Source organism: Bradyrhizobium lablabi, assembly GCF_900141755.1.
Lineage (GTDB): Bacteria > Pseudomonadota > Alphaproteobacteria > Rhizobiales > Xanthobacteraceae > Bradyrhizobium > Bradyrhizobium lablabi_A.
In genome coordinates, this window is record NZ_LT670844.1 from 4,288,609 (window position 1) to 4,749,981 (window position 461,373).

General features: G+C 61.7%; 404 protein-coding genes, 3 tRNA genes, 6 pseudogenes and 1 riboswitch (2 of these 414 cut by a window edge). Of the genes and pseudogenes, 207 read left to right on the plus strand and 206 right to left on the minus strand.

What is annotated here, in order from left to right:
• Both B5526_RS20000 and B5526_RS37790 read left to right on the plus strand, forming a co-directional pair.
• On the plus strand, window positions 1–965 hold the 3' portion of the coding sequence (locus B5526_RS20000; RefSeq protein ID WP_079540836.1) for a primosomal protein N'. 1,246 nt of this gene lie to the left of the window's left edge; 965 of the gene's 2,211 nt are visible here — the last part of the coding sequence; the start codon falls outside the window, past its left edge; its stop codon occupies window positions 963–965.
• 921 nt (window positions 966–1,886) lie between these two features.
• Window positions 1,887–2,036 (plus strand): hypothetical protein, encoded by a 150-nt coding sequence (locus tag B5526_RS37790; RefSeq protein WP_154071365.1) that lies wholly within the window; start codon window positions 1,887–1,889, stop codon window positions 2,034–2,036.
• A gap of 35 nt (window positions 2,037–2,071) precedes the next feature.
• On the opposite strand, the gene B5526_RS20005 is transcribed toward B5526_RS37790, so the two are convergent.
• The gene (locus B5526_RS20005; protein WP_079540838.1) at window positions 2,072–2,581 is read right to left on the minus strand and encodes a septal ring lytic transglycosylase RlpA family protein; all 510 of its coding nucleotides are present in this window, start codon (window positions 2,579–2,581) and stop codon (window positions 2,072–2,074) included.
• 639 nt (window positions 2,582–3,220) lie between these two features.
• Here B5526_RS20005 and B5526_RS20010 point away from each other — a divergent pair.
• The 6 genes from B5526_RS20010 to B5526_RS20035 all read left to right on the plus strand — a co-directional run bounded on the left by B5526_RS20010 (window position 3,221) and on the right by B5526_RS20035 (window position 10,042).
• A complete protein-coding gene (locus B5526_RS20010) occupies window positions 3,221–3,781 on the plus strand; it encodes a F0F1 ATP synthase subunit delta (RefSeq protein WP_079540840.1) in 561 nt (186 codons plus the stop codon).
• The gene (atpA, locus tag B5526_RS20015; protein WP_079540842.1) at window positions 3,781–5,310 is read left to right on the plus strand and encodes a F0F1 ATP synthase subunit alpha; all 1,530 of its coding nucleotides are present in this window, start codon (window positions 3,781–3,783) and stop codon (window positions 5,308–5,310) included. The genes B5526_RS20010 and atpA overlap by 1 nt, the downstream gene beginning before the upstream one ends.
• Window positions 5,311–5,401: 91 nt before the next feature.
• Complete coding sequence (locus B5526_RS20020; protein ID WP_079540844.1) at window positions 5,402–6,280, plus strand: F0F1 ATP synthase subunit gamma; 879 nt, start codon at window positions 5,402–5,404, stop codon at window positions 6,278–6,280.
• 48 nt (window positions 6,281–6,328) lie between these two features.
• Window positions 6,329–7,759 (plus strand): F0F1 ATP synthase subunit beta, encoded by a 1,431-nt coding sequence (gene atpD, locus B5526_RS20025; RefSeq protein ID WP_079540847.1) that lies wholly within the window; start codon window positions 6,329–6,331, stop codon window positions 7,757–7,759.
• An 87-nt stretch (window positions 7,760–7,846) separates the two neighbouring features.
• On the plus strand, window positions 7,847–8,254 hold the full coding sequence (locus B5526_RS20030) for a F0F1 ATP synthase subunit epsilon (RefSeq protein WP_079540849.1): 408 nt from the start codon (window positions 7,847–7,849) through the stop codon (window positions 8,252–8,254).
• A gap of 135 nt (window positions 8,255–8,389) precedes the next feature.
• Window positions 8,390–10,042: an adenylate/guanylate cyclase domain-containing protein gene (locus B5526_RS20035; RefSeq protein WP_079540851.1), complete on the plus strand. Its 1,653-nt coding sequence runs from the start codon at window positions 8,390–8,392 to the stop codon at window positions 10,040–10,042.
• 6 nt (window positions 10,043–10,048) lie between these two features.
• Here the strand turns inward: B5526_RS20035 and B5526_RS20040 are convergent, their stop codons facing one another.
• From B5526_RS20040 to obgE, 11 genes are all read right to left on the minus strand, one after another.
• The gene (locus B5526_RS20040; RefSeq protein WP_079540853.1) at window positions 10,049–10,549 is read right to left on the minus strand and encodes an RNA pyrophosphohydrolase; all 501 of its coding nucleotides are present in this window, start codon (window positions 10,547–10,549) and stop codon (window positions 10,049–10,051) included.
• A 98-nt stretch (window positions 10,550–10,647) separates the two neighbouring features.
• Window positions 10,648–11,151 (minus strand): RNA pyrophosphohydrolase, encoded by a 504-nt coding sequence (locus B5526_RS20045; protein ID WP_079540855.1) that lies wholly within the window; start codon window positions 11,149–11,151, stop codon window positions 10,648–10,650.
• A 76-nt stretch (window positions 11,152–11,227) separates the two neighbouring features.
• Window positions 11,228–12,427: a divergent polysaccharide deacetylase family protein gene (locus tag B5526_RS20050; protein ID WP_079540857.1), complete on the minus strand. Its 1,200-nt coding sequence runs from the start codon at window positions 12,425–12,427 to the stop codon at window positions 11,228–11,230.
• A 179-nt stretch (window positions 12,428–12,606) separates the two neighbouring features.
• Window positions 12,607–13,962 carry a S41 family peptidase gene (locus B5526_RS20055; protein WP_079540859.1) on the minus strand — a complete coding sequence of 452 codons (1,356 nt, stop codon included), beginning with the start codon at window positions 13,960–13,962 and terminating at the stop codon, window positions 12,607–12,609.
• A complete protein-coding gene (locus tag B5526_RS20060; RefSeq protein WP_079540861.1) occupies window positions 13,959–15,350 on the minus strand; it encodes a murein hydrolase activator EnvC family protein in 1,392 nt (463 codons plus the stop codon). The genes B5526_RS20055 and B5526_RS20060 overlap by 4 nt, the downstream gene beginning before the upstream one ends.
• Before the next feature lie 32 nt (window positions 15,351–15,382).
• Window positions 15,383–15,865 carry a 23S rRNA (pseudouridine(1915)-N(3))-methyltransferase RlmH gene (gene rlmH / locus B5526_RS20065; protein WP_079540862.1) on the minus strand — a complete coding sequence of 161 codons (483 nt, stop codon included), beginning with the start codon at window positions 15,863–15,865 and terminating at the stop codon, window positions 15,383–15,385.
• A 131-nt stretch (window positions 15,866–15,996) separates the two neighbouring features.
• The gene (gene rsfS, locus B5526_RS20070; protein ID WP_079540863.1) at window positions 15,997–16,353 is read right to left on the minus strand and encodes a ribosome silencing factor; all 357 of its coding nucleotides are present in this window, start codon (window positions 16,351–16,353) and stop codon (window positions 15,997–15,999) included.
• Window positions 16,354–16,540: 187 nt separating this feature from the next.
• Complete coding sequence (locus B5526_RS20075) at window positions 16,541–17,182, minus strand: nicotinate-nucleotide adenylyltransferase (protein ID WP_079540864.1); 642 nt, start codon at window positions 17,180–17,182, stop codon at window positions 16,541–16,543.
• Between the two features lie 116 nt (window positions 17,183–17,298).
• Complete coding sequence (locus tag B5526_RS20080; protein WP_079545131.1) at window positions 17,299–18,591, minus strand: glutamate-5-semialdehyde dehydrogenase; 1,293 nt, start codon at window positions 18,589–18,591, stop codon at window positions 17,299–17,301.
• Between the two features lie 150 nt (window positions 18,592–18,741).
• Entirely contained in the window at window positions 18,742–19,887 is a 1,146-nt protein-coding gene (gene proB, locus B5526_RS20085) for a glutamate 5-kinase (protein ID WP_079540865.1), read from the minus strand.
• A gap of 96 nt (window positions 19,888–19,983) precedes the next feature.
• The gene (obgE, locus tag B5526_RS20090) at window positions 19,984–21,039 is read right to left on the minus strand and encodes a GTPase ObgE (RefSeq protein ID WP_079540867.1); all 1,056 of its coding nucleotides are present in this window, start codon (window positions 21,037–21,039) and stop codon (window positions 19,984–19,986) included.
• 159 nt (window positions 21,040–21,198) lie between these two features.
• Between obgE and B5526_RS20095 the strand changes: the two genes are divergently transcribed.
• On the plus strand, window positions 21,199–22,182 hold the full coding sequence (locus tag B5526_RS20095; RefSeq protein ID WP_079540869.1) for an ABC transporter substrate-binding protein: 984 nt from the start codon (window positions 21,199–21,201) through the stop codon (window positions 22,180–22,182).
• A gap of 25 nt (window positions 22,183–22,207) precedes the next feature.
• Here the strand turns inward: B5526_RS20095 and B5526_RS20100 are convergent, their stop codons facing one another.
• Window positions 22,208–22,696, minus strand: a complete 489-nt coding sequence (locus tag B5526_RS20100; RefSeq protein WP_079540871.1) for a MaoC family dehydratase — start codon at window positions 22,694–22,696, stop codon at window positions 22,208–22,210.
• Between the two features lie 209 nt (window positions 22,697–22,905).
• Between B5526_RS20100 and B5526_RS20105 the strand changes: the two genes are divergently transcribed.
• The gene (locus B5526_RS20105; RefSeq protein WP_079540874.1) at window positions 22,906–23,826 is read left to right on the plus strand and encodes a DMT family transporter; all 921 of its coding nucleotides are present in this window, start codon (window positions 22,906–22,908) and stop codon (window positions 23,824–23,826) included.
• A gap of 8 nt (window positions 23,827–23,834) precedes the next feature.
• On the opposite strand, the gene B5526_RS20110 is transcribed toward B5526_RS20105, so the two are convergent.
• The 3 genes from B5526_RS20110 to rplU all read right to left on the minus strand — a co-directional run bounded on the left by B5526_RS20110 (window position 23,835) and on the right by rplU (window position 25,412).
• Window positions 23,835–24,431, minus strand: coding sequence for a GNAT family N-acetyltransferase (locus B5526_RS20110; RefSeq protein ID WP_079540876.1), 597 nt, complete (start codon window positions 24,429–24,431; stop codon window positions 23,835–23,837).
• A gap of 111 nt (window positions 24,432–24,542) precedes the next feature.
• Window positions 24,543–24,815 (minus strand): 50S ribosomal protein L27, encoded by a 273-nt coding sequence (gene rpmA, locus B5526_RS20115; RefSeq protein ID WP_079540878.1) that lies wholly within the window; start codon window positions 24,813–24,815, stop codon window positions 24,543–24,545.
• A gap of 90 nt (window positions 24,816–24,905) precedes the next feature.
• Entirely contained in the window at window positions 24,906–25,412 is a 507-nt protein-coding gene (rplU, locus tag B5526_RS20120) for a 50S ribosomal protein L21 (RefSeq protein WP_079540880.1), read from the minus strand.
• A 364-nt stretch (window positions 25,413–25,776) separates the two neighbouring features.
• Here rplU and B5526_RS20125 point away from each other — a divergent pair, with 364 nt between their 5' ends.
• Window positions 25,777–26,883 (plus strand): ROK family protein, encoded by a 1,107-nt coding sequence (locus B5526_RS20125; RefSeq protein WP_079540882.1) that lies wholly within the window; start codon window positions 25,777–25,779, stop codon window positions 26,881–26,883.
• 341 nt (window positions 26,884–27,224) lie between these two features.
• Window positions 27,225–27,314 (plus strand) — tRNA-Ser (locus B5526_RS20130).
• 483 nt (window positions 27,315–27,797) lie between these two features.
• On the opposite strand, the gene B5526_RS20135 is transcribed toward B5526_RS20130, so the two are convergent.
• From B5526_RS20135 to B5526_RS37795, 3 genes are all read right to left on the minus strand, one after another.
• The gene (locus B5526_RS20135) at window positions 27,798–29,105 is read right to left on the minus strand and encodes an O-antigen ligase family protein (RefSeq protein ID WP_079540884.1); all 1,308 of its coding nucleotides are present in this window, start codon (window positions 29,103–29,105) and stop codon (window positions 27,798–27,800) included.
• Window positions 29,106–29,322: 217 nt separating this feature from the next.
• Window positions 29,323–30,753: a hypothetical protein gene (locus tag B5526_RS20145; RefSeq protein WP_154071366.1), complete on the minus strand. Its 1,431-nt coding sequence runs from the start codon at window positions 30,751–30,753 to the stop codon at window positions 29,323–29,325.
• 310 nt (window positions 30,754–31,063) lie between these two features.
• Window positions 31,064–31,402, minus strand: a complete 339-nt coding sequence (locus tag B5526_RS37795; RefSeq protein ID WP_154071367.1) for a hypothetical protein — start codon at window positions 31,400–31,402, stop codon at window positions 31,064–31,066.
• 726 nt (window positions 31,403–32,128) lie between these two features.
• Between B5526_RS37795 and B5526_RS20150 the strand changes: the two genes are divergently transcribed.
• The gene (locus tag B5526_RS20150) at window positions 32,129–33,052 is read left to right on the plus strand and encodes a helix-turn-helix domain-containing protein (RefSeq protein ID WP_079540890.1); all 924 of its coding nucleotides are present in this window, start codon (window positions 32,129–32,131) and stop codon (window positions 33,050–33,052) included.
• A gap of 11 nt (window positions 33,053–33,063) precedes the next feature.
• On the opposite strand, the gene B5526_RS39755 is transcribed toward B5526_RS20150, so the two are convergent.
• On the minus strand, window positions 33,064–33,330 hold the full coding sequence (locus tag B5526_RS39755; RefSeq protein ID WP_433994588.1) for an HGGxSTG domain-containing protein: 267 nt from the start codon (window positions 33,328–33,330) through the stop codon (window positions 33,064–33,066).
• Between the two features lie 375 nt (window positions 33,331–33,705).
• Between B5526_RS39755 and B5526_RS20160 the strand changes: the two genes are divergently transcribed.
• The gene (locus B5526_RS20160) at window positions 33,706–36,048 is read left to right on the plus strand and encodes a Tex family protein (protein ID WP_079540892.1); all 2,343 of its coding nucleotides are present in this window, start codon (window positions 33,706–33,708) and stop codon (window positions 36,046–36,048) included.
• 45 nt (window positions 36,049–36,093) lie between these two features.
• Here B5526_RS20160 and B5526_RS20165 read toward each other — a convergent pair whose 3' ends face one another.
• The 4 genes from B5526_RS20165 to B5526_RS20180 form a co-directional block, all read right to left on the minus strand.
• Window positions 36,094–37,224: a M24 family metallopeptidase gene (locus B5526_RS20165; RefSeq protein ID WP_079540894.1), complete on the minus strand. Its 1,131-nt coding sequence runs from the start codon at window positions 37,222–37,224 to the stop codon at window positions 36,094–36,096.
• 62 nt (window positions 37,225–37,286) lie between these two features.
• Window positions 37,287–38,984 (minus strand): amino acid ABC transporter permease/ATP-binding protein, encoded by a 1,698-nt coding sequence (locus tag B5526_RS39465; RefSeq protein ID WP_283807527.1) that lies wholly within the window; start codon window positions 38,982–38,984, stop codon window positions 37,287–37,289.
• Window positions 38,985–38,986: 2 nt separating this feature from the next.
• Complete coding sequence (locus B5526_RS20175) at window positions 38,987–40,258, minus strand: M20 family metallopeptidase (RefSeq protein ID WP_079540896.1); 1,272 nt, start codon at window positions 40,256–40,258, stop codon at window positions 38,987–38,989.
• Window positions 40,259–40,351: 93 nt separating this feature from the next.
• Entirely contained in the window at window positions 40,352–41,236 is an 885-nt protein-coding gene (locus B5526_RS20180; RefSeq protein ID WP_079540898.1) for a transporter substrate-binding domain-containing protein, read from the minus strand.
• Window positions 41,237–41,365: 129 nt separating this feature from the next.
• Here B5526_RS20180 and B5526_RS20185 point away from each other — a divergent pair, with 129 nt between their 5' ends.
• The 10 genes from B5526_RS20185 (at window position 41,366) to B5526_RS20230 (ending at window position 53,911) form a co-directional block, all read left to right on the plus strand.
• Window positions 41,366–42,316 (plus strand): LysR family transcriptional regulator, encoded by a 951-nt coding sequence (locus B5526_RS20185; protein WP_172842069.1) that lies wholly within the window; start codon window positions 41,366–41,368, stop codon window positions 42,314–42,316.
• A gap of 88 nt (window positions 42,317–42,404) precedes the next feature.
• Complete coding sequence (locus B5526_RS20190) at window positions 42,405–43,673, plus strand: amidohydrolase family protein (RefSeq protein WP_079540902.1); 1,269 nt, start codon at window positions 42,405–42,407, stop codon at window positions 43,671–43,673.
• A 12-nt stretch (window positions 43,674–43,685) separates the two neighbouring features.
• A complete protein-coding gene (locus B5526_RS20195; RefSeq protein WP_079540904.1) occupies window positions 43,686–44,579 on the plus strand; it encodes a LysR family transcriptional regulator in 894 nt (297 codons plus the stop codon).
• Window positions 44,580–44,735: 156 nt separating this feature from the next.
• On the plus strand, window positions 44,736–46,823 hold the full coding sequence (locus B5526_RS20200) for a hydantoinase/oxoprolinase family protein (RefSeq protein WP_079540906.1): 2,088 nt from the start codon (window positions 44,736–44,738) through the stop codon (window positions 46,821–46,823).
• The gene (locus B5526_RS20205) at window positions 46,820–48,703 is read left to right on the plus strand and encodes a hydantoinase B/oxoprolinase family protein (RefSeq protein ID WP_079540908.1); all 1,884 of its coding nucleotides are present in this window, start codon (window positions 46,820–46,822) and stop codon (window positions 48,701–48,703) included. Before B5526_RS20200 ends, B5526_RS20205 begins: the two co-directional genes overlap by 4 nt.
• Before the next feature lie 27 nt (window positions 48,704–48,730).
• Window positions 48,731–49,825: a ring-opening amidohydrolase gene (locus B5526_RS20210; RefSeq protein ID WP_079540910.1), complete on the plus strand. Its 1,095-nt coding sequence runs from the start codon at window positions 48,731–48,733 to the stop codon at window positions 49,823–49,825.
• 87 nt (window positions 49,826–49,912) lie between these two features.
• Window positions 49,913–50,890 carry an ABC transporter substrate-binding protein gene (locus B5526_RS20215; RefSeq protein WP_172842070.1) on the plus strand — a complete coding sequence of 326 codons (978 nt, stop codon included), beginning with the start codon at window positions 49,913–49,915 and terminating at the stop codon, window positions 50,888–50,890.
• 11 nt (window positions 50,891–50,901) lie between these two features.
• Entirely contained in the window at window positions 50,902–51,726 is an 825-nt protein-coding gene (locus B5526_RS20220; RefSeq protein WP_244562007.1) for an ABC transporter ATP-binding protein, read from the plus strand.
• A gap of 7 nt (window positions 51,727–51,733) precedes the next feature.
• Window positions 51,734–52,489 carry an ABC transporter permease gene (locus B5526_RS20225; RefSeq protein WP_079540913.1) on the plus strand — a complete coding sequence of 252 codons (756 nt, stop codon included), beginning with the start codon at window positions 51,734–51,736 and terminating at the stop codon, window positions 52,487–52,489.
• A 12-nt stretch (window positions 52,490–52,501) separates the two neighbouring features.
• A complete protein-coding gene (locus B5526_RS20230; protein ID WP_079540915.1) occupies window positions 52,502–53,911 on the plus strand; it encodes an amidase in 1,410 nt (469 codons plus the stop codon).
• Here B5526_RS20230 and B5526_RS20235 read toward each other — a convergent pair.
• The 4 genes from B5526_RS20235 to B5526_RS20250 are packed head-to-tail and all read right to left on the minus strand — an operon-like array spanning window position 53,902 to window position 58,482.
• Window positions 53,902–54,762 carry an SDR family oxidoreductase gene (locus tag B5526_RS20235; protein WP_079540917.1) on the minus strand — a complete coding sequence of 287 codons (861 nt, stop codon included), beginning with the start codon at window positions 54,760–54,762 and terminating at the stop codon, window positions 53,902–53,904. The two genes, B5526_RS20230 and B5526_RS20235, sit on opposite strands and share 10 nt — an antisense overlap.
• 23 nt (window positions 54,763–54,785) lie before the next feature.
• A complete protein-coding gene (locus B5526_RS20240; protein ID WP_079540919.1) occupies window positions 54,786–57,128 on the minus strand; it encodes a xanthine dehydrogenase family protein molybdopterin-binding subunit in 2,343 nt (780 codons plus the stop codon).
• 6 nt (window positions 57,129–57,134) lie between these two features.
• Window positions 57,135–57,617 (minus strand): (2Fe-2S)-binding protein, encoded by a 483-nt coding sequence (locus B5526_RS20245; protein WP_079540921.1) that lies wholly within the window; start codon window positions 57,615–57,617, stop codon window positions 57,135–57,137.
• Window positions 57,607–58,482, minus strand: a complete 876-nt coding sequence (locus tag B5526_RS20250) for an FAD binding domain-containing protein (RefSeq protein ID WP_172842071.1) — start codon at window positions 58,480–58,482, stop codon at window positions 57,607–57,609. The genes B5526_RS20245 and B5526_RS20250 overlap by 11 nt, the downstream gene beginning before the upstream one ends.
• A 332-nt stretch (window positions 58,483–58,814) precedes the next feature.
• Between B5526_RS20250 and B5526_RS20255 the strand changes: the two genes are divergently transcribed.
• Genes B5526_RS20255 through B5526_RS20270 form a run of 4 tightly spaced genes read left to right on the plus strand, consistent with a single transcriptional unit; the run spans window position 58,815 to window position 62,727 of the window.
• Window positions 58,815–59,639, plus strand: a complete 825-nt coding sequence (locus B5526_RS20255; RefSeq protein WP_079545135.1) for an ABC transporter ATP-binding protein — start codon at window positions 58,815–58,817, stop codon at window positions 59,637–59,639.
• 21 nt (window positions 59,640–59,660) lie between these two features.
• Window positions 59,661–60,587: an ABC transporter permease gene (locus B5526_RS20260; RefSeq protein ID WP_079540925.1), complete on the plus strand. Its 927-nt coding sequence runs from the start codon at window positions 59,661–59,663 to the stop codon at window positions 60,585–60,587.
• Window positions 60,584–61,708 carry an ABC transporter permease gene (locus B5526_RS20265; RefSeq protein ID WP_079540927.1) on the plus strand — a complete coding sequence of 375 codons (1,125 nt, stop codon included), beginning with the start codon at window positions 60,584–60,586 and terminating at the stop codon, window positions 61,706–61,708. Before B5526_RS20260 ends, B5526_RS20265 begins: the two co-directional genes overlap by 4 nt.
• A gap of 32 nt (window positions 61,709–61,740) precedes the next feature.
• Window positions 61,741–62,727, plus strand: a complete 987-nt coding sequence (locus B5526_RS20270; RefSeq protein ID WP_079540929.1) for an ABC transporter substrate-binding protein — start codon at window positions 61,741–61,743, stop codon at window positions 62,725–62,727.
• 478 nt (window positions 62,728–63,205) lie between these two features.
• On the opposite strand, the gene pncB is transcribed toward B5526_RS20270, so the two are convergent.
• From pncB to B5526_RS20290, 3 genes are read right to left on the minus strand one after another with little or no spacing between them, the layout of a single operon-like run.
• Complete coding sequence (gene pncB, locus B5526_RS20280; protein WP_079540932.1) at window positions 63,206–64,510, minus strand: nicotinate phosphoribosyltransferase; 1,305 nt, start codon at window positions 64,508–64,510, stop codon at window positions 63,206–63,208.
• A gap of 60 nt (window positions 64,511–64,570) precedes the next feature.
• The gene (locus B5526_RS20285) at window positions 64,571–68,128 is read right to left on the minus strand and encodes a molybdopterin cofactor-binding domain-containing protein (RefSeq protein WP_079540933.1); all 3,558 of its coding nucleotides are present in this window, start codon (window positions 68,126–68,128) and stop codon (window positions 64,571–64,573) included.
• The gene (locus tag B5526_RS20290) at window positions 68,128–68,610 is read right to left on the minus strand and encodes a (2Fe-2S)-binding protein (RefSeq protein ID WP_079545136.1); all 483 of its coding nucleotides are present in this window, start codon (window positions 68,608–68,610) and stop codon (window positions 68,128–68,130) included. The genes B5526_RS20285 and B5526_RS20290 overlap by 1 nt, the downstream gene beginning before the upstream one ends.
• Before the next feature lie 342 nt (window positions 68,611–68,952).
• Between B5526_RS20290 and B5526_RS20295 the strand changes: the two genes are divergently transcribed.
• From B5526_RS20295 to B5526_RS39765, 11 genes and pseudogenes are all read left to right on the plus strand, one after another.
• A complete protein-coding gene (locus B5526_RS20295; protein ID WP_079540934.1) occupies window positions 68,953–70,413 on the plus strand; it encodes a 6-hydroxynicotinate reductase in 1,461 nt (486 codons plus the stop codon).
• Window positions 70,410–71,321: a UPF0280 family protein gene (locus B5526_RS20300; RefSeq protein WP_079540935.1), complete on the plus strand. Its 912-nt coding sequence runs from the start codon at window positions 70,410–70,412 to the stop codon at window positions 71,319–71,321. The genes B5526_RS20295 and B5526_RS20300 overlap by 4 nt, the downstream gene beginning before the upstream one ends.
• Before the next feature lie 33 nt (window positions 71,322–71,354).
• Window positions 71,355–71,939, plus strand: a complete 585-nt coding sequence (locus tag B5526_RS20305) for an amino acid synthesis family protein (protein ID WP_079540937.1) — start codon at window positions 71,355–71,357, stop codon at window positions 71,937–71,939.
• A gap of 26 nt (window positions 71,940–71,965) precedes the next feature.
• Entirely contained in the window at window positions 71,966–73,171 is a 1,206-nt protein-coding gene (locus tag B5526_RS20310) for an ABC transporter substrate-binding protein (protein ID WP_079540939.1), read from the plus strand.
• A gap of 239 nt (window positions 73,172–73,410) precedes the next feature.
• Window positions 73,411–75,297: an ABC transporter permease gene (locus B5526_RS20315; protein WP_079540941.1), complete on the plus strand. Its 1,887-nt coding sequence runs from the start codon at window positions 73,411–73,413 to the stop codon at window positions 75,295–75,297.
• Entirely contained in the window at window positions 75,294–76,085 is a 792-nt protein-coding gene (locus B5526_RS20320) for an ABC transporter ATP-binding protein (protein ID WP_079540943.1), read from the plus strand. The genes B5526_RS20315 and B5526_RS20320 overlap by 4 nt, the downstream gene beginning before the upstream one ends.
• Window positions 76,082–76,786 carry an ABC transporter ATP-binding protein gene (locus B5526_RS20325; protein ID WP_079540946.1) on the plus strand — a complete coding sequence of 235 codons (705 nt, stop codon included), beginning with the start codon at window positions 76,082–76,084 and terminating at the stop codon, window positions 76,784–76,786. The genes B5526_RS20320 and B5526_RS20325 overlap by 4 nt, the downstream gene beginning before the upstream one ends.
• A gap of 37 nt (window positions 76,787–76,823) precedes the next feature.
• Window positions 76,824–77,279: a MarR family winged helix-turn-helix transcriptional regulator gene (locus B5526_RS20330; protein WP_079540948.1), complete on the plus strand. Its 456-nt coding sequence runs from the start codon at window positions 76,824–76,826 to the stop codon at window positions 77,277–77,279.
• A 185-nt stretch (window positions 77,280–77,464) separates the two neighbouring features.
• Window positions 77,465–79,663, plus strand: coding sequence for a lytic transglycosylase domain-containing protein (locus tag B5526_RS20335; RefSeq protein WP_079540951.1), 2,199 nt, complete (start codon window positions 77,465–77,467; stop codon window positions 79,661–79,663).
• Between the two features lie 203 nt (window positions 79,664–79,866).
• Window positions 79,867–79,986: pseudogene (locus B5526_RS39760) on the plus strand (2Fe-2S iron-sulfur cluster-binding protein); the annotation flags it as partial.
• A complete protein-coding gene (locus tag B5526_RS39765) occupies window positions 79,937–80,221 on the plus strand; it encodes a globin domain-containing protein (protein WP_433994654.1) in 285 nt (94 codons plus the stop codon). The pseudogene B5526_RS39760 and the gene B5526_RS39765, both read left to right, overlap by 50 nt.
• A gap of 66 nt (window positions 80,222–80,287) precedes the next feature.
• On the opposite strand, the gene B5526_RS20345 is transcribed toward B5526_RS39765, so the two are convergent.
• From B5526_RS20345 to B5526_RS20355, 3 genes are read right to left on the minus strand one after another with little or no spacing between them, the layout of a single operon-like run.
• The gene (locus B5526_RS20345; RefSeq protein WP_244562008.1) at window positions 80,288–81,154 is read right to left on the minus strand and encodes a hypothetical protein; all 867 of its coding nucleotides are present in this window, start codon (window positions 81,152–81,154) and stop codon (window positions 80,288–80,290) included.
• The gene (locus B5526_RS20350) at window positions 81,094–82,473 is read right to left on the minus strand and encodes a vWA domain-containing protein (RefSeq protein ID WP_079540957.1); all 1,380 of its coding nucleotides are present in this window, start codon (window positions 82,471–82,473) and stop codon (window positions 81,094–81,096) included. The genes B5526_RS20345 and B5526_RS20350 overlap by 61 nt, the downstream gene beginning before the upstream one ends.
• Window positions 82,473–83,420, minus strand: coding sequence for an AAA family ATPase (locus B5526_RS20355; RefSeq protein WP_079540959.1), 948 nt, complete (start codon window positions 83,418–83,420; stop codon window positions 82,473–82,475). Before B5526_RS20355 ends, B5526_RS20350 begins: the two co-directional genes overlap by 1 nt.
• Window positions 83,421–83,603: 183 nt before the next feature.
• Here B5526_RS20355 and upp point away from each other — a divergent pair, with 183 nt between their 5' ends.
• The 3 genes from upp to B5526_RS20370 all read left to right on the plus strand — a co-directional run bounded on the left by upp (window position 83,604) and on the right by B5526_RS20370 (window position 86,383).
• Window positions 83,604–84,239 (plus strand): uracil phosphoribosyltransferase, encoded by a 636-nt coding sequence (gene upp / locus B5526_RS20360; protein WP_079540961.1) that lies wholly within the window; start codon window positions 83,604–83,606, stop codon window positions 84,237–84,239.
• Between the two features lie 120 nt (window positions 84,240–84,359).
• A complete protein-coding gene (locus B5526_RS20365) occupies window positions 84,360–85,376 on the plus strand; it encodes a Gfo/Idh/MocA family protein (protein WP_154071369.1) in 1,017 nt (338 codons plus the stop codon).
• Window positions 85,377–85,405: 29 nt separating this feature from the next.
• Window positions 85,406–86,383, plus strand: a complete 978-nt coding sequence (locus B5526_RS20370; RefSeq protein WP_079540965.1) for a Bug family tripartite tricarboxylate transporter substrate binding protein — start codon at window positions 85,406–85,408, stop codon at window positions 86,381–86,383.
• Between the two features lie 112 nt (window positions 86,384–86,495).
• Here B5526_RS20370 and B5526_RS20375 read toward each other — a convergent pair whose 3' ends face one another.
• Complete coding sequence (locus tag B5526_RS20375) at window positions 86,496–88,400, minus strand: alkaline phosphatase family protein (protein WP_172842072.1); 1,905 nt, start codon at window positions 88,398–88,400, stop codon at window positions 86,496–86,498.
• Window positions 88,401–88,724: 324 nt separating this feature from the next.
• On the opposite strand from B5526_RS20375, the gene B5526_RS20380 reads away from it, so the two are divergent.
• From B5526_RS20380 to B5526_RS20390, 3 genes are all read left to right on the plus strand, one after another.
• Complete coding sequence (locus tag B5526_RS20380) at window positions 88,725–89,078, plus strand: cupin domain-containing protein (RefSeq protein WP_079540972.1); 354 nt, start codon at window positions 88,725–88,727, stop codon at window positions 89,076–89,078.
• Window positions 89,079–89,082: 4 nt separating this feature from the next.
• Window positions 89,083–89,955, plus strand: a complete 873-nt coding sequence (locus B5526_RS20385) for an aldose 1-epimerase family protein (protein ID WP_079540980.1) — start codon at window positions 89,083–89,085, stop codon at window positions 89,953–89,955.
• A 115-nt stretch (window positions 89,956–90,070) separates the two neighbouring features.
• Entirely contained in the window at window positions 90,071–90,949 is an 879-nt protein-coding gene (locus B5526_RS20390) for an MBL fold metallo-hydrolase (RefSeq protein WP_079540982.1), read from the plus strand.
• A gap of 56 nt (window positions 90,950–91,005) precedes the next feature.
• Here B5526_RS20390 and B5526_RS20395 read toward each other — a convergent pair whose 3' ends face one another.
• The 3 genes from B5526_RS20395 to B5526_RS20405 form a co-directional block, all read right to left on the minus strand.
• The gene (locus B5526_RS20395) at window positions 91,006–91,251 is read right to left on the minus strand and encodes a hypothetical protein (protein WP_079540985.1); all 246 of its coding nucleotides are present in this window, start codon (window positions 91,249–91,251) and stop codon (window positions 91,006–91,008) included.
• Between the two features lie 130 nt (window positions 91,252–91,381).
• Window positions 91,382–92,344, minus strand: a complete 963-nt coding sequence (locus B5526_RS20400; protein ID WP_079540987.1) for an alpha/beta hydrolase — start codon at window positions 92,342–92,344, stop codon at window positions 91,382–91,384.
• An 82-nt stretch (window positions 92,345–92,426) separates the two neighbouring features.
• Window positions 92,427–93,215 (minus strand): 2-keto-4-pentenoate hydratase, encoded by a 789-nt coding sequence (locus B5526_RS20405; protein ID WP_079540989.1) that lies wholly within the window; start codon window positions 93,213–93,215, stop codon window positions 92,427–92,429.
• Between the two features lie 213 nt (window positions 93,216–93,428).
• On the opposite strand from B5526_RS20405, the gene B5526_RS20410 reads away from it, so the two are divergent.
• Window positions 93,429–94,319, plus strand: coding sequence for an MBL fold metallo-hydrolase (locus B5526_RS20410; RefSeq protein WP_079540991.1), 891 nt, complete (start codon window positions 93,429–93,431; stop codon window positions 94,317–94,319).
• A gap of 153 nt (window positions 94,320–94,472) precedes the next feature.
• Window positions 94,473–96,221, plus strand: a complete 1,749-nt coding sequence (locus B5526_RS20415) for a flavin-containing monooxygenase (protein WP_079540993.1) — start codon at window positions 94,473–94,475, stop codon at window positions 96,219–96,221.
• Window positions 96,222–96,328: 107 nt separating this feature from the next.
• On the opposite strand, the gene B5526_RS20420 is transcribed toward B5526_RS20415, so the two are convergent.
• Window positions 96,329–98,647, minus strand: a complete 2,319-nt coding sequence (locus B5526_RS20420) for a xanthine dehydrogenase family protein molybdopterin-binding subunit (RefSeq protein ID WP_079540995.1) — start codon at window positions 98,645–98,647, stop codon at window positions 96,329–96,331.
• A gap of 2 nt (window positions 98,648–98,649) precedes the next feature.
• On the minus strand, window positions 98,650–99,102 hold the full coding sequence (locus B5526_RS20425; RefSeq protein ID WP_079540998.1) for a (2Fe-2S)-binding protein: 453 nt from the start codon (window positions 99,100–99,102) through the stop codon (window positions 98,650–98,652).
• A gap of 619 nt (window positions 99,103–99,721) precedes the next feature.
• On the opposite strand from B5526_RS20425, the gene B5526_RS20430 reads away from it, so the two are divergent.
• Window positions 99,722–100,372 (plus strand): ubiquinol-cytochrome c reductase iron-sulfur subunit, encoded by a 651-nt coding sequence (locus B5526_RS20430; protein ID WP_079541000.1) that lies wholly within the window; start codon window positions 99,722–99,724, stop codon window positions 100,370–100,372.
• Window positions 100,373–100,437: 65 nt separating this feature from the next.
• A complete protein-coding gene (locus B5526_RS20435) occupies window positions 100,438–102,168 on the plus strand; it encodes a methanol/ethanol family PQQ-dependent dehydrogenase (RefSeq protein WP_079545137.1) in 1,731 nt (576 codons plus the stop codon).
• 77 nt (window positions 102,169–102,245) lie between these two features.
• On the opposite strand, the gene B5526_RS20440 is transcribed toward B5526_RS20435, so the two are convergent.
• The 3 genes from B5526_RS20440 to B5526_RS20450 all read right to left on the minus strand — a co-directional run bounded on the left by B5526_RS20440 (window position 102,246) and on the right by B5526_RS20450 (window position 105,147).
• Window positions 102,246–102,878, minus strand: coding sequence for a DedA family protein (locus B5526_RS20440; RefSeq protein ID WP_197688357.1), 633 nt, complete (start codon window positions 102,876–102,878; stop codon window positions 102,246–102,248).
• Between the two features lie 46 nt (window positions 102,879–102,924).
• Window positions 102,925–103,797, minus strand: a complete 873-nt coding sequence (locus B5526_RS20445) for an undecaprenyl-diphosphate phosphatase (RefSeq protein WP_079541002.1) — start codon at window positions 103,795–103,797, stop codon at window positions 102,925–102,927.
• Window positions 103,798–103,950: 153 nt separating this feature from the next.
• Window positions 103,951–105,147 (minus strand): amidohydrolase family protein, encoded by a 1,197-nt coding sequence (locus tag B5526_RS20450; RefSeq protein ID WP_079541004.1) that lies wholly within the window; start codon window positions 105,145–105,147, stop codon window positions 103,951–103,953.
• A gap of 150 nt (window positions 105,148–105,297) precedes the next feature.
• Between B5526_RS20450 and B5526_RS20455 the strand changes: the two genes are divergently transcribed.
• On the plus strand, window positions 105,298–106,071 hold the full coding sequence (locus B5526_RS20455; protein ID WP_079541006.1) for a ferredoxin--NADP reductase: 774 nt from the start codon (window positions 105,298–105,300) through the stop codon (window positions 106,069–106,071).
• Window positions 106,072–106,092: 21 nt separating this feature from the next.
• On the opposite strand, the gene B5526_RS20460 is transcribed toward B5526_RS20455, so the two are convergent.
• The 4 genes from B5526_RS20460 to B5526_RS20475 form a co-directional block, all read right to left on the minus strand.
• Complete coding sequence (locus B5526_RS20460; protein WP_079541008.1) at window positions 106,093–106,710, minus strand: Isoquinoline 1-oxidoreductase subunit; 618 nt, start codon at window positions 106,708–106,710, stop codon at window positions 106,093–106,095.
• A 2-nt stretch (window positions 106,711–106,712) separates the two neighbouring features.
• Window positions 106,713–107,228 (minus strand): (2Fe-2S)-binding protein, encoded by a 516-nt coding sequence (locus tag B5526_RS20465; protein ID WP_079541010.1) that lies wholly within the window; start codon window positions 107,226–107,228, stop codon window positions 106,713–106,715.
• Window positions 107,225–110,002, minus strand: coding sequence for a xanthine dehydrogenase family protein molybdopterin-binding subunit (locus B5526_RS20470; protein ID WP_079541012.1), 2,778 nt, complete (start codon window positions 110,000–110,002; stop codon window positions 107,225–107,227). Before B5526_RS20470 ends, B5526_RS20465 begins: the two co-directional genes overlap by 4 nt.
• Before the next feature lie 84 nt (window positions 110,003–110,086).
• On the minus strand, window positions 110,087–111,157 hold the full coding sequence (locus B5526_RS20475; protein ID WP_244562009.1) for a hypothetical protein: 1,071 nt from the start codon (window positions 111,155–111,157) through the stop codon (window positions 110,087–110,089).
• 230 nt (window positions 111,158–111,387) lie between these two features.
• Between B5526_RS20475 and pncA the strand changes: the two genes are divergently transcribed.
• Window positions 111,388–112,014 carry a bifunctional nicotinamidase/pyrazinamidase gene (pncA, locus tag B5526_RS20480; protein WP_079541017.1) on the plus strand — a complete coding sequence of 209 codons (627 nt, stop codon included), beginning with the start codon at window positions 111,388–111,390 and terminating at the stop codon, window positions 112,012–112,014.
• Window positions 112,015–112,204: 190 nt separating this feature from the next.
• Here the strand turns inward: pncA and B5526_RS20485 are convergent, their stop codons facing one another.
• Complete coding sequence (locus B5526_RS20485) at window positions 112,205–112,804, minus strand: ANTAR domain-containing response regulator (RefSeq protein WP_079541019.1); 600 nt, start codon at window positions 112,802–112,804, stop codon at window positions 112,205–112,207.
• Window positions 112,801–113,982: a transporter substrate-binding domain-containing protein gene (locus tag B5526_RS20490; protein ID WP_079545139.1), complete on the minus strand. Its 1,182-nt coding sequence runs from the start codon at window positions 113,980–113,982 to the stop codon at window positions 112,801–112,803. Before B5526_RS20490 ends, B5526_RS20485 begins: the two co-directional genes overlap by 4 nt.
• Before the next feature lie 365 nt (window positions 113,983–114,347).
• On the opposite strand from B5526_RS20490, the gene B5526_RS20495 reads away from it, so the two are divergent.
• From B5526_RS20495 to ureE, 20 genes are all read left to right on the plus strand, one after another.
• Window positions 114,348–115,865 (plus strand): amidase, encoded by a 1,518-nt coding sequence (locus tag B5526_RS20495; protein WP_079541020.1) that lies wholly within the window; start codon window positions 114,348–114,350, stop codon window positions 115,863–115,865.
• Between the two features lie 49 nt (window positions 115,866–115,914).
• Window positions 115,915–116,913 (plus strand): acetamidase/formamidase family protein, encoded by a 999-nt coding sequence (locus tag B5526_RS20500; RefSeq protein WP_079541021.1) that lies wholly within the window; start codon window positions 115,915–115,917, stop codon window positions 116,911–116,913.
• A 28-nt stretch (window positions 116,914–116,941) separates the two neighbouring features.
• Window positions 116,942–118,165 carry an ABC transporter substrate-binding protein gene (locus B5526_RS20505; RefSeq protein WP_079541023.1) on the plus strand — a complete coding sequence of 408 codons (1,224 nt, stop codon included), beginning with the start codon at window positions 116,942–116,944 and terminating at the stop codon, window positions 118,163–118,165.
• A 38-nt stretch (window positions 118,166–118,203) separates the two neighbouring features.
• Window positions 118,204–119,070: an ABC transporter permease subunit gene (locus B5526_RS20510; RefSeq protein ID WP_079541025.1), complete on the plus strand. Its 867-nt coding sequence runs from the start codon at window positions 118,204–118,206 to the stop codon at window positions 119,068–119,070.
• Complete coding sequence (locus B5526_RS20515; RefSeq protein WP_244562010.1) at window positions 119,067–120,140, plus strand: ABC transporter permease subunit; 1,074 nt, start codon at window positions 119,067–119,069, stop codon at window positions 120,138–120,140. Before B5526_RS20510 ends, B5526_RS20515 begins: the two co-directional genes overlap by 4 nt.
• Window positions 120,140–120,865: an ATP-binding cassette domain-containing protein gene (locus B5526_RS20520; RefSeq protein WP_079541028.1), complete on the plus strand. Its 726-nt coding sequence runs from the start codon at window positions 120,140–120,142 to the stop codon at window positions 120,863–120,865. The genes B5526_RS20515 and B5526_RS20520 overlap by 1 nt, the downstream gene beginning before the upstream one ends.
• Window positions 120,862–121,569: an ABC transporter ATP-binding protein gene (locus tag B5526_RS20525; protein WP_079541030.1), complete on the plus strand. Its 708-nt coding sequence runs from the start codon at window positions 120,862–120,864 to the stop codon at window positions 121,567–121,569. The genes B5526_RS20520 and B5526_RS20525 overlap by 4 nt, the downstream gene beginning before the upstream one ends.
• 39 nt (window positions 121,570–121,608) lie before the next feature.
• Window positions 121,609–123,123 carry an amidase gene (locus tag B5526_RS20530; protein WP_079541033.1) on the plus strand — a complete coding sequence of 505 codons (1,515 nt, stop codon included), beginning with the start codon at window positions 121,609–121,611 and terminating at the stop codon, window positions 123,121–123,123.
• Between the two features lie 65 nt (window positions 123,124–123,188).
• Window positions 123,189–123,944, plus strand: coding sequence for an SDR family NAD(P)-dependent oxidoreductase (locus tag B5526_RS20535; protein WP_079541035.1), 756 nt, complete (start codon window positions 123,189–123,191; stop codon window positions 123,942–123,944).
• 91 nt (window positions 123,945–124,035) lie between these two features.
• Window positions 124,036–125,550 (plus strand): amidase, encoded by a 1,515-nt coding sequence (locus B5526_RS20540; protein ID WP_172842073.1) that lies wholly within the window; start codon window positions 124,036–124,038, stop codon window positions 125,548–125,550.
• 170 nt (window positions 125,551–125,720) lie between these two features.
• Window positions 125,721–126,905 carry a transporter substrate-binding domain-containing protein gene (locus B5526_RS20545; protein ID WP_244562011.1) on the plus strand — a complete coding sequence of 395 codons (1,185 nt, stop codon included), beginning with the start codon at window positions 125,721–125,723 and terminating at the stop codon, window positions 126,903–126,905.
• A gap of 27 nt (window positions 126,906–126,932) precedes the next feature.
• Entirely contained in the window at window positions 126,933–127,541 is a 609-nt protein-coding gene (locus B5526_RS20550; protein WP_079541040.1) for an ANTAR domain-containing response regulator, read from the plus strand.
• Window positions 127,542–127,816: 275 nt separating this feature from the next.
• A complete protein-coding gene (locus tag B5526_RS20555; RefSeq protein ID WP_079541042.1) occupies window positions 127,817–129,076 on the plus strand; it encodes an ABC transporter substrate-binding protein in 1,260 nt (419 codons plus the stop codon).
• A 66-nt stretch (window positions 129,077–129,142) separates the two neighbouring features.
• Complete coding sequence (gene urtB / locus B5526_RS20560; protein WP_079541044.1) at window positions 129,143–130,036, plus strand: urea ABC transporter permease subunit UrtB; 894 nt, start codon at window positions 129,143–129,145, stop codon at window positions 130,034–130,036.
• A gap of 3 nt (window positions 130,037–130,039) precedes the next feature.
• Window positions 130,040–131,185: an urea ABC transporter permease subunit UrtC gene (gene urtC / locus B5526_RS20565; RefSeq protein ID WP_079541047.1), complete on the plus strand. Its 1,146-nt coding sequence runs from the start codon at window positions 130,040–130,042 to the stop codon at window positions 131,183–131,185.
• 5 nt (window positions 131,186–131,190) lie between these two features.
• Window positions 131,191–131,937 carry an urea ABC transporter ATP-binding protein UrtD gene (urtD, locus tag B5526_RS20570; RefSeq protein ID WP_079541049.1) on the plus strand — a complete coding sequence of 249 codons (747 nt, stop codon included), beginning with the start codon at window positions 131,191–131,193 and terminating at the stop codon, window positions 131,935–131,937.
• Window positions 131,937–132,632 carry an urea ABC transporter ATP-binding subunit UrtE gene (gene urtE, locus B5526_RS20575; RefSeq protein WP_079541051.1) on the plus strand — a complete coding sequence of 232 codons (696 nt, stop codon included), beginning with the start codon at window positions 131,937–131,939 and terminating at the stop codon, window positions 132,630–132,632. Before urtD (B5526_RS20570) ends, urtE (B5526_RS20575) begins: the two co-directional genes overlap by 1 nt.
• Before the next feature lie 79 nt (window positions 132,633–132,711).
• On the plus strand, window positions 132,712–133,749 hold the full coding sequence (locus tag B5526_RS20580; protein ID WP_079541053.1) for an aliphatic amidase: 1,038 nt from the start codon (window positions 132,712–132,714) through the stop codon (window positions 133,747–133,749).
• An 83-nt stretch (window positions 133,750–133,832) separates the two neighbouring features.
• Complete coding sequence (locus B5526_RS20585; RefSeq protein WP_079541055.1) at window positions 133,833–134,852, plus strand: alpha/beta fold hydrolase; 1,020 nt, start codon at window positions 133,833–133,835, stop codon at window positions 134,850–134,852.
• 60 nt (window positions 134,853–134,912) lie between these two features.
• A complete protein-coding gene (gene ureE / locus B5526_RS20590) occupies window positions 134,913–135,386 on the plus strand; it encodes an urease accessory protein UreE (RefSeq protein WP_079541058.1) in 474 nt (157 codons plus the stop codon).
• A 174-nt stretch (window positions 135,387–135,560) separates the two neighbouring features.
• Here ureE and B5526_RS20595 read toward each other — a convergent pair whose 3' ends face one another.
• From B5526_RS20595 to B5526_RS20605, 3 genes are all read right to left on the minus strand, one after another.
• Entirely contained in the window at window positions 135,561–137,885 is a 2,325-nt protein-coding gene (locus B5526_RS20595) for a nitric oxide reductase activation protein NorD (protein ID WP_349642742.1), read from the minus strand.
• Complete coding sequence (locus tag B5526_RS20600) at window positions 137,882–138,682, minus strand: CbbQ/NirQ/NorQ/GpvN family protein (RefSeq protein ID WP_079541060.1); 801 nt, start codon at window positions 138,680–138,682, stop codon at window positions 137,882–137,884. The genes B5526_RS20595 and B5526_RS20600 overlap by 4 nt, the downstream gene beginning before the upstream one ends.
• 239 nt (window positions 138,683–138,921) lie before the next feature.
• On the minus strand, window positions 138,922–139,836 hold the full coding sequence (locus B5526_RS20605) for a LysR family transcriptional regulator (protein WP_079541062.1): 915 nt from the start codon (window positions 139,834–139,836) through the stop codon (window positions 138,922–138,924).
• A 132-nt stretch (window positions 139,837–139,968) separates the two neighbouring features.
• Between B5526_RS20605 and B5526_RS20610 the strand changes: the two genes are divergently transcribed.
• Together B5526_RS20610 and B5526_RS20615 are read left to right on the plus strand one after the other, a co-directional pair.
• Window positions 139,969–140,265, plus strand: a complete 297-nt coding sequence (locus B5526_RS20610; protein WP_172842074.1) for a DUF3551 domain-containing protein — start codon at window positions 139,969–139,971, stop codon at window positions 140,263–140,265.
• 275 nt (window positions 140,266–140,540) lie between these two features.
• Entirely contained in the window at window positions 140,541–141,758 is a 1,218-nt protein-coding gene (locus B5526_RS20615) for an ABC transporter substrate-binding protein (protein ID WP_079545143.1), read from the plus strand.
• Between the two features lie 154 nt (window positions 141,759–141,912).
• On the opposite strand, the gene B5526_RS20620 is transcribed toward B5526_RS20615, so the two are convergent.
• Window positions 141,913–142,428, minus strand: coding sequence for a winged helix-turn-helix transcriptional regulator (locus B5526_RS20620; RefSeq protein ID WP_079541066.1), 516 nt, complete (start codon window positions 142,426–142,428; stop codon window positions 141,913–141,915).
• A gap of 253 nt (window positions 142,429–142,681) precedes the next feature.
• Here B5526_RS20620 and B5526_RS20625 point away from each other — a divergent pair, with 253 nt between their 5' ends.
• The 11 genes from B5526_RS20625 to B5526_RS20675 all read left to right on the plus strand — a co-directional run bounded on the left by B5526_RS20625 (window position 142,682) and on the right by B5526_RS20675 (window position 152,809).
• The gene (locus B5526_RS20625; protein ID WP_079541069.1) at window positions 142,682–143,317 is read left to right on the plus strand and encodes a 2-hydroxychromene-2-carboxylate isomerase; all 636 of its coding nucleotides are present in this window, start codon (window positions 142,682–142,684) and stop codon (window positions 143,315–143,317) included.
• A 111-nt stretch (window positions 143,318–143,428) separates the two neighbouring features.
• Window positions 143,429–144,973 (plus strand): class I adenylate-forming enzyme family protein, encoded by a 1,545-nt coding sequence (locus B5526_RS20630; RefSeq protein WP_244562012.1) that lies wholly within the window; start codon window positions 143,429–143,431, stop codon window positions 144,971–144,973.
• A gap of 40 nt (window positions 144,974–145,013) precedes the next feature.
• The gene (locus B5526_RS20635) at window positions 145,014–145,757 is read left to right on the plus strand and encodes an SDR family NAD(P)-dependent oxidoreductase (protein ID WP_079541073.1); all 744 of its coding nucleotides are present in this window, start codon (window positions 145,014–145,016) and stop codon (window positions 145,755–145,757) included.
• A 12-nt stretch (window positions 145,758–145,769) separates the two neighbouring features.
• Window positions 145,770–146,951, plus strand: coding sequence for an acyl-CoA dehydrogenase family protein (locus B5526_RS20640; protein WP_079541076.1), 1,182 nt, complete (start codon window positions 145,770–145,772; stop codon window positions 146,949–146,951).
• A 35-nt stretch (window positions 146,952–146,986) separates the two neighbouring features.
• Entirely contained in the window at window positions 146,987–148,180 is a 1,194-nt protein-coding gene (locus B5526_RS20645) for an acyl-CoA dehydrogenase family protein (protein WP_079541078.1), read from the plus strand.
• A complete protein-coding gene (locus B5526_RS20650) occupies window positions 148,177–149,361 on the plus strand; it encodes an acetyl-CoA C-acyltransferase (protein WP_079541080.1) in 1,185 nt (394 codons plus the stop codon). Before B5526_RS20645 ends, B5526_RS20650 begins: the two co-directional genes overlap by 4 nt.
• 36 nt (window positions 149,362–149,397) lie before the next feature.
• On the plus strand, window positions 149,398–150,402 hold the full coding sequence (locus tag B5526_RS20655; RefSeq protein WP_079541083.1) for an NAD(P)H-dependent flavin oxidoreductase: 1,005 nt from the start codon (window positions 149,398–149,400) through the stop codon (window positions 150,400–150,402).
• 47 nt (window positions 150,403–150,449) lie between these two features.
• On the plus strand, window positions 150,450–150,893 hold the full coding sequence (locus B5526_RS20660; RefSeq protein ID WP_079545144.1) for a tautomerase family protein: 444 nt from the start codon (window positions 150,450–150,452) through the stop codon (window positions 150,891–150,893).
• Between the two features lie 22 nt (window positions 150,894–150,915).
• Entirely contained in the window at window positions 150,916–152,076 is a 1,161-nt protein-coding gene (locus B5526_RS20665) for an iron-containing alcohol dehydrogenase (protein WP_079541085.1), read from the plus strand.
• A 96-nt stretch (window positions 152,077–152,172) separates the two neighbouring features.
• Window positions 152,173–152,379, plus strand: a complete 207-nt coding sequence (locus B5526_RS20670) for a hypothetical protein (protein WP_079545145.1) — start codon at window positions 152,173–152,175, stop codon at window positions 152,377–152,379.
• A gap of 220 nt (window positions 152,380–152,599) precedes the next feature.
• On the plus strand, window positions 152,600–152,809 hold the full coding sequence (locus tag B5526_RS20675; protein ID WP_079541088.1) for a cold-shock protein: 210 nt from the start codon (window positions 152,600–152,602) through the stop codon (window positions 152,807–152,809).
• Between the two features lie 220 nt (window positions 152,810–153,029).
• On the opposite strand, the gene B5526_RS20680 is transcribed toward B5526_RS20675, so the two are convergent.
• The 3 genes from B5526_RS20680 to B5526_RS20690 form a co-directional block, all read right to left on the minus strand.
• Window positions 153,030–154,247 carry an EAL domain-containing response regulator gene (locus tag B5526_RS20680; RefSeq protein WP_079541090.1) on the minus strand — a complete coding sequence of 406 codons (1,218 nt, stop codon included), beginning with the start codon at window positions 154,245–154,247 and terminating at the stop codon, window positions 153,030–153,032.
• 390 nt (window positions 154,248–154,637) lie between these two features.
• Window positions 154,638–155,060 (minus strand): hypothetical protein, encoded by a 423-nt coding sequence (locus B5526_RS20685; RefSeq protein WP_433994589.1) that lies wholly within the window; start codon window positions 155,058–155,060, stop codon window positions 154,638–154,640.
• Window positions 155,061–155,472: 412 nt separating this feature from the next.
• Window positions 155,473–156,633, minus strand: coding sequence for a hypothetical protein (locus B5526_RS20690; protein WP_079541094.1), 1,161 nt, complete (start codon window positions 156,631–156,633; stop codon window positions 155,473–155,475).
• Window positions 156,634–156,973: 340 nt separating this feature from the next.
• Here B5526_RS20690 and B5526_RS20695 point away from each other — a divergent pair, with 340 nt between their 5' ends.
• Complete coding sequence (locus B5526_RS20695; RefSeq protein ID WP_433994590.1) at window positions 156,974–157,648, plus strand: helix-turn-helix transcriptional regulator; 675 nt, start codon at window positions 156,974–156,976, stop codon at window positions 157,646–157,648.
• Between the two features lie 148 nt (window positions 157,649–157,796).
• Here the strand turns inward: B5526_RS20695 and B5526_RS20700 are convergent, their stop codons facing one another.
• The 4 genes from B5526_RS20700 to B5526_RS20720 all read right to left on the minus strand — a co-directional run bounded on the left by B5526_RS20700 (window position 157,797) and on the right by B5526_RS20720 (window position 160,899).
• The gene (locus B5526_RS20700) at window positions 157,797–158,045 is read right to left on the minus strand and encodes a hypothetical protein (protein WP_079541097.1); all 249 of its coding nucleotides are present in this window, start codon (window positions 158,043–158,045) and stop codon (window positions 157,797–157,799) included.
• Between the two features lie 498 nt (window positions 158,046–158,543).
• Window positions 158,544–158,936, minus strand: coding sequence for a response regulator (locus B5526_RS20710; protein WP_079541101.1), 393 nt, complete (start codon window positions 158,934–158,936; stop codon window positions 158,544–158,546).
• A 281-nt stretch (window positions 158,937–159,217) separates the two neighbouring features.
• Entirely contained in the window at window positions 159,218–159,934 is a 717-nt protein-coding gene (locus tag B5526_RS20715) for a Crp/Fnr family transcriptional regulator (RefSeq protein ID WP_079541103.1), read from the minus strand.
• 254 nt (window positions 159,935–160,188) lie between these two features.
• The gene (locus B5526_RS20720) at window positions 160,189–160,899 is read right to left on the minus strand and encodes a Crp/Fnr family transcriptional regulator (RefSeq protein ID WP_079541105.1); all 711 of its coding nucleotides are present in this window, start codon (window positions 160,897–160,899) and stop codon (window positions 160,189–160,191) included.
• Between the two features lie 262 nt (window positions 160,900–161,161).
• Between B5526_RS20720 and B5526_RS20725 the strand changes: the two genes are divergently transcribed.
• The 8 genes and pseudogenes from B5526_RS20725 (at window position 161,162) to B5526_RS20755 (ending at window position 165,893) form a co-directional block, all read left to right on the plus strand.
• Entirely contained in the window at window positions 161,162–161,437 is a 276-nt protein-coding gene (locus tag B5526_RS20725; RefSeq protein WP_079541107.1) for a hypothetical protein, read from the plus strand.
• 218 nt (window positions 161,438–161,655) lie between these two features.
• Window positions 161,656–162,072: a response regulator gene (locus B5526_RS20730; RefSeq protein WP_079541109.1), complete on the plus strand. Its 417-nt coding sequence runs from the start codon at window positions 161,656–161,658 to the stop codon at window positions 162,070–162,072.
• Window positions 162,073–162,190: 118 nt separating this feature from the next.
• Window positions 162,191–162,331, plus strand: a pseudogene (locus B5526_RS39770) (hypothetical protein); the annotation flags it as partial.
• 271 nt (window positions 162,332–162,602) lie between these two features.
• Window positions 162,603–162,863, plus strand: a pseudogene (locus B5526_RS20735) (flagellin); the annotation flags it as partial.
• 415 nt (window positions 162,864–163,278) lie between these two features.
• Window positions 163,279–163,662: a response regulator gene (locus B5526_RS20740; protein ID WP_079541110.1), complete on the plus strand. Its 384-nt coding sequence runs from the start codon at window positions 163,279–163,281 to the stop codon at window positions 163,660–163,662.
• 137 nt (window positions 163,663–163,799) lie between these two features.
• On the plus strand, window positions 163,800–164,681 hold the full coding sequence (locus tag B5526_RS20745; RefSeq protein ID WP_079541111.1) for a CheR family methyltransferase: 882 nt from the start codon (window positions 163,800–163,802) through the stop codon (window positions 164,679–164,681).
• Window positions 164,682–164,684: 3 nt separating this feature from the next.
• Window positions 164,685–165,011: a pilus assembly protein PilZ gene (locus B5526_RS20750; RefSeq protein ID WP_079541113.1), complete on the plus strand. Its 327-nt coding sequence runs from the start codon at window positions 164,685–164,687 to the stop codon at window positions 165,009–165,011.
• Window positions 165,012–165,257: 246 nt separating this feature from the next.
• A complete protein-coding gene (locus B5526_RS20755; RefSeq protein ID WP_079541115.1) occupies window positions 165,258–165,893 on the plus strand; it encodes a response regulator transcription factor in 636 nt (211 codons plus the stop codon).
• Window positions 165,894–165,960: 67 nt separating this feature from the next.
• Here the strand turns inward: B5526_RS20755 and B5526_RS20760 are convergent, their stop codons facing one another.
• The 5 genes and pseudogenes from B5526_RS20760 to B5526_RS20775 all read right to left on the minus strand — a co-directional run bounded on the left by B5526_RS20760 (window position 165,961) and on the right by B5526_RS20775 (window position 173,755).
• A complete protein-coding gene (locus B5526_RS20760; RefSeq protein WP_172842075.1) occupies window positions 165,961–167,481 on the minus strand; it encodes a CYTH and CHAD domain-containing protein in 1,521 nt (506 codons plus the stop codon).
• A 199-nt stretch (window positions 167,482–167,680) separates the two neighbouring features.
• Entirely contained in the window at window positions 167,681–168,844 is a 1,164-nt protein-coding gene (locus B5526_RS20765) for a sensor histidine kinase (RefSeq protein ID WP_283807635.1), read from the minus strand.
• Window positions 168,830–169,168, minus strand: a pseudogene (locus B5526_RS39050) (DUF4118 domain-containing protein); the annotation flags it as partial. The pseudogene B5526_RS39050 and the gene B5526_RS20765, both read right to left, overlap by 15 nt.
• Before the next feature lie 572 nt (window positions 169,169–169,740).
• Window positions 169,741–173,250 (minus strand): PAS domain S-box protein, encoded by a 3,510-nt coding sequence (locus tag B5526_RS20770; RefSeq protein WP_079545146.1) that lies wholly within the window; start codon window positions 173,248–173,250, stop codon window positions 169,741–169,743.
• Between the two features lie 70 nt (window positions 173,251–173,320).
• Window positions 173,321–173,755, minus strand: coding sequence for a response regulator (locus B5526_RS20775; protein WP_079541121.1), 435 nt, complete (start codon window positions 173,753–173,755; stop codon window positions 173,321–173,323).
• Window positions 173,756–174,065: 310 nt separating this feature from the next.
• Here B5526_RS20775 and araD point away from each other — a divergent pair, with 310 nt between their 5' ends.
• Both araD and B5526_RS20785 read left to right on the plus strand, forming a co-directional pair.
• Entirely contained in the window at window positions 174,066–175,805 is a 1,740-nt protein-coding gene (gene araD / locus B5526_RS20780; RefSeq protein WP_079541123.1) for an L-arabinonate dehydratase, read from the plus strand.
• A 126-nt stretch (window positions 175,806–175,931) separates the two neighbouring features.
• Complete coding sequence (locus B5526_RS20785) at window positions 175,932–176,651, plus strand: ribonuclease activity regulator RraA (protein WP_079545147.1); 720 nt, start codon at window positions 175,932–175,934, stop codon at window positions 176,649–176,651.
• 184 nt (window positions 176,652–176,835) lie between these two features.
• Here the strand turns inward: B5526_RS20785 and B5526_RS20790 are convergent, their stop codons facing one another.
• On the minus strand, window positions 176,836–178,983 hold the full coding sequence (locus B5526_RS20790) for a S9 family peptidase (protein WP_079541125.1): 2,148 nt from the start codon (window positions 178,981–178,983) through the stop codon (window positions 176,836–176,838).
• 266 nt (window positions 178,984–179,249) lie between these two features.
• Here B5526_RS20790 and B5526_RS20795 point away from each other — a divergent pair, with 266 nt between their 5' ends.
• Window positions 179,250–180,686: an MBOAT family O-acyltransferase gene (locus B5526_RS20795; RefSeq protein ID WP_079541127.1), complete on the plus strand. Its 1,437-nt coding sequence runs from the start codon at window positions 179,250–179,252 to the stop codon at window positions 180,684–180,686.
• Window positions 180,686–181,801, plus strand: a complete 1,116-nt coding sequence (locus B5526_RS20800; RefSeq protein WP_079541129.1) for a hypothetical protein — start codon at window positions 180,686–180,688, stop codon at window positions 181,799–181,801. Before B5526_RS20795 ends, B5526_RS20800 begins: the two co-directional genes overlap by 1 nt.
• Before the next feature lie 188 nt (window positions 181,802–181,989).
• On the opposite strand, the gene B5526_RS20805 is transcribed toward B5526_RS20800, so the two are convergent.
• The 3 genes from B5526_RS20805 to B5526_RS20815 form a co-directional block, all read right to left on the minus strand.
• Window positions 181,990–182,637: an SCO family protein gene (locus B5526_RS20805; protein ID WP_244562013.1), complete on the minus strand. Its 648-nt coding sequence runs from the start codon at window positions 182,635–182,637 to the stop codon at window positions 181,990–181,992.
• Between the two features lie 14 nt (window positions 182,638–182,651).
• The gene (locus B5526_RS20810; RefSeq protein ID WP_079541131.1) at window positions 182,652–183,758 is read right to left on the minus strand and encodes an MBL fold metallo-hydrolase; all 1,107 of its coding nucleotides are present in this window, start codon (window positions 183,756–183,758) and stop codon (window positions 182,652–182,654) included.
• A 120-nt stretch (window positions 183,759–183,878) separates the two neighbouring features.
• Window positions 183,879–184,589, minus strand: a complete 711-nt coding sequence (locus tag B5526_RS20815; RefSeq protein WP_172842077.1) for a TetR/AcrR family transcriptional regulator — start codon at window positions 184,587–184,589, stop codon at window positions 183,879–183,881.
• A gap of 198 nt (window positions 184,590–184,787) precedes the next feature.
• On the opposite strand from B5526_RS20815, the gene B5526_RS20820 reads away from it, so the two are divergent.
• Together B5526_RS20820 and B5526_RS20825 are read left to right on the plus strand one after the other, a co-directional pair.
• Window positions 184,788–186,113: an HlyD family secretion protein gene (locus tag B5526_RS20820; RefSeq protein ID WP_079541136.1), complete on the plus strand. Its 1,326-nt coding sequence runs from the start codon at window positions 184,788–184,790 to the stop codon at window positions 186,111–186,113.
• Window positions 186,110–187,690 (plus strand): DHA2 family efflux MFS transporter permease subunit, encoded by a 1,581-nt coding sequence (locus tag B5526_RS20825; protein WP_079541138.1) that lies wholly within the window; start codon window positions 186,110–186,112, stop codon window positions 187,688–187,690. The genes B5526_RS20820 and B5526_RS20825 overlap by 4 nt, the downstream gene beginning before the upstream one ends.
• A gap of 30 nt (window positions 187,691–187,720) precedes the next feature.
• Here B5526_RS20825 and B5526_RS20830 read toward each other — a convergent pair whose 3' ends face one another.
• From B5526_RS20830 to B5526_RS20860, 7 genes are all read right to left on the minus strand, one after another.
• Window positions 187,721–189,439 carry an ABC transporter permease gene (locus B5526_RS20830; protein WP_079541140.1) on the minus strand — a complete coding sequence of 573 codons (1,719 nt, stop codon included), beginning with the start codon at window positions 189,437–189,439 and terminating at the stop codon, window positions 187,721–187,723.
• Between the two features lie 132 nt (window positions 189,440–189,571).
• Window positions 189,572–190,639, minus strand: coding sequence for an ABC transporter substrate-binding protein (locus tag B5526_RS20835; RefSeq protein WP_079545149.1), 1,068 nt, complete (start codon window positions 190,637–190,639; stop codon window positions 189,572–189,574).
• Between the two features lie 17 nt (window positions 190,640–190,656).
• On the minus strand, window positions 190,657–191,718 hold the full coding sequence (locus B5526_RS20840) for an ABC transporter ATP-binding protein (RefSeq protein WP_079541142.1): 1,062 nt from the start codon (window positions 191,716–191,718) through the stop codon (window positions 190,657–190,659).
• 258 nt (window positions 191,719–191,976) lie between these two features.
• Window positions 191,977–193,164, minus strand: coding sequence for a pyridoxal-phosphate-dependent aminotransferase family protein (locus tag B5526_RS20845; protein WP_079541144.1), 1,188 nt, complete (start codon window positions 193,162–193,164; stop codon window positions 191,977–191,979).
• Between the two features lie 265 nt (window positions 193,165–193,429).
• Window positions 193,430–194,269 (minus strand): LssY C-terminal domain-containing protein, encoded by an 840-nt coding sequence (locus B5526_RS20850; RefSeq protein ID WP_433994591.1) that lies wholly within the window; start codon window positions 194,267–194,269, stop codon window positions 193,430–193,432.
• Window positions 194,270–194,430: 161 nt separating this feature from the next.
• Window positions 194,431–195,156, minus strand: a complete 726-nt coding sequence (locus B5526_RS20855; protein ID WP_079541146.1) for a thermonuclease family protein — start codon at window positions 195,154–195,156, stop codon at window positions 194,431–194,433.
• 252 nt (window positions 195,157–195,408) lie between these two features.
• A complete protein-coding gene (locus B5526_RS20860) occupies window positions 195,409–197,139 on the minus strand; it encodes a hypothetical protein (protein ID WP_079541148.1) in 1,731 nt (576 codons plus the stop codon).
• 628 nt (window positions 197,140–197,767) lie between these two features.
• Between B5526_RS20860 and B5526_RS20865 the strand changes: the two genes are divergently transcribed.
• A complete protein-coding gene (locus B5526_RS20865) occupies window positions 197,768–198,628 on the plus strand; it encodes a caspase family protein (protein ID WP_079541151.1) in 861 nt (286 codons plus the stop codon).
• Window positions 198,629–199,023: 395 nt separating this feature from the next.
• Here the strand turns inward: B5526_RS20865 and B5526_RS20870 are convergent, their stop codons facing one another.
• Window positions 199,024–199,926 carry an efflux RND transporter periplasmic adaptor subunit gene (locus tag B5526_RS20870; protein ID WP_244562014.1) on the minus strand — a complete coding sequence of 301 codons (903 nt, stop codon included), beginning with the start codon at window positions 199,924–199,926 and terminating at the stop codon, window positions 199,024–199,026.
• A gap of 227 nt (window positions 199,927–200,153) precedes the next feature.
• Between B5526_RS20870 and B5526_RS20875 the strand changes: the two genes are divergently transcribed.
• The 3 genes from B5526_RS20875 (at window position 200,154) to B5526_RS20885 (ending at window position 205,408) form a co-directional block, all read left to right on the plus strand.
• On the plus strand, window positions 200,154–203,555 hold the full coding sequence (locus tag B5526_RS20875; RefSeq protein ID WP_197688358.1) for a type ISP restriction/modification enzyme: 3,402 nt from the start codon (window positions 200,154–200,156) through the stop codon (window positions 203,553–203,555).
• A 185-nt stretch (window positions 203,556–203,740) separates the two neighbouring features.
• Window positions 203,741–204,286: a T4SS efffector SepA family protein gene (locus B5526_RS20880; RefSeq protein WP_154071370.1), complete on the plus strand. Its 546-nt coding sequence runs from the start codon at window positions 203,741–203,743 to the stop codon at window positions 204,284–204,286.
• Window positions 204,287–204,496: 210 nt separating this feature from the next.
• A complete protein-coding gene (locus B5526_RS20885) occupies window positions 204,497–205,408 on the plus strand; it encodes an HNH endonuclease (RefSeq protein WP_079541155.1) in 912 nt (303 codons plus the stop codon).
• Window positions 205,409–205,414: 6 nt separating this feature from the next.
• Here B5526_RS20885 and B5526_RS20890 read toward each other — a convergent pair whose 3' ends face one another.
• The 5 genes from B5526_RS20890 to B5526_RS20910 form a co-directional block, all read right to left on the minus strand.
• Entirely contained in the window at window positions 205,415–205,642 is a 228-nt protein-coding gene (locus tag B5526_RS20890; protein ID WP_079541157.1) for a hypothetical protein, read from the minus strand.
• 154 nt (window positions 205,643–205,796) lie between these two features.
• The gene (locus B5526_RS20895) at window positions 205,797–206,030 is read right to left on the minus strand and encodes a hypothetical protein (RefSeq protein ID WP_079541159.1); all 234 of its coding nucleotides are present in this window, start codon (window positions 206,028–206,030) and stop codon (window positions 205,797–205,799) included.
• A 32-nt stretch (window positions 206,031–206,062) separates the two neighbouring features.
• Window positions 206,063–206,527, minus strand: a complete 465-nt coding sequence (locus B5526_RS37805; RefSeq protein WP_154071371.1) for a hypothetical protein — start codon at window positions 206,525–206,527, stop codon at window positions 206,063–206,065.
• Window positions 206,528–207,214: 687 nt separating this feature from the next.
• Window positions 207,215–209,662, minus strand: a complete 2,448-nt coding sequence (locus tag B5526_RS20905) for an adenylate/guanylate cyclase domain-containing protein (protein ID WP_079541164.1) — start codon at window positions 209,660–209,662, stop codon at window positions 207,215–207,217.
• Window positions 209,663–209,995: 333 nt separating this feature from the next.
• Complete coding sequence (locus B5526_RS20910; protein WP_079541166.1) at window positions 209,996–212,020, minus strand: AsmA family protein; 2,025 nt, start codon at window positions 212,018–212,020, stop codon at window positions 209,996–209,998.
• Window positions 212,021–212,269: 249 nt separating this feature from the next.
• On the opposite strand from B5526_RS20910, the gene B5526_RS20915 reads away from it, so the two are divergent.
• Complete coding sequence (locus tag B5526_RS20915; RefSeq protein WP_079541168.1) at window positions 212,270–212,944, plus strand: Crp/Fnr family transcriptional regulator; 675 nt, start codon at window positions 212,270–212,272, stop codon at window positions 212,942–212,944.
• A 106-nt stretch (window positions 212,945–213,050) separates the two neighbouring features.
• On the opposite strand, the gene B5526_RS20920 is transcribed toward B5526_RS20915, so the two are convergent.
• The 4 genes from B5526_RS20920 to B5526_RS20935 form a co-directional block, all read right to left on the minus strand.
• A complete protein-coding gene (locus tag B5526_RS20920; RefSeq protein WP_079541170.1) occupies window positions 213,051–216,209 on the minus strand; it encodes an efflux RND transporter permease subunit in 3,159 nt (1,052 codons plus the stop codon).
• Window positions 216,209–217,144, minus strand: coding sequence for an efflux RND transporter periplasmic adaptor subunit (locus B5526_RS20925; RefSeq protein WP_079541172.1), 936 nt, complete (start codon window positions 217,142–217,144; stop codon window positions 216,209–216,211). The genes B5526_RS20920 and B5526_RS20925 overlap by 1 nt, the downstream gene beginning before the upstream one ends.
• Before the next feature lie 218 nt (window positions 217,145–217,362).
• Window positions 217,363–218,022, minus strand: a complete 660-nt coding sequence (locus B5526_RS20930; RefSeq protein ID WP_079541174.1) for an OmpA family protein — start codon at window positions 218,020–218,022, stop codon at window positions 217,363–217,365.
• Between the two features lie 154 nt (window positions 218,023–218,176).
• The gene (locus tag B5526_RS20935; RefSeq protein WP_079541176.1) at window positions 218,177–219,661 is read right to left on the minus strand and encodes a caspase family protein; all 1,485 of its coding nucleotides are present in this window, start codon (window positions 219,659–219,661) and stop codon (window positions 218,177–218,179) included.
• A 483-nt stretch (window positions 219,662–220,144) separates the two neighbouring features.
• On the opposite strand from B5526_RS20935, the gene B5526_RS20940 reads away from it, so the two are divergent.
• A complete protein-coding gene (locus B5526_RS20940; RefSeq protein ID WP_079541178.1) occupies window positions 220,145–220,957 on the plus strand; it encodes an N-acyl homoserine lactonase family protein in 813 nt (270 codons plus the stop codon).
• On the plus strand, window positions 220,954–221,298 hold the full coding sequence (locus B5526_RS20945; RefSeq protein WP_079541180.1) for a RidA family protein: 345 nt from the start codon (window positions 220,954–220,956) through the stop codon (window positions 221,296–221,298). The genes B5526_RS20940 and B5526_RS20945 overlap by 4 nt, the downstream gene beginning before the upstream one ends.
• Window positions 221,299–221,526: 228 nt before the next feature.
• Here the strand turns inward: B5526_RS20945 and B5526_RS20950 are convergent, their stop codons facing one another.
• Window positions 221,527–222,012, minus strand: a complete 486-nt coding sequence (locus B5526_RS20950; RefSeq protein WP_433994592.1) for a MarR family winged helix-turn-helix transcriptional regulator — start codon at window positions 222,010–222,012, stop codon at window positions 221,527–221,529.
• A 164-nt stretch (window positions 222,013–222,176) separates the two neighbouring features.
• On the opposite strand from B5526_RS20950, the gene B5526_RS20955 reads away from it, so the two are divergent.
• The 5 genes from B5526_RS20955 to fahA all read left to right on the plus strand — a co-directional run bounded on the left by B5526_RS20955 (window position 222,177) and on the right by fahA (window position 227,994).
• Complete coding sequence (locus tag B5526_RS20955) at window positions 222,177–223,811, plus strand: FAD-dependent oxidoreductase (RefSeq protein WP_079541183.1); 1,635 nt, start codon at window positions 222,177–222,179, stop codon at window positions 223,809–223,811.
• A gap of 11 nt (window positions 223,812–223,822) precedes the next feature.
• Complete coding sequence (locus B5526_RS20960; RefSeq protein ID WP_079541185.1) at window positions 223,823–224,053, plus strand: DUF2783 domain-containing protein; 231 nt, start codon at window positions 223,823–223,825, stop codon at window positions 224,051–224,053.
• Window positions 224,054–224,251: 198 nt separating this feature from the next.
• Entirely contained in the window at window positions 224,252–225,208 is a 957-nt protein-coding gene (locus tag B5526_RS20965) for an MBL fold metallo-hydrolase (RefSeq protein ID WP_079541187.1), read from the plus strand.
• Between the two features lie 2 nt (window positions 225,209–225,210).
• Window positions 225,211–226,557 (plus strand): homogentisate 1,2-dioxygenase, encoded by a 1,347-nt coding sequence (hmgA, locus tag B5526_RS20970; protein ID WP_079541189.1) that lies wholly within the window; start codon window positions 225,211–225,213, stop codon window positions 226,555–226,557.
• 165 nt (window positions 226,558–226,722) lie between these two features.
• Window positions 226,723–227,994, plus strand: coding sequence for a fumarylacetoacetase (gene fahA / locus B5526_RS20975; RefSeq protein ID WP_079541191.1), 1,272 nt, complete (start codon window positions 226,723–226,725; stop codon window positions 227,992–227,994).
• A gap of 98 nt (window positions 227,995–228,092) precedes the next feature.
• Here fahA and B5526_RS20980 read toward each other — a convergent pair whose 3' ends face one another.
• Both B5526_RS20980 and B5526_RS20985 read right to left on the minus strand, forming a co-directional pair.
• Window positions 228,093–228,404, minus strand: coding sequence for a DUF1272 domain-containing protein (locus B5526_RS20980; RefSeq protein ID WP_079541193.1), 312 nt, complete (start codon window positions 228,402–228,404; stop codon window positions 228,093–228,095).
• 261 nt (window positions 228,405–228,665) lie between these two features.
• The gene (locus tag B5526_RS20985) at window positions 228,666–229,142 is read right to left on the minus strand and encodes an Lrp/AsnC family transcriptional regulator (RefSeq protein ID WP_079541195.1); all 477 of its coding nucleotides are present in this window, start codon (window positions 229,140–229,142) and stop codon (window positions 228,666–228,668) included.
• Between the two features lie 120 nt (window positions 229,143–229,262).
• Here B5526_RS20985 and hppD point away from each other — a divergent pair, with 120 nt between their 5' ends.
• The gene (gene hppD, locus B5526_RS20990; protein ID WP_079541197.1) at window positions 229,263–230,378 is read left to right on the plus strand and encodes a 4-hydroxyphenylpyruvate dioxygenase; all 1,116 of its coding nucleotides are present in this window, start codon (window positions 229,263–229,265) and stop codon (window positions 230,376–230,378) included.
• A gap of 130 nt (window positions 230,379–230,508) precedes the next feature.
• Here the strand turns inward: hppD and B5526_RS20995 are convergent, their stop codons facing one another.
• The 5 genes from B5526_RS20995 to B5526_RS21015 form a co-directional block, all read right to left on the minus strand.
• Window positions 230,509–231,621 carry a CaiB/BaiF CoA transferase family protein gene (locus B5526_RS20995; RefSeq protein WP_079541200.1) on the minus strand — a complete coding sequence of 371 codons (1,113 nt, stop codon included), beginning with the start codon at window positions 231,619–231,621 and terminating at the stop codon, window positions 230,509–230,511.
• 34 nt (window positions 231,622–231,655) lie between these two features.
• Complete coding sequence (locus B5526_RS21000) at window positions 231,656–233,017, minus strand: LLM class flavin-dependent oxidoreductase (protein WP_079541202.1); 1,362 nt, start codon at window positions 233,015–233,017, stop codon at window positions 231,656–231,658.
• A 154-nt stretch (window positions 233,018–233,171) separates the two neighbouring features.
• Window positions 233,172–233,972 (minus strand): FAD binding domain-containing protein, encoded by an 801-nt coding sequence (locus B5526_RS21005; protein ID WP_079541204.1) that lies wholly within the window; start codon window positions 233,970–233,972, stop codon window positions 233,172–233,174.
• A 14-nt stretch (window positions 233,973–233,986) separates the two neighbouring features.
• Window positions 233,987–236,329: a xanthine dehydrogenase family protein molybdopterin-binding subunit gene (locus tag B5526_RS21010; RefSeq protein ID WP_079541206.1), complete on the minus strand. Its 2,343-nt coding sequence runs from the start codon at window positions 236,327–236,329 to the stop codon at window positions 233,987–233,989.
• A gap of 87 nt (window positions 236,330–236,416) precedes the next feature.
• Complete coding sequence (locus B5526_RS21015; protein ID WP_079541208.1) at window positions 236,417–236,902, minus strand: (2Fe-2S)-binding protein; 486 nt, start codon at window positions 236,900–236,902, stop codon at window positions 236,417–236,419.
• Window positions 236,903–237,444: 542 nt separating this feature from the next.
• Here B5526_RS21015 and B5526_RS21020 point away from each other — a divergent pair.
• Window positions 237,445–239,415 carry a methyl-accepting chemotaxis protein gene (locus B5526_RS21020; RefSeq protein ID WP_079545154.1) on the plus strand — a complete coding sequence of 657 codons (1,971 nt, stop codon included), beginning with the start codon at window positions 237,445–237,447 and terminating at the stop codon, window positions 239,413–239,415.
• Window positions 239,416–239,709: 294 nt separating this feature from the next.
• Here the strand turns inward: B5526_RS21020 and B5526_RS21025 are convergent, their stop codons facing one another.
• The gene (locus tag B5526_RS21025; protein WP_079545155.1) at window positions 239,710–240,054 is read right to left on the minus strand and encodes a DUF3175 domain-containing protein; all 345 of its coding nucleotides are present in this window, start codon (window positions 240,052–240,054) and stop codon (window positions 239,710–239,712) included.
• Between the two features lie 191 nt (window positions 240,055–240,245).
• Between B5526_RS21025 and B5526_RS21030 the strand changes: the two genes are divergently transcribed.
• The 8 genes from B5526_RS21030 to B5526_RS21065 all read left to right on the plus strand — a co-directional run bounded on the left by B5526_RS21030 (window position 240,246) and on the right by B5526_RS21065 (window position 246,986).
• On the plus strand, window positions 240,246–241,694 hold the full coding sequence (locus B5526_RS21030; protein WP_244562379.1) for an MFS transporter: 1,449 nt from the start codon (window positions 240,246–240,248) through the stop codon (window positions 241,692–241,694).
• A gap of 5 nt (window positions 241,695–241,699) precedes the next feature.
• Window positions 241,700–242,533: a trehalose-phosphatase gene (gene otsB / locus B5526_RS21035; RefSeq protein WP_079541212.1), complete on the plus strand. Its 834-nt coding sequence runs from the start codon at window positions 241,700–241,702 to the stop codon at window positions 242,531–242,533.
• A 129-nt stretch (window positions 242,534–242,662) separates the two neighbouring features.
• Window positions 242,663–244,120, plus strand: coding sequence for a trehalose-6-phosphate synthase (locus B5526_RS21040; RefSeq protein ID WP_079541214.1), 1,458 nt, complete (start codon window positions 242,663–242,665; stop codon window positions 244,118–244,120).
• A gap of 192 nt (window positions 244,121–244,312) precedes the next feature.
• Window positions 244,313–245,095 (plus strand): hypothetical protein, encoded by a 783-nt coding sequence (locus tag B5526_RS21045; RefSeq protein ID WP_154071374.1) that lies wholly within the window; start codon window positions 244,313–244,315, stop codon window positions 245,093–245,095.
• Between the two features lie 12 nt (window positions 245,096–245,107).
• Window positions 245,108–245,509 carry a DUF6152 family protein gene (locus B5526_RS21050; RefSeq protein WP_079541218.1) on the plus strand — a complete coding sequence of 134 codons (402 nt, stop codon included), beginning with the start codon at window positions 245,108–245,110 and terminating at the stop codon, window positions 245,507–245,509.
• Window positions 245,510–245,513: 4 nt separating this feature from the next.
• Window positions 245,514–246,020, plus strand: coding sequence for a DUF6644 family protein (locus B5526_RS21055; RefSeq protein WP_079541220.1), 507 nt, complete (start codon window positions 245,514–245,516; stop codon window positions 246,018–246,020).
• Window positions 246,017–246,523: a DUF6644 family protein gene (locus tag B5526_RS21060; protein ID WP_197688359.1), complete on the plus strand. Its 507-nt coding sequence runs from the start codon at window positions 246,017–246,019 to the stop codon at window positions 246,521–246,523. Before B5526_RS21055 ends, B5526_RS21060 begins: the two co-directional genes overlap by 4 nt.
• A 1-nt stretch (window position 246,524) precedes the next feature.
• Window positions 246,525–246,986 carry a hypothetical protein gene (locus B5526_RS21065; RefSeq protein WP_079541222.1) on the plus strand — a complete coding sequence of 154 codons (462 nt, stop codon included), beginning with the start codon at window positions 246,525–246,527 and terminating at the stop codon, window positions 246,984–246,986.
• A gap of 39 nt (window positions 246,987–247,025) precedes the next feature.
• Here the strand turns inward: B5526_RS21065 and B5526_RS21070 are convergent, their stop codons facing one another.
• A complete protein-coding gene (locus B5526_RS21070; RefSeq protein ID WP_433994655.1) occupies window positions 247,026–247,334 on the minus strand; it encodes a hypothetical protein in 309 nt (102 codons plus the stop codon).
• 241 nt (window positions 247,335–247,575) lie between these two features.
• Here B5526_RS21070 and B5526_RS21075 point away from each other — a divergent pair.
• The 4 genes from B5526_RS21075 to B5526_RS39055 all read left to right on the plus strand — a co-directional run bounded on the left by B5526_RS21075 (window position 247,576) and on the right by B5526_RS39055 (window position 251,129).
• Window positions 247,576–247,665: transfer RNA gene (locus B5526_RS21075), tRNA-Ser, on the plus strand.
• Window positions 247,666–248,178: 513 nt separating this feature from the next.
• A complete protein-coding gene (locus tag B5526_RS21080; RefSeq protein WP_079541226.1) occupies window positions 248,179–248,631 on the plus strand; it encodes a hypothetical protein in 453 nt (150 codons plus the stop codon).
• Between the two features lie 1,031 nt (window positions 248,632–249,662).
• A complete protein-coding gene (locus B5526_RS21090; RefSeq protein ID WP_079541231.1) occupies window positions 249,663–250,415 on the plus strand; it encodes an SDR family oxidoreductase in 753 nt (250 codons plus the stop codon).
• A gap of 66 nt (window positions 250,416–250,481) precedes the next feature.
• The gene (locus B5526_RS39055; RefSeq protein WP_244562015.1) at window positions 250,482–251,129 is read left to right on the plus strand and encodes a hypothetical protein; all 648 of its coding nucleotides are present in this window, start codon (window positions 250,482–250,484) and stop codon (window positions 251,127–251,129) included.
• An 8-nt stretch (window positions 251,130–251,137) separates the two neighbouring features.
• Here B5526_RS39055 and B5526_RS21100 read toward each other — a convergent pair whose 3' ends face one another.
• Window positions 251,138–251,956: a hypothetical protein gene (locus tag B5526_RS21100; protein WP_079541233.1), complete on the minus strand. Its 819-nt coding sequence runs from the start codon at window positions 251,954–251,956 to the stop codon at window positions 251,138–251,140.
• A 612-nt stretch (window positions 251,957–252,568) separates the two neighbouring features.
• Here B5526_RS21100 and B5526_RS21105 point away from each other — a divergent pair.
• The 4 genes and pseudogenes from B5526_RS21105 to B5526_RS38460 form a co-directional block, all read left to right on the plus strand.
• Window positions 252,569–252,928: pseudogene (locus B5526_RS21105) on the plus strand (IS5 family transposase); the annotation flags it as partial.
• A 110-nt stretch (window positions 252,929–253,038) separates the two neighbouring features.
• Window positions 253,039–253,386, plus strand: a complete 348-nt coding sequence (locus tag B5526_RS21110) for a hypothetical protein (protein WP_079541236.1) — start codon at window positions 253,039–253,041, stop codon at window positions 253,384–253,386.
• A gap of 26 nt (window positions 253,387–253,412) precedes the next feature.
• Complete coding sequence (locus B5526_RS39775; RefSeq protein WP_433994656.1) at window positions 253,413–253,625, plus strand: LuxR C-terminal-related transcriptional regulator; 213 nt, start codon at window positions 253,413–253,415, stop codon at window positions 253,623–253,625.
• A gap of 164 nt (window positions 253,626–253,789) precedes the next feature.
• Window positions 253,790–254,026, plus strand: a pseudogene (locus tag B5526_RS38460) (hypothetical protein); the annotation flags it as partial.
• Window positions 254,027–254,217: 191 nt separating this feature from the next.
• Here the strand turns inward: B5526_RS38460 and B5526_RS21125 are convergent.
• The 4 genes from B5526_RS21125 to B5526_RS21140 form a co-directional block, all read right to left on the minus strand.
• On the minus strand, window positions 254,218–254,445 hold the full coding sequence (locus B5526_RS21125) for a hypothetical protein (protein WP_079541238.1): 228 nt from the start codon (window positions 254,443–254,445) through the stop codon (window positions 254,218–254,220).
• 902 nt (window positions 254,446–255,347) lie between these two features.
• Window positions 255,348–257,177: a sensor histidine kinase gene (locus B5526_RS21130; protein WP_079545157.1), complete on the minus strand. Its 1,830-nt coding sequence runs from the start codon at window positions 257,175–257,177 to the stop codon at window positions 255,348–255,350.
• A gap of 146 nt (window positions 257,178–257,323) precedes the next feature.
• Complete coding sequence (gene cax, locus B5526_RS21135; protein ID WP_079541240.1) at window positions 257,324–258,415, minus strand: calcium/proton exchanger; 1,092 nt, start codon at window positions 258,413–258,415, stop codon at window positions 257,324–257,326.
• A gap of 28 nt (window positions 258,416–258,443) precedes the next feature.
• Window positions 258,444–260,171, minus strand: a complete 1,728-nt coding sequence (locus B5526_RS21140) for a SulP family inorganic anion transporter (RefSeq protein WP_079541242.1) — start codon at window positions 260,169–260,171, stop codon at window positions 258,444–258,446.
• A 208-nt stretch (window positions 260,172–260,379) separates the two neighbouring features.
• Here B5526_RS21140 and B5526_RS21145 point away from each other — a divergent pair, with 208 nt between their 5' ends.
• Complete coding sequence (locus tag B5526_RS21145) at window positions 260,380–260,640, plus strand: hypothetical protein (RefSeq protein ID WP_079545158.1); 261 nt, start codon at window positions 260,380–260,382, stop codon at window positions 260,638–260,640.
• A 16-nt stretch (window positions 260,641–260,656) separates the two neighbouring features.
• On the opposite strand, the gene B5526_RS21150 is transcribed toward B5526_RS21145, so the two are convergent.
• Window positions 260,657–261,178: a GNAT family N-acetyltransferase gene (locus tag B5526_RS21150; protein WP_079545159.1), complete on the minus strand. Its 522-nt coding sequence runs from the start codon at window positions 261,176–261,178 to the stop codon at window positions 260,657–260,659.
• Between the two features lie 132 nt (window positions 261,179–261,310).
• Between B5526_RS21150 and B5526_RS21155 the strand changes: the two genes are divergently transcribed.
• From B5526_RS21155 to fabI, 5 genes are all read left to right on the plus strand, one after another.
• Window positions 261,311–262,420, plus strand: a complete 1,110-nt coding sequence (locus B5526_RS21155; protein WP_079541244.1) for an AI-2E family transporter — start codon at window positions 261,311–261,313, stop codon at window positions 262,418–262,420.
• A 153-nt stretch (window positions 262,421–262,573) separates the two neighbouring features.
• A complete protein-coding gene (locus tag B5526_RS21160; protein WP_079541246.1) occupies window positions 262,574–264,796 on the plus strand; it encodes a DUF3141 domain-containing protein in 2,223 nt (740 codons plus the stop codon).
• A 14-nt stretch (window positions 264,797–264,810) separates the two neighbouring features.
• Entirely contained in the window at window positions 264,811–265,773 is a 963-nt protein-coding gene (locus B5526_RS21165; RefSeq protein WP_079541248.1) for a phosphate acetyltransferase, read from the plus strand.
• Between the two features lie 5 nt (window positions 265,774–265,778).
• Complete coding sequence (locus B5526_RS21170) at window positions 265,779–266,990, plus strand: acetate/propionate family kinase (protein WP_079541250.1); 1,212 nt, start codon at window positions 265,779–265,781, stop codon at window positions 266,988–266,990.
• Window positions 266,987–267,778 carry an enoyl-ACP reductase FabI gene (gene fabI, locus B5526_RS21175; RefSeq protein WP_079541252.1) on the plus strand — a complete coding sequence of 264 codons (792 nt, stop codon included), beginning with the start codon at window positions 266,987–266,989 and terminating at the stop codon, window positions 267,776–267,778. Before B5526_RS21170 ends, fabI begins: the two co-directional genes overlap by 4 nt.
• 33 nt (window positions 267,779–267,811) lie before the next feature.
• On the opposite strand, the gene B5526_RS21180 is transcribed toward fabI, so the two are convergent.
• From B5526_RS21180 to B5526_RS21190, 3 genes are read right to left on the minus strand one after another with little or no spacing between them, the layout of a single operon-like run.
• Complete coding sequence (locus tag B5526_RS21180) at window positions 267,812–268,270, minus strand: MaoC family dehydratase (RefSeq protein ID WP_079541254.1); 459 nt, start codon at window positions 268,268–268,270, stop codon at window positions 267,812–267,814.
• Between the two features lie 31 nt (window positions 268,271–268,301).
• Entirely contained in the window at window positions 268,302–268,952 is a 651-nt protein-coding gene (locus tag B5526_RS21185) for a 3-oxoacid CoA-transferase subunit B (protein WP_079541257.1), read from the minus strand.
• A 4-nt stretch (window positions 268,953–268,956) separates the two neighbouring features.
• Window positions 268,957–269,604, minus strand: a complete 648-nt coding sequence (locus tag B5526_RS21190; protein ID WP_079541259.1) for a CoA transferase subunit A — start codon at window positions 269,602–269,604, stop codon at window positions 268,957–268,959.
• Window positions 269,605–269,760: 156 nt separating this feature from the next.
• On the opposite strand from B5526_RS21190, the gene B5526_RS21195 reads away from it, so the two are divergent.
• Window positions 269,761–270,216 (plus strand): potassium channel family protein, encoded by a 456-nt coding sequence (locus B5526_RS21195; protein ID WP_079541261.1) that lies wholly within the window; start codon window positions 269,761–269,763, stop codon window positions 270,214–270,216.
• On the opposite strand, the gene B5526_RS21200 is transcribed toward B5526_RS21195, so the two are convergent.
• Complete coding sequence (locus tag B5526_RS21200; protein WP_079541263.1) at window positions 270,211–270,882, minus strand: helix-turn-helix domain-containing protein; 672 nt, start codon at window positions 270,880–270,882, stop codon at window positions 270,211–270,213. The two genes, B5526_RS21195 and B5526_RS21200, sit on opposite strands and share 6 nt — an antisense overlap.
• A gap of 230 nt (window positions 270,883–271,112) precedes the next feature.
• Here B5526_RS21200 and B5526_RS21205 point away from each other — a divergent pair, with 230 nt between their 5' ends.
• The 3 genes from B5526_RS21205 (at window position 271,113) to B5526_RS21215 (ending at window position 272,940) form a co-directional block, all read left to right on the plus strand.
• On the plus strand, window positions 271,113–271,751 hold the full coding sequence (locus B5526_RS21205) for a response regulator transcription factor (RefSeq protein WP_079545160.1): 639 nt from the start codon (window positions 271,113–271,115) through the stop codon (window positions 271,749–271,751).
• Window positions 271,752–272,026: 275 nt separating this feature from the next.
• The gene (locus tag B5526_RS21210) at window positions 272,027–272,377 is read left to right on the plus strand and encodes a response regulator (protein WP_244562016.1); all 351 of its coding nucleotides are present in this window, start codon (window positions 272,027–272,029) and stop codon (window positions 272,375–272,377) included.
• 182 nt (window positions 272,378–272,559) lie between these two features.
• Entirely contained in the window at window positions 272,560–272,940 is a 381-nt protein-coding gene (locus tag B5526_RS21215; RefSeq protein ID WP_154071736.1) for a hypothetical protein, read from the plus strand.
• 27 nt (window positions 272,941–272,967) lie between these two features.
• Here the strand turns inward: B5526_RS21215 and ppk2 are convergent, their stop codons facing one another.
• Together ppk2 and B5526_RS21225 are read right to left on the minus strand one after the other, a co-directional pair.
• On the minus strand, window positions 272,968–273,777 hold the full coding sequence (gene ppk2 / locus B5526_RS21220; RefSeq protein WP_079541266.1) for a polyphosphate kinase 2: 810 nt from the start codon (window positions 273,775–273,777) through the stop codon (window positions 272,968–272,970).
• A 26-nt stretch (window positions 273,778–273,803) separates the two neighbouring features.
• Window positions 273,804–274,259: a hypothetical protein gene (locus tag B5526_RS21225; RefSeq protein ID WP_079541268.1), complete on the minus strand. Its 456-nt coding sequence runs from the start codon at window positions 274,257–274,259 to the stop codon at window positions 273,804–273,806.
• A 160-nt stretch (window positions 274,260–274,419) separates the two neighbouring features.
• Here B5526_RS21225 and B5526_RS21230 point away from each other — a divergent pair, with 160 nt between their 5' ends.
• The 11 genes from B5526_RS21230 (at window position 274,420) to B5526_RS21280 (ending at window position 282,565) form a co-directional block, all read left to right on the plus strand.
• Window positions 274,420–274,833 (plus strand): hypothetical protein, encoded by a 414-nt coding sequence (locus B5526_RS21230; RefSeq protein ID WP_244562017.1) that lies wholly within the window; start codon window positions 274,420–274,422, stop codon window positions 274,831–274,833.
• Window positions 274,834–274,867: 34 nt separating this feature from the next.
• On the plus strand, window positions 274,868–275,326 hold the full coding sequence (locus B5526_RS21235; RefSeq protein WP_079541270.1) for a hypothetical protein: 459 nt from the start codon (window positions 274,868–274,870) through the stop codon (window positions 275,324–275,326).
• Window positions 275,319–276,548, plus strand: coding sequence for an HlyD family secretion protein (locus B5526_RS21240; protein ID WP_079541273.1), 1,230 nt, complete (start codon window positions 275,319–275,321; stop codon window positions 276,546–276,548). The genes B5526_RS21235 and B5526_RS21240 overlap by 8 nt, the downstream gene beginning before the upstream one ends.
• A 96-nt stretch (window positions 276,549–276,644) precedes the next feature.
• Window positions 276,645–278,231 carry a DUF3300 domain-containing protein gene (locus tag B5526_RS21245; protein WP_079541275.1) on the plus strand — a complete coding sequence of 529 codons (1,587 nt, stop codon included), beginning with the start codon at window positions 276,645–276,647 and terminating at the stop codon, window positions 278,229–278,231.
• Between the two features lie 2 nt (window positions 278,232–278,233).
• Entirely contained in the window at window positions 278,234–279,169 is a 936-nt protein-coding gene (locus B5526_RS21250) for a DUF2950 domain-containing protein (RefSeq protein WP_079541277.1), read from the plus strand.
• 22 nt (window positions 279,170–279,191) lie between these two features.
• Window positions 279,192–279,635, plus strand: a complete 444-nt coding sequence (locus B5526_RS21255; protein ID WP_079541279.1) for a hypothetical protein — start codon at window positions 279,192–279,194, stop codon at window positions 279,633–279,635.
• A 93-nt stretch (window positions 279,636–279,728) separates the two neighbouring features.
• Entirely contained in the window at window positions 279,729–279,986 is a 258-nt protein-coding gene (locus B5526_RS21260; RefSeq protein ID WP_079541281.1) for a hypothetical protein, read from the plus strand.
• A gap of 71 nt (window positions 279,987–280,057) precedes the next feature.
• On the plus strand, window positions 280,058–280,351 hold the full coding sequence (locus tag B5526_RS21265; protein WP_154071377.1) for a hypothetical protein: 294 nt from the start codon (window positions 280,058–280,060) through the stop codon (window positions 280,349–280,351).
• Window positions 280,352–280,589: 238 nt separating this feature from the next.
• Window positions 280,590–280,859: a hypothetical protein gene (locus B5526_RS21270; RefSeq protein WP_079541286.1), complete on the plus strand. Its 270-nt coding sequence runs from the start codon at window positions 280,590–280,592 to the stop codon at window positions 280,857–280,859.
• Window positions 280,860–281,102: 243 nt separating this feature from the next.
• The gene (locus B5526_RS37810) at window positions 281,103–281,339 is read left to right on the plus strand and encodes a hypothetical protein (protein ID WP_154071378.1); all 237 of its coding nucleotides are present in this window, start codon (window positions 281,103–281,105) and stop codon (window positions 281,337–281,339) included.
• 383 nt (window positions 281,340–281,722) lie between these two features.
• Window positions 281,723–282,565 carry a GNAT family N-acetyltransferase gene (locus B5526_RS21280; RefSeq protein ID WP_079541290.1) on the plus strand — a complete coding sequence of 281 codons (843 nt, stop codon included), beginning with the start codon at window positions 281,723–281,725 and terminating at the stop codon, window positions 282,563–282,565.
• 408 nt (window positions 282,566–282,973) lie between these two features.
• On the opposite strand, the gene B5526_RS21285 is transcribed toward B5526_RS21280, so the two are convergent.
• A complete protein-coding gene (locus B5526_RS21285) occupies window positions 282,974–283,570 on the minus strand; it encodes a hypothetical protein (RefSeq protein WP_079541293.1) in 597 nt (198 codons plus the stop codon).
• Between the two features lie 16 nt (window positions 283,571–283,586).
• The gene (locus B5526_RS21290) at window positions 283,587–284,321 is read right to left on the minus strand and encodes a reverse transcriptase domain-containing protein (RefSeq protein WP_079541295.1); all 735 of its coding nucleotides are present in this window, start codon (window positions 284,319–284,321) and stop codon (window positions 283,587–283,589) included.
• Window positions 284,322–284,777: 456 nt separating this feature from the next.
• Here B5526_RS21290 and B5526_RS21295 point away from each other — a divergent pair, with 456 nt between their 5' ends.
• Window positions 284,778–285,716, plus strand: coding sequence for a magnesium transporter (locus B5526_RS21295; RefSeq protein ID WP_154071379.1), 939 nt, complete (start codon window positions 284,778–284,780; stop codon window positions 285,714–285,716).
• 18 nt (window positions 285,717–285,734) lie between these two features.
• Window positions 285,735–286,013: a hypothetical protein gene (locus B5526_RS21300; protein WP_079541302.1), complete on the plus strand. Its 279-nt coding sequence runs from the start codon at window positions 285,735–285,737 to the stop codon at window positions 286,011–286,013.
• A 12-nt stretch (window positions 286,014–286,025) separates the two neighbouring features.
• On the opposite strand, the gene B5526_RS21305 is transcribed toward B5526_RS21300, so the two are convergent.
• Complete coding sequence (locus tag B5526_RS21305; protein ID WP_079541304.1) at window positions 286,026–286,265, minus strand: hypothetical protein; 240 nt, start codon at window positions 286,263–286,265, stop codon at window positions 286,026–286,028.
• A gap of 243 nt (window positions 286,266–286,508) precedes the next feature.
• Between B5526_RS21305 and B5526_RS21310 the strand changes: the two genes are divergently transcribed.
• From B5526_RS21310 to B5526_RS21330, 4 genes are all read left to right on the plus strand, one after another.
• Window positions 286,509–286,598 (plus strand) — tRNA-Thr (locus B5526_RS21310).
• A gap of 401 nt (window positions 286,599–286,999) precedes the next feature.
• A complete protein-coding gene (locus tag B5526_RS21320; RefSeq protein WP_079541309.1) occupies window positions 287,000–287,854 on the plus strand; it encodes a hypothetical protein in 855 nt (284 codons plus the stop codon).
• A gap of 194 nt (window positions 287,855–288,048) precedes the next feature.
• On the plus strand, window positions 288,049–289,551 hold the full coding sequence (locus B5526_RS21325; protein WP_172842078.1) for an eCIS core domain-containing protein: 1,503 nt from the start codon (window positions 288,049–288,051) through the stop codon (window positions 289,549–289,551).
• A 184-nt stretch (window positions 289,552–289,735) separates the two neighbouring features.
• The gene (locus B5526_RS21330) at window positions 289,736–291,184 is read left to right on the plus strand and encodes a DUF5107 domain-containing protein (protein WP_079541313.1); all 1,449 of its coding nucleotides are present in this window, start codon (window positions 289,736–289,738) and stop codon (window positions 291,182–291,184) included.
• A 117-nt stretch (window positions 291,185–291,301) separates the two neighbouring features.
• On the opposite strand, the gene B5526_RS21335 is transcribed toward B5526_RS21330, so the two are convergent.
• Window positions 291,302–292,696, minus strand: coding sequence for a LysM peptidoglycan-binding domain-containing protein (locus B5526_RS21335; protein WP_244562018.1), 1,395 nt, complete (start codon window positions 292,694–292,696; stop codon window positions 291,302–291,304).
• A 189-nt stretch (window positions 292,697–292,885) separates the two neighbouring features.
• On the opposite strand from B5526_RS21335, the gene B5526_RS21340 reads away from it, so the two are divergent.
• A complete protein-coding gene (locus B5526_RS21340) occupies window positions 292,886–293,908 on the plus strand; it encodes a hypothetical protein (protein WP_079541315.1) in 1,023 nt (340 codons plus the stop codon).
• A 181-nt stretch (window positions 293,909–294,089) separates the two neighbouring features.
• Here B5526_RS21340 and recQ read toward each other — a convergent pair whose 3' ends face one another.
• Both recQ and B5526_RS21350 read right to left on the minus strand, forming a co-directional pair.
• Window positions 294,090–295,952 carry a DNA helicase RecQ gene (gene recQ / locus B5526_RS21345; protein ID WP_079541317.1) on the minus strand — a complete coding sequence of 621 codons (1,863 nt, stop codon included), beginning with the start codon at window positions 295,950–295,952 and terminating at the stop codon, window positions 294,090–294,092.
• 27 nt (window positions 295,953–295,979) lie between these two features.
• Window positions 295,980–298,040, minus strand: coding sequence for an ATP-dependent helicase (locus tag B5526_RS21350; protein WP_079541320.1), 2,061 nt, complete (start codon window positions 298,038–298,040; stop codon window positions 295,980–295,982).
• A gap of 216 nt (window positions 298,041–298,256) precedes the next feature.
• Between B5526_RS21350 and B5526_RS21355 the strand changes: the two genes are divergently transcribed.
• Window positions 298,257–299,351 (plus strand): hypothetical protein, encoded by a 1,095-nt coding sequence (locus B5526_RS21355; RefSeq protein WP_079541322.1) that lies wholly within the window; start codon window positions 298,257–298,259, stop codon window positions 299,349–299,351.
• Between the two features lie 146 nt (window positions 299,352–299,497).
• Here the strand turns inward: B5526_RS21355 and B5526_RS39780 are convergent, their stop codons facing one another.
• The 5 genes from B5526_RS39780 to B5526_RS21380 form a co-directional block, all read right to left on the minus strand.
• On the minus strand, window positions 299,498–300,475 hold the full coding sequence (locus B5526_RS39780; RefSeq protein ID WP_154071381.1) for an SPOR domain-containing protein: 978 nt from the start codon (window positions 300,473–300,475) through the stop codon (window positions 299,498–299,500).
• Window positions 300,476–300,617: 142 nt separating this feature from the next.
• Complete coding sequence (locus B5526_RS21365; RefSeq protein WP_244562020.1) at window positions 300,618–301,274, minus strand: polysaccharide deacetylase family protein; 657 nt, start codon at window positions 301,272–301,274, stop codon at window positions 300,618–300,620.
• 139 nt (window positions 301,275–301,413) lie between these two features.
• The gene (gene metA / locus B5526_RS21370; protein ID WP_079541329.1) at window positions 301,414–302,439 is read right to left on the minus strand and encodes a homoserine O-succinyltransferase MetA; all 1,026 of its coding nucleotides are present in this window, start codon (window positions 302,437–302,439) and stop codon (window positions 301,414–301,416) included.
• Between the two features lie 16 nt (window positions 302,440–302,455).
• Complete coding sequence (locus tag B5526_RS21375; protein ID WP_079541331.1) at window positions 302,456–303,760, minus strand: O-acetylhomoserine aminocarboxypropyltransferase/cysteine synthase family protein; 1,305 nt, start codon at window positions 303,758–303,760, stop codon at window positions 302,456–302,458.
• Between the two features lie 141 nt (window positions 303,761–303,901).
• Complete coding sequence (locus B5526_RS21380; protein ID WP_079541333.1) at window positions 303,902–304,840, minus strand: alpha/beta hydrolase; 939 nt, start codon at window positions 304,838–304,840, stop codon at window positions 303,902–303,904.
• Window positions 304,841–304,988: 148 nt separating this feature from the next.
• Here B5526_RS21380 and B5526_RS21385 point away from each other — a divergent pair, with 148 nt between their 5' ends.
• Window positions 304,989–305,864, plus strand: a complete 876-nt coding sequence (locus B5526_RS21385; RefSeq protein WP_079545165.1) for a branched-chain amino acid aminotransferase — start codon at window positions 304,989–304,991, stop codon at window positions 305,862–305,864.
• Between the two features lie 240 nt (window positions 305,865–306,104).
• Here B5526_RS21385 and B5526_RS21390 read toward each other — a convergent pair whose 3' ends face one another.
• The 4 genes from B5526_RS21390 to B5526_RS21405 form a co-directional block, all read right to left on the minus strand.
• Window positions 306,105–307,784, minus strand: a complete 1,680-nt coding sequence (locus B5526_RS21390) for a thiamine pyrophosphate-binding protein (RefSeq protein WP_079541335.1) — start codon at window positions 307,782–307,784, stop codon at window positions 306,105–306,107.
• 43 nt (window positions 307,785–307,827) lie between these two features.
• The gene (locus tag B5526_RS21395; RefSeq protein WP_079541337.1) at window positions 307,828–308,706 is read right to left on the minus strand and encodes an acyl-CoA acyltransferase; all 879 of its coding nucleotides are present in this window, start codon (window positions 308,704–308,706) and stop codon (window positions 307,828–307,830) included.
• A 184-nt stretch (window positions 308,707–308,890) separates the two neighbouring features.
• On the minus strand, window positions 308,891–309,832 hold the full coding sequence (locus B5526_RS21400; protein ID WP_079541339.1) for an amino acid--[acyl-carrier-protein] ligase: 942 nt from the start codon (window positions 309,830–309,832) through the stop codon (window positions 308,891–308,893).
• Between the two features lie 40 nt (window positions 309,833–309,872).
• Window positions 309,873–311,099, minus strand: a complete 1,227-nt coding sequence (locus tag B5526_RS21405) for an acyl-CoA dehydrogenase family protein (RefSeq protein WP_079545166.1) — start codon at window positions 311,097–311,099, stop codon at window positions 309,873–309,875.
• A gap of 319 nt (window positions 311,100–311,418) precedes the next feature.
• Here B5526_RS21405 and B5526_RS21410 point away from each other — a divergent pair, with 319 nt between their 5' ends.
• The 5 genes from B5526_RS21410 (at window position 311,419) to B5526_RS21430 (ending at window position 317,209) form a co-directional block, all read left to right on the plus strand.
• A complete protein-coding gene (locus B5526_RS21410; RefSeq protein ID WP_079545167.1) occupies window positions 311,419–311,691 on the plus strand; it encodes a phosphopantetheine-binding protein in 273 nt (90 codons plus the stop codon).
• Between the two features lie 196 nt (window positions 311,692–311,887).
• On the plus strand, window positions 311,888–312,067 hold the full coding sequence (locus tag B5526_RS21415) for a rubredoxin (RefSeq protein ID WP_079541341.1): 180 nt from the start codon (window positions 311,888–311,890) through the stop codon (window positions 312,065–312,067).
• A 1,058-nt stretch (window positions 312,068–313,125) separates the two neighbouring features.
• Window positions 313,126–314,001 (plus strand): S-methyl-5'-thioadenosine phosphorylase, encoded by an 876-nt coding sequence (locus tag B5526_RS21420; protein WP_079545168.1) that lies wholly within the window; start codon window positions 313,126–313,128, stop codon window positions 313,999–314,001.
• Window positions 314,002–314,025: 24 nt separating this feature from the next.
• Window positions 314,026–315,135: an S-methyl-5-thioribose-1-phosphate isomerase gene (gene mtnA, locus B5526_RS21425; protein ID WP_079541343.1), complete on the plus strand. Its 1,110-nt coding sequence runs from the start codon at window positions 314,026–314,028 to the stop codon at window positions 315,133–315,135.
• A gap of 19 nt (window positions 315,136–315,154) precedes the next feature.
• Complete coding sequence (locus tag B5526_RS21430) at window positions 315,155–317,209, plus strand: bifunctional aldolase/short-chain dehydrogenase (RefSeq protein WP_079541345.1); 2,055 nt, start codon at window positions 315,155–315,157, stop codon at window positions 317,207–317,209.
• Between the two features lie 10 nt (window positions 317,210–317,219).
• Here the strand turns inward: B5526_RS21430 and B5526_RS21435 are convergent, their stop codons facing one another.
• The 7 genes from B5526_RS21435 to B5526_RS21465 form a co-directional block, all read right to left on the minus strand.
• Window positions 317,220–317,699, minus strand: coding sequence for a DoxX family protein (locus tag B5526_RS21435; RefSeq protein WP_079541347.1), 480 nt, complete (start codon window positions 317,697–317,699; stop codon window positions 317,220–317,222).
• 30 nt (window positions 317,700–317,729) lie between these two features.
• Window positions 317,730–318,560 carry a sugar phosphate isomerase/epimerase family protein gene (locus B5526_RS21440; RefSeq protein WP_079541349.1) on the minus strand — a complete coding sequence of 277 codons (831 nt, stop codon included), beginning with the start codon at window positions 318,558–318,560 and terminating at the stop codon, window positions 317,730–317,732.
• Between the two features lie 21 nt (window positions 318,561–318,581).
• Entirely contained in the window at window positions 318,582–320,117 is a 1,536-nt protein-coding gene (locus B5526_RS21445; protein ID WP_079541351.1) for a tripartite tricarboxylate transporter permease, read from the minus strand.
• 17 nt (window positions 320,118–320,134) lie between these two features.
• Window positions 320,135–320,692, minus strand: coding sequence for a tripartite tricarboxylate transporter TctB family protein (locus tag B5526_RS21450; RefSeq protein ID WP_079541353.1), 558 nt, complete (start codon window positions 320,690–320,692; stop codon window positions 320,135–320,137).
• Window positions 320,693–320,735: 43 nt separating this feature from the next.
• Complete coding sequence (locus tag B5526_RS21455) at window positions 320,736–321,692, minus strand: Bug family tripartite tricarboxylate transporter substrate binding protein (protein ID WP_244562021.1); 957 nt, start codon at window positions 321,690–321,692, stop codon at window positions 320,736–320,738.
• A 162-nt stretch (window positions 321,693–321,854) separates the two neighbouring features.
• Window positions 321,855–323,072 (minus strand): T6SS phospholipase effector Tle1-like catalytic domain-containing protein, encoded by a 1,218-nt coding sequence (locus tag B5526_RS21460; RefSeq protein WP_079541357.1) that lies wholly within the window; start codon window positions 323,070–323,072, stop codon window positions 321,855–321,857.
• 94 nt (window positions 323,073–323,166) lie between these two features.
• Entirely contained in the window at window positions 323,167–323,802 is a 636-nt protein-coding gene (locus tag B5526_RS21465) for an HAD-IA family hydrolase (protein WP_079541359.1), read from the minus strand.
• A 103-nt stretch (window positions 323,803–323,905) separates the two neighbouring features.
• On the opposite strand from B5526_RS21465, the gene B5526_RS21470 reads away from it, so the two are divergent.
• Window positions 323,906–324,667, plus strand: a complete 762-nt coding sequence (locus B5526_RS21470; RefSeq protein WP_079541361.1) for a S1 family peptidase — start codon at window positions 323,906–323,908, stop codon at window positions 324,665–324,667.
• A 92-nt stretch (window positions 324,668–324,759) separates the two neighbouring features.
• A complete protein-coding gene (locus tag B5526_RS21475; RefSeq protein WP_079541363.1) occupies window positions 324,760–326,271 on the plus strand; it encodes a flavin-containing monooxygenase in 1,512 nt (503 codons plus the stop codon).
• 29 nt (window positions 326,272–326,300) lie between these two features.
• On the opposite strand, the gene B5526_RS21480 is transcribed toward B5526_RS21475, so the two are convergent.
• From B5526_RS21480 to B5526_RS21490, 3 genes are read right to left on the minus strand one after another with little or no spacing between them, the layout of a single operon-like run.
• Window positions 326,301–327,350 (minus strand): HD-GYP domain-containing protein, encoded by a 1,050-nt coding sequence (locus B5526_RS21480; protein WP_079541365.1) that lies wholly within the window; start codon window positions 327,348–327,350, stop codon window positions 326,301–326,303.
• Window positions 327,351–327,387: 37 nt separating this feature from the next.
• Window positions 327,388–327,708 carry a PilZ domain-containing protein gene (locus B5526_RS21485; RefSeq protein WP_079541367.1) on the minus strand — a complete coding sequence of 107 codons (321 nt, stop codon included), beginning with the start codon at window positions 327,706–327,708 and terminating at the stop codon, window positions 327,388–327,390.
• A 30-nt stretch (window positions 327,709–327,738) separates the two neighbouring features.
• Complete coding sequence (locus tag B5526_RS21490; protein WP_079541369.1) at window positions 327,739–327,963, minus strand: hypothetical protein; 225 nt, start codon at window positions 327,961–327,963, stop codon at window positions 327,739–327,741.
• Window positions 327,964–328,176: 213 nt separating this feature from the next.
• Between B5526_RS21490 and B5526_RS21495 the strand changes: the two genes are divergently transcribed.
• The 3 genes from B5526_RS21495 to B5526_RS21505 all read left to right on the plus strand — a co-directional run bounded on the left by B5526_RS21495 (window position 328,177) and on the right by B5526_RS21505 (window position 330,624).
• Entirely contained in the window at window positions 328,177–329,007 is an 831-nt protein-coding gene (locus B5526_RS21495; RefSeq protein WP_283807536.1) for a helix-turn-helix transcriptional regulator, read from the plus strand.
• A 179-nt stretch (window positions 329,008–329,186) separates the two neighbouring features.
• Window positions 329,187–329,432 carry a PilZ domain-containing protein gene (locus B5526_RS21500; protein ID WP_079541373.1) on the plus strand — a complete coding sequence of 82 codons (246 nt, stop codon included), beginning with the start codon at window positions 329,187–329,189 and terminating at the stop codon, window positions 329,430–329,432.
• Between the two features lie 91 nt (window positions 329,433–329,523).
• A complete protein-coding gene (locus B5526_RS21505) occupies window positions 329,524–330,624 on the plus strand; it encodes a DUF2336 domain-containing protein (RefSeq protein WP_079541375.1) in 1,101 nt (366 codons plus the stop codon).
• A gap of 98 nt (window positions 330,625–330,722) precedes the next feature.
• Here B5526_RS21505 and B5526_RS21510 read toward each other — a convergent pair whose 3' ends face one another.
• Entirely contained in the window at window positions 330,723–331,652 is a 930-nt protein-coding gene (locus B5526_RS21510) for a response regulator (RefSeq protein ID WP_079541377.1), read from the minus strand.
• Window positions 331,642–335,013, minus strand: coding sequence for a hybrid sensor histidine kinase/response regulator (locus B5526_RS21515; RefSeq protein WP_079541379.1), 3,372 nt, complete (start codon window positions 335,011–335,013; stop codon window positions 331,642–331,644). The genes B5526_RS21510 and B5526_RS21515 overlap by 11 nt, the downstream gene beginning before the upstream one ends.
• A gap of 163 nt (window positions 335,014–335,176) precedes the next feature.
• On the opposite strand from B5526_RS21515, the gene urtA reads away from it, so the two are divergent.
• From urtA to B5526_RS21550, 7 genes are all read left to right on the plus strand, one after another.
• Window positions 335,177–336,439, plus strand: a complete 1,263-nt coding sequence (gene urtA, locus B5526_RS21520; RefSeq protein WP_079541381.1) for an urea ABC transporter substrate-binding protein — start codon at window positions 335,177–335,179, stop codon at window positions 336,437–336,439.
• 164 nt (window positions 336,440–336,603) lie between these two features.
• Complete coding sequence (gene urtB, locus B5526_RS21525; RefSeq protein WP_079541383.1) at window positions 336,604–337,530, plus strand: urea ABC transporter permease subunit UrtB; 927 nt, start codon at window positions 336,604–336,606, stop codon at window positions 337,528–337,530.
• 18 nt (window positions 337,531–337,548) lie between these two features.
• Window positions 337,549–338,688, plus strand: a complete 1,140-nt coding sequence (urtC, locus tag B5526_RS21530) for an urea ABC transporter permease subunit UrtC (protein WP_079541385.1) — start codon at window positions 337,549–337,551, stop codon at window positions 338,686–338,688.
• Window positions 338,689–338,698: 10 nt separating this feature from the next.
• The gene (gene urtD, locus B5526_RS21535; RefSeq protein WP_079541387.1) at window positions 338,699–339,454 is read left to right on the plus strand and encodes an urea ABC transporter ATP-binding protein UrtD; all 756 of its coding nucleotides are present in this window, start codon (window positions 338,699–338,701) and stop codon (window positions 339,452–339,454) included.
• 38 nt (window positions 339,455–339,492) lie between these two features.
• A complete protein-coding gene (gene urtE / locus B5526_RS21540; RefSeq protein ID WP_079541389.1) occupies window positions 339,493–340,182 on the plus strand; it encodes an urea ABC transporter ATP-binding subunit UrtE in 690 nt (229 codons plus the stop codon).
• A 33-nt stretch (window positions 340,183–340,215) separates the two neighbouring features.
• Window positions 340,216–341,445, plus strand: coding sequence for a formamidase (gene fmdA / locus B5526_RS21545; protein ID WP_079541391.1), 1,230 nt, complete (start codon window positions 340,216–340,218; stop codon window positions 341,443–341,445).
• Window positions 341,446–341,628: 183 nt separating this feature from the next.
• On the plus strand, window positions 341,629–341,967 hold the full coding sequence (locus B5526_RS21550; protein WP_079541393.1) for an FmdB family zinc ribbon protein: 339 nt from the start codon (window positions 341,629–341,631) through the stop codon (window positions 341,965–341,967).
• Between the two features lie 51 nt (window positions 341,968–342,018).
• Here B5526_RS21550 and B5526_RS21555 read toward each other — a convergent pair whose 3' ends face one another.
• Window positions 342,019–343,524 carry a sensor histidine kinase gene (locus tag B5526_RS21555; RefSeq protein WP_079545169.1) on the minus strand — a complete coding sequence of 502 codons (1,506 nt, stop codon included), beginning with the start codon at window positions 343,522–343,524 and terminating at the stop codon, window positions 342,019–342,021.
• Between the two features lie 15 nt (window positions 343,525–343,539).
• Window positions 343,540–349,821 (minus strand): HAMP domain-containing protein, encoded by a 6,282-nt coding sequence (locus B5526_RS21560; protein WP_079541395.1) that lies wholly within the window; start codon window positions 349,819–349,821, stop codon window positions 343,540–343,542.
• Between the two features lie 355 nt (window positions 349,822–350,176).
• On the opposite strand from B5526_RS21560, the gene B5526_RS21565 reads away from it, so the two are divergent.
• Entirely contained in the window at window positions 350,177–351,274 is a 1,098-nt protein-coding gene (locus tag B5526_RS21565; protein WP_079541397.1) for a maleylacetate reductase, read from the plus strand.
• Between the two features lie 152 nt (window positions 351,275–351,426).
• On the opposite strand, the gene B5526_RS21570 is transcribed toward B5526_RS21565, so the two are convergent.
• Window positions 351,427–352,269, minus strand: a complete 843-nt coding sequence (locus tag B5526_RS21570; RefSeq protein WP_079541400.1) for an MlaD family protein — start codon at window positions 352,267–352,269, stop codon at window positions 351,427–351,429.
• Between the two features lie 209 nt (window positions 352,270–352,478).
• On the opposite strand from B5526_RS21570, the gene B5526_RS21580 reads away from it, so the two are divergent.
• On the plus strand, window positions 352,479–353,312 hold the full coding sequence (locus B5526_RS21580) for a phytanoyl-CoA dioxygenase family protein (protein WP_079541404.1): 834 nt from the start codon (window positions 352,479–352,481) through the stop codon (window positions 353,310–353,312).
• A 253-nt stretch (window positions 353,313–353,565) separates the two neighbouring features.
• Here B5526_RS21580 and B5526_RS21585 read toward each other — a convergent pair whose 3' ends face one another.
• The 6 genes from B5526_RS21585 to B5526_RS21610 all read right to left on the minus strand — a co-directional run bounded on the left by B5526_RS21585 (window position 353,566) and on the right by B5526_RS21610 (window position 359,624).
• Window positions 353,566–354,288, minus strand: coding sequence for an ABC transporter ATP-binding protein (locus B5526_RS21585; protein WP_079541406.1), 723 nt, complete (start codon window positions 354,286–354,288; stop codon window positions 353,566–353,568).
• Entirely contained in the window at window positions 354,285–355,034 is a 750-nt protein-coding gene (locus B5526_RS21590; protein WP_079541408.1) for an ABC transporter ATP-binding protein, read from the minus strand. Before B5526_RS21590 ends, B5526_RS21585 begins: the two co-directional genes overlap by 4 nt.
• On the minus strand, window positions 355,031–355,984 hold the full coding sequence (locus B5526_RS21595; protein ID WP_244562022.1) for a branched-chain amino acid ABC transporter permease: 954 nt from the start codon (window positions 355,982–355,984) through the stop codon (window positions 355,031–355,033). Before B5526_RS21595 ends, B5526_RS21590 begins: the two co-directional genes overlap by 4 nt.
• Entirely contained in the window at window positions 355,981–356,850 is an 870-nt protein-coding gene (locus B5526_RS21600; protein WP_079541410.1) for a branched-chain amino acid ABC transporter permease, read from the minus strand. The genes B5526_RS21595 and B5526_RS21600 overlap by 4 nt, the downstream gene beginning before the upstream one ends.
• 74 nt (window positions 356,851–356,924) lie before the next feature.
• A complete protein-coding gene (locus B5526_RS21605) occupies window positions 356,925–358,187 on the minus strand; it encodes an ABC transporter substrate-binding protein (protein WP_079541412.1) in 1,263 nt (420 codons plus the stop codon).
• A 141-nt stretch (window positions 358,188–358,328) separates the two neighbouring features.
• Window positions 358,329–359,624, minus strand: coding sequence for an ABC transporter substrate-binding protein (locus B5526_RS21610; RefSeq protein ID WP_244562023.1), 1,296 nt, complete (start codon window positions 359,622–359,624; stop codon window positions 358,329–358,331).
• A 232-nt stretch (window positions 359,625–359,856) separates the two neighbouring features.
• Here B5526_RS21610 and B5526_RS21615 point away from each other — a divergent pair, with 232 nt between their 5' ends.
• The 3 genes from B5526_RS21615 to B5526_RS21625 all read left to right on the plus strand — a co-directional run bounded on the left by B5526_RS21615 (window position 359,857) and on the right by B5526_RS21625 (window position 362,483).
• Window positions 359,857–361,401 (plus strand): alpha/beta fold hydrolase, encoded by a 1,545-nt coding sequence (locus B5526_RS21615; RefSeq protein WP_154071738.1) that lies wholly within the window; start codon window positions 359,857–359,859, stop codon window positions 361,399–361,401.
• A gap of 158 nt (window positions 361,402–361,559) precedes the next feature.
• A complete protein-coding gene (locus B5526_RS21620) occupies window positions 361,560–362,045 on the plus strand; it encodes a carboxymuconolactone decarboxylase family protein (protein WP_433994657.1) in 486 nt (161 codons plus the stop codon).
• Between the two features lie 75 nt (window positions 362,046–362,120).
• Window positions 362,121–362,483: a nuclear transport factor 2 family protein gene (locus B5526_RS21625; RefSeq protein WP_079541418.1), complete on the plus strand. Its 363-nt coding sequence runs from the start codon at window positions 362,121–362,123 to the stop codon at window positions 362,481–362,483.
• Window positions 362,484–362,553: 70 nt separating this feature from the next.
• Here the strand turns inward: B5526_RS21625 and B5526_RS21630 are convergent, their stop codons facing one another.
• The 5 genes from B5526_RS21630 to B5526_RS21650 form a co-directional block, all read right to left on the minus strand.
• Window positions 362,554–363,111, minus strand: coding sequence for a hypothetical protein (locus tag B5526_RS21630; RefSeq protein WP_079541420.1), 558 nt, complete (start codon window positions 363,109–363,111; stop codon window positions 362,554–362,556).
• 218 nt (window positions 363,112–363,329) lie between these two features.
• A complete protein-coding gene (locus B5526_RS21635) occupies window positions 363,330–365,540 on the minus strand; it encodes an acetate--CoA ligase family protein (RefSeq protein ID WP_079541422.1) in 2,211 nt (736 codons plus the stop codon).
• Window positions 365,541–365,687: 147 nt separating this feature from the next.
• Entirely contained in the window at window positions 365,688–366,404 is a 717-nt protein-coding gene (locus tag B5526_RS21640) for a DUF1614 domain-containing protein (protein WP_079541424.1), read from the minus strand.
• A gap of 167 nt (window positions 366,405–366,571) precedes the next feature.
• The gene (locus B5526_RS21645; RefSeq protein ID WP_079541427.1) at window positions 366,572–367,180 is read right to left on the minus strand and encodes a class GN sortase; all 609 of its coding nucleotides are present in this window, start codon (window positions 367,178–367,180) and stop codon (window positions 366,572–366,574) included.
• A 213-nt stretch (window positions 367,181–367,393) separates the two neighbouring features.
• A complete protein-coding gene (locus B5526_RS21650) occupies window positions 367,394–369,649 on the minus strand; it encodes a marine proteobacterial sortase target protein (protein ID WP_433994658.1) in 2,256 nt (751 codons plus the stop codon).
• A 205-nt stretch (window positions 369,650–369,854) separates the two neighbouring features.
• Here B5526_RS21650 and B5526_RS21655 point away from each other — a divergent pair, with 205 nt between their 5' ends.
• On the plus strand, window positions 369,855–370,616 hold the full coding sequence (locus B5526_RS21655; RefSeq protein ID WP_079541431.1) for a helix-turn-helix domain-containing protein: 762 nt from the start codon (window positions 369,855–369,857) through the stop codon (window positions 370,614–370,616).
• A 177-nt stretch (window positions 370,617–370,793) separates the two neighbouring features.
• Here B5526_RS21655 and B5526_RS21660 read toward each other — a convergent pair whose 3' ends face one another.
• Window positions 370,794–372,026 carry an ABC transporter substrate-binding protein gene (locus B5526_RS21660; RefSeq protein WP_079541433.1) on the minus strand — a complete coding sequence of 411 codons (1,233 nt, stop codon included), beginning with the start codon at window positions 372,024–372,026 and terminating at the stop codon, window positions 370,794–370,796.
• 268 nt (window positions 372,027–372,294) lie between these two features.
• Here B5526_RS21660 and B5526_RS21665 point away from each other — a divergent pair, with 268 nt between their 5' ends.
• From B5526_RS21665 to B5526_RS21675, 3 genes are all read left to right on the plus strand, one after another.
• Complete coding sequence (locus tag B5526_RS21665; protein ID WP_079541435.1) at window positions 372,295–373,431, plus strand: acyl-CoA dehydrogenase family protein; 1,137 nt, start codon at window positions 372,295–372,297, stop codon at window positions 373,429–373,431.
• A 130-nt stretch (window positions 373,432–373,561) separates the two neighbouring features.
• Entirely contained in the window at window positions 373,562–374,215 is a 654-nt protein-coding gene (locus B5526_RS21670) for a glutathione S-transferase family protein (protein ID WP_079541437.1), read from the plus strand.
• Between the two features lie 98 nt (window positions 374,216–374,313).
• A complete protein-coding gene (locus tag B5526_RS21675; RefSeq protein ID WP_079541439.1) occupies window positions 374,314–375,117 on the plus strand; it encodes a helix-turn-helix domain-containing protein in 804 nt (267 codons plus the stop codon).
• 110 nt (window positions 375,118–375,227) lie between these two features.
• Here B5526_RS21675 and B5526_RS21680 read toward each other — a convergent pair whose 3' ends face one another.
• The gene (locus B5526_RS21680) at window positions 375,228–376,451 is read right to left on the minus strand and encodes an ABC transporter substrate-binding protein (RefSeq protein WP_079541442.1); all 1,224 of its coding nucleotides are present in this window, start codon (window positions 376,449–376,451) and stop codon (window positions 375,228–375,230) included.
• Window positions 376,452–377,379: 928 nt separating this feature from the next.
• Here B5526_RS21680 and B5526_RS21690 point away from each other — a divergent pair.
• From B5526_RS21690 to B5526_RS21705, 4 genes are all read left to right on the plus strand, one after another.
• Complete coding sequence (locus B5526_RS21690; protein WP_079545172.1) at window positions 377,380–378,246, plus strand: 3-keto-5-aminohexanoate cleavage protein; 867 nt, start codon at window positions 377,380–377,382, stop codon at window positions 378,244–378,246.
• A 120-nt stretch (window positions 378,247–378,366) separates the two neighbouring features.
• Complete coding sequence (locus tag B5526_RS21695; RefSeq protein WP_079541446.1) at window positions 378,367–379,968, plus strand: AMP-binding protein; 1,602 nt, start codon at window positions 378,367–378,369, stop codon at window positions 379,966–379,968.
• Window positions 379,968–381,584 carry an acyl-CoA carboxylase subunit beta gene (locus B5526_RS21700; RefSeq protein ID WP_079541448.1) on the plus strand — a complete coding sequence of 539 codons (1,617 nt, stop codon included), beginning with the start codon at window positions 379,968–379,970 and terminating at the stop codon, window positions 381,582–381,584. Before B5526_RS21695 ends, B5526_RS21700 begins: the two co-directional genes overlap by 1 nt.
• Window positions 381,581–383,569 carry an acetyl/propionyl/methylcrotonyl-CoA carboxylase subunit alpha gene (locus tag B5526_RS21705; protein WP_079541450.1) on the plus strand — a complete coding sequence of 663 codons (1,989 nt, stop codon included), beginning with the start codon at window positions 381,581–381,583 and terminating at the stop codon, window positions 383,567–383,569. Before B5526_RS21700 ends, B5526_RS21705 begins: the two co-directional genes overlap by 4 nt.
• A 101-nt stretch (window positions 383,570–383,670) precedes the next feature.
• Here the strand turns inward: B5526_RS21705 and B5526_RS21710 are convergent, their stop codons facing one another.
• The 10 genes from B5526_RS21710 to B5526_RS21755 form a co-directional block, all read right to left on the minus strand.
• Entirely contained in the window at window positions 383,671–384,666 is a 996-nt protein-coding gene (locus B5526_RS21710; protein ID WP_079541452.1) for an ABC transporter ATP-binding protein, read from the minus strand.
• Window positions 384,663–385,676 (minus strand): ABC transporter ATP-binding protein, encoded by a 1,014-nt coding sequence (locus tag B5526_RS21715; protein ID WP_079541454.1) that lies wholly within the window; start codon window positions 385,674–385,676, stop codon window positions 384,663–384,665. Before B5526_RS21715 ends, B5526_RS21710 begins: the two co-directional genes overlap by 4 nt.
• A complete protein-coding gene (locus tag B5526_RS21720) occupies window positions 385,676–386,569 on the minus strand; it encodes an ABC transporter permease (RefSeq protein ID WP_079541456.1) in 894 nt (297 codons plus the stop codon). The genes B5526_RS21715 and B5526_RS21720 overlap by 1 nt, the downstream gene beginning before the upstream one ends.
• A gap of 9 nt (window positions 386,570–386,578) precedes the next feature.
• Window positions 386,579–387,526: an ABC transporter permease gene (locus tag B5526_RS21725; protein WP_079541458.1), complete on the minus strand. Its 948-nt coding sequence runs from the start codon at window positions 387,524–387,526 to the stop codon at window positions 386,579–386,581.
• 48 nt (window positions 387,527–387,574) lie between these two features.
• Window positions 387,575–389,170 carry an ABC transporter substrate-binding protein gene (locus B5526_RS21730; RefSeq protein WP_079541461.1) on the minus strand — a complete coding sequence of 532 codons (1,596 nt, stop codon included), beginning with the start codon at window positions 389,168–389,170 and terminating at the stop codon, window positions 387,575–387,577.
• Between the two features lie 159 nt (window positions 389,171–389,329).
• On the minus strand, window positions 389,330–390,253 hold the full coding sequence (locus B5526_RS21735; protein WP_079541463.1) for a 3-keto-5-aminohexanoate cleavage protein: 924 nt from the start codon (window positions 390,251–390,253) through the stop codon (window positions 389,330–389,332).
• Window positions 390,250–391,224: a 3-hydroxyacyl-CoA dehydrogenase gene (locus tag B5526_RS21740; RefSeq protein WP_079541465.1), complete on the minus strand. Its 975-nt coding sequence runs from the start codon at window positions 391,222–391,224 to the stop codon at window positions 390,250–390,252. The genes B5526_RS21735 and B5526_RS21740 overlap by 4 nt, the downstream gene beginning before the upstream one ends.
• An 18-nt stretch (window positions 391,225–391,242) precedes the next feature.
• On the minus strand, window positions 391,243–393,762 hold the full coding sequence (locus B5526_RS21745) for a branched-chain amino acid ABC transporter ATP-binding protein/permease (protein WP_079541467.1): 2,520 nt from the start codon (window positions 393,760–393,762) through the stop codon (window positions 391,243–391,245).
• Window positions 393,763–393,773: 11 nt separating this feature from the next.
• Window positions 393,774–394,652 carry a branched-chain amino acid ABC transporter permease gene (locus tag B5526_RS21750; protein WP_079541469.1) on the minus strand — a complete coding sequence of 293 codons (879 nt, stop codon included), beginning with the start codon at window positions 394,650–394,652 and terminating at the stop codon, window positions 393,774–393,776.
• 184 nt (window positions 394,653–394,836) lie between these two features.
• Window positions 394,837–396,093 carry an ABC transporter substrate-binding protein gene (locus B5526_RS21755; protein ID WP_079541471.1) on the minus strand — a complete coding sequence of 419 codons (1,257 nt, stop codon included), beginning with the start codon at window positions 396,091–396,093 and terminating at the stop codon, window positions 394,837–394,839.
• Between the two features lie 186 nt (window positions 396,094–396,279).
• On the opposite strand from B5526_RS21755, the gene B5526_RS21760 reads away from it, so the two are divergent.
• Window positions 396,280–396,978, plus strand: coding sequence for a GntR family transcriptional regulator (locus B5526_RS21760; protein WP_079545173.1), 699 nt, complete (start codon window positions 396,280–396,282; stop codon window positions 396,976–396,978).
• A 27-nt stretch (window positions 396,979–397,005) separates the two neighbouring features.
• Window positions 397,006–397,782 (plus strand): SDR family oxidoreductase, encoded by a 777-nt coding sequence (locus B5526_RS21765; protein WP_079541473.1) that lies wholly within the window; start codon window positions 397,006–397,008, stop codon window positions 397,780–397,782.
• A 51-nt stretch (window positions 397,783–397,833) separates the two neighbouring features.
• Here B5526_RS21765 and B5526_RS21770 read toward each other — a convergent pair whose 3' ends face one another.
• The 8 genes from B5526_RS21770 to B5526_RS21805 form a co-directional block, all read right to left on the minus strand.
• On the minus strand, window positions 397,834–398,664 hold the full coding sequence (locus B5526_RS21770) for a sulfite exporter TauE/SafE family protein (protein ID WP_079545174.1): 831 nt from the start codon (window positions 398,662–398,664) through the stop codon (window positions 397,834–397,836).
• Window positions 398,665–399,054: 390 nt separating this feature from the next.
• Window positions 399,055–400,227, minus strand: a complete 1,173-nt coding sequence (locus B5526_RS21775) for a thiolase family protein (RefSeq protein ID WP_079541475.1) — start codon at window positions 400,225–400,227, stop codon at window positions 399,055–399,057.
• A gap of 161 nt (window positions 400,228–400,388) precedes the next feature.
• The gene (locus B5526_RS21780) at window positions 400,389–401,981 is read right to left on the minus strand and encodes an NAD-dependent malic enzyme (RefSeq protein WP_079541477.1); all 1,593 of its coding nucleotides are present in this window, start codon (window positions 401,979–401,981) and stop codon (window positions 400,389–400,391) included.
• 121 nt (window positions 401,982–402,102) lie between these two features.
• Window positions 402,103–403,653, minus strand: a complete 1,551-nt coding sequence (locus B5526_RS21785) for an AMP-binding protein (protein WP_079541479.1) — start codon at window positions 403,651–403,653, stop codon at window positions 402,103–402,105.
• 16 nt (window positions 403,654–403,669) lie between these two features.
• Entirely contained in the window at window positions 403,670–404,824 is a 1,155-nt protein-coding gene (locus B5526_RS21790; protein WP_079541481.1) for an iron-containing alcohol dehydrogenase, read from the minus strand.
• Window positions 404,825–404,958: 134 nt separating this feature from the next.
• Window positions 404,959–405,828, minus strand: a complete 870-nt coding sequence (locus tag B5526_RS21795; protein WP_079541483.1) for a sugar phosphate isomerase/epimerase family protein — start codon at window positions 405,826–405,828, stop codon at window positions 404,959–404,961.
• A gap of 4 nt (window positions 405,829–405,832) precedes the next feature.
• Window positions 405,833–407,182, minus strand: a complete 1,350-nt coding sequence (locus tag B5526_RS21800; protein ID WP_079541485.1) for an MFS transporter — start codon at window positions 407,180–407,182, stop codon at window positions 405,833–405,835.
• Window positions 407,183–407,281: 99 nt separating this feature from the next.
• Window positions 407,282–408,151, minus strand: a complete 870-nt coding sequence (locus B5526_RS21805; RefSeq protein ID WP_079541487.1) for a phytanoyl-CoA dioxygenase family protein — start codon at window positions 408,149–408,151, stop codon at window positions 407,282–407,284.
• 82 nt (window positions 408,152–408,233) lie between these two features.
• Here B5526_RS21805 and B5526_RS21810 point away from each other — a divergent pair, with 82 nt between their 5' ends.
• The gene (locus B5526_RS21810; RefSeq protein ID WP_172842080.1) at window positions 408,234–409,241 is read left to right on the plus strand and encodes a LacI family DNA-binding transcriptional regulator; all 1,008 of its coding nucleotides are present in this window, start codon (window positions 408,234–408,236) and stop codon (window positions 409,239–409,241) included.
• Between the two features lie 109 nt (window positions 409,242–409,350).
• Here the strand turns inward: B5526_RS21810 and B5526_RS21815 are convergent, their stop codons facing one another.
• Window positions 409,351–411,153: an acyl-CoA dehydrogenase family protein gene (locus tag B5526_RS21815; protein WP_079541491.1), complete on the minus strand. Its 1,803-nt coding sequence runs from the start codon at window positions 411,151–411,153 to the stop codon at window positions 409,351–409,353.
• A 307-nt stretch (window positions 411,154–411,460) separates the two neighbouring features.
• Here B5526_RS21815 and B5526_RS21820 point away from each other — a divergent pair, with 307 nt between their 5' ends.
• The 3 genes from B5526_RS21820 to B5526_RS21830 all read left to right on the plus strand — a co-directional run bounded on the left by B5526_RS21820 (window position 411,461) and on the right by B5526_RS21830 (window position 417,111).
• Window positions 411,461–412,636 carry an efflux RND transporter periplasmic adaptor subunit gene (locus B5526_RS21820; RefSeq protein ID WP_433994659.1) on the plus strand — a complete coding sequence of 392 codons (1,176 nt, stop codon included), beginning with the start codon at window positions 411,461–411,463 and terminating at the stop codon, window positions 412,634–412,636.
• Window positions 412,633–415,791, plus strand: a complete 3,159-nt coding sequence (locus B5526_RS21825) for an efflux RND transporter permease subunit (protein WP_079541493.1) — start codon at window positions 412,633–412,635, stop codon at window positions 415,789–415,791. Before B5526_RS21820 ends, B5526_RS21825 begins: the two co-directional genes overlap by 4 nt.
• Window positions 415,792–415,914: 123 nt before the next feature.
• Entirely contained in the window at window positions 415,915–417,111 is a 1,197-nt protein-coding gene (locus B5526_RS21830; protein WP_079541495.1) for an ABC transporter substrate-binding protein, read from the plus strand.
• A gap of 126 nt (window positions 417,112–417,237) precedes the next feature.
• On the opposite strand, the gene B5526_RS21835 is transcribed toward B5526_RS21830, so the two are convergent.
• Window positions 417,238–417,984, minus strand: coding sequence for a hypothetical protein (locus B5526_RS21835; RefSeq protein WP_079541497.1), 747 nt, complete (start codon window positions 417,982–417,984; stop codon window positions 417,238–417,240).
• Between the two features lie 283 nt (window positions 417,985–418,267).
• Between B5526_RS21835 and B5526_RS21840 the strand changes: the two genes are divergently transcribed.
• On the plus strand, window positions 418,268–418,984 hold the full coding sequence (locus tag B5526_RS21840) for a transporter (protein ID WP_244562024.1): 717 nt from the start codon (window positions 418,268–418,270) through the stop codon (window positions 418,982–418,984).
• A gap of 227 nt (window positions 418,985–419,211) precedes the next feature.
• Here B5526_RS21840 and B5526_RS21845 read toward each other — a convergent pair whose 3' ends face one another.
• Together B5526_RS21845 and B5526_RS21850 are read right to left on the minus strand one after the other, a co-directional pair.
• Window positions 419,212–420,012 carry an SDR family NAD(P)-dependent oxidoreductase gene (locus B5526_RS21845; protein ID WP_079541501.1) on the minus strand — a complete coding sequence of 267 codons (801 nt, stop codon included), beginning with the start codon at window positions 420,010–420,012 and terminating at the stop codon, window positions 419,212–419,214.
• Between the two features lies 1 nt (window position 420,013).
• Entirely contained in the window at window positions 420,014–420,568 is a 555-nt protein-coding gene (locus B5526_RS21850; RefSeq protein ID WP_079541503.1) for a carboxymuconolactone decarboxylase family protein, read from the minus strand.
• A 352-nt stretch (window positions 420,569–420,920) separates the two neighbouring features.
• On the opposite strand from B5526_RS21850, the gene B5526_RS21855 reads away from it, so the two are divergent.
• Window positions 420,921–422,108 carry an OpgC domain-containing protein gene (locus B5526_RS21855; protein ID WP_079541505.1) on the plus strand — a complete coding sequence of 396 codons (1,188 nt, stop codon included), beginning with the start codon at window positions 420,921–420,923 and terminating at the stop codon, window positions 422,106–422,108.
• Between the two features lie 33 nt (window positions 422,109–422,141).
• Here the strand turns inward: B5526_RS21855 and B5526_RS21860 are convergent, their stop codons facing one another.
• The 6 genes from B5526_RS21860 to B5526_RS21885 form a co-directional block, all read right to left on the minus strand.
• Complete coding sequence (locus B5526_RS21860) at window positions 422,142–422,630, minus strand: DUF2059 domain-containing protein (protein ID WP_079541507.1); 489 nt, start codon at window positions 422,628–422,630, stop codon at window positions 422,142–422,144.
• Window positions 422,631–422,790: 160 nt separating this feature from the next.
• A complete protein-coding gene (locus B5526_RS21865; RefSeq protein WP_079541509.1) occupies window positions 422,791–423,183 on the minus strand; it encodes an MAPEG family protein in 393 nt (130 codons plus the stop codon).
• 78 nt (window positions 423,184–423,261) lie between these two features.
• A complete protein-coding gene (locus tag B5526_RS21870) occupies window positions 423,262–424,350 on the minus strand; it encodes a lipocalin-like domain-containing protein (RefSeq protein WP_079541511.1) in 1,089 nt (362 codons plus the stop codon).
• Window positions 424,340–426,802, minus strand: a complete 2,463-nt coding sequence (locus B5526_RS21875) for an ABC transporter permease (RefSeq protein WP_079541513.1) — start codon at window positions 426,800–426,802, stop codon at window positions 424,340–424,342. The genes B5526_RS21870 and B5526_RS21875 overlap by 11 nt, the downstream gene beginning before the upstream one ends.
• Complete coding sequence (locus B5526_RS21880; RefSeq protein ID WP_079545176.1) at window positions 426,799–427,452, minus strand: ABC transporter ATP-binding protein; 654 nt, start codon at window positions 427,450–427,452, stop codon at window positions 426,799–426,801. Before B5526_RS21880 ends, B5526_RS21875 begins: the two co-directional genes overlap by 4 nt.
• 40 nt (window positions 427,453–427,492) lie before the next feature.
• Window positions 427,493–428,266 (minus strand): class I SAM-dependent methyltransferase, encoded by a 774-nt coding sequence (locus B5526_RS21885; RefSeq protein WP_079541515.1) that lies wholly within the window; start codon window positions 428,264–428,266, stop codon window positions 427,493–427,495.
• Between B5526_RS21885 and B5526_RS39470 the strand changes: the two genes are divergently transcribed.
• Window positions 428,265–428,399, plus strand: a complete 135-nt coding sequence (locus tag B5526_RS39470; RefSeq protein ID WP_283807537.1) for a hypothetical protein — start codon at window positions 428,265–428,267, stop codon at window positions 428,397–428,399. The two genes, B5526_RS21885 and B5526_RS39470, sit on opposite strands and share 2 nt — an antisense overlap.
• Window positions 428,400–428,524: 125 nt before the next feature.
• Window positions 428,525–429,799 carry an MFS transporter gene (locus B5526_RS21890; RefSeq protein WP_172842081.1) on the plus strand — a complete coding sequence of 425 codons (1,275 nt, stop codon included), beginning with the start codon at window positions 428,525–428,527 and terminating at the stop codon, window positions 429,797–429,799.
• A gap of 186 nt (window positions 429,800–429,985) precedes the next feature.
• On the opposite strand, the gene B5526_RS21895 is transcribed toward B5526_RS21890, so the two are convergent.
• The 11 genes from B5526_RS21895 to B5526_RS21945 form a co-directional block, all read right to left on the minus strand.
• Window positions 429,986–430,549 (minus strand): hypothetical protein, encoded by a 564-nt coding sequence (locus B5526_RS21895; protein ID WP_244562025.1) that lies wholly within the window; start codon window positions 430,547–430,549, stop codon window positions 429,986–429,988.
• A gap of 52 nt (window positions 430,550–430,601) precedes the next feature.
• Complete coding sequence (locus B5526_RS21900; protein ID WP_079541519.1) at window positions 430,602–430,991, minus strand: DUF2147 domain-containing protein; 390 nt, start codon at window positions 430,989–430,991, stop codon at window positions 430,602–430,604.
• 28 nt (window positions 430,992–431,019) lie between these two features.
• Window positions 431,020–431,781 (minus strand): hypothetical protein, encoded by a 762-nt coding sequence (locus B5526_RS21905; protein WP_079541521.1) that lies wholly within the window; start codon window positions 431,779–431,781, stop codon window positions 431,020–431,022.
• A gap of 20 nt (window positions 431,782–431,801) precedes the next feature.
• A complete protein-coding gene (locus tag B5526_RS21910) occupies window positions 431,802–432,689 on the minus strand; it encodes a MipA/OmpV family protein (protein ID WP_079541523.1) in 888 nt (295 codons plus the stop codon).
• Between the two features lie 141 nt (window positions 432,690–432,830).
• Window positions 432,831–433,442, minus strand: coding sequence for a class I SAM-dependent methyltransferase (locus B5526_RS21915; protein ID WP_079541525.1), 612 nt, complete (start codon window positions 433,440–433,442; stop codon window positions 432,831–432,833).
• Window positions 433,443–433,573: 131 nt separating this feature from the next.
• Window positions 433,574–434,233, minus strand: a complete 660-nt coding sequence (locus B5526_RS21920; RefSeq protein WP_244562026.1) for a tetratricopeptide repeat protein — start codon at window positions 434,231–434,233, stop codon at window positions 433,574–433,576.
• Window positions 434,234–434,284: 51 nt separating this feature from the next.
• Window positions 434,285–435,058 carry an SDR family NAD(P)-dependent oxidoreductase gene (locus B5526_RS21925; protein WP_079541529.1) on the minus strand — a complete coding sequence of 258 codons (774 nt, stop codon included), beginning with the start codon at window positions 435,056–435,058 and terminating at the stop codon, window positions 434,285–434,287.
• A complete protein-coding gene (locus B5526_RS21930; protein ID WP_079541531.1) occupies window positions 435,048–435,716 on the minus strand; it encodes a TenA family transcriptional regulator in 669 nt (222 codons plus the stop codon). Before B5526_RS21930 ends, B5526_RS21925 begins: the two co-directional genes overlap by 11 nt.
• 12 nt (window positions 435,717–435,728) lie before the next feature.
• Window positions 435,729–437,237 carry an AMP-binding protein gene (locus tag B5526_RS21935; protein WP_079541533.1) on the minus strand — a complete coding sequence of 503 codons (1,509 nt, stop codon included), beginning with the start codon at window positions 437,235–437,237 and terminating at the stop codon, window positions 435,729–435,731.
• On the minus strand, window positions 437,197–437,826 hold the full coding sequence (locus B5526_RS21940) for a thermostable hemolysin (protein WP_079541535.1): 630 nt from the start codon (window positions 437,824–437,826) through the stop codon (window positions 437,197–437,199). Before B5526_RS21940 ends, B5526_RS21935 begins: the two co-directional genes overlap by 41 nt.
• A 161-nt stretch (window positions 437,827–437,987) precedes the next feature.
• Window positions 437,988–438,455, minus strand: coding sequence for a sterol desaturase family protein (locus B5526_RS21945; RefSeq protein ID WP_079541537.1), 468 nt, complete (start codon window positions 438,453–438,455; stop codon window positions 437,988–437,990).
• 446 nt (window positions 438,456–438,901) lie between these two features.
• On the opposite strand from B5526_RS21945, the gene B5526_RS21950 reads away from it, so the two are divergent.
• Together B5526_RS21950 and B5526_RS21955 are read left to right on the plus strand one after the other, a co-directional pair.
• The gene (locus tag B5526_RS21950) at window positions 438,902–439,624 is read left to right on the plus strand and encodes a response regulator (protein WP_079541539.1); all 723 of its coding nucleotides are present in this window, start codon (window positions 438,902–438,904) and stop codon (window positions 439,622–439,624) included.
• Window positions 439,621–440,871, plus strand: coding sequence for an ATP-binding protein (locus B5526_RS21955; RefSeq protein ID WP_079541541.1), 1,251 nt, complete (start codon window positions 439,621–439,623; stop codon window positions 440,869–440,871). The genes B5526_RS21950 and B5526_RS21955 overlap by 4 nt, the downstream gene beginning before the upstream one ends.
• 165 nt (window positions 440,872–441,036) lie before the next feature.
• On the opposite strand, the gene B5526_RS21960 is transcribed toward B5526_RS21955, so the two are convergent.
• Together B5526_RS21960 and B5526_RS21965 are read right to left on the minus strand one after the other, a co-directional pair.
• Complete coding sequence (locus B5526_RS21960) at window positions 441,037–442,758, minus strand: N-acyl-D-amino-acid deacylase family protein (RefSeq protein WP_079541544.1); 1,722 nt, start codon at window positions 442,756–442,758, stop codon at window positions 441,037–441,039.
• A 93-nt stretch (window positions 442,759–442,851) separates the two neighbouring features.
• On the minus strand, window positions 442,852–444,090 hold the full coding sequence (locus tag B5526_RS21965) for an MFS transporter (RefSeq protein WP_079541546.1): 1,239 nt from the start codon (window positions 444,088–444,090) through the stop codon (window positions 442,852–442,854).
• A gap of 165 nt (window positions 444,091–444,255) precedes the next feature.
• On the opposite strand from B5526_RS21965, the gene B5526_RS21970 reads away from it, so the two are divergent.
• The gene (locus B5526_RS21970) at window positions 444,256–445,545 is read left to right on the plus strand and encodes an ATP-grasp domain-containing protein (RefSeq protein ID WP_244562027.1); all 1,290 of its coding nucleotides are present in this window, start codon (window positions 444,256–444,258) and stop codon (window positions 445,543–445,545) included.
• Here B5526_RS21970 and B5526_RS38465 read toward each other — a convergent pair.
• Window positions 445,533–445,691 carry a hypothetical protein gene (locus B5526_RS38465; protein ID WP_172842082.1) on the minus strand — a complete coding sequence of 53 codons (159 nt, stop codon included), beginning with the start codon at window positions 445,689–445,691 and terminating at the stop codon, window positions 445,533–445,535. The genes B5526_RS21970 and B5526_RS38465 overlap by 13 nt on opposite strands.
• 91 nt (window positions 445,692–445,782) lie before the next feature.
• Between B5526_RS38465 and B5526_RS21975 the strand changes: the two genes are divergently transcribed.
• Window positions 445,783–446,025, plus strand: a complete 243-nt coding sequence (locus B5526_RS21975; RefSeq protein ID WP_079545179.1) for a hypothetical protein — start codon at window positions 445,783–445,785, stop codon at window positions 446,023–446,025.
• A gap of 15 nt (window positions 446,026–446,040) precedes the next feature.
• On the opposite strand, the gene B5526_RS21980 is transcribed toward B5526_RS21975, so the two are convergent.
• The 3 genes from B5526_RS21980 to B5526_RS21990 all read right to left on the minus strand — a co-directional run bounded on the left by B5526_RS21980 (window position 446,041) and on the right by B5526_RS21990 (window position 449,014).
• Window positions 446,041–446,298, minus strand: a complete 258-nt coding sequence (locus tag B5526_RS21980) for a hypothetical protein (RefSeq protein WP_079541548.1) — start codon at window positions 446,296–446,298, stop codon at window positions 446,041–446,043.
• Window positions 446,299–446,532, minus strand: a complete 234-nt coding sequence (locus B5526_RS21985) for a hypothetical protein (RefSeq protein ID WP_154071385.1) — start codon at window positions 446,530–446,532, stop codon at window positions 446,299–446,301. It abuts the gene before it with no gap.
• A 208-nt stretch (window positions 446,533–446,740) separates the two neighbouring features.
• The gene (locus B5526_RS21990; protein WP_079541552.1) at window positions 446,741–449,014 is read right to left on the minus strand and encodes a TonB-dependent receptor; all 2,274 of its coding nucleotides are present in this window, start codon (window positions 449,012–449,014) and stop codon (window positions 446,741–446,743) included.
• 113 nt (window positions 449,015–449,127) lie between these two features.
• A riboswitch (cobalamin riboswitch) is annotated at window positions 449,128–449,326 on the minus strand.
• A 165-nt stretch (window positions 449,327–449,491) separates the two neighbouring features.
• Between B5526_RS21990 and B5526_RS21995 the strand changes: the two genes are divergently transcribed.
• The 3 genes from B5526_RS21995 to B5526_RS22005 are packed head-to-tail and all read left to right on the plus strand — an operon-like array spanning window position 449,492 to window position 452,174.
• Window positions 449,492–450,535: a FecCD family ABC transporter permease gene (locus tag B5526_RS21995; protein ID WP_172842083.1), complete on the plus strand. Its 1,044-nt coding sequence runs from the start codon at window positions 449,492–449,494 to the stop codon at window positions 450,533–450,535.
• Window positions 450,532–451,314 carry an ABC transporter ATP-binding protein gene (locus B5526_RS22000; protein ID WP_079541555.1) on the plus strand — a complete coding sequence of 261 codons (783 nt, stop codon included), beginning with the start codon at window positions 450,532–450,534 and terminating at the stop codon, window positions 451,312–451,314. The genes B5526_RS21995 and B5526_RS22000 overlap by 4 nt, the downstream gene beginning before the upstream one ends.
• Window positions 451,315–451,322: 8 nt before the next feature.
• Entirely contained in the window at window positions 451,323–452,174 is an 852-nt protein-coding gene (locus B5526_RS22005) for an ABC transporter substrate-binding protein (protein ID WP_244562028.1), read from the plus strand.
• 142 nt (window positions 452,175–452,316) lie between these two features.
• Here the strand turns inward: B5526_RS22005 and B5526_RS22010 are convergent, their stop codons facing one another.
• The 9 genes from B5526_RS22010 to soxX all read right to left on the minus strand — a co-directional run bounded on the left by B5526_RS22010 (window position 452,317) and on the right by soxX (window position 458,548).
• Complete coding sequence (locus B5526_RS22010; protein WP_079541557.1) at window positions 452,317–453,357, minus strand: MBL fold metallo-hydrolase; 1,041 nt, start codon at window positions 453,355–453,357, stop codon at window positions 452,317–452,319.
• Window positions 453,358–453,393: 36 nt separating this feature from the next.
• Entirely contained in the window at window positions 453,394–453,843 is a 450-nt protein-coding gene (locus B5526_RS22015) for a DsrE family protein (protein WP_079541559.1), read from the minus strand.
• Between the two features lie 12 nt (window positions 453,844–453,855).
• Entirely contained in the window at window positions 453,856–454,287 is a 432-nt protein-coding gene (locus tag B5526_RS22020) for a hypothetical protein (RefSeq protein WP_154071741.1), read from the minus strand.
• 50 nt (window positions 454,288–454,337) lie between these two features.
• Window positions 454,338–456,086 carry a thiosulfohydrolase SoxB gene (gene soxB, locus B5526_RS22025; protein WP_079541563.1) on the minus strand — a complete coding sequence of 583 codons (1,749 nt, stop codon included), beginning with the start codon at window positions 456,084–456,086 and terminating at the stop codon, window positions 454,338–454,340.
• A 26-nt stretch (window positions 456,087–456,112) separates the two neighbouring features.
• A complete protein-coding gene (locus tag B5526_RS22030) occupies window positions 456,113–456,436 on the minus strand; it encodes a hypothetical protein (protein WP_079541565.1) in 324 nt (107 codons plus the stop codon).
• Window positions 456,433–457,293, minus strand: coding sequence for a sulfur oxidation c-type cytochrome SoxA (gene soxA / locus B5526_RS22035; protein WP_079541567.1), 861 nt, complete (start codon window positions 457,291–457,293; stop codon window positions 456,433–456,435). The genes B5526_RS22030 and soxA overlap by 4 nt, the downstream gene beginning before the upstream one ends.
• 73 nt (window positions 457,294–457,366) lie before the next feature.
• Window positions 457,367–457,678, minus strand: coding sequence for a thiosulfate oxidation carrier complex protein SoxZ (gene soxZ, locus B5526_RS22040; protein ID WP_079541569.1), 312 nt, complete (start codon window positions 457,676–457,678; stop codon window positions 457,367–457,369).
• Window positions 457,679–457,701: 23 nt separating this feature from the next.
• Window positions 457,702–458,193 (minus strand): thiosulfate oxidation carrier protein SoxY, encoded by a 492-nt coding sequence (gene soxY, locus B5526_RS22045; protein ID WP_079545182.1) that lies wholly within the window; start codon window positions 458,191–458,193, stop codon window positions 457,702–457,704.
• A 31-nt stretch (window positions 458,194–458,224) separates the two neighbouring features.
• Window positions 458,225–458,548 carry a sulfur oxidation c-type cytochrome SoxX gene (gene soxX / locus B5526_RS22050; RefSeq protein WP_079541571.1) on the minus strand — a complete coding sequence of 108 codons (324 nt, stop codon included), beginning with the start codon at window positions 458,546–458,548 and terminating at the stop codon, window positions 458,225–458,227.
• A 489-nt stretch (window positions 458,549–459,037) separates the two neighbouring features.
• Here soxX and B5526_RS22060 point away from each other — a divergent pair, with 489 nt between their 5' ends.
• Window positions 459,038–459,733, plus strand: a complete 696-nt coding sequence (locus B5526_RS22060; RefSeq protein ID WP_079541573.1) for a DUF938 domain-containing protein — start codon at window positions 459,038–459,040, stop codon at window positions 459,731–459,733.
• Window positions 459,734–459,885: 152 nt separating this feature from the next.
• On the opposite strand, the gene B5526_RS22065 is transcribed toward B5526_RS22060, so the two are convergent.
• Window positions 459,886–461,373, minus strand: partial view of a prolyl oligopeptidase family serine peptidase gene (locus tag B5526_RS22065; protein ID WP_079545183.1) — the 3' portion only. Its footprint extends 582 nt past the window's final position; the window shows 1,488 of its 2,070 coding nt (coding positions 583–2,070); its start codon lies off the right edge, out of view; the stop codon is at window positions 459,886–459,888.

Consider the following 461,373-nt stretch of genomic DNA (forward strand, 5'->3'; position numbering starts at 1 on the left):
CTGAGGAGATCAAAATCGCGATCGAGCGCCGCGAGCAGGCGCTATTGTTTCTCAATCGCCGTGGCTATGCGCCGCTGACCTTGTGCCGTGCCTGCGGGCATCGGTTTGCCTGCACGATCTGCGACGCCTGGCTGGTCGATCATCGTTTCCGCCAGCGCCTCGTCTGTCATCATTGCGGCTTCTCCATGCCGCGCCCGCTCATCTGCCCGCATTGCCAGGCGGAGCAATCGCTGGTCGCGGTCGGCCCCGGCGTCGAACGCCTGCAGGAGGAGGCCGCCGCACTGTTTCCGCAAGCCCGCACCATGGTGCTGTCGAGCGATTTGATCACCTCGATCGAGACCATGCGCAGCGAATTGAACGAGATCGCGGAGGGCCGCGTCGATATCATCATCGGCACGCAACTGGTGGCAAAAGGCCATCATTTTCCGCGGCTCAATCTGGTCGGCGTGGTCGACGCCGATTTGGGCCTGAGCAATGGCGATCCGCGCGCCGCCGAGCGCACCTTTCAATTGCTCAATCAGGTGATCGGGCGCGCCGGGCGCGATCAGGGCCGTGGCGTAGGCTATTTGCAGACCCACCAGCCCGAACATCCGGTGATGAAGGCGTTGGTGGCGTGCGACCGCGAGGCATTTTATTTAAGCGAAATCGAGGGGCGCGAGCGCGCGCTCTATCCGCCGTTCGGCCGGCTCGCGAGCCTGATCATCTCCGGGGGCGACCGCCCCACCGCTGAAGGCTTTGCGCGCCGCCTTGTGGCCGTTGCGCCGATCGATCCGCGCATCCAGGTGTTGGGGCCGGCCGAAGCCCCGCTCGCAGTGATCAAGGGCCGCTACCGTTTTCGGCTCCTGGTAAAATCAGCGCGCGGCGTCGACCTGTCGGAATATCTCCGCGAATGGCTCGCCGCGGGGCCGAAGACAAAAGGCAATCTCAAGCTCGAAGTCGACGTCGATCCGCAGAGCTTTTTGTGATTGACGCCCCATCCGTCATTGCGAGCCAACGGGTCGGCGCGAAGCGCCGCCCGATGACAGGCTCCGCGACTTGTCCGCCGTAGCTCGAAGAGCGAAGGCGGAAGCAATCCAGCTTTGGTGCCGCGACACAGAAAGCTGGATTGCTTCGTCGCGTCGCTCCTCGCAATGACGGGGAGAGAGTGCGCCCAGCCGCAACTGATTTGCCCGACGGGCAAATCAGCGAGCTACGGCGGCCTGCGCCAAAACGCTAATTTGTTGAACCGGATCAACGTGATTTGGGTCGTCCAGTCCCATTCGCAAAAATAAATCCGTTCTCGTTTGACCCAAATCACTTTTAAAACTCATCCCGTCTCGTTCCTCTGGAGGGGCGTATCGCGATCGTCACGGACGCGGAATGAGATGCGGTGGACGCGAGCGGCGCTATTGACGAACAGCGCTGAAGCGGACGGCGAAGTCGTGTGGTCCTGACACCCCGACGCTGGTGTCAAGTTGGCGGAAGCAATTCCGCCGATGACGGTGGCAAAAGAGCCCGGTCACCGGGGAGAGCACGAAGTAAGCCGTTAAGACCATCGCGTGCGGGAATGCCGGGTTGTTCCGGTGGACCTGTGGTGACTAACGCGCGTGTTTACTACACTACACGCGCGGCTGCGGGTGCATCGGCGCCCGGCATTCCCCACGCCCTCTTGGGGGCGGAAGTTTCTTGCACAACTCGGGCGCTTCGCGCCGCGAGATCGTGAAACTGCGTTTGAAGTTCGCGCTTTATATCGGAGTTCGTCATGCCCGGGCTTGTCCCGGGCATCCACGTCTTGGCCGCACGCGAATAGGCGAATAGCGAATGGAGAGTAGCGAATAGAAATTCGCCATTCGCTACTCGCCATTCGCCCCCTGCCAAGACGTGGATGGCCGGGACGAAGCCCGGCCATGACGAAAACGGGAATTGGCTGTTTGAAAATTGAATCGAGAGCACTCATCCACCCCGCAAAGAAAAAGCCTGCCGTCATTTGCGACGGCAGGCTTTTCTTCGGCGCGCAGCAAACCTCTGCGGCCGATACGCCACGCAACGCTTACTGAATTTTGCGGGATAAAGGAGGCGTCTAGGACGCCACTTAGGAGACGACTTCGGCGGTGACGCGGCCGACGCCGGCACTGGTCAGGCCGACCGCACGCGCGGCGGCCGTCGAAAGGTCGAGAACCCGGCCGCGAACGAACGGGCCGCGGTCATTGACGGTGACGACCACGCTGCGGCCGCCATGGGTGACCCTGAGCTTGGTGCCGAACGGCAGCGAGCGATGGGCACAGGTCAGCGCGCTCTGATCGAAACGCTGGCCGGAAGCCGTCTTGCGGCCGGATTCGTTGCCGTAGAAGGAGGCCATTCCAGAGAAGCTATGTGCGGAGCCCGGCGACGGAGCAATCGCGGCATTGGCCTCGCGCCAGGAAGCGTTGCCGCCCCTGGGAGAGCTGCTGGCATAGTGATGATGACGCTGGCCGTGGTGCCGGTGGGATTTGGCCGAGGCTTCGGTGACGCTGCCCCCGACCATCAGAGTTGCGGCGAAAAGAGCTACCGCCGTGCGCGACTGGGTTACATGTCCCAGCTTGGGCTTGTTGAACTTCAGCATATTTGTCCCTCGAAATAGTATTGCCACATATGTGGCAAGTGGAACCCCCGTCCCGTTTGGAGAGATCGCGCTTTGGTGGGCTAATGAGGCGTGAATTAGGCAGTAGAATCGTTTTGTCGCAGGCTGAAATATCTTGTTACTGAATGCAGGTAATCGAGAGATGTTCCGTAATCTTACGGTTTAATGAAAAATTAACTTAACCATTACTTAGAAATACTGACAAACGAAGTCGTCGCCGGAATCGACGAGGTTTCGTCAAGTAATGCGGCGATGGAATAGCTCCGGCGCCCGGCCGTTCCTGCGGCTGGCGCATCGGGCCCATGCAGGGGAGGGTGGAACAAATCTCCGACGTGTTGACGGGCGTCAATTATGGTTCGCGCTCGCCGACGAATTGTCCGAGCCCACTGGCCTGGAAATCAGAGCTCAATCGACAGGCGACAAGGCAGCGCCAGCGCTTCTCGTCATGTTGCACCTGCGCGCTCGCTATGTTAGCAAAGCCGCGATTTTAACGATCCCGGTGCACTCAGTGCCGGTCGAAAATCGAAGTCCCGCTTGAATTCCAAGGGCTTGGATCGCTAGGCGCCGCATCGTGGCGACGGTTTTTCCCTTGCGAGTTTGACAGCTAAAAAGAGCGTGTCTGTGGCTGCTGAAAATCCGTCCGTTTCGGGAGTATCCGGTCGTTATGCAACGGCCTTGTTCGAACTGGCGCGCGATGAAAAATCCATCGACGCGGTCAAGGCCGATCTCGACAGATTCGACGCCATGCTGAGCGAAAGCGCCGATCTGAAGCGCCTGGTCCGCAGCCCGGTGTTTACCGCGGAGGCGCAGTTGAAGGCGCTGACGGCGGTGCTCGACAAATCAGGTATTTCCGGCATTGCCGCGAACTTCCTGAAAGTCTTGACCGCCAACCGCCGGCTGTTTGTGGTTAGCGACGTGATCCGCGCCTTCCGCGCGCTGGTGGCCAAATTCAAGGGCGAGGCGACCGCCGACGTCACCGTCGCCGAAACGCTCAGCGACAAGAATCTCGACGCCCTCAAAACCGCGCTGAAATCAGTGACCGGCAAGGACGTCGCGCTCAACGTGAAAGTTGATCCCTCGATCATCGGCGGCCTTGTGGTCAAGCTCGGCAGCCGGATGGTCGATAGTTCGCTTCGCACCAAACTCAATTCGATCAAGCACGCGATGAAAGAGGCAGGCTGATGGACATCCGCGCCGCGGAAATTTCCGCGATCCTGAAGGACCAGATCAAGAATTTCGGCCAGGAGGCTGAAGTTTCCGAAGTCGGACAGGTGTTGTCCGTCGGCGACGGTATCGCCCGCGTCTACGGGCTCGATAACGTCCAGGCCGGCGAGATGGTCGAGTTCGAGAACGGCACCCGCGGCATGGCGCTCAATCTTGAAACCGACAACGTCGGCATCGTGATCTTCGGCGCCGACCGCGAGATCAAGGAAGGCCAGACCGTCAAGCGGACCCGCGCCATCGTCGATACGCCGGTCGGCAAGGGTCTGCTCGGCCGCGTGGTCGATGCGCTCGGCAATCCGATCGACGGCAAGGGCCCGATTCAGGCCGACAAGCGGATGCGCGTCGACGTCAAGGCGCCCGGCATCATTCCGCGCAAATCGGTCAACGAGCCGATGGCGACCGGGCTGAAGGCGATCGATGCGCTGATCCCGATCGGCCGCGGCCAGCGCGAATTGATCATCGGCGACCGCCAGACCGGCAAGACCGCGATCGCGCTCGATGCCATTCTCAACCAGAAGCCGCTTAACGCCACCGGCGACGAGAAGATCAAGCTGTATTGCGTCTATGTCGCGATCGGCCAGAAGCGCTCGACGGTTGCGCAATTCGTCAAGGTGCTCGAAGAACAGGGCGCGCTGGAATATTCGATCATCGTCGCGGCCACCGCCTCCGATCCGGCGCCGATGCAGTACCTCGCGCCGTTCACCGGCTGCACCATGGGCGAATATTTCCGCGACAACGGTATGCACGCGGTCATCATCTATGACGATCTGTCGAAGCAGGCAGTCGCCTATCGCCAGATGTCGCTGCTGCTGCGCCGCCCGCCGGGCCGCGAAGCCTATCCGGGCGACGTGTTCTATCTGCATTCGCGTCTGCTCGAGCGCGCCGCCAAATTGAACGATGAGCATGGTTCGGGCTCGCTCACCGCGCTGCCGGTGATCGAAACCCAGGCCAACGACGTGTCGGCCTATATCCCGACCAACGTCATTTCAATCACCGACGGCCAGATCTTCCTCGAAACCGACCTGTTCTTCCAGGGCATCCGCCCCGCAGTGAACGTCGGCCTTTCGGTGTCGCGCGTCGGATCGTCGGCGCAGACCAAAGCGATGAAAAAGGTCGCCGGCAAGATCAAGGGCGAGCTCGCGCAGTACCGCGAAATGGCGGCGTTCGCGCAATTCGGCTCCGATCTCGACGCCGCGACGCAGCGCCTGCTCAACCGCGGCTCGCGCCTGACCGAACTTTTGAAGCAGCCGCAGTTCTCGCCGCTAAAGATGGAAGAGCAGGTCTGCGTGATCTGGGCCGGTACCAACGGCTATCTCGATCCGCTTCCGCTCAACAAGGTGCGCGCCTTCGAGGACGGCCTGCTGTCGGTGTTGCGCAGCAAACACGCCGATATCCTCAACACCATCCGCGACACCCGCGATCTCAGTGATGACGCCGCGGGCAAGCTGAAGGCGGTGGTCGAGGCTTTCGCCAAGAATTTTGCATAATTTGCCGTCGTGGCCCGGTCTAAAGGCTGGGCCCGATGAAAGAGAGGCTTGCGGTCGGATCTAAAGATCGGATCGCCGGGGTTAACTAAGAATGGCTTCACTTAAAGACATGCGGGTCCGCATTGCCTCTACCAAGGCGACGCAGAAGATCACCAAGGCGATGCAGATGGTCGCGGCCTCAAAGCTGCGCCGCGCGCAGACCGCCGCCGAAGCGGCGCGGCCCTATGCGGAAAAAATGGACGCGGTAATCTCCAACATTGCGACCGCGGCCGCAGGCTCGCCCGGGGCGCCGGTGCTGCTCTCCGGCACCGGCAAGGATCAGGTGCATCTGCTGTTGGTCTGCACCGGCGAACGGGGCCTGTGCGGTGCGTTCAATTCGGCGATCGTGCGGCTGGCGCGCGAGCGCGCCAACGCGCTGATCAGCCAGGGCAAAGAGGTCAAGATCTTTTGCGTCGGGCGCAAGGGATTCGAGCAGCTGCGCCGCACCTTCGAGAAGCAGATCGTCGAGACCGTTGAGCTGCGCTCGGTGCGCCAGCTCGGTTTCGTTAATGCCGAAGACATCGCCAAAAAGGTGATTGCGCGTTTCGAGGCCGGCGAGTTCGACGTCTGCACGCTGTTCTATTCGCGCTTCAAGTCGGTGATCGCGCAGGTCCCGACCGCCCAGCAGATCATCCCGCTGGTGGTCGAAGCCCCCGCGGCCAGCGCCGGCCCGGCGACGGCTTACGAATACGAGCCGGAAGAGGACGAAATTCTGAGCGGGCTGTTGCCGCGCAATCTCGCGGTGCAGGTCTTCCGCGCGCTATTGGAAAACAACGCCTCGTTCTACGGCGCGCAGATGAGCGCGATGGACAGCGCCACCCGCAACGCCGGCGACATGATCCGCAAGCAGACCCTGGTCTACAACCGGACCCGTCAGGCGATGATCACCAAGGAGCTGATTGAAATCATCTCCGGAGCCGAGGCGCTCTGATGGCCGCAACGGTCGTTTGAGATCAAGTATTCGAAGGAGAAAGCTTTCATGGCTACACCCGCCAATCAGACTGGACGCATCACGCAAGTCATCGGCGCCGTCGTCGACGTGCAGTTCGAAGGCCACCTGCCGGCTATTCTGAACGCTCTGGTGACGCAGAACAGCGGCAATCGCCTGGTGCTCGAGGTAGCGCAGCATCTCGGCGAATCGACGGTTCGCACCATCGCGATGGATACGGCCGAAGGCCTTGTCCGCGGCCAGGAAGTCAGCGACACAGGCGTTCCGATCACGGTGCCGGTGGGCGCGGGCACGCTCGGCCGCATCATGAACGTGATCGGCGAGCCGGTCGATGAAGCCGGACCGATCAAGGCCGAGGACATGCGCGCGATTCACCAGGAAGCGCCGACCTACACCGAACAATCCACCGAGGCGGAAATTCTCGTCACCGGCATCAAGGTCGTTGACCTGCTCGCGCCTTACGCCAAGGGCGGCAAGATCGGCCTGTTCGGCGGCGCCGGCGTCGGCAAGACCGTGCTGATCCAGGAACTGATCAACAATGTTGCCAAGGCGCATGGCGGTTATTCGGTATTCGCCGGCGTCGGCGAACGGACCCGCGAAGGCAACGACCTCTATCACGAGTTCATCGAGTCCGGCGTCAACAAGAAGGGCGGCGGCGAAGGCTCTAAATGCGCGCTCGTCTATGGGCAGATGAACGAGCCGCCGGGCGCCCGCGCCCGCGTCGGCCTCACCGGCCTCACGGTCGCCGAGCATTTCCGCGATCAGGGACAGGACGTGCTGTTCTTCGTCGACAATATCTTCCGCTTCACGCAAGCCGGCTCGGAAGTGTCGGCGCTGCTGGGCCGCATTCCCTCGGCGGTGGGCTATCAGCCGACGCTTGGCACAGATATGGGTGCGTTGCAGGAGCGCATCACCACCACCACCAAGGGCTCGATTACGTCGATCCAGGCGATTTACGTTCCCGCGGATGACTACACCGATCCGGCGCCAGCGACCACGTTTGCCCATCTCGATGCAACGACCAACCTCGACCGCGCGATCTCGGAGAAGGGAATCTATCCGGCGGTCAACCCGCTGGATTCGACCTCGCGCATGCTCCAAGCGCACATCGTCGGTGAGGAGCACTACACCACCGCGCGCTTGGTTCAGCAGATACTGCAGAAATACAAGTCGCTGCAGGACATCATCGCGATTCTCGGCATGGATGAATTGAACGAAGAGGACAAGGTCACGGTGGCACGCGCGCGCAAAATCGAGCGCTTCCTGTCGCAGCCGTTCTTCGTGGCCGAAGTCTTCACCGGCTCGCCCGGCAAATTCGTCGAACTCGCCGACACCATCAAAGGCTTCCGCGGGCTCTGCGAAGGCAAATACGATCATCTGCCGGAGCAGGCCTTCTACATGGTCGGCACCATCGAAGAGGCGGTCGAAAAGGGCAAGAAGCTGGCTGCGGAAGCAGCGTAACAGGCGAATAGCGAATAGGGAGTGGCGAATAGCGCTGCTCCCTTATTCTCTACTCGCCATTCGCCACTCACCATTCGCGGGTTCTCCATGGCCACCTTCCACTTCGATCTCGTCTCGCCCGAAAAGCTCGCCTTCTCCGGCGATGTCGATCAGGTCGACGTCCCCGGCCTCGAGGGCGATTTCGGCGTGCTTGCCGGACACGCCCCGGTGGTGGCCGCGATCCGGCCGGGAATCCTCACCGTGACGGCAGGCGGGACGCACAAGAAGATCATCGTGCTCGGCGGTCTTGCCGAAGTGTCCGACAAGGGCCTCACCGTGCTCGCCGATGTCGCCACCTCGATCGAGGAACTGGATCGGGCCAGGTTCGCCGACAAGATTGCCGAGATGGAAGCCAAGCTCGCGGAGAAGGAGGGCTCGGGGCTCGACCGCGCGATCGAGCGGCTCGATCATTTCAAGAGCATCCAGAACCAGCTCAGCTCGACGGCGATGCACTGAGGCGCCGCGCCAGGCGCGCCGAAGAATTACATAAACACGACGCCGCCAGCGCTGTAACGGATGCCGAAAGCCGGTTGCGCCTGACGGCTTCTGGCGGCATTCTGCGGCGGCAAATCGTTGTCCGGGGCTGGCTTCATGAAACGCAAGATCGCGGCGATATTCGCGGCCGATATTGCCGGCTACTCAAGGCTTGTCGCCGAAGACGAAGAGGAGACGCTGCGGCGGCTCGCATCCTACCGGCTGGTGACGGACGACTTCATTGCCAAATCGGGCGGGCGGATTTTCAATACCGCGGGCGATGCGGTTCTCGCCGAGTTTCCGAGCGCGGTCGAAGCCGTGCGATGCGCGATCGACATCCAGGAAAGCCTGCGCACCCGGAATATGGCCTATCCGCCGAGCCGCCAGATGTGCTTTCGCATCGGCATCACGATCGGCGACGTGGTGGAACGCGACGGCGACCTCCTGGGAGATGGCGTCAACATCGCGGCGCGGCTCGAGGGTCTGGCCGAAGTCGGCGGCATCTGCGTCTCGCGCGCGGTGCACGAACAGGTGGCCAACAAGCTGTCGGTGCAGTTCGCCGACATCGGCGAGCAGGAAGTAAAGAACATCCCGACGCCTGTGCATGCCTATATGGTGGCGATGCGGCGCGAGGACGGAACCTACGCGCCGCCGCAAGTCAAGAAGAAGGCCCCGCCGCCTCCCACTCACGCCACGCCGAGCTGGATGTGGCCGTTGGTGGTTGCGGTGGTGTGTCTTGCGGCCATCGGCGTCGGCGGCTTCCTGTATTTTACCAAGCTGGAGTTGCCCGGCGCGCCCAAGGACTCCTCGTTGGCCAACAATATCGCCTCGCCTTCGCCGCCGGCCACGCCGGCTCCTGCGCCAACGCCGGCCCCGTCGCCGACATTCGCGAGCGCGCCGCCACCGCCACCGCCATCGCCGCCTTCCCCGCCGCCGCCCACATCAGGCGAAAAGTTTGTGGCCGAGACCGTGCCGTTCGTTCCCGATCGGGCTCGTACCGTTTTGGCGACCGAGTATGCTTCCGCACCTGACTACAAGGCCCTGGCCCTCAATACCAACGGTGTCAGCGGCTTCGCCGTCGGCCAGCCGAATGAAGAGGCCGCAAAAAATGCCGCGGTCGAGCAATGCCAGAAACGCGCGGACGCCACCCAGTTGCCGCGAAAATGCGAAGTCTACGCGGTCGGCAATGCGGTGGTCTACGCCCATGGCCGCCCGCCGGTGCCGCCCGCGCCCTGGATCAGGCACGACCCGGTAACCGAGCGGCCATTCGCCGCCAAGGATGTACCGATCGTGCGCGAGCCCGGAAAGGCCAGGATCGAGAACACGTATCCGCCGGCCCGAAAGAGCAAGACGCTGGCGATCGGACCCGGCGGCGCCTTCTTTTACATGCTCGGCCTGGACAGCATGGAGGAAGCGGCGCGCCGAATCCAGGAAACCTGCGGCGCCGTGGTCGGTGTTCCCTGCATGATCGTGGCCGCGGACGATGCATTCGTCGTTCCCGTGCCGACGACGTTGAAGGCCATCGGCTTCTTTCATGCCGACCGGCATCCGTCGATTGCGACGGATGCGAGAGATGATGTCGCGCGCAAACTCGCGGACGCGCCTTCGGGGTGGAATGCGGTTGCGGTTGGCACCTCCGGGCGCCCGGGGCTCGCACTCAAGGCGAACACCGAGCAAAATGCGGTCAACGAGGCCCTCGGCAATTGCGTCAAGCACGACAGCGATTGCCACGTCATCGCGATCGGCCCGTTCGCGGTCGGACCGAACTGAGGTTCGTCATCCCGCGAATTTCGCAAAGCTCTGCGCCACGTTCCGATACACGTCACGCCGAAACGGCACCACGAGATCGGCGACGCGATCGAGCCGTTCCCACCGCCAGGCGTCAAATTCCGCGGGCTGGCCGTTGCGCGGCGTCAGCGGATCGATTTCATCGTCACGGCCTCTAAAACGCAGCGCGAACCATTTTTGCCGCTGGCCGCGGAATTTTGCCAGGCGATGGGACGGCGGCACCGCGAATGGCGGAAATTCGTAGGTCAGCCAATCCGTCTCGCCGAGATAGTCCGCATTTGCAACGCCAGTCTCTTCCCAGAGCTCGCGCATCACGGCGTCGCGCGGATTTTCGCCCTCGTCGATGCCGCCCTGCGGCATCTGCCATTCGAGGCCGGGGAGAATGATTTCCGGCCCGTCGTCGCGAAAACGCCGCCCGATCAGGACCTGACCGGAAGGGTTGAGCAAAGCGATACCTACATTCGGGCGATAGGGTTTTGTCTCTGCCATTGACTCAATGCCTGTCATTCCGGGGCGCGCGAGGCGCGAACCCGGAATCTCGAGATTCCGGGCTCATGCTTCGCATGCCTCGGAATGACGCGACAGCCCTAGCTACCCGCGAGCTTGGCAAATTCCTTCACCACGCGCTCGTAGACCGGGCGTTTGAACGGCACGATCAGGTCGGGCAGATTCTTCATCGGCTCCCAGCGCCAGCTGACGAACTCCGCCTTGTGGCCGCCGCCGGGGCTCGCAACATTGATCTCGTCGTCCTTGCCGGTGAAACGAAGCGCGTACCATTTCTGCCGCTGGCCGCGGTAGCGGCCCTTCCAGGCGCGTCCGGCGACCGTGCGGGGAATGTCGTAGATCAGCCAGTCCGCGACCTCGGCCAGCTTCTCGACCGAGCGGACGCTGGTCTCCTCGTAAAGCTCGCGCTTCGCCGCCGCCCAGGTATCTTCGCCGGGATCGACGCCGCCTTGCGGCATCTGCCAGACATGGGCTTCGTCGACGTGTTCGATGCCGCCGGCGCGGCGTCCGATGAAGACCAGCCCGGCTGCGTTGATCAGCATCATGCCGACGCAGGTGCGATAGGGCAGGTCTTCGTAGCGCGCCATTCGGTCAAAGCCTCTTCGCGGTCATAGCGGGCTGGCGAGACCCGGCGGGTCCGGCCTCGCGCCAGTCGGTAAAGTGTCAGCTGGATTTTGATTTCAGCATTGCGGTTGTCAATGGCACAAGCATGATGCCGTGGCCCTCGAGCGCCTTGATCCAGACGCCGATCCGCTCGATCGAAACCGGCAACGCCGAGGCGATTCCGATCGCGGTTCCGCGCTCCTTGGCGAGACTCTCGAGTTTTGCCAAGGCGCGGTCGATTTCGAGCGCCGTCGGCACCGCATCGATCGAAAGATCGGCTTTGGCGAAGGGCATCGCCTGGGCGGCCGCCAAAGCGGGCGCGACGCTGCGCGGCGCGGAGCCGTCGTCGAGATAGCCGAGCCCGCGCTTGGCCGCCTCGCGCACGATCGGCTGCATCACCGCGTCGCTGACGACGAAGCGCCCGCCCATGAAATTCGCGATCCCGGCATAGCCCTGGAAACGGCTGAGGTGCCAATAGAGGCGATCGAGGTTCTGCTCGGGCGCGACCGTCGTCAGCAAGGTCTGCGGCCCGGGGTCGTTGTCGGGATAATCGAACGGCTCCATCGGAATCTGCAGCAGGATTTCGTGGCGTTGCGCCCGCGCCCGCTCGGCGAGTTTGGCGGGATCCGAGCCGTAGGGGGTAAACGCCAGCGTCACCGCAGGCGGCAGTTTCATGATGGCGTCGGTGGTCTTGGCCGCGCCGACGCCGAGGCCGCCGACGACGATGGAAACGACCGGCATTTTTGCCGCTTTGGCGCGGTCGGCCTCAGCGGCATAGACCGTGAAGGGCTTTAGACCATCGGCGACCACCGGGATCATGCCGTAGCGCGATTTTTCGAGCAGGCGCTGATCGATCCCGGCCACCATCGCGGGAGCGGCGTTAGGCTCGGCCTTGTCGGCGCCTTCGCTGCCGATCACCACGTCATGGTGCGCGCCGCTCGAGCCGTCGATGATGGTGACGGTTTTTTGCTCGCCGGGCATGGCTTGCTTGGGTTCGGATTTGGCCCCATGCGCGGGCGCGTCCGAAACCGCCGTGGATTTTTCGCCCGCTTGCGTCGGCTGACGGATGGCGACATGGGTGACCGGCTCGCCGCCCAACGGATTGTCGTTGAAGAGGGCAAAGCAAGCGAAGGTAACCAGAAACAGGCCGAGCAGCACGGCAAGCGCCTGCGTCGCCGTAAACGGCAGCCGAAATCGGCGCTTCCGCTGCCCCTTCGTCTGTCCGAGCGGCGTGCTCAGATCGTCGGCCGCCTCAGCCATGGCCCCCCCGAATCAACCGCGCCGACGATACCACGGAGGGACAAGCCCGCGGCAGCTCCGCAAAGCTCCGGTCGGCCCTGCAAAAGTCCGTTCCAGGCGCCGCCCCGAGCCGTCGGGACCCGACGCAAAAAAGGCGGCCCGAAGGCCGCCCTTTTCGTAAATTCACTAGCGGAACCGAATCAGTTCGCCTCTTTGGTGGCGGGCTTGTCCGCCGAACCCTTGTCGGCGGTCGTCGGTGCGGTCGGATTGACCTTGATGCCGTGCAGGAGGTCGTCGGCCATCTTGAGGGCCTTATCGTCCTTGGCGTCCGGCGGCACGTAGGATTGCGAGCCGGTCTTCTCGTCGCCGTCGTTCTTCAGATGGCCGCGCAACGAGGCCTCACCCTTGGTATCGGTGCGCGATTTCAGCTCGTCGGGCACGTCCTGCAGCACCTCGATATCGGGCACGATGCCCTTGGCCTGGATCGACTTGCCCGACGGCGTGTAATAGCGCGCGGTGGTGAGACGCAGCGCGCCGTTGCCGCTTCCCAACGGGATGATGGTCTGCACCGAGCCCTTGCCGAACGAGCGGGTGCCGACCAGCGTCGCCCGCTTGTGGTCCTGCAGCGCGCCGGCGACGATTTCGGAGGCCGATGCCGAGCCGCCGTTGATCAGGACGATCACCGGCTTGCCCTTGGTCAAATCGCCCGGATGGGCGGCGCGGCGCTGAGTCTCCTCGGCGTTGCGGCCGCGCGTCGAGACGATCTCGCCGCGCTCGAGGAAGGCGTCGGAGACCGTGACCGCCTCTTCCAGCAGGCCGCCGGGATTGTTGCGCAGGTCGATGACGAAGCCCTTCAGCTTGTCGCCGATCTGGTTTTGCAGGTTGGTGATTTCCCGCTTCAATCCTTCGGTGGTCTGCTCGTTGAAGGTGGTGATGCGGATATAGCCGATATCGTCGCCCTCGACATGCGCGCGTACCGAGCGGACGCGGATGTTGTCGCGCACCAGCGTGACGTCGATCGGGTTGTCCTGGCCCTTGCGGATGATCTTCAGCCGGATCTTGGTATTGACCGGCCCGCGCATCTTTTCGACGGCCTGGTTGAGGGTGAGGCCCTGCACCGCTTCGTCGTCGAGATTGGTGATGATGTCGTTGGCCATGATGCCGGCCTTCGATGCCGGCGTGTCGTCGATCGGCGACACCACCTTGATCAGGCCGTCTTCCATCGTGACTTCGATGCCGAGCCCGCCGAACTCGCCGCGGGTCTGCACCTGCATGTCGCGAAAACTCTTGGCGTCCATGTAGCTCGAATGCGGATCGAGGCCGGACAGCATGCCGGAGATGGCGGACTCGACGAGCTTTGAGTCGTCAGGCTTCTCGACATAGTCGCTGCGGACCCGTTCGAACACGTCGCCGAACAAATTGAGCTGGCGATAGGTGTCCGAGGTCGCGGCCCGCGCACTCGATCCCATGAGCACCGCGCGTGGCTGGGTCACGAAGAGTGTCAATGCCGCGCCGGCCGCGGCGCTTAGGAGAATTACTGAAGTCTTGCGCATCATCCGCGAACCTTTTCGCCTTCATTTGCGGCCCACCATGGGCCTGGATCGATTGGAGTGCCGTCCTTACGGAACTCGATATAGAGCACGGGCTGACTCGCGTTGGTCGCGAGGATAGATGCGACCTGGGACGTCGTCCCCATGGTCGCGACCGGCTCCCCCGTAAGTACAAACTGGCCGATGTTAACCGAAATGCGCTCCATCCCGGCGATCAACACATGATACCCGCCCCCGGCGTTAAGGATCAAGAGTTGTCCGTAGCTGCGGAAGGGACCCGCGTAAACAACCCAACCGTCACACGGGGTTGTGACCTGGGCTCCCGGCCGGGTTGCCAAAGAAATGCCCTTTTCTACGCCACCCGCGCCATCGGAACCGCCAAAATCGCGAATCTTGACGCCATTAACCGGCAACGCGAATAAACCCTTGGCGGTCGCAAAAGCAATGGCCGGGCTGAGCCGGGCAGGGTCCTTGAGCGCTCTCAGATCGGGCTTGCCGTTGATGGTCGCGGGGGCGCCCTGCAGGCTTGCGGTCGCAGCCGCCTTGGCGGCGCTCTTCAAATCCTGCTCCATTTTGGCGATCAGGCCCTGCAGGCTGTCGACCTGCTTGGATAACGCGATCGCCCGCGCCCCTTCCGTTGCCATGTCCTTTTCGATCGAACTCTGCTGCCGCTGCCGCTCGTCGATCAGAGCGGCAAGCCGGGTCTGGTCGTCCCTGAGGTTGTCGCGGTCCGCCGCCAGCCGGTCGCGTTCGCTGGCGATGGTCTTGCGCAGCGTCACCAACTCGGTGAGGTCGCTGGTGAGCATTTCCGCCCGGGTCCGCAATTCGGGCACCACCGAGCCAAGCAGCATGGCGGTGCGGAGCGATTGCAGCGCGTCCTCGGGGCGCACCAGCAGGGCCGGCGGCGTGCGCCGGCCCGCGCGCTGCAGCGCTGCCAGCACCTCGACGATCTCGGAACGGCGCGAATCGAGCGAACCGCGAATCTGCTGCTCGCGGCCATCGAGCGGACGCAGCCGCGCTTCGGCATCGCCAATCCGGGTCTCGACGCTGCGCACTTGGGCCGCGATATCGATCAGCTGCGTATTGAGCTTGCTGCGGTCCTGACCGATCGCCGCGATGTCGGCCTTCAGCTTCTCCTGCGCTTCCGCCGCGCTCTTCTGCTGCGCGCGGGTCGCTTCGAGTTCCTGCTCGCGCTGCTTGATCGCGTCAGGTGAAGCCGCGGTCGCGGGCGGCGCTGTGGCTGCGACCTGGGCTTGGGCCTGAGCCGCTGCCGGCAACGGGCTGATCCCGGCAAAGCCCGCGGACAACAAAGCGACGGAAAGGGGAACCCGGACCGAAGATCGCGGACCGCGGCCGGTGTCAGGGTAGGACTGAATGTTCCGCGTTCTCTGCATCTATTCCGATCGGCGCTTTCCAGCGTTCCGGCTCACGCGCGGTGATAGGGGTGGCCGGCCAAAATGGTCGCGGCCCGATAAACCTGTTCCAGAAGCATGATGCGGACCATTTGGTGCGGCCAGGTCGCAGAGCCGAACGCCATCCTCAACTTTGCCTTGCGCCGCAAATCGGGCGAAAGTCCGTCCGCGCCGCCGATTACGAAAATAGTGTTGCCGATTCCCTCGTCCCGCCAGCGGCCGAGATGCCGGGAAAAAGCGATGCTGTCGAGATTCTCGCCGCGCTCATCCAGCGCCACCAGGACAAAATTCTCGGGCATCGCGGCTGAAATCGCGGCCGCTTCCTCGGCCATCCTGCCGGTCGCGTCGCGGGCGCGGCTTTCGGGAATTTCATGAATCTCCAGACCGCGAAAACCGAGCTTGCGGCCGATGTCGTCTATTCGCTCGCGATAGCGCTCTGCCAGTTCCCGCTCCGGACCTTGCTTCAGCCGGCCGATGGCGATGACGATGAGGCGCATGAGAGCCTTTTTGCGGCAAAGTGGAATCCGGTTTGCCGTAGAAAATGCCCAAGATCAACAGCTCGCACGCGTTGCGATGCGCGCCAGCACGCTAGCGTGCGCCCGAGCCGATTTCACATCAGCTCGATAAACTAGATCGCCTTTGCCGCCACCGGGCCCTGCGTCCACAATCTTTCCAGATTGTAGAACTCACGGACCTCGGGTCTGAACACGTGCACGATCACGTCGCCGGAATCGATCAGCACCCAATCGCAATTGGGCAAGCCCTCGATGTGGATGTTTTTGATTCCGGTTTCCTTGAGACCCTTGGCGACATTCTCCGCGATCGCGCCGACGTGCCGGTTGACCCGGCCGGTGGTGACGATCATGTAGTCGGAGAAGGCTGATTTGCCGCGAAGGTCGATGGTGACCGTTTCTTCCGCCTTCATATCGTCGAGGCGGGAGAGGATCAGTTTCAGCGTCTTGTCGGCGTCGGGTTGCGCCTTCAAGGCCGCAGCTTGGGTCGATGTTTTACGCGCGGTTTTAGAACCCTTGGGTAAAACTGACTTGGACAATACAGATGTGGCCAGGGACCATTCCTTTCACTGTATCGCGACCGCCGAATCCGTAAGGCGCCCGCTCGCTATACTACGCATGTGGGGTTAACGGTTTCAATATTCCAGTGAAGCCGCCTCCTCACTTTGTTCTCCAGCTGCCGTCCGGGTTCCGAAGCCCGGTCGATGACAGGCTGGATTTCATGCCGGTCAGGAACACCCAGGCCGGGGTACGATGATCGGCCAGCCTGCCGGCCTGGTTTTCGGGCAGCCGATAGCGTGCGAGCGCCTGCGCCGCGGGCGCGGCAAGCGCTCGAAAACTTTGTGGCGGACGGTCGATCACCGCAATCGGCACCTCGGCGGCGATGCGCCGCCAGTTCTGCCAGCGATGAAATTGCGCGAGATTGTCAGCGCCCATGATCCAGACGAAGCGCAGCCCGGAAGCACGGCGGCGCAGATAGGTGATGGTGTCGACAGTGTATCGGGTTCCGATGACGGATTCGAGACAGCTGATGTCGATGCGCGGATCGTCGGCCATCTCGCGCGCGGCCTCGATGCGCTGGTCGAGATCGTGCAAGGCCCCGCGATCCTTCAGCGGATTGCCCGGCGTCACCAGCCACCAGACGCGATCGAGCTTCAAGCGCTTGATCGCGAACAGGCTGATGGCGCGATGGGCGACATGCGGCGGATTGAACGAGCCGCCGAGCAAGCCGATACGCATACCGTTGCTGTAGAGCGGAATTGCCTGTGAGACCGATTGCGGCGAGGTTGCAGCCCTGTTCAACGGAGCCACCGCGTGCCGCTCGGCTCCGATTGAATCAGAACCGAAGGTCTATTTTTTGTTTGACGCGTTTTCTTCACGCGAACCGACTTCCACTTCGCTTGAAAACGCTTTCGCATTCACGGCCGCGTCTGCCCGGTGCCGTGGACGCGATATTTGAAGCTGGTCAACTGCTCGGCGCCGACCGGGCCGCGGGCGTGAAATTTTCCGGTGGCGATGCCGATTTCCGCGCCAAAACCGAATTCGCCGCCGTCGGCGAATTGCGTCGAGGCGTTATGCAGCACGATCGCCGAATCGACCTCGTTGAGAAATCTGCCGGCGGCGGCTGCGTCCTCGGTCACGATCGCATCGGTGTGATGCGAACCGTGATCGTGGATGTGCGCGATCGCCTCGGTGACGCCGTCCACCACTTTCGCGGTGATGATCGCGTCTTCGTATTCGGTGTCCCAGTCTTCCTCGGAGGCGGGCTTTACCCGCGGGTCGGTTCGCTGCACCGCCTCGTCGCCGCGCACTTCGCAACCGGCGTCGATCAGCATCTCGACCAGCGGCTTGAGATTTGTCGATGCGCCCTTGCGATCGACCAGCAAGGTTTCGGCGGCGCCGCAGACGCCGGGCCGACGCATTTTCGCGTTGAGCACGATCGACTTCGCCATTTCGAGATTGGCGGCGTGATCGACATAGACGTGGTTGACGCCTTCCAGATGCGCAAACACCGGCACGCGCGCTTCGGCTTCGACGCGCGCGACCAGGCTCTTGCCTCCGCGCGGCACGATCACATCGACACCGCCGTTCAATCCGCTGAGCAGAAGGCCGACCGCGGCGCGGTCACGCGTCGGCACCAGCGTGATCGCAGCCTCCGGCAGACCCGCCTCGTGCAATCCCTGTACCAGGCAATCATGGATCGCGCGGCAGGACCTGAAACTGTCCGAGCCGCCGCGCAGGATCACCGCGTTGCCGGATTTCAGGCACAGCACGCCGGCATCTGCCGCGACGTTGGGGCGGCTTTCGAAGATCACGGCGACGACGCCGAGCGGCACCCGCACCCGCTCGATGGTCATGCCGTTCGGCCGTTGCCAGCTCTCGGTCACGACGCCGACGGGATCGGGGATATCGTGTACGGTTGCGATGCCGTCGGCCATCGCGTCGATGCGCGCGTCCGTCAGCGTCAACCGGTCGATGAAGGCCGCGCTGGCGCCGCCTGCGCGAACCTCCGCGACATCCTCGGCATTGGCTGCGAGGATCGCAGGTGCGCTGGCGCGGATGGCGCGCTCCATCGCCTGCAGCGCACGATTTTTCTGTTCCGGGGAGGCAAGCGCGAGCGCCCGAGCGGCGGTGCGCGCGCGGGTAGCCAACTCGGTCATCAGGGCCGGCAGATCGGCGTTGCCGTCGATCGCCTTCAGGGATGCGCTCATGTCGTTTCCAGCCTCGGTTAACGCCATGTCCTAGCACGGAAATCTGACCGTTGCGAAGCGCGGAAGGGGCATGGCAGGCGGGCGGGTGCCGGGTATGGCGGCGGCGGGTGGGCCAAACGGTCGGGTCGGTCAATGGCCTAGCCTTGGAAGCTAGCCTTGGGAAACCGGGCCTCTCGGGCCGCCCACCACGAGATCGTCGCGGTGGATCATCTCGGCGCGGCCGCTGATGCCGAGGATCGCCATCACGTCCGGCGACGAGCGGCCCTTGATCTTCTCGGCATCGTCGGCGTCATAGGCGACGAGGCCGCGGCCGATTTCGTGGGTGTCGGGGCCGCGCACCACCACCGCATCGCCGCGGGCGAATTGGCCATCGACCCGGATCACGCCCGCCGGAAGCAAGCTTTTGCCGGCGCGGAGCGCGCTGACCGCGCCGGCGTCGATGGTGAGCGTGCCCTTGGGCTCCAGGGATCCCGCGATCCAGCGTTTCCGCGCGGTGACGGGATTGGCGGGCGTCAGAAACCAGGTGCAGCGCCCGCCGTCTGCGATCGCCTGCAGCGGATGCTCGATCTTGCCGGACGCAATCAGCATATGCGTGCCTGCCGTGGTTGCGATCTTGGCCGCCTCGATCTTGGTGTACATGCCGCCGCGCGACAATTCGGATTCGGCAGCGCCTGCCATTGCCTCGATTTCGGAGGTAACGCTCTCCACGATCGGGATCAGCTTTGCGTTGGGATTGGCGGCCGGCGGCGCATCATAGAGACCGTCGATGTCCGAGAGCAGGATCAAGAGATCGGCGCTTGCCATGGTGGCGACGCGGGCGGCGAGGCGGTCGTTGTCGCCGTAGCGGATTTCATTGGTGGCAACGGTGTCGTTTTCGTTGATGACCGGCACCGCGCGCCATTCCAGCAGCTTTGCAATGGTCGAGCGCGCGTTGAGGTAGCGGCGGCGCTCCTCGGTGTCCTGCAGCGTCACCAGGATTTGACCGGCGCCGATGCCGTGATGGCCGAGCACCTCAGACCAGGTTCGCGCCAGCGCGATCTGCCCGACGGCGGCCGCGGCCTGGCTTTCCTCGAGCTTTAAGGTGCCGCGGGGCAATTTCAGGCGGCTTCGCCCGAGCGCGATCGAGCCGGAGGACACGATCAGGATGTCGCGCCCCTCCTTGTGCAGTTTTGCCAGATCGGCGGCGAGCGCTGCGAGCCACGAGGCCCGCACCTCGCCGGCGTCGGAATCGACCAATAGCGATGAGCCGACTTTAACAACGATGCGGCGGAATTTTTTTAAGCTGGGGCGGGCCATGGATGAGGCTTTGCGGCAAGGCTTTTCAAGCAGAGTGTCAGGCCTGTAAGGGAATACTACAAGATCACAGCGAGGGAAGCGTGCAAGCCGCGAAATTCAGCCTTGCGGCGTCGGCGGCGCCCACGGCTCAGCCAGCGCTGCGCCCTTGGCCTTACCGGAGACCGGGGCTTCGCCGATCACCTCGACCAGCGCGCGCAGCGCGTCCTTGACGCCTTCGCCGGTGACGCCCGAAATCAGCAGCGGCGTCTTCTTGGCGGCGCGCTTCAGGCGGTCCTTCTGCTTCTTCAATTCGTCCGGCGTCACGGCGTCGATCTTGTTCAGCGCGACGATCTCGATCTTATCGGCGAGGTGCCCTTCATAGGCATCGAGTTCGGTGCGCACCGTCTTGTAGGCCTTGCCGGCATGTTCGCTGGTCGCGTCCACCAGATGCAACAGGACACGGCAACGCTCGACATGGCCGAGAAAGCGATCCCCAAGACCAGCGCCTTCATGCGCGCCTTCGATCAGGCCTGGAATATCCGCCAGCACGAATTCGCGGCCATCGGCATTCACCACGCCGAGCTGCGGATGCAGCGTGGTGAAGGGATAGTCGGCGATCTTCGGTTTTGCGGCGCTGACCTTGGCAAGGAAGGTCGACTTGCCCGCATTGGGCAGGCCGACGAGACCTGCATCCGCGATCAGTTTCAGCCGCAACCAGATCCAGCGCTCCTCGCCCTCTTGCCCTGGATTGGCGTTGCGCGGCGCGCGGTTGGTCGACGACTTGAAATGCGCGTTGCCAAAACCGCCATTGCCGCCCTCGGCGAGGGTGAATTTTTCGCCCAATGTCGTAAAATCGTGGATCAGCGTTACGCGGTCCTCGTCGAACACTTGCGTGCCCACCGGCACCTTGAGCATGATCGGCTTGCCGTTGGCGCCATGGCGGTCCTTGCCCATGCCGTTGGTGCCCTTTTGCGCCTTGAAATGCTGCTGATAGCGATAGTCGATCAGCGTGTTCAATCCGTCGACTGCTTCGATGATGACGTCGCCGCCGCGACCGCCATTGCCGCCCGAGGGTCCGCCGAACTCGATATATTTCTCGCGGCGAAACGCCACGCAGCCGTTGCCGCCGTCGCCGGAGCGGATATAGACTTTTGCTTCGTCGAGGAATTTCATCGCGTATCCGTATCGGAGGGGGGTGGGCGCGGCAACCTTTTAACTAGGTAAATATCGCGAAAGTTCAATATTTTAGGGCCTTAATGAGGCTCAAATGACCATCCCGCCAATGTGCTAGAGTTGCCGCGAACCAACAATTTGCGAGATCCGGAAATTATCATGAGGCGCCGCCAGTTCATGACTCTCCTCGGCGGCGCGGCGGCCTTGCCGCTTGCCGCTCACGCACAGCAGCCGACCAAAAAGATACCTAAAATCGGGGTGCTTTGGCACGCGGCCAGCGCGGAGGAGGAGAAGGAATATCTGGAAATCCTGACCAAGGCATTCAGCGATCTCGGCTATGTCGAAGGCAAAAATGTCGAGTTTTTGCACAGGTTTCCCGCCGAACAGGCTGATCGATTTCGCGCCCTCGCGAAAGAGCTTGTCGAAAGCAAGGTCGACATTGCCGTCGGCGTGACGGCGAAATGTGCCATCGAGTTGAAACAAGCCACAAGCACCATCCCGATCGTTTTTGTTATCGTGCCGGATCCGGTCCGTTATGGGCTTGTCGAGAGTCTGGCGCATCCGGGCGGCAACGCCACTGGACTGTCACTGATGTCGGTTGATCTGTCCGGCAAGCGTCTGGGTCTTTTGAGGGAGGCGGTCCCGAGCCTGTCCCGAGTGGCGCTTCTCGCCGATCCGAAGGACCCGATTGCGCCAGGTTTTTTCTCGGCTTCGCTGAATGCTGGGAAGGCTCTCGGCCTTTTTGTCCGCTCGGTCGAAGTGCCGACACCGGATGCTGTCGAGCCGGCGTTTTCAACGATCGCTCAAGACGGCTTTGACGGTGCGGTTGTTATTGGATCGATGATGTTCAATGAACGGGCGCGGGTAGGCGCATCGGCCCTGGCGCATAGGATGCCAACGCTGACGACGGTCGGCGAAATGGTCCAGTACGGTCTGCTTATGTCGTATGGGCAGGACTTTCCCGATTATTTCCGTAAAGCCGCCGGGTATGTTGACAAGATTCTAAAAGGCGCGAAGCCCGCCGATCTGCCGGTCGAGCAGCCGACGCACTTCAAGCAGATCGTCAATCTCAAGGCGGCCAAGTCCCTTGGACTGACGATTCCGCCGTCGCTGCTGGTGACAGCTGATGAGGTGATCGAATGAAGCGCCGCATTGGGCGCGGCGCTATTTATGGCGAAGCCGCCGGCCGGCGGCGGATGAGAAATTTCTGCAGTCCTTCCAGCACCAGCTCGCGGCGCTGATTGAACACGGTAGAGCGCAGGGTCACCACGCCGGTAGAGCGGCCGGGTGTCAATTCGCTCACTTCGAGCGCCGGATAGATCGTATCGTCGGCGTATACAGGTTTTAGGAACCGGCTCGACTGTTCCAAAAAACCGACCAGGGATTCCTCGACCATAAACGGAAACAGCCCGCTTCCCGGCGCGGTGTGGATCAGCGTCTGAAAGCCATGGGCGAGCAGGTTCGGCATGCCGCGGGCGCGGCAATATTCGACATCGTAATGAACGGGGTGGGTATCGCCGCTCGCGGTCTGGAACGCCGCGAACACCGCCGGCGTCATGGTGCGGCTTGGGATGACAAAACGCTCGCCGAGCACAAAATCCTCGAGCCAGCGCTGTTGCGGCACCATGCGATGCGCTGCGGGATCGAACTCGATCATGGGGGTTTCTCTTGCTAACGGGCTGATGTTTTCGGGGAGCAATCTATATCATCCATTCGTCATGCCCGGGCTTGTCCCGGGCATCCACGTCTTTAAAACAGCGCGGCGTGAAAGATGTCGATGGCCGGAACATAGGCGAGCGGAAGCGACGCCGTCCTTCGGACGGCTATGTCCGGCCATGACGAAGCGAGGAAACGCCGCGGTCCCAAATGAGCCTGCTCGCCAAAATCTCCACCGCCTCCGACGAGCGCTCGGCGCGCCTCGCCGGCATTGGCTTGATGCTGGTGTCGGTCGGCATATTCGCGTTCGGCGATACGCTCGGCAAATTCATCGTCGCGACCTATTCGGTCGGGCAATTGCTGCTGCTGCGCGGCGCCGCCGCGCTGATCCTGCTGTCGCCCTTGATCTGGCGGCGCCGCCGCGAATTCTTGCAGCTGGAGCGGCCGCGGCTGCAATTGTTTCGCGTGGTGCTGTCCACGCTCGAGGTCGCGGCGTTCTTCCTCGCGACCGTCTATCTGCCGCTCGCCGATGTCGTCACTTATTACCTGGCAACGCCGATTTTCGTCACCGCGCTGTCGGCGATCGTGCTGCGCGAAAAGGTCGGCTGGCGGCGCTGGAGCGCCATCCTGGTCGGGTTCTGCGGTGTGCTCATCGCGCTTCGACCCTCAGCGCAAACCGTCAGCTGGCCGGCGATGATTGCGCTTGCCGGCAGCATGGCGTTTGCGGTCCTGATGTTGATCACCCGCTCGCTGCGCGCCACGCCGGATATCGTGCTGGCGTCGGCGCAATTCATCGGCACCTTTGCTTTCGGTGCAGTACTGGCGCCGTTCGGATGGATTACGCTGACGCCGGCGGGCCTCGGCCTGTTCGTTGCGGCCGGCTTTATCTCGGTGTGCGCGCTGTTGTGCGGCAACCGTTCCCTCAAGCTCGCGCCTGCTTCCGTCGTGGTGCCCTATCAATATTCGATGATCATCTGGGCGGTGATGTTCGGCTATCTCGTGTTTGGCGACGTGCCGTCGCCCGCGACGATTCTGGGCGCCGCCATCATCATCGGCGCGGGGCTTTATATTTTTCTGCGTGAGCGGGATTTGGGGCGGGCTGACGCGATGGCCAGTCCACCGGGTGCTTGACGGACAGATTACCGCGCGCGCCGTGTCGAGCTTCCCCAGCTCTTCAGCGACGACCACACGCCGCGCGAAAGACGGAAGCAATCGACAGGGGTCGATGAGCCGAGCGCCTCGAAGCGGTGCAGTTCGACGCCGCTCCACTGGAAGCCGCACTTTTCCAGGATGTTGCGCGAGGACGGGTTGGTGACGCGCGCGCCCGAGGTGAGGTGCTCGACGTCGAATTCCTCGAAGGTGAAATCGATCACCGCGCGGGCCGCTTCGGTGCCAAAACCGTGGCCCCAATGCTCGAAGCCGAGCCAGTAGCCGAGTTCCGGCGCCTCTTGATCGCGCCAGTCGATGCCGACCATGCCGATCGGGACAAAATTGTTTTCGATCAGGAACACGGTGCCGCGCGGATCGCTTGCGGTGCCGCGGACGAATTCGATGGCGTGGTCCTGAGAATAGGGATGCGGCAGGCGGCGGGTGTTTTCCGCAATGCGGCGGTCATTGGCGAGACGCGCAATCGCTTTTACGTCCGCGAGTGTCGGCCTGCGCAACGTCAGCCGTTCGGTCTCGAGGACGCAAGGACTTGCCTCACGTAGTGCCGGGGTCGGGATATCCTGCAGCATCTCGGGCTCCGTAAGCGAAATAAAAAGAGGAGGCCGGTTTCCCGCCTCCCCTTTGGAGCCCTTGGAGCTCCGCCGGTTCAACAGGACCCGGCGGACTCATGTTGTCCACCGTTACTCGGCCGCGGCTTCCGTCATCGGAACAACCGACACGAAAGTGCGGCCATTGGCTTTTGCACGAAACACGACATGGCCCTCGACCTTGGCAAAGAGAGTATGGTCGGTGCCCATGCCGACATTAAGGCCGGGATGCCAGGTGGTGCCGCGCTGACGCGCGATGATGTTGCCGGGGATGACGTGCTCGCCGCCAAAGGCCTTGATCCCGAGGCGCTTGCCCGCGGAATCCCGCCCGTTCCGCGATGAACCACCTGCTTTTTTGTGAGCCATAGCTCGTCTCCAAACTTGATCGTATCTCTAGATCAATTCCTTGACGGAATCATTTCACTTTTTGTCACGTTTCGTTTTACGCGGCGCGGATCACTTCTTGTCGCTCTTCTTCGCCGCGGCCTTCTTGGCATCGGGCTTGGCGCGCGGTTTTGCCGCAGCCTTGGCGACCGCCTTCTTAGGCGTTGCCTTTTTCTTCGCGGCCTTCGGCGCCTCGTCGTCGCCATCCGCCGGCTCAGTCACGATCGGCTTCTCGCGCTTCGGACGCGGGCCGATGGTCGGCTTGTTGTCGTTGGTCAGGATCTCGGTGATGCGCAGCACCGTGATCTCGTCGCGATAGCCGCGCTTGCGGCGCGAATTCTTGCGGCGGCGCTTCTTGAACGCGATCACCTTCGGACCGCGCTTGTGCTGCAGCACTTCGGCCGCAACCGATGCGCCGGCAACCGTTGGCGTACCGAGCACCGGTGATTCGCCGCCGACCAGCAACACTTCGCCAAGCTGCACGATCGTCCCGACATCGCCGGCGATCTTGCCTATCTCGAGCACATCATCCGGAACGACGCGGTATTGCCGGCCGCCGGTTTTGATGACTGCGAACATCGTTTTATTCCTTCGTGTTCGATCCCGGCCTCGGAACGGGTCCGGGCCGGCTTCTTGTTCAGTCGTTATGGGTTCAATTTCCGCGCGATCGGAAAACGATCCCCAAAATCCGCGCAAAAACAAACAGCGCGAGAAAATCCCGCGCCGGGTTGCCGGACTTATAGCCACCGATAGCCCCAAGTCAAGGGAAAGTGGCCTGAAATCGAGCGAAATATGAGGGATTTAGCCCAAAATGGCGAATGGGGAGTGGCGAATGGCGAATAGGGAAGGTCGCCCGCCATTCGCCATTCGCTGCTCGCCCGTTGGATGAAACCAACGGGTTCCAGCGCCGTTGTCCCCCGAATTTCCGCTATGGGCAGGGCAAATGTCCGAAGACACCTTGACGACCTCCGGCATCGGCAGGCACGGCGCCACCCGCCTGCCGTCAGTCGATGTCGACAGCTTCAATATCGAATTGAAGGACGACGACGGCTTTCTCGGCGACCGCGCCAGCAAAGGCGCGTTTCGCAAGATTTTGGATACGCTCCGCAAGCCGCTGAAGAAGAACGGCGAAGATCCGTTCGGTAGCAAAGATGCAGTCACCATCCCCAAGACGACGCTCGACGAGGCGTTGGTGGGTGACGACGTCGGCGCCGCCGCGCTGGTGCATGGCGCGATCGAGGAATTCGCGCAGGAATTAGCCTATGTGACGCAGCGGTTTCTCAAGACCAAGGCCTGGGCCGACACCGAACGGATCGTGGTCGGCGGCGGCTTTCGGCAGAGCCGGGTCGGCGAGCTTGCCATCGCGCGCACCGATATCATCCTCAAGGCCGAAGGCTTCAAGGTCGATCTGGTGCCTATCCGGTTCCATCCCGATGAAGCGGGCCTGATCGGCTGTCTGCACCTGGCGCCATCCTGGATTTTCGAGGCCCATGACAGCATCCTGGCGGTCGATATCGGCGGCACCAATATCCGCTGCGGCGTGGTCGAGACCCGCTGGAAGAAAGCGGCCGACCTGTCGAAAGCCTCAGTCTGGAAATCCGAGCTCTGGCGCCACGCCGATGATGAGCCGACCCGGGAGGGTGCGGTGAAGCGGCTGGTGAAAATGCTCAAAGAGCTGATATCGGCTGCCGACAGCGAGGGCCTGAAGCTTGCGCCCTTCATCGGCATCGCCTGTCCCGGCGTGATCAACGAGGACGGCTCGATCGCAAAGGGCGCGCAAAACCTGCCGGGCAATTGGGAGAGCAGCAAATTCAATCTGCCGGCGAGCCTGATCGAGGCGATCCCGGAGATCGGCGGTCACGACACCGCGGTCCTGATGCACAATGACGGCGTGGCGCAGGGCCTCTCCGAGGCGCCGTTCATGCAGGATGTGGAGCGCTGGGGCGTGCTGACCATCGGCACTGGTCTCGGCAATGCGCGCTTCACCAACCGCAAGAAGGACAAGGATCAAGACAAGGACGAGAAGAAAGAGAAGAAGAGCAAGGATTAACGCGGCCGAATACTTGCGAAGGCCGGAACCGGCGCGGCCGGTAACCTTGACCGGTTAGGTTAAAACCGAGTTCGCATTGCCGAACGCCGGGGGATCGCTACCGTCAATCCGTCGCTCACCTTGGCCAGCGAAGCCGCACTTCCCGGCCAAAATTTCAATGATGCGACACGGGACCGCCGGTTTTTATCGCGTACGGCGGTCCCACCTTTGTCCCGCCTTCGGGCCGCTCGCTTGGACCGTGCGACGCCGCAATTTCTCCCTCCCGTGCCTTGTCTGGATAGCCGTCCTCGCCTAGAACACGGCCCGACCAAAGCGGCTAGAGTCGCTCCAATATGGCGCCTGGAGAGGTGGCAGAGTGGTCGAATGCACCGCACTCGAAATGCGGCATAGGTGCAAGCCTATCGGGGGTTCGAATCCCTCCCTCTCCGCCAGTCATGTCTATTGAATCATTGAAATATCACAGATAATTTTTCGGATCGAAGGACTAGTCCCCAACTCAGCTCCCAAACGTCAGTCCTAGCGAACGTCGACCTAGGCACCCTGACCGCTGAAAAAGCTGAACAGGGCCCTCGATGTGGTTGGCAGTCGACTGATTTTAGATTGTACCAACCCACCTCGCGATATCGGTTACGTTCTGCGATGTCGTCGTATGGTCTTGGCCGACATATTCGGTCTTTTGTAACACCATCGCCAAGCGATTCACTGAGTGCCTTTGTTAGCGCGCCGTTAACCCGGGCGTCTATTGCCTCTTGGGAGCTTTTCGGTGCCCTCAGTTCCTTATTTTTTCGGAAACCGCCCGACGCCTCTCTATGAGAACCGGGTTCGCTTCGAGCCCCGCCCAACCCGACAGAGAAGGCAGGCGCGCCATTAAGGCATCGGATGCGCGTGCGAGGATTCGGAATTGCGCGCGTCAGCTAGCGCGCTGCGATAGGAGCGGAGGGTCCACCCGAATGCGCGTGCATCGCTTTCTTCGCTCGTGCCGCTAAGCCGCCAGCAACCCCTACGCCCAACACGTAAATCCATCCCTCCTGAAAATCGAACAGATGCGAATTTAAAAGCGAACTCACGACATTCTGAACTACAACGATGAGCCCGATCCACGCCGCGAAGTTCGTCGCGCGAAATAGCAAAAGATGAAAGTACCACATTGCATAGAGGACAAAACAACCCAACGCGCCCCACTGCACGGCCACATAGAGCGTTTGATTGTGCGGATTGTTGATCGAATCAGGCCAGGCGCCGCTCTTGCCCAGGGCTTCCCTATCGAACAATTGTTGGGTTGAACCTGTGCCCTTGCCGAATAGAGGAGCCTCGCCGATAGACTCGATCGACTTGCTCCAATACTCCAGTCGTAGACCCGTAGAGGTTGGACGATTGGCTTCATGATATTCTTGGTACTCGACTGCCACGTGTTCGACATGTTGTCGCAAATAAGGTGAGGCCAACCAGACTAGTATCGCGGTCGCCATCGCTCCGGCAAACAGTAATAGCGTTGCACCACGGTCGAGATGCCTGACGGCGAAAAGGATCAGTAGCACCGGCATGTAGAGCAAGGCCGTGCGCGCTGATACTACGAACATCATATTGGCGAAGAAGCAGAACATCAGCGTCGCGCAGACCGTAGCTAGCGCTAAGCGCCGCTGATTGAATAACGTCAGAGCGAAAGAAGCTAATGCAAAAATGCACAAAGCAAATTCTTGGCTCTGATCGATATAGTTCTTTATGGGCACACCCGCGGGCTCATTGGCTGTAATCTTCCAATCCGGCGCGAACAGCACGATCCACGACAGCCCCATCAAAAGTGCGCAAGAAACCAGAAACGCGACGAACACCCAGTTCCCACGCTGTGAGCGTTCAAAATGATAGAGTAGGAATGGTATCGCGAGAAGTTTCGTCACGGAACTAATGCCATGTAGCCTCGCAGACCATGAACTATCCGCCCACAGCGTCCCGATGACGGCAAGCGCAAAGAAAGCCAGTGGTAGCGAACAGGCAGGACGTTTCAGAGAGTTCAGGAATGAGCTTGGATCGAGCGTCGGGATCAATACAAGAAACCAAATAACCATGAAAATCGCGACGCCGGAAGTCGACCATGGAATGGAGGCCCCCACTAGAACCGGGTACATGTCGACGCACAGGAGCCAAAATGAAGAATGTGCCGCCGAACGGACAACAGAGAATATCCCGGCGTTCCGTGTGGTTTTGTGCACGGCTTCCAGCATGTTTATGCGACAAAGGTTGATGTCGCGGGCGTGAGCGTTTGGGACGTCTCTTTCAACCCAACAGCGCAACCCAAGAACGCAAAAAGAACCGCATCCCGACTGATGCGTCCGTGCGCGAGGCTTTCCACTACGATAAAGGCAAAACCTATAACTATGATGCAGCCAGCTAGTGGCGCCCCGTCTGAAATGCTTCTCGCTTGCAATTTCTGCTTTTTCATTATCGCCGGCCCTCTCGATCAGGACCTCTCGTCAATTCATGTGAGCAACGCGCCGTTTTATCGAAATAGCTGCGTGGGGTGACATGCCATAACAGGAAAAGAAGTCCGAGGCCGTTTGAAAGCAGCGTTGTTGATAGCGGCACGTTGAGCAAGATCTGCGGAATAACAGACGCAGAAATGAGTACGAAGCGATCCGGAAGCCCCGCGGATGCCTTGTTTCCGACTGCTATCACCAATCCACAAACGAGAGCTGATAGTGGCGCAAAGACCGGTCCAACAGACGCAACGCCTTCGGTAGCAAAGAGCGATGCGTTCATGTTTCCGAGTTTATATTCGTTGGCAAAAACGACACCTAGCTGGTCGGAATACGGACACGCCACAAAACGCTTGACGATCGATATTTGACAAAAATGGGTCAACGGGTGATTTGCAAAGAACGCGTTATAGTGCTCCAGAGAGATTGAGGGGATCGCGAGAAGCCGAAGGCTGAATAATCCGAAAGTCTGGCCCGATACATCGGGAAGAAAAATCATCGCAAACAAACCGACCAACAAGGGTATCAAGAGCGACAGTACAGCGGATATTTTCGCCTCAAACATCATGGACAGAAGAGCGATGAAGACCAAATAGAATGGAAGAAATAGGGAGACCTTCGTCAACGTAACGGCGTAGTACATCGCGGACACTGAAAACAGCGCGAATAACATAAGCCATCGACGTTTTGCCAGCAGACATGCGAACGCGAAGGGGATCAACGCTCCGCTAATATTACCTAGGAGGTATTGCACCGCGCGTGGATGAGCGAGCTCAGTCCGGTATTTATACATCTCCGACAGACCGACGAAGTGAAACCCACTCAACGAGGAAATGGCCAGCGTAAAGATTGCAAACACAAGAATGCACGCCGGGAGATGGTTAAATGTCTTGAGTGGGATGGTGGTTGCGCGATTTGTTTGCGGTCGAATTAGAAGAGCTGGAACCAAAAATAGAATGATCGAAACGATCGCAGATATCAGCGCAGTGCGATGGTCGTACTCTAGCTCACTGAACCGATTGAGCCAAAAATAACCAGCCGTCATCGTAAAGAGATAGAAGCTGACGAAATAGCCGAAACTAAACTTGGCGAATTGGAATGCTGGCGCAATGCACGCAGTGAGCAGAAGCGCGGTCGCAGCGCTTGCGCTAAAAGCGTCATGATACCGGACGTGGAAAGCGACGGAATGAGTCGAAACCATCGCCAGCGACAGAAAGAACAGCCCAAAAAAGCAAAGCAACATTGAAGCCCTGAGGAGCCCCGCTCCGCTCCAAGAAAAAGCGCCGCCTTCAATGGTCCCGTTGCTAGAAGTCAAAGGAAGTATAACAGCGTCCACCGTGTCGCAAATCGCGCACGATTGGATGCGTAAGGCTTTAACCGCACCACGTAGTGTCATCAATCCAGCGCCGCCGCCAACCGATTCAATCCGTCAGCGCAACTCCAAATCGAACGTGCGCTCGAACATCTTAAAGAGAGCCGGAACGACACCATGCGGAATTGTGATCTGCAATGGGAGCAGCGGCGCCTGAAGTTATTTCGGCGCAAGAAAAGTTATTTGGCGCAGGTTGTAAGACTTCAATGTGCATTTTTTAGCGCGCCCCACAGCAACTTTTGCTATCCGCGCAATTATTGATATTTCGAAGGAATTATTGGTATGTACATTGTGAAAGAGATCCGAATCTTTGAGGGCGGGGCCGGACACTTTGTCATTTAAGATCTGAATTCATTCGTTGGCGGCTTCGTTGCCCCTTGGCATCCTTCTTGGAAAATTCCTGAAGGGTCATTCGCTCGGCTTTCCAGATTTCATATCTAGCCCAAAGCCAAACACCGGCAATGGCGACCAACGGAAGCAACAATAACCACCACCATGACATGCGAGAGCTTTCACAATGTCCCGCAACTTTGGGATTTGGATACGCCGGGACAGGATCAGTTGGTTTCTTGATTGGCAACGCCAGATCAATCGGCGAAATTATTTTCGCCGAAAAAAAGCTATTTGACGCAAGTTGCAAGACTGTAATGTTGCATTTTAGACGCGTGATCACGGCAATTTTAGATATTCCCAGCAATTATTGATATTTCGAAGGAGCTATCGGTATGCACTCTGTGAAAGGACCGAATCTTTGAGGGGAATTAGTTTGGGACCGAACACTAAAATGGAGTTGCATCAGAGCTACCCGCAATGCCCGCGCGGGGATTTTTGTGCGCTGTTGAGCATTGCTAACTCGGTTCAATGGACGAGTGCCTAGGCCTCGGCGCTCGGCGTCAAAATAAAAAATGAATGAGGAACGACACCGCGCCGCCAACAAATGAGAAAAAACCTATAGCTATGATGCAGCCAGCTAGTGGCGCCCCGTCTGAAATGCTCCTCACTTGCAATTTCTGCTTTTCATTATCGCCGGCCCTCTCGATCATGACCTCTCATCAATTCATCTGAGCAACACGCGCGGGGTGACGGGCCAAAACAGGAAAAGAAGTCCGGAAGCAACAATGACCACCACCATGACATGCGAGGGCTTTCATAATGTCCCGCAACTTTGGGATTTGGAGACGCCGGGACAGGATCAGTTGGTTTCTTGATTGGCAACGCCAGATCAATCGTCGAAATTATTTTGGCGCAAAAAAAGCTATTTGACGCAAGTTGTAAGACTGTAAATGTTGCATTTTAAACGCGTTACCACGGCAATTTTATTCCGAGCAATTATTGATATTTCGAAGGAATTATCGGTATGTACATTGTGAAAAGACCGAATCTTTGAAGGGAATTTAGTTTGGGGCCGGACGCCAAAATCGAGTTGCATCAGCGCGACCCCGATGCACATCATCCATTCTCAGTTAAACGGATGTCTTGGTCGTGGTTCTCTGCCGAGCTTGTTCGTATTGAACCAGCGGAATTGGAATTCCGAGTGAAGGGAGATGCAGCTTATTTAGCGCTGCATGATTATGTTCGCTCTGATGGGGAGACGACTGTAAACGGAGGGAGCCGTTCGACGCTTACTGACGCCCGAGATAAATTGACGTTCGCGCCGATCGGATCTTCCGTGGAAGGTTGGAATTGTTTCAAAGGCCGGGTGTCGTCGGCCTTTGCCGTTCATCTCGCCCCTCCCACATCATGTCACGACGCAAACGATATCTCAAAGATTCCTCCATCTCTATATTTTGAAAACAACAATCTTAAAGCTACGCTCCAAAAACTCCGAAGCGTCCTAGATGGCTCTGGCATAGACGACCATGCATATGCGGAGACCCTCGGGCTGTTGCTGTTGTGGGAACTACGGCTCGCCGCTGACCCAAAGCACTCGCAACTGAAGCCGGTTCGCGGAGGTTTAACTGGACATCAATTAAGGCGCATCAAAGAGTTTGTTGATGCTCACATTTCGAAAGGAATCGGGATATCCGAGCTAGCGAACTCGGTAGGATTGAGCCAGTTCCACTTTATTCGGGCGTTTAAACACTCAGTTGGGCTTTCGCCCTATCAGTACGTCCTATCTGAGCGGATCAGCGTTGCGAAAGAGATGTTGTTGAAACGCGATCTATCGATTGCCGACGTGGCGCTTACGGTGGGGTTTAGCGATGCAGCCCAACTGAACCGCGTGTTTCGAAAATTGATTGGAGTTACGCCAACGGCTTTTCGGCGCGAGATTGGGTTGGGTTACTTGCATCACGTCTTAACCGAATCGAAATCTCTCGGTTAACCCCAGAGAGCCTAATTCGCCAACGTTAGAGCGCGACCGACGCGGATCAAGGCTGAAATATTTCGGCGTCGCGCAATTGCTTCCGCCGCATATCTACCGTGCTTGAATGCATTCCGATTACCTTTTGGTGCTCCCGGCGAGGGGCCACCGTGCATTTGGCATCCACCGTTTGCCATCGCGGGCGACTGGCACGGCTTCCCGCTTCGTGTTCGTGCCCGCATCTCCTGGCCCGGTGCATGTGTAATTGCATGGCGTTGATTCTCCGATTTGGTCCGCATCTCACTCCCCTCCACGTTGCGGACAATGGCCTGGCCACCCTCGTGGGGCGATATTTCCAATCAGGTTCCGGCAAGGCCTTTGCCAAGAGGCGTTTCCTGCAGAAAGTGCAAATGACGGGCGATTTTTCTGCTATGTCTTGCAGCGCGCGATCCAGCTCGAAGATTGCCAGGCTTTCGATAGATCTGAGTGGCCTTCATCGCGCCGCATGCATGGGCACCATCTCCTACGGAACCGCATCGCCTCGAACGGCAACGGCGTCCATCCACAGATCAATTTGTTTCGTCGTGCGGGTTGATGAAGCGATCCGCGATGGTCCATAAGCGTCCTCCCGCGGCTGGTTATCACCCACAGCAGCGGCGTCAGAAAGATCGCACGTGACAAACATCTATCGACAGATTGCCGAGGAACTCGGCGTTCGCGAGCAACAGGTCGAGGCGACGGTGGCGCTGCTCGACGGCGGCGCCACCGTTCCGTTCGTGGCGCGTTATCGGAAGGAAATCACCGGCGCGCTCGACGATGCGCAATTGCGCACGCTGGAGGAGCGCCTGAATTACCTGCGCGAGCTGGAAGAACGTCGCATCGCGATCCTCAATTCGGTCCGCGAGCAGGGCAAGCTGGATGCCGCATTGGAGGCGGCCATTCTGGCGGCCGACAGCAAGGGGCGACTGGAAGACATCTATCTGCCGTTCAAGCCGAAGCGCCGCACCAAGGCCGAGATCGCCAAAGAGGCGGGGCTGGAGCCGCTGGCCGATTTGTTGCTGGCGCAGCCGGAGAACGATCCGCAAACCGTGGCCTTAACCTTCATCGATCCCGACAAGCAGGTGGCCGATGCGGCTGCCGCGCTCGATGGCGCGCGGGCAATTCTGGTGGAGCGCTTCGCCGAAGACGCCGACCTGATCGGCGCGCTGCGCGAGCAGATGTGGTCGAACGGGCTGATGGCGTCCACCGTGCGCAAGGGCAAGAAAACCGAGGGCGAGAAATTCAAGGACTACTTCGATTTCAGCGAGCCGCTCACCAAACTGCCCTCGCACCGCATCCTGGCGATGTTCCGCGGCGAGAAGGAAGAGATCCTCGACCTGCAGATGCTGCCCGAGCCGGTCGCCGCGACGCCGGCCGCGATCAGCGCGTATGAGGCGAAGATCATGCAGCGCTTCGCCATTTCCGGCTCTGGCCGCCCCGGCGACAAATGGCTGGTGGAGACGGCGCGGTGGGCGTGGCGCACCAAGATCGAGGTCCATCTCAACATCGACTTGCGGATGCGGCTGTGGACCGCGGCCGAGCAGGAAGCGGTGCGGGTGTTCGCGTCTAATCTGCGCGACCTGTTGCTGGCGGCGCCGGCGGGCGCGCGCGTCACCATGGGCCTCGATCCCGGCTTCCGCTCCGGCGTCAAGGTCGCCGTCGTCGATGCCACCGGCAAGGTGGTGGCCACCACGGCGATCTATCCGCACGAGCCGCAGAAGCGCTGGGACGAAGCGCTGGCGACGCTCGGCAAGCTCGCCGTGCAACATCGCGTCGATTTGATTGCGATCGGCAACGGCACCGCGTCGCGCGAAACCGATAAACTCGCCATGGAGTTGGTAAAGCTGCTTCCGGACTTGAAGATGTCGAAGATCGTGGTGTCGGAAGCCGGCGCCTCGGTCTATTCGGCCTCGGCCTTTGCATCCGAGGAATTGCCGGAACTCGACGTCACCTTGCGCGGCGCGGTGTCGATTGCCCGGCGGCTGCAGGATCCACTGGCCGAATTGGTCAAGATCGATCCGAAGGCAATCGGCGTCGGACAATATCAGCATGACCTCGGCGAGAGCAAACTGGCGCGCTCGCTCGATGCCGTGGTCGAGGACTGCGTGAATGCGGTCGGTGTCGATGCCAACACCGCCTCGGCGCCGCTGCTGGCGCGGGTATCGGGGATCGGCACAGGGCTGGCGCAAAGCATCGTCCAGCACCGCGACGCCAACGGCCCGTTCAAGTCACGCAAGGCGCTAAAGCAGGTGCCGCGGCTAGGGCCGAAAGCGTTCGAGCAATGCGCCGGCTTCCTGCGCATCACCGGCGGCGACGACCCGCTCGACGCCTCCGGCGTCCATCCGGAGGCCTATCCTGTCGTGCGCAAGATTCTTGCCGCGACCAAGAGCGACATCAAGGCGCTGATCGGCAACGCCGAGATCCTGCGCGAGGTCAAGCCGCAAAGTTTTGTCGATGATACTTTTGGCTTGCCGACGGTGACCGACATTCTGCGCGAATTGGAAAAGCCCGGCCGCGATCCGCGCCCGGCCTTCAAGGCCGCGGTGTTCAAAGAGGGTGTCGAGACGCTGAAGGATCTCAAGCGCGGCATGATCCTCGAGGGCACGGTAACCAACGTCGCGGCGTTCGGCGCCTTCGTCGACATCGGCGTGCATCAGGATGGGCTGGTGCACATTTCGGCGATGTCGAAGACCTTCATCAAGGATCCGCGCGAGGTGGTGAAGTCGGGCGACATCGTCAAGGTGAAGGTGCTGGAGGTCGAAGTCGCCCGCAAGCGCATCGCGCTGACGCTGCGTCTCGATGACGAAGCCGGCGGCAGGAGCGAGCGTCCGGCGCAAGGCAAGCCAAGTAACAATTCCCGCGCGTCGAAGACATCGTCGGCGACGCGCAAGCCGCAGGAACCGTCGGGCGGCGGAGCGCTCGCCGAGGCCTTGCGCCGCGCCAGTGAGAAAGGCGGGAGCGGCAAAACCAGGGCTTAGTCGAGCAAGGCTTAGTCGAGAGCGCGCAGGAGGCCAACGCCATCTTTAGCCACAGGCAAAGATCGTCTGCGTGGGGAATTTATCCGAAATCAATTCCGGTCCATCGGCGCGAATCACGAACATATCCTGGATATGCCAATGATCGACGTGGGGCTCCATGGCGATCACCATTCCCTCCTCCAGGCGTCGCGGGTTGTCGCGTGAGATCACTGGCTCCTGCTGGTGCCACCAGGCGCCGACGCTATGACCGGCCAGCATCGATTTGTAGACCATGCCGGCAGCTGCGAAGCGGCCCACCACGAATTGATAGACCTCGCCGGCCGTACGTCCCGGTATCAATTGGTCATTGGCGGCCCGGTAGATGTCGCGGATGACAGCGTATTGGCGGTGCTGCTCCGCGCTCGGCGTGCCGAGCACCGCACATCGCGATTGATGGCCGGGATAACCCTGCACATAGGCGACGTAATCGGTGCGGATCGCATCTCCCGGCGCAAACGGAAAATCACTTTCTCCGGCATAGGGAACCGTGTTGCGCTCCGAATTGAGAATGCCGTGGGTGAATTCCGACCCTCCGGCCAGGCAATGCGCGACCAGCGCGGCATGCAAATCGCGCTCGCGCATGCCGGGGCGGACGGTCGGAAAATGCGTGAGGTAAGCTTCGTCAAGAAGATCGGCGCCGCGTTTCAACCGCGCCAGTTCAGCTGAGGTTTTCACCGCGCGCACGATATCCATCAGGTTGACGCAATCCAAAGGCCGCATCCGCGGCAGACGGCTGCGCAGAATGTCCCAATCGGCGGCGCTGATGAAATTGGTCTCGAAGCCGATTTTCGATTCAGCCAATCCCATCTCAGTGATGACCTTGGTGAGCCGCTCGACCGGCGGCTCGGAATAGCCCTCATACACATCAAAATGCTCGATAAACGAATCCCGCCGCGCAAGTCCCTCGGCGATCGCATTGACCACCATGCGCGGTTCACCGCGGCGCGGCCAAACCAGATAGACCCCGCGCGGCGAATCGGCGAGGTCGAGGTGGCGCGCCAGCGTCCCGGGATAGACCAGGCCGGAGAGATAAGTGAAGTTGATGCCGGCGCGCGCGACGATGGCATCAAGGCCTTGTTCATCCATTTGCCGGGCGAGGCGCTCGGTCTGTACTAAATCGGAAACCGCTGCTTTCATGTCCTTCAACTCTCCAATGAGGATCTTGGTAGCGCTCACCGACGGCGCGAGCGCGACGGGGTTTAGCTTGCTTGTTGTTCGACCATTCTGAGGAAACGCTGGGTTCGCTCGTGCTTTGGATGATCCAGCACCTCTTCGGGTGGCCCTTGTTCAACGATCAGGCCATCGTCCATGAAGATCACCCGATCGGCGACCTCGCGCGCAAATCGCACTTCATGGGTGACCACGATCATGGTCATCCCGGCTTCGGCGAGGCGGCGGATCACGGCAAGGACTTCTCCGACCAGTTCGGGGTCGAGCGCCGAGGTCGGCTCGTCGAACAGCATCAGCCGAGGCGAGATGGCGAGCGCGCGGGCGATTGCCACGCGTTGCTGCTGGCCGCCGGACAGGCGGTGCGGCAGATGGTCGGCGTGATTGGAAAGACCCACCATGCGCAGCAAATTCATGGCGAGCGCGCGCATCTTGTCGGTCGCTTCGCCATAGACATGGATCGGCGCTTCCATGATGTTTTCGAGAGAGGTGAGATGATCGAACAAATTGAAATGCTGGAACACCATGCCGATACGGGCGTCGGCGCGCGCCTTGGCCACGTTACGAATGGGCTTCAATCCGCCCCCGATCTGCTGCTGGTATCCGACATACTTGCCGTCGACGGTGATTTCGCCCCAATCGAGCGGCTCCAGATGGTTGACCAGCCGCAGCAAGGTGCTTTTGCCGGAACCGCTCGGGCCCATCAGCACCACGACTTCGCCGCGGTGCACGGACAGGTCGATGCCGCGAAGGATTTCTCTGTCGCCGTAGGATTTTTGGACATTCCGGCAGATCACGAAGGGTTGGTCGGGCGTCATACTTTCGGTGCGGCTTGCCTGCAGACCGTCCATCCAGGCGGTCGCCGACGGCACAGGTGCGGCTGAAGCGGTTGCCAAAGCGGCTTCGCCAGGCGGAACGGCTTTGGCGCTCAGCTTTTTCGAAGCCTCGAGGCTATAATATCTTTCCAGGTAGAATTGGGCTATCGCCACCGCGCTCGTCAGGACGAGATAGATGATGCCGGCAGCCGCGAACACCGTGAAAAATTTGAAGTTCTGCCCTACGATCTGTTGCGAGCGGAACGTAAGCTCGTTGACGAAGATCACGGATGCGATCGATGTCCCCTTGATCATGGAGATGGTCTGGTTGGCCATGCCGGGCAGAATGGCGCGCATGGCCTGAGGCAGAATGATGCGCCGAAGCGTCAGAAAGGGTCCCATGCCGAAGGAGGCCGCGGCGAGGCTTTGCTTGCGGTCCACCGAAAGGATGCCGCCGCGGATGATCTCGGCACTGAAGGCGGCCTCGTTCAGCATGAAGCCGACGACGGCGGTCGTAAAACTATCGAGCTTGATGCCGACGACGGGCAGCGCGTCGTAGAGAAAGACCAGTTGCAGGATCAGCGGCGTGCCGCGGATGAACCAGATATAGAGCCAGGCCGTTCCCTGCAGCGGCGGCAGTGGGGAGAGACGCATCAAAGCCAGCACCAGACCGATCACGACACCGCCCGCCATCGCAAGCGCCGCGATTTCCACCGCCGTCAGAGCACCGTCCAGCAGGAAAGGTGACGACGCGTAGCTAAGCACCTCCATCAGCGGCGCAGGTACGAGGTTAGACCGCCAGCCGAAGGCGGCGGCGATCACGGCGATGATAACAACGCCGCCGCCCCATAAACTCCGTCGATCCAAGGCGCCCGTGCGCGCCGCTGTCGCGATTTCCGTGCCGGTTTCGCCCATGGTCAGCCACACAATCTGGCGGTTGCATATGCCACTGCCCGTGCGGCGGTGACGAGATCGGAGAGCCGCACGCGCTCGTCGGCGGTGGGCCATTCCTCATAGATGCGAATGTCGCCTGGGCCATACTGCACAGTGGGGATGCCATGCGCGGCGATGATGTTACCGTCGCCGACATTGCCAAGCCGCCCCCAACCGCCAACGACGGCTTGAACGCCTGATGCCAGTTCCTGACCCCTCGCCAACGCGGCCACCAGATCATGATCGGCGGCGCAAGCCATTGGCTCCTGGCACCATCCTTCCTCGGTGCCCTTGGCCGGTACCTCAAAGCTGTAATTGAACGCAGGATGGTCGCGCCGGATGCCTTCCAGCAGCGCAGCAACATCCGCTCTCACGCTTTGCAGCGTTTGTCCCGGCACGGTGCGGAACTGCAGCAACAGCTCGGCCTGCTTGCTGTGCAGCCCGGTGTGGTTCTTCTGATAGTAATGCTCCTTGTGGAAGGTATCGAAAGTGTGGGTCGGAAATCCCGGCAACTCCGGGTGGGGGATAAAATTCATCCAGCTTGCTTGTGGAATTGGATCGAGGCTTGGGCCGATGCGGCGAATGACCTCGCAAAGCTGTTCGATCGGATTCCAGTACTGGGCCTTGGCTTCGGCACTATAACGGAAGAACAGCTCCGGCGCCTCGACCCGGATGCGCGCCATCACAATGCCGACGCAGACATTGGCGATGGTGTTGTTGGAGTGTTCCATGTTGATGCAGAGGTCCGCCTGGACACCGCTGCGCAGCAGCGCCCTTGTCCCGGCGCCGCCGAGCTTGTGCGCGATCACCGGACACAGCAAGACGTCGCCTTTGAGCCGCGTGCCTGAGCGAATGATGGCCTCCAGGCCGCAGAACGCGGCGGCGATGCCGCCCTTGTCGTCGTGGGCGCCCATCCCCCAAACCCAGCCGTCCTCGAACTTGGCGCCATAGGGGTCCACGGACCATCCCGGCATTTCGACGCCGGGATCCATATGTCCGTTAAGCATCAGGCTTGGTCCCTCGCCGCTGCCACGCAAGATGCCGGTCGGCTGCCGGCTGGTCACCGTGGGATCGAAGGGATGCACGACGTCCATCATGGTGACGTCGAGCCCGATGTCCTCCATCCGTTCGGCGAGATGATCGGCGATCGCGTGCTCCTGGAAGGCGGAACTGGGGATGCGCAGCAACGCCTGCTCCACTTCGAGCACGCGCGCGGCATCGACGTGTTCCTGCACGCCGGATAGTTCGGTGTTCATGGCTTTTCTCTCCGCTCACACACTGCCGAAAGCTCACCGCGCCCCGCGCCGTCAGAGCCACGGTCATGATGGGTCGCGCGATAGTCTTCGCGCTCATTCGGTCAGGGTCGTAGGCTCCGTGGTGAGGCCATAGTCGACATGGTAGCGCTCATAGATCGCCTTCTCGGCGCCGTTGGCGCGTATCGCCGTGAGCCCGTCATGCAGCGCCTTGACCAGATCGGGATTACCCTTTGCCGTGCCTACCGCGATCCTGGCGCCGGTGATCACGTCGAATGCGCTCTCGATCGTGGTGGGATTACTCGCAACCATGCTCTCGCCGACGAACTTGTTGACCGCGACCAGATCCGCTCGCGCGTTCTGGACAAGGCGCATGCCGCTGGGCATGTCGGTGGACGTGATGATATTGACTTCAGGCTTGCCGGCGGCGACGCACTTGCTGCTGGCGTCGCGCAGCATGGCTTCCTGCGTGGTCCCGAGCGTCGTGGTACTGGTCAGGCCGCAGAGATCACCAAGCGAATGGATGTTCTTGGGATTGCCCTTGGCGACGAGCATCCCGGTGGCCGCATTCATATAGACCACGAAATCCAATTTCTTGGCCCGCTCGGGTGTGTACAGCAGGGTGTCCCACATGACGTCGATCTGGCCTGACATCGCCGCCGGAATGAGCCCGGACCAAGTTCCGATCACGAACTGCATCGGGACGCCAATGCAGGCAAACGTCGCTTGGGCGAGATCGGCATCTAAGCCGACCAGCTTCGAAAAATCCTTGGGGTCGCGCATGCTGAACGGCACGCTCTCGCCATCCTGACCGATCTTGATCGTCTTGCCGGCGAGGCCGGGATATTTGGCTGCGAGCTTTGCCGGTTCGCAGGCTGCATCGTCAGCTCTTGCGCCGCACAATGCAGAAGCGGCGAGCAAAGCCAGGCAGGCGGCGCCGCGCAGTACGATCGGACGCGCAAACTTATAAAAAGTATGCATGAATTTCGTTTCCGTTCTTGAGAGCAAACCCGGCTGGCACAAATTATTTCGTCAGTATTGGGGCATTACAAATGAATTATAGACATCTGAATCATGCATATGCATTATACGGGAATGGATTCTCGGCACTTGGAAACGTTGTTGTGGGTTGCAAGGCTTGGCGGCATCGGCGCTGCAGCGCAGCATCTCAATTTGACTCAGCCGGCGGTCACCCGCCGGATTCAGGAGCTTGAGCGAGAGCTTGGCGCCAAGGTGCTGCGCCGCCAGGGACGAAATGTGGTGCCGACGCCGGTGGGCCAGACCTGCCTCGGCAGCGCCGAGCGCATCCTGTCGGAAGTTGCGACCATGCGCGTTGCGGCGAGCGGCAAATCCGCCGTCGGCACCATTCGCGTCGGCGTGGTTGAGAGCATCGCGCTGACGTGGTTTCAAAATTTCCTGGCCCGGATCGAGGGACGCTATCCCAAGGTGCAGATGGAGATCGACGTCGATCTATCGAACCGATTGATCACCAGTCTTGCGCGACGTCAGATCGACATCGCCTTGCTGCCTGGTCCGGTGCAATTGCCCGGCGTCGTCCGTGTGTCGCTCGGCGATTGCGCCATGCAGTGGTTGGGTCATCCGCAACTGTGCCCGAAGGATCGGGAGATGAAGGCTGCGGATCTCGCCGAACTGCCGATCATCGGCATGCCGCAGGATGCCAATGCTTATCATTCCATCATCAACTGGTTCGAGGAGGCGCAGGTCACGCCCAGCCTTATGCATTGTTGCAACAGTTTTAGCGTGGTGGCGCTGTTGGTGCGGCGCGGAGTAGGCGTCAGTCTGCTGCCGCCGGACCTGTTTGCCGGCGACCTCGAGCAAGGCGTGCTGAAGGTATTGATTGAACAGCCCGACGTTCCGAAGGTGGAATATTCGGCAGCCTATTTGCCCGCAACGAACGCCTCGATCCTTCCGGAAGTCGCGGCAATCGCGCGCGAGGAAAGCTGGTTCTTTGGCCCGTCACGAACACGGCGCAAGAACTTTGGCGGAGGGCCTTCTCCCGCACTGCAGGTTCGGGCGATCCTGAAGGATGAGGTCCCGTAGCTTCCTGCTTGAAAAAAAACGGTCGCATGTCGCCTAAAATTCCGCGATCGACTACATTGGGCGCCGCACCCGGCACGGAGCCCTGTTGATGAGTTTGGATATTCTGGTCAAGAACGTTGCGCTGTGGGGCACCAAGGGCCTTTGCGATCTCGGCATCGCCGGCGGCAAGTTTGCCAGCATCGGCCGGGGTACCACGTCCTCACCCGCAGCGCTCACGCTCGATGCTGAGGGCCGGATGGCGGTGCCGGGCTTTGTCGAGCCGCATATTCATCTCGACAAGGCGCTGATCTCGGAGCGAGCGCCGGTCAATATTTCGGGCACGCTCTCTGAGGCGATCGAAATTCTCTGGGAGATCAAGCGCAATTACACCGTGGAAGAAATCGCCGATCGAGCGTCGCGTGTGCTCGGCCGTGCGCTGGAAAACGGCATCTCGAGATTGCGCACGCATGTTGACGTCGATCCGATCGGGGGCACGCGGCCGGCCGAAGGTTTGATCCGCGCCCGTGAGCGGTTTCGCGATCTGATGGATATCCAGATCGTCGCCTTTCCGCAGGAGGGAATCATCAAATCGCCCGGCACCGAGGCGCTGATGCGGCAGGTAATGAAGCTTGGCGTCGATGTCGTCGGCGGCATGCCCTTCAACGAGGCGTCGCCGGCAGACAGCCGGCGGCATATCGAGATCGCCTTCGAGATCGCGAAGGAGTTCGATGCCGACATCGACATGCATGTCGATGAGACCGACGATCCGATGGCGCGAACGCTGGAAGTGCTCGCCGAGCTGACCATCAAGAATGGCTGGCAGGGGCGGGTGACCGCCGGCCACACCTGCGCGCTGGCGGGTTACCCGCGGAACTACGCCGATCACGTGATCACGCGCCTGCGCGAAGCCAATGTCAACATGATCGCCAATCCGGCCACCAATCTGATGCTGCAGGGCCGGCTTGACGATTATCCCAAGCGCCGCGGGGTGACGCAGGTCAAGGAATTGTTGGCGGCCGGCGTCAACGTCGCCTGTGGACAGGACTGTGTGCACGACACGTTTTATCCCTTCGGCCAGAATGATCCGCTTGAGATCGCATTTCTGCTCTGTCATGCCTCCCATATGAGCCAGCCGCCCGAGATTCTGACGGTAATGGATATGGTCACCAACAACGGTGCCAAGGCCTTGCGCGTGCCGGATTTTGGCGTGGCGGTAGGCAGCGTGGCCGATCTCGTGGTGCTCGAAGCGCGTGACGTGCGCGAGGCCTTTGCGACGCGGTCGCCGCGGCGCTGGGTGATCCGCAAGGGAAAATTGATCGCCGAGACCAAATTGGAGACGCTGCGCTATTTTGACAGGCTGGCCATGCCGGCCTCATAAGGGATTTCGAATTTGGATTTTCGCCAACTGCGTTACGCGCTTTCGGTCTACAAGGAGCGCAGCTTCACCAAGGCGGCGAAGCGGCTGAATATTTCGCAGTCGGCGGTCAGCGAACAGGTCAAATTGCTCGAAGAGGAAATCGGCTTCGAATTGTTTCGCCGCACCTCGCGCGGCATCGAATCGACCGACCGTGGCCGCACCTTTCTCTACGAGTCCGAGCGGGTGATGGGCGACCTGCTCAGCCTGTCCGATACCGCGCGGCGGCTGCGCGGCGCGCTGCAGGACACGCTGACCATCGGCATGGGTTCCGGCATGGCGCAGATCTTCATTCCGCGCATGTTTGCCGATCTCAGGAACGATCTTCCGGGCGTGCGGCTGGAAATCCTGACCGCGCCGACCAAGAATATCTTCAACGAGCTGCACGAAGAGAAGCTCGACGCCGGGATCGCGATCGAATCCGATCCGGAGCGATTGCCGGCCGGCCTCGTGTTCGATCGCCTGATCGATGCCGAGATGGCGCTGATCACGCATCCAAAACACGCGCTGGCGCGCTCGAAGCAGCCGGTCGATATCGGGCGCCTGCTCGCCGAACCCATCATCATGAGCGAATTGACTGTCGGATACGGCCAGGTGGTGCTCTCGCTGTTTACGGATTTGGGGATCAAGCCCAATATTTTGGCGGTGGTCGACAATATCGAGACCATCAAGATGATTGTGCAATCCGAAGGCGGTATCGCCATCGTGCCGCGCGCCTGTGCGGAAAATGAAGTCACGTTGGGACTACTGAAGGCACTTTCGATTCAGCCGGCGCGCAATGTCGCGTTCAGCCTGTTTCGGCGGCGCGAGCCGATGTCGCGGCGCAAGGAAACGGCATTGCTCAGATTGCGAGAGATGCTGAAAGCCTAGGCATTTTCGAGCGGCTTTTATGGATCGGAATTTCCGATAGCCGTATCGAAATTCGGCCTTTGCTTAACCGAAAAATCTGACCCATTGTGCCGGCCACGCGGATGATGCCGGCCCACTTCGGCATCGCCACATTTTTTCGGAGAACGGTTGCGAAGCATGTCGAACAATTCCGCTTCCGCGCGCCTTCGCATCGGCATCGATACCGGCGGAACTTTTACCGATATCGTCTCGGTCGATGTCGTGTCCGGCGCGACCCAAGTGACAAAAGTGGCGAGCACGCCTTCTAACCCCGCGATCGGCCTGGTGCGTGGCGTCAACAAGATTCTGGCCGCGAGCGGCGCCACCACCGACGCTGTCGCGGGCCTCGCCCACGGCACTACGGTTGCGACCAACGCGCTGTTGCAGGGCGAGATCAATTCGCTCGGCCTGATCGTCAATGCAGGCTTTCGCCACATTCTTGAAATCGCGCGCCAGTCGGTGCCGGAGGGCTACGGAAATTCCTACTTCTGGGTCAAGCCCGACCGCATCGTGCCGTTGCAGTTTGTCCGCGAAGTGGTTGGCCGATTGGATTTCCATGGCAATGAATTGCGCCCGCTCGATGAGGCGAGCGTTCGCGAAGCCGCAAAATTTTTCCGCGCGCAAGGCGTGCGCGCCATCGGCATTTGTCTGCTGCATTCCTACGCCAACGATGCGCATGAGCGCCGCGCCGCCGAGATCGTCGCCGAGGAATATCCCGACGCGACGTTATCGTTGTCTTGTGTGGTGCTCCCCGAATATCGCGAATATGAGCGCGCTGTGACGACATTGGTCGACGCCTTCGTCAAGCCGCATATGGAACGCTATCTCAAGCGCGTGCATCAGGAGCTCGGCGCCGGCCTGCAGGACAAGCCGTTTTTGGTGATGCAGTCGAGCGGTGGCGTCGCCAGCGCCGATCAGGTGGTGCGGAAGCCAATCACGACCGCGCTTTCGGGGCCTGCGGCCGGCGCGCTTGGCTGCGCTGTTATCGCCGACATCGCGGGGTTTCCCGACCTGGTCACGCTGGACGCCGGCGGCACCTCGACCGACCTCTGCCTGATCGAAGGCGGCAAGCCGCAAGTCACCAATGGCGGATCGGTCGGCCCGTTCCCGGTGCGGATCCCCATGATCGACATCGAGACCATCGGCACCGGCGGCGGCTCGATCGCCTGGATCAGCCGCGAGGGCCATCTCAAGGTCGGCCCGCGCAGCGCCGGCGCCGAGCCCGGGCCGATGTGCTATCCGAACGGCGGCAATGAGCCGACCATTACCGACGCCAATCTCGTGCTGGGGCGGATTCCGCCGTCGCTGATCGGCGGCGGCATCGCGCTCGATGTGGCCCGGGCGCGCGGCGGCATCGCGGCGCTCGCCGCGAAATTGCCGGGCTCGATGAGCGTCGAGCAGCTTGCCAGCGGCATCATCGAGATCGCGAACTGGAGCCAGGCCAACGCCATCCGGCAGATGACGATCCAGCGCGGCATCGATCCGCGCGCTTTTGCATTGCTGTCGTTTGGCGGCGCGGGTCCGGCGCAATCGGCGGCGGTGATGGACCTCTTGGCCATGAAGGCCTGCATCGTGCCGCCGAATCCCGGCAATCTCTCCGCCTTCGGCCTGCTCGCGGTCGACTGGCGCACCGACCATATCGTCACCAAGGTGATGCATGAAGGCGCCATCGATCTTGCCGACGTCGCTTCGCGCTATGCCGCGCTGGAGCGCGAGGCCATCGCGACGCTGATGCGCGACGGCATCGAGGCCTCGCGCATTCGTCTCGTCCGCGAAGCCGACATTCGCTATGCCGGCCAGTCGATGGAAGTCCGCGTCACCGCGCCCGGCGGCGCGGTGGATGCGTCATTTTTGGCCGGACTGATCGGCGCCTTCAATGCGGCGCATCTCAAGACGTTTGGCTATAATTATGCCGGCCAGCAGAAAATTGAATTGGTCAATCTCTGCGTCTCCGGCTTTGGCGTGATCGAGCGGCCGCAGATGCCAAAGCTCGATTCACGGGAGGGCAAGCCAACCGCGAAAGGCCGCCGCGCGGTCTATTTCGGCGGCGCGTTCCAGGACACGCCGGTCTATGACCGCGCCTCGCTGCCATCCGGTGGCCGGATCAATGGCCCGGCGGTCGTGGAAGAGTTTGGTTCGACGACGGTGGTATTTCCCGGGCAAACGCTCGAGGTCGATCCGCACGGCATTCTTGTCATCCGCTCATCGCAGGAGGCTTCACGATGAACGTGCATCACACCCAGCACCCGTGGCCGACCGCGCCGCAGCGCAAAACGGTCGCGGTCGATCCGATCGTGCTGCAGATCGTCGAAGGCACGCTGAATTCGATCGAGGCCGAAATCGAATACGCCATCGAGCGCACCGCGCGCTCGCCGATGATCCGCGAAGCCCACGATTTTCGCGTCGGGCTGTTCGACCGCTATTGCCGCAAGCTGACCGGGCGCTCCTATTCGGCGATGCCGAACGGCGTGGTGCGCGATTTCCCGCCGGAGACGATGAAGCCCGGCGACGTGTTCCTGATGAACGATACCTATTTGACCGAAGGCTCGATCGGCCATCTGCCCGATCTCTGCAGCACGGTGCCGGTGTTTCATGACGGCCAGGTCGTCGCCTACATCCAGGCCTTCGGACATCACGACGACGTCGGCGGCCGGGTGCCGGGCTCGATGCCGGGCACGGCGGCGACCGTGTTCGAGGAAGGCATCGCCATCCCGCCGGTGAAGATCTACAGCGAGGGCATCCGCAACGAAGCGGTATTCACCATTGTTCGCCGCAACACCCGCGTGCCCGAAATGCTGTCGGCCGATCTCGACAGCGAAATCCAGGCCTGCCTGATGGGCGCGCGGCGGATGGCTGGGTTGTTCGAGCGTTTTGGCAAGGAACAGGTCGAGGCCTGCTTCCAGGCCATCCTCGAAAAATGCCGCGACATCTATCGCAACGAGCTATTGGCAAAAATCGCCGACGGCGAATATGCCTGGGAAGATTATGTCGAGCACGACGGGATCACCGACCCCAAGCTGCACAAAATCGCGCTGAAGATGACCAAGAAGGGCGGCAAGATCACGCTCGACTTCAACGGCACCGATCCGCAATCGACCGGCCCGATCAACTGGCCGGCGGACTATGCCGACGGCGCATTCCTGATCAAATGGATCGCGCCGATCCTGCGCAATCTCGCTGATACACCCGAACGCGCCGCGGAAATCCATGTTAACGAAGGCGTCTGCGACGTGTTCGAGGTGATCTTCCCGCCAAAGGGCACGCTGATCACGCCGGAATGGCCGGCCGCGACCAATGCGCGCTCGTTTGTGCTGTTGCGCTGCCTTGGCCTGCTCGCCGGCGTGGTCGCGCAAGCCGTCGACGGCCGCATGCCGGCGGATCAGGAGACCATCCGCTACACGGGTTTCTTCGGCACTGATCTCGAGGGAAAACCGTTCCTGTCGCGCGAGGTGCTCGGCGGCGGCTCGGGCGGGCGCTATTATGCCGACGGTAACGACGCGATCCACATCGTGCCCGACTCGCGCAACCAGCCGGCGGAATTCACCGAGACGCGGTTTCCGCTGCTGGTCGAAAAACTCGCGCTGCGCACTGATTCCGGCGGCGCCGGTCTCCGCCGTGGCGGGCAGGGCTACGAAAAACATTATCGCGCGTTGGTCGATTGCCGCACCATCGTCACCGCCGATCGGGTGCGGCTCGGTTGTTACGGTCTCAATGGCGGCAAGGCCGGCCAGCCGTTTTGCGTGACGGTCGATGCCGACGGCGAGGGTTTTGACCTTGGCGGTCTCGTCGATGGCGAGCCCGTGCTGAAAGGGCAGGTCGTTCGCGTGGTGACGACCGGCGGTGGCGGCTGGGGCGATCCGCTGCAGCGCGAATTGGAATTGGTGTTGCGCGACGTCGTCGAGGGCAGGGTCTCGCTTGCAGCCGCGGAAGCCGATTATGGCGTGGTATTGAAGGGCAGCGCCGACCAGCCCCTGATCGACGAAGCCGCCACAAAACAGCGCCGTGCCGAACTGGCTAGCGCGCGAAAAAGCGCGCTGCCGATGATTGACCGCGGCGAGGGCTATGAAAAGATGCTGCGCGGCGAGCACCGGCCGCGGATGCGATAAACCAGGCGATAACGGAGTTTTCCGCGAATGGCGATTGAAGTTGCAAAGGTCGAACTGAAAACCGTTCAGGACGCGAGCGGGCTGGAAGCATTGATCGCGGCCGGCAAGTTCGGTGCCGACGAGGTCATCGCCGTGATCGGCAAGACTGAAGGCAATGGCGGCGTCAATGATTTCACCCGTATCCTGGCCGACCAGGCCTTTCGCCGCGTGCTGCTCAAGCACGGCAAGCGCTCCGAGGCCCAGATCCACGACGTGCCGATGGTGTGGTCCGGCGGCTGCGACGGTGTCATCACGCCGCACGCCACGGTTTTTGCGCGTAACGGCAAGACCGGTCCGGCCGACAAATCGCGACTCGTGATCGGCACCGCGCTGAGCGCGGAATTGCTCCCCGAAGACATCGGCCGTCCGGCGATGGTCCAAAAGGTTGCGGATGCCGTCAAAGCGGCGATGAAGGATGCTGGAATCACCGATCCGAAGGACGTGCATTACGTCCAGACCAAGACGCCGCTTCTCACCATCGACTCGGTCCGCGATGCGGAATCCCGCCACCAGACGCTGGCCTGCGAGGTCCACGATTCCATGGGCGTCTCCAACGGCACCACCGCGCTCGGCATTGCGGTCGCGCTCGGCGAAGTGCCGATGCCGAAGGCCGAGCAGATTTGCAAAGACCTCGATCTCTATTCGTCCGTCGCCTCCTGCTCGTCGGGCGTCGAACTGACCCAGGCGCAGATCGTGCTGCTCGGCAACAAGGCCGGCGCCGGCGGCCGCTACCGGATCGGCCATGCCGTGATGCGCGACGCGCTCGATATCGACGGCATCTACGATTCGATTCGCGACGCCGGTATCGAATTGCCGGAACGGCCGCGGGCGGAAGACTTGAAAGGCCGTGTCGTTAATTGCTTCATGAAATGCGAGGCCGACCGCCGCGGCGTGTTGCGCGGCCGGCGGCAGATCATGCTCGATGATTCCGACGTCCATCATCACCGCCATGCCAAGGCGGCCGTGGGCGGCGTGGCGGCAATGGCCATCGGTGATCCCGCGGTATTCGTGTCGGTCGATGCCATGCATCAGGGCCCGCATGGCGGCGGTCCGGTGGTCGCGATTGTCGAATTGGACGAATAGAACCGGCACGTTCCTTGCTCTAGAAATGAGCGCTTTGCCGGCCGCCGGACTGCAAAGCGCTCTTTGGGTAAATGGCTGGAGCATATGATGAAATTGCCGAATTTCAGGTTATTGGCGATCGCCGTCTTCTTGGCCTTGGGCGCAGCCGCGTCCGATCCGGCTGCCGCGCAGGACAAGGTGTCGGTCGGCGTATTCCCCGTCAGTTCCTCACTGCCCTATTTCGTCGCGCTGGAACGAGGGTTCTTCAAGGAACAGAACATCGAACCCGAGATGACAAAATTGATGGGCGGTCCGCCCAACGTCGCGGCAATGATGACCAACCAGATCGAGGTGTCGGCCGTGCTGGTGACGCTCGAAGGGCTGAACGCCGATGTGAAGAAGCCAGGCGTCGCGATGTACATCAGCATGAACAGCCAGACCAAGGTCTGGAAGATGGAGCAATTCGTGGTCCGCAACGGTCTTAAGGCGGAGACGATCGCCGACCTCAAGGGCGCAAAGCTGATGTCGGCGCCGGGGCCGGCCAATCTCAACACCGCCAAGGCCATTCTCGCCAAGAACGGATTGAAGGATGGCGACTACACCATCGACCAGCTCGACATGGGCCAGCACGTCAACGCCATGACGGCCGGAACCTTCGACGGCGGCTACACGCTCGAGCCCAACGCCTCGATGATGATCAAGGCCGGCGTCGCGCGCTCGCTCGAGACCGGCGTCATCTCCAAATATATCCTGGGCGACGAGAAGGCCGACGCCTATGCCGCCGGTTGCGCCATGACCACCGACTTCATCCAGAAGCGGCCCGAGGTGGCAAAACGCTTTGCCGCGGCGTGGGCCAAGGCAATCGATTTCATCAACAAGAACCCGGATGAGGCGCGCAAATATCTCGCCAAGAACACGTTCACCCCCGACAACGTCGTCGATATGGTTTCGATGCTGGGATACGTGATGGCCGGCGATATGAGCCCCAAGCAAATCGGCGACCTGCAAAAACTTGCCGATTTTGGAAATTCGATCGGCGTCGTCCCTGAAAAGCTCGACGTCACCAAGGTCCTGCAGAAATTCTAAAGGGTAACGCCGTGGCCGGAGCACAGCTAGCTGCAAAGGTCGACCAGGTGGGCAAGGTTCACGATCCGTCGGCGCGCACCGCACCCCACGTCACCATTCGCGGCCTGACAAAGCGGTTTTCCGACGCCACCATCTACGACAATTTCGACTTCGACATTCCGCGCGGCAAGTTGATGTCGGTGTTCGGCCCCAATGGCTGCGGCAAGAGCACGCTGATCAACATGATCGCGGGGCTGTTTCCGCTCGATGCCGGCGAGATCCTGTTCGACGGCCAGCCGCTCTCCAGCATCAAATTCGGCTATGTGTTCCAGAACTATCGCGAAGCGATGTTTCCCTGGCTGCGCGCCTTCGACAATATCGCTTATCCCTTGAAGGTGATGGGCGTGCCGAAGGCCGAGCGCACCGTCCGCGTCGAAAAGATCGTCTCCAACCTCAACGTCAAGATCGATCTCAGCCTTTATCCTTATCAGATGTCCGGCGGCCAGCAGCAACTGGTCTCGATCATGCGGGCGCTGATCGTGGAGCCGGAAATCCTGTTCCTCGACGAACCGTTTTCGGCGCTGGATTATGAAATGACGCTGTTCATGCGCGAGCAGCTGCAGCGGATTTTCGTCGAGACCGCAACGACCACGGTGCTGGTGTCGCACGATCTGGAAGAGGCGGTTTATCTGTCGGATCGCATCCTGCTGTTGTCGCGCCATCCGGCGCGCGCGGTCGAATTCGTGCATTACGATGCGCCGCGTCCGCGCACCCCGAAAACGATGTCGGAGGCCGATTTTATCACTATCAAGGCGCATTGCCTCGAGGTGTTTCAGCGCGAAGTTCGGAAAGGCTGAGGCAACGATGAAACGCTTTCAGATCTTGCTTCCTTTCGTCGGCGTCGCGGTGCTGCTGGTGGTCTGGTCGGTGACGGTGTGGGCGCGGGTGGTCGATCCGGTGCTGCTGCCGTCGCCGGCGTCAACCTTCCGCGCGATGTGGATCGGGATGACCAGCGGCAAGCTCGGCGCGGATTTTTTCAAAACCGTAGAGCGCACGATCTATTCCACCGCGATCGCGGCGGTGATTGCAATTCCGCTCGGCATCCTCCTGGGCTCGTCGGAAAAGCTCTATCGCTCGGTCGAATTCCTGATCGACTTTTTCCGCTCGACCCCGGCGTCAGCGATGTTTCCTCTGTTCCTGGTGCTGTTCGGCGTCGGCGACCGCACCAAGATCTCGGTCGCGGCCTTTGGTGCAGCGCTCGTGATCCTGTTCAACGTCGCCTATGGCGTGATGAATGCGCGCAAGACGCGCATTCTGGCTGCAAAGGTGATGGGCGCTTCGCGCCTGCGGGTGCTCTGGGACGTGATGCTGCTGGAATCGCTGCCGCAGACCTTTGTGGGATTGCGCAACGGCGTGTCGCTGGCGCTGGTGATTGTCGTGGTCGCCGAGATGTTCATCGGTTCGACCGATGGGCTTGGCCAGCGCGTATTCGAGGCGCAGCAATTGTTTGACATGCCCGACATGTATGCTGCGATTTTCGCCGCCGGCGCGCTGGGCTACGGCCTCAACCTCCTGTTCCTCACGATCGAACGCCGCTTCGTGCACTGGGCGGGCAGATAACGGAAATCCGACATGACTGACAATCTGAGCCGCAAGACGGCTGTCGAACTGGCGTCGCTGATCGCGACCAAGGCGGTGAGCCCGGTCGAGGTGCTCGACGCCCATCTCGCCACCATCGCCCGCGTCAATCCAAAACTCAACGCCATCGTCACGCTGGTGGAAGATGCCGCGCGTGAACGGGCCAAAGGCGCGGAAGCCGCGGTCATGCGCGGGGACAAGCTCGGCGCACTGCACGGCCTGCCTGTTGTCATCAAGGACATCACGCCGACAAAAGGCATCCGCACCACCTATGGTTCGCCGCTGTTCAAGGACAATGTACCGACCGAGGATGCGGAGGTGGTGCGGCGCCTCAAAGCCGCCGGCGCGATCGTGCTCGGCAAGACCAACACGCCGGAATTCGCCGCCGGTGCCAATACGTTCAACGATGTGTTCGGTGTCACGCGCAACCCCTGGAATCCGGCGTTGAGCCCGGCGGGCTCCTCCGGGGGATCGGCGGTCGCGGTGGCGACCGGGATGGCGCCGTTGGCGCAGGGCACGGATTTCGGCTGCTCGATCCGGATGCCGGCCTCGTTCTGCGGCATCGTCGGCATCAGGCCTACGCCGGGATTGACGCCGAACTGGCCGATGCCGCTGGCCTGGGACCCCGGTCAAGTCCACGGACCCTTGGCGCGCACCGCCGAAGATGCCGCGCTGATGCTGGATTCGATTACGGGTTTTAGCCGCATCTCGCCGATCTCGGTGGCGCCGCCATGGGCCAGCGCGCGCGCCATCGTCGCAGACGCCAAGGACGCAAAGGGCCTGCGGGTCGCTTACGTCTCCGATATAGCCGGTATCGGCGTCGAGCCGGAAATTGATGAGATCTGCCGCGCGACTGCGATGTCGCTGCGCGATGCTGGTGCTACCGTAGAAGAGATCGCGTTCGACATTTCCGATGGCAAGGGGCCCTATCAGGCGTGGCGCGGGCTCTGGATGGTCGGGCAGCAATTCTTAAATCTCGACCGGCTCGAAGAGTTCGGCGTCAATCTCAAAGGTAACGTCAAGGCGGGGCTGAAGGTGACGCCAACGGATTTCGGTGCCTCTGAACAAAAGCGCGCGCAGCTATTTCAACGCTTTGCAAAATTCTTCGAACAATACGATCTCTTGGTCACGCCGCAATCGCCCGTAAAACAGTTCCCGGTCGAGATGAATTTCCCGACCCTGATCAACGGCAAGAAACTGGAAAATTACACCGACTGGATCGCCGGCTCGTTCCTGATCACGCTGATGAGCCTGCCCGGCGGCAGCGTGCCCGCGGGCAAGACCAGCGACGGATTGCCGGTGGGAATCCAGATCATCGGCCCGCGTTTCGAGGAGCCGTTGATTTTGTCGGTCATGAAGATCGTGCAGCAGAGCCACCCTGTCGGGTGGCCGCCTCACGCCTGATTAGCGGCCACCCGCGCGGCAAAGGCTGCGAGCGAGGTCGGCGGACGCCCGAGCAGCCAACCCAGCACATTGGGATTGCCCTTGAGACCGTCGCGCGCATAGGCGCGAAACATTTTTGTCAACGTTTCGCGCTCATGGTCGTCCATGCCGGCGCTGCGGGCGCGCTGGTCCCAGGCCTCGATAGTCTCGGCTTCGGCCCGGATGGTTTTGTTCAGCGCCCAGCCGAATGTCTCGGCGGTCTCGATCTGGTTGAGCGGCAACGTTCCGACCAGTTCGTAAGTGGCCGCCGAATGGCCGCTGGTCGTCAGCACGATCGCAGCCGCCTCGGCGACATCATCGAGATCGACGAGGCTTAGGCGGGTTTCGACCGGATAGGGCACGCGATAGACACCCTCGCGCTTCATAACGTCCCATTGCGCGAGGCTGTTTTGCATGTAGGCGGTCGGCTGCAGCATGGTGAAGTCGAGCACCGAGGCAAACAGCATCTCCTCGACTCGCAGCTTGTTCCAGTGATGTGGCATTGCTTCGATCTGCGGATGCAGCACGGAATGATAGACGAGCCGCGGGACGCGCAGGTCGGTTGCGGCGGCAATGAGTTCCTTTGCGAAGTCGATTTCGTGCGGACTGACGTTCGGGCAGATGTGATAGATCGCCTCCGTCCCTCGCACCGCGCGGGACCACACATGTGGATCATCCATCGCGCCCGCGATGACCTCTCTAGCGCCCATTGCCGCCAGCGAGGCGCCATGCGCGATGCTTCGCACGAACGCCCGCACCGGCGCGCCTCGCGCGACGAGCGCCTTTATGATCGCCTTGCCCGTTTTGCCGCCTGCACCCGTGATCAGGATCATGCGTTATGCCCCGATGGTCGCAGTTAGCCCTTCGCACTTCTTGTCAGCTCAAACAGCCGGCTCGGACTAAGCGGAATTTCCAGGAGTTCGACGCCGCGCGCTTTCAGGTCGAGCGCGTCCTCGATCGCCTGCGCGAACAGCGGGCCACCGGGGATCGCGCCCGCTTCACCGGCGCCCTTGATGCCCATCGGATTGAGCGGAGATTTTGTCACGGTGTGGGCGAGCTCCATCCGGGGAACCTCCAGCGCGGTCGGCAAGAGATAGTCGGCGAGCGACGCGTTCAGCAGTTGTCCCTGATCGTCGAATGCCAGTTTCTCGTAAAACGCATTGCCGATGCCCTGCGCGACGCCGCCATGGATTTGCCCCGCGAGAATCATCGGATTGATCACGGTGCCGCAGTCGTGCACCACGACGTACTTCAAAATCTTCAGGTCAAAGGTTTGCGGGTCCATTTCGACGATCATGGCGTGGACGCCGTTCGCCGTCGCCCCCATCTTGGGCCCGAAATATTGTGTCGATTCGAGCCCCGGTTCGGTGCCCGGTTGGACCGCGCCGCGCATCGGATTGGCCCGATTGGCGAGATCGCCGAGCTTTACGAATTTTTCGGGAATTCCCACGATCGAAACCCTGCCGTTCTCGACCACGAGGTCATCTTCGGAGCATTCAAAGAGATCGCTCGCGAGCTTTAGGGCCTTCTTGCGCACCACCTTGGAGGCTTCATTGACGGCGTTGCCCGCGACCACCGCGCCGCGGCTCGCAAAAGTGCCGGCGCCCCAGTAGAACTGGTCGGTATCGCCGGTGACGACGTCGACATCGCCGACGGCGACACCGAGCTGATCGGCGGCAATCTGGGCAAACACCGTGAAATGTCCCTGACCCTGGGTGCCGATCCCGGTGGCGACAGAGACCTTGCCGTTCGATTGCACCTGAACTTTTGCCCCTTCATAGGGGCCGATCCCGGTGCCCTCGACATAAGCGGCGACGCCGATGCCGAGATGGCGGCCTTGCAGGCGCGCCGCCGCTTGTTCGTCCCTGAACGTTTTGTACCCGATTGCATCCAGCGCGAGGTCGAGCACCGGCTCGTAATTGCCGCTGTCGTATTCGAGTACTCCAAAATCCTGATAGATGATTCCGTTGTTGTACGGGAACGCGTCTGGCGGAATCAGATTCCGCCGCCGGATCTCTGCGGGGTCGATGTTCAGTTCATGCGCCGCAAAATCAAGCAGGCGCTCCATCACGAACACGCCGTGCTGACGTCCGGCGCCGCGATAGGGCGTGACGATCGGCAGATTGGTGAACACTTGCGTGAACGTGCTGTCGTAGTTCGGCACCACATAGGGTCCGAGCAGGGTGCATTGGCTGTTGATAGGCACCGTCAGCCCGTAGGGATCGTAGGCGCCGCCGTCGTGCAGGAACACGTCCCTGATGCCGAGGATCCGGCCATCTTTGGAAAGCGCGATCTCCGCGTCGTGGATCTGTCCGCGCTCATGGGTGGTGGCGAAAAAATGCTCCAGCCGGTCCTCGATCCATTTGATCGGCCGGTTCAGCTTCATCGACACCCAGGGAAGCAGCACCTCCTCGGGGTAAAACATCATAATCTTCGGCCCAAAACCGCCGCCGACGAAGGGCGCGATGACGCGAACCTGCCGCTCGTTCAGTCCAAGGATGCCGGCAAGGCCGTTGCGGACGAACACCGGCGCCTGGGTCGTATCCCAGATCGTCATCTGGTTGGCGCGCGCATCCCATTGCGCAACCACGCCCCGGGTTTCGATCGGCGATGAAATGCCGTGTTCATACCGGAAACGCCGTTTTATCAGATGATCGGCCTTGGCCGCGGCCGCGGCATAATTGCCCTTGGTCTGACGGACGTGCGCCGAAAGATTGGAGCCGAGGTCCTCGTGGACCAGCGCCGATCCTTCGCGCAGGCCTTTTTCCAGATCGACCACCGCCGGAAGCTGCTCGAGTTCGAGCTCGATGTCTTCGAGCGCATCCTCGGCGATGTAGCGGCTCTCCGCGATCACGATCGCCAAGGGCTCGCCGACATGCCGCACCTTGTCTTTTGCCAGGGGAACCTGGGTGCGCGCGTTGAAGATGGTGCCCTCGATCGGGGGAGGCGGCACCAGGATCGGCCCGGGCTGCCAATAATCGCCGAGGTCGCCGGCGGCGTAGGCCGCGACGACGCCGGGCCGCTGCAACGCCTTGGAAACATCGACCTTTAGGATTCGCGCATGCGCGACCTGGCTGCGCAGCAAGGCGGCGTGCAGCATGCCCGGCAGCTCGAGGTCATCGATGAACAAGGCCTGGCCGGTGAGAAGCCGGCGGTCCTCATTGCGTTTGATCGGTTCGCCGAAGGTACGCGTGGACATCTGGCGTCAGCCCCGCATCCGTTCCGCCGCCGCCATCACGGCATCGACGATGTTCTGGTATCCGGTGCAGCGGCACAGATTACCCGACAACGCTTCGCGCACTTCGTCTTCGCTGGGTGAAGCGTTTTCGTCGAGGAATGCGCTCATGGTCATCAAAATACCCGGCGTGCAGTAACCGCATTGCAGGCCGTGATGATCGTGCATCGCCTGCTGCAGCGGATGGTATCCGCCATCCTTGTTCGCAAGCCCTTCGATGGTCGAGATGTCATGGTTGTTGGCCTGCACGGCGAGCATCAGGCAGGAGCGCACGGCTTGGCCGTCGAGCAGGATGGTACAGGCGCCGCAGACGCCGTGTTCGCAGCCGACATGGGTGCCGGCCAGCACCAGATCGTGGCGCAGGAAGTCGCTGAGCAGCAGGCGCGACTCGACGCGGCGCTGATATTTTGTGCCGTTCACCGTGAGCGTGATGTCGTGATCGTCAGTGTCCATCGCGCCCCCGCTGATAGGCCGTCTGCAGCGCGCGCTCGGTCAAAACGCCGGCGATATGGCGCTGATAGTCTGCTGTCGCGTGAACGTTGCCGCCGGGATCGATCATGGCCTGCACCGATGCCGCGACATCGCGGATCGCGGCTTCGGTCGGCGTGTGGCCGATCAGGCCGCCCGCCGCCGCGCCGGCATCGACCGGCGTTTCACCCACCCCGCAAAAGGCCAGTCGCACATCGCTGCATTCACCCTTGTCGCCAAGTTTCACCATCGCAGCCACGCCGGCTATGGCAAAATCGCCGCGCCGGCGCGCGATCTCCATGAAGCACGAACCGGTCCGCGGTTTTGCCGGCGGCAACTCGATCTCGACCAGCATCTCATCGGGCCCAAGGTCGGTCGTCAGCGCGCCGACGAAAAAGTCCGGCGCCTCGATCCATCGCTCTTGCTTTGCCGTCTGCACGCGAAACCGGGCGCGCAGCGCGAGCGCGACCGCGGGAAGTTCGGAGGCCGGATCGGCATGCGACAGATTTCCGCCGATGGTGCCGCGGTTGCGGATTTGCGGATGCGCGATATGCGGCAGCGCTTCGGCGATCAGAGGAAACGCGCGTGCAAACGCCGCATCGCGCTGCAGCGCCCGGTAGCGCGTCAGCGGTCCGATCCGCGTCGCCGCGCCGGACGAACCAATGCCGGCGAGATCTTCGATCTCGTTGATGTCGATCAGGATCGCGGGCCGCGCGAGGCGAAAATTCATCGCCGGCATCAGGCTCTGTCCGCCCGCCAGAAATTTCGCCTCGTCGCCGTGCTCGGCTTTGAGCGCAAGCGCGTGCGCAAGCGAAGTTGCGGCGATGTATTTGAAGGGAGCAGGCTTCATGGCGCTCGCGTGCAAGAAAACAAAACGCGCCTCCCGCAAAAGCCAGCGAGACGCCGCGCGCAAAGTATGAGACGGCACCCGGCGCAAGTCAAAAAATCCCGGCGCTTTTTGGCTATCTGAAAATCCGATGGGACCATGTTTGGCACCGATGGTTGTCTTGCCCATTAATATCTCCGCATTGCGCAAACATTGAGCGCGCCAAGCGCATCGGCGTTTGCCACTATTTGCCCATGGCGCCGCAAGTGTCGAAGTCATTGAAGCCCGATGATCCGCGCGTTACGCTGCGAGCGGACGGGCGAGAATCATTCGCCGTTCGAAGCGAACCGGTACGCATGAGCAACGACGCGGCTGCCACGGTTAAATCAGTCTCGACACCGCAACGCCTCGCGGTCGATGTTCGCAATGTCTCGCTGACGTTCGAGACATCAGACGGCAAGGTCGATGCGCTGTCGAACGTGTCCTTGCAGGTCGCCGACGGCGAATTCGTTTCCTTCATCGGTCCTTCCGGTTGCGGCAAGACCACGATGCTGCGCCTGATCGCCGATCTGCAGCAGCCGACATCAGGCACGCTTCTCGTCAACGGCATGAGCGCGGAGCAGGCGCGGCTCGGGCGGCGATATGGCTATGTGTTCCAGGCGCCGGCGTTGTTTCCGTGGCGCACGATCGAGAAGAATCTAAAGCTGCCGCTGGAGGTCATGGGTTTTTCCGATAGCGAGCAGAAGAGCCGCGCGGCGCGCTACCTCGCGCTGGTCAACCTCACCGGCTTCGAACGAAAATTTCCCTGGCAATTGTCCGGCGGCATGCAGCAACGGGTCTCGATTGCGCGCGCGCTGTCGTTCGATCCGGCGCTGCTCTTGATGGACGAGCCGTTCGGCGCGCTCGATGAGATCGTCCGCGATCATCTCAATGAGCAATTGCTGCAATTGTGGGACAAGACCGGCAAGACGGTCTTGTTCGTTACCCACTCGATTCCGGAAGCGGTATTCCTGTCGACCAAGATCGTGGTGATGTCGCCGCGGCCCGGCCGCATCATCGATGTCATCGATTGCGATTTTCCGCGCGACCGTACGCTAGAAATCCGCGAGACGCCGGAATTCTTGAAGATCGCGCAGCGCGTGCGCACCGGCCTTCGCGCAGGGCACTCTTATGACGAGTAGCGCCTATGACGAGTAGCTCGCATGACGAGTAACGCGCTCGCTCTCCCCGCGTCGGGCGCAGGCGCGCTGCGGCGCCATCCGCTGGTCGAGCGCTATGCGCCGATCGCAACCATCGTGCTGGCGCTGATCGCGATCTGGTACGTCGCCGCGGTGCTGATGAACCTTTCGCTGGTGCGCGACGGTTTTGAGCGGGAGGAGACGCCGTACACGGTGTCGGATCTGCTGGAGGGCACCATGAGCGCGGAGCGGCCGCTGCTGCCGGCGCCGCATCAGGTGATTTCGGCGTTTGTCGATTCTGTCTTTGGCTATGCGCCGACCGCGCCGCGCAGCCTCGTCTATCATTCCGCGGTGACGCTGTCGGCAACGCTTCTTGGCTTCGTGCTGGGCGCGCTGCTCGGTATCGCGCTGGCGCTGATGATCGTCCACAGCCGGGTATTGGAGAAGAGCCTGTTGCCCTGGATCATCTGCTCGCAGATGGTGCCGATCCTGGCGCTGGCGCCGATCTTCGTCGTGGTGCTCGGCGCGATGGGATTGCAGGGCCTGCTGCCGAAGTCGATCATCTCGGCGTATCTGTGCTTCTTCCCGATCACGATCGGGATGGTGAAGGGATTCACCGCCCCCGATCCGATGCAGCTCGATCTGATGCGGACCTGGTCGGCGACCCCGCGGCAGGTGCTTTCAAAACTGCGCTGGCCGTCGGCGGTGCCTTATCTCTTTGCGAGCCTGAAGGTTGCGATTTCGATCTCGCTGATCGGCGCCATCGTCGCCGAACTGCCGACCGGCGGCGAGGCCGGCATAGGCGCCCGGCTGCTGGCCGGCTCCTATTACGGACAGACCATCCAGATCTGGTCGGCGCTGCTCGCTTCCGCCATTCTCGCCTCGGGTCTGATTGGCTTCGTCGACCTTACCGAGCGCCTAGTCGGTTTGCGCATGGGAGCGCGGCCATGAACCCGCGCAAGCTCAAATTGGGATTCATCCTCGCCGCGGCAGGCATGCTCGCGGCGCTGGCGCTGCCGCTCTCGAGCGAGACGGCCGCGGTGTTGACGGCGCGGCCGGTGCCGCTGGCATTGACGATCGCGGCCGTGCTGTTGTTCGCAGCCTGCGCCTTGGGCGGCGGATCGCTGGCGGTCGTGCTCGGTCTTGCCGGCGTGTTGAGCGGATCAGCCACTACGCTCGCCTTGCTCGGCGACCCCGCCGTCGCGGGCTCTGCCGCGGCGGGCTTCTGGTCGATGGTGCTGGCGGTCTGGCTCGCCTCGGCGCTTTGCGTGATGCAGCTTGCAGCGAGCCGTCCGCGCGATCAGGGGCCGCGCCGGGCGCTCAACCTCGCGGTACCACTCTTGTTCGGCGCGGTGGTGTTTTATCTCTGGGAGGTCGGCGTCCGCGGTTTTGGCGTATCGCCGGTGATCATGCCGGCGCCGAGCAAGGCGGCGGCGAGATTCGCGGCATCCCTGCCGACGCTCGGTGCGGATTTCGTCCAAACCTTCGTGCGCGGCGTGTTGATCGGATATGTCATCGGCTGCGGCGCGGGGCTGCTGGTCGCGATCGTCGCGCAGCGTTTTACGTTTCTCGGCCGCGGCCTGCTGCCGCTCGGCAATTTCTTTTCGGCATTGCCGCTGGTAGGCGTGGCGCCGATCATGGTGATGTGGTTCGGCTTCGACTGGCCGTCGAAGGCCGCCGTGGTGGCGCTGGTGACGTTCTTCCCGATGCTGGTGAATACGCTCGCCGGCCTGTCGGCGTCCGGGCATATGGAGCGCGACCTGATGCGCTCCTATGGCGCCGACCATCGGCAGACCCTGACAAAGCTCTATCTGCCGGCGGCGTTGCCGTTTATCTTCAACGCATTGAAGATCAACGCCACGCTGGCGCTGATCGGCGCGATCGTCGCCGAATTCTTCGGGACGCCGACGCAAGGCATCGGCTTTCGCATCTCGACGGAAGCCGGACGCATGGCGATCGACATGGTGTGGGCGGAAATCGCGCTCGCCGCGCTCGCGGGAATGGCTTTTTACGGACTTGTCGCGCTCGCCGAGCGCGCGACCACTTTCTGGCATCCATCCTATCGAACCTAGTTCGGCGGGTTCTCAAAGCTTCGGAGTATCGAATGAAGAACATAGTGGCACTGGCAGCGGGCATGACAATGGGTTTGTCGCTGGCGACGGCGCAAGCGGCAGACACGGTCACCATCCAGCTGAAATGGGTCGCGCAGGCCCAGTTCGCCGGTTACTTCGTGGCCAAGGAAAAGGGTTTTTATAAAGACGCGGGCCTCGACGTCACCATCAAGCCGGGCGGCCCGGACGTCGCTCCTCCGCAGGTGATCGCCGGCGGCGGCGCCGATGTCGTCGTCGACTGGATGCCGTCGGCATTGGCGTCGCGCGAGAAGGGCGTGCCGCTGGTCAATATCTCCCAGACCTTCAAGAAGTCGGGGCTGGAGCTGACCTGCCGCGCCGATACCGGCATCAAGAAGCCGACCGACTTCAAGGGCAAGACCATCGGCATCTGGTATGGCGGCAACGAGTATCCGTTCCTGTCCTGGATGTCGAAGCTCGGCTACAAGACCGACGGTTCTGCGGGCGGCATCAAGATCATCAAGCAGGGCTTTAACGTCGACCCGATCCTGCAGAAGCAGGCCGATTGCGTTTCAACCATGACCTACAACGAATACTGGCAGGTCATCGACGGCGGCTACAAGCCGAGCCAGCTCGTCGTCTTCAAATATGAGGACGAGGGCGTCGCCACGCTGGAGGACGGTCTCTGGGTATTGGAGAAGAACCTGAAGGACCCGGCGTTCGTCGCCAAGATGGCGAAATTCGTCAAGGCCTCGATGAAGGGCTGGGACTACGCCAAGAGCCATCCGGATGAAGCCGTGAAGATCATCCTCGCCGGCGACTCCACCGGCGCGAAGACCGAAAAAGACCAGAAGCGGATGATGGGCGAAATCGCAAAACTGCTCGGGCCAGCCGACGGCAAGCTCGACGTCAAGGATTACGACCGCACGGTTGCGACCTTGATGTCGGGCGGCTCCGATCCCGTGATCACCAAGAAGCCGGAAGGCGCTTACACCTTCGCGGTCTACGAGGCGATGAAGTAATCGCGCCGGCGTGCAGATTAAGGAGCGGGCGGCCGGTCGTATTCGGCCGCCCTTTGATTGAGTATGCATCCCGACAACAGGAACCGAACTTATTACGTCGTCGTCAGCCGCAGCAGTGATGGGGCCGATCCCTTCTGCTGGGAGATAAGGCGCCGGCGCCAGGCGATGGGCGTCAAGATTTCCGGCTCCGGCTACCGTTCGTACCGGGCCGCCCAGCAAGCCGGCAGCGAAGCGCTGGATAAATTGCTGGACGAACTTTCGAGAGAGAATGGGGCTAGCCCCTAGAGGCGTTCGCGCGAACTCTAATCACCTCGCCCCGCTTGCGGGGAGAGGTCGGATTGCGAAGCAATCCGGGTGAGGGGGAGCCTCCGCATCTATCGTGCTTCAGCGTTCGCGGCGAAAGCCGCTCACCCCGCCCTCTCCCCGCGAAGAGCGGGGCGAGGGAGAAGGGCGGCGAGCCCGCTAGCGACGACCCGCCTCACACATGCACCGCGGTGCGGACGCGGCCGGCGTCGCCGAAGACGCGCAAATAGCGCTCCACTTCGGACGCGCTGCCGGTGGCCTTTTCCGGATTGTCCGAGAGTTTCACCGCCGGCCGGCCGTCGACCGATGTCACTTTGCACACGATCGAGATCGGATCGAGATCGACCGAACCGTCCGGCGCGCAGCCGACGAAATCGTTGGTCAGGTTGGTGCCCCAGCCAAAGCTGATCCGCACCCGCCCGGCGAAATGCCGAAACGTCTCCTCGATCGATCCGACGTCCATGCCGTCGGAGAACACCAGGAGTTTTTCCTTGGGATCGCGGCCCTTCTGCTTCCACCATTTTATGATTTCTTCGCCGGCCGAGATCGGCGGCGCGCTGTCGGGGCGAAAGCCGGTCCAGTCCGCTACCCATTCCGGCGCGTCGCGCAGGAACGATTTGGTGCCGAAGGCGTCGGGCAGCGCGATCAGAAGATTGCCGCCATAGGTATGACGCCATTGATCGAGGATACGATACGGCGCCCAGCGCAATTCGGTGTCGTCGTTGGCGAGCGCGGCCGCCACCATCGGCAATTCATGCGCGTTGGTCCCGATCGCTTCCAGATCATTGTCCATCGCCAGCAACACATTAGAGGTGCCGGTGAAGGAGGGGCCGAGGCCTTCCTTGACGGCCTCAACGCACCAGCGTTGCCACAAAAATCCGTGGCGGCGGCGGGTTCCGAAATCCGAAAGCCTCAAGCCTTCCAATTTGCGCAGCCGCTCGACCTTGCTCCACAGCTTTGCCTTGGCGCGGGCATAGAGCACGTCGAGGACAAAGCGCCCTTGGCCTTTCATCACCTGGCGCGAGCGCAATTCGTTGAGAATGGCGAGTGCCGGAATCTCCCACATCGTGGTGTGGGTCCATGGCCCATGAAAATGCAGTTCGTACTGGCCGTCGACCTTGTGCAGCTCATATTCGGGCAGGCGGAAGTTGCTAAGCCAGTTGATGAAGTCAGGCGAGAACATCTGGGTCTTGCCGTAGAAGGTATTGCCGGCGAGCCAGATCAGCTCCTTCTTGGAAAAGCGAATGGTGCGGGCGTGATCGAGCTGGGCGCGCAGTTCGCCCTCGTCGATGATTTCGGCAAGCCGCACATGCCGCGAGCGGTTGATCACCGAAAAGGTCACCTGCTGATTCGGATAAAATTCCCGAATCATTTGCTGCATCAACAGCTTGTAAAAATCGGTATCGAGCAGGCTGCGCACGATCGGGTCGAGCCGCCAGCCGTGATTGTAGGTACGCGATGCGATATCTGTGACTGCCATACTGAAACTGTATCGCGCCGGAAGCCATGCAACCAGTGGGTTTTGGCCGGGCATGGCAGGTCAGCGCGTAACCCCTTGTCGGGCTTGGCGAATGGCGCCCGCTACCCCGGTCCAGGCCGGCTTGTCGGGGGCGAATTGCTGCCGCAGATACGCCACCAGTTCGGCGATCTGGGCGTCGGTCATGCTGTCCTTGAAGGCCGGCATGTAGCCGAGATCGCTCGAGGCTGGAACGGCGATGCCGTGCAGGATCACCTGGATCAGATTGTCGGGAACAGCGCTGTGCAGATTGCTGTTCAGTGCCAACGACGGCCGGCTGCCGAACAGCGGCGCGCCGCCCACCGCATGGCAAACCGCGCAGGCGCCTTCATAAAGGCGCACGCCGATCGGCGAGGCCGAGACTGCCCGGGTGCCGGTTGAGGTTTCAAGTTTCGCGGCGAGGGCGTCCTGTGCCGCCCTGTAGATCGCGTTCTCGTTGAACGAGGCGAGATAGACCGCCATGGCGCGGATGTCCTGATCGGGTAACGCCGCAAGCTCCTTCACCACCGGTGCCATCGGGCCCGCGGCGACGCCGTGAAAGCGGGATTCTCCCTTGCGCAGATAGGCAAACAGTTCGTCCTCGCTCCAGGGGATCGGCGCGTGCGACAGCGAGGTCAGCGGCGGCGCTTCCCAGCCTTCCGCGAAACCGCCTGCGAGATAGGCCTTTGCCGTCTCAGCCCCGAGCGCATTGCGCGGCGAATGGCAGGCGCCGCAATGGCCAAGGCCTTCGACCAGATAGGCGCCGCGATTCCATGTCTCCGACTTCGTCGCGTCGGGTTCGAACACGGTTGCTTGGTGGAACAGCGCATTCCATCCCGCCATTAGCGGACGCAGATTGAACGGAAACGCCAATGTGTTCTTTGGAGTTACGGCGCGCACTGGCGACTGCGCCATCACAAAAGCATAGAGCGCCTGCAGGTCGGCATCGATGGCCTTGGCGAAATGCGGATATGGAAATGCCGGATAGAGATGCCTCCCGTCGCGGTGAATGCCTTCGCGCATCGCGCGCTCAAAGGCGGGATAGGACCATGCGCCGATGCCGGTTTCGACGTCGGGGGTGATGTTGGTTGAGTAGATCGTGCCGAACGGCGTTTCGATGGCGCGGCCGCCGGCATTGATCGCGCCGTTCGCGTCGGTGTGACAGACCGCGCAGTCGCCGAGCGCGGCCAATTGCCGGCCGCGCGCGATGGTCGCTTGCGAATAGGTCGACGCTTCAGGCCGCGCGATCGGCGCGATCGCTCGCCAAGGCAGCACGGCGGTTCCGATGCCAACCACCGCAGCACATAAAGCCGCAACGGTTGCGAGTACGCCACGACGCTTTGCAAATGGATTTTGCCATTTGTCGCTCGAAGCCGCCAGCGTCGGGGCCGCCAACGATGTTACGCTGGGCGCCGCCTGCTGTTCGCCGTGCAATCCCCGGAGAATGCGTTCCGGCGTGAACGGCAATTCGCGAAACCGCACGCCGGTGGCATCATAGATGGCGTTGGCAATGGCCGCTGCACTCGGGACGGAGGCGGATTCGCCGACGCCGAGCGGCGGCTGATCCTGGCGCGGCAGCATCAAGACGTCGATTTTTGGCAATTCAGGAAATTTGATGATGGGGTAGGCGCCCCATTCGCGGCTCGTCACGAAGCTGCGGTCGAATGAGACTTCCTCCATCAGCGCGCGGCTCGTCGACTGGATGACGTTGCCATGGATCTGGTGGCGGACGCCGTCCGGATTGATCATCAGCCCGGAATCCTGACCCGCGACCACGCGCGTCACGCTGACATCGCCGGTCGCCTTGTTGACGGCGACGTCGGCGATCCAGGCCGACCACGCCGCGCCATAACCCGGAAACTTGCTGTGCACATAGAGCGCGTAGGCAAAGCCGCGCCCACGCACGATGTCGCCTTCGGCTTTGGGTTCTTGCCGGTGCGGACGTGGAGTCCAGCCGGCGCGCTCGGCCACCGCGTTGACGAGATCGACCGCGCGAGGGTCCTTCAAGTAACGCAGGCGATATTCGATCGGATCGACGCTGGCCTCAGCGGCGAGTTCGTCGATATAGGATTCATGCGCAAACGTGTTCGGCAATGCCGAGACGCCGCGCAGCCAGGCCGCGCGGACGATAGGCGGCATGTCGTGCACGACTACACGCATGGTGTCGTAATCGTAAGGCGGGATCGCGGTGCGGTCGCCCATCTCGAATACGTCCGCGATCGGCGCGATCGTGCCGGTCAGCAGCAATGCCAAAGTCGGCGCGCCGTTGGATGGATAGCGTGTGGCAAAATCGTAGCCCGCGACGCTGCCGTCCTCATTCAACCCGCCCTTGACGTCCATCAGTTGCGCGGCGCCCTTTGGCTCCCAGGCGTGCTCCTGTTCGCGCGTCAATTGCACGCGGACGGGCCGGCCGGCCGCGCGCGATAGAAGCACCGCGTCGGCTGAAACGTCGTCGGCGCAGTTCCGGCCGTAGCAGCCGGCGGCCTCCATCCGGATCAAATCGATGTCGGTCTCCGGGCGCGCCAGCAGCAGCGCGAGATCGGCGCGCAGGAGGTGGGGATTTTGCGTGCCGGACCACACCTTGATGTGCCCGTCCTGATAGTCGGCGACAGCGCAGGACGGACCGATCGAACCGTGCATCTGGTAAGGCCAGATGTAGGTCCGTTGCATCGGCTTTGCGGCGGCGGCAATGGCAGCATCGACGTCGCCCTTGTCGATCAGGGTCCGCGGCGTTGAGGGATTGGCGCGCAGCGCGGTGGCGACGTCCTTGAGATCGGGCAAATTCGGCGTCGGCTTCCATGTGACCCGAAGCTGTGCCGCCGCCTTGATCGCGTTTTCCTCGCGCTCGGCGATGACGCCGACGAAATCGCCGATCGTGACGACGGCGACCAGTCCCGGAATATCGCGCACCGAGGTTTCGTCGACCGCGATCAGGCTGGTGCCGACAAAAGCGCCGGCATCGACGCCGGCATAGGGCGGACGCACGACGCGGCCATGCAGCATGCCGGGCACGCGGACGTCGTGGACATAGACCAGTTCACCGGTCGCTTTTGCCGGCAGATCGACGCGCGGCTGCGATTGCCCAACGATGGTGTAGGCATTCACCGGCTTCACCGGCACATCTTCGGCAAGCTCGAGCCGGATGGTCTCGCCGGCAATCAATTCGCCGTAGCTGACGCTGCGGTTGTCGCGCCCGCGGATCAGGCCGTCCTCGATTGTGAGGTCTTCAACGGGAAGCTCAAGCCGCTCCGCGGCGCGCGCGATCAAAAAACGCCGCGCCTGGGCCGCGGCGTTGCGCAGGGGAACCGCCGTGATCTGGATCGTTTCGCTCGCAATCGTCGCGCCCTGATTGGGTACGCGCGAAGTATCGCCGAGCACGACGACGACGCGCGCAAAGGAGACGTCGAGTTCTTCGGCGACGATCTGTCCGAGCGCAGTGCGGATTCCGGTGCCGAGGTCGACATGCCCGTTGAAGGCGGTGACCGACCCATCAGCCGTGATCTTGACAAAAGTTTCGAACGTGCCGTCCGACCCGGCCGGGCGCACCACCGACAGTGCGCCGGCGAGAATCGTGCGATTGTCCGGAGAGCCTGGCGCGGCCATCAATCTTGCGCCTCGGCGAGGTGGCCTGCCGCCCGCATCGCGGCGCGCATGATTTCGATATGCGCGCCACATCGGCACAAATGGTAGTGCAGCGCTTCTTCAATCTCCGCCTTGGATGGCTTCGGGTTGCGCAGCAGCAGCGCCTTGGTGCTGATGATCATGCCGTTGAGGCAATAACCGCATTGCGCGGCCTGTTCCTTGATAAAGGCGTCCTGCACCGGGTCGGGATGTTCGCGCGAGCCCAGGCCCTCCAGCGTTACGATCTCGCGCCCGACGCAGCCATCGATCGGGATCACGCAGGCGCGCGCCGCGACGCCGTCGATCAGCACGGCGCAAGCGCCGCATTCCCCTAGCCCGCAACCGTATTTCGGCCCGTTCAATTCGAGATCGTTGCGTAGCACGTAAAGCAGCGCGGTATCAGGGTCGGCGCTGACATCATGAATCCGGCCGTTAACCGTCAGGCGGATCGTGGTCTGCGTCATGCTCATGGTCCCGGACGGACGTTTAAGTCGCAAACATCGCGGTTCAAACCCGCTGCAAAGATACCGTTTGTATACAAACGTGCAAGCCGCCGCTTCCGCGCTGCAACGCCTTGCCCGGTTTGTGAACAGACATCGTGGGCAATTTGCGCTTTTATTCGGCAGCGGCGTTTTTCGCTCCCAACGACGCTTGACAGGTTTTCACAACGCGCGCAACATCGTTTGTATACGAACAAAAAGCCCGGACGGCGGCAGACGGGATATTGAACGCGCCGCCACCCGAAATTCGTTGATCATGCGTCGTTACTAATCCGACAGTTTGACGCTGGCTTTGAGAGCTTGTTCATGCTGACCGAACCGACGAGCGCTGCCGCCGACGACAAGATCCGCTGCGATGCCTGCCCTGTCATGTGCTACATCAAGCCGGGGGCAGCGGGCGCCTGCGATCGCTACGCCAATCACAATGGCGAATTGGTGCGCGTCGATCCCCATATCGTGCTGGAGCGAACGGTGTCCCATGGCGGACGGCTGGTGCCGTTCCAGGCCACCGGTGATTGGGACGGCAAGATCGTCCACGAGCCCAGCGTCTTTGTCACGGCGATCGGCGCCGGCACCACCTATCCCGATTACAAGCCGGCGCCTTTCATCGTCTCCTCCGAGATCGACGGCGTCGACATGGTCACCGTGGTGACCGAAGGCATCTTCAGCTATTGCGGCGTCAAGGTGAAGATCGACACCGACCGTTATCTCGGCCCCGAGACCGCGACGGTCCGCGCGCAAGGCGAGGCGATCGGCCACGTCACGACCAGCGAATACGGCTCGCAGATGCTCTCGCTCGGCGGCGTGCATCATCTGACCGGCGGCTCGAAGAAAGAAGGCCGCGTTACCTGCGACGCGTTAATGGATCTCAGCAATTGCAAGCCCGTCGAGCTCACGATCGACGGCGGCGCCACGGTGGTGGTGCAGGCCGGCTATCCGCCGATCGTCAACGGCGTCGCGGAAGAGCGCATGCGCGTCGGCTGCGGCTCGGCGACCATCGGCATGTTTGCAAAACAATGGCACGGCAAGGTCGATGAGGTCGTGGTGGTGGACGACCACATCACCGGCGTTCTCAGTGAACATCAGGCCGGCAAGCTCCTGGATATTCCCGACACCGGGATCAAGATGAAGGGGCGGCGTTCGACGCCGGGCCGGTATTTCCAGGTCGCCGAACCCGGCACGGGGTGGGGCGGCACCAAAATTTCCGATCCGCTCTCGGTGCTGGGTCCGTTCGATGCGAAGAAGGCGCGGCCCGGCATGACCATGCTGATGGTCTCCACGACCGGTGAGCATGCGGCTTATTACGAACTCGACGAGGCGCTGAGGCCTGTCGAGAAAGAGATGCCGGCCGACCTGAAATTCTCGGTCGAGCGGATCCAGGAGAATTGCGAACCGGCGCTGTGCACCGTGTTGTTCATGGGTGGCGCCGGTGGATCGCTGCGCGCCGGCGTCACCGACAATCCGGTGCGTCTGACGCGATCGGTGAAGGAGGCGCTGACGCGGGTGACCAGCGGCGGCGCGCCGGTCTATGTCTGGCCGGGCGGCGGCATCACCTTCATGGTCGATGTCACGCGATTGCCGGCCGGCGCCTTCGGCTATGTTCCGACGCCGGCGCTGGTGGCGCCGATCGAGTTCACGCTGAAACTGTCGGACTATGCGGCACTCGGCGGCCATATGGATCACGTGCGTCCGCTGGCGTCGCTGAAGGACAGCGCCGAATTCCGTCAGACGCTTTCCCCGCCATCAGCGGCGGGAGCGCGCGCATGACGCGAACGCCGCAGATCGGGCTTTTGCCGGACGGCAGGCGGCTTCATCTGCAGGACGGTCCGATCGACCTGATCGTGGAGGCACGCGGCAGCGAGAGGGATTTGCGCAAGGCGTATGAGGCGGCCGCGCGGCGTTTTACCGGCTTGCTCGATGAACTCTGCAGTGAGTTGCCAATGTTGCGCCAGGCAGCCGATCCCAGGCGAAACCTGCTGCAAGGCGGCGTCGCGCGCCGCATGCATGATGCGGTGGCGCCTTATGCCGCCGATTGTTTTATCACGCCGATGGCCGCTGTCGCGGGCGCCGTGGCCGAAGAGATTCTCGGCGCGATGCTGGAAGAGGCACAGCTGACGCGCGCTTATGTCAACAATGGCGGCGACATCGCGCTGCATCTCGCGGAGGGCGAGCATTTTGTGGTGGGCCTTGCGGAGCGGCCGGACGCATCCGGCTTGATGCGGACCATGATCATTGATGCCGGTGATCCCTCGCGCGGCGTTGCCACCAGCGGCCGTCACGGCCGCAGTTTTTCGCTCGGCGTTGCCGACGCCGTCACCGTGTTGGCCCGAACTGCCTCGCAAGCTGACGCGGCTGCGACCATCATTGCCAATACCGTCGATCTGCCCGGACATGCCGCCATCATCCGCTGTCCGGCAAACGACCTGCAGCCCGACAGCGACCTTGGCGCGCGGCTGGTCACACATAGCGTCGGCGAATTGTCAGCAGGCGAAATCGAGGATGCGCTTGAATCCGGTGCCGCCTGCGCGCGAAAGCTGCTCGCGGCGGGATTGATCGACGGTGCTGCCTTGCGGCTACAGGGCGAGATGGTCATCGTGGGGACGAAAGCGATGGAGATGCCGGGATTGCGCGCGCAGCTTCGCAAGCGTCCAATCGAAAGCGCGATGCATGCGTGAGATCATTTACATCAGAGAACGAGGCGGACAACCATGAGCGCGGTCATTCGCAAGATCGTCACCGTCGTCGAGGAAACGCGGCTGGAGATGGGGAAGACGGTTAACCCGCCAACGCGCCGCGCCGCGGCCATTGCCGTGATCGAAAACCCGTTTGCCGGCAAATATGTCGAAGACCTCTCGCCTTTGATCGCGATCGGCGAGGAACTCGGCGAGTTGCTCTCGAAAAAGGCGGTCGCGGCGCTCGGGATCGACGGCGCCAAGGCGCAAAGCTACGGCAAGGCCGCCGCGGTCGGCGAAAACGGCGAGCTCGAACATGCGGCCGCGATCTTGCATCCCAAAATGGGCGCTCCGGTGCGGAAGGTATTGGGCAAGGGCGCGGCGCTGATTCCGTCGTCGAAAAAGCGCAGCGGGCCGGGCACGACATTGGACATTCCGCTCGGTCACAAGGATGCGGCGTTCGTGCGCAGCCATTTCGACGGCATGGAAGTGCAGATCAACGACGCGCCCCGCGCCAACGAGATCATGGTGGCGGTCGCGGTCACCGACAGCGGCCGGCCGTTGCCGCGGGTCGGCGGCTTGACGGTTGCGGAAGTCAAAGGCGAGGACGGTCTACGGTAATTTTCTTTTGGACACGGAGGTAAGGGATGCAAATTAGCAGATACTTCTTCGGCGCGGCATTGGCGATCATCGTTGCCGGCATGGCGAATACCGCCATGGCGCAGAGCGAAATCAAGATCGGCGAAATCAACAGCTACTCGCTGTTGCCGGCTTTTACTGAACCCTATCGCAAGGGCTGGCAGCTCGCGGTCGAGGAAATCAATGCGGCCGGCGGCATCAACGGCAAGAAGCTTGTCGTCATCTCCAAGGATGACGGCGGCAAGCCCGCCGACGCGCAGACCGCCGCCAACGAGCTGGTGTCGAGCGAGAATGTAGCGATGCTGACCGGCACGTTTCTGTCCAATATCGGCTTGGCGGTGAGCGATTTTGCGAACCAGAAAAAGGTTTTCTTCCTGGCGGCCGAACCTTTGACCGACGCCATCACCTGGGCCAAGGGCAATCGCTACACTTTCCGCCTGCGCCCCTCGAACTACATGCAGGCGGCGATGCTGGCGGAGGCGGCGGCAAAATTGCCGGCAAAACGCTGGGCGACGATCGCGCCGAATTATGAATACGGCCAGTCGGCGGTCGCGGTGTTCAAGAAGCTGATGTCGGAGAAGCGGCCCGACATCCAGTGGGTCGATGAGCAGTGGCCGCCATTCGGCAAGATCGACGCCGGCCCGGTGGTGCAGGCGCTCGCCGCCGCCAATCCCGAAGCGATCCTTAACGTCACCTTCGGCGCCGACCTCGTCAAGTTCGTGCGTGAAGGCAACACCCGCGGCCTGTTCAAGGATCGCACCGTGGTCTCGTTCCTGACCGGCGAACCGGAATATCTCGATCCCCTGAAGGATGAGACGCCGGAGGGCTGGATCGTCACCGGTTATCCCTGGTACTCGATCAAGACGCCGGAGCACGATGCCTTCCTCAAGGCGTATCAGGCCAAGTACAATGACTATCCGCGGCTCGGTTCGATCGTCGGTTACCAGACCATCAAGTCGGCCGCCGCGATCCTCGCCAAGGCCAACTCCACCGACCCCGAAAAGCTGATCGCGGCGACCGAAGGCTTGTCGGTGCCGTCGCCGTTCGGCGAGATCACCTTCCGCAAGATCGATCATCAGTCGACCTTGGGCGCCTTCGTCGGCAAGACTGCGGTGAAGGACGGCAAGGGCATCATGGTGGATACCGCCTATCGCAAGGGTTCGGACTATCTGCCTGGTGATGCGGAAGTGGAGAAGCTGCGTCCGAAGGAGTGAGTCGATCTTCTCCCTCGCCCCGCTCTTGCGGGGAGAGGGTCGGGGTGAGGGGCCCTATCCGCAGATTCGGACACGCGGATAGTCCCCCTCACCCGGAGACTTCGCTATCGCTTCGTCTCCGACCTCTCCCCGCAAGCGGGGAGAGGTGAAGGGGAAGACCTCATCCTGAGGAGCGGCCACTTGGCCGCGTCTCGAAGGATGAAGCAACTGCACTGAAACGCGCGCTAGCACGGATACAAATGGCCTTTTACATCGTTCAGTTCCTGACCGGTCTTGCCAGCGCAGCGTCGCTGTTTCTGGTGGCCTCTGGGCTGTCGATCATCTTCGGCGTCACGCGCATCGTCAATTTCGCCCATGGCGCGTTCTACATGCTCGGCGCCTACGTGGCGTTCACGCTGACCGAACGTTTTTCCGGCGCGATCGGATTTTGGGGCGGCATCGTCGCCGCCGCGCTGGTGGTCGCGGCCGTCGGCGTGCTGGTCGAGATGGTGCTGCTGCGGCGGATTTATCACGCGCCCGAATTGTTCCAGCTATTGGCGACTTTCGGCCTCACCTTGATGGTCGAGGACCTGGTGGTGCTGATCTGGGGGCCGAGCGACCTGCTCGGCCGCCGCGCCCCCGGGTTCAAGGGGGCGGTTGATTTCTTCGGCCAGAACATCCCGAGCTATGATCTGTTCCTGATCGTGCTCGGCCCGGTCGTTCTCGGCGTGCTCTGGCTGATGTTCCAGCGGACGCGCTGGGGCGTGCTGGTGCGCGCCGCGACGCAGGACCGCGACATGGTGGCGGCGCTCGGCGTCAATCAAAAATGGCTGTTCACCAGCGTGTTCGCGCTCGGGGTCTTTCTCGCTGCTCTCGGTGGCGCGCTGCAGATACCGCGCGATGCGGTCAATCACGCGATGGATTTGCGGATCATCGTCGACGTCTTCGTGGTGGTGGTGATCGGCGGTCTCGGCAGCATCATCGGCGCCTTTGTCGCAGCCGTGCTGGTGTCGGAACTCAACGCCTTCGGCATTCTGATCTTTCCGAAGATTTCCATCATTCTCGTATTCCTTGTGATGGCCGCGGTTTTGATCGTGCGGCCCTGGGGATTGTTCGGCAAGCAGGAGGCTGCAGCGCGCCGCACGCCGGGGCTCACTGTAAATCCCTGGCGTCCGCTGACGTCGAACGAACGGCTGGCGTCGATCGTCGCGCTGGCGCTGGCGGCGGCGCTGCCGCTGGTCGGCGGCAATTACGCGCTCACGGTCGGCTCGGAAATCGCGATCTTTGTCATTTTTGCCGCCAGCCTGCATTTCCTGATGTCGGTTGGCGGGCTCGCTTCGTTCGGCCATGCCGCCTATTTCGGGCTCGGCGCCTATGGCGTCGCGTTACTGGCAAAACTCGCCGGGCTGCCGATGATCGCTTGCCTGCTGCTCGGCCCGTTGCTCGGATGTCTCGGCGCCGCGGTATTCGGATTCTTCGCCGTGCAACTGTCTGGCGTTTACTTCGCCATGCTGACATTGGCCTTCGCCCAGATCGTATGGTCGATCGCGTTCCAGTGGGTCGAAGTGACCGGCGGCGATAACGGCATATTGGGAGTTTGGCCCGAGAAATGGGCGTCGAGCCCGTCGCATTTTTACTGGCTGTCGATCCTCGTCGCCGCGCTTGCGGTCGCAGCGCTCCGCATCCTGGTATTTTCGCCGTTCGGCTTCGCGCTGCGCGCGACGCGGGATTCGCCCTTGCGCGGTGAAGCCGTCGGCATCGACGGCAAGCGCATCCAGTGGACGGCTTTTGTCATCGCGGGCACTGTCGCCAGTATCGCCGGCGCGCTGTTTGCGTATCTCAAGGGCAGCGTGTTTCCGGACAGCCTCGGCATCTCGCTCTCGGTCGATGCGCTGGTGATGGTGCTGCTCGGCGGCGTCGAGACCGTCTCCGGCGCAGTCGTCGGCGCCATCGTCTACAAGGCCCTCAACATCTGGCTGGTGAGCCAGACCGATCTGTCAAAGCTCGTGCTCGGCGCTGTCATTGTCCTGATCGTGGTCGCCTTCCCCAAAGGCATCGTCGGGATGCTGGAGACGATCCGCAATCGCCGCCGCTCGTTGTCGCCAAAGTCCGCCCTTCTCAATTCCCGGATCGAGACCGCCGAATGAGCACCGCGCCGACGCTATTGTCCGTCGAAAGCCTGAGCAAATCCTATGGCGGCGTCCATGCGGTGCGCGGCGTGTCGTTTGCGCTTCGAGCCGGCGAAATCCTGGCGCTGATCGGGCCCAATGGCGCGGGGAAAAGCACCTGCTTCGACATGCTCAACGGCCAGAATGTCCCCGACAGCGGCCGGATCCATCTGCTCGGCCAGGACACCACGGCCAAGAAGCCACGCGCGGTCTGGCGGCTCGGCGTCGGCCGCACCTTCCAGATCACCGCGACATTTCCGACCATGACAGTGCGCGAGAACGTCCAGGTCGCGTTGGTGTCGTATCACCGGCAGTTATTCAATCTTTGGTCTTCGACGCCGCGGTTTGCGCCGGAGGAGGCCATGCGCCTGTTGGAACTGGTTGGCATGGGCGGCTATGCCGAACGTCCCTGCGGCGAACTCGCCTATGGCGATCTGAAGCGGCTGGAGCTTGCGATCGCGCTCGCCAACCAGCCCAAACTGTTGCTGATGGATGAGCCGACCGCCGGCATGGCGCCGCGCGAGCGCATCGAGCTGATGCGGCTGACGGCCGGCATTGCGCGGGAAAAATCGATCGGTGTGCTCTTCACCGAGCACGACATGGATGTCGTGTTCGAACACGCCGACCGCATTCTCGTGCTCAATCGCGGCACCTTGATCGCGGAAGGCTCGCCCGAGGAAGTCCGCCGCAACCCGCAAGTCCGCGCCATCTATCTCGGCGAGGGCCTGGTCTACGACGCCCGCCATCGCGAGGGAGCGAGCGCATGAAGCTAGCGGTCGAGGGACTCAATAGTCATTATGGCCCGGCGCACATCCTGTTCGACATCGCGCTCGAGGTCGGCGACGGCGAGGTGGTGGCGCTGCTCGGGCGCAATGGCGCCGGCAAGTCCACGACCTTCCGCTCGATCGTCGGTCTGGTCGCGCAGCGCACCGGCCGCATCGTGTTCGAGGGCAAGGATGTCTCGAGCCAGCCGACGCATGCGATCGTCAGCCGCGGGCTCGGTTATGTGCCGGAAGAGCGGCGCATTTTTACGGACCTGACGGTTGAGGAAAACCTCGAAGTCGGCCGCCAACCAATGAGGCCGAACGCACCGCACTGGACTCGGGAAAAATTATTCGCGCTGTTCCCGAATCTCGGCGAGATGCGCGGTCGTCCGGGCGGGCGTATGAGCGGCGGCGAACAGCAAATGCTGACCATCGCGCGGACCTTGATGGGCAACCCGTCGCTGGTGCTGCTCGACGAGCCCTCGGAAGGATTGTCGCCGAAGATCGTGGAGCAGATGGTCGACGCCATCCTGACCATGAAGAAGGAAGGCGTCAGCATCGTCGTGTCAGAACAAAACCTGCATTTCGCGCGGCTGATTTCCGACCGCGCCTACATCATCGAGCGCGGCCGCATCTGCTTTTCCGGCACCATGGCCGAGCTCGACGCGCGTCCGGACGTGCGAGACGCGCATCTGGCGCTGTGATCGCAGGCGACGGGGCAAAACAGGGGCGGGAACGTAAATGACCAGGAGTGTTTCGGCCAAACGGAGCTTAAAACCTGCGCGGCCCGGCTACATTCTCGACGAGCAGATCGGCTTCATCCTGCGCCAGGTGTGGCAGCGCCACGCCGCGATCTTTGCGAAGGAAATCGGAATCAATCTAACGCCGACGCAATGGGCGGCGGTTTCAAAACTCGCCGAGACCGGGCCGTGCTCGCAGAATCAGCTCGGACGGCTGACATCGATGGATGTCGCGACCATCAAGGGCGTGATCGATCGGCTCACCGCGCGTGGCCTGACCGAGACCAGCGCCGATCCCGAAGACGGCCGGCGCCTCTTGGTCAGCCTGACGCGCGCGGGCCAGCAGGTCGCCGAAAAGGCGGCGCCGAACGCGCTCGCGATCACGCGAGAAACGCTGGCGCCGCTCGACGCCAGGGAGCGCGAGACATTGATCGCACTGCTCAGCAAGCTGCGGTAAGGTAATAAGGTTAACGCCTTCGCGACAGTTTTACGTTGAGTTCCATCGCGCCGCTGCTTTTCCTTCGGATGTTGCCGAAGTGAGACAGTTGCCGCGAGCCCCTGGTGATAGGCTGCATCCAGTTCTAGCCGCACGGATCGTGCGATCTCATGACTCTTGCCGTTGGGTTCGCGGGGGATCACGGAATGAACCAACGCTTGGGGCCGCTGAGTTGCTTCGTCGCCTTGGCCGCGCTCGCCTCGTTTTCGAGTGATGCGTTAGCGCTTGCCCGCCCCAAGCAGGTTGAGCATGCCAAGAAGGCAGATGCGACGAGCAAGGCGGAACATCACCGCGGTGCCGGGCCCAAGAAAGACAAGCATGCCGAGCATGGGGCGCGGCGCAAATCGGAATCGTCTGCCAAATCATCTCCCGAGAAGGCGGAGGCGCCCCCGCTCACCGGTGACCTTGCCGCGGTAAAGAACGCGATCGATCTGGTGCGCAAGGCCAAGACTGCCGACGCGACGGCCGCGGAGAAAGCCATCGGCGATCCGGCCGCCCAAAAACTCGTCGAATGGTTCATCCTGCGACATCCGGACGGTGCCGCGAATTTCAACCGTTATGCGACCTTCCTTGCCGATAATCCGGGGTGGCCGAGCATGGGCCAGATGCGCCGGCGCGCGGAAGCGTGCCTGTGGCAGGAGCGCAGCGATGCCGCGACGGTTCATGGCTTTACCGGCGATCAGCCGGCGAGCGCCAAGGGCCGCTTCGCGCTGGCGCGGGTGCTTCTCGCAGAAGGCGACCGCGACGGCGCCGTACGCCTGGTTCGCGACACCTGGCGTTCGGAGGAATTAGCCGAACGTATCGAGGGGGAGGCGTTCGACACTTTCCGCGACCTTTTGAGCCGCGACGACCATCGTGCCCGCATGGACAAGCGCATCGGCGCCAAGGATTTTTCGACCGCCATGCGCGCCGCGCGCCGGGTCGGCGATGACGGTGTGTCGATCGTGAAGGCTTGTGCTGCGGTCATGACCAACGCTGACAAGGCGAAAGACCTGCTCAACGCCGTCGAACCCGCGGCGCGGCAGGACCTGGGCTACATGCTCTGCCGGATTCATTGGATGGTTCGCCAGGGACAGATTGCCGACGCAACGGGTCTAATGCTGGCGGTCCCCGCCGATACCATGCCGCAGCAGGACACGGACGAATGGTGGCGCGAGCGGCGGACGCTCGCGCGCAAGCTGCTCGACATGGGAAATTTCCCCGACGCTTATCAGGTGGTGCGCAATGCCGCGCTGCCGGTGGATCCGTATTACCGGGCGGATTTCCATTTCATGCCCGGCTGGATCGCGTTGCGCTATCTCAATGATCCCGCAACCGCGCGCGGGCATTTCGCCCATATTGACGATGGCGCGACCAATCCGATCGTGATCGCAAGAGCGCATTATTGGCGAGGCCGTGTCGCCGAGGCGGAAGGCAAGAACGAGGAGATGCGCGCCGAATATGAAGCCGCTGCCCGCCATGGCACGGCCTATTACGGACAGCTTGCGCGCGCCAAGCTCGGCTTCGAGAAGACCGAGCTGAGAATCCCGCCGCAACCCGATCCGGAGAGCGGTTCGCCAGTTTCGGACGAACGCGCGCGCGCCGCTGACATGCTCTATACGCTCGGCGAACGCGACGTCATCAGGAGTTTTGCCGCCGACCTCGCCGATCAGAGTGATGACATCGCTTTGCTGGCCGCGATCGGAGAACTCACTGCGCAAAGGGGCGATGCACGGGCCATGCTGGAGCTCGGCAAGGCGGCACTGGCCCGCGGTCTGGCGCTGGACCCCTATGCTTTCCCGACGATCGGGATCCCGCAGCATACTCAGATCGCCCCCGCAATTGATCGCAGCGTCATCTATTCAGTCGTTCGCACCGAAAGTGCGTTCGACCAGCGCGACAAGTCGTCGGCAAACGCGGTCGGTCTGATGCAGGTAACGCCGGAAGCAGGCCGCGATACCGCCAAGAGGTTCGGCGTCGAGTACGATTGGGATCGGATGGTCTCCGATCCCGTCTACAACACGCAGATGGGCGCCGCCGAGCTCAGCGCGCTGTTCAAGGAATATGCCGGCTCCCAGATCATGACCTTCGCCGGCTACAATGCCGGCCGGGGCCGCGTTCGGGAATGGGTGAAGCAGTTCGGCGATCCCCGCGATCCCAACGTGGATGCGGTCGACTGGGTCGAACGCATTCCGTTCTCCGAAACGCGAAACTACGTCCAGCGCGTGATGGAAAATCTCGGGGTCTATCGTGTTCGCTTTGAGCCTGGCGCGCCGGTGATGTCGAAGATCGATCAGCATGAGGAGTCCAGGCAGGAGGCGAACTCGGCGCCGCTACCCCCGAACCAAGGCTCCGGTTCCGAATAACTAGACGTTCGGCCGGATCGCGTTGATTAAGCGTTGAAGTCTCAGTGGAGATCAACGCAACGGCGAAGCATAGGTTTGGGACCTCGGCACGCCTTGATAGCTGTCAAGGATTGCCGCGATAGCGCGGCACAAGTTACGGGGCACCTTAAGTGTCTTGCCATCGAGGAAGTCGCACCGTGCCCAGAGTGACCTATTTTCAGGACATGGCGGTCGAAGCCTCCGCTGGCCAGACATTGCTTGATGTGTCCATCCGCAACAGGATGCCGCACCACCATCAATGCGGCGGACAAGCGCGCTGCACGACTTGCCGCGTCCAAATCCTGGACGGGATTTCGGAGGTCTCCGGACGCACCTCCCGCGAGCGGCCGGCGTCACCGCGATTACAACATCGATCGAGCCGATCATGAAAAGGTTCGGCATGCGCTGTTGCTGACGCTCGCGGAATTCCTGGGCGATGACTTCACGCCTGAAGTTTTCCGCGCTTGGGAAACGATATATGGCAAAATGGCTGAGACAATGATCGAGGCGGCCAGGGAACGTTCTGCGATCTCGAAGTGAAAGAGCCTCCATTTCGTGTGGCCGGCCCAAGGCCGACCCAGGAATCTCGAAACTTGCGGTCTTGCTCTACTGCGGTTCGTCGGTCGCGGGCTTTTGGCTGCTGTCCTCGGCCAGGCACCGGATGATGTAGGCCGTCAAATCTCTGGGCAGGATCTTCGCGACATCGGCCTTGTTGCGGCATTCGAGCCGCTCGTTGAGCCTGGCCCGGCGTTTTCGCTCGGTCGGCGGGCCTTGTTTGATCGTCCGTACGGTCATCGGCGACCCGTCCGATTCGAACTGCAATTCGTATTTCTTGCCGTCCTTGTCGGTTGCACTGCAGGAAATGCTGGAAACCCGCGCGGCGGCGAAGCTTCCGATCTGCTTGCACGTTCCCGCCGATAATTCGGCCGATGGCACCGGCAGGCCATCGACTTTCGGCCGGTCCTTGGAGTTCAACAGCATGTGGTCGACGGACAGTTCGTACAGATCGTCTTGTTCCCTCCGGGCATTTTCACCCGAGAACGAGATGATGTGGCTGTTGTCAGTGGGGTCGTCGAGCGCGATCGTGAAGTTTGCGCGGCCTTGCTGGCTATGGAAGTAGGCAACCGCTCGGCACGCGAAATCGCGTCCCGCGACTTTGAGGGTGCTGCACTTTCCGGTCATGTACGCGAACATGTCGATGTCCGGTTCCTGGGATTTGGTCTCGTTCGAGACGAGAATGACGGGCGGCGCGGACGTCTCCAATTGCCGCAAAATGCGGCCACCATGGTGCGGCGCGGCAACGGAGGGCGTTGCAAGCAAGATTATGGCAACGGCGAAAGTTTGCCGGCAAAGGTGCATGATAAGGCTCGGTTGATCAGACATCGGATTGCGCCGTGTACCATCAATCGGCATTATTGGTAAGCCGCTACGATGTCCGAGACCGCGCGCTCGAGCTGTTTTGCGGTTGCACACTGGCGCACCACGCTGCAGAAGGCCGAGTAGCGCGGCATCTCCGAATCACCCCAGCCCCAGGCCATCCGCCCTTCGGGATTGAGCCAGACCAGCCGCTTCGATCGCTCCGAAATGCGGCGCAGGATGTCGGCGCGCGGATCGAGGTTGTTGGTGCGGGCGTCGCCGAGCACGATCACCGTCGTCTTCGGCGTCACGGCGCGAATAAAACCCTTCTCGAAATCCGCGAGCGAGCCGCCGTAATCGGACGAGCCGAATCCGACCTTCGACATGATCTCGCGCATGGCTTCTTCCGGCGATTTGGCATCGAGGATATCGCTGACCTCGATCAGATGGCCGGAGAAAGCAAACGAGCGTACCTCATCCACCACCTCATGCAGGCTATGGATCAACAACAGGAAGAAGTCGGACACCTGTGCCACCGATCCAGAGACATCGCACAGCGCCACGATCTGCGGCCGGTCACGGTGACGGCGTTTCCAGGAGGTGAGGAAGGGAACCCCGCCCCAGGCGGCGTTACGCCGCAACGTCCGCCGGATGTCGAGATGCCCGCGTCGCTGGCGCTTGCGCGGCTTGCTGTAGCGTCCGCGCAGCCGCCGCGCGATGGCGCGGATCAAGGCTTTCATCTGCTCGACCTGCCGGCGTTCGAGGCGGGCGAGCGGCGCATTGCGCAGGATTTCATGGCGCAAATTTTCGCTTTCCTCGCGCCCGTAGAGCAAGAGCGCCTGATTGACCATGTCGCGCACGTTCTCGCGCAACGCGTCCGTTGCCGCCGCGAGCCGTTCGGCATCCGCGGGATTTGTCGCCGTCAGCGCGTCGAGGTCGTCGCGCAGCCGGGCAATGCCGAGCGCCTCGAGGATCCTGCTCGAGAAGATTCCACGCTGGGTGAAATAACGGATATCGGAAAGCGAGGCGGCATTCGCTGCATTGGCCAAGGCCGCGGCGATCGCGTTGCGGTCCCGCGACATCAGCATCTGCGCAAGCTCGCCGAGTTCAGGCGACGGCGCGCCAGGGCCGCCCGGATCGGTTGCACCGGGGCTCGAATTCGCTTGCGAGCTTTCTTGGCCGTGTTCGGCGGCATCTTCCGGCGCGGTATCCGGCTTCAGCTCCGGCTGGCTGAAGAACAGATCGAAACATTGCCCGAGCGCCTGCTTCTCGTCCTCACTCTTGGCGAGCGTCAGCAGCAGCGTGTCGCGTAAAATGCCTCGGTCGGCAAATCCGACGTCGGCCACCGCTTTCATGGCATCGATGCTTTCCGCGGGCGAAACCCGCACCCCGGCGCCGCGCGCCGCCCGGAAGAAGCGATGCAGTTCCTGGCGCATCAGCCGAACACACCCTGCCGCCCGGCTTTGGCGACAAAACTCGTGACCTGCGGCATCGTGGTCTCGATATCGGCCTCATATTTCAGGAGCACGTTGAGCGTGTCCTTGACGGTCTCATGATCGAGTTCCGACGACTGCAGGAGAACGAGCACGCGTGCCCAGTCGATGGTCTCGCTGACCGAGGGCAACTTCTTCAAATCGAGCGCGCGGACCTGGTTGATGAAGCCGACGATCTGCTTGCGTAAGCTTTGCGAAATGCCGGGAACGCGGCTTTCAACGATGCGCTCCTCGAGCTTCTGCTCGGGGAATCCGATATGCAGATGCAGGCACCGTCGCTTGAGCGCGTCGGAAAGATCGCGCTCGCCGTTGGAGGTCAATATCACGGTGGGCTTCACCACCGCCACGACGGTTCCGAGCTCGGGGATGCTGACCTGGTAATCCGACAGGATTTCCAATAGCAGCGATTCGAATTCGGCGTCAGACTTGTCGATCTCGTCGACCAGCAGCACGCAGCCCTGCGGCTGTTCCAGCGCCTGCAGCAGTGGGCGCGGCTCGACGAATTCCTTGGAGAAAAATACGTCGCCGAAATCGTGCAGCCTGTCGAGCGCCGCGGATAATGTTTCGGCGCCGCCGAGCACTTCGCCGAGCTTGTCCTTCAGGATCTGGGTGTAGAGCAATTGTTTGGCATACTTCCACTCATACAGCGCCTTGGCCTCGTCGAGTCCCTCATAGCATTGCATGCGGATCATCTTGAGCCCGCGCCAGGCCGCCAGCGCCTTTGCCAGTTCGGTCTTGCCGACGCCGGCCGGACCTTCCACCAGGATCGGTTTCTCGATCCGCTCGGCGAGATATACCGCGGTCGCGATCTGCTGGCTCGCGATATAGCCGGCGGACGCGAGGCCCGCTGTGACGGTCTCGATCGAGGCCGTGGGAAGGGTGTTGTCCATCGCTGTTTCACGCTCCATGTGACACCGCTTTTAGAGCACAGAGACGCCGGTCGCGAGGGTATTTTGGGCTGTGGGCGTCGCCCGCCACGCGCGCCCGGGGTGGATCATTCTATCCCCGTTTTGGCGTTTTCGACCGCGGTCTCGATCTGGCGAAACGGCCGGGAAGCGTGTAGAGCCATTGATATGACCACAAAAAACGTAAATCTTGTCAGCCATCCCCTGGTTCAGCACAAACTCTCGCTGATGCGGGAGAAGGATCGCTCGATCAAGGGTTTTCGGGAGCTTCTCAACGAAATCGGGATGCTGCTCTGCTATGAGGTCACCCGCGACCTGCCGCTGGAGATGGTCGACATCGAGACGCCGCTTCAGCCGATGAAGGCGCCCCAGATCGCAGGTAAGAAGCTTACGTTCGCGCCGATATTGCGCGCCGGCGTCGGCTTTCTCGACGGCATGCTCGCGCTCGTTCCGTCGGCGCGTGTCGCGCATATCGGCCTTTATCGCGACCCCGAGACGTTGCAAGCGGTCGAGTATTACTTCAAGGCCCCGCATGATCTGTCGGATCGCACGGTGGTCATGATGGATCCCATGCTTGCGACGGGAAATTCGGCATGCGCCGCGGCCTCCCTTCTCAAGGCGCGCGGCGCCCGCGATATCAGGTTCGTCTGCCTGCTTGCCGCGCCTGAAGGCATTGCGCACTTCCAGAAGGAACATTCCGACGTTCCGATCTGGACGGCCGCCGTCGACGAAAGGCTGAATGATCACGGTTATATCTTGCCCGGCCTCGGCGATGCCGGAGACAGAATGTTCGGCACCAAGTGAAATGAAAACGGCTTGATGGCGGCGGCAGGCTAGCGCACAATCCACCCAATCCTTGCGGATCGCCAAGATTGCCGTCGGGTCAATCGGGGTGAGCAGCAAAATAACAGGCGAGCGAATGTCGTGAGTAGTAGTCCTCTGCACGTAGGCTGCATCGGGATGGGATGGTGGTCCGATGTTCTGGCCGACGCCATCCAGCGCTCGGGCAAGCTTGAGATTCTGAGCTGCTACACCCGCTCCGAGGAAAAGCGCAAAACCTTCGCCGCAAAATACCGCTGCCGCACGGCTGTGAGCTATGAGGCGATGCTCGCCGATCCCGAGATCGAGGCGATCATCAACACCACCCCGAACGATGTGCACCTGGCGACCACCAGCGCCGCGGCGGCGGCGGGTAAACACGTCTTTCTCGACAAGCCGATCGCCAACACCGTCTCGGACGGCCGCGCCATCACCGAGGCCTGTCGCAAGGCCGGCGTGGTCCTGGCGCTGGGCTATCAGCGGCGCCGCGAAAACCATTTTCGCTGGATCAGGCAGCAGATCGACAACGGTCTGTTCGGCAAGCTCGTCAACGCCGAGGCCAATATCAGCCGCGACCGCTTCGGCAAGATCGATCTCACTTCGTGGCGCTACCAGGCCGCCGGAATGCCCGGCGGCGTGATGCTGCAGATCGGCATCCACTATATCGACGTCCTGGAATATCTGATCGGGCCGGTCCGCGCGGTGCGCGGGCAATTGGCGCAACTGGTGCTGCCCGGCGACAATCCGGATGTCGCGAGCCTTATGCTGGAGCACGACAACGGCGCGCTCTCCACCTTGAACGCGAGCTACGCCTCGGCATCCGAATATTACCTGATGAACATCTACGGCCGGGACGCCACCGCCTATTACGATTTGCATAATGGGCTCCGCCTCCTCAAGCGCGGCGAAACCACGCCGGTGGCGATACCGTGCGCAAAGAACGACACGCTGGTCGAGGAACTGGAGGAGTTCGCTGCCGCAGCGCGCGGGCAGGGCGAGCACGAAGTCGGCGGCGACTACGCGACGCGATCGCTCGCGGTGGTGCGCGCCGGCATTTTGTCGGCACGCGAGGGACGCCGGGTCGAGGTCGCCGAGACATTGGACAGCGACCGGAACTTGTGAACCCGCAAGTGCACGGACAGGGGCGCGTCATGAAACCGAATGTCTGGGGTTCTATCGTCCTCGCGTTTGTGTTGGTCGCCGGCGCCGTGCCGGCCCGTGCGCAGGACTATCCGTCGCGGCCGATCACCGTGATCGTGCCGTTCCCGGCGGGAGGCGCGAGCGATGTGGTGGCGCGCATCGTCACCAACCAGATGTCGAAGAACCTCGGGCAATCCATCATTATCGAGAATATCGGTGGCGCCGGCGGCACCATCGGCAGCGCGCGGGTCGCGGCCGCCGCGCCTGACGGCTACACCCTGCTGGCGGCGGCGATGGGCTCGCATGTGGCGGCGCCAGTGCTGACGCCGAATCTCAAATACGATCCGGTCTCGGATTTCGCGCCGATCGGCCTCACCGCGCATTCGCCGGCCGTCGTGATCGCGCGCAAGGATTTTCCGGCCAAGGACCTGAAGGAGTTCGTGGCCGTGCTCCGGCAACAGGGTAGCGCGGTGAAAGAGGCCCATGGCGGCATCGGCGCGTCCTCGCACATGGCGTGTCTTCTGTTCACTGCCGAGATCGGCGCCAAGCCGACGCTCGTTGCCTATCGCGGCTCCGGTCCGGCGTTGAACGATCTGATGGGCGGCCATGTCGACTTCCTGTGCGAGCAGTCGGTCAGCGTGGCGGAGCAGGTTCTGGCGGGCTCGGTCAAGGCCTACGCCGTCTCCGCCACCGAGCGCCTCGCCAACCTGCCGGATGTGCCGACCGCAAAAGAAGCAGGCGTCAACTATCAAATGAGCGTCTGGTCCGGGCTGTTCGCGCCCAAGGGCGTTCCGCCCGAGGTAATCGCGAGGCTTGCCGACGCCCTCGACAAGGCACTCGATGAGCCGACGGTGCGCGAAAGACTGACCCAGCTCGGTGGCTCGGTACCGGCCAAGGCGGAGCGCAACCCGGCCGCGTTCGACCGTTTCGTCCGCTCCGAAATCGCGCGCTGGGCGCCGATTCTCGCGGCGAGCCGGGCGGAGCAATAGCGCGACTGAAGGCACTGGCAACGCCGCATCTAAATGATTCCGGCTCAAAAAAGGGGCCGGCAGCAAACCCGCCGGCCCCAATCTCGCTTGGCTTATTCACTTCGAGCGACTATCAATTCCGGTCGCCGCCCCGATCGTGATCATGCCCGTGATCGTGATCGCCGAAATCGAACAGATCGAACAGGTCTCCGATCGCCGGCATGTTGACGGGAACATAGGGATTCTCATCGTCGGCGTGCGGATTAGGCAGATTATCGCGGCTGCGCTCGGTGAGCTTGCCGAGATGCCAGTTCCGTTCGACGAATTTCACAAAGGACGAATGTTCATTGTAGACGTGGCTGATGTGGCCGCCGCGCGAGAACGGCGAAACGGCGATCATCGGAATCCGCGGCCCGGTGCCGAAGAAGTCGACCGGCTGGATGAAGCCGGAGTCGTAATATCCGCCACCCTCGTCCACCGTGACGAAGATCGCCGTGCTTTCCCATAGCTCCTTGTTGCTCTGGGCGAGCTCGATGATGTTCTTGGCGAACGCCTCGAACAGATCGAATTTTGACGATGCCGGATGGCCGTCCATCGCGCCGTCCGGTTTGACGTAGGACACCGCCGGCAACGTGCCGTTCTTGAGATCGGTGAATAAATCGGTCACGTCACGCATATGGTCGGCGCGCATCGCCGGATAGTTCAGTTTATATTCAAACGGATTGCAGATGTCGCAATAGATCCCGTCGAGCGGCGCGCCGGTGCCGGAAACGTTGTAGCTGCCGCCATAATACTTCCACGGGATGTTCTTCGCACTCAAGAGATCGCCGATGCTGGTCATGGTGACGGTCGGAACGGAACCGGCTCCGCTTGGCGTGCCTTGCGGCGTCCAGGCCGGGCCGACGTTCACCGCGGGGTAAAAGTGACCCGCGTCGCATTTGGGCTGCACGGTGTAAGGCAACTTGCCGAGATAATCCAGGATCGGCTTGACGCCCGGCTGCGTCGGATCGGAGCAATTGAACCACGTTTTGCGCGCGGTGTATTGGTTGAGCGTATTGGGCAGCGGATCGGGATTGTAGATGGTGTTAGTCGGCGGCGTCGCCGCATTGCCGTGGCCGTCGCCGAAGAATACCTGATCGGCGTAGCCGAGCGGCATGCTGTCAGCCCAGGTCCCGCCCATCACAGGCTGATGATAATTGTCGCTCATGGTGTAATTGTCGGCGAGGAATTTCAAAAAGGGCACATCGCCTTTCTGCATATTGAAAAACGCCATGGTCTGCCCGGTGTCGTGCGGCGTGCCGCCGGGCGGCGTCGCAAACGTCGTGGTGATGGCCGATTGCAGATCATGGAGGCAACCCGTCGGATTGCGTCGCGTGACGTGTTCGCTGTCGATCGCGCAATCCACCTGCTGGTACATCTGGAAGAACTGGTGGATGGTGTCGCCGGTATAGGCGTCATAGGGCATGGTCGGGCCGGTCATCTGGAATGGCCCGGGCGGCAGCGTGTTGACATTGGTGATGCGGGTATCCGGGCCAAAAGCGTTTGGCAGACCCGTGCCGCCGGTTCCAAACAGGAATTGTTCGGAAGCTGGCAGTCCGGGATCGCCGCCAGGTATCTGGAGAATTGGAGCGCCCGTCGCATTTTTCACGCCGCCGAGGTCGGGCGCGGGCAGCACCGTATATAGTGACTTATTGGCCGATCCGGCGCTGATGAAAAACTTTCCGCCATTCGGCGCAGATGTGATCTGGAACTGGTGCGCCCGGTCGAAATTTTCGTTGGGCGAACCGTCCGCCTTGATGATGTGTTCCGACAGCAGGTTCCGGACCCGCTCATCGTCCGACTTCGGCACATAAGTGGCGAACAGGTGATCGAAGCTGCGGTTTTCACCGACGATGATGATGACATGCTTGATCGGCGACGCGGTGTCCATGTGATCACGATCGGGTCCGTCCTCCGCACGAACGCCTTGCGAAAGCGCAAGGGCCGCAAGCGAAACGCCGAGCAGGCCAAACCTGCGCGTCAGCGCTATTTTTTTCATAGCTTTCTCCTGTTGGATTTTTGGAAATCGAAGCAACAGGCGCGTTGTTATTCCGCGACCATGACGCGCATTTTCCGGTTGCATGACAGATCGAACGCATTCGCAAGACAGCGGCGTTCCCGCGTGACAAACATGTGGAAAGATTTTTCTGGGAGCCGGGGAATATTCGCCCGTTTGTCATGAAGCCGAACAAGCCGGTTCCGCGCGCGTTTGCGAGCTATCAAGATCGCGCAAATCGAGGAAGGAGCCTGTTTCGGCGCGGGGCCCGATTGAAGGACGCGAGATCGTCGCGTAAATTGTTGCGCGACGAAATCGGAGCCGGCCATGAGCGATGCGATTGATTTGTCAGAGAAGTTGTCGAAATTTTCCGACCACTGGTCGCCGCGAACCGTCGCGCAGTTCAACGATTGCGATGTCATGGTCGTGAAAGTCCAAGGCGAATTCGTCTGGCACAAGCACGATGACACCGATGACTTTTTTCTGGTTCTCAACGGCGTGCTGGATATTCAGCTTCGAGATCGAACGGTCACGCTTTCGCCGGGGCAAATGTACATCGTGCCAAAAGGCGTCGAGCATCGTCCCGTCGCCAAGGACGAGGTGCATTTGTTGCTGATTGAGCCGACCGGGACGCCCAACACGGGCGATCCCGCAACCGCCGCCCCGCGCAAGACGGCCTGAACGCATGACCGAACAACGCCATACGCTTCGAAGCGAGGCGATCACCGCAACCATCGCGGCGCATGGCGCGGAATTATGTTCCCTGCAGAACGCGCAAGGGCTTGAACTGTTGTGGCAGGCCGGCGCGGCATGGCCGCGTCATGCACCGCTGCTGTTCCCTATCGTCGGCCGGCTCAAGAACGACCAGCTGCAACATCGGGGTAAGGTCTATCCGATGACCCAGCATGGTTTCGCGCGCGATCTTCGCTTCGACTGGGCGGAGCGCGGGCCAACATCCTGCACGCTCACGCTGACCGATGATGCGGCGACCCGCTCGCGCTATCCTTTTCCGTTTCGGCTGGCGGTCACTTACTCGGTGAACAAGGCCGAGCTGCAGGTGGTGCTCGAGATCACCAATACCGGCGACGAAATGCTGCCGGCCTCGATGGGCGCCCATCCGGCGTTCAACTGGCCGCTGCTGCCGGGATTGGCGAAAGAGGCTTACGAGCTCACGTTTTCCAGCAACGAGCGGTCACCCATTCGGCGGTTGAAAGACGGTCTCCTGAAGGCGGAACCGGAGCCAACTCCCGTTCGAGGCAAAATCCTCTCCCTTTCAGAAAAGCTGTTCGCCGAGGACGCGGTCATCCTGGATCGACCCGCGAGCCATTCGGTTCGCTACGCGGCTGCGCGCGGCCCCTCGATCGAGATTCATTGGGAAGGATTTCGTGAGCTCGGAATCTGGTCGAAGCCCGCGGGAGCAGCTTTTCTGTGCATCGAGCCATGGCATGGGCTTGCGAGTCCTTTGACGTTCGATGGCGAGTTTGCCGACAAGCCCGGCGTGATGCATATCTCCCCTGCCGCAAAACGATCTCTCAATTATCGAATCCGTATCGGCTAAGGCCGCCTGCCGGGCATTTCACCTTCTGCGCAAATGCGGAAGGCCTGCCCTCAACTTGAACCGCCCGTGGCCTCCGGTTACGCTCGCCCCCAACAAAATCCCCGGGGGAAACCAAATGAAGCAGCTCAGGATCGGCGACATCACCATCGACGCGGTGATCGAACGCGAGGGCCCATGGCGTCGGCCGCAGGATTTCTTCCCGGCCTATTACGACGAGGCGACCTTCAAGCGCCATCTGCCCTCGATGGAGCCGGAGGTGTTCGACACGGCGCTCGGCATGATGGTGATCACCTACCAGACGTTTGTGGTACGGACGCCACGCTACACCATTCTGGTCGACACCTGCACCGGCGAGGACAAGGGTCATCCGCCGCCGTTCGATTTTCCCGGCAAGGAACGCTGGCGCAACGAGCTGTTCGCGCTCGGCATCGGCTACGACAAGATCGACTACGTGTTCTGCACCCATCTCCATATCGACCATACCGGCTGGAACACGTCGCTGCGCGATGGCCGCTGGGTGCCGACCTTCCCGAATGCAAAGTATATCTTTCACAAGAAGGAATATGCGGTCTGGGAAGCCGAGCACGCCAAGGGCAACGATCCGCCCGGCACGGTATTCCGCGACAATTGCCTGCCGATCGTAGAAGCCGGCCAGGCGCTGCTGGTCGATGACGATTACGCGCTCGACGACACCATCACGCTGACGCCGACGCCGGGGCACTCGCCCTGCCATTGCTGCGTCAATATCTTCTCCCGTGGCCGGCGCGCGGTGGTCACCGGCGACATGATGCACCACATCATCCAGTGCCGCGAGCCGGATTGGTCGCCGCGGGTCGACTGGGATGGCAAGCAGGCGGCAGTGTCACGCCGGAAGTTCTTATCCTCCGTCGCCGACACCGATACGCTGATTCTGCCGATTCATTTTCCGACGCCGACCGCGGGTCTGGTCATCGCGGACGGCGATCGTTTCAACTACCGCTTCAGGCGCGATTGAGCGCTCTTCTCCCTCTCCCCGCTGTTCGCGGCGAGAGGGTTGGGGTGAGGGGCCGCTTACGCGCCCTTTTCGCACTTCGTCATGAAGCTGGTCTTGGCGGCGCCGGCCAGTGGCTTGCCATCCGAACCGACGGCCTTGGTCGCGCAGGTATCGGTCATGCACTTCTTCATGAAGGAGGTCTTCGCCGCGCCGGCGAGAGGCTTGCCGTCCTTGCCGACGGCTTTGCTTTCACAGGTTTCCTGCGCGGCGGCGGAGCCGATCGCAAACGCGGTGAGGATTGCAACCAAGAAAATCCGTTTCATTGTGGGTCTCTCCCTAAGCTTTGGACAGCGCCCGGATTGGACCTTGGAATCCCGGCGCGATCAAGCTCCCAAACCGGACTTAGCCGATAAAATGCCCGCTTCATGGGCTCGCACTCGGCGAGTATGGCGTTCAAGTACCCCGCTCCAGCATCGCCCTAAAATCGGCGCGGGCGCGTTGCGCCTCGGCCTTCGCGGTTTGCGAGGCTTCGCCGAGCCCGAAATAGCCGTGGATCAGGCCGGCGCCCGGATGGTACTTGGTCGCGACGCCGGCGGCGGCCATCGCGTCGGCATAGGCCTTGCCCTCGTCGCGCAGGGGATCGAACCACGCCGTGCAGACGACCGCGGGCGCCAGCCCGGCGAGATTTTTCGCGCGCAATGGCGAGACGCGCCAGTCGGTGCCGTGCGCGGCGTCCTCAAGATAATGGCCGGCGAACCATTCCATCACCGCGCGCGAGAGGAAGTAGCCCTCGGCGTTCTCGTGGCGCGAGGGAAAGCGCGCGTTCTCGCTCTTGTCCGCATAATTTCCGGCGACATCGGTGACGGGATAGACCAGGAGCTGCGCGGCGAGGGGTATGCCGGCGTCGCGACAGGCGATCGCGACTGTAGCCGCCAGATTGCCGCCGGCGCTGTCGCCGGCGACGCCAACGCGCGATGTGTCGCCGCCGAATTCGGCGATGCGGGAGATCACGTCGCGCATCGCGGCGAAAGCGTCCTCGAAGGCGCCTGGAAAGCGCGTCTCCGGCGGACGCCGGTAGTCGACCGAGATGACGACGGAACCGGTCTCGATCGCCAGCAGGCGCGCCTGCCGGTCATGGGTTTCGAGATCGCCGGCGACCCAGCCGCCGCCATGGAAAAACACCACCGTCGGCGATGGTTCGCGGGCGACGCGGTAGAGGCGCGCGGCAAGCGGTCCGGCTGCGCCCTTCACCTTGATATCCTCCACGCTCGCGACAGGCGGCGGCGGAATGGCGGCGCGGGCCGCGGCGAGCGCGCGCAGCGCATCGCGCGCGCTCTGCGGCGTCATCGTCAAGGGATCGCGCAGCGGCAAAAGCGGAATGATCTGGGCGACGACGGGATCGAGCGGAATGGTCATGCGGTCTCCCAGCCCTGGAATTCGCGCCAGCATAGAGTCGGCGTGCGGAGGCGGCAATTATCCCGTCCCCCGGTTGGCATTTTCATCTTCTTACACTCACCTCGACAGCGCCGATTTCCGCCAGCTCGAAACGATACGCCGCGTCTTCCTCCGGAAATACGGTCTTCATGACGCTTCCGGTCATCACGACCTGGCCCGCTTTCAGCGTCTCGCCCCGCGAGGCCAGCTGCGTTGCAAGCCAGGCAACCGAATTGAAGGGATGCCCGAGGATGTCGCGTCCGTGCCCTTCGCCGATCGCAATTCGGTCTTTCGCTGCACGGCCGAGGACGTCCTTCAGGTCAGGCCACTTGGTCGCGAATTCGGACAGCACGATGCCGCCGTTCCAGGAATTGTCGGCAACAAGCGAACGAACATCGAGGTTTGAATAGTCCGCGTTTCGGTCATCCACGATTTCGATCGCCGCGCAAACCCCATCGATGTGAGGCTGGATCGCCTCGCCGGTATACGGCGTGCCCGTCACCGGGACATCCGATTTGACACGGACGGCAATTTCAAATTCCAGACCGAGCCGCCCGAAATCCGCAATCCGCACGGCCGCGCCCGATCGATGCACCCGATTTGCCAGCACGACACCGGCGATAGGATGGTCGATCCCGCAAAACACCTGCATGGTCGCCGACGTGAGCCCGACCTTATAGCCGATAGTATCGCCGTGTCGGCCACGGAGAAGCGCGACGTATTTCTCCTGGATATCGTAGGCATCGGAGATCGTACCGGGTCCGTCTGGCGGCACCAGCGTCTTGAACCGCACATTGTCCCTGTGTTCGGCGAGCAGCTTTTCGGCTGCGCGCCGGGCCGCGATTTCCTCCATGGGTCTTCTCCCTTTTTTCAAATCATAACGCGCCGTGAGCCTGGGTCAAACGACGGCGCCGCCGCGCGGATCCTTCGCGGCAGCAAGAAATAGGCATCTGTCCGCAAATTCGTGTTTATTCCGCTCCGGCCAACGAAAAATTCTGATTGAGCGCCACCGGCTTTTCACCGACTCTTTCGTCGCGCGAGCACCGGATTGTCAGTGGAGGCCAATATGAAAGCTTTGAATGCCATCATCACCCTTGCGATTTTTCTGATCGGGGCGGGCACCGCGGCGGCGCAAAACGCACCGCCGGTTTCGACGAAAAAGGTCGACGGCACCGACAACGTCTATGTCTTCCGCTATGGCGGCCATCAGTCGATGTTCATCGTGACATCGCAGGGCGTCATCGCCACGGATCCGATTTCGTATTTGCGCCCGGCAAAGCCCTATATCGACGCCATCAAGGCCGTCACCGACAAGCCGATCAAATACGTCATCTACAGCCATCATCACTATGATCACATCGCCGGTGGCCAGCCGTTCAAGGATCTCGGCGCGACCTTCATCGCGCATCGGCGCGCAAAAGAACGCCTGCTCGAATTGAAGAAGCAGAACGCGCTTATCGCCGACATCGTGATGCCCGATCAGGTGGTCGACGACAAGAAGACAATAAAACTCGGCGACACCACGCTCGAACTGATCTATGTCGGCCGCAACCATTCGGACAATTCCCTGGTGATGCGGCTGCCGAAGGAAAAACTGGTGTTCGTCGTCGACTTCGCGCCGATCGAGACGATCCAGTTCCGCAATATCCCGGACAATGCCTCGCCGCTGGAATATATCGCCTCGCTGAAAAAGCTTGCCGCGCTCGATTGGGACCGGCTGATCCCCGGCCATCCCTATGCCGGCGGACGCTACGGCACCAAAAAGGATGTCGAGGACGACATCGCCTACATGGAGGATCTGTCGGCGGAAGTGAAAAAGGCCGCAGACGCGGGAAAATGCTTCGACACCGCGATGAAGGAGGTCAAGCTGCCGAAATACGAGAAATGGGCGAACTATGAAACCGGCCTGTCCGCCAATGTCGAGCGCTTCTGCTATTGGTGGGGACGGGGGTATTGATCGGCGCGCAGCCAGTCGCATGGGGATGGGGTACGCGGCATCTGCGAAGATCGGGCATGCACTGGCCGGGTACCGTTGCCGCGGATATCACAATGGACTTCTCGGCCAATCCGGCTACCCTCGCAGGGTGATCGAGGAAAAACGGCAGCAATCATGATTGCCGACACCACTGCACGACGGGAGCGCCCTACTGAAACGGCAACGGTCTTGGACGCCGTTGTCGTCGGCGCCGGCTTTGCCGGCATGTACATGCTGCATCGCCTGCGTGGGCTTGGCCTTTCGGCGCGGGTTTTTGAGGCCGGCGGTGGCGTCGGCGGCACCTGGTATTGGAACCGTTATCCGGGGGCGCGTTGCGACGTCGAGAGCATGCAGTATTCGTTCTCGTTCTCGGAGGAGTTAGACCAGGAGTGGAACTGGTCCGAGAAGTACGCGCCGCAGCCTGAAATCCTCTCCTATGCCAACCATGTTGCCGATCGCTTCGATCTGCGCCGGGATATCGTGTTTGATACGCGAGTTATTGCGTCCACCTTCGACGAAGCCGCCAAAGGTTGGCTGATCGAGACTGATCGCGGCGACAGGGTTTTTGCAAAATTCTGTATCTTGGCCGTCGGCTGCTTGTCGGCGCCGAACCGTCCGAACTTCAGGGGCCTCGAAGATTTTCGCGGGAAAATCTATCACACCGGTGAATGGCCGCATCAGGGCGTCGACTTCCGCGGGCTGCGTGTTGGCGTCATCGGCACCGGCTCCTCGGCGATCCAGTCGATCCCGATTATCGCGCGGCAAGCCGCGACGCTTACGGTTTTTCAGCGTACGGCGACCTGGTCCGTGCCGGCCTGGAACGAGAAGCTGACGCCGGAATATCTGCAGTCGGCCAAGGCCGATTATCCGGCGCTCCGGGCCAAGGCGCGTGCACGCCCGACCGGCTTCTATTTTCCGTTCAACACGCAGCCGGCGCTGGAAGCGGCCCCGGACGACCGCGAGCAGCAGTATGAGGAAGCCTGGGCCCGCGGCGGCTTGCCGTTTCTCGGCTCCTACGGGGATCTTCTGTTCGAGAAAGCCGCCAATGACACCATCGCCGACTTCGCCCGCCGCAAAATCCGCGGCATCGTGAAGGATCCGGCCACGGCCGATCTGCTCTGTCCGGACAACGTCTTCGGCTGCAAGCGCCTCTGCGTCGATACCGGCTATTTCGAGACCTACAATTTGCCGCACGTAAAGCTGGTCGACGTATCCAGGATGCCGATCGAACGCTTCACCGCCGACGGCATCGAGGTCGATGGTGTCGAATACAGACTGGATGCCGTGGTCAGCGCGACCGGCTTTGCCGCAATGACCGGGTCGTTCGACAAGATCAGGATCACGGGCCGCGACGGCCTGACGCTTTCCGAGAAATGGCGCGCCGGGCCTCGTGCCTATCTCGGGATCGCATCGGCGGGCTTTCCCAATTTGTTCATGATCACCGGTCCTGGCAGCCCATCGGTGCTGGCAAGCATGATCCAGGCGATCGAGCAGCACGTCGATTGGCTGGCGGACTGCATGGGCCACATGCGGGATATCGGTGCGACGTCGATCGAACCGCTCGCGGAAGATGAGGATGCCTGGGTCGAGCACGTCAACGAGGTATCGAAGGTCTCGCTGCGATCGACTTGCAGCTCCTGGTATGTCGGCGCCAACATACCCGGCCGGCCGCGCGTCTTCATGCCGTATATCGGTGGCTTCCCGATCTATGTGCAGAAATGCAACGAGGTCATGACCGGCGGCTTCAGTGGCTTTGTCCTGGAGGGTGCGCCGGTCGGCAACGCAGCACCCGAGGTGCGCTATACCGAACGGTGGCGTGTCCCTCTCGATATCGATGTCATCTCACCGGCGGCTGTCGCCGCCCGGCGTGTGCCGGTGGTCTGACCTCAAGGCGCGCAACCATAAAAGCGCGCGAGCCCGAAATCCATGACCGCGATCGCCGTCATGGATTCCAGGCCCGCGCGCGTCCCCCCTCGTCTAACGTTCCCCGTCTACGTCTCGAGCTGCTTGCCGATCGGCAGCGTCCGAATGCGTTTCCCGGTCGCTGCGAAGATCGCGTTGATCAATGCGGGCGCGAATGGAGGCACGCCCGGCTCACCGACGCCGCTCGGCGGCACGTCCGGATTGGCCGGCACGATGTGGACGTTGGTGACCAGCGGAGCCTCGTCCATCCGGATCACGGGGAAGTCGTCGAAATTCCCCTGCTGTACCTTGCCGTCCTTGAAGGTGATCTCGCCATATTTGGCGAGAGAGAGCCCCATGATCGCGGCGCCCTCGATCTGCGACTGGATCCGCTCCGGATTGACGAACGTTCCGCAATCGATCGCGGTGTCCACTTGGGGAACGGTGAGCTTGCCCTTATCGTCGACCGCTACCTCGACGATGGTCGCGATATAACTGACAAAGCTGCGATGCACGGCAATGCCGAGCCCGTGTCCTTTGGGCACAGTCCGTTTCCAATTACCCTTGTCCGCGACGTACTCCACCACATGGCGGAGACGCGCGGTATCGATCGGATAGCTGTCGTAGGGCTCGCCATAGTTCCACAGGTCTTTGACCGAATCGAGCTTGACGATCCGCGGCGAGCCGATCAGCTCCAACAGCATATCCTTCTGATCGCGCTTGGTGGCTTGGGCGATCTCGCCCACCATCGACTGCACCGCAAAGGCATGCGGGATATTCGACACCGAGCGGAACCAGCCGATGCGGGTATGCGCGGCGGCTTCCGGATTCTCGCATTGGATGTTGGCAATCTCGAACGGCATGTCGACAAGCCCCATGCCCATTTCGAAAGGCGCCTCATGCGCCGCACCGGCGGCGAATGTCGAGGCGATGCTGGGGGCGACGCTGCGGTGTCGCCAGGCCACCACCTTGCCGCTCTTGTCGAGGCCGGCTTCGATGCGCTCCGCCGAGACGGTGTGCAGGAAACCGTGGCGAACGTCATCCTCCCGCGTCCATTGCACTTTCACCGGCGCGCCCAGCGCCTTTGAAAGCAATGCCGCCTCGAGCGCATAGTCGCATTTCGATTTGCGCCCGAACCCGCCGCCGAGCAGCGTGACGTTGACGGTCACGTTGTCCTCGGGGATACCGAGGGTCTTGGCGACGTCTTCCCGCGTTCCGCCGGCACTTTGCACCGGCGCCCAGATCTCGGCCTTGCCGTCCTTGACGTCGGCAACCGCAACCGGCGGTTCCATGCTGACATGGGCGAGATGCGGCAAATAATATTCGCCGACAATCACCTTGTCGGCGGCTTTCAGGGCGGCGTCCACGTCGCCCTCCTTGCGCACGACCAGGCCCGGCTTGCGCGCGGCCTCCTCGAGTTGGGTCCGATAAGCGGCCGATTCATATTTGGCGTTGGCGCCGTCGTCCCAGACGATCTTCAGTGCGTCACGCCCCTTGATGGCCGCGCCGGTGTTGCGCGCGATCACCGCCACGCCGCCAAGTGGCTGGAATTTCGATGGCCACGGCCAACCCTGCACTTCCATCACCTTCTCGACGCCCGAGACCTTCATCGCATCGGCTGAATCGAATGATTTCAACTTGCCGCCGGTCACCGGCGGCCGCGCGATCACGGCATATTTCATCCCGGGAAGCCGGACATCGCCGCCATATTGCGCGGCACCGACGGTAATATCGCGAAGGTCGACAATGCTCACCTGGCCCTTGCCGAGATAACGGAAGTCCTTCGGATCTTTCAGCTTCAGGCCATCAGCACTCGGCACCGGTTCCTTCGCCGCATCGGCCGCCAGGTCGCCGAACCCAATCCGGCGGCTGCTTGCGGAATGAACCACCTCGTGATTGACCGCCTTGACCTCGGCGACCGGCACGCCCCAGCGTTTGGCGGCGGCGGCTTCGAGCATGGCACGCGCCGACGCGCCGATCTGGCGCATCGGGATCAAATAGTGCCGCGTGCTGCGCGATCCGTCGGTATCCTGGTTGCCGTATTTGACCTCGTTGCCAGGCGCCTGCTCCACTTTTACGCGCGACCAATCGGCTTCCATTTCCTCGGCGACGATCAGCGGCAGGCTGGTCCGAACGCCGGTTCCCATCTCGGCACGATGCGCCACGATCGTCACCGTGCCGTCGTTCGCGATGGCGACGAAGACGCGTGGGTCGACCACGGTGCCGTGCGGCATCTTTGCCGCGCCGGTCTGGTACGCTGCAAAAGCCTGGCGTGACATCAAAGGCGCTGCCAGCACCAGCCCTCCGGCGATGCCGAGACCCCTGAGAACGCTGCGCCGCGAGATTTTTTCGACTTTGATGTTGCGCTCAAAGCCGCGAAGCTTTTCGGAATTTGTGATGATATTCATGATCAGACCCCCGTCGAAGCGAGATTGACCGCGTTTTCGATGCGTTGGTAAGCGCCGCAGCGGCAGATATTGCCCGCCATCGTTTCGCGTATCTGATCGTGCGTGGGTTTTGGATTTTCCATCAGCAGTGCCGCGGCCTGCATGATCTGGCCGGCCTGGCAATAGCCGCATTGCGGAACATTCATCTGGCGCCAGGCCTTCTGAACGGCGTGATCCCCGGTGGGATGCAGGCCTTCGATGGTTGTGACCTGTCGGCCGACCACATCGGAAACCGACGTGATGCAGGCGCGCACGGCCTGCTTATCCACGATCACGGTGCACGCGCCGCACAGCGCCTGGCCGCAGCCGAATTTCGTGCCCGTCAATCCGGCTTCGTCACGGAGAAACCAGAGTAACGAGAGATCCGGGTCGCCATCCCAGTTTTTTTCCTGGCCGTTAATCATCAGCTTGATCATGATTTAGTCCTCGCTCTTCATAAGCTGCCAATGTTTGTTTCGGCGTGAACGAGAACATATTTCCCAACCGCTCAACGCCGTCGCTCCATGGTTTCTTGCATGGTCCTAAGGGAAACCGACCTCGCTGTGTCGGTGGCATCTCCTGTTTGCTTTTGCTTTGTTCGTTGGATCCCGCTTTGGCGAGATGGAGATTGTCGGAAAGAGGCTACCAGAAGAAGACAGGCGGATCGCCATCACAAGGCGTTGTCTTTGCATTGTTGTCTTGCATTTGTGTCCGAATGTTTGGCCAAAGCTGGGCCTACGAACACGTTGCATTTGGTCAGCAGCCCTTACGCAGTGGCTTGCGCCGCCGGAGACATCTTGCACAAATTTCTGTCGAGCTCATTCGCAATTTGAGTCGCATTGGCGATAACGCGGCGCACAAATTTGAATACGGCTGAGCTGTTCTGCGAAATGCGCATGGTGCGATATTTTTTTGCTTGTGATCAGATGAAGGCGCACGGGCTGCAAGCTTTCACTGGAATCGCGATTGCCGATCCGGGTAGAAAGGCATATTGCTCGGAGCAACGAAGCTGTCTGTCGCCTTGTTTTTGGCCGAGTCTGCCGTTCAGTTTGCGCCATGTCCGAAACCGATCACAGCGCCACACCATCCGTCGAAGATACAGGCGTGGAACTCGGCATGTGCCCGTGTTCGGATCCGACGCGGCGCAAGCTGATCTTGACGGCTCTCGCCACCGGAGCTTGTTTAGCGTCGCGCAAATCTGCTTTTGGCGAGGATAAACCGGGCAGCGATGAGCGACCCCAACAGGCGGATGTTCTGGTCTTCTCGGAAGGGGAACATGCGGGCGAAGTCATCAAGCCGCAGGATCTGGAGCTCGGCGGGCCGCCGGTGCACGCCTGGCCGAAGGACTCAAAAACCTCGGTTGTCCGCGATGGCTCGCGGTTGAACGAGATCTTGGTGATAAAACTGGATCCGGCCGAGCTTGACGACGATACGCGCTCACGCGCTCCCGACGGCATCCTTGCCTATTCGGCAATCTGTACGCATGCGGGGTGTCCCGTTACGGCCTGGGTCAAAGGGGACAGTGGCGACAAGGACGTGTTTAAATGCTTTTGCCACAATTCCGAATTTGATCCGCGGCAAAGCGCGCAAGTCGTATTTGGGCCGGCGCCCCGGCGTCTGGCGGCACTTCCGTTGTCGGCAGCCGAAGGCTCGCTGACAGTCGTTGCAACATTTGTCGGAAAGGTAGGTGCCCCGCAAGCAGGATAGAGGCAGCCTGCATCGATTGCTTAGACATAAAATAGTCGAACAAAAACAAAATGGAGGAAGTGTCTATGACCATCAAGCAATGGCTATTGTCGAGTTTGGTCGCGTCCACTTGCCTTGTTCCGATCGCCGCCGGTGCCGGCCCGATCGAGAATTACAGCCCGGTGACCGCCGATCGGCTCAAGAATCCCGAACCTGGCAACTGGATGCTCTATCGCCGGACCTATGACGGCCAGGGATACAGCCCGCTCGACCAGATCAACACCTCGAATGTGAAAGACCTGACGCCGGTGTGGACCTTCTCGACCGGTGTGGTTGAGGGGCATGAGGCGCCGCCGATCATCAACAATGGCGTGATGTTCGTCGCAACCCCGGCGGGGCAGGTGATCGCGCTCAACGCCAAGACCGGCGATGAGTACTGGCGCTACAAACGCCAGCTTCCCGACGACCTCTTCCAATTGCATCCGACCAACCGCGGGGTCGGACTGTGGCAGGACAAGCTGTATCTCGCCACGACAGACGATCATGTTGTCGCGCTTGAGGCCAAAACCGGCAAAGTCCTCTGGGATACCAAAGTTCAGGACTACAAGAAGGGTCAGTACCTGACCCTGATGCCGCTGGTCATCGACGGCAAGGTGATCGTCGGCGGTTCCGGCGGTGAACTCGGCGTGCGTGGTTACGTCGTCGCGTTCGACGCCGATAGCGGCAAGGAGCTGTGGCGGACCTTCACCATCCCCGGCGAGGGCGAGCCGGGCCACGACACATGGAAAGGTGACGACTGGAAATCGGGCGGCGGATCTGCCTGGATGACAGGCAACTATGATCCAGACACCAAGACAATTTATTGGGGCGTCGGCAACGCTGCACCTTGGCCGGGCGATACCCATCCCGGCGACAATCTCTACACCTCTTCGGTGCTGGGGCTCGATCCTGATAACGGCAAGATCAAAGCATTCCACCAGTACCATCAAAACGATTCCTGGGACTGGGACGAGGTCGACGCACCGATGCTGATCGACTTCCAACGGGACGGCCGCTCCTTCAAGAGCCTCGTCCATCCGGGACGCGACGCAATCTTCTGGATCCTCGAACGCAAGCCGGACCGGATCAACTATGTAGCCGGCTGGCCTTTTGTTCATACCGACGTCTGGAAGGGCATCGAGCCGGAGACTGGCAAACCCATCGTCGACCCGGCTCATAAGCCGATCATTGGCAAGCGGGTGGAATTCTGCCCGTCCCTGTGGGGCGGCAAGGATTGGCCGTCGGCGGCGTATAGCCAGAAGACCGGCCTGGTTTATGTTCCGGCCAACGAGAACTTCTGCGGCGGCTTTACCGGCGAGAAGGTACCGTTGGTTGAGGGCAAGCTTTGGCTCGGAACCAAGCCCGAAGATATCGGCCTGAAGGTTGTTCCCGGCGCCGATCATTATGGCGAACTGCAGGCGTGGGATCCGGCGACCGGAAAGAAGGTCTGGTCGCATAACTTCCCCAAATCGCAGCTGTTTGGCTCGGTTACGGCGACCGCCGGCGATCTCGTGCTCGGTGGAGGCACCAATGACCGGATGTTCCGCGCCTTCAACGCCAAGACCGGCGAAGTGCTTTGGGAGCAAAAGACCAACTCCGGCATCATGGGCATGCCGATTGCCTATGCAGTCGATGGGACGGAGTATATCGCCGTCCAGTCGGGCTGGGGCGTAGACGCCCAGCGCATCCAGGATGCGCTGGCGACCGGCAATAATATCGGCGTCGAGAACAACGTGCCGCAAGGCGGCGTCGTTTGGGTGTTCGCCGTCAAGAAGTAGTTGCAAAAGGGATATCCGAGGCTTGGCCGCTTAGCGGCCAGGCCTCGATTTGCTTCGGCGCCACCTACGGAAGTTGGTCATCCGCTCGAATGATCAGACAAGGCGACCTCGGCTCGACGGCGCAGCGTTACCTCATTTCGTCGGATGAAAATGGACAGTGCAGATCCCGCCGCAATAAATAGGCCCAATGAGATCACGCTCAGCGCTCCGGAGATCTTGTGAATTTCGGCGCCCACTGCGTAAGCACCGAAGCCGAACAGACACGCCCAGCAGATTCCGCCAGTTATATTGAAGAAGAAAAAACGAGCTGCCGGCATGTTACTGGCGCCCGCAAGCAAAGCCGCAAACATTCGTAGCACCGCAATGAAGCGCCCAAAGAATACGACGGCGCTCCCAAACCGAAGAAAAAGATATCGGCCGATCAGCAATCGATCCTCATCGAGGCGGATGTAGCGACCGTATCTGCGAAGAAAGGGCAAACCCATCCGCCGCCCGACCACGTATCCGGTACCGTCCCCGACGATCGCACCCGCCGCGGCGGCGAGTACGACGACGACGATGTTGATCTGACCCGTGCTGGCGGCAAAGAGCGAGGCGGCAACAAGGATAGTCTCTCCAGGGAGAGGCACGCCCGCACTTTCGAGCGCAACAATACCAAAGATGATCCACGGGCCGTAGATCGGGATCAGGCTAATCAAAGCATCGGACAAAGAGGCAAACTCACCGTACCGCTTCGACAAACGGCAATCGCAGGCATCACGAGAGCCACCCGGCCATAGTTCCCGCAAGGATTATCACGCCAAGGGCCAAGCGGTAGATCACGAATGGCCAACTGGAAAATCGTTCCAGCGTCCGCATCAGCGTCCATATCGCAAGGAACGCTGAAACGGAAGCAACGGCCAAGCCGACGATAAGAACAGACCATGCGTGGGTGTCGAGATGAATCTTGTAAAGCTCCCATACTTCCTTAAGGCCGGCCAAGGCAATAGCAGGCAATCCAAGAAGAAAGGAAAAACGTGCGGCTTCGTCTCTCTTGAAGCCGAGAGCAAGTGCGGCCGTCAAGGTCGAGCCCGAACGAGATACGCCCGGTATCAATGCGCCAACTTGCGCAAGCCCCACCAACATAGCATCCGCGAAAGACGCCTTGTCGATGGTTCGATAATGACGGGCCCAGATTTCCGCGGCACCGAGAAGAAGTGCCATTGCGACACAAGCCCAACCGATGACCGTGACGCTGCGAAGCGGCGAGTTGCAGGTGTTCAGCAACTTCGACGCCAACAATCCGGCGATCCCGATTGGGATCGTCGCCAACATGATCCACATGCAGAAACGCAAATCTCGGTCTGCAAATCGTCCGTGGCCGATCGCCGCGACTGAATTCAACGCCAACGCTCGCACATCGCTCCAAAAATAACTTATGACAGCGGCCAGTGCCGCGAGCTGCATCGCGGCGGAGAATGCCGAACCGGGGTCCTGCCAGCCCAAAAACGCTGGAACCAGGCGCATGTGCGCGGTCGAGGAAATCGGCAGCAGCTCCGTGATCCCTTGCAGCACCCCGAGGGCGGCAACCTTCGCGTAGCCGAGTGCCGCAAATCCTGTGTCAACTCCACCAGTGCAAGTATCGACCATTCGTGCCTGTCTGAAGATAAGTCGCGCGTCAGTGTGCGCCCAGTGTACACGCCTTATAACGGCGTTTTTGCGCTTCGAGATGTAATGTTCAGGTAAGAATGCGAGAGAAACCGCCCGCCGGGTTTCCTTCTATGAGGAGTGCCAATACGACGGTCAATGCCCGACAATGACAGGCACTTTGGTGGCCGGCGGCGTATTGCGGCTGCGCTGGGTGCGTACGATGCCGTCGATGATGGTCATGCCGACGCCGGGGAGATCGCCGAGCTGCACGCTGTCGAGGATGTTTTTCCCGGCTGAATGCTGCGCCCTGTCCATGATGACAAAATCGGCCGCGCGCCCGACTTCGATGAGGCCGCAATCCAGCGCGCGCATACGCGCGGTGTTGCCGGTCGCAAAGCAGAACGCGATTTCGGCGGGCACCTCGCCGAGCGACGACAACAGCGACACCATGCGCAGGATTCCGAGCGGCTGCACGCCGGAGCCGGCCGGTGCATCGGTGCCGAGGATGACGCGGCTGAGGTCACCCATCTCGCGCGCGATGCGAAGCGTGTAAAGCGCCGAGCGCTCATTGCCGTTGTGAACCAGCTCGAGGCCGCGCTTGCAGCCCTCGCAGATACAGCGGATCTGACTGTCGGGTAGCGCGGTGTGGCCGCCATTGATATGGCCGATCACGTCGGTGTCGGCTTCCAGCACCACATCCTTGTCGATCAGGCCGGAGCCCGGGATAGAGGGCCCGCCGGTGTGGATGGTGCTCTGGATGCCGTATTTGCGCGCCCATCCGACCATCTTGCGCGCGGTCGGGCCATCCTTGACTCCGCCGAGGCCGACTTCGCCGAGCAGCTTTACGCCGGCCGCGGCGAGCTCCTTGAAATCCTCCTCGACCATTTCTGTTTCGATGACGGGCGCGCCGGCATGAACCTTTACGCCGCCCGGACGCAGCGTCCAGAACGCGCGCTGCGCAAAGATCGCCATCGCCTTCAACCCGACGACGTCGCGCGGCCGACCGGGCATGTGCACCTCGCCGGCGGAAATCATGGTGGTGACGCCGCCATGCAGAAAACTGTCGATCCAGCCGATCTGGTTTTGCCGCGGCGTCCAGTCGCCGGCGACGGGGTGCACGTGGCTGTCGATCAGGCCCGGCGCAACCGTCGTGCCGTTGGCATCGACAATGGTGGTGGCGCCCTCGGCGTTGACGTCCTTGGCCCGCCCGATGGCGGTGATCTTGCCGTTTTCGGCGACGATCGTGTCGGCATCCAGGATCGGCTTCTCCATCGCGCCCGACAGCATCAGCCCGACATTGCGGATCACGAGTTTGGTCGGGCCGGCGGCCTGGGGTTCGTCGTGGGCCATGGGATTTTCCTTGTGGTTCAATGCCTTCGCGGGTGCATGCCGCGCATCTTGCGCGCGGCTTGACTGTGGGATCAAGCTGGATTATTCATTTGTACACAAATGAATGTATACGAATGAATTGAGCCGCACCAGCATCCGGACGGTCGAAAGATGAGCAACTTCAACCAGGAAAGCGTTCTCAGCGTCCATCACTGGACCGACACGCTGTTCTCCTTCACCACCACGCGCAATCCCTCGTTCCGCTTTCGCAATGGCGAGTTCACCATGATCGGGTTGAAGGTGAACGAGAAGCCGCTGCTCCGCGCCTACAGCGTCGCCAGCGCCAATTACGAGGACCGGCTGGAATTCTTTTCGATCAAGGTGCCGGACGGTCCCTTGACCTCGCGCCTCCAGCATCTGCAGAAAGGCGATGAGATCATCGTCAGCCGCAAGGCGACGGGAACGCTGGTCATCGACAATCTGGAAGACGGCCGCAATCTCTATCTGATCGGCACCGGCACCGGGCTCGCGCCGTTTTTGAGCGTGATCAAGGACCCCGACACCTACGAGCGCTTCGAAAAGGTGGTGCTGCTGCACGGCTGCCGCCGCGTCACTGAGCTCGCCTATGGCGAGATGGTCACTGAGAAATTGCCGAACGACGAAATGATCGGCGAACTCGTGCGCAACCAATTGATCTATTACCCGACCGTGACCCGCGATCCCTTCCGCAATCGCGGCCGGATCACCGATTTGATCACGTCCGGCAAGCTGTTCAGCGACATCGGCCTCGCACCGCTCGAGGCCGCGCACGACCGAATCATGATCTGCGGCAGCCCGGCGCTGGTTCACGACACCCGGGCGTTGCTTTCAGGCAAAGGGTTTGTCGAGGGCAATCATGGCGAGCCGGGCCAGTTCGTGGTCGAGAAGGCTTTTGCGGAGCGCTGAGGCGCGCGCGGCGTGATGCGATTATCTCGCGGGGCAAGCCGCCCCGGTTTTTACCCAGGCCTCGACAAGCGCGCCGGCTTGCTGTTGCGTACCGGGAGCGGGGGAGCGGCCGAAGCCGGGTTTCCATGCCCAGCCGACCAAAGTGTCGGCGCCGATGTGATGGACAAGGTCCTCGACGTTGCGGCCGCCGTTGCGCGCGGGGTCCTTGAGCTGGGCGCAGATCTCTGCGAGCGTCTTGCCTTCCCACGCCATTTCGCGCGGCGCCAGATGCCATTCCGGGTGGCCCGGCATGCGGCCGGGATCGAAGTTGGCATTGCCGTGACAAATCGAACAACGCATCGTCTCGGTGCCATGCCCGTCAGGACCGCGCGTGACGGGCGGCTGGTGCAGCTGGCCCTCATCGGTCTGGCGCGGGCGATCTCCGGCGGGATGACAATTCACGCAGCGGGGACTCGTCAGCACCCTGCCGAGCTCGGTGAATATCGCCGCCGACCGCGCCTCGGTGTCGGCGATCGAGGCAAAACTGTCAGGCGACGCCAGCGTGTCCGAAGCGGTTTGCGAAGCCGCGTAACCAGTCAGCCCGCTCAAGGTCAGCGCCGCGACCGAAACGAAAATCCAAAACCGCGTTTCTGATTTCATGGTCAGGCCAGATAACGTTTTGGATCGGTGAGAATCACGTCACGCACGGCCTCGTGGTATTTGATGTAACCGGTGCAGCGGCAAATATGCCCGTCAAGCGCCTCGGCGATGGTCTGCTCAAGCTCGGCACGCGCGACCGGCTTTCTCGCCAGACGCTCCAGCAAGACTTGGGCCACATTCAGGAATCCGGCGGTGCAATAGCCGCATTGGAACGCGAAGTGATCGATGAAGGCTTTCTGAAGCGCGGTTAATTTGCCGTTGCTGGCATGGCCTTCGACGGTCCGGATCGCCTTGCCGTCGAAACTCTTGGCCGGCACGATGCAGGTCAGACTGGTATGGCTCGTCCCGTCAGGATTATCGACGATCACCGCGCAGCTCAGGCACTGCGCGGCGCCGCAGCCGAACTTGGTGCCGGTCATGCCAAGATGCTCGCGCAGAAAATCGTTCATCGTCAGATCGTCGCGCACGTCTGTCGGAGCAAGCGCGCGGCCGTTGATCGTGATGGCAAGCGTGGTCACGCGATCGCTCCCTTGAGCAGGGCTTGAGTGACCGGCAGCGACTGAAATCTGTGGCCGGTGGCATCGAAGATGGCGTTGAGGATCGCCGGCACGACCGGGATCATCACGACCTCCGCCATGCCCTTCGGCGGCTCGTCCGGCGTCAGCGGCGGTAGCATTTCGATCTCAAGATCGCGCAGCGGCAAGTCCGATCCCCGCGCCACCAGATATTGCCCGAGGTTCCATTGCCCGTTGCCGGGACCGCCTTCGTAGGGCGGCAGCGTTTCGAGCAGCGCAAAGCCAACCCCCATCGCGAAACCGCCCTGCGCTTGGCCAAGCACGACCTCCGGCACCAGCGGCTGACCGCATTCGAACACGCTGTAGGCCTTGGCGATGCGCAGCGCGCCGGTCGCGCGCTCGATCTCGACGCGAACAAGGGTGCCGCACATCGATGTGTACACGGTGCCGATCCGGTTGTTATCGGTCGGCGGAAATTTGACGCTGACGCGATTGAGAGGAGCGAATTTTCCGCCGCCTTTGCGCACGGCGAGCGCATCGATCTCGGCACGGTATTGTTCTGCGCCAAACTGGAAGCGCGCGCGCGACCAAACCCAGCGCGAAAAGCCATGGGCAATCGCGCCGGTAACGAAGTTGCGCGCGTGCGCCGTTGCCGCGAGCGCCGGCAAATCGAGCGGCATCAAGCCCGGCATGATGAGCTGCCCGTTCTTCCAGCGCGCTTTCGCCCAATCCCTGGCCCGCGGATCGGTGGACGGGATGTGCCAGAGATCGAGCGCCGCCGGCCACAGACCGAAACGGAAAATCACGCGTGCGGCCTCGGCGGCCGAATGCGTGCCGACATGCGCGCCGATCGAGGCGCTGGTGGCCGAGCTGATCGCCGGCACCCAGCGTGGATTTTTCTCCGCCTTGTCCTGGGTTTTCTGGTCCATGGTGTAGGAGTCGCCTGACGTGACGAGCGCCAGTACATCGTAAGTATCTATTCGTGCGACCGACACTTCGTCGGCCACGCCGCCCAGATGCATGGCTACACGGTTGGCCAGCGCGGTGCCGATGCCGTTGCCCATTTCGACGTGATCGCAATGGATCGAGATTTTGCCGTCGGCGCTGATTTCCACGCGCCCGAGCGAACAGTCCGCGCCGGTGCCGTAATCCTTGGTAACGCAGGCGACGCCGGTACCGACCAGCATTCCGCTCGACTGCAGGCGGACTTTTTCCTCCGCGCGCTGCCGCCAGATCGGATGCATTTCGAGCTTGTCCAAAATCTCGGGCGTGCGAACCGAGACGCTGTAGGGATTTCCCGTCATGGTCCGGCCATTCGGCTTGAGCGCATTGCGCCGCCGGAATTCGATCGGATTGAGCGGCAAAGCGGAAGCCGCTTCATCGATCAATACTTCGAGCGCCGTCATGGTCTGCAGCGTGCCGTAGCCGCGCATCGATCCCGCGGTCACCCCGCGCGTATGGACCGCGACGGTGGTGACGTCGACCTTCGGAATGTCATAGATGCCGATCGCAGCAGTAGCGCCGACGACCGCCACGCTCGATGAAAAATTCGCAAGGCCGCCGCCATCCAGGACATGATCGGCGGCGAAGGCCTGAATCTTGCCGGTCGCGCGGTCGATCCCGATGCGCGTTCGCATCTTGAACGGGTGGCGTTTGATGCCGCCCTGAAATTGCTGATAGCGATCATGCGCAAGCCGGACCGGCCGGCCGGGAAAAAACATCGCCGCGAGTGCGACGTAGAGCACGAAAGGCGTGTGATCGCGCCCGCCGAAACCGCCGCCGAGATAGGTGAACTGCGTATTGATGCGCGCGGGCTTGAATGGAGGGCGGGCCTTGCCGAGCAGGAACGCGATCGACTCGGTGGCCTCGTAAGGCGACTGAACGCCGAGCACGAGTTCGAGTTTTTCGTCTTTCTTGTTGTACCATCCGAGGCCGCATTCCGGTTCCAGAAACATCGGGTCGACGGACTGGGTCTCGAAGGTACGGTCGAGCACCAGCAAGGACGGATTTTTCGCATCGAGTTCGGCGCGGATCTGCTCGCCGTGGATCGCAGCCTTGCCATAGGGCGCCTGCGTTTCCTTCGCGAATGATGACCAGACCGGAAGCGCGGTGTTTTGAATGCGTCCCGGCGTGACCCAGCCGGCCTGGATCGGCGAGTAGACATCGGGAGACTCCAGCGTCGGCCCCGCCACGCGCGTGAAGCGGTAGGCGCAATAATTGGCAAGGGCGACGGGACCGGTTTCTTCGCCTGATTTCACGAAGGTCCCATCGCGCAGCGCGAGCCGCGCCATATCGAACGCGTCGAACTGTTCGAAGATCAACAGTGCGACCGGTTGGCCCATATACAGCGGCGTCTTGCCGACCGGACAAAACAGATCGCCGGCATAGAATTCGGGAACGCGGGCGCCGATTTTGGCTAGGTCTTCCGCCGTCACCACCACCGACGGTTTCGATGCGCCGTCTAGGCGCCCGAGATCCATGCCGAGGTAGACATGCGTGGCATCGGGGGCGCGGACGAGGATCGCATGCGACGTCGTGGATGGCCATCCCGGCAGATCGGCGGCGCGAAAATCGGAGGCGTAAAGCTTGGCGCCGGTGACCTTGGCGACGCCGTCGATACGCCCGGCGCCGTTGGCCGCGGGATTGAAGCCCTCGCGTCCCGGCAGCGTCGCGCGTGCCGGAAAGCCGGCCGGCTCCGTCGATCCCAACCGCGACAGGCTGAGCACGATGCCGCTCGCCGTGACCCACTTCACGAACTCACGTCGCGAAGGCCGCATACTGCTACCTCTCGGTCCACGCCGTGACGGGCGCTGGACATGAAAGCCGCCGAACTGCGCGAATCAATCGCGCATGCGTTCAGACTATCGCGAGTCGGCGATCGATGCGGGGCCGGGCCCCGGCGTGATCAATGTCGGCCACTGTTTTGAGCCGAACGGCACGACCGGCGGCAGGAACGTCGTCATGCCGCGCTTTCCGGTTTCCGCGGCGATCGCGACGCGTGCATCGCCGCCCATCAACTCATAGTCCATCAGATGGTAGTTGCCGAAGAACAGCGAACCGACCGAGCGATCCGCGATGATCCGCGTCAGCGATTCCAGCATGTCCGCGGGCGTCGTTGTAAAGGACACCGTTTCGATCAGCAGCAGGCGGTCATTGATGGCGTCCGGACCGAAGAACTGGGCAAGCACGCTGAACAGGACGTTGTTCTGGCGCGCCACGTAGATCGTATTGCTGGCCCCGTAAGTCTTGTCCCAGTCGGCACCAAGCTGGGCTTTCCAGTCGGCCAGCACCGTCATCCAGTGTCCGACCTGGGTCTGCGCCGCCCATGCGACGTTCTTCGCCAGGAACGGCGCCTGCTTCTTGCCGAATGCCTCAAGCGTCGCAAAGGGAATGACGCCCTTGGCCACGCACTCATCCATGAAGACGATGTTGTTCTGCAGGATGGTGCGGTTGTTGTCGCGCCAGGCGGGCTCCATCGGCGTGAGATCCAGTCCATCGAGTGCCGACTGCATCCGGCTGCGGTAAGCCAGCATCGCGCCGCGCCAGGATTTATCGTCCGCGTTGTCGACGTAGGGGCCGACGACCTCGGCTAGCGCCATCGTGCTGTGACCGACCGACTTCAGCAATTGATAGACGATCGGCACCTGCGGTGCTTCCGTCGGCGCCATTCCCGGGCGATAAAGGATCATCTTTCCGCCGGCGCCGGAAAACAGCGCAAGAATGACCGGGTGCTTGCTCAGAACATTCTTCTGGAAGATTTTTGCGGCGTCGCCGTACAGATCAAACATGCCGGTGTTGAGCGCCAGCATGTCCTTGGTCGCGGTATCGGCTGGTGTCGCGGCGGTCTTGCCTGCGATCGGTGCCATGTAGGACGGAAGGGTTTGAGCGTTGGAGGCCGCGCTGCTACCCGACAGCAATATGGCGACTGCCAAGCAACGGTAGCACTTCACGTCCCCACCCCATGATTCGCACGGATTCGTATCAGGGGCGCAGTATTCCTTTATCAGCGGGATACACAAGTGGCATGTCCGCGGCTGGTTGCGAAATGATTGATGCCGCTTGTAAGATGGTCTGGAGCTATCGTGCGGCGAGCGACCGAAACAAACGGTGACCAGCCCTCGAGTTTGAAAGCCTGGAAATCAACTCTAGACGCAGGTCAAAAATGCAGATCCGGCCCAGTGATGACGATGTGCTGCTGATCATCGACGTGCAAAACGATTTCTGCCCCGGCGGCGCGCTGGCGGTGGACGACGGCGATGCCGTGGTGCCGGTGGTCAATCGCCTCGCCGAGAAATTCGATCATGTTGTGCTGACCCAGGACTGGCATCCCTCGGGCCATAGCTCCTTTGCAACGTCGCATCCGGGCTCGGCGCCCTTTGCATCCATCACCATGCCCTACGGCCAGCAAACCCTCTGGCCGGATCATTGCATCCAGGGCAGCGTGGGGGCTGCGTTTCATCCGCGATTGGCGACGACACGGGCGGAGCTCGTGATCCGCAAGGGCTTTCGGCGCGAGATCGATTCGTACTCGGCGTTCTATGAAAACGACCGGAAGACCCCGACGGGTCTCGCCGGCTATTTGCGCGAGCGCGGGTTGCGGCGGGTCTTCCTCGCGGGTCTCGCCACCGATTACTGCGTCCATTACTCCGCCGTCGATGCGCGCCGGCTCGGGTTTGATACCGTGCTGGTCGAAGCCGGCTGCAGGGCCATCGATCTTTCGGGCTCGCTCGACGCCGCCTGGGCGACGATGGCGGAAGCCGGCGTGCAGCGTGTCGGTGATCTTGGCTAGAGCACGACGTCTTTGAAGCGGCGCATCCGCACGTTCACCTCTCCCCGCTTGCGGGGAGAGGTCGGGTTCGCGCGATAGCGCGAATCCGGGTGAGGGGGGCTCTCCGCATAATTTGTGCTTCAGCATTCGCGGCGACAGCCCCTCACCCCAACCCTCTCCCCGCGAAGAGCGGGGCGAGGGAGAAGTGACCTTACGCCGTCCGCGTCGTCCGGTTCGGCATTCCGCCGGCCGCGATGATGTCAGCGCTCAACTGCTCGATGGTGGTGCGGTGGCGCATCGCGGTCTGCCGGATCAGCGTGAAGGCGTCCGCCTCGGTGAGGCCGTGGACGCGCATGATCTGCAGCACGGCCGCAAAGACCACGCGGCGGGAACGAATGCGGTCTTCAAGTCGCTCGATATGGGCGGCGTCATCCACTCTGCGCTGCGCGGCGTCGAATGCCACTACCAGCGCCGTGTAAAGTCCGGCCGAGCGCAGCGGCTTTATCAGAAACGACGCCGGCTGCAGGTCGAGCAGCCATCTTAAGCGGCTAGGCGTCTCGGTTCCGATCAATGCGATGATCGGTGCGCCGGATTTCCACGCCGCGGCGAGGTCCGATTTGATCGGAATCGTATCAGCGTCGATGACCACGACGTCCACAGCCTCCGCGGGAGGAGGCTCGCCCGGATCATGCTCCGAAATCGTCATGCCAAGCCGGTTGAGCTGGCGGCGCATGATCGCGATCTCGCGCTCATCCCGCATCACCATGAGGGCGCTGCGGCCGCGGACGGAAAAAGGCGATGGCCTGGTCATTTCACGACACGCAGATGGTTTGACCGTTTTGCCATGACATCATTGCTCTTTTCTGTGCCTGTGCCAATCACCGTCAGATCGAGATTCGAGAGATAGGGATCGGGCCGCTCGGGCGCCTCCGCCTCCCAGAAAATCTTGAACTGGCAACCAGGCACAGACCGTGCCAGGCGCGGCGTCAGGAAGCAGTGATTGTTGTCGGGATCGACCCACACCGGACCTTGCGGGGAATCATAGCGATGATTAGCGGCGGCGCGCCGCACCGCGCCCACTTCCGCCGAGCCGGCACGGCGGATGGCGCGCGCCAGCAGCATGACGCAGGTATAAGTCGACAGTCCATCGACGCAAGGGTCGCTGTCGGCGCCGTGGCGCGCCTTCCAGCGCGCGACAAATGCACGGTTCTCAGTCCCCTCGATGCTCTCGAAATAAGCAGATGACGTGATGCAGCCGACCGAGGCCGCCGATCCGATCAGCTTGAGCTCGGGCTCGCACAGGCTGCAACTCAGCATCGGGATCGAAAGCCCCGCGCGTGTTGCCGCCGCATGCAGCGCGCGCATGAAGGCGTAGCTGGATTGACCGACGAGGGTGTTGAACACCACCGGCGGCTTGCGGTCGATGACCTCCTTGACGATGTGGTCGACCGCCGTCTCGCCGAGTTCCAAAAGGCGCTCGGCGAGGATGCGGCCGCCGGCGCTGGTGACGATTTCGCGAATGACGCGGTTCATCTCCCAGGTCCAGATGTAATTGGAGCCGATGCAGAACACGTCGCCGGAGATGTGATCCAGCATATGCTTGACCAGCGGCACCACGTGCTGATTGGGCGCTGCGCCGACATAGATGACGTTGTCGCTACTCTCGAACCCCTCATAGCGCGCCGGATGCCAGAGCAGCCGCTCGGTGCGCTCGACGATCGGGATCACCTGCTTGCGCGAGGCCGACGTATAGCAGCCGACGATATGATCGACCGATTCCTCGCGGATCAAATCCGCGCAAGCTGTGTGATAGCCGGCGACAACGCCGCGGGGATCGCGCAGATGGGGCGCAAAGACAAAATCGAACTCGCTGCTATCGTTGATCTCGTCGACCGCCATCAAGGCGCTCTTGCGCATCTCGCCGGCCATCATGGCGTAGGGTCCCGATTCGGAAAACACCAGGCCAAGCGGGATGGACGGCTTTTTCATCATAAGCCCAGGAGTTGCGCAGGCCATCATCTCATCGCAAGACGGCCGCTCTGTCCACTCTGTTTCATCAAGCCATCATCGAAATGCGCTGCGCGTCATTTGGGCTAGCCGCATAAAAAAGCGGCCGGCGTCGCATTGACAAGGCTGGCGACGCTAAGACACAATCCTGCCCGTACGTGAATGCGTGCATGACGAAAGGGTTCTCGCACAGCCGATGACGCCTGAGCGACGATCTAAAAAGCTTCGTTCTGCAACGTAAACCTACGCGACCATTGATAGCAGCGGCATGGATGCCATTCGGGGCCTTTTCGGGCCACGGGTGGCTTTTTTCGTTTGTGTTCCAGACGACAAGAAGTAGGTGAAGCATGGGTGTACGCCTTCCGACGTTGGAGCAAATCGATAACCTCGGATCCGATTTCGGTCTCGTCCTCACCGCCGATGAGGTCGTGGCCTTTCAGCAGGCCTTTAAGGGACCGCTCGCCTCCTATGGACGGCTCGACGAACTGGTCCCGCCGGCGCTGGCACCGGTCGCGCCGCGCTCGCCGGGCTACCGGCCTGCGCAAGCGGAAAATCCCTACGGCGCCTGGTACTGGAAGACGAATATCAAGACCTCCGCCGAAGGCCTCTTGAGCGGCAAGAAGGTCGCGATCAAGGACAACATCTGCGTCGCCGGCGTCCCGATGATGAACGGCTCGGTGCTGCTCGAAGGCTATGTCCCGGAACTCGATGCCACCGTGGTAACGCGCATTCTGGAAGCCGGCGGCACCATCGCGGGCAAGGCGGCCTGCGAGGATCTGTGTTTTTCCGGCGCCAGCCACACTTGCGCGAGCGGCGTGATCCGCAATCCGCATAACCCGGCTCATAGCGCCGGCGGTTCATCGGGCGGAAGTGCGGCGCTGGTTGCGGCCGGCGAGGTGCCGATGGCGCTTGGTGGCGACCAGGGCGGCTCGATCCGCACGCCCTCGAGCTGGTGCGGCATCTATGGCTTGAAGCCGACCTGGGGACTGGTGCCGACCACAGGCTCGATGCCGATCAGCTATTCTGTCGATCATTGCGGCCCGATGGGCGCGTCCGTCGAAGACGTGGCGCGGCTGCTCACGGTGATATCAGGCCATGACGGCTGGGACACCCGAACGATCTCGGCCCGAACCGGCGACTACATGGCGGCGCTGGGCAAACCGGCGCGAGGCTTGCGCGTCGGCATTTTGCGGGAAGGGTTCGGCCATCCCGAAAGCGATCCCGCGGTCAATGAAAAGGTGCGCGCCACCATCGCGGCACTGGGCAAGGCCGGGGTCGAGGCCGAGGAGGTCTCGGTGCCCTGGCATCTCGACGGGCCGCATGTCTGGAGCGGCGTCATCCTGGAAGGCGCAGCCGAAATGATGCTGAAAGGTTACGGCGTCGGCAACAACATCCAGGGCTATTATCCGCTTTCGATGCAGGAAGCCTTTGCCCGCGGCATGGGCACAAGGCTCAACGACGTCTCGCCGACCGTGAAACTGGTGCTGATGCTTGGCGAATATATGCATCGGAATTATCACGGCCGATACCATTCCAAGGCGCAGAACCTGCGGGTGCTGGTGCGCCGCGCCTACGATGCTGCGCTGGAAAAATACGATGCCCTGGCGATGCCGACGATCCCGTTCACGGCAACGCCCATACCGCCGGCCGACGCGCCGCTCGGCACCGCGATCGATGTGGCACTGAATATGCAGGCCAACACCTGCTCGTTCGACGTCTCCGGGCATCCTGCCTTCACCGTGCCATGCGGCCGTGTCAACGGTCTGCCGGTCGGCCTGATGATGGTCGGGCGTCACTTCGAGGAAACCACCCTGATCCAGCTTGCTTCCGCGATTGAGGCGGCTGGCGACTGGAAGTTGAACTAGCGCGAGGTTTTGTCACTCTAAAAGGCCCGGACGATCTAAGGATAGCGCGATGAGCAACGACCCCTGGCTCAAAAGTTCGATCATGGCGAAGCGCGGCCTTGCCAAAGGCGAGGCCGGCAAACGTCACGAACTCTCGATCGAGGCCCAAGGCGACTTTCATTATGTCTACGGGCCCTACGCAAAACCGGTGCTCACGATCAATCCCGGCGACATCGTCGTGGTGGAGACCGAAGACGCTTTCGGCGGCGTCATCACCAGCGAAACCGACAGCCCGACCGCGAAACTGGTGTTTCCGTTTCTCAACCCGCAATGCGGCCCGGTTGCCGTCAACGGCGTCGAGAAAGGCGATTGCCTCGCCATCCATATCCATGCCGTGGAGACCCGCGGCGCGCAGCCCGCCGGCACCACCTGCATCATCCCGGAATTCGGCGGCCTGGTCGGAACGGCGGCGACCGCGATGCTCAACAAGCCGTTGCCGGAGCGGGTGCGGAAAATGCACGTCGACAAAAACGGCGTGCGCTGGAGCGACAAGATCACGCTGCCTTACGAACCCTTCATCGGCACCATCGGGGTATCGCCGGAAATCGAAGCGATCTCCTCGCTGCAGCCGGACTATCACGGCGGCAACATGGATTTACCCGATGTCGCGCCCGGCGCTATCCTTTACTTTCCGGTGCACGCCAAAGGCGGACTTATGTACGTCGGAGATTGCCACGCTACCCAGGGCGACGGCGAATTGTCGGGGGTCGCGATCGAACAGCGCGCCACTGTCACTCTGCAGGTCGACGTCATCAAGGGCTGGAGTTTTGCGTGGCCGCGGCTCGAGACGCAAAACTTCCTGATGACGATCGGCAGCGCCCGGCCGCTGGAAGATGCCGCGCGCATCGCCTATCGCGAATTGGTGCGCTGGATGAGCGCCGATTACGGCTTCGATGAGATCGACGCCTACATGCTGCTCAGCCAGGCCGGCCGTATCAGGCTCGGCAACATGGTCGATCCGAAATACACCATGGGCGCGTCGATTTTGAAAAAATATCTGGTCTCATGACGTATCGGCAACAACGAGGAGTAGGGCAATGAAGCTCAATCGCAGAAGATTTCTACAAAGCACGGCCGCGACCGCCGCTGCCGGCATGTTTGGCTCCAGTGCCTTCGCGGACGATCCGATCAACGTCGCGAGCATCCACGATCTCTCCGGCGGGCTCGACATTTACGGCAAGCCGATGGTCGATGCGCTAACGCTCGCAGTAGAGGAAGCCAATGCGGCCGGCGGCCTGCTCGGCAAGCAGATCAAATTGATCAATTACGATACCCAGTCGAATATGCAACTTTATACGCAGTTCGCGCAGCAGGCGGCGCTGAAGGACAAGGTTGCCGTCGTGCATGGCGGCATTACCTCCGCCTCGCGCGAGGTGATCCGCCCGGTGCTCGACCGCTTCAAGACTTTGTATTTCTACAACACCCAATATGAAGGCGGCGTTTGCGACCGCAATCAGTTCGACACCGGCGTGACGCCGGCGCAGACGGTGGAAAAGCTCGTGCCTCATGCCATGAAGAAGTGGGGCAAGAAGGTCTATGTCGTCGCGGCCGACTACAATTACGGCCAGATCACCTCGCAATGGGTGAAGAAATACGTCACCGAAAACGGCGGCGAAGTCGCCTCGATCGATTTCTTCCCGCTCGATGTCACCAATTTCGGCCCGACCATCTCCAAAATACAGGCCGCGAAGCCGGACTTCGTCTGGTCGGCGCTGGTCGGCGGCGCGCATATCTCCTTCTATCGGCAGTGGGCCGCGGCCGGCATGCGCAAGAGCATTCCGATGGCCTCGACCACGTTCGCCGTCGGCAACGAGCACATCGTGCTGTCGCCGGACGAATGCAACGGCATGCTGGTCTGCTACAATTATTTCCAGGACCTGAAGAACAAGACCAACGAGGCCTTCGTTGCGTCTTTCCTGAAGCGCTTCGGCGCCGATTATCCCAACATCACCGAACTCGCGATGGGGACCTATCAGGGTTTTCGTTTGTGGGCGGAGGGGGTCAAGAAAGCCGGCAGCATTGACCGCATCAAAGTCACCGAAGCGCTGGAAACCGGCATCAGCATCGATGCGCCCTCGGGCAAGGTCACGATCGACCCGCCGACCCATCATTGCGTGCTCGACGTGCACATCGCCGAGGTCAGCGACAAGAAGCTCAAGGTACTGGAAGATTTTGCGCAGCAGAAGCCCGCGGATACCGCCGCGGTGTGCGATCTCATCAAGAATCCGAACGACAACCAGCAATATGTGATCAAGATCTGAGGGCAGCTCAAGCCGTCGGATTTTTTGGAAAGGTGAACGTGGACCTCGTTGCTCTCCTGGCGATCCAGGTGGTTTACGCCGTTGCCAGCCTGGCGCTGATCAGCGTCGGGCTGGCGATCATCTTCGGCATGATGCGGGTGATCAATCTCGCCCATGGCGAATTTTTGATGCTCGGCGGCTATGCGGCGATCGTCGCCACCAGCCACGGCATCAGCATCTGGATCGCGATCCTGGTGGTGGCGCCTGTTGTCGTCGGCATCATCGGGGTCATCGTCGAGCGGACCATCATTCGCTTTCTCTACGGCCGCATGATCGACACCATGCTGGCGACTTGGGGTTTAAGCCTGTTTCTGGTCGGATTGACCACGGCGATCTTCGGCAACACCACGGTCGGCATCTCGGCGCCGCTCGGCAGCTTCCAGATCGGCGCCTATCGCACCTCGGGCTACACGCTGTTCGTGATCGCGGTCGCCATCGTCGTGCTGGGCGCGATCTTCGCGGTGATGCGCTGGACGCGGCTTGGCCTGATCGCCCGCGGCACCATGCAGAACGCCAATATGGCCGCCGCACTCGGCGTCAATCCGCCGCTGGTCTATGCCGTCACCTTCGGCATCGGCGCCGCGTTGTCCGGCCTTGCCGGCGCGGTGCTGGCGCCGGTCTCCGGCGTCTTCCCGACCATCGGCGTCGCCTATGTCGCAAAATCCTTCATCACGGTGATCGGCGGTGGTGCTGCGATCCTGAGCGGAACGGTGTCCGCTTCCGCGCTGTTCGGTACCATCAACCAGATCGCGACCTTTGCCACCACGCCGGTGTTCGGCGAAGTGGCGCTGCTTGCTGCCGCCATCGTATTGATCCGCCTTTTGCCGCAGGGCATTACGGGCCGCTTCTTCCGGAGAGGCCTGTGAACGGTCGCACCCTCAATCTTCTTGGTCTGGCGCTGGTCGGCATCGTCGGCCTCGCCTTCCTGGTCCTGACGCCGCGCGTTGCCGAGCTCGATACGGTGCTCGAACTCACCGTCTACATGATCATGGCAATCCTCGCGCTCAGCCTGGCGCTGATCTGGGGTTACGGCGGGATTTTATGCTTTGGCCAATCGGCTTTCTTTGGACTGGGCGCCTATACCTATGCGATCGCCATGTTCAATATCGGCGAAAGCACCGTTCCCCTGCTGCTGGCGATCGCGCTGCCGGCGGCGTTCGCAGCACTGCTCGGCTATTTCATGTTTTATGGCCGCATCAGCGACGTCTATCTCGGCGTCATCACCCTGACGGTGACGCTGATCCTGTTCAATTCGGTGAACTCCACCGCCGGCCCGGAATTCCACATCGGCACCGCGCGGCTCGGCGGGTTTAACGGCATTCCCGGAATACCGCCGCTGAATTATCCCGGCAACAGGAATGCCGCGATCGATCTGGAAGGAATGTTTTATCTCGCGACCGCTTCCCTGCTCGCGACCTATTTCGGACTGCGATTGTTGCTGGCGAGCAAGTTTGGCCGCATCATTGTCGGCATCCGCGAAAACGAACGGCGCGCCGAGCTTCTGGGTTACGATCCCCGCGCCTGGAAACTTGCAACCTTCACCATCGGCGGCGCGCTCGCCGGTTTTGCCGGTTGTCTGTTTGCGAATTGGGGCAATTTTGTCAGCCCGACCATTTTCGGTCTCGCGCAATCGGCGCAGATCATCATCTGGGTCATCGTCGGCGGACGCGGTACCTTGATCGGCCCGATCGTCGGCTGCATCGGCATCCAGTGGCTCACTACCGCGCTTGGGGCGAACCAGCCCGCCGGGTCGGACTGGTGGTCCAAAATATTGGCCAACGCGCCGCTGATCCTCGGCATCATCCTGATCGCCTTCGTGCTCTTGGTGCCGAAAGGCCTGGTGCCGACGCTCGGCGATTTCGGGCAATGGCTGCTGCGGTCGCGCGGCAGGCGCGTGGCCACACACCTCAAGCCGAAACAGGCGGAGGAGGGCTGATGGCCGCGCCGCTGCTCGAAACCCGCGATCTCAACATGCGCTTCGGTGGCGTCCATGCGGTGCGCAACGTCAATTTTACCCTCGACGAAGGCGAATTGCGCTGCCTGATCGGCCCGAACGGCGCCGGCAAAAGCACCTTCTTCAAAATGCTCACCGGACAGTTGCAGCCGAGCCAGGGCCACGTGCTGTTCCGCGGCTATGACATTTCCAACGCCCACGCCCACCAGATCGCGCGCATGGGCATCGGCATCAAGACCCAGGTGCCGAACGTGTTCGATGGTCTGAGCGTGCGCGAGAACATCTGGCTTTCGGCAAGCCGCATCCATTCCAGAGAGCGCGTCAATCAAGTGGTCGACGAGATGCTGGAGCGCATCGGCCTCACCGCCGCGGCGAATCGCCTGGTCGGGCAGCTCGCCCACGGTCAGCGGCAATGGGTCGAGCTCGGCATCGTATTGTCGACCGATCCGGAACTGATCCTGCTCGATGAGCCCGCCGCCGGTATGACGCATGAAGAGGTGAACAAGACCGCCGAGCTCGTGCGCGAGATCAATCGCAGCAAGGCGCTGATCGTGGTCGAGCACGACATGCAGTTCATCCGCATGATCGCCAAGAAGGTCACCGTGTTCAATCAGGGCAGCGTGCTGGTGGAGGATGACGTGGAGAACATCCTGCGCAATCCTTTGGTGCGCGACATCTATCTCGGCAAACAGGCGGCGGCCGCATGATGCTCAATGTCCAGGGACTGCGCACCGGCTATGGCCGCATTCCGATCCTCAACGGGATCAGCTTTGCGGTGAGGGAAGGCGAGTTCATCGGCATCCTCGGCCATAACGGCATGGGCAAGACCACGCTATTGAAAGCGCTGATGGGATTTTTGCCGGCGACCGGCGGCCACGTCCGGCTCGACGGCGCCGACCTGACTGCGGCCGAGCCATTTCGCCGCGCGCGGCTCGGCCTCGGCTATGTGCCGCAGGGCCGCGAGATTTTTCCCGGGCTTTCGGTCCACGACAATCTGCGGATGGGCTGCAGCAAGCAGGCGGGCGCCGAGCAAGACATCATCGCCGAGGTGCTGGAGGAGTTTCCCCGCCTCAAGCGACTGCTCGACCGCTCCGGCGGCGCGCTGTCCGGCGGTGAGCAGCAATTGCTCGCGATCGCCCGCTGCCTCTGCGGCAAGCCGCGCCTTATTTTGCTCGATGAGCCGACCGAAGGCATCCAGCCCTCGATCATCGACGAGATTGTCGAGGTGTTGCTGCGGCTGCGCGACTATAGCGGCCTGACCATGATCCTGGTCGAGCAAAACCTCGATTTCATCGCCGCGCTCTCGAAGCGGATCCTCATCATTCAAAAAGGCGCCATCACACGGGAAGTGCAGCCGGGCGATCTCGGCGATCCAAGTCTGGTCGGAGAATTCATCGGAATCACCACCTAACGCTCGAACCAGCGAGCGGCAATCACAGGGAGACGGACCATGGCAGTCAGAAGACCCACTCTCGATCAATTGCGCAGCGTCGCCGAAGACCTCGGCATGCATATGGGAGAAGCGGAGCTTAAATCCTATGACGGCCTGTTGCAGGCAAATTACGCCGCCTACGATGCCGTCGATGCGATGCCGGATTATGTTCCGCCGGTGAAATATCCGCGGACGCCGGGCTACCGCCCCGAGGGCGAGGAAAACAAACACAACGCCTGGTACGTCAAGACCACGGTCAAGGGCGCCGCCAGCGGCAAGCTCGCCGGCAAGACCGTCGCGCTGAAGGACAATGTCTGCCTCGCCGGCGTGCCCATGATGAACGGCGCCTCGACGCTGGAAGGCTATATCCCCGACACCGACGCCACCATCGTCACCCGCATCCTCGATGCCGGCGGCACCATCCTTGGCAAGGTGCATTGCGAATATTTCTGCTTCTCCGGCGGCAGCCACACCGGTGCAGCCGGTCCCGTCCATAATCCGCACAAGATGGGTTATTCGGCCGGCGGCTCGTCATCCGGCAGCGCGGTGGTGGTTTCAACCGGCGAAGCCGACATGGCGATTGGCGGCGACCAGGGCGGATCGATCCGGATTCCGGCTTCCTTCAGCGGCATCTACGGGATGAAGGGAACCTACGGTCTCGTGCCCTATACCGGTGTGATGCCGATCGAGCTCACCCTCGATCACACCGGACCGATGACCAAAACCGTGCGCGACAATGCGCTTCTCCTGGAAGTGCTGGCGGGCGCGGATGGCCTCGATCCTCGGCAGTATGCGCCAAAAGTTTCGAGCTACACCGAAGCGCTCGGCGGCAGTGTCAAGGGATTGCGCATCGGCGTCGTCAAGGAAGGCTTTGGCCATCCGAGCTCGGAGGCGGACGTCGACGCCAAGGTCAAGGCGGGCGCGAAACTCTTCAGAGATCTCGGCGCCACCGTCGAAGAAGTATCGGTGCCGATGCATCTCGTGGCCCCCGCAATCTGGCTGCCGATCGCGGCCGAAGGCGCCACCGAGTTCATGATGAAGGGCAACGGCATGGGGACCAATTGGCGCGGTCTCTATAACACGACGTTGTTGGATGCCCATTCCGGCTGGCATCACCGCGCCGACGAATTGTCCGACAGCCTCAAGGTCACCATGTTGCTCGGTCAATATTTCACCAAGCATTATCGCGGTCATTTCTATGCCAAGGCGCAGAACCTGAACCGCAAGCTGCGCGCGGCATACGATGCGGCGCTCAGCAATTACGATCTGCTGCTGATGCCGACCTTGCCGATGAAGGCAACGCCGTTGCCGCCGCCGGATGCGCCGCGCGAACTTTATATCCAGCGCGCCTTCGAAATGGTCCCCAACACCGCGCCGTTCAACGCCACGGGGCATCCGGCGATGTCCCTTCCCTGCGGCATGAGCGACGGCCTGCCGATCGGGCTGATGCTGATCGGCAAATATTGGGACGAGCCGACCATCTACCGCGCCGCCTCGGCATTCGAGAGCGCCGGCGACTGGACCAAAATGTAGCGCAAGCGACGCGGCCCGCCGCATACGGTGGCGGGCCGCTCCATCAGGCAGCAACGGAGGCGACGATGGATTTGGGATTAAAGGGCAAGAGCGTGCTGGTCACCGGCGGCAGCAAAGGCATTGGACTTGCGATCGCCGAACTGTTTGCCGACGAAGGCGCCAATGTCGCGATCTGCGCGCGTAATGCCGACGAGGTCGGCAACGTCATCAAGTCGCTCGCCGCGAAGGGCGTCAAATCATGGGGCAAGGCGGTCGATGTCGCCGACCCCGCGGCCTTGAAGCAATGGATCGAGGGCGCGGCCGGCGCGCTTGGCGGCATCGACTGCATCGTCTGCAATGTCTCAGCGCTCGCGGTCGGCGATACGCCGGAGACCTGGGAAAAATCCTTTCGCACCGACATGATGCATACCGTCAATTCGGTCGCGGCGGCGACACCCTATCTGGAGAAATCCAAATCCGCTTCGATCGTCATCGTCTCCAGCGTGTCGGGTTTCGAGGTTGATTTCGCCGCCGGCTCCTACGGCGCCTTCAAGGCAGCGCTCATTCACTACGCCAAGGGGCTCAGCAACCAGTTGATCGCCAAGGGCATCCGCGTCAACGCGGTGTCGCCCGGAAATACCTATTTTGAAGGCGGCATCTGGCAGAACATCGAGCGCGGCATGCCCGATCTCTACAAGACCGCGATGTCGCTGAACCCGACCGGGCGGATGGGCACGGCCCAGGAAGTCGCTGCCGGCGTCGTCTTCCTGGCGAGCCCTATCGCAAGCCGCATTTCGGGCACCAATCTGATCATCGACGGTGCCCTTACCAAGGCCGTGTAGCGATTTCGCCGGATCCCGGGACAGACGATAAAATCGTGAGCGACCTGAAATGGCCGCTCTCTCCTCGAACCAGACCAGAGATTGGACGGCAATGAGCAACAAGATTGGGCGGCGAGAATTTATGGGAACGGTCGCGCTTGTCGGTGCGGCGGCGGTGGCGCACCGAACGTCGTTGATCGATTCCGCTGAGGCTGCGGCGCTGTCGAGCGACGGCATCACCTCGGCCTCGGCCAGCGAACTCGCCGAAGCCATTCGATCGAAAGCGCTGAGCTCGAAAGCTGTCGTCGAAGCGCATCTGGAGCGGATCGCCAAGGTCAATCCAAAACTCAACGCGGTGGTTCAACTCACCGCGGAGGCGGCGCGCAAGGAGGCTGATGAAGCCGACGCCGCGCTCGCCCGCGGCGAAATCAAGGGCCCGCTGCACGGCGTTCCCATCACCATCAAGGACACGCTGGAAACCAGTGGGGTGATCTGCACCGGCGGCACCAAGGGCAGGGCCAATTACGTGCCCAAGGCCGATGCGTCAGCGGTGGCGCGGCTGCGCGCGGCGGGCGGCATCATCCTCGGCAAGACCAACGTGCCCGAACTCGCCGGCGCGGCCGAGACCGACAATCTGGTCTACGGGCGGACCAACAATCCCTACGATCTGACGCGCACGCCGGGCGGCAGCAGCGGCGGCGAGGCCGCGATCATTTCGGCCGGCGGTTCGCCGCTCGGCCTCGGCACCGATGCCGGCGGCAGCATCCGGATCCCCGCGCATTATTGCGGGCTTGCCGCGATCAAGCCGACCTCAGGCCGCGTGCCGCGGACCGGGCAATTTCCCCTTCCGCTCGGCGCGCGCAATCCGGTGTTTCACGTCAGCCTGATTGCCCGCAAGGTAAAGGACCTGGCTTTGGCGCTGCCGATCATCGCCGGCCCCGATTTTCGCGATCATTCGATCGTCGGAATGCCGCTCGGCGATCCCTCGAAAGTGGCTTTGCGCGATTTGAAGATTGCCTGGTTCGACGACGATGGCGTCGCCACCCCGACCAAGGAAATCATCGCCGCCGTCCGCGATTCCGCAAAAGCGTTCGCGGATGCCGGCATCAAGGTCGAGGAAAGCCGGCCGCCCGATGCGGCAAAACCCGGCACCGTCTATCTCGATATCAGTCGCGGCGACGGCGGCGCCGGCACACGCGCGTTCCTCAAAAGCGTCGGCACCAACGAGATCTCGCCGATGTTCGAGCGGGCGCTGGCGGTTGCCGTCGCACCCGCGATGCCCAACACCACGGAGGCCCTGAGTGCGTTCGCCAGATGGGATCTGTTTCGCAATTCGATGCTGCGCTTCATCGAGAATTACGACGCGTTGCTGTCGCCCGTGATGCCCTATCCGGCGCTCTTGCACGGGACTGGTTTCGACGACGACAAGCGGATCGGGTTCGGCTACGCGCAGATGCATAACCTGACCGGCTGGCCGACGGCGACGGTGCGGATCGGCACCTCGCCGGAAGGCCTGCCGATCGGTGTCCAGGTAGCCGCGCGGCCGTGGCGAGAGGACGTCGCGCTCGCGCTCGTTCAACATCTCGAACAAACCTTTGGTGGCTGGAAGATGCCTCTTTCGATTTGAACCCGCGCGCCGCGGCTGATCGGTGCAGCGCACGCAGCGTCGACGGTCTGGCAGGCGTCATCGCATTGATCGCGGGATGCCGAGCCCGGCGACGCGATGCGGGCTGGCTTTGGGCTGGCGATTTGAGTTTCCTGCAATCTGACGTAAGGTCGTCCCGATCTTTCCATCAGATGGTCTACGTCAGGCTCATGAGTTTTAGCGAAAATACCGATGCTCCGTGGCGCGTGGGGGTGTTGTTCTCCCAGACAGGGGTGACTGCCGCGGTCGAACAATCCCAGCTAAATGCGACGCTGCTCGCGATCGAGGAGATCAATTCCTCTGGCGGCGTGCTCGACCGCATGATCGAGCCCGTGATTTACGATCCGGCCTCCGACCCGAAGCAGTTTCGCAGCTTGGCGGAACGGCTGTTCCAGGTCGATCGCATCCGCTTGTTATTCGCCTGCTACATGTCCAGCACCCGCAAGGCGGTGCTGCCCGTGGTGGAAAGCCATCGCGGCCTGTTGTTTTATCCGACGCTCTACGAGGGCTTTGAGTATTCGCGGCACTGCATCTACACGGGAGCCGCGCCGAACCAGAACTCCCTGCAGCTCGCAAAATTCCTGCTGTCCACTTACGGTAATCGCTTCCTGCTGGTCGGATCGAACTACATCTACCCCTACGAATCCAACCGCCTGATGGCCGATTTCGTGGTGCAGGGCCGCGGCAAGGTATTGGACGAGATTTACGTTCCGCTGGAAGCGGCCACACGCGATTTCGAGAAGGTCATCCACCGGATCAAGAAGACTTCGCCGGATGTGATCTTCTCGACCGTGGTGGGACGGGGTACTTCGGTACTCTACGAGGCCTATCGCCATGCCGGCTTCGATCCGGCGAAGATGCCGATCGCAAGCCTGACCACCAGCGAAGCCGAAGTCGCCGAGATGCATCCCGAGGCCGCCGAAGGCCACATCACCGCGGCGCCGTTCTTCGAGACGTCGTCCTCGCCCTCGGCGCGGCGTTTCGTCGAAAGCTTCAAGAAAAAATATGGACCCGATGCGCCGGTCACGGCTGGCGCGGAAGCCGCTTATTTCCAGCTGCATCTCGCCATGCGGGCGCTGGCGCGTTGCGGCTCGGACGATCCGGAGCGGGTGCTGCAGGAGTTGCGCGATTCCGAGTTCGACGCACCGCAGGGCCGGGTCCGGATCGATCCGGAAAACAACCACACCTATCTCTGGCCGCGGATCGCGCGGCTGGACAGATTCGGTCGATTCCAGACGGTCTGGAATCCTGGTGTTCGGATCAAGCCGGACCCCTACTGTGTCGTACAGAGCCTTGACGACTGGTCGATGGACGATCTTCAAACGGTCAGCCACTGAGGTTCTGAGCGCGGGGAGCAGGCGGCGGTGGCGATCCAAATCCTTCGCGATCTTCGTGGCCTGCGCGTGCAGGTCGTGCATCCGCCCGACAATGAACGCGTCAGGCTGGTCGAGCATCTTCGCCGCATCGGCTGCATGGTCGAGACGCAATGGCCGGTGCCGGATTGCTGGACCGGCAGTTCGGACGTGATGCTGCTGGCCATCGAACATGACGTCCGCGGCGATATTCAACGCCTGCTGAAATCGAATGACGGGCCGCGGCCGACGCTGATCGCGGTCGTCGGCTATGAGGATCCCTCGACACTTCAATTGGTTTTGGAGGCCGGAGCGGTTGCCGTCATCGAGCGGCCGATCCGCCCCTTCGGCCTGCTCACCAATCTGACCATCGCCCGCAGCATCTGGCTGGAGAAACGCGAGACCGACAAGCGCATCCGCAAACTGGAGCGCAAACTTTCAGGTCTGCAGCGAATTCAGAAAGCCAAGGCGATCCTGATGGACGGCCAGGGCTTGAGCGAAGCCGAAGCGTACGAAAGCATTCGCCGCCAGGCGATGGCGAAGCGATTGTCGATGGACGACATGGCGGCCGCGATCATTCACGCAAATGAACTCTTGCAGTATCGCGCAAAAGATGTTTAGTTTTGTGCTGCGCTGCGATGGGGCGATGAAGCTCTGATCGCAGCCATCGCCGGACCACCAGTGACGTTGGTTTGGCTTGGCTAGGTAAGCCCGAAAGATTCGCAAGGATCTGTCGGGCTTTTTTGTTTTTGGCGACCGGGAATCGGCACGGCTCGGATCTGAGTCCGCTGGCCTCGGGGGAATCTGGAATTTTTTCGGTTCGAAACAACGCGCCTTCTGCGCGAACGGAGCCGGCTTGCCTCCAGCTGCGGGGTGGCCATAAGGGGAGTGTCACGATGTCGATTGATCGGCGTAAGTTTTTGAAAGGTAGCGTGCTTGCGACCACCGGCGCACTTGCATCGCCCTACATCATCATCTCTAGTCCGGTACGCGCCGCGGGAACGGTGAATGTAGGCGTCTTGTTTTCGCTCACGGGCGGTCTTTCGATCATCGAAAAATCGCTGCATGATGCGACGTTGATGGCGATCAGCGAGATCAATGCCGCCGGCGGCGTCAAAGGCATGCAGATCAGCGCCGTCGTCGAGGACGGCGCGTCGGATCCGAAAACCTACAACGAGAAAGCCTCAAAGCTCGTGATCCAGGACAAGGTGCCGACGGTGTTCGGATCCTACACCTCGGCGAGCCGCAAGGCCGTGCTTCCGGTATTCGAGAAGCGCAACAATCTGTATTTCTATCCGACCTACTACGAAGGCTTCGAGTGTTCGAAGAACGTGGTCTATACCGGCGCCGTTCCCAATCAGCAGCTCTCGAACTTCATCCCCTGGATCATCAAGACGCTCGGCAAGAAGAAATTCTTTATCGTCGGCTCGAACTACATCTACCCGCGCGAGATGGCGAAGGTCTCAAAAATCCTGATCGAGAAGAACGGCGGCGAGTGGATCGCCGACGAATATCTCGAGCTCGGCCATTCCGAATGGGGCTCGATGGTCAACAAGATCAAGGGTTCGGGCTGCGACGTCGTGCTCTCGAACGTGGTCGGCGATTCCGTCGTCGCCTTCTATCGCGAATACAAGAACCAGGGGTTGACCCACGATAAATTGCCGATCTGCGCAACGGTCACCTCCGAGATCGAGATCGCGGCGATGGGGCCGGAATATGCGGTCGGAAGTTTTACGTCGTTTCCCTACTTCCAGGCTATCGACACCGATCGCAACAAGGCGTTCGTCGAGCGCTACCGCGCCTTCGTCAAGGACCCCAAGGCGGTGACGCATCACGCGCTGGAATCATCCTACTTCCAGGTCTTCCTGTGGAAGCAGGCGGTCGAAAAAGCCGCGGAAATAACGCCGACCGCGATCAGGGATGCTGTGAAGGGCCAGGAATTCGACGCGCCCAACGGCCATGTGAAAATCGATCCCGACAATCTGCACACCTATTTGACGCCGCGGATCGCGCAGTGGCTCCCCGACGGCCAGGGCAAGATCATCGACGCCTACAAGGAGCCGACCATCCCGCTGCCTTACGTCGCCTATGGCGAGACCGAGAGCAATTTGTTCTGCACCGCCAAGGGGCTCGATACGTCGAAGCTGAAGATCTGAGGTTGGCATCAAGACCGTCTACCGTGCGCTTTTGCACGGTAGACGATTGTTGCGAGGTGGCGTTGAATGCTCGAAGTCCTGTTCATCGGCCTGAGCCTCGGCTCCATCCTTTTGCTGGTGGCGCTCGGTCTTGCCATCACCTATGGCGCGATGGGCGTCATCAACATGGCCCATGGCGAGATGGTGATGATCGGCGCCTATGTCACGGTGCTCACGGGCATCTGGCTGGGGTTGAATATCTTCGCCGCGATCCCGATCGCGTTCGCGGTGACGGCGCTGATCGGGCTCGCCATCGAGCGCCTCATCGTGCGCCGGCTGTACGGCCGCCTGCTCGACACGCTGCTCGCGACCTGGGGCATCGCGATCCTGATTCAACAGGCGGTGCGGCTTGAGTTCGGCCTGTCGTTCTTCGGCATCCATATCGCAGGCCTCGGCCCGGGCCTGCAAAACGTCAGCGTTCCCTTGTCGCTACAGGGGACGTTTATGCTCGGAAGCGCCGAGATCAACCGCTATCGCGCCTTCATCATCGTGGTGACCGCGGTGCTGACCGCCCTGTCCTGGCTGATCATGTATCGCACACCGTTCGGAACCCAGGTGCGGGCGATCATTCGCAATCCGAAGATGGCCGCGGCCTGCGGTATCGACGTCGCCCGCGTCAACGCGCTGACCTTCGCGCTCGGTTCTGGTTTGGCCGGCGTCGCCGGCGTGATGATGTCCGGCTTCAAGACGGTTTTTCCGGACATGGGCACGCCGATGGTGGTCGACGGGTTCATGGTTGTGGTGATGGGAGGCGTCGGCAGCCTGCTCGGGTCGGTGTTCTCCGCCGGCATCCTCGGCGAGATCAATGGTCTGGTCGCGGCCGGCACCAACGACATCCTGGCGCGGGCGGTGGTGTTCGGCGTCGTGATCATGATCATCATCCTCAAGCCCAAGGGCCTGTTTTCGCTTAGGGGGCGCTGAGCGATGTCCGAAAAACAGCGCGTCGAAATCGCGATCTACCTGGCGTTCTTCGCGCTCATCATGTGCGCGCCATTGCTGCTCGATCCGTTCTGGCTCAACCGCATCGCCAAATATCTGGTGTTCGGCATGCTCGGCGTCGCCGTGGCGCTGTCCTGGGGCTATGCCGGCATCCTCAATCTCGGCCAGGGACTGTTTTTCGGCGCCGGCGCCTACATGCTGGCGATGTCGTTAAAACTCGCCAGTCCCACCAGCCTGCAGCAGGGCTCCGACAAGCCGGTGCCGGATTTCATGCTGTGGAATGCCGAGCCCGGCGCGCCCACCGAACTGTGCTGCATCAACAAGGCTTCCTTCCTGTGGCTGCCGTTCCAGCATCAATGGTTCGGCGTCTTCATGGGATTGGTGCTGCCGGTCGCGATTGCCACGCTGATCGGCACCATCGTGTTCCGCAAGCGCATCGCCGGCGTGTTCGTTTCGATCATCACGCTGGCGCTGGTGCTATTGGTGCGACTTGTCGTGATCGACGCGCAGCCAGTCACCAACGGTTTTAATGGGCTCACTGATTTAGGCTGGTTCAAGATCGGCGAGTTCGAGTTCGATCCCTACATCGTCCCGACCTATTATTTCGTCGCCATTGCGCTGTGCCTGGTGCTCGCCGCCGCGCGATTATTGATCGAAACCAGGGCCGGCCTGATCCTGCAGGCGATCCGCGACGACCAGAATCGTGCGCGCTATCTCGGTTTCGACGTGCCACTGTACCAGACGTTCTTCTTCGCGGTATCGGCGGGGATCGCGGGCCTTGCCGGCATGTTCTACGTCGTGGTGTCGGAATTCGCTTCGCCCACCTTCATGGACCTCACCTTCTCGATCACGATGGTGGTGTGGGCCGCGGTCGGCGGGCGCTCGTCGATCCTGGGGGCCTGCATCGGCGCCATCGTCATCAACATGATTTCGGCGACCGTCAGCGAGACCGAAGGTTTTGCCGAGGCGTGGAAGGTCATCATCGGGTTGATTTTTGTTCTGGTTGTCCTGTATCTGCCGCGCGGCTTTGCCGGCCTCGCGCACGATCTGGTCGATCGCCTCCTCACCCGCCGCAAGGCGCCGTCGCAACGTATCGTCGGCGCCGCCGACGCCTCGCAACTGGCGGAGTGAGCGTCATGGCTCAGGTCGCGCTCACGATCGATGGACTTGGTGTCGACTTCGGCGGCTTCAAGGCGGTCAACAATGTGTCGTTGACGATCGAGGAGGGCGAGCTTCGCGTGCTGCTCGGCGCTAATGGCGCCGGCAAGACCACCTTGATGGACCTCGTGTCCGGCAAGACAAAAAGCACGGAAGGCCGTGTGTTCCTGCGGGACACTGAAATCACCAATTGGGAAGAGCACAAGATCGCGCGCGCTGGCGTGGGGCGAAAATTTCAGATTCCAAGCGTCTTCAAGGATCTGACGGTGCGCCGCAATCTTGAAGTCGCCAGTTGCCGCAATCCCGCGGTGCTCGCCAATCTGCGCTTTGGTTTTGCCAAGGAGGCGCGCGATGTCGACCGCGTGCTCGAGCTGATCGGCCTGACTGAGGAAGCCAACCGGCTCGCGGCCTATCTCAGCCACGGCCAGACCCAATGGCTCGAGCTGGGCCTCCTGATCACGCAAAATCCAAAGGTGATTTTGCTCGACGAGCCGACGGCCGGCATGACGCAGGCGGAGACCCATAAGACCTCGGAGATCGTCAACAGCCTCAAGGGCAAGCACACGCTGATCGTGGTCGAGCACGACATGGCGTTCGTGCGCGAGATCGCCGAGCGCATCACCGTGCTGCATCTCGGCGCGGTGCTTGCGGAGGGCAATGTTGAGGAGATCGAGACCAATCCAAAAGTGCGTGAAGCCTATCTCGGTTCGAAGGGGATCGGCTGATGCTGAAACTGACCAACGTCAACAGCTTCTATGACCGCAGCCACATCCTGCATGCGGTGTGTCTCGACATCCCGATCGGCAAGGTGACGGCGGTGCTCGGCCGCAACGGCACCGGCAAGACCACGCTGTTGAAGACGCTGATGGGTCTCACTGACCGCATGGAAGGCCAGATCAATCTCGAGGGAACCGAAATCGGCAAGGAGCCGACGTTCCGCCGCGCCCGCGCCGGCATCGCCTATGTGCCGCAGGGCCGCGAGATCATTCCCGACTTCTCGATCCGCGAGAATATTTTGATGGGCGCGTTCGCGCGGCCCGACGGAAAGCGGGAGATTCCCGAACTGGTGCCGGAGCTGTTCCCCTATCTGATGGACAATCTCGAACGCGCCGGCGGCGTTCTCTCCGGCGGACAGCAGCAGCAGCTCGCGATAGCGCGCGCGCTTGCAGCCCAACCCAAGATCATCCTGCTCGACGAGCCGAACGAAGGCATCCAACCCTCGATCGTCGAAGAAATCGAAGCCGTCATCATTCGTCTCAACCGCGAAGTCGGCCTGACCGTCGTGCTGGTGGAGCAGAATGTCGCCTTTGCGCGCCAGGCGGCGCACTATTTTGCCATGATGGAGAAAGGGCGGATTGTGGTGTCCGGCGCGATCGATGAGTTAAGCGACGACATGGTCCATCGGCACATGGCGGTGTGACGCGGGATCATCTTGAGGGGTTCAGCACGACTGACGAGAAAATAGTTCAAAACTGTCTACCAACCGCAAGGAGAGCAACATGCTGCACGGCGATATTTCTTCGAGCAACGACACGGTCGGCGTCGCCGTCGTGAACTACAAAATGCCCCGGCTTCACACCAAGGCGGAAGTGCTGGCCAATGCGAAAAAGATCGCCGACATGATCGTCGGCATGAAGACCGGCCTGCCCGGCATGGATCTGGTGATTTTTCCGGAATATTCGACCCACGGCATCATGTACGATTCCAAGGAGATGTACGAGACGGCCTCGGTGGTGCCCGGTGAGGAGACCGAGATCTTTGCGGAAGCCTGCCGCAAGGCAAAAGTCTGGGGCGTGTTTTCGCTGACCGGCGAGCGCCATGAGGAGCATCCGAAAAAGGCGCCCTACAACACGCTGATCCTGATGAACGACAAGGGCGAGGTGGTCCAGAAATATCGCAAGATCATGCCCTGGGTGCCGATCGAAGGCTGGTATCCGGGCAACTGCACCTACGTTTCCGAAGGACCCAAGGGCCTGAAGGTTTCGCTGATCATTTGCGATGACGGCAATTATCCCGAGATCTGGCGCGACTGCGCGATGAAGGGTGCCGAGCTGATCGTGCGCTGTCAGGGCTACATGTATCCGGCCAAGGACCAGCAGGTGGTGATGGCGAAGGCGATGGCGTGGGCCAACAATTGCTACGTGGCGGTCTCCAACGCCGCCGGCTTCGACGGCGTCTATTCCTACTTCGGCCATTCGGCGATCATCGGCTTCGACGGCCGCACGCTCGGCGAATGCGGCGAAGAGGAATACGGCATCCAGTACGCGCAATTGTCCAAGATGCTGATCCGCGACGCCCGCAAGAACGGCCAATCCGAAAATCATCTCTTCAAGCTGGTGCATCGTGGTTACACCGGAATGATCAATTCCGGCGAAGGCGACCGCGGTGTCGCGGCGTGCCCTTACGAATTCTACAACAAATGGATCGCCGATCCGGAAGGGACGCGGGAGATGGTGGAGTCCTTCACCCGCACCACCGTCGGAACGGAGGAAGCGCCGATCGAGGGCATTCCGCACAAGGTGGCCGCGCATCGCTGAGCGATGCGAAGACGTCCGCGCCGGCGGCTCTCGCGCCGGCGCGCGATGCCTGATGTCCATGAACAAGAAGCAAGGCAATTGCCATGAGTCTCGACTACGAGATCTACAATCTGGGCGACGTCAAACTGCAGCGCGGCGCGATGTTGCGCGACTGCAAGCTGGCGTACAAAACATTCGGCACGCTCAGCCCGAGCAAGGACAACGTCATCGTCTATCCCACCTGGTATTCGGGCCAGCACTACGACAATGAATGGCTGATCGGCGAGGGCCGCGCGCTCGATCCGAATAAATACTTCATCATCATCCCAAACATGTTCGGCAACGGGCTGTCATCGTCGCCGAGCAACACGCCGGAGCCTTATAACGGCCCGCGCTTTCCGCAGGTGACGGCCTACGACAATGTGCGTGCGCAGCACCGTCTCGTCACCGAGAAATTCGGCATCGAGCACATCCGGCTGGTGACCGGCTGGTCAATGGGCGCGCTGCAGACGTTCCATTGGGGCGCGCTCTATCCCGGCATGATGGACCTGATCGCGCCGTTCTGCGGCTCGGCCAAATGCTCGCGTCACAATTTTGTCTTTCTGGAGGGCGTCAAGGCGGCGCTTACCGCGGACGCTGCATGGAACGAGGGTTGGTACACCGAGAAGCCGCAACGGGGTTTGCGCGCCGCGGCGCGCGTCTATGCCGGCTGGGGCTTTTCGCAAGCCTTCTATCGTCAGAAGCTTGATCTCGAGACGTTGGGCTACTCCTCGCTGGAAGATTTTCTGGTGGCATTCTGGGAAGGATTTTTTCTGCCGAAGGACCCGAACAATCTCCTGACCATGCTGTGGACCTGGCAGAATGGCGACATCAGCGACAACGAGCTCTACAACGGCGACTTCAAGAAGGCGCTCGGCGCGATCAAGGCCAAGGCCTATGTCATGCCTGGCCAGACCGATCTTTATTTTCCGCCTGAAGATAGCGAGTTCGAGGTGGCGAATATGCCGAACGGCAAATTTGTCCCCGTTCCGTCTGTTTGGGGTCATTTCGCGGGAGGACCCGGAACAAACCCGAAGGATGTCGAATTCATCGATGCGAAGCTGAAAGAGCTACTTGCATCGTAGGCGCAGGCGTCGGAATCAAAGTTCCGGCGCCTTATCGTTTTCCGGGAAGGATATCTGGGCATGCTGAACATCAGCCATGTTCTAGGCAGCCGCCTTGAACCAGCATTCTCTGAGCGGATCCATCGTCTGGAGCACCATAACGCCGTCGACATCGTCGAGCTTTCCGCTGCCGACCTGGAGCGGCAACAGCTTTCAACGATCACCCGCGGTGGCGAGGAGCTCAAGATCGCGTTGCCGCGGCATCAAAAATTGTTCGATGGCGCGGTGCTGCTGCTGGACGACGTCCACGCCATCGTCGTTCGCGCCGCCAACCGGCGGTGGCTCCGACTCGAGCCGCGCTCGCTCAACGACGCGATCGAACTCGGCTATCAGGTCGGCAATTTGCACTGGCGGGTCCGCTTCGAGGGCGAGGCGCTCCTGGTGGCGATCGAAGGCCGACCGGAGAATTATGCGGTTCGGCTGGGCGAATTGATCTGGTCGCGCCGGGTCGGCATGAGCGTTCTGGAAGAGGACACGGGCGCCGACGCGCTTTGATCCGTGGGATGGGTTGAATCGAAGAGCGAGGTGCTTGCCTCTCCCCGCTTGCGGGGAGAGGTCGGATCGCACTTGCGATCCGGGTGAGGGGGACTATCCGCGAGTCCGAATCGTGGAGAGAGCCCCTCACCCCAACCCTCTCCCCGCAAGAGCGGGGCGAGGGAGAAGTATCCGTCACCGCCGCGCCAGGCGGAAATAGAGTTCGGACAGCCGCGCCGGCAAATCCTCCACCCGCGGCACCAGCATGGTGTTGCCGCGCCCGAAGATGCGTGACGCCGAATTCATCGCGCCCGAGCCCAGCACCACGCCGAAGCCGTCGATGCCGCGCGCGCGCAGTCCAACCGCGGCGCGGCGGGCGTCTTCGACGAGATCGAGCGGGTCGGCGACGTCGATATCGGACGGCTCGCCATCGGTCAGCACGATCACCAGCTTCCGGAAACTGCGGGCGTGGCTGATCACTTCGCCGGCATGGCGCAATGCTGCGCCGAGCCGCGTCGACAAGCCCGAGGACAACGCGGCCAGCCGCCCGACGCAGGCGCGATCATAAGGCTCGCCAAAACCCTTCACCGTTGTCATCTCGACGTCGTCACGGCCGTTCGAGGCAAAGGCGAGCATGCTGAAGGGATCACCCAGCGCGCTCATCGCTTCGGCGAGAACCGCAACCGCGAGCCGCTCGACCTCGAGGACGGAAGCGCCGGAGGCGAGGCGATCACGCGTCGATTCGGAGATGTCGAGCAAAAGCAAAACCGCGAGATCGCGGTGCCTGGAGGTGGTGGCGCGAAAGACGCGCGGGTCCGGCTCCTCGCGCAAGCGCAGCGCGATGCCGGTGTCGATCACCGCATCGAGATCGAGATCGTGGCCCTCGAGCTGCCGTTTTAACCGGATGGTCCGCCCGACGCGCACACCCCGCACCAATCGCCGGATCCGGTTGCGCAACACGTCCGCGCGTTCGAGTGCCTCTTCCACCAGCCGCGGATCACCAGGCTTTGCAAGAACCTCGCGCACCGTCGTCCATTCCGGGCGTTCGACGTCGTGCGCGCGATCCCATTCCGGATATTTTGCGATCACGATGCCGCGCTGGTCCCGCGCGACCGGCCGCGCGCGGCCTACTTTACCAGCGTCCTCCTGCAGATCAGGACGTATCGAAGTTTGATCCGGATCCTCCCGCGGCTCGACGCGCGCGGCGTCGACGGCAAGATCGAGCGTCTCGCCGGAAGAGGGCGCCTCGTCGCCAAAATCCCACAAGCCAAGACCGTCGTCGCGATAGACCGGTTCGACGACATAGGTCTTTGCGTTGAACTGCACGCGCATCTGGCCGAGATCGTTGCCCAGCAACATCCCGATCTCGCGGCTGATGGCGGCGTCTTCGAGACGCGGCAGCCGAGCCTCGAACATCATTCGCCCCTTGGCGACAAAGCTGTCGTCGTCATCATAAGAGGGATCAAACAGCGCGCGGGCGAGTCGCGCGAGCAGCGTGGGCGCCGTGGCGACGCCGGCCGCCACGGCGACATGGTAGGGCGACCACAATTTGCGCAATCCGGGCAACTGGCGCATCGCCAGCAACTCGATGCGGGCGTCCTCGATCAAAGTGACCAGCGCGACCTGAAGCGGCTTTAGCGTTCCCACCGGAAAACGCGCGCCGCCGAACACCAGGTGCGCCTGCGCGTGCGCCGCGGCTGCCTTATATAAAGAATACGCCGCCTCGCCCTGCACGCCGCGATAGATCTCGGGCATGCGGATCAAGGGCCCTGCGATTCCCGCCCGGCGTTGCGGTGCCTGACCGGTGTCGGCGGGAAAACTGCGCAGCAGCGGCGGCCGTCCCCATAAGGACGTCACGAACGCCTTGGTCTGGCGCTCGGTCTCGGCGAAACCGACGCCGGCCGAGGCGCGCTCGATCAGCCGCCGCGCCAGCTCATCCTGCAGGGTGAAGAATTTTAGCCGCTTGCGCTTGTCGCTGCCTGCCAGTTTCAACCCGGCGGCGACAAAACTCTCGAAGGCATAGATGTTGGCAGCGGCAAGGATTTCGCCCATGCGCGATGCCACCGGCTCGACCGATTCCGGCGCGCGCTGCGCAAGCTCGTCCATGGTGCGCCACCAGCGCGCGAGATTTGGGCCGGCGCGCAGAATACGCCGCGCGACGGCCGCTGATACGATGGTCGCGGCGGTTGCCTGCGCGCCGGCGTGGCGGCAGATATTCGTAGCCGTATGCGCACCCGCGATCAGTGACGCGATGCCCTCTTCAGTCGGATGATTTCGGCTGATCTCCCAGAACGCGACCAGGCACGACGGGCCGGCATTGACATCGGCGAGCGCGAGCACGCCCGCCGCCCAGCCCTCGAGTTCGTCGGCCTCAAAGCGGCCGGCGAGATTGTCCCAGGCCAGGCGAAACAGCGGCCGCAGCGCGTCGCGTTGGCGCATCAACAGATGCACGCGCCGGACGGCGCCGTCCGAGGGCGAAGGAATGACCCGCAGCGATACCGGTCGCAGCGCCGCACTCACGGGATGCAGGCCTCGATCGCCGCACTGAGTGCTTCGCGGATATCGTGATTGTCGGTGATCGGCAGCACGATACTCGAGCGCACCGCGGCTTCAAGCGGCAGTCCGGCACGCACCAATCTTCCGGCATGGATCAGCATGCGGGTCGAGGCGCCTTCGTCGAGGCCGTGGCCTTGCAGGTTGCGCGACCGCTCGGCGATCGCAACCAGGGTGCCGGCGAGATCGACATCGGTTCCGGCCTCGCGTGCCACGATCGCGGCCTCGACCGCCGGCGGCGGATAGCCGAAATCGATCGCAAGGAAACGCTGTTTCGTCGATTCCTTCAAATCCTTCACGGCGCTCTGATAGCCGGGGTTGTAGGAAATCGTCAGCTGGAAATCGGCATGCGCCGGCACGATCTCGTTGTGCTTTTCGAGCGGCAGGATTCGCCGCGTATCGGTTAGCGGATGGATCACGACAGTCGTGTCCTGCCGCGCTTCGACGATTTCGTCGAGATAGCAGATCGCGCCATGTCTGACCGCGATCGTCAGCGGGCCGTCGTGCCAGACAGTGCCGTCCGGCTCGAGCAGATAGCGGCCGGCGAGGTCTGAGGCGGTCATGTCTTCGTGGGCCGCCACCGTCACCAGCGGCTTCTTCAGACGCCACGCCATGTGCTCGATGAAGCGGGTTTTGCCGCATCCGGTCGGCCCTTTCAGCATCACCGGCAGGCGCTCGGCGAAGGCCGCCTCAAACACCGCGATTTCGTCGCCGACCGGCTGATAAAACGGCTCGGCGAGGATTTTGTAGGCATCGAGGTTCATGCGCGTCTCCACGGATTGTGCGTGGGGGAAAGCCGCCCGCCAATGTGAAGACCTCTCCTCCCCCACCGCGAGTGGGTTGGGCAAGCATCGCCTTATGGGCGCGCCACGGCCCTGGAGCGCGCAATCAGGCGTTTCTCAAAACGCCTCGATATCATTAGACCGCTAATCGCGATCTTGCACAAGTGATCCGGCGGCTCAGAATTTATGCGGCGTGACGGGCGACCACGCCGCCATCCCTCCTATCGCCGATGCAATGTGTGCTTTCGCCACTTCTCGATGAACTTTAGAAACACCAGCAGCGGCATCGGCGTTTGGCGGCGGCTCGGGTGATAGAGGAAAATGCCCGGCAGCGTGCAGCTCCAGCCTTCCAGCAGCGTCACCAGCCGGCCCTCCGCGAGGTGTTGCTCGATCATCGGCTCCGCGAGATAGGCGACGCCGACACCATCGAGCGCGGCGCTTAGCAACAGCTCGAGATCATTGACGGTCAATGAGCCTTCGACGGCGAGCTCGGTATGCTGGCGGCCGTTGTTGAAAATCCAGGGCTGGATCGAGCCGTCCCAGGGCGTGCGGAACCGGATGCAGTTATGGACGTGCAGATCCCTGGGAAGGGATGGTTTGGGGTGGCGCGCGATATAGCTGGGTGCGGCGACGGCAAACATCCTGAAATCATCCAGCAGGCGCAGAATCGTCATGTCGCGCTCAACCCGGTGACCGACACGAATGCCGGCATCGAATCGGCCCGAGACAATGTCGCTGTGGGTGTCATCGACACTTATCTCGAGGCGAATGGCGGGGTATTCGCTGAGGAACGGCTGGATCATCGGCGCCAGAACTCTGATGGCGGATGGCCGCGAGGCCGCCAACCTTAGCGTTCCGACCGGCTTGTCGCGGAACAGATTGACGCTTTCGAGCGCGTGATCGATGCCTTCGACGATCGGCTGGATTTCTGCGAGCAGCCGGTCGCCGGCCTCCGTCAGCGCCACGCTGCGCGTGGTGCGATTGAACAGCCGGACCCCGAGCCGTTCCTCGAGCGAGCGGATGGCCTGGCTCATCGTCGGCAGCGCGATCCCGACCTTGAGCGCTGCCTTGGTGAAACTGAGCTGCTCGGCAACCGCGACAAAAGCGGTCAGTTCGGTGAGCTGGATCTGGGCCATTCTTTGCCTATCACAAATAACCTATTTCATTTCTTCGTCCTTATCAAAATGCGGGCCGATGCTCAACTGCGCTGAGGGGCATCGATGCCAGGTGCGTCCAACAATTGTTCAATGAATAAAGGAAGAGAGAAAATGCAATCGATCTCAAAGATGATGACCTTGTCGGTGGCAGCACTGTCGACGCTTGCCTTTGTCGCGATGGCAACGCCGGCGGCGCAGGCGGCCGAATTTTGCAGCACCAACAGCTCGGGCATGCGGGGCTGCGGTTTTTCGAGCCTGGAGCAATGCAAGGCCTCGATGGCCGGCATCAATGGCACCTGCGACCGCGATCCCTTCTACAAGGATACCAACAGCGCGCTCGCCTATCAGCCGAAGCAGACCCGCGCGCGCACGACGCTGCATCCGGCAAAGCAGTCCGTCGCGCAGTAATCGGGCGCGCCGATATCAGCATCGCACAAAAACCGGCACGAGCGGTCATCCGCTCGTGCCGTGCTGTTTTGTAAGTTGCTTCCGTAGCTTGCGGGTCGTCCTGCGCGGGTTTCCGCCAATTGAAGAATATTTGAACCTTCCACCACCTATGGAAGCGCGCCGCCACGATCGCGGCTTGACGAGTTCTAAAAAAGAACTTAATGGTCCGACAAGCTCGCAACGCCGGCGCGAAAGCCGCCAACGCCCAAAAAGGCGTTCCGTGGGAGGACCAAACAATGTTTCAGCGCCTCAGTCCGGCATGCGCGTTGCTCTTTTCGATCGCGTCGGCGTTGATAGTCCCGGCAAGTGCGCGCGCCGCCGATGCGCCGGGCGTCACGGCGACTGAAATCAAGATCGGCGGCGTGTTTCCGTTCAGCGGGCCGGCATCGTCGATCGGGCTGGTCGGCAAGGGCGTGATGGCGTACGTGCAATCCATCAACGACCGCGGCGGCATCCAGGGCCGCAGGATCAATTACATCGCGCTGGACGACGCCTATAGCCCGCCCAAAGCGGTCGAACATATAAGAAGGCTGATCGAGAGCGACGAGGTCGCCTTCATCTTCAGCCAGCTCGGCACCGCCGGCAATACGGCGGTCTCGAAATATCTGAAAGCCAAGGGGGTTCCCACCATCGCGATCGTCACCGGCTCGAGCAAATTCACGGACGTGAAGGACTATCCGCTGACGACCACCGGCCTTGTCAGCTACGACACCGAAGGCAAGATCTACGCGAAATATCTGACCCGCACGCTGCCATCGGCAAAATACGCGATCCTCTACCAGAACGACGATCTCGGCAAAGACTACGTCAACGCCTTCAAATCATTTCTTGGAGCCGACTTCGACAAGCGGGTCGTGACCGCGGCCTACGAGGTGACCGAGCCCACGATCGACTCGCAGGTCGTCAGCCTGAAGAGCTCGGGTGCCGAGGCGCTGTTTGTCGCGGGTACGCCGAAATTCGCCGCCCAGGCGATCCGAAAGGCGGCCGAGATCGGCTGGAAGCCGACGCTGATCATCAACTTCCCTTCCAGTTCGGTGGCGGGGACCATAAAACCGGCCGGCCTCGAAAACGCCGTCGGCGTCATTGTCGGCACGCCGAACAAGGACACGATCGATCCGAAATGGAACGACGATCCCGGCATCAAGGCGTACCGCGCCTTCTTCGAAAAGTACCTCGCGGGCGCCGATATCACCAACACCAGTTACCTCACGGGTTACCAGCAAGGCATGGTGCTCGAACAGATTTTAAGGCAATGCGGCGACGACCTGTCGCGCGCCAACATCGCGGCCCAAGCAAAATCGCTGCGCGATTTCGTGCTGCCGACCGCGCTGCCCGGCATCAGGATCAACACCGGCCCAACCAGCAACATGGTCTGGACCCAGATGCAGTTGCAGCGCTGGAACGGCAAGAGCTGGGAACAGTTCGGCGACGTGCTGGACGCGGGCTCGGAGTGAAGCCCGGGTCCGCCGAGGAATACCGACCTCATCCTGAGGAGCTTGCGAAGCAAGCGTCTCGAAGGATGGCCGCAACGAACGAACTCGCGGCCATCCTTCGAGACGCGCGCAAGGCGCGCTCCTCAGGATGAGGTCGGAGTGCGGCCGCCCTAATCTACGCCGCGCGCACCGTCTTCTTCGCCTTCGCACCGTCCTCAGTCTTGCCGCCCGCCGGCGCCTTGCGCGCGCCGGGACCGGGGTGCACGTGGACGGCCTTTGCGATCACCGGCTCGCCGCATTCCGAGCAGACCATCACCGGATCGAACATCTTGCCGCAATTCTTGTGCTCATGCAGCATCGGCCGCCCGCGGGCGTCGACCATGTGGATATTGCCCCAATTCACGATCGACATGATCACCGGATAGAGATCGAGCCCCTTCTGCGTCAGGATATATTCGTAGCGTTTTGGCGCCTCCTGGTAGGGAATCCGGCGCAGCACGCCGAACCGCACCAGCTTTTTCAGGCGCTCGGCGAGCAGATGCCGGGTGATCCCGAGCGAGGACTGAAACGCCTCGAACCGGCGCTTGCGCAGAAAACATTCCCGCAAGATCAAGAGGCTCCAGCGGTCGCCGATCACCGCGACCGTGCGGGCCAGCGAACAGGGTTCTTCTTCAAGCGCATCCCACTTCATCGCATTCTCCAGCCGAGCATTCTCCAGCCGATTTGGGCGGCCTCGCCGGCCGCGCGCAAATCACCCAATGCCCCATTCTAAATAGGCACTGAGCGGCACACAACGGGCCAATTCGCCCACCAGGCGACAAATTGCGGTTCCGCATTGACAGTTCTAAAATAGAACTATAGATATTTTCAATATTCCCGCCATGCGGGCCCGCCGCTCGGCGTGCACGGGGGCCGTCGTGGTGTGGCTGAAAGGGTAGGGTGCCGTGGTCAGTGCCTTGAAGGTCGAGTTTCATTTCGATTTCGGCAGCCCGAATGCCTATCTGGCCGAACGCGTGCTGCCGCAGATCGAGCAGCGCACCGGGGTCAAATTCGACTATGTTCCGGTGCTGCTCGGCGGCGTCTACAAGGCGACCAACAACCTGTCGCCGGGAGAGTCGCTGCGCGGGATCAGGAACAAGCCGGAATACCACGCGCTTGAAACCAGGCGCTTCATTCGACGCCACAACATCACGAATTTCCACACCAATCCGTTTTTCCCGGTCAACACGCTGATGTTGATGCGCGGCGCGGTCGCGGCCCAATTCGAAAACATGTTTGAGCCGTATTTTCGCGCGGCCTACCATCACATGTGGGAAGCGCCGAAGAAGATGGACGATCCGCAGGTGTTCCGCGACGCCTTCATTCTGTCCGGTATCGACATCGACCGTTTGATCGCCCGCGCGCAGCAGGACGACGTCAAGAAGAAGCTGATCGCGAACACCGCCGACGCGGTCGAACGCGGCTCGTTCGGCTCGCCTACATTCTTTGTCGGCAAGGAGATGTTCTTCGGCAAGGACCAGCTCCGCGATGTCGAGGAGGAGATTGTCGAGCAAACCCGGGCCGCGCTCAAAATCGCTTGAGCCGGGTCGATCGGGCATTGACGAGTTCTAAAAAAGAACTGCTAATGTCGAGCCACAAGAGTTAAAGACAAAAGCGTTCGCAGCCCGCGGGAGGGATCGTTGGAGAGACCGGTGTCAGAGATCGCTGCGGCGGATGTGCTTGCAAGCTTGCCCGCGCGGATCCACCAGGTGATCGACCACCACGTGACGGCGACGCCGGATCGGCCGGCGCTGATCGAAGACGGCGCAAGCCTGAATTACCGCGAGCTCGACCGCGCGGTGAAGGCAACGGCGGACGCGCTTGCCGCGCTCGGCATCCGCGCCGGCGACCGCCTCATGATCGTCAGCGAGAATTGCATCGCATTGGCGTGCCTGTTGTTCGCGGCATTCCGGTTGGACGCCTGGGCGATCGTCGCCAATCCGCGGCTGTCGCCGCGCGAGCTCGATCAGATCAGGGATCATTCCGGCGCGCGCCGTGCCTATTTCACCGCAGGCGTTTCCAAGGAGGCCGCCATCCACGCGTCGCGCTACGGCGCGAACGTGCAAAACGTCGGGCCGCTTCACAACATCGCTGTCTCCGCGCTGAATCAGGGCACCGCGCCCGAACCGGTCGAGGCTGATCCAGCAAAACAGGTCGCGGTGCTGATCTATACTTCCGGCACGACCGGAACGCCCAAGGGCGTCATGCTGACCCACCGCAACCTTCTGTTCAGCGCGGCGACGACGGCATGGTTCCGCAGGATGGACGCGCACGACAAGGTCTATGTCGTGCTGCCGATCTCGCACATTGTCGGCATTTCGCTCCTGATCATGACGCTGATGACCGGCGGCACGGTGCAGCTGGTCAGCAAATACGATCCGGCCGCGCTGGCCAGAGCAATCACCGAGGAGGGCGTCACCATTTTGAACGGGGTGCCGGCTACGTACCAACGGCTGCTGGAGTATAAGCGTGTAGCCGGACTGCCAAAACTCGACCGCGGCGCGTTGCGCCTGATCGCGGTTGCAGGCGCCCCGCTCGACCTCGACCTGAAATCGCGCGTCGAGCAGGAGCTTGGTCTCCCGCTGCTCAACGGTTACGGCATCACCGAATGCTCGCCGGGAATTTCCGGCGTCCGCTTCGATGTGCCGCGGGACGATCACGCCGTCGGCACCCTGCTGCCGGGCATCGAGGCCCGGATCGTCGGCCTAAAGGGCGCTCCGGTATCCAAGGGTCAGGTCGGCGAACTCCATGTGCGCGGGCCGAACGTGATGTGTGGCTATTATCGCGCGCCTGAATTGACCGCCAAGGCGATCGATGCGGAAGGCTGGTTCAATACTGGCGATCTCGCGCGGTTCGAAGGCGATTGTCTCTTTATCGTCGGACGCACCAAGGAAATGATCATCCGCTCGGGTTTTAATGTCTATCCGGCGGAAATCGAAGCCGTGCTCTCGACCCATGACGCCGTCGTGCAATGCGCCGTGGTCGGCCGCGCGGTCGAGGGCAATGAAGAGGTGGTGGCGTTCGTGCAGCTGTTGCAGGGCTCCAACACTCGCCCGGAAGACCTGATGGCCCATATCGCCCCGCAACTCACTTCTTACAAGCGGCCGTCGGAAATCATCGTGCTGGATGCGCTGCCGGCAACCTCGACCGGAAAGATCCTCAAACACAAATTGGCCGAGACGCTCCGCGCCGGCTGAGCTCAGGGCGTCTCATTCCCTTAAACCTCGGGAGAACATCTTGGAAAAACGCAACGCGACAGTCGCCGTAATCGGCGCAGGCGACTTCATCGGCGGCGAAATCGCCAAGAAATTCGCGGCCGAAGGTTTTGACGTCTTCGTCGGCCGCCGGCAGGGCGAAAAGCTCGCGCCCTTGGTGAAGGAGATCGAGGACGCCGGCGGCACCGTGTTCGGACGCGCGCTGGATGCGCGCAAGGAAGAGGAAATGATAAAATTCATTTCCGATGCCGATAAGCACGCACCGCTCGAAGTCTGCGTCTTCAACATCGGCGCCAACGTGAATTTTCCGATCGTGGAGACGACGGAACGGGTGTTCCGAAAAGTCTGGGAGATGGCGTGCTATTCCGGCTTCCTCGCCGGCCGCGAGGCGGCGCGCGTGATGCTGGCGCGCGGCAAGGGCAACATCTTCTTCACCGGCGCGACCGCGAGCCTACGCGGCGGCTCGGGCTTTGCGGCCTTTGCAAGCGCAAAATTCGGGCTGCGCGCGGTAGCGCAGTCGATCGCGCGCGAGCTCGGTCCGAAGAACATCCATGTCGCCCATCTCATCATCGACTCCAGCGTCGATACCGAATGGGTGCGGCAGTTGATCGCCAAACGGGAAGGCGCGCAGGCGATCGAAAACCTCGATCCCAACCGCCTGATGCGCCCGGCGGCAGTCGCGGAGGCCTATTGGCAGCTCTATCAGCAGCCGCGCGACGCCTGGACTTTTGAGCATGAAATCCGCCCGTTCGGCGAGAAATGGTAAGGGGGCGCGCCGGTGGAACTAAAACTCTCCAGGGAAGATGCGGCCTTTCGCGACGAGGTGCGGGCCTTCATCGCGGAAAATTATCCCTCCGAGATGCGCGTTCCCAATCCGGAGACCGACCTGACCAAGGAGCAGTCCGTGCTCTGGCACCGGATTCTCTACAAGAAGGGCTGGATCGCGCCGCTTTGGCCGAAGGAATATGGCGGCACCGGCTGGTCGATCACGCAGCGTTTCATCTGGGAGCAGGAGACGTCGCGCGCCGGAGCGCTGCCGCCGCTGGCTTTTAGCGTGACCATGGTCGGTCCCGTCATCTACACCTATGGCAATGAGGCGCAGAAGAAAAAATTCTTGCCGGGCATTTTGTCCGGCGACGACTGGTGGTGTCAGGGTTATTCGGAGCCAGGCTCGGGCTCCGATCTGGCGTCGGTCCACACCAAAGCTGTGCGCGACGGCGATCATTATATCGTCAACGGCCACAAGACCTGGACCACATTGGCCCAGCACGCCGACTGGATCTTTTGCCTGGTCCGCACCGATCCGATGGCAAAAGCGCAGGCCGGCATTTCCTTTTTGCTGATCGATATGAAATCGCCCGGCGTCACGGTGCGCCCGATCATCACCATCGATGGCTCGCATGAGATCAATGACGTGTTTCTGGAGGACGTGCGCGTCCCCGTCGAGAACCTGATCGGGGAGGAAAACAAGGGCTGGACCTACGCCAAATTTCTGCTCGGCAACGAGCGCACCAGCATGGCTGGGATCGGGCGCTCGACGCGCTATCTGAACCGTCTGAAGAAAATCGTGAAAGCCGAAATGGCCGAGGACGATCCGACGCTGGGCGAATTCGTCAAGGACATCGCGCGGGTAGAGCTTGATATTCTCGGGCTCGAAGCGACAGAACTGCGGGTAGTGGCGCAGATGTCGCGGGGGATAAATCCAGGTCCTGCTGCCTCCCTGTTCAAGATCAGGGGCACCGAGATCTTCCAGCGCATCACTGATCTGACGCACCGCGCGATCGGCAATTATGGCCTTGCGCTTCGCGAGCATCCGGCCAGCGCCAACATGTTCATGCCGGGGCCGGATTACGGACACACCGCGTCTGAAAAATATCTCAACGCGCGCAAGCTCTCCATCTACGGCGGATCGAACGAGATCCAGCGCAACATCATCGCAAAAGCGGTGCTTGGTCTGTAACCGGCTCGCACGAGGCACCAAGCGGATATTCACAAGTGGACATTCAATTTACAGCCGAACAGGACCTTTTGCGCGGTAGCCTTCAGCGGTTACTGCGTGACCAGTACGATTTCGAAGCGCGCCGCAAGATCATCGCGACGGAGCATGGTTTCAGCCAAAAGCATTGGGAAGCATTCGCCGAGCTCGGCCTGTTGGCGGCGCCGTTTTCGGAGGAGGTTGGAGGTCTCGGCGATTCCGTTTTGGCGAACATGATCATCATGCAGGAGTTCGGCCGCCATCTCGTGGTCGAACCGTTTTTCGAGACCGTTGTGCTCGCTGGCGGAATCATCGACCAGGCCGGCACCAAAGCCCAGCGCGAAGAGTTTCTGCCGGAGATCGCGGCCGGAAAGGCGACCTGGGCGCTGGCCTGGGCGGAGACACGCTCGCGCTACGATCTCAATCATGTCGCCACGACAGCAGAGCGTCATGGGCAGGATTATGCCATCAGCGGCGACAAAGCGGTCGTGATCGGCGCGCCATGGGCCGATAGGCTGATCGTCTCGGCGCGCATTTCCGGCGATCCGCGCGACCGCGGCGGGGTTAGCCTGTTCATCGTCGACCGGCAGTCGGCCAATCTTCACCTGCAAAGTTTCAAGACGATCGACGGCCGTCGTGCCGCGGAAATCTCGCTGAAGGGCGTACGGGTTCCGGCCAGCCGGATGCTGGGCGAGGAGGGAGAGGGTGTTACCATTCTGGAGGCGGCGCGCGACCGCGCCATCGCTGCACTCTGCGCGGAAGCGGTCGGCGCGATGACGGAATTGAATTCCGCCACGCTCGAATACACCAAGACGCGCAAGCAATTCGGCGTGGCGCTCGGAACGTTCCAGGTCCTGCAGCACCGCATGGTCGATATGTTCATCGCGCTGCAGGAATCCATCTCGCTCACTCAGCATTTGAATCTGGCGCTGGCCGAAAACGAGCCGGGCTCTTCGAAACTCGCCTCGGCCGCGAAATCGAAGATCGGAGATGCCGCACGTCTTGTCGGCGAACAGGCCATCCAGATTCACGGCGGTATGGGCATGAGCGACGAACTGAACGTCGGCCATTACTTCAAGCGGATCGCGGCCATCAACGTCCAGTTCGGCGATCCCACCTACCACCTGATGCGATACGCGCGCGAAATGGGTCTGTCGCATTCCACATCCGCGGCGCCTGCCATACGAGCCCGCCAACCCGAGGAAGTGTCATGAATGAAGCAGTGATCGTATCGACCGCCCGTACCGGCGTTGGCAAGGCCTATCGCGGCGCGCTCAACAACACCGAAGGCCCGACGATGGCCGGGCACGTCATTGCCGAGGCCGTCAAGCGCGCCAGAATCGAGCCCGGCGAAGTCGAGGATGTGGTGATGGGCTGCGCGATGCAGCAGGGCACCATGGTGATGAACGTCGCGCGCAAGGGCGCGATCCGTGCCGGCCTGCCGGTGACAGTCGCCGGCACTACGATTGATCGGCAATGCGCGTCCGGGTTGCAGTCGATTGCGGTAGCCGCCCGCTCGGTGATGCTCGACGGCGTCGAGATCGCGGTCGCCGGTGGCGTCGAATCGATCAGCCTGGTGCAGAACGAGCACATGAACAAGTTTCACGCCGTTGACGATGAGCTGATGGCGATGAAGCCCGAAATCTACATGTCGATGCTCGAGACCGCCGAAGTCGTGGCGGAGCGTTACAAGATTTCACGCGAGCGGCAGGACGAATACAGCCTTGAATGCCAGCGCCGCACCGCCGCGGCGCTTCAAGGCGGTCGTTTCAGCGACGAGATCGTGCCGTTCAAGACCAGGATGGCGGTCATGGACAAGGACACCAAGCAGGTGTCGCTCAAGGAAATCACGTTGACCAAAGACGAGGGGCCGCGCCCCGAAACCACGGCTGAGGGGCTAGCGAGCATCAAGCCCGTGTTCGAAGGCAAGACGATCAGCGCCGGCAATGCGAGCCAGCTCTCCGACGGCGCGTCGGCCTGCGTAATCATGAGCGACAAGATTGCGGCGAAGAAGGGCCTGAATCCGCTCGGTATCTTTCGCGGTTTTGTGGCCGCCGGCGTCGAGCCGGACGAAATGGGCGTCGGCCCGGTGGCTGCGATACCACGTTTGCTAACACGTCATGGGCTTACCATCGACGACATCGATCTCTGGGAATTGAATGAAGCCTATGCCGTGCAGGTAATTTATTGTCGCGATAAATTGGGCATCGATCCCGAAAAGCTCAACGTCAACGGCGGTTCGATCTCGATCGGGCACCCCTATGGCATGACCGGGTCGCGCCTCACCGGACATCTCCTGATCGAAGGGCGCCGCCGCAAGGCCAGATACGGCGTGGTGACCATGTGTATCGGCGGCGGCATGGGTGCTGCGGGATTGTTCGAGATCGTCCACTGAGGCGTAAGCTGCGACAACACGGATTTGGAGAAACAGATGAAGACAGCGATTACGGAGATGTTCGGCATCGAGCATCCGATCATCCAGGGCGGCATGCATTATGTCGGCTTTGCGGAACTGGCAGCGGCCGTTTCCAATGCCGGCGGGCTTGGCATCATCACGGGTCTTACGCAAAAGACCCCGGAATTGCTCGCCAGGGAAATCGCGCGCTGTCACGACATGACGGACAAGCCGTTCGGCGTCAATCTCACTTTCCTGCCGACCTTCTCCGCACCGCCTTATCCGGAATACATCGCCGCCATCCGTGAAGGCGGCATCAAGATCGTCGAAACCGCGGGGCGCAGTCCCGAACAATACATGCCGGCGCTCAAGGCCACAGGCATCAAGGTGATCCATAAATGCACCTCGGTGCGGCATTCCCTCAAAGCCGAGCAGATCGGCTGCGACGCGGTCAGCGTCGACGGCTTTGAATGCGGCGGTCACCCCGGCGAGGACGATATGCCCAACATGATCCTGTTGCCGCGCGCCGACGAGGAATTGAAAATTCCGTTCGTCGCGTCGGGCGGCATGGCCGATGCGCGCAGCCTGGTCGCGGCGCTGTCGATGGGCGCGGCCGGCATGAACATGGGCACGCGCTTCATCGCCACCAAGGAAGCGCCGGTGCACGACAACGTCAAGCAAGCCCTGGTCGCGGCGACCGAGCTCGACACCAGGCTCGTGATGCGCGCGCTGCGCAACACCGAGCGCGTCCTGAAAAATGCCGGCGTCGAGCGGCTGCTCGAGATCGAGCGCGAAAAAGGCCGCGCGCTGAAGATCGACGACATCCACGATCAGGTGGCGGGTGTCTATCCCAAGGTGATGATCGACGGCGAGATGGATGCCGGCGCCTGGAGCTGCGGCATGGTGGTCGGCCTCATCCACGACATTCCGACCGTGAAGGAATTGATCGACCGGATCATGGCGGAAGCCGATCGCATCATCCGCGGCCGGCTGATGGGTTTTTTGGATGCCGAATGCATAGCATCTCTGAAAGTCGCTTGAGTCTTTCGTGGTGTTAGCGACAACGGCCACGCTCGAGGTAGATGAAGATGCCGACCTATTTCTGCACGACCCTGGAAGGCCGCCTCGCTGCCGACCAAAAAAGCAAAATTGCCGGTGAGATCACGCGCATCCATTCCGAGGTCACCGGCGCGCCGAGCTTCTTTGCCCAGGTCATCTTCAATGAGCTTAAGCCCGGCAACTATTTTATGGGCGGAGCGCCCCTGAAGCATGACCAGATCTTTGTCTACGGAATCATGCGAGGCGGACGCGCCGCGGTCGACAAATCGCGGATGATCGCGCTGATGGCGAAGGCGGTCGGAGAGGTTGCAAAAGTCGAAAACAGCCGTTCCGTCTGGGTCTATGTCGCCGACATGCCCGCGCGGCAAATGATCGAATTCGGACATTTGCTGCCTGAACCGGGCGATGAGCCGGCCTGGACGGCTGCACTACCAGAAGCAGATCGCGAATTCATGCGGTCAATTGGAAAATAGCGACAAACGTGAGGAGCGAAACATGCGAGCCCCCGGCAGCTACCAATACCCTCCAATGGATTTTGTCGTCTACGGCAAGCCCGCCGCCGAGGCGCTGCGCGAGGAGGCCGAGCGTCTCAATGCGCAGCGCGTATTTCTCATTGTCAGCCGCACGCTGAACACCAAGACCGACGAGATCGAAAAGATCCGCAACAGCCTGAAGGACCGTTACGCCGGCACCTACGACGGCATTCCGCAGCACACCACGCGCGAGGTGGTGGTCAAGGCCGCTAGCCACGCGCGCGAGGCGGCTGCGGACCTGATCGTCGCGATCGGCGGCGGCTCGGTGGTGGACGCTGCAAAGATCATCCTGATGTGCATCGAGCACGAGATCGTCGACCAGGACGGGCTCGACGGCTTTGAGACCACGCCCGAACGCCGCTTTGGCGCGTTTCGCAATCCCAAAGTCCGCATGATCGCTGTTCCGAGCACGCTGTCCGGCGGCGAATATAATTCCGGCACGCTGGTCACCGATACCCGCCGCAAGCTGAAGCAGATCTTCAATCATCCGATGATGATGCCGCGCACCATCATCCTGGATCCCGCGATGACGAAATACACGCCGGAAAAACTGTGGCTCGGGTCCGGCACCCGCGCCATGGATCACGGCATCGAGGCGGTCTGCTCGATCCGCGGCAACCCGCTGGTCGATAGCGCCTGCCTTGCCGGCCTGCGTTATCTTCATGACGGCCTGTTGCGCACCAAGGAAAATCCCGACGATGCGGAAGCCCGCGTCAATTGCCAGTTCGGCTCCTGGCTGTCGGCGTTCGGGCTGCAGGCGCGGGTGCCGATGGGCGCGAGCCATGCCATCGGCCATGTGCTCGGCGGCACCTGCGACGTGCCGCATTATTTCTGCACCGCGGTGATGATGCCGAGCGTGCTGCGCTATAACCGGCCGGCCACGGGCGAAGCACAAAAGTCGATCGCCGCCGCGCTGCGCGCGCCGGAACTCGACGCCAGCGACGCTTTTGCCAATTTCATCGGCAAGCTTGGGCTGCCGCGCAAGCTATCTGATGTCGGCGTCGGCGAAGACCGCTTCAAATTGATCGGCGAGAACGCGATGCTCTCGATCTTCACCCGATCCAACCCGCAGCCGATCCGCGAGCCGGGCGACGTGGTGGAGATTTTGAAGCTTGCGGCCTAGGTTTTCGCCCCTTCAGCCCTGCCGCCGGCCGACCAGATCAGTTGCTTTGCGGCGCAATTGCGCCTAAAAGCCGCGCTGCAACGGATGAGATCGGCCATGGCCCACAATTTTGCGATCAACGAGAACGTGCTTCACCAGCTGCAGGGGCCGCAAGGCCGCGCCGTCGTTAAGGAACGCAGCATTTACACGATTGTCACCTGCCTGCCGATCGAGTCGGACGGCCGGCCGCGCTACCGCATCAAGAGCAAGACCGAGAATGTCGAGCGCGTGGTGACTGAGGAACAGATCAGCCGGCTCGATTGATCCGGCGCGGCGCCCGCTTTATTAGCGTTTTGTCATGTCGGCAGGTTTCGCTTGCTATTTCGCAGCAGGCAGCGTACATGCCTGCCATTCGAATAATCGATTTGCTTGTTGATCGCGCCGAACCGGCTCCCCTCCCCAAGACATCGTTGAAATCGGATCTAAGCTCGCGCGAATAGTCGTGCGGGCGTTAGCGCATTTGCGCAATCTTGGAGAAGTTAAGATGGCTACCGGAACGGTTAAGTGGTTCAACGCGACCAAGGGTTTTGGCTTTATTCAGCCTGACGATGGCGGCAACGACGTGTTCGTGCACATCAGCGCCGTCGAACGGGCAGGCATGGGCTCGCTCAATGAAGGCCAGAAGCTTTCGTTCGAATCGAAGGTCGACAGCCAGCGCGGCAAGACCAGCGCGGAAAACCTCCGCGCCATGTGATGCCAACGAATTAGGAGATCACCGCGGATGTACCGGGATCCCTCATTCGACGGCGTGCCGTTTCCTCTCAGGGGATAACGACACCAGGATTTAAGCCCGCCGGTTATCGCCGGCGGGCTTTTTGTTGAAGGCAACCTTCTCCTGAAAAGGGAAGCCGCCACGTCGATGTTTAGGAGGGAAGCCGATCAGCCTGCCGGGTTGATCTGCTTCCGCCGCCGGCTCACTTCGACGCCAGCACCGAAGGGGCCATCGCCGAGCGCGCGAATTTTTTCAGCCCCATCGGCTTACCGAACAGATAGCCCTGGACGAGATCAAAACCTAATTCGTTCGCCGCGACAAAATCCGCGCGAGTTTCTACCCCTTCGGCGACCACCCGCACGCCGTAGCCTTTGGCCAGCTCGATGATGCGACGGCACACCGTCCGTTTCAGCCGGTCGCTGGCGCAGCCGGTGACGAATTGTCGATCGACCTTGAGCTCGACAAAGGGAAAGGTGCGCAACTCCATCAACGCCGGCCAGTCGGTGCCAAGGTCGTCGATCGAGACGGCAATATTGTGAAGCCGCAGTTCTCTTGCGACATCGATCAGCAGATCCAGATTGTGAATGGCCTCCGCGCTGCTGATCTCGATCAGTAGCCCCCCGAATGCGGGATGCGCCGGCACTCGATGACAGAGATCGCGCACCGCGTCGGGGTTCTTGAGAAACGACACCGGCAGGTTGATCGAGATGTCCGTCGCGCCTTGCTGTTCGAGCAGGTGATGCCAATCCTCGATGGCGCGGTTAATCACGAATTCCGACAAGCGCAGGAAGTCCGGATCGTCGTTTTCCGGGATAAAATAGGCCGGCGGCACCACGCCCCACGTCGGGTGACGCATCCGCACCAATGCCTCGGCGCCGCAGCGAACGAGGGTGCGGGCGTCGATCTTCGGCTGGTACCATAATTCGAGCCAACCGGCGTGCAATGCCTCTTCAACGTGGACGGCCGGGCTCGGCGCCGGCTCCTCGGGCACAAGCATGGCAACTCGCTCGCGCAAGGTTCCGGCGGCAAACGGCGTAGTGACCGGCGGCAGCATGACGAGGCCATACTCTTCGCCAACTTGCTGCACGGCCTTGACGATGATCGACTCGCGGGCGCCGATCGCGAGAACCTTGCCGCAGAACTCCCGACGCACAAGAACTTCAAGAATTTTGCCGGCCTCGATTCCATCGACCGAGAGTCCGATAACGATGAGATCGGGAAGCTGGGTCTCGAGGATCGCCCCGAGGTCCCCGTCCTTTGCGCACTCGCTGGTTACGAAGCCGAGATCTTCAAGTACATCGGTAAGGAAGGCTCGAAGGTGCCTCTTGGCATCCACAACGCATACGCGAGGCGCTATTTTGCGACGCCCAAAGGTTGCTGGTCTCTCCGCTAAAATGCCACCGAACGTCTGGTTCGTCATCGCTAGCCTCCTCCTGCTTCAGAAGGTTTCATAACGGCGCGCATGGTTTCAAATATGGAGATCTTGTGCGCAGAATTGAATTGTCCGAGTAACGTTAAACCGCGCAGCAAGACTAAATCTTTGCAAAATTTTTCATTAAAATTCTACGGATCGCCGTTCGCTTGCGGCGTCAACTTCTGTGGTTCGTTCGAAAGATATTGCTGAAATCGACTTTTTGCTCGTGTGAAATCCGTGCGGCCCGCGCGCACGTCTCGTCGACGAGAGCGCTATCTATGTCGGCTACAAGACACAAAAGTAAACGCCGAAACGCAGCGCGGCCTATTTCGGCGAAACCATTGTGACAAAACCGGTGGCGGCGACGGGGCGCGTGTTCGGCAAACGCGCCGTCGCCTACTGCGCCTTGTCGTGTGCGGCGATGCCGTCCGCCTTGTGGTCGTAGGTCGGATAGAATTCCGTGTGATAAGCGCCCCAGGCGGTGTTCTCCAGCACCCGGTTGACCTCGCGCAGCCGCGAGGCCGGAAACCGCAGCGTGACGACCTGTCCGATCCCCATCATGATGTACCAGCTGACCACTTCGGTGCCGGGCGGGGGAAAGGCTTTGTAATAACCCTGCTTCTCCAATTGCGCGTTGAGTTCGCTTAAGGGGCGCGACTGGTCGTGTTTTAAGAAGATGGTGAGCATTACCGCGTTGTCGGCTGTCGGCGCGGCGTTCTCGGCCGGCGCCGCTGGCGTCTGCGCGCGCGCAGCCGAATTGAACATCAAAACTCCCGTCAGCGCCGCCATCGCCAAGCCTGAAGCCAACCCTCGACCCATCGCCATCTCCTTTTTTCTCTTAGCGCCCAGTCCGGCCGCGAGATTATTGGGTGCAATCATCGCAGGCTAGCGGCCCGCGTAAACATGATCTCGTCGTGACTTTGTCCCCTGTCGTCCGGCTCCAGCCTGGCCCAGCCGGACCCGTATTTGTACGGTCAAGTGTGAAGCACGTCACATCCAGCCGCAGGTTCCCGCGCTACCCATGATGCGGCAGGGACCCATCGAGGACGGCACCCATGAGAACCCGGCGGATGATATTCTGGTGGTTCAGGTTCGTCGTCTCGGGCCGATGGTTCGAGACGTTTCTGAATTTGCGGTACGACGCCATCGTGACGAAAGTGCTGGACAGTGAACCGGCGCGTTGGGGCAGACGACAATCGTAACCGCGGTTTTCGGACCTGCGGGATTTCCTTCAGGTCTGGCCGATCAGCTTCTTGCAATAAGCGGCGCCGCCGCTCACGACATCGCGTCCCTTCCATGCCAGATAGGTGAGGCGTCCGGCCAGCGAATGATGGCTGCGCAGGCTGCGCGATCCCAGCACATGGCCGACATTGTCGGGAAACCGTCTCACCTCCGTTTCCACCAATTCGGCGATCGCGTTCATCAGATAGTGCAGCCGCTTTCCCCAATCGGATTCTTCGAGCGCGTCGATGCGGACCTGCAGCGCGTATTCGGTGTCGTAAATATCGGTCAGGATCTCCTTGGCGACCAGCACCCGGTTGTTTTTCAGCGCCACGCGCAGCGCCGCCCGCTTGTCGTCCAGCCGGTCCAGCACCATCGTGACCGTGATCGCATAGGGCATGGCGGCGATATCGGCGGCGTTCTTGCTGGGCGCGGGCTTGGTCGCGAGGCGGATCAAATGCCAGGATGTTTTTAGCTTTCTTGCGACCAGCGCCAGCGCAAAGGGCAGCGCCTCGGTATTTTTCTTTGCGAACGCGTCCAGCCATTGGGTCGCCTTGGCGACTTGCGCGTCCTCGAACTTGCCGAGCGAGGGCGGCAGCGCTTCGTTGAATTTCGAGAGCGCTTCGCGCGCGCGCAACACGCCCAGCATCTTGGTCAGGTCGTCAAACACCGAACGCGAGGCCGTGTAGGTCGCGAGTTTGGTGCGGGTCTGGTTGGCGCCGTCCGGCGTGCTCAGCGTGTTCTCGAGGCTCTTGAGAACCTTGGTCTGGAACGTCGACGCGGCCTGCTGGGCCTCGCGCTTATTGTCGGCGCCGATCAGGTCGATCCCGTTGGCGTAGTCGCGCGCCATGGTCGGCAGCAGATCGCGGCTGACCCATTCCCAGATCGGTGCGAGCGAACCGCGCTGGATACGGCCGGCGTTGGCATGCTCGGGAGCGCCGTCAACCAGCAACGACTCCAGCGGCGCGAAAAAATACCGCAAGGGATTGCTCATGCGTGTTTGCGTCGAACCATCCTTGCGGAATTCAGCGCGCAGCCTGGCGAGGACATCCGCGGAGCCCGGTATCTCGGTGCCGCACATCTCCAGCCGTTCGAGCTCGGTGAGAAGATTGGCGCGCGCCAGCGGCTTCAACCGCTGCAGATAATCCTGGATCGGATCCGGCCGTTCCATTGCACCAAGAGTTCCCGCAAGTTGATCGGCATCAAGGGCCCGCCGCGCGCAGGCGCGAATAGCGGATCAAATCACGAAAACAGTTCGTGCCCGATTAAGAAGTAAGCCGGATGCCCGTGAAACTGCGGAGGTACGGATTTACGGTTAAGGCGCCTGCGCTCTCAGTAGAACTACTGAGATTTAACGTATCGTTTGCCATGTTGACCGCGATACGCGGTGATCACTTACCGATTCGACCGCAACGATCAATTTACCGCTCCGCACGATTTACAAAAATCTCCGTAGTCTTACTGAGTAAAATATTAACCCTCACACAGCGCAGGGTCGTTAAATAAATTGCATGTCACAGCAAGAAGCCAGTGATTCGCACCTTTCGAAGTGGCTGGAGAGCAGCGCGCCTCGCGACGACGATCTCGAGATTGTCCGGCTGTCTGCTGCGCGCACCCGGGCGATGGATGAAGCGGGAGCTGCGATCGCGCGTCAGCACAACGGCCCGTTGACCGCGCTTCTGCTGTACATGGGCGAGATCAAGCAGCACAGCCATCAGTTTTCGCAAGGTTCAGGCGACCGCGCTTACCTGCAACAGGTTGTGGAGAACGCGCTTCAGCAAACCGAGCGCGTCTGCGCGATGATGAAGCAGATCGCGGGTGCGCACGAGGGATCGGTCGCCGCGAGTGGACGCAAGGCTCAATGGGAGACCCGGTCCGCCTCGGTCAGAGAAGCCGCGCATCCCCGGCGTGATGTTCTCATCAGGCCCCGGTCAAAAACCTCTGACCAGGCGCGAGCGCGAAGTTCTCAGTCTGATCAGCGAGGGATGCTCCAACAAGCAAGGCGCCTTGCGGATGCGCATCAGCCCGCGGACCTTCGAGAGCCATCGCGCCGAAGCGATGCGGAAGCTCGGCGCGCGAAACACCGCCGATCTCGTCCGCACCGTGCTCTTGCATTCGGGTTCGGTGTAGCCGAGCGCGTCACTGTCTTCGCCCGAGTTAGTTACAACTGTCATCGCCCGGCTTGACCGGGCGACCCAGTATTCCAGAGACGCCGATGATCAATCGAGAAGCCGCGGCGTACTGGATCACCCGGTCAAGCCGGGTGATGACAGCCGAATCAAAGATGTGAAGTTTAGAGGCGCGTCAGCATCCGCCGTCGTGCGACAGCGCCGCTCAGTAAAGATCTTCCACAAAAGACTGAAAGCGCGGCGCGGCCCGCGAGGGAACGACGGTGGGCTTGGGCGGACTCGGTACGATGGTGATGGTCCAGCGCTGCGGAATGCTCTCGCCGCTTTCCAGCACCGAGCGAACGTGGCCGGTGACCGGCGCGCCGTCCGACTTGACGGTTACGGTTCTGCCGTTGAACTGCGCGATGCGGAAACGACGGACTTCCTTCTGGTCGGCCGTCTCAAACGTAACCATGAAGCTCCCCCTCTGGCTCGCGCAACTATCACCGCACAAGATTAGCTGTATATGAAAATCCCAAGCCGTAGAAGTACGGCCGCACAACCAGGATGAACGCAACACGTAAAGCCGCGGCGGTCCTTCGAGGCGCGCGCGAGGGCGCGCTCCTCTCAGGATGAGGTTTGATTGAGGTATTGCGCATTGAGATCTGCGTCGAGCAGCAAAACGCCGTCGGAAATATTATCCAGCGCGCAGCGCAGGATTTCGAGCTCGTCGGCGGGGCGGACTTTCCACCTCGATGCTCGCGCCGCGATCGGTGATCCGGCGCACGACGCAGTCGATGCTCGATTGGCCGAAATTGGAGATGACTTTGCCGGCCAGCAATGTGCGGCCGTGCGGCGTGGGCTTTTGCTCGGACGTCGATACCACCTTCTCAAAGCGGCATTTTGCCTGGCGGACGGCTGCTCCGTTATCGACGACCCTTTAGAAAGCCGCGCGCGCGGTGCCTGCCATATGCTACTCGGCGGTGTCCGGGAACACCGCTTCCATCTTGGTCTTCAGGGTCGCGGCGTTGAACGGCTTGACGATGTAGTTGCTGACGCCGGCCTTCTTCGCGGCGATGACGTTTTCCGTCTTCGATTCCGCGGTGATCATGATGAAGGGCGTCTGCGAAAGTTCCGGGCTGGCGCGGACTTCCCTGAGCAGGTCGTAGCCGGTCATCGGCTCCATGTTCCAGTCGGAGATCACGAGGCCGTACTTCTTGCCCTGCATCTTGGCGAGCGCTGCCGATCCGTCGCTGGCATCGTCGACGTTTTCGAAGCCGATCTGCTTCAGAAGATTGCGGATGATCCGGATCATGGTGTTGTAGTCATCGACCACCAGGATCGGCATCGATAAATCAAAAGCCATGTCCTTTTAACTCCGCACGGTGCAAGTTGCCGAAAACCGGCGAGACATTCTTGGCGTGCGAAAATCCTTCGACGCTCTTCGAATCCGGCGCTCGTCAGCACCCCTGACATTTATCAGCGTTCATTGAACAGCCAGTTAATTCCCGCTGAATAAATTGCCGGCGGCCGGCGGCAGGCCCTACTAATACGGGAAAAGCCCGGGGGGAGCCGGGTCCATCACATGCCTGGATAGCGATGGACCTGGCAATACAACCGGCGAGGCCGCTCGCCCGCGGCGAAGGCTCACGACAGGCAACGAGGCCGAAGCAATCTGTTGTACTGGGCCTTGACCGTTGCGTAGCACTCGCACGAGGTCTTGAGCAGGCCATCCAGATCGGTGATCTCGATATGCCCGCGGCTGTAGTGGATGTATTTGGCCTGCTGCAGGGTGCTCGCCACCAGCGATACAGAGTTGCGGCGCGCGCCGATCATCTGCGCCATCGATTCCTGCGTCAGGCGAAGCTCGTCGTCGCCGGATAGATCGTGCGTGTGCAACAGACATCGCGCCAGGCGGGATTCGACCGTGTGCGAGGCGTTGCAGCCCGCGGTCTGCTGGATCTGCGCGTGAACCGCGAGCCCATGCCGGACCAGCGCGGTCCGCAAGGTGGCGCTCTGGTCGGCGGCAGCCCGAAAACGATCGATCTCGAGCGTCGAGGCGACGCCGGGCACAAGCACGACCGCGCTATTGAGGGAGGTCGGGTCGCCAAGGACGGACAATGCGCCGAAGATGCTGTCGCGGCCGACCATGGCGACCTGAATGTGCTCGCCCCGCGCAAGTTTTACGATGAGAGAGATCACGCCTCGATGCGGCAGGTAGGCGCGCTTGAGCGTTTCGTCGACTTCGACCAGGACGAATTCCTGCACCAGATCGACAGTTCGCAGATGCGGCCGGATCAATTCAAAATCGTCATCCGCCAGCGACGCCAAGAAACCATTGGGCGAACGGGGAGCCGAGTCCATGGCAGCCTCCTATTGGGAGTAAAATCTGCCTCTTGGGTCGCGTAATCTCTATGCACGATATCCGACATAAAGGATGATCCTTATAGGCGTTGTTGGCAAGCTAAATTGGCGAACAGGCGCACCTTCCTGCGCCGGTTCCGTCTCAATGCGTGATACCGCGCTGATAGCGACCGCGCGCTTTCGTCTTGCTTTCGTTTTCGCAAGCGTTTCGTTTCAAAATTGCTTCGTTTCAAAATCGCTTTGTTTCGAAATCGTCAATCCGCCACCCTGAGCAACCGGTCACGTTGCGTCTTCACGGCGCAATAGCATTCGCAAGACATCGCGCGCAACGCGCCGACGTCTTTGATCTCGATGTGACCCCGGCTGTAGCGGATGACGCCAGCCTGCTGCATGGCGTGGGCGACGATCGAAACTGCGTTACGTTGCACGCCGATCATTTGCGCCAGGAATTCCTGGGTCAGCGGCAAGGCCTCGCTGTCGGTCAAGTCTCGCACGCGTAGCAGCCAGCGCGACAGCCGTGCTTCGACCGTATGCGATGCATTGCACGCTACCGATTGCTGGGCCTGCGCGAACAGCGCCTGTTCGTGCCGCGCAACCAGCGAACGCAGCGTGACGCTGCGATGGGCCGCCGCCCCAAAACCGGCGACATCGAGTTTTGCCGCCGTGCCGGGCAGAACAACGACCGCATCGGTCAGCGATATTCCGCCATCGAGCGCGGCCGAAGCGCCGAACCCGCTGTCGTGTCCGACCATCGCCACCTCGACGGCTTGTCCTTCCGAGAGGCGGACCAGCATCGAAATCACGCCGCTATGAGGCAAATAGACATGCGTCAACGGTGCGCCGGCTTCAACCAGGACAGTATCCTTGACCAGATCGACCTGTTCCAGCCGCGGACGCAACATCTCGAAATCTTCCGCGGGCAGGGCTTGCAACAGAAGATTATTTGAATGCTGGTCTGAATGCATGGGCACTCCTGCCAAAGAGGCGGGAGCTCAATACGTCTCTCGTCACCTGTGTTCCGGTCCGCTGTTAGAAGCGAAGACATAATCCGGTCGGTCGATTGCACAAGCGGGCCAGTTGCATGGAAGGGCCTATACACGGTGCAGGGCAGACGAATCGCCACACATACGGCGGAAATGATAGTGACGCACTGATTCGCGACGGGAAAAATTGTAGTCCGATCAGTACGGGTCAGTCGAGCGCACAAGGAAATGCGAGGGGAATGCCATGCGCCGCATTCTGACGGTGCCGCTGATTGCGATTTCCGGTCCGGAGTTATCCGGTCCCGACTTCCTGCGAATGGCCATGAAGCTCGGCGCGACGAACTGCCTGCGTAATCCCTTTCGCCCGACGATGCTGCTTGGCGTATTCGACGAATGCCTGTCGGAGGCGGAACCTCATCGATGGTCTATCGCTGCGCTGACCGCCGTTACCGGCGCGCGGTCGGACCCGCAGCGCCGGATGCAATCTCGAAACCTGCCGGGGGACGTTCGTACGGGCTGATCAATCAGGTTCCAATCAACTCAAGATCCATCGTGCCTGGCGGAGCCACTGAAAAGGAGCCGCTGGCCCGAAGCTCCGCCCGTTGATCTTTATGGTGCAACGCGTGATGAGGTCTTGATTCGTATCAACTTTAATTGAAGGCAAAGGGAGGTCGCGTGCACTACGATTCAGGGGTTGCCGAACTGCCGAAACAAACTGCTCTGCCTCGGGGGGCCAACATGCAACGTATTCTCGTCGTCGATGATGATCCAATGGTCTGCATGGCCATTGAGATTTATCTTGAACGACATGACTTTCAGGTGACCATCGCCGATGGTGGTGAGGCCGGGCTTCGCGCCCTCGAAGGCACCACCTACGACCTGATGATCGTCGATATTTTCATGCCGCATATGCGCGGCTTCGAATCGATCAGGATCTTTCACGAGCGTGCACCGACGATCCCGCTGATCGCGATGTCCGGCTACGCCTTTGCCAATCTCAATACGCCGGCGCCCGATTTCCTCAGGATGGCGCTTGAACTCGGCGCCTCGCGCTGCCTGCGCAAGCCGTTCACACCGGTCGCGCTGCTGACGGTGATCAACGAATGTCTGGCGGAAGCCCAGTCCCGCGCGCCGGGCGTCGTTCAGCTGAGATAGCTATCCTCCGACTGCCGCCCGCGAGGCGGAACGCGAGGACAGGCGCTGCAGGGGAGCCGAAGACATGCGTCAGCAATCCCCGACGCCAGAAGTCGCGGAAGCGCTTAACTGTCGGAGGATGGAGATCGTCGGACAGCTCACCGGCGGCGTCGTCCACGACGTCAATAACATCCTAACCGTCATTACCGGAACCATCGAAATCCTGGCCGACGCGGTCGCCGACCGGCCGCAACTCGCAGCCGTCGCTGGATTGATCGCCGAGGCGGCGGCGCGTGGCGCCGACCTGACGTCGCATCTGCTGGCGTTCGCGCGCGGCCAGCCGTCGCCGCCTCGCGAGGTCGACCTCAACGCGCTGCTTGTCGAGGCGGCACGCTTGCTGCGGCCGACGCTGGGAGAGCAGATCGAGATCGAGACGGTGTCGGCGACCGACGCGCCGTCTGCCTTCGTCGATGCCGGTCAGCTCATGACGGCGCTTCTCGATATTGCGATCACGGCGCGCGACGCCATGCCGGAAGGCGGCAAGCTCAGCTTCGAGCCTTTCCTCTGCCTCCAGCTCCCTGCGCTCGGAAGCGTCGGGCTTGGGTTCGAACCTGTCGATCGTGCAGATCCGTCAGGACTTCTCAAAGAACCTGATCAACGTGCTGCAGACCGGCTCGTCCAACCTGACGCTGGCCGACACCAACGAGGAAGCGGCCATCAGCCAGGCGCTTGCAACCCGCCAGTCGATCGCGGTGTCCGCGCTGTCGCTGGCCAACCAGTCGCAGCAGAGCGTGCTCCAGCTGCTGCGCTGAGCCCGGCTTCTCTGATCAATATCAAGGCGGCGGGGAAAATCCCGCCGCTTTCGACCCAAACCTCATCAGATTCTCGGCAAACTGGATGGATTTCCGGGTCAGCCCGGCAATGACGGTCAGGTACTCTCGCCATACGTGCATCACCCCGTATTACCACGGACGACAAAATTAACGGGAATGTGAAAGCATAAAGGCTATCGGTTGCAGGGAAGGAACTCCGTCCAATCGTTTTGGGTGACGTGGCCGGCATCGCTTTCTGCGCTGGTTATGTCGGTGGCACAGCCGCTTTCCGGCACGCGCAGCCGGCAAGCCCCTGAGCGGTCGGCGCCTTCCGGAGGTCCGACGCGATCCGCGGTCGACGGTCGATCGCATGATCCGAATGGCATCGCAAGGCGCCAGTTGGGAGAAGACTGAAATGAGAACATGTCTTGTCGTCGATGACTCCAGCGTCATCCGGAAAATCGCACGGCGCATCCTGGAAGAGATGGATTTCGAAATCATCGAAGCCGAGGACGGCGAGAAGGCCTTGGAAGTCTGCAAGCGCGGGCTGCCCGATGCCATCCTGCTCGACTGGAACATGCCGGTCATGGACGGCTATGAATTCCTCGGCGCTCTGCGCCGCATGCCCGGCGGCGACCAGCCCAAAGTGGTGTTCTGCACCACCGAAAACGGCATCGACCATATCGCGCGCGCGATCCAGGCCGGCGCCAACGAATACATCATGAAGCCGTTCGACAAGGACATCGTCACCGCGAAGTTCCAGGAAGTCGGCTTGGTCCAATTCGGCGCGCCGGTCTAATCCGCTTTTTTCCGTTTTGTTGTGTATGAGTAAGGTCGAGATATGAGTGCTGAGAGAGCTGCCGCGGGAAATTCTCGACACGTATCGCCTGGCGATACCAACCTGGGATCGTCGCAATTCGTTGAGGGAGGCCGCCGATGACCCCGCCCGACTACGAATATTTGCGCAAACTCCTGAAGGATCATTCCGGCCTCGATCTGTCTTCGGACAAGCAATATCTGATCGAAAGCCGGCTGCTTCCGCTTTCGCGGAAAGCCGGCCTGTCCGACATCGGCGAGCTTGTGCAGAAGATGAAGGGTGGATCAGCCGGCCTCACCACCCAGGTGGTCGAGGCCATGACCACCAACGAGACCTTCTTCTTTCGCGACAAGGTTCCGTTCGAGCACTTTCGCAATACGGTCATGCCCGAAATTCTGCAGGCGCGCGCCGGCCGCAAGAGCATGCGGATCTGGTGCGCCGCCGGCTCGACCGGCCAGGAACCATATTCGCTGGCGATGTGCCTGAAGGAAATGGGCGCCGCGATCGCAGGCTTTCGGGTCGAAATCCTCGCGACCGACCTTTCGCAGGAAGTGCTGGAGAAATCGCGAGCGGGCATCTACAGCCAATTCGAGGTGCAGCGCGGCTTGCCGATCCAGCTGCTGGTCAAATATTTCAAGCAGACCGGAGAGCTCTGGCAGATCAACCCCGACATTCGCGCGATGGTTGCGCACCGGCAGCTCAATCTTCTGCACGATTTTTCCCCACTCGGGGTTTTTGACGTGATCTTCTGCCGCAACGTCCTGATCTATTTCGATCAGGATACCAAGATCAACATCTTCAATCGCCTCGCCAAAGCGACCGAGCCGGACGGCTTCCTCGCGCTCGGTGCCGCGGAAACCGTGGTCGGGCTGACCGAGGCCTTCAAACCCTATCCGGAGCGGCGCGGTCTCTATCGGCCCAATGTCGTGCGCGCGGCCCCGGCAAGGATCCCGGCCGTTGCCGCGGCGATGCCGAGGGCCGTCGCGATCGGGGCGCTTTGAGCGATGTCGGACGACGCCAAGGCACCGGAACGTGTCACCTTCAGCCGCGGATATGGCGTCTGCATCATGGGTATTGACGGAACGTGGCGCCGCGACTGCCTGCTCAACGCCATTTCGGACAACGATGCCGTGCTTACCGTCGAGGGCTCCATCCAGGGTCTCAATCTCAAGGAGTTTTTTCTGCTGCTGTCGTCGACCGGCCTGGCCTATCGCCGCTGCGAACTCGTTCGCGTCAACGGCACCGAAATCGACGTCCAGTTTCTCAAGGGAAAGCACAAGAAAAAGCGGCCGGGCGGCGCAATCAATCACGAAGCCCTGATCGGCGGCTGATTGCATCGCGCCGGTCGGCTGTCGACACTTTGAAAGAGAAGCGCAGGGTTGCGCCGAGACCCGAGCCGGCGCCATTCAACGCTGCATTCGCCTCGACATAGCAGGGCGTAACGCCCTACCGCTACTTGTGCGTTAAGTCGGGGTCCCGTACAAATATGAGCACGTCGAATCTGTGCCAAGGCGGTTCCGTTGGCGGTTCCGTTCGGCGAGTGCGTGTCATTTTTCACCTTCGACGGACGGTGGCATATGGACGAGAATTTACCCTCCCGGGGCGAGATTTTCGTAGTCGACGACGATCCCGCCGTCCGCGAAACCCTCTCGATGGTTTTGTCGGCGGGAGGCTATAAGGTCATCTGCTTCGCCGACGGCGCAGCGCTGCTGGCGGTGGCGCGAAGCCGGACCCCCTCCTGCATCCTGCTCGACGTGCATATTCCCGGCAAATCCGGTCTCGATATTCTCAAAGAGCTTCACGGCGAGGATTATCCGGCGCCGATCTTCATGATCTCAGGCCAGGGCGATATCGCCATGGCGGTCGAAGCCATCAAGAGCGGTGCGCTGGACTTCATCGAAAAGCCGTTTCGGGGCAGCGAAATCGTGGCCCGGCTGGACGAAGCAATCGGGGCCTTTGTCCGCCGGCAGGCGGAGGACACCGCCTCGAACATCGCAACGCTGCATTTCCCCGGCAAGGAACCGTTGACGCGGCGCGAACGCGAAGTGCTGGAGCAATTCACCGCCGGCGCCTCCAACAAGGAGGCCGGACGCCACCTTGGAATCAGCCCCCGCACCATCGAAGATCACCGCGCCAATATCATGAAAAAGCTCGGCGCCCGCAATGCCGCCGACCTGATCCGGATCGTGATGACGGCGCAGCGCCATTCGTGAGCGCGGCGTCCGCGGCCGTCCTGCGAAGGCAGGGGACTAGCCTCTCGAACGGACTTTGTTTGTCGGTTCAGATCGCATGCCTCAACCGCTTCCCGGTCTGGATGGCCTTGGAATAAATTCTCCGTGACCGGGCGTCCTCTTGGCCGGTCAGATAGCCGATGGCGTAAGCCTTGCGAGTTGCGGAGTTGATGCGCGCCATTCTATGCGCCAATCTCGAATGCACCGTCATGTCGTTCAGGCAACCAAGCGCGCTCTGCAAGTCTTTGAGTGCGTGGTCGATTTTGCGCGACGCCCGCCTGCCATGGTCGTCCGGCATCAAGCTTTGGAAGAATTCCCGGGCATATCGCAGCTTCTTGACGGCGATCCTGACCTTATGCCTCCGCCGCGGATCCATCGTTCTCAGGTCGCGAGCTCTTTTGGCAATCTTGCGCATCCGCCGCGTGAGCTCTTGTTTTGCGACCCCTTCGATCGGCTGCTTCCGAAGGGAAGTTTCAAGGGCATCGGGGTTGTTGTGCCAATCGCCGTCGAACAGCCGCAGCGCGGTATCAAGCAGAAGCCCGCGAAACCTTTGGCTTTCCACTGCTGCCTTGGCAGCCGCCAGGGCCGCTTCGCGCTGGTGGTCAAGCTCGCTTTCCAGGGCTGCGAACTCCTGCGCGTCACGATGGCTCGATCGCAGCGGAACAAGGGTATTCGACACCAGGACATCGTAATCGCGCGCCGGGCCAAGCTGCTCGGTCAGCCACACAAGCTCGCCCTTCAGCTTGCGGAAGTCCGATCCCTGCAGCATTTGCTTGAACAGCGACAGCGCCGCGCGGAGCCTCCTCAATCCGACACGCATTTGGTGGATACCCTCCGGATCGCCGTGGCGGACGGCGGTCTGGTTGGCAGCGAAATGCCGCAGGCATTCGAATCCGATAGCGACGAACGCCTCCTCTGCCGTCGCGGAAGGCTGAATGGAGATCGGTCTGGCGAATACCGGCGCATCCAGAGAGCCTTCGACAAGGGCGTAGCCCCGCTCCGACTTGGAGCTTGGCTCATAGGTGACCGGAACGCTTCGTGCCAAGCGCTTCGCAAGCATGGCCACGCCGTGGCGTTCGCCGTGCTTAAGTTCAATCTCGATCTCGCTGATCTCGGCATGATCATCGGCCGTATTGATACGACCAGTATCGAACGCAAGTTCGATCTCACTGTCACCGGTGCGCACAAGCATCGTGATGCGGTCGACGTCGGTTTCGAAGACGGGTTGAAGTTGATCCTTGATCTTGCCGCTTAGAAGCGGGGCCAGCGCGGTTTTGCCTGCCAGCTCCAGTTTCGGCTGATCTCCTTCGATGTTCTGCTCCCATTCGTCCCGGGTGACGAGGGCCCCGGAAACGGCCTTGATCGTTTGGAGCTGCCGGTCGCCGACCCTTCGCACCCGCAAACTCACGCCATGATCTCGCAGCGTCAATTTTGGAGTATCGAAATAAACCGAAATCAGGTGTTGATGCTTCACCGTGTCGCCGGACATTTTCCTCAGCCAAGGCAGCGCCATGGCCTTGCGCAGCGCGCTCCGCGACGTAGCGAGCTTGAGTTCGACTTCGGTGCCCATGGTTTTCTCCGCTTGCCTCCATCCGATAAAGAATGGAGGGCGGCTCAGGTTCCCGGACCAGACATTAACCCGGTCGAAAGTTCGAACCAATTCTGGTGTTTTCGCTGACTGTCCGACGTTCCGCGCGGAAGGCGATAACAACAGGGACATCCGGCGCCGCCGAGAACGGGGCTCTCGTTTCTCTCCCGGACCTGCAGCCTCATACCGTCGGCATGGGGCCGGCGTGGTCGGCGGGAAGGGTCTCGTCTCGTTGTAGAGGCAGGGTGAACTGAAACACGGCGCCGCGCGGTTCATTCGCGGAGGCGCACAGCTGCCCGTCGTGCGCCTCGATGATCGAACGGCAGATCGAGAGTCCCATACCCATGCCACTGGATTTGGTGGTGAAGAATGCACTGAAGAGGTACTCAAGGCTCGCCGGATCCAGTCCCGGACCCGAATCTCGCACGGCGACGAGCACGCCGCCCGGCTCGGCTTGCCCGGTGCTGATCAGCAATGCGCGGGGTGTCTCGGCGACGCCGCTCATGGCTTCAATAGCGTTGATGATCAAGTTCAGGATCACTTGTTGTAGTTGGACCCGATCGCCGTAAATGAGCGGCAAGCCGTCCGCGAGTTCCATCTGCACCGAGACGCCCGTCTTTACCGCTTCGCCACGAGTCAGGGCAATCACCTCGCGGATCGCCTCGTTGATGTCCAGACAAACCTGCCGCGGCGGCACCTTCTTGATGAGGGCCCGGATCCCGCCGACGACATTGCTGGCTCGCTTGCCGTCCTCAACGATAAGGCCGAGGGCGCCGCGAACCTTCTCGAGATTGGGCGGTTGAGCGCCCAGCCAGCGCAAGGCAGCCTCAGCGTTCATGACCGTCGCGGCGATCGGCTGGTTCACTTCATGGGCGATCGAGGCCGTCAGCTGTCCCATCGTTGCGACCCGATTGACGTGCGCGAGGTCCGCCTGCGCCGAGCGCAAGGTCTCCTCGCTCTCGCGGAGCGCTTCCACAGCGCGCCGGAGGTCCTCGATATCGGTACTCACTCCATACCACTTGACGACGTGGCCCTTCTCGTCGCGCAACGGGGCGGCGCGGACCAGCATGGCGCGATATTCGCCCGTGGCGGTCCGCACGCGCGCCTCGACTTCGAACTCCTCGCCCGTTGCGACCGCCGAGCGCCATTTCTCGACGACGTATTCGCGGTCGTCGGGATGAAGCATGGCGACCTCGTGGCCAGGCGAGTCCGCTGCCGAAAATTCCTGCCAGCTTCGCTTATAGAACTCACGCGAGCCATCCGGAAGGGCGATCCAGACCGACGCAGGAATCGTATCGATCAACGCTTGTTGCGACGCCTCAGCGGCCTTCGCCGACCTGCGCACCGCCGTGGTGAGAGCCGTCACAATGAGCGACGTCGTCGTAAAGGCTGCTATGGCCACAACGTCCTGCGGAGAGTCTATGCGAAATTCGAACAATGGCTGCGTGAAGAAATAGTTCAGGCATGCCGCGGAAGCGATCGAGAGAACGATCGATGCGCTTAAGCTGCCAAGGACCGAAATCAGCGCGATGAGGATCACATATGCAAAGCCCGCCGCGGCAACGTCGAATCCAAGCCGGAAGCAGACGAAGGTCGTCGACATCAGCCCAAGGCCGCCTAAGCCGCATTGAGCGACCCAGGTCCATTGAGGCGACCAGTGAACCTTCATCTCGGATACCAAGCCGCCCTGAACTAACTCTCACGATCGTGGGAGGCGGATAACGCCGCGAACGCGCCGTGCTCTGAGGCAAACTCAACAAGATGCTACATCGCCGGTCTTTTCGGTGGAAGATCTGAATCAGGATCCGGGGGGACCCTTTCGGTTGTTCGGCCCGCGATTGCTCAAGAACGGCGCGACCGGCTTCCGCTGCCGCGGCGCGGATTGACGGGTCAATCGGGCCCAATGGACCCAAGATCGAAAAGTTCCCGAGCGCCGATCAGCCTCGCTCATCGGCGGGATAGCCCTTGGGGAACTGTCCGCAAGTTTGTCACTCTCGCCCGAGGTCGGAGTCGCGGTGGGGACGACCGCGTAAGTCGGCTCGCCATCTGCTGCGATCTTACGCGACATACTCTAACGTCGCGGCGATGAGGTGATCGAATAGGCCTGGTAATTGCTGCGGTGAATGAGTCCGTTAATGGCCACTTTTCAGACCTCGCGCTATGTCCGACTTAGGCCTGCAATGCGCACCAAAGCGGACGTCCGCCAACGTCTATGCGCGATCAGCGCTGGATCGCGCGGCACTAACTCGCAAGCGCCTTTCGGATCATGCGGGCCAGATCCGATTTGCGGTAAGGCTTTGCCAATAACAGGACGCCGGTGTCGAGCCGGCCGTGATGGATAATCGCGTTTTCAGTGTAGCCCGAGGTGAACAGCACCTTTAGCCCAGGCTTGCAGTTTTGCAGTTCGGTGGCGAGCTGGCGGCCGTTCATGGCGCCCGGCATGATCACGTCGGTGAAGAGCAGGTCGAAATCATGGCCCGCCTCGACAAGGCCAAGCGCCTCCGTCGCATTGGCCGCGTCCAGCGTCGCATAGCCCAGCGAGTGCAGTTGCGTCAGCACATAGTCGCGCACCAGCTTGTCGTCCTCGACGACCAGAATTCGCTCGTGCCCGCCTTGAACGGCCGAGACAAAGGCGGTCTCGGACGCGATCGCCGCGCCGGTGCCCGGCGGCAGGTACATCTTGATCGTCGTGCCGTGGCCCTCCTCGCTGTAAATCTTGATGTGGCCGGCTGATTGCTTGACGAAGCCGTAGACCATGCTCAGCCCGAGGCCGGTGCCCTTGCCGGGGCCCTTCGATGTAAAGAACGGGTTGAACACCTTGTCGAGGATCGCCGCCGGGATGCCGATTCCGGTGTCGCTCACGGCAATCAGCGCATAGCGGCCGGGCCGCACGTCGCCGTGCAGATTGGCATAATTCTCATCGAGGTAGGTCGAGCCGGTCTCGAGGATGAGCTTGCCGCCGTTCGGCATGGCGTCGCGGGCGTTGAGCGCGAGATTGAGAAGCGCGGTGGCAAGCTGATTGGGATCGACGGTCGCGACGCATGTTTCGTCTTCGAAGGCGGACTCGATCTCGATATGCTCGCCGAGCGTCGGCCGCAGCAAGTTGGCGGTATCGATGATCAGCGTGTTGATATCGGTCTCGCGCGGCTGCAGCGGCTGCTTGCGGGCGAAGGCGAGCAGATGCTGGGTGAGATCGGCGCCGCGGGCTGCTGCTTCGTCGATCATCTTGGTGATGGCGGCGAGTTGCGGCTCTTTGGCGACCGCGTCGGCCAGAATTTCGATCGTGCCGGTGATGACGGTCAGGATATTGTTGAAATCATGCGCGATGCCGCCGGTGAGCTGGCCGAGGGCTTCCATCTTCTCGGCCTGCCGTATCCTGTCCTCCGCCGCGATCTTGTCGGTGAGATCACGCACGAAGCCGTTTAAAACAAAGCCCTCGCGCGTTTTCACCGCAGTCGCGCTCAACTCGGCCCTGAACTCTCTGCCATCGCGGCTTCGGACCATGATTTCGCGGCGGCGTTGCAGGATTTGGTCTCGTCCCGATCCCAGGAAGCGCGCCAAGCCCGCTCTAAGCACCTCACGATCGGCTTCTCCGATAAGCAATTCAATGAAGTCCTTGCCAAGGGCGTCTCGGCGCGGCCACCCGAAAATAACTTCCGCCTGCGTGTTCCAGTCCAGGATGCGGCCGCTCTGGTCGATCTGGACAAAGGCGTCGAGCGCGGTATCGATGATGCCGCGTGCCTGTCGTTCGCTTTCGCGCAACGTTTCCTGCGCCAACTGGCTCTCGGTCATGTCGCGGCCGATATAGAAGAACCGCTTCACCGGCTCGGACCATACCCCCATCCACGACAGCATCACGATACGGCCGTCCTTATGGACGCAGCGCGAATTGAAGTTACGCGTATGTTGCCCGCGCCGTTCCGCGCGCACTTCGTCGCGGGCGTTGTCGAGGTCCTCGCTGTAGGTGAATTCGAGCGCGCTGCGCCCGATCATTTCCTCCGGCAAATATCCCAGGATGGGTTCGGAGCTGGGGCTCACCTGGACCAGAATGCCCTTGGGATCGGTGACCAGGATCAGATCCTGCGAAGTCTCGAAGATCCGGTGGCGTTCCTCGATCTGCTGGCGCAGCGCCCGCTGCGCACTTTTGTTTTCGGTAATATCGCGGGCGATCTTCGATGCGCCGATGATCGCCCCTGACGAATTCCTGATCGGAGAGATGCTGAGCGAAACCTCTACCGTACGGCCATCCTTGCGCAACCGCACGGTCTCGTTGTGCTCGATCCTTTCGCCCCAGCCGATCCGGCGCAGGATGTCGTTGACCTCTTCCTTGCGATCGGGCGGCACGATCAGTTGGATGTTTTTGCCGACAGCTTCGTCCGCGCTGTATCCGAACACGCGTTCAGCGGCCGGGTTCCACCCAGTGATCGTTCCGTCGAGCGATTTGGTGATGATGGCGTCGCTGGAGGATTCCACGGCGGCACTGAACAGGCGCTCGCGCGCGGCAAAGTGGTCGCGCGCGGCTTCGGTGCGGCGATGTTCCTGGACCTCGCGTTCCAGCGCTGCGGTCTTCGACGTCGCTTCACCTATCACCCGCGCAAACGCCCGCGCCAGCACGCCGGTCTCGCCGGTCGCCTCGACCGGGATCGCGACCTTGTCGTTGCGGCCGACGCCTTCGACTGCCGCCGTCAATCGACTGATCGGCCGCACCAGCGACTTGGCGAACAACACCGCCAGCGCGGCGGCAAACAACATCGCGATCAGTCCCACCTGTACCGAACTGTTGAGGATGGCCGCGGCCGGCGCCGCGAAGACGGCGCTCGGAAAGGTCTCGAGGACGCCGACCCATTCGCTGCCGGCCAGCCGCGCGGGCTCGAGCGCTTCGCCGCCCAGCTTTCCGGTTTGATCCGGGACGATACGCGCGAGGCCCTCCGACGCCCCAAGCGCCGACGCCAGGTCGGGGAAGTCTTTCTGCCAATTGGTCGGCGTGCCCAGCTCCGAGCCGAATTCACGCGCCCGATTGGGGTGAACGAGATAATCGCCGCGCTTGTTGACGACGTAGATCTCGCCGCCTTGCCGCATCGCCGAGCGGACCCGGTCGAACGCCGGCCGCATGTCGATGTTGATGACGGCGATGCCGAATGGCTTGCCGTCGGGTCCCATCAGCGGGGTGCTGACGCGCAAGGTCGGCACGTGGGGTACTTCGATAGCGCCGTGCTCTTGATTGAGGTCGAGTGCGGAAACGTAGGTTTCATTGGCAGGCAGGCGGATTGTGTCTTTGAAGTAGCCGCGGTCGCCCTTGCGCTGCAGCTCCGCGTCGGGAACCAGCCGGATGGTCTGGTTCGGGCCGGAACGATCGACACGAATGATCTCGCGCCCGCCGTCCTCGATGCCGATGATCCGAAACTGCGCGTAGGCCGGCTTGGCTGCGAGTTCGGCCAGCAGGCGCTGCGCGAATCGGTCGTGCCAGGCTTTTTCGGAAAGACCGTCGACCGGATCGATGCCGCCGGCGAGACGCGCCCGGATCAACCCGTTCAGTGCGGCGGCGGCGCGAAAGCCTGCAATGTCGCCGCGCGCGCCGCGCACATAGGATTGCAGGTCGGTGGCAACCAGGCTCGAATGCGCCTCGATGCGCTCGAGGATACGTGGCAGCAGCGCCTGTTGGATGTTGCGATAGCTCAGCCATCCGACCGCGGTGACTGCGATCGCAACCAGCAAGATCATCGCGACGGCTAGCCTGGTTGTCAGCGTCATCTTTGCTTTCGCGCCACTTCCGTGCAGCCCCAGCACGCAAGCCCGGCAAACGGGTGACGCAGGCTCGCCATCATGGACCGGAGGCAATATCCCCGGCCTGGATGGGCGCCGACGATGAACGCTTCGCGGCCTCAAGACAACCCGCAACCGCCGCCAACAGCGCGGCCGGCTTGAAGGGCTTTTGCAGGCTCGAGATCGCGCCAAGCTTGGTCGCCATCGCCAGGAAATCCGGACCGGCCGCCGGATCGGGCGTAATCGGCCGCCCCGAGATCACGATGATCGGGATTAGCGGCTGCTGCGCATGGATCAGCCGCATGGTTTCCAGCCCGTCCATTCCCGGCATGAAGATATCGAGCAGCAACAGATCGAAATTTCCAGCCTCGAAGATCACAAGCCCCTTGCGGCCGTCACTGGCGACGACCACGTCGTGTCCGGCCCGTTCCAGCAAAATCTGGATGGTCGCCCGCACCGCGCTGTCATCATCGACGATCAGAATTCTTGCCACCGCCAGCGCCCCGCGAATATGAATTTAGGTCAATGCTGGGTTGTGAAACCGTTGTCTGTGTAGCGCAAGCATTTCCTCAAGCCTCCGACCGCGAGGTTGTTGAAAAAGCGGATGTTTTCGAACGCCTCTATGCACGGTATCGGGCAGACGTTACAAGACCTGCCCCTGGGGCGAATGATTCGCCGTGCGTTCGCGGGATGCAAGAAAATTGCGCGTTGCGGCTGCTCAAAATGATGAGATGATTAAGCGGGGCTTGCGTCTTGAGAACTGCCTGTGAGATGACCTTGACGGGTTCCCGACAGGTAGCAAAATGACCGGCCAGAAAAAGACCAAGGAAACGCTGCGCAGCGCGCGCTGGTTTGCGCCCGACGATCTGCGCGCCTTCGGCCATCGCTCCCGCGCCATGCAGATGGGCTATGCGCCGGAGGAGTGGAAGGACCGCCCCCTGATCGCGATCCTCAATACCTGGTCGGACGCGCAGCCCTGCCACATGCATTTCAAGAGCCGCGTCGACGACGTCAAGCGCGGTGTGCTGATGGCCGGCGGCTTCCCGCTGGAATTGCCGGCGCTGTCTTTGTCGGAATCGCTGCTCAAGCCGACCACCATGCTGTATCGCAACATGCTGGCGATGGACGCCGAGGAACTGTTGCGCGGCCATCCTGTCGACGGCGTGGTGCTGATGGGCGGCTGCGACAAGACCACGCCGGCGCTGCTGTTGGGCGCCACCAGCATGAATTTGCCGGCGATCTATCTGCCGGCAGGCCCCATGCTGCGCGGCAATTGGAAGGGCAAGACGCTGGGTTCCGGTTCCGACGCCTGGAAATATTGGGACGAGCGGCGGGCCGGGAAAATCTCCGACAAGGACTGGGTCGATGTCGAGGCCGGCATCGCCCGCAGCTACGGCACCTGCATGACCATGGGAACGGCGTCCACCATGACCGCGATCGCCGAGGCGATCGGCATGACGCTGCCCGGCGCGTCCTCGATTCCCGCCGCCGACGCCGGCCATATCCGCATGAGCTCGGAGACGGGCCGCCGCATTGTCGAGATGGTCTGGGAAGACCTGACGCCGCAAAAGATCCAGACCCGAAAGGCGTTCGAGAACGCGATTGTCGTGGCGATGGCGATGGGCTGCTCGACCAATGCGATCATCCATCTGATCGCGCAGGCGCGCCGCGCCGGCCAGGACATCAGCCTCGCCGATTTCGAAATTGCGAGCCGCAAGGTGCCTGTCATCGCCAATGTCCGGCCGAGCGGCGACAAATATCTGATGGAGGATTTTTTCTATGCCGGGGGATTGCCGGGCTTGATGAGCCGGATCAGGGAACATCTGCATCTCGATTGCATGACCGTGACCGGCAAAGCGCTCGGCGAAAATATCGCGACGGCCGAAGTCTACAATGACGACGTCATCCGCACGGTGAAAAATCCGATCTATGCCGAAGGCGCACTCGCGGTGCTCAAGGGCAACCTTGCTCCGGACGGCTGCGTGATAAAACCTTCGGCCTGCGAGCCGCGCTTCCTCAGACATACCGGGCCGGCGCTGGTGTTCGACGACTACCCATCAATGAAGAAGGCGATCGACGATCCCGATCTCGACGTGACGGCCGACCATGTGCTGATCCTGCGCAATGCCGGGCCGCAAGGCGGGCCGGGCATGCCGGAATGGGGCATGCTGCCGATCCCCACCAAACTAGTAAAGCAGGGCGTGCGCGACATGGTACGGCTGTCGGATGCGCGCATGAGCGGCACGAGCTACGGCGCCTGTATCCTGCATGTCTCACCGGAATCCTTTGTCGGCGGGCCGCTCGCGCTGGTTAGGAACGGCGACCGCATCACGCTCGACGTCGCCGCGCGCAGCATCAATCTCGATGTTCCTGAGGCGGAACTGGCAAGACGCCGGGCCGAATGGAAGCAACCCGAGCGCCGTTTCGAGCGCGGCTATGGCTGGATGTTCACCAGGCACATCAAGCAGGCCAATGAAGGTTGCGATTTCGATTTTCTCGAAACCGGATTCGGCGCGCCGGTCGGCGAGCCGTCGATTTATTGACCCCTCGTCATTCCGGGGCGCGCGAAGCGCGAACCCGGAATCTCGAGATTCCCCGATGCGCAATTGCGCATCTGAGGTCTGGTCCTTCGGACCATCGCGGAATGACGAACACCTGGGATGAAGACCATGACAAAACTCAGCGACTTAACCCGCAACAAACTAAAGACCGTCTCCACCGCAACGGTCGCCACCGCGCTGTTCAAGCGCGGCTTTCGCATCCAGATGATTCAGGACGTCCATCCGCTTCATGCCGATCAGCCTGTTCTGGTGGGCGAGGCCTTCACCTTGCGCTACATGCCCGCGCGCGAAGATCTCAACAAGCTCGAGGTGTTTCGCGACCGCGCCCATCCGCAGCGCAAGGCGATCGAAGATTGTCCGCCCGGTGCGGTGCTGGTGATGGACAGCCGCAAGGACGCCCGCGCCGCGTCCGCCGGCGCGATCCTGGTGACGCGGCTGATGCAGCGCGGCGTTGCCGGCGTGATCACCGACGGCGGATTTCGCGATTCGGCCGAAATCGCCAAACTTGGTTTCCCCGCCTATCACCACCGGCCGAGCGCGCCGACCAATCTCACTTTGCATCAGGCGATCGAGATCAACGTCCCGATCGGCTGCGGCGACGCGCCGGTGTTTCCCGGCGACGTCATCCTGGGAGACGCCGACGGCGTGATCGTGATCCCCGCGCATCTTGCGGATGAGATCGCCAATGAAGCCTTCGAGATGACGGCGTTCGAGGATTTTGTCACCGAAGAGGTGAAACGAGGCCGTTCGATTTTTGGGCTCTATCCGGCGACCGACGAGCAGACGCTGACCGATTTCGCGGCGTGGCGGAAGAAGGCGGGAAGGTAGTGTTTCCTAACCTCTCCCCGCTTGCGGGGAGAGGTCGAAATTCGCGGCAGCGAATTTCGGGTGAGGGGGACTCACCGCGCATACTTCACTTTCAGAATTCGCGGACAGGCCCCTCACCCCAACCCTCTCCCCGCGAAAGAGCGGGGCGAGGGAGAAGGGCGGCGCATGCGGGGCGATCAGTAACTCACACCTCGCCCTTGTCCGCTATCCCCACCGCCCACAACGCAAATGCATAGGCGATCGCGACTTCGTCTAGTCGGTTGAAGCGCCCCGACGCGCCGCCGTGGCCGGCGCCCATGTTGGTGCGGAGCAATACCGGGCCGCCGCCGCGGATGGCGGCGCGCAATCGCGCGATCCATTTGGCGGGTTCCCAATAGGTGACGCGCGGATCGGTCAATCCGCCCATTGCGAGGATCGCCGGATAATCCTTTGCGGCGACGTTGTCGTAAGGCGAATAGGACAGGATGGTCCTAAAATCCTTTTCGTTTTCGATCGGGTTGCCCCATTCCGGCCATTCCGGCGGCGTCAGCGGCAAAGTATCGTCGAGCATGGTGTTGAGCACGTCGACGAACGGCACTTCCGCGACAATGCCGGCGAACAATTCTCCGGCACGGTTGGCGACTGCCCCCATCAGCATGCCGCCGGCGCTGCCGCCATGGCCGACGATGCGTTTTGCGCCGGTATATTTTGTCTCGATCAGGGCGCGAGCGGACGCCGCAAAATCATCAAAACTGTTGGTCTTCTTCTCGCGCTTGCCGTCGAGATACCAGCCCCAGCCCTTGTCGGTGCCGCCCCTGATGTGGGCGATCGCGTAGACAAAACCGCGGTCGACCAGCGACAGCCGGTTGGCCGAGAACGACGCCGGCATCGCCATGCCGTAGGAGCCGTAGCCGTACAGCAGAAGCGGCGCGCGTCCGTCGCGCAGCAAGTCTTTACGGTGAAGGATCGACACCGGCACTTGCGCGCCGTCGTGCGATTTCGCCATGATGCGGGTGGTGACGTAGTCGGCGGGGTTATGGCCGGACGGAATGTCCTGGCGCTTGCGCAAAATCCGCGTCCGGCTCGCCATGTCGTAATCATAGACTTCCGACGGCGTCGTCATCGACGAATAGGAAAACCGCAAATTGGTGGTGTCGAACTCATAGCCGCCCATGGTGTCCAGCGAATACGCCGTCTCGTCGAAGGCGATGGCGTGCTCCTCGCTTGATGCGAGATCGCGGATGATGATGGCGGGCAACGCGTTGGCGCGCTCCAGCCGCACCAGATGGCCGGCATAGAGCTCGATGTCGATGATATAGACACCCTCGCGATGCGGAATGTAATCGCGCCAGTTGACGCAATCGGGCGCAGCGATCGGGGTGGTGACGATCTTGAAGTCGATGGCGTCGTCGGCGTTGGTAAGAATAAAAAGTTCATCGCCGCGGTCGGCGACCGAATATTGCACGCCGTTTTCGCGGGCCGCCACCAGGCGCGGCGGCGCATCGGGATTGGCGAGATCGATCAGCCGCTGCTCGGATGTTTCGTGGTCGCCGCCGGCGATCACGCAGAAACGGCCGCTGGTGCTTTCATGCAGATGGGTGAACCAGCCCGGATCTTTCTCCTCGTAAACCAGGACGTCGTGCTTCTGCTGTGTCCCCAGGCGATGAAGCCAGACCTGCATCGGGCGGTGGTTGTCGTCGAGCTTGACATAAAAAAAGCTTTTGCTGTCCGCGCTCCACACCACCGCGCCGTCGGTTTCCTCGACGACGTCGTCGAGATCTTCTTTGCTCGCCCAGTCGCGCACGCGAATGGCAAAATATTCCGAACCCTTGAGATCGGCGCTCCAGGCTTGCAGCCGGTGATCCGGCGAATGCCGCGCGCCGCCGAACTTGAAATACTCGTGGTTGGCCGCCAGCGCATCGCCGTCGAGCACGATCTCGGTCTCGCTGCCATGGCGCGGCATGCGGCCGAACATCTCATGCTGGCCGCCCTCGCGGAATTTGCGAAAATAAGCATAGGGCCCGTCGGGCGCGGGCACGCTGGAATCGTCCTCCTTGATCCGTCCGCGCATCTCGCCGACCAGCGTCTTCTGCAACGGCGCGGTGTGGCCGAGCAGGCCCTCGGTGTAAGCGTTTTCGGCTTCGAGGTAGTTACGGATATCGCCGTCGAGGACCGAGGGGTCGCGCAGCACGTCCTGCCAATTGGGATCCTTCAGCCAGGCATAGTCGTCGACCACCGTGATGCCGTGCCTCGTGAACGAATGCGGTCGGCGCGGCGCCACAGGCGCGGGCAGGGGGTGTTTTCTCTTGATCGGTTCGGTCACCTGAAATCCTTGTTCGACATCAGCCGGCATGGCCGCTCGTCCCAATCCCCATATCGGTGCGATTTAGCGGATTGCGAGATCTGCCGCCACCATGCCCGCCGCTTGCGGGACCTTATCCTGAGGAGCGGCGTCTTCGCCGCGTCTCGAAGGATGGGCCGCGGGCCGCATGGTTCGAGACGGCGCAAAGGCGCCTCCTCACCATGAGGGGTTAAATCAGTGGTTTTGGACCGGCTCCCACCCGGCTTGTTGATCGGCCGGTTGTATGGTTAGGCTTTTCGGCCCGCCCGAGTAAACCTATGCTTTTCAACTCCTACCCGTTCATTTTTTTGTTCCTGCCGGTCGTCCTGATCGGCTATTTCGCGCTCGGCCGGCTCGGCAATCTCGCGCCCGTAATCTGGCTGGCGCTGGCGTCGCTGTCTTTCTACGCCGTGAGCAACTGGCAGTTCGTGCCACTATTGCTGGCGTCGGTCGCATTCAATTACCTGATCGGGTGGCTGTTGATCTCCCGATCGCTGCACGCCGGGGCGCGATTTGCGGTGCTGACGGTTGGGGTCGCCGGCGATCTTCTGGTGCTCGGCATTTTCAAATATGCAGGCTTCTTGGCCGCCAATTTCAATGCGGTCTTGGCCACCGGGTTCACGGTCAACATCCTGCTTCCGGTTGGAATTTCCTTCTATACGTTTACGCAGATCGCGTTCCTGGTCGACGCCTATCGCGGCAAGGTCGCGCATTACGCACTGCCGCATTATGCGCTGTTCGTCACTTATTTCCCGCATTTGATAGCCGGGCCGATCCTGCACCACCGGGATATGATCCCGCAATTCGAGCGCGTGGAATCAAAGCGGCCGAATCCGCATCTGATCCTGTGCGGCCTGATTATTTTCGCCATCGGCCTGTTCAAGAAGAGCTGTCTCGCCGACGGCATCCAGCCGCTGGTCGCGCAGGCGTTCGGCCCGGCGCCGCCGTCGTTCGACCAGGCCTGGATCGGCGCGCTGGCCTATACGTTCCAGCTCTATTTCGATTTCTCCGGCTATTCCGATATGGCGATCGGAATTTCCCTGATGTTCGGCATCTTCCTGCCGCTCAATTTCAACTCGCCCTACAAGGCGACCAGCATCATCGATTTCTGGCGGCGCTGGCATATGACGCTGTCGCGCTTCCTGCGCGACTATCTCTATATCCCGCTCGGCGGCAACCGGCATGGCTCCGTGCTGCGCTATGTCAATTTGATGGTGACGATGGCGCTCGGCGGCCTCTGGCACGGCGCGGCATGGACCTTTGTAATCTGGGGCGTCCTGCACGGCCTCTATCTCTGCATCAACCACGCCTGGAACAATTTTGGTCCGGCGATGGCGCCGCGTTTTGGGCGTGTCGCTAATTTCGCCGGGTTCGTTCTGACGTTTCTGTCGGTCGTGGTCGCCTGGGTGTTCTTCCGCGCCGACAGCGTGTCATCGGCGCTGTCCATCCTGTCTCACATGGTCGATCCGACGCATATCGCTTTCGGCCGCGGCGAAATCGCCTACGCCGCCTTCGTCGTCGTCTACGCCGCGCTTGCCTGGTTTGCCCCGAATACGCAGGAGATCATGGGCTACGATCACGAGGCGCGAACGGTAGGCGAGGGGTTTTATCGTTGGCGGCTGCGTCCCCTCTTCCTGTATGCAGCCGCGGCGGTGCTGGCCTTCGGGATTCTCGGAATTCAGCAGCACAGCGAATTCATTTATTTCAGGTTTTGATGAGTACGGCGTCTAAAAATCTGCTGCAGTTTCTCTGTGCCAGCGTGCTCATCATGCTCGCGGCGGTCGCGCTCAATTTCGTCGTCGATCCCTTGCAGCTGTTCCGCCCCGCACGCTTTTATCATCCGATGTATTCGACCGACAGCCGGATGCAGAACGCCGGCCTGATCCGGAGCCAGGATTTCGATACGGTGTTCATGGGCACCTCGCTTGCCATTCACTTCAAGCAAAGCGACATCGACCGGCTGCTCGGCACGCATTCCCTGAAGCTCGCCATGACCGGCTCGAATTCCCACGAGCAGAGTTTCGTGATTGCGACCGCGCTCGAGCGCCATCCGAAGCGCGTGATCTGGCAAATGGACGACTGGATTTTCGGCGATGCGCCGGACATCGACCACGACATCTATCTTCCCGCCGAACTCTACCGGCGCGATCTCAGGGGTGTCGCGGGATATCTGTTCAGCGGCGCGATGGCGCGCGAGTCGCTGTGGATGCTGGCGGGATCGCTAAAACCGCTTGAAAAAATTGTTGCGCGGCTGACGAACGGCGTGCTGTTCAAGTTTCCGATCGCGAACGCCGATGACATCAACATCCTGCGGCCCGATGTCGACGTCTCCGCTGCCTACAACGCCAAAAAGGCGGTCACCTCGTTCACGACTATCACCGCCCCCGCGCGCCGGGCATATCTCGCCGCCGGTTACGACTATGCCGCGATGGTCCGGAATTTCGAGCGCGATGCGGTCAGCCTGATCGCGAGCCATCCGGACGTGAAGTTCGACATTTATTTCCCGCCCTATTCGATGCTGCAATGGGTAGCGATGCGCGATGGCTCGCCGGCGACATTGAAGATCGTCTATGATTTCACCACCTATGCCGCCAACCGGCTGGCACAATTTCCCAACGCCAGTCTGTATGATTTTCGCGAGGCCAAGGAGATCACCCACGATTTGCGCAATTACGCCGACGTCATTCACCATTCGCCGACGGTCGATCTGAAGGTGCTTGCCATGCTGGCGGAGAAAAAATATCTCGTCGACCCCGCAGCGCCGACGGCGTCGCTCGAGCGGCTGAAGGCGCAGATCGAGGCGTATCGGGTGGAGAATATCGAGCGGTAACCATCGATCGTCCCTGCGAAAGCGGGGACCCACAACCACCGGCGCTTATTGTTACGAAGCCGGCAGCCATCCTGCCCGAACGAGAGGCCGCGGCGTCTGGGTCCCGGCTCAAGGCCGGGACGACGTGTTGATGGGTTTCGGCAGATTAATCACGCAACCGCGCGCCGGCGCTGAAACCAAAACATCGGCTACCTCCCGAGATACTTGCGCAATACCTCCGTCAAGCGATCGGGATTGGTCTGCGGAGGCATGAACCCCAAATATTCGCCGTCGCGGCCCATCAGGTAAATAACGCCGGCGTGGTCGATCGAGTATTCGCCCGTCCGCTCGTCCGGCACTTTCGCGTAAAACGCCTTGTATGCGTTGGCCACCTTTCGAATCTCGTCCGGTGAGCCGGTCAAGCCGATCAGGCTGTGATGGAACGCCGCAACATAGTCCGCCAGTCCTTTGGTGTCGCGCTCCGGGTCGATCGTGATGAAAATCGGCTGGATACCTTCGGCGGCCGCACCTAGAGCGTCGAGCGCCTGGGTGATCGCCATCAGGTCGGCTGGGCACACGTCGGGGCAATACGTATAGCCGAAATAGACGATCATCAGCTTGCCGCGGAATTCGGTGTCGCTCCGCTTGCTGCCGGTCTGGTCGGTCAGCGTGAACGGCCCGCCAACCGACCCGCGGCCATACATCAAATCGTCCATCATCTGCGCGGCCGAGGGCTGCGCGATCAAAGGCTGCGCGATCGAAGGCTGCGCAGTCGACGGCTGCTCTGCCGCGGCCGTCAGGCCGCAAATAAACACGGACGCGACGACAAGCAGCGCGCACGCCCTCGACCCCGCCACGACCTCGTCCCGGATCAAATGCCAAAACTGATGCGGCTGCCGGTCGTCGTCGTCAAAACCTTGCCCGGCATCTGACGCTGCGCTTCCTGGGTGAAATTCAGTCCGCTGCAATGCATCGGAATCAGAGCATCCGGGTTCAACTTGCCGATCTCGCTGACGACCTGCGTCAGGTAATCTGCCGGCGCCGGTCCGAGATGAAAGCCGCCCATGATGGCATGTATCTTTGAGACGCCCGATACCTCCATCGCCTGCCGCACCGAGTTCACGATACCGACGTGGCCGCACGAACTGATGACGATCAGGCCCTTGTCTTTCAGATTGAAGCAGGTCGCGTGCTCATGGATGTGCTCGTCGGGCACGATCTTGCCTTCCATTTCGGCCGGCAGATAGTGGCTCGCGTTGCATCCGGCGCCGTCCTTGAGCTTGAACTCCACCATCGTATTCGGAAGCACCTTCTCGATGCTGCTGCGCGTAATCTTGCCCGTGGTGAAGGCCTGCCCGCCGATGACGACGGGCGACTCGCACAGCACAAGCTTGACGTTCTGCTTGGCCAGATCGCGGCGGTCGAGCATCCCGAAGTTACTCAGTTCGCTCTGGCCGGCGCGGGCGTAACGCTGGCAGAAATTATCCTCGCCACCGGCATACATCGTAAGGTCCGCAGGCAGATCCTTGCGGTGCTTGGCGAGAAACCCGAGCAGACCGCCCCAGTGATCGAAATGGCCATGACTCAGGATAAGCGTCTCGATCTTCGAGGGGTCGACCTTCAGCAACTCCATGTTGTCGTTGATGACCTCGGGCGTCCAGCCATAGTCCAGCAGGAAGGTACGCTTTTCATCGCCGCGCTGCGGCTCCAGCAGCAACGAGAGTCCCCATTCGCTATGCAGCGGCCGCAGCGAATCCGCGGAGCGGCCGGGCTCGATCTTCACGCCGTTCACCTCCTGAGGCTTGAAGAAGATATCGCTCGCGCCGTCGACCAGAACGCGAACGCTGAGCTTGTCGATCGTCGGCACGTCGATGGGACCCGCCTTGGCCATCTCGATGCAGGAAAATCCACCGGCCGCCGCCGCCAGCGCGAAACCGGCGGACATCTTCAATGTATCTCGTCGATTGAAATCGGTCATGGGATGCTCTCATCGGTTAAATTGAGCGTCATCTCGACGAAGTTTGAAATCTGGATTACAGGGCCGTTCCACCCTGGTGTCAACGAATATCAAAGGCCGACGCAACATCGGCCCAGCCGATCACGCGATGCCGCCATTCCGGCATGCGCTAAGAAAGAAAGCTACCCTTTGCAAGACATGGGGACCGATCTCGGCATGCAGGGTCTCTATATCCTCGCCCGACAAGGCACGCAGGACCTGCGGTAGCAGGATCAAATCGATGAAATATCGCGCCGTCATCGCGAGCCGGCCGGGACCTAATGCCGGGAAAGTCTCAACCTCACTGGATTCTGCCACCTCGGCCAATAGCCGCATCATGATCTCAGTGCCCCGCTCGCGCATTATGCGGATCACGCTGCCCCCGAGATCCGGAAAGCGGCGTGCCTCGGCGATGGACAAGCGTAGCAAGCTGATCCACTCCGGCGTCAAAGCTTCTTGCAGGACGATCACGCCAATGCTTGCCAGGCGCTCATCAATCGTTGTGCCGGAGGGCGAATGATTCTCAAGCTGAGCCTGCTTGGCGATGACGTACTTGGTGACCGCGGCAGTAAAGAGCCCCTTCTTGTCGTGGAACCGCGCATAGATCGTCGGCTTGCCTGAGCGCGCAACCTCGGCGATCTCTTCGATACTCGCGCCTTCAAATCCGCGATCGAGAAACACTTTGCGGGCAGCATCGAGGATGCGCTCCTCGACCTCGCCCGCGAGTTCGTTGGGTGGGCGGCCAGACCGCCCGGGCGCCCGCGCCACGGAACGCGCTTTTTTTGCTGAAGTCCGTGCTGAAATCCTGGCCATTTCCATCATCCTCAGTGTGCAAATTGTGCAGGCTGCGTCCGGCGAAGCCGCCCGGCGCGGCGTCTCACTTAGCTTCTAACACAATCCCGTGAAAAGAACGATACCGTTTCGTTCATATCTTGCTTCGGGTATTCGACGCGCGTTATATAGCAAAACGAAACAGTTCCGTTTCGCTCTTTCACGCAGGAGTTACGCATCATGTTGAAACGCTATGACGAGCAAACGCTCCGGGAAGTCGAAAGCCCGCGATTCCCTCCGGGTTCGCCGGATGGACCAGCGGACGAGGCCCTCGCACACCGTTCGCCCCAGAAGGAGAAGCCTGAAACGGAGGCTCCGTCGAGCCGGGAGCGCCCGGCCGGCGAGCCGCCAAGTCCGGAACTGCCTGCTGAGACCGACGATCAGCCCGCGCCAGGCGGTGTGAGCAGCGGAGAGTCCCGCAAGGGTTTCCGGCGCCGGCACCCGATCGCGGCTCTGGTTGGCTCGGCCCTCTTGGTGCTGGCGGTAGGGGCCGGCTATGCCTACTGGAACTACGCTTCCGATTTCGAATCGACCGACGATGCCTTCATCGCGGCGCGCCAGATCGCCATCGCCCCGAAAGTGACGGGCTATGTCACGCAAGTGCCGGTCACCGACAACCAGCACGTCGCGGCGGGGGCCGTGATTGCCCGTATTGATGACCGCGACTATCGCATCGCGCTCGAGCAAGCGAGCGCACAGGTCGCCGCCGCGCAAGCCACCATCCAGAATATCGACGCGCAGGTTGCCGTGCAGCAGGCGCAAATCAAATCGAGCGAGGCGCAGGTCGAGCAGGCGCAGGCGACGCTGGTGTTTGCGCAACAACAATCAGCTCGCTACGAGACGCTCGCTCGAAACGGCGCGGGCACCGTACAAAACGCCCAGCAATATAGCTCGCAGCTGCTTCAGCAGCAGGCGGCCCTCAAGAGCGCGCAAGCGGCGCTGACCGTCGCACAGCGGCAAATCGAGTCCTTGAAGGCGCAACGCAGCAGCGCGGAGGCGAGCCTCGCGCAAGCGGTCGCGCAACGCGACCAGGCGCAGCTCAATCTGTCCTACACGACCGTCACCGCCGCTCAGGCCGGGCGCGTGGTCAACCTCACGGCATCGGCAGGCGAATTCGCCCAGGCGGGCACCAACCTTACCATGTTCGTTCCGGATGAAATCTGGGTTACGGCGAACTTCAAGGAGACTCAACTCAATTCCATGCGGCCCGGCCAGCCCGCATCGATGCGCATCGATGCTTATCCGAAACGCGCCATTCGCGGGCACGTTGCGAGCGTTCAGCCCGGGTCCGGGACGGCGTTCTCGCTGCTTCCGGCGGAAAACGCGACGGGAAATTACGTCAAGGTCATCCAGCGCGTGCCGGTCAAAATCATCATCGACAATCCGCCGACCGATGTTGCGCTGGGCCCGGGCATGTCGGTGGTGCCGAGTGTGCGTATCAACTTCAAGCCATCGCTGTACGAGCGGCTGGCCTCATCCATCGATTACCTGTGGAGGCAGTCATGAGCATCAATGAGGGAATCGGCACAGGTTCAGCAGCCACCGCTATCAAGGGCGCAAGTCCGTGGTTGATTGCCATCGTGGTGGCTTTGGCGGCGTTCATGGAGGTTCTCGACACCACGATCGCCAATGTCGCATTGAACTACATTGCAGGCGGCCTGGGCGTCAGCGAGGACGAAGCGTCCTGGGTGGTAACCACCTATCTCGTTGCCAATGCCATTATTGTCACGGCGACCAGCTTTTTGGCCAACCGCTTTGGCCGCAAGACTTTCTTCCTCATCTGCCTCGGTTTGTTCACTGTGAGCTCGGTGCTCTGTGGAATGGCGTGGAATCTTCAGTCGCTCCTTCTCTTTCGCGTCCTGCAGGGTTTCGGCGGCGGCGGTATGGTGCCGGTGGCGCAGTCAATTCTTGCGGATTCCTTTCCGCCGGCGAAGCGCGGTCAGGCTTTTGCGCTGTTCGGTGTTGCGGTGGTCGTGGCTCCCGCCGTCGGGCCGACCCTTGGCGGCTGGCTCTCCGACAATGTCTCCTGGCAGTCGTGCTTCCTGATCAACGGGCCGGTCGGCGTAATATCGATGCTACTCGTCTTTATGCTCGTGAAGGAGGTACGGCCGGATCGCAGTGTTCGCCTCGATTGGGGTGGCTTTATTCTCGTTGCCACGTTCCTGGGCGCTCTCGAATTCGTATTGGACCGGGGGCAGCAGGACGACTGGTTCGGATCGAATGTCATCATCACCTTCACATGCATTTCCGCGCTCGCGGTCTTGCTTTTGATCCCGTGGGAAGCCGGCCGCCGGAATGCTGTCGTCGACCTCAGGATGATGGCCACCCGTCAGTTCGCATCATGCTTTCTGGTGATGCTGGCGACCGGTGCGATCCTGTTGGCTACCACGCAGTTTCTGCCGCAGCTGGTGCAGGGGGATTTCGGCTATACAGCGACATGGGCCGGCCTTGTCCTATCGCCAGGCGGTGTCGTGACGTTGGTGATGATGTTCGTCACGGGTCAGCTGTCGAGCCGGGTCCAGCCCAAATACCTGATAGCCATCGGAGCTACCGTCATCGCAGCCTCCATGTACGTTATGACCAATATCAACCCCGATATGGGTTTCTGGTTCTTCGTGAAGGCACGCATGCTGACGAGTGTCGGACTGCCACTGATATTCGTCCCGATCATGGCCGCTTCCTATGATGGCATTCCCCAGCACAAGACCGACCTGGCCTCCGCGTTGCTCAATGCGGCACGCAATACCGGTGGCTCGATTGGCGTGTCGCTCGCCTCGAACGTGCTCGCGCACCGCGCGCAGTTTCATCAGAGCTCCCTCGCCGCATACGCCATCCCTTCGGGCATTTCGTACCAGCAGACGATGCAGCAGCTGACGCATTATTTTGCCGCCCAGGGCAGCTCAATAGCGCAAGCCCAGCAACAAGCCATCGCCTGGATTGGCCAGCAGGTCCAGGCACAAGCGTCGTTGCTAGCCTACATAGATGTGTTTTGGACGCTGATGCTTGTCTCGGCGGCGGCGATACCCCTCGCGCTGCTCTTGCGCAAAGTGAAGCTGGGAGGGGCAGTCCATGTTGGACACTAACATCGATCCAGTGCGGCCCCCGACCGGTTCCTAATTCCGCAACCTTGCCTCGGCGCTGGCCCCGAACACCGGAATCCGGTTGACGGCCAGCACCACTGCGAAAGTAATGACCAGCATCGCGATGCCCAAAACCGAAATCGCGGCGAGATCGCCGCTTTCGTTCAAATCGTAAATCAACACCGAAATCACCTTGGTCTGCGAGGTGAACAGGATGATCGCCGCTGAAAGTTCGCGCATCACGCCGATAAAGATAAAGCACCAGGTCGCAATCACACCGGTGCGCAGCAACGGCGCGGTGATCTGGCGCAGCGACTGCAGCCGCGTCGCGCCGAGGATGCGGCTGGCGTCCTCGAGCTCGGGGTGGATGGTTGAAAACGCCGCCTGCAATTGCTGATAGGCCGACGGCAGGTTGATGGTGAGGAACGCGATCAGGAGGATCCACAGCGTGCCGTACAGCACGAAGGGCGGCCGCGTATAACTCAAGAACAGCCCGACGCCGAGCACGATCCCGGGCACGGCGACAGGCGCGGTCGCGAGAAAGCCGAGCACGCGATGGCCTGCGATCACGCGGCGCGTGGTGACATAGGCGATCACGAGCGCGAGTACCGTGCCGATGGTCGCGGTCGCGGTGCCGAGAATCACGGTGTTTTTCAGCGCAAGCTGCGTCGAGGACAGTTCGGTAAACACGAACACGATGTTGTGCAGCGTCAAGGTCGCGGGCGTCACGAGCGTTGTCGCGTTCGGCGAGAACGCGGCATTGAGCAGAGCAAAATACGGCAGGAAAACCGGGTTGAGCAGCACCACGAGACAAAACGCCAGCGCCGCCCAGCGCCACCCTTTCATCTCGACGCGGCGCGGCGCGCCATATTTGCCGCCCACGACCGAAAAGCCGCGGCGGCCGAGGATGAATTTTTGCGCCTGCAGCAACAGGATGGTCAGCAGCAGCAGTGGCACCGCGGCGGCGGCGGCAAGCTCGAGTTTTGGCGGGTACTGGAACAGGCTCCAGATTTTCGTGGTCATGGTGTGAAAGCCGGCCGGCAGCGCCAGGATCGCCGGTGAGCCGAACAGCGTCATCGCCTGCAGAAACGCGATCAGCGCGCCGGCAACCAGCGCTGGCAGCGCCAGGGGAATCGTGACCCGGCGCGCCGTGGTCCAGGCCCTGCCGCCGAGAATGGCGGAGGCATCCTCGAGTTCGCCCGGCATGTTGTCGAGCGCGTTGGCGACCAGAACGAACACGAACGGAAACGTGTAACAGGAGATGACAAAAATGATTCCGGTCAGCGAATAGATGTTGAACAAATGATCATCGGATTCCGCAGCCGTCACAAAACGATAGAGCTGGTTGAGCAACCCGCTGTTGGGCGCCGCCAGCAATTCCCACGCGACCGCGCCGAGAAACGGCGGCGTCACGAAGGACGCCGTCACCAGTGCCCGGATGAACTGCCGCCCCGGCATGTCGGTGCGCGACACCAGCCACGCAAACGGCGCCGCGACCAGGCAGCAGAGGGTGGCGGAAGTGGTCGCGATGATGGCGGTGGTCAGCAGCGGATCGAGGAAATCCGGATCGGTGAACAGCGTGACGAAATTCTGCAGCGTTATGTGGCGGGCTTTGTCGGTAAAGGCATAGACCGCGAGCCACGACATCGGCAGCACGATCAGAGCGACCAGGCAGGCCGCGAACAGAAACAACACCGGTTTTGTCCAGTCGACTTTGCCGCGCGTGCCGTCGATGTCTGCGGTGGTGGTCATATGGTCCACGAGTCAGGTGTTTCCCTCATCCTGAGGAGCGGCGTCTTCGCCGCGTCTCGAAGGATGAAAGCCGCATTGTGGCCTCATGGTTCGAGACGGCGCTAACGCGCCTCCTCACCATGAGGGTAGAGGTCAAACCTTAAACAGCTTCGCATAACGGCTCTTGATCTCATCCGTCATCTTCTCCACCCCTGCTGCGTCCTCCTTCATCAATTTGATGTCGGAGATTTTTCGGCGCCCCGGCTTCGACTGCACCTGCGCGTGAACCGAATATTGCGCGGTGAAGTCGATGAAGAATTGTTGCGTCTCGCGGGTGTGCAGCCAGGCCTGGAACAATCGCGCGGCGTTGGGATGCGGGGCGGTTGCAAAAATTCCGGTCGGGCCCGAAATCGTCGGCGTGCCTTCGGTCGGATATACCGGCTCGACCGGCTGGCCGGCTTCCTTCAAGAGCACGATGCCGTATTCATTGCCGTCGGCCATCACCGCGCGCTCGCCGAGCGACAATTTTTTTGGCGGGTCGGTCGAGGACTGCACCTGCATCACCCGCTGTTTTGCGAGCTTCTCAAAATAATCCCAGCCGAGCTCGCGCACCATCTGGAAAGTCGCGGTCATGATGGTGCCGCTATAGGCCGGATGTCCCTTGACCATCTTGCCGGCCCATTTCGGGTCGAGTAGATCGGCAAAACTCTTCGGCGCGTCCTCAGGCTTCACCAGATTGGTGTTGTAGGCGATCGACGACAGCCAGATCCGCGTGGTCGCGAACATCCCGTCGGGGTCGCGATAATCGGGAAGAAAATGCTGCGCGATATCCTCGGTGACGAACGGCGCCAGCCAGCCATTGCTCTTCCAGGAGATAAAATGCGAGGCATCGGAGCTGTTGATGACGTCGACCGCGCGGATGCCGGAGGCAAATTCCTGCGCGACCCGCTGAAACAGCCGCTCCGAGCCGGCGCGCTCGACCTGCACGGCAATCCCCGGATATTTTGCCTCGAACGCCTTGCCGAGCTTCTCGCCGACCGGCAGATCCATCGAGGAATACAGCACCACCTTGGCTTCCTTGGTCGCCGCGTCGATCAATTGCGGGGTGATGGTTTCCGGCGGTGGCGCTGCCGCGCGCGCGGGCGAGGCGAACACGGCCCCTAACGCGAGCGCGGTTGAGCCTTTAAGAACGTCGCGCCTGGAAAGTCCTGTTCCGTTCATCGCGTCCTCCACGTCGTTCATCGGCTCAGCGCGCGGCAACGTTCGGCGGGCAACGTGAGCCACACTTCAGTTCCCCTGGGAACGGCGTTTTCCGTCGAGGTGATCACGCGCAACGTGGTGCCGTCCAATGTCTCGACCATGTAATCGCGGCTGGCGCCGAGGAACACCTGCCGCATCACGGTGGCCTGGACAACGTTGCCCGCAGTTTGCGGCGCTTGCGTCGAAAGCTGGATGTCGTGCTGGCGTATCGCCACCGCGCTGGTCTGAGCCCGCTTGAGCTTCGCGCCCACCACCTGCAGCGTCGTCCCTGAAAACACGACATGATTTTCGTCGTGGGCGATACCCTTGATCACATTGCTGGCGCCGATAAAGCGCGCCACGAATTCCGATTGCGGCCGGTCATAGATATCTTCCGGCGTGCCGAGCTGATCGATCTTGCCGGAGTTCATCACCGCGATCAGGTCGGCGGTGGTCATCGCCTCGGACTGGTCGTGGGTGACGTAGACCGTGGTGTAGCGGTATTGGTCGTGCAGCCGGCGGATCTCGAACCGCATCTCCTCGCGCAAATTGGCGTCGAGGTTTGATAATGGCTCGTCGAGCAACAGCGTCTCCGGTTCGACGATCAAGGCGCGCGCCAGCGCCACGCGCTGCTGCTGGCCGCCCGACAATTCGCCGGGATAGCGCTGCGCCAGAATTTCGAGCTTTGTGGTCTCCAGAATCGCCTTAAGCTTCTTCGCGATGGTGTCGCGGTCGAGCTTGCGCAACCGCAAGCCATAGACGATGTTCTCAGTGACCGTCATGTGCGGCCACAGCGCGTAGCTCTGAAAGATCATCGACATCTTGCGGCTCTCGGGCGGCAAGGTCCGCGCCTTCGACGACACCACGCGATCGCCGACATGGATCTCGCCGTCGGTGGGCTCCAGGAATCCGGCGATCAGCCGCAACGTCGTAGTCTTGCCGCAGCCGGAGGGACCGAGCAGGCATACCAACTGCCCGTGGTCGATCCGCAGCGAGACCTGATCGACCACCGCAAGCGAGCCAAATCGCTTGGTCAGGCCGCGCAATTCAACGGACGCCAATTAGATCACTCCCCACTTTTTCTTCTCGCGTATGCGGAATACGCGCGCGCCGTTGTCGGCCTTTTTAATTTATCGCTAGATCAATATAAGCACGAAAGATGACGCGCGGAAAAGCCCCGGGCGCTCAACAATCGTCGTCCCTGCCGAAGCAGGGACCAGAACCACAGGCATTTTCGTCATTGCGAGGAGCGAAGCGACGAAGCAATCCACACTTTCTTGGTGGCGATATGGATTGCTTCGCTACGCTCGCAATGACGGTTAAGCACTCACACTCTCCCCCAGCCACTCGATCGCGGCCTCGACGCCGCCCTTGCCGTGCGGGATCGCGAGCGCGTTGAGGCCGACTTCGATGACGCCGAGCGTGCCCAAAATCATCGGCGCATTGACGTGGCCCATATGGGCGATGCGGAACGCCTGGCCCTGCAATTCGCCGATGCCGACGCCGAGCACCACGCCGCATTTCTCCTTGCAATAGCGATGCAGCGCCGCCGGGTCGTGGCCATTTCCCATCATGACCGTGGTGACCGTGTCGGACCGCTCGGCCGCTTCCGCGATGTTGAAGCCGAGCACCTGGCCCTCAGCCCACACGGCGACCGCGCGGCGCACGGCTTCGGCCAAGAGGCGATGGCGGATGAAGACGTTTTCGAGCTTTTCCTCGAAGATCATGTCGATCGCCTGGCGCAGCGCGAACAATAGATGCACGGGCGCGGTGCCGGAATATTTCCGGTAGTGCTCGGCGCCGTCGCGCTCGGTCCAGTCCCAATAGGGCGTGCGCAGATCGGCTTTCTTGTGCACCTCGCGGGCGCGGTCGTTGACGGCGACGAAACCCAGGCCTGGCGGCGTCATCAGGCCTTTCTGCGAGCCGGACATCGCGACATCGATGCCCCAGGCGTCCATCTCGAACGGCATGCAGCCGAGAGATGCCACCGCATCGACCATGAACAGCGCCGGATGACCGGCCGCCTTGATCGCCTTGCCGATGGCTTCAATGTCGTTATAGGCGCCGGACGCGGTATCGACCTGGACCGCGAGGATCGCTTTTATCTTGTGGTCCTTGTCCTGCCGCAGGCGTTCTTCGACCTCGCTTGGGCGGATCGCGCGGCGCCAGTCGCCTTTCAGCACTTCGACCTCGGCGCCCATCGCCGCCGCAGCGTTGCCCCAGCCAATGGCAAAGCGGCCGCTTTCAAGGACTAACACCTTGTCGCCGCGCGACAGCACGTTGGAGAGCACCGCCTCCCAGGCGCCGTGGCCGTTGGCGATGTAGATGTAGGAACGACCTTTGGTGGCGAACAAATCGGAGAGATCGCGCAGCAGGCTGTCGGTCAAATTGACCATCTGGTCGGAATAGATGTCCAGCGCCGGGCGATGCATCGCCTGCAACACTTCGTCGGGCATGGTGGTGGGCCCGGGGATCGCCAGGAATTCCCGGCCGGCGCGAACGACCATTTTTGTTGTTCCTTATTGGTGGGCTCTCTTGAGGGAAGGGATGCAGGGGAATCGTAGGAAATTCAAGCCAAGATATGCGATAGAAGCCGTCATTGCGAGCCACCGGGTCGCGCGAATGCGCGCCCGATGACAGGCTCCGCGAAGCAATCCACAATTCGTCATTCCGGGGCGATGCGTAGCATCGAACCCGGAATCTCGAGATTCCCCGATGCGCAATTGCGCATCTGAGGTCTGGTGCTAACGCACCATCCCGGAATGACGATGTTCATTTCCCCAGCGCCTCGGCAATCCCTTTCCAGATTTCATCCTTCATCTCCGTCGCCGGCGGGCTCGGGATCACCGCGATCGGGCCGGTGCGCTTTTGGCACGCCTCGACCAGGCGCAAGATCCACACCTCGCCGTCGGTGTAATAGAGATCGCCGCCGCCGTTCCGCCCGGTCAAGGTCAGCCCGACGCCCGTGACCTGGTATTTTGCACTGACCATGCCAGCGCCTTCCAGATCGGCGGTGAGCAACGCGCGCTCGGCGTCGAGGTCGGCGTCGATATGATGGGTGATGGCGCCGGTGTAGTGGCTGATGCCGACGCCGCGGTCGTGGGTCGCCGCTCCCAGCCACACCGGGCGCTTCTCCTCGCCCTGGTCCAAGACCTTCCAGAACCGGACATGGTGGCGGCGGTCGGCGCTGTTGCCGTCGGGCTTTTCGAAGGCGAGATCTTCGCGGCGGCCGAGATAGAACAACGGGCTCACCGGCGCGTCGCGGTAGGGGCGGTCCATCAGCACGCTGCCGGCGATTTCGATCGAGGATTTCAGCGTCACCGGATCGGCGGGATACCAGCCGGCGGCCGCAATGGCGCAGAGCAAATCCTTGTTGTCGCCGACCAGACCGATATTGATGGGATCGCCGGGAATGCCCTGCGCGGTGCGCGTCACCATCGGAATCCGGGCGAGGTCTCTCTGATGCTCGTAATGGCTCCAGATCACCGGCAGCACGAGATAGGCCAGCGCCGTATAGGCCAGCACGACCGCGAGCGCGGCGAGCAGAAAGCGCTCCAGCCGCGAACGATCCGGCGGCGGCTGCGATTCGATATCGTCGTAGAGTTCAGCCACGTCGCGTGCGCTCCGCCTAGAGCCTGCCGCACACACCGACCTCATCCTGAGGAGCGCGCACTTGCGCGCGTCTCGAAGGATGGCCACGAGTCCATGCGTTGCGGCCATCCTTCGAGACGCTTGCTTCGCAAGCTCCTCAGGATGAGGTCTGAGGAGCAGAACTACCGCTTCGTCTCGCGGCAGCCGGCTGCTTCGGCCTCTTCGGTCGAGCAGAACCAGCGCGTGCCTTTTGCGATCTCCATCTTGATCCGCGCATACCAGCGGCTGGTCGGCGTGTGATAGATGCATTCACCGGAGCCGTTGACATTGCCCTTGATGGTGCAATCGGGCGAGGGCGCCACCGATCCGGAGGCGGATGCGAGCAGGATCGCGTGCGCATTCGGCGGCGGTTTGACCGCGCCCAAAATCGCGGTCTTCTTGTTGCGGACACGCCAGTCCCACGGCGCGATGAAGGCGCCCTGCCACATCCCGGCCTTGGCCTCGCGCGCGGCCTTTTCGTCCTCGTCATAGTCGTGTGAGAACCGCGTGTAGGACAGCGCCCAGCCGCTTCGCACCAACCATTTCTGGATGTCCTCGCCGTCGACCTCGCAGCGCGAAACCTGCCGGCCGCGGCGGTCGGTCTGGCGCACGTGACAGGTCCAGACCTTGTTCTCGGTATGTTTTATCAGCTCATCGCGCGCGGCAACCCCACAGGTCCAGCGCTCGCCGGAATTGTTGAGGCAAAGCTGATCCACCTCCGGCGCATCGATGCCGCCCAGACGAATCCGGCTCGAGCCGATCTGGACCTGATCGCCGCCGCGGACTTTTGCGACGCCGGTGATGTCGGCGGCGTCCGCTATCGCCGGCAGCAGGACGACAAACAGCGCGATCAGGAAATTCTTCAACATGAGAACCGATTTTCCAGGTGCAATGGCGCCATTGTGCGGCGGATCGCGCCGCCGTGCCAGCTTTAGGTGCTCAACTTAACGCGAGAAACGACTTTCTTACCTCGCCCCGCTTGCGGGGAGAGGTCGGAGACGAAGTCTCCGGGTGAGGGGGACTCACCGCGCGGACTTCAGCTTCAGAATTTGCGGAGGCGGCCCCTCACCCCAACCCTCTCCCCGCGAAGAGCGGGGCGAGGGAGAAGGAAGGGCAAAACCTCACGCCTCCCGCAGCATCGCCTTGCGCGCCAGCGCGAGCCCCATCAGCACGAAGGCCGACGTCACCTCGGGGCCGCCGACGAGGATGCGGGTCGGGGTCTTCATCTTGTTCCATTCATAGGCCTTGAACGGGCCACGGCGGCCGCCTTCGCCGGCGTGCGCGACGATACAATGCAGCGCCGGCGTGAAGGTCGCGACATCCGCCCCGAGATGGCCGAGCGCGATCAGCGCCAGCGCCGCGTCGAACGCGTTCATCTCGCCCGTGATCAGCACACCCTGCACATAGGCCAGCACGCGTTCGCGGATGAAATCGAACGCGCCGTCGGGGTCGATCGCGCGTCGGGCGGCGAGCGGCAGCGCGAGGTACGCCGCATAGCATCGGCCAAAATAGGCGCAATAGAGCTCGGGCAGATAATAGATGTGGGCGCGGGGATCGCAGAACGCGCCGCTTGCCGCGAGCTTCTTCTGGAAGCCGATGATGCGCTGAACCGTGTCGAGCCGCTGCGGCGTCTCGATGATCTTCCAGCGCACCAGATTGCGGAAGCTCACTTCCAGAATATCGAGATTGAGCGTCGGATCGAGATCGTTGCCGAACGGCCGCTCGCCGGCGAAATTATCGATCCAGGTGACGACGCCGCCTTCGTAATCGATGTTGTCGTTGAGCGGCACGGTCACGAGCGGCTCGTTGGCGCCGCCGCGGACCTGGTAGCCGGCATAAAAATCCAGTAGCGGCTGCTCCAGGATCGGATCGTCCGAGCCCGCCTGGGTCGCGGCCGAAAACGCGCACGCGGTCGTATCGCAATCCGGCACATAGATCCCAAAACCCAGATCCTGCTTGATCTGGGCGAAGAAGCGCGAGAAGCGCGGATGCGGCAGGGGCGCCAGCGCGGTGATGACGGAAAACGGCGAGCCATCCTGCGCGCGCACCTCCTCGCGGCTGGTGCTCAGGCAAAACTCGACCATCTCGCTGACCGCCCGGCGCGACGCCGCGGCCTGATCCGGCGAGGCCAGTCCGGTTTCCATAAAACTCAGCAATGCCTCGGTGAAGAAGGCGTCGTAATAGGCCGAGCGGTGGCGGATCTGCATCGGCTCCCACATCGGCTCGGCGATGCCTCGCCAGGGCGGGTTGATCAGGGCGCGGGCCGGCGAGCGCGCGATGAAGATGCGGGCGAGGTTGAACAATAATGTCGAGTTCTTGTAGCCGCGCGAGTTCAGCCCGGTCAGCGCCATCAGGAATTCGCGGCCACGCAGATCGGCGTCGCCAATCAGGTTGAAGGCGGCGTAGGTCGGGATGAACCCGTTGTTGCCGAACGAGCGTAAGAGATGCGCGCCGCAGGTCCGGATCACGGCCTCGATCTCGGCAAGCTCGGGCCCGCGCGCCGGCGCCGGCGCGGGGGCGGGCTTTGGATGCTTGAGGTCAATGGTGTCGAGCAGTTCGGCGACCGGCTGGCCGATCGCGGCCCAGTCCGGGGTCTCGTCGTCGCGCGCGGCGATCAGCGCGCCGCGCAGGCGTTGCAGGCGCGGCGCCTCGGATAGCTCTTTCAGGCCGGTCCGGCACAAGAGCGCCCGCAACGGCGGATTGCCGAGCGCGGTCCTGTAGAATTTGGCCAAATGCGGGTCGCCGCCGGGTGCGTGCCTGAGCAGGGGATCGCAGAGGTCATACAGCGACACCCCGTCCTTCCGGGCCGTCAATGCGCGGTAGGCGGCACCGGCAACATGCTGAAAACTCATGAAATTTCTCATCCGCAGCGGGCAGACCCGCGCGTTCCCTTCAAAGACCAGTGCTGAAGCATCTTCCGGTCCCGCGGCTTCATCCTTCGAGACGCCCGTCTTCGCCCTCTGGGCTACGCCGGGCTCCTCAGGATGAGGTCTTAGACCCTCATGGTGAGGAGCGCGGCATCGCCGCGCGTCTCGAACCATGAAGGCCCAACTGAACCGGAAAATGCCCTAGCGCCGCCTTCCTCCCCGAACCATGCAAGTGCTTGAAAAACTACACGAAACCCCGGGAAACACAAATGTGACGAAAGTCACAGCGGCGACGCGGCATTTCGCGCCAGTCTGGGCATTCGGAACGCAAGCGGCACGCAGGGGTTAAAACGGGACATAAGGCCCGATTTTAAAAGGGAACTCGAGGTGTGGCCGGCAAGGCCCAATCGCTCAAAATGCGTCTTTAGAATATGTCAATGAGGTTGCCCCATACGCCCCAGCGGGCTAAAGACTTCGCTGCTGCGGTGCCGCAAATTGAGCGCAATTGGACGGCAAACCGTCCCTTACTCCCTAAAACCTAAACGGCGCAGGCGCGACTAAAAAGGCGTGCCCCAAAAAAATGACGACGTCGATTGACCAGGAACGAAACGCCATGAATGTAGGCCAGTTACGCATTTCCCGCCGCTCGATCGCTATGGCCGCCGCCTTGGTCGGCATGGTGTCGCTGGCGATTGGCGCCCATGCTGCGCTCAACATGCGCGCGCTGGATGCCGCCAAGGCGATCGAGACCGAGCAGAGCACGTTTGCCGCCGGCAAGCATGCCTCGAAGATCGCACTCGTGATCGGCAACGGCAATTATCCCGACGCGTCCGATCCCCTGGCCCAGCCGATCAACGACGCCCGCGCGCTGACGGCCGCACTTCGTCATAACGGCTTTGACGTCGACGTCGTCGAGGATGCTTCCAGGGACGACATGGCCCGCGCGGTCGAGCGGATGAAGGCCAAGATCCGTCCCGATTCCGTGGTCATGCTGTTCTTCGGCGGCTATGGCGTCCAGGTCGGCCGCGAAAGCTTTATGATCCCGGTCGATGCCACGATCTGGAAGGAGACCGATGTGCGCCGCCAGGGCGTCAGCATCGAATCCGTGCTCGACATGATGAAGGAGCAGGGCGCGAGGGCAAAACTCGTCGTGATCGATGCCTCTAGGCGCAACCCCTATGAGCGCCGCTTCCGCGCCTTCTCCCATGGGCTGGCCCCGATCGCGGCCCCCGACAACGCGTTGATCCTGACCTCGGCCACCCCCGGCAAGGTCGCCGACGACGGCAAGGGCCGCCACAGCGTGCTGATGACCGAGCTTTTGGCCAATCTGAACGCGCAGGCCACGGGCGCCGAGACCGTCTTCAACAAAACCCGCGTCGCGATCTCGCGCGCCTCCGACGGCGAGCAGGTCCCCTCCGTCTCGTCCTCGCTCTTGGAAGACGTCCGCCTCGGCGGCGAAAGCGCCGGCGGGTAAGGGCTAATCCTCGAGCCGCTTGCGCGCTGCACCTCGCCCCGCCTGCGGGGAGAGGTCGCCCGGCGAAGCGTAGCGAAGTCGGGCGGGTGAGGGGGACTCACCGCGAGGACTTCATCTCCAGAATTTGCGGAAGCAGCCCCTCACCCCAACCCTCTCCCCGCAAGAGCGGGGCGAGGGAGAAGAAAAAGATCAGCGCGCTTCGCACACGCCTTGTGGTTAGTCACCTCTCCCCGCTTGCGGGGAGAGGTCGGATCGCATCGCAGATGCGATCCGGGTGAGGGGGACTCTCCGCGCACTCTTCATCTTCGGAATTTGCGGAGACAGCCCCTCACCCCAACCCTCTCAGAGCGAGCTTCGCTCGTCTCGACCCCGCGAAGAGCGGGGCGAGGGAGACCTCACTTCGCATCCGCAGCTGCCGTCAACGCCCTTACCGGATCCCCCTCGCGCAGCAGCGCGCCGGCGCGCGCCACCACGATGTCGCCTTCCTGCAGGCCTTCCTTGATTTCGACCTGGCCGTTGAGCATCAGCCCGACCGCGACCCGCCGCGTCTCGATCCGCCCGCGCCGCACCACCTGGACCACGGTGCCGGCCGAGCCATAGAGCACGGCGGTGAGCGGCACCGACACGCCGCAGCTCTGCCCGGTCGTGATCCCCGCGCGGCCGGAGGAATTGACCAATAGCCGCTGGTTCGCCGTCAGCGCGATGAAGACCTGGCCGAGCTGGCTGTCGGGCTGCACCGTCGGCGCCACCCGCCGCACCCGCCCCGCCACCTCGGGCCCGCCGACCACCTTGACCCGCGCCGGCTGGTTGACTTGGAGTTTTGCAAGATCCGCGGTCGGCACCAGGCCGATGAGATCGAATTCGCTGCGCGCGATGATGGAAAACAGCGCTTCCCCGCGCCCCGAGGCCTGCGCCCCGATCACCGCGGACGAATTCGAGATCAGGCCTGCCACCGGCGCCTGCACCACCTGCATGCCGCCTTCGGGCAGCGTCAGCCGGGCGAGCGTCTGGCCGGCGGTCACCGTATCCCCGGCATCCGCCAGGATTTCAGCCACCTTCAACCCCGGCCGTTCGGGGCGCACCGCCGTCTCCTCCCGCGCCAGCACGATGCCCGACACCTCGACGATGTCGTTGAAGCAGGATTTTGCGGCTTTGAGCACGGTGACCGCCGCGCCCTTGGGGGCGTCGGGGTCGTCGGCGGCGAAGGTGGGGTGGGGGAGGAGGGTGAGGAGGGCTGCGGCGGCGGGCGCGAGTAAGGTGCGCGAAAGCCTCAGCGAGGCGAAAGGATTCATCGGCATCCCATTCTCGTTTTCGAGGTTATCGATATCAGAAGGCTGGCTCTGGAGCCAAGCGACAATGGAAATTGGGGACGTGATAGCAGATTTCAGGGTGAATTTTGACCAGAGAATTTAAAGGTCTGACCAAGCTGGAGCAGGCAAAGGATAGTTCGGCTAGGTTAGGCTTTCAGGTCGTCATTTGAAATCAAGGCCTAGTCCTACATCTGCAAATCACGGCATACTGGGGCATGAATAAACCTAAAGCTGCAGATTACATCCGCGAGTACCTCGTGCGCATGGCCGAGATACGCGGGACCGGCGGGGCCACCAAAGAAACATCCTATTACAGCGCCCTCGAAAACCTTTTGAACCATTTCGGCAAGGACCTCCGCCCTCGAGTTATCTGCAACGGCCAGCTCCGTAATCAAGGTGCCGGAAACCCAGACTTTGGCCTCTATACGAAAACCCAACTGCAGGGTGGCGAGCCGCGCCCCGCTCAAATTCCTGAGCGTGGAGTCATTGAGGTGAAGGGCCTCGCCGACAAGAATTGGCAAACGGCCAAGAGTGCGCAGGCGACAAAATATTTTGGACATTACCACTTGGTGCTCGTGACCAACTACCGGGAGTTTCGGCTTATTGGCGAGGATGAAAATGGAAAAGCAACGGAGCTTGAGCACTATGTCCTAGCGATTGATGAGCCCTCTTTTTGGAGTATGACGGCGAATCCCGCGCTTGCTGTGGCTGAGCACGCCGTTCATTTCGAAGAATTCCTGCGGCGCGTCATGATGACCGCGGCGCCTTTGGTGAAAGCTCAGGATGTCGCCTGGTTTCTCGCCTCCTATGCGAGAGACGCTTTACAAACTCTCAATGCTAAGGGTTCCGGAACGCTTGATCCCTTGCGCAAGGCTTTGGAAACCGCGCTCGGAATCAAATTTGAAGGTGAGGAAGGAGATCACTTCTTTAAATCCACCCTCATCCAGACGCTTTTCTATGGAGTGTTCTCGGCCTGGGTTGTGTACGTCAAGCAAAGTATCAACCGCTTTGATTGGAGGGCCGCCGCCTATACTTTGACCGTGCCGATGGTGAAAGCGCTATTTGAGCAAATCGCCACGCCAAGCAAGCTTGGCGCACTTGGCCTCATTCCAATACTTGATCGGACTGCTGAAGCACTCAATCGGGTCGACCAGAAAGCCTTTTTTAAAACCTTCGATACAGGCGAAGCAGTACAACATTTCTATGAGCCTTTCCTGCAAGCGTTCGATCCAGAACTCAGAAAGAGTCTAGGCGTTTGGTATACGCCCAACGAAATCGTTACCTACATGGTGGAGCGCGTGGATCATGTCCTCCGCACTGAATTGGGGCGGCCCAATGGCCTCGCCGACAAAGACGTCTACGTGCTCGATCCCTGCTGCGGGACGGGCACCTATGTAGTTGCGGTCCTAAAGCGGATCGAGAAGACCCTTCGTGCTCAGGGTGAGGACGCGCTTCTCGCAGATGATATTAAGCAGGCGGCACGAGACCGTGTATTTGGCTTCGAGTTATTGTCTGCTCCGTTTGTTGTTGCTCACTGGCAGGTCGGCAACTACCTAGCACAGATCGGCGCTCCGCTTGACGCCGCGCACGGAGAGCGGGCATCCATCTACCTCACTAATTCGCTGACCGGATGGGAGCCGCCAAAGGGACCGAAAGCGAATCTACCGCTGTTTCCTGAACTGGAGCAGGAACGCGATGCTGCGGAGCATGTAAAACGCGATGTGCCGTTGCTCGTAGTCTTGGGAAATCCACCATACAACGCATTCTCCGGCACAAGTCCCGAGGAAGAACAGGGCCTCGTCGAGCCTTACAAAGACGGCTTGATTAAGAAGTGGGGCATAAAAAAATTCAATCTCGACGAGCTTTACGTGCGCTTCATGCGCGTCTCTCAGCGCCGCATTGCGGAGGGCACGAAACAGGGCGTTGTCTGCTACATCTCAAGCTTTTCGTACCTGTCTGACCCATCTTTTGTTGTTATGCGTCAGCGTTTGCTGAATGACTTCGATAAGGTCTGGATTGATTGCCTGAATGGCGATAGTCGCGAGACAGGTAAGAAGACGCCGACCGGCGAACCCGATCCTTCTGTCTTTTCGACGAGCTACAACCCCGCTGGCATCCGTCTCGGGACGTCCATTGGTCTCTTCACCCGCAAGCTTGCGCACAGCCCAGCCAAAGCAGTTAGCTACCGAGATTTTTGGGGCAAATCCAAACGCGAGGATTTGCTTAATAGCCTCACCGCGACGGACCTCGAATCTTCCTATCTTCAGGCGCAGCCTAACGAGGAAAATCGATTCTCTCTTAGACCTCAGGATGTTTCGGACACCTACAGGTCCTGGCCAAAGGTCACAGAACTAGCTGAGTTGTCTCCGATTGCCGGACTACAGGAAATGAGATTCGGAGCTCTCCTTGCACATGGTCGAGCAGAGCTTGAAGCCAGTATTTCGAATTACCTCAACCCTAAAAAATCGTGGGCTGAGGTCGTCGCAACTGCCAGCGGGCCGATACGCGATGCAGGAGCCTTTGACGCCGAAACGTCGCGCACTCGCCTTCTCTCCAAAGAGCCGTTCAGTGCCTCCAATATTCGGCGTTACAGTCTTTATCCGATGGACAATCGCTGGGCATATTGGAGCGCGGTCCCTACGTTGTGGAACAGGGCGCGGCCTCAACTAGTCTCGAACGCGTTCTCAGGCAACCAATTCCTAGTGGTCCGGATGTCAGCAGAGCGTCCGGATGAGGGAGTTCCTGCCATGCTTACGGCGTCCTTGCCCGACTACCATCTGCTACGCCCGAACGTTGTAGCTATTCCTCTCATGGTTGAACATCATGTTGATAGCGGACTCTTCGCCGCCGAACAGAAAGCCAATCTTTCCTCCTCGGCTAGGAAATACTTGCGGGCAATCGGTTGCTGCGAGCCTGATAGCGATCCGGCAAGCGCGAAGCTCGTTTGGTATCATGCCTTAGCTATCTTCTTTTCTCCACAGTATCTCAAGGAGCATCGGGATGGCGTTCTCACAGATTGGCCGCGTGTTCCTTTGCCAAGCGACCTTTCGACCTTGCAGAGTTCTGCAGCATTAGGACAGCGGATCGGCGCGCTTCTCGACCCAGATCTCCAGGTTGCGGGAGTTACGAGCGGCACAATTGATTCGCGGCTGGTCGGCCTCGGCGCACTTTCGCGAGTCGACGGAAAAGCCTTGAAACCGGTGGACCTCAGCCTCTCCGCCGGTTGGGGACATCGCACAACTAAGGGGATCATCATGCCGGGAGCGGGACGAACCAGAAAAGGCTCCTATGATCCCCAGCAGTCTTCGACGCTCAGTAAGACCGACGTCGAGGCACTCGGCGCACCCATCGATATTATGTTGAATGACGTGGCAACTTGGCTAGCGGTCCCATCCAGCGTCTGGGAATATCGAATCGGCGGATATCAAGTGGTGAAAAAGTGGCTCTCGTATCGTGAGGAATCGGTGCTTGGACGCCCACTCACAAAGGATGAGGCTCGAGAAGTTACGGCAATTGTCCGGCGACTAGCTTCGATCATTTTGATGGCGGACGAACTGGACTCAAACTACGTCGTTGCAAGAGATGATGCTTTTCTCCCGGCCGCGAATGTCGATTAGCGTAGCGAGCTCAATTCGCGCTGACTTCGATATTTAGGGAGGACATTGTTGAGCTCGCTAAGATTATACGCTATAGGAATTATCACGGAAACGTGATACTATTAGGCCTAATAGATGATGTACTAGGCGCTATAGCGTGGCACCTATGTTGACGCCCGCTTCCGGGCGCCGCACAGGAGCCTACTATGATGCCGCAAGTCACACTTGAAACCTCAACCATTGAACGCATGAAAGCTTACGCAGAACCCCTGGTCGATACGATGGACTCAGTGATTTTGAAAGGGCTCGATGCAATCGACATGCTGAAGGCGAAGACCAACGAACCCACCTCCGCCGAGCGCATCTTTAACCCCGCCTCACCCCCCAACCTTGCCTACACCACCGTCAAATCGGTCGTGTGGAAGGGTAAGCGCCTTTCCCCCGCTGAAGCTTACTGGAATCCGCTGATGTTCATTGTCATCCGCGAAACTGTGAAGCACATGACGAAGGAACAGGCCCGCAACCTGATCCTCTGCAACAAGGTGACAGGGAAAAAGGAAGACAATGGATACAAGTACGTCGATGAGGTGGGCGTTTCCATTCAAGGCCAAGACGCCAACAACGCTTGGAAAACGACTTATAACGTTCTACAGGCCCTCAAAATGCCCTTGGAAGTCATCTTCGCCTGGCAGGATAATCCCAAGGCCGCAACGCCTGGCGCAATTGGCAAGTTCGCTGTTACGTTCGAATAATCGAATGACAATTCTAAAATCAGGGCGGCAGACGTGCCGCTCTTTTCTTTTGCTGGCGAGCCAGCCGCTCTACCGTAGGGCAAAGTTAGAAGAGAAACACTAAACCGTGTCAAAACGTTGCAAGCGGAAGGAAGTGCTGAGTGCTCAGCGGAGCAATGAAATCCAAGGCACTTCGAACCTAACTCAATTCGACGTTAGACGGGCAGGGACGTGAAGGGAATCTTCGATACAAAAGCGAACTCTGGTTACGACGACGAAATCGTGCGCCGCTACCACTTCCCTCCTCAGTACCGGACTGTGGCCCAGCAACTGATCGGCGATTGGATTGTTTATCGAGAGCCGCAGCGAAACGGCGGCCGCCGTGCCTACATCGCCGTTGCCAGGGTGCAACGGATAGAGGCCGATCCGCTCCGTGCCGGCTATTCCTATGCCCTTGTCGACGAGTATCTACCGTTCGATCGGCCGGTGCCATTTGCTAACAACGGCGCCTACGCCGAGGCCGCCTTGCGCGAAATCAGCAATCCGAGCCGCGTAGGAGCCTATCTGCAGGGCAAGTCGATCCGAATTGTTTCTGATGCGGATTTTGAGGAGATCGTACGCGCTGGTCTCGGCGAGACGATTGGGCCCGCCAACGCAGTCCGTCCTGAGCTTGATCCTTATCAATTTGACGAGGAGACTTTAGACTTGCTCGGAGCGCCGCCCGCGGAGCAGGAGAGGCGAATAGAGCAAATTCTTGTCAACCGAAAAATCCGCGAAGCTAGCTTCCGCCGTCATGTTTGCGAAGCTTACGATAACCGGTGCGCCGTGACAGGACTTCGGATTGTGAACGGCGGCGGAAAGGCCGAAGTCCAAGCCGCGCATATTTGGTCAGTAGCCTCCGGCGGTCCGGACGTTGTTCAGAACGGCTTGGCGCTGTCGGGAACAGCGCATTGGCTTTTCGATCGTCATCTCATTTCACTAACCGATGATTATGGGCTATTGGTTTCGCACAATAAGGTGCCGGCCGAATTGCGCAGTCTTTTTTCCAAGCATTTGGACCGTATCCATCTCCCGGACGATCCAAGGCTGTGGCCACATCGCAGCTATGTCGCGAGACATCGCGAAGCATTCAGCTCAACTTGAAAAGCTTCATTGATCGAAGCGGCGAAACGCGGCTTCGACGTCTTCATCGGTGGCGAACTGGCGGCGCTTGGCTTGAGCGAGGCCCTCCAGCACGCTGGGCAGATGTGCCGGATCGATGGCCTCCGGCTCCTCCTCGTCGCCGGCCAAGGTAAGCATCGCGCGCGCGATTTCATCCTGGCTGCCGGGAGGCAACCGGCGCACCGCTTCGAGGGCTTTTTCCAGGAGTTTTGTCATGGCCAATTATATGCGGTGTTCGGACCGGAATGGAAGGCCGCGCCTGCCCTCGCACCAAGGCTTTACGGCACTGTTGCAATCAAGTGTCGCGCAAAAGAATAGAGCCCCGCCAAGGCGGGGCTCCAGTTCGTCTCACGCAATCTCATCCCCCGCATCAATTCCCCGCGCCGGGCGTCTTGCCCGACCCGGCCCCCGTCGGCGTTCCGCCGGAGGGATTGGCGGGCGCCGCGCTGTCCGGCTTCGTGCCGCCGTCCTGCTTCATGGTGGCGCCGGTCGTCGTGGAGGAGGGGTGTTTGCTGTGGTGGTTCGGCTTCGCGTCGGCAGCGAAGGTTGAGCCGAGGAGGCCGGCGATGGCGAGCGCGCCGAGGAGCAGTCTGGTCTTCATCATGAGATCATCTCTTGCTGGTTGGTGGATGCGGGTCAAACACGAAAAATCCCCGATGCAGTTCCGGCGCGCTTCGACATGGGACGTCGGCGCTTTCGCGCGCCACGCCGGCCCTCGGTTACGTTCTGAACAGACGAAGGCGTTTTGATGCCGCTTGCATCAAGATCAAGCGAGGAGGGCGGCGCGTTGGCGCGCGGGCGCGTGACGAGGCGGCAAAATCCGATGCGCGAAAAATTTAATTTCGTGAACCAAATCAAGCTGATTTGGGTCGTCCAGTCGTCGTTGCAAAAACAAATCCCTTCTCGCCCCACCCAAATCACCTCTATATCCCCCGCCGTCTCGTTCCCCTGGAGGGGCGGCTCATGATCGTCACGGACGTTGGGAACGGGATGCGGTGGACGCGGCAGCGTCGGTTGCGCAAATGCTTTTCGCAGGGCGGGTTTTATCACCCGTGAGCGATCGGCAGCGCACGGACGAACGATGCTATCACGTACGGCCAAATCGTGTGGTCCTGACGCCTCGACGCCGGCGTCAAGTCCTTGCGGAGGTGTTGCGGGCCCGACCGGGTCTTGCAAAACCATTTTTCCGCGGGGCGACGGTGACAAGAAAGCCCGATCACCGGGGAGAGCACGACATAAGCCGTTAAAACCATTGCGTAGGGAATGCCGGGTCGTCTGGCTGAACCTGTGGTGAATACTCGTGTGCTTACTACACTGCACACGAGGCTGCGGGTGCAGCCGGCACCCGGCATTCCCTGCGCCCTCTGATTTTTCGGGGCGAGATTTCTGTCACACGCCCGGGCGCGCTCGCGCCGCGGGGCGCGGACGTGTGTCTGGCCGTGTGTCTAGCCGTGTGTCTAGCCGTCATCGCCATGTGTCTCCTCGTCATTGCGAGCGAAGCGAAGCAATCCATCTTCCTTACCGCGGCGCCAAAGCTGGATTGCTTCGCTTCGCTCGCAATGACGGTGGAGAGACCGTCGGGCTGTTTGAAAATTGAATCCGGAACGAATTTGCGTTGAGGCGCAGCGGCGCCTTCTCCCTCGCCCCGCCCTTCGCGGGGAGAGGGTCGGGGTGAGGGGCCTCTATCCGCGAATACCGAAGCTGAAGCATGCGCGGTGAGTCCCCCTCACCCGCCGCGCGAAGCGCGCGGCGACCTCTCCCCGCAAGCGGGGCGAGGTGACCGGAGCCCTACTGCTTCCTTCTCCGCGCCGCGGCCAGATCCACCGCGTCGGCCTCCTCGCGCCAGCGCAAAATCTCGACCGCCAGCACCGGATGATTGAATCCCTTCAGCTGCAGGTCATCCAGCGGCTTGCCGTCGACCCATTGCTCGACCATGCCGTAGACGCGCCTGGAGACAACAATCTGGTCGGCCTTTGCCTCATCGCACAGGCGCGACGCCAGGTTGGTGACGCTGCCGATCGCGGCGTATTCGAGCCGCTGCTCGAAACCGATCTGGCCAAGCGTCGCATACCCCAGCGCGATGCCGACGCCGAAGCCGAGCGAGTGGCCGCGGTTGCGCCATTTCTGCGTCAAGACGCCGATCGTATCGCGCATCTCGACCGCCATCTTCACCGCGCGCTTGGTGTGATCGGCAAACTTTATCGGCGCGTTGAACAGGATCATCACGCCATCGCCGGCATAGCGATCGAGCGTGCCCTCGTAGCGGAAGATCAGCTCTCCCAGTGCCGCATGATATTCGCGCAGCACGTTCATCGCCTCTTCCGGCTCGGTCGCCTCGGTAAAAGCCGTAAAGCCGCGCAGATCGCAGAACACCACGGTGACTTCACGGCGGTGGCTGTCGAGCAGCGAATCATGGCCGTCGGAGGACGCAATCAATTGCGCCACCTGCGGCGGCAGGAAACGCTCCAGCCGGCGGATGCGCTCGATCTCGCCGAGCTGTTTTTCCACCCGCTCCTCGAGCGACTTGTTCCAGTTTTTCAACTGCTCGGTCTGCGCCTCGAGTTTTGTCGCCTGCTGCTGCACGGTCGAATGCGCCGACGAAAGCTCGCGGCCTTTCTGGTCGACTTCCGTGAACAGCCGCGCGTTGCGCATCGCGAGCACCGATTGGTGCGCAAAGGTCCGCATCAGCCCGATCAGATTCGGCGAGAATTCGCCGGCGTTTTTGCGCAGCACCACCAGCGAACCCAGCGTGCCGGTCTGGTCGACCAGCGGCACCACCAGCACCGAATGGAAACCGGCCGCGACCGCGACGTCGCGCAAAATATGATCCTTGGCATCGGCAAGATTTGCGATCGCGACCGGCTCGCTTTTGGCGGCGGCCTGGCCGAGCACGCTTCCCGCTTCGTCGATCGCCAGATGCGCGCCATCGGCAGAGCGATCGATGCCGATCGCTTCTGCGAGGTTGAACTGATGTTTTGCCGCGTCATAGCCATAGATCAAGACCGCGTCGGCATGGGTGATTTCGAGCGCGCGGGCGGCGACCGTGGGCAGCACGGCGTTGAGATCGAGCGAGGAGGCGACCGCGCGGCCGACTTCTTCCAGCACCTTGAGCTCGTTGATCGACTGCGCCAGATCACGCGTGCGCGCCTCGACCTTGGATTCGAGGTCGGTATAGGTCTCGTGCAATTGCCCGGCCATGCTGTTGAATTGGTTGGCGAGCTCTTCCAGCTCGTCCTTGGTGTGCACGTCGATGCGATGGCTGAAATCGCCGGCGCCGAGCCGCCGGGCGCCTGTACGGAGCGCCGTGATCGGGATCAGCATGCGCCGCGCGAGAAGCGTGCCGGCGAGGATCGCGACCACGAGGCCGAGGCCGATCAACAGCGCGATGCGCACCAGCTGGTCGCGGATCGGGGTCAGCGCCTGCGCCGTCGGCTGTTCGAAGAACACGAACCAGCCGAGTTTCGGCACGGCGGAGGCCGCGGTGAACACCGCGTGCCCGTCGGAATCGGTGCCGGACGCCAGCGGCGCGCCCTCCGGCGTCATCAGGGGAGCGACCTGCGGCAGGCTGGAGAGGTCCTTGCCGATGTCGGGACCCTTGGCCGAGGTGGCCAGCACCTCGCCGCGCGAGTCCGTCACATAGGCGTAAGCGGTCTTGCCGACCTGGGCGTCGCCCAAAAAGTCCGACAGGAACCGCAAATCGATATCGGCCACCGTCACGCCCGCATTGAAGCCGGAATGCGCCACCGCGATCGACATATAGGGGTTGCTGCCCCTGAAATAGGCGGGGGCAAAACTGACGCCGCGCGTGACGGTTTCGGTGAAGCGCACGTCGCGGGAAAAATCGGCCTGGCTGCCGACCAACATCTGGGTGCGCGACAGCCGCAGCAATTCGCGGCCGTTGCCGCCGAGCAGGGACAGCTGGGAGACGGCGGGGACCTGGTTGAGCAGCTGCGCGTAGTCGGCGCGGTGCTGTTCCAGCGTCTGCGAGGAGGCGTGGGTGACCCAGCTGATCTGGCGTTCGAGGTCGGCGATCGATTGCTCGATCCGCTTCGCGGTCGCCTCCGCCTTCTCGCCCAAGCCGTCGATCAGTGTGGTCCGGGTCGCCCGGTAATTGATCCAGGTTTCCACCGCGCCGTTCACGGCCAGCACGAATACCACCAGGCCCACCAGCGAGATGACGTATTTGGCGAACAGGCCTTCGCGGAGAAACCAGATCTTGTCCTTGACGCCGATCATCCGGACCCTCGTGCGCTCAACCCCAACGGGTAGGCGCAACCGCACCGGCGGCGCCCCTAATGGGGGCGGGCCGCGTTCATCTGCGGCCTATTTAGCACAGTTTGCGCGGTGTTACCGGCCCTCCACCCGCATGGTTAGCCCGGATTATGGGCAGGGAGGGGTAATAAGGCGCGGCGAAATCCCCCACCCCAACCCTCCCCCGCAAGCGGGAGAGGGGGAAGAAAAGCAGCTTGCTGGGCCCTATCCCTCCCTCTCCCGCCCTTTGCGGGGGAGGGTCGGGGTGGGGGTGTCTCCGCAGCGGCAGTGGTAGTGCGCGTGATAAGCTCAGACCGCTCAGCGGTTAAACAACTGTCGCAGCACGTCGTTCATGGGCTGGCTGTCCTGCTGCGCCGGCGGCGGGGCCGGATCGTTCGGCGCCTGCGCCGGTGGCGGGGCCGATGCGGCGGGAGCCTCAGTCGGAGGCGTTTGCGTTGGAATGCCGCGGCCGCGGCTCATTCCCTGCTGGAACAGGTTGCCCAGTGTCTCGCCGAGCTTGCCGAGCTGATCGCCCTGTCCGCCGCCAGTGCCGGCGCTGTTCCCGCCCGCTCCGCCGCCGCCCAATCCGTTCACCAATCCGCCGAGGCCGCCAAGACCGCCGCCATTGGCGCCGAACAGCCCCTTGCCCATCTCCTTCAGTTTTGCGTACGCCGCATCCGGATTATCCAAAATGCCCGCCATATCCGGATAGATCCGCGGCTGTGCCCACGGGCCCTCGATCATCACGGGAATGCCGAGCCCGAGCGGATCGGACGCGCGGCCCTGGCCCTCGGTTGTCATCACGAGTTTTGGCTCGACCCGAAACGCCAGTTGCTTGGTGCCGAGATCGATGGTTCCTGTCCCCGTCATCCGCACCAGCGGCCCGACCAGGTTGAGGTCAGTCGTGACGGCCTGGCCCTTGTCGATCCGAAACGAGGCCGAGAGCTGGGAGAGATCAGTCACCTGCTCCTTGCCCTCCTGCCATCCGGACAGCGTGCTGGCGGTCAGGTTACGGACCATCTGCGCCACGTTGAGGCCGCGGATGGTGCCGTCCTGGAAATTGGCGAACACGGTGCCGTTGAGGTTCGACATGATGGCGCGCTGGCTCATGCCGTAAGAACGCACGCTGATCTTCGCCTGCATCTTGCCGTCGAGCTTGTCGAAATCCGCCGCACTCTGCAAAAGCGGCAGCGCGCGCACGCCGACAATGTCGCTCGCCATCGCAAAGCCCGGGTTGCCGGTGGTGGCATCGATCAGGAACTGGCCGTTGACCTGGCCGCCATAGGCCGCAAGGTTCGGAAAACCGCATTTCAGCACGCCGCCGGCAAGGGTCGCGTCGATCGCGGCCGGTGCGAAGCGCGCTTGCCCGATATTGAGCTCGGCGGCGGAAATCCTGACCTGGGCGTCGACATAGTTCATGCCGTTGAGATCGATCGTGGCGTTGCTCCAGGGTTGCGAACCCTGCGAGCCGGACTGATCGGCGGGCGCCTTGGACATTGCAATGTCGAGGCGCTGGAAATCGAGATCGAGCTTGACCAGTGGCTTGCTCGCCATGTCGACCGAGGCCCAGCCATTGAACGTCGCATCGCCGAGCGTTCCGGTGACGCCGTTGATCATCACGATGGCGCCGTTGAGGCGGACCTCGGCCTTCGCCGTCAGCGGGGCATCGAGCGAGCCGGGCGCATCCAGCGTGAGCTCGAGGGGAATATTCTGCCGCTCCAGCGGCGCGGCCGGCGCGGTCGCCTTGATGTCGAATTTCAGCGGATGCTCGCCGGCACGCGCGCTGCCGGTGATCTTGACGTGACGGTCGGCGCCGATCCGGACATCGGCATTGATGCCGTCGATGTGATTTTCCACGCGGTCGTGCAGATTGGAGAGCACCACGCCACCATCGGTGACGGTCATGCGATCGATCGTGACATTATCGCCGTCAGAGGTGCCGGACTTTGTCGATCTCGAAGAAGCATTGGGCAATTGATCACGCTCGCGCAGCAACGGGCGATACAGGACCGGATGGACGATCTTGAGTTCGGTGATTTTCGGCTTGCCCGACCAAATGCTGTTCAGCGTGATATCGGCCTGCACGCTGCCGATCGTCAGGCGGTTGCTGGTGTCGCGGTCCTTGGGGTCCTGCAGCGTCAGGTCGTTCAAGGTCACGTTCAGCGTCGGCCACAGGCCGATTTTGGTCCCGCCCTTAATCGTCAGCCGGTAGCCGGTTTCGCGCTCGACCCGGTCCTGTATTTGCGAGGTCAGGAAGCCGGACGGCACCCCGATGATCAGAAGCAACGCGGCGATAACGATGACGGCAGCGACGGCGGCGCCTGCGAATTTCAGTGCTCTCATGACGAATTTCCAAACCGGGCAAGCGGCTTCGATCTCAGCCGCGCCATCTCGGGCCATATCAGGGCGTGGCCTTTTCCCTTAAGCTTATCCCGGAAGGGGAGGCCGCTCAAAGGAGCTAAAAATAGTCCGGGGTGCTGCAAACTTATGTGACTTATGGCACACTTCTCCGGACGGCATTTTGCAAGACCACCCATTTGACGATTTTGATCTGGCTCCGGTTCGAGCCTAGTTCCCAAGGAAGGCATTGCAATGAGCAAACAGGCCGAATTTGCGGTCATTTTGAAAATGAATCCGATGTTCGCGGACCTAGGCTCCGACGAATTGCAGCGGATTTCCGGCCTTTGCCACACCCAGAATCTCGGCGTCGGCGAGATGCTGTTCCAAAAGGGCGATCCCGGCGACGCCCTGTTCGGGGTCCGCCGCGGGCAGATCCGGATCGAGACCGGGGCTTCCGACGGCAGCCGCCTGACCCTGAATTTCATGGGTCCCGGCGATCTCTTCGGCGAGGTCGCCGTCCTCGACGGCCAGAGCCGCACCGCGGATGCGACCGCGGGCGAGCCTACCGAATTGTTCGTGCTGCGGCGGGAGGATTTCCTTTCGCATCTCGAGCGCGAGCCGAAGGTCGCGATCAAGATCATCCAGCTGTTGTGCCAGCGCATCCGCTGGCAGAGCGAGCGGATGGAGGAATCCATGCTGCAGCCATTACCCATACGCCTGGCGCGAAGGCTGTGTGCACTGGCTTCCGATTACGGCTCCGAGGTGCACATCTCCCAGGAGCAACTCGGCATCTTCGTCGGCGCCGCGCGCGAAAGCGTCAACCGCCAACTGCAGCTCTGGCGGAAAGACGGCATTTTGGATTTACAGCGCGGCCGCATATTGCTGCAGAACATGACCAAGCTGACGGCGGTGGCACGGAACGAGTGAGGGCGGTCAGATCCGCGCTTCCCGTCCATGCGAACCGGCTTCGCTTGAATCAGTCGTAGCGGCGGCGGTCCTCGCCGCTATCCAGATTAACCGAGCTCTGCACTACCTACTCAGCCGCAGGCGAGTGCACGATCGAGGGCGGCTGCGGCTTATGTTCGGCCGGCGGATGCGCACCATGTCCAGCCGGCGCATCCTCGCTCTCCCCGTGCGAGACCACGAGCTTCTTCCCGAAACGCCAGAACAGCGCGCCGACGTCGTCCATCATCATGAACATCGCCGGCACGAACACGAGAGACAAGACGGTCGAGAACACCAGGCCGCCGATCACCGCGAGCGCCATCGGCGAGCGGAATTCGCCGCCGGCGCCGAATGCCAGCGCCGAGGGCATCATGCCGGCGGCCATCGCGATCGTGGTCATCACGATCGGGCGGGCGCGCTTCATGCCGGCGTCGATGATGGCTTCATCCCGCGGCTTGCCTTCGCGAATCGATTCGACCGCGAATTCCACCAGCATGATGGCGTTCTTGGTGACGATGCCCATCAGCATCAGGATGCCGATCCAGACCGGCGTCGTCAGCTGCTTGCCGGTCACCAGCAACGCGGCGATCGCGCCGCCGATCGACAGCGGCAGCGAGAACAGGATGGTGATCGGCTGCAGGAAGGTTCCGAACAATAGCACCAGCACCGCATAGACCATCATCAGGCCGGAGGTGATGGCGGTGGCAAAGCCCGCCGACAATTCGTTCAGGCTTTCGGCGTCGCCCGACGGGCTCACCTTGACGCCTTTCGGCAGGCTCTTCATGACCGGCAGGTCGTAGATTTTCTTGGTGGCGTCGCCGAGCGCCGCGGTGCCGACGAGATCGGCCGCGACCGTTGCCTGCCGTTCGCGGTCATAGCGGTTGATGCTGGTCGGGCCCTGGTCGAGTTTGATGTCGGCGATGACCGACAGCGGCACGCCGCCCTTTTCGCCGTGCTCGCCCAAGGGAACGCGCAACTGCTCGAGCAACGAGAGATCGCCGCGCGCGGCGTCTTCGAGCTGGACGCGGATCGGCACAAGGCGGTCGCCGGCGTCGAATTTCGCCAGCGCCGGACCGACGTCGCCGATGGTGGCGACGCGGATGGTCTGCGACAGGCTTTCGGTGGAAACGCCGAGCCGCGCCGCCAGATCCGCCCGCGGCTGGATCCGCAATTCGGGCCGGTCGAGCGAGGTCTCGGAAATCACATTGGCAATCAACGGAATTCGCTTCATCTGGGTCGCGAGTTCGCTCGCAACGTTGCTGACGATGTTGCTGTCGACGCCGGTGACGACCAGCGAGATGGCGCGCAGGCCGTTTTCGTCGAGGAACCAGAACCGGATATCGGGGACGTTCTCCAGTTCCTGGCTGATCGCGAGTTCGAGTTCGCGCTGGGTGATCTTGCGCTCGGTCTTCGGCGTGTAATTGATGATCAACGCCGCGCGGCGCACCTCAAAGGTTCCCGGCGGCACCCTTCCGCCGTCGACGAACACGCTTCTGACCTCGGGACGCTTGCGCAGGCGCGCGACGATCTCTTCGGTGGTCTTCTCGGTAAAGGCGAGCTGCGAGCCCGGCGGCAGCTCCATCGCGAGCAGCGAGCGCGCGGTGTCCTGCGCCGGCAAGAAGCCCTGGGGCAACAGCGTGATGCTCCAGATCGAGGCGGCGAAGATGCCGAAGCCGATCAGCACGGTGATGAAGTAATGATGCACCGACCAGGTCACGAGCCTTGTATAGCCCTTCAGCACGCGCCCCGGCGGCGGGTCGTCATGCGCATGATCTTTCAGGAAATAGGCGGCCAGCACCGGCGTGACGAAGCGGGCGGCGAGCAGCGAGAAGAACACCTGCACCGACACCGTGATGCCGAATTGCTTGAAGAACTGCCCGGCGATGCCGGACATGAAACTTGCGGGCGCGAAGATCGCGATGATGGTCAGTGAGATCGCGATCACCGCGAGACCGATTTCGTCGGCGGCCTCGAGCGCCGCGCGATAAGGCGATTTGCCCATACGCATGTGGCGCACGATATTCTCGATCTCGACGATAGCGTCGTCGACCAGAATACCGGTGGACAGCGTAATCGCGAGGAAGCTGACCAGGTTCAGCGAGAATCCCAGAATGTCCATCGCCCAGAACGCCGGGAAGATCGACAATGGCAGCGAGATCGCGGCGATGATGGTGGCGCGGATATCGCGCAGGAACAGCAGCACGATAATGACGGCGAGAATGGCGCCTTCGAACAGGGTCGAGATCGCGGCTTCGTAATTGCCTTTTGTGAACTCCACCGAGGTGTCGATCAGTTTCAGATCGACATCGGGATAGGCGACTTTGAGCGCGTCGATCCGCTTCTGCACAAGGCCCGCGACCACCACGTCGCTGGCGCCTTTGGAACGTTTGATGCCGAGCGCAACCACCGGCTCGCCGTTGAAACGCGCAAAGGTCCGGCGATCGGCGATGGTATCGGTGACGGTGCCGAGATCGTCGAGGCGCACCTCGCCGCCGCCGAATAGCGGAATCATGGTGCCGGCGAGATCGTTCAGCGTCTTGGCGCCGGCGAGCGTGCGGATCGCCTGGTCGTTCTTGCCGATCTCGGCGCGGCCGCCGGCGAGATCGACATTGGTGCCGCGCAGGCTCTGGCTGACATTGACGGCGGTGAGCCCCGCAGCCTGCAGCCGATCGGGATCGAGCGAGACCAGAATCTCGCGCTCGACACCGCCGATACGCTCGACCTGGGCGACGCCGCGCACGCCCTGCAGCGCGCGTTTGACCACGTCGTCGACGAAGTAGGACAATTGCTCCGGCGTCTTGCCGGGCGAGATCGCCGCATAAGTGACGATCGGCAGGCCGATCACGTCGACCCGCTGGATCAAGGGCTCGGTGACGTTTTGCGGCAAATTGGCGCGGACGCGCGTGACGGCGTCCTTGACGTCGTTGAGCGCCCGGTCGGTGTTGGTCTCGAGCGCGAACTGGATCGTCGTCACCGACAACCCGTCGGTGATCGAGGAAGAAATATGCCGCACGCCTTCGACGCCGGAGACGCCGTCTTCGATCGTCTTGGTGACTTGCGATTCAAGTTCGGCCGGCGCGGCGCCGAATTGCGATACCGCAACCGAGATGACCGGAATGTCGGCCGACGGCAGCCGCGTCACCGCGAGCTTGGTAAAACTGACCCAGCCGAGCACCAACAGGATGATCGAAAACACGACGGAGGGCAGCGGATTTCGGATCGACCATGCCGAGATATTGAGTGCCATCAGCGTACCCGCGTGCGATCAAGGTCCTCGGCGAACGTCGTCTTGATCTTGTCGCCGTCGTGCAGCGAAGAGCCGGCGTCGGCCACGACGACTTCGCCGACGTCGAGGCCTTCCAGGATTTCCGTGCTCGTGTCGGACACCAGTCCGACCCGAACCTTTCGCGTCTCAACCGTATCTCCTTTGACCACCTGAACTGTCAGATGGTCAATGGCGGTATGGGGGATCGCGACCCCGCAACTGCGCTTGGCGTCGATATTGGCGCGGGCAAACATTCCGACCTTGAGCGTCGGGTTGTTGGTCAGCGTGATCCTGACATGGCCGAGCTGGGTTGGGCGATCGATCTGCGGCGAAATCAGCCTGACGCGTCCGGGAAGGTCCGGCCCGTTGTCCCGGCTGATCCGTGCGGTCGCTCCCGGATTGAGCTTGAGCATGTGGACGCTCGGAACCTGTGCGTCCAGCTCGATTTCATTGTTGACCGAAATCCGGAACATCGGCCCGGCCTGCGGCGAGGCCGGCGCACCGGCGATGGTCCTGACCTCGGTGACGAGGCCGGGCGCCGGCGCGCGCAGCGATGTGGGGGGCGGCCTTCCGCCGCCTTGTTGGGATTGGGCGCCGGGCTGCGCCGGGGGCGGGGTCAGCCGCGCCAGTTCCTGATTGTCGGTGACCAAATCGCCTTCGCGGACCAAGACCTCCGAAACCTTCGATCCCTCCTGATCGACCCCGACCACCGCTTCCCGGCGCGGCACGATGAACCCGGTGACCCGCACCAGATCGGAGAAACACGCATTGGTGGACTTTGTCACAACGACCAGCGCGTTGCTCGGCGTTTCCTTTTCCTCGGGGTGAGGACGGTGCTCAAACCAGTACCATCCGCCACCCAGGGCAGCGAGGAAAACCACTGCCATTGCAGGCTTGAGGTATTCGGAGAATATCATCGCCGGATCAGTCCAGACCTACGCGGGAAATACGATAAGTGCCTTTATACCGTCATTGCGGGCGCAAGCGAAGCAATCCGGACAGGCGAAAGCAAGAGCCGGGTTAATTCGTCGCAATGACGGGAAAAAAGCAGATCGCCCGGGAAATGAATAAGCGTCCCGCAGGGCTGCGGGACGCGTGGGAGCTGCAGAAGCTTGGACGGTGCCACGAGAGGGCTTTACTTGGACGCCGTCGCCTTGTTTTCCATATTGACGACCTGCACCCGGCGGTTGACTTCCGAGAGCGGGTTATCCGCGTCCTTGAGCTTGCTCTTGCCGTAACCGACCGTCACGAGGTCGCTTCCGGCAATACCGTATTTGTCGACCAGATATTTCTTGATCGAGTCGGCACGCCGCTCGGAGAGATCCTGGTTGTAGGCTTCGCCGCCGGCGGCGTCGGTGTGACCGGCGACCACGAAGGTCGAGCCCTTCAGGTCGGGATTGGTAAGCGCCCGTCCCAGCGCCTGGACGGAAGGCATGGACTTTGTGCTGATATCGGCCGAGTTGTAGTCGAAGTTGATTTCCAGATCGATTTTCGGCTTGTCCTTGACGATGGTGGCGATTTCCTCGCGCTCGGTCGATGAAAGCGAGCGCGTCGACCGGCCGCGGATTTGCTGGACAAAACGCCCTTCCTCGGCGCTCACGGCCGGATCGACCTGCTGCGGCCCAACCGACAGGCCGCGGGTCAGCGGCTTCTTGGGCGGCGCCAGCGCCTTGACGATCTGATCCTCGGTGACATCCCCGGCGACGGCCGTTGCCACGCCAAAGGAAAGTGCTGCGCCGATCGTCAGTAGCGAAAGGATAGCGGCAAAACTTCCCCTTCCAGACTTTTTCGACATTGCCAGTCCCTCCTGCGCTGCCCGCGCGGTTCCAAATCAATTTGCAAAACGACCGCTTAAAAAAATCGGTCGCGGCCTTGCTTAAGCTACCTTGTTTGTCTCTGGCGGCGCCCCGGGGGTTCGAGGACACCTCACCCGTCAACTCAAATAATCGTCAACGCACCCCGTAACTGGCGAATTCCTTGACAATATTCGGATCCATGGCCTTGGCGTTGTTTATATCCAGTTCGCCCTCAGAAATCGAGCCATTGCGCTGCTTGGCAAGGCCCCGCCCGTACAGCGACGACGTCAATCGCGGGTTGATCTTCAGCGCGGCGTCAAAATCGGCAATCGCATTCTTGGCCAGCCCGCTTTTGAGGTTGACCAGGCCACGGCTGTCCAGGGCATCGACGAAGTTCGGGCGCAGCCGAAGCGCCTCGTTGCAATCCTTCAAGGCAGCCTGCAGGTCGCCGATCACCGTGCGCGCCCAGCAGCGGTTGTTGTAGGCCTCGACATCCTTCGGGTTGAGCCGGATGGTGTCGTCGAAGTCCCGGATCGCGAGGCTATAAGCACCTTTACTGGCATAGACCTGCCCGCGCCGATAAAGCGCGTTCTGATCGTCGGGGTTTTCGGCGAGTTTTGCGGTCAGGCTCTTGATCGTCGGGTCGTCGGCCAGCGCAAGCACCGTCTCGTCTTTCTTGTCCGTCGACTGGTCGGCGGCAGGCGGCGGCAGGATTTCGACCTTTGGCGGCGGTGGGGGCGGCGGCAACGGCAGCGGGTCGACGCGTGGGGGCGGCAGAGGAGCCGGGGCCGGCGAAGGCGATTGAGGCAAATTCGCCACCGGGCCCGGAGCAGGCGCAGGCAGCGGTTGAGGCGAAGGCGGCCGATTGCCGGTGCCCGGGATGAACGAAAAGTCTTCGGCGAGAGACGACGAAATCCACGGCACCTGCTCGCTGCGCGAGGCGCGGGTGACGCCGAGGCGGGTGCGGTTGAGCGTCTCTTCGGCCATCAGGTCGGGGACGCGAATTTCCTTCAAGAGCTCCTGCACGAACAGGCTGTGATCGCCGCCATTGTCGGAGATGACCGAAGACAGCGCCGCCGAATACATCACCAGCGTACCATTCGGTGCGATCACGGGCGCCAAACCCGCGGAAAAGCTGCGGAACCGCCGCTCGAACGGGTTGCGCCTCGAGGCATCGATCAGGGCGATCTTGACGCCCGCGCCGCGATTGTTGATTTCGCCCAGCACCGACTCCAGGCCGAAGCCATCGCGCCGAACATCCGGTTCGGTCCAGATCTGCGCGTCGACCGGGATCATGTAGCTTTGGCGGCCGGACTGGACGCCAAAGCCGCTAAAGAAAATCAGCACCACCGAGCCCGGTTTGATCCGTCCGTAGAGCTTGTCGAAGGCGCGATGCATCGCATCGCCGGTCATGTTTTCGCCGACCTCGACGTTGAATCCGTCGCGCTTGAGTTCGTCGGCGACGTCGCGGGCGTCATTGATGGGTTCTTTGAGCGGCGCATCGGCGTCGGGATATTTCGCGTTACCGATCACCAGCGCAAACCGGTCCGCCGCCGCAAAGCAGGGAACGACAGGCGCGACCGAAAAAATCGCGACCGACAAAATCGAGGTCACAAGCAATAAGAGGCGAAGTCTCATTTCACGGCGGTCCAGCCAACAGGGCGCCGATCCCAGCTTGCGCCTCGGCGACCTTACTCTACGCAAACCCCATTATCAAACCGGGCCCGCAAGCCCTGTCAACCATCAACAAGGCCCGCGGTTAAGCGCGTCAATTAACCGCAACAAAACTTTCAAATCCTGCCAAATCCTGCGCGGCGAAGTGCATCCGGAATCTCCCGCCCAGGTATCTGCGAACGAGCCCATGCACGCGCATCGGCGCAGCGAACCAGCACAACGTGGCGTTGATCGGCGGCGCGCGAGAGGCTGCGGATATTTTTTCTTAAGGTCGTTTTCGAAATGTGATGTAGCTCACATTGAGAATCGTCATTGCATTTTCGGGCCAATGCGTTCGGGAATGGTCTCGGTCTATCCGGAACCGGCGCGAGGGTTTGACCTTTGCGGACCGGGATGGCTTGCTGCGGACGACACGAAAAATGTTGCAACCAAGAAGAAGTGTGACCTATGGGAAACGTCTACGCAATCTACGCCATCCGCTACGCGACAATGTCGCCGCGCACGCCGCAGCTGAATTTCCTGGTGCCGGATCCGCATGAGACCACGGCGCAGGACCTCGATTATTTCGTCTGGCTGATCCGTGGCCACGGCCGCGATATTCTGGTCGATACCGGTTTCAACGCGGCCGAAGCGCAATTGCGAAGCCGCAAACTGACGCTCAACCCGGTCGAGGCGCTGGCGCGCTTCGGTGTACCGGCTGAGACGATCAAGGACGTCGTCGTCACCCATCTGCATTACGACCACGCCGGCAATCTCGACCTGTTTCCGAACGCGCGCTTTCATCTGCAGGACCGTGAGATGAGCTACGCCACCGGGCGCTGCATGTGTTTTGGGACGCTGCGGCATCCGTTCTCGGTCGAGCATGTCACGCTGATGGTGCGCCATGTCTATAGCGAGCGGGTGACGTTTCACAATGGCGACGGCGAGGTCGCGCCGGGCGTGACGCTGCATCGGGTCGGCGGTCATTCCGACGGGCTGCAGGTGGTGCGGGTCGAGACCGCGCGGGGACCGGTGGTGCTGGCCTCGGATGCCTCGCATTATTACGCCAACATGCATCGCCGCAGTCCGTTTCCGATCGTCTATAATGTCGGCGATATGTGCGTGGGCTGGGAAATCGTCGAACGTCTCGCCGGCGATCCCGACCGCATCATTCCCGGGCACGATCCGATCGTGACCGAGATTTACCCGCGCGCCAGCGACAAGGTCGACGCCTATGCGCTGCATCTGCCGCCGTCGCGCTCATTTGGGGGCAAGCCATGATCAGCCGCTTTCCCGGCCTCACGCCGACCCGCAGCCGCGCTGTCGTTCACGACGATCTCGTGTTCACCGTGGCGGTAGCGCCCGATCCCGTCACCGCCTCGATGTACGAGCAGAGCGTCAAGGCGCTCGCGCGCATCGACGAGAGCCTTAAGCTGTGCGGCTCGGACAAGAGCAAGATCCTCACGGCCATCGTCTATATCGCCGATATGAAGCGGAAGGCCGAGATGAACCGCGCCTGGGACGAGTGGGTCGACACCAAAAATCCACCCATGCGCGCCTGCATCGGCGTTGAACTCGAACCGCCGCATATTGTGGAGATCGTGGTGACGGCGGCGAAGTGACCGCCTTGCGGTCATTCCGGGGCGACGCGAAGCGTCGAACCCGGAATCTCGAGATTCCCCGATGTGCAATTGCACATCTGAGGTTCGCGCTGCGCGCGCCCCGGAATGACGGGGGCTTAATCGTAAGCTCGTCATGCCCGGGCTTGTCCCGGGCATCCACGTCTTTCTTCCTTCGTAACGGCAGCAAAGACGTGGATGGCCGGGACAACGCCCGGCCATGACGAACAATCAATACGCCTCTTTCGCATCCGCTTCCCTGCTCGTCTGCACGAGATCAAGACTCTTCTCGATCTTGCCGAGCAGCATCGCAAAATCCCGCCGCTCCTGCGCCGAAAGGCACGAAAGAATTTCCTGCTCCCGCCGCAACAGGCGCGGGATCAGTTCCTCGTAGAGCGCCTTGCCCTTGCGCGTCAGGCGCAGGCGGTATTCGCGGCGGTCGTCTTCGTTCTCGACGCGCTCCACCAATTGCCGGTCCATCAGCGCGGTGACGGCGCGGCTGATGGTGGATTTGTGGGTCCGGGTGCAATAGGCGATGTATTGCGCGCTGCACGCATCGTTGCGGAAACCGAGCGTCGCCAGCACCCGCCATTCCGGAATATCGAGCCCGTACCGCGCCTGATATTCGCTGGAAAGGGCGGAGGAGACCTCGGCCGCCAACCGGTTCAGGCGGAACGGCACGAATCTGAACAGGTCCAGCCTGGAGCGCTTTTTCACCGCGGCTTCTTCACGCGAACCGCTCCCTATTTCGCTTAAAACCGCTTTTGGCAAAAATCGCTCCAAATTGAGTTGACGCCGCAACGCGGCTGGCGTTTAGATAGTTGCAGATGCGACTATCTTAGGCCGGTCGCGGTCCCTTGGCTAGTCGCAAGGTTAAGTCCATGGCGCAGCAGTCCGAAATGGCGCAGCCGTCCAAAGTCCAGTTTGGCTACCGCCGCCACGCCGATCAGGCGAGGGCGGAAGGCGATGCGGCGTGGCATGCCGTCGCCGTGGTCGGCGCGGGCCCGGTCGGGCTATCGCTTGCGATTGATCTGGCGCAGCGCGGCCAAAGCGTGGTGTTGCTCGATGACGCCGACCGGATCGGCGAGGGTTCGCGCGCCATCTGCTTCTCAAAACGCTCGCTGGAATATTGGGACCGGCTCGGCGCAGGACAGCGCATGGTCGACAAGGGCGTGGTGTGGAGCGTCGGCAAGATCTTCCACGGCGCCTCGCTGCTGTATCAGTTCAACTTGCTGCCGGAGGACGGCCACAAGCGGCCGGCCTTCATCAACCTGCAGCAATTCTATGCCGAAGCCTATCTGGTGGAACGCGTCCAGGAATTTTCCGAAATCGACCTGCGCTGGCGCAACAAGGTGACGGGGCTCGAGCAGCGCAACGACCACGTGGTGCTGACGATCGAGACGCCGGACGGGCCTTACCTCCTGCGCGCGACCTACGTTATCGCCTGCGACGGCGCGCGGTCGTCGCTGCGGCAAATGGTCGGCGCGGAATTTTCAGGAAAAGTGTTCGAGGATCAGTTCCTGATCGCCGATGTCCGGATGAGCGCGGAATTTCCGACCGAGCGCTGGTTCTGGTTCGATCCGCCGTTCCACACCGGACGCTCGGCGCTCCTGCATAGACAACCGGACGATATCTGGCGCATCGATCTGCAGCTCAATCGGGATGCGGACCCTGTGGTCGAGAAGCGGCCGGAGAACGTGCGGCCACGGATCGCGCGCATGCTGGGCCATGAAAAATTCGAGTTCGAATGGATCTCGCTGTACAAATTCCAGTGCCGCCGGATGGATAAATTCATTCATGGCCGCGTGATCTTTGCCGGCGATGCCGCCCATCAGGTTTCGCCGTTCGGCGCCCGGGGCGCTAATTCCGGCCTGGAAGACGCCGAGAACCTGGTGTGGAAGCTCGACCGCGTGCTGCGGAAAACCTCGCCGGAGGCGCTGCTCGAGAGCTATCACGTAGAGCGCAGCGCGGCGGCGGACGAAAATATCCGGGAATCGACCCGCTCGACCGATTTCATGGCCCCAAGCTCGCGCCAGGAGGCGCGGTTGCGCAAGGCGGTGCTGTCGCTTGCCAAGGAAACCGAATTCGGCAAGCGCATGATCAATGGCGGACGGCTCTCGGTTCCCTCGGTCTATGACTCGCCGCTCTCGACGGATGATTGCGACGCCTGGCGCGGCGGCCCGCGGCCCGGCGCTTCGATGCTGGATGCGCCGATTGCCGGGCGCACCGGGGATACGACCTATTTGACGGATGCCTTCGTCAAGGCGGGAACGCGGTTCACGCTGGTCGAGTTTTGCAACGGCGTTGCGGTGGATGTGCCCGACGACGTCGGCGTGATCCGTATCGGCGGCAACGATGGTTTTGTCGATTCCGCAGGGCTAGCCGGCACGCGCTACGATGCCGAACCCGGCACGGCCTATCTGTTGCGGCCCGACGGCTATGTCGCCGCACGTTTCCGGCAGCCGACAAGAGCCGCGCTCGACGCCGCATTGGCGCGGGCCGCAGGAATCAACTGAGGTTTTACAAGATGGCGCTGTCTACCTCATCGAATTTTGCAAAGCCGGACGATGCGTTCCGCGCGGTCGTCGAGGCGCATCGCGGACTCTCCGAGGAACAAAGCGCCGAACTCGACGCCGCCCTGGTGTTGATCCTCGCCAATCATATCGGCGATCTCGACGTGCTGCGCGAAGCGATTGTGCTCGCCAAGCGACGGGTGGTGGAGGCGGACCAGCAGCAGCAACAACAACAGCAACAATAGGGTGAACATGCCTATGCCGTCATTGCGAGCCAACGCGTCGCGCGAACGCGCGCCCGATGACAGGCTCCGCGAAGCAATCCATCGAGCCAGAGCAAAGCTGGATTGCTTCCGCCTTCGCTCATGGAGCTACGGCGGACAAGTCGTCGCAAGGGCTCCTCGCAATGACGAGGATGAGAGTGATCGCAAGGGAATGAACGAATGACAAAAGGTTTCGCATCGACCACCGATATGGCGGAGAAGAAAATCACCTTCTCCGAAATCGGCACCGATCTCTATGCCTTCACCGCCGAGGGCGATCCCAATTCGGCTGTCATCGTCGGCGACGATGGCTGCCTGGTGTTTGACGCGCAGGCGACGCCTGCGATGGCGAATAAAGTGATCGAGCGGGTGCGTACCGTTACCGACAAGCCGATCAAATATGTCGTACTGTCGCATTATCACGCGGTACGCGTGCTCGGCGCGTCCGCCTACAAGGCGCAAGCCGTGATCGCGTCGCAGGAGACCTACCGACTGGTCGAAGAGCGCGGACAGCAGGATTGGGATTCCGAATATGGCCGCTTTCCGCGATTGTTCCAGGACGCGGAGAGCATCCCGGGCCTGACCTGGCCGACGCTGACTTTTGAGGGCGAGATGTCGATCTATCTCGGAAAGCGCGAGGTGCGGTTGATGCAGCTCGGCGCCGGGCATACGTCGGGCGATATCGTCGCCTGGGTGCCGGACGCGGAGGTGATGTTTTCCGGCGATCTGATCGAATATCATTCCGCCTGCTATTGCGGCGATGCGCATTTGCGCGAATGGCCGGCGACCTTGAACGAAATTCGCGCCTTCAATCCCAAGGCGATCGCGCCCGGCCGCGGCGATGCGCTCAAGGGCATTGCCACGGGGCGCGAAGCGATCGCGATGACCCGGGATTTTGTCACCTCGCTCTATGGCGCCGCGGAGACGGCGGTAGCAAAGGGCCGTAACCTCAAGGAAACGATGGCGGCGACGCGTGAAGTGATGGATCCAAAGTTCCAAAAGTTTGCGATTTACGAGCACTGCCTGCCGTTCAATGTCTCGCGCGCGTTCGACGAGGCTTCCGGGATCGACGACCCCGTGATCTGGACCGACAAGCGTGACCGGGAAATGTGGGCCGCCCTGCAAGGAGGAGGATGACCATGAATATCAACACTCAGCCTGATGTGATCTCCAGGAGCTCCGTCAATATCACGCCGGGCTACATGTCCGGCTTCGGCAACAGCTTTGAGACCGAGGCGCTACCCGGCGCGCTGCCGATCGGGCGCAACTCGCCGCAGCGCGCGGCTTACGGACTTTATGCCGAGCAACTCTCCGGCTCGCCGTTCACGGCGCCGCGCGGCAGCAATGAGCGCTCCTGGCTCTATCGCATCCGGCCCTCGGTCAAACACTCCGGCCGCTTTGCGAAAGTCGACGCCGGGCTGTGGCGTTCCGCGCCGTGCCACGAAGTCGATCTGCCGATCGCGCAACTGCGCTGGAATCCCGCGCCGATCCCAAAGGATGATAAGACGTTCCTACAGGGCGTGCAGACCATGACCACGGCGGGCGACGTCAATACCCAGGCCGGCATGGCCGCGCATGTCGTGCTGATCACGAAATCGATGGTCGATCAGCATTTTTACAATGCCGATGGCGAGATGCTGTTCGTGCCGCAGCAGGGCAATCTGCGTTTTGTCACCGAGTTCGGCCGGATCGACGCCCAGCCCGGCGAGATTGTCGTGATCCCGCGCGGGGTAAAATTCCGCGTCGAGATTACGTCAGGCCCGGCGCGCGCTTATCTTTGCGAGAATTACGGCGGCGCCTTCACGCTGCCGGAGCGCGGTCCGATCGGCGCTAATTGCCTCGCCAATGCGCGCGATTTCTTGACGCCGGTTGCAGCCTACGAGGATAAGGACACGCCGACCGAGCTGTTCGTGAAATGGGGCGGCTCGTTGTTCAAGACCACGCTGCCGCATTCGCCGATCGATGTGGTGGCCTGGCACGGCAATTACGCGCCGTATAAATACGATCTTCGAACCTTCTCGCCGGTCGGCGCCATCAGCTTCGATCATCCCGATCCGTCGATTTTCACCGTGCTGACTTCGCCTTCGGAAACCGCCGGCACCGCGAACATCGACTTTGTGATTTTCCCGGAGCGCTGGCTTGTGGCGGAAAACACGTTTCGACCGCCCTGGTATCACATGAACATCATGTCGGAGTTCATGGGTCTGATCTACGGCGTCTACGACGCCAAGCCGCAAGGGTTCACCCCGGGCGGCATCTCCCTGCACAATTGCATGCTGCCGCATGGCCCCGACCGCGAGGCCTTCGATCACGCCAGCAATAGCGAACTGAAACCGGTCAGGCTGACCGGCACCATGGCCTTCATGTTCGAGACGCGGTACCCGCAGCGCGTCACCGCGCATGCGGCGAACTCGCCGACGCTGCAGGATGATTATTCGGATTGCTGGAAGGGACTCGAAAAACGGTTCGATCCGAATAGGCCGTGAGATTTCGCGCCGCCCTCCATCCGTCATGCCCGGGCTTGTCCCGGGCATCCACGTCTTGCGGCTTGAAGCGAAGTCGTGGATGGCCGGGACATAGGCGAGCGGAAGCGACGCCGTCCTTCGGACGGCTATGCCCGGCCATGACGATCATTTAACCGGAGAAAGTCTGTGCCCCACCCCAACGATCCCTCGCTCCGTTCCTTCATCCCGGTCGATCCCACCTCCGACTTCCCGATCCAGAATCTCCCCTACGGCGTGTTCTCGTCGAAGGATGGCCTTGCCCCGCGCGTTGGCGTCGCGATCGGCGATTTCGTGCTCGATCTCTGGGAACTCGAGCAGGACTCCAGGCTCGGTGTCGGCCCGCTCGGCATTTTCGCAGGCCCGTCGCTCAATCCCTTCATGGCGCTGGGCCCAAAAGTGTGGTCGCAGACCCGCGCGCGGATCAGCGAGTTGCTGCGGCACGATCATCCGGAGCTGCGCGACAATGACGAGCTGCGGGCCCGCGCCCTGGTGCCGATCAGGGACGCAAAACTGCATCTGCCGATCGCGGTCTCCGGCTATACCGATTTCTACTCCTCGAAAGAGCACGCCACCAATGTCGGCGTGATGTTTCGCGGCAAGGACAATGCGCTGCAGCCGAACTGGCTCTATATGCCGATCGGCTATAATGGCCGCGCGTCGACCGTCGTGGTGTCGGGGACAAAAGTGCGCCGGCCGCGCGGGCAGCTAAAACCGCCGAACGCGGAGGTGCCGAGTTTCGGCCCATGTAAACGGCTTGATTTCGAGCTGGAGATGGGCGTCGTGATCGGGCAGCCGTCGGCGATGGGCGAGATGCTCGACGAGAGCCGGGCGGAGAAGATGATCTTCGGCTTTGTGCTGCTGAATGACTGGAGCGCGCGCGACATCCAGCAATGGGAATATGTGCCGCTCGGCCCGTTCCAGGCCAAGGCGTTTGCGACCTCGATCAGCCCCTGGATCGTCACCTCTGAGGCGCTGGAGCCGTTCCGCGTTCATGGACCCGAGCAGGATCCGGTGCCGCTGCCGTATTTACAGCAGACGCATCCGAACAATTACGATCTCACCCTCGATGTCAGCCTACGCGCCGCGCCCGTGAACGAGGGGCAGCGCATCTGCCGTACCAATTTCAAATACATGTACTGGTCGTCAGTGCAGCAGCTCGTGCATCACGCTTCCTCCGGCTGCGCCATGAATGTCGGCGATCTCTTAGGGAGCGGCACCATCTCCGGCCCCGAGAAAAGCCAGCGCGGCAGTCTGCTTGAGATCAGCTGGAACGGCACCGAGCCGCTCGATTTGCCCGGCGGGCTGAAACGCACCTTCCTCGAGGACGGCGATTCGCTTGTGATGCGCGGCTGGTGCCAGGGCGACGGTTTTCGCGTCGGTTTTGGCGAGCTTGAAGGGACGATTTTGCCGGCGGAATGAATGCCGTCATTCCGGGGCGATGCGAAGCATCGAACCCGGAATCTCGTCATTCCGGGTCTGGTCCTTCGGACCATCCCGGAATGACGATGTGGAGAAAGTCAGCGCTCCTCCGGCGGAATTTCCTTGATCCGCGCCGAATGCGCCGCGATATCGTCCAGACTGTAAGACAAATGCACGCGCTTGTGCGACGGCGGCCGTTTCTCGACCGATAATCCCGGCCGCCATTCTCTTGCGGGGCGGATCGGCCGTGGCGCAAAGCCGCCGCCGCAGTTTGGACAGACATTGTGCAATTTGGTCTCGACGCAATCCGCGCAGAAGGTGCACTCATACGTGCAGATGCGCGCGTCCGTCGCGTTCGGCGGCAGGTCCTTGTCGCAATATTCGCAGTTCGGCCGAAGTTGCAGCGCCATGGTGGTCTCGTCGCGGTGGAGGGCAGATCATTGCAAATCAACCGACCGATTCGAATGACAGATATCCCTCGATTTCGGCCACTTCTCCCTCGCCCCGCTTGCGGGGGAGGGTCGGGGTGAGGGGGACTCTCCGCGCACTCGGACTCGCGGATAGTCCCCCTCACCCGGCGCTACGCGGTAGCCGAAGCTTCGCTTCGGCGTTCTTTTTTGAGAACGGCCGCCGAAGGCGGCCTGTGCTCTCCCCGCAAGCGGGGCGAGGTGTCAAGTCCGCATCCCCTTCAGCGGCAGTTTTGAACTCTCCTTCAGCCGGTCCAGCACGATCGAGGAGCGCACATGGGCGACGCTCTGGTGCGGCATCAACACGTTGTTGACGATGTCGGACAGGCTTTTGAGGTCGCGCAGCACGGCCTTCAGGAGATAGTCGGCATCACCGGTCAGCGAATAGGCCTCCTGGATATCGTCGACGCGGCCAACCAGCGCGCGGAACCGTTTGGCGTTGTCGGGTGAGTGGGTCGCGAGCGTGATGTGGATAAAGGCGATGACATTGAAGCCGAGCGCTTCGCTGGCCAGATCAGCGTGATAGCCCGAAATCACCTTCTCGTCCTCCAGCCGCATCCGCCGGCGCGAGCATTGCGATGCCGACAGGCCGACGGCCTCAGCCAGTTGCTGATTGGTCAGGCGGCCGTCATCCTGCAGCGCGCTGAGGATTTTGAGGTCGAAGGCGTCTACCGGGATCATGCGTAAAATGCCGTTTTGTGCACAAAGTGTGCATGATTATGGCAAAGCATGAGCCGTTTTGCATGCACTTTGTGGATTAATTGGCGGAGAATCCACGCCGGCAGATTCAAGGAGACAGCCATGGGTCCATTTCCGCACGACGCGCCGCCGGCAACCATCAGCGCCGACAATCCGATGGGCACCGATGGTTTCGAGTTTGTCGAATACGCCCATCGCAATCCCGAAGCGCTGCACGCGCTGTTCACGCTGATGGGTTTTGCGCCCGTCGCGCGCCACAAGACCAAGAACATCACGCTCTACCGCCAGGGCGACATCAATTATCTCGTCAACGAAGAACCCGGCAGCCACGGTTTTGCCTTTGTCGCCGCACACGGACCGTGCGCGCCGTCGATGGCGTTTCGGGTGGTCGATGCCAAGGCGGCCTATGCGCGCGCGCTGTCTCTCGGCGCGGAAGCCGCTGATATCCCCGCCGCGCAAAAGACGCTCGATGTTCCCGCCATCAAGGGCATCGGCGGCAGTCTCCTGTATTTCGTCGATCGCTACGGCGCCAAGGGCTCGGCGTATGATGCCGAATTCGAGTGGCTGGGTGCCAAGAACCCGCGGCCCGAGGGCGCCGGGCTTTTTTATCTCGATCACCTCACCCACAACGTCCATCGCGGCCGCATGGATGTCTGGACTTCCTTTTACAAAAAGCTGTTCAACTTCCGCCAGATTCGTTTCTTCGATGTCGAAGGCCGCGCCTCCGGCCTGTTCTCGCGAGCGCTGACCAGCCCCGACGGCAAAATCCGGATTCCGATCAACGAGGACGCAGGGGATTCCGGCCAGATCGAAGAATATCTCAGCGTCTATCGCGGCGAGGGCATCCAGCACATCGCCTGCGGCGTCAAGGACATCTGTCGCACAGTCGAGGGTTTGCGGGAGGTCGGCCTGCCGTTCATGCCGTCGCCGCCGGATACCTATTTCGAGAAGATCGACGCGCGTCTGCCGAAGCATGGCGAAGACGTCGCGCGCCTCAAGCGCGACGGCATCCTGATCGACGGCGAAGGCGTGGTCGATGGCGGCCAGACCAAAGTGCTGTTGCAGATTTTCTCCGCGAATGCGATCGGACCGATCTTCTTCGAATTCATCCAGCGCAAGGGCGACGACGGTTTTGGCGAAGGCAACTTTAAAGCGCTGTTCGAATCGATCGAGGAAGATCAGATCCGGCGCGGTGTGCTGAAGGTGGACGCGGCGTAACAGATTGATTGAATTGCCGGCGCTATATTCCACCGTCATGCCCGGGCTTGTCCCGGGCATCCACGTTCTTGCGCGTTGATGCAAAGGAAGACGTGGATGGCCGGGTCAAGCCCGGCCATGACGAAGAGGCTTATCTCGTCCCCTTCCACTCCCGCGTCAGCGCCGCAATATCCGCCGTCTCCGCCTCACGGATCGCTGACGGCGTTCGCGAGAAGCGTGGCGCCGGTGCCGGTTGCGTCACGCCGTGGCGCTCGACAAAGATATTCCGCGCCGCCATGTGCGGATGCTGCGGCGCTTCCTTCATGGTCAGGACCGGCGCGAAGCAGATGTCGGTGCCTTCCATGATGTTGCACCACTCGTCGCGCGTTTTTGTCTTGAAGACGTCCACCAATTTTTGCTTGAGCGCGGGCCACGCCTTGCGGTCCATCTGCGCGTCGAAATCGGCTTCCGTCAGCCCCGCGTGCTGGCGCAGCAACGCGTAAAATTGCGGCTCGATCGAGCCGATCGAGACGAACCGGCCGCAGGCGCATTCGTAGACGCCGTAAAAATGCGCGCCGCCGTCGAGAAAATTGCTCTCGCGCTGGTCGGTCCATCGCCCTGCCGCCGCCATGTCGAAAAACATCGAGAGCAGCGATGCCGCCCCGTCGCACATCGCGGCATCGACGACCTGTCCCTTGCCCGATCTCGATGCTTCCAGCAGCGCGGCGAGGACGCCGACCACCAGATAGAGCGCGCCGCCGCCGAAATCGCCGACCAGATTGAGCGGCGGCACCGGCCGCTCCTTTGGCCCGATCGCCGCCAGCGCGCCGGTCACCGAGATATAGTTGATGTCGTGGCCGGCGGCCTGCGCCAGCGGGCCTTCCTGGCCCCACCCGGTCATGCGGCCGTAAACAAGTCGCGGGTTGCGCGCCAGCACCACATCGGGCCCGAGCCCCAGCCGCTCCATCACGCCGGGCCGAAAGCCCTCGATCAGCGCGTCGGCATGGCCAAGCAAATCCAGCACCTGCGCGATTGAAGCCGTGTCCTTCAGATCGAGCTCGACGACCTTTCGCCCCCGCCCCGCCACCGATTTGAGATTTTTCCTGGCGCCGACGCGGTCGAGCGTGACCACCTCCGCGCCCATGTCCGCCAGCATCATGCAGGCGAACGGGCCCGGTCCGATGCCGGCGAATTCGATGATACGAAAACCGGCGAGCGGGCCGGAAGTTTGGGTCGCGGAATGCGGGGCTGATTTGTCGAGCACGTTGTTATTCCCGTTGAAATGAGAGGCGTAAAAACTATGACGTTGCGGAAGTCTTGTTCGCGGGAGTCTTGCTCGCGGAAGTCTTGCTCATGGAAGTCTCGGCCCCGTGGCGTCCGGGGTCGCTCAAGGTGACCTTGGCGGCGTCTGCCCAAAGCTTCGCGTTTTGCTTCTGGCGTTCGGTGCCGGTGCCTTCCTCGGCGATCTTGCGGCCGAGAGCGATGAAGACCGGAATCTCCTCGTCACGCATCGATCCTGTCGATTGCTTGCGCCGCATCGCTTTTTCGATGTAAGGCGCGAGTTCTTCCTGCTTGCGCTTTTCCCGCTCGATTTCGCGTTGCCGGAATTCCGGCATCACATCCTTGGCGAACAGTTCTAGCGCTTCGCAGATATGCTGATGCCGGTTGCGGCCGCCCTGCTGGATGAACACGGTCTGGTCGACGCCTGACTCCTCGAAATGCCGCAGATGGGTCCGCAATTGATCCGGCGTGCCGATGCCGTGCTCGGCGCCAGCTTCCGGCAGCGCATGGCGCGCCTTTTCGAAATTGGCCCAGATGTCGGTGCGCCCCGGCCGGTGCTCGCCGAACACGTAATGATGCGCCAGGCCGTAGCGGAAGAACCGCAATCCGTCCTCGCCGCGGCGGCGCGCCTCCATCTCGTCTGGATGGAGTGAGAAGCCGGTCACCATGGCGACGTTGGGATTGACCGCATGCCCGATCGGCACGCATTCCTCCTTGAAGATGCGGTAGTAGTCATCGACCCATTGCCGCGCCTCGCGCGGATCGACGAAGGAAAACGTCAGCGCGCCGATGCCGTGACGCGCCGCCATCTTGATGGTCTCGCGGTTGGAGCAGGCGACCCACAGCGGCGGGTGCGGCTTCTGCACCGGCTTCGGCACCACGTTGCGGCACGGCATCTCGAAGAACTCGCCCTTGAAGCCGGGATAGGGGTCCATCACCATCATGTCGGCGCATTGCTCGACGCCCTCTTTCCACATCCGCCGCTTCTCGACCGGATCGAAGCCGACATTGAAGCCGCCGAGCTCCATCACCGAGGCGCTTTCGCCGGTGCCGAATTCGACGCGGCCGTTGGAGACGAGGTCGAGGGTCGCGATGCGCTCGGCGACGCGGGCGGGGTGATTATATTTCGGCGGCATCAGGCAGATGCCGTGGCCGAGACGGATATTTTTGGTGCGCTGCGAGCACGCCGCGAGAAAAATCTCGGGCGCGGAGGAGTGCGAATATTCCTCGAGAAAATGATGCTCGACTTCCCAGGCGTAATCGATGCCGAGTCTATCTGCGAGTTCGACCTGGTCGAGCGCCTCCTGGAACAGCCTATGCTCGTCGCCCTCGTGCCACGGCCGCGGCAGTTGATGCTCGTAGAAAATGCCAAATTTCATGGGCGCTCCCGGGGAACTTGTTAATTAGCTGATTAGCTAAATTGTCTCGCCTTCGGGAGAGGGTGGCAAGCACCTTTTGGGGAGAATACGGGCTAAATGCAGAGCGGCGCGCATGGCTAGCACGCCGCGTCCAGCAACTTGCGTTTAGGCGCTATCAGCCGGCCGCAGTCACGGCGCGCTGTGCCATCACCTTGATCAGGTTGGCGCGATAGTCCGCCGTTCCCTGCAGATCGCTCAAGAGCCCGCTTGAGGAAATTGCGATGCTGCTGAGCGCGGCCGCCGACCAGTTGGCCTTCAGCGCCGCCTCGATCGCCGGCAGGCGCATCACACCGGATGAAGACGCGCCGGTGGCCGCCGCACGGACATCGCCCGATTTTGTCTTGGCGACGAACACGCCGGTGAGCGCAAAACGCGACGCCGGATGCGGGAATTTGGAATAGCCCGCTTTGGCCGGAACAGGGAACGACACGGCGGTGATGATCTCGCCGTCGGCCAGCGCCGTTGAGAACAGGCCCTTGAAGAAATCATCGGCCGCGATGCTGCGCTTGTTGGTCTTGACGGTGGCGCCGAGCGCCAGCACCGCCGCCGGATAATCCGCGGCGGGATCGTTGTTGGCGAGCGAGCCGCCGATGGTGCCCCGATAGCGCACGGCGGGATCGCCGATCAGCGAGACAAGGTAAGTGAGCGCGGGGATCGCCTTTTGCGCCGCCGCGTTGGTGGCGACGTCGTAATGCGGCGTCGCCGCCTTGATGGTCACCGCGTCAACGGAAACCTCGATGCCGATCAGCTCCTTGATCTTGCAGAGATCGATCACGTCGGAGGGCGACGCCAGCCGCTGCTTCATCACAGGGATCAGCGTGTGGCCGCCGGCGAGATATTTTGCCTCTTTGCCCTTGGAAAATAACGCCGCGGCTTCGTCGACGGAGGAGGGGCGATGATAGGTCGTTGCGTACATGGCTATGCTCCCTCTTAAGCGGCGTGAATGGCGCGCCACACCCGGTCGGGTGTCGCCGGCATCTCAAGCTTGTTGTTGCCGATGGCGTCCGTGATGGCGTTGATGACGGCAGCAGATGCGCCGATCGCGCCGGCTTCGCCGCAGCCCTTGACGCCGAGCGGATTGCCCGGACACAGCGTCGGGGTGTGGTTTAATTTGAACGACGGCAGATCGTCGGCGCGCGGCATGGTGTAATCCATGAACGACGCGGTCACGAGCTGACCGTTAGAGTCATAAACCGCGCCTTCCAGCAGCGCCTGGCCGATGCCTTGGGCGAGGCCGCCATGGACCTGGCCTTCGACGATCATCGGGTTGATCAGCCGCCCAAAATCGTCCGCCGCCACGAAGTTGACGAACGAAGTCTTGCCGGTCGCGGAATCGACTTCCAGTTCGCAGATATAGGCACCGGCCGGGAAGGTGAAGTTGGTGGGGTCGTAGAACGCGGTTTCCTTCAACCCCGGCTCCATGCCGTCGGGCAGATTGTGCGCGGTATAGGCGGCGAGCGCGACCATCGGCAGCGCGATCGACTTGTCGGTGCCGGTGACCTTGAACTCGCCGTTCTCGATGACGATGTCGCCCTCGGACGCTTCCAATAGATGCGAGGCGATCTTCTTGGCCTTGGCCTCGACCTTCTCCATCGCCTTGACGATGGCGGTGCCGCCGACCGCGATCGAGCGCGAGCCGTAGGTACCCATGCCGAACTGCACCTTGTCGGTGTCGCCATGGACGATCTGTACCTGGCTGATGGGAACGCCGAGACGTTCGGAGATCAGTTGCGCGAATGTCGTCTCATGGCCCTGGCCGTGGCTGTGCGACCCCGTGAGGACCTCGATGGTGCCCACCGGATTGACGCGGACCTCCGCGGATTCCCAAAGGCCTACGCCGGCGCCTAGGCTGCCGACCGCTTTCGAGGGCGCGATGCCGCAGGCCTCGATATAGCAGGAGAAGCCGATGCCGCGCAGCTTGCCTTCCGACTTCGCCTTTGCCTTGCGCGCGGGGAAGCCGGCGTAATCGATCGCCTTCAACGCCGCATCGAGCGAGGCGCCGAAATCGCCGATGTCATAGGCCATGATGACCGGCGTCTGATAGGGGAATTGGGTGATAAAATTCTTGCGGCGCAGTTCGCCCGGGTCGACCTTCAATTGCCGCGCCGCGGTCTCCATCATCCGCTCGACCAGATAGCTCGCTTCGGGCCGGCCCGCGCCGCGATAGGCATCGACCGGCGTGGTGTTGGTATAGACGCCCATCACCTCTGCATAGATCGCCGGGATGACATACTGGCCCGACAGCAGCGTGACATAGAGATAGGTCGGCACCGCGGACGAAAACAGCGACATATAGGCGCCGAAATTGGCGTGGGTTTTCACCCGCAAGCCCAAAATCTTGTTGTCCTTGTCGAACGCCATCTCCGCCTTCGAGACGTGGTCGCGGCCATGCGCGTCGGTGAGGAAGGCCTCGGTGCGGTCGCCGGTCCATTTGACGGGACGACGCACTTTCTTCGACGCCCACAGGGCGACCATTTCCTCGGGGTAAATGTAGATCTTGGAGCCAAAACCGCCGCCGACATCGGGCGCGATCACCCGCAGCTTGTGCTCCTGCGCGATATTGTAGAACGCCGACAATACGAGGCGCGCGACATGCGGATTCTGCGACGTCGTGTAGAGCGTAAAATGCTCTTCGGCTTCGTTATACTCCGCGATCGCCGAGCGCGGCTCCATCGCATTCGGCACCAGGCGGTTATTGGTGAGTTCGAGGGTGACGATGTTGGCCGCCTTCGCAAAGGCGTCCTTGACGGTAGCTTCATCGCCGAGCGCCCAGTCATAGACCACGTTGCCAGGTGCTTCCGGGTGCAGCTGCGGCGCGCCCGGCTTGATCGCGGCGCGAATGTCCGCCGCGGCCGGGAGCTCTTCGTAAGTGACGACCACGGCTTCCGCCGCATCCTTGGCCTGGTTTTTGGTCTCCGCGATCACGACCGCGACCGCTTGGCCAACGAAGCGCACCGTCTCCGGCGCCATCGCCGGCCACGCGCCCATCTTCATCGGCGTGCCGTCCTTTGAGGTGATCGCCCAGCCGCAAATCAAATTGCCGACCTTGTCATCGACGATCTCTTTGCCCGTGAGCACGCCGACCACGCCGGGCATTTTCATCGCCGCCGACGAATCGATGCTCTTTACTTTCGCATGGGCGTGGGGGCTTCGGATGAAATGGGCATAGGTCATGCCCTGCAATTTGATGTCATCGACGTAGCGGCCCTTGCCTGTGATAAAACGCCGGTCTTCCTTGCGCACCACGCTTGCGCCAATGCCTTCAACGCCCATGTCCGTTCTCCCTACCGGAGTTTGTTGTCCGCCATTTCCATCGAAATTCGGCGGTCTTGATCGGGTAAATCGGTGGTCTGTCGCGCGTTATTCCGCGGCCTGCGCGACCTTCATGCGGCCGGCGGCGTCGAGCACCGATTTGACGATGTTGTGGTAGCCGGTGCAGCGGCAGATATTGCCCTCGAGCTCCTGCCGGACGGTGGCCTCGTCGAGCATGCCGCTGTGGCGGTGCACAATATCGATCGCCGCCATGATCATGCCCGGCGTGCAATAGCCGCACTGCAGGCCGTGATTATCGCGGAATGCGGCCTGCATTGGGTGCAGCTCGTCGCCCTTGGCGATCCCCTCGATCGTGGTGACGTTGGCGCCACCCGCCTGTCCGACCAGCACCGTGCAGGATTTGACCGCGCGGCCATCGATATGCACGACGCAGGCGCCGCACTGGCTGGTGTCGCAGCCGATATGGGTGCCGGTCAGGTTGAGATGATCGCGCAGCAGATGGACGAGGAGCGTCCGGTCCTCGACCTCAGCCGAGACCGCCTTGCCGTTTACCGTCAGTTTGACTGTCGACACGCGTAAACCCTCCCGATGAATTATTGATTGATCCGATTAGAAGCACGGGGGCCGGACTTTGCAACTGGGAATTTGGTTGCGGGGGTCATTGTGATGTCGCGATCGTCGCACCCGGCGTCCCGGCGAGCGGCGGGGGCGGCCGCCGGGCCGCGCATCGCCCTACGCAAATTTGCGCACTCCAAATAATGACTCCGTCATGCCCGGGCTTGTCCAGGCTTGTCCCGGGCATCCACGTCTTCCCTCCTTGGCAGCAAGAAGGACGTGGATGGCCGGGACAAGCCCGGCCACGACGGAGAGGTAGGCGTCCCGGATTGCGCTGCACTTCATCCGGGTTACTGGCCTGCCGATCCGCCCGAAATTTACGGCCTTTTATCTATTCTGCTCTAATTTTCGGCTTCGGCTCCGGGGGCTCGCGCCCCCGGTCCGGCTGTTTTGCGGAAAAAAGACGGGGGTCCGAGGTGTTCAAGCGTGTCTGGCCGCAATCATTGTCCCCGAAGTTTCCAAAACTAAAGCTCCCGACGCTCCGATTCCGCGGCAAGGTCATGCTCGGCTTTGCCGTCGTGCTGGCGATCTCGGCCGCCAGCATGGGGATTGCCTATCTCGGCTTCGAGCGCGTCCTGGGTGGCGTCGCCGGCTACCGCAACAGCGTCGCGGAATCCGATCTGGCGCGCAATATCGACCGCGAGCTGATCTCCTACCAGGCGATGGCGCGATATTATGTGGTGACCGGAAAGGAGGAGGACGCCAAAGCGACGCTGGACGCCGAGACGAGCCTCAAGGACGCCATCGACAAATCGATGCGGGGCACCACCAATCCGGCGCGGCTCGATCAGATCACGCGGCTGGCCCGCGAATTCAAAACCTTCACCAAGATTTTCGTCGAAATCCTGAAATTCAAGCGCGACAGCGCGCTGGTGACGCAGAACCAGCTCGCCCGCGGCGCCAACATGCTGCGCTACAAGCTCGACGATCTCCCCAGCAACGCCGACGATTCGGAGCTGCAGGTAATCCAGCTCGGCGCCAAGAAAGTGACCGAGCAATTCCAGGCGGTGACCGCGCTCGCCAACACCTTCGTCATCAATGCCGACCAGACAGTCGCCGCCAGCGCGCTGGCGCGGCTCAAATTCGTTGAAAACTCGCTGCACGCGATTTCCTCGAAGGACGAAAAGATCGTGCAGGGGCTGAAAGAAGCCGGCGCGCTGCTCGAAGAATACCGGCAGGCGCTGAGCAAACTGATCGACAATTCGAAGGAAATCGAGGAGCTGGTGGCCGAGATGGCCGACTCCGCCGGTGCGATCGTGAAGGGCGCGAGCGTGATGAAGGCGGATTTGCTTTCCGATCAGCAGCGGCTCGAAGCCGAATCGGATGCCACCATCGGCGAGACCGAGCGGTTGATCCTGATGCTCGCGGCCGGCGGCTTCCTGCTCGGCGCCATTCTGGCGCTGCTGTTGGGCCGGGGAATTTCGAAGCCGATGACGGCGATGTGCAAGGCGATGCGCGAACTCGCGGGCGGCAATTTCGACGTCGTGCTGCCGGGGTTGGGGCGCAAGGACGAGCTGGGCGAGATGGCGGGCGCGGTGGAAGAATTCAAGATGCAGGCGGTCGCCAAGGCCGAACGCGATGCTGCGGAGCAAGATGCCCAGAACAAGGCGGCGGGCGCCGCGCGCCGCGCCGAGCTCATTCGTTTCGCGGATGATTTTGAGACCGCGGTGGGCGCGATCGTCTCCAACGTGTCGGCCTCCGCGGTTCAGCTCGAATCGGCTGCCGGAACGCTGACGCGGACCGCGGAAACCACGCAAGGCCTGTCCAGCCAGGTCGCAGGTGCGTCGGAAGAAGCCTCCAGCAGCATGCAGTCGGTCGCCAGCGCAACGGAGGAATTGTCGGCGTCGGTCGACGAGATCGGCCGGCGGGTGCGCGATTCCAACAAGATCGCGGAAGACGCGGTGCTGCAGGCGCAACAAACCGACGGGCGGATCGGAAAATTGTCGCGCGCGGCACAAGAGATCGGCGACGTCGTCAAATTGATCACGGCGATTGCCGAGCAAACCAATCTCTTGGCGCTCAACGCAACCATTGAGGCCGCCCGTGCCGGCGATGCCGGGCGGGGCTTTGCGGTGGTCGCCTCCGAGGTCAAATCGCTGGCGAGCCAGACCGCGAAAGCGACCGACGAGATCTCGTCGCATATTTTGGGCATGCAGGGCGCGACCCAGGAATCGGTCGCCGCGATCAAGGAGATCGGCGGCACCATCGGTCAGATCTCCAATATCGCTTCCTCGATTGCCAGCGCCGTCGAGCAGCAGAGCGCGGCGACGCAAGAGATCGCGCGCAGCGTGCAGAACGTCGCGCAGGGTACGCAGGAGGCCGCCGCCAACATCATGCAGGTCAATCGCGGCGCCACCGAAACCGGCTCGGCGTCGGAGGAGGTTTTGAATTCCGCCAAAACGCTGTCGGCCGAAAGCGCCCGCCTGCGCGAAGAGCTCGACCGCTTCATGGCGAATATAAGAGCGGCCTAGTTGTCGTCCCTGCGAGAGCAGGGACCCATAACCACCGATGCTCATTGCTGGAAAGCCGTCTACCCCCAGCGCTAAATCGCGACAGCACGGCGTATGGGTCCCTGCTTTCGCAGGGACGACGATGAAACCTTATCGCGAGTATACGCGCATCTTAAGGGCGCCATTCAACCGGTGTCATCATGCGCGAAGGCGGATGATCCAGTACGCCGTGACGTCTCCTTTCTTGCTCAGGCCGGCGATTACTGGATACCCGCTTTCGCGGGTATGACGGCGGCGCCAAAATAGTTGCCGCAATCACTCGTCTTTTCCAAACGCCCGCTTCAACTCGACCTTCGCGCGCTGCAGGCGCTCGCGCTGGGTTTGCGGGAGCGTGCGGCCGGCGCGGTTGATGTAAAACGTCAGCATCGAGAGCGCGGAACGATAGGCGCCGGCCTTGCGGCGCGATGAGCGTTCCGCCGAGCGCTTGAGGGATGCTGCGATCTTCCTCGGATCCTTGAGCGTGAACACGCCGCGCTTCAGATCGAGCGCGTCGCTTTCCCGTGTCACGCGCTGCGACCAGCGTTTTGCGGTGGTCTTGCGCGCCGTTGTTCTGCGCGCCGTCGTTTTGCGGGCGCGCTGGGCTTTCCGGTGCACTGCCATCTTGGCCTCCATGCCATTGCAGCCGAAAAACGGTCGCGATCCCGATCTGTTCCTTTGCCCCAATGCGGGAACTTGCGCGCGCCGGAGGCGTTGAAAGAAGCGGTCCCGGAATGCCGTTTTCCCGGGATATTCCTCATTGGTTCGACGGAATGGATTTGCAGCTGACCAAGCGCCATTCGACGGCTGCTACGATGGCGCCGGCGCGCCGTGACGATGATCGGATCATCGAAACCAGCATTCCATCGCGTCTCGACGCTCTCCCCTGGAGCGGCTTCCATACCCGGGTCGTGATGGCGCTCGGGATCACCTGGGTGCTCGATGGGCTGGAGGTCACGCTGGCGGGCTCGCTCTCGGGCGCGCTGAAGGAAAGCCCGAGCTTGCATTTTTCCAATTTCGATGTCGGATTTGCCAACAGCCTTTATCTCGCGGGCGCCGTCCTCGGCGCGCTCGGATTCGGCTGGCTCACCGACCGGATCGGGCGCAGGAAACTATTCTTCATCACGCTCGCGCTTTATCTTTCCGCAACCGCCGCGACCGCGCTGTCCTGGAATCTCGCAAGCTACGCGCTGTTTCGATTCTTGACCGGCGCCGGCATCGGCGGCGAATACACCGCGATCAATTCGACGATCCAGGAACTGGTGCCGGCGCGCTATCGCGGCTGGACCGATCTCGTCATCAATGGCAGCTTCTGGGTCGGCGCCGCGATCGGCGCCGCCAGCGCGATCGTGCTGCTCGATCCGCATCTGCTCGGTCCCGATCTCGGCTGGCGGCTCGCTTATCTCACCGGCGCCTGCCTCGGCCTCGTCGTGTTCGTGATGCGGATGTGGATACCCGAAAGCCCGCGCTGGCTGATGATTCACGGTCGCCCCGAAGAGGCCCATGCCATCGTCGAGGAGATCGAAAAATCCGTGATCGGACATGCGCACGACCCGAATCAGCAGGCCTTCCCGAAGATCAAACTTCGAATGCGCGATCACACGCCGCTGCGCGAGGTGGTGCGCACGTTGTTCGTGACTTACCGGCAGCGCTCGCTGGTCGGACTTTCGTTGATGATCGCGCAGGCGTTTTTCTACAATGCGATCTTCTTCACCTTCGCGCTGGTCCTGACCGACTTCTATGGAATCCCGGCGGACCACATCGGCTGGTACATCCTGCCCTTCGCGGCCGGCAATTTCCTCGGGCCCTTGATGCTCGGCCGGCTGTTCGACACGCTGGGGCGGCGCACGATGATCACGCTCACCTATGGCGTGTCCGGCGTCCTGCTCGCGCTGTCCGGCTATCTGTTTTCGGTCGGCGCCTTGAGCGCCGAGACCCAGACCATCGCCTGGATGGTGATTTTCTTTTTTGCCTCGCCCGCGGCAAGCAGCGCCTATCTCACCGTCAGCGAAACCTTTCCGCTCGAGGTGCGCGCGCTGGCGATCGCGCTGTTCTATGCGATCGGAACCGGGATTGGCGGCGTCGTCGGTCCCGCATTGTTCGGCGCGTTGATCGATACGGGATCGCGCGGCAGCGTGTTCGCAGGCTACCTGCTCGGATCAGGATTGATGATCGCGGCGGCCCTTATCGCCTGGCGTTACGCGGTCGCAGCCGAGCGCCGGCCACTCGAATCCGTTGCACGGCCGCTTGCCTTTGTGGAGTAGAATGAATGAACGGGAATTCGGTCGAGGCAAAATTGCGGGAAGACATTCCATCAGCGCGCGAGCGGTCGCCGGATCTGAATCCTGCGGCGGGCGAACTTGCGCGCCGGCTCGATGAAATCGCGATCCTGCTCGATATCGACGGCACGCTGCTTGATCTCGCGCCGACGCCGCGCGAAGTCTGGGTGCCGCCGGGGCTTTCAAGAACACTCAATCGGCTGCTCCAAAAAACCTCGGGCGCGCTGGCGCTGGTCAGCGGCCGTTCGCTGAACGATATCGACCTGATCTTTGCACCCGAGCAATATCCTGTTGTCGGCGGCCATGGCGCGGAGATGCGGCTCGCGATCGATAGCGAAGCCGTCGCCAGCCATGCGCCGCCAATGGACAAGGAATTGAAGCGCCGCCTCGCGGCCATCGCAAAGCTCAGCCCCGGGATATTGCTCGAAGACAAGGGTTATTCGCTGGCGCTGCACTATCGGCTGGCGCCGCATGCGGAAAAGGCGATCTACGAGGCGGTGTCGTTGATCAGGGCCGATCTGCCGAATGCGCCGATCGAAGTGCTGCCCGGCAAATGTGTCTGCGAGATAAAACCTTCCGGTTTCACCAAGGCGACCGGCGTCCGGGAATTGATGACGCATGAGCCTTTCAAAGGCCGCCGTCCGATTTTCATCGGCGACGATGTCACCGACGAATCAGTGTTTGCGATCGTTCCCGAATATGGCGGCCTGGCGTTTTCGGTGGGCCGTCACGCCAAAGGCATGGCGGGTTATTTCGACGACCCGCGCGAAGTGCGCGAATGGCTTGCACGCCTCGTCGGTGACGAAGCTGCGGCGAAACCGTGATCATCGTTCCCCGATTGGGTTCCATGCCGCGCCGCCTGAATTTGGTTTCATTTCGTTGAAAGGGTGGCGAGGAACCATATTGATGAATAACCGTTAATTGACGGAGTTAAAGATCAGGAAGGGACGCCTGTGAACCTCGTCGTCGTTTCAAATCGCGTGGCGCGCGGCGCGGCCAATGAGCCCATGACGGGCGGACTGGCGGCCGCGTTATTGCCGGTGGTGGAAAAATCCGGCGCGATCTGGGTAGGTTCCTCCGGCCGTGTCCGCGACGGCGCGCAGAAGGAACCGTTCGCCGAAATCGAGGCGCTCGGCGCCGGCGCGCTCGCCATGCTGGATCTGCCGGCCGCGCATTATGGCGGCTATTACGAAGGCTTTGCGAATTCCGCATTGTGGCCGGCGCTGCATTCGCGGACCGACCTGATCCGCGCCTCGCAGGAAGATTATCTGTCTTATCGCGAAGTCAACGCCTTCATGGCGCGCGCGCTGTTGCGGTTTCAGAAGCCGGACACCGCGTTCTGGATTCAGGATTACCATTTTCTCGCGCTGGGTTCGGAATTGCGCGATCGCGGCGTGACGCAGCCGATCGGATTTTTCCTGCATACGCCCTGGCCGGCGCACTCCACCATCGAAGGCGTTCCGCATCATCGCGAACTGGTCGAGGCGATGCTGGCCTACGATCTGATCGGATTCCAGACCCGGGACGATTGCGAGAATTTCCTGGACTATATCTCCTCCGATCTTGCGCTCGAGATCGACGACGGCGTCATCACCTCGCGTCACGGCACGACGCGGGCCGCGGTGTTTCCGATCGGCATCGATGCCGAAAAATTCGCGCTGCAAGCCGCCAAGGCGATGTCGCATCCCGACGTGTCGCGGCTGCGGCGAAGCCTGAACGGCGAAAAACTCGCGATCGGTGTCGATCGGCTGGATTATTCCAAGGGGCTGGTCAACCGCATCAAGGCATTCGATCAGATGTGGAGCCTGCATCCGGCGCTGGCGCGCACGGTGTCGCTGCTGCAGATAGCAACGCCATCGCGCGGCGCGATCGAGGCCTATGGCAATCTGCAGAGCGAGCTGGCAAAACTCGTCAGCGACGTCAACGGCCGCCATGGCGAAGTCGATTGGACGCCGATCCGCTATCTCAACAAGGGTTTTAGCCAGACCGTGCTGTCGGGGCTTTATCGCACCGCGCAGGTCGGCGTCGTCACCCCGCTGCATGACGGCATGAACCTGGTCGCCAAGGAATATGTCGCGGCCCAGAACCCCGCCGATCCCGGCGTGCTGGTGTTGTCGAAATTCGCAGGTGCTGCGAACGAACTCGACACCGCGCTGCTCGTAAACCCCCACGACATCGACGGCATGGCGCGGACCATTGCGACCGCGCTCTATATGCCGTTGACCGAGCGGCGCATGCGCTGGGAAGCGATGATGGCAAAGCTTTCCGCCGGCTCGATCCAGCGCTGGTTTGCCGATTTCGTCGACGCCCTTCAGGAGACCCACGCCGACAAGACGGCGACCGAGATGCCCGAGCGGCCGACCTTGTGGCCGCTTCGCTCGGCCAACAGGGGTGGCGCGCGCTATCACTAGCGCCGCGATTATGCTCATTCTGCTGCGGTAATGAGCATGCCCTGATTATTCGCTCAGCGATGGAGGCGCCCGATCCCGGAATGGTGAAGTCGAGAGTCGCCGGACAGACTTTCTTTTGCGATTACGGTCGGTAAGATTTCGAATGTGGTGTAGGACTGGCTGCACCCTGATTCGAAGAAGAGCGGTTAGTCAGTGTTGAATAAAGTTGCGAAGAAGCTCGCGATCACCTGTTGTGTCGGAGCGCTGGTCACCGTGTTGGTTGTTTCGCGGGCCTTCGCTGAGCCGCCTGATCTGAGCGGCGTTTGGATTCCCGACATCAAGGACCAGAAGCGCCAGGAAACGGCGAATATGCCGCCCTGGAAGGCGGAAATCCTGCCGCAGGTCCAGCACATGATCGCTGAGGAAAAGGCCGGCCGGCCGTTCCTGGTGCTCAGCCATTGCCTGCCGCATGGCATGCCGAGCTGGATGCTGATCACCCATAACGCGTTTGAACTTTTGATGACACCCGGCCGCATCACCATGCTGGGCGAAGTCGACGGCAACCGGATGCGACGGATTTATATGGACGGCCGTCCGCATCCCGAAGACCCCGATCTCAGCCTGCACGGCCACTCGATCGGGCACTGGGAAGGCGATACGCTGGTCGTCGACACCACCGCCATCGTGCCGCAGGCCTATATCGCGATCAGCGAGGCCGCCGGCATCCCGAACAACGGCGACATGCACATCGTCGAACGGCTGCATCTGCCGCAGCCGAACGTGCTTTATGACGATCTTGAAATAACGGCGCCGAAGGTTTTCGGGACCACCTGGAAAACCACGCGAATCTTCCGCCGCTATCCCGAGCGTCATTATGAGGTCACCGAGGGGGAGTGCGAACAGGAAGATCTGACGCCGGGCAAGGATCAGTTCGGTAACGACATCTTCGTCTCAACCCCGCAAGGCCAGTTCGGCTCAGTCCACACCGTGAAATAGGGATAATCAGGAATGTCGCCGAAAGTCTTTGTTCTGGCCGCAAGCGTTTTGAGCCTGGTGTTGGGTTTTGGCGATATCGCAGCGGCGCACCATTCCAATGCCGCCTACGATAGCGATCATCCCCAAACCATGGAAGGCACGGTCAAGGCCGTCAACTGGACCAACCCGCACATTACCTTCGTGATCGAAAAGGACGCGAAGAGTGGCGAGGCCGCGGCGACCTGGGTATTCGAAGTCTCGAGTCCGGGGGTTTTGACGCGCTCGGGCTGGACCAAGCGCTCGCTGCAGCCCGGCGATCACGCGGTGTTTCGCTATGCGCCGCTGCGCGACGGCAGTCCCGGCGGTTTCCTGCAGAAAGTCACGCTGCCGAGCGGTCAGGAATTGACCTATACCCTGATGCCCGCCGAACAATGATGCGATGATTGATTTAGGCTTAGCCGGGTTTTCCAAGTGGCTGGCGGCGACGGAGGTCAGCCACACCATCCAGACGACCACGTGGATCATACCGACCATTCAGACCATCCACATTCTTTGCGTCGCGGCGGTGTTTTCCTCCGCGATCCTGGTCGATCTTAGGATCTGGCGGCTGCTCGAACGCGACGTGCCGCTGCCTGAAATGGCGCGGCGCTTCCTGCCGACGATCTGGCCGGTCCTGATCGCCCTCCTGCTCACCGGAAGCCTCTTGATCATCGGCGAGCCCAGGCGTTCGCTGCTCAATTCCACCTTCTATCTCAAGATGGCGCTGCTCGTGCTCGCGATCGTGCTGACGGTCGCCCTGCAACGCGCGATCACATCCTCACCGGATTCCTGGGACAAGGATCTGACGCGGCGGGTGATAGCGCGGCTCGCCGCCACCCTCTCGATCCTGGTCTGGTGCGGCATCCTGTTCGCCGGACGCTGGATCGCTTACACCCAGGCCGGATGATGCATCTGCTTCAGGCTCTCATTGCCTATTTCGAGGACAGCGCGCTCGCGGACAATATTCGCGAGAACGATTTGCTGTTTCCCTTGATCGAATCGGTGCACGTGCTTGCGATTTGCCTGGTGGTCGGCTCCATCCTGATGGTCGATCTGCGACTGCTTGGGCTTGCCTCGACCAACCGCCCCGTGAGCCGTGTCACCAGCGGAATTTTGCCGCTGACCTGGAGCGCGTTTGCCATTGCGGTCGCCTCGGGCGGATTACTGTTCATCTCCAACGCCACCAAATATCTGGCGAACGGCTATTTCGTCGCCAAGATTTTCCTGATTCTGGCCGCCGGCCTGAACATGGCGATTTTTCACGCCATCAGCGCCAGGGATCAGCCGAAATGGGAGAACGAGAAGAATTTGCCGCTTCGGGCCCGGCTTGCCGGGGGATTGTCCATCCTGCTGTGGATTTCGGTGGTGACATGCGGGCGCTGGATCGGATTTACCATGCAGGTCCGTTGAGATGATCCGTCGTTTCCCCCGCGCCATGATCGCGCTCGTGTTTGCTTGCGTGGCCGCATCGCCCTCGATCTCCGACGACGCGGTCCCGATGCCGCCCTTTCAAACTCATGTCGACATGAAAACCTTCATGGAGCATGTCCTTACTCCGGCCGCTTCGGTCATCTGGCGGGTCAACGGGGTCGTTATCGACGCAAAAGGCGAGCACGATCTGTCGCCCAAATCCGATGACGACTGGGAGCAGGTCGTGAGCGGCGCGGCGACCTTGGCGGAGGCCACCAACGCCCTGATGATCCCGCAGCGCGCGCGTGATCCGGAATGGAATTTCTATGTCAAGAAGCTGGCCGACGCGGCGGACAGGGCTTACCACGCCGCCGAGGCGCATGACTTGAAATCGATCTCGGAGGTCAGCGACCGGCTCGACGGAATTTGCGCGGCCTGCCACCGTCATTACGGACTTGAATGAATTGCTGGCGCCTCGCGCGGGCGGTTTTCACCCCACGCCCTAGTAGCAATACGACACGCCATCGAGAATGGGACAGCGCGCCCGTTCCGGCGCGCTCGGATTTTCCAGCGGCACCACCCCCTTGCCATGGCCGACAAACACGCCCTGTCCGACGATGACGGATGATTTGTTGCCGATGACGACGCTCGGATGCGGCGAAGCCAGGCTCGAACGGGTGCCGTCGGCCCAGACGATGGCGTCTCCTGTGAAGATGCCGCGCCGGCCGTCATCGCAACTGACGTCGGTGCCCTGACGCGTACAGGCCTGCGCCAGCGCGCCTCCGCTGCCCGCGGCCGATATCGCGGACATCACAATCGCAACCGCCAGCGCCCGATCGATGGTCATGCCGCCCTCCGCGCCCCTTGAATCGTTTAGCGATGTTTACGCCGTCGGCTTGTACCGGTTTTCGGCTCACGGCACCATTGGGCGAGAACCGGTCGCCGGCCACGACGCGAAATTATCAAGTCTATTCAATTGGTTGCGGAATTCCCCGGGGCCCTTCCCGCAGTCCCTTGCAAAAGTCGCCGCGCCCCGTCAAGAGAGGGCATCCGGAGAGATGGCCGAGTGGCTTAAGGCGCACGCTTGGAAAGCGTGTGTGCGGGAAACTGTACCGTGGGTTCGAATCCCACTCTCTCCGCCACCCGCCCGAGCGTTCAGGCTTCTGCGTCAACGAATAGGCCGAAAATCCCTGAGCAAAAGTGGGGTTTTCGAGGATCACGGCTGTACCGGAGATTGCCGATTTTTGGCACAATTGGTCTGGAGACGGCATTTTTCTCCAAAGCTTCGTACTTCGTCGGTTTAGTACGGTTTAGAAAAGTGAAGCGCCAGAGGCACAACTCGAAATCAAAATCGGCCTCGGTTCGAGTCTCTGTTGGATGAGCGAGAGTAACTGAGTCTCCAGGAGCTCTCAGCATCACCGTCTAGGGATGCCGCTTCATATTGAGATCTTCTCAGTTTGACCCAAGGCAGACATGGTGCTGTTTTGATCTTTGTCCGCCAGCGGGTAGAATTTTAAGCTATTTATTGGGATAAGTGTTGAGCTGCATAGCCTATGTTGTCTCAAGGTTGAGCCATCCTGTGGCCAATGGCTACGGCACGGTCTGGGTTGATCGCGTAACCAACTGACACATTCGTGTGTGGTTTCGGAGGGGGGATGCTCAAGGCGCAAGGACGCAAGCAGTTCATCGACGTGTGCCGCGGCAATCAAGTCGTCACGTCGTTCGATTTTGTGAGACGGTCACCATTTTCCCTCGACGGGCAAGAATACATGGCTAAGGCGACGAGCGTACTTGGCGTGTCATTTTCACTGTATCGAGGCGATGAGGTTATCGTCGTCCAGAAGACAACGTCGCTTCTGGCTAACGCTCAGCAAATCGAGCACGACGGCGTAACGTGGTTGATGAAACCGGCGCGCTATTTCGGAAAAACGTTCAATGTTCTGTCCGATGGCGGCACGAATCTCGGTGCCATCGTGCCTGCCAGATATTTCTTCCCGCTGTCCGACATCACGATCGATCTGCCGGACAATGTGCCAGCTCTGGTACAGGTGTTCATGCTATGGCTTGCCGTGAAATCGTGGACGACCGACACGGGGGGCGGCACATGACCGCTCGATTAGCCACATATCTCCCGCCATCCGGTTAGGAAGTTAGTTTTTATGGCCGTGTCCGAAAGTGGCCCCCAAGCCGAAGAAGTTCGAAATCTCCCGCGCGTCCGCCATCGGGGGTAGACCGGACTTCTCTCGCGCGGGCCTCTACCGCCGCTTGTGACCCATCTCGGAGTGCGCCAGGAAGCTGGCAAAGAATAGGAGGTGAAAGTCCCCCATGGGGTAAGGTCTAGCCAACCGCCCCGACCCCGAGTGATGCACGAGGTTCTGCTCGCGAGGGCAGCCGTGAAGCGTTCACAGGGGAGACCACGGGCCAAGTATTGAGCTGCGAAACGGGTCTAATTCCGAGGTGCCGATCTCCTTCCGTTGAAGAGAAGGCAACATCGTCCCATGACGTACTGGCTTGCATGGGAAGAACCTCGCGCAGTCGGAGACCTTGTGCACGTGGAGAAGTTCTTTGCGCGGAACCTGGGAGGTCTCATCCATGCCCGGCCTCGTGTGCCGGGCCGGCTCGGGAAGGCGATAAGCCGCACGTCGAGCATGTACGTGGATGAGAAGTCGGATGAGGCCATAGTACTTGCGAAGCGACTGAACAAAGGGAGGCAACTCCCGGCGGAAGTTGTGGAGGGAAGGGCCTCACCCAAGGGGAACAGCCGTTAGGCGGCCGCGGTTCGGACACTGAGCCGAAATGCCGCGTCGATCCGAATAATGGCTGCGCGCCGGGCGACGAGCGTGATTAAATCGTTCATCGCACGACGTCTGACCCGAGGGAGGAGCCCGGTGCGTTAGCAGCGCACGCCGGGATCTGTGCGGGGGGCGAGGAGAAATCCTCGTCCCTACCGCGACCATGAGCCATCCAGGTGCCTCCACAAATCGATCAGTAGTGCTGACCAGTCGACGACGTCTGAGAAGCCGCGCGGCATGTTATGCTGGCGACATTTTGTCTCATTGGCATTCGAACCGTCTTCTCGAACTCATTTAAGGACCTCCAATCATCTACGATCTCCAGTCATCGGTAAGGGAGGTCAACCATGAAGATCGTTGTGATCGGCGGTACCGGCCTGATCGGCTCGAAGACGGTCGCCATTCTGCGCCAGGGTGGCCACGAGGTCCTCGCCGCCTCGCCCAACAGCGGCGTCAACACCATCACCGGCGAGGGGCTCAAAGAGGCCCTGGCCGGCGCGCAGGTCGTGATCGACCTCGCCAATTCGCCCTCATTTGAAGACAAGGCGGTGCTGGAATTCTTCGAGACCTCCGGCCGCAACCTGCTCGCGGCGGAGGCCGCAGCCGCTGTCCGACACCATGTCGCGCTCTCCATCGTCGCAATCGACCGGACAGACAATGGCTATTTCCGCGCCAAGGTCGCCCAGGAGAAACTGATCAAGACCTCCGGCATCCCATACACCATCGTCCGCTCGACCCAGTTCCTGGAATTCCTCGGCGGCATCGCCGATTCAAGTGCGGATGGAAACATAGTCAGGCTCCCGCCCGTCCTGTTCCAGCCCATCGCGGCGGACGACGTTGCTGCCAGCGTTGCCGATGTGGCGCTCGCGCCGCCGCACGATGGCATCGTTGAGATCGCCGGCCCGGAACGAGCGCCGTTCAACGAAATCGTCGCCCGCTATCTGAAGGCGGTCGGCGACCCGCGCGAGGTCGTGAGCGATCCCGAGGCCCGATACTGGGGCGGCCGGGTTGACGAGCACTCGCTCGTGCCGCTCGGCGAGGCGGGCCTCGGCCGCATCGGTCTGGACGAATGGCTCCGCCGCTCACAGGCAGCAGCCTGATCCCGCATCGGAGGTACGCACAGTCTGCCACGAGCGGGTCCCGGGCAACGAACGAAAGAGGCGACTATGACGATCAAACTCGTTGCGTTGGTTCTTCTGTGCCTCATGACCGGCACGGCGGTGGCTCAGGAGCCTAAGGTCACGTCACTCATGTCTAAGGATCTTCCGGAGAATCCCGGCAGGGAAGCTCTGATGATCACAGTCGAGCATGCGCCCGGCGGGTCGAGCGCTATCCACCGACACAATCCGTTTGCTGCCGCAAAACCCTGGGACGGCGAACCTGCGCCGGGCAAGCATTTGTTGATTTGGAGCGAACAAGGTCTTGGCGACTCGCTGCAATTCATACGCTACGCCGAATTGTGCAAAAAACTGTTCGCGAAAGTGTCGGTGCTTACCGAGAGTCCTCTGGTTCGGCTCTTTAGGGCGCTGCCTTTTGTTGATGACGCCTTCGATAGGACGCGCGGGGGAAACTTTCATGCCGACGAACATGTAGCGATGATGAGTCTGCCACATCGTTTCGACACGGTGTTGGAAACCGTCCCTGCCGCTGTTCCCTATTTGCGGGTCGATCCAGAAATTCAGGCGAAATGGACGGCCAAGTTTGCAGGCGTTGCTTTCGCCGAAGGTGGTGGAGAAGCTGGGGTATGTGATGGGGATCGTGCGGGAGCGAGCGTGACTCGCTCGCATCACGCTGTGAAGCATGAACGCTGCTAGCAGCCACTTCAATTCGTCGTGGTCTTGCCGCCGCGCATGGACACGAGCTTTTCCTCACGAAATCGGAGAATGAGCCATGCGGTCTCATCGAAACCGTCTGCGAGCTTTCCGTCGTGAGAATACACCATCTGAGCAGCTTCCGACTTCGACGGCGGTCCCAGCGCCGTGACTACCTCCAAACGCGACATACCTAAATGCAGCTTGCCGTCGAAGACGAGGGGCGCGAACTTTTCCGGGATGATGGCGCAATCGGTCGAGGTGTCGGTGTCTTTCTCGGTGAGCTCTTCAACGATCTCTGTGACGAGATGGTCCGGGCCGCCCATCTCTCCGCTGGACACGACCCATAATCGATGCTGCGCGCGCCTATAACACAGCCAATAGATGCTATCTCCAGCGTCGCCCTGGTGTTGGATGGTCCCTTCGCCCACGGCTTCGCGGACCGCGCCGAGCGGCGTCTCCTCGAAGCGGCCGGCGAATGCGCCTAGCGAAAAGCGGGTCGCCAATCTCTTCACGACCGTCGGCGGCACGCGCTCGAACGCATGTTCGTCGACTGGCGGCGGCGGTGTCTGCGCGGAGCAGTCGTCCGCGGGGATCGCGAAAAGGAGAAGCAGCAAGAAGAGCGTCTTTCGACCATCAACTCCGAATTGCCTTACATTGGAGATTGAGCGCTTCTGGAATAGCTCCTTTCCTTTGGCAAGGATGGCGTCAACATTGAGGTCTTTGACGCGGCCAGCCGCTCTGTCCGCCAGTCCTTTATATATTTCTCGCCTCAGCAGGTCGCGCCCAGGCGTCGAGAGTGCGGGCGTCAGTTTCTGGGTGTCGGACACGTCAGTCTATCTCCTGCGATGAAGAAAGGCACAACATATCATAGCTGACGTGTGGAGGAGCCTCCCTCACCCCACCGCCTTCAGTTGGCTTTGGCCGGCCCACTTGCTGCTCGAATGCTCTCGACGTCATCAAAAATGCTTGATTCATCACCCAGACTTGGCGGTGCCAAATCGGTGCCACGCGATTTTTGGATGCTGAGAAAAATGTGCAGCGGAAATTAAAAAAGCCGCTATACGGCAATTACTTACGAGTGGTGGGCGCACCAGGGCTCGAACCTGGGGACCCGCTGATTAAGAGGACAAAGAATCAGCGGGTCCTAAATTGGAAATGAACACGACTGAGATGTCATCATCGGACTAGCGAATCGGCCTTTGCGAACACCCCATAAGCGGCTTCAGAAGCCACCAGCCGCTTGTCTCGTCTACGCCCAAGAGCGGAAGCAGCGATGATGACGCACTGCATCAGCTAAGGGTCATTTTCGACGGATTCAGCGGGGTTGTCGGCAGGTTGATGTCCGCTTCTACCCCGTGAGCGCCGAACCGGGGCCGGGCCAGAAGCGTTGCGCTTGGACGGACCCCCGTGATTCAAACTCCCAAACTGGGGGTCGAATCATGCGCTACGAACTCGCCGACTATGAATGGGTTGCCATCAAGCCCATGCTGCCGAACAAGCCGCGTGGCGTTCCTCGGGTAAACGACCGGCGTGTCCTCAACGGCATCTTCTGGGTCCTGCGATCCGGGGCACCTTGGCGCGATTTGCCGGATCATTTTGGCCCTTACACGACCTGCTATAACCGTTTCATCCGCTGGCGGCGGGCTGGTGTCTGGGGCCGCATCATAGACGCACTTGCCGCTGCCCACGATGCCGCTGTCCAGATGATCGACACCTCCATTGTCCGTGTGCATCAGCATGGAGCCTGCATCACACGAAACCAGCGCCAATCGATGGGGAGGTCACGCGGCGGCTTCACACCCGCCGAGGTGTCGCAGCACGGGCATATGGCGCGATCACTGGCCGCCGTCGAAATACAATTGATGAGAGACAAGCCGAAAAAACCAAAAACGTAATTTCAGGAGGAATAATGCCGAAAAACAAGAAAGCGAAATGCCCGCCGAAACAGTCGCGCCAATTCTATGCGGCGCATCCCTGGGAATGCCGTCACCACGAAGCTCACTCCGACATTGCCGCCTACGTCGAAGCGAGCGGTGAATGGGAAATGATCCTCACCGTCCACCCAACGTCCGGCGCCAGCGCCGAGGTCGTGGCCGCATATATCGCCGCCATCATTAACGAACATCAGAGCAAGGCAGACCTGCTGCAGGAGGCAATGACGGCCCTGGAGCTGTGCCTCGAAGAAGACCGCCTGACTTTCACATCTGAACAGGCGGCAGATCGCGTCGTCATGCGCATCAAGGCGAGAGCTTCATGATGACTCCCGCCAAACGGATCATCAAGATGCCTACGAAGAAGCTTGCTCCGCGTGAAGCCGAGGTTTTGACGCTGCTGGCCTGCGGGAATAGTCGTGACGAAATCTCTCTCATCCTGTCTCTCCGCAATACAACTGTAAGAGAATGCACATGCGTTTGTTTACGTGCTGGAGGGCTCCGTCGTGATGCAGCTGAAGGGTGGACGACAGGTGACACTGACACCAGGACAGTCCTTCTATGAAGGCCCGATGTTCATGTCGTCGACCGGAACGCAAGCGGCACCCAGCCGGCGAAATTCCTGGTGCTCTTGATCAAGGACAAGGGCGCCCCGGCGCTCGTGCCCGCACAGTGACTGTTACGGCAACCCAAGTACACGAAAGGTAAGGCGGTCAGCAGGAGACAAACATGAGCTTGGACAACACCTCACAGCCCTCGGTCAAGTACTGCGCCGACAAGGTGAACTCGAAGTACATCCACGGTAGACCGGGGCCCGAGTTGGTTCCGTCGCGCTACGCGCTGAAGGTCGGCGAAATTGACGTAATGGTGGTCAGCGATGGGGTGCTATCGCTGCCAGGCGCGATGTTGGGCCACAACGTTGACCCGGCCGTCCGGGCGGCCTGGCTGGAGGACATGTTCCTGCCTAACGTATGCCCAAGCGCCGTGGCCAGTGGCAGGGCTACCTCTACAGATTGCCCCTGCAAACTTACGTCGCGCCGAAAACGCAGACCGCGGCTCGGTCCTCTGATCTGCGGTCTGGCCAAGCCGCAAAATCGGCACTCACCATGCCGCAAGGCTTGCGGCATAAACCTTCAATAGAACCTTCATATGAACCATCACGCACGAGCATCACGACCGATGCCGCAGAAAGACTGCAGGCTTTCCAAGGTAGGCAGGAAGGATCCGAGGTTGTTCAGAATCGCATAGCTCGACGTATTGGCGATGATGGGTGGCTTGTCTTGGGCGAGATGAGCGATGCACAGCGTGCACATCTTTCTACGCTGGAGCGGCAACACCGATTGGACGATGAGACATTGGGGAGCGCGGTCCTTGCGATCCGCCATAAGCGACCACCATGATGAGAGGAGCGACCGGACGGATTAGGGTGGGGGGTGGTTAAAACCCTAGCGCGATGGGGGCGTGGACCGGTGGTCCTCCTTCATGCGCAAAAAGTTGGAATTAAATACAAAAAGCCACCGTGCGGGGGCTACGGCAGAAATATCTGTCGCGGAACGTTGCGCTATAAAAGCAAGGCAGCCGGACGGTACGCAGTATCGCTTGCAGCTTGGGTGGTTCATCCACCCACAATGGGCTTCGACGATCCTGTTTATCCTAAGGCTGATCCAAACACAGAGGCACTCCAACAATGGGGTGCCTTTTTGCTATCGGATCTCGGGGATTTCCGGACCAAGCAACATGCTCCCGACTTTTCGATTTCCTCAACGTCTTTCAGCACACCCGCCACCGTACCATGTCGTCACCGGAAACACTGCGAGCTTCAGGTACACGATATCCCATGGTACTGATTGAGATGCGTGATTTCGCACAGGTCACGGTGTACCGGCGGCGCGTCGATGCTCATGATTGAGCCGAACGGTGGAAATGCGATCTCGGCGAACAGGTGCTGCGCGCTGCCGCTCAGCATTCCCGTGAGGCCGGATTGTCGGATGCACGTGGAGTCGGTCGGGTGATGGAGAACCTCGAAGTCGTCACGTAACCTGCTGAGATTGAAGGATTGTCTTTTGATGCGTATCCGCGAGGGACAAATTTGGGGACAGGTTGGCTGAAGGACGGCTCCAACAGGTCCTGCTCAGCAACCAGAGGCGGTGCTGCAAGCTATTGAGCTGGTTTGCTTTTTCAGCGGCGCGCAACTTCCCTGCCAGCAAGACTACCAACGTTCTCAGTTTGAGGTCGCATGGATCGCATCGGATGTGACGCTCACATCGTCGGCGTTCCTTTGCATCACTTATGCCTTTGGTACCGAAACAAGCGGCAGCCTGAAACGAAATGTGGCGCCGCCTCCGGTTCGGTTCTCGGCCCATATCCGGCCGCCGTGGGCCTCGACAATTGTTCGCGCGATGGACAAACCCATCCCCATGCCCTGCGGCTTCGTCGTGAAAAACGGTTCAAACACCTCCTTCAGCTTGTCCTGCTGAATGCCCGGACCACGATCGGAGACGGAGACTTCGGCGAAGTCATCGATTGACGCGGTCGAAACCGTAACCTTGCGTTCGGCATTCAGTGAAGCTGACGTCGAATCGATCGCGTTCACAATCAGGTTCAGCAAAACCTGCTCGAGTTGAATTCGATCACCCTTGATCGAAAGCGCGGTTGACGTCAGGAAGCTGGCCAATTCAGCTTCTCGTGCGACTGCAGACAGTGAGACGAACGCCAGCGTCTCACCGACGACTTCGTTGAGGTCGAGATCCCTGAGCTCAAACGGAGTTTTTCGCAAAATGCTTCGCAGGCGACGAATGACCTCGCTGGCGCGCTCGTCGTCTCGACGAATATCAGCGGCTATTTCCTTGAGCTCATTCATGTCCGGTACCGGAGACTTGAGTATGACCTCGAGCGTCTCGGCGTTGGTTAGAATGTTGCCAAGCGGCTGGTTAAGTTCGTGCGCAAGTGACGCGGTGAGTTCGCCGGCCATCGAATAGCGATTGACGTGCGCAAGCTCGGCCATGCGTTGGCGCGACTGAACTTCGGCGTAGATTCGCCGCCGCCGCTCATAAAGCAGACCGGTAATGAGAGTGGCCTGCAGCAGGATCACGAAACCCACTAGCGCGATCTGCCAACGATAGCGTTCCCAGGCGGCCGGTTCGCGGAAGTAGATTTCGCTGCCGGGAAGCAGGCGCCCCTCGCTGATGCCCCAGCGCTGCAGCTGCCGCCAGTCATACTTGGCAGGACCATACTCCAGGACCGGCGTCTTTATGTCGGCTGGCTTCTCACCCGACAGGATACGAATGGCGACGTCCGAGGCCGCCCGGGTGCCATCTGATACCGAAGTCATTGGGCCGCCGACGATCTCGCGGCCAAAGAACGAATCGTCATAGGAAAAGATGGGTGCATTGGCGACTGCATAGAGTCTCCTCAGCGCGCTGTCGCCTTCGTGAACCGCACCGATGGCGTCTACCTGAGGCTGAATCCAGAAAATCGCGCTGCGTATGGGAAGCGTCGCCGCTCGATTCAGGATCTCCTCGAAAGATAGGTCATTGAAAAAGATAAGCTTCACGCGGTCCTTGGAGGCCTCCAGCTCTCTCGTTATTGCTCCGATCCAGAAACGTTCGTTCGGAGAGTTGCCGACCACCACGGCAATCGTCTTTGTGTCGGGTAAAACCTGCAAGATATGACCGAACAGAATGCCGATGTTCTGTCGGACGGCCACCACCGTATCGTTTCCTGTCAGTGTGAGTTGCTGCACGCGGCGCTCGTCGACAGCGGTCAGCACCATAGGAGTGGCGGGAAAGAGATCACTCCGGTGCCGTTGAACAAAGACGGCAGCGGGAGCTCCAAACGCCACGACCATGTCCGGCGCCTGGTTGGAAAACACCGCACTGAGGTACTCAACGAATTGAACCTCCGCATTCTCGTCCTCGGCCCGCGCTGTGATCACTGGAAAGTCTTCGATGACCAAGGGCCAATGCGATCGGCGATCAAGTTCCTGTCGAAGCGCCCTTGCATATTCGCTCCAGGGTTTGAAATTCTGGCCATAGGAATGAAGAAAAACAATGCGCATGGGTGCCGTCGCAGCCACGCTCTCCGCCGTTGCAAGCGCGAGGGCTGCAGCGATTGCCATCAGCGTTATTGTCCAAGACGCGTATTTCGTCACCGCCACCTCGAACCGGGGCGCCAAGTCGCTGGCCAATTGCCCCCTAGGCTACCACCGGAGAGGAGGTCTCGCCAAATGACACCTTGACACAGCAGTCCGTGACTAACCTGCAATCAGGTTTGCGGCGGCAACAGGTAAAGCGTGATTGCGAAAATGATGTAGACGGTCAGGGTCAGAGCACCGACAAACCATGCCGAGCGGCCGGTACTTGTAACAAAAGTTGCCGTTACGCTTGCGATCAGCATCATCGCGACGGCGCCGCGCCAGAACTGCAGGTCCATCGGCGTCGGTCCGAGCAGATAGCTGGCAAGGACGAGCACCGGAGCAACGAAAAGCGCGATCTGAACCGCGCTTCCAAGCGCAATGCCCACGCTCAAATCCAGGTTGTTCTTGCGCGCGGCGGCGAATGCGGAGACCATTTCTGCGGCCCCGCCTACCAAGGCAACGACGATTATTCCAACGAAGGCCGGGGTGATACCGAGCGCGACGGCGGCTTGTTGGACGGACTCGACAAAGACTTCGCTGACGAGCGCAACCAGAACCGTCACTGCGGCTAGTGTTCCCAGGGCAAGTGACAGGGGCCATTCCTCTTCTTCTGAGCCGTGATGGTCCTTGCTGACGAAAAGCTCGCGATGGGTTTTGAGTGAGAACGCCAGGCCCAAGCCGTAGGTGACAATGAGCAAGACGGACAAACTGACACTCAACGAGTGCGTGAACGCGGCACTGGCAGCGTTGTCGGCTGCCGCGAGCAGCGATGGAACGAGCATTGCGATCGTCGCAAGGAAAAGCATCCCGGCCTGAAGCCGGGCAGAATCCCGGTTGTATTCCTGGATATGGTACTTCAACCCGCCGAGCAGAAGCGACGCACCCAGCATGAACAACGAGTTTGTGACGATCGCTCCGGCGATGGACGCCTTCACCAGGACATATTGTCCGGCGCGCAGCGCCGCCAGCGCGATAAGCAGTTCGGTCAGGTTGCCAAGGGTGGCATTCAGCAGGCCGCCGAGCAAATCGCCGGTCTTGGCAGCGACTGACTCAGTGGCGCGGCTGAGCAAAGCTGCCAGCGGCACAATGGCGGCAACGGAGAGCAGGAACAGGAGCGTGTGCGCTTCTGGCCGCAGCAGTTGCGCCACGAGCACGACAGGCACCAGCACGAGCAGCCAGAACAACGGAGTGCGGCGAATCTCTTCAAGGAGAGGATTCATCTTGCTGCCTCATACAACCCCAGGCCCTTCATGCGCGAACCGCGGCCTGGTCTTCCCAGTCCTCCCACTCCACGTGGTTGATTTTCAAGTAGCTTGAGACGGCTGAGCCGATGGTCGGGAAGAAGTAGCTTTCGCCGAGCTGCGCGAACAGCCCAAATCGCTTCAGCTTGTCCTTCACGGGGTCCTTGAGCTCGGCAAAGCAAAGCTCGATGCCCTGAGCGTGCAACGCTTCGTCCAGTTCGGCGACGCTATCGCAGGCGGTGACGTCGACGCTGGTGACGGGCTCGGCCGCGACAACTAGCCAGCGAACGGGCGTCGGCGATGTCGCCACCGCGTCCAGAACGCGCTCCTTGAAGAACTCGGCGTTGGCGAAGAACAGCGGCGCGTCCCACCGGAACAGGACCAGCCCGGGGACGCGGCGCGCATCAGGATATCTCGTGATGTCGTGATAGCCCTTGACGCCGTGCGCGCGGCCGAGCACGGCGGAGTGGGGGCGCCAGCCGTCCCAAAGAAACTCGGCAATAGCGACGGCAATCGCAAGACCAATCCCCGGAATCGCGCCAAGTACGGCCACGCCGACGAAGCACAGCACGGTCAGCCAGAACTCCCATCGCTGAATGCGATAGATCCGCCTGAGATCGCCGATCTCGATCAAACCGATTGCAGCCGCGATGACGACGGCCGCCAATGCGGCATTGGGCAAATGCTGCAGGAGGTTCGGCGCCATCACGAGAAGGAAGGCGATGGCGAGTGCGCCGACGACGCTGGTCAGTTGCGTGCGTGCGCCTGCGGCCTCGGCGACGGGCGTCCGCGAGGCGCTGCTGCTGATCGGGAACCCCTGAAAGAAGCCGGTTGCCAGGTTGGCGGCGCCGAGCCCCACCATCTCCTGGTTTGGATCAACCTTGTCGCCCAACCGCGCGGCATAGGTTCGCGACAGCACGCTGGTATCGGCGAATGAGACCAGTGCGATGGCGCCTCCGCCGAGCAGCACTGGAACAAGATCGTTGTAACCGATCCAGGGAACGGAAAAGGCCGGCAAACCCTGAGGAAGAGGTCCGAGAACCTTCACGCCATATCGAGCGGCGAGCCCGAGCGCACCGACGACGATGGTCGCGCCGACAACTGCAATCAGAATGCCCGGCAGCCGCTTGTTGTCCTTGAGCAGCAGAATGACGATCAAGGTGCCGAGCCCGACGGCGAATGCAACCCAGTTGGTCTTTCCGTCAAGGATGGCGCCGCCAATCGCCCACAGGTCCCGCAAAGGTCCTTCGCTCTCGATGGAAAAGCCAAGCAGCTTTGGCAACTGACTGATCAACACGGTCAGAGCAATGCCGTTCATATAGCCGTAGCGGATCGGCTTGGAGAGAAGCTCGGTCACAAAGCCGAGCCGCGCGAGGCCTGCCAGAACGAGCACCGTGCCTGAAACCAGGGCCATCATGGCACCGAGCGTCACCGCGCGAGCGGGGTCGCCACCAGACATCGGGGTGACAACACCCAGGATAACAGCAGCCAGCGCTGAGTCCGGTCCTAGGACGATGATACGGCTCGGGCCGAACACGGCGTAGGCCAGGAGCGGCACGATCGTCGCGTAGAGACCGTGGATGCCCGGCAGGCCAGATGCCGCGGCGTAGGCGATGCCAACCGGGACCAGCATCGTCGCGAGCACGAGGCCGGCGAAAATGTCGTGCGGCAGCCACGCCGCTTCGTATCGCCGGAGCGTGCCGATCCCGGGCAACCAGCGGATCCAAAGGTTCACCGCGCTACTCCACAATCCAGTCGCCAATTGACTGAAAGGGCGAATGCCATCAGGATTTGCTCGTCTTGGTGACGAGCTTTGATCTATCTCAAGCTGATCGCGGCAAGGGAGGCTCGGCGCCCGACCGACAAACCTGGGTCAAATGGGAAAACGGCGGCTCTACGCAGTGGCAGCTATCGTGCACAAGGCTGCGGGTACGACCTTCCCTGTGCGCGCCGCCTTCGCGGTGACGCTTTTGGTCGTCGCGTCAAGCCCGGACGTGGTGGCCGCCATTCCGCTCACTCCTTTTCGCTATGAAGCGCAGGCGCAACGGCACTGTCCTGACGACACCGTAGTATGGCTCGATTTCCGCAAAGGCGTCTACTATGCCAAAGGGCAAAGATATTACGCCCGTGGCTTCCATGGCAGCTTCGTGTGCAGGAATGAGGCGCGCGGCAGCCGCTATCGCCGATCTCTCGGGCTTCGCTAACAGCGATTCCGGCGATTCAAACGAGCTGCAACGACAGGTGTCTGACCTGTGGATCGCCGCCTGCTCGGGCACGGAAGCCAAATCCGTTGAAGACTTTAAGCATTGCCGCGTTCTCAGGCAAAACCTCGGCAGTCAGCTCTTTCAATCCCGCGTCGCGGGCGATTGCGAGCAGGTGACGCATGAGCGCCGTCCCGATCCCTTTGCCTTGATGGGCATCGACCACGACAAACGCCAGTTCGGCCTGGCCGGGCTGCGTAACGATGTAGCGGCCTCCGCCCGCGATCACGGACTGGCCGTCTTCGTCGATCTGCGCAACCAGAGCAACGTGGTTGGTGAAATCGATGTTCATGAAAAAGGAGACCTCCTTGTCGGAGAAGCCTCGCTTGGGAACAAAAAAGCGGCGCTGCAGCGATTGGACGCTGGTGCGGTCGACCGCAGCGAGCATGTCTTCCTGGTCGTCCGGCCGTAACGCACGAATTTCGATCGAGCGGCCGTCGCGGAGACGTTCGACGGAGGAATAGTCAGCTGCCCTTGCCATCATTGCCCTGATCGGTTGCGGTGCTCCGAGCTAGGGGACCCCAAGCCATCCGCCAACGCTTGATCTGGATCAAGCTCGACGTTCGACAAGCATCGATAGGCTCGCCGGACAACGCCCTAATGGGTAGCGACAATGGCCTTGCGCGCAATTCGGCAGAACCGGTCGGGCGAGGAGGTGATCCAGATCGCCCTTCGCCTTGGCTTGCTCGCCGCGCTCATCGTCTGGTGCTTCGTTCTTGTTCGTCCCTTCATCGGCATCCTGGCCTGGAGCGTTGTCCTGGCCGTCGCGTTGTACCCGCTCTACGCTTGGCTGTTCGACCATCTTGGGCGGCGGCCAAAGCTCGCGGCAACTATCATTACGGTGTTGGCGGCTGCGATTGTGATCGCTCCCGCGACGTGGCTCGGATTCGGTCTGGTCGAGGGGCTAGGCAACATTTCCGAGCAACTCGGCTCGGAACGCCTGTCTGTGCCTTCACCTCCAGCCACGATCAAGGATTGGCCGCTCGTCGGCGATCGGCTCTACGATCTATGGACTCAAGCGTCCGCGAACCTTGAATCTGTTCTCACCCAGCTGGCGCCCCACGTGAAGCCGCTGCTCATCTCTACGCTTGCTGCGGTGGGCGGCATGGGCCTCGGCGCGCTCAAATTCATCGCTGCTGTGATTTTGGCAGGCTTCCTGCTCCCGTCGGGCCCGCGGCTAGTGGCGGCAAGCAGGTCTATTATGGCAAGGCTATTACCGGAACGCAGCGAGGATTTTGTTGCGCTGGCCGGGGCAACCATTCGCTCCGTGTCCCAAGGCGTGATTGGCATCGCCCTGGTGCAATCGTTCCTCTTTGGAATCGGGCTGAAATTTGGCGGAATTGCCAATGCCGGGTTGCTGGCCTTCGTGGTGATGATCCTGTCGATCCTGCAACTCGGCGCGGCGCTCGTTTTGATTCCTTGCATCATCTGGATCTGGATGACCAAGGACTTTGCGCCTGCGCTCCTCGTGACCGTCTATCTCGTGCTCGTCGGCTTGTTGGACAATGTGCTCAAGCCCCTGCTCATGGGCCGCGGCTTGACGACGCCGATGATCGTCATCTTCATCGGATTGTTGGGCGGAACATTTGCCCACGGAATTGTCGGCCTGTTCATTGGGCCAATCATCCTGGCGGTCGCCTGGGAACTGATGATGGCGTGGATCCGTGACGAGCAAACCCAGGACGTTCCAGCGCCCGCAGAGCGCGTTCCTGCCGAAATCTGAAGGTTCTGCGACGGCCTCGACTAGCGAGATACCGTCCGTGTGCAATGTGCGCGCCTGGGTGCGACCACGAGCCACCCCTTGACCTATGTCAAAGGGTCAGTCGAAGCGGGCGCCATCCTCAGTCACAAGTTCAGACAGTGAGAGATTTCAAGCATGTCCACCGAACTTCCGAAAATCCCGGACAGCGCTCCGCCCTCATTCTTCGCCGTGGCCATGGAATACCTCGTCGATGCGGGACAGCGCAGCGTGCTGTTCCTCGACGTCATGCGCCAGCGCGGACTTCAATACCGCGAACATTTGGCGGAAACCGTGCCGCATGTCCTCGACTACAGTGTCGAGCTGATTGTCGACGGCAGAACTCTCGAACGGCCCGTCAATTACGGGCTGGTGCGGATAACACCTCCAAAGGGAGTCGAGATCGACCTGAAACGCCGTCCGTTCGTCGTTGTCGATCCGCGCGCGGGCCACGGTCCGGGGATCGGCGGATTCAAGGCCGACAGCGAGATCGGCGTGGCGATGAAGGCGGGTCATCCCTGCTACTTCGTCGGGTTCCTTCCCGAGCCGATGCCCGGGCAGACAATCGAGGACATTGCGCGCGCCGAAGGGGTGTTCCTTGAGAAAGTGATCGCTTTGCATCCCGACGCCGATGGCAAGCCGTGCGTGATCGGCAATTGCCAGGCCGGTTGGGCGGTGACGATCCTGGCTTCGCTGCGGCCCGAGATGTTCGGGCCGATCATTATCGCCGGCGCGCCGTTGTCCTACTGGGCCGGCGTGCGCGGCAAGAATCCCATGCGGTATTCGGGTGGCCTCCTCGGTGGCAGCTGGCTGACCGCGCTCACCAGCGACCTCGGCGCCGGCAAGTTCGACGGCGCCTGGCTGGTGCAGAATTTTGAGAACACGAATCCCGCGAACACGCTCTGGACCAAGCAATACAATGTCTATTCCAAGGTCGACACGGAAGCGCCGCGCTATCTGGAATTCGAGAAGTGGTGGGGCGGACACGTCAACCTGAACGCCGAAGAAATCCAGTTCATCGTCGATGAGCTCTTTGTCGGCAACCGTCTGGCGAGAGGTCTGATCAAGACGTCCGACGGCGAGGTCGTCGATCTGCGCAACATTCGCTCGCCGATCGTCGTGTTCTGCTCCAAGGGCGACAACATCACGCCGCCGCAGCAGGCGCTGGGCTGGATCCTCGACCTCTACAGTGACGTCGACGAAATCAGGGCTTATGGCCAGACGATCGTGTACACGGTGCATGAGACCGTCGGCCATCTCGGCATTTTCGTTTCGGGCGGAGTCGCGAAAAAGGAGCATGCCGAGTTTTCGAGCAACATCGATCTGATCGATATTCTGCCGCCCGGGCTTTACGAAGCGACGTTCGAAGCGAAGTCCGCCGATACTGCCAATCCTGACCTCGCGTCAGGAAAGTGGATCATGCGATGCGAGCGACGCACGCTCGACGACATCAGGGCGATGGGAGACAACAGCCAAGAAGACGAACGACGCTTCGCGACGGCGGCCCGCGTGTCGGAGATCAATCTCGCCAACTATCGCAAGTTTGTGCAGCCGTGGGTGAGGGCCATGGCGACGCCGCAGATGGCGGAATGGATGCGCAAATGGCATCCGCTGCGCGTCCAATATGAGGCGCTCGCCGGGCAAAACCCGCTGACCAATGCGATTGAAACGACCGCAGAAAAGGTCCGTGAGCATCGCAAGCCGGCTGCATCGGACAATCCGTTCCTTGTATTTCAGGAGACCGTATCCAAAGGCATCGTGAGCGCGCTCGATCAATGGCGCGACGTCCAGGAGGCACTCAGCGAAAGGATGTTTCTCTCGGTCTATGGCTCGCCCGCGCTGCAGGCCGCGGTCGGGATCGATCCCGAAGCGGATCCGTCACCCAAGCCGGAAATGTCGCAGGATTATCGCAAGCGCCTGGACGCCCGCATCGCGGAGCTGAAGTCACGTATCGCAAGCGGCGGATTGAGAGAGTGCGTCATTCGTGGCCTGCTTTATGTCGGCGCCTCGCGCGGCATGGTCGACGAGCGAAGCCTCGAGGCATTGCGTCGGGCGCGGACGAATGACAGTGGATCGCGGCTGACGCTGTCCGAGTTCAAGGCTCTGGTGCGCGAGCAGTTCTTCATGCTGCTGCTCGAGCCTGAGGCGAGTCTTGCGGCAATCCCGGAATTGTTGCCAGAAAAAGCGGAGGCGCGCCGCGCCGGCCTCGCGGTGATCCGTGAGGTACTTTCGGCAAGTGCTGAAATTTCCGGCGAGGCGGCTAACCGGCTGCACCGGGTAACCGAATTGTTCGGCGTCACCGAAGACGACGCGACGCAAGCGAACGCAGGCCCTTTCGACCCGCAGGCGAAGGCCTCGTAACCGGGAGCCAAGCAATGAGCGCACAAGTGGCAGGTGAAGCACGGCCTTCAAAATACGACCGCCTGATCGCGGCGGCAAAGGCCGTCCCGACGGTCACGACGATCGTGGTGCATCCCTGCGACGAGGCCTCGCTGCGAGGCGCAGTTGACGCCGCCGAAGCAGGCATCATCAAGCCGATCCTTGTCGGCCCCGCGTCGAAGATCGCGAGCGTTGCCGCAAAGCACAACATCAACATCTCGGGCTACGAGATCGTCGACGCCGAGCATAGCGAGGAGGCCGCCGCGAAGGGGGTCGAGCTCATCCACGCGGCCAAGGGCGAAATGCTGATGAAGGGCAGCCTGCACACCGACGAGCTCATGCGCAGCGTGACGGCCAAGGGGACGGGACTACGGACCGATCGGCGCATCAGCCATGTCTTCGTAATGGATGTGCCGACCTATACCGACACCGTCTTCATTACTGATGCAGCCATCAACATTTTTCCGGATCTCGATGGCAAGCGCGACATCATCCAGAACGCCATCGATCTGTTCACGCAGGCCGGCTTCGGCACGCTACCTAGAGTGGCCATTCTGTCCGCTGTCGAGACGGTCACCTCGAAGATCCCGTCGACCATCGAGGCCGCGGCGCTCTGCAAGATGGCCGACCGTGGGCAGATCACCGGCGGCCTGCTCGATGGTCCCCTCGCGTTCGACAACGCAATTGATACCGAAGCTGCGAGGATCAAGGGCATCAGGTCGGAGGTCGCCGGACGTGCTCAGATCCTCGTGGTGCCCGATCTTGAATCCGGCAACATGCTGGCAAAGAACCTTGCCTATTTCGCAAAGGCCGATGGAGCAGGGGTCGTTCTCGGTGCCCGCGTCCCCATCGTGCTGACCTCTCGCGCGGATACGCCGCGTGCCCGCATGGCCTCCTGTGCGGTGGCAACCCTCCACGCAGACGGGCGCCGTCGGCTGGCCGTCAGTGCTGCCGTGTGATCGCCATGGATACGATCCTCGTCGTCAACGCAGGTTCGTCGAGCGTGAAGTTTCAAGTCTTCGCGGTCGATGGAGACGGCAGGTTGCAGCGGCAGCTCAAGGGACAGATGGACGGCATTGGAAGCCGCCCGCGGCTTCGCGCGACAGGGGTGAAGGGCGACACCCTGGCCGACCGCGCCTATCCGATCGAGGCGGTTGCGGATGTTTCGGCCGCGCTGATGGTTGCGGGTTCCTGGTTGCGGGACGAGCTCCGCATCACGCCGATGGCGGTCGGGCATCGCGTCGTTCATGGCGGTCCCGATCATGACCGTCCGATTCCGGTCGACCATGGGCTGGTCGCGCGCCTGGAGCGCTACATCGCGCTGGCGCCGCTACATCAGCCCCACAATCTCGCGCCGATTAAGTCTCTTCTCGCCAATTTTCCATCCTTACCGCAGGTCGCGTGCTTCGACACCGCCTTCCATCGTGGCCATGACGCGGTCGCGGACCAGTACGCGATCCCCTATCAGCTCTACGAAGAGGGGGTCAGGCGCTACGGTTTCCATGGCCTCTCTTACGAATATATCGCGAGGACATTGCCGAAGGTCGCGCCTGAGATCGCCACGGGGCGCGTGATTGTCGCGCATCTCGGCAGTGGCGCCTCGATGTGCGCCATGAGAGGCGGTCGCAGTGTCGAAAGCACGATGGGCTTTACCGCGCTCGATGGCTTGCCGATGGGAACGCGACCGGGCCAGATCGATCCCGGTGTCGTGCTCTATCTGATGGCGGAAAAGGGGATGACGCCTGGAAGGGTGCAGGACTTTCTCTATCGCGATTGCGGATTGAAGGGCTTGTCCGGCGTGAGCAACGACATGCGCGAGCTGCTGGAGAGCCATGATCCGCGTGCCGCCTTTGCCATCGACTATTTCGCTTATAGGGTCGGGCTCTGTGCCGGCATGCTGGCTGCCGCGCTACAGGGCGTCGATGCGTTCGTATTCACCGCCGGGATCGGCGAGAACTCAAGTGCAATTCGCGCCCGCGTGGCTGAGAAGCTCGCATGGCTCGGTGTCTCCCTCGATGCTGGCGAGAACGCCAAACACGCGCTGAAGATATCGCAGAGCGGCAGCCGCGTTCCCGTCTACGTCGTTCCAACGGACGAGGAACGGATGATTGCTGAGCACACTTTGTCGGTGCTGTGGGGCGCCAACTCAAACATCAAACACATGAGAGCGTCATGAACATTCCGGTATTCCCCGAGACGAAGGTGGCTTTGAAGGAAAAAAAGGGATTAATCGTGGGCATTGCCAACGATCAGTCGATCGCGTGGGGATGCGCCAAGGCGTTTCGGGCATTGGGCGCGGAGCTTGCGGTGACGTATCTGAACGATCGCGCGAAAAAGTTCGTCGAGCCGCTTGCCCAGGCGCTTGAAGCGCCGATCTTCATGCCGCTCGACGTGACGGTGCAGGGCCAGACCGAACAAGTGTTCGAGCGGATCGAAAAGGAGTGGGGGCGGCTTGACTTCCTGCTGCATTCGATCGCCTTTTCGCCCAAGGAAGCGCTGCACGGGCGGGTGATCGATGTCGGGCGGGACGGATTTCTCAAGACCATGGACGTGTCCTGCTGGTCATTCATGCGCATGGCGCACCTCGCAGAGCCGCTGATGAAGAACGGCGGCACCATGTTCACGATGACCTATTACGGCAGCCAGATGGTTGTAGAGAACTACAATGTAATGGGTGTCGCGAAAGCTGCGCTCGAAGCCGCGGTTCGCTATATCGCGGCCGAAGTCGGTCCCAAGGGCATCCGGGTTCACGCGATCTCTCCGGGACCACTCGCAACGCGCGCCGCGTCAGGCATTCCCGAGTTCGATGAGCTCCTCGACAAGGCGCAGAGCAAGGCTCCGGCTCGAAGTCTCGTCAGCATCGACGACGTCGGTGCCGCGACGGCGTTTCTTGCGCTCGACGGTGCAAAGCTCATCACGGGCGACGTCATATACATCGACGGCGGCTATCACATCATCGACTGAGACTTACACTGTCGTCGATCGGGCAGCTTTGGGTCAGCGATAGTGCAGGGCAATCAGATCGGCGACGCAGGCCGGGCGCTGACCGCCTTCGATCTCGATCACCATGTGGTAATTGACCCGCAACCCATTGGGCGGAACGTCTTCGGCCTCCGCAATGGTCGTGCGGCCTCGTAGTTTTGAACCAGCCGGGACCGGCGCGAGGTAGCGGATCCGGTCCGCGCCGTAGTTGAGCGTGTTTCTGAGGCCCTTGAGGCCCATTACCGAACGAATGAACATCGGCGCGAGGCTGAGGGAAAGAAGCCCGTGGGCGATGGTCCTGCCGCCCGGAAGCTCTTTTTCCGCTCTTTCCTGGTCGACATGGATCCACTGCTCGTCGCAGGTTGCCTTCGCGAACATGTTGATGCGATCCTGGGTGATCTCGACCCAGTCGCTCGCGCCGATTTCCTGGCCGACGGCGGACCTGATCTCGTCGAACCCATCGAATATTCTCATGCCATGTACCGCGTTCGCTCTGCAGCGAATCCTAGATTCTCATTTGGGGAACCGTTTCCGGGATCAGAAGATCGGCCTCCGTGACAGCCATCACCTCCGCCACGCTGACGCCCGGCGCGGTCTCCAGCAGCGTCATCTGTCCGCCCGGGAAGCTGATGACGGCGAGGTCAGTGACGACGAGATCGACGGGTCGAGAGGAGGTGAGGGGGAGCGAGCATTTCTGGACGATTTTCGATTTTCCCTTCGCGGCGTGCTGCATGGCGACGATCACGCGCTTCGCGCCCGTGACCAGGTCCATCGCGCCTCCCATTCCCGGCACCATCTTGCCGGGGATCATCCAGTTCGCCAGATGGCCTTCGCAGTCGACCTGCAGCCCGCCTAGGACGGTGACATCGACGTGCCCGCCGCGGATCAACCCGAAGGACATTGCGCTGTCAAACGTGGATGCGCCGGGGAGCGCGCTGATGGGCCGTCCGCCCGCGTCGGTCAAGTGCGGATGCACCATGCCTTGCTCGGGGATCGGCCCCGTGCCGATCAATCCGTTTTCGGACTGGAAGAAGACCTTGAGCTCCGGCGGAATGTAGTTTGCGACGAGAGTAGGAATCCCGATGCCGAGATTGACGAGATTTCCCGGTCGTAGTTCGAGTGCAACCCGTCGGGCGATCAGCGTTTGTGCGTCCATGGTTTCACCCGTTCGCGACGAGATAATCCACAAGTGGAGCAGGGGTGACGACGTGATCGGGTGCGATCACGCCGACCGGAACGATGTGCTCGGCAGTGACAATGACGGTATCGGCCGCCATCGCCATCACGGGATTGAAGTTGCGGGCAGTGAGCGCGTAAGCGAGGTTGCCGAGATAGTCGGCCAAAAATGCGTGGATCAGGGCGAAATCCGAGCGAAGCGCCGTCTCGAGCAGAAAGGTCTTGCCGTTGATCTCGATCGGCCGCTTGCCCTCCTCGACGATTGTCCCGGCGCCGGTCGGCGTAAGCACGCCCCCGAGGCCGCAACCGCCGGCGCGGATTCGTTCGACCAAGGTGCCCTGGGGTACCAGGTCGACAGCGATTTTATTCGCCATCATCTGCTGCTGGGCCCTCGGGTTTAGCCCGATGTGGCTGGCGGTCAGTGTCGACACCAGCGCGGCGTCGAACAGCTTTCCGACGCCCTTGCCCGGTACCGCGGCGTCGTTGCAGATGATCGTGAGCTCGGATTTCTGCTGGCGCACGAGCTCGTCGAGCAAACGCTCCGGTGTCCCCACCCCCATGAAGCCTCCGACCATCAGCCTCGCTCCGTTGGGGATCATTGCGACGGCTTCTTCCGCAGAAACGGTTCTCATCGCTCAGCTCCGATCATCACGCCGCCGGACGGTGGCGCGATGCTTGTTGGAAACTTGGGACCAGCAGCGCGCGACCCCTTGATCTGTATCAATGGTTCCGGCGGGCCTCAGGGCATGGCTGCCGCAGTGCGGCAGCCATGCCCATGAGGAGCCGGCATGCTCATTCAGCTACTGGTGGGGTCATCCGTCAGCGCGTTTAACATCATCCTCCACGCATCGGTCACGATGATCGCCGTACCGATCGCGCGCGCCGCCGCGCGGCGAGGTCCATCACGTCCGCTCCTATATCCGGCGGGCGTAATGATCGCGACCTCGCTCGTGCTGATGGCCGCGCATATTCTCGAGGTCTTTGTCTGGTCTGTCGCCTATGCCGTCGTGAATGCGGCGCCCGACGATGCGAACCTGGTCTATTTCGCGTTCGTCAACTATACCACGCTGGGCTATGGCGATGTGACACCGCTGGCGAAATGGCGCCTGCTCGGGCCGATGACCTCCATGAATGGCGTTCTGATGTTCGGCTGGTCCACCGCCCTCCTATTCGAGGTGCTGATCAAGACGATCGGCCAACACGCCGCTCTCACATCGGAGGCCGGCCACTCCGGCGAGCTATAGGTCCAATTTGGCCAGCTCGGATCGATTGCGCAGCACAATCTGCCGCTGGGTCTGGCCGAGGAAGTCGAGCAATCCCTTCCCGTGGAGGCATGAGAGGGTGCGGGACACTGTTTCGAGCGTGAGCCCGAGATAGTCCGCGATATCGCGCCGGCTCATCGGTAGCGCCATGACGCCAGCGGCAGTCAGCCGGCTGTCCATTTCGAGCAGGAACGCGGCGACCCGCTCAAGTGAGGTCTTGCGTCCCAGAAGCAGCATGTGATTTTCGGCGTGCTGAAGGTTGCTTGTCGTCATGCTCAGGAGATCGCGAGCGACCAGTGCGTCGGCTCTCGCGACGTGCTCAAGATTGACGCGCTTCGCAAGCCGAACGGTGGTATCGACGATCGCTTCCGCTGTAAAGCGATGGACTGCACCGTTCTCCAAGCCAAAGATATCGCCGACGAGGTGGAATGCACCGATCTGGCGGCGGCCATCGGAGAGCAGCTTGTAGCTCCGCACCGCGCCTTCGACCACCTGGTAGACATATTCCGCTGGCTCGGCCTCGCCAAAAACTTCCGTACCCCGGCTATATTTGAACTCGCTCAGTATGACCTGTGCGCGGGACAGGCCGTCATGTTCGCCGAGGAATTTTGGCCGGACGGCCGAATTGGCGTTGACGTTGACAAACATGGATCAATCTCCCTGTTCGCGTCCGTCAGGGAGCCGCCGCCCCTGTCAGGATCATGTACGACAGGGTCGGCGCGGTGGCTATTGCCCTGAAGGACAATGTCCCGAGGCGGACGCCGGTTCGCGGGCGGCCGCTCGTCGGGGCTGCGGTGTGCCGTCGCAGTGCACAAAGGCGTGTTCACCCCATCACAAGCGGATGTTACGCTATCGCCAAACTGCAAGTCGGGGTTGGGATGCCCGGTACAATACATATCGTCGACGACGACGCATCCTTCCGAACGGCGCTGGAACGTCGTCTCAAGAAGGCCGGGTATGACGTGGCAACCTATCCCTCCGCCCAGCAACTGCTCGATAAACTACCAGACGAGAACGGACGGGGATGCATTCTCCTTGATGTCAGGATACCCGGGTTGAGCGGTCCGGAGCTGCAGATACGGCTGAGCGAGCTTGGTTCGACGCTGCCGATCATTTTCCTGACGGGCTACGCGGACGTCCCGACCACGGTGAAGACGATCAAGGCAGGCGCGGAGGATTTCCTGACCAAGCCAGTCTCATCGGAGCAATTGTTGTCCGCCATCGAGCATGCTGTCGCACGTCACGAGAGCGCGCGACGTGCAGGGCAGAAGCTGAATGCGCTTCGCGCCCAGCTTGACACCCTGACGCCGCGCGAACACCAGGTCTTCGAACTTGTCGTACAAGGCAAGATCAACAAGCAGATTGCGCTGCAACTGGGAGCGACCGAGCGCACCATCAAGGCTCACCGACACAAGGTGATGGAGAAGATGGGCGTTCAATCTCTTGCCGAGCTGGTATCAATCGCCGAACGGATAGGCGTTCTCCGTCGCTTCTCCGGCGAAGGCCCTCAGAGCTGATCGCACTCTCCGGATATCATCAGACGTTTTTGGATGATTGTCCCAAGGGACAATAGGAACGAAGAGCTGCGCGGTATATCCAAAAAATATGCGCATGTGATTTTCTCGGAAGGCCCGTGGAACTATAAGCGTCAGTCAAAGATGTTCATCAGGCTTACGCCAAGCTTACGCAAAGGCAAAGCTTACACACGTGTCGCTTGAGGAACTTGCTCTGTTGCTCGATTGATGAGGAGCAAATCAAGGGATTGATCTTGTCGAATCGAAGGGTTGTTTTTGTGGTCGACGATGATCCGGGCATTCTCAGAGGCCTCAAACGGCTGCTCCGGGAACACGGCTACGACAGCCTGCTCTTTCAATCTGCGAAGGCATTTCAAGCTCACAATGATTTCGGGCAGGCGATTTGCGTTATTCTCGACGTTCAGTTGGACGGCGAGTCGGGAATAGAGGTCAGGTATCGACTGACTGAAGCCGGGATCCCGCTGCCGGTGATCTACATCACTGCCAACGATAGCGACGCCATTCGTACGGCGGCGATGCAGTCCGGATGTATCGCTTATCTGACAAAACCATTTCCGGCAAAGTCGCTCATTGAGCCGATCGAAAAAGTGGCTGCTGGGCTGGCCTAGCCGGACGTTTCGCAGGCCGGTCCCCCTCATTCATCAATCTCCCTCACTTGATCTATATCAACGTGCCGCCGCACAGCTGCGCTGCCATCACCGCTACAGCGCGCGCTTTGAAGGGGGATGACATGAAGCTGCATCAACGTCTCTTTGTCCGACTTGCCTTGGCTGGATTGCTGGTCTCGGGAATGTTGCCGATCGCGGCTCAAGCCGACACAGGCGGCGTGCGCGTGGTTTTTACAAAGGGTGGATTCATTGTGGGCGTCGGCGGCGGCGAAGGCGTCCTGACATTTCACGGCCGCCATTACCGCTTCAATGTGTCCGGCATGAGCGTGGGCTTCACGATCGGCGCATCGACCACCCAGTTGTCCGGGCGCGCCTTGAACCTGCGCAGCCCGGGCGACATCCAGGGCAACTATGCCGTGATCGGCGCCGGTGGTGCGCTTGCGGGTGGTGCCGGTGGCGTGCAATTGCAAAACGAAAAAGGTGTAATCCTGCAGCTCAGCGGTCCAAAGGTCGGCGTAGAACTGTCGGCGGCGGTGGGCGGCGTTACGATAGCACTCAAGTGAGCGTGCAGCGCCCCAGCGCGCTCCGGCTCAATATCGCTCCGCGACAAATTCCATGCCGCGCAGTGCCTCCTGATCGTCGTAGCGTCCCTTGCTTGATCGCTTCGGCAAGCGCACGCGCTCATGTTGCACCCGTTTGTATGGGATGGCTTCCAGGATGTGTGCGATACAGTTCAGCCGCGCGCGCCGCTTGTCGTCAGATCTGACAAGGGTCCAGGGCGCGTGCTTCGAACTCGTCGCCTTGAGCATCATGTCGCGTGCGCGCGAATAGTCGTACCAGAGCCGGTAGGATTCGGTATCCATCGGGCTCAGCTTCCACTGCCGCAGCGGGTCATCGATCCGCGCCTTGAACCGCCGCTCTTGCTCCTCCATCCCGACCTCGAGCCAGAGCTTGATCAGGATGATGCCGCCGTCGACGATGTACTTTTCGACTTCCGGGCAAAGCTCCAGAAAGCGCTCGTGTTCGTCTTCGCTGCAAAAGTCCATGACATATTCGACGCCGGCGCGGTTGTACCAGCTGCGGTCGAAGATCACGATTTCCCCTCCCGACGGGAAGTGCTGCATGTAACGCTGCACGAACATCTGGCTCTTTTCGCGATCGGAAGGCGCAGGAAGGGCAACCACGCGAAACACGCGTGGACTGATTTTTTCAGTGATCGCCTTGATGGTGCCGCCCTTGCCGGCAGCGTCTCGTCCCTCGAACAGGATGATGACCCGGAGCTTCTTGGCTTTCACAAATTCCTGGAGATGGCATAGCTTGACCTGAAGCTTGCGGAGTTCCTTCTCGTAGTCCTTCCGCTTCATCCTTGAATTTGAAGCCGCCTCTTCGCCCCGCGCCATGTTGTCGTCTCCGGACTGGGTCGGGATCAGCTTGACCAGCTGATGGTGATGCCGATGTCGCCAGGAACGCCGCCGGAGAAATCGATGACCTGATATTGGATGCGATAGCCCCGGGGCTTCAGGTAATCGGTCCAGAGCTGAAAGATCTCCTTCGGTATCCCCGTCAGCGTTTTCTCCCACCCCGGCTCCATCTGGTTGATGGCGCGGCCCTTGTCGGTGCAAAGCATGTTGGGAAATCGATAGACCTGAACTTCCTTCAGGCCGTTTCGCACGGCCCGCTGAATGACGCTGGAGGCAAGCCTGACCTTCTCGTCCTCCGAAAGTCCGGACGGCTTGCTGAGCTTCTCGATCAGCGCTCTTTTCTCGGCTTCGGCGGCGGCGGCCGCTCTCGCCTCCTCGTCGGCTTTTTCCGCCTCCTTGATCGCAGCCTGTTTCTGGATCTCCTTTGCCGTGGGCAGCAGATCGTCGATTTTTTCGGGCATGGGTCTCTCCTCGCAAGGCTCGGCATTTTCCTGGCGAGGATGCTGAGGGCGCGGAGGCTGGCGGCCTTGATCCAAATCAAGCCTCCGTTTGGGGTCCCCCTGCAGTCTTTGCACGGTCGAGCCGTTCGAGCCCGACCAAGCGTGCAGCGAGGAGAATGGAATGAGCGGGAGCCAAAAAGCCGTCTTGGCGGCGGTGACAATGTCGATTGCGGTCTCGGCAGGGCCGGCAAGAGCGATCGATTTTACCGGGGCGTGGTCTACCAGCGCGGAGGAATGTAAAAACGTATTCGTTCGGAAGGGAAAGGCGAACCAGATCACGTTCGCCCCGATGTCCGAGGTGCATGGCGGGGGATTTATCGCCGAGCCGAACCGGCTGATCGGACGCACCGCAAAATGCGCGATCAAGGCGAAAAAGGACGACGGTCAGACCGTGAACATCGTCGCAAGCTGCGCAACCGACATCATGCTCTCCACCGTCCAGTTTCAATTGAACGTGGTCAATCAGGACAAGGTCCGGCGGCTCTTTCCGGGGATGGAGGACATGGAAATCTTCTACTACCGCTGCCAGATCTAACGAAAATCGCCCGAGGCTCTGAGAGGAGGGTCGATTGCACGAACAGCTTCACCCGATGACACCTCTTCATTTGCCGTTCTATGTCGTCAAGCCCGGCGAGACCGACGTTTTGATGATCGTGATGGGAATCTTCCTGATTACTGCCGTGCTCGGCGTCGGCAACATCTATTTGCGATTGCACTCGTTGCCGGAGCGGATGGCGCACAAATCGCAGAAGCTGCAGTTTGAAATCGTCGCTATCCTGGGCTTGCTCGCGTTGTTTACGCACATCCACCTGTTCTGGATTGCAGCTCTGTTGCTGGCGGTGATCGATATCCCAGATTTTGGCACGCCGCTGCGCAGCATCGCCGGATCGGTCGAAAAGATAGCCGATTCAACAGAGGGAGCGGCAAAGCAGGAAGCCGCGGATGAAGAAAGCACCGCTCCGGCCGCGACGGCCTCCGACAAGACAGATCACGGCGTTCCGAAGAAGGAGGTGCGCGGTCATGCTTGAATTGATGCTCTGCTCGCTATTCACGTTGGTGCCAGACTATCTCTACCGGCGCTATGTCCAGGGCAAGCGCATTGGCAAGGAAATCACGCTCTTTTCGGTATGGTACGAGCTGCGATGGGGCATCACGGGCTGTCTGATGCTCACGGTCGGGCTCATCACGACGATCTTCTATTTCCATCCGTCGACCACTTCGGCGATGCTGTTCTTCCGGACGGTTCCGATCGCTCCTGAGACGATAGGACGCGTCGCAGAAGTCAATGTCGGCTTCAGCCAGTCCGTCACCAAGGGCACCGTGCTGTTCACGCTGGATAGTTCGAAGCAGCAGGCGGCTGTGGAAGCAGCCAAACGGAAGATCGCCGAGGTCGATGCGTCGTTGGTCTCCGCAAAGGTCGACGTGGTCAAGGCCGAGGCGCAGATTCAGCAGGCCAACAGCGACTACAAGCAGGCCAAGGACGAGCTGGATGTGAAGAGCGAGTTGCAGCGGCGCAATCCAGGCATCGTGCCGCAGCGCGATATCGAGAAACTACAGGTGCTCGTCGCCGGACGGCAGGCCGCGATCGATGCTGCCGCTGCAGCGAAAGAATCTGCGGAAATCAATGTTGCGACCCTTCTGCCGGCAGAGAAGGCAAGCGCGGAAGCAGCCCTTGCGCAGGCCCAGGTCGAGCTCGACAAGACCGTCGTCCGCGCGGGCGTCGACGGTCGCGTCGAGCAGTTTTCCCTTCGACCCGGCGATATCGTCAATCCGCTTGCGCGACCCGCCGGCGTGCTGATCCCGGAAGGCGCGGGACAGCGCTCTCTGCAGGCCGGGTTCGGACAGATCGAAGCGCAGGTGCTGAAGCCCGGGATGATTGCTGAGGCGGCGTGCGTGTCCGTGCCCTGGACTATCATTCCGATGGTCATCACCAACGTGCAGGATTATATCGCAACCGGTCAGTTCCGCGGCGGCGAGCAGCTGATTGACGCGAGCGCGGCGCGGCCCGGCACAATCCTCGTGTTTCTTGAACCAATCGACAAGAACGGTCTTGCGGATGTAACGGCGGGCAGCTCCTGCATTGTCAATGCCTACACCAGCAATCACGACAAGATCGCATCAAAGGACACTGGCGCCCTTCAGGGCTTCGTGTTGCACGCCATCGACGCGGTCGGTCTGGTGCACGCCATGCTTCTTCGCATCCAGGCACTGCTGCTGCCGATCCAGACGCTGGTCCTGAGCGGGCACTAAAAAGCGCGCGGTTCTCGGGCGGACCTTTGATCTTGATCAAGCGTCCGCTCTCCAGTCGGGGTTCCCTCAAGCTTCGGGTTCCGATGGAGACAGGCCATGTTGTGCTGCAGAAAAGCAATGCTGGCTTTAGCGATCATTCTTGCAACCCCGTTCACCGCGGTTGCGCAAGGAACGGGCGCGCCGCCTCCGCCATCCGCCACCACACCGCCCCCGCAAGCCGGGGAGGCCCTGCTGAAGCCAGAGCAACTCGAAGCGCTGGTTGCGCCGATCGCACTCTATCCCGACGCACTGCTCGCCAACATGCTGGCGGCTGCGACCTATCCGCTGGAGGTGGTGACAGCTGCTCGCTGGGTGAAGGAACACAAGAATCTCAAGGGCGATCAGCTCAAGAGCGAAGTCGACAAGCAGTCCTGGGACGACAGCGTCAAGGCGCTGACCAGCACGCCGAGCGTGCTTGAGATGATGAACGACAAGCTCGACTGGACCCAACAGCTCGGCGACGCTGTGCTCGCCCAACAGCCGGACGTGATGGATGCGATCCAGCGCCTGCGGGCGAAGGCTCAGGCCAACAACAAGCTGGTGTCCACCAAGGAACAGAAAGTCACGGTTCAGAAGGTCGAGAACAAGCAGGTGATCGTGATCGAGCCGACCGATCCGAACGCGATGTACGTTCCCTACTATGAGCCTTCGGTCGTCTACGGCACCTGGCCGTATGCCGACTATCCACCCTATTACTTCGGATATCCGTCCTACATCGGCGCCGGCGTCATCGCTGCCGGACTTGCGTTCGGCACGGCCTGGGCCATTGGGCGCTGGGGCAATTATTGGGGCGGCGGCTGCAACTGGGGCAACAACAACTTCTTCATCAACCGCTCCAATAACATCAATTGGTCGCACAACGCGAACCACCGCCAGGGTGTCCGGTACAACAACGCTAACGTGGCGCAGCGATTTGGCGGCGACAAGGTGCGTGCCGGCGCCGCTGACAGAATGGACTACCGCGGTCGCGGTGGCCAGCAGGTGCTCAACCCCGATCGTGGAGGTAACCGTGGACCTGGTGATCGCGGAGGCGATCGCGTCGGTGGCGGCGATCGTGGTGGTGGCAATCGTGTCGACACGCGCGATCGGCCCGGAGGCGGGCAAGCCAAGGGCGGCGATCGCGGGCCGGGCAAGGGCGGTGGCGCGAAACAGGCGCGGCCGGCTGATCGTGCGCGTCCTTCTGGTGGTGCGAGGGGCGGCGGGCGTGACAACGCGATGAGGGTGCAATCGGGAAGGGCAGCCAACCTTCAGTCCGCACGCGGCCGGGCCAGCTTCGCAAGTGCCGGTGGTGGTGGGCGCGGGGCTATTTCTGCAGGCGGTGGTGGCTTCCGTGGCGGCGGCGGTGGTGGCGGAGGCCGCGGCGGCGGTGGTGGCCGACGGTCCGATCTGTGGCTGAAGCACGGCGTGGAGCTGCTCGGACGCCTCGAGAATGGACTCGGCTACTATCGGTTCAGCTATCTAGGCAGCGACAAGGCTTACGTCGGCGTCATCGCGCAGGAGGTCGAGGCGGTGAGGCCTGATGCAGTCACGCGCGGCCGCGATGGCTATCTCAAAGTCTACTACGACAAGCTCGGATTGAAATTCCGCACCTATCAAGACTGGCTCGCCGGCGGCGCGCAAATTCCAACGCGAGCGAGGATGTGATCATGACATTGCTTCAGCCGACACGATCCAATCGTTGCTGGTCCACAGGACTGATCGCCGCCGCCATGCTGCTGCTGTCGATGCCGGCGGCATCAGCCCAGCAATCCTTCCAGTCACCCGAGGACGCCGTAGCAGCCCTCGTTGCAGCAGCGAAATCGGGCGAGACGAAAGACTTCGTCAAGGTGCTCGGTCGCGACGCCGCTGATATCGTCGAGTCCGGAGACATGGTCGCGGATAATGACACACGACAGCGTTTCGTCGCTGCCTTCGACGCCAAGCATTCCATCAGCATGGAAGGCAGCAAGAAGGCGATCCTCATGCTCGGCAAGGACGACTTCCCGTTTCCGATCCCGCTCTACCACACGAAAACGGGTTGGGAATTCGACACGGCCGCCGGCCGCATTGAGATCCTTTATCGTCGGATTGGGCGCAACGAGCTCGACGCGATCCAGACGTGTCTCGCCTATGTCGACGCACAGAATGAATATGCCGATAAGGACCGCGACGCGGGGCCGGGAGTCTATGCTCAGCGCATTGTCTCCAGCTCCGGCAAGAAGGATGGCCTCTATTGGCCGTCGGATGGTGATCAGAGCCCGCTGGGTGAACTTGCTGCACAGGCGTCAGCAGAAGGCTACAAGGTCGGTAGCGGCGAGCCACAGCCTTACCACGGCTATTACTTTCGCATCCTGACTCGACAGGGGCCAAACGCTCCCGGCGGCGAGCTGGACTATGTCGTCAATGGCAAGATGATTGGCGGCTTCGCACTCATCGCTTACCCCGCCGAATACGGCAATTCCGGCGTCATGACCTTCGAGGTCAATCATGCCGGCACAGTTTACCAAAAGGATCTCGGCGAGCTGACAGAAGTGATTGCGAAGCGCGTGAAATGGTTCGACCCCGATCAAACCTGGAAGAAGATCGAGGTCACGAGCCCGTAATAGCAACAGGAGGGTCGTTCCGATGGGTAAATACTTCCTAAAACTTGCTCTGGTGATGCTACTGGCCTCGGTTGTCCTGACGAGGCCATCTCACGCTGTTACGGGTTATGTTCACGTCGAGTTCCTGAAGGCTGGGTTGATTGTCGGAGCCGGCTTCGGCCGCGGGGTGCTAACTTATCGCGGTCGCGACTATCGTTTTAAGATCTCGGGTCTGAGTTTGGGTCTAACAGCTGGAACATCCACCACGCGACTCGATGGGCGGGCCTCTCATCTGCATCAATTGAGCGACTTTGCCGGGACCTATGCTGCGGTTGGCCTTGGTGGGGCTTGGGTCGCGGGAACCGGCGGCGTGCAGCTGAAGAATGACAAGGGTGTGACTATCACGCTGCAAGGCAGGAGGGTGGGCTTGGAAGTTGCGGCCAATCTGAGCGGCATCAGCATTCTATTCGAGCAGCCCGTGAACTGAAGCGCGCGCGCTGGGGTTGAAGCGTTCAGCGGTCCCGTAGGCGAGGTTGGTCGTTGAACAATGTCTCTGGCAGGAAGGATCTCATGCGCAACCATGCAAATCACGCTCAAACTCGCTCTGGTCGCGCTGGTGGCAGCGACACTGTTCATCCGACCGGCGGACGTGAAGATGGGTTCTGTTCGCGTCGTCTTCACAAAGGCGGCGCTGGTCGCGGGTGGAGGCATCGGACGCGCCGTATTGACCTTTGATGGCCGCGACCATCCCTTCCGGGTGTATGGCCTGAGTGTCGGCGTTACGATCGGAGCATCGATCGCCAGGTTGACCGGACGGGCCTCATATCTGCATCAGTAAAGGGTAAGTCCTTTCCAAAAAGGGGCGGAGACGGCAGTTCGGATTTCAGCCTCGACGATCATACGTTCGCGATGAAAATCGCATCGGCATTGACGTCGGAACTCAAGGATCGAAACTCCCGCGCAAAACTGGTGGCGGGCTGGACGGGTGCGAACGAGCGCACGGTCAAAAATTGGTTTTCAGGACGATATGCACCCTGCGGCCGACACCTCGTGGTATTGGCTCAACATTCAGACCACGTGTTAAATGCCATTTTGTTAATGGCGGATCGGCAGGATCGGCTTTTGGGTGAAAAGGTAGCGGACCTGAGGCGAAAGGTGTTGGAGTTGGCGGCCATCATCGGGGAGCCTGAGCTGGATGAATAACCCCGCGCCGGACTCGCGGATCCGGTAAATCAGGCCGTTCGACAGGGGCGTGGCGCCGATGTTGGCGTTTGGGGTCCGCACTTCGGCTCTACCGATTGGATGGCTGCCAGGCGCGGCCGTGAAGCCAGTACAGCCATCGCCGGTCTGACGGGGGCATTCGGCGGCCTGGGCCGCCTTTTCCAAAGGAACCTAGCCCGGGTCCGTTAGACTACTATGGGCTACGTGGAGATCCTCAGGGATGGGCCGCGTAGTGGCGATCTCGCGCTGCATTCCTGTCCTCGCCAACGCGACAACGGACCTGCACGACCTTCAGCGGACGGTTCTGCTGGTTCGGCTTCTCGATCAGGTCAACGGCGCGGGAATGTCGATTGATGAAGGACGCGTTGACCACAGCCTGAAATTTTCGAACGCAGCCGGCAGCGCCGGCGTTCGAAAATTGCTAGCGCGCAACAATTCCGTATCTCGTGAACATAAAACATTTGACGCGGTGAATTTTCTCTGTGCTTAGATCATCACATTCGCCGCGGGTGTTATTGCCCGCACTCTTGAGGACCGTGATGCGCAACGCACGCACACACATCGCAGAGACTGCCGCTCGCGTCCGACCGCTTATTCGGCTGGCCGATTGGTCGTGCATGTCCGCGACGACACGGGGTCCGAATTTTCAGCTCGAAGCGGAGCTGATCCGAAAAGCAAGAGTGTAACTCTCGGCGCAGGGCCGCTCCCTCCGCCGAACCGGCAGGAGGGCAAGATGAACGCCCGCAACGACGTCAAGAGACCATCCGACCAGAGCTTGGACGCGAGGCTTGTGCTGGCAGCGGCTCGACTGCGATTTGCTGCGCGGGTTGATTTTCTCGTCGCTCGCTGGCTCGAACGCTGCGCCACGAACGTCGAGGCCGCACAACGGTTGTTCAAGACCGATCGGAAGCCCACACGTGAGTTCGGGGATGGGCGTGAGCCTTGTCGTTTCATCTCCACGTTGGGATGAGTCCCCATAACGCAATTTGTCCCGACCGGCGAATGCCACGTCCACTTCGTCGGCGGGGCATTCTGCAATGGCCTTTTTGAAGGCGGCCATTACCTGATCGTGGCGACCGCTCATCTGAATTGGTCCTTCGTTACAGATCATCAAATGGCCAATCATCCATCGATTCGACGTCTCCGCGTTCGATGCGATCGTGCAGCGCCCGGGCCTTGTCCCTCGGCAAGTCGTACACACACACTGAACCGCAAGACGTCGAGGGCGGCGGACTCTGTTTACTGTTGAGGACAGAACATTGCTTGCGCTTCGGCCGGCCTAACTTGGCGGCACTGACGTAACGTCACCCGGTGTGATATTGGTTCATGAGTCCATCTGTGCGATCGCCCGCCATGAACGGTTTGCGCATCCGGCCGATGAGGCCGGACGAAATCTCAATAGCCGTGAACTGGGCGGCCGCCGAAGGCTGGAACCCGGGCTTCGCCGACGACGCCTGCTTCGCCGCGGCCGATCCGGAAGGCTTTTTAATCGGCGAGCTCGAAGGCGCTCCGGCCGCGACTGTCTCCTGCGTCAATTACGGTGCGAGCTTCGCCTTCCTCGGTTTCTATATCGTGCGAGAGGACTTGCGCGGCCGGGGCTACGGACTGCGCATATGGAACGCGGCCATCGCGCACGCTGGCCCACGCGTGATCGGGCTGGATGGCGTGGTGGCGCAGCAGCAAAACTACGGGATGTCCGGATTCAAGCTCGCTTATGCCAACGTCCGTTACGGCGGCGCCGTCGCGGGCCCGGATGCGCCGCAGGCTGGTGTCATCGCGTTGACCGAAGTCCCATTGGCGACTGTGGAGGCGTACGACGCGACCGTGTTCCCGGCTCCGCGCACCGCGTTCCTGCGCGCCTGGATCGGCTCGCCCGGGCATGTCGGTCGCGCACTCGTGCGCGATGGAGGGCTTGCCGGCTGGGGCGTGATCCGTCCATGCCGGAAGGGCCGCAAGATCGGCCCACTGGTGGCCGACGACCGCGCCACCGCCGAGGTGGTTCTGTCGGCTTTGCTGGCCAGCGTGGGCGGCGGCGAGATCTTCCTCGACGTTCCAAGCCTTAACCGCGACGCGGTCGCATTGGCCCAAGACCTGGGGCTTGTGCCAGTGTTCGAGACTGCGCGCATGTATACGGGTGCGATCCCACCGTTGCGGTTGGAGCGGGTATTCGGCATCACCACCTTCGAGCTGGGGTAGTGGTCGCGCAGTCAGTGGAAGGTGGCAGTGGCCATAGCTTGCTGGTGGTCGCCCTACAACCAGCCCGGATCTTGGCTGCCAAGAGCCACCCCGGGGCAGAATGGCCGTTTCGCAGCCTAGGGGAGGGCTGGGTGCGCCCCTGGGACTTCCCCCAGCCCGCCCAACTCCGTGGCCTACGATGGAGCACCTGGAGAAGGTTCGATCGCAGTTCCTCTCCCTCCACCATATGGCATCGATTTTATTAATATTTTTACGGTTTTTCGGGCGAAACCCCGGCGGAACCTCGGCATCGCCGGGGCGAGCGAGAACGTGCGGGAGGCCTGTTGCGGGCTGTCGCAACACTGCCCGCCCAGATGTGGGTAGGATGAAGAAACGGCGCGGCCTTCCTAACCCCGCCGCGAATACCTTCTACTTCTTCTGCCGCGTAAACAGCTTCTTCAGGTCGATGTTCATCCCGAAAGCGCCGGGCCTTATATTCAGCGAATCCACAAAGCGCCGCCATAATGGCGCTTCAGGGTCATTGCTCACAGCCGGCAGGAGCGCCCTATGCGCTAGCGCGAGCCGGTGAATTTCGACGTTCGCGCCACTATGCATTCCACTTCCCTCGATGGGCGTATCGGTGACGGGCGAACCACGTCCCCGCAATGCTCGATCCGTTTCAAGGGCACGGCCAGCGACGCTGGCCACAAACTGGCCTAGCAACCTCTCAGTTCCGTCCAATGAGGACGACCGCAGAGCCGCCGGATAGGACCGGGTGTCCTGGTCCCATTTCTGGAACGTCTCGTGGACCTTCCCATTCAAGTACCGTCCGATCGACTGCCAGTAGATCGACTGCGCTTGACCCTGAAACACGCCGTTCCTCGTAATCCGTCCCCCATCGAAGCTGGGTACATCGACGATGCGTCCCTCGATGTTGGTATTGTACCACTTGAACAACCACTCGTTATCGAAGCGTTGGCGCTCGATATCGAGGTCATGTCCGAGGCTCAATTCGAACGGCGTCATGCGTGGCTCTTTGTGTTTAGATCGTATTCGCCTCTGAGACTTTGGCACAATACACATCGAACGACCGCTGCGAAGCTGCCGTCCGGGGTTCCTCGAAATACTTGGCGATCCGCTCAGGCGTCACCTGTGCGAAGCCATGCCGCAGCTCGCAATTGAACACCACGATCTCACTCGTCGGAGCGACCAGTTTGGTGGGGTTAGGCGTCAGGTTCGCATCCTCACACGCCTGCAGAAAACCATCGAAAAGCTCTTGGAGAAGCGCCTCGTCGTTTGCCGAGCAGATCAGGTCATCCAGGTAAATAGAGACGAACGCTCCCGCCCTCTCAGCCCGGTCCACCATTGCCATCAACGGCGAGCGCATCATTACGAGACTGGCTAGCGCTGGGGATTGTTTGAAACCGATAGGCAAGACGTAGTGCGACCCGACCAGGTACGGGTTTTTAACCGACGACCATTTTGCAAACGTCCGCGCCCAGGGAAAACCTGCATGATGCAGGGCGGCAGCGATCCGGTTGCGGGAGATCGAGTAAAAGAAGTTCTGAATGTCGATTTTGAAGAAAAGCCGGTTCTGCAGGTGACCGTGCAGTGCGACGACATGCCCGCCTTTGCGGTAATGGTAGAAGCAGACCGGAAACTCTACCTCACGATCGCAAAATTCGATGATCTGGTCACCGCGCCGGTCAGTATCTTTGGTAGGCGCAAAGATGATCTTGCCGTTGCGCTTCCACGTCCATTTGTAGTTTTGAAACATGCCCCGGTCCAGTCAACGGCCTTGCTAACGAGGTCCCAGACTGCCGCTACCAGTTTTACAACCAGCAAGGCGAGTCCGAGAATCTCGGAAGCAAGGCGCGTGAATTTGGATGTTTTCCTCATTTCACGTCTCCTGTCTCTGCTGGCAACCTACGACCCCGTGAACACGGAGCCGTCAACCGAGACAATCATTCCCCCATGTACCCATTACGATACGTAGGGTCATAAGGTCACAAGTCATGTCACGTAGCGTAACGCCACGCAGCAGACCGGAGGTCGCAGGATATCGCCAGCGCCTAGAAGCTGATCGTTCAGGTGGAACATGTCAAGAGGACTACCTGTAACGACAAAAAACGGCGTGAAGCCGCTTTCCCTCTATTGGGGACAGGGTCGCCCGCTATTGCCCTAGCGCTTAGGTTGCGAAACACTCATCATGGGTTTGGCGGGGGAAGCGGATATGCAGGAAGGATTCCACGACAACCAACGGAATTTGCGTCCAAGACAGCGCATGCAAAATATTTGCACTGAAGCTGTGCGCTACGACGTGAACGCTACACTCGGCGAGGACGATCGCCAAAAGCCCATCAATCGAAGCCTTTATAGCTATCTACTTCATGAGATGGCGGAAGCGTCGATGAAGTATGCCGTCGCGGAAAACATTGATCCGGATGAATTTGAAACTGACGTGTTGTCCGGCGCACTTGCAGTCGTTCAAAACTTACGGTCGGCACTGGTCAAGGATTGGAATGATAAGACGCTAGATTTTTGGGATAATCACGGTAGCCCGGTCGATAAGATCAATGCGGACAAGGTTCCCTATATCGACCGCTCTTCGTTCGAAAGCGTCGCTGGTGACTACTTGGCGCTGCCATATCGGTCGCAAGCCATGGATCGGTTCCTCGTCAAAGTCCTCATCGCTATAGAGCTTTATGCATTCGGTGATGAGATGTTGAATGAAAAGACGTTTGGATTTCCACCTGTCTCTCCGTTGAAGCAGCGTCACGTCGTGCTGGCGTATTTTCGCGGGCTGCTAATCAACGGCATTATCTTCGGTGGCATCGCCGCCTTGGCATTATTCGCCGCATCAAAGGGATGGATCGGCGAAACCAGCGCGGGATGGACTTCGGGAGCGTGCGTTGCTCTGTTCGTTCTTTTAGGCACGATCAGTGCTTTCGCACTGCCTTTCGCTTGGTATGCACAAGCCAAAGCGCGCCGGAATGTCAGGAAACTCCTGTTGGCAATGACAACGATCTATAACGAATTGAGGTCGAACGGACCAATCAGCGCCCAGCATATTCGCGAGCGCGTGAGCAGCGCGGCGGAAGATGGCGTCGTCTGGCCCGCCCCGCTGTTTGCAGTACTGGACGACATCATCGCCCGCACAGGACGTTTTTGAAAAAACAGACCGCATAGCATGGGCAGCAGCATGGGCAACGATTGGTTCGTCTACGTCTATATGTTTGGCATTACGGCCATCGTGCTGATGCGCCTTGACCGCTTGGGGAAGCAAATCGAGGCAGTGTGCGCCGAGATCAGAGCCGACGTTGCGCGGACCGAAGAAGACCGCCAAGAAATTCTCGATGACTGGAAACAGTCTCGAAAAGACGCAGCCAAAGACGCACGACAATTCTGGATTTTCTGGGGCGTCATCGGCGTTGCGGCGCTCATTTGGATTGCCGTAAAACATGGTTAGAGGCATTACGCTTCAGTCATACCAATCCGTCCGATCACGCGGCAGCGTCTTGGCCGTCTCAAACAATTTGCCTCGCGCATAGCCCATTGAAACCGCAGCCTTCAGTTTCTCCAGATCGGTTTCGAGAAAGGTGTTGGCGACGATCAGCGCTTTGACGGCCTCGCGAGCATTACCGCCACATGCCTCGATAGCTTGATCGGCCGCCGCCTCTAGCTGGTCCACGTCTGATTGTGGGTTCGGCGCTGACGACATTCTGGAAACCCCCTCGTAGGTCGGTCAGCGCAGGAGAGTGTTCTCTTTTTGTTCTTACGTCAATTCGCGGGATTGTGCACTTCGCAAAACCCTGCCCCTTGTGAATCCCGTTTTACTCACTCAGGCTACCAGCATGTGGACAACTGATTCCCATAATGAGGAAAGTTAAGATCCCGTTAAGGAATTGGGTTCAGGTTGAAATAAATTGCCCCGCTCCGGGATAACCAGAACGGGGCAAAATTTGCGGTGGTAGCTGAACTGGAACGCCTCGGAAGGGCAAACAGCACCCGATTTGTAATCGGGAGAATGTGGGTTCGAGTCCCACCCACCGCGCCTTAACAAGTCCGCCAAACTTAGTGCGCTCGCTAAGCTTAGTACGGTTACTAACCTTAGCAAGCGTGCCACGTCCGGCAAGAGTCTAAAACGTGAACGGCGCCCTTATTTGCGCTGGTTTGGTTTCTTGGTTTCCGGACTCTTGGGTTTCTGCTTGGCGATCTTCCCCAGCCTCTCGTTAAAGCGCTTTTCGTTATCGTCCGTTTCGAGTCTCGCGTAGCCGAATGCCGCCGTGCACTTTTCGGCCGAGTTCCCGAGGGGCTGTCGCGGCATGAGCGGCCCTATACTTTCCATCGTACGGCCTTGCTTTGGTCAAACCGGCATGGAGTGTGGACAGAATGTCGTCGGTCTCCCGCGGGCCGCCCTTAAGCGGGTGACATTGGACTAGGCACGGAGCGCTAATGCATTCCACGCTGAACCCGAAACAAGACGATCCGGGCCGCGTCCTGGTCTCGCGCGTGGACGAAGAGCTCGCGCACACTTATGAAAAGATCGCGCGCGTGGATGCACAGATCGCGCGCGCGGAGGAACAGCTTTCCAAGCTAGAGCACGATGCCGCGCGCGATCCCTCGGATGATCCGCAGACCCGCATGAACACGCTTCGCCCTGCTGTCCGGGGCAACCGGCCGTCGCGTGGCGGGCGGGCGGTACGCGGCTTCACCGCCTTAATGTTGACAGCGTGCATCTGTGTCGCCGCCATCGTTTGGCAGTCGTCCTATGGCGATGCGGCTAAGCAGATTATCGCGAGGTGGGCGCCGCAGCTCGTCGCGATTTCATCGCTGCCCCTCGAAAACCCGGGGTTCCCCGCGCAGCCGAGCTCACCTACCGCTCCGATGGTCACGGAGCAGACAGCATCTCCACAACCAGCACCTCCGGCTCAGACCGCATCGCAAGACGTCGCGCCGACAGCCGCCCCGGTATCTCCCGAAATGGCGCAGCTGCTCCAGACGATGGCGCGCGATCTCGCAAACGTGGAGCAAGAGGTTAAGCAGCTCAAGGCGAGCCAGGAACAAATGGCCAGCGACAATGCAAAGGCCGTTGAGCAGCTCAAAGCGAGCCAGGAACAAATGACACGCCTTATCGCCAAGGCTTCCGAGATCGCCAAGGCTTCCGAGCAGAACCTGCGGCCCAAGACATCAGCGCCTCCGCCACGGCCGATTGCCACCCCGACCCGTAAGCCCGTGCCGACGCTTCCGTTGCAGCAAGCCAGAGAGCGGGCGCAGGCCCCAATGCGGTTGCAGCCCGAAGAACAGTAGTTGTCATCGGCGCCGCGGCCGCCGAAGTCCGTTCCTGTCCGTTGCTCGCGGATACCGCTGCAAAAGTCGAAAATCGCCGTGCAATTGCGCCAGAGTCAAAAATAGAATACGCTGAGGAAAAGCGTAGGTGTTCCGGTTTGCGAACATTTGCTACCAAGCAATCGCTTAGCCTAAAGCCTTCCTCGGAACTCACCGTGCGAAGTACGCTCAGCGCCGGGTTTTCGCTGCCGGCGCAGCGGCGGCAAACAAGCTCGGAGATCGCATCATTGGAAGTTGAGGCGGATGCGGTTGCCGACCGCCTCTCCATGCCGGCCAATAGGTTGGGATCAGTGCAGCCGGCGTTCGGCCAGAGCGGCGCGCCAGCAGTTCCCAACGTGGTGAAGGCTGCGCTGCTTGAAAACGCGCAGCCGCTGGATGCGAGCACCCGATCGTTCTTTCAGCCGCGCTTCGGTTATGATTTTAGCCGTGTGCGCCTACACAGCGGTGAGGCCGCCGCCGAATCGGCGCGCTTGCTCGATGCGCGCGCCTATACCGTCGGTGAACACGTGGTGCTCGGCAGTCCGCTCGACACGCCCGGGGCATTCTCTAGCAGGCGCCTGCTCGCCCATGAACTGGCGCATGTCGTGCAGCAAGGTGGCGGCATGCCGCTGCCGGGACGGGCGCCACACGGACCTTCGCAAATCGCGGTTCCCGCCCACGTGGCACGACAGTCTCTCGCACCAGGCGGGTCGACGGCCTCGAGTGCGCGCGATGACTTTCTCCGCGCAGTTGATCGGGGCGACGCCGTCGGGATCGAGAGCGCGCTGGCGCGTTTGACGGAACAGGAGCGCGGGGCGATTTCGGCCAACCCGCAAGCGCTAGCTACCCTCGATCGGAAATTGCCGGCGGTTACCCGTTTGCTCGTGCGCATGAAACTGCAGTTCGGCCAGGATCTGCCGGCAGACGTCCGCGCGCTCGTGAGCGCCGCAGAGGACGGCGATGCGGATCGCGTCGTCACGGTATTGCGAGCCAACGTCCGGCTGAGGGATCCAAAGGATGTTCCCGGCTTGCGAGCGATGCTGTTATCGGTTTTCGCGACCGATGCGCGGAAGCAAGCGGCGGTGGCGAATGCGTACGTGTTGACAAAGGATGAAATGCTGGCCTACGCGCGACAGTCGCCGCATCTCGTTGAACAAGAGGCGCAAGCAAAGAGAACACTGATGAGTGCGCAAGGCCGCGACTTGAACTTGGTCGCCGATACAAATCCGGGCCAGACGCAGACGAATTCGCCTTCGGGCACGATCATCGTGTCCGCGCCCGGTGGGCGGGAAGACTTCGCCTTGAAGTACTCTCACGAGTTGTCCAACCTCCGCCGAGACCTCTTGACGAGAGATGCACAAGGACGAGGCGGATCTCCCAAGCCCGACCAGTACAGATCCGGCGACGCCTACGCGGATGCCATTCTTCAATGGGAGGCGGAGAGTGTGGTCGATCGTGCGATCGTCGGCGCTGAACTCGGCAGTCACGAGGGATGGATATCCGATCTCGGGAGGGACTTCAAAGCCGGGAAGATTTCCAAGGCCGATATGCTCAAGCGAGTGGTCGCCGCGTTAGGGCAGTTCACTTCAGTCGGTGAGGATAACCGCCAAAGACCAGCCAGGCAGAATTACAAGCTACAGTGGGAACGCTGGGCCGCGCTCGCACAGCCCAGACACTGAACCGCAAGACCAATAGTTGAGCGGGTTTCAGACGATCCGAGGGGCTGCGACCAGGAATAACAAGACGTTCGTCCTGCCCTTTTTACCTCCAGATAGCGGGAAAACATGCGTGGACGACGCGGCGACGGTGCGGGCAGGTCGATGTACCAGAATTGTTGCTCCCGCTCATTCGAAGGCGGCGTAAATGGCAGTTCCCGCTCCCTCGCGTAGCCGTGTCCGTTTCGCGGTTGCACTACTTTCGGCGCTCTCTGCGTTTCATGCCGTCGCGCATGCGGCGTCGCCGGAGCTCGACAGAGTAACTCTCAGCGAGTCGACGATTACGTGGAGCACCGTCAAGTACGCGACCTCAGCGGACAACGGATTCGTCAGCGGGTCGCTCGACAGAAAGACCATCGTCGATCGCACGTTTCGGACCCACGTGCTCGAGAATCGTTATCTCAAGGTAACGCTCGTGCCCGAATTTGGCGGGCGCATTCTTTCCATCATCTACAAGCCGACCGGCCACGAACAACTTTATCGCACCGAAGTGGGCGTGCCTTACGGGATCAAGCGCGACACTTTTTATTACAACTGGCTGATGGTGTATGGCGGCATCTTCCCCACCTTCCCGGATCCCGAGCACGGCAGGACGTGGCTGAAGCCGTGGGATTTCAAGGTGGTGAAAGAGAGTGCCGGCGAAGTGACGGTATCGATGTCGCTTAAGGACAATTTCGAGTATTCCGCGGCACCGCGGAAGTTCAGGGGAGGCTCGACCGGCATCGAAGCGACTTACTATGTCACGCTGAAAGCCGATCGCGCAGCGCTCGACGCGCGCGTGGTGCTGAAAAATCCGCAACCCAAGGCGCTTCAATACGAGTACTGGACGTGCACGACGCTCGCGCCGGGATCGGACCCGAAAAATCCTAAAACGACCGGCGGCGCCGAAATCATCGCGCCGATTAAGGCCTACAGCACGCCCGACTGGTCGAGCAATCTATCCAACGGCGACGAGAGCTTAGGGCCAGGCAAGAGCCGTTTCGAAAAACTGCGCTACTTCAAGAACTGGCCGACGATGGGCATCGCCTACGCTGCGCCCGATATGGGGAGCGGGAATTTCTGGGGCGTGATCAACCACGACAACGAAGAGGGGATCATTCGCATCGCCGACAATACGGTCACGCCGGGCTTGAAAATGTGGACGTGGGGATTTCCGTCGTTTACGAATGAAACTGACCCACGCAAAGACCCGAACGAGCAGCAGCCTTACGTCGAATTGTGGGCGGGCGTGTCGGACCAGTTTTTCCACAGCGCTGAGTTTCCCGCTCTCGGCCAAATGTCTATACCGGAAACCTACAGCCCGACCGTCGGCATGAACAACGTGACGCATGCGAACGAGACCATCCTGATCAGTCTCTCGGCCGAGGCGTCCGCGGTTACCCTTCAGTTCTTCAGCATCGAACCGGCCACGCCGTTGCGCGTAATTTTGAAACGCGGCGACGCGGTATTGTTCGACGAGGCCGTGAAAGCCGACCCGAAAAACGGAAATCGCATTTCCGCGACGATTCCTGAAGGCCACAGCGGCGAACAAATACAGCTGACGATCAGGACCGCGGAAGGCAAAGAGCTGATCGCGGCCGAGACAAAAATAAAATGAACTTCTTGCCGACCGCCAACACGGGCTGGGTTGATGGCCCTTCTCGCGAGGGGCAACGCAATGAATGCTCGGAGGGGGTTTTCACGGCGCGCATCTGCCAGTCCGCCACGCGGCGCCTCACCGCGTCGGAAGGACAAGGATCTGGCCGGGATAAATCCGGTTGGGATTGCGGATCTGCTCCCGGTTCGCCTTGTAAATGACGGCGTAGCGCGGTCCCGCGCCGTAGGTGAGGCGGCTGATGCGCCAGAGGCTGTCGCCGCGGGAGACGGTGGTGGTCGCGATCTTCGGCACGACCACGGCGGATGGCGAGGCTCTGTTTGGCGAAACGGTGTCTTGCGGAACGGTGGACGCCGCGGCCGCCAGTTGGGGCTGCTGTGCCGCGGCAGTGCCCGGCCGCTTGGACGCTGCGGCCTGCGCCGGCACGGACGCGGTGACCATCGTGTCGGGAACGTTGAACGGCACTTCCGCGCGTGCGCGGACCGCGCCGGAATTCGGCTCCAGCTCGTCCAGCCTGACATGGTAGTTGCCGGGCGCGACGCCCTCATTGATCGTGAGCGCAAAATGTTCATCTGCGCCGGCCGTTACCGAAGCAACAAAACTGTCGTTGAGGTAAAGCCTGACCGTGGCGCCGGGGCGCGCGCGCCCCGTCACATGGAACTTGCCGCCCGGTTCGGTCTCGACCGTCTCCACGACCACTGCGCCGGCCAGCGGCTTTGGCGCGGCCGGTTGCGACAGCACGGCGGTGGGTTTGCCCGGCGTCATCAGCGCCACGACCGGCCGGTCGCTCGGATTCGGACCAGGCTCGAGCGCCACCGCCACGCTCTGTTTGGACGTGACCTGCTTGCCGTCCGGCTGCTTGGCGCGCAACGTCAGGTCATAAGTGCCTGGGGGGAGCCGTGGCGGCACCATGACGAATTGTCCGGATTGATCCGCAACCGCGTGATCCTGCAGCTCCCCGTTGCGTAGCAGTTCCACCGTTGCGCCGGGCGCCGCCCGGCCCGCGATGACCGCTTCGCCGGTCGGCTCGATGCGGGCAACGTCGAACGTCGGCACGCCATCTTCGCTGTCCGGCCGTGGGGGCGATCCGGCCAGCGCGTCCGCCACTGCGTTTGTTTCCGTTTGCGCCGCTGCCAGTGCGGCCGGATCTTGATCTCGCGCGCCCGATGCCGGCTTTGAGGCCGCCGCCGGGGCAGTTGCGGCTCTGGTCTCGACCGCCGGCTCGCGGCGGACGTACGGGATGGCGAAGACAAGCGCGACGCCGCCGGCCGCGGCAAGTGCGATGAACGGCACGACCATTCGGCTCATCCAAGTACCAGTCGTGATGTTCGTCGTGGCAGTCATGATGTTCGTCCGTCGCCCGGATCGCAGGCCCGCCAGCATTATACAGAATTTTCCGGCGAAGCGGTACCGATTACGCCAAGGCGCCGCCGCGCTGGAAGGGGTAAGCGACAGCGCGCGTTGAGTGCCGCGTCGATGAATAATTTGCGTCACTGCGCCAAACCGGCGAATCACGGTCTTATCTCGGCGCCCGCCCTATTTTCGCCGTCGCGCCTCTGGAAAAGCAACTTTTAAGTCTGGCCGATCGATCTGGTTCCCCGGTCTGCGTTCAGTCCGCAGCGGCCGCGTCGGCGCCTCCGGACCGCAGCGGGTTTTGTCTTAGTGCTGAGCATTTCGGGACACTCATTTTAGAAAGCAAGCTTCATGACCGACCCTTCGATGACGCCCGAGTCTCCGGATGTTGCGGACACGATCGGCTTTCTGCGCCGCTTTGCCGGCATGATGTCGACCGGGAACAATGCGACCTATCTGCACCGCGCCGCCGAGCTGCTCGAAACCTTGACCGCGCGGGTGATCGCGGCCGCGGATGAAGAGGAGGTCTCGCGCTACAAATATGAAACGGCGACCCATCAGGTCGAATTGCTCGAAGCCGAATGCGAAGCGCTCAAGCATGACATCGAAGGTCATCTGAATGTCACATCCACCGTCCTGACCGAGCGCGATGCGGCGAGGGAAGCGCTTGAGGCGCGGGAAACCGAGCTTGCCGAACTTCGCGCCGCCTCCGACCGCGAGCGCGAGACGCTCAAGGCAACGCTGGACGCGCGCGACGAAGAACTGGACCGGCTGCGCGCGGCGCTGGCCCGCGAACAGGAAGATAGCGCGGCGAAACTGAAGACACGGGACGCGGAGATGGCTGAACTTCGCACTTCCTCCGAGCGCGAACGCAGCGAGCTTCAGGTCCAGCTCAAGGTGCAGGGCGATGAACTTTCCGCGCTCAGAATTGTGTTCGAGCGCGAGCGCGACGCGCTAAAGGAGAAGGTCACCTCGCTGGAGGCCAAGCGCGCGGAGCTTCGCGCCGCGTTCGACCGGATCAGCGATCTCAGGCATCAAGCAATCGAGCCCCAAGGCGACGCTGCTGTTTCCGGACCGAAGGAGATCGACGCGCATGCGGACCCGGTTGCCCCGCAGCCGGGCGGCCGGGATCCTGCCGTCGGAGAAACCGACGCCGTGGTGCCGAAATCGACGCTGCGTCAGGCCCGCGCCCAGTTCGAATACCTCGCCAGGCAATTCGTCCCGCTCGGCGATATCGCCTCGCAGGTGATGTGCGAGCTCGGGGCCTACAACATGGACCTCGCTCTGGTCGCCGGCCAGAAGTCGGCCCATCTGCCGGTCGGCGATGTCGCGCGGAGTATTCTCGCGCCGGCGGGTTCGGCGGGGAGGATGTGAGGCGTTTCACCTCTCCCCGCTTGCGGGGAGAGGTCGGATTGCGCAGCAATCCGGGTGAGGGGGAGCTTCCCCACACGTTATGCTTCCGTGTTCGCGGATAGAGCCCCTCACCCCCGACCCTCTCCCCGCAAAGAGCGGGGCGAGGGAGAAGAGCCTTGACGCCGCTCCCTTCAACCCAACCTCACGCCCCCGCCGCCTTTACCAGCGCCAGCAGCTTCGCCCCGTAATGCTCGAGCTTCTTGTCGCCGATGCCGGCGATGCCGCGCAACGCTGAAAGCGTTCCCGGGCGCACCGCGGCGATGCCGTCGATGGTGGAATCGTGCAGCACCACATAGGCCGGGACGCCGTGCTGGCGCGCGACCTCCGAACGCCACGCCCGGAGCGCGCCGACCAGGGCCGCATCGGCGGGTTTGACGGCGCCGGCGGGGCGAGGCGCAAGATCGCCGCGGCGTGATTTCGTTCTAGAGGCGCGATTGCGGGAGGTCGGGGTTTCCTCACGCAGCATCACCGCGGTCTCGCCCTTCAACACGCCGCGCGCGCTCTCCGTGAGTTTTAGGGCGCCAAAGGCCTCGGTGTCGGGCCGAAGGTGGCCCATCGCGACGAGCTGGCGCAACGCCGCGCGCCATTGCTTTTCATTGAGTTCGCGGCCAACGCCGAACACGGATAGTTTGTCGTGCCCGAATTGCTTGACCCGCTCGGTCTCGCGGCCGACCAAGACGTCGATCAGGTGCATCGCGCCAAAACGCTGCCCGGTGCGATAGGCGCATGAAAGCAATTTTTGCGCGATGACCTTGCCGTCGCGCAAGGTCGGCGGCGACACGCAGTTGTCGCAATTGCCGCATTTTTCGCTTCCCTGCGTCTCGCCGAAATAGCCGAGCAGGCGGGTGCGGCGGCAGTTCGCGGTCTCTGCCAGCGCGACCAGCGCGTCCAGCTTGCCGATGGAAACGCGCTTGAACGCGTCCGAGCCATTGGACTCATCGATCATTCGGCGCTGCTGCACGATATCGGAGAGGCCATAGGCCATCCAGGCGCTCGACGGCTTGCCGTCGCGCCCGGCGCGTCCGGTCTCCTGGTAATACGCCTCGATGCTCTTGGGCAGATCGAGATGCGCCACAAAACGCACATCGGGCTTGTCGATGCCCATGCCGAACGCGATCGTCGCCACGATCACGATGCCATCCTCGTTGATGAAACGATCCTGATGACGCGCGCGCGTGGCGGCATCCAACCCCGCGTGATAGGGCAGTGCCACCATGCCGGCGGCGGTCAGCGCGTCAGCGGTGTCTTCGACCTTGGCGCGCGACAGGCAATAGACGATGCCGGCATCGCCGGCATGGCGCTCGCTGATGAAGGTTTTGAGCTGCGCGGGAGCGTTCTGCTTTTCGACGATTTCATACCGGATATTCGGCCGATCAAAGCTCGCGACAAAATGCGGCGCGCCGACAAGGGCGAGCCGCTCGGCGATCTCCTTGCGGGTGAGCTCGTCGGCGGTAGCGGTCAGCGCGATCCGCGGCACGTCCGGAAAGCGCTCGGAGATCACCGACAGGCCGATATATTCGGGTCGGAAATCGTGGCCCCATTGCGACACGCAATGCGCCTCGTCGATCGCAAACAGCGCGATCTTCGCGCGATCGAGTAGACTGAGGCAGCGCGGCGTCAACAACCGCTCTGGCGCGACGTAGAGCAGATCGAGGTCGCCGGAAATGAGCCGCGCCTCGACCGCGGCGGCTTCCTCGTAAGTGAGCGTGGAATTGAGCACTGCCGCCTTGACGCCGGCCTCCAGTAGGCCCGCGACCTGGTCGCGCATCAGCGCGATCAGGGGCGAGACCACGATGCCGCAGCCTTCGCGCAATAACGACGGCAATTGATAGCACAGCGACTTGCCGCCGCCGGTCGGCATCAGCACCAGGCAATTGCCGCCACAGCTGACATGCCTGACGATTTCCTCCTGCGCGCCGCGAAAGCCGGGCAGGCCGAACACCGAATTCAGGACGGAAAGCGCGTCGGCGGCGATGCCGGTTTCCCCGTTGCGGGCTGAACTCATGGCGGACAAATTACCCATCGCAAACCCTCAACGCCACATCCCGCGCATCCGGGCGCCAACGTCGATCCGCGGCCCCTGGCTCGCGGCGCGTGGCGCACCGGCAGCCGCAAGCGGCCACATTGTCTTTTCGAACAGGCCGAGCAAGCGATCCGGAATAAAGCGCGTCCGTGCGGCATAGACATGACGGTCGCCGCGCGCGGGCTGGCCGTGGGTGAAGAAACGCTGCGGCACCATCAGATGCAGATCGTCCTTGGCGCGCGTCATGGCGACATAGAGCAGCCGGCGCTCCTCCTCGAGCTCAGGCGAGGTGCCGGCGCCGAGATCGGAGGGCATGCAGCCGTCGACCACGTTGAGCACGAACACCGATTTCCATTCTTGCCCCTTGGCCGAATGGATCGTCGACAGGATCAGATAGTCCTCGTCGAGCAAGGGAATGCCGGCCTGGTCGCTGGTGGCATCGGGAGGATCGAGCGTCAGTTCGGTGAGAAAACGCTGGCGCGACGGATAGCCGCTGGCGATCTGTTCGAGCTGGATCAGGTCGGCGCGCCTTGCTTCCGAATCTTCGTGGATTCGTTCCAGATGCGGCTCGTACCAGAGCCGGGCGCGTTCGAGATCGGCCGGCCAGTTTGAATGGCGGATATCCGCAACGGCCGCGACAAAGATTTTCCAGTCGTCGCCGGCGCGGGGCGGGGACGGCGCCTCGTCAAGCGCGGCGATCGGGTCGGCGCTACCCCCGATATGATCGAGCGCCCGCTGCGCCGAGGTGGGGCCGACGCCGGGGATCAAATGCATCAGCCGGAAGCCCGCGACGCGGTCGCGCGGATTCTCGACAAAACGCAACAGCGCCAGCATGTCCTTGACGTGCGCGGCATCGAGAAATTTCAGGCCGCCGAACTTTACGAAGGGGATGTTGCGGCGGGTCAACTCGACTTCCAGCGGGCCGCTATGGCTGGAGGTGCGAAACAGCACCGCCTGCTGTTTCAGCAGCGCGCCGGATTCCCGGTTCTCCAGCACGCGCTCGACAATGTAGCGGGCCTGGTCGGCTTCGTCGCGCACCGAGACAAGCTGCGGCTTTGCCCCGGAGGCGCGGTCGGTCCACAGGTTCTTGGTAAAACGCTCGCGCGCCAGCTCGATCACGCCATTGGCGGCGGAAAGAATGGCCTGCGTCGAGCGGTAGTTGCGATCGAGTGTGATGATGTTGGCCGGCGGCGTGAATTGACCGGGGAAATCGAGGATGTTGCGCACGGTGGCGGCACGGAACGAATAGATCGATTGCGCATCGTCGCCGACGACGGTGAGGCCACAGCCAGTCGGTTTTAATGCCAGCAGGATCGACGATTGCAGCCGATTGGTGTCCTGATATTCGTCGACCAGGACATGATCGAAACGGCCGCCAATGTCGCCGGCCAGCGTCGCATCGCTCATGGTCTGCGCCCAGTACAGCAGCAGATCGTCGTAATCGAGCACGTTCTGCCGCTGTTTTGACTCGACATAGGCAGCGAATAATTCCTTCAGCTCGGCGGCCCAGCCCGAGCACCATGGAAACGCCGACCCGAGCATCTCTTCGATCGAGGTTTCCGCGTTGACGCAGCGCGAATAGATCGAAAGGCAGGTGCCCTTGGTTGGAAACCGCTCTCTGGTCTTGGAAAATCCCTTCTCGTGCCGGATCAGATTCATGAGGTCGGCGGAATCCTCGCGGTCATGAATGGTGAACGCCGGATCGAGCCCGATCTGCTCGGCGTACTCGCGCAACAGCCGTGCGCCGATGCCGTGAAACGTGCCGGCCCAGGCCAGCGCGTCGGTCATCGCGCCGGCCTTGTCGCCCAAAATTTTCCGCGCGATCCGCTCGACCCGCGCGCTCATCTCGGAAGCCGCGCGGCGGGAGAACGTCATCAGGAGAATCCGCCTTGGATCGGCGCCGCAGACGATCAGATGGGCCACGCGATGGGCGAGCGTGTTGGTCTTGCCGGATCCGGCGCCGGCGATCACCAGCAGCGGCGCAAACGGACCCGCGCCCGCCGTGCCATGCTCGACGGCGCGTCGCTGTTCCGGATTGAGGCTTTCGAGATAGGCGGTTGCCGCTGGCACGGAGTGATGGTCCTCAGAGTGAAAATCAGACTCCGTGATTCCCGCTGCGCCGACAATGGCTTCGGCCAGCCCCACTTCCGAAAAGACCGCCCCGCACCGGAAAAGAATCGCGCCCGAATTGACTCTTGGCCGAATAAAATGAACAAATCAAGAACAATGCATTAGACTCCGGTTGTAAGGGGCAATAAGCTCGCCCAGCAAGGGGAGAGGCCAGCAATGAAGCTAAGGGTTATCGTGGCGACGCTGTTATCGGGTCTGATCGCCATTTCGGCCGCGCAGGCGCGGGGACCTTACGGGTCGATCAATGTCGGTAACTGGAAGGGCGGTGCCTACACCAACGACCAGACCGGAGAATTTACCCACTGCGCCGCGGGAGCTGGCTACGACAGCGGCATTTACTTCATGGTCATGGTCGATCAGGCCGCCGGGTGGTCGCTGGCTTTTTTCCAGCCAAAATGGACGCTTGCGAACAATCAGACGTTCCAGATCGCGCTGACCTTCGATGGCCAGTCGCCGTTCAATGTTCAAGGCGTGGCGCTCAACGCCAACCTGCTCCGCGTGCCGATGCCGGTCGACTCGACGCTGATCGCCCAGTTTCGCAAGGCGAAGGCGATGACCGCCTTCACGCAAGGCCAGCTGTTTCAGTTCAAGCTCGATCAGACCTCTTTGCTGCTGCCCGCGTTGGCCAATTGCGTCGCGGTGGTCAAGCAGCATGGCATCGCCAATGCCGGCGACTTCTCCGTCAAGCAAGCGCCGAAAGCGGTCGCGGCGGCAACGCAGGCGGCACCGGCGGGAGGCAGCATGCGGCCCGACGCGCCGCAAAATCTTTCACCCGATATGCAGATCGAAGCCATCGAGCTGGCTTCGAATTTCATCCTAAAAACCACGCTGCACAATCCGCGGGTCTTGAGCCGGACCGAGACGCCGATTGCCGTGGCATCGACCGGCGCAGCATGGAGCTCCGACGAGGCGGTGGGTTTTGTCCGAATCATCCCGCCGAAAGACGGCGTCAAAGGTCTTGATGTCGCCTCCGCGGTGGTCGCGGGTGACGCGCGCGATTGCAAAGGCAAATTTGCCTCCGGCCGAACCAGCGAACTGGTCGACAGCGATGTCGTGTTCCGGGGATTTTCCTCGTGCGATGATTCGGAGGGCGCGCGGATTTCGCAGTATTTTATTGTATCGCGGAAAAAAGGCGGCTTTGTCCTGTTCTCCGTCGTCTCCAACATGAAGACCGAAGCGGCAAAGACCGTCGCCAAGGAAGAACGGCTCGCGGATTTCAGGAAGGCCGCGCTGGTGGTGGTCGATCATTAGGACCCGTTTTCCCGTTCTCTCGACACCCTTCCTCGTCATGGCCGGGCTTGTCCCGGCCATCCACGTCTTTGTTTGGGGATGCAGGCAAGACGTGGATGCCCGGGAGAAGCCCGGGCATGACGGACCTTAATGTTTCTGCGAGAAAACTAATTCCTCTGCACGACGCATTGTCCGCCGGCCGCCTTCAAGGTGCCGCAGAACTGCGAGGCTTCGTCGGCGGTTTTGAAAGGTCCGACCGCGGCCCGATAAAATACGCCATTAGTCCCGGCATCGGCGCGGGTGATGATCGGTGCCCATGCCCCGAGCACACCGGGGAACTTGTCCTGCAGGACCTTGTATGACGCCTGGGCGTCCGCTTCGCTGCGCTGGGAAGAGACCTGGACGACGTAACTTCCCGTGCTGTCGTTGCCGTCGGGGGCGCCGGGTGCTGCTTGCGTCGCGGCGGGGTACTGGCCCCACGCGGTGAAGGCCGTCTTCAAGGCCTGATCGCCGGACGCGCCCTTTTCAATCGCGACGATGCCGCGTCGCCTGTCGGCGTAGACAATGGGGACGTCGAACCATGCGCGCTCCAAAAGCTGGTGCAGATTGCGCTCACGGTCGGCGGTGGTATTTGACAGCCCGACCAGGAAGGATCCGTCCCTCACCTTGACGGAAAGTGCGGCCAGCGGCGTGCCGCGCGCGGTTTCGCTGGTTTTCATCAGCAGCCCCGGCGCGTTGTCGATGCGGCCACCGGCAAAGTCGGGAGGCAGGCGGAACGTCAGTTCGATGACGTGGCTCGCCGGCAGCGACGGATCGAGATTGCGTCTCAGCGACAGCGTCATCTTGAATTTGCGCAAGGGAATATCGACGTCGGCAACCACGGCGACGTCATCGGGTTGCCCTGCGAGTTTGGTGGTTTCGCTGCGCCATTTAACCGACCCGAGATATTGGTGGCCGCTCGGATCGGAGGGGTCTTCGTCATAGAGCACAACACGTTGGGCCGCACTTGCCGATTGCGCCGGCGCTACGTCAGCTCCTGCGAGCAGTGCAAACAAGACGAGCAAAGGGGTAAAGCTGGACCCAACGGCCTGCACGACAGCGGACGGCCGCCATCGAAATGCAATGCCATGGCCGAAAGTACTCATCCGAACCGAATGCTCCCCGCAACTGCTGTGAAGCTACCCTACCTCGTCGTCCCGGCCAAGCCAACGAGTCGCGCGAATGCGCGCCCGATGACAGCCTCCGCGCGAGCCGGGACGACGATGAAGAGTTGGCCTGATCGTCCCGCTACGCTCCCGCCCGTCCCAAGGCCTCCGCCACGCTCAGCACCGGAATGTTCCGGCGCGATGCGGCATCGAGCGCGTGGCGCAACAGCGACGGCGAGCAGCCATAGGAGCTCGGCGCCGCCTTCACGTCGTGGGTGTAGAAAATCAGCCAGCCATTTTTTGCGGCCGCTTCCTCGAACGCGCGATCGATTCCTTCGCGGTCGATCTCGACTTCGATCAAGGGCGTGGCGCGCAGATATTGCAGGTCCACGGTACCGCTGTTGACGCCGGGAAGAATGCCGCGGACCGAACGGAAGATCTTGCCGAGCCGCCGCTTGTGCGAGACCGCCCCGAAGCCATAGGGATATGCAAAATTCTCGATTTTGATCGAGGGATCGAGCGAGGAGAGGTAATGGCGGTTCTTCTCCGTTTCCGCCGTCATCGCCTCTGTATCGAGATCGATCGCGCGGGTGTGCGAGAAGGTGTGGCAGGCGAGTTCATGTCCCCTGCGGTGAAGGCCTATGATGTCATCGGCGCTGACGCCGGTCCAGTTGCCGCACCACTGGTCCACCAATCCACCCGAGATGTAATAAGTGCCGTGCGCACCATATGCCTCGAGGATCGGCGCGCCGATGGTGGCGGCACTTTTGGGAGCGTCGTCGAAGGTGAAGCTGACCATCGGGCCCGTGCCCGGCAACCGATGCGGCGCGGCGAACAGATGCCTAGCCAAACGGTTGCTGACGCGCGCTTTTAATGCTGACCAACGCGGGTGCATGTCAAACTGCTTTCGAAACGGGGAACATGAGTTGTTGGTTGGGTCACGCCGTTGGCTCTTCGTCTTGCCCGGTCGCGGCGCCGCCTGTGAGATATTGGAGCCAGTTCTTGAAGATCGCGGCCGCCGCCGTCCCTGTCGCGATATCCGGACGGAGCGTGAGCCCCGGCAATTCGATGCTGAGCGGCAGCTTGCGTTCGGCGCGCGCCCGCTGCTGGAAGCCTGCCAATTTTTTTTCGGTCCAGATGTCGAAGTAACCGGCGGGTATCGCCGGATAAGTGTCGCGCTCGCCCCCGAGATAGCGGGTGATGTCGCGCAGATATTCCCGCTGCAGCGACAGCGCCTCATATTCCGGATGGCCCTGAAAGAAGATGAATTGGCTACGCAACTGCTTGGCGAAGATATCGACGCCGGCTTCCGCCGATTGGGTCAATAGTTGATAGCCGCTCGCTGTGAGATCATCCGCGCGCACCTCGTTGAGGCGCGAATGCGGGGTCTTCAACGGTGACGGAAGCTCTTTGGTCAGCCAATGGCCGGCCGTCGTGGCGCAATCGTAGACCCCGGAACATTTGGTCGCGAGCCGATGCCGCTCGATGCCGTCGAGATGCAACACTGCGGCGTGCGCGGCCAGGCACGACCAGATGGTCGAGCGCGTGTTGTCCTTGGCCCAGTCGATGATGTCGACGAGGTCCTGCCAGAACGGCTCATCACGCAGCGCTGCTGCGATCGGCTCGGCGCCGGTCACGATCAGCCCGTCGATATCGAGGCGGGGAAGGTCGGCGATGTCGCCATATTGCTCGTCGACCCGCCACTTCGCGGTCTGCGAGCGATGTACCGATGGCAGCGAGAAGCAGTGGAGGCGGATCTGCGTTTTGCCGGCGGCCTGCTCCAGCAGGCGCATGAACTGGCGCTCGGTCGCCTGCAGCGCTGCGTCCGGCATGTTGTTGACGAGTCCGATGGTGAGCACCGCGTCGGCGCTCTGCCCGCCGCCGAACTCTTCGGTCTCGCGCAACTCGGTGGGAGCCAGGCCGGGGCTGACGATCAGCCGATGCTTGTCGAACAGGAGGGTCATGCCGGCCCCGGCCGATCTATTCCGCGGCCTCGAGCCGCTGCTGCCGGGCGCAGGCCTGCGCCAGCGCCTGGTCGATATCCTCGATGATGTCGGAGGCGTGCTCGATGCCGATCGAAAGCCGGATGGTTTCCGGCAGCACGCCGGCCATGCGCTGCTCGTCCGGCGACATCTGGCGATGGGTAGTCGACGCCGGATGACAGGCCAGCGATTTGGCGTCACCGATATTGACCAGCCGGGTGATCAATTTCAGTGCGTCGTAAAAGGATTTGCCGGCCTCCAGACCGCCCTTGATGCCAAACGTAAACAGCGACGACGCGTTACCGTCGAGATATTTCTGCACCAGCGCGTAATGGGGACTGTCCGGGAAACCGGCGTAATTGACCCAGGCGACGCGCGGATCGTTACGCAAGAATTCCGCGACCTTGCGGGCGTTCTCGACATGCCGCTCGACCCGCAGCGCGACGGTCTCGATGCCCTGCAGCAGCAGGAACGCGTTGAACGGCGACAGCACCGAGCCCATGGTGCGCTGATAGACGCTGCGCGCGCGCTGGATATAGGCGCTGCTGCCGAATTGCTTCGTGTAGACGAGACCGTGATAGGACGCGTCCGGCTCGTTGAAGGCGGGAAAGCGCTTTGCGTGATCGGGCCATGGAAAGCGCCCGCTGTCGACAATGGCGCCACCGAGCGTGGTGCCATGGCCGCCCAAAAATTTTGTCAGCGAATGCACCGCGATATCGGCGCCGTAATCGAACGGTTTCAAGAGGATCGGGGTGGCGACGGTGTTGTCGACCACCAGCGGCACGCCATGTCGATGCGCGACCTTTGCCAGCGCCTCGATGTCGCAAACATTGCCGGCGGGATTGCCGATGGTCTCGGAAAACACGGCCTTGGTGTTTTCGTCGATCAGCCGCTCGATCGCGTCGGCTTTGTCGCTGTCGGCGAAACGGGCCGTGATGCCCTGGCGCGGCAGCACATGCGCGAGCAGCGTATGCGTCGTGCCGTAGAGCTGCGGGACGGAGACGATGTTGCCGCCATAGTCGGCGAGGTTGACGAGCGCAAAATGCAGCGCCGCCTGGCCGGTCGCGACCGCGAGCGCGCCGACGCCGCCTTCGAGCTCGGTGATGCGCTTTTCGAGCACGGAGGTGGTCGGGTTGGCGATCCTGGAGTAGCGAAAACCTTCTGTCTCGAGATTGAACAACGCAGCGCCGTGATCGGCGCTGTCGAAGGCATACGCCACCGTCTGGTAGATCGGAACGGCGACCGATTTGGTCGCGGGATCGGGATCGTAGCCGGCGTGAATTGCAATCGTCTCGTTGCGCATGGATCGCCTCTCCGGTCGCACTTCACCGTGCGTTTTTTTGCCCGTGTCTTTGTTAGAGGGGAGGCGTCAAGCGAGCAATAATTAGCGCAAAGATTGAGGAAATAACCCTAATGAACGTCAATGAATCGATTAAAGCTTTATTCAATTGCGAAGCGTGCGCCGCACCTGTTCGCCGATCTGCTGCAGCACGAGCCTTGCTTGCGGAAGCACAGTGCCCATGGCGTGGAAATTATGAATCATGCCGTCGTGACAGACGTGCTCGACGGCAACGCCCGCAGCCACGAGTTTTGTCGCATAGGCGTTGCCTTCGTCCCGCATCGGGTCGAATTCGGCGGTATGGATAATGGCCGCCGGAAGCCCGGTTAATTTTGTCGCGCGGAGCGGTGAAATCCGGGGGTCGGCGAGCTCCGCCCCTTCCGGCAGATAGTCGGCGAGATCCGCTTCCAGCGTGGCGCGGTCGAGCAGATGATTTTCGGCGAAGGCTTCGCGGGAGGGCGAAATGTCCTCGAAATCGAGCACCGGACAGATCAGGCATTGCGCCGAGATCGCAGGCCCCCCGTTGCGCACGCTCTCCTGGCAAACCACCGCGGCCAACGTGGCGCCGGCGGAATCGCCGCCCACCACGAGTCTTGTCGCGTCGATGCCGAGAGAGGCGGCATGCGCGGAAACCCATCGCGTAGCGGCGATCGCATCCTCGATCGCGGCTGGAAATTTGTGTTCCGGCGCGAGCCGGTAATCGACCGATATCAGGTGGCAGCCGGTGGTTTGCGCCAGCGCCGCGCAAACGCGGTCATGGGTCGCGATACTGCCGGCCACCATGCCGCCGCCGTGGAAGAACACAAAACCCGGCGCGTATTCGCTGGCATTATCGGCGGGCGCATAAAGCCGGTAAGGCAGATCGCCTGCCGGGCCCGGCAACACGCCGTCGATCCCGGTGACCTCAGCCACGTCGGCGCGCGCGAACTGCATCAGTTTTGCCAGCGCCTGACGGCGGTCGTTTGCGCTGGGCCGCGACCGTTCCGCGGGCGAAGCCGCCGCCATCATGGTGAGAAAGCGTTTTGCCAGGGGGTCGAGGGGCATGTCGGCTCTTCCTTAAGGCAACAAGTGTCGATCAATCATGAATCCATGGCTATCGCAGTGCCGTCCCGCAAGGGAATCCTTAGGAAATTCGGACAATAGTGGTTCCCCGAGAGCGGTGCCGCCGCGCCGCAAGCCGTTGAGTGGCAGCATGGTTGAGATGACAAAGCCGGTTACGTTTTCGCAGACCTGGACCTTCTTCGAGGGCGCCTGGCACGAAGGCAATGTTCCGATCATGGGGCCGCGCACGCATGCGGCGTGGCTCGGTTCGACCGTGTTCGACGGCGCGCGCGCGTTCGAGGGCGTGGCGCCGGATCTTGCGGCGCATTGCGCCCGCGTCAACCAATCCGCGGTCAATTTCAAACTTAAGCCCGTCGTCGATACCGACACCTGGCTTGGGCTGGCGCGCGAAGGCATCGCGCGTTTCGAAAAAAATGCCGAGCTCTATATCCGGCCGATGTACTGGGCGCAGAACGGCAGCGGCGGCGGCGTGCTGTTCGATCCGGAAACCACCAACTGGTGCTTGAGCCTCTATATCGCGCCGATGCCGCAGCCTGTCGGCAGCGCCATCACGCTGTCGCCGTTCCGGCGGCCGACCATGGAAAACGCGCCGGTCGATTGCAAGGCGGCGTGTCTTTACCCTAACAATTCGCGCGCGCTGATCGAGGCGCAGTCGCGCGGCTTCAATAATTGCCTGATGCTCGACATGCTAGGCAATGTCGCGGAGTTCGGCAATTCCAACGTGTTCATGGCGCGGGATGGCGTGGTTTATACGCCGGCGCCGAACGGCACCTTTCTCAACGGCATCACCCGCCAGCGGGTGATCGACCTGTTGCGCGGCGACGGCGCGACGGTGGTCGAGGCGACGCTAAAATATTCCGACTTCGAGCGCGCCGACGAGATTTTCTCCAGCGGCAATTTTGCCAAGGTCGCGCCGGTCATCCGGATCGATTATCGCGATTTGCAGCCCGGCCCGTTCTATCGCCGGGCGCGCAAACTGTATTGGGAATTCGCCCACGCCGCCTAGAGCTGGATGAGTTTAGGTTGAGACGGTAGTGGGCGATCGATCACTTCTCCCTCTCCCCGCTCTTCGCGGGGAGAGGGTTGGGGTGAGGGGCTGCATCCGCAAATTCGGAAGATGAAGAGTGCGCGGTGAGTCCCCCTCACCCGGATCGCATCTGCGATGCGATCTGACCTCTCCCCGCAAGCGGGGCGAGGTGAGCCGGACTCGTACGCTGATTCAGGTCAACACCATCATGCTCTAGGACTACGCGCCCTGCAGCGCGCGCTCGCGGATACCTGACAGGGTCGCCGCCGGCAGGATCGCATCCGAATCGATCTTGAGATGGATGATCGACGGTAGCCCCGATTGCCTCGCCGCCTCGAACGCCGCCGGAAAATCCGCGGTCTTGTTCACCACCGCGCCAAAGCCGCCGAAGGCGCGCGCATAGGCGTCAAAATCCGGATTGTGCAGTTCGGTGGCGCAGACCCTGCCCGGGAATTCGCGCTCCTGATGCATGCGGATGGTGCCGTACATGCCGTTATCGCAGATGATGACGATGATCGGCAGCCGATACTGCACGGCGATGGCAAATTCCTGGCCGCTCATCAGGAAATCGCCGTCGCCATTGACGGAGAGAACCAGCCGGTTGGGATGAAGCCGCTGCATCGCGATCGCGGCCGGCATGCCATAGCCCATCGACGCCGAGGTCGGCGCGACATGGGTCATGAACTCTCGGAACCGGTAGAAGCGATGGATCCAGGAGGCGTAATTGCCGGCGCCGTTGCACAGGATGGTATCGGTCGGCACGTGATTGCGCAGCCAGATCATGATCTCGCCGAGATTGACGTCGCCGGGCTGCGGCGTCGCGGTCCCGGTCCAGGCACGATAATCGGCGTGCGCAATGTCCGCGCTCTCGCGCCACGCGGGCTTCGGCGCAATCGCGAGATGCTTGAGTGCTGCGACAAAGCGGTTCGGGGAAGCGTGGATTGCCAGATGCGGCCGGTAGACCTGGCCGATCTCCTCCGCGCCGGGATGGATGTGGACGAGCTTTGTCTGCGGCGACGGTGAGGAAAGCAGCGAATAACCTTGCGAGGGAATTTCGCCGAGGCGCCCGCCGACCAATACCAGCAGATCGGCCGCCTTGGCGCGCGCCACGAGCTTTGGGTTGGGGCCGAGGCCGAGATCGCCGGCATAGAGCGGATGCAGCGGATCGAACAGCGTCGAGCGGCGATAGCTGGTCGCGATCGGCAATCCGGTCGCTTCCGCGAATTCGTGGATCTGACGGCGCGCGGTCTCGCTCCAGCGGCTGCCGCCGAGCACGAACAGCGGATTCTTCGATTCCGCCAACAGCTCGGAAAGTCTCGTCATCTCTTCGTCGCCCGGCGAGGTCTCGACCGGCTCGAACGCCGGCGCATTCGCAACGCTGGTGCGCTCGCTCAACACGTCCTTCGGCAGCGCCACCACCACCGGCCCGGGCCGGCCGCTGCTTGCGGTATAGAACGCGCGTGAGACGAATTCGGTGATGCGGTTGGCATGATCGACTTCCACGACCCATTTGGTCATGCTGCCGAACACCGCGCGATAATCGAGCTCCTGGAACGCCTCGCGCTCGCGCACCGAGGTTTCCACCTGACCGACGAACATGATCATCGGCGTTGAATCCTGTTGCGCGATATGGATGCCGGCGGAAGCATTCGTTGCGCCTGGGCCGCGCGTGACGAAGCAGACGCCCGGCCGTCCGGTGACCTTGCCGATCGCTTCCGCCATCATCGCGGCGCCGCCTTCATGACGGCACACGGTCACAATGATGCCGCTGTCGCGCAGCGCATCGAGTACCGGGAGAAAGCTCTCGCCGGGCACACAAAACACATGTTTGACGCCGTTGATCACGAGCTGTTCGACCAGGGCAGCGGCGGCGGTGCGGTGAGGGGTGGGCTTGTGCATCTCTGACCTCGTCAATTGGCGATGGCGATGTTCGAACAGAATATTACGGCCCGTACAGCACGAGTTCCGTATCGGTGAGATCGGCAAGCCGGGGCGCATGCGGGCCCTTGAAATATTTGCGGCCGCGCGCGCTGGAATAGAGGCCGACAAGGCCCGGCACCTTGCCGTTGGAATCGAGAATGACCGAAAGCTTGCCGTGCCGGAGCAGCACCCGGCCGATGGCGCCGGCGCATTGCACATATTCGGTGACATCGCGGCAATAGATCAATTGCATCGCCGGCGGCGCGATCCAGCCGCGGCGGATCCGCATCGGCAGCAGGATGAAGGGAAAAGCGTTGCCGTCGCGCGTGCGACAAACGAGGCTCAGGCAGCCATAGCGCGCGTGCCGCGTCAAAAGCTCGACCTCAACCTCAGACAGACCTGCGATGCTTCGCGCATCGGGCGCGACGGTTTCCACCGTCATGCCTTTCGTGACGCGCGACAACACCGGGATCGAGAAGAACAATCCGCTGCAATAACTGGCAAAACCCTGCGCTTCGATGATCGGCCAGGTCCAGGTCGCCGGGCTGATGTTGAGGTAGGTGACTTCCTTGTGCCGCTGCGCGATCTTTGTCAAAAGCGGTGCGTAATTGCGAAACGCCGGCTCGACATACCAGCTCGACAGATTGCACTGGATCGCGGTCTCGCCGCCGCTCGTCCGCGATGTGTAGAGCAGCAGCAACACGCCGATCGCGTGCCCGTCATTGTCGAGCATATAGCCGAAGCGCGGATAGCCGTCCGGGACCTCGCGGACGGCCTGGCGGCGCAAGCCCCGCATCCAGTAGTCGCGCGATCGCCCGGTAAATCCGCGCGTCAAAAGCTCCGCGACCGCGTCGAGATCGGCCTCGGAGATTTCACGGCATCGGATTCTCTGCGCGATCACGGCCGTTGTCCTGGTCCGTTAGCGCATATTGCGAGCTCAAGGGCTTCATCCTTCGAGACGCGCGCAAGAGCGCGCTCCTCAGGATGAGGTCTTAGACCCTCATGGTGAGGAGCGCGGCAACGCCGCGCGTCTCGAACCACGAGGCCATGGTATGAGGTCATGATTCCACCCGAGCGGAATGCGCCTAGCTGAGGCCGACGATGTTTCGAACCTCGGCCGGCCATTTGGCCAAATCAGTGCCATGGGTATGGAACATGGCGACCGCCAGCCGATCCATGCCGAACGCGACGCAGCCGGTATGCGCCGGCTCGCCGTTAACGTCCTTGATGTCCCAGGTCGTGCCGAAATGCTCGCGGTGATAATTGAAGCTCATGCAGGCGGTAGGCTGCTCTTCCGAGCGCAGCGGGATCAACAGCTCGAACTTCAGCGACTGCTGCTTCTGGCTGACCGCCTTCATCTGGCCGACGCGACCGAAGAAGGGGTCGGAGGCATAATCGACCTTGAAGGTGAGACCGAGATCGCGCGCAATCGCCTGCGCCCGCACCATCCAGCGTTCGCGGAAATCCGACACGTCGTCGGGGCTTCCGATACAGACATATTCGCGCATCCGGAACGACTGCAGGCGGTCGAGGTGGCGCGACGGCTCGCGGCGGAAGCAATCGGCCGCGACGTCGAAACGAAGACCGCCCGCGGGAAGCGGGCCACGTGCCGCCGCGATCGGATAAACCGGATAGCAGGCGGCCGGTGACAGCACGAGATCGGCCGGCGAAAGCGAAGTCGTCCAGTCGCCGCCGGCATCGAAGCGGCTGACGGCGGTGTGGATTTCACGTTCGGTGCCATGCAGGCCGCAGACGCAGCCGAGCAGGTTCGGAAAACTCTTCAGATAGCCGGATTTTTCCAATTGTCCGCGGTTCATGACCGGCGGAAAGCGCATCACCTCGGTATTGGGCTCGCGATGCCGCGTGATCAGCGCGGCGAGCCGCTCGACCATGTCCTCGTAGAGCGCGGTGCGGGCATAGACGCCGTCGGTGCCCATCTTGTGAAACAGCACCTCAGTGAGGTGATCCAGCGCGTCGGCCGGCTCTGGTGCGGTCTCTGGTGAAGCCGTTCGAATAATGACATTCATGTTCGGACTTTCATTGCTTTTGTTTAAGGAGTGTTCGAGCTCAATCCCGAAGTCCCGCAGGCACGCCGCTCATCAGGCTCGCGGTTGCGATGTTGGAAAGAATGCGGTCGTTGTTGATCATGATCGGTGCCGAGAGCACGTCGCGCAGATGCCGGCCGACGCTGAAATCGCCGTCGTTGCGATAGCCTGACAGGCCGCAGGCGCGCATCGCCGCCATCACGGCTGCCACTGCGAGTTCGGAGGCTTCCACCTTGAGCAAATTGATCTGGGACTGGAAGTCGAGCGAGGAAAGCGCGCGTTCGTCATGCTCATGCGCCGCATAGCTATCGAGGCTTGCCGTGATCACCGCGCGCAATTTCGTCAACGACATTTTCGCCGTCGTAAAATGCGCGGCGGCCGGAGGCATCTGGCCGCCTGATCCGCGCGCGGCCTTTCGGATAAAAATCTGCGCGCGTTCGACGGCGGCGGCGGCAATCCCGGCCCAGACCGATGACCAGCAAAGATGCGCGACCGGCGTCATGGTCTGGGCGTGAATCTTGTCATAGGCCTCGGGGAAAATCTGTTCGGCCGCAGCATTTGCCTTCAGTTCAAATCCGGCGCTGCAGGTGCCACGCATGCCGAGCGTTTCCCATTCGAGGCTGCGCTCGAGGGTGTAATTGTCTTTGGTCAGCGCCAGCAGCACTTGGTCGGACGAGGCCGCGTCACTGGTGCGGCGGGCGATGGTAACGATGCCGTCGGCCTGGGCGCCGTAGGAGATCACGGTGGCGTTGCGCACCAGCGAGATGTCGGCGCCGGCGTGCTCGACGGCGGCGGCGCTGGAGCGAATGTTGCCGCCGTTTTGTCCTTCCGTCGTCGATGACGCCAGCAGCATCTGTTCCGACGCCACGCGGCGCATCAACTTCTCATGCCAGGCGCTGCCGGTGCCGTGGCGGACCAGGCAGGCGATTTTGGTCTGATGCATGGCGAAGATCATCGCCGTTGACGCGCAGGTGCGGCCGAGCGTGTAGCACATGTCGGCGATGTCGGTGATCGATGCGCCGTCGCCGCCGAACGCTTGTGGAATTTGAATGCCTAAAAGCTTGTGTTGGCGCGCCGCGTCGATGGCTGCCTTCGGGAAACGCGCGTCGCGATCGACCGCCTCGGCCTCCGCCGCCGCCGCCGCTGCGACAGAAGCGGTTCGGGTTGCAAACGAGCTGCGGTCGAGAAAGATTTCGTCTTTTGTTTTTTCCGCGACAGCGCTGCGGAACCTGGCTTCTTGCACGTTCATGGCCGATTCGCCTCCAGGGTTTGTGGACCTTGGCGCGCATCGCGCCCAATGCCACAACGGATCGATTGAGCAGCTTCCGATCGGTTCCATGCTTAAGGATTTAATTCAAATGCGTCGATGACATTCAGGGTAAACGGCGCCCGTTTCGACGCTAACGGTTAATCTACGCTTGTTCCGATTGCGGAAACTTTGCTAACGGTCGTTAGCGTTAAGAACAAAATGCAGACTTGCGTCAAACGAGACTAACTGTCTTTCAAACCATGCCGGCGTTATAAATGTGAATTGAGTTTTGCCACGACGCGAGATGGGAAGGTTGATGATGCAAGCCGCCTACGCCAATGTTCAGCACCGCATCCTTGCGCTCGTCAAGGCCATCCTCGAACAGAACTCGATCGCAGCAGAAATTCACTCCGAGACGCGGCTGGTCGATGTCGGGCTGACCTCGATGGACATGGTCAATTTGATGCTCGGCGTCGAAGCCGAATTCGATTTCACGATTCCCCAAGCCGAGATCACGCCGGAAAATTTCCAGTCGATCCAGACGCTGGAACGGATGATCGTCGCGCAGTTGCAGCCCGAGGCGGCGGCTTAAGCGCGTCCGCCGACTTTTTCCCGTCATTGCGAGCCAACGGGTCGGCGCGAAGCGCCGCCCGATGACAGGCTCCGCGACTTGTCCGCGGTAGCTCGAAGAGCGACGGCGAAAGAGCGACATTCGCGGCCAACCCTTCATTGCCATACGTCCAACAGTTGCGATAACGTCACCCCACGCCGCAACACGGACGATCCCGATGAACGACGCGCCCTATAAATCCTGGCAGTGCCGGACCTGCGGCTACATCTATGATGAGGAAAAGGGCGACCCCGACGAAGGCCTCGCGCCGGGCACAAGATGGGCCGAGATTCCCGACGACTGGGTATGTCCGGTATGCGGCACCGCCAAGAGCGATTTTGATATGGTGGAATTGTAGAATCCGTCGTCGTCCCTGCGAAAGCAGGGACCCATGGCACGCTGAATCGTCATTGCGAGCCAACGGGTCGCGCGAACGCGCGCCCGATGACAGGCTCCGCGAAACAATCCAGCTTTTTCTCTGCGGAATGAAAGCTGGATTGCTTCGTCGCGTTGCTCCCTTGCGCAAACGCTTCGCGTTTGTCGCAGGCAATGACGGGGAGAGAGCGAACGTCGCGGTAGTGATTTGCCCGACGGGCAAATCACTAAATTGCTGTCCAGCCCCCTTTGCAAAAATATTCCGCTTCGCAGCTCACCCAAATCACTCGTATATCCATCACCGTCTCGTCCCACAGAGGGGCGCTTCGCGGTCGTCACGAACGCGGGATGGGATGCGGTGGACGCTGATAGTGCCATTGACGAACGGCACGAAGGCGGACGGCGAAGTCGTGTGGTCCTGACACCCCGACGCTGGTGTCAAGTTCGCGGCGGTAACGTTGCGAGCGACGGTGGCAAAAGAGCCCGGTCACCGGGGAGAGCACGAAGTAAGCCGTTAAAACCATTGCGTGCGGGAATGCCGGGTTGTTCCGGTGGACCTGTGGTGACTAACGCGCGTGTTTACTACACTACACGCGCGGCTGCGGGTGCATCGGCGCCCGGCATTCCCCACGCCCTCGGGGGCGGAGAATTCAGCACAACTCGGACGCATTGCGCCGCGGGAGCGCGAAGTCGCATCCAACCGTCGAAGACCTATCCAGCCGTCATTGCGAAGAGCCAACGGGTCGCGCGAACGCGCGCCCGATGACAGGCTCCGGCGGGACGATCCAGTATTCCAGAGGCGGCAGTGATGAACGGAGAGGCCGCCGCGTACTGGATACCCCGACGAAGCCTGTCATCGGGCTCGCCGAAGGCGAGACCCGGTGGCGGGGTATGACGACCGTTGGCGGAGTAGCGCCGCGTTAATCTCGTGAGGCGAAGCGTTCTTGTTCGCCATCCACTCCCCCATTAGGATAGCGCGTAACACCGGTGTCGCGCTTCGCCGGCATGCTGAGCAGCGGTAGGGATCGCGAAGGAAAATTCATGACGAAGGCAGTGCTTGGCATCATCGGTGGCTCCGGCATTTACGACCTGCCGGGATTGGAAAATGTGCGCGAGGAGGCGATCAGGAGCCCGTGGGGCGAGCCCTCGGCACCCGTCCGCCACGGCACCATCGCGGGCCTGCCGATCGTGTTTCTGCCGCGCCACGGCAAGGGCCATGCTCTGTCGCCGTCCGACATCAATTACCGCGCCAATATCGACGCGCTGAAGCGGGCAGGCGTCACCGATTTGATCTCGTTGTCGGCCTGCGGCTCGTTCAAAGAGGAATTGCCGCCCGGCACGTTTGTGCTGGTCGACCAGTTCGTCGACCGCACCCACAAGCGCGAATCTTCGTTCTTCGGCAGAGGCTGCGTCGCCCATGTTTCCATGGCGCATCCGGTGTCGCCGCGTCTGCCCGTCCATCTTGCCGCCGCCGCCGAAGCCGAAGGCATCGCGTTCGCGCAGGGTGGCACGTATGTCTGCATGGAAGGTCCGCAATTCTCCAGCTACGCCGAAAGCATGACTTATAAAAATCTCGGCTATTCCGTGATCGGCATGACCAACATGCCCGAGGCAAAACTCGCCCGCGAAGCGGAGATCTGTTACGCCACCGTTGCCATGGTGACCGATTTCGATTGCTGGCATCCCGGCCATGATGCCGTCACGGTGCAGGACATCATCAAGGTGTTGACGCAAAATGCCGACAGGGCGAAGGGACTGGTCGGGCGTCTCGCCAGGGATTTTCCGAGAGAACACGAGCCGTGCCCGATCGGCTCCGACCGCGCGCTCGACACCGCTGTCATCACCGCCCCCGAAGCGCGCGACCCGGAACTTCTGAAAACGCTCGATGCGGTGGCGGGACGGGTGCTGCGGGCGTAAACTTGAATTCTTGAAGGGTGGGTCATGAAGGTAGACGGCAGGCACATCCGCAGCATCTGGCTCGAGCCGGACGGCCATACGGTCAGCGCGATCGACCAGCGGCGGCTGCCGCATCAGTTTGTCGTTGCGCAATTGACAGGGTGCGCAGACGCAGCCGATGCGATCCGCTCCATGCTGGTGCGCGGCGCGCCATTGATCGGCGCCACCGCAGCCTATGGGGTGGCGCTGGCGATGCGGGCAGATAGCTCCGACGCCGCGCTCGACCGGGCCTACTCCATGCTGATTGCGACACGGCCGACCGCGATCAATTTGAAATGGGCGCTGGAGGAGATGCGCTCGATGCTGCGGCCATTGTCATCGCCCGATCGGGCGGCCGCGGCCTATTCCCGCGCCGCCGAGATTGCCGAGGACGACGTCGCGATCAACCGAGGTATCGGCCAGCACGGTCTCGCGCTGATCGAAAAGATCGCGGCGACGAAAAAGCCGGGCGAGCGCGTCAATGTGCTGACCCATTGCAACGCCGGCTGGCTCGCAACGGTGGATTGGGGCACGGCGACGGCGCCGATTTATCTCGCGCATGACCGCGGTCAGGCGATCCATGTCTGGGTCGACGAGACCCGCCCGCGCAATCAGGGCGCTTCGCTCACCGCCTGGGAGCTCGGCCATCACGGCGTGGCGCATACGGTGATCCCCGACAACACCGGCGGCCATCTGATGCAGCACAGAATGGTCGACCTCGTGATCGTCGGCACCGACCGGGTGACCGCGAGCGGCGATGTCTGCAACAAGATCGGCACCTATCTGAAGGCGCTCGCCGCGCATGACAATGGCGTGCCGTTCTATGTGGCGCTGCCGTCGCCGACCATCGATTTCAGCGTCGATGACGGAATTGCGGAAATTCCGATCGAACAGCGCGCCGCCGAGGAAGTCGCGACCATGACCGGGCGGACTGCGGACGGACGGATCGAGACGGTGCGGATCGTGCCTGACAATTCGCCGGTTGCGAATTACGGCTTCGATGTCACGCCGGCTCGATTGGTGACGGGCTTGATCACCGAGCGCGGCGTGCTAAAGGCCGATCGCGCCGCGCTGTCGGCCGCCTTCCCGGAGCGGATCGCGGCCGCGGCCGAATAGCAGAGGGAAGACAATCTTCATGCAGAGCGCCTGGATCGATCGCGACGCGGAAGCCGCCGTTGCCCGCTACGACAATCTCGGCCGCGACCTGGCGCTCCGGGTCTATACCACGCGTCTGTTGGGGCAGGATCCGCGGCTGGTGCTGCATGGCGGCGGCAACACGTCGGTGAAGACGCGGCTTTCCGATCTCAACGGGGAAGAGGTCGACGTGCTCTGTGTCAAGGGTTCGGGTTGGGACATGGGCACGATCGAGCCCGCCGGCCTGCCGGCGGTGCGGCTCAAGCCGCTGTTAAAACTTCGTGAGCGCGAAAAGCTTTCCGACGAGGAGATGGTGCGGCTGCAGCGCGCCAATCTGATCGATCCGGCGGCGCCGAATCCGTCCGTCGAGGCGCTGTTGCACGCCTTCATCCCGCACAAATTCATCGACCACACCCATTCCACCGCGGTGCTCGCGCTCACCGATCAGCCCGACGGCGAGGCGCTCTGCCGCGAGGTTTTTGGCGCGCGCGTCGGCTATGTGCCCTATCTGATGCCCGGCTTTGGCCTGGCCAAGCTGGCTGCGCAAATGTTCGACGCCAATCCTTCGGTGGAAGGATTGGTCCTGGTCAAGCACGGTATCTTCAGTTTCGGCGCCGATGCGCGGCAGGCCTATGAGCGCATGATCGCTCTGGTGAGTTTGGCGGAAGAGCGGCTGGCGAGGCAGCGCAAGCCGGCCTTTGTGGGCGCAAAACTCCCGGCGCGGCCGGCGCGCCTCGCCGACGTCGCGCCGATCATTCGCGGCGCCTGCAGCCTGCCGGACGGCAAGATCGACGGCGCCTGGAAGCGCTTCGTGCTCGATTTTCGCGGCAACGAAGCGGTGATGAATTTTGTCAACGGCGCCGAGGTTGCGCGCTACGGTCAGGCCGGCGTGGTGACGCCGGACCACAATATCCGCATCAAGAATCGCCCGCTCGCGGTTGCGGCGCCCGAGGATGGCGGCCTCGCCGCTTTCGATAAGTCGGTCCGCGATGCGGTTGCCGCTTACGGCGAAACCTACAAAAGCTATTTTGCAGGCAATAACGCGCGCGTCGGCGGCATCAAGACCATGCTCGATCCCTCGCCGCGCGTGGTGCTGGTGCCCGGGGTAGGGCTGTTCGGCCTCGGCCGCAGCAAGAAGGATGCAAAAGTTGCTGCCGATCTGATGGAAGCCGCGATCGAAACCATTACCCATGCGGAAGCCGTCGGCCGCTTCGAGCCGCTGCCGGAGGCCGATCTGTTCGACGTCGAATATTGGTCGCTCGAGCAGGCAAAGCTCGGCAACGCCAAGGAGCCGCCGCTCGCCGGACAGGTCGCCGTCGTCACCGGCGCCGCCGGTGCGATCGGTTTTGCCACCGCAAAAGCCTTCGCGGCGGCCGGCGCCGAAGTGGCGCTGCTCGATGTCGACGAGGCGGCCGCGCAGGCCAAAGCCAAGGTGATTGGCGGTGCGGCGCTTGGTGTCCGATGCGACGTCACCGACGCGGCATCGGTCAAGGCTGCGTTCGCGGTTGTCGCCGCTGCTTTCGGCGGAGTCGATATCGCGGTGTCCAATGCCGGCGCCGCCTGGCAGGGCCGGATCGGCGAGGTCGACGAAGCGGTGCTGCGCGAGAGTTTTGAATTGAACTTTTATGGCCACCAGCGCGTGGCGCAGGCCGCGGTCAAGATCATGCGGGCGCAGGGCACCGGGGGCTGCCTGTTGTTCAACGTTTCCAAACAGGCGGTCAATCCCGGTCCCGATTTCGGCCCCTATGGCCTGCCGAAGGCGGCGACCCTGTTTCTGGTGCGGCAATACGCGCTCGAATATGGTGGCGACGGCATTCGCGCCAATGCCGTCAATGCGGACCGCGTCCGCTCCGGGCTCTTGACGGAAGAGATGATCGCGTCGCGCTCAAAAATGCGCGGCGTCACCGAAGAGACTTACATGCGCGGCAATCTGCTTGGCCGGGAAGTCGAAGCCGAAGACGTCGCGCAGGCATTTTTGGCGCAGGCGCTGGCGCTGAAGACCACCGCTGATGTCACCACCGTCGACGGCGGCAACATCGCCGCCGCGCTGCGGTGATCATGTAAAGTCAGTGTTTGGTTTGTTTCAGTCCCGGAGTTGCTTGCAGCGCGAACGCGCCGCTGCCGGCCAGCATCAGTGCGGCCTGGGCGATCAGCCAGAACAATGGGTATTCCCAGCCGCCGCCGGTGTTGGAATAGAGCCAGCCCACCGGCCATTTGACCCACACCACGACCGCTAGGAACACCAAAAGGAGCGCCGTCCATTGGCGGGTGTACCAGCCGAGCAGGATGGCGCAGCCGCCGATCAGTTCCAGGCTGAAGGTCGGCCAGGCGAGGAGGGGCGTGATGCCGTTCTTCGCCAGCAGCGCCTCATGGGTATTCATGCCGCGCCAGGTTTTCAGGAACGCGTGCACGATCCAGTCTACTCCGATTGCCGCGCGCAAAAGAAAGATGCCGTAGGGCGCATAGGCCGTGTCGAGCGTGGGGTTATCGAACAGCGCGGCGAAAGTGGAGGATACACGCTCATCCCTGGGTTGGTCGATACTCATCTGTTCCCCCGTTTCAAGTCAGCCCGCCATTCAGCCGGAAGCCTCGAGAAGGCCGCGCAAAAATCCGGCGGAAAAGGCGGCGACGCCGGGGCCGTCGGGCGAATAGTCGAACGGTTCCACCGCGATGGTGCCGGCATAATTGTGCCGCTTCAGCGCGGCGAGGATCGGCGCGAATTTCATCTCGCCCTGGCCTGGGCCGCGCCGGTTCGGGTCGTTGACCTGCAAATGCGCGATCAGGCCGGTCGGAAGCCAGCGGTCGATCAGCGCTGGCACGGGATCGGTTTCGGTGAGGCCGGCGGCGCTGCAATCGATCATGGTTCGCAAATTGGGGTGATCGATCGAACGCACGAGCTCAGCGGCCTCCGCAACGGTATTGACCAGGGCGGTCTCCTGTCGCGAGAGCGGCTCGATGCAATAGATGACACCGGCCCGCGCCGCAGCCAGCGCAACTTGCGCCAGCGCATCGCGCAGCCGGGCCAGTGCGGCGGCATGGGTTTCTCCCGGCGCAATCTGGCGCTGTTTGGGCGAGCCATGCACGAGGACTGCGCCGCCGAGTTCCGCGCAAAGGCCGGTGAGATGGATCATCACTTCCAGCGTGCGGGCGCGCACCGTTTCATCCGGGTCGGTCAGCGACAGCCCTTCCGGCTTGACCAGCAGCCAATGCAACCCGGTGACGACGAGGCCGGAAGCCTCGACGGTGGCACGGATTTTTGTGGCCTCCGCGCTCGAGATCTTCTCCGGCGCTTCGCTCAGCGTGAAAGGCGCGATCTCGAGGCCATCATAGCCGAGACGGGCGGCATATTCGCATTGCCGTTCCAGCGCCATGCCGGCCAGAACCTCGTTGCACAAGGCGATCCGCATTCTCAAAAACTCCGATTTGCCTCACGCATGCCGGGAAGTAACCCGCCGGAACTGTCGTCCGATCGCGCCCGTGACGGACGCAACCAGCGACTTGAACGCGGGAATATAGAGCAACAGGATCAGGATCGTCACCGTTGCAAAACCGATGCTGATCGGCCGGGTGAAGAACGGCACCAGGCTGCCGTCGGACAGCACCAGGCCCCGGCGCAGGCTCTTGTCCAGGAGGCCGCCGAGCACGAGGCCAAGCACGAATGGCGCCATCTGATAGCCGCGCCGGCGCAGGAAGAACGCGCCGATGCCGATCGCGATCATGCAATAGATGTCGAACAGCCGCGAGGCGCTGGCGAACGCGCCGACGGTGCACAGAAGGAAGATGATGGGCATCAGCACGGTGCGCCTGATCTTGAGCACCAGCAGCAGCGGTTTTATCAAAAACAGCCCGAACACCAGGATGCTGACGGTTGCGAGCGACGTCATCGCCACCACGTCGTAGATGAATTGCGGATGTTCGATCATCAGCATCGGCCCGGGCTGAATGCCGTGGATGATCATCGCCGCCATCAATACCGCCGATGGCGCCGATCCCGGAATTCCCAAGGCGAGCGCCGGAATAATGTGGCCGGGGATCGAGGACATGTCGCCGGTCTCGGCCGCCATCAGGCCATCGATCGATCCCTTGCCGAACTGCTCCCGTTCCTTGCTGACGGCCTTCGCCGCGGCATAGGACATCCAGGCGCCGGCATCCTCGCCAACGCCCGGCATCAGGCCGGTCAGGACGCCGATCAAGCCCGAACGCAGCACGGTGCGCCAGTATTGCGCGACTTCGCGAAACCGCGGCAGCACGGAGTCGCGCATCTCGACCATTTGCCGTTCAGCGGGATCGGCGAGGGTGGTCAGGACTTCGGCAAAGCCGAAGGCGCCGACCAGCGCCGGGATCAGCGAAATGCCGCCGGAGAGCTGGTTCCAGCCAAAGGTAAATCGATCATAGGCGTAGAGGCCTTCCTGGCCGATCTGCGCGACGAACAGGCCGAGCGTACCCATCAGCCATCCCTTGAGCGGATCGTTGCCGACAATGCTGCCGGACATCGCAACCCCGAGCAGCGCGAGCCAGAAGAATTCGTAAGCGCCGAACGACAGCGAGACCTCGGCGAGCAACGGCGTGAACGCCGCGAGGCACAACACGCCGAACAGCGTGCCGCTGAAAGCGCCCGATGTCGCAATGCCGATGGCGCGGCCGGCTTCGCCACGCAGGGCCAGCGCATGGCCGTCGGCGCAGGAGGCGGCGTTGGCCGCGGTGCCGGGGATGTTGAGCAGGATCGCGGTGCGCGATCCGCCATAGAGCGTTCCGACATAGGAGCAGATCAGGATCAGGATGGCGTCGTTCGGCGCCATCTTGATGGTCAGCGTCGTCAGCAATGCGATGCAAAGCGTGGCGGAAAGGCCCGGCAGGCAGCCGACGATGATGCCGAGCAACGCGCCACCCAGCCCATAGGCCAGCGAATAGACATTGAGAATGCTCAGATAGGCTTGACCGAGTTCGGAAAGACCGGAGAGCATGACGGGATCCGGACCGGTCAGGGCAGGCGAACCAGGAAAATCTCCTGGAACACGATGGTGATGACGATGCCGGCGCCGAGACCGATCGCCGCGGCAGTGATGAATTTGCGCAGGCTCGATGTCCGGCCGTCTGATTGCTCCTGCCGACGCTGCAGCAAGAGAATCGCAGCCGTGACAAAAATGGCGGCGGCGAGCCAGAACGGCAGGCCGTGCCCGACCAACCCCACGCCAAAGGCGAGGCATAATCCGAGCACCAGCACAAGACGCTTTTGTTCGGCGCGATCGACCGGTGTCCTGTTGGCGGTGGATGCGAACAGATGGGGGCGCCAACTGCGCGCAGCCAGCAGCGCACCGAGGATCGTCATGGCGATCCCCAATAATCCCGGAAGCAGCCCGGGGATGGTGTACGGGTTGATGTCCTGGTTCTCGAGCCGGTCCATCATTACCGATCCGATTAGGATCGCTACGCCTAATGCCAGCCAGCCGATCGCGGACAGGAAATCGCCGCGCAGACTGGCGAGCGCCTGCTGCTCGTCGGATGACGATGCCGGCGCAGCCTGTTCATGCGAGGACATTGATCTGACTTTCAGTTCGGATCGGCGGACTCACGCACGCGCTTCAAGGTTTGGGAATGCCCACCGTATCCGGCGAGACCTTGGCCTTGCCGGTATCGAACAACAGCCAGGCGTTGGCTTGCACGGCCGGGAATACCGCCTTCTGCGCGGCTTCCCCCGAGGATGGCGCAAACAGCGCGCCGCGGGAGGTCGCGTACTTCTTCACTGCCTCGCTGCTCGAGATGTTCTCCATCCAGATCTTTTCGACCGTGGCAATCACCTCGTCGGGCACTCCCTTGGGAATGAAGATGCCGAAATAATTGGTCGGCGCGGTGAAGCCGGGGAGTGTCTCCGACAAAGGCGGGATGGTGCCAAAACCCTCGAGTTCGAGCGGCTTGTCGCTGACGGTTGCCAGCGGCCGCAGCCTTTTTCCGCGGATCATGTCGGCCTGCTCGACGGCGAGTTGCGTCGTGACCTCGGCCTCTCCGGAAACGGTTGCGACCACCGCGGGGTTGCCGCCGTCATAGGTGACGTGGCGATATTTGACGCCGGTGACCTTGGCGATCAATTCCATGGCGTTGTGGCCCGCCGACGTCACGCCCGCGGTCGCGACCGAAATCTTGCCCGGTTGCGCCTTCATCGCGTCCAGCAATTCCTTGGCGCTTTGATAGGGCGCTTTCGCATTGACGCCGATCACCTGCACATTGGCGACGCTCAGGAACAGGTGCCAATCCTTGATCGAGGTATCGAGCGAGCCCAAGGTCTGATAGGCGCCGAGATCCTGCGCGGCGCCGGCGGTCCAGGTGTAGCCGTCCTTGGCGGCTTCCAGCGCGCTACGCGTGCCGATCGATCCGGACGCGCCGGGCTGGTTGATGATCACGATGGTCTGGCCGAGCGATTTCTCCATCTCGCCGGCGACGAGCCTCGTGATCTGGTCGGTCGAGCCGCCCGCGGCCCAAGGCACGATCAAATTGATCGGCCGGACCGGCTTCCAATCCGCCGCGCGTGCCGGCAAAGCCAACAAGCCGCAACTAACGGCGATGAGAACAACCGCAACCTTAATGCCCCGATACCCCACGCGCCATCCTCCGTCATGTTGGCTTGTTTCGCGGGATTGTATGGGCAACCGCCAAGCCGCGCAAATGCGCCTGGCGCAGCCTATTACGGATTGGCATGCGGGCTTTCAGGGCCCCGCTGCGGCATCCGCGACAGGTGCGGGCGGCATCTCCTCGATGGCGTAAGACGTCGGCAGATTGATCGGCTTATAAGCTGGGACCTTGCCCATCCGTTCGATGACAGAGCGATGAAGGATGGCTCCCTCCGGGATCGGCCGGGGTTCGGCGAGCGGCAAATAAAAGCCGAGAACACATTTGCGATCCGGCCATTCCTTCCACTTCTCCTGTTTCGGCAGAACCTCCAGAATCCACCACGGGCCCTCCAGCGAAACATGCAGCTGCGCGGTCGCGTCCGGAGCGACATATTTGTGGCTGTGTGGTCTCGGCTGACCCCAACCCAGATGGTTGACCATGGAATTATCGATGCGAAGTCCGGCCGCCTCGGCTTGCGCGATCATCCACAACAGCGGAAATTTCGAAAGGCCGCTTTGGTCTTCCAGATAGCCGCCGCCGACATCCGCATGCACGCCGGCGAACCAGACCTGGCGGATATCCTGATCCACTGCGCTTGCGGGATCGAACGGATCGGAACGATATTTTTGCGGGTCGATCCAGCGATTGAGCCGAAACATCCGACGGCGCTCATCGATCGAGATCGCCTGCCGGAATTTCCTGACGCTTGGATTGGTCCGCGTGTAAACCAATGTTTGCAGATCAGGCAGCAGCTTGTCGCGCCTAGGAACGATCACCGAGGCAACCGTATCCCATACCCCGACGAACTCGATCGGGATGGCATAGCCGCCGGCGACGCGGCTGAAGTGCCAGGCTTCATCCAGAAACGAAGGGGCCTTGGCGTCGGCGCTCTGATTGTTCGCGCTGGCGTTTTTGTAGGTCGCGAACGCATATCCGGCGAGATTGATCTGGTCCGGCGGCAACAATCCGATCACGTGAACGAAGGCCGCGAGCACGCGCACGGTGTAGGCGCCGCGGCTGAAGCCGAACAGCCAGACCCGGTCGCCGGCCTCATAGGTCTCGCACAGGAAGCGGTAAGCATCGAGCGTATCTTCATCCAACCCGCTGCCGGTGGCGAGACCGAGGACACCGCGGACCTTCTGTTTGATGCGCCCCCAAGTGCTTTGCAGGCCGATGGTTCCGACGCCTGGATGATAGTAGACCCGCTGACCCTCGTCTTTTTCGAGGGCCCGGTAGAGTTTTAGGACGTTCGATATCGTCGAGTTTATCTCGTTGCCGGTGCCGTCGCAGCAAATGACTATGTTCTTCGGCATCGTCCCCTCCCGGTTCGCATGCGAAGGAAATTTCTCCTCTATCGTACGGTAGAAGGCGATCGCAATTCAATCTGTAATTGAGAGGTGCGCGCAGTTATCGCAGCGACAGCCCCGTGGCCGCTTCGAGTTCGCCGATGGCTTGCGTTGCGTCGACTACCTTGATGGTGGTCATGCCCATCTCGCGCGCGGGCTTCAGGTTGACGCCGAGATCGTCGAGATAGACGCAAGCTTTGGGATCGACGCCGAGCGCCTCGACCATGATCCGGTAGATGCGCGGGTCGGGCTTTCTCAGGCCGATCTTTGCCGATTCGATGATGTGATCGAACAGCGCCATCACCTCGGCGATATAGAGCGACCGGCCGCTGGCGCTTCCGATCGCGTTGGCGGGAAGATTATTGGTGATGCAGCCGGTCTTGAATTTTGCCTTGACGCGCCGCAGCGCCTCGACCATCTCGGGCCGCAAATCTCCCGACAGCAGCGGCAGCACGTCCTTGCCGCGGACCTCGGCACCCAGCGCCAGCGATTCGGCGGCGAACAGGTGATCGAAAGTTTCAATGTCCACCTCGGCGCGCTCGAATTTCGCCCAGGCATTTTCGAGATGATTGGCGGCGTTGGTGCGCCGGATGATATCGGCGGGCAGTCCGCGTTGGCGCTCGAACCGCGCAAATGCCTCGAAGGGTGAGGTGGTGAACACACCGCCAAAATCCCAGATCACTGCCTCGATCATCATTCCCTGCCGTGCTGACCCGCTTTTGGCAAACGGCTAACACGGCGTCCCGGCGGGAGCCAGTCCCGCCTTGGCGATACGTCAGTTGCGGGCTATTGCTGCCGCGATGAAAATCCTGATCCAATTGATTGCGAGCCTGGCGCTGCTCGGCGCTGCCCCCGCTCACGCCATCGTCGGCGGCGGGGTGCCCTCTGCCGAGGGCATCGGCCGCTCCGTCGTCACCATTGTCGGCTCGCGCGGCAATTTCTGTAGCGGCGCCTTGATCGCCCCAAAACTCGTGTTGACGGCGGCGCATTGCGTTCAGCCCGGCGCGGTCTACAAACTCGTCGAAACGGGCGCCGACAAGCAGCCGCATTTGCAGGACGTCAAGAACGTCGCCATTCACCCCGCCTTCAACATGCAGGCGATCCCAGCGCATCGCGCCACCGCCGACGTGGCATTGCTGCAACTCGAAATTTCGCCAAACGGGAAAAGCGCCGCGGCGGTCGGCATGCCGCAAATCCCGACTGTCGTCGGCAGCCGCTTCACCATCGCCGGTATCGGCGTCACCATCCGCGGCGAGGGCTCCAGCGGCGGGACGATTCGCGTCGCCAGCCTGGTCGCGACCGGCCAGCCCGGAACGTTGCAGATCAGGCTGGTCGATCAGCTTACGCAAGGCGTCCGCGACGGGCTCGGCGCCTGCACCGGGGATTCCGGTGGACCGGTGTTCGAGGACCGCCAGGGCGGCCCCGCCATCATCGGCGTCATCAGCTGGTCGACAGGGCCGAACGGCAGCGCGGGCTGCGGCGGCCTGACCGGCGTTACGCCGCTCACGCTTTACCGCGACTGGATTTTGCAGACCGCGAGGACATGGGGTTCTGCGCTGTGAGTTTGGCGGTTGATCTGGCGGATTGCGCACCTCATGATTGACCTCTACAGACTTAACCCAACAAATTGCCAATCAAGAAAAGAGCCGGAGATATGGACGCCCTCGCAACAGCCCGCAACTCTTCCGCTTCGCCGCCGGTCGAGCATTTTGACGTTTTGATCGTGGGCGCCGGTATTTCCGGCGTCGGCAGCGCCTATCACCTGACCACGCAGTCCCCGGGTACGAGCTTCGTCGTGCTCGAGGCGCAGGAGAGCTTTGGCGGTACCTGGCTGACCCACCGTTATCCCGGCATCCGCTCCGACAGCGATCTCCATACGTTCGGTTATCGCTTCAAGCCGTGGACCAGTGCGCCGATCGCAACGGCTGCGGAAATTCGCGCCTATATGGGCGAGGTCATCACCGAGAACGGGCTCGAAAAACACATCCGCTACCACCACCAGATTTCCTCGGCGAGCTGGTCGAGCACGACCAATCTGTGGACCATCGAAGCGGAGCGCACCGACACCGGCGAAGCACTCACATTGACCGCGAATTTCCTCTGGATGTGCCAGGGCTATTACCGGCATTCGGAGGGCTACACGCCGGAATGGAGGGGGATGGAAACCTTCAAAGGCCGCATCGTGCACCCACAGCGCTGGCCGGACCATCTGGATCTCGCGGGCAAGAAGGTCGTCGTGATCGGCTCGGGCGCGACGGCTGCGACGCTCATTCCAGCGATCGCCGACCAATGCGGCCACGTCACCATGCTGCAGCGTTCGCCGACCTACTTCCGCACCGGCCGCAACGCCATCGAACTCGCCGAGACGCTGCGGCAATTGCAGGTCAGCGAGGAATGGATCCACGAGATCGTGCGTCGGAAAATTCTGTTCGAACAGGATACGTTTACCCGCCGCTCGTTTACCGAGCCCGAAATCGTCAGGCAGGAACTGCTCGGCGGCATTCGCGCGGCGCTCGGCCCCGATTCCGATGCAGTGATTGGGAAGCATTTCACGCCGAGTTACCGGCCGTGGCGGCAGCGCATCGCCTTTGTCCCCGACGCCGATCTGTTCCAGGCCATCAAGGGCGGCAAGGCTTCCGTCGTTACCGACGAGATCGAGCGCTTCACGAAAGAAGGCATTCTGCTGAAATCCGGCAAGACGCTGGATGCCGACATCATCGTCACCGCGACCGGGTTTAATCTCAATGTGCTCGGCGATATCGCCTTTGAAATCGACGGCGCGCCGCTCGATTTCGCCGAGACCGTCACCTACCGCGGCATGATGTTCACGGGCGTGCCGAACATGGCCTGGGTGTTCGGATATTTCCGCGCCAGCTGGACGCTGCGCACCGATCTGGTGGCGGATTTCGTCTGCCGCCTGCTCGCGCACATGAAGAGCAAGGGCGCGCGAAAGGTCGTGCCGGCGCTGCGGCTGCAGGACTCAAACATGCCGCTGTCGTCCTGGATCGATCCGGAAAATTTCAATCCCGGCTATCTGATGCGCGACATGCATCTGTTGCCCAAGCGCGGCGACAAGCCGGAATGGCAGCACAGCCAGGACTATTGGGCGGAAAAGGACGAATTCCCGGCGATCGATCTCGACGATGCCGCCTTCGCCTATGACTGAGTCTCCGACCGCCTGACCCGCACTGATCTTCAGCGATTGAGCGCCACATCCCTGAATGCGGCGACAAGCGGCATCTCGAGTTTGCCGCGCATGCCACGCACGATTTCATAGGCCTGTTCGCGCGGCATGGTTGGCTTGTAGGGCCGCTGCTCGATCAAGGCCGAGAAGATATCGGAAATGGTCAATACCCGAACGATGTCGGAAATGCTGGCGTCACAAAGCGCGTCGGGATATCCGCTGCCATCGAGAAATTCATGATGATGGCGGACCGCATCGAGGATCTCCGGGGAAATGCTGGTGTTCCCCCTCAGCACATCATACCCGGCCGCGGGATGGGTTTCGATCTGCGCGCGCTCCTCGGCATCGAGGCGCCCTGGCTTATCGAGGATCGCGAGCGGGATTTTGGCCTTGCCTATGTCGTGAAACATCGCAGCCGAATACAGGCGCTCGATGTCTCGCTTCGCCATACCGAGACTCAAGCCAAAGTCGACCGCTATTCCCGTCACCAAAAGGCAGTGTTGATAGGTTCCTTCGTGGTGGCGACGAACGGTCTCGAGCCAGCTCGACAAGCCATCCTCGGCAATGTTGTCGGCGATGCCGCCGGCTGCGCCCTTCGCGCCCCTGACGTCGATGGGTTTGCCGCTCAGCACGGCGGAGAACATCGCCCCGATCGCGATCGCACCGGCTTGCGCGGCCTCACGGGCTCCGTCGAAGGCGTCCTTCGGGCTGGTCTCGCAAGGCTTGCGGTCGACAAGCTGGGCCAGCAAATTCGCCTGCTTGACAGGACTAATCAACACGCGCGTCGCGCCCAGCGCATAGGCCTGGACGGTGTACAAGCGCTCTTTCTGATCGATCAGGAAAATCCGCTTACCTACGTGGCCTAATTTTCCGAACGTTTCCTTCAGGGCCGCAATATTTTCGACGACCCGCAAATCTGCCGTGACGACGACGGCGTCCGACCCGCTGCATCGTTTGTTCGTGCCGCTCAGCAATTCGGATGTGACCGCGTGATGCCCATCCAGCATGGCGCGCAGGGTCGCGAGTTTTTGGGCGGTATCAGCGATAACATGGACGGGCATGAATAGCTGGTCTCAATGATCTCGGCGGCGGCTCATTTCAAACGGCCTTGGCGGCTGGCGGCGGTGTCGGGGATTTTTTCTTGCTTTTCTCTCGCTCCAAAAACTGGATGCCGATCTGATCGCCGGCGACGCGCACCAATTTACAGCGGCGAAACGCCAGACCCGTCGACGACAGCAGCAGGAAGAATTCCCTGAGATCCAATCCTTCAAGCGATCCGTCGAAGCACAGCCGCGCGCCGGTTTGCGAGACGTCGACCATCATGCACTCCCGGCGCCAGGTGCCGTCGATCCCCATGATGTGAACGGGAATGCCGCGTTCGAAACCGACACGCTCGCTCTTTCTGTCTCCATAGGTCATGTCTGCAATCCGTACTTCCCAAAAACGGTATTAGACGCCCCCCGCGCGCGCCTCGCGACCTCTGGCTTTTGTTCTATCGATCAGTTGAACGAGGACGCGATCGAAGACGCCGATCTGTCGTTCAATCACGCCATCCGCTTCGCTCGGGAACGGATCATTCACTTGCCTGAGCGAGAATATTTGCTGCTCCGCCGAACCGCGATGCGGTACGGCGTCGAGCCGATCGAACAAAGAGTAGCCATCGGCGTTCTGCACGATCGCAATCCAAAAAGCTGTGGCGGGAGCGTCATTGCCCTCGCGTTGTATACAGCACCGGCTGGCAGCCGAATTCACAAGTAAACCTCGACAATCCCCATAGAATGCTCTCTAAGTTACAACGTTCGGTAAATTGCTTTTAGGTGGCTACGTCGCCCATTTTTTTGATTGCCTAATTTCTGATCAGTAATTGTTGGCTCTCAGGGGGAGGAGTTGGGACACTCTCAGGATAATTACCGAGGTACAAAATATCCCACGATACACTCTGCTCTGCGGCAACAGGCGCTCGGCGAGTTTTTACGCAAGCATCGAGAGTTGGTCGCTGAACCCGCGGGCGAAAAACAGCTTGGCGAACGACGGCGAAGGACATCGGGTCTTCGGCGCGAAGAAGTCGCCCAGATGGCCGCGATCAGTTCGACCTGGTATACGCGGCTGGAGCAGGGCAAAGAGGTAACCCCTTCCGGCGCGGCGCTTGGTCGGATAGCCGACGTATTGCGGTTGACGCCCGCCGAGCGGGCTTACCTCTTCGAATTGGCCCGGCGGGTTGACCAGAACGATGGCTCGAACCATGCCGATGAGCGCGCCCGCAAAACACTCGAGAGCTGCGTGCATGTCATTTCTTGCCCCGCCTGCGTGCTCGACGGATATTGGACGCCGCTGTCCTGGAATGACGAAATGGCGAACCTGTTCCCGCGGTGGCTGAAGGGTCCGGAAAATAACCTGCTGCGTTATATGTTCCTCGATTTGGATGTGCGAACGCTCGTCCCCGATTGGGAGCTTCGGGCGCGCCGCCTTCTGGCGCTGTTCCGGGCCGATTACGGCAGGCACATCGATGATCCGAAGATGCTCGATCTGGTGCGCGAGCTGAGCGAGGAATCGGAGCACTTTCAGCGATTTTGGAAGGAACAGCGCGTTCTGTTCTGGGATGCGATCGAAAAGACCTACCACCATCCCGAGCTCGGCTTGCTAAAGTTTTATCAAACGACCTTGATCCCCGCGACCGACCCGACGCTCAAGCTGGTCGTTCTGCACCCGTGCCGTTAGCTGCGATCACGCGCCGCGGTCGCCGGTATTTCCGTAGCAGTTTTTATCCCAGGATGAGGACAGCGAATTTTCGCCGATTGCCGACGTGCCCGATGTACTTTCGATAACTATAATGCTGAACGAATTGTTCAAAACAATCTGCGAATCTCACTGCCGGACTTTAGGTCTAGGAGGCAGTGATGTATCCGCGGCGGTTCTCACGTGTGCGGCCGACAGGCCGGATTTCCGATGCGGCCAAGGTAATCGTTGGTCCCAAGGACCCGATTATTGATTGCAGGGTTGTCGATTATTCGCCTGGCGGGGCGTGCCTTGAGGTCTGGGCGCAGATCAAGCTGCCCAATCGATTTGAATTGGTATTTGGCGGCACCAAGAAGCGTTGCCGCGTCGTCTGGAGCGCCGGACGGCGTCTTGGGGTCGCATTTTAGCAAGCGCGTATTTGCGCGACGTACTTGAGTTACCGAAGGCGGGAACAATTATTCGGAGCCGCACCTAGTTTCTTTCAACCGACCGAGGCAAATGTCTTTTCTGCAGGAACTGGATATCGCAGTTTCACGGGGAACGGCCGAAAGCCGCGAGCGAGCGTTGTGGTACGCGACCGATGTACTGATCACCGGCAGCTACACTGACGACGAAATCTGGATGTTCGGTGAGATCATAGGGCGTCTGGAGCAGGATATTGAAGTCGCGGCCCGCGCCCAGCTCGCCAAGCGACTTGCTCGGGCCGACAACGCGCCCGTCAACATTATCAAGAAACTTGCCTTTGACGATTCGATCGACGTCGCAGGTCCTGTCCTTCGGCAATCCGAACGTCTCGATGCCCGGGCACTGGTTGCCAATGCCAGATCGAAAAGCCAGCAGCATCTTCTCGCAATATCCAAGCGAAAATCTCTTGTCGAAGAGGTAACCGACGTACTCGTGACGCGAGGCAACCGGGAGGTCGTGAACTCGGTAGCGACCAACAACGGTGCACGCTTTTCGGATTTCGGCATTTTGCACATGATCAAGCGCTCCGAGGGTGATTCGATTCTCATCGAGCATCTCGGCCGTCGCAAGGACATTCCCAGGCACCTGTTCCAGCAGCTGATCGCAAAGGCTTCGGAGAACACCAGGAAAAAGATCGAACGGGAGCGCCCCGAGGTGGCAAGCCTGGTGACCGACGTCACTGGCGCGTTGCATTCGAAGTTCGGACCCGCGTCAAAGAGCTATTTCGATGCCAAGAGGCTGGTGGCAAGACTGCATCAAGACGGAAATCTGAACGAGGACAAGATTTTTGAATTCGCTCAAGCTCACAGATTTGAGGAAGCAACCGTCGGACTGTCCTTGTTGTGTTCGCTGCCTGTCGACGTCGCTGAACGGGCGCTGATCGACAAAAACAGAGACGTGCTGCTGATTCTCGCCAAGGCTCTCAAGTTCTCGTGGGAGACCACGATGTCGCTGCTATTTCTGGGCGCGCCGGATCATCGTATTACTTCGCATGCCCTGGATGATTTGAAACGGGAATATGCCGGCCTCAACGTCGAGACATCGCAAAGTATTCTGAGACTATACCTGTCGCGCAAGCATGCAGCGGCGCTTGATTGCGGTGAACGTCGCCTGCCTCAACTCCATGCCCAATGAGATAAGCTTTCGCGGCGTTGTCCGGCCCGCTCCCAAGCCCGATCAACCTGGCTACGCACAGTTTCGCGGCGAGGACACCGGCTTGGCGGTAACGTGTTTTACGAATTCCGCCGGCTCGCATTCGCGGCAATGGCAGCCGCCGCGGTGCGGTTCTCGACGCCGAGCTTGGCGTAGATTTGCTCGAGATGCTTGTCCACCGTCCGCGGGCTTAGGCCCAGGATCTGGGCAATGTCACGGTTGGTTTTTCCCTTCGACAGCCAGGACAGCACTTCGCCCTCGCGGGTGGTCAATCCGAGCTCGCTTGAAAACTGCGCGGGGATGCTGGCGCTGGAATCCTTTGCCAGCCGCAGCAGGAATTCGTTCGGCCCAAGCTTGCCCATATATTGCAGCCGAAGCTGCTCATTGTCCGGGAATGACGCCATCGCCGACGCCTTCGATCCCGTCTTGCCTTTTTGAGCCGCTTCGAGCCATTGCAACATCGGTTCGGGCAGCACGAACTCATCGCCCGCGCCGCTTGCGAGATTATCCGACAATAATTTCTGCGCCTGCGGCGTCGCCCACATGATGTTGCCGTGCCGGTTGACGGCGAGCAGGAACCGCCCCGACACATCGAGCGCCGCGCGCGCGCTCTGGGTCAGCCGCGCATTGGCGAGATGAACCCTGATCCGCGCCAGCATCTCCTCGATGACGATGGGCTTTGTCACATAGTCGACGCCACCCGCTTCCAGGCCGTGCACGATGTGCTCGGTCTCTGCGAGACCGGTCATGAAGATGACCGGCACATTGCTTAAGCCGGCGTCGCGCTTGAGCCGCCGGCAGGTTTCAAAGCCGTCCATGCCGGGCATCACGGCGTCGAGCAGGATGATATCCGGCGTGATCTGGTCGACGATCCGCATCGCTGCCGCGCCGTCCATCGCCACCATCACCGTCATGCCGGCGCCGTCCAGCGCGTCGGTCAGAAGCCGCAGCGTTTCCGGGGAATCATCGACGATCAGCGCGACGTCGCGTTTTTTTGGCTCAGTGATCATAGCTGTGCAGGGTCTTCAGGGTTGCCATGTACTGATCGAGATCGAAGCGCTCGATGAGCGAGCGCATTTGCGAAACGAAGCCGGTATGTTCGGGGTAATCGGTACCGATCTCGTCGAGCTTGAGCTGGATCGCGCGAATGTAACCCAATTGCCCGAGGCCGATCAGTTCCTCGACATGCTTCACCGGCGGCCGTGAGCCATTGGCCGGCTCCCAGTGCGGGACGACAATCTGGGCGTTTTCATATTGCCACTCGATCTTCAAAAGCTGGCGGATCAATTCCAACAGTCGGGGAATATCGATCGGCTTCATCAGATAGCCGTCGTGAAACGGCTGCGCCAGTGGCGCGCCATGCGCCTCCAGCGCGCTCGCCGACACCATCAGGATGCGGGCCTGATGATGGCCGGTCGAGCGCAGCGTCTCCGCAACCTTCCAGCCGTCCATGCCGGACATCGAGATATCCAAAAGAAATAGATCCGGCCGGCAATGCGCCGATAGCGCCAGACAGCCGGGGCCGTCCGGCGCGCTCAGTAGAATAAAACCGAGCGGCGTCAGCACTTCGCGCAGGAGATCGCGGTGGACGGGATCGTCGTCGGTGATCAGGATCGTCTTGCGCGGGCCGTGATAGCCGAACACCGGCGCATCGACCGGCGCAATTCGCGTCGGATTGGTGACTTCGGAGAGCAGGATCTTCACCCGGAAGGTGCTGCCGGTTCCGACCGTAGAGGTGACCCTGATGTCGCCGCCCATCACGCCCGCAAGCAGCCGGCTGATCGTCAGGCCAAGACCGGTTCCGGTCTGCGGCTGCGAGACGCCCAGGGCGCCGCGCTCGAAGGGCGCGAAGATGCGCTCGAGGTCGGACGCCTGAATTCCCGGGCCAGTGTCGATCACTTCGAACTCGGCAACCGGGCTGCGGTAATGCACGACGAACTGCAGGCTGCCGCTTTGGGTAAATTTTATGGCGTTCGACAACAGGTTGATCAGGATCTGGCGCAGGCGCTTTTCGTCGGCGTAGACGACGACCGGCAGCACCGGTGGCCGCTTGAAGATAAAATCGATGCCTTTTGCGGCGGCCTGCAGACGGAACATGCCGACCAGCTGATCGAGAAATTCGCTCAAGCGGACTTCGTCCCGCGACAGATAAAGCCGGCCCGCCTCGATTTTCGAAATGTCCAGAATGCCGTCGATCAATCCCGACAGATGGTCGGCGCTGCGGCGGACCACGCGCACCTGATCGCGCGGTTTTGCCTGCAGGCTGGAATCCTGCTCCAGCAATTGCGCATAGCCGGAGATGGCGTTCAGTGGCGAGCGCAGTTCATGGCTCAATCCGACGACATACCGGCTCTTCGCCAGATTGGCGGACTCGGCGACTTCCTTGGCGCGCTGCAGTTCGGCGTCGGTGCGCTTGTGCGCGTCGATTTCCTGGATCAAGAGCGTGGTTTGCCGCCGCGTTTCCTCTTCCGCCGCGCGCCGGCTCTGCTGCGCCAGCACGAACAGCCACGCCACCACGCCGATGATGATGGTGAGCGCAAAAAATGCTTTCCACAACACATCCGACACCAGCAGATTATCGGCGTGTGCCGTCACTGAGGTCTGCAGATAGATCAGGCCGAGCGTCAGCCCGACCAGGCCGGCAGAAATCACGAACACGCCGAGATAATGTCCGAGCTGCGAATTGATGCGGGCGTAGATCGGTCGCGGCAGCAGTTTGCCGAGCGTGTCTGCGACCTGCGCCTGGATCCGCGCATGCGGCTTGCAGAGATCATGGCAGCGCGCGTCGAGCGAACAGCACAGAGAACAGATCGGGCCGGCGTAAGCCGGACAGGACGCGGTGTCCTCGGGCTCAAATGAATGCTCGCAGATGCAGCACTGGATCGCCTCGATGTTTTGCCAGCTCCGCTTCGGCTTGCGCGCGATGTAATATTTGCCGTCGGTGGCATAGGCGATCAGCGGCGCGGTGACAAAAGCCACGACCAGCGCGACGAACGGCGCCAGCGCCTTCGCTGTCGGTCCGAACACGCCATAGAACGCCGTGATGGAAACGATGGTGGCCGTCGTCATCGCGCCGACGCCGACCGGATTGATGTCATAGAGATGGGCGCGCTTGAACTCCATGTGTTGTGGGCGCAGGCCGAGCGGCCGGTTCACCACGAGATCGGCGACCAGCGCGCCGACCCAGGCGATGGCGACGTTGGAGTAAAGCGCCAGCGTCTGCTCCAGCGCCTTGTAGACCCCGATCTCCATCAACAGGAGCGCGACCAGCACGTTGAAGACCAGCCAGACCACGCGGCCGGGATGGCTGTGGGTGAGGCGGGAAAAGAAATTCGACCAGGCGATCGAACCGGCATAGGCGTTGGTGACGTTGATCTTCAACTGCGAGAGGATGACAAACGTCCCGGTCAGCGCCAACGCGAGATCCGGCTGCGACAGCACGTAGCGAAACGCTTCGCGATACATGTGCGCGGGTTCCGCGGCATGCTCGGCGGAAACGCCATGGCTCAAGGCAAAGTACGCCAGGAACGATCCGGCGAGCAGCTTGAGCGCGCCGAGGATGATCCAGCCGGGTCCGGCGCTCAACAGCGCGATCCACCACGAGGTTCTTGAGGTGCGCCGGTCGCGTGGCAGAAATCGCAGGAAGTCGACCTGCTCGCCGATCTGCGCCACCAGCGAGAACACCACCGAAGCTGCGGTGCCGAACAGCAGCAGGTCGAGATGGCCGTCAAGGCTGCCGTGCTCTCCGGCGAATGTTCGCCACTCCGCGAAGGAGTGCGGATTGGCGTAGGCGATCGCCGCAAAGGGCAGGATGTGAAGGATGATCCAGGCCGGCTGCGTCCACAATTGGAAGCGGCTGATCAAGGTGATGCCGTGCGTGACCAGGGGAATGATGACGACGGCGCTGATGAGATAGCCGATCGGGCGCGGAATCCCGAAGCACATCTCGAGTGCGGTTGCGAGAATGACCGCTTCGATCGCAAAGAAGATGAAGGTGAAGGAGGCGTAGATCAGCGAGGTGATGGTCGAGCCGATATAGCCGAAGCCGGCGCCGCGGGTCAGAAGATCGATGTCGATGCCGCATTTGGCGGCGTGATAGGCGATCGGCAGGCCGCAGCAGAAGATGATGACACTGACCACCAGGATCGCCGCGGCGGCGTTGGTGACCCCGTAATTGAGTGTGATGGTGCCGCCGATCGCCTCCAGGGCCAGGAATGAAATCGCGCCCAGGGCAGTGTTGGCGACGCGGGCGGCGGACCAGCGCCGCGCGCTCTTGGCTGTGAAGCGCAGCGCGTAGTCTTCCAGCGTCTGGTTGGCAACCCACTGATTATACTGGCGCCTGACGCGGTCTATCCGCTGCCGCCCTGCCACTTAATACTCCTCGCTCGCGAGCTGACAGCCCGCAAAACCCCAAACCAAAACCTACGTCGCTATTTTGCGGTGCAATATACGCGATCTTGCGTATCTGTGCACTGCACAATTCGAGCAATCCTTGCCTCCGCAATAGGCGTCCTCGAACCAAAATGGGGTACTCATGTCAGACGAAATCAAACGGGGCCTGCAGTCTCCGCTTCGGCGCAAACTGTTGATGGGAATGGCCGCCTTGCCGGCCATCGCGATGCTTCCACGCCCATCCTTCGCGGACGTTCCCGCGACTTCGGCGGTGAACACCACGGGTCTTGCGGTAACCGACACCGAGGTGACGGTCGGCATCCTTCACTCCGTCACCGGCACGATGGCGATCTCGGAAACCGGCTCGGTGGAAGCGGAGAAGCTCGCGATCGAGCAGATCAACGCCGCCGGCGGCGTGCTCGGCCGCAAGATCAAGTTCATCCAGGAAGACGGCGCCAGCGACTGGCCGACCTTCGCCGAGAAGGCGAAGAAGTTGCTCGTCAACGACAAGTGCGCCGCGGTGATGGGCTGCTGGACCTCGGCCTCGCGCAAGGCAGTGCTGCCGGTGTTCGAGCAGTATAACGGCATGCTCTATTATCCGACCTTTTATGAAGGCCTCGAGCAATCCAAGAACGTCATCTATACCGGCCAGGAAGCGACGCAACAGATCATCGCGGGCCTCGATTGGGTCAACAAGACCAAGGGCGCAAAGACCTTCTATCTGCTCGGCTCCGACTACATCTGGCCGCGCACCTCCAACAAGATCGCCCGCAAGCATATCGAGGGGCATCTCGCGGGCGGCAAGGTGGTCGGCGAGGAATACTTCCCGCTCGGCAGCACGCAGTTCAATTCGGTGATCAACAAGATCAAATTGACAAAACCCGACGTGATCTACGCCATCATCGTCGGCGGCTCGAACGTCGCCTTCTACAAGCAGCTCAAGGCGGCCGGCATCGACCTGTCGAAGCAGACGCTTTTGACGATCTCGGTGACCGAAGACGAGATCGACGGCATCGGCGGCGAGAACATCGCGGGCGCCTTTGCCTGCATGAAGTACTTCCAGTCGCTCGACAACCCCAACAACAAGGCCTTCGTGCCCGCGTTCAAGAAGATGTGGGGCGAGAAGACCGTGATCGGCGACGTGACGCAGGCCGCCTATCTCGGCCCGTGGCTGTGGAAATTAACCGCGGAGAAGGCAGGCAGCTTCGATATCGACAAGATCGCAGCCGCTTCGCCGGGGGTCGAATTCAAGGGTGCGCCGGAGGGCTATGTGCGCATTCACGAAAATCATCACCTTTGGTCGAAGACCCGCGTCGGCAAGGCCAAGCTCGATGGCCAGTACGAGCTGGTTTACGAGACCGCCGATCTGGTCGAGCCGGATCCGTTCCCCAAAGGCTATCAGTGAGCAGGCGCTATCAATGAGCAGGCGCTATCAGTGAGATTGCGCGCCGCCTAACGCTCTCGCCGTTCAGCAAACGCTTCGCGTGGACTTGAAAGTCCACGCCCGCAACCGCCGCGTCCGCGATCTCTATTGCGGCGCGGACCTTCCCGACGACGGAGACTGGTTCGATGTTCGGCGACTATTCGATTGGCGATCTCGGCGCGATTTTCGCGATGCAGGGTTTCGCGGGGCTGATCCTGTTTTCCGTCTACGTGCTGATGGCGCTCGGGCTTGCCATCATCTTCGGCCAGATGGGCGTAATCAACATGGCGCATGGCGAGTTCATGATCCTCGGCGCCTACGTCACCTGGATGACGTCGAACTTTTTCCAATCCTTCCTTCCGGGCCTGTTTGGCGGCTACTTCTTCGTTGCGATGATCCTCGCATTCCTGGCATCCGGGGCGCTCGGCATGCTGGTCGAATGGGGGCTGATCCGGCATCTCTACAGGCGCCCGCTGGATACGCTTCTGGCGACCTGGGGACTGAGCCTTATCCTGCAGCAGGCTTATCGTTCGATCTTCGGCGCACGCGAAGTCGGCGTTGAGCTGCCGCAGTGGATGCTGGGCTCCAAACAGGTAACCGATTCGATCGAAGTGCCGATCAACGGCATTTTCGTGATGTGCCTGACCGTGCTGATCACGATTTGCGTCGCCTACATCATGTACAAATCGCGCTGGGGCAGGCAGGTCCGCGCCGTCGTGCAGAACCGCGTGATGGCCGGCGCCGTCGGCATCAACACCGAGAAGGTCGACCGTTACACCTTCGGCCTCGGCTGTGGCATCGCCGGCATCGCAGGCTCTGCCTTCACCATGATCGGCTCGACGGGGCCGACCGCCGGCCAGCTCTATATCGTCGATACGTTCCTGGTCGTCGTATTCGGCGGTGCCGCGAGCCTGCTCGGCACCATCGCGTCCGCCTTCACCATCTCGCAGACGCAATCGACGCTCGAGTTTTTCCTCTCGGGGTCGATGGCCAAGGTCATCACGCTACTCGCGATCGTCGCGATCCTGATGCTGCGGCCGCAGGGGCTGTTCGCGCTAAAAGTTCGAAGATAAGAACAAGAAGGCTCGGTCATGATCAACTCGCGTTTCTTCAATCGCTCCGAGCTCATCGGCTTCGTGACGCTGGCCGTCCTCTTGTTCCTCATTCTGCCGCTGGCGCTCGACATCTTTCGCCTCAATCTGGTCGCCAAATACCTGACCTACGCCTTTGTCGCGGTCGGCCTCGTGCTGTGCTGGGGCTATGGCGGCATCTTGAGCCTCGGCCAGGGCGTGTTCTTCGGCCTCGGCGGCTACTGCATGGCGATGTACCTCAAGCTCGAGGCATCGAGCGTCGAGAACACCAAGATCCAGTCGACGCCGGGCATCCCCGACTTCATGGACTGGAATCAGATCACGCAACTGCCGTTGTTCTGGAAGCCGTTCCACAGTTTCCCTTTCACGGTGCTCGCGATCCTGCTGGTGCCGGCCTTCTTTTCCCTGATCATCGGTGCCGCGATGTTCAAGCGCCGGGTCGGTGGCGTGTATTTCGCGATCATCACGCAAGCGATCGCGGCCATTCTGACCATCCTGATCGTCGGCCAGCAGGGCTACACCGGCGGCATCAACGGCATCACCGATTTGCGCACCCTGCACGGCTGGGACATCCGCACCGACCACGCCAAGTTCATCCTTTACTTCGTCGAGGTGATCCTGCTGTTCGGCTGCATCGTGCTGGCGCAGTTCATCCGCCTGACAAAGCTCGGCCGCATCCTGGTGGCGATGCGTGAGCAGGAGGATCGCGTGCGATTCTCCGGCTACAGTGTCGCCAATTTCAAGATCTTTGCATTCTGCATGGCTGCGGTGTTTGCCGCGATCGGCGGGGCGATGTTCACCCTCGAAGTCGGCTTTATGTCGCCGTCCTTTGTCGGCATCGTGCCCTCAATCGAGATGGTGATCTACACCGCGGTCGGCGGTCGGATTTCGATCTTCGGCGCCGTCTACGGCACGCTATTGGTGAATTTCGCCAAGACCAGCCTGTCGGAATCCTTTCCTCAGCTATGGCTGTTCGGGCTCGGCGCGCTGTTCATCGCCGTGGTGCTGGCCTTCCCGGATGGTCTCGCCGGCATCTGGCGCGACTACGTGCAGCCCCGCATCGACCGCTTGATGTCGTCGCGCAAGCCGAAAAACGGCTGGAGCGACAGTTCGGTCGCCGACGGCGCACCGGCCGAGTGAGGAGGCAACCATGCTGATAGGTCACCAGCCCAAGGAATTCCTGCTCGCGGTCGAAGCGCTCACGGTTTCCTTCGACGGTTTCAAGGCGGTCAACGATCTGTCGTTCTATGTCGAGGAGAACGAAATCCGCGTCATCATCGGCCCCAACGGCGCCGGCAAGACAACCGTGCTCGACTTGATCTGCGGCAAGACCAAGGCCACCTCGGGCTCGATCCAGTTTCGCGGCCAGGAACTGACAAAGCTGAAGGAAAACCAGATCGTGCAGGCCGGCGTCGGCCGAAAATTCCAGACGCCGTCGATCTTCGACGATCTCACCGTGTTCGAGAATCTGGAAATCTCCTATCCGCGTGGGCGCACCGTGTTCGGCTCGCTGACCTTCAAGCGCGACGCCGCGGTTCGCGAACGGGTCGAGGAGGTCTCCGAGATGATTTTCTTGAAAGATCGTCTCAACGTCTACGCCGCGCAATTGAGTCACGGCCAGAAGCAATGGCTCGAGATCGGCATGCTGCTGATCCAGAATCCGGACCTCCTGATGCTCGATGAGCCGGTCGCCGGCATGAGCGTCAGCGAGCGCGTCAAGACCGCGGAATTGCTCAACCGCATCATCAAGGACCGCTCGGTGCTGGTGATCGAGCACGACATGAAATTCGTCGAGGACATCGCCCACAAGGTCACGGTGCTGCACCAGGGCCAGATCCTGTCGGAGGGCTCGATGGAGCACGTCAAGAACGACCCCAAGGTCATCGAAGTCTATCTCGGGCACTAGGGCATGATCATGCGCAGCCAAGGACAGGGAGCATTTTGATGCTGGCGATCTCGGATCTGCATGTCGCTTACGGCCAGAGCGAAGTGCTGCACGGCCTCAACGTGTCGGTGGCGCCCAACGAGATCGTCGCGATCATGGGCCGCAACGGCATGGGCAAGACCACGCTGATGAAGTCGCTGATGGGCATCCTGCCGACCAAAAGCGGCTCGGTGACCATGGAAGGCACCGAGCTCAGCAAACTGCAGAGCTATGAACGCGTCGCCAAGGGCCTCGCTTATGTGCCGCAGGGGCGGATGATCTTCTCCACCATGACGGTGAAGGAGAACATCGAGACCGGGCTCGTCGTATCCGGTGAGTCTGAGGTGCCCGGCAGTATCTACGAATTGTTTCCGGTGCTCCTGGAAATGAAAAACCGCCGCGGCGGCAATCTTTCCGGCGGGCAACAACAACAGCTTGCGATCGCCCGCGCGCTCGCGACAAAACCCAAAGTGCTGCTGCTGGACGAGCCGACCGAAGGGATCCAGCCATCGATCATCAAGGACATGGCGCGCACCTTAAAGCGCATCCGCGACGAGCGCGGATTGTCGATCGTGGTTTCCGAGCAGGTCCTGAGCTTCGCGCTCGACATCGCCGACCGTGTGCTGGTCATCGAGAACGGCGAGATCGTGCGTGACGACCCGCGCGAGGGCGTCGATGCCGCGCAGATATCGAAATATTTGTCCGTGTAAATCCACCGTAGCTTGTAAACAGGGGAGCTTTCGATGCCAGACACACTGATCAAGGTCGATCTCACGAAATCGGCTTACGAAAACGACATGATCCATAATCGCTGGCACCCCGATGTCCCGATGGTGGCGTGGGTCAGCCCGGGCGACGACTTCATCATCGAGACCTATGACTGGACCGGGGGCTTCATCAAGAACAACGATTCGGCCGACGACGTACGCGACATCGATTTGTCGATCGTGCATTTCCTGTCCGGCCCGATCGGCGTCAAGGGCGCCGAGCCCGGCGATCTCCTGGTGGTCGATCTGCTCGATGTCGGGCCGTTGAAGGAAAGCATGTGGGGGTTTAACGGCTTCTTCTCGAAGAAGAACGGCGGCGGCTTCCTGACCGATCATTTCCCGCTGGCGCAGAAATCGATCTGGGACATCAAAGGCCTCTACACCTCGTCGCGTCATGTTCCCGGCGTGAATTTCGCAGGCCTGATCCATCCCGGCCTGATCGGCTGTCTGCCGGATCCGAAATTGCTCGCGACCTGGAACGAGCGCGAGACCGCGCTGATTGCGACCAATCCGACGCGGGTGCCCGGGCTCGCCAATCCGCCGTTCGCCCCGACCGCGCATGCCGGTCAGGCGAAGGGCGATGCCAAGGCCAAGATCGGCGCCGAAGGCGCGCGCACGGTGCCGCCACGCGAACATGGCGGCAATTGCGACATCAAGGACCTGTCGCGCGGCTCGAAGATCTATTTCCCGGTCTATGTGCCCGGCGGCGGGCTCTCGATGGGCGATTTGCATTTCAGCCAGGGCGACGGCGAGATCACCTTCTGCGGCGCGATCGAGATGGCGGGCTGGCTGCATCTCAAGGTCGACATCATCAAGGACGGCGTTTCGAAATACGGCATCAAGAATCCCGTGTTCAAACCGTCGCCGATCACGCCGAACTACAAGGACTATCTGATCTTCGAGGGCATCTCGGTCGACGAGCAGGGCAAGCAGCATTATCTCGACGTCCATATCGCCTACCGGCAGGCCTGCCTGAACGCCATCGAGTACCTCAAGAAGTTCGGCTATTCCGGCGCGCAGGCCTACTCGATCCTCGGGACGGCGCCGTGCCAGGGCCATATCTCCGGCGTGGTCGACGTGCCGAACGCCTGCGCCACGCTGTGGCTGCCGACCGAAATCTTCGACTTCGACATCATGCCGTCGTCGGCCGGCCCGATCAAACACATCAAGGGCGACATCCAGATGCCGCTGTCACCGGACAAATAGAGTCTCTTTGTTTGCGCATGATCTCCGCGCAAACGCGTTCCGCGTTTGTCGCGAGGGAAAACCGGTACCCACTTTTCCGGATCATGCTTTAGCTCCCTGCGCGACGGGGTGCGGGACGGTCGCGTTACTGGCCGCCCCGCATCCGCCGTCCGCGAGATCTTAAGTGAATGGCGAGGACGTCACATGCCGGTCTACGAGTATCTCTGCAATGATTGCGGCCCGTTCACGGACATGCGGCCGATGGCCGAATGCGACGCGCCGCACGACTGTCCGCAATGCGCCGGCGTATCGCCGCGCGTGATCCTGACCGCGCCGAATTTCTCCTGCATGCCGGCAGCTTCGCGCAAGGCCCACGCCACCAATGAGCGCGCAGCCAACGCCCCAAAAACCCTCGGCGAATTCAAGGCCTCGCATGGGGCCGGCTGCGGCTGTTGCTCGACCAAGCCCTCGCGTCTTGTCAGGCAAACTCGAGGCGGCGCAAAGAGTTTTCCGACCGCGCGGCCGTGGATGATCAGCCACTGACGGTTGCTTTTCTTGACCTCGGCCCGCGAAGAGCGGGGCGAGGGAGCTATCTCAGGCGTCCGCGGATCGCGAGGTCAGTTCGGCCCCGTTGCCATTGATGACGAAGTTTGGATGGCTGTTGAGCGGCCCGGTTGCCGCATCCCGCGTCAGCGGAACCGACAGCCGGCAAACCAGGCCTTCCGGACGCCAGTCGAATTCGGCTTGTCCACCAAGTTGGGATTCGATGCTGGCGATCACGCTTCTTGTGCCGAATCCGCGCGATAGAGGTTTCTGGACAACAGGGCCATCCCTTTCTTCCCACAGCATCCGGAGAAAATCCGCCTCGATCCACCAATTGATGGAGATGCGGCCCGATACCGCGGAGAGGGCGCCATACTTGGCCGAATTGGTGACCAGCTCGTGCAGGGCCAATGCCAGCGTTTGCGCGGTGGCCGGCTGCAGCCGAACATTCGAACCGCCGAAGGCGATCTGATCGCCGGTGGAATAGGGCGCGAGCTCTTCATCGACCAGCCGTCCCATTTCCGCCCCCTGCCAGTTCGACAAGGAGAGAACGGTATGCACCCGGGCCAGCGCGTTGATCCGCCCTTCCACGGCCTGGATGTAATCCTTGACGTTCTCGCTTCGCGTCAGCCGGACGATGGATTGCGCCAGCGCCAGCGCGTTCTTGGCGCGGTGGTCGACCTCCCGGGCCAGCAGATTTTGCCGCTCTTCCGCGCGCTTCCGTTCGGTGATGTCGACGGTGACGCCGCTGACGCGCATCACACGGCCGCCTCTGTCTATGGTCGCGGCTGCGGTGCCGACGCACCAGCGAACCTCGCCGTCGGGCCGGGTGATCCGAAATTCCGCTTCATATGATTTGGCGCCCTTGTTGAACTGGGCCATCGCCTTGCGGAGCTCGTCGATATCGTCAGAATGAAGCAGCGCCTGAACGCTTGCCGGCGTCACGGCAAACGTCTCCGGATCGACGCCAAAGATGCGGTATTGCCCCTCGTCCCACATCCAGTCGCCGTTGACCCAGTCCCAATCCCATGAGCCCATTCTGCCGGCCGCAAGCGCCAGGCTGCGGCGCTGTTCGCTTTCGAGCAGCCTTGCGTTCGATTGCTCCAGTTCCGCGGTGCGGGCGCGAACGCGATCTTCCAGCTCGGCGTTGAACCGCTCCAGTTGCCGGGTCTTGCGGTAGAGTTCGGCGAACACCCGGATCTTGGCGCGCAACACCTCCGGAATAACCGGGACCGGAACGTAGTCGACCGCGCCCATCTCGTAGCCGCGAAGCCGGTCCAGATCGGAGACCTGAATGGCGGAAATGAAAATCATCGCCGTCTTCTGGAAGCGGGGATGCTCGCGGATCATCGCCGCGAGCTCGAAGCCGTCGAGCTCCGGCATGCAGACGTCGACCAGAATGACGGCGACCTCGTTCTTGAGCAAATATTCGAGCGCCTCGCGTCCGGACGTCGCTGCGGCGAGGTTTTCCCCGAGTTCCTTCAGAATAACCTCGTAGGCCAACAGCTTGGCCGGCTGATCATCGACCAGAAGGATGTTTACTTTTTCATGATCCATCATCTGGTTGACCACTCAGCGGTGTAGCCACATGCGGATGGCGAGGAGCAACTGCTCGGTATTGACCGGCTTCGCCAGATAATCGGAGGCCCCGGCCTCGAGGCACTTCTCGCGATCGCCTTTCATCGCTTTGGCCGTCAGTGCGATGATCGGGAGCCGGCGGAACGCCGGGTTCTCGCGGATCACCCCGATCGTCTGATAGCCGTCCATCTGCGGCATCATGATATCCATCAGGACGATGGCGATTTCGGGGTGCGACCCGACCAGCGCGACCGCCTCGCTGCCCGTCGTTGCGGTGAGGACCTTCATGCCGCGGCGTTCCAGCACGCTGGACAGCGCGAAGATGTTGCGGGCATCGTCGTCGACCAGCAGCGCGGTCCGGCCGACGAGATCCTCGTCGGAACTGTTGAGTCTCTCCAGCATGCGCTGCTTTTCGGTCGGCAGATCCGTGATCACGCGATGCAGGAACAGCGACGTCTCGTCCAATAGCCGCTCCGGCGACTCCACGCCCTTGACCACGATGCTGCGCGCCATCGTATGCAGTTCCGCGTCCTCTTCGACCGAAAGCTCGCGACCGGTGAAGACGATGACGGGCACGTTGGACAAGGCTTCGTCGTTGCGGATGTTGTCGAGCACCTCGAAACCGCTCATGTCTGGAAGCCGCAAATCGAGCACCACGCAATCGCAGGGGTTTTCGCGCAGGGTGGAGAGTGCCCCGGCACCGGTGTCGGTCGTGACGATCTCAATGTCGTGATGGTCCAGAAGTTCCCTGATGCTCATCTGTTCCGCCGCATTATCCTCCACAATCAAGAGCCGCTTGCGGCGGGGCTTGGCGTATTCCTTGATCTGGGACAGCGCCGCGCTGACGCCTTCGGTCGTGGTCGGCTTGCTGACATAGGAGAACGCGCCGCGCGCCAAAGCGTGCTGCTTGTCTTCGTCCAGCGTGACGATTTGAACCGGGATGTGCCGCGTCAGCGGGTTATGCTTGAGCTGGCTGAGCACGGTCCAGCCGAGCATGTCGGGCAGGAACACATCGAGCGAAACCGCGGTGGGCTGGAATTGCTTGGCGAGTTCCAGGGCTTCCGTGCCGCGCGCCGCGACCAGAACCTTGAAGCCCTTGTCGCGCGCCAGATCGATCAGAACGCGTGCATAATGCGGGTCGTCCTCGACGATCAAAAGAATGGCATCTCCGGGATCGAGGTTCAGCCGGTCGTCCGGAAGTTGTTCGATGACCCGCTCTTGCGGCGCCACCTGCAGCGCTGGTGCCGCGGCATATTGGGACAGGTTACTGGCTCGCGGAGCTACCGTCGGTCCGGAATATTTCAACGGCAGATAGAGCACGAAAGTAGATCCCTTGCCGGGGGTGCTCTGCAGATGGATTTCGCCGCCGAGCAGGCTTGCGAGCTCGCGGCTGATGGCAAGGCCCAGGCCGGTGCCGCCATATTTGCGGCTGGTGCCGGCATCGGCCTGTTGAAATGCCTCGAAGATCAGCTTCTGCTTTTCCGCGGGAATGCCGATGCCGGTATCGGATACCTCAAAGGCAATCACGGCGGGGGCGTGGTTGAGAACCGGATGCTCGCCGCTCCAACCCGCGACCACCGCCGAAACCCTCAGGCGCACGCCGCCCTCTGCGGTGAACTTGAACGCGTTCGATAGCAGGTTCTTCAAGACCTGCTGCAAGCGCTTGGAGTCGGTGACGATGCTGCGTCCCAGATTGGGATCGACCTCGACGGTAAACGACAATTGCCGGTTTTCCGCTTCGTGCCGGAACGGGCGTCCCACCGTCTCCAAGAGGTTGGAGGTGAGAATTTCCTCCGCATCCACCGTCACCGTTCCCGACTCGATCTTGGACAGGTCGAGAATGTCGCTGATCAGGTTCAACAGGTCAGTGCCGGCGCCGTGGATGGTGCGGGCAAACTCGACCTGCTTGGGAGACAAATTGCCGTCCGGATTTTCGGTGAGCTGCTGGCCGAGGATCAGGATGCTGTTGAGCGGGGTTCGCAGCTCGTGCGACATGTTGGCCAGGAATTCGGATTTGTACTTCGATGTCAGTGAGAGCTCGGTCGCCTTTTCCTCGAGAGCGCGCCGCGCCTGTTCGATTTCCTGGTTCTTGCGTTCGACTTCGACGTTGCGTTCGGCGAGCTGCTGCGCCTTCTGCTCGAGCTGCTCGTTGGTCTGCTGCAACTCCTTCTGCTGCGTCTGCAGCTCGCCGGCGAGCTGCTGGGATTGCTTGAGCAGGCCTTCGGTCTGCATGGTGGCTTCGATCGAGTTGAGCACGATGCCGATACTGTCGGTGAGTTGCTCCAGGAAGGTCATCTGCGACGTCGTGAACGAGGTGACCGAAGCAAGCTCGATGACGGCCTTGACCTGGTTCTCGAACAGCACCGGAAGCACCACGAGATTCTTCGGCACCACCCGTAATAGCGCCGAATTGACCGGCACTGCGTCGGTCGGGATATCGGACACCAGCCGCTGGCGCTTGTCCATCGCGCATTGCCCGATCAGCCCTTCGCCGAACTGCACGATATGCTGGTGGGGAATCAGGCCGTCGCCGGCGTAAGCCGAAAGCAGGCGCAGCTGCGGATTGTCCTCATTTTCGACCTGGTAGATCACGCCCATGTGGGCATTCACCAGCGGCGTCAATTCGGTCAGCAGCAGCCGGCCGACGGTCGTCAGATCGCGCTGACCCTGCAGCATGTTGGTGAATTTGGCGAGGTTGGTCTTCAGCCAATCCTGCTCGGTATTGACGTCGGTGGTGAGCCTGAGATTGCCGATCATCGTATTGATGTTGTCTTTGAGCTCGGCGACTTCGCCCCTGGCGTCGACCTGGATCGAACGGGTCAGGTCGCCCTTTGTCACCGCGGTCGCCACTTCCGCGATGGCGCGAACCTGCGAGGTCAGGTTGGCCGCCAGCAGGTTGACGTTGCCGGTCAGATCCTTCCAGGTGCCAGCGGCGCCGGGCACGTTGGCCTGGCCGCCAAGACGGCCTTCGACGCCGACTTCGCGCGCCACGCTGGTGACCTGATCGGCGAATGTCGCGAGCGTCTCGGTCATATTGTTGATGGTGTCGGCGAGAGCCGCGACTTCGCCCTTCGACTTCACGGTCAGATTCTGCTTCAGGTCGCCGTTGGCGACGGCGGTCACGACCTTGACGATGCCGCGCACCTGCTCGGTCAAATTGGCTGCCATGAAGTTCACGGTATCGGTCAGATCCTTCCAGGTGCCGGCCACGCCGGGGACCTGCGCCTGTCCGCCGAGCTTGCCCTCGGTGCCGACCTCGCGCGCGACGCGCGTCACCTCGCCGGCGAAAGCATTCAGCTGGTCGACCATCGTGTTGATGGTGTTTTTGAGTTCCAAAATCTCGCCCTTGACGTCGACGGTGATTTTGCGCGACAGGTCGCCGCGTGCCACGGCGGTCGTCACTTCGGCGATGTTGCGGACTTGGGTGGTGAGGTTAGCGGCGAGCAGGTTGACGTTATCGGTGAGGTCCTTCCAGGTGCCGCCGACGCCGGGCACCACGGCCTGACCGCCCAAGCGTCCCTCGGTGCCGACTTCGCGCGCGACGCGCGTCACTTCGGCCGCGAACGAGCGCAGCTGCTCGACCATGGTATTCAAGGTGTCCTTGAGCAGCAGGATTTCGCCGCGCACGTCGACCGTGATCTTTTTCGAGAGGTCGCCGCCGGCGATCGCGGTCGCGACTTCCGCGATGTTGCGGACCTGCGCGGTCAGGTTCGAGGCCATGAAGTTGACGTTGTCGGTGAGGTCCTTCCAGGTGCCGGCAACTTCGGGCACTTCGGCCTGACCGCCGAGCTTGCCTTCGGTGCCGACCTCGCGCGCCACGCGCGTCACTTCGGACGCGAAGGCGTTGAGCTGGTCGACCATGGTGTTGATGGTATTCTTCAGTTCGAGGATTTCGCCCTTCACGTCCACCGTGATCTTGCGTGACAGGTCGCCGCGCGCCACGGCGGTCGTCACTTCGGCGATGTTGCGGACTTGGGCTGTCAGATTGCCCGCCATCGAGTTCACGCTGTCGGTGAGGTCCTTCCAGGTGCCGGCAACGCCGGGCACGTTGGCCTGACCGCCGAGGCGGCCTTCGGTGCCGACCTCGCGCGCCACGCGCGTCACCTCACCGGCGAAGCGGTTGAGCTGATCGACCATGGTGTTCAGCGTTTCCTTGAGCTGCAGGATCTCGCCGCGCACGTCGACCGTGATCTTGCGCGACAGGTCGCCGCCGGCGATCGCGGTCGCCACTTCCGCGATGTTGCGGACCTGGGCGGTCAGGTTGCCCGCCATCGAGTTGACGCTGTCCGTCAGATCTTTCCAGGTGCCGGCGACGCCGGTCACCTGAGCCTGGCCGCCGAGCTTGCCGTCCGTGCCGACTTCGCGCGCCACACGCGTGACTTCGGACGCGAACGCATTTAGCTGGTCGACCATGGTGTTCAGCGTTTCCTTCAGTTGAAGGATTTCGCCCGACACGTTGACGGTGATCTTCTTCGACAGGTCGCCCTTCGCCACGGCGGTCGCGACTTCCGCGATGTTGCGGACCTGGCCGGTGAGGTTACTGGCCATCGAGTTGACGCTGTCGGTTAGGTCTTTCCAGGTGCCGGCGACGCCGCGCACCAGCGCCTGACCGCCCAGCTTGCCTTCGGTGCCGACCTCGCGCGCGACGCGCGTCACTTCACCGGCGAACGCATTGAGCTGATCGACCATGGTGTTGATGGTGTCTTTCAGCTCAAGGATTTCACCGCGGACGTCGACCGTGATCTTTTTCGAGAGGTCGCCATTGGCGACCGCGGTCGTCACTTCCGCGATGTTGCGGACCTGTGCCGTCAGATTGCTCGCCATCGAGTTGACGCTCTCGGTCAGGTCCTTCCAGGTGCCGGCGACGCCGAGCACGTTGGCCTGTCCGCCCAGCCTTCCGTCGGTCCCGACTTCGCGCGCGACGCGCGTCACTTCGCCGGCGAACGCGTTGAGCTGGTCGACCATGGTGTTGAGCGTTTCCTTCAATTGCAGGATTTCGCCCGACACGTTCACTGTGATTTTCTTGGAAAGGTCGCCGCCGGCGATCGCGGTCGCGACATCGGCGATGTTGCGGACCTGAGCCGTCAGGTTCGACGCCATGAAGTTGACGTTGTCGGTGAGGTCCTTCCAGGTACCGGCAACACCGGGCACCTGGGCCTGGCCGCCGAGCTTGCCTTCGGTGCCGACTTCGCGGGCAACACGCGTCACTTCCGACGCGAATGAATTGAGCTGATCGACCATCGTGTTGATGGTGTCCTTCAGCTCGAGGATTTCGCCGCGGACATCGACAGTGATTTTTCGCGACAAGTCGCCGCGGGCAACAGCGGTCGTGACGTTGGCGATATTGCGGACCTGCGCCGTAAGGTTGCCGCACATCGCATTCACTGAGTCCGTCAAATCCTTCCACGTGCCGGCGACGCCGGGGACGATGGCCTGACCGCCGAGCTTGCCGTCGGTGCCGACCTCGCGGGCAACGCGCGTGACTTCGGATGCGAACGAGCGAAGCTGATCGACCATCGTGTTGATGGCTTCTTTCAGCTGCAGGATCTCGCCGCGGACGTCGACTGTGATCTTCTTCGACAAATCGCCATTGGCCACCGCGATCGTGACCTCGGCGATGTTGCGAACCTGGCCGGTGAGATTGTTGGCCATGGAATTGACGCTCTCGGTCAAATCCTTCCAGACGCCCGTCACTTCGGGGACCTGCGCCTGACCGCCGAGCTTGCCCTCGGTGCCGACTTCGCGCGCCACCCGCGTCACCTCGGAGGTGAACACGCTGAGCTGCTTGATCATGGTGTTGACGATATTCGCCGACTGTAAAAATTCGCCGCCCAGCGGGCGGCCATCGACATCGAGTTGAACGGTTTGCAGAAGGTCGCCTTGCGCGACCGCGGCAACCGCGCGCGTCACCTCGCGTGTCGGCCACAGCAGATCGTCGATCAGCGTGTTGACCGAGCCCTCCATGTCGGCCCAGGAGCCAGAGGCTAGGCCGAACTTGACGCGCTGCCGGGTCTTGCCTTCGCGGCCGACAACCTGACCGACCCGCTCGAGTTGCTGCGACATCCGCTGATTGGCGGCGACGATTTCGTTGAACGTATCGGCGATCTTGCCTTCGATGCCGAGATGATCGCCGGTCATGCGTACCGAGAAGTCTCCGCTGCGCATCGCCTGCAGCGCGTGAAGCAATTCCTGCGAAGGGTCCGGCTTGCCGTTGCTGTAAGGCTTGTCTTTTGTGCGACGCCGGGTGGATGGAGCGGCGGAGCCGAGATCAGCCATGGCATTCCCCTTCAGCAATGCGTATTCGAATCGAGCACGTAGAAAATTTTTCCCGGCATCAAATCGCGCAGCCGCGCTTAAATCAAGCGAGAAACCGCAAGTCTTTCAGATGTTTAGGTTCCATAAATTGGGACGAAGCGGAACAATTCCGGAGCGGAACTTTTGTTCCCGCAGGCGAAAAGAATATTTCAATATTGTTGATGGAGATCAAAAAGCAGCAAATCTGATCATCGCGACGCTTTCAAGGCCGCGCTCCAGATCGTCTGGTCTGCCTTCCCTCGCGCCAGCAGCAACTGTTCGGGCGATAGCTCAACCAGATCGTTTTCGCTACGCTTAAGGAAGGGGGATAGCCGAGATGGATGCCTTCGTTTTCGAAACGCTGCCGGGCCGGGTGGTGTTCGGGCCAAATACGCTCGACCAATTGCCGCAAGAGATCGAAAAACTCGGGGCCAAACGCGCGCTGGTGTTGTCCACGCCGCAGCGGCAGGGGCTTGCGCAGGACATTGCGAACCGCCTCGGCGATCGCTGCGCCGGAATTTTCGCAGGTGCGGTGATGCATGTGCCGGTCGAAGTCGCGCATGCCGCGCGCGAGGAGGCCGAGCGCCTCGGCGCCGATTGCGTGGTGGCCGCGGGCGGCGGTTCGACTATCGGGCTCGGCAAGGCGATCGCGCTGCATTCGAGTTTGCCGATCCTCGCCATCCCCACCACCTATGCCGGCTCCGAGATGACGCCGATCTACGGGCTCACCGAAAACGGCCTGAAGAAGACCGGACGCGACCAGCGGGTGCTGCCGAAGACGGTGATCTATGATCCGAATCTCACGCTCGACCTTCCGCCGGGGATTTCGGTCACTAGCGGATTCAACGCCATCGCCCATGCGGTCGAAGCGCTTTATTCCAACCAGCCCAATCCGATCACGGCGATGATGGCCGAGGACGGCATCCGGGCGCTGGCGTCGGGAATGCCGCGTGTGGCCAGAAACCCCAGGGGTCTGGAAGGCCGCAGCGAGTGCCTCTACGGCGCCTGGCTGTGCGGATCGGTGCTCGGAACCAGCGGGATGGCGCTTCACCACAAGCTGTGCCACGTGTTGGGCGGAAGCTGGAATTTGCCGCACGCCGAAACCCACACCGTCGTCTTGCCGCACGTGGTCGCCTTCAACTACGCCGCGGCGCCGCGGGCGATGAAGCGGATCGAGCGCGCCATGGGTACTACCAACGCGGCGAGTGGAATCTTCGATCTGATGACGCAGTTGAACGCGCCGCTGTCTTTACGGGAAATCGGGATGAACCACGACGATCTCGATCGCGCCGCCTCGCTGGTCATGGAGCAGCCCTATTACAACCCGCGGCCTGCCACCCGCGAGGATATTGTCCGGTTGCTGGATGATGCGTTCCTCGGCTGGCGGCCGGCGATGCAACCCCCCGGCGACCGCAAGCCTCAGGCCAAGGCTTAGGGCGTTCTCCGCACCAAACGGGCCACATGGTTCGAGACGCGCGGCCTTGCCACGCTCCTCACCATGAGGGTCTAAGACCTCATCCTGAGGAGCGGCCACTTGGCCGCGTCTCGAAGGATGAAGCCAGCGAACTGGAAAATTTTAGCCGCGCGTCACTGCCGCGTTGGGTTCGGCTTTCTCGGCGGACGCGGGTTGTCTCCGCCTCCGGCTTGCCCGTCGAATTTGCGGGTTACCTTGTTGGCGGATTCGCTGATATCCATAAGCGAGCGGCGGCCTTCTTCCATCAGGGCGCCGGAGCGCTTGTTGAAGCTCTCGGCCAGTTGCCGGATCGACTTTACCGTCTCGAGCAGGTCGTCGGCGTTTCCGCCGGCGAGGCCGGGCACGGCATTGTCGATCTTGGTCATGGCGCCCTCGAAGCTTGCGAAGGCGCCGTCAGCCTTGCCGATGATGCTGTCGATTGCCTCGCCCTTGCTCGCGAGCGAGGCCGTATAGGTCTCGAAATTCTGCATCGTCGTTTTCAGCGCCGCCTGATTGCCGACCAAGAGGCGGTCGACATTGTGCAGGGAGTCGCGGATCGATTCGGTCTCGCTCAAATCGGCGGTCAGGACCGGGATGCCGTCCTCATCGAGCGGCACCGGAGGTGCGGCGGGCGCACCGCCGACCAGCGATATCGCCGAGATGCCGGTAAGTCCCTGGGCCTCGAGGCCGACCACCGTGTCCTTGCGGATCGGGGCGCTGTTATCCACCATCACCATGGCGACGATCTTGCGCGGGCTGTCGAGCCGGAGCGACATGATTTGTCCGATCTGAACCCCGTCGAAATTCACGCTGCCGCCTTTGTGCAGTCCGCTTGCCGAGCCCTCGAACACGATGCGAAGCGGGGTCTGTTGCCGGAAGGCACGGATTTTCTGGAACCCGAGCAGGCCGACAAACGCCGCGGCGATCACCGCGAGCATCGTCGATCCGATCATCAAATTGCTCGCCTTGGGTCTCATCTCAAAATCCGGCCACGCGGCGCTGGGTTGTGAAATCGAAGCACACGTGCGCCGCCCCGATTGTACCGGCAAAGCCAAACGGGCGGAAGGCCGATACGGGGCGCGTCGTGCACGCCCGGCGCTGCTTGACAGCGCCAAATCGCGGCCTCACCCTTGCCGCAAACGCCTGCGGGCCGCCCGCAGGCAAAAAAATGCATCGGAGGAAACCCATGCCGAAATTGCTGAGCGAAAGCGAAGTCGCTACCTATCGCGACAATGGCTACCACTTTCCGATCGACGCGCTCGGCGCCGGCGAAGTGGCCACCTTTCGCCGCAGGCTCGAAGACTATGAAGCCGCAAGCGGCGGCCCGATCAAGGCCGAGATGCGCCATCGCAGCCACGTGCTGTTCACCTGGATCGACGAGATGATCCGCCATCCGAAAATCCTCGATGCCATCGAGGATTTGTTGGGTCCGAACATCCTGTGCTGGAACACCAGCTTCTTCATCAAGGAGGCGCGCGATCCCGGTTTTGTGTCCTGGCATCAGGACGCGACCTATTGGGGATTGAGCTCATCCGACGTCGCGACCGCCTGGATCGCGATGTCCCCGGCCAACAAGATCTCGGGCTGCATGAAGTTCGTTGCTGGGACACACAAAGAGCAGGTCCAGCACGAGGACACGTTTGATAAAAACAATCTCCTCACCCGCGGTCAGGAGATCGCGGTGGAGGTCGACGAGGCCAGGGCGGTCTATGTGGAATTGAAACCCGGCCAGGCATCGCTGCATCACGTGCTGCTGTTTCACGGATCGGAGCCGAACCGCTCCGACGACCGCCGCATCGGGCTCGCCATCCGCTATATCCCGACGCATCTGAAGCAGGCGGTGGGGCAGCGGGATTGGGCAACGCTGGTGCGCGGCAAGGACACTCACGGCCACTTCCTGCCCGCTCATGTGCCGAAGCGCGACCTCGAACCCGCGGCGCTGGCGTTTCACAAGGAAGTCTCGGAAGAGCAGGTGAAGGTGCTCTATCGCGGCACTGGCAAGAGCGCCTATCGGGCGTGAGGGCAGCCATCGTCATTGCGAGGAGCGAAGCGACGACTCCTTTAACCTCTCCTCGCTTGCGGGGAGAGGTCGGATTGCATGCAATGCAATCCGGGTGAGGGGGTACAGGTCTATCGATTGACACCAGCTTTGTGGTTAGGCCCCTCACCATAGCCGATGCTTCGCATCGGCGTTCTTCTATCAAGAACGGCGGCCGTAGGCCGCCTACGCCCTCTCCCCGCGAAGGGCGGGGCGAGGGAGAAGGACGTGGCGCTCACGTCAGCGTCCATTCCTCGGCGCTGGCGCCGGCGAGCGCGCGGACGCGGGCTTCGTCGGCGGCGAGTTCGTGGGCGGGGCCGGAATAGACAACGATGCCGTCATCCAGCACATAGGCGTCGTCGGCGATCTCTAAGCTCATCCGCGCGTTCTGTTCGACCAGAAGCACCGAAATGCCCTCGGCCTTCATCTGCTGGACGATGCGAAACACTTCGCGCACGATCAGCGGCGCCAACCCTTGCGACGGTTCATCGAGGATCAAGAGCCGCGGGTTCAGCAGCAGCGCGCGGCCGATCGACAGCATCTCCTGCTCGCCGCCGGAAAGCTGACGGCCGCGGTTGAGCTTGCGCTCTTCGAGGCGCGGAAACAGTTTGTAGATCCGCTCGATGGTCCAGGGGCCGCCGCGCTCGAGCGGCACCTTGAGATTTTCCTCGACGCTGAGATTGGCGAAGATGCGCCGTCCTTCGGGCACATAGCCGACCCCGCTGGCCGCGACGCGAAAGGTCGGCCAGCGCGTGGTATCCTCGCCGAAGATCGTGATCTTGCCCTCGCGCGCCGGTGTCAGGCCCATCAGGCTGCGCAAGGTCGTGGTTTTGCCGGCCCCGTTGCGCCCGAGCAATGCGGTGATCTTGCCCTCGGCGACGCTAAGGCTGACGCCATGCAGGATGTGGCTCTTGCCGTAATAAGTGTGGAGGCCTTCGGCTGATAGCGCTGCGGTCATGCGGCATTGCCCAGATAAGCGGCCTGAACGGTCTCGTTGTCGGCGATCTCCTTTGGGGTGCCCTGCGCCAGCATCCTGCCCTGGTCGAGCACGCAGATGCGGTCGGCGAGATGAAATACCACGCGCATGTCATGTTCGATCAGCACGATGGTGTAGTTGGAGTCGCGATGCAGCCGGCGGACCAATTGGGTGATCTGATAGGTTTCCTGATCGCCCATGCCGGCGGTCGGCTCATCCAGCAAGAGCAGATGCGGTTTTAGCGCCAGCGCCATCGCGATCTCGGCGGCGCGCTGGTCGCCATGCGCGAGTTCACCGACCAATCGATCGGTTTTGGTTTCCAGCGCAACCTGCTTGAGCGTCTCCTCGACGCGTGCGTGGACTTGGGCGGCCTCCGCGCGATTGATCCAGGGCCGCAGGCGATATCCGCCGGCGACTTCGGCGGCGATGCGGACGTTCTCGAACACGGTGAGCTCGGGGAAAATCTCGGTGATCTGGAAGGTCCGCGCCATGCCGAGCGTGACCCGCTGATGGGTGGAAAGTTTGGTGATGTCGCGGCCGTCGAAGGTGATGGCGCCCGAGGTCGGCGGGAAAAATCCTGAGATCAGGTTGAAGAAGGTGGTCTTGCCGGCGCCGTTCGGCCCGATGATCGCACACAATTCGCCCTTGGCGACGTTCAGCGACACGTCGCGCACCGCGACGAGGTTGCCGAACCGCTTGGTGACGCAGTTGATTTCGAGAACGTTCATGCCTTGCTCCGCTGCAGGAAGCCGAGCAGTCCGCGCGGGAAGAACAAAACCACCAGGACGAACAATAGCCCCACGAACGACATCCAGTTGACTGTGATGCTGGAGAGATAATCCTGCAGCACCACGAACACGGTGGCGCCCAGCAGCGGGCCCCAAAAACTTCGCATTCCGCCCATCACTGCCATCATCACGAAATCGCCGGACTGGCTGTAATGCAGGCCCCTCGGATCGGCGAAATTATTGACCAGCGCATAAAGCGCGCCGGCAAATCCCATGAAGAAGCAGGACAGCGTGAATGCGATCCAGATGTGACGTTCGACGGGGATGCCGAGGAAGCGGGCGCGGCGCTCGTTCTCGCGGATCGCGATCATGGTGCGTCCAAACGGCGAGCGCAAAACGAACGCCATGGCGGCGACCGCAAGCGCAAAACAGAACAACACGAAGTAGTAGAAATTGTCGGCGCTGGAAAGGATGTCGACCTTGAAGATGCCAAAATCGAGCGGCTGGCGCGAAAAGCCGCGCAAGCCGTCGTCGCCGCCGGTCAGTGAGCTCCACTGGAACGCGATGTAATAAAACACCTGCCCGAACGCGATCGTCACCATCGCGAAATAGACGCCGCGCCGGCGCACGATCAGGGTGCCGAGGATGGCGCCGCAGAGGCCGCCCAGCAGCATTCCGGCGATCAGTGCGAGCGGCGTGCTGAGCGCCACGAATTTCAGCGCCAAACCGGCGCCATAGGCGCCGAGGCCAAAATAGGCGGCGTGACCGAATGACAGCACGCCGGTGAATCCAAGCAGGAAATTCAGCGACATCGCCGCCAGCCCGAGCACCAGCACGCGGGTGGCGAGCGCGGTGTAGCCGCCGAGCGGGATCATCCAATAGGGGGCGAACAGCAAGGCTGCCCAGATCGCGGCCAGCGCGATCAGCTTACGGGTTTGCTCGGCACTCAACTCATCATTCCTTCTTCGCCGAACAATCCGCGGGGCCGCAACAACAGCACCACCGCCATCATGACGTAAATCACCGCCTCGCTGGCGGCGGGGAAAAACACCGCTGTCAATCCCGAGGCGACCCCGATCAGCAAGCCGCCTGCCAGCGTTCCCGGCAGGCTGCCGATGCCGCCGACGATGATGGCGATGAAGCTCGGCATCAACAGGCCGGTGCCCATGGTCGGCTCGAGGCCGAGTTGGCCGGCGGCGAGCACACCAGAGAGACCGGCGAGAAAGATGCCGACCGCGAAATTAAGCGAGCGCAACATCTGCACATTGATCCCCAGCGCCGCGACCGTGTCGAGGTCGAGCGTGCCGGCCCGGATGCGAATGCCGAGCCGGGTGTAGCGCAACAGACAAAACAACAGCGCTACCGCGATCATCACCACCGCGACCATGAACAGCCGGTAGCCGGTGATGAAGAACAGCTCGTTGCTCAGGGGTTGCGCCAGAAACGCTGGAATGGTGACCGGCTTGCCTTGCGGGCCGAAGATAAATCGCGTGCCGTCCTCGATCATGAAGGCGAGGCCGAAGGTGAGCAGAAGACTGTACAGCGGATCGCGTCCGTACAGCGGCCGAATCAGCACGCGCTCGACGAGAAGTCCGATGACAGCCGTCAGTGGCGGCGCCAACAGCAGCGCGCCCCAGAAGCCGATATAGGGCGTGATCGTATAGGCGATGTAGCCGCCGATGACGAGAAACCCGCCATGGGCGAAATTGATGACGTTGCTCAAGTTGAGAATGAGCGACAGCCCGAGCGCCATCAGCACATAGAAGGCGCCGATGATGAGCCCGTTGGTGACATTAAACAGAAGCAGTTGCCACATAATTCACCAAGAGAAACTCATGCATCTCGCCCGGGGAGGGGCCTCCGGCCTTAAGGAAAATAACGGACTTCGTGTTACGCCGGCCACTGGATGGTGCAGCCGGTTTCGCTGACAGCGGGCGCAGTCTTGTCGCCAGGAACAACTTCGTCGACCCGGAACAGATCTTCCGGATCGTCCTTGCCCTTTGATTGCGCCTCGCCGACAAAGGCCGATGTCATCAGTTGATGGTCGCCCTTGCGATAGTAGACTTTGTTCGGTTGCAGCTTGACGTCGTCAGGCAATTCGAAATTCTCCAGCGCGCCGGCGAGTTTTATCGCGTCGGTGGTCTTCGCCTGGTTGGCCACCAGCGCGAACGTCATCGCGGACGTATAGCCGAACCAGTGCCGCGCGGTCGGCACGTTGCCGTTGTTGACCTTGCGGATGTCGGCGACGAATTTATCGACGCCGGGAACGCCCGGCTGCTTCCAATACCATTCGAACATCCAGATGCCGATGCGGGCTTCGGGCGGAAGTGCGGCCAGCGACTCCAGCTCTTGCTGCGTCCCCGCGACATGGATCTGCTTGTCGAGGCCGAACTGCACCACTTGCTTGAGACAGTTGATCATATCAGAACCCTGCACCAACAGGATCAGCACGTCCGGATTGGCGGACCGCGCCTTGATCAGATAGGCGGAGAAATCGGTGGTGCCGAGCGGCGTCAGCTCGTTGCCGGTGACGGTGCCGCCGAGTTTTTTCAGATCGTCAGTGCAGGCGTCATAAAGCGTATGACCGAACGCGTAGTCGGGCGTGATGAAGTGCCATTTCTTGCCGTATTTCGAGAACAGCACGCTGGACACCGAATTGGCTTCCATCCGAGTGGTATTGCAGACTCGGAATACATTCCACTTGCAATCCTTGCCGGTGATCGAATCGGTGTGGCCGCCGGACACGATGTGCAGGATCTTCTTTTCCGCGGTGACTTGCGCGATCGCCGCCGCAATGCCCGAATTGACGTCGCCGATCATGAAATTGACCTGGTCGCGCTCGATCAGCTTGCGCGCCTTTTGCACGCCGGTGCCGACGTCGTTGGCGGAATCCTCGACCAGCAATTCGACCTGGCGCCCCAAAATGCCGCCCTTGGCATTCATCTGCTCAACCGCGAGCTTGGCGCCCATTACCTCATTGCCGGCCGGCGCCGCGTAGACGCCAGTGAGGGGATCGACCATTCCGATCCGAATCGGCGTCTCGCCGCGCGCCTGGATGATGAAGGGCGAAGCCATTTGAAAGGCGCCAAGCGCCGCGGCGCCCTTTATCAGCGTTCGTCGATCGAATTTTGGATGGAAAATCTGTAACGGCATGCGTTCGCCTCCAAGGGATCGTTGCGTTTCTTCTCTTCGTCATTGCGAGGAGCGAAGCGACGAAGCAATCCAGCTTTCTTTATGCCGTGCCATGGATTGCTTCGCTTCGCTCGCAATGACGGTTTCAATCCTTATCCCGTCTCACGCCGGCCATTGAATCTTGCAGCCGGTGTCCTCGGCGGGGCCTGCGGCTTTCTCGCCGGGCACCGGATTTTTCACGGTGAACATGTTGTCCGGATCGCCCTGCGGGGGATGCGCCTCGCCGACGAACACGGTGCTCATCAGTTCGTGGTCGCCGGCACGGTAGGAAGGCGCCCCCGGCTGCAGCGCGACCTCCGGCGGCAGCTTGAATCCGGACAGCGCGTGCGCGAGCTTCGGCGCGTCGAGCGTCTTCTCTTGATTGGCGATCAGCGCCAGCGTCTGCACCGACGCATAACCGAACCAGTTGCGCGCAGTGGCCGCGGCGCCGGTAATCTTCTTGATCGAGGCGTTGAACTCCGCGACATGCGGCACGCCCGGCTGGTCCCACCACCATTCCATGGTCCACCAGCCGACGCGGGCGCCATCGGGCACCGCGCGGATGCTTTCCAGTTCGAACAGGGTGCCGCCGACGGCCATCTGCTTGTCGAGGCCGAACTGGACGAACTGCTTCAGGCTGGAAACCTGGTCGCCGCCGCCCATGACGTTGATCAGCACCTGCGGCCCAAAGGCCTTGGCCTGGATCAAATAGGCCGAATAATCCGCCGTGCCCAACGGCACCAGCGCGCCGGAAGAGGTGCCGCCGGCTGCCTTCAGGAGCTTTTCGAAGCCGGCCTGGACCGAGTGGCCATAGGCGTAATCGGGGGTCAGGAAGTACCACTTCTTGCCGAACTTCTCCATCAACGTGGTGGCGATGGCGTTGGCGTCCATGGTGGTGGAGTTGCAAACCCGAAACACGTTCCAGGAGCAGTTGGCGCCGGTGATCGGGTCGGTATGGCCGCCCGAGACGATATGCAGCACCTTCTTTTCGCTGGTGACCTGCGCCATCGCGATCGCGATGCCGGAATTGACGTCGCCGACGATAAAGCTCACCTGGTCGCGCTCGATCAGCTTTCGCGTTTTCTGTACGCCGGTGCCGACGTCATTGGCGGAGTCCTCGATCAGGAGTTCGACCGGCCGGCCCAGAATGCCGCCCTTCTTGTTGATCTCTTCCGTGGCCAATTTCGCGCCCACCACCTCGCCCTGCGCGATCGCGGCATAGACGCCGGTCAAGGGATCGACCAATCCGATCCGCACCGGTGTGTCGCCTCGAGCCTTGATGATGAAGGGGGAAGAAAATTGCACCGCAGCAATCGCGGCGCTTGTTTTTAAGACGGTCCGCCGATCGACCGGCCAGGATCGTTGCGAGGTAACCATGCTGTCCTCCCAGACAAAGCGCTCACTTTTGATGGCCGGCATTCTTCGATGCCTTTAGCGGGTGGGAGCGTAGCCTGTCCGGCCGGGCTTTGCCAATCGTGAAGCCCTGAAAATCCTGCAACCTTCGGCCTAGGACGTCATCCGTTCGTCGCCCGCGATTGCCGAAAAGGCGGGCAGTAGTCCCGCAAGGCTGCACCGGGATGATGTATCCCGGCCGGTCCGGACGTGGCATGCTGGGCGCATCGACATGACATGGGAAGATCATCCCGTGGATATGCCTACGATCCGATACGCGCACAGCGGCGATATTCGCATCGCCTATCAGGTCGTGGGTCACGGGCCGATCGACCTCGTCTTTGTGCCGGGGTTCATTTCCAACCTGGAAGTGCACTGGGAGGATCCCGGATACGTCCATCTGATCCGGCGGCTCTCTGCCTTCACGCGCCTGATCATGTTCGACAAGCGCGGTACGGGGTTAAGCGACCGCGTCGACGCGTCGGCGCTGCCCGGGCTTGAAACAAGAATGGATGACGTTCGCGCCGTCATGGATGCCGCCGGCAGCGGCCGCGCGGCCTTGCTCGGCGCCTCCGAAGGCGCGGCGATGGCGGCGCTGTTTGCCGCGACCTATCCGTCGCGCACCCGCACGCTGATCCTCTATGGCGCCTACGCGCATTTCCTCACGTCGGTGATGAACAAGAATGTGCTGGAGCAGTTCCTGAGTTCCATCGAAAGCTCCTGGGGCACCGGGGCGAGTCTTGCGAATTTCGCGCCCGGCCGCCTCGATGACCCGCACTTTGGGGCATGGTGGGCGCGTTTCGAACGGTTGTCGGCGACGCCGACCACCGCGCAAGCCCTGGCGCGGATGAACGCGCAGATCGACGTGCGCAAAATCCTGCCGAGCATCCGGGTGCCTACGCTGGTGCTGCACCGGGCCAACGATGCACGGGTGAAATTCTCCGGCGGCCGCGATGTCGCCGAAAAAATTCCGGCGGCGCGGTTCGTCGAGATCGCCGGACGCGATCACCCGATCTGGACCGGCGACACCGATCGGGTGGCTGACGAGATCGAGGAATTTCTGACCGGCGTGCGGGCGCCGCCGCGCGACAACCGCTTCCTCGCGAGCCTCCTGGTGACGCGGTTGATCGCGCCGGCCGCGACCGCCGGCCGCGTCAGTGACCGCCGCTGGGGCGAACGAACCGAGCATTTGCGGCAGCAGGCCAGTGAGGCGGTCGCGCGCTACGGCGGCACGCCGATCGGGATCGGCCCTTCGGAAATCTCTGCCCGCTTCGACGGTCCGGCGCGCGCCGTGCGTTGCGCGCTGGAGCTATCCGCGCTCGCCCGCACGCTCGAATTCGAGCTCGCTAGCGCCGTCCACACCGGCGAAGTCGAAATGCGCGACGGGCTGGTCTCGGGCCTCGCCCTGCATGTCACCGAACGCATCGCGATGAATGCGCCGTCAGGCGACATGCTGGTGTCCGGCGTGGTCCATGACCTCGTTGCCGGTTCGGGGTTGCGCTTCGCGGACCGCGAGCCGATGGAAATTTCAGGTCTCGATGAAGCGGTCCGGATCTTCGTGGCGGTGGCCGAACAGCACCTCGAGCCCGTGGTCCGCACCCCGCATGCGCCGCGGCTCGACCATCTGAGCCTGCGCGAACGCGAAGTTCTAACGCTGGTGGCCGAGGGAATGAGCAATCCCGCGATCGCGGCGCGGTTGCGGGTCAGCAATCACACTGTCAAGCGCCACGTCGCCAATATCCTGCTCAAGCTCGACCTTCCGACCCGCGCCGCGGCCGCGGCCTTTGTCAGCCGCCAAGCCTGACCCCGCATCGCATCGCCCGATCGGGCCATCGCACCGATGGTCCTTTCGGGCGAAGCGGCGCGCGGCCGTTCCGGTCACACTGTCATCCATGGCATCAACCGCCGCCCGGTCACGGTCGGCGGCGCAAACTGGAGGATGACATGCGCAAGATCACTAAGATGATTGCTGCAGCGGTAATGGCCACGAGCCTCTACGCCTTGATAGTCCTCGCGCGGCCGGCGTTGGGGGAAGATGCCGGTAGCCAGGCAGCCTATCGCGACATCCAGCAGACCCTGGGCCTGGTTCCGACCTTCTTCAAATTATTCCCGGAAAGCGGCATCGCCGGCGCCTGGGCCGAGTTCAAATCTGTTCAGCTCAATCCAAAAACAAAACTCGACAGCAAGACCAAGGAATTGATCGGGCTTGCCGTGGCCGCGCAAATTCCATGTCATTATTGCGTCTACTTTCACACCTCGGCCGCCAAGGCCAATGGCGCGACTGACGAGGAAATCCGCGAGGCCGTCGCGATGGCGGCGATCTCGCGGCACTGGAGCACGGTGCTGAACGGCATGCAGGTCGATTACGATACGTTCCGGAAGGAGACCGATACGGTGATGAAACTGGCCAGCGAAAAAACCGGCACTTCCGGCAAGGCCGCGCAATAGCGTTGATATATCATCTGGTCCCGTCACGACTTTCGTGGCGGGACCGTCCAAACAGGATCGCTCCAGGAGGACGTCATGGTTGCAAAGGTGAATGGGTCGGTGGGCGCGGCGATCAAATACGCCATCGAAGCCCGCGACTCCCGGATGCTGTCAAAACTCTATGCCGACGACGCCACGCTGCGGGTGATCGACCACAACAATCCGCCGAGCAAGCCGCGCGAAGTGCGGGGCCGCAACGCCATCACCACCTTCTGGGACGACATCTGCAGCCGCGCGATGACCCATCAGATCGACGTCAACGCCACCGAGGGCGATCGGCTGACGTTCAGCCAGAGCTGCGCCTATCCCGGCGGCGCCAAGGTGTTCTGCGTGGCGCTGGTCGAACTCGCCGGAGGCAAGATCGTACGCCAGACCATGGTACAGGCCTGGGACGAATGATCGTGGCGGCATCAATGCCCGGCCGCCGTTCGTAACGCGTCAATGGCTGGCCGCGCTCTTGCTGGCCGCGCTAGATTGGTTCGCAGGATGTCCGGACGGTGCGTGGACGCGCGCAATATGCTAGTCCGCCCAGCGGATTAGAAAATGTATATTGGCGTTTGCCGGGGTTGAGCCGGTGGCTTATTTTCAAGACGCAAGTCTTCCCGGTCACATACAGATCGGCGATCACGCTGTTGTTCGGATAATACCGGATGGCCTGAAGGTGACGCCTGCCGGCCACGCGCAATGAGGCTGAACCATACTCCGCCTCGACAGGTTTGCTTCCGAGGGTCGTAGCATAGTGCTCTTGCTTGACGGCGATTCCCAGGGCGATACCGGTGACGTCCAAGGAAGCACGGCGATCGGCATTTAGAGTGCCGACGCCCTCGACGCGGACGGCGAAGTCCCGAACCAGTGGCTTTTCGCAATCGGCAATTCCGTCATAGCCAAACTTGGCGTGCATGATCGCATTCTGCGCAAAACAAGAAATGGGCGAAACCATCAGCCCGACAACAAGGACGATGCAGGATGTGCAGGTTAATTTTGTCCGCCCCATCGCCAATCCCTCCCTGAAAAAAATTTTGTTCAAACATTGCCCGTGGGCGTCATGCAAAATCACGCGCCGATGCAGAAAAAAGACGGTCGCAATTAACCGCTAAAACGCTCCATGACAAAGCCGGGCACGAAAACCTACCGCCGGGTCATTGTCGGCGCAAGGTATCCCGCGCCTTGCGATTTCGGTGGCCGGCGGTATCGGTTCGCTGAGCGACCACAACTCCGCGTCCGGCCAATCGCCTCGAGCCGGCATCAATGGCCGGCCGCGCTCTTGGCGGCGGCGTTGTTGAGCACGATCAGGGCATCGACGGCGACGCCGGTTTTGGCATTGATCAGGAACGGGTTGACGTCGATCGAGGCGATGCGCTGGCCTGCGTCCGCCATCAAATTGGACAGCCCGACCAGCGCCTTCACGGCGGACGCCTCGTGCAGCGCCGGCTTGCCGCGATAGCCTTTCAATTTCACGCCGGCCTTGGTCCGGCCGATCAGTTGTTTGGCTTCGGCTTCGTCGAGCGGTGCGCCGGCGAGCGCGACATCCTTCATCAGTTCGATATCGACGCCGCCGGTGCCGAACAGCACCACCGGCCCCATCTCGGCATCGAGCGCGCTGCCGACCACGAGCTCGAGCTCGGCCTTGACCTGCTGTGCGATCAGGATGCCCTCGAGTTTTGGTTTGCCCTTCAGTTTCTTCACCCGTGCGGTGATGTCGTTGAAGGCCTTTTTCACCTCGGCTAAACTGTTGAGGTTCAGCACCACGCCGCCGATGTCGGATTTGTGCAGGATCTCCGCGCTGACCACCTTGGCGACAACCGGAAAGCCGATTTTCTTGGCGATCTTCACGGCGTCGGCGGCGGTCTGCGCGATCTCTTCCTTCGAGACTGGAATGCCGTAGGCCTTCAATAATTTTTTCGAGGCGACTTCATCGAGCGCCGCGCCATTGGCGTTCTTCAACACCTTCTCCAGCGTCGCGCGCGCGGAAGCGCTTGAGCTCGATACGATCTCCGGCACCACCTTGCGCAGCGAGGCATATTCGATCAGCGCCTTGATCGCGCCCACCGCCCGGTCCATGCCCTGCATGACGGCGATGTGCGGCAGCGATTTGCGTAAGGCTTTGGTGAATTCGGTGAACCCGATCGACATCGCGCTGATATAGACCACGGGCTTACTGGCCGCCGCCGCCATCTCGTTGACGATGCGCAAATTCTTTTCGCGCAGTTCGTGCGGCGCCTTCGGCAATTCGGCGTCGATGATGACGATGTCGGTGTCGGGATCGTCGATCATGATCTTGATCGACTGCATGTAGACGGAGGGATCGACCACGGCGGCGAATCCCGCATCGAGCGGATTGCCGACGATGGAGCCGGGGCCCAGCATCTTTGCAAGCTTTTCACTCGCATTCTGGCTCAGCGGCGCAAAGTTCAGGCCGGCCTTAAAGAACGCGTCGATCAAAAGACCACGCTTGCCGCCCGACAGGGTGACCGCGGCGAGGCGATTGCCCTTGGGCGGATCGGCATGGACAAAGCACTCGGTGGTCTCGATCAGCTCGTCGAGACCACCGACGCGGATCACGCCTTCGCGGGTCGAGATGGCGTCAAAGGTCTCGATCGAGCCGGCCAGCGCACCGGTATGGGCCATCGCCGCGGCGCGGCCGCCCTCGGAGGCGCCGAGCTTTAAGGCAATCACGGGCTTCCCCGCCGCGCGCGCGGCCTTGCAGGCGTCGCGGAATCCCTTAGTGTTGCGCACGCCCTCGAGATAAACCACGATCACGCGGACCTGAGGATCGGCCGCGAAATAGCTCATCAAATCCGGCGTCTCGAGGCCGGCCTCGTTACCGGTCGTGACCATGTAGCCGACGCCGACGCCGCGATCTTCCAGCGCTTGCCGAATCGCCATCACGATCGCGCCGGACTGGCCGGCGATTGCGACCGGACCTGCCTCCATCGTAACGATGCGGTCGTCGATATTGGTGAACAGCTTCTCGCCGGCGCTCAAATTGCCGAGACAATTCGGGCCGGTGACCGCAAGCCCGGTCTCGCGGATCACTTGCTGCAATTGGCCGGCGAGCTTCTGGCTCTCGTCATCCTGCAATTCGCTGAAGCCCGAGGTGACGATGGTAGCCGAGCGGGCGCCGGCGGCGGCTGCGTCGCGAATGACCTGCACGGCAAAACGCGCCGGCACCAGCACCAGCACGTGATCGGGCTTGTCCGGCAGGCTTGCAAAATCCTTGTAGCAGGGCACGCCCCAGATGGTTTCGCGCTTGGCGTTGACGGGATAAAGCCCGCCTTCGTATTGGTATTTGATTAGATTGTTCCAGATGCGCTCGGCATAGTTGCCCGGCTTGTCGGTCGCACCCACCAGCACGATGTTGCGCGGATGCAGCATCGCATGAATGCTTTTGACGATGCGGCTTGCGTCAGGCGAGGGGGACCATTGGCCGATCGCAGTGTTTGTCCGAGCTTCCATAGGCGTAACCCTCATCTTCTTTTTTTCCCGGAACTGAACGATCCAACCGAGATCGCCAATCCCTGCGACTTTTCAATTCTTATTATGGGGAGTTGAGAGACGTGGCAACTCGCGCGGCCGAATGTCCGCCCCGCGGGATATCTGCGCTTACCAGGCCGGCCGCGGCCGCGATGGCGAGGCGATGCCGGCGAGCAGGACGGCGAGGATGCCGGTGAGGAAAATACCGTCGAAAGTCCCCGCGCCGCCGATCGAGGCGACCGGCGCGCCGAGGTCGTTGATCTTGTCGAGATTGAGAAGATCGGCGCCGATCAGCGTCCCCATCGACCCGCCGATATAGGCGAGCGGGGCTGCATATTCGCGGGACAGGATAAGTGCAGTGATTGCCGTGGTCACGACAGGCACAAATACCGGTACCGCAATGCCAACCCCCGGCACTGGCGTGGCCATCGAATGGATCACAAAGGCAATCACGGCGGTCGCGATCGCCGCCTTGAGCCATAACTGATATCGAAGGACAAGATAGGTCGACATGATGGTCGGAATGACCGCTCCGCCGACATTCACGGCGAGAACCGTACCGGGCCATGAGGTGACGTAAGGCACGACATAGCGCATGCCGTAGAAATCAACGATCTGTCCCGACATCGCCTGCTTCCCCGGCAGCACCGTGATCGGAATATTGAAGTAGCTGCCGATCAGCGAGCCGAACAACAAAAACAGCGCGGCGCCCGGACCGATCCCGAGCCGCATATAGGCATATCGGAGAATGCGAAGCTGGATCAGGATGATCAGCCCCAGGAACAGGATCACCAGGATCGAGAAAAATCCCGGCGTCAGCGGCAAATAGTGAACCTGGGAATCCATGGTTTTGGTGGCTCAGTCTCGGTTGGCTCGCTGTACTTCCGACTACCGGGTGAGGTATTTATTTCCCACGGCGCGGCAAGGGTGAATCTGAGCATCAATTTGGGCACGAATCCGTGTGCACGCACCTGCGTTAACGTCCGGCCGATCATTCCGCGAGAGCATCCGGTTCAAGGAACTGCCTGCGAGGAGCCATTCGGCAGATGTTCCTCGCCTGCGCCGCGAGGCCCTATCATGGTGGCATGCAGAACATAGCGTTCCGGCCCCGGCGTCACCGCATCGAACGGCCAGCAGGTCGACAGCACCAATTCGTACCCGGCGGTGAAGGGGTCGATGCCCGAGTCATCGAACCGCACCACCGACGTGCGGTCGGCGCGATAGCGAAACGCGTGGCCGTCGCTTCGTGTGACGACGATCTCATCGCCGATGGCGACGTCCTTCAGGAAACGGAAATGCGTATCGCGATGTGCGGAGTAGACCGCCACGCCACGCTCCCCGGCATCGGGCGTGAGCTCGACGTGGCCGGGCCCGAAGGCCAGCGCCTGGCCGCTGCTTCCCGCCAGCACGATCGCGCTGGCATCAAGCCTTTTCACTTCGATGCGCGCCACCGGCCAGGTATCCGCCCATGACCAGGGTTTTACGAGATGGCGGCTTGCGATGGTCTCGGCAAAGGCCCGCTGCAGCAGAACTTGTGCGAGCAAGGCCTTGGCGTGGATGTAGGTGCCCTGGCCGAGCAGCGCGAGGCCGGTGAGGGCGAGGGCGGCTGCAAGACGAGTCATTGTTATCCTTTCCGTCATTGCGAGCGAAGCGAAGCAATCCACCGCCGTCATTCCGGGACGATGCGAAGCATCGAACCCGGAATCTCGAGATTCCGGGTTCGCGTCTTCGACGCGCCCCGGAATGACGGGTAAGAGAGCCGCGCGCGCGGCCCTGGGCGGAGGCCGCGCGCGCTTCTAAGGAGGAGTGGGGACGGCTCCTCCTTTCATCCGGCGTCAACGCACAAAGATCTGACGCCGGTTGAACAGGAACAACATCAGGCTGAGCAGGAGCAGGATCGAGCCGGTGATCATCTTCAATTCGGCATCGGTCGCCGTCTTCGGCAGCGTGATCGTGGCGGGATTTTCGGCGACAACGGGAAGCGCGCGTTTTGCGGAGGCGAGGTGCACGCGCGGGTCGCCGGCGCGCCGCTCGCTTTTTGGTGCCAGCGGATGCAGCCGCTCGCCGAACACTTTTTCAAAGTCCCAGCCCGCCGGCAGGTTGAGCGGCAATTCGCTAAGCTTGAGCGGCTCGCCGTTAGGCCGGCTCGGCGTCTTGTCGACAGCGATCAGGCTGGTCAGGCGGGTGACGAGCTGATGCTCGAGCGCCAAGGCCAGGATGGTCTTGTCGGCATCTTCGGGCGCGGCTTGCCGCATGGTGCGGGCAATCTCGGCATCGTCGATCTTGCGCCGCGCCCACAGTTTTGACAGCCCCTTGCCTTCGGCGGCGTTCTTGACCGGCAGCGTCACCACCCAGGGCCGGTCGCCGATGCGGCCCTTGATCTCGATCGAGCCTGAGAGCTTGTCGAGTTTTGCTGCGAGCACCAAGGGCTCGTCGCGATAAAGGTCGGGGATCGCCGCCGGCGTCAAATCGGCGGTGGCATCGGAGAATTTTGCGGTGAGGCCGGTGACCGCCGGATTTTCGAGTTTTGCGAACAGGCCACGCATCCGCTCCTCGACCTGCTCGACCGAGCCGATATGGGTAAAGGTTCCGCGGCCGAGTTCGGCGGCGCGCGTCATCAGGAACGTGTTCGGCGCCGAGCCGATGCCGACCATGAACACGCGCGAGCGGCCGCGCATCGCAGTGATGGTGTCGAACAATTGCTGCTCGTTGCCGATCGCGCCGTCGGTCAGGAACACCACCTGGCGGACGTAGTTTGCGTCGCTGGTCGCCTTATCGGTCAGCGCGGCGCGCATCGCCGGCACCATCTCGGTGCCGCCATTGGCCTGCAACGCGTCGACGAACGAGGTGGCGCGGCGAAGATGCTCGACGTCGGCCGGCACGGAGCTACCGAACAGCACGTCCATGGTGTCATCGAAGCGGATCACATTGAAGCGGTCGTTGGGCTGCAGGCGGCCGAGCGCATAAATCAGGCTCGCCTTGGCCTGGATGATCGAGGTGCCGCCCATCGAGCCGGAATTGTCGATCACGAAAACCACTTCGCGCGGCAACGGCTTCTGCTCGGCCTGCTCGACCGAAGGCGGCGTGACGAAGGCGAGCAGATAGTCGGCATTACCGACATGCTCGCGGAACAGCCCGACCGACGGCGCCTTTTCGATCGCCGGTTTCCAGGTCAGTTCAAAATCGCGATCCGCCGGCACCGCGCCGTCGGCGAGCTTGATGACGCGCGTCGCGTCGTCGGGGCTTTCGATTTTGACCTGATGAAAATGCGATTTCACTTCGCCCAGCGGAAAGCCGGACTGCAGGCGCACCGTGATGCTGGTCGGATTGATCGGCTCGTTTTGCGCGGGGTCCAAAACCCTGGGCGAGATGCGGTCGCGGTCCGGCACCGGATCGGACGAGGTCGCGCCCCAGCCGCCGCCGTCGGGCCGAAACTCGACGCTCTGCACGACGGGTGCGGGATTATAACGCGGGCCGACCACCATCGGCACGCGCAGCGAGAACTCGTTGCCCGACTGCGCCACCGGCTCCTGATATTCGATCTGCACCAGCACCGTTTCGCCGGGGCCGATATTGGCAACCGAATTGGTAAAAATGTTCGGCCGCTCCTGTTCGGTCAGCGCGGCCTTTTGTCCGCTCGCGCGGGCCTGCTCGTAGATGGCGCGCGCCTGTTGCCGCTCCTTGATCTCGCCGACCACGACGCGGTCGCCGACCACCATCTTGAGCGTGTCGACCGCGCCGCCGGATGGCAGCGGATAGACGTAGGTCGCCTCCACAAAATTTTGCGTCGGGTTCTTGAAAATCTGCGTGACGCGGGCGCGCACGGTCGGGCCCGATACGGTGAGATCGACATCGATCCCGAGCCGTATCGCCTCGGTGGGGCCGCCACTATCGTTCTTCAGAAGCAGTGTACCGGAGCGCACGTCGGCGGGCCCGGCAAAAGCGAGCTTTTGACCTTGCGCCGACCACGCCGGCTCAAAACTCACAAATAATGCCGCAAATCCGACCAGGATTACGGCGGCGGCTTGCACCATGAAGAACAGCGCGAGCCAGATCAGACGCGACAGGCCCGCGCGGCCGGCGGTCCTCATTTCATCGCAGGTGGACATTTCGAGCACTCCTGAGGGGTGATTTCATCGCCCAGAGTTGTGCGAGGAGGGCTGTCTTGGCGCGAGCAGAATGATCGGCCTTGTTCAGCCGCGCCCCGTTTTGGCGCGCCGCGGCGAAGGCTGTTTTGTGCGGCTTTGTGCTGAATTGTGTGTCTGCTAGGATGCCCGGCATGATGAGGGCAGGGCGATGCTGACGCCGGACAAACAACTTTCCGCCGAACAAAGCCGGCAGGTGGCGGAGACCATTCGCGAGGAAATCGCCCGCCGCCGCATCTCGCGGCAGGCGCTGGCCGAACAGGCAAAGCTCAGCCTCTCGACCCTGGAAAAGGTGCTTGGCGGCCGCCGCCCGTTTACGCTGGCAACCACGGTGCGGCTCGAACAGGCGCTTGGCGTGTCCTTGCGCAAGGGGCAGGACGCAGCCCCCGCGGCCGCGGTCAACGGCGACGTCTCGCCGGACGGCCTCGGCGCCTATTCGCGCCGCTCGGTGGCCTGGCTCGAAGACGTCTATGTTACGCTGCGGCCCTCGTTCGGCGACAAGGAGGCGATCTATGCCTATCGCACCGAGATCGCCTGGGATCCGACCGTTTCATCGCTGGTGTTTCGCGAAGGCGAAAGGCTGGACGCCGCCTACGCCCAGTTCGGCGAAGTCGCGGTGCCGAACCAGTCCGGCCACATCTATCTGGTCACCAACCGTCACGGCCAGCACCGCTTGATCACGGTCTCGCGCCCGCGGATCTCGGGCGAAATGTACGGCATCATCACGACGCTGTTGGCCGGACGCGGCTCGATGCTGACCCCGATTGCCGCGCCGATCGCGTTCTTGCCGGTCAAATCGGTCGCAAGCCCGACGCTGGGCCGGATTTCGCCCGACGACGCCAACTACCCCCTCTATCGCGAGCACCTTCGCCGCACCACCGACGAGCCGTTCGCTGTGTTTCTGCCGGGGTAGTGTGTAGCTTACGCGCCGCGGTGCCCCTTCTCCCTCGCCCCGCTCTTCGCGGGGAGAGGGTTGGGGTGAGGGGCTGCTTCCGCGAATTCGAAGGGCGAGGAGTGCGCGGAGATTCCCCCTCACCCGGATCGCAAGAGCGATCCGACCTCTCCCCGCAAGCGGGGCGAGGTAAGCCGATCAGCCGCCCGTCTCTGCGCTGATGATGTCGCCGAAAAAGTCCCACTTGCCGCCCTTGAACTGCATCATCTTGAGCTGTTCGATCGGGGCAAAGTCGGTCGCCGAGGTGTTGATCTTGATGCCCGGGATCAGCGTATCCGGCGAAAAATCCTTCAGCCCGGCGGCCTGCTTCATGACGTTTTCCCGGGTCAAATCGTCGCCGGCCTGCTTCAGCACCTGCACCATGGTCTGCGCCGCGGCATAGCCGTAGACGAGATTGGTATCGGAGATGTTCGAGCCCGGCATGTATTTGTCGATGAACGCCATGAACTTCTTCATGCCCTCATCGTCCTTCCACTGCGGGTCGGACGCGTCCTTGAGATAGCCCGCCGACAATACGCCTTCGGAGGCCTCCAGGCCGGCAGGCTTCATCACCGCGCCAATCGAGATCGAAACGTCGGTCATCAGATGCATCGGCTTCCATTCCAGTTCGGCCATCTTCTTGATCGTCTGCGCTGCAAACTTCGGCGTCGAAATGTTTACCAGCACATCGGCGCCGGTGCCTTTGAGCTTGACGATATGGGAATCGATCGAAGGTTCGGTGGTCTCGTAGCTTTCCTCGGCAATCAGGATCGAGGAGGTCTTGTCGCCGAACACTTCCTTCAAGCCAGCTACGTAATCCTTGCCGAAATCGTCATTCTGATAAAACACCGCGACCTTGGCGTCGGGTTTTGCCTTCAGGATGTACTTTGCAAATATTCTCGCTTCGACGCGGTAGCTCGGCTGAAAGCCCATGGTCCATGGAAAATCCTTCGCGTCGTTCCACTTGCTGGCGCCGGTGGCGACGAACAGCTGGGGCACCTTCTTGGTGTTCTGATATTTCTGCACCGCGGTCTGGGTCGGCGTGCCCAGGGCGTTGAACACCAGGAAAACTTCGTCGCTCTCGATCAGTTTGCGCACCTGCTCCACCGTCTTCGGCGGGCTATAGCCGTCATCGTAACTGATAAAATTGATCTTGCGGCCGCTGATGCCGCCGGCGTCGTTGATCATCTTGAAATAGGCATCCTCGGTCTTGCCGATGATGCCGTAGGCCGACGCCGGCCCGCTATAGGCCTCGACATTGCCGATCTTGATCTCGGTGTCGGAGGCGCCGGTGTCGTATTTCTTTTGCGCCAGGGCTCCTTGCGTGGAGAGCGCAACCAGCGCCGTTGCAGCGGCGAGCGAGGCAAGCAAGCAGAGTTTCTTGTTTTTCATAACCAGGACCTTTTCTTGATGGGAGATTGAAAATGAAGATTGGAGATTGCTGGTAGGCTAACAGTTACGAGGCGATGGCTCGCTGCCTGAATTGCTTAATTTTTGGCCCGACCTGTCAGTTGAGGGCTGGTATCAAAAACCTGTCTTGCGTTGAGTGGCTGGGCTGTGGCCTGATCGACATTGTTGCCGGAGCCAGCCACTCGACGCAAGTTGGGGGAGGCGCTTTCCGGCCATCGTACAACGACAAAAGCAACCGGGAGGCAAGCGAATGGCAAGCCCATTCTACACCGCCGAGCATGAGGCCTATCGGGAGGTGGTGCGGCGCTTTGTCGAAAAGGAGATCGAACCCTACGCCCATGAATGGGACGAGGCGGGCGGTTTTCCGCGGGAGCTTTACGAGAAGGCCGCCGCGATCGGGCTATTGGGCCTCGGCTTTCCGGAACAATATGGCGGCACCGAAGTCGACAATTTCATGTGGATCGTCGCGGTCCAGGAATTGGCGCGGGCCGGCGCCGGCGGCGTCAGCGCCAGCCTGAAGAGCAATTCGATCGGCGCGCCGCCGATCGCGCGTGCGGGAAGTCCCGAGTTCAAGGCCCGGGTGCTGCCGGAAATTCTGTCCGGCAAGAAGATCTCGGCGCTCGCGATCACCGAGCCGAGCGGCGGCTCTGACGTCGCCAATTTGCGCACGTCAGCCCGCCGCGACGGCGATGTCTATATTGTGAACGGCGAGAAGACCTTTATCACCTCCGGCATGCGCGCCGATTACATTACGACCGCCGTTCGCACCGGGGGTGCGGGGCCGGAGGGCGTCAGCCTGCTGGTGATCGAGGGCGATACGCCGGGGCTCTCCCGCACGCCCTTGAAGAAAATGGGCTGGTGGGCTTCCGATACCGCGACCCTGCATTTTGATAACTGCCGCGTTCCCGCCGGCAACCTGCTCGGCGAAGAGGGCAAAGGTTTCAAGATCATCATGCATAATTTCAACAGTGAGCGGCTGACGATGGCAGCCGGCTGCATCGCCGCGGCGCGGGTTTGCCTCGAGGATGCGACCGAATACGCAAAACAACGGCACACCTTTGGAAAACCGCTGGCGCAGCATCAGGTCATCCGCCACAAGCTGGTCGACATGGCACAACGGGTAGCGGCCTCGCAGGCGATGCTTGAAATGCTGGCGTGGCGGCTCGACCACGGCGAAAGCCCGGTCGCCGAGATATGCATGCTGAAGAACCAGGCGACCCAAACCATGGCGTTCTGCGCCTCCGAAGCCGTGCAGATTTTCGGCGGCGCGGGCTTCATGCGCGGCATCAAGGTCGAGCGCATCTACCGTGAGGTCAAGGTCAACGCGATCGGCGGCGGCAGCGAGGAGATCATGAAGGACCTGGCGAGTAGGCAGATGGGATTGTGAAAGGGATGTCCTCATCCTGAGGAGCGGCCGTTAGGCCGCGTCTCGAAGGATGGGCCACGGGCCTCATGGTTCGAGACGCGCGCGAAGAGCGCGTTCCTCACCATGAGGACAACAGAAGGGACGAACCGACATGATCACGCTTTATCACTGCCACGCCGCGCGCTCGTTCCGGCCGCTATGGATGCTGGAAGAGATGGCGCTGCCTTATGAGCTGAAAATGCTGCCATTCCCGCCGCGGGTATTCGCAAAGGAATATCTCGCGCTCAACCCGCTCGGCACCATTCCGCTGATGATCGACGGCGAAACGCGGATGACGGAATCGTCCGGCATCTGCCATTATCTCGGAACCAAATATGGGCCGACGCCGCTGATCGTTGGCGAGGACGAACCGGCCTATGGCGCGTTCCTGAACTGGATGTACTTTAGCGATGCCACGCTGACCTTTCCGCAGACGCTGGTGCTGCGCTACAGCCAGCTCGAGCCGGAGGAGCGGCGCAATCCGCAGGTCGCCACCGACTACGCCAAATGGTTCTTGGGGCGCTTAAGGGCGGTCGAGGCCGCCACGGGCAACGCAGAAACACTCGTCGCCGGCCGTTTCACCGCGGCCGACATCGTGATCGGCTATGCGCTGCGGCTGGCCGAAAACATCGGATTGGCCAAGGATTTTGGCCCTAACGTTGCCGCCTACTGGCAACGCCTGCAGGCGCGCGATGGCTTCAAAAGGGCCGTTGCCGCTGAAAATCAGGCCGGCGAGCAGCAAAAGGTCGCCCCGCGCGCCCGCTGAATCCCTGCCGGAACCCGGCCATCTCGTCGATGACAGGTGCCGGATTTGCGCTATGGTCGAACTCCGCAGCGGCCGAAGAACCGCCGGGAGGACCAGCTATGGACGCCAGAACCAGTTCCGGCCATTTGATGCTGATCACGCCCGAGCGCGTGTTTTATGCAGGCCTGCTCGGCCGGCCGCGCGAGCGCTGTCCGGGTGCGCTTCATGTTTATGTGTCGATCAAGGGCGGCCTGCGGCTTACGACCGGCGACGGCCACGAGACCTGCGGCGAACTGTTCGCCGTGCGACCGAACGTCCAGCATACCATCTCAAGCGATTTTCGCGCGGCGATTTGCGTCGTGATCGAGCCGGAGAGCGTTGAGGCCTGCGCGTTCGATGCGCTGGCCGAGCGGCTGTCGGGACCTGAAGCGGGGCTTGTCGCGTGCCGCATTCGCGCCGCCTATGAGCAATTGCGCGAAAAGCCGCATCGCGACGGCATCTCCAGCGTCGAACTCGATGTGATGTGTTTTGGTGAAACCTTGCCGGCGCGCGCGCTCGATCCGCGTGTCGCAAGGTCGATCGCGCAGATCGACAGTTTTTCCGGCGAGCCGGTGACGGCGGCAAGTTGCGCCGCAGCGGCCGGATTGTCCTGTTCGCGCTTCCTGCATCTGTTCAAGCAGGAGACCGGGATCTCGTTTCGCGCCTTCCGCGCCTGGAAGCGCGCGCGGCATTTGCTGCATTTTGCTAATCAGAACATCAACCTTGCGCATCTGGCGCAGGATATCGGTTATCCCGACTCCACCCATTTCAGCCACTCGATCCGCAGGTTTTATGGTTTGAAACCGCGCGCGATTTTCTCCGGCTCGCGGGATCTTGCGATCTATCGCAGCGGGCGCGTTGGCGAGGAGGCGGCGGTTTCCTAGCGAAAGCCTCTCATCGTCATTGCGAGGAGCACTTGCGACGAAGCAATCCAGCTTCGTTCGTCGCTGCGCCATGGATTGCTTCGCTTCGCTCGCAATGACGACAAGAGTCGTCACAAATTCGCCCCCTCGATCACCTCGCCGAACCTGACCCAGCCCGCGCCCTCCAGCCGCTGCAACTGGATTTGCTGCAGCGGGTGGTGATTGGTGGGACTGGTGTTGACGCGAATGCCCGGCAGCAGCGTGGGAATCTCGACGTCCTTCAGACTGTTGGCCTGACGCATGATATTTTCACGCGCAAAATTGCCGTTGCATTGCTCGAGCACTTTCCGCAGCACCATGGCGACCGTGTAGGCATAAAGGTTATAGGCTTCCTTCGGATTGCCATCGCTGAAATATGTCGCCATGAATTTCAGGAAATCCTTGATGCCGGCATCGTCGGCCCAGGCGGGATCGGATGCGTCTTTCAGATAGGCCGACGTGATCACGCCTTGCGCCTTCTCCGGCCCGACCGGATTGATGGTGGAAGAGATCGATGCCGCGCCGCTGGTGACAAAATGCATCGGCTTCCAGCCGAGCTCATAGATTTTCCGGATCGATTGCGCGGCAAATTTCGCCGTGGTCCCCGAGATCAGCACATCCGCGTTGCCGGCGCGTAACGACACCATCTGCGAATCGATGGTGGGGTCGGTAACTTCGTGCGATACTGCCGCCGCCTGGGTGTCAAATCGCGCGCCCAGCACATCGCGCAAGCCGTGGACAAAATCCTTGCCCAAATCGTCGTTCTGGAACAACACCGCGAATTTCGCGTTCGGATTCTGGCTGAGCGCGTATTTGGCAAACACCTGCGCTTCGATCCGGGCACTCGGCGCAAAGCCCATGGTCCAGGGATAGCTCTCGTAGTCGCCCCATTTGTCGCCGTTCACCGACAAAAACAGATGCGGGACTTTTGCGGCATTGATGTACTTCACGACTGCGGAGTTGGGTGCGGTTCCGAGCATGTTGAACAGGAAGGCGACATTATCGCTTTCGATCAGCCGCCGCGTCTGCTCGACGGTCTTTGCCGGATTAAAGGCGTCGTCATAATAGATGTATTTTATCTGATGGCCCGCGATGCCGCCCTGCTCATTGAGCATCCGGAAATAGGCTTCCTGGCATCGCGCCTGCACACCCAACGCCGACACCGGCCCGCTCAGCGAGGTGGTGCTGCCTATTTTGATCTCGGTTGCGGTAACGCCTGGGGTCTCGTCGGCGTGCGCGACGCGAAGGCCGGCAAGGGCGGCGATGCCTGCGGTTGCGCCACCGGCCAGCAACGCGCGTCGATCGAGCACGGCCATGATTTCCTCCCGCGATGCCAGCCTGTTCGCCAGGCGCTTGTTTGCGCTGACGCTACGACAGGATTTTTGGTGAGGTCTTGCGTTAATGTGCTGGACAGCTTCCGATGATGCGTCGGAACCAGGTCGCGGGCGACGCGCGGGGAAGGAAAATTCTCCTTTAGTTTCATGCTGATTTGGGTCGTCCAGTCCGGTTCGCAAAAATATTCCGCTTCGTGATTTGCCCAAATCACCCATAAGACTCCCGCCATCCCGTCCCACTCAGAGGGGCGTTTCGCGATCGTCACGGACGTTGGAACGGGATGCGGTGGACGCGGTGGCGCTCTTGACGAACAGCGCTGAAGCGGACGGCGAAGTCGTGTGGTCCTGACACCCCGACGCTGGTGTCAAGTTCTTGAGAAGCAAGCTTCTCAGGGATGACGGTGGCAAGAAAGCCCGGCTCACCGGGGAGAGCACGATATAAGCCGTAAAACCATTGCGCGGGGAATGCCGGGTGATTCCGGTGTGACCTGACCAACGCGTGTGCGTTCTACCACTACCATTGCACACGCGGCTATCGGGCGCATCGGGCGCCCGGCATTCCCTGCGCCCTCTGATGGGAGAGGGCGGGAAATTTCTGGCAAACCTCGGGCGACTTGCGCGGCGAGATCGCGAAGCCGTGGGCGCGGCCCCTCCACGTCATTGCGAGCGAAGCGAAGCAATCCATCGCACCGCAAGGAAGCAAGCTGGATTGCTTCGTCGCCTCGCTCCTCGCAACGACGTGGAGAGGAGCCCTTAGCCCACCCGACATGACCTCCTGGCTTCGATGCTGCGGCGCAACGTGGCCGTAGCCAGTCAACGCAAGCAGCCATGGCGGCAAATCTCCCATCATGCCAAACTCGCGCGCTCAACGCGTTGCACGACGCGGGCCGCATCTGGGTTGAACAAGATCATGAGCAACAAGGCCGTCATCACCTGCGCGCTGAATGGCGTGCTGACCGACCCGAAACAGCATCACGTTCCGGTAACGCCGGAAGAAATGGCGCGCGAGGCGAAAGCAGCATTCAACGCCGGCGCCAGCGTGATGCATATCCATCTGCGCCAGCAGGCGCCGGGCAAGGGCCATTTGCCGTCGTGGGAAGTCAGTGTCTCCCGCGACATCCAGCAGGCGATCCGCGAGGCTTGTCCTGGCGTGATCATCAACCACACCACCGGCACATCAGGGCCGAACTATCAGGGCGCGCTCGATTGCGTGCGCGAAACAAAGCCCGAGATGGCCGCCTGCAACGCGGGCTCGCTGAATTATCTCAAGGTGAAGGCCGACAACTCTTGGGCCTGGCCGCCGATGATGTTCGATAATTCGGTCGAGAAGGTGCAGGACTATCTCGACGTCATGAAGCAGGCGGATACGATCCCCGAATTCGAATGTTTCGATGTCGGCATCGTGCGTTGCGTCGGGATGTACCGGCAGACCGGCATGTATTCCGGTCCGCTGGAATATAATTTTGTGATGGGCGTTGCCTCGGGCATGCCGGCCGATCCGGAATTGCTGCCGATTTTGCTGAAGCTGAAAGCGCCGGAAGCGCATTGGCAGGTCACCGCGATCGGCCGCGCCGAAATCTGGCCGCTGCACCAGCGCTGCGCTGATCTGGGCGGCCATCTGCGCACCGGTCTGGAAGACACGTTCTATCTCGCCAACGGTGCCAAGGTGACGTCTAACGGGCAGTTGATCGAGGCGATCGCCGCGTGTGCGCGGCGGGCCGGGCGCGAGATCGCGAGCCCGGCAGAGGCGCGGAAGATTTTTGGGATCAGGCACTAGCGTTCGAGAATGGCCGCGCCGTCATTGCGAGCGCAGCGAAGCAATCCAGGGTGAGGCGCGAAAGCTGGATTGCTTCGTCGCTTCGCTCCTCGCAATGACGAGAAGAGGGAGGACACTTCCATGACCAATCTCGCGGCAACCGGCGGCGTGCCGGGTCCCGGCCGCATCGGACGGGTGGCGATCGGCGATCTCCTGAAGCGCGCGGCGGCGCGCTTTCCGGATCGGGTCGCCGTCACCGATGGCGAGCGGCGCGTCACCTTCACCGAAATCGAGCACGACGCCAATCGCTTTGCCAACTACCTGGTGTCGCGGGGCCTGAAACCCGGCGAGAAGATTTCGACCATCTGCAACAACTCGGTCGAATTCGTCAAAGCGCTGTTCGGCATTCATCGCGCGGGCCTGGTCTGGGTGCCCATCAACACCATGCTAGGCCCCGCCGACATGGATTTTATCCTCGACCACGCCGAAGTGAATTTTGCGCTGATCGACGACAATCTGCATGCGCAACCCGATCGCCGCGCGGCGCTGCAAAAACGCGGCATCGATCTGATCGCGGTTGACCTGACCGGCACGGCCGCCGCACAGGGTCTGGAAAATTTCAATGACCTGATAAAGGGCCAATCCGACATCGAGCCGGAGATCGATTTCGACGACCGCGATCTCGCGATGATCATCTATACCTCGGGCACCACCTCGCGGCCGAAAGGCGCGATGCATTGCCACCTCGCCGTCGTCATGGCGGTGATGAGCAACGCCATCGAGATGAAGCTCGACCGCAATGACGGCGTCACCGGGCAGTTCCCGCTGTTCCATTGTGCGGGGCACGTGTTGCTGCTGAGTTACCTCTCGGTCGGCGGACGCATGGCGCTGATGCGCGGCTTCGATCCGCTGGTCTGCATGGAAGCGATCGTGCGCGACAAGCTCACGGTGTTCGTTGGGTTATCGCTGATGTACCAGGCAATTCTCGATCATCCGCGCCGCAAGGAGTTTGATCTGTCTGGCCTGAAAACCTGCATCTACACCATGGCGCCGATGGGCCGCCCGCTATTGGAGCGCGCCATCGCCGACATGTGTCCGAATTTCGTGCTGACCAGCGGCCAGACCGAAATGTATCCGGCCACCACGATGTCGCGCCCCGAGGTGCAGCTCGATCGCTTCGGCAATTACTGGGGCGAATCGCTGATCGTGAACGAAACCGCGATCATGGACGATAACGGCAATCTGCTGCCGCGGGGCCAGGCCGGTGAGCTCGTGCATCGCGGGCCGAATGTGATGCTGGGTTACTACAAGGATCCGAAAGCGACGGGAGAGGCGCGCAAATTCGGCTGGCACCACACCGGCGACCTCGCACTGATCGACGAGAATGGCGAAGTCCTGTTCCTCGACCGCAAGAAGGACATGATCAAATCCGGCGGCGAGAATGTCGCCTCCGTCAAGATCGAGGAGACGCTGCTCGCCCATCCCGCCGTGCAAAACGCCGCCGTGGTCGGCCTGCCGCATCCGCAATGGGGCGAGGCGGTATCGGCGTTCGTCAAGCTGAAGCCTGGCGCGTCAGCGGATGAGGCCGGGATCATGGAGCATTGCAGAAAACATCTCGGGGGCTTCCAGGTGCCAAAACTGGTCAGGATTTTAGATGAAATGCCGATGACCGCGACAGGAAAACTGCGCAAGGTAGAACTGCGTCAGGCCTACAGCGATCACTTTGCGAAGAAGAGCGCGTAGTGGCTGTCATCGAAAACACCATCGCGCCCGGGAGCGACGCTTACAAGGCCAATCGCGACGGCATGCTGGCGCTGATTGCGCGGATGCGCGCTCTGGAAGAGCGGACGCGCGCGGCTTCCGCCGCGGCAAAAGACCGCTTTCACAAGCGCGGGCAATTGCTGCCGCGCGAGCGGGTGGCGCTGGTGCTCGATCCCGGTTCGCCCTTCATCGAATTGATGACGCTTGCGGGCTACATGTTCGACGTATCCGATGCCGACAAGAGCATCCCGGGCGGCGGCGCGATCGCCGGCATCGGCTTTGTCGCGGGCGTCCGCTGCATGGTCAGCGCCAGTGATTCCGGCATCGATGCCGGCGCGCTGCAACCGTTCGGTCTCGACAAGACGCTGCGGGTGCAGGAATTGGCGTTGGAGAACAAGCTGCCCTACGTGCAGCTGGTCGAAAGCGCCGGCGCTAACCTATTGCGTTACCGCGTCGAGGATTTTGTCAGAGGCGGCAACATCTTTCGCAATCTGGCGCTTCTGTCGGCGGCGGGCCTGCCGGTGGTCACCGTCACGCATGGTTCGTCGACCGCAGGTGGCGCCTATCAGACGGGATTATCCGATTACATCGTGATGGTGCGGGGCCGCACCCGCGCGTTTCTCGCGGGGCCGCCACTGTTAAAAGCCGCGACCGGAGAGATCGCTACCGAAGAGGAACTTGGCGGCGCCGAGATGCACACCAGCATTTCCGGGCTTGGCGATTATCTCGCCGAGGACGACCGCGACGCGCTGCGGATCGCGCGCGACATCATGGCAAATCTGGAGTGGGATCGGCCGGCGAGGGTTTTGTCTTCGCATCGTCCGCCGCGTTACGATCCGGAAGAACTTTTGGGCATCATGCCGATGGACCACAAGCGGCCGGTCGATATGCGGCAAGCGATCGCGCGCTTCATCGACGATTCCGATTTCACCGAGTTCGGCACCAATTACGGTCCCGCCACCGTATGCGGCCACGCCCGCATCGAGGGCCAGGCGATCGGCATCATCACCAATAACGGCCCGCTCGATCCCGATGGCGCCAACAAGGCGACGCATTTCATCCAGGCCTGCTGCCAGTCGCGCACGCCGCTGCTTTATCTGAACAACACCACCGGCTACATGGTAGGCCGAGCTTACGAAGAAGCCGGCATGATCAAGCACGGCTCGAAGATGATCCAGGCCGTGACCTCGGCCACCGTGCCGCAGATCACGATCTATTGCGGCGCGTCGTTCGGCGCCGGCAATTACGGCATGTGCGGGCGCGGCTTTCATCCGCGCTTTTGCTTCTCATGGCCTAACGCCAAGACCGCCGTGATGGGCGGCGAGCAGGCCGCCGAAACCATGGCGATCGTGACGGAAGCTGCCGCGGCGCGGCGCGGCAAGCCCATCGAAAAGGAAAAATTGGATGCGATGAAGGCGCAGATCATCGGCGTGTTCGACGGCCAGATGGACGTGTTTTCCACCAGCGCGCGGGTGCTCGACGACGGCGTGATCGATCCGCGCGACACCCGCAGCATCTTGTCGGAAGTGCTCGCAATCTGCCGCGAGGCCGAGGCGCGCTCCCCGCAGCGCATGCAGTTTTCGGTGGCGCGGCCATGAGAAATGGGTCGACGAAGGCTACCGTCTTTCACAAGATACTGATCGCCAATCGCGGCGAGATCGCGCGGCGGATCATGCGCACCGCGCGGCGTCTCGGCTATGGGGTGGTCGCGGTCTACTCCGACGCCGACCGCGATGCGTTGCATGTGCGTGAGGCGGATGAAGCGGTGCGTATCGGCGAGGCGTTGCCGGCGCAATCCTATTTGCGGATTGATGCGATCATCGCGGCGGCAAAAGCCGGTGGAGCCGACGCGCTTCATCCCGGCTATGGCTTTCTCGCCGAGAACGAAGCGTTCGCGCAAGCTTGCCGCGACGCGGGTTTGGTGTTCATCGGGCCGTCGCCGGAAGCGATCAAGGCGATGGGTAACAAGGCCGCTGCGAAAGCGATCATGCAGGCCGCCGGCGTGCCCTGCGTGCCCGGCTATCAGGGCGCGGACCAAGGCGACGCCGTGATGCTCGCCGAGGCCAGGAAAATCGGCTTTCCGGTCATGATAAAAGCCGTCGCCGGCGGCGGCGGGCGCGGCATGCGGCTGGTCGCGGATGCGGCCGCATTTCCCGATGCCCTGCGCAGCGCGCGATCGGAGGCGCAGAGCGCATTCGGCGATCCGACCGTGATCCTGGAGCGCGCGATTGTCGATCCCCGCCACATCGAAATCCAGGTGTTCGGCGACCGCTACGGCAACGCCATCCATCTCGGCGAGCGCGATTGCTCGGTGCAGCGGCGGCATCAGAAATTGATCGAAGAAGCTCCGTCGCCAGCGGTTTCGCCAACGCTGAGGGAGCGGATGGGCGCCGTCGCGGTCAACGCGATTAAATCGCTAGCCTATGAGGGCGCCGGCACCCTGGAATTCCTGCTCGATCAAAGCGGCGAATTCTATTTTATGGAAATGAATACGCGGCTGCAGGTCGAGCATCCCGTGACCGAGGCGATCACCGGGCTCGATCTCGTCGAATTGCAATTGCGCATGGCGAGCGGCGAGCCGCTCGGACTGCGGCAGCAGGACATCAAACTTTCCGGTCATGCCATTGAAGTGCGATTATGCTCGGAGGATGTGGCGCACGATTTCATGCCGCAATCCGGAAAAATGGCGCTGTGGCAGATGCCGGAAGAAATCCGCGCCGAGCATGCGTTGCAATCCGGCTTTGAAATTCCGCCGTTTTACGATTCGATGATCGCGAAGCTGATCAGCCACGCTGCCACCCGCCACGAGGCGCGACGCAGGCTGATCCACGGCCTCGAACAAACCGTCGCCTTCGGCGTGACCACCAATCAGGCGTTTCTCGCCGCCTGCCTGCGGCATCCTGCGTTCGCGGCGGGGGAAGCGACGACCGCGTTCATTGGGAAACATCGCGACGGGCTGCTGGCGCTGAGCAAGGAGACGCCTTCTGATATCGCACTCGCAGCACTATTGCTTTATGTCAGCGATCCCCATGCGCCGCCGTGGCGGAGCGGGCGAACGCTGGCGGCGACGTTTCCGCTTCCGCTTCGCATTGAGCTAAACGGCAGCATTCATGATCTCGAAATCGTGCGCGAGCGCGACGGCGGCTATGTTGCAAGCCTCGATGGCGGCGAGCATCGGTTCGAGATCGACGAACTCGGCCGCGACAGCATTCGTTTCCGCAGCAACGGCTTGATGGAATCGGCGAGATTCTTTCGCGATGCCGACAGGCTTTACATCCTGCACCGCGGCGTCACGTTTGCGGTCCGCGATCTCACGCTAGCGGCGCCGGTCGCCGCGGCGGCCGCCGGCAGCGACGGCAAAGTCCGCGCCGCAATGAATGGCCGGGTCGTCGCGGTTCTGGTCAAGCCGGGCGAGCGCGTCGCGGCGGGGCAGCCTGTCATGACGCTGGAAGCCATGAAGATGGAGCATGTTCATGCGGCGACGATCGCCGGGACGATTTCCGCTATCGATGTTGCGGAAGGCGAACAGGTGACGACGGGGAAGATCGTTGTCGAGATCGAGGCGAGCGAGGGGGCGGCGTGAGCCGACGTCCCTTCCGTCATTGCGAGGAGCAAAGCGACGAAGCAATCCACCTATCCGCAAGTGGCGCTATGGATTGCTTCGCTTCGCTCGCAATGACGGGGTTAGGCCAGTGCGCGCCCCGTCCCCTCATTCAGCCAACACGCTACCTGATGCTGCGCTCCGACGTCAGCCAACCCCGGCGTCTCGACCCTGCAGCGCTCCATCGCATAGCGGCAGCGCGTGTGAAACGCACACCCAGGCGGCGGATTGATCGGGCTCGGTACGTCGCCATCGATCAGCGGCGCGAGGCGCCTTGTCTTGGGGTTCGCTACGGGAACCGAGGCCAGCAGCGCCTGCGTATAGGGATGGCGGGGATTGGCGAACAGCTCCCGCTTCTCCGCGATCTCGACAATGCGGCCGAGATACATCACCGCGACGCGGTGGCTGATGTGGGCGACGACGGCGAGATCGTGCGCGATGAACAGATAGGAAAACTGATGCTTGCGCTGCAGGTCTATCAAGAGATTGATTACCTGGGCCTGGATCGAAACATCCAGCGCCGATACCGGCTCATCACAAACAATGAGACTCGGCCCCAGCGACAGCGCCCGCGCAATGCAGATACGCTGGCGCTGGCCGCCGGAGAATTGATGCGGGTAGTTTTGCATCTGGTCCGGCCGCAAGCCTACCTGCTCGAACAGTTCGGCAACCCGCACGCGCTTTGCGTTACCCGTGGCCAGGCCATGAACGATCAACGGCTCGCCGACGATATCGCCGGCGGTCATGCGCGGATTGAGAGAAGCAAACGGGTCCTGAAAGACGATCTGCATCGCACGTCGATGTGGGCGCAAATCCGCCTTGCCGAGATGGGTGATGTCGAGACCATTGAGCCGAATGCTGCCGCCAGTCGGCTCGACGAGACGAAGGATGCTGCGCGCCACTGTCGATTTGCCGCAGCCGGACTCGCCGACCAGCCCGAGCGTTTCCCCGACGCCAACAGCAAAACTGACGCCATCCACGGCGTGCACGGTGCCGACCTTGCGGCGCAGGATGCCGCTTCGCACCGGATAATGCTTTTTCAGGTCCGATATTTCGAGCAAGGCGGGTTTGTCCGTCATGACGCGCTCGCGATTTCGGCGGCACGCCAGCAGGCCGCGAGATGATCGGCGGCAACGCTTTCGAGCGGCGGATATTCCTCGCGGCAGCGCGCGATGGCGAGCCCGCATCGTGGCGCGAACGCGCAGCCCTTCGGCAGCCGCGTCAGAGACGGCACCATGCCGGGGATCTCGACCAGCCGCACGTCGGCGTTTCCGCCGAGCGAAGGCACCGCGGGGATCGAGGCCATCAGGCCGCGCGTGTAGGGATGCCTGGGATTGCTGAACAAGTCTTCGACATTGGCCTCCTCGACCTTCTTGCCGGCATACATCACGATGACACGCTGCGCGGTCTGGGCGACCACGCCGAGGTCGTGGGTGATCAGGATCAGCCCCATGCCGAGCTCTTGCTGCAGCTCGAGCACCAGCGCCAGAATTTGCGCCTGGATGGTGACATCGAGCGCGGTGGTCGGCTCGTCTGCGATCAACAGCGCCGGCCGGCAGGCCAGCGCCATCGCGATCATCGCGCGCTGGCGCATTCCGCCGGAGAGCTGGTGCGGATATTCCCGCGCCCGCCGCTCGGGCTCCGGGATTCTGACGAGGCGCAGCATCTCGACGGCCTGGTCCCAGGCTGCCTTATGCGTCATCGTCCGATGCAGGTGGACGGCCTCCGTGATCTGGTCGCCGATCCGCATCACCGGATTGAGCGAGGTCATCGGCTCCTGAAAAATCATGGAGATGCGATTGCCCCTGACCTCGCGCATCTTGTCTTCGTCGAGTCCGAGAAGGTCAGTCCCTTCGAGCACGATCGCGCCACCGACGATCTTGCCCGGAGGGTTGGGCACGAGCCGCATGATCGAAAGCGCCGTCACACTCTTGCCGCAGCCGGACTCGCCGACGATGGCAAGCGTCTCGCCGCGACGAACAGTGAACGAGACGTCGTCGACCGCCCGAAACAGCCCGGAGTTCGTGAAGAACACCGTCTGCAGGCCCTTCACGTCGAGCACGGTTGCTTCTCTCTCAGCCTCGCTCATCAGCCGCGCTGCCTTGGATCGAGGATGTCGCGCAGCGCGTCGCCGAACAGATTGGTGCCGAACACCGCAAGGCTGATCGCAATCCCCGGGAAAATCACAAGCCATGGCGCAGTGCGGACATATTCGGCCGCCGATTCCGACAGCATGCGGCCCCATGACGGATACGGCTCGGGAATGCCGAGGCCAAGGAACGACAGCGAGGCCTCGGTGAGGATGGTCGAGCCGAGTTGGGCGGTTGCCAGCACGATCAACGGCGCCAGCGTATTGGGCAGCACATGACGCAGCGCAATCCGCATTTCGCTCATACCGATCGATTTCGCCGCTTCGACGAACGGCAGCTCGCGCAGCGCCAATGTGTTGGCGCGAATGACGCGGGCAACCGTCGGGATCAGGGGAATCGCGATCGCGAGGATGACATTCGGCAGCGATGGCCCAAGCGCCGCGGTCATCACAAGTGCGAGCACCAACAGCGGCAGTGCCTGCAAGATATCGGTCACCCGCTGGAACACCAGGTCGACCCAGCCGGAGAGATAGCCCGAGGCAAGGCCGATCATCACGCCGATCGAAGAGCCGAGCGCGGTCGAGCCGATGCCGACCGCGAGCGAAATGCGCGCGCCATGAATGATCCGGCTCCAGACGTCGCGGCCAAAGGAGTCCGTCCCCATCCAGTGCCGCGCGTCGGGACGCAGTAGCGCATGCGCGGAATCAACAGACAGCGGATCGTAGCGGCAGATCAGGTCGGCCGATGCCGCCGCCCACACGAACAGCACCATGATGCAGAAGCCGATCGCACCGAGCACATGGCGTTGCGCCAAAAACACCAGCCGGCGCCACCCACGCGTCGCGTTGGCGCCGGCGCGCTTCAATTCGCTGTCGTAGTTGATCGCGTCCAAGCGGGCCCCCTAATCCGTGTAGCGGATGCGCGGGTCGAGCGCAGCGTAGAGCATGTCGACCGTGAAATTCGCGAACACGACGACCACCGCGATGAACATCACGATATTCTGCACGATCGGATAGTCGCGCCAGCGCAAGGCCTCGACCAGAAAGCGGGCGACGCCGGGAATGTTGAAGACGGTTTCGGTGACGATCAAGCCGCCGATCAAAAACGCCGCCTCGATGCCGATCACGGTGATGACGGGGAGGATCGCGTTCTTCAGCGCATGGCGAAAGTTGACGGTCGCCTCGGATGCGCCCTTGGCCCGCGCGGTACGGATATAATCCTGCCGCAGGATCTCGAGCATCGAGGAGCGCGTGATCCGCATCGTCAGCGCGGCGCTGCGGAAACCGACGGCCATCGCCGGAACGGCATAGATCGCGAACGCCTCGGTCCAGGTTTTCGGATTGGGATTGAAGATCGGCATCGATCCGAACAGGGAAACGGACGCCATCAGGATCAAAAGCCCGAGCCAGAACGAGGGCAGCGACAATCCGCTCAGGCTGACGACACGCAAGGCGTAATCGAGCCGCGTGCCCTGCTTGACCGCGCTGATGACGCCCAAGGGAATGCCGATCGAGGCGGAGAACATCAGCGCCAGCCCAGCGAGCCTTGCGGTGATCGGAATCCGCGGCAGGATTTCGTCGAGCGCGGGCTTTTCGGAAACGTAGGAATAGCCGAGGTCGCCGTGCAACAACCCGCCGATCCAATGCAGATATTGCACGACGATCGGCTGATCGAGCCCGAGGTCGCGCTCCAGATTGGCCTTCTCCGCCGGATCGACATAGCCGGCCGCCGCGAACAAGATGTCGACGATGTTGCCGGGCACGACGCGCAGCAGCACGAAGATGATGACCGAGATCCCGAACAGGGTCACGAGCATCAGAACGAGGCGTCGCACGATATAAGCAAACACCTGGCTGCTCTCCTGGCTGTCCGTCGGGCTCGGAACGCGGGCCTGCGGCTACTTGTCCAGCCACACATCCTCGTAGCGATAGCCATTATACGAGCTGTTCACCATGATGGTGACGCCCTTGACATAAGGCTGCCAGCACGTGCCCCCGCGGCCGTGGAAGATGATGGGACGGGCGACGTCTTCCTGAAGCTTTTTGTCGATTTCCCAGACCAGCTTCTTGCGCTTGGCGACATCGGTCTCCTGGGATTGCTGGTCGAACAGTTTTTCAATCTCCGGATTGCAGTAGTTCGTGTAGTTCCGCTCCGATTTGCAAGAGTAATTCTCGTAGAACGACTGGTCCGGATCGTCGACCGCATTGCCGGTGAGGTTGAGGCCGAGCGCGTAATCCTTGCGCGCGACTTTCGAAAACCAGTTGGCGGTCTCGACGACGTCGAGGTCGGCGTCGATATAGACACTCTTGAGCTGATCGATCAGGATCACGGCAGGGTCGCGGTACTGCGCGATATTGCGCGTCGAGACCTTGACCGTGAGGTGCTTGTCCGGGCCGTAACCGGCCTTCTGCATCAGTTTGCGCGCTTCCTCCCGGTTGGCATTGATGTCGGGGCCGTAGCCCGGGATCGTCTCCAGCATTTCCTTCGGCATGCCCCAGATGCCGCCCGGCCGGGGAAGCATGGTGCCGCCGATATCGGCCTGACCCTCGAACAGGATCGAGATGAAGGCGTTGCGATCGAGCGCCAACGCCATCGCGCGGCGAATGTCCGGATTGTCGAATGGCGGCGACGTCGAGTTGACGATGATGTTGGTCGAGACGTTGGTCGGCTCGTTCACGCACACCGCGTTCGGCGCCTGCGTCTTCATGTCCTTGAGCAGCGGGACCGTCACCTCGGTCGGAAACGTCATGTCGAACTTGCCGGCGACGAACGCCAGGATGGCGGTCGATCGATTCGGGATGATCGTGAATTCGATGCCGTCGAGATGCGGCAGGCCCTTCTTCCAATAATCCGGATTTCGCACCAATTTGATCGATTCATTGGCCTTGAACTCGACGAACTTGAACGGCCCGGTGCCGATCGGATGGGTGCGCATTTCCGCCGGCGTCACGTGGCAGGGATAGATCGGCGTATAGCCCGACGCGAGCAGTGCCAGCAGCGCCGGCTGCGGCCGCTTCAGATTGAACGCGACCTCGAAGTCGCCATTGGTTGTGACGTCGGCGACCTGGTCGTACCAGGATTTGCGCGGGTTCTTGCGGAATTTCTGTGGCGACTTCCCCATCACCATGTCGAAGGTGCATTTGACGTCGTTCGACGTGAACGGCTTGCCGTCGTGCCACTTGACGCCTTGCCTCAGCTTAAAATCGAGGGTCTTGCCGTCGCCGCTCCAGGCCCAGCTCTCGGCAAGATCCGGGACGATCGTATCCATGCTGTTTTGGGCCACGTCCTGCTTGTAGATGACGAGATTGTTGAAGACGGGCATGAAGGGAATGTTGGTCGAATAGGTCGCCTCCTCATGGATCGAGGCGCTGCCCGGGCTGTCGCGATGGTACATTCGCAAAATGCCGCCCTGCTTCGGCTCGGCCGCGGGCGCAGCACTGGAAAACGCCAGCAACGACAATATTGCGGCGGCAAGCGCCGGCACGCTCCGCATGCTTCTCTCCCTCCAAGTTTCGGCCTCGTGATGGGCCAATTTATCGAACGATAGCATGGCGGAGGGACCGCGCAACCAGCAAGGCCGCTGGGCGCATTGGCAATTCGGACTAATGCAGAGCGGTGCGGCCGATCACCGCAGCGACGCTCGCCTTAATCGTCAGACTTCCAGCTTGTCGCCGCCTTTGAGGTCGAGGATTTCGCGGGCCTCGTCCGAGGTCGCCACTTGAAGGCCGAGACCTTCGATGATCTTGCGGGCGAGCGTCACCTGCTCGGCATTCGATGCCGCCATCCGGCCGGGCGCGGCCCACAGCGAGTCTTCCAGCCCGACGCGGACGTTGCCGCCCATCGCGGCCGCCATTGCTGCGATCGGCAGTTGATTGCGCCCGGCGCCCAGCACCGACCAGATCATCTTATCGCCGAACAGCCGGTCGGCGGTACGCTTCATGTGCAGCACGTCTTCGGGGTGGGCGCCAGTGCCGCCCTGCAAGCCGAACACCGTCTGCACGAACAGCGGCGGCTTCACCATGCCCTGCTCGAGGAAATAGTTCAGGTTGTAAAGATGGGCGGTGTCATAGCATTCGAACTCAAACCGCGTGCCGGTCTCCGACAATGTCTTCAGCACAAATTCGATGTCCTGAAAGGTATTGCGGAACACGATATCCTTGTTCTGAACATGTTTGAGCTCCCAGTCGTGCTCGAATTTCTTGAAGCGGTTGAGCATGCCGAAAAACCCAAAATTCATCGAGCCCATGTTCAGCGAGGCGACCTCGGGCTTGTAGACCGCGGCGGGGCGGACACGCTCGTCCACCGTCATGGTCGGCGCGCCGCCGGTGGTGAGATTGATCACGCAGTTCGATCGCTGTTTTATAATTTTCAGAAACGGCGCAAAAGCTTCCGGGCTCTGGTCGGGCTGACCGGTTTTCGGGTTGCGGGCATGCAGATGCACGATCGCGGCGCCGGCTTCGGCGGCATCGACCGCGGCGTCGGCGATTTCCTGCGGCGTCACAGGCAAGGCCTTCGACATCGAGGGAGTGTGGATCGCGCCGGTCACGGCGCAGGTGATGATGACTTTGCGGCTCATGTTTTGCTCTCTTTCTTGCAGGGATCGATATTTTCGGTCTGGGCGGCCTTGTGCGCGGCCAGCGCGGCAAGCCGCTCGTTGCGGCGTTGCGTCAGCGCTGCGATGCGCTCGGGCGAAGGCTGCTGCGGCCACGCTGCGATCACGCGCTCTACATTCGGGCTTTGGTAGACGTCAGGCCCTGCGGCGGCCGCCGCCAGCTCCTTGTAGAAGCCGGTATAGCGTGCGCAATAATCGGGAATGCCGCCGGGCGCGTTGAGTTCGATGGTCTCGAACGGACCCAGGAACGACCAGCGCAATCCCAGGCCATCCTTGATGGTGTGATCGAGATCCTCGGCCGAAATATACCCCTCGCCGACGAGGCGGAATGCTTCGGCTAGCAGTGCGCCCTGCAGCCGGTTGAGGACAAAACCGTTGATCTCGCGATTGATGGTGACCGGCACCTGCCCGATCTCGCGATAGATATTTTTCGCGCGGTCGATCGCCTCGGGCGATGTCCAGGGCGCGCCGCACAGTTCCACCAGCGGTATGAGATGCGGCGGATTGACGGGATGACCGACCAGGCAGCGCGCCCGGCCCGGCAGCGTCTCGGTGAAGCGCGATGCGGTGATGGCCGAGGTCGAGGAGACCAACAGCGCGTCCGGCGGTGCGAGCCTGTCGAGCTGGGCAAAGATGGTCTGCTTCTCCTCGACTTTCTCGGGCCCGTTCTCCTGAACGAAGGCGACGTCCATCACGGCCTCGCGGAGGCTTCCAGCAATGGAAACCCGGGCCACGGCGCCATCGGGATCGTCGGCGAGGCCATGGCGGGCCAGGGCGTGCAACTCATCGCGGATCAGGCGGGGCGCCGCCCTAAGCGTCGGAATGTGCGGATCGCTCAGCCGCACGTTCCATCCCGCACGGGCGAAGATCGCGGCCCAGGCGCGTCCGATCAGGCCGGCGCCGACGATGGCAACGTTGCGTTCAATGCTTGTCATTTCCTTCTCATGTCTTCCTCACAGCCAAAGCACCTTGCGGCGCAGTTCGAGATTATCCCGCAAATCCCTGGACGGGCCCTCATGAATCACCCGGCCGCGCTCCAGCGCCACCGTGGTATCCGATAATGCCAGCGCCAGGTCGAGATTGTGATCGACGATAATGATGGCGATTTCCTTGCGCAGGCGATCGAAAGTCTCGAACAATTGCTCGACGACCGTCGGCGCCAGGCCTTCGAACGGTTCGTCGAGCAGCAACACCCGCACGTCGCCGGACAGCGCGCGGGCCACCGCGACCATCTGCTGCTCGCCGCCGGAGAGATAATCGGCGGGGCTATCGAGCCGCTCACGAATCCGTGGGAAATATTCGTAGATGCGCTCGCGCGTCCAGTGCACGCCATTGCCGGTCTGGCGCTTCAATGCGCCGAGCTCGAGATTTTGTTCGACGCTCATTCCGGCGAACAGGCCGCGGCCCTGCGGCACGTAGCCGATGCCGAGGCGGGCGTGCTCGGCGGAAGAGAGCCCGATCAATTCGTGGTCGGCGAGTTTGATCGACCCGTTCGAGGCCGGCGCGATGCCGATCAACGTCTTGAGCAGCGTCGACTTGCCGGCGCCGTTGCGTCCCAGCAGCGCGATGATCTCGTTTTCATGGAGAACAAAATTCACATCGGTGAGAATATGGCTCTTGCCGTAAAACGTATCGACATGCGCTGCGGTCAGCAGCGCGTTGATACGAGCGGCGGTCTCGCGCGGGCGCGCGGCGACTTCAGTCGCGCCGGAGCCGATATAGACCGCCTGCACCTCCGGGCTCGCGCGCGCGTCCTCGACGGAACCGTCGAGCAGCACCCGGCCTTCGTTCATCACCGTGACCTGATCGGCGAGCTGAAACACCCGGTCGATGTCGTGTTCGACCAGAAGCACCGGCAGATCGGACGAGATGCGTTTTATGATCGCGCCGATCCGCTCGCGTTCCGCCGCGGCTAAGCCTGCGAGCGGCTCGTCCAATAACAGCACGCGGGGAGCGGTCGCGAGCGCGACGCCCATGTCGAGCAACCGCTGGCCGCCATAGGACAACATACCCGCTTCGGCCTTTTCGATGCCGGCAAGGCCGAGATAGCGGATCGTCGCATCGGTTTCGGCATTGATCGCATCGATCGACAACGCGCTGGTGAGGGGATCGAAGCGGCGCGGATGCCGCGCCTGCACGGCAAGGCGGATGTTTTCGCCGACGCTGAGCGAGGGAAACAGATTGGTGATCTGGAATGAGCGGCCGATGCCGGCGCTTGCGATCTCCTCCGGGGCGTGGCCTGCGATCGGCAGGCCCATCAGCGACACCGCGCCCTCATCCGGGGCATACATGCCGGACAACAGATTGAACGCCGTGGTCTTGCCGGCGCCATTGGGGCCGATCAACGCATGCAGGGTGCGGTCGGCGATCGAGATGTCGATGCCCTGCACCGCGCGGATGCCGCCAAAACTCTTGACGATGTGGCGGGCGGAAAGCACCGCGCCGTCGACGTGGGATTCGGGCCGCAAAAATTCCGGCAGCGGCAGCACCTCGATGCGGCGCGCCGACATCGCGGCATCCTCGGTGGTCCGCTTGCGGAAGGGCGCGATCAGCCGTTCGCCGACGCCGACGAGGCCGGTCGGCGAGAATACGATGAAGGCGACGAAGACGAGGCCGAACCAGAACAGCCAGTTCTCGGTGTAGATGCCCAAGAATTCGCGGAAAAGAATAAAGAACAGCGCGCCGAGCGCGGGGCCCAGAAAACTGCGCATGCCGCCGATCACGACCATCGCCAGGAGATCGCCGGAGAACGATACCGAGATCGGATCGGCCGAGGTCATGCGGTTCTGGTAGAGCAGCAGGATGCCGGCAAGCCCGGTGATCGACGCCGACAGCACGAAGGCGAGCAGCTTGTAGCGGTTGGTCGGATAGCCGAGGAAACGTGCACGCTGCTCGTTCTCGCGGATCGCCACCAGCACGCTGCCGACGGTCGAATTATGGAAGCGCCATAACAGGATCAGCACCAGCATCGCAATCAGGGCGACCAGCCAATAATAGTCGGTCGACGATTCCAGGTTAAAACCGAGTAGCGTCGGCCGGGTGATGCCGCCAAGCCCGTTCTCGCCACCGGTGACCTCGGTCCAGCGAAACGACACCGCGTACAGCATCGCCGACAGCGCCAGCGTCAGCAGCGAAAAATACACGCCGCGCCGTCGCAGGATCAGAAACCCGAACGCCCCCGCGACGATGGCCACGATCAGCACGCCCGCGATGACCGGACCGAAGAACGAATCATGCATCCAGTTGCGCTGCAGCAGCGCCGCCGCATAGGCGGCCAGCCCAAACCAGGCGCCATGGCCGAATGACACCAGGCCGGTATGCCCGACCAGGATGTTCAGCGCCATGCAGGCGATCGCGTACGTGACGACTTCGGTGGCCGAGGTCATGGTGAGGCCGAGCGCCAGCAGCACCGGCGGCAGCACCAACAGCCCGAGCGCGGCAATCAGCAAAGGAATCGGCAGGCGCTTCCACATCTCGCCGCGCCTCACTCGAACCGCAAGATGCGCTCGCCGAACAGGCCGCGCGGCCGGAACAGCAGCACCAACAGCATCAGGAGATAGATCGCCGCGGTCGAAGCCGCGGAATAGCCGATGCCGACCATGACGCCCTTGACGAGACCGACCAGCAGCGCCGCAGCCACCACGCCCCAGAACGAGCCGAGGCCGCCGATCACCACGACGACGAAGGCCGGCGTGATGATTTCCTGACCCATCGCCGGATGGATCGAATAGATCGGCGCCAACAATACGCCGGCGAGCCCCGCAAGCCCGATGCCGAGCGCTGCCACCGCCGACATATAAGGCTGCAGCGAAATGCCGAGCGCGCCGACCATGTCCGGGTTCTGCACGCCGGCGCGCACCACGCGACCGAAGGAAGTTTTTTGCAGCAGCAGCCACAGCCCGGCAATGCAAGTAGCGGCGATGCCGAGCAGCACGACGCGGTAGAACGAATAGATAAAACTGCCGATCGCGACCTGACCACGCAGCGGGGGCGGGATCGAATAGGACAATGGCGGCGCGCCAAAAATCATGCGCAACACTTGCTCGGCCACCATGGCGAGGCCGAAGGTCATCAACAGCGAGAGGATCGGATCGGAACGATAGAAGCGGCGGAACAGCGTGCGTTCGACCACCATGCCGAGCAGGGCAACCGCGACCGGCGCCGCCACGAAAGCGCCGCCGAAGCCGAGATAGGGCGAAAGTACCAGCGTGAGATAGGCGCCAATCGCATAGAACGCGCCATGGGCGAGATTGACGATGCCGCCGAGCGAGAAGATCAGCGACAGGCCGAGCGCGATCAGCAGATAATAGACGCCGTCAAGCAGCCCGTTGAGGATTTGCTGCGCTAACAACATGGCGGACATGGATTTGGCCCCCGGCAAGACGACGGATCAGAAGCGGTCATTGTGAGCCAACGGGTCGGCGCGAAGCGCCGCCCGATGACGGGCTCCGCGAAGCAATCCAGAGGTGGAATACCGGGGTAGATGGATTGCTTCGTCGCTTCGCTCCTCGCAATGACGGGAAAACGGACGGTTCGTTATCAACCGATCAAGTCGGGAACGTGCAACTGTTCTCTTCCTTGGTGGCGGCAATCACTTCGAGATCTTCGTTCGGACCCGGCACCGCCGGGCTCGAAGTAAAAATGTCCCACTGGTTCTTGATCTTGTCGGCGGGCAGCGCGGTGACCGCGTACATCTCATGCATCAATTGGTGATCCGAGGCGCGGAAATAGCCCGGTCGTGTCTTGAGCAGATCGAATTTTGCACCTTTTTCGAAATGCTCGATGATCGCTGTCGAATCGGTTGATTTCAGTTCATTGACGGTCTGCGCCACGATCTTGGTGGCGATGTAGTCGCCCCAGGCCTGGTTCTCCGGCGGCTTGGAATATTTCTTGGTGAAGGTCGCCACGAATGCCTTGGTGCCGGGCGTGTCGAGCAGATGATGCCAGACCACCGGCCAGGTGCCGACGAAATTGCCCTTGCCTGCCGCCCAGGCGAGCGCCGTGTCGAAACCAAAACCGCCCACCGGAAAAGTCAGGCCGAACTCGGCATATTGCTTGAGGAAGTTGGTGATCTGGTTGCCGGCGAGGTTGATCACGACCAGATCGGGTTTTGCTTCGCGAATTTTCAGGAGATAAGCCGAAAAGTCGGTGGCATCGGTCGGGACCAGATCGTCGCCGGCGAAATTGCCGCCATTGGCTTCCATGAAGCGTTTTGAAACTTTTAGGAGGTCGTGACCGAACGCATAGTCGGCCGTTAGCGAATACCACTTCTTGCCCTTGACCAGACCGTCGCGCAGGAACGAGCGGCCGACGGTTTTGACATACATCGAATTCTGCGATTCGACGTGGAACATGTAGCGCTTGCAATCGGAACCGCGCAGCGCGTCCGAATTGCCGCCGGTGTTGATGTAAAGCACCTTGTTGCGCTGCGCGACCTGCGCGATGGTCAGGCACGAGGCGGAAGAAATCTCGCCGATAATGCAGGCGACCTTGTCGCGCTCGATCATGCGCTCGGCCTTGGTCGAAGCGGTCTGCGGGTTGACCGAATCCTCTTTCAGCACCTCGACCTTGCGTCCCATCATGCCGCCTGACGCATTGATCTCTTCGACCGCGAGATCGACCGCCATCACGGCATATTCGCCGAGCGGCCCGAGAAACCCGGTGCGCGGCGTCAAATGGCCTATTTTGATCACGTCGGTGGTCTGCGCGCGCAAAATCGCCGGCGCGGAAATGCCCGACACGAGCGCGATGCCGCCGGCGGTCTTGAGCAGGCCGCGGCGCGTGAATTGATGGTGGTCTGACATCAGCCTTCGTCTCCCTGGGTCGGCCGCGCGGATCGCGGCTGTTTTATTTTCCGGCAGACGCTACGCCTCTTGGAGCGGCGCTTTGCTCCCGCTTGCCGTGATCTGTGATCACAGTTAGAGTTGCAAAAGGCGGAGGTGTTGTCGAGTCCTCTCTCGACATTTCGCGATGTGCATGGAGATCTGGCGTTGAATTTGCCCGCCGCGCTCAATCTGGTCGCGCCGCTCGATCGTCAGACGCTGGGCGAGCGCGCCTACGCAAAACTCGCCGATCTGCTGATATCCGGCCGGCTGGCGCCGGGCGAGAAATTATCGTTGCGCGCGGCCGCCGACGTGCTCGGCGTCTCCATCATGCCCGTGCGCGAGGCGGTGTCGCGGCTGGTCGCCGACAAGGCGCTCGAAGTGACGCCGAACCGCGCAGTGCGGGTGCCCCTGATGTCGGCCGCGCAATTTCGCGATCTCACCAAGGTGCGTATCGCGATCGAGGGCCATGCGGCGGCGCAGGCGGCCCAGCATCGTGACAAGCGCGACCTCGCCTCGATCGCGCGCGCGGAAGCGGCGATGCGGGCGGAAAGCGAGCAGGCTGCGCCCGATTTGCCGCGCGCGGTCGAGCTCAACAAGACTTTTCACTTCGCGGTCTATGAAGCGGCGCATTCGCCGATCCTGGTGGAGATCATCCGCGCGCTCTGGCTGAAGGCAGGCCCGGTAATCAATCTCGATCTGCGCGCCAATCCCGAACGATTGGCGAAGGGCGATGCGATCCGGTTTCACGGCGATGTGCGGAGCGCCATCGCCGCCGGTAACGCTGCGGCGGCGCAGGGCGGAATAGCCAATGATATCACGGGCGCCGCCGACTTCATCCTTTCCCGCGGCGGTCTCGCCGGCTGATTTTTCAAAGGACATCCCGGAGCGAACATGGATCTCGACATCAAGGGTTTGCGCGTGCTGGTCACCGCCGGCGCCAACGGCATCGGACTTGCGATCGCGCGCCGCTTTGCAAGCGAAGGCGCAAAAGTTCACACCTGCGACGTTGATGAGATGGCGCTTTCCGCGCTGGCGGCAAGCGATCCCACGATCACCTCGACGCCGTGCGACGTCTCGGACCGATCAGCCGTGAAAAAGCTGTTCGCGGAGGCGACCGCAAAGCTCGGTGGCCTCGACGTGCTCGTCAACAATGCCGGCATCGCCGGGCCGACGGCGAAAGTCGAGGAGATGAACCCGGAAGATTGGGACCGCTGCCTGGAAATTTGCCTCACCGGGCAGTTCAACTGCACCCGGCTCGCGGTGCCGTTGCTACGCCAAAGCAAGAACGCCTCGATCGTCAACATCTCCTCGGCTGCGGGGCGGGTTGGCTTTGCGATGCGCACGCCCTATGCGGCGGCGAAATGGGGCGTGATCGGACTGACAAAATCGCTGTCGATCGAGCTCGGGCCGGACAATATCCGCGTCAATGCGATATTGCCGGGCCTTGTCGCCGGCGACCGCCAGCGCCGCGTGCTCGAGGCAAAAGCGCAGCAGCGCGGGATTTCCTATGCCGAGATGGAGCGCACGGCGTTTTCCTATACCTCGATCAAGGACTATGTGACGCCGGAGCAGATCGCCGATCAGATTCTGTTCATGTGCAGCCCGCGCGGCAAAACGATTTCCGGGCAAGCCATCTCGATCTGCGGCGATACGCAGATGCTCGGATAGGGGAGTAATCCGGCGCTTGGTGGACGCGCTGCGCTGCTCTCCAGCCGCCCGTCAGCGCGCCGTGGTCTGAGCGACCGCTCCGACGATCGAAACCGCATTGTTCCATTCGCTGGCCCCGATCTTGGTAGCGACCAGGATCAGCGTCACCGCCAGGATCAGCCGCAGCGCGGTTTCCGGCACGCGGGTCGCGAAATAGCTGCCGATTACGATGCCGGGGAGCGAGCCCATCAGCAGCACGCTCATCAGATGCCAATCGATCGCGCCCATCGCCCAGTGGCCGATGCCGGCGACCAGCGTCAACGGCACCGCATGCGCGATGTCGGAGCCGACGATGCGCGCCATCGGCAGTTGCGGGTAAAGCAACAGCAGCGCGGTCACGCCGACCGCGCCGGCGCCGACCGATGAAATCGAGACCAGCACGCCGAGCAGTACGCCGACCAGCACCGTCAATCGCCCGATGGTGCGGGCGTCGAGCCGCTCCATGCGCCAGCGCAGCTGCTCCAGCACGGTCTTGCGGAATATCAGCGATGAGGCGGTGAGGATCAGCGCAAAGCACAGCACGATGTTGACGAGGCTGCGTCCGGCCTCGCCGTTGAGCTCGAGCTGCCACAGCACCAACATGGTCAGGATGCTGGCCGGAATGCTGCCGCTGGCCAAGCGAAGCACCGCCGGCCAGTGGATGCTGCGTGCAAAGCCGTGCACGACACTGCCGCCGACCTTGGTGGCGGAGGCGTAGAGCAGATCGGTGCCGACTGCGGTCGATGGATGGATGCCGAACAAAAGGATCAATAGCGGCGTCATCAGCGAGCCGCCGCCCACACCGGTCATGCCGACCAGAAGACCGACGCCGAAACCCGAAGCAACATAGAGGGGATCAATCACGGATACCGACCGGGCCTGAGCAGCAGATTGGCCATCGCCAAGAGTTCCTTCGTTGTTCGGCCCGAGCGCCACGCGCCCGTCCATACCGTCCAGATACTGTCAGGTAGGATCAACCTTCTGACCACGGCAATAGCGCGGGAGAAAAAAGAAAGTTCCTTGCGTCGATCAGGATTTGGTGGAGATTTTTCCCAGCCAGCCGAGATGCGGCGGAATCGGCGCCCTCAGCGTTCCCCGTTCCATTTTCGCGCTAATTTTAGGCATAAATCAGACGCGCTACCTGCCGCGGACGCTTTTGAGGCAGCGCGTACCAAAACAGCGCGGCGATGGCTCGCCGCGCTGCCGGTATCCGGATGACTCAGCACATGTCTGTGCCGGCTGAAGTGCCTTGGCTCAGTGATAGATCTCGAACAGACCGGCGCCGCCCTGGCCGCCGCCGATGCACATCGTCACCACGCCCCATTTGGCCTTGCGCCGCCGTCCCTCCTGCAGGAGGTGGCCGGTCAATCGGGCGCCGGTCATCCCGAAGGGATGACCGATGGCGATCGAGCCGCCATTGACGTTGTATTTTTCCGGATCGATGCCGAGCTGGTCGCGGGAATACAGGCACTGGCTGGCAAATGCCTCGTTGAGTTCCCACAGATCGATATCGTCGATCTTCAGGCCCTGCCGCTTCAACAGTTTTGGCACCGCGAACACCGGACCGATGCCCATCTCGTCAGGCTCGCAGCCTGCCGCAGCCCAAGCCACGAAGCGGCCGAGCGGCTCGAGGCCGCGCTTTTCGGCATCTTTCGCTTCCATCAGCACCACGGCTGCCGCACCGTCAGACAATTGGCTGGCATTGCCGGCCGTGATGTATTTGCCGGGACCTTTTACCGGTTCGAGCTTGGCAAGGCCCTCCATCGTGGTGTCGGGCCGGTTGCACTCGTCGCGGTCGACGACATAGTCGACGATGCTCTCGGCTTTTGTGACCTTGTCGACCAATTTCATCTTGGTCTTCATCGGGACGATTTCGTCCTTGAACTTGTTGGCCTGCTGGGCCGCGGCCATGCGGCGCTGCGATTCCAGCGAGTACTCGTCCTGGTATTCGCGGCTGAGCTTGTAACGCTCGGCGACGATATCGGCGGTGTCGATCATGGCCATGAAGATGTCGGGCGCGGTCTTGAGCAGTTCCGGATCAATCGATTCCTTCGGCGAGCCGCCGCCGGGGATCGAGATGCTTTCGACGCCGCCGGCAACGATGCAATCGGCGCCATCCGAGCGGATCGAGTTGGCCGCCATCGCGATGGTCTGCAGCCCGGACGAGCAGAAACGGTTCACTGACACGCCGGCGGTCGATTTCGGCATGCCTGCGAGCAGCGCGGCCTGACGGCCGATATTGGGCGCGCCGTGGGCGCAATTGCCGAGATAGCAATCCTCGACATAATCCTTCTCGACGCCGGCGCGCTCGACGGCGTGCTTGATGGCGTGCGCCGCTATCGACATCGGCGGGGTGATGTTGAATCCGCCGCGGCCGGATTTCGCGAGCCCGGTACGGGCATAAGAAACAATGACGGCTTCACGCATGTTTTTGTTCTCCCTTTGAAGTGGCGATTATGCCCTGCCGAAACTGTGGTCGTATATAGTTTTCACCGGGGTAATGAAAATACCGCCCGGGCCTTAAGCTTTCCGGCTGGTGGAATTACAGGTTGCCTCCGCTCTTTCTGAGCCGGGCCTGCCCGTGTCCTCTAGTAATGCGGGTCGTACATCTGCGACTGAACGTGGCCGATCAGATCATTGGGCACGTGGCCGGTGGCAAGGCCGCGCCGGTAAGCCACCTCGGCAACCGCAGCTCCGATATGCGCCGAGACCTCGCGAATCCGCGGCAGCGCCGGATAAAGACTGCCCTGAAGAATGTCGGCTTCGTCGACAAGGTGCGCCAGCGTATAGGCGGCGGCCATGAACATCTCGTCGGTCACCAATCGTGCGCCGCTCGCGATCGCGCCAAGGCCGACGCCGGGGAAGATGTAGGAATTGTTGCCCTGGCGCGGCACCAGCGTCTTGCCGTTGAGCTGCACCGGATCGTACGGGCTGCCGCAGGCGAACAGCGCGCGACCCTCCGTATGGCGGTAAGCCTCCTCGGCGGAGCATTCTGACTTCGAGGTTGGATTGGACAGCGCGAACACGATCGGCCGATCGTTGATTTCGGTCATGGCCTGCAGCACCTCCGGCGTGAAGGCGCCACCGACCGCCGCGACGCCGATGATCGCCGTCGGCTTGAGCGTGCGGATCGCGGTCAGGAAGTCGCCGATCGGCGCCTGCTCATGGGCGTAGCGAAGTTTGTGCTCGCTAAGGCCTGGACGATTCTTCACCACCAGGCCGCGCGAATCCACAAGCCAGTTGCGCCGCAACGCCTCGGCTTCGGAAGCGCCTTGCGCCATCATCGCCGACACCACGAGATCGGCGATGCCAGTCGCGGCTTCGCCTGCACCCAGGAACAGCAATCTCTGATCATTCAGATTGCCGCCGGTCGCGCGCAGGGCCGACAGCAGGCCCGCGAGCGCGACCGCAGCCGTTCCCTGGATGTCGTCGTTGAAGACGCAGGCCTTGTCGCGATATTTCTGCAGCAGCCGGAACGCCGAATGATTGGCAAAATCCTCGAACTGAATCAGCACGCCGGGAAAAACCTCGCGTGCGGCGGTCATGAATTCGTCAACCAGTTCGTCATAGGCCGCGCCGCCCAGCCGTCGCTGGCGCAGGCCAATGTAATAGGGATCGTTCAGCAGGGCTTCGTTGTTGGTGCCGACGTCCAGCATCACCGGCAGGCAGAGTTCCGGGTGAACGCCGGCGCATGCGGAATAAAGCGAGAGCTTTCCGACCGGAATGCCCATGCCGTTGGCGCCGAGGTCGCCGAGGCCAAGGATACGTTCGCCGTCGGTGACGACGATGAGCTTTGCCGGATAGGGCCAGTTGTTAAGGAGTTCGGCGATGTGCCCGCGATCGTTGGGTCCGATGAACAGACCACGCGGTCTCTGGAAGATGTAGCCGAACCGTTGGCAGGCGAGCCCGACCGTCGGCGTGTAGATCAGCGGCTGGATCTCATCGATGTTGTCGCTGACGACCCGGAAGAACAGCGCCTCATTGCGGTCGTGCAGCTCGTTGAGCGCCACGTATTTTGCAAGGTCACTGGTCAGACCGCGCAGGTTGGCCATCACCCGATCGGCCTGGGCCTGCATCGAAAACACATGCGCGGGCAAGAAGCCGCGCAATCCGAGCGCGTCGCGTTCCTCCTCGGTGAAAGCGGTGCCCTTGTTCAACAAGGGATCGCGCAACAGCGCCATGCCGCGCGGCAAATCAGAGGGTGAGCCAGCGCTCACGGAGACTGGAACACTCATCGCATTTCCCCCAAAGCCGGTTGATCGACTGGTTTATCCATTGCACGTCCAAACAATTGCTAATCCCTCATACGATCCTGGACGTCTTGTTGCCCCAATAGCGGTCGCGCAGCAGCCTCTTGTAGAGCTTGCCGGTGGGCAGCCGCGGCAGCTCATGTTCAAAATCGATCGACCGCGGCACCTTTTGGCGCGACAGTTTTTCGCCGCAGAATGAGATCAGCTCCTGCGCGAGATCGGGCCCCGGCAAAACTCCGGGCATCGGCTGCACCACCGCTTTCACTTCCTCGCCGAGATCGGGATTGGGAACGCCGAACACGGCGGCGTCCGCGATCTTGGGATGGGTGATCAGCAGATTCTCGCATTCCTGCGGATAGATGTTGACGCCGCCGGAGATGATCATGAAGGTCGCGCGGTCGGTCAGATAGAGATAGCCGTCCTCGTCGACATATCCGACGTCGCCGACCGTGCTCATGCTGCCGTCGGGTGAGCGCGCCTCCTGGGTCTTGTTCGGATCGTTGAAATATTCGAACGCCGTTGCGGTCTTGAACCAGACCGTGCCGGGCGTGCCGACCGGGCAGGGTTTTAGGTTCTCATCGAGAATGTGGAGGTCGCCGAGCAAAACCTTGCCCACGGTGCCCCGGTGCGCGAGCCATTCGGTGCTATTGCATGCGGTAAAGCCGAGGCCTTCGGTGGCGCCGTAATATTCGTGGATGATCGGGCCCCACCATTTGATCATGTCGTCTTTCACCATCGACGGACAGGGCGCCGCGGCGTGGATCACGACCTCGAGGGATGAGAGGTCGTAGCGCTTTCGCGTTGGCTCCGGCAGTTTCAACATCCGCGAAAACATCGTCGGCACCAATTGGCTGTGGGTGACACCCCATTTCTCGACCAGCGCGAGATAACGTTCGGGATCGAAATGCTCCATGATAATGGCGGTGCCGCCGACGCGGATGGTCAGATTGACGGCGGCCTGCGGCGCCGAATGATAGAGCGGCGCCGGCGACAGATAGATCATTCCCTCGCGGTAGAGCCAAAGTTTTTCCAGGAAGTCGAACAGTGCCATCTGCTGCACCGGCGGCTGCTCGGCCAGCGGCCGTAGAATCCCCTTCGGCCGGCCGGTGGTGCCCGACGAATAAAGCATCGCAGTGCCGATGCACTCGTCTGCGATCGGCGTCTTGGGCAGGGCGCGCGTGGCTTCGTCAAGGCCAACGATGCGGTCGCTTTCGCTCGCGCCGTTGGCCACGATGCAGAGCTCGACTTTCGGGCATTCTTTCAGCGCCTCACGCGCAATATCAAGCTTTGCGAGGGAGGTGATGAGGATGCGGGATTCGCTGTTGTTGACGATGTAAGCCAGCTCGCTTGCCGTCAGATACGAATTCACACACGTATAATAAAGTCCGGACCGCTCGCCCGCGCCGCAGGCTTCGAGGTAGCGGTTGTTGTTCTCCATGAAGATCGCGTAGTGATCCAGCCGCTTCAGGCCGCGATGGCGCAACAAATGAGCCAGGCGATTGCTGCGCGCCTCCAATTCGGCATAGGTCACGGTCTCGCCGGTTTCAGCCATGATGAAGGCGGGCTGCAGCGGACGGAGATGGGCATGCTTGCCGGTGTACATCGTGGCTCCAGGGTTGTTATGCGGCCAGAAGCAGGATTTCGCGGACCTGCGCGGGAGAATCGATCTTGCGCGGGTTGCGCGGGACCCACGGAGTTTTCATCGCAGCTTCCGCGATGCGGCCGAAATGTTCGGGGCCGATCCGGACATCCTGCAGGCTGCGTGGCAGGCCGAGGCCGCGGATGAACGCGTCCAGCACGTCGGCTGCGTCCCTGCCCGGTTCTCCCATCGCCTCCGTGACCAGCGCCTGCCGATCGGCATTGGCCTGCTTGTTCCAGCGCATTACTGCCGGCAGCATCACGCAGGAGGTATATCCATGCGGCACGTCGTAGACGGCGCCGAGCACATAGCCGATGCCATGGCTCGCGCCCATCGGCACCCCCGCGGACAGCGCCCCCATCGAGAGCCAGGTGCCGATCTGGCAATTCATTCTGGCGTCGAGATCGCCGGGGTTTGCCTTCACCCGCGGCAGCGCCTGCGCGAGCATCGAAAGTCCCTTCATTGCCTGCGCGTCGGCGTAAGGATGGGTCTCGCGCGAGCACAGGCCTTCGACGCAATGGTCGACAGCGCGGATGCCGGTCGAGAGAAACAGCCATTCGGGGGTGTGCATGGTGATGGCGGGATCGAGGATCACCGCGCGCGGGATGGTGAGCTGATGGCGCAGCATTTCCTTGACCTTGGTCCGCGCGTTGGTGACGCCGGCGGCCGCGCTGAACTCGCCGCCGGCAATCGTGGTCGGCACGCTGATCTGGCGCACGCTCGGCGCGGTCATCGCGGGAACCGTGCCCTTGACCGTCCGCAGCGGGTCGATGCCGTCCACGCTGCGAACATTGTTCGCGAGGCAAAGCTGCACGGCTTTCGCGCCATCGGTGATCGAGCCGCCGCCGACGGTGACAATGAGATCGGCGCCGGCCGCGCGGGCCTGCTCGGTCGCGGCAATCACCGCTTCGCGGGGCGTGTGTGCCGGCATCGCGTCAAAGGTCGCGACGCAACGCGACCCAAGCGCGTGGCGGATTTTTTCGATCGCGTCGGTTGCGCGGTTGAGCGTGCCGCTGACCATCAGGAACGCGCGGGTCTTGCCCAGCCGGTCCATCTGCGCGACCACAGCCTCCGCGGCCGGGCGGCCGAAGACCACCTCGTCCATGGCGCCGAATACGACCCGCCCACTATGCACGGCGATTGTCCTCCCGGGAGGATCTGGTTTTGTTAATTGCCGACAATCTAGCGGAGGAGGAGCGGGGAGGGGAGCGAAAAAAAGCACAGTCATTGCCGGTGCTGCGAAGCACCAGAACTCGGAATAACCGGAGATTAAGGCGCGCGCCGTGCTGTGCCGCGCGCTTCTTCATCAATGATGCGCTGCCACAACGCCCGCACCATGTCCTTCATGACCAGCGCGTCTTGCCAGCGGTCCGACAATTCGGCGCCGTCGGGACCGGTGATGGCGTAAGGCGGCGGACCGAGTTCGCACAGAAAGGTTAACACCGCATCGGGGCCGGCACGCTCCCGCCACGAGCGGATGGCGTATTCCCACCAGCCCATGAACAATTCGACCCAGCCCTGGTGCTGTGGGAAGCCGAGCGAGATTTGTACCTGCTCGCGGCTGGCAATCCGGCCGTGAATGCCCCAGGAATGATCGAGAATGCGGCGGATCAGCGCGTGGTTTACCTCGTCCACCGGCCAGGCGAATTCACGGCCGACGAGATAATGCGAGACGTCAGCCGTCAGCCGCAGGTCGGGAAAGCACTCCAACAGTCTTAGCGTGAAGAACAGATCCGTGGTCATGCGGTCGCGATGGGTCTCGACATGCACGGCGACGCCGGACTCCTCCGCCAGCCGCCGCCAGCCGTCCAATAGCGGAATGCAATCCTCGATCCGGTGCGGGCGCACGTTCGGCTGCAGGTTGACATGGTCGGCGCCGAGCCGCGTCACCAACTCCAGCACCGGTTTCAAATCGTCGATGGTGGCCGGATAGCACTGCGCCTGCCAGATCATGCCGTGCCCGCGCAGGAAATCGGTCACTTCCGTCGCGAAAGCCGGATCGATGAAACGCACGCCGGCGCCATCGAAGCCGGCGTCGCGGATCATCGCGAGCTGGGTTTGCAGCGGCCACTCCGGTTGATCAGCCCGCCGCCGCTCCATCGCCCAAAGCGACTGCAGGATGCGCAGTTGCTGCGCCACGGCGTTAGGCTTGCGCCGGCACGGCCGTCGCGTGCATCAAGCCATCGGACGTGTTGTCGACCGTGATGCTCTCCTCATAGGTCTCTGGCCCGGCCCAGATCGCGAGCGCGGTGCAGGCCGAGAGAAGTATGGCGTAGCACGCCACCGGCCACCAACTTCCGGACGCCGCCACCAGAGCGGTAGCGACGAACGGCGCCGGACCGCCTGCGAGCAGCGATCCCAATTCGCGCGCGAACGCAAACCCGGCAAAGCGTCGTTGCGGCGGGAACAGCTCGGCGAAATACGCCGCTTGCGGGCCGAACATCGCCGCCGTCACCACCGCCCGCGCGCCGATGAAGGCCACCGCGATCCAGATCCACTGTTTGGTTCCGACCAGCCAGAAGAACGGGAAGGCGAAGGCGATGCCGGCGAGCGCGCCGAACATATAGACCGGGCGCCGTCCGATCCGGTCGGAGAGCGCGGCAAAGCCCATAATGGCGAACAGCTCGATGACAAAGGCGAGCATCAGCGCGCTCAGTGCTTCGGATTTCGGCACGCCCAGCGTGCTGATGACGTAGTTCAGGCCGAACACCGGAAACAGATAGCCCAGTCCGTTTTCGGCGAGCCGCGCCCCCAGCACCACCATGAAGTTGCGCGGATGCCGGCGCAGCGCTTCCATCGCCGGATTGCGCTCGATCTTGCCGCGCGCGACCACGGCTTCCGTGAACACCGGCGTCTCCGCAAGCCGCAGGCGCACGAAAATGCCGAGCAGGATGAGCAGGAAGCTCGCCAGGAATGGCAGCCGCCAGCCCCACGACATCAAGTCCTCGCGCGGCAATACCGTCACCAGCGCAAACGCGCCGGCCGCGAGCAGATTGCCGACGGACACGCCGAGCGGGGCGAAACTGCCCCAGAAACCGCGCTGATGCGTTGGCGCGTTCTCAACCAGATAGATCACCGCGCCGCCATATTCGGCGCCGGCGCCCAGCCCCTGCACGACGCGCAAGGCGACCAGCATTGCCGGCGCCCAATAGCCGATTTGGGCGTAGGTCGGCAGCAAGCCGATCGCGGTGGTGCCGATACCGATCATCAAAAGCGTCGCCACCAGCACGGGCTTGCGTCCAAACCGGTCGCCCATGATGCCGAACAGGATCCCACCAAGCGGCCGTACGACAAAACCGACGCCGAAGGTCAGGAACGAAAGCAACGTGCCGACCAAAGGATCGCTCTTCGGAAAGAACAGATCGCCGAACACCAGCGCCGCGGCGGTGCCGTACAGGAAGAAGTCGTACCATTCCAGCGCCGACCCGACACTGGCCGCGAGTATTACGCGCAGGCGCGAGCGCATTGCACTATCGGCTGACATCTCCGTCATCGTTTCCCCCTGTTTTGTCTCTTGTCATTTGTTTTTGGCTGTTCGAGATTTTTAGCTGTTCGAAGTTCGAGCCCGTGCATCGCACGGACTCGTTCAAAATCACGCGGCGCGGGTGAAGTAGGATTTCTTCGCCGCCGACTGGGTTTCGTAGATGGATCCCTGCCGTTTTGCCGGTGGCAGCGGCAAGCGCACGGGGACTTCTGTCATTCGCGGCGCAATGACGGGATCGCCGGACAACAGGCGGCTGTTGAACTCATCAAAATCCTTCACCCCCATCAGCGGCCAGGCGTCGCTTGCGGCCACTTCATAGAGCAGCAGGTTGCGCGGGCGGTCGGATGTGTTCATCGCCGAGCCGTGGAGCGCCCGGACATGGTGGAACGACATGCTGCCGGCCCGCCCCATGCAGGGCACCGCGCGCTCGATCTCGCTTTTGATGGTGTCAGGATCGATCAGGCCGGCAAAGCAGCCGTCTTCGCCATGATGATTCCAGACCTCGCCTTTATGGGTGCCCGGCGTCACCAGCATCGGCCCGTTGGCGAGGTCGCAATCATCGAGCAGCACGCCGATCGCGAGCACGTCGTCATTGGTGTGCGGATAGAACGCCCAGTCCTGATGCCATTCGACCGGCGATCCATAACGCGCCGACTTCATGTTGAGCTTGGAGCCGTGCAGCCGTAAGCCCGGGCCGATCAGTTTCTTCAGGATGTCGAGGACCGCCGGACTGCGCACGATGTCGTTGAACAGCGCGTGCACCTTGTGCGGCGTCTTGATGCGGCGGACGCGGGGGCTTTCCGCGTTGTGGCCCGGTTCCAGATCGTAGATTTCGGTGTGTTCTGTCGTGTTTGACGCGCCGGCCACCAGCTCCGCGATCACCGAGCGCACCTGCGTAAGCGTCGTCGCATCCAGCACCTCGGGCACCACGATCACGCCATCGCGCTTGTAGGCCTGCACGTCTTGTTCTGAAATCATTGGACTTTTTTCTCCTGATAGCGCTACCATGGCCGAATGTTAGCGCTATCATTTGCCCCATGCAAGCCAAATGATGCATATCATGCTGGCGATGAGCACCCCCGATCCCACCGCACCGCATTCCGCGCCGACGCTGTCCGCCGTCGCGAAGCTCGCCGGCGTATCGTCGATTACGGTCAGCCGCGTGGTGCGTTTGCCCAACCTGGTTGCTCCAGAGACGCGCGGCCGGGTCGAGGCCGCGATGCGCGAACTGGGCTATGTGCCGAACCAGGTGGCGGGCTCGCTTGCCAGCGCCCGCACCAGTTCAGTCGGCGTGCTGGTGCCGACGATTGCGAATTCGATCTTCGCCGACACGGTGCAAGGCCTGTCCGACGAACTGGAGCCGCTCGGCTATGCCGTAATTCTAGCCCAGTCGCGCTACGACGCGGCGCGGGAGGATCGCATGCTCGCGGCATTGCTGTCGCGGCGTCCCGAGGCGATCATCATGGTGGGCTCGCCGGCGACCGAAGATGGCGCGCGGCTATTGCGGCGCGCCGGTATTCCGATTGCGGAGACGTGGGAGCTTCCGGCCGAGCCGATCGACGCGGTCGCGGGATTTGACAATTATGAAGCCGGCGTCGCCGTCGCGCGCCATTTCGTTGCACAGGGGCGCGAGAGTCTCGCCTTCATCGGCGGCGACGATCCCAGGGCGACGCGGCGCTGGAATGGATTCAACGACACGGTGCGGGCAGCTGGTGCAAAAGCGCCGCGCCGGCTGATTCTCGCGCGCAACGCTTCGGGCAGCGTTGCGGCGCTGGCGAATTTGCCCGGCGTGGACGCGGTGTTTGCCGCCAACGACGCGCATGCGATCGGCTTCATGTCCGGCCTGCGCGCGGCCGGACTCTTGCGCCATGGGCCGGCCGCGGAGCAACCGGTCGCCGTCATCGGCCTCGGCGATCTGGAAATGGGCCGGCTGATCTCGCCAAGCCTCTCCACCATCCGCGTCCACGGCGACGCCATTGGCCGCACCGCTGCCAAACTGATACTGACGCGCGAGGGCCCGCGCCATGTCGATCTCGGTTTTGAATTGGTGCTGCGGGATAGCGGGTGATCCCGTCATTCCGGGGCGATGCGTAGCGTCGAACCCGGAATCTCGAGATTCCCCGATGTGCAATTGCGCATCCGAGGTTCGCGCGATCGCGCGCCCCGGAATGACGGCGCTAAGTTAAAAGCCCGGCGATCTCGGCTAGCGCAACCTTGCGTTCCGAAAAAATAATGGCCGCCGCCTCGCGTTCCCAGTCGCGGGTACGCGGCTCGAGCGGATCTTGCGCGCTCAGGCGGTGTTCCAGGACAAGGCGCGCATACAGCGCCCGGCGCGCGTCAACGCCCGGCTGGGCTGCTTCCGATGTCATCAGGATCGCGCTTGCGACGTGATAGAGCGCGCTGGCGGCTTGCCGCGCATTCGCTTCCAGCGCGGGCTCGGCGGGGACGCGTTCGGCAAAACCAATCGTCCGGTCGAGGGTAAGGCGCAACTGGTTACGGAACACCGCCGGCACTTGCGTGGCCTCGTCGAGCCGTTTTGCGAGCGCGGTTTGCAGCGCGAGGTGGGCGCGGCTCTTGCCGACGGCGCGCGTCACAATGTCGAGCGCGTTGATGTTGCTGGTGCCTTCCCAGAGCACGCCGATATGGGCATCACGAACCAGCCGTGCATTCACCCATTCCTCGACGTAGCCGTTGCCGCCGCGGACCTCCATGGCGCCGGTCGCGACCGGGATGTTGTCGCGGCAGGCGCGGAATTTTAGCAGCGGCGTGAGAATGCGAAGCAGGCTTTCAGCCTCCTTCGAGCCGGCATTGGCGCGGTCCATCGCGCTTGCCGCAAACAGGAACATCGAGAGCGATTGTTCTGATGGTATCGCGATCTTCAGAAGCTGGCGGCGCAGCAACGGATATTCGATGATGGTCTTGCCGAACGCGATCCGGCTGCGTGCGCACACCATCGCCTCGTTGACGCAGCGCCGCATAATCGCAGCTGCCCGCACGCCATGCGAGAGCCGCGACAGGCTGACCTGCTCCATCATCTGCTTCAGCCCGTGCTCGGCTTCGCCGACCAGATAGGCTTCGGCGCCCTCCAGCAAAATCTCGCCGCTCGCCATCGAGCGCGTGCCCAATTTGTCCTTGAGGCGGACAATGCGATAGGCGTTGCGGCGGCCGTCCTTGAGCCGGCGCGGCAGCGCAAACAGCGCAAGCCCTTTGGTACCATCTGGCGCGCCCTCGGACCGCGCCAGCAGAAGCGCGACATCGGCGTCGGCGTGCGAACAAAACCATTTGTCGCCATAGAGCCGCCACACGCCATCCTCGCAGCGCGCCGTGGTTTCGATCGCGCCGACGTCGGAGCCGCCGGTGCGTTCGGTCATGAACTGCGTGCCCTTCCATAGCGTCGCGAGATCGCCGGAAAGCATTTTTGGTAAGAGGTATTCTTTGAGTTCGGCGCTGGCGAATTTGCGAATCAGATGGATCGAGGTGTCGGTCACGCTGATCGGGCACATCAATCCGAACTCGGCCTGCACGAACAGATATTGCAGGGCGTATTTGGCGACCGCCGGCAGCGGATGATCCATGCCGAGCGTGCCGGCGCGATGGCTCATGGCGTGAAACTGGAAGTCGCCGAACGCGATCTGTTCCATGTCGCGGTAGGAGGAATGATAATCGATCCAGTCCTCGTCGCGGCCGAAGCGATCACGCGCGTTCAGCACCGGCGGGTGCTTGTCGGCGATCCGGGCCAGTTCATCCAGCCGGCCGCCCGCGAGGCCGCCCAGCCGATCGAAATGCGGTTCCAGCCGCCGAAGGTCATCGGGCTCCAGATAGAGAGCGAGAAGATCGCGCAGGCCGCGATCGATGGCGTAGAAATTTTGCCCGGCGCAATCCGGTGCGATGGAATCGGAGCCGCGGCGTCGCTCCTGCGAATTCTCTTGTAGGTTCTCTTGCAGGTTGCCGGGCGATTTGCGTGACGGAGGCGCGTGCATATTGGACCTCGTTCCCCAGCCGATTGGCCAGCTAGACGCCATCCGCGACGACACGCAGCATGGCCGCGACCTGCCGCTCAATATCCCCTTCCGGCAGCTTTTTCCAACCCTATCGGTCGGTTCGACCAAATTTTTGGATAGGCGGCGCTGTCGACGCACAATGATTTTGCTTGATCCCGGCCGATACTTGAACAGACTGACGCCCGATCTCATCTTGGTCCTGCCGCCGCGACCGCGCGTTGGCAAAAAGTGGGGGAAGATAAAATTGAGCGCGACTGAGCCATCGGAGCCCCGAGCTCAACCACATATCTTCGGTTCCCGTTCACTGCGCCGCGTTACGCCGCTGGTTGCGTTGTTCGCGGTCACCTTGTCGGGCTGCGGCGACAAGCCGGCCCAGCCGGCTGCGGCGGCCGCCGCCGCGCCGCCGGTCACCGTCGCCCAGCCGGTCAAGCGCACCGTCACCGATTGGGACGAATTCACCGGAAGGTTCGACGCGGTCGAAGAGGTCCAGGTCCGCGCCCGGGTCGGCGGCTTCGTCACCAATGTCGAATTTCGTGACGGCGCTACCGTCAATACCGGCGATCTGCTCTACATCATCGATCCCCGCCCGTTCGAAGCGGTTGCCGAGCAGGCCGACGGCCAGCTCTCGGACGCACGCGCCAAGGCGGAACTGGCAAAACGCGAACTCGACCGCGGCCTGACTTTGAATCAAACCCAGGCGGTCTCGGATTCCGTCGTCGACCAGCGCCGCCAGGCGCTGCAGGCGGCCAGGGCCGCGGAGATGCAGGCCGAAGGCTTGCTGAAGGCGGCCAAGCTCAATATCGAATTTACCCACGTCATCGCCCCGATCAGCGGCAGGGTGAGCCGCCATCTCGTCAGCATCGGCAATCTCGTGCAGGGCAGCGACACTGGCGGCGGCACGCTGTTGACCTCGATCGTCTCGCTCGATCCGATCTACGTCTATTTCGATCTGGATGAGGCGACCTACCTCAAATACAACCGGCTTTATTTCGAGGGCAAGCGCCCGAGCTCGCGCGAGACGCAAAATCCGGTCCAGGTGGCGCTGACCGGCGAAACAAAACCGTCACATGACGGCAAGGTGGATTTCCTCGACAACCGGCTGGACGTTTCCACCGGCACGCTGCGCGGGCGGGCGGTGATCCCGAACAAGGATCTTTCCATCCTGCCCGGGCAGTTCGGCCGTGTCAGGCTGATCGCCAGCGCCCCATATGAGGCGCTGTTGCTGCCGGACACCGCGATCGCAACCGACCAATCGCGAAAAATCGTTTTCGTAGTCAAGGACGACGACACGGTTGAAGCAAAACCGGTCACCCTCGGGCCGCTCGACGAGGGCCTGCGGGTGGTCCGCGAAGGCCTCAAGCCGGAAGACCGCGTGATCGTTGATGGGCTGCAGCGCGCGCGTGTCGGGGCAAAGGTGAGCCCGCATGCCGCACCAGCGGCTCCTGCCGGCAGCAAGACATGAACCTCGGTCAGCTTTCCATCAACCGGCCGATCCTGGCGATGGTATTGTCCATCGTGCTGTTAATCGTCGGCGCCATCGCCTACACCACGCTCCCCGTGGCGGAATATCCGCAGGTCGTTCCGCCAACCGTCGTGGTCACCACGCAATATCCGGGAGCCTCCGCGCAAACCGTTTCCGACACGGTGGCGGCGCCGATCGAGCAGCAGATCAACGGCGTCGAGGATATGCTCTACCTCTACAGCCAGGCGACCTCGAACGGCCAGCTCACCATCACCGTCACCTTCAAGCTCGGCACCGATCTCGACAAGGCGCAGGTGCTGGTCCAGAACCGGGTCGCGATCGCGCAGCCGCAATTGCCGGAGGAAGTGCAGCGCAACGGCGTCGTCACGCGCAAGAACAGTCCTGATATCCTGATGGTCGTGTTCATGCTGTCGCCGGACGACACCTTCGACCAGCTCTATATCTCGAACTACGCGCTGCTGCAGGTGCGCGACCAATTGCTGCGGCTTGACGGCATCGGCGACATCCAGATCTTCGGCGCGCGCGACTACTCGATGCGGCTGTGGCTCGATCCCGACAAGATCGCCAACCTCGGATTGACGGCGGGCGACGTGCTGGCCGCAATCCGCGCCCAGAACCTGCAGATCACCGGCGGCCAGCTCGCCGCGCCGCCAATCGCGGATCGGTCATTCCAGCCAAACCTCACCTTCACCGGCCGGCTGAAGGATATCCAGCAGTTCGAAGACATCCTGGTCAAAGCCGGCGCCGAGGGGCGCACCGTGCGGCTGCGCGATGTTGCCCGGATCGAATTGGGCGCACTGGATTACACAACCAACAGCTTCCTGCTTCGGAAAACCGCGGTCGCGATGCTGGTGACCCAGCGCCCCGGCTCGAACGCGCTCGCCACCGCGAAAAACATTTCCGACGCCATGGTCCGGCTGAAGGCCGATTTTCCCAAGGGGCTCGATTACAATATCGGCTACAACCCGACCGAGTTCATCGCGCAGTCGGTCTCTGAATTGATCAAGACGATCTACGAGGCGATGCTGCTCGTCGTCATTGTCGTGCTGGTGTTCCTGCAGGGCTGGCGTCCGGCGATCATTCCGATCGTGGCAATCCCGGTGTCGCTGGTCGGCACTTTTGCGGCGATGGCTGCGCTCGGCTTTGCCATCAACAACCTCACCCTGTTTGGCCTCGTGCTCGCGGTCGGCATCGTGGTCGACGACGCGATCGTGGTGGTGGAAAATGTCGAGCGTCATCTGCGCGACGGCATGAGCCGGCGCGACGCGGCGCTCAAGACCATGGAGGAGGTCGGCGGCGCGCTGGTCTCGATCGCGCTGGTGCTTTGCGCGGTGTTCGTGCCGACCGCGTTTCTGGGCGGCATTTCCGGGCAGTTCTTTCAGCAGTTCGCCGTCACCATCGCGGTCGCGACCGCGATCTCCTGTTTCTGCTCGCTGACGCTGTCGCCGGCGCTGGCCTCGCAGATCCTGCAGCCGCATGAAGAGAAGCGGCCGCCGGCGAATTGGAATTTCATCGGGCGGGCTTGGGAAAAATTCACAACCCTTTTCAACCGCGGCTTTGACCGGGCGTCTCATCTCTATGGCAGTGCGGCCAATTTTGTGATCCGGCATTCGGCATTGATGCTCCTGCTCTATCTGGCGTTGATCGGCAGCGCCGGATGGCTGCTCGCCACCACGCCGCAGGGCTTTATTCCGGCGCAGGACCGCGGCTACATCATCGTCTCCGTGCAATTGCCGGGCGCGGCCTCGCTCGCGCGCACCACCGAGATCGTGCGCCAGATCGAGAAGATCGCGCTCGACACGCCCGGCATCATTCGCGTGGCGGTATTCGCCGGCCTATCCGGCGCGACCCGCACCCAGGCCAGCAATTCCGCGGCGCTGTTTCCGGTGTTCGAAGAGCCGGCCGTGCGTTTAAAGCAGGGTTTGACGGCCGCGAAGATCACCAGCGAACTGCGCAAGCGGCTCTCCGCGCTTGAGGGAGCTTTCATCATCGTCATTCCGCCGCCCTCGATCCCCGGCATCGGCACCGGCGGCGGTTTTACCATGCGCATCCAGGACCGGCAGGGCCGCGGCCCCGACTTGCTGGCCAAGGCCACCGACGAACTCGTCGCCGCGGCGCGCAGGACGCCGGGGCTGACGTCGGTGTTTTCACCTTACACCGCGAATACGCCGCAGACATTCGTCGATATCGATCGCATCAAGGCGCAAAAGCTCGGCGTGCCGATCCAGAACGTCACCGACGCGATCGAGATTTACTTCGGCTCGGCCTATGTCAACGACTTCAATATCCTCGGCCGCACCTATCACGTCACGGCGCAAGCCGATCTGCCGTTCCGCAAAGAAACCGCCGACCTCGCCCGCCTGCGTACCCGCAATGCCGCCGGCGACATGGTGCAGCTCGGCAGCGTCGTGAATTTCCAGGATATATCGGGACCGGACCGGGTCGCGCGCTACAATCTTTATCCGGCAGCGGAGTTGCAGGGCGATACCACGCCGGGCACCAGTTCGGCGACGGCGATCGACATCATGAAGCGGCTGGCGGCCGAGACGCTGCCGAGCGGATTTTCCTTTGAGTGGACCGACCTGTCCTATCAGCAGGTTACCGGCGGCAATCAAGGCCTCTATGTGTTTCCGATCTGCGTGCTGTTCGTGTATCTGGTGCTGGCGGCGCAATATGGCAGCTGGACGCTGCCGTTTGCCGTCATCCTGATCGTGCCGATGTGCCTGTTGGCTGCGACACTGGGCGTGCGCATCATGGGACAGGACGTCAACATCCTGACCCAGATCGGCTTTGTGGTGCTGGTCGGGCTTGCCGCCAAGAATGCCATTCTGATCGTGGAGTTCGCCCGCGACATCGAGCTCGAAGGCCGCGATCGGCTGGAAGCCGTGATCGAGGCCTGCCGCTTGCGGCTGCGTCCGATCCTGATGACGTCGTTCGCGTTCATCCTCGGGGTGTTGCCGCTCGTGGTCTCGACCGGCTCGGGATCGGAAATGCGTCAGGCGGTCGGCGTCGCCGTGTTCTTCGGCATGTTGGGAGTGACCTTGTTCGGGTTGGTCTTCACGCCGATCTTCTACATGATCGTGCGCAACCTGGCCGACGGGAAGCACGGCAAAAAGCCGGTGGCGGTCGGCTAGCGGCCGACGATCATCAATTCGCTGCTGCGGTGCCCGTAGATACTATTGGCTTAGTTCAAATAGATGGGCGACCTTAGGGTTATAAAATAATATCGTGCTCAGAACAGAGCAGGGGAGTCGGACATGAAATCGCAATTGTTGTACGCGGCCGTCGCGGCGTGCGCATTGTTGCTTGCGGGGCCAGCATCGGCACAGGGTGTAAAAATCGGCATCCTGAACGATCAGTCCGGGGTCTACGCGGATTACGGCGGCAAATATTCCTTCGAGGCGGCCAAGATGGCGGTCGAGGATTTTGGCGGCAGCGTGCTCGGCCAGAAGATCGAGGTGATCACCGCCGACCACCAGAACAAGCCCGATCTCGCAACCTCGATCGCGCGGCGCTGGTATGAGGTCGAAGGCGTCGACATGATCACCGAACTGACGACGTCCTCGGTCGCGCTCGCCATTCACGAACTATCGAGGCAGATGAAGAAGATCGACATCGTCGTCGGCGCGGCGACCTCGCGCCTGACCGGCGATGCCTGCCAGCCTTACGGCTTTCACTGGGCCTATGATACCCATGCGCTCGCGGTCGGTACCGGCGGCGCGCTGGTCCAGGCCGGCGGCGACACCTGGTTCTTCATGACCGCCGACTACGCCTTCGGCTATGCGCTCGAAAAAGACACCAGCGATCTCATCAAGGAAAAAGGCGGCAAGGTGCTGGGGTCGGTGCGCATCCCGCTGAACTCGTCGGATTTTTCCTCGTTCCTGCTGCAGGCGCAAAGCTCGAAGGCAAAAATCATCGGGCTCGCCAATGCCGGCCTCGACACCACCAACTCGATCAAGCAGGCGGCGGAGTTCGGCATCGTCAAGGGTGGCCAGAAACTCGCCGGGCTATTACTGACACTGGCCGAAGTCCACGGCCTCGGTCTGGAAGCCGCCCAAGGCCTGGTGTTGACGGAAGGTTTTTATTGGGATCATGACGACAAGACCCGCGAGTTTTCGGAGCGCTTCTTCAAGCGGACCGGCCGCATGCCGAACATGATTCAGGCTGGTACCTATTCGGCGACGCTGCAATATCTGAAGGCGGTGAAAGCTGCTGGCAGCAAGGACACCGAGGCGGTTGCGGCGAAACTGAAGGAGCTGCCGGTCGACGACATGTTCGCCCAGGGCGGCAAGGTCCTCCCCAACGGCCGTATGGTGCACGACCTCTATCTGTTCGAGGTCAAGAAGCCGTCGGAGTCCAAGAAGCCTTGGGACTATTACAAGCAACTCGCCGTGGTGCCGGGCGACAAGGCGTTCCTCTCGGCCAAGGATAGCGGCTGTCCGCTGACGAAATAGATGTCGTCCTGGCGAACGCCGGGACCCATAACCACCGAATTTGCTATTTTAAAAGCTGGAGCACCAGCTCAGCATAACCACGAACATTTGTGGTTGGGTCCCGGCTCAAGGCCGGGACGACGTATATCATCGTTCCGCGGGCACCAGCTGCGCCTTCGGTTCTCGCCACATCGCAAGCAGCGCAACGAACAGGGTGCCGGTGACGAGCGTACCCAGCGGAAGCCCGAGCATATGGCGGCCGGCCTCGTAATCTCCGACGGCCGTGCCGGCCGCCCTGACCATCACGATGGTCAGCCAGTAATACGGCAACGACCGGAGCAATCCGTTGCGGGCGATCACAAACAGCAGTGCCAGGATGGGAACCAGCAGCAGAGCGGCTCCGCCGTCGCCAAGTCCGAGATTGTGCGAGCAGTAATCGCCGATCACGGTCCCGAGCGTGCCGGCGATGAACATGCTGACCCAATAGCCCGCGTCCGCGCGAAGCACCGTATCCGAGGCGGAGTCTTTGGTGGATTGCTCGCGCCATGCGAACTGCCAGCTTGCAAACAGCGCGATGACGAGGGCCGCGGTCAAGCCGGCCATCACCAACTCCCGCGGAATTTTCATATCGCCCTGGGCGAAGTCGGCAAAATTCGTCGCCGCGGTTCTGACGATGATGATCGCGGTCCAGTAATACACTTGGTGGACGGAGCGGTCGAAGCGCTCGGTGACGAGGACGATGGCGAGCGCGAGCGCGAGATACGGCAATCCGGCGACGTGTCCCAATCCCAGATTATGCGCAAAGAGATCGCCCATGTTGGCGCCGAAGATGCTGGCAAGGCAGAGCGCGGCCCAATAGCGCGCGCCGAGTGTCGGCAGATGAATTTGTTGCATGGGGACCGTCTGATTTCGAATGGCTGGTTTTAGGTAGGCATCGGGATGAACGCGCGGGAAACTAATCCATGAAGCATCAAAATGGCCTCGGCAAGGTCGCGCAAGTCACTATGGCGTTTTTGACTGACTAAAATTGCGGCGACACCGGATGTTTCATGCGGCTGTTCTGGAACGCCGGCATCGTTTTCCTGCCGCATAGGATCGCGAAGCATCCCTTAAGAGGCCACAGGAGAGCGGCAACAAGGTGTGATGCCACGGACCTTTGATGTTGCGTAAATCGACAATGATCGCTGTTGCCACGGTTTTGTTGGTGCGCCCGGCGCTCGCCGGACCTCCTTACGTGTCCGACGATCCCGAACCGACCGATTACAAGCACTTCGAAATCTACACGTCCACCAACGGCACCGCCACGCGCGGCGACATCGGCGGCGCGTCGGGGATCGATTTCAACTACGGTGCCGCGCCCGATCTCCAATTGACGGCGACGTTACCTTTCGCCTTCGACAATCCCGCCGCGGGTAACGCCAGTTTCGGCCCGGGCAATATCGAACTCGCCGCAAAATACCGCTTTCTGCACCAGGACTCCTTCGGTCTCGACGTCAGCGTATTCCCGCGGGTGTTTCTGCCGAGCCCCACCAAAAACATCGGCAATAACGCCCCCTCGCTATTGCTGCCCGTATGGGTGCAGAAGGATTGGAACGGGGGATGGTCCGCCTTCGGCGGCGGCGGCTGTGTGATTAGTCCCCGCCCAGCGCAGGACTTTTGCCTGACTGGCGGCGTTGTCACCTACCAGTTGCTGCCCAAGCTGCAGCTCGGCGTCGAACTGTTCCACCAGACCGCCGACGGCAGTGGAACGCCGGCGACCTCGAGCATCGGGCTCGGCGCCCGCTACGACATCAGCGACACCTACCATTTGCTCGGCTACATCAGGCGGGGAATCGAGAACACCAACGAGACCGATCAATATTCCTGGTACACGTCGGTGCTTTTCACGTTCTGAGGATTTGCCAAGTTTAGGTTAAAGCGGCAGCGGCGATCGATTACTTCTCCCTCTCCCCGCCCTTCGCGGGGAGAGGGCTGGGGTGAGGGGCTGCTTCCGCAAATTGCGAACTTAGTTGTGTGCGGCGACTCCCCCTCACCCGGATTGCTTCGCAATCCGACCTCTCCCCGCAAGCGGGGCGAGGTGAGTGAGACTCGCGCGCCGCTCCAATTCAAAACCATCATGCTCTACCCCCGCCGCACGCTGGCGCCGCCGTCGACCGGCAGCGTCACGCCAGTGATAAAATTGGCCTCGTCGGATGCCAGGAACAAAGCGGCGTTGGCGACGTCCCAGCCGGTGCCCATCTTCCTGCGCAGCGGGACTTTGGCGTCGCGCTCGGCTTCGACCTCGGCGCGGCTTTTGTTGAATTCGCGGGCGCGGGTATCGACCGCCATCGGCGTATTCATCAGCCCGGGCAGAATGACATTGGCGCGGATGCCGTATTCCGCGTTCTGGTAGGCGAGCTGCTCGGTGAAGGCGATCATTGCCGCTTTGGTCGCCTTGTAGGCGACGTAAGGATAGGTGGTGATCGCCGCCATCGAGGAGATGTTGATGATGGTGCCGCTTTGTTGTTTCCGCATGATCGGGATCACGTGCTTGGCCGCAAAAATGCAGCTCTTGAGATTGATCGCGACGCAGCGCTCCAGCGCCTCCTCGGTGATGTCGAGCAGCCCGGCGTCGCCGCCGGCGAGACTGACACCGACATTGTTGTGCAGGATGTCGATGCGGCCCCAGCGCGAAAGCGTATCTTCGGCCATCGCCTTGAGCTCGGCATTTTTGGTGACGTCGGCCCTGAAGGCCGCCGCCGTGCCGCCCTTGGCGGCAATCATATCAACCGTCTCCTGCGCCGATTCGAGACGATGATCGACACAAAGCACGCGAGCGCCTTCGCGCGCAAAAGTCAGCGCCGTGGCGCGGCCGTTACCCATGCCTTCGCCGGGGCTCTGGCCGGCGCCGACGACGATGGCGATACGATCTTTCAAACGCATGTCAGGTCACTCCCGGGATCGGGTACTGTTGCAGTACCTCTTTATAATAGGGTTCGTTATCGATTTTCATGGTGGCGAGTACGCGCACGACCGCGCAATAGAAGGCGATGGTGAGCACGAGATCGGTCATGAGTTCGTCCGAGAGCGATTTTTTGATCTCGGCGAAGGTAGCTTCCGACATCGCCAGCTCGCGCACCATCTCGCGCGCGCCTTTCAGGGTCGCCTTGGCCAGCGGCTCGAGTTGGGAGGTCTTGCCTTCGGTCTCGGCCATCATGTCCGCAATATCCGCGTCGGTAACGCCGAATTCCTTGCCGATCTTCACATGATGGGTGAATTCATATTCCGATTTTTCCAGCCAGCCGACCTGCAGGATAGCGAGCTCGCGCAGCCGCGGGTCGAGCTTGCTCTTGAAGCGGATGTAGCCGCCGATGCCGTTGAAGGCCCGCGCCATGTCGGGCGAGTTGACCAAAAGCTTGTGCAGATTGGTGTTGCGCTTGAGCATGTCGCGATATTCGGGCGCGACCTGGTCGGCCTCGAGATAGGGCAGGCGGGCCATCTTGTTCGTTCTCCCTTGATGTAGTCGGCGGCCTCGGCAATCCCGTTCCGGGCTTGCTGGCGCGCCGCGGCTTCCCGGTCGTTTGGCCGGGGCCGTAGCAGACTTCCGCCTTTCGACCCATCCCGTATATTGACGCCAGTGTATTCTGGTAGGTAACAATGAGCACTCGTCAATCGACCTTAGGTTATGTTTTTAGCCGACGGTTTCCCTGAGATCATCAAGGGGGCACCGTGAACGCATTGATTATTCGGCGGCGCCAGGGCTTTCGCAAGTCTTCCCTTCCGCAAGTCTTCCGACGTCGCCTCTTTGACCCTTGCCGGGAAACCCAACGACACAAAGTGGATAAGGCACGATGGCCGATCAGGATCTAGAACCTCTCTCACTTGCCGTCGAGCGTGACCTCCGGCTCGATCTCTTCCGCGGCATCGGGCTGTGGATGATATTTCTCGATCACATTCCGCACGACGTGGTCGCCTGGCTGACGCTGCGCAATTACGGCTTCAGCGATGCGGCCGAGTTCTTCGTGTTCATTTCCGGCTATCTTGCCGGCTACATCTACGGTCCGATTGTGCGCGGTGGCCAATTTCTCGCCGCCACCAAGCGGTTATTGATGCGAGCCTGGCAGATGTACGTCGCCCACATCATGCTGTTCCTGCTCTTTACCGCGCAGATCGCCCGTACGGTCAGGAAATTCGACAACCCGATGTATGAGGATGAATTCAATGTTCATAATTTTCTCCAGCACCCCGACGTGCTGATCGGGCAGGCGCTCTCGCTGCGCTACAAGCCGGTCAATCTCGACGTGCTGCCGCTGTATATATCGCTGATGCTGGCTGCACCGCTGATCCTGTGGGGTCTGACGCGACGCCCGAACCTGACCTTGCTTGGCTCGGCTATCCTGTACGTTTTGGCGCGCTGGTTCGACTGGAATTTCGCCTCGTATCCGCCCGGTACAACCTGGTACTTCAATCCGTTTGCCTGGCAATTGATGTTTGTATTCGCGGCATGGTGCGGCGTCGGAGGCGTAGCCAAGCTCCAGTTCGTGATCCAGTCTCGCGTGGCGCTGGCAGTGGCCATTGCGTGGATTATCTTTGCGCTGCTGATCGTGATGACCTGGCACAGCGCGTTCCTGGAATCGTTGGTGCCGAAATGGATGATCAAGGCGATCTATCCAATTGATAAGACCGATCTCGATATGCTGCGCTTCACGCACTTCCTCGCGCTGGCGCTCGTGGTCTCGCGATATCTCCCGCGCCATTGGGCGCCGCTCACCTCCAAATGGCTGCGTCCGGTGATCCTGTGCGGTCAGCATTCGCTGCCGATCTTCTGCTTCGGCGTATTCCTGTCCTTTGGAGCGCATTGGATCCTGATGCAGTACACCAGGGGCGTCTGGGAGCAACTTGTCGTCAGCGCCGCCGGCATCCTGATCATGATCGCGCTCGCATGGCTTCTGGATCGGGCGGCGAAGGTCCCCAATTTGTTCGTCGATGCGAGCGAGTTCGGAGCAACCAAGGCGGCGATCGAGCCCGGGAAAGCGTGATCCCGGTCAGTCAGGTTGCGGCACGACGAGCCATTATAGTTTGTGGCCTTTCTGACGCAGCGCTTCGGTCAAACGGGCGCGTAAATCCTCGGCTGCCTTGCGGCTCGCATCCTGGCCGACCTGGTTCGTCTGCTGCGTGAGAGCCGGCGTCTTTTCGAGAAGCTTTTGTCCGACCGGCTGACGATAGAATGCCTCAATTTCTCGTAGCTCGCCCACCGTAAAATTGTTGGCATAGACGGCGGCGACGTCGTCGACCATCGCCGCATAATAAGGCTTAAACGCATCCTCGATCATCGGCATCATCGCATCGTAATCGCGTTCAATCTCCGGCCTGTCCTGGACCAGTGCAGGCTTGAGGGTCAAAAGGATCGCCGGCAGGAGCGCCTTGTATTGTTCGGCCAACTTCATTGTCGTCACCAGGCTGCGCGCCGCGGTCATGGTGTCAGGTGAGGGCGTTTGCGCGGGTGCAGCGCAAATTGAGAAGAGAAGCAGGCTGGCGACGATCAATGGGCGTCCGGACATGAGTACCTCCGATGACGGATCACGCGATTGAAAATTAAGTTTCTGGGCAAGAGCCTCTCGTATTCAAGCCTTTTCGCGCGGACCAATCTTGCGAAGGTGCCAGCGGGGTTCGGGTTTGTCCAGACGCGGGCTATTGTAGATTCTTGAGCGCGTGCCTTGGTCAGCCATGGACGAGGCGCCAGAGGATCGCGCCCAGCGCGCCGAGCCAAAGGATCATGGCGGCGCTGGCCTGAATCGCAAAGCCGCGCCCGCGCTTGTTGGCGGCTTCCGAATAGCCGGTCAGGTAGAGGAAGCGGCCGGCGATCCAGACGAGGCCAAGCACGGCGGCGAACGGGTCGCTGAGATAGATCGCGAACAGCCAGAGCGAGGGGAGGAAAATCGGCATCCATTCCAGTGTGTTCATCTGCACGCGAAACACCCGCTCGAAATCGGGATTGCCCGAGATGGCCGGCACTTTGATGCCGAATTTGGCACGTGCCTTCGACACCTGAATGGTGGTGAAGAAATAAAACAGGATAGCGAGGCAAGTGACGAGCGCCGTGAAGTGATACATCGCGAAAATCCCCCCTAGAAAAAAGCTAACAGCGCCGTCATTCCGGGTTCGCTTCGCGCCCCGGAATGACGCCGGGCCTCAATAGCCTGTCATCTCCAGATATCCAACGCCGCTGTGGCTGCCGCCAAAACTGATCGGGCCTTCCCAGTAGGGAAAGCTCGTTCCCATCCAGCTCTTCGCATTCAACGGGACGGATGCAATCGACAGCTTAAGGCGGGGGATCGCGATGTCCCAGTCAACCGGAATCTGGCGGCCTGCGACCTCGACCGAAGTCTTGGGTGTCATGTGGATATCGGCGGACGCGATTTGTTCGGTCTTGCCGTCCGGCAAAATCCAGTTGCCGGATGCGTAATGGTTGCTGTCGGTCTGGCGCAATCGAAATAGCATCAGCTTCTCGCCCGAAGCGAAATGCAGCGAGAACCAGTCCCATCCGGTTTGATCCGACGCCAGCGGCTGGCTGCTCCATTCGCGGTCCATCCAGGCTTGGCCTGAGACCCCAACGGGCTTGTCGTCGATGACGATGCGGCCGCTTGCCTTGAAAAAAGGCTGGCTGAAATAATACGAGGCCTGTCCGCGATCGGATTTTTTGCTGTAGCCGGCCGCGCCCTGCAGCACCAGCGCGTGATCGGCATCGAGCCGCAGCGCATAGACAAAATCCGCGCCGGATGCTTTCAATTCAAGCGGCGCAATCATGTCATCGCGCATCGGCTCAATCCCGCGCATTTCCCAGGCATCGATCCAGGCGAGAAAAGGTTTTGCCTCGACCCCGGCCTGGCCGATGCCGCCGCGGGCAAATTTCTCGCTTGCACGGTGGGTGTCGCCGCGCGTGACGGCCGCGTGGGCCATCCATACCTGTTGATTGGCCCAGCCTTCCTGTTGCGCGCCCGGCCGCATCGCCTGACGAAACAAGGTCCACTGCGCGCCATAGGCCGCGCCGCTCGTATCCGTCAGATTAGCCGTCACATACCACCATTCGATCCGAAACTCCGGATGCGGGCCGTGATCTTCCGGAAAGCTGAAGATCTTGCCCGGCGTGACCGGCGCAAACCCTTCCCCGCTCATGCCGAGCCCGGCAAAGCCCTGCGCAAGCGCGCCCTTGCCGCCTAGCCCGGCAAGCGCAAGGCCGGCCGCAAAGGCGCGGCGGGTTATTTGAGGGTTACCGCTCATTGGCAAAAATCTTGACCAGGTTCGCCGGCTGCATGCGCGCCAGTCGTATGACGGGAAGCAGCGCAGCCAACAGCGCCGCCGCCATCGCCACGCTCAGCAATTCGATCAATTGCAGCGGAAAGACATGAAACGGCAGCCGCCAGCCAAAAGCCTTCACATTCACCACCGCGATCAGGCACCAGGCCACCAATAGACCGAGCGGCAGCGCCAGCAGGGTGGTGATCAGCGCCACCGACATGGTCTTCAATAGTTCGATCGCCGCCAGCCGGCGCCGGGTGATTCCGATCGCCCAGAGCGGCGCAAGCTGGGGCAGGCGGGAATTGCTCAGGGTCAGCAGACTGGTCAGCAGCGCCACACCGGCGACCCCCAGGGTAAAAGCGTTCAACGCCGCGGTCACCGCAAACGTCCGGTTGAAAATCCGCGTCGATTCGGCTTTCAGCGTGGCCTGATCCAAGAGGTTGCGGCCATCGAGACCGAACTTTTCCTGCAGCGACGATATCAACGCCGGCACCGCGGGCGGTGCCACCCGCAAACCCAGTCGCGTCAATGGAATCCCGGGAAAACGGCGGGTCAACGCCGCGAAATTGACGGCGATCTGTCCCTTGGGATTGCCGTAATCGGCGTAGATGCCGACGATCTTAAGCGCCCAATTTCCGCCCGGCGCGGGCACCTCGACGGTATCGCCGATTGCGAGGTTTGAGCGCCGGGCCAGTTGCTCGCTGATGAAACAGCTATCGCCGGGACGAAGGCGGATCCAGGCGTTGGCGCTTGCCTCCAGCAGCGGCCAATGATCCCGCAAGGTGGCGCTGTCAGCGAGACCCAAAACTTCAATCGGGGCGCCATTGATCTGCGCCTCGGCCCGGCCGCCGGGGAGGATCGCCTCGACCTCGGGACGCTCGCGGAGCCACGCCCTGATCTCGGCGGCCTGCGCATTGTCGGCGGCGTTGACATAGACATCCGCCGCCAACCGTCCGTCCAGCCAACTGACAAACGTTCGGCTGAAGCTTTCGACCATGGTGCCGACCCCGACATTGACCGCGAGCGCCAGCAACAGTGCCATCAGCGCCAGCGACAATCCCGAAAGCTGCTGCCGGCTGTCGGCCCAGAACCATATCGCGAGCGCGCGATCGGCGCGCCGCTGGCCGAATGACAATACCAATTCCAGGATCGCGGGCAGGCCGAGCGCCGCGCCCAGCAGCAAGGCCGCCAGCACGGCAAACCCTGAGACCAGCGAATCGCCGTACCACAACAGAAGACAAGCGGCGACGAGCACGGCGAGCGCCAGCGCGCTTTGGAAAATCAGCCAGCGCCTCTGTGCTTGTTGCCAGGCATAGGGCTGGGCTGCCGCCAGCATGGGAAGCCGGATCGCCTTCAAAAGGCTGGTGGCCGCCGCCACCAGCGCGCCGGCGACGCTGATGAGCATTCCGGCGATCCACCATTCGCCGCGCAGCGTCAACTGACCGGGAATTTGCGCACCATAGAGCCCGCGCAAGGACGCGGCGACGTCGGGCAGCAACGAGGCCGCAATCAAATAGCCGCAGACCAATCCCACGATGCCCGCCGCAAGCGCCAGCGATACCAGTTCGGCCACCAGCACGGCGTTGAGCATGCGGGCCGACACGCCGCAGGCGCGCAGGGTTCGCAGCATCGGCAGGCGCTGTTCGAATGCCAGACCAATCGCGGAATTGACGATGAACAGTCCGACCACAAATGACAGCAGGCCGAATGCGGTCAGATTCAGGTGAAAACTGTCGGTGAGGCGCGCGAGATCGGTCTCCGCATCCGGTTCGACCAGGCCGAGCTTGTCGCCTACAACGCTTGCTAATGGTGCGCGCGCGCCTTTGGCCTTGCCGAGCAAAAGCCGGGAAACCTGATCCGGCATTTTGAGAAGCCGCTGTGCGATGCCGATATCGACCACCACCACGCCCGGCACCAATTGCGGTTGCACGTGCAGCGGCGGCAGCACGGTACCGTCGCTTGCGGCCGCCGTTGCGCCTTCCGGCAGGTTGAGGTCGGTCAGCGTCTCCGGCGCTACCAGCATTTCGCCGGGCGGGGTGACGAAGGATTGCAGGCCGGCTTTTCCAATCGCCGGCGCATTGCCGACTTCCGCGGGGATGGTGACCGGTTCGATCCCCAATAGCCGAAGCGGCCGGCCGCCGATTTGAATCCGGCCCTCGAGCACGGGCGACACCGGCCAGCCGGCGCGGCGCAGGTCGACAAAGAGCTTTTGCGGGAACGTCGTTCCTTGACGACCGACCAGCGTGGCGGTTCGCGTGCCGCCGAACGCGGCCGCCGCGCGGTCGTAACTCAATCGCGCCTGCTGGTTCAGCGCCTGCACGCCGCTCCACAGCGCGGTCGCGCAAATCAATCCGATCAGCAAGGTCGCAAGCTGCATCGGATGCCGCCGCCAATGGCTGAGGAGTACCGCCAGAATCCATACCACGCGGCTCATGCGATCAGCCCCGCATGAAGATTGATCTGCCGGTCGAGGGTCGCGGCAAGCCGCACGGAGTGCGTCACCATCAGGAAACCGCAGCCGGTCCGCGCCACCAGATCGCGCGCCAGCGCGAGAACGCCGTCCGCGGTTGCCTCGTCGAGATTGCCGGTGGGCTCGTCGGCGAGCAGCAACAGCGGTTTTATCGCAAGCGCCCGGCCGATCGCGACCCGCTGCTGCTGGCCGCCGGACAATTGCTCGGGATAGCGCCGGAGCAAAGCGCCCAAGCCCAGTCGCTCCACCAGTTCGCCATGCCAGGCGGCATCGTGACAGCCGGCGATGCGCGATTGAAATGCGAGGTTATCCTCAACCGTCAGGCTCGGGATCAGGTTGAACTGTTGAAACACCAGCCCTAGCCGGTCACGCCGCAGCGCCGCGCGGCCGGAATCGGAGAGATCGGTCAGGGACGCGTCGGCGATCCTGATCTCGCCGCCATCGGGTCGATCCAGCCCCGCGATCAGATGCAACAGCGTGCTCTTGCCGCTGCCGGATTCTCCGGTCAGCGCGACGCGCTCGCCGGCGGCGATGCTCAGATTGACGCCGCGGAGCACCTCGATCTGCTCTCCGGCGGAACGATAGGTCTTGGTCAGATCGCGAACGCTCAGCACGATGGGGTTGCCGTTTGCCATCCGAAGCCGGCGCGATGCATCACAGGGGCTTCTGATATTTCAGCACGAATTCATCGACCGGGACCGGCGGATGGAATACCGCTGCGTCCCGCGGATCTTCGGGATGGCGCAGGAAATCGGCTTCGCTCACGAGCTTGAACCCGGCCGCCTCGATCTCCTGGCGCAGCGTGCTTTCTTCGATGCGATGCAGGGTTTTGCCGACATTGGTGCCATCGCCGGGGCGCGCCGAATGGTCGGCGATGACCAGGAAGCCACCGGGCTTTAGCGCTGCGAACATCTTCTTGTTCATCACGGCGCGATCGACGGCCATGTAGGTCACGTCGTGATAGGCAAAGAAAAACGTGATCAGATCGAGCCCATTCACGTCCGGCGGGATGGGATCGTCGAAATTCCTGACGACATGGACGACATTCTTCATGGCGGGCTTTTGCGCGCGGATATCGAACTTGTCCTTGACGAAGCGCTCGATGACTTCAGCCGAATCCTGCGCATACACCACGCCATCCGGCGCTACCGCACGCGCCAATAACTCCGTGCTGTAGCCGGCGTTGGCGTCCATATCCAGCACCTGCATGCCCGGCCTCGCGCCGGTGAAGGCGAGCATCTTGGCGGGCTGCCGGCGCAGATCGGTCTGCCGGTCGGCATCGCTGCGGTCCGGCGCGGCGACAATGGCTTCGTAGTCCGGCGACTTGACGCCCTCGGCCGCAATTGCGACCGAACCCCATCCCCCGAGCATGGCAAGCGAGGCAAGCACGCCGATCAGGTTCGCGCGGCGATGGATCGATCCGGTCATGAAAATCCCCTGGCAGGTTGTCGTGGAGCATAGCAAGACCATAGCCGGAGATCACCGTCCCAATCGTGACGGCGACGCGATCGTGATCCGGTTGCAGGAGGTTTCCGGCACAGCGTCAGACGGCATTCCGTAGGGCGGATATCAAGTTGCAGCGCACGCGTGGGAGCCAAAATGGCCAGTTGCATTGCCGCTCGCCCCACAGGTACCATTGGGAGGGGGCCTGCCAACAGAGCAGCTAACGATAATCCGGGAGAGACCATGACCACGCAACCGACGCCCAAAGGCGCCTGGAAAATCACATTCCTGCTGTTTCTCTTCATGCTGGTCAATTTCGCCGACAAGATCGTGGTCGGACTCGCGGGTGTGCCGATCATGACCGAGTTGAAGCTCGAGCCGGATCAGTTCGGTACATTAGGCTCGTCGTTCTTCCTCCTGTTTTCGATCTCGGCGATCGCGGTCGGCTTTATCGTCAATCGCGTCGCCACGCGCTGGGTTCTGCTGGTTCTCGCGGCGATATGGGCGCTGGCGCAGTTCCCGATGGTTGGAACGGTCGGGTTCACGACGCTATTGATCTGCCGGGTGATCCTTGGCGCCGGCGAGGGTCCGGCGGCGTCGGTCGCGATCCACTCGGTCTACAAATGGTTTCCCGACGAGAAGCGAGGGCTACCCACCGCGATCCTGTCGCAGGGATCTGCATTCGGCGTGATCCTCGCGGTGCCGTCGCTGAACTGGCTGATCGTCAATTATAGCTGGCACTACGCGTTCGGCGCGCTCGGTGTCGTCGGCCTGTTGTGGGTCGCGGCGTGGCTGGTGCTGGGCAAGGAGGGTCCGCTGGTGCAAACCGTCGCGACGGGGACCGCCGAACCCCGGATTCCCTATTCCCGGCTTCTGACCTCGCGGACCTTCGTCGGCTGCTGCGCGGCGACATTCGGCGCCTATTGGGCATTGTCGCTTGGCCTCACTTGGTTCACGCCGTTCATCGTCAAGGGGCTCGGTTTCTCTCAAACCGACGCGGGCTGGATTTCGATCCTGCCATGGGTGTTCGGCGCCGTCATTGTGCTGCTCACCGGGTGGATTTCGCAGGTTTTGATGGCGCGCGGGGTTTGCACCCGCAACGCGCGCGGGGTGCTCGGCTCGGTCCCGCTGATTGTCGGCGGATCAATCATCGCGCTGCTGCCGCATGTCCAGGGCGTCGGGCTGCAGATCGCGCTGCTGGTGACCGGCTCCGGGCTGTGCGGATCGATCTATGTGGTCTGTCCGCCGATGCTCGGCGAATTTACGCCGGTGTCGCAGCGCGGCGCCGTGATCGCGATCTATGGCGCGATCTACACGCTCGCCGGCATCATGGCTCCAAAGGTGATGGGCAGCGTGATCCAGGGCGCGGCGGTGCCGCTCGACGGCTACATGACGGGCTTCACCATCAACGCCGTCATCCTGGTGACGTCGGGATTGCTCGGCCTGTTGCTGCTGTGGCCCAACACCGAGCGCGCGCGGCTGATGGGCGAGGAAGTGACGCAGCCGAAATTTGCGTGATTCGCGCTCCGGTAGTCCCGGCCAAATACTCCCCTGGTCGTCCCCGCGAAAGCGGGGACCATAACCACCGATGTTGGTTGTTGCGGAAGCGGTCTACCCCATCGCCCAACTGATAAGCCGCGGCGTATGGGTATCCGCTTTCGCGGGGACGACGAATACATACAATTGGACTCGAGCGCAGTCTGTTCATCGGGCGTCTCGGACAAGATCAATCGAAACGTGCGAGACCCAAGCTCCCGGAGAATCCATGACGAAGGTTTGGTGATTGCCTTTGGTATTAACGGTCAGCAAGGCGGTGATCGTGTCACCCTCGACTTTTGCTTCGATAACACCGTTGACGTTTTGGCCCGAAACCTTGCCGCCCTGACGATACTGGCTTTCAAACCAATTGCCCGAAAGCACGGTCCCGTTTTGATCGATGTTGGCATTCAAATCCATTTTGTAGGCATCGCTGGCGCAACGCACGTTCATTTTCACGGATTGGCCCGCGCTTTTGACAATGTAGTCAACTTTGCACCGGACGCGTTCGCGCGGCCCATTCGAGGGCTTCATCATGCCGCTACCCGACCATGAACCAGCCACGTTATCGAAGCTCTGATCGGCGTGAGCCGGAGACATGGCAAGCATTGTTATCAAAAGGGAGCATTGCAATACGGAATGAAGGATTGTTCGATTGCGACACATTGATCTTGTCCTCACCAGCGCGACGATCGTCGTCCCTCGGCGCATTGCATCAAAGAATCCGATCATTTTGTTGGCGTTTCTGTTTCCAATTGCTCGAACGGTGTCGGCCGGGTGCGCCTCAAGGCACTCTCTTCCAATTGGCCGACTTGCAGATCAGTCCGCCGGCGATGCAGCCCGAAGTGGTGAGGGTAGAGCCTTCAACAGACATTTTGCCTGAATAGGTTGACCCGGTGTCGGAGCTGGCGGCTTTGCCGGTCCAGGAATTAGCTCCACTGGGCCGCACGTCGAAGAACAGCCGCTTGCCGACTTTGGCATTCAAATCCGAACCGGGTTTCAGCCACACAACGTCTCCGCAGATGGCGTTACCACACGGTCCGAACCTGACTTGCTCATCACCACTGTCGCGTAACCAGGTGCCGAGAATTTCGTCTGCGAGTCCGAGACTTGTGGTCAGCAGGAATACCGTCGAAGCCAAGCCGAGACCCAAGCCGAGACGCAGAATTTTCATCCCAATCTCCTTACGTTGTTGCTTCCGATTAACGAACATCCGCGAGATGCATGTCGCTCAGGGTTGACGAAAGGCTGCGTGCGATCAGGTCGGTGATCGCCCCGTGCAGGTTCTCGTTTCGGGCGGGCTCGCCTGAACTCGGCGAGAAACTCTCGTCGACCAAGCGGCTTGGGCCGGTGAGCCCGACCGTCCCCGCATTTTCTAACGGCGGGGCAACCATTTTCTCGATGACGTCGAACGACTTGCCGTCGTACACCCTGATCTCGTAGAGCACATGGATCTGGTTGTAAGACGCGAGCAACGTGCCGTAACTGACAAAACCGATGCCTTCGACCTTTCGCGCACCGCTGCCGAAATTGGATTTCGCCTTGGTGATGACGATGTAGGCGTCAAGCCCCTGGGGCGTCACTTCGGTCTTAACGAGTTTCTTGAACGGATCGCCACGGACGAGATTGACCGGCGCAACCGGCGAATCCTTGATCGCGGCAAAGGCGGCGCGCGGATAACTGACCGGTTGCACTTGAAAACGACCGCTCAACGCCGTGGTTGCTTGCTGGACGATGAGGTCATCAAGGCCCCAGGATCCGATCGGAAAACTCTGATTGGCGTTATTCAGGCCGGTCAGTCCCATCCTTGCAAACGTCATCTCGTCGCCGACTGCCGAGATGATGCCGACGGTCTTGACCGCCTGCAGTTTCGTGTCGCGGGTGGCAAACATCGCGCAGCCGCCGAGGCTGACGGCTACAACAACAACCGCCGCGAGGTTCGCGTATGGACTGCTGCGGCGCATGGCGTGGCGATCCTGTCGGCCTATCGTATTTTGACGTCGAATGAATAGGAGGCGCCGATGCCAACCGTCGTCTGGTTCGGTGAGCCTCGAACGGTCACCAGAGGGCTTTTGGCGGCGTCGCCGAGCAACCGCTGGTACTCGACATAGGCATGGACTTCCCATTGCGGATCGATCCGGTAGGACACCTGGGCGCCGGCGCCGGCCGAGTGCGCGCCGCCCTTGGCGTTGAATATCGGCAGCCCGGTCGCCATCGCCTGCGCGGCGTCGATGCCAAAATAGGGCGAGGTCGCTTTGGTGGTTTCCCAGGTGAAGCGCGGTCCGGCCGAGACCGTGAAGCGCTGAATCACCGGCACGATGAAGTCCGCCGAGAGGTCGGCAACGACGCCCTTGTGGCCGCCAATACCCTGGCGGAGTTCGCCGCGCGTGCGGAACCAGTCGACCGGATAATATTCGACGAAGCCGCCGAGTTCGATCGTGGTTTTGACGTCGCCGAGGCCATTCAGTTCGGAATAGCTGTTGGCTTTTCGTGACGACACGAACTTGCCGGCGGGGCCGGCCCGAAGGTCGCCAAAGTCGATCAGCGCGATGCTTGCGCTGTCGCGCGGCCCGCGAAACTGGTCCACCGAGCCGGCACGGCGGATGGCAAAAATCGGGACCGGGCTGAGCATGCTCCGTTTGGCGCCCTCGAAATCGGGTTTGTATTCGCCCCCCGCGCCGACCATGACGGTCCAGGTGCCGGACACCGGCGGCAACATCGGCAATTCGAAAGGCGGAGCCGGCAACGTGACCAATGGGTCCGCCGTTGCCGCAGATGGCACGAGTATCAATGCCACCAGCGCGGCGGCCCGGAGAAGATCGTGTTGCTGTTGCCGAGGAGCGGTATTGGCTGGAAGAACTGTCTTGCGCATCTCTCTTACCGGCAACAGAGCTGAACGGAACTCGTTGTTGCCGGTCGTTTGCGACCGAAGCTTGTTCCCGACCTCGCGCTTTGTTTCCCAACGTTGCCCAATCTATTCAGTTCATTCGATCAATCCTGCGGACGTCATATTTCACGGTGCCAACGCCGCGATGCCGTGCATTGCATCGGACCGTATCGAGCGCGTGGACTTTTCGGCGACGGCGATCAGGCCTTTGACACCGAGCGCGAGCTCGGCATGCATGATGGTTATGTGCGAACGGCTAAATCCAGCGTTCTCTAGAAGACGGGCAAGATCGTGTGCGTCGAAGGTTCGGTGTGTCTCGGGTCCGGCAAACGGCCATTTTTCCATCGTCTCCCGCGAAGTCACGTAGATGACGAGACGGCCGCCCGATCGCAGCACGCGGTAGACTTCTGAAATGTCGCGGCCGTCGGTGTCGAAGAAGTAAACAACGTTTACCAGCAAAATTTTGTGGAACATCTCGTCGATCCAGGGCAGCGGCCTGAAGTCTCCACGCACCAGCACCATTCGACCCCGGGATATTGCCACCTCATTCATGCGTTTGGCTTGCCCGAGCATCCGGGCCGATTGGTCCACGCCGTAGACCCGGGCGCCGTGGGCACGCGCCGCGATGGTTCGGAGACCCCAACCGGGGCCAAAGCCGAATTCAAGGACCGTCTCCCCTGGCCTGGGGTCGAGGGCATCGATAGCCAGCCGGTTTGGCTCGTCATTGATCCAGGCCATCAACCATCCAACCACCGATCCAGCAACGCCTCTCGGGTTTCGCAGCTGACAACCAAGGGCGTGCCACAGCCGGTCGATCACACGCAAATGCGGCTTTGCAGCTGTGATCGCGGACTCGCGGCGAGGAGGTTTCACCTCTTTTCCTCGATCTTGGCTATCAGTTCTTCGATCACGAGCCGCCGGTTTTTGTCCCAGAGCGGACGATCCGGATGTTGTGGTATCTTGAGCGCATGTTGAAAGACTTCGATGGCCTTCGGATATTCATTTTGCGTGTAAAGGAAGTCGCCATAGAAATACCAGGCATCCAGCCCATTGGGCGCAAGCTTGACGGCTTGTTCGAGCAATTGCCGAGCTTTCGCCTTGTCGCCAAATCCGATCGGAAAGCCGGGAACGCGGTAGTACAGAACGCCGAGGCTGGTCGTCGCGCCGGCATCCATCCTCGCGGGATCCATATTGTAGGCCTGTTCGAGGATGTCGCGGGCGCGCTTGGCAAAGCCGAGCGCATAAAACGTGCTTGCCAACGAGGCGCGCTCGCTCGTGATGATACCGTCCCAAATCAGCGCTTCCGGTATCCCGGGAGAGTGCGCGGCTACTGCGTCGGCTTCTTCGCCAAGCGCATTCATTTGTTTGGTTTGCTCGTCGCCTTCGGGAACGCCGAACTTGATCGTCTCCCATTTAGTCTGCAGGCGGCGGACGTCGGGTGACAAGGCGTCCGCAGCCTGGCTGGAAAGCGTGTAGGGACTTGCGACGAGCAGGGTGATCAATGACAAAAGCGATATGCGGGATTTCAAGGTTATGGGTCGCCTTCTCATCTACGCGAAGTGTCTCTTTGCGGGCTGGCTTTAATGGGAGGGTGCTTGCCGTGAGAGCGCCCAGTCGATGATTTGCGGGAAGATGCGTTGAATGAGGACGTAGAAACGTTCCGGTGCCGGCGCGTAGATGGAATCATGGCCGCGTGCGACCGACTTCCATATTTGCCGGGCGACCTCTGCGGGAGCGTCGACGCTCATCTTTGCATGTGCGATGAGTTCGTCGAAGGCGACGGACGCATCGGTCCGGGTTGCCCGCGGCGCCGCATAGGTGACGCCGATACCGGCTTGCCTCCATTCCCGGCGCAGCGCATTGGAAAATCCGCGCAAGGCGAATTTCGAGGCGGAATAGCCGGAGAACAGCGGATAGGCGATGTCGCCAAAAACAGAACCGATATTGACCACCCTCGATGGTCTTGCCGCGAGCAGCGACGGCATGAGATCGCGCGTCAGCGCGATCGGCGCGATGACATTGGTGCGAAATGTTCTGGCTATCGCGTCATCGTCGAATTTCTCGATGGCGCCGCCCTCGACGACGCCGGCGTTGTTGACGAGCACGTCCAGGGCCTTCCATTGGTCGCTGATAATCTCGACGATCCGGCGGCGGTCTTGCGGATTTGTGATATCCGCCGGAATGATCAGATGCTCACTCCCCTCGCCGAGCAGCACGCCTGTTGCCTCAAGTGCGGTCTCGCGCCGACCACATAGCGCAACGATCATCCCGCGTCGTGCCGCCTCTACCGCCAAAGCGCGCCCGATCCCGGAGCCTGCTCCGGTTATCAGCACGCATTTTTGGTCACGCAGCATGGCTCAGCTCCGCCCGAGCGCCGAGGTCGTGAAAGATCGAGCCGTACAATCGGTAGAAGATCGCGGCGTTGTCGATGATGATGCGTTGGGTGTTCCGGTCATCGAAACCATTGACCAGCTTTCGGAAGAACGCGACGTGTTCGCTGTCAAGCGAGCCGTGAGTCCGAAGATAGCTAAATCCGCTTTCGCTCTCCAAGCCGAGAGACGCTTTCATGACGTCGGCAAGTTGGTCTGCCAGCAATACCGACATCCCTTCCAGAACATGCACGCTTCCGAGATATGCGTAGGAGCTGATATGTTCGATGGCGTAATAGGCGTATCCCACCATGATCCGGCAGGCCTGCCCCGCCTGGCCATCGCGTACCGCATCGGGATCGCCGCCAAGTGCCCGGATGTCGTTGAGAATCCATTTCTCATGACCGCGCTCTTCCTCCATGTATTCGACCAGCGCGTCCTGATAGCGTTCGTCCGAAGTGCGTGACGCGGCCAAAGCCAGCAGCGGAAACGTATGTTTGACATGGTGATAGGCCTCGGCCAGGAAATCGAGGTAGAGGCTGCGAGGCGCGCCGTTCCGCAGCGTGTTTCGCACCAGCGGAATGGCGAGAAAAGCCTCACGGCTGTCGGCGGTCTCAGCGACCAGTTGCTCATAGAAGCTCATCGTTGGGCCCTTTCAGATTGGAAGCGACGTCGGGACAAGAGGCGTGCGCGGAGCGGCCGCTCTATCCAGGATGAACTTGGCAATGTTTTTTCGAACGGGTCGTCCATTGCTGAGCAATTGATGGTTCAAAGCTTGTTCGAAGGAAACGATGACGTAAGCGCGTGGCACTGCATATTCCGGTGCGTCAGAACAGCAATCGGACAGCAGCTCCAGGATATCGGCGCGACTGGCCGAGGCGAACCAAGCTGCACCTTGAGCAGAAGGGATAAGCAACACGGTCAAATAGGGCTCGCCGTGACCGGCGACAGTACAGAGCGCAATGCGTGGATCGGCAAGCAGCATTGTCTCGATCCATTCAGGGCTGATGTTTCTACCGAATGAGGTGACGATGAGACTGTCCTTGCGTCCGTGCACGGTAAGGAATCCGTCGCGATCGATCTCTCCGAGGTCACCGGTGCGCCAGGGTCTCTTGGCGGGTCCCTGCCCCAGGTAACCGTCTGTGATCGAAGGTCCGTCGACTACGATCTCTCCCTCATCGATCGACACCGACAGACCGCTCAACGCTTCGCCAACCGTGCCGGGGCGCCGTTCCTTCGGTTGGTTGAGGGTAACAACCGAGCAGCATTCCGAAAGTCCGTAGCCTTCGTGCACGGGGATTCCCAGGCGCCAGGCGGCATTCGCAATTTGCGTTGGGACCGGCGCGCCTCCCACCGCTACAAATCGAAGCGAAGACGGCGCGGCCAGGCCGACGGACTGGAGCTCCCCGACCCAGTGCTTCAGCAATTGCGGCACCAGCACGCTCGTAGTGGGACGATGAATTTCGAATGCCTTCGCAATCCCGGTCGCGCTGCCGCGACCTATTCGTTCGGCTAGGCCGGTTTCGAAATGGACATAAGCCCCAAGCGATGCTGGAATAAAGATCGAACAGATCGTCTCCAACAGCAGCGGCAACGGAAGCAACGAGAGATATGAGTCGGTCGCGCTTGCCGCGGTCGCAGATGCCAACGCGGCGGCCGACCACGCGATTTGCCCACTTTGATGGCGGACACCTTTCGGTTGACCTGTGCTGCCCGAGGTATAGATGATCTGACCGAAGCCATCGATCGCATCCGGCAGCCCCGCTCCCGCCCGATGGATGTCGATAACATTGGTCGGTACGCCCGATTGAACGGCCAGTGGTGCGGTTTGTTCGGAGGCCAGAACAAGCTCGACCGATGCATCGCGAACGACGTGGCCGAGTTGCGCCGGGCTAAAGAAAGTCGGCAACGGCACTACGATTTTGCCGGCAAATGCGCAGGCGAGCTGGGCGATGACCCAGCCAAGCCCGTTTGGAGCGTAGATGCCGACGGTTCGAGGCTGACCCTTAAGGTCGGCCGCGAGGCTCGTCACTCTGGCAAGGAGTTCGCGGCGGGACAATTGACCGTGCTGGTCGCTTACCGCGATCAACTCGCCCGCCTCTGACACATGGCGCCGCATCGACTCAAATAGTTGCCGCATACTGCTCCCTTCTTTGAGGGCCATCACCGCTCATCTTTGGACGTCGGCTGGCAACGGCATATACCTTCGGCTGGCAAGCGTAGTAGGTGCCCCATCGCTCGGAATCCGCGATGCGATGACGGTCGGCCTCACCAAGCAAGGTCAGTGCGACGCCAAGGCGGCTGACCAAGAGGTGAAGACGGCGCGTCAGTGTAAAGAAAGACCATTCAAATCCGGCCCTCTCACCAAAGCTGCCGATTTCCGCGATGAACTCTGCCGTCGCCAGCGGTGCCCGGCTGGCTAGCGTCGTCACTTCAAAGATTGCGCTCCGATTGACGGTTCGCGCCGATATCGCGCTGACGACGTCTTCGACTGGCGTATCGAGGTAACGTTCGGAGAAGAATCCATCATCCAGGAAACGAAGCCCGGCCGCACAGAGAATCTCGTCACGATGATCCAAAAGGGCGATTATCCGCGACGGGAAAGTCTCAAGCCGTGCGCCATATCGAGCCTCGTAGGTGTCCTTGATGAATTCCTCGGCTGGACGCCTGAGAGCATCATCATTTGCCAGAAGGGCTGTCTTCATCTCGCTTACCGGCCACAGGATCGGATCGATCCCGTTGTTGCCGATCATTTGCGCCCGAAGCTTGTTCCGAAATTTGCAGCTCTATTTCCGAATGTTGCCCGACGTATCCAAAGCCATCTAGTCGGCGCGATGCGGACACATTGTGCATCAAGGCTTCGTGTTGTCGGCGTTACCTTGAACTTTCGCTATCCCCTAGAGCTTGCTCGGCATCACCGGAGCATCGTACCGAACGCGCGATCCCAGAACTTCGTCGTGACGCCGTAGTTTCGGTTCGCGAACCTGTGGTGGTCGAGGTGATGTTTCAGCAGCGAAGCCGGCAGAATCGTGGGACTGTGATGGGCGCAATAATGGACCGATAGATACCAGCCGTAGGCGACGAGAACGCCGGCCAGAACGGCGCCTCCCGCCGCCAGATAGGCGAATGCGAATGCGAGCCATATTTGCCAGAACACCTTGTCGATGCCGTCTTGCGGGCGGGCGTGATGTTTCCCGTGTTGCACCGGGGCAATGGCATGCAACACAAAGCGATGCGTGATGTATTCCGCCAACGTCCACGCCGCGAGACCGCAGCAGAACAGAAGCGCGGCAAGGGAAAACTTAAGCGTCGAGGCAGCCAGCAAGGTGATTGCCAGCGCAATCGCGAAAACAAGCTCGCCAACGTAAATGGCGGCCGTCATGGTGGGCACCAAACGCGCGGCCTGGTCCCAACATCTCCTGCCATTTAGCTCAGCGCAAATGGTCGTTCACCGCTTCGCGGCCCACCTGCGCCACCGATAATGTGAGCGGTTGGTCCAATGAAATCGCCGCGGATGCGTCGTTTTGGTGGTCGCAGACAGTCAGAAGGAATTTTACCAGCGCCCAGACGAGAACGCGCTTTCGGCTTCCGGTAAAACCAGACATGACTGCTCACCTTCGCGCTGCCAACGGAATATCCGAAGCGCTGATGCCAGCCGTCTAACCGGCGGCAATCTCCAAAATAGGGCCATCCGTGTCCGAACGTTGCCTAGGGGCCGCTGCAATATGTCTCAATGTTGCTGGAAAGGGCGGTTTGACTGCTACCGCATTGAAAGCCATGGGTAATTGCTTTATTCGGTCCAACACAGTTTCGATGAGGACGTAACGCGTGCACGTCGAACCGCACATCTTGATTGTCGATGATGATCTGCAAATTCGAAAGCTGCTTGGCCGGTATCTGGCGGAGCAGGGGTTTCGGGTGACGCTGGCGTCCGACAAGCGCACGCTTGAGGCCGCGCTGGAATCCAACGACATCAAGCTGATCGTGCTCGATGTCATGTTGCCGGACGGATCAGGCCTGGAAATCTGCCGGGACATGCGAGCCCAGAACTCGCATATTCCGATCATTCTTCTCACCGCATTGAAGGAGGACGTCGACCGCATCATCGGCCTCGAGATCGGCGCCGACGATTATCTCGGCAAGCCGTTCAATCCGCGGGAGCTTGCGGCCCGCATTCGCGCGGTGCTTCGTCGTCAAAGTGAGGCGGCCAAGATTGTGCATTCGCCGCAGGAATACCGGTTCGAGGGTTTCAAGTTACAGCCGGGATTGCGTCGGGTTCTGAACGCGAGCGGCGGGCTGTTGGAGCTGACCTCGGCCGAATTCGATCTCTTGCATGCGTTGGTGGCGCGCTCGGGGCGAATGCTGTCGCGCGAATATTTGCTGGATGCGACCAAGCGCGGCGATGGCGATGCCTTCGATCGCTCGGTCGACGTGCTGTTGAGCCGGGTTCGCCGCAAGCTCGGCGACGTCGAATTTCAGCTGATCAAGACGGTGCGAAACGGCGGCTACGTATTTACCGCGAATGTTGAGAAGATTGGAGCGGGCGAATGAATTCCCTGAGGGCTCGCATTGTCCTGACGCTGTTCTTGTCGATCATCTGCGTCGTCGTCATGGCGACCGCAACCTTATTTTTGGCGCGGCAGGGGCATGCCCAAAAGGAACAAAGGGATTACGCCCAATTGGTTTCCGAGGCGATCCTGCTGATCTCGCCCTTGTTCGGTGGCGACGAAAACGACAGGCGCTCGCATTTGGGATCGGGCCCCGTACCAGGTCAGCCGCGCCCGGAATTGACGAACCTGCTGCAATCTCAATTGCGCAACGCAGGATCTGATCTAGTGGTTGTCGTAACACAACCGACTGAAACCCCTCACCCGTTTGTGTCGATCAAGCTGAAATCGGGCTGGCTTGCACTTCCGATACCGGAGCGTCATCGCGGAGAAGTTCTGTACGCTCTCGCCAGCTGGTTCTTGCTGGTCGCCCTCGGAACCGTCTGTGTGGCGGTGTGGTTTGCCCACCGCATCACCCGCCATCTCGCGGTGCTGGAGCGCGTCGCGGCAACGATTGACGCCGACGGCGTTATTCCGCGATTGCCGGAAACTGGACCAGCCGAACTGAGGGCAACCGCGCGCGCGCTCAATACCATGACGGCGAGGTTGAAAAACGCTGCCGAAAGCCGGATGCGATTGGTCGCAGCCGCTGGCCACGATCTGCGTACGCCGATGACCCGGATGCGGCTGCGAGCCGAGTTTCTCGACGAGGAGGATCGGTCGATGTGGCTGAGCGACCTCGAGGAGCTCGACCGCATCGCCGATAGCGCAATCCAGCTGGTGCGCGAAGAAACCCAGCGGGAAACAAGCCAGTTGGTCCGGGTCGACGAAATCACCAGCGAAATTTGCCAGGATCTCGCAGCAATGAAGGCGTCGGTGACGATTATGAAAATGGAGGCGGTGACAATTTCATCGGCGCCATTGGCGCTGACGCGGGCCGTCAGAAATCTCGTGATCAATGCGGCAACGCATGGCGGTGGCGCCTTTGTCACGGTAGGTCTGGAAGACAACGCTACCGCCTCGATCATTATCGAGGATGAGGGGCCCGGCATTCCGGACCAAAGCATGTCGCGGGTATTCGAACCCTTTTTCCGGGTTGATCCGGCGCGGCGCAAGTTTGGAGCTGGTGCAGGCCTTGGCCTGGCGATCGCCAAGGAGATCGTCGAACGTCACGGCGGCAAATTAACCCTGCAGAACCGCTCGCCGAGGGGACTGCGGCAAAGAATAAGTTTTCCGGCGTGTTTTGCGTGAGGGGCGCGGTGGCCGGACAAATACTCCGCTGTCGTCCCTGCGAAGGCAAGGACCCATAACGACAGCGGCCGATTGTTACAAAGGCAACTAACCCCATCGCCCCACTGATAAGCCGCGGCGTATGGGTCCCGGCTCAAGGCCGGGACGACACTGAATGTATGTTGCCTACTGCAAACTGCCCTGTGCGCCGCGCACCAGCCGGCCCGGACGGGCCCCGGTGGGGCTGCCGCCGCGTTGCGTCACCACGCCCGAGACGATGGTTAAATCATAGCCGTCGACCTGCTGCAGCAGGCGGCGGCCGCCGACCGGAAGGTCGTAATGCACCTTTGGCGGGTGCAGATGCAGCCGATCGTAGTCGATGACATTGATATCGGCCTTGTAGCCGGGCGCGATCACACCGCGGTCGTAGAGTCCGACCGAGCGCGCGGTCTTGCGCGACTGCGCCGCCACCACGAAGGGGATCGACAGCTTTTCGCCGCGCTTCCTGTCCCTTGTCCAGTGCGTCAGCAGATAGGTCGGGAAACTGGCGTCGCAGATAATGCCGCAATGGGCGCCGCCATCGCTCAGTCCCGGCACGGATAGCGGATCGCGCAGCATCTCGTGCACCGCATCGAGATTGCCGTCGGCGTAATTGAGGAACGGCACGTAGAGCATGCCGCGGCCGTTGTCCGACAGCATCGCGTCATAGGCAAGCTCTTCCGGCTGCTTTCCCTGGCGGCGGGCCTGCGCGCCCAACGCATTCTCCGGCGGCTGTTCGTAATCCGGGGGATCGCCGAGCAGATACATCTTGTCGTAATTCGGACGGAAGAACAGCGGATCGTCGGTCGCGGTCGCCGTCTCGCTTAAGATGGCCGCGCGCATCTCGGGCTGGCGCAGCCGCGCCACGCGCTCGGCCAACGGCAGTTTGGCGATCTCTCTGTAGCTCGGATGGGTCTGGAACGGATTGCGGGACAATTCCAGTCCGAGCAATAGCCCGACCGGGCGCGCGGCGATCTGCGCGGTTATCGAAAGCCCGCGCGCGGAAGCCTCGTTGATGCTGTCGAGCGTCTGGCGCCAGCGCCGCGGCGCCCGGTCGGCCTGCGCCACCGAGAACGAAATCGGGCACCGTGTGTTCTCCGCCACCCGCAGCATCATCGGCAGGTCTTCTTCGATGCTCGCTTGATCGAGCACAAACTGAAGCACGCTGCGGCCGACCTTGTGCATCGCTCCCGCAATCGCGGTCAGCTCATCCTCGCCGGCCTTCAAGGTCGGCGTATAGTCGCCGGTCGAGGTGCGGTGGTTGAGGGTGCGCGAGGTCGAAAATCCCAAGGCGCCGGCGCGCACGGCATCGCCGGCGAGCGCGGCCATCGCGGTGTTATCCTCCGCCGTTGCGGGATCGCGGCGCGCGCCACGTTCGCCCATCACATAGACGCGGAGCGCCGCATGCGGCAATTGCGCGCCGATATCCATGTCGAAATTTCGCTGCGACAGCCAGTCCATGTAATCCGGAAAGCTCTCCCACGCCCACGGGATGCCGGCGCTGAGCACCGGCTCGGGAATATCCTCGACGCCTTCCATCAATTGGATCAGCCGGAAATGATCGTCCGGCCGGCAGGGTGCAAAACCGACGCCGCAATTGCCCATCACTGCCGACGTGACGCCGTTCTGCGAGGAGGGCGTGATGTCGTGGCTCCAGGTGACCTGGCCGTCATAATGGGTGTGCAGATCGACAAAACCCGGCGCGACAAGCTTGCCACGCGCGTCGATCTCATCCTTGCCCTTGCCGGCGACGCGGCCGACTTCGGCAATGCGGCCGTCCTTGAGCGCGATATCCGCTTCGAACAATTCGCCGCCTAGACCGTCGGCAATCGTGCCGCCGCGGATCACGAGGTCTGGATTGTCAGCCATGACGTTTCATCCCAAGGTTCGTTTCATCCCGAAATTCGCTGTTTCGCGCATCATGGGTCCTGCCTCGATGCTGTCAACTGCCGCTTGTGCGGTTCAGGGCTGCATCAGCCTTGCATCGGATGCTTCGGAACTCCGTTGCGGCTTGCGGTCGGTGACAAGCGCCAGCAGGACCGTGAGGATCATGAATATCACGGAGGCGCCAAACACCCAGTGCGGGGCGTTCTGGTCCATGATCCAGCCGAACAATAACGGACTGACAATGCCGCCGAGGTTGAAGCCGGTGGTGACGATTCCGAAGGCCCGCCCGGCCGCGCCCGCGGGTGCGGCGTGGCGCACCAGCATATCGCGCGAGGGGGCGATCACGCCGCCGAGGAATCCCGCCATCCCCATTGCCGTCGTTAACAGCAGCGAAGGTAGCGTGACAGTCGCAATGGCAAGCACGATGGCGGCGTTGACAGCGAAACAGCCGGCGGCGACTTGGCCGTGGCGCCTTGTACGGTCGGCAAGAAAGCCGCCCGCCAGCACCCCAACAGCGCTAAAGCCGAGAAACGCCGTCAGCGCGAAATTGGCGTTCGAGAACGACGCGCCGTAACCGCTCATCAGCGCCACCACGCCGAAATTGCCGATCCCGGCATTGGACAGGCTCAGCAGCATGAAGAAGATCGTCAGCACGATCAGGGTCGGCGTGATGATGCTTTGTGGCGGTACCCGCTCGCCGTCGTTTCTGCGATCGGCGGCGCTGGCATCTGGAATGCCGACGGCGGCCAGCAACAGCGCCACCAGCGGACCCACGGCGCCGGCCACGATCAGGGCGCCATAGCCTCCGGTCATCGCAACCAGTGCGGCCACGATGGCGGGCGCGACCGCGCCGCCAAGGTACCCTGCAAAGGTGTGGATCGAAAATGCGCGGCCCATCCGCGCCTCATCCATATGGGCCGACAGGATCGCATAGTCGGCCGGATGATAAACGCTGTTGGCGAGCCCCAACAGCACTGCGCTGGCGATCAGCCAGCTGTAACTGAGATGCAGGCCGAGCATGATCAACGCGAAGCCGCCGAGGGTAAGGCCCATCAGCAGGATCTTGCGAGCGCCGATATGATCGGCAAGATATCCCATCGGCGCCTGGGTCAGTCCGGAAACAGCGGCGAATACGGTGAGCGCAAAGCCTAGCTCGATGTAGCCGACGCCGAGCTGCTGTTTCAGAAACGGGAACAGCATCGGCAGCGCCATAAAATGGAAATGACTAACCCAATGGGCCGTCGAAATCGCAGCCAGCGTCCGCAGCGATGCGTCGGTTTTTGCTTGTTGCGGTGCGGCGAGAACGTCGACCATGTCAGATTCAAAACCCCGTTGCAGTGACGGCCCGGCAAGGCCCCGCGAAATTACCGGCTGGCGGTTATTTGTCCATGAATGCCGCTGCATGGCAGCCCCTGCGAGCCGCGCCGCAACGGCAGCAATGCGTCATTAAATCGAGAGACAAAGCCGCTGGAGGCGGGAATGATGCCCGACATGGCCGTTTCAGCGCATGTTGTAAAGCCGCTCCGGGTGCTCCTGTCGGAAGGAAACAGCACCTCGGCGCGGGAGGCGATCACGATCCTGGGGTTGGCGGGTCATATCGTCGAGGTCTGCGATCCCAGCCCCTATTGCTTCGCGCGATTCTCGCGCTTTGTCGCCAAATTCCATCGCTGTCCGTCCATGCGCGACGATCCCGCCGGCTTCCTTACCTTTGTCGAGAAACTGCTTGCCGCGCGGCATTTCGACGTGCTGCTGCCGATCCACGAACAGGGATTTTTGTTCGCGCGGGTTGCGCCGTGCCTGGCGGACCGCGTCGGACTGGCGCTGCCAAGTTTTGCCAATTATCGCACCGCGCACAGCAAGGTCGGATTCAGCCGGCTGCTCGATCGATTGGGCCTGCCGCAGCCACCGACGCGCATCGTGGAATCCGAAAGCGAGCTGCGTGACGCCGTCCGGTTCCCTGCTGTCGTCAAGACGTCCGTGGGCACCGCAAGCCGCGGCATCTGGTTTGTACGCAACGACGGCGATCTGGAAGGCGCGCTGCGGGAGTTGAATGGGCAAGACCTAAGCATTCGCGGCGCGTTCGCCGACGAGGTGCTGGTGCAGGAATTCGTCGCCGGCACGACGGAGAAGGCGCAAGCCGTGTTTTGCCGCGGCGAGTTGATTGGCTTTCATGCCTTTCGGCAGATCGCCGGCGGCGCCGGCGGCGGCGAGGCGATCAAGCAAAGCGTCAGCCGGCCCGAAATGCGCGGCTTTGTCGCGACGATCGGCCGGGAACTGGCCTGGCATGGGGCGTTGTCGGTCGATTACATCATGGCCGATGATGACACCGCGCCGCGCCTGATCGACTGCAATCCGCGATTGGTCGAACCGATGAGCGCCTATCTCGCCGGGCTCGATCTCGTATCGTTATTGCTTCGCGTCTCGCAAGGTGAGGTGCCCGCGTCAGCCGGCGAAAGCCGCGCCGGCGTCCGGACCCATCTTGCGATGCAGGCGCTCTTGGGATGCGCGGCACGCGGCGGCACGCGGCGCGATATTTTCCGCGAATGCTGGCGCTTGTTGACCGGCGCCGAACCCTATGCCGACAGCGCCGAGGAATTGACGCCCGTAAGACGGGATTGGGTCAGCGCCGTACCGCTGACGATGGTGGCGATATTTCTGCTGATCGCCCCGCGGCGGGCGGCGGCTTTGGCACGAGGCGGCTGGGGCGCACATTTGCTCGATCCCAAGAGCATCCGGCGCATCGCGAGCGAAGATTTCTATAACGGCTGATCGTCCTCGCCGTAGCGATCGCGTTTCGGCGTGGCGATGTCGCCATCCTCATAGTCTTCGTCCTCGGACGGTTTTGGCGGCGGCGGCTTCTTTGGCTGGCTCTGATCCTTGTCGGGACGGTCGCCCTTCTTGCCGGTTCCACCCATGTTGTTTCCTTTGAATAGTCGTAGCTCAAACAATCTTTGCTGCCCTTTTTCGGACGTTCAGTGTAAAGCGATGCGCAACCAGGAGCTAAGCATGAAAAAGCCGAAGATCGAGACCGAAGAGCCGCCGCCGCGCAAAGTGATTCGCGCCGATAAAGCACCGACCAACGGCTATTCGCTGGTGGTCGATGGTCACTTCAAGTCGCACCATGATACGGTCGAAGCCGCCGAAGAGGCGGGCATGGCTTTGAAAAATCAGTTCCAGATGCTTCAGGTACAGGTTTACGACGCCGCCACCAAGACCCGATCGATGATCGAGTGGCCGGCGCCGGTATAAGCGCCATAACGAATCTCAAGTCCGGCGGCCGCCGTTTTGCTGGCTTGCGAGCCAATCCGAAAGGGCCGGAGCCTTTTCGTCTGATGGCTTCGACTTTGCGCGCGGCTTCTTCGCCGCAGCAGCCGGGCGCGGCGGTTCGGCCGCCTCGCGGGCGAGCCGCAGGGCTTTCAGCTTGGCCATATTGTCGAGCACGGCCTTGGTGGCGGCGTCGCGCTCGATCTTGCCTGGGTCGGCCTTGTTGAAACGGCCATCGTTGCGGTTGCGATCTGTCATTTAAGTCGACTTCTTTTTCTTCGGCGCGGGTTTGGCCTTCGGTTGGACCGGCTTGTCGCGATCAGCGGCTTCTTTCGCAAGCCGCATCGCGCGCAAATCTGCGGTCCGCTTTCGTATCGCAATATCGGCTGCCGCGATATCGGCCATCGCCTTGATGCCTTCGGCCTCCTGGGCGAGCTTGCGGCTTTGCCTGATCTCCTTCAGTTCGGCCGCGCTTTTCGGTTCGTCGTCCATCGGATGCCTCGTCATTGGCGGGCACGCATCAACCTGCGGCGGCCTCTCGGCCATTCTACCATGCATGGCAGGGATGGAGGCAAGTTTAGGCCATGTTACGGCCGAAAAGGACAGCTTTTCGGGCTAAATCGGCGATCGTGGTAAAGGGCTGGGCCTTCCTGCGCGGCCGGAACCGGCCGGCCGCGCAGGCTTGCCATGGATGTTCCGGTCAGAACGTTGCGCCAGCCTTCACCATGTAGGTCCGGCCCGGCAGCGGATAGGCGCTGAACCGGCCGTCGGTGAAGGCGCTTGCGACCGCATAGTCGTAATAGAGGGCATTGAACAGGTTGTACACGCCCAGCGACCAGAAGAAGTGCTCATATTGCCCACTGAGCTTGAAATCCACCGTCGCGTTGGCGGGAATCAACGGCTGGCGATTGGGTTGGTCATTGTCCATGCGGCGGCCGCTCCAATAGCGCACCGTGGCATCGACCACGAGATAATTCTGCCAGACATTCCAGGTGACGCCGCCATTGGTCGTGTAACGCGACACCAGCGGAACGTCGTTGCCCGCGAACGGGCCCTCGCGGAACACGGCGCGGGTATAGGCCATGCCGCCCCGCAACAGCACGGTATCGCTCACGCGCATCGATGTGCTGGTCTCGCTGCCATAGCGACGGGTCGGGTCGAGATTGTAGTTGAAGAAGTTGACGGGATCGAAATGGATCTCGTTGACGAGGTCCATGTTGTAGATGCTCGATTGCATCTCGAATCGTCCGGCCTTGATGCGGAAACCGCCTTCGACGTCGTTCGACGTCTGGGTCTTCAATCTGAAGGTCTGGGGAATCGGATTGAAGAAGGCATCGAAGGCGGGACCTGAGGCGACGCGTTCGTCGACGTCGGGCGTGCGGAACGCGCGCGCGGCGCGGCCGAAGACCGAGAAGATATCGTTAAAGCGATGCTCGAAGCCGACATGCAAGGCGTATTGTGTCTCGTTGCTGTCGAGCGGAAGCGCCTGGGTATCGAACGCAAACGGCGCCGTCGGATCGAAGCGGTCACGCGCGGTCAGGTTGGTGTTTTGAACGCGAGCGCCGTACGAAAAGTCCGTTGTCGGCAACAGGCCGACGGTTTGCTGCCAGTAGCCCGCGAGTGTCTGTTGCGCCAGGTCGAACCTATGCCAGGGCGTAAACCCCTGAAATGCGCCCTTATCCTGGTGAAAGGTCGCATCGTAATAATCTATTCCGGTCAGAACGGAAGAGGGGATTCCGAAGATTGTATTTTTGACACTCAATCGAGGGGTTATCGACCAAGTCGTCAAATCTGCGCTGACATAGGTGGAAGCAAAACTGGGAAACGCGGTTGCACCAAAAAAGGCACCCTGCTGCTTCTTGTCGCGCACGCCGCCGTCGACGATGAGTTCAGCGCCGTTCCACAAGGTCTTGGTGAAGCCCGTGGTGGCGTTGACGCCCTGCTTGGCGGCATAGTCGAACGGCGTGCTGGAGCCGCGCCGGTCGGTCGATAGCTGGTCGAGCCCGATCGATGGGTCGACCAATCGGCCGCCGGGGAGACCGATCTTCTGATCGTCGCCGGATAGCGTGAAGAACGCCGACAAATCAGCGGTGTTGTAATTGACGCTGCCGATCCCGTTGCGCTGCTCAAGCGCGTTGTTGACCCGGTATCCGTCCGATTTGAAGCTGTTGCCGTAGAATGATGCCGACCAGGGTCCTGAGTTGACCGCGGTCGAAACCGAGCCCAATTGCTGGTTGAAGGAGCCGACGCCGCCTCCGAAACGCATCGCGACCGGCGGGCCGCCGGTGCCGGTCTTGGTGACGATGTTGATGACGCCGCCGACGGCGTTGTCGCCATAGAGTACGGCGCCGCTGTTGCCGCGGGTGATCTCGATGCGCTCGATCGAATCGCGCGGAATGGTCGAGAGATCGACGCCGGCCATGTCGATGTCGTTCAATCGGCGGCCGTTGATCAGCACCAGGGTATTGGCGGTGGCAAAGGCGCCGAAGCCCCGGAGGCCCACGGTGGTGCCCACGCCGTTCACGCCGCCGTAGAGATTAGTGAGTTGCACGCCGGGCGTCTGCGCGATGATCTCCTGGATGGTCTGCGCCGGTGAGTGCGCGATATCCGCGGCGGTGATCACTGAAGTGGAGGTGCCGACGATGCCGGCAAATTGCCGGTTGGTCGGACCAACGCCTGTCGTGCTAGTGCCAGGAGAGGCGACGTTGGAATTGTCGGCCGGCGCGCCTGCCGGTGTGCCGGTTTGCGAGGGGCTGGGCACGGCGCGACGCGAATAGGAATCGCTATCGGCAACCGGCTTGGCGCGGGTCCGGTTTTCGTCGCCGGGCGGGCTGACTTCGATCGGCGGTAATTGACCCGGAGCAGCCTGCTGCGCGCGCGCGGCGGAAATCGCCAGCGAGAGAATCGGCGCAAGGAAACTCGAGGCAAGCAGCAAACGGCGGCGCCGCGTTGCGGCTAAGATGACGGAAGACATGGTTCGACCTCGGTATGACGTCAGTGGCACGTCACAGCGAACCAAGTCTCACCACGGGGCGTTTGCGCACCCCGGTGAAGCTAATGTCTGTACTCCCCGACCGACATCTTCGCGTGTGACCACGGCTGACGGCAGGTCTCCTGGCTCGCGGGTCGTTACCCTCCGTCGCCTTCCCAGGACCGAGATTCCCAGTGGCATCTGACGAAAGATTAGCCGCTTACAGTTGCGGGGGCAGCCGCGGCATTGGGGAAGTTTCCCCGCACCGCATTCCCTTTTGATCCCCAAACGAGGAACCGTCCCGGTGATCTAGAAGTTTGCCGGGCGGGGAGTCAATGCTCATCGTTCCGGTGGACCCCGCCCGGGGCGGATAGGCATTTTGATCGCAGGTCCCGCTTGTGCCCGACCTCAATCATTGTATGAGCATGGCGGCGAGCCGACAAATCCGCTTTGAGGAATGGCCGCTTTTTAGGACCGTTGATGAGCGTTCAGGACGTCATGGCGACGGCTGAAATCGCGGCGCGCCGGCGCTCGGGCGTGACGGCGGTGCTTGTCGCGCTCGTGGTGCTACTGGCGCTGCTCTCGCTCGGGATCGGGCCGGTGCGGCTGTCGCCCGTTGCCGTGATCGATGCGCTATTCGGCGGCGGCAGTGACGTGGCCCAGGTGATCGTGCGCGAAATCCGACTGCCGCGCATGATTCTCGCTGTTGCGATCGGCGCGATACTCGGAGTGTCCGGCGCGGCGTTGCAGGGATTATTGCGCAATCCGCTGGCCGCACCCGAGCTGTTCGGCGCGCCGCAATCGGCGGCCTTCGGCGCGGTGCTGGTAATCTCGCTCGGCCTTGCCGATGTCAGGTCCTACGCGCTGCCGGTCGCGGCCATCATCTTTGCCTTTGCGTCGGTGTTCATGCTGCTCGCGGTCGCCGGCCGCAACGCCGGATTGCTGATTCTCATTCTGGCGGGGCTTGCGATCTCAAGCCTTGCGGGCGCTACGACCGCGCTGGTGATGAATCTCTCCGCCAATCCCTTCGTGGTGTTCGAGATCGCGTTCTGGCTGCTCGGCTCGCTGGAGGATCGCAGCTTTCGCCATGTCATGCTGGCGCTGCCATTCATCGTGGCGGGCGCCATCATCCTCTTCAGCCAGCGCAATGCCTTCCGCGCGCTCAGCCTGGGGGAAGAGGCCGCGCAAAGCCTCGGCGTCGATGTCGACCGGCTGCGCTTGCTCGTGATCGCGGGCGTCGCGCTCGGCGTCGGTGGCGCGGTCGCGGTGTCCGGTACTATCGGCTTTATCGGCCTGGTGGCGCCGCATTTGATGCGCCCGCTGATCGGCCATGATCCGACGCGATTGTTGGTTCCGAGCGCGCTGACGGGCAGCGCGCTGTTACTCGCCGCCGATATCGCGGTGCGCATCATTCCCTCGACCAGCGACATCAAGGTCGGCGTCCTGACCTCGATCATCGGCGTGCCGTTTTTCCTCTATCTGATCATGCGCGAGCGGCGCGCGCTCGCCGGAGGCGTCGGATGAGCGACAAATCCTTCCTCACCGCGCAGGGCGTAAGCGTCACACTGGCCGGCCGGGTTGTGCTGAAGGATATCTCGCTCGCGCTGTCGCCTGGCCATCTGGTCGCGCTGGTCGGGCCGAACGGGGCCGGCAAGACCACGCTGCTGCGCGCTCTGGCGGGATTGGTGCCTGCCGCAGGCGCGATTCATGTCGGCGGCGAGGCGCTGGCCTCGCTTCGCTTAAGCCAACGCGCGCTGCGCTTTGCCTATTTGCCGCAGGGTCATCTCGTGCATTGGCCGCTGCCGGCGCGGGATATCGTGGCGCTCGGCCGCTATCCGCATGGCGCGACCGATCCGGCGCGCTTGACCCCTGATGATGCCGAGGCGGTAATGCGGGCGATGCGGGCGACCGACGTGGTCGAATTGCGCGATCGCCGGGTGACGGAATTGTCCGGCGGCGAGCGCAGCCGCGTGGCGCTGGCGCGGGTGTTCGCCGTGGAAGCGCCGGTGATTCTCGCGGATGAGCCGACCTCCTCGCTCGATCCGCGTCACCAGATCGACGTCATGAAAACCCTGCGCGCCGCCGCCGATCGGGGCACGCTGGTGATCGTGGTGACGCATGATCTCGGGCTTGCCGCGCGGTTTGCGGATACTATTCTGGTGCTCTCGGACGGCCGCCTGGTGTCGCAGGGCGCGCCTGCGCAAGCCCTCTGCGAGCAGGTGATGGCCGAAGTGTTCCGGATCAGCGCCTTTCGCGCGGAATATCAGCGCGAGGCCGTGATCGTGCCATGGGCGGAAATATGAGGCGCCGTATGCGCGGGCGCGTTCTATTCTCGTCGCGATCGATGGCGGCCGTGGCGTTGGCTTTGTTCGCCGGCGCATCGCCCGCGCTCGCCGCCGGTCCGCGCATCGGGTCGATGAATGTCTGCACCGATCAGTTGTTGATACCGCTGGCCGATCCGGATCAAATTCTCGGGCTCAGTCGCTACTCGCGTGACAGGTCTGAATCCTGGGCGGCCGGCGAGGCTCGCAAATACCGGACTTTATCGGGAGGCGCGGAAGACATATTGGTGCTCAGGCCCGATGTCGTCGTCGCAAGCCTGTACGACAAGCGGTCGACCCGCGAGCTCTTGAAAGAGAAGGGACTTCATCTCGCCGAATTTGCCGTGCCGCGCAACCTCGATGAAGCCAAGGCCCAGATAAGACAAATGGGCGAAATCGTGCAGCACGAGGATCGCGCGACGGCCGAAATCGCGCGGCTCGACGCGGCCATCGCCCGCGCGCGCGATGTCGTGGCGGCAAAACATTATTCCGTGCTGCCACTGTCGCGGCGCGGCTGGGTGTCCGGCGGCGACAGCCTGCTTTCGTCGCTGCTCACCGAGACTGGACTGTTCAACGTCGCCGCCGATCTCGGCGTCAGTTTTGGTGGCTACGCCTCGCTCGAAGCCATCGTCAATGCAAAGCCCGATTTCATCGTGGTCTCGGAAGGAGGCGACCGCGCCGAGGACGACGGCCGCGCCTTCTTGCTGCATCCGGCGCTCGAGCGCTTTTATCCGCCGCAAAAGCGCATCGTGATTCCGGACCGGCTGACCGTATGCGGCGGCATCATGCTGGCCGATGCGCTGGATGTGCTGGTGAAGGAATTGGAGCGGGTGGAGCGGTAGGCCATCCGGTTCAACTTCCGTCGTCCCTGCGAAAGCAGGGACCCAACCACCGGCGCAAATTGTCTTGCAGGCTGCTGGTTATTCCTTCTTCTCCACAACTGACGTCACGGAGTATGGGTCCCTGCTTTCGCAGGGACGACGACTATCCCGTCAGCACCGGCCCGCCGGCCTTCTTCCACGCATCCATGCCGCCGGCGATGTGCGCGGTGTTGGCAAGCCCGGCGTCCTTGGCGGCGGCGACCGCCATCGCGGAGCGCTCGCCGAAGGCGCAGAAGAACACGATGCGCCGCCCGGTCGCCGCCGCTACCTCGCGCAGCATGCCGCCGGACTTGAGGCTCTCGCCGATGGTCGGGTAGGGCGCGTGCAGCGCGCCCGGCAGCACGCCATGCTTGGCACGCTCGCTGTTTTCCCTGAGATCGACCAGCAGGATATCCGGCCGGCCGAGGCTCTCTATGCCCTCGCGCGCGCTGAGCGAAAGGCCTTGTTTGGCGAGATCGTCCTGATGCAGGCCGACATGCATGTTGGCCGGCACCACGACATCCATCAGCTTCGGGTTCGGCAGATTGAGGTTGCCCATCAGCTCGATATATTCGTCGACCGAGCGCACCTGCAGCCGCGGATTGTAGCGCTTCTCCTCGCCGATGGTCGAGACGGTGTCGCCTTTATAATCATGGGCGGGAAACACCATGGTTTCCTCAGGCAATTTCAGCAACCGGTTGAAAATCGAATCGTATTGCGCCCGCGCGCTGCCGTTCTGGAAATCGGTGCGGCCGGTGCCGCGGATCAAAAGCGTGTCGCCGGTGAACACCCGGTCGCCCATCAGATAGCTGTAGGAATCATCGGTGTGGCCGGGCGTGTACATCACATCGAGGCCAAGGCCCTCGATCATCACCCGGTCGCCGTCGGCTACCCGCATCGCCACCACGTCGGCCTTGCTCTGCTCGCCCATGATGGTGACGCAATGGGTGCGGTCGCGCAGTTCGCCGAGCCCGGTGATATGGTCGGCGTGCAGATGGGTATCGACCGCCTTCACCAGTTTCAGATCGAGTTCGCGCAGCAATTGGCAGTAGCGGTCGACCTTCTCGATCACGGGATCGAGGATCAGCGCCTCGCCGCCGGCGCGGCTCGCCAGCAGATAGCTGTAGGTGCCGGAGACGCTATCGAAGAGTTGGCGAAAGATCATGTTGGGTACCGCTGCGAGATTGCTGTCAGATATAATTTACGGCCGGACATAGCTCCAGCCCTGCTCCTGCAATTCCATCAGATGGACGACGCCGGAGGGAACGATGGTGGCATCCGGCACGATCGAGATCGCGTGGCCCTCGGTCTTTTCCATGCCCTGCTTGCTGTTGTTGCAGGCTGAAAACCGGATCTTGCCGGGGAACACCATGTCCTTGAGCCGCTTGATGCGATCCTGCACCGGTGAGGTGTCGGCGCGCAACATGTGCAGGCCGGGACCATAGGTGACGACATCGATGTCGACCTCTTCGTTTTTGGCACGATAATATTCGATTACACTAGTGGCGTTGTTCAGCGCCATATTCATGACCTGCGGGTCGTTCTGGTCGACCTGGATCGCGATGCGATGCGGTTTGCCCTCGGCAAGGGCGGCCGAGGCCAAGGCCATCGACATGAAGGCAATACTCGCCAGTCGAAGAAAGCCGCGCATGATGAAAACTCCTTAAGGCCGAACCAGTGTATAGCCGTTTTCGGTCAATGACAGAATTTGCCCGACCCCGACCTGGACCGGGGTGGCGAGGGGAATGATGTCCGGCCGTTTGCCGGTCTCGCGCTCGATGGTGTCGACGGTATTGACGCAGACGTCGAAACGCACGCCCTGCGCGACCAGGCTCTCGACCAGCTTGCGGTTACTGTTTTCCGGGCGCAGCAGATCGATGCCCGGACCGAACGTCACCACCTCGATCGCGACCTTGTCCGGATCGTAGGCCTTCAAGAGATTATAGGCGACGCTGATCACGAGGTTTTGCTTCTTGGGGTCATTGTCCGAGAGCTGCAGCGCAATGCGATGCTCGGCGAACGGTTTGTCGGGCAGCGGCGCGGGCTGGGCTGTTGTCGCCGACGAGAGCGCTACCGTCATCAACACCGCCAGCATGGCGCTGCCAAGCGCGCGAACGACAAACGATCGATATCCGGCAAAATCCATCATCCCGGTCCTGCGATGCCCGGATTATCATCAACGCCCCTGAGCGTGACGCCGGAGCCACGCTGCTCCGGCATCTTGGCGGACGCGAGAAATTTCGAAAACACGTCCCACGCCGGCTTGCCCTCCTGCGCGTTGACGGAAGCCCATCCGGCCACCTTGTAACTCTTGCCGGCTTCGAGGGCGTGGCCATTATTGAGCTTGAGGTCGGAAATCCGGCGCCCGACGCCCTCCGTGGGCGTGCAGGTATAGACAAGACCGCCGACGCGGACCATGTCGCCGCCCTGCTGATAATAGGGATCGGCATTGAAGAGGTTGTCGCAGACGTCTTCGAGAATATCCTTGATCTGGCCGCCGGTCATGGTCTGCGAATAGGTCTCGGGATAGGTGATCGCGGTCTCCGACAGCACATCTTCCATCGTCACCGGCTGGCCCGGCAGCACGCTCAAGCCCCAACGGAAGCCCGGCGACAGCGCGATCTCGGCATCGAATTCGGCCCGCAGCGCGTCGCAGATCAATTGGTCGACGGTGCCGCCAAAATTGCCGCGGCGATAGAGCAGGCGATCCGACGTCGCGATCTTCTCAGCATAGGTCGCCGCATGCGGCTCGCGCATCTTGTCGATCAGCGCCGCCATCGCCGGATCCGGCTTCAGCAATTCCGAGAAAACCGGCAGCAGCCGGTAGCGCAGGTCGGCGACCTTTCCTTTGGCGATTTCGAGATCGAGTATCCCTAAGAATTTTCCGCTCGATCCGGCATTGGTGACGAGTGTGGTGCCGCCGGCGTTGGTCACGGGGATCGGCTGCGGCACCGCGTCATGGGTATGGCCGCCGAGGATGACGTCGATGCCGCTGACGCGGCTTGCGAGCTTAAGATCGACATCCATGCCGTTATGCGACAGCAGCAAGACGACGTCGACCTTGTCGTTGCTCCGCAAGCCGCTGACAAGCTTCTGCAATTCGTCGTCGCGAATCCCGAACGTCCAGTCCGGCGTGAAGCGTTTGGGGTGGGCGATCGGCACATAGGGAAATGCCTGCCCGATCACGGCGACACGATAGCCGCCGAGTTCCTTGATCATCGCCGGTTTGAACACGCGCCCCAAGGCGGGATCGAAGGCCTTGGCGTCATTGAACGCCGCTTCCTCGGTGAGGAAGACATTTTGGGCGAGGAATTCGCCCTTGAAGCGCGCGAGGTTGTCGCGCAGCGCCTTTTCGCCGTAAGTAAATTCCCAGTGGCCGGTCATCGCTTCGATGCCCAAAAGATTCGCGGCCTCGACCATGTCGGCGCCCTGCATGGTGTTGGCGAGCCCCGTCCCCTGCCACAAATCGCCGCCATCGAGCAGCAGCGCGCGGCCCGGTCCGGCATCGTTGCGCAGGCGGTCGATCAATGGTTTGAGATGCGCAAATCCGCCGAGCTTTCCGAAACGCGCGGCCGATTTCTCGAAATCGAGAAACGTGAAGGCATGAGCGTCGGCGCTCTCGGGCTTGATGCCGAAGCGATCGAGAAAGGCGCGGCCGACCAGATGCGGTGGCTTTCCTGCCATCGCGCCGATCCCGAGATTGACGCTCGGTTCGCGGAAATAGACCGGCTTGAGCTGCGCATGGGTGTCGGTCATGTGCAGGATGCGCGCGTTGCCGAAGCGTTCGAAATCGTAGACGCTGGCGTTGTCGGCTGTGCGCGCGAGCCGCGGCAGCGCCGGCGAAAGCGCAGCCGCGCCCGTCAGTTTGATAAAATCCCGGCGGCGGATAGCCATCGATGTCTCCGCGCCTCCAAAGGGCGTTAGTGGATCTCGAGCGCCTTCCAGGCTTCTTTTTCGCTGGTCGCCTGGTAGATCGATGCTTTTGCCAGAGCCTCGGCTTCCTTCGACGCTGCGATCGCCTGATCGAAGTCGCCTTTGTCGGCGGCCTTTTTGGCGTCCGCCAAAGCCTGCGCCGTCGGGATCCATTGATTGCGCAAGGCGCCGGCCTCCTTGTTGGCAGCTTCCGCCGCCGCGTAGGCGGCTTTGAAATCGGCCTCGGTGCCGGCGGCGAGTGCCGTGGTCGCATCCACGATCAGCAGCGCTGAAGTCAATGAGAGCATCGATACCCAGATTGAGCTTCTCATGGCCGTGCTCCCGGGCCGGAAATCGGCAGTCCGTTGCTGACATAGGACAAATAATATTCGAGATCGCGGTACTCGTCGGCTTGCGGCTCGAGCGGCACGCCGCGGATCTGGCTGTTGCAGGTTGTAAAACGCCGGCTGATCGTGCCCATGCCGCTCCATTCGGACCGATAGATCGGCATCGCATTCAAAATCCCGAGCGCCGGTGCGAGGATTTCGGCCCGGATCCGTTCGCCCGGATTCTGCACATGGCAGCTCGCGCAGGAGAAATTGAGCTGGCCGCGCCGCGTGTAGAAATAGCGCTTGCCGTTTTCGTAGGCTTCGAGCGCGCGCGGATCGTTCGGGATCTTGATGTCGAATGGCTTTCCGCGCGAGGTGAACGTCATATAGGCGGTCAGTGCCGCCATGTCGTCTTTCACATAGGACAGCGGCGCCTCGCCATTGGCCTCGCGGCAGCGGTTCAACGCCAGTTCGAGGGTTATGACCTTGCCTTCCTTCTCGTCGAAATAGGGATAGTTTTGGCGGATGCCGATGCCGCCATTGGCAAAACAATCCGCATAGCTTTTGCCATTCTTGAACGGTTTTGCGAACAGCTCCTTGCCGAGATCGAGCGAGAATTCGTAAGGCGGGAATTGTTCTTTCTCCTCCCACTGCCTGTGCATGTCCTCATTGAGCGAATAGGGACCGTTGACGAAATCCTCCGGCTTCAGCTTTGGAAATTTCTCCGTGAAGAACTTCTGAAACGCTTTGGCGTCGGCCACGGGATCGATCGTGTCGGCAGCGGTCGGCGCCGCGCCAAACATCAGCGCTGCGAGCGCGAAAGCCGCCGAGGCAAGATGGATCGCAGATCGCACGTTCATTTCTCCATAGCGTTTTCAAGCGAAGTGGTCACCGGTTCGCGTGAAGAAAACGCGTCAAAACAAAAAAAGTCCCTTATTGAATCTTGGCGGTGCTGGTATCGCTCTCGCCCTTGTTGTCGACCCAGCTGATTTTCAAATCGTCGCCCTTCTTGCCGCCTTTAAAACTGAACTTGACGTATGGATCCTTGGAGACCGCCGGTCCCCAATCCGCGACGAAGACAGGCTTGCCGTCATATTCGAAGGTCAGTTGCTGGATGAAGTGCGGCGGAATGATCGCGCCGTTGGCGTCCTTGACGAAGCCTGAATCCATCGGGTGCTGGATCAGCGCCTGGACTTCGGTGGTCTCTCCGCCCGAGATCGCGCGCACGCGAATGGTCGATGCCATATGGATACTCCCGTGGATTTTGTTCAGCCGCCGCAGCCGCCGACGGTGACCTTGACTTCCTTGGTGGTGCTGTAGAGCTTGCCGCCGGCTTCCACGATCGCGATCACATTGGTGGTTTTCGCCATTTTCAGGCGATTGGCCACGCTCGGCACGGTGCCGGCCGGAATGACGTAAGAGGCCGCCAGCGCGTTCGGGTTTTCCGCGACCAGGATCGAGATCGAGGTCACGTCGGGCAGCGAGGTCGAGACCGAGATCGGAACCACCGCGCCGTTTTCGGCGATTTCCGGCGCGTCCATCTTGACCTTGTCCGACGGCTCCGCGGTCTTGCCATACAGCGATTTGATCGCGTCGGCGTCGCTCTTTTGCTTGAACGCGTCCTCCGGATATTTGTCGTTGGCGGCGGCTAAAGCGGGAACGAAGCCGAGTGGCAGGTTGCCGAGGCCGATCAGCGCGACCAGGCCCGCGCCCTTGAGGACCAGGCGCCGCGTCGCCGAAAAGCCGTGAGTGCTGTTCATCTGAAGTCTCTCTTCAAGGCGCATGCGCCGATTACAGGGTCTGCAGGAAATCCACCACCGCGTTGATTTCCTGCTCGGACAAGATGCGATTTCGTCCAAACGGCGGCATCACGGTCTGCGGATTGCGCTTGGTTTCGTCGGTGACGATGGCGATGAGCTCGTTACGGTCGGGGTATTTGCTTTTGATATCCTTCAGCGCGGGCCCGATCGTGCCGGGAAAATCGCCGCCCTTGATCTCGTGGCAGGTCAGGCAATTGCCTTTGCCGCGGTCGAACGCGATTTTTTGGCCCTCGGCCGCGGCGGATTGCGCGCGCGCCGGGCTGGCCCAGGCGAGGACGCCAATAAGCAAAGCCAACGCGAGTGCCTGAAAGGCTGCTTGTTTCGCCGAGCTTGTGTCGGTTCGGGTCTCAGTCAATGTCGTTCCTGTCTGGGGCCGGTCCAGATGAAGGCGTCGCGGTTTCGCATTTTAACATTGGGCAGGCTATCCCGGTCGGCGGCGAATTCATTGGGAACGGCGTCGTTCAGGTTCAGAATATAGGCGGTCAAAGCATAAACGTCATCGCCTGACAATGTGTGCGGTGCCGGCCTCGGCATGGCGCGGTTAATGTAATCCCATAATGTCGGCGCAAACGGCCAATAACTGCCGATGGTCGGCTCCGGCCGGTCGCCCCGCAGCGTCCTGGGCCGCCCACGAACTTGGGAAACTGGCCCTCTCCGAAAGTTCCGTGACCGGCGGCGCATTGCTCGCAAACACCTCCGAGCCCGCTACACTGTAGCTTTGCCGGGCCGCGGGCCGGCGTCGTCGTCGCCGCGCACGATCGAATTGTTGTGATAGACTGGTGACATGGCTGATTATGTCGTGGAATTTGGCAAGGACGGCCGGCCGGTCGAGCCCGACGGCCGCCTCGACGCGCCGGCATTTCACCGCAATCATGCGGCGATCCGGGCGGCGTTGCAGGGGTTTCTTATCGGCAAATCCGGCGACGTTGTCGAAGCCGGCAGCGGCACCGGCCAGCATGCGGTCGATTTCGCCCGGCATTTTCCCGAAATCGTCTGGTGGCCGAGCGATCTCAACGACCAACATCTGAACAGCATCGCGGCGTGGCGCGCGCGTGCGGGACTGACAAATATTCGGCCGCCGTTGCGGATCGACCTCTGCGATCCCGCCTGGTGTCCCGAGATGCACGACGGCAGTGGCCCTGCAAGTTTGCTGGCGGTATTCTGCGCCAATGTCATCCACATCGCGCCGTGGCGCGTAGCTGAGGGACTGTTCGCCGGCGCCGGGCGCTATCTGCGCGCGGATGGGCGGCTGTTTCTCTATGGACCGTTCAAGCGCGATGGCAAGCACACCGCGATCAGCAATGCCGTGTTCGACACGAGCCTTCGCGAAGGCAACCCCGAATGGGGCGTGCGCGATGTCGAGGCGCTGGAGGAACTGGCGGCGGGGGTTGGTCTCAAGCTCAACGGAATTATCGAGATGCCGGCCAATAATTTGACGCTGGTGTTTGAGCGAGCGAAGACCTCAAATCCGTCATCCTGAGGCGCGAGCCTTGCGGTGCGCTTGCACCGCTGGGCGAGCCTCGAAGGATGAACGGCCCGGCCGGGGGCCGTCTCCTTCGAGGCGCGCAAGAGCGCGCACGTCAGGATGAGGGGAAGGAGTGCGCTTGTTGGCTCGATAGATATCGCGACGCTCTACCCCACCTGATCCACCCACCCGATCTTGCTCTTCAAAAACGCATATCCGAGCGCCGTAAACGCGGCGCGTTCCTTGTTGTCCTTGCCATAGCCGTGACCGCCGGCCGCGGGCTCGTACAAATAGGCCTCATATTCCATTGCCTGCAGTTTTGCCGTCATCTTGCGGGCATGGCCGGGATGAACGCGGTCGTCCCGCCGCGTCGTGGCGATCAGGATCGGCGGATATTTTTGGCCGGCTGTTGCGGTGTGATAGGCCGAATAGGTCTTCAGCCACGCCCATTCCTCTGGCTTGTCGGGATCGCCATATTCCGCGATCCAGCTCGCGCCCGCCAACAGCTTGGTGTAGCGGCGCATGTCGATCAGCGGAATGGTGCAGAACAGCGCCCCGAACCGTTCGGGATAGCGGGTCAGCATGTTGGTGATCAGGATGCCGCCGTTCGATCCGCCCTCGGCGGCGATGCGGCCCGGGCGCGTCACGCCACGCCGCACGAGGTCGGCGGCGACGGCGGCGAAATCATCATGGGCGAGCCTTTTGCCGGCATAGCGGCCGGCATCGTGCCAGCGCGTGCCGAACTCGCCGCCGCCGCGAATATTGGCGACGACGCTGATGCCGCCGCGCTCCAGCCACAGCTTGCCGATCGCCGAGTTGTAACTGGGCCGCATCGATATCGCGAAACCGCCATAGCCGTTGAGATGCACCGGCGCGTCGCCGGTCTCGCCGGCGGGTCCGGTCTGAATGTAGGGAATGCGTTCGCCGTCGATCGAAATCGCCTCATGCTGGGTGACAACGAGTCCGTCCGCGGAGAATGTGCGCGGCGCCTGCTTCAAAACCGTCGGGCTTTCGACGCCTTCGATCAGCATCAGCGAGGACGGCGTCAGCGGGCCCTGGATGTTGGCGAGCAGGTCGCCATTATCTTCGGATTCGTGGGAGTCGAGCCGCCAGACGTCGACGACGCCGATTTCCGGCAATCCCGGCAATCCGGCGCGGGACCAGCCCTTCGCCGATGGCGTAAAGATTTCGAACACCGGGCGCAGTTCGTCGAGGATGGGCAAGACCAGTCTTCCGTCGCTCCAGAAAAAACCCTGCAGCGCGCGCCGCGGTCCCGGCTCGAAAACCACGGTGAAATCGCGGTCGCCGGCAAGGAAAGCCGACAGCGATATGCCCAACACCGTATCCGCCGCATAGGTCTTTCCGCCCACCGTCCACGCCGTGCGCCGTTTGACGGCGAACCAATCCCGATGCGCCTGCATCCAGATGTCGGTCGGAAGATCGAGTTTCAATCCAGCGCCGGTCTCGTCGCCGAGCCACAGATTATAGTTGAAGAAATCAAGCCGTTCGACGAACCACACTCTCAAACTCGCGCCAGTCCGGTCGACGTCCGAGAATACCCCCATATTGTCCGGCGCGGTCTCGAAGACCACGGGCGCCTGATTGACGTCCGTGCCGCGCCGCAACAACCTCACGGTCCTCGCGTATCCGGACGT

Excerpts from the sequence above, each read along its gene's own strand:
- B5526_RS37790 (WP_154071365.1), top strand. The coding sequence starts at position 1,887 with ATGACGAAAACGGGAATTGGCTGTTTGAAAATTGAATCGAGAGCACTC.
- B5526_RS20005 (WP_079540838.1), bottom strand. The coding sequence starts at position 2,581 with ATGCTGAAGTTCAACAAGCCCAAGCTGGGACATGTAACCCAGTCGCGC.
- atpA (WP_079540842.1), top strand. The coding sequence starts at position 3,781 with ATGGACATCCGCGCCGCGGAAATTTCCGCGATCCTGAAGGACCAGATC.
- B5526_RS20020 (WP_079540844.1), top strand. The coding sequence starts at position 5,402 with ATGGCTTCACTTAAAGACATGCGGGTCCGCATTGCCTCTACCAAGGCG.
- atpD (WP_079540847.1), top strand. The coding sequence starts at position 6,329 with ATGGCTACACCCGCCAATCAGACTGGACGCATCACGCAAGTCATCGGC.
- B5526_RS20030 (WP_079540849.1), top strand. The coding sequence starts at position 7,847 with ATGGCCACCTTCCACTTCGATCTCGTCTCGCCCGAAAAGCTCGCCTTC.
- B5526_RS20035 (WP_079540851.1), top strand. The coding sequence starts at position 8,390 with ATGAAACGCAAGATCGCGGCGATATTCGCGGCCGATATTGCCGGCTAC.
- B5526_RS20040 (WP_079540853.1), bottom strand. The coding sequence starts at position 10,549 with ATGGCAGAGACAAAACCCTATCGCCCGAATGTAGGTATCGCTTTGCTC.
- B5526_RS20045 (WP_079540855.1), bottom strand. The coding sequence starts at position 11,151 with ATGGCGCGCTACGAAGACCTGCCCTATCGCACCTGCGTCGGCATGATG.
- B5526_RS20050 (WP_079540857.1), bottom strand. The coding sequence starts at position 12,427 with ATGGCTGAGGCGGCCGACGATCTGAGCACGCCGCTCGGACAGACGAAG.
- B5526_RS20055 (WP_079540859.1), bottom strand. The coding sequence starts at position 13,962 with ATGATGCGCAAGACTTCAGTAATTCTCCTAAGCGCCGCGGCCGGCGCG.
- B5526_RS20060 (WP_079540861.1), bottom strand. The coding sequence starts at position 15,350 with ATGCAGAGAACGCGGAACATTCAGTCCTACCCTGACACCGGCCGCGGT.
- rlmH (WP_079540862.1), bottom strand. The coding sequence starts at position 15,865 with ATGCGCCTCATCGTCATCGCCATCGGCCGGCTGAAGCAAGGTCCGGAG.
- B5526_RS20080 (WP_079545131.1), bottom strand. The coding sequence starts at position 18,591 with ATGAGCGCATCCCTGAAGGCGATCGACGGCAACGCCGATCTGCCGGCC.
- proB (WP_079540865.1), bottom strand. The coding sequence starts at position 19,887 with ATGGCCCGCCCCAGCTTAAAAAAATTCCGCCGCATCGTTGTTAAAGTC.
- obgE (WP_079540867.1), bottom strand. The coding sequence starts at position 21,039 with ATGAAATTCCTCGACGAAGCAAAAGTCTATATCCGCTCCGGCGACGGC.
- B5526_RS20095 (WP_079540869.1), top strand. The coding sequence starts at position 21,199 with ATGAGGCGCCGCCAGTTCATGACTCTCCTCGGCGGCGCGGCGGCCTTG.
- B5526_RS20100 (WP_079540871.1), bottom strand. The coding sequence starts at position 22,696 with ATGATCGAGTTCGATCCCGCAGCGCATCGCATGGTGCCGCAACAGCGC.
- B5526_RS20105 (WP_079540874.1), top strand. The coding sequence starts at position 22,906 with ATGAGCCTGCTCGCCAAAATCTCCACCGCCTCCGACGAGCGCTCGGCG.
- B5526_RS20110 (WP_079540876.1), bottom strand. The coding sequence starts at position 24,431 with ATGCTGCAGGATATCCCGACCCCGGCACTACGTGAGGCAAGTCCTTGC.
- rpmA (WP_079540878.1), bottom strand. The coding sequence starts at position 24,815 with ATGGCTCACAAAAAAGCAGGTGGTTCATCGCGGAACGGGCGGGATTCC.
- rplU (WP_079540880.1), bottom strand. The coding sequence starts at position 25,412 with ATGTTCGCAGTCATCAAAACCGGCGGCCGGCAATACCGCGTCGTTCCG.
- B5526_RS20125 (WP_079540882.1), top strand. The coding sequence starts at position 25,777 with ATGTCCGAAGACACCTTGACGACCTCCGGCATCGGCAGGCACGGCGCC.
- B5526_RS20135 (WP_079540884.1), bottom strand. The coding sequence starts at position 29,105 with ATGCTGGAAGCCGTGCACAAAACCACACGGAACGCCGGGATATTCTCT.
- B5526_RS20145 (WP_154071366.1), bottom strand. The coding sequence starts at position 30,753 with ATGACACTACGTGGTGCGGTTAAAGCCTTACGCATCCAATCGTGCGCG.
- B5526_RS39755 (WP_433994588.1), bottom strand. The coding sequence starts at position 33,330 with ATGCGGACCAAATCGGAGAATCAACGCCATGCAATTACACATGCACCG.
- B5526_RS20165 (WP_079540894.1), bottom strand. The coding sequence starts at position 37,224 with ATGAAAGCAGCGGTTTCCGATTTAGTACAGACCGAGCGCCTCGCCCGG.
- B5526_RS39465 (WP_283807527.1), bottom strand. The coding sequence starts at position 38,984 with ATGGGCGAAACCGGCACGGAAATCGCGACAGCGGCGCGCACGGGCGCC.
- B5526_RS20175 (WP_079540896.1), bottom strand. The coding sequence starts at position 40,258 with ATGAACACCGAACTATCCGGCGTGCAGGAACACGTCGATGCCGCGCGC.
- B5526_RS20180 (WP_079540898.1), bottom strand. The coding sequence starts at position 41,236 with ATGCATACTTTTTATAAGTTTGCGCGTCCGATCGTACTGCGCGGCGCC.
- B5526_RS20190 (WP_079540902.1), top strand. The coding sequence starts at position 42,405 with ATGAGTTTGGATATTCTGGTCAAGAACGTTGCGCTGTGGGGCACCAAG.
- B5526_RS20200 (WP_079540906.1), top strand. The coding sequence starts at position 44,736 with ATGTCGAACAATTCCGCTTCCGCGCGCCTTCGCATCGGCATCGATACC.
- B5526_RS20205 (WP_079540908.1), top strand. The coding sequence starts at position 46,820 with ATGAACGTGCATCACACCCAGCACCCGTGGCCGACCGCGCCGCAGCGC.
- B5526_RS20210 (WP_079540910.1), top strand. The coding sequence starts at position 48,731 with ATGGCGATTGAAGTTGCAAAGGTCGAACTGAAAACCGTTCAGGACGCG.
- B5526_RS20215 (WP_172842070.1), top strand. The coding sequence starts at position 49,913 with ATGAAATTGCCGAATTTCAGGTTATTGGCGATCGCCGTCTTCTTGGCC.
- B5526_RS20225 (WP_079540913.1), top strand. The coding sequence starts at position 51,734 with ATGAAACGCTTTCAGATCTTGCTTCCTTTCGTCGGCGTCGCGGTGCTG.
- B5526_RS20230 (WP_079540915.1), top strand. The coding sequence starts at position 52,502 with ATGACTGACAATCTGAGCCGCAAGACGGCTGTCGAACTGGCGTCGCTG.
- B5526_RS20235 (WP_079540917.1), bottom strand. The coding sequence starts at position 54,762 with ATGATCCTGATCACGGGTGCAGGCGGCAAAACGGGCAAGGCGATCATA.
- B5526_RS20240 (WP_079540919.1), bottom strand. The coding sequence starts at position 57,128 with ATGTCCACGCGTACCTTCGGCGAACCGATCAAACGCAATGAGGACCGC.
- B5526_RS20245 (WP_079540921.1), bottom strand. The coding sequence starts at position 57,617 with ATGGACACTGACGATCACGACATCACGCTCACGGTGAACGGCACAAAA.
- B5526_RS20250 (WP_172842071.1), bottom strand. The coding sequence starts at position 58,482 with ATGAAGCCTGCTCCCTTCAAATACATCGCCGCAACTTCGCTTGCGCAC.
- B5526_RS20255 (WP_079545135.1), top strand. The coding sequence starts at position 58,815 with ATGAGCAACGACGCGGCTGCCACGGTTAAATCAGTCTCGACACCGCAA.
- B5526_RS20260 (WP_079540925.1), top strand. The coding sequence starts at position 59,661 with ATGACGAGTAACGCGCTCGCTCTCCCCGCGTCGGGCGCAGGCGCGCTG.
- B5526_RS20265 (WP_079540927.1), top strand. The coding sequence starts at position 60,584 with ATGAACCCGCGCAAGCTCAAATTGGGATTCATCCTCGCCGCGGCAGGC.
- B5526_RS20270 (WP_079540929.1), top strand. The coding sequence starts at position 61,741 with ATGAAGAACATAGTGGCACTGGCAGCGGGCATGACAATGGGTTTGTCG.
- pncB (WP_079540932.1), bottom strand. The coding sequence starts at position 64,510 with ATGGCAGTCACAGATATCGCATCGCGTACCTACAATCACGGCTGGCGG.
- B5526_RS20285 (WP_079540933.1), bottom strand. The coding sequence starts at position 68,128 with ATGGCCGCGCCAGGCTCTCCGGACAATCGCACGATTCTCGCCGGCGCA.
- B5526_RS20290 (WP_079545136.1), bottom strand. The coding sequence starts at position 68,610 with ATGACGCAGACCACGATCCGCCTGACGGTTAACGGCCGGATTCATGAT.
- B5526_RS20295 (WP_079540934.1), top strand. The coding sequence starts at position 68,953 with ATGCTGACCGAACCGACGAGCGCTGCCGCCGACGACAAGATCCGCTGC.
- B5526_RS20300 (WP_079540935.1), top strand. The coding sequence starts at position 70,410 with ATGACGCGAACGCCGCAGATCGGGCTTTTGCCGGACGGCAGGCGGCTT.
- B5526_RS20305 (WP_079540937.1), top strand. The coding sequence starts at position 71,355 with ATGAGCGCGGTCATTCGCAAGATCGTCACCGTCGTCGAGGAAACGCGG.
- B5526_RS20310 (WP_079540939.1), top strand. The coding sequence starts at position 71,966 with ATGCAAATTAGCAGATACTTCTTCGGCGCGGCATTGGCGATCATCGTT.
- B5526_RS20315 (WP_079540941.1), top strand. The coding sequence starts at position 73,411 with ATGGCCTTTTACATCGTTCAGTTCCTGACCGGTCTTGCCAGCGCAGCG.
- B5526_RS20320 (WP_079540943.1), top strand. The coding sequence starts at position 75,294 with ATGAGCACCGCGCCGACGCTATTGTCCGTCGAAAGCCTGAGCAAATCC.
- B5526_RS20325 (WP_079540946.1), top strand. The coding sequence starts at position 76,082 with ATGAAGCTAGCGGTCGAGGGACTCAATAGTCATTATGGCCCGGCGCAC.
- B5526_RS20330 (WP_079540948.1), top strand. The coding sequence starts at position 76,824 with ATGACCAGGAGTGTTTCGGCCAAACGGAGCTTAAAACCTGCGCGGCCC.
- B5526_RS20335 (WP_079540951.1), top strand. The coding sequence starts at position 77,465 with ATGAACCAACGCTTGGGGCCGCTGAGTTGCTTCGTCGCCTTGGCCGCG.
- B5526_RS20350 (WP_079540957.1), bottom strand. The coding sequence starts at position 82,473 with ATGCGCCAGGAACTGCATCGCTTCTTCCGGGCGGCGCGCGGCGCCGGG.
- B5526_RS20355 (WP_079540959.1), bottom strand. The coding sequence starts at position 83,420 with ATGGACAACACCCTTCCCACGGCCTCGATCGAGACCGTCACAGCGGGC.
- upp (WP_079540961.1), top strand. The coding sequence starts at position 83,604 with ATGACCACAAAAAACGTAAATCTTGTCAGCCATCCCCTGGTTCAGCAC.
- B5526_RS20370 (WP_079540965.1), top strand. The coding sequence starts at position 85,406 with ATGAAACCGAATGTCTGGGGTTCTATCGTCCTCGCGTTTGTGTTGGTC.
- B5526_RS20375 (WP_172842072.1), bottom strand. The coding sequence starts at position 88,400 with ATGAAAAAAATAGCGCTGACGCGCAGGTTTGGCCTGCTCGGCGTTTCG.
- B5526_RS20380 (WP_079540972.1), top strand. The coding sequence starts at position 88,725 with ATGAGCGATGCGATTGATTTGTCAGAGAAGTTGTCGAAATTTTCCGAC.
- B5526_RS20385 (WP_079540980.1), top strand. The coding sequence starts at position 89,083 with ATGACCGAACAACGCCATACGCTTCGAAGCGAGGCGATCACCGCAACC.
- B5526_RS20390 (WP_079540982.1), top strand. The coding sequence starts at position 90,071 with ATGAAGCAGCTCAGGATCGGCGACATCACCATCGACGCGGTGATCGAA.
- B5526_RS20395 (WP_079540985.1), bottom strand. The coding sequence starts at position 91,251 with ATGAAACGGATTTTCTTGGTTGCAATCCTCACCGCGTTTGCGATCGGC.
- B5526_RS20400 (WP_079540987.1), bottom strand. The coding sequence starts at position 92,344 with ATGACCATTCCGCTCGATCCCGTCGTCGCCCAGATCATTCCGCTTTTG.
- B5526_RS20405 (WP_079540989.1), bottom strand. The coding sequence starts at position 93,215 with ATGGAGGAAATCGCGGCCCGGCGCGCAGCCGAAAAGCTGCTCGCCGAA.
- B5526_RS20410 (WP_079540991.1), top strand. The coding sequence starts at position 93,429 with ATGAAAGCTTTGAATGCCATCATCACCCTTGCGATTTTTCTGATCGGG.
- B5526_RS20415 (WP_079540993.1), top strand. The coding sequence starts at position 94,473 with ATGATTGCCGACACCACTGCACGACGGGAGCGCCCTACTGAAACGGCA.
- B5526_RS20420 (WP_079540995.1), bottom strand. The coding sequence starts at position 98,647 with ATGAATATCATCACAAATTCCGAAAAGCTTCGCGGCTTTGAGCGCAAC.
- B5526_RS20425 (WP_079540998.1), bottom strand. The coding sequence starts at position 99,102 with ATGATCAAGCTGATGATTAACGGCCAGGAAAAAAACTGGGATGGCGAC.
- B5526_RS20430 (WP_079541000.1), top strand. The coding sequence starts at position 99,722 with ATGTCCGAAACCGATCACAGCGCCACACCATCCGTCGAAGATACAGGC.
- B5526_RS20435 (WP_079545137.1), top strand. The coding sequence starts at position 100,438 with ATGACCATCAAGCAATGGCTATTGTCGAGTTTGGTCGCGTCCACTTGC.
- B5526_RS20445 (WP_079541002.1), bottom strand. The coding sequence starts at position 103,797 with ATGGTCGATACTTGCACTGGTGGAGTTGACACAGGATTTGCGGCACTC.
- B5526_RS20450 (WP_079541004.1), bottom strand. The coding sequence starts at position 105,147 with ATGGCCCACGACGAACCCCAGGCCGCCGGCCCGACCAAACTCGTGATC.
- B5526_RS20455 (WP_079541006.1), top strand. The coding sequence starts at position 105,298 with ATGAGCAACTTCAACCAGGAAAGCGTTCTCAGCGTCCATCACTGGACC.
- B5526_RS20460 (WP_079541008.1), bottom strand. The coding sequence starts at position 106,710 with ATGAAATCAGAAACGCGGTTTTGGATTTTCGTTTCGGTCGCGGCGCTG.
- B5526_RS20470 (WP_079541012.1), bottom strand. The coding sequence starts at position 110,002 with ATGCGGCCTTCGCGACGTGAGTTCGTGAAGTGGGTCACGGCGAGCGGC.
- pncA (WP_079541017.1), top strand. The coding sequence starts at position 111,388 with ATGCAGATCCGGCCCAGTGATGACGATGTGCTGCTGATCATCGACGTG.
- B5526_RS20485 (WP_079541019.1), bottom strand. The coding sequence starts at position 112,804 with ATGACCAGGCCATCGCCTTTTTCCGTCCGCGGCCGCAGCGCCCTCATG.
- B5526_RS20490 (WP_079545139.1), bottom strand. The coding sequence starts at position 113,982 with ATGAAAAAGCCGTCCATCCCGCTTGGCCTGGTGTTTTCCGAATCGGGA.
- B5526_RS20495 (WP_079541020.1), top strand. The coding sequence starts at position 114,348 with ATGGGTGTACGCCTTCCGACGTTGGAGCAAATCGATAACCTCGGATCC.
- B5526_RS20500 (WP_079541021.1), top strand. The coding sequence starts at position 115,915 with ATGAGCAACGACCCCTGGCTCAAAAGTTCGATCATGGCGAAGCGCGGC.
- B5526_RS20505 (WP_079541023.1), top strand. The coding sequence starts at position 116,942 with ATGAAGCTCAATCGCAGAAGATTTCTACAAAGCACGGCCGCGACCGCC.
- B5526_RS20520 (WP_079541028.1), top strand. The coding sequence starts at position 120,140 with ATGGCCGCGCCGCTGCTCGAAACCCGCGATCTCAACATGCGCTTCGGT.
- B5526_RS20525 (WP_079541030.1), top strand. The coding sequence starts at position 120,862 with ATGATGCTCAATGTCCAGGGACTGCGCACCGGCTATGGCCGCATTCCG.
- B5526_RS20530 (WP_079541033.1), top strand. The coding sequence starts at position 121,609 with ATGGCAGTCAGAAGACCCACTCTCGATCAATTGCGCAGCGTCGCCGAA.
- B5526_RS20535 (WP_079541035.1), top strand. The coding sequence starts at position 123,189 with ATGGATTTGGGATTAAAGGGCAAGAGCGTGCTGGTCACCGGCGGCAGC.
- B5526_RS20540 (WP_172842073.1), top strand. The coding sequence starts at position 124,036 with ATGAGCAACAAGATTGGGCGGCGAGAATTTATGGGAACGGTCGCGCTT.
- B5526_RS20545 (WP_244562011.1), top strand. The coding sequence starts at position 125,721 with ATGGTCTACGTCAGGCTCATGAGTTTTAGCGAAAATACCGATGCTCCG.
- B5526_RS20555 (WP_079541042.1), top strand. The coding sequence starts at position 127,817 with ATGTCGATTGATCGGCGTAAGTTTTTGAAAGGTAGCGTGCTTGCGACC.
- urtB (WP_079541044.1), top strand. The coding sequence starts at position 129,143 with ATGCTCGAAGTCCTGTTCATCGGCCTGAGCCTCGGCTCCATCCTTTTG.
- urtC (WP_079541047.1), top strand. The coding sequence starts at position 130,040 with ATGTCCGAAAAACAGCGCGTCGAAATCGCGATCTACCTGGCGTTCTTC.
- urtD (WP_079541049.1), top strand. The coding sequence starts at position 131,191 with ATGGCTCAGGTCGCGCTCACGATCGATGGACTTGGTGTCGACTTCGGC.
- urtE (WP_079541051.1), top strand. The coding sequence starts at position 131,937 with ATGCTGAAACTGACCAACGTCAACAGCTTCTATGACCGCAGCCACATC.
- B5526_RS20580 (WP_079541053.1), top strand. The coding sequence starts at position 132,712 with ATGCTGCACGGCGATATTTCTTCGAGCAACGACACGGTCGGCGTCGCC.
- B5526_RS20585 (WP_079541055.1), top strand. The coding sequence starts at position 133,833 with ATGAGTCTCGACTACGAGATCTACAATCTGGGCGACGTCAAACTGCAG.
- ureE (WP_079541058.1), top strand. The coding sequence starts at position 134,913 with ATGCTGAACATCAGCCATGTTCTAGGCAGCCGCCTTGAACCAGCATTC.
- B5526_RS20600 (WP_079541060.1), bottom strand. The coding sequence starts at position 138,682 with ATGAACCTCGATGCCTACAAAATCCTCGCCGAGCCGTTTTATCAGCCG.
- B5526_RS20605 (WP_079541062.1), bottom strand. The coding sequence starts at position 139,836 with ATGGCCCAGATCCAGCTCACCGAACTGACCGCTTTTGTCGCGGTTGCC.
- B5526_RS20610 (WP_172842074.1), top strand. The coding sequence starts at position 139,969 with ATGCAATCGATCTCAAAGATGATGACCTTGTCGGTGGCAGCACTGTCG.
- B5526_RS20615 (WP_079545143.1), top strand. The coding sequence starts at position 140,541 with ATGTTTCAGCGCCTCAGTCCGGCATGCGCGTTGCTCTTTTCGATCGCG.
- B5526_RS20620 (WP_079541066.1), bottom strand. The coding sequence starts at position 142,428 with ATGAAGTGGGATGCGCTTGAAGAAGAACCCTGTTCGCTGGCCCGCACG.
- B5526_RS20650 (WP_079541080.1), top strand. The coding sequence starts at position 148,177 with ATGAATGAAGCAGTGATCGTATCGACCGCCCGTACCGGCGTTGGCAAG.
- B5526_RS20655 (WP_079541083.1), top strand. The coding sequence starts at position 149,398 with ATGAAGACAGCGATTACGGAGATGTTCGGCATCGAGCATCCGATCATC.
- B5526_RS20660 (WP_079545144.1), top strand. The coding sequence starts at position 150,450 with ATGCCGACCTATTTCTGCACGACCCTGGAAGGCCGCCTCGCTGCCGAC.
- B5526_RS20665 (WP_079541085.1), top strand. The coding sequence starts at position 150,916 with ATGCGAGCCCCCGGCAGCTACCAATACCCTCCAATGGATTTTGTCGTC.
- B5526_RS20670 (WP_079545145.1), top strand. The coding sequence starts at position 152,173 with ATGGCCCACAATTTTGCGATCAACGAGAACGTGCTTCACCAGCTGCAG.
- B5526_RS20675 (WP_079541088.1), top strand. The coding sequence starts at position 152,600 with ATGGCTACCGGAACGGTTAAGTGGTTCAACGCGACCAAGGGTTTTGGC.
- B5526_RS20680 (WP_079541090.1), bottom strand. The coding sequence starts at position 154,247 with ATGACGAACCAGACGTTCGGTGGCATTTTAGCGGAGAGACCAGCAACC.
- B5526_RS20685 (WP_433994589.1), bottom strand. The coding sequence starts at position 155,060 with ATGGGTCGAGGGTTGGCTTCAGGCTTGGCGATGGCGGCGCTGACGGGA.
- B5526_RS20690 (WP_079541094.1), bottom strand. The coding sequence starts at position 156,633 with ATGGAACGGCCGGATCCGATCCAGGATTATCTGCAGCGGTTGAAGCCG.
- B5526_RS20695 (WP_433994590.1), top strand. The coding sequence starts at position 156,974 with ATGTCACAGCAAGAAGCCAGTGATTCGCACCTTTCGAAGTGGCTGGAG.
- B5526_RS20700 (WP_079541097.1), bottom strand. The coding sequence starts at position 158,045 with ATGGTTACGTTTGAGACGGCCGACCAGAAGGAAGTCCGTCGTTTCCGC.
- B5526_RS20710 (WP_079541101.1), bottom strand. The coding sequence starts at position 158,936 with ATGGCTTTTGATTTATCGATGCCGATCCTGGTGGTCGATGACTACAAC.
- B5526_RS20715 (WP_079541103.1), bottom strand. The coding sequence starts at position 159,934 with ATGGACTCGGCTCCCCGTTCGCCCAATGGTTTCTTGGCGTCGCTGGCG.
- B5526_RS20720 (WP_079541105.1), bottom strand. The coding sequence starts at position 160,899 with ATGCATTCAGACCAGCATTCAAATAATCTTCTGTTGCAAGCCCTGCCC.
- B5526_RS20725 (WP_079541107.1), top strand. The coding sequence starts at position 161,162 with ATGCGCCGCATTCTGACGGTGCCGCTGATTGCGATTTCCGGTCCGGAG.
- B5526_RS20730 (WP_079541109.1), top strand. The coding sequence starts at position 161,656 with ATGCAACGTATTCTCGTCGTCGATGATGATCCAATGGTCTGCATGGCC.
- B5526_RS20740 (WP_079541110.1), top strand. The coding sequence starts at position 163,279 with ATGAGAACATGTCTTGTCGTCGATGACTCCAGCGTCATCCGGAAAATC.
- B5526_RS20745 (WP_079541111.1), top strand. The coding sequence starts at position 163,800 with ATGACCCCGCCCGACTACGAATATTTGCGCAAACTCCTGAAGGATCAT.
- B5526_RS20750 (WP_079541113.1), top strand. The coding sequence starts at position 164,685 with ATGTCGGACGACGCCAAGGCACCGGAACGTGTCACCTTCAGCCGCGGA.
- B5526_RS20755 (WP_079541115.1), top strand. The coding sequence starts at position 165,258 with ATGGACGAGAATTTACCCTCCCGGGGCGAGATTTTCGTAGTCGACGAC.
- B5526_RS20760 (WP_172842075.1), bottom strand. The coding sequence starts at position 167,481 with ATGGGCACCGAAGTCGAACTCAAGCTCGCTACGTCGCGGAGCGCGCTG.
- B5526_RS20770 (WP_079545146.1), bottom strand. The coding sequence starts at position 173,250 with ATGACGCTGACAACCAGGCTAGCCGTCGCGATGATCTTGCTGGTTGCG.
- araD (WP_079541123.1), top strand. The coding sequence starts at position 174,066 with ATGACCGGCCAGAAAAAGACCAAGGAAACGCTGCGCAGCGCGCGCTGG.
- B5526_RS20785 (WP_079545147.1), top strand. The coding sequence starts at position 175,932 with ATGACAAAACTCAGCGACTTAACCCGCAACAAACTAAAGACCGTCTCC.
- B5526_RS20790 (WP_079541125.1), bottom strand. The coding sequence starts at position 178,983 with ATGCCGGCTGATGTCGAACAAGGATTTCAGGTGACCGAACCGATCAAG.
- B5526_RS20795 (WP_079541127.1), top strand. The coding sequence starts at position 179,250 with ATGCTTTTCAACTCCTACCCGTTCATTTTTTTGTTCCTGCCGGTCGTC.
- B5526_RS20800 (WP_079541129.1), top strand. The coding sequence starts at position 180,686 with ATGAGTACGGCGTCTAAAAATCTGCTGCAGTTTCTCTGTGCCAGCGTG.
- B5526_RS20810 (WP_079541131.1), bottom strand. The coding sequence starts at position 183,758 with ATGACCGATTTCAATCGACGAGATACATTGAAGATGTCCGCCGGTTTC.
- B5526_RS20815 (WP_172842077.1), bottom strand. The coding sequence starts at position 184,589 with ATGGCCAGGATTTCAGCACGGACTTCAGCAAAAAAAGCGCGTTCCGTG.
- B5526_RS20820 (WP_079541136.1), top strand. The coding sequence starts at position 184,788 with ATGTTGAAACGCTATGACGAGCAAACGCTCCGGGAAGTCGAAAGCCCG.
- B5526_RS20825 (WP_079541138.1), top strand. The coding sequence starts at position 186,110 with ATGAGCATCAATGAGGGAATCGGCACAGGTTCAGCAGCCACCGCTATC.
- B5526_RS20830 (WP_079541140.1), bottom strand. The coding sequence starts at position 189,439 with ATGACCACCACCGCAGACATCGACGGCACGCGCGGCAAAGTCGACTGG.
- B5526_RS20835 (WP_079545149.1), bottom strand. The coding sequence starts at position 190,639 with ATGAACGGAACAGGACTTTCCAGGCGCGACGTTCTTAAAGGCTCAACC.
- B5526_RS20845 (WP_079541144.1), bottom strand. The coding sequence starts at position 193,164 with ATGGTCGTTCGCGCCGGCCGGGAATTCCTGGCGATCCCCGGGCCCACC.
- B5526_RS20855 (WP_079541146.1), bottom strand. The coding sequence starts at position 195,156 with ATGTTGAAGAATTTCCTGATCGCGCTGTTTGTCGTCCTGCTGCCGGCG.
- B5526_RS20860 (WP_079541148.1), bottom strand. The coding sequence starts at position 197,139 with ATGAGTTTTCAGCATGTTGCCGGTGCCGCCTACCGCGCATTGACGGCC.
- B5526_RS20865 (WP_079541151.1), top strand. The coding sequence starts at position 197,768 with ATGAATGTAGGCCAGTTACGCATTTCCCGCCGCTCGATCGCTATGGCC.
- B5526_RS20870 (WP_244562014.1), bottom strand. The coding sequence starts at position 199,926 with ATGCCGATGAATCCTTTCGCCTCGCTGAGGCTTTCGCGCACCTTACTC.
- B5526_RS20875 (WP_197688358.1), top strand. The coding sequence starts at position 200,154 with ATGAATAAACCTAAAGCTGCAGATTACATCCGCGAGTACCTCGTGCGC.
- B5526_RS20880 (WP_154071370.1), top strand. The coding sequence starts at position 203,741 with ATGATGCCGCAAGTCACACTTGAAACCTCAACCATTGAACGCATGAAA.
- B5526_RS20890 (WP_079541157.1), bottom strand. The coding sequence starts at position 205,642 with ATGACAAAACTCCTGGAAAAAGCCCTCGAAGCGGTGCGCCGGTTGCCT.
- B5526_RS20895 (WP_079541159.1), bottom strand. The coding sequence starts at position 206,030 with ATGATGAAGACCAGACTGCTCCTCGGCGCGCTCGCCATCGCCGGCCTC.
- B5526_RS20905 (WP_079541164.1), bottom strand. The coding sequence starts at position 209,662 with ATGATCGGCGTCAAGGACAAGATCTGGTTTCTCCGCGAAGGCCTGTTC.
- B5526_RS20910 (WP_079541166.1), bottom strand. The coding sequence starts at position 212,020 with ATGAGAGCACTGAAATTCGCAGGCGCCGCCGTCGCTGCCGTCATCGTT.
- B5526_RS20915 (WP_079541168.1), top strand. The coding sequence starts at position 212,270 with ATGAGCAAACAGGCCGAATTTGCGGTCATTTTGAAAATGAATCCGATG.
- B5526_RS20920 (WP_079541170.1), bottom strand. The coding sequence starts at position 216,209 with ATGGCACTCAATATCTCGGCATGGTCGATCCGAAATCCGCTGCCCTCC.
- B5526_RS20925 (WP_079541172.1), bottom strand. The coding sequence starts at position 217,144 with ATGATATTCTCCGAATACCTCAAGCCTGCAATGGCAGTGGTTTTCCTC.
- B5526_RS20930 (WP_079541174.1), bottom strand. The coding sequence starts at position 218,022 with ATGTCGAAAAAGTCTGGAAGGGGAAGTTTTGCCGCTATCCTTTCGCTA.
- B5526_RS20935 (WP_079541176.1), bottom strand. The coding sequence starts at position 219,661 with ATGAGACTTCGCCTCTTATTGCTTGTGACCTCGATTTTGTCGGTCGCG.
- B5526_RS20940 (WP_079541178.1), top strand. The coding sequence starts at position 220,145 with ATGGGAAACGTCTACGCAATCTACGCCATCCGCTACGCGACAATGTCG.
- B5526_RS20945 (WP_079541180.1), top strand. The coding sequence starts at position 220,954 with ATGATCAGCCGCTTTCCCGGCCTCACGCCGACCCGCAGCCGCGCTGTC.
- B5526_RS20955 (WP_079541183.1), top strand. The coding sequence starts at position 222,177 with ATGGCGCAGCAGTCCGAAATGGCGCAGCCGTCCAAAGTCCAGTTTGGC.
- B5526_RS20960 (WP_079541185.1), top strand. The coding sequence starts at position 223,823 with ATGGCGCTGTCTACCTCATCGAATTTTGCAAAGCCGGACGATGCGTTC.
- B5526_RS20965 (WP_079541187.1), top strand. The coding sequence starts at position 224,252 with ATGACAAAAGGTTTCGCATCGACCACCGATATGGCGGAGAAGAAAATC.
- hmgA (WP_079541189.1), top strand. The coding sequence starts at position 225,211 with ATGAATATCAACACTCAGCCTGATGTGATCTCCAGGAGCTCCGTCAAT.
- B5526_RS20980 (WP_079541193.1), bottom strand. The coding sequence starts at position 228,404 with ATGGCGCTGCAACTTCGGCCGAACTGCGAATATTGCGACAAGGACCTG.
- B5526_RS20985 (WP_079541195.1), bottom strand. The coding sequence starts at position 229,142 with ATGATCCCGGTAGACGCCTTCGACCTCAAAATCCTCAGCGCGCTGCAG.
- hppD (WP_079541197.1), top strand. The coding sequence starts at position 229,263 with ATGGGTCCATTTCCGCACGACGCGCCGCCGGCAACCATCAGCGCCGAC.
- B5526_RS21000 (WP_079541202.1), bottom strand. The coding sequence starts at position 233,017 with ATGAAATTTGGCATTTTCTACGAGCATCAACTGCCGCGGCCGTGGCAC.
- B5526_RS21005 (WP_079541204.1), bottom strand. The coding sequence starts at position 233,972 with ATGTACGCAACGACCTATCATCGCCCCTCCTCCGTCGACGAAGCCGCG.
- B5526_RS21010 (WP_079541206.1), bottom strand. The coding sequence starts at position 236,329 with ATGGGCGTTGAAGGCATTGGCGCAAGCGTGGTGCGCAAGGAAGACCGG.
- B5526_RS21020 (WP_079545154.1), top strand. The coding sequence starts at position 237,445 with ATGCTCGGCTTTGCCGTCGTGCTGGCGATCTCGGCCGCCAGCATGGGG.
- B5526_RS21025 (WP_079545155.1), bottom strand. The coding sequence starts at position 240,054 with ATGGCAGTGCACCGGAAAGCCCAGCGCGCCCGCAAAACGACGGCGCGC.
- B5526_RS21030 (WP_244562379.1), top strand. The coding sequence starts at position 240,246 with ATGGCGCCGGCGCGCCGTGACGATGATCGGATCATCGAAACCAGCATT.
- otsB (WP_079541212.1), top strand. The coding sequence starts at position 241,700 with ATGAACGGGAATTCGGTCGAGGCAAAATTGCGGGAAGACATTCCATCA.
- B5526_RS21050 (WP_079541218.1), top strand. The coding sequence starts at position 245,108 with ATGTCGCCGAAAGTCTTTGTTCTGGCCGCAAGCGTTTTGAGCCTGGTG.
- B5526_RS21055 (WP_079541220.1), top strand. The coding sequence starts at position 245,514 with ATGATTGATTTAGGCTTAGCCGGGTTTTCCAAGTGGCTGGCGGCGACG.
- B5526_RS21060 (WP_197688359.1), top strand. The coding sequence starts at position 246,017 with ATGATGCATCTGCTTCAGGCTCTCATTGCCTATTTCGAGGACAGCGCG.
- B5526_RS21065 (WP_079541222.1), top strand. The coding sequence starts at position 246,525 with ATGATCCGTCGTTTCCCCCGCGCCATGATCGCGCTCGTGTTTGCTTGC.
- B5526_RS21070 (WP_433994655.1), bottom strand. The coding sequence starts at position 247,334 with ATGTCCGCGATATCGGCCGCGGGCAGCGGAGGCGCGCTGGCGCAGGCC.
- B5526_RS21080 (WP_079541226.1), top strand. The coding sequence starts at position 248,179 with ATGCTCAAGGCGCAAGGACGCAAGCAGTTCATCGACGTGTGCCGCGGC.
- B5526_RS21090 (WP_079541231.1), top strand. The coding sequence starts at position 249,663 with ATGAAGATCGTTGTGATCGGCGGTACCGGCCTGATCGGCTCGAAGACG.
- B5526_RS39055 (WP_244562015.1), top strand. The coding sequence starts at position 250,482 with ATGACGATCAAACTCGTTGCGTTGGTTCTTCTGTGCCTCATGACCGGC.
- B5526_RS21110 (WP_079541236.1), top strand. The coding sequence starts at position 253,039 with ATGCCGAAAAACAAGAAAGCGAAATGCCCGCCGAAACAGTCGCGCCAA.
- B5526_RS39775 (WP_433994656.1), top strand. The coding sequence starts at position 253,413 with ATGCCTACGAAGAAGCTTGCTCCGCGTGAAGCCGAGGTTTTGACGCTG.
- B5526_RS21125 (WP_079541238.1), bottom strand. The coding sequence starts at position 254,445 with ATGGCGGATCGCAAGGACCGCGCTCCCCAATGTCTCATCGTCCAATCG.
- B5526_RS21130 (WP_079545157.1), bottom strand. The coding sequence starts at position 257,177 with ATGGCAATCGCTGCAGCCCTCGCGCTTGCAACGGCGGAGAGCGTGGCT.
- cax (WP_079541240.1), bottom strand. The coding sequence starts at position 258,415 with ATGAATCCTCTCCTTGAAGAGATTCGCCGCACTCCGTTGTTCTGGCTG.
- B5526_RS21150 (WP_079545159.1), bottom strand. The coding sequence starts at position 261,178 with ATGGCAAGGGCAGCTGACTATTCCTCCGTCGAACGTCTCCGCGACGGC.
- B5526_RS21155 (WP_079541244.1), top strand. The coding sequence starts at position 261,311 with ATGGCCTTGCGCGCAATTCGGCAGAACCGGTCGGGCGAGGAGGTGATC.
- B5526_RS21160 (WP_079541246.1), top strand. The coding sequence starts at position 262,574 with ATGTCCACCGAACTTCCGAAAATCCCGGACAGCGCTCCGCCCTCATTC.
- B5526_RS21165 (WP_079541248.1), top strand. The coding sequence starts at position 264,811 with ATGAGCGCACAAGTGGCAGGTGAAGCACGGCCTTCAAAATACGACCGC.
- B5526_RS21170 (WP_079541250.1), top strand. The coding sequence starts at position 265,779 with ATGGATACGATCCTCGTCGTCAACGCAGGTTCGTCGAGCGTGAAGTTT.
- fabI (WP_079541252.1), top strand. The coding sequence starts at position 266,987 with ATGAACATTCCGGTATTCCCCGAGACGAAGGTGGCTTTGAAGGAAAAA.
- B5526_RS21180 (WP_079541254.1), bottom strand. The coding sequence starts at position 268,270 with ATGAGAATATTCGATGGGTTCGACGAGATCAGGTCCGCCGTCGGCCAG.
- B5526_RS21185 (WP_079541257.1), bottom strand. The coding sequence starts at position 268,952 with ATGGACGCACAAACGCTGATCGCCCGACGGGTTGCACTCGAACTACGA.
- B5526_RS21190 (WP_079541259.1), bottom strand. The coding sequence starts at position 269,604 with ATGAGAACCGTTTCTGCGGAAGAAGCCGTCGCAATGATCCCCAACGGA.
- B5526_RS21195 (WP_079541261.1), top strand. The coding sequence starts at position 269,761 with ATGCTCATTCAGCTACTGGTGGGGTCATCCGTCAGCGCGTTTAACATC.
- B5526_RS21200 (WP_079541263.1), bottom strand. The coding sequence starts at position 270,882 with ATGTTTGTCAACGTCAACGCCAATTCGGCCGTCCGGCCAAAATTCCTC.
- B5526_RS21205 (WP_079545160.1), top strand. The coding sequence starts at position 271,113 with ATGCCCGGTACAATACATATCGTCGACGACGACGCATCCTTCCGAACG.
- B5526_RS21215 (WP_154071736.1), top strand. The coding sequence starts at position 272,560 with ATGTTGCCGATCGCGGCTCAAGCCGACACAGGCGGCGTGCGCGTGGTT.
- ppk2 (WP_079541266.1), bottom strand. The coding sequence starts at position 273,777 with ATGGCGCGGGGCGAAGAGGCGGCTTCAAATTCAAGGATGAAGCGGAAG.
- B5526_RS21225 (WP_079541268.1), bottom strand. The coding sequence starts at position 274,259 with ATGCCCGAAAAAATCGACGATCTGCTGCCCACGGCAAAGGAGATCCAG.
- B5526_RS21230 (WP_244562017.1), top strand. The coding sequence starts at position 274,420 with ATGAGCGGGAGCCAAAAAGCCGTCTTGGCGGCGGTGACAATGTCGATT.
- B5526_RS21240 (WP_079541273.1), top strand. The coding sequence starts at position 275,319 with ATGCTTGAATTGATGCTCTGCTCGCTATTCACGTTGGTGCCAGACTAT.
- B5526_RS21245 (WP_079541275.1), top strand. The coding sequence starts at position 276,645 with ATGTTGTGCTGCAGAAAAGCAATGCTGGCTTTAGCGATCATTCTTGCA.
- B5526_RS21250 (WP_079541277.1), top strand. The coding sequence starts at position 278,234 with ATGACATTGCTTCAGCCGACACGATCCAATCGTTGCTGGTCCACAGGA.
- B5526_RS21255 (WP_079541279.1), top strand. The coding sequence starts at position 279,192 with ATGGGTAAATACTTCCTAAAACTTGCTCTGGTGATGCTACTGGCCTCG.
- B5526_RS21260 (WP_079541281.1), top strand. The coding sequence starts at position 279,729 with ATGCAAATCACGCTCAAACTCGCTCTGGTCGCGCTGGTGGCAGCGACA.
- B5526_RS21265 (WP_154071377.1), top strand. The coding sequence starts at position 280,058 with ATGAAAATCGCATCGGCATTGACGTCGGAACTCAAGGATCGAAACTCC.
- B5526_RS21270 (WP_079541286.1), top strand. The coding sequence starts at position 280,590 with ATGGGCCGCGTAGTGGCGATCTCGCGCTGCATTCCTGTCCTCGCCAAC.
- B5526_RS37810 (WP_154071378.1), top strand. The coding sequence starts at position 281,103 with ATGAACGCCCGCAACGACGTCAAGAGACCATCCGACCAGAGCTTGGAC.
- B5526_RS21280 (WP_079541290.1), top strand. The coding sequence starts at position 281,723 with ATGAACGGTTTGCGCATCCGGCCGATGAGGCCGGACGAAATCTCAATA.
- B5526_RS21285 (WP_079541293.1), bottom strand. The coding sequence starts at position 283,570 with ATGACGCCGTTCGAATTGAGCCTCGGACATGACCTCGATATCGAGCGC.
- B5526_RS21290 (WP_079541295.1), bottom strand. The coding sequence starts at position 284,321 with ATGTTTCAAAACTACAAATGGACGTGGAAGCGCAACGGCAAGATCATC.
- B5526_RS21295 (WP_154071379.1), top strand. The coding sequence starts at position 284,778 with ATGCAGGAAGGATTCCACGACAACCAACGGAATTTGCGTCCAAGACAG.
- B5526_RS21300 (WP_079541302.1), top strand. The coding sequence starts at position 285,735 with ATGGGCAGCAGCATGGGCAACGATTGGTTCGTCTACGTCTATATGTTT.
- B5526_RS21305 (WP_079541304.1), bottom strand. The coding sequence starts at position 286,265 with ATGTCGTCAGCGCCGAACCCACAATCAGACGTGGACCAGCTAGAGGCG.
- B5526_RS21320 (WP_079541309.1), top strand. The coding sequence starts at position 287,000 with ATGCATTCCACGCTGAACCCGAAACAAGACGATCCGGGCCGCGTCCTG.
- B5526_RS21330 (WP_079541313.1), top strand. The coding sequence starts at position 289,736 with ATGGCAGTTCCCGCTCCCTCGCGTAGCCGTGTCCGTTTCGCGGTTGCA.
- B5526_RS21340 (WP_079541315.1), top strand. The coding sequence starts at position 292,886 with ATGACCGACCCTTCGATGACGCCCGAGTCTCCGGATGTTGCGGACACG.
- recQ (WP_079541317.1), bottom strand. The coding sequence starts at position 295,952 with ATGAGTTCAGCCCGCAACGGGGAAACCGGCATCGCCGCCGACGCGCTT.
- B5526_RS21355 (WP_079541322.1), top strand. The coding sequence starts at position 298,257 with ATGAAGCTAAGGGTTATCGTGGCGACGCTGTTATCGGGTCTGATCGCC.
- B5526_RS39780 (WP_154071381.1), bottom strand. The coding sequence starts at position 300,475 with ATGAGTACTTTCGGCCATGGCATTGCATTTCGATGGCGGCCGTCCGCT.
- B5526_RS21365 (WP_244562020.1), bottom strand. The coding sequence starts at position 301,274 with ATGGTCAGCTTCACCTTCGACGACGCTCCCAAAAGTGCCGCCACCATC.
- metA (WP_079541329.1), bottom strand. The coding sequence starts at position 302,439 with ATGACCCTCCTGTTCGACAAGCATCGGCTGATCGTCAGCCCCGGCCTG.
- B5526_RS21375 (WP_079541331.1), bottom strand. The coding sequence starts at position 303,760 with ATGCGCAACGAGACGATTGCAATTCACGCCGGCTACGATCCCGATCCC.
- B5526_RS21380 (WP_079541333.1), bottom strand. The coding sequence starts at position 304,840 with ATGCCCCTCGACCCCCTGGCAAAACGCTTTCTCACCATGATGGCGGCG.
- B5526_RS21385 (WP_079545165.1), top strand. The coding sequence starts at position 304,989 with ATGGTTGAGATGACAAAGCCGGTTACGTTTTCGCAGACCTGGACCTTC.
- B5526_RS21390 (WP_079541335.1), bottom strand. The coding sequence starts at position 307,784 with ATGCACAAGCCCACCCCTCACCGCACCGCCGCCGCTGCCCTGGTCGAA.
- B5526_RS21400 (WP_079541339.1), bottom strand. The coding sequence starts at position 309,832 with ATGAATGTCATTATTCGAACGGCTTCACCAGAGACCGCACCAGAGCCG.
- B5526_RS21405 (WP_079545166.1), bottom strand. The coding sequence starts at position 311,099 with ATGAACGTGCAAGAAGCCAGGTTCCGCAGCGCTGTCGCGGAAAAAACA.
- B5526_RS21410 (WP_079545167.1), top strand. The coding sequence starts at position 311,419 with ATGCAAGCCGCCTACGCCAATGTTCAGCACCGCATCCTTGCGCTCGTC.
- B5526_RS21415 (WP_079541341.1), top strand. The coding sequence starts at position 311,888 with ATGAACGACGCGCCCTATAAATCCTGGCAGTGCCGGACCTGCGGCTAC.
- B5526_RS21420 (WP_079545168.1), top strand. The coding sequence starts at position 313,126 with ATGACGAAGGCAGTGCTTGGCATCATCGGTGGCTCCGGCATTTACGAC.
- mtnA (WP_079541343.1), top strand. The coding sequence starts at position 314,026 with ATGAAGGTAGACGGCAGGCACATCCGCAGCATCTGGCTCGAGCCGGAC.
- B5526_RS21430 (WP_079541345.1), top strand. The coding sequence starts at position 315,155 with ATGCAGAGCGCCTGGATCGATCGCGACGCGGAAGCCGCCGTTGCCCGC.
- B5526_RS21435 (WP_079541347.1), bottom strand. The coding sequence starts at position 317,699 with ATGAGTATCGACCAACCCAGGGATGAGCGTGTATCCTCCACTTTCGCC.
- B5526_RS21440 (WP_079541349.1), bottom strand. The coding sequence starts at position 318,560 with ATGCGGATCGCCTTGTGCAACGAGGTTCTGGCCGGCATGGCGCTGGAA.
- B5526_RS21445 (WP_079541351.1), bottom strand. The coding sequence starts at position 320,117 with ATGCTCTCCGGTCTTTCCGAACTCGGTCAAGCCTATCTGAGCATTCTC.
- B5526_RS21450 (WP_079541353.1), bottom strand. The coding sequence starts at position 320,692 with ATGTCCTCGCATGAACAGGCTGCGCCGGCATCGTCATCCGACGAGCAG.
- B5526_RS21460 (WP_079541357.1), bottom strand. The coding sequence starts at position 323,072 with ATGCCGAAGAACATAGTCATTTGCTGCGACGGCACCGGCAACGAGATA.
- B5526_RS21465 (WP_079541359.1), bottom strand. The coding sequence starts at position 323,802 with ATGATGATCGAGGCAGTGATCTGGGATTTTGGCGGTGTGTTCACCACC.
- B5526_RS21470 (WP_079541361.1), top strand. The coding sequence starts at position 323,906 with ATGAAAATCCTGATCCAATTGATTGCGAGCCTGGCGCTGCTCGGCGCT.
- B5526_RS21475 (WP_079541363.1), top strand. The coding sequence starts at position 324,760 with ATGGACGCCCTCGCAACAGCCCGCAACTCTTCCGCTTCGCCGCCGGTC.
- B5526_RS21480 (WP_079541365.1), bottom strand. The coding sequence starts at position 327,350 with ATGCCCGTCCATGTTATCGCTGATACCGCCCAAAAACTCGCGACCCTG.
- B5526_RS21485 (WP_079541367.1), bottom strand. The coding sequence starts at position 327,708 with ATGACCTATGGAGACAGAAAGAGCGAGCGTGTCGGTTTCGAACGCGGC.
- B5526_RS21500 (WP_079541373.1), top strand. The coding sequence starts at position 329,187 with ATGTATCCGCGGCGGTTCTCACGTGTGCGGCCGACAGGCCGGATTTCC.
- B5526_RS21505 (WP_079541375.1), top strand. The coding sequence starts at position 329,524 with ATGTCTTTTCTGCAGGAACTGGATATCGCAGTTTCACGGGGAACGGCC.
- B5526_RS21510 (WP_079541377.1), bottom strand. The coding sequence starts at position 331,652 with ATGATCACTGAGCCAAAAAAACGCGACGTCGCGCTGATCGTCGATGAT.
- urtA (WP_079541381.1), top strand. The coding sequence starts at position 335,177 with ATGTCAGACGAAATCAAACGGGGCCTGCAGTCTCCGCTTCGGCGCAAA.
- urtB (WP_079541383.1), top strand. The coding sequence starts at position 336,604 with ATGTTCGGCGACTATTCGATTGGCGATCTCGGCGCGATTTTCGCGATG.
- urtC (WP_079541385.1), top strand. The coding sequence starts at position 337,549 with ATGATCAACTCGCGTTTCTTCAATCGCTCCGAGCTCATCGGCTTCGTG.
- urtD (WP_079541387.1), top strand. The coding sequence starts at position 338,699 with ATGCTGATAGGTCACCAGCCCAAGGAATTCCTGCTCGCGGTCGAAGCG.
- urtE (WP_079541389.1), top strand. The coding sequence starts at position 339,493 with ATGCTGGCGATCTCGGATCTGCATGTCGCTTACGGCCAGAGCGAAGTG.
- fmdA (WP_079541391.1), top strand. The coding sequence starts at position 340,216 with ATGCCAGACACACTGATCAAGGTCGATCTCACGAAATCGGCTTACGAA.
- B5526_RS21550 (WP_079541393.1), top strand. The coding sequence starts at position 341,629 with ATGCCGGTCTACGAGTATCTCTGCAATGATTGCGGCCCGTTCACGGAC.
- B5526_RS21555 (WP_079545169.1), bottom strand. The coding sequence starts at position 343,524 with ATGGATCATGAAAAAGTAAACATCCTTCTGGTCGATGATCAGCCGGCC.
- B5526_RS21560 (WP_079541395.1), bottom strand. The coding sequence starts at position 349,821 with ATGGCTGATCTCGGCTCCGCCGCTCCATCCACCCGGCGTCGCACAAAA.
- B5526_RS21565 (WP_079541397.1), top strand. The coding sequence starts at position 350,177 with ATGGATGCCTTCGTTTTCGAAACGCTGCCGGGCCGGGTGGTGTTCGGG.
- B5526_RS21570 (WP_079541400.1), bottom strand. The coding sequence starts at position 352,269 with ATGAGACCCAAGGCGAGCAATTTGATGATCGGATCGACGATGCTCGCG.
- B5526_RS21580 (WP_079541404.1), top strand. The coding sequence starts at position 352,479 with ATGCCGAAATTGCTGAGCGAAAGCGAAGTCGCTACCTATCGCGACAAT.
- B5526_RS21585 (WP_079541406.1), bottom strand. The coding sequence starts at position 354,288 with ATGACCGCAGCGCTATCAGCCGAAGGCCTCCACACTTATTACGGCAAG.
- B5526_RS21590 (WP_079541408.1), bottom strand. The coding sequence starts at position 355,034 with ATGAACGTTCTCGAAATCAACTGCGTCACCAAGCGGTTCGGCAACCTC.
- B5526_RS21600 (WP_079541410.1), bottom strand. The coding sequence starts at position 356,850 with ATGTGGCAACTGCTTCTGTTTAATGTCACCAACGGGCTCATCATCGGC.
- B5526_RS21605 (WP_079541412.1), bottom strand. The coding sequence starts at position 358,187 with ATGCCGTTACAGATTTTCCATCCAAAATTCGATCGACGAACGCTGATA.
- B5526_RS21610 (WP_244562023.1), bottom strand. The coding sequence starts at position 359,624 with ATGCCGGCCATCAAAAGTGAGCGCTTTGTCTGGGAGGACAGCATGGTT.
- B5526_RS21615 (WP_154071738.1), top strand. The coding sequence starts at position 359,857 with ATGCCTACGATCCGATACGCGCACAGCGGCGATATTCGCATCGCCTAT.
- B5526_RS21620 (WP_433994657.1), top strand. The coding sequence starts at position 361,560 with ATGATTGCTGCAGCGGTAATGGCCACGAGCCTCTACGCCTTGATAGTC.
- B5526_RS21625 (WP_079541418.1), top strand. The coding sequence starts at position 362,121 with ATGGTTGCAAAGGTGAATGGGTCGGTGGGCGCGGCGATCAAATACGCC.
- B5526_RS21635 (WP_079541422.1), bottom strand. The coding sequence starts at position 365,540 with ATGGAAGCTCGGACAAACACTGCGATCGGCCAATGGTCCCCCTCGCCT.
- B5526_RS21640 (WP_079541424.1), bottom strand. The coding sequence starts at position 366,404 with ATGGATTCCCAGGTTCACTATTTGCCGCTGACGCCGGGATTTTTCTCG.
- B5526_RS21645 (WP_079541427.1), bottom strand. The coding sequence starts at position 367,180 with ATGACTCGTCTTGCAGCCGCCCTCGCCCTCACCGGCCTCGCGCTGCTC.
- B5526_RS21650 (WP_433994658.1), bottom strand. The coding sequence starts at position 369,649 with ATGAGGACCGCCGGCCGCGCGGGCCTGTCGCGTCTGATCTGGCTCGCG.
- B5526_RS21655 (WP_079541431.1), top strand. The coding sequence starts at position 369,855 with ATGCTGACGCCGGACAAACAACTTTCCGCCGAACAAAGCCGGCAGGTG.
- B5526_RS21660 (WP_079541433.1), bottom strand. The coding sequence starts at position 372,026 with ATGAAAAACAAGAAACTCTGCTTGCTTGCCTCGCTCGCCGCTGCAACG.
- B5526_RS21665 (WP_079541435.1), top strand. The coding sequence starts at position 372,295 with ATGGCAAGCCCATTCTACACCGCCGAGCATGAGGCCTATCGGGAGGTG.
- B5526_RS21670 (WP_079541437.1), top strand. The coding sequence starts at position 373,562 with ATGATCACGCTTTATCACTGCCACGCCGCGCGCTCGTTCCGGCCGCTA.
- B5526_RS21675 (WP_079541439.1), top strand. The coding sequence starts at position 374,314 with ATGGACGCCAGAACCAGTTCCGGCCATTTGATGCTGATCACGCCCGAG.
- B5526_RS21680 (WP_079541442.1), bottom strand. The coding sequence starts at position 376,451 with ATGGCCGTGCTCGATCGACGCGCGTTGCTGGCCGGTGGCGCAACCGCA.
- B5526_RS21690 (WP_079545172.1), top strand. The coding sequence starts at position 377,380 with ATGAGCAACAAGGCCGTCATCACCTGCGCGCTGAATGGCGTGCTGACC.
- B5526_RS21695 (WP_079541446.1), top strand. The coding sequence starts at position 378,367 with ATGACCAATCTCGCGGCAACCGGCGGCGTGCCGGGTCCCGGCCGCATC.
- B5526_RS21705 (WP_079541450.1), top strand. The coding sequence starts at position 381,581 with ATGAGAAATGGGTCGACGAAGGCTACCGTCTTTCACAAGATACTGATC.
- B5526_RS21710 (WP_079541452.1), bottom strand. The coding sequence starts at position 384,666 with ATGACGGACAAACCCGCCTTGCTCGAAATATCGGACCTGAAAAAGCAT.
- B5526_RS21715 (WP_079541454.1), bottom strand. The coding sequence starts at position 385,676 with ATGAGCGAGGCTGAGAGAGAAGCAACCGTGCTCGACGTGAAGGGCCTG.
- B5526_RS21730 (WP_079541461.1), bottom strand. The coding sequence starts at position 389,170 with ATGCGGAGCGTGCCGGCGCTTGCCGCCGCAATATTGTCGTTGCTGGCG.
- B5526_RS21735 (WP_079541463.1), bottom strand. The coding sequence starts at position 390,253 with ATGAGCCGCAAAGTCATCATCACCTGCGCCGTGACCGGCGCGATCCAC.
- B5526_RS21740 (WP_079541465.1), bottom strand. The coding sequence starts at position 391,224 with ATGACAAGCATTGAACGCAACGTTGCCATCGTCGGCGCCGGCCTGATC.
- B5526_RS21745 (WP_079541467.1), bottom strand. The coding sequence starts at position 393,762 with ATGTGGAAGCGCCTGCCGATTCCTTTGCTGATTGCCGCGCTCGGGCTG.
- B5526_RS21750 (WP_079541469.1), bottom strand. The coding sequence starts at position 394,652 with ATGTCCGCCATGTTGTTAGCGCAGCAAATCCTCAACGGGCTGCTTGAC.
- B5526_RS21755 (WP_079541471.1), bottom strand. The coding sequence starts at position 396,093 with ATGTCAGACCACCATCAATTCACGCGCCGCGGCCTGCTCAAGACCGCC.
- B5526_RS21765 (WP_079541473.1), top strand. The coding sequence starts at position 397,006 with ATGGATCTCGACATCAAGGGTTTGCGCGTGCTGGTCACCGCCGGCGCC.
- B5526_RS21775 (WP_079541475.1), bottom strand. The coding sequence starts at position 400,227 with ATGCGTGAAGCCGTCATTGTTTCTTATGCCCGTACCGGGCTCGCGAAA.
- B5526_RS21780 (WP_079541477.1), bottom strand. The coding sequence starts at position 401,981 with ATGGCGCTGTTGCGCGATCCCTTGTTGAACAAGGGCACCGCTTTCACC.
- B5526_RS21785 (WP_079541479.1), bottom strand. The coding sequence starts at position 403,653 with ATGTACACCGGCAAGCATGCCCATCTCCGTCCGCTGCAGCCCGCCTTC.
- B5526_RS21800 (WP_079541485.1), bottom strand. The coding sequence starts at position 407,182 with ATGACGGAGATGTCAGCCGATAGTGCAATGCGCTCGCGCCTGCGCGTA.
- B5526_RS21805 (WP_079541487.1), bottom strand. The coding sequence starts at position 408,151 with ATGATTTCAGAACAAGACGTGCAGGCCTACAAGCGCGATGGCGTGATC.
- B5526_RS21810 (WP_172842080.1), top strand. The coding sequence starts at position 408,234 with ATGCTGGCGATGAGCACCCCCGATCCCACCGCACCGCATTCCGCGCCG.
- B5526_RS21815 (WP_079541491.1), bottom strand. The coding sequence starts at position 411,153 with ATGCACGCGCCTCCGTCACGCAAATCGCCCGGCAACCTGCAAGAGAAC.
- B5526_RS21825 (WP_079541493.1), top strand. The coding sequence starts at position 412,633 with ATGAACCTCGGTCAGCTTTCCATCAACCGGCCGATCCTGGCGATGGTA.
- B5526_RS21830 (WP_079541495.1), top strand. The coding sequence starts at position 415,915 with ATGAAATCGCAATTGTTGTACGCGGCCGTCGCGGCGTGCGCATTGTTG.
- B5526_RS21835 (WP_079541497.1), bottom strand. The coding sequence starts at position 417,984 with ATGCAACAAATTCATCTGCCGACACTCGGCGCGCGCTATTGGGCCGCG.
- B5526_RS21840 (WP_244562024.1), top strand. The coding sequence starts at position 418,268 with ATGATCGCTGTTGCCACGGTTTTGTTGGTGCGCCCGGCGCTCGCCGGA.
- B5526_RS21845 (WP_079541501.1), bottom strand. The coding sequence starts at position 420,012 with ATGCGTTTGAAAGATCGTATCGCCATCGTCGTCGGCGCCGGCCAGAGC.
- B5526_RS21850 (WP_079541503.1), bottom strand. The coding sequence starts at position 420,568 with ATGGCCCGCCTGCCCTATCTCGAGGCCGACCAGGTCGCGCCCGAATAT.
- B5526_RS21855 (WP_079541505.1), top strand. The coding sequence starts at position 420,921 with ATGGCCGATCAGGATCTAGAACCTCTCTCACTTGCCGTCGAGCGTGAC.
- B5526_RS21860 (WP_079541507.1), bottom strand. The coding sequence starts at position 422,630 with ATGTCCGGACGCCCATTGATCGTCGCCAGCCTGCTTCTCTTCTCAATT.
- B5526_RS21865 (WP_079541509.1), bottom strand. The coding sequence starts at position 423,183 with ATGTATCACTTCACGGCGCTCGTCACTTGCCTCGCTATCCTGTTTTAT.
- B5526_RS21870 (WP_079541511.1), bottom strand. The coding sequence starts at position 424,350 with ATGAGCGGTAACCCTCAAATAACCCGCCGCGCCTTTGCGGCCGGCCTT.
- B5526_RS21875 (WP_079541513.1), bottom strand. The coding sequence starts at position 426,802 with ATGAGCCGCGTGGTATGGATTCTGGCGGTACTCCTCAGCCATTGGCGG.
- B5526_RS39470 (WP_283807537.1), top strand. The coding sequence starts at position 428,265 with ATGAAAATCCCCTGGCAGGTTGTCGTGGAGCATAGCAAGACCATAGCC.
- B5526_RS21885 (WP_079541515.1), bottom strand. The coding sequence starts at position 428,266 with ATGACCGGATCGATCCATCGCCGCGCGAACCTGATCGGCGTGCTTGCC.
- B5526_RS21890 (WP_172842081.1), top strand. The coding sequence starts at position 428,525 with ATGACCACGCAACCGACGCCCAAAGGCGCCTGGAAAATCACATTCCTG.
- B5526_RS21895 (WP_244562025.1), bottom strand. The coding sequence starts at position 430,549 with ATGATCGGATTCTTTGATGCAATGCGCCGAGGGACGACGATCGTCGCG.
- B5526_RS21900 (WP_079541519.1), bottom strand. The coding sequence starts at position 430,991 with ATGAAAATTCTGCGTCTCGGCTTGGGTCTCGGCTTGGCTTCGACGGTA.
- B5526_RS21905 (WP_079541521.1), bottom strand. The coding sequence starts at position 431,781 with ATGCGCCGCAGCAGTCCATACGCGAACCTCGCGGCGGTTGTTGTTGTA.
- B5526_RS21910 (WP_079541523.1), bottom strand. The coding sequence starts at position 432,689 with ATGCGCAAGACAGTTCTTCCAGCCAATACCGCTCCTCGGCAACAGCAA.
- B5526_RS21915 (WP_079541525.1), bottom strand. The coding sequence starts at position 433,442 with ATGGCCTGGATCAATGACGAGCCAAACCGGCTGGCTATCGATGCCCTC.
- B5526_RS21925 (WP_079541529.1), bottom strand. The coding sequence starts at position 435,058 with ATGCTGCGTGACCAAAAATGCGTGCTGATAACCGGAGCAGGCTCCGGG.
- B5526_RS21930 (WP_079541531.1), bottom strand. The coding sequence starts at position 435,716 with ATGAGCTTCTATGAGCAACTGGTCGCTGAGACCGCCGACAGCCGTGAG.
- B5526_RS21935 (WP_079541533.1), bottom strand. The coding sequence starts at position 437,237 with ATGGCCCTCAAAGAAGGGAGCAGTATGCGGCAACTATTTGAGTCGATG.
- B5526_RS21940 (WP_079541535.1), bottom strand. The coding sequence starts at position 437,826 with ATGATCGGCAACAACGGGATCGATCCGATCCTGTGGCCGGTAAGCGAG.
- B5526_RS21945 (WP_079541537.1), bottom strand. The coding sequence starts at position 438,455 with ATGACGGCCGCCATTTACGTTGGCGAGCTTGTTTTCGCGATTGCGCTG.
- B5526_RS21955 (WP_079541541.1), top strand. The coding sequence starts at position 439,621 with ATGAATTCCCTGAGGGCTCGCATTGTCCTGACGCTGTTCTTGTCGATC.
- B5526_RS21960 (WP_079541544.1), bottom strand. The coding sequence starts at position 442,758 with ATGGCTGACAATCCAGACCTCGTGATCCGCGGCGGCACGATTGCCGAC.
- B5526_RS21965 (WP_079541546.1), bottom strand. The coding sequence starts at position 444,090 with ATGGTCGACGTTCTCGCCGCACCGCAACAAGCAAAAACCGACGCATCG.
- B5526_RS21970 (WP_244562027.1), top strand. The coding sequence starts at position 444,256 with ATGATGCCCGACATGGCCGTTTCAGCGCATGTTGTAAAGCCGCTCCGG.
- B5526_RS38465 (WP_172842082.1), bottom strand. The coding sequence starts at position 445,691 with ATGGGTGGAACCGGCAAGAAGGGCGACCGTCCCGACAAGGATCAGAGC.
- B5526_RS21975 (WP_079545179.1), top strand. The coding sequence starts at position 445,783 with ATGAAAAAGCCGAAGATCGAGACCGAAGAGCCGCCGCCGCGCAAAGTG.
- B5526_RS21980 (WP_079541548.1), bottom strand. The coding sequence starts at position 446,298 with ATGACAGATCGCAACCGCAACGATGGCCGTTTCAACAAGGCCGACCCA.
- B5526_RS21985 (WP_154071385.1), bottom strand. The coding sequence starts at position 446,532 with ATGGACGACGAACCGAAAAGCGCGGCCGAACTGAAGGAGATCAGGCAA.
- B5526_RS21990 (WP_079541552.1), bottom strand. The coding sequence starts at position 449,014 with ATGTCTTCCGTCATCTTAGCCGCAACGCGGCGCCGCCGTTTGCTGCTT.
- B5526_RS21995 (WP_172842083.1), top strand. The coding sequence starts at position 449,492 with ATGAGCGTTCAGGACGTCATGGCGACGGCTGAAATCGCGGCGCGCCGG.
- B5526_RS22000 (WP_079541555.1), top strand. The coding sequence starts at position 450,532 with ATGAGCGACAAATCCTTCCTCACCGCGCAGGGCGTAAGCGTCACACTG.
- B5526_RS22005 (WP_244562028.1), top strand. The coding sequence starts at position 451,323 with ATGCGCGGGCGCGTTCTATTCTCGTCGCGATCGATGGCGGCCGTGGCG.
- B5526_RS22010 (WP_079541557.1), bottom strand. The coding sequence starts at position 453,357 with ATGATCTTTCGCCAACTCTTCGATAGCGTCTCCGGCACCTACAGCTAT.
- B5526_RS22015 (WP_079541559.1), bottom strand. The coding sequence starts at position 453,843 with ATGCGCGGCTTTCTTCGACTGGCGAGTATTGCCTTCATGTCGATGGCC.
- B5526_RS22020 (WP_154071741.1), bottom strand. The coding sequence starts at position 454,287 with ATGCTGGCGGTGTTGATGACGGTAGCGCTCTCGTCGGCGACAACAGCC.
- soxB (WP_079541563.1), bottom strand. The coding sequence starts at position 456,086 with ATGGCTATCCGCCGCCGGGATTTTATCAAACTGACGGGCGCGGCTGCG.
- B5526_RS22030 (WP_079541565.1), bottom strand. The coding sequence starts at position 456,436 with ATGAGAAGCTCAATCTGGGTATCGATGCTCTCATTGACTTCAGCGCTG.
- soxA (WP_079541567.1), bottom strand. The coding sequence starts at position 457,293 with ATGAACGTGCGATCTGCGATCCATCTTGCCTCGGCGGCTTTCGCGCTC.
- soxZ (WP_079541569.1), bottom strand. The coding sequence starts at position 457,678 with ATGGCATCGACCATTCGCGTGCGCGCGATCTCGGGCGGAGAGACCACC.
- soxY (WP_079545182.1), bottom strand. The coding sequence starts at position 458,193 with ATGAACAGCACTCACGGCTTTTCGGCGACGCGGCGCCTGGTCCTCAAG.
- B5526_RS22060 (WP_079541573.1), top strand. The coding sequence starts at position 459,038 with ATGGCTGATTATGTCGTGGAATTTGGCAAGGACGGCCGGCCGGTCGAG.